At 28.2% G+C, this 461,373-nt stretch carries 477 protein-coding genes, 8 tRNA genes and 3 pseudogenes (1 of these 488 only partly in view); 316 read left to right on the top strand and 172 right to left on the bottom strand.

What is annotated here, in order from left to right; translation table 11 throughout:
• Positions 1-809, bottom strand: partial view of a LysR family transcriptional regulator gene (locus CRU94_RS02430; RefSeq protein ID WP_066409570.1) — the 5' portion only. 91 nt of this gene lie to the left of the window's left edge; 809 of the gene's 900 nt are visible here — the first part of the coding sequence; its start codon is at positions 807-809; the stop codon falls past the left edge of the window.
• 116 nt (positions 810-925) lie between these two features.
• On the opposite strand from CRU94_RS02430, the gene CRU94_RS02425 reads away from it, so the two are divergent.
• From CRU94_RS02425 to CRU94_RS02370, 12 genes are all read left to right on the top strand, one after another.
• Positions 926-2,980, top strand: a complete 2,055-nt coding sequence (locus CRU94_RS02425) for an ATP-dependent helicase (RefSeq protein WP_129105231.1) — start codon at positions 926-928, stop codon at positions 2,978-2,980.
• 9 nt (positions 2,981-2,989) lie between these two features.
• Positions 2,990-3,856 carry a tRNA pseudouridine(55) synthase TruB gene (gene truB, locus CRU94_RS02420; RefSeq protein WP_129105230.1) on the top strand — a complete coding sequence of 289 codons (867 nt, stop codon included), beginning with the start codon at positions 2,990-2,992 and terminating at the stop codon, positions 3,854-3,856.
• Positions 3,849-4,604 carry a 4-(cytidine 5'-diphospho)-2-C-methyl-D-erythritol kinase gene (locus CRU94_RS02415; RefSeq protein ID WP_258237358.1) on the top strand — a complete coding sequence of 252 codons (756 nt, stop codon included), beginning with the start codon at positions 3,849-3,851 and terminating at the stop codon, positions 4,602-4,604. The genes truB and CRU94_RS02415 overlap by 8 nt, the downstream gene beginning before the upstream one ends.
• A 9-nt stretch (positions 4,605-4,613) precedes the next feature.
• Positions 4,614-5,087: an SsrA-binding protein SmpB gene (smpB, locus tag CRU94_RS02410; RefSeq protein ID WP_129105228.1), complete on the top strand. Its 474-nt coding sequence runs from the start codon at positions 4,614-4,616 to the stop codon at positions 5,085-5,087.
• Between the two features lie 153 nt (positions 5,088-5,240).
• Positions 5,241-6,710: a cytochrome-c oxidase, cbb3-type subunit I gene (ccoN, locus tag CRU94_RS02405; protein ID WP_066162873.1), complete on the top strand. Its 1,470-nt coding sequence runs from the start codon at positions 5,241-5,243 to the stop codon at positions 6,708-6,710.
• 13 nt (positions 6,711-6,723) lie between these two features.
• Positions 6,724-7,389 carry a cytochrome-c oxidase, cbb3-type subunit II gene (gene ccoO, locus CRU94_RS02400; RefSeq protein ID WP_129105227.1) on the top strand — a complete coding sequence of 222 codons (666 nt, stop codon included), beginning with the start codon at positions 6,724-6,726 and terminating at the stop codon, positions 7,387-7,389.
• Between the two features lie 10 nt (positions 7,390-7,399).
• Positions 7,400-7,627: a CcoQ/FixQ family Cbb3-type cytochrome c oxidase assembly chaperone gene (locus tag CRU94_RS02395; protein WP_129105226.1), complete on the top strand. Its 228-nt coding sequence runs from the start codon at positions 7,400-7,402 to the stop codon at positions 7,625-7,627.
• A gap of 1 nt (position 7,628) precedes the next feature.
• Positions 7,629-8,522, top strand: a complete 894-nt coding sequence (locus tag CRU94_RS02390) for a c-type cytochrome (protein ID WP_129105225.1) — start codon at positions 7,629-7,631, stop codon at positions 8,520-8,522.
• Positions 8,522-8,764 (top strand): DUF4006 family protein, encoded by a 243-nt coding sequence (locus CRU94_RS02385; protein WP_066409579.1) that lies wholly within the window; start codon positions 8,522-8,524, stop codon positions 8,762-8,764. The genes CRU94_RS02390 and CRU94_RS02385 overlap by 1 nt, the downstream gene beginning before the upstream one ends.
• A 103-nt stretch (positions 8,765-8,867) precedes the next feature.
• A complete protein-coding gene (locus CRU94_RS02380) occupies positions 8,868-9,494 on the top strand; it encodes a hypothetical protein (RefSeq protein ID WP_129105224.1) in 627 nt (208 codons plus the stop codon).
• A 1-nt stretch (position 9,495) separates the two neighbouring features.
• Complete coding sequence (locus tag CRU94_RS02375) at positions 9,496-10,056, top strand: hypothetical protein (RefSeq protein ID WP_129105223.1); 561 nt, start codon at positions 9,496-9,498, stop codon at positions 10,054-10,056.
• The gene (locus CRU94_RS02370) at positions 10,046-12,388 is read left to right on the top strand and encodes a PD-(D/E)XK nuclease family protein (protein ID WP_129105222.1); all 2,343 of its coding nucleotides are present in this window, start codon (positions 10,046-10,048) and stop codon (positions 12,386-12,388) included. The genes CRU94_RS02375 and CRU94_RS02370 overlap by 11 nt, the downstream gene beginning before the upstream one ends.
• A 9-nt stretch (positions 12,389-12,397) precedes the next feature.
• Here the strand turns inward: CRU94_RS02370 and CRU94_RS02365 are convergent, their stop codons facing one another.
• The 7 genes from CRU94_RS02365 to plsY all read right to left on the bottom strand — a co-directional run bounded on the left by CRU94_RS02365 (position 12,398) and on the right by plsY (position 17,288).
• Complete coding sequence (locus tag CRU94_RS02365) at positions 12,398-12,844, bottom strand: GNAT family N-acetyltransferase (protein WP_129105221.1); 447 nt, start codon at positions 12,842-12,844, stop codon at positions 12,398-12,400.
• A gap of 10 nt (positions 12,845-12,854) precedes the next feature.
• Complete coding sequence (locus tag CRU94_RS02360; protein ID WP_129105220.1) at positions 12,855-13,835, bottom strand: DUF2156 domain-containing protein; 981 nt, start codon at positions 13,833-13,835, stop codon at positions 12,855-12,857.
• A 135-nt stretch (positions 13,836-13,970) separates the two neighbouring features.
• Positions 13,971-14,561, bottom strand: a complete 591-nt coding sequence (locus CRU94_RS02355; protein ID WP_129105219.1) for an outer membrane beta-barrel protein — start codon at positions 14,559-14,561, stop codon at positions 13,971-13,973.
• A 66-nt stretch (positions 14,562-14,627) separates the two neighbouring features.
• A complete protein-coding gene (gene prfB / locus CRU94_RS02350) occupies positions 14,628-15,725 on the bottom strand; it encodes a peptide chain release factor 2 (protein ID WP_129105218.1) in 1,098 nt (365 codons plus the stop codon).
• Positions 15,726-15,747: 22 nt separating this feature from the next.
• Positions 15,748-16,344 (bottom strand): hypothetical protein, encoded by a 597-nt coding sequence (locus tag CRU94_RS02345; protein ID WP_129105217.1) that lies wholly within the window; start codon positions 16,342-16,344, stop codon positions 15,748-15,750.
• 12 nt (positions 16,345-16,356) lie between these two features.
• Positions 16,357-16,668: a dihydroneopterin aldolase gene (locus tag CRU94_RS02340; RefSeq protein WP_129105216.1), complete on the bottom strand. Its 312-nt coding sequence runs from the start codon at positions 16,666-16,668 to the stop codon at positions 16,357-16,359.
• Positions 16,665-17,288, bottom strand: coding sequence for a glycerol-3-phosphate 1-O-acyltransferase PlsY (gene plsY, locus CRU94_RS02335; RefSeq protein ID WP_129105215.1), 624 nt, complete (start codon positions 17,286-17,288; stop codon positions 16,665-16,667). Before plsY ends, CRU94_RS02340 begins: the two co-directional genes overlap by 4 nt.
• Before the next feature lie 91 nt (positions 17,289-17,379).
• Here plsY and nadA point away from each other — a divergent pair, with 91 nt between their 5' ends.
• The 12 genes from nadA to ribD are packed head-to-tail and all read left to right on the top strand — an operon-like array spanning position 17,380 to position 28,507.
• Positions 17,380-18,369, top strand: coding sequence for a quinolinate synthase NadA (gene nadA, locus CRU94_RS02330; protein ID WP_129105214.1), 990 nt, complete (start codon positions 17,380-17,382; stop codon positions 18,367-18,369).
• On the top strand, positions 18,366-19,187 hold the full coding sequence (gene nadC, locus CRU94_RS02325; RefSeq protein ID WP_129105213.1) for a carboxylating nicotinate-nucleotide diphosphorylase: 822 nt from the start codon (positions 18,366-18,368) through the stop codon (positions 19,185-19,187). Before nadA ends, nadC begins: the two co-directional genes overlap by 4 nt.
• 6 nt (positions 19,188-19,193) lie before the next feature.
• Positions 19,194-20,180 carry a DHH family phosphoesterase gene (locus CRU94_RS02320; RefSeq protein WP_129105212.1) on the top strand — a complete coding sequence of 329 codons (987 nt, stop codon included), beginning with the start codon at positions 19,194-19,196 and terminating at the stop codon, positions 20,178-20,180.
• Positions 20,173-21,552 (top strand): M23 family metallopeptidase, encoded by a 1,380-nt coding sequence (locus tag CRU94_RS02315; RefSeq protein WP_129105211.1) that lies wholly within the window; start codon positions 20,173-20,175, stop codon positions 21,550-21,552. The genes CRU94_RS02320 and CRU94_RS02315 overlap by 8 nt, the downstream gene beginning before the upstream one ends.
• Positions 21,549-22,454, top strand: coding sequence for a UDP-3-O-acyl-N-acetylglucosamine deacetylase (gene lpxC / locus CRU94_RS02310; RefSeq protein ID WP_129105210.1), 906 nt, complete (start codon positions 21,549-21,551; stop codon positions 22,452-22,454). Before CRU94_RS02315 ends, lpxC begins: the two co-directional genes overlap by 4 nt.
• A gap of 8 nt (positions 22,455-22,462) precedes the next feature.
• Positions 22,463-22,915, top strand: a complete 453-nt coding sequence (locus CRU94_RS02305) for a hypothetical protein (protein ID WP_129105209.1) — start codon at positions 22,463-22,465, stop codon at positions 22,913-22,915.
• Positions 22,916-22,926: 11 nt separating this feature from the next.
• A complete protein-coding gene (gene thrB, locus CRU94_RS02300; protein WP_129105208.1) occupies positions 22,927-23,808 on the top strand; it encodes a homoserine kinase in 882 nt (293 codons plus the stop codon).
• A 34-nt stretch (positions 23,809-23,842) separates the two neighbouring features.
• Complete coding sequence (locus CRU94_RS09795) at positions 23,843-24,118, top strand: DUF448 domain-containing protein (RefSeq protein WP_129105207.1); 276 nt, start codon at positions 23,843-23,845, stop codon at positions 24,116-24,118.
• A complete protein-coding gene (infB, locus tag CRU94_RS02290; protein ID WP_129105206.1) occupies positions 24,108-26,705 on the top strand; it encodes a translation initiation factor IF-2 in 2,598 nt (865 codons plus the stop codon). The genes CRU94_RS09795 and infB overlap by 11 nt, the downstream gene beginning before the upstream one ends.
• Position 26,706: 1 nt before the next feature.
• A complete protein-coding gene (gene rbfA, locus CRU94_RS02285; protein ID WP_129105205.1) occupies positions 26,707-27,069 on the top strand; it encodes a 30S ribosome-binding factor RbfA in 363 nt (120 codons plus the stop codon).
• Entirely contained in the window at positions 27,066-27,494 is a 429-nt protein-coding gene (gene rimP / locus CRU94_RS02280; RefSeq protein ID WP_129105204.1) for a ribosome maturation factor RimP, read from the top strand. The genes rbfA and rimP overlap by 4 nt, the downstream gene beginning before the upstream one ends.
• Before the next feature lie 5 nt (positions 27,495-27,499).
• Positions 27,500-28,507 carry a bifunctional diaminohydroxyphosphoribosylaminopyrimidine deaminase/5-amino-6-(5-phosphoribosylamino)uracil reductase RibD gene (gene ribD, locus CRU94_RS02275; RefSeq protein WP_129105203.1) on the top strand — a complete coding sequence of 336 codons (1,008 nt, stop codon included), beginning with the start codon at positions 27,500-27,502 and terminating at the stop codon, positions 28,505-28,507.
• 43 nt (positions 28,508-28,550) lie between these two features.
• Here the strand turns inward: ribD and efp are convergent, their stop codons facing one another.
• The 7 genes from efp to pheS form a co-directional block, all read right to left on the bottom strand.
• On the bottom strand, positions 28,551-29,111 hold the full coding sequence (gene efp / locus CRU94_RS02270; protein WP_129105202.1) for an elongation factor P: 561 nt from the start codon (positions 29,109-29,111) through the stop codon (positions 28,551-28,553).
• Positions 29,112-29,120: 9 nt separating this feature from the next.
• Positions 29,121-30,707 carry a phosphoglycerate dehydrogenase gene (serA, locus tag CRU94_RS02265; RefSeq protein WP_129105201.1) on the bottom strand — a complete coding sequence of 529 codons (1,587 nt, stop codon included), beginning with the start codon at positions 30,705-30,707 and terminating at the stop codon, positions 29,121-29,123.
• 13 nt (positions 30,708-30,720) lie between these two features.
• A complete protein-coding gene (locus CRU94_RS02260; RefSeq protein WP_129105200.1) occupies positions 30,721-32,373 on the bottom strand; it encodes a 30S ribosomal protein S1 in 1,653 nt (550 codons plus the stop codon).
• A gap of 64 nt (positions 32,374-32,437) precedes the next feature.
• Positions 32,438-33,277 carry a 4-hydroxy-3-methylbut-2-enyl diphosphate reductase gene (locus tag CRU94_RS02255; protein ID WP_129105199.1) on the bottom strand — a complete coding sequence of 280 codons (840 nt, stop codon included), beginning with the start codon at positions 33,275-33,277 and terminating at the stop codon, positions 32,438-32,440.
• A gap of 9 nt (positions 33,278-33,286) precedes the next feature.
• On the bottom strand, positions 33,287-34,564 hold the full coding sequence (aroA, locus tag CRU94_RS02250) for a 3-phosphoshikimate 1-carboxyvinyltransferase (protein ID WP_129105198.1): 1,278 nt from the start codon (positions 34,562-34,564) through the stop codon (positions 33,287-33,289).
• Between the two features lie 11 nt (positions 34,565-34,575).
• Positions 34,576-36,897, bottom strand: a complete 2,322-nt coding sequence (gene pheT, locus CRU94_RS02245) for a phenylalanine--tRNA ligase subunit beta (RefSeq protein WP_129105197.1) — start codon at positions 36,895-36,897, stop codon at positions 34,576-34,578.
• The gene (gene pheS / locus CRU94_RS02240; RefSeq protein ID WP_129105196.1) at positions 36,894-37,886 is read right to left on the bottom strand and encodes a phenylalanine--tRNA ligase subunit alpha; all 993 of its coding nucleotides are present in this window, start codon (positions 37,884-37,886) and stop codon (positions 36,894-36,896) included. Before pheS ends, pheT begins: the two co-directional genes overlap by 4 nt.
• A gap of 107 nt (positions 37,887-37,993) precedes the next feature.
• Here pheS and CRU94_RS02235 point away from each other — a divergent pair, with 107 nt between their 5' ends.
• Both CRU94_RS02235 and CRU94_RS02230 read left to right on the top strand, forming a co-directional pair.
• Complete coding sequence (locus CRU94_RS02235) at positions 37,994-38,338, top strand: histidine triad nucleotide-binding protein (protein ID WP_129105195.1); 345 nt, start codon at positions 37,994-37,996, stop codon at positions 38,336-38,338.
• 20 nt (positions 38,339-38,358) lie between these two features.
• Positions 38,359-39,096: a TIGR04219 family outer membrane beta-barrel protein gene (locus CRU94_RS02230; protein ID WP_129105194.1), complete on the top strand. Its 738-nt coding sequence runs from the start codon at positions 38,359-38,361 to the stop codon at positions 39,094-39,096.
• Between the two features lie 26 nt (positions 39,097-39,122).
• On the opposite strand, the gene accA is transcribed toward CRU94_RS02230, so the two are convergent.
• The 7 genes from accA to queC form a co-directional block, all read right to left on the bottom strand.
• Positions 39,123-40,058: an acetyl-CoA carboxylase carboxyl transferase subunit alpha gene (gene accA, locus CRU94_RS02225; protein WP_129105193.1), complete on the bottom strand. Its 936-nt coding sequence runs from the start codon at positions 40,056-40,058 to the stop codon at positions 39,123-39,125.
• A gap of 42 nt (positions 40,059-40,100) precedes the next feature.
• Complete coding sequence (locus CRU94_RS02220; RefSeq protein WP_129105192.1) at positions 40,101-41,360, bottom strand: beta-ketoacyl-ACP synthase II; 1,260 nt, start codon at positions 41,358-41,360, stop codon at positions 40,101-40,103.
• Positions 41,361-41,469: 109 nt separating this feature from the next.
• Positions 41,470-41,700, bottom strand: a complete 231-nt coding sequence (gene acpP / locus CRU94_RS02215) for an acyl carrier protein (protein WP_066162759.1) — start codon at positions 41,698-41,700, stop codon at positions 41,470-41,472.
• A gap of 92 nt (positions 41,701-41,792) precedes the next feature.
• Complete coding sequence (gene fabG / locus CRU94_RS02210; protein ID WP_129105191.1) at positions 41,793-42,536, bottom strand: 3-oxoacyl-ACP reductase FabG; 744 nt, start codon at positions 42,534-42,536, stop codon at positions 41,793-41,795.
• A 57-nt stretch (positions 42,537-42,593) separates the two neighbouring features.
• Positions 42,594-43,358 (bottom strand): 7-carboxy-7-deazaguanine synthase QueE, encoded by a 765-nt coding sequence (locus tag CRU94_RS02205; RefSeq protein ID WP_129105190.1) that lies wholly within the window; start codon positions 43,356-43,358, stop codon positions 42,594-42,596.
• A complete protein-coding gene (locus tag CRU94_RS02200; RefSeq protein ID WP_129105189.1) occupies positions 43,345-43,872 on the bottom strand; it encodes a 6-carboxytetrahydropterin synthase in 528 nt (175 codons plus the stop codon). The genes CRU94_RS02205 and CRU94_RS02200 overlap by 14 nt, the downstream gene beginning before the upstream one ends.
• Positions 43,873-44,559, bottom strand: coding sequence for a 7-cyano-7-deazaguanine synthase QueC (queC, locus tag CRU94_RS02195; protein WP_129105188.1), 687 nt, complete (start codon positions 44,557-44,559; stop codon positions 43,873-43,875). It lies immediately after the preceding gene.
• Between the two features lie 108 nt (positions 44,560-44,667).
• Between queC and CRU94_RS02190 the strand changes: the two genes are divergently transcribed.
• The gene (locus tag CRU94_RS02190; protein ID WP_129105187.1) at positions 44,668-45,072 is read left to right on the top strand and encodes a hypothetical protein; all 405 of its coding nucleotides are present in this window, start codon (positions 44,668-44,670) and stop codon (positions 45,070-45,072) included.
• Complete coding sequence (locus CRU94_RS02185) at positions 45,072-45,743, top strand: 16S rRNA (uracil(1498)-N(3))-methyltransferase (RefSeq protein ID WP_129105186.1); 672 nt, start codon at positions 45,072-45,074, stop codon at positions 45,741-45,743. The genes CRU94_RS02190 and CRU94_RS02185 overlap by 1 nt, the downstream gene beginning before the upstream one ends.
• Before the next feature lie 26 nt (positions 45,744-45,769).
• On the opposite strand, the gene CRU94_RS02180 is transcribed toward CRU94_RS02185, so the two are convergent.
• From CRU94_RS02180 to argB, 6 genes are all read right to left on the bottom strand, one after another.
• Positions 45,770-46,165 carry a hypothetical protein gene (locus CRU94_RS02180; RefSeq protein WP_129105185.1) on the bottom strand — a complete coding sequence of 132 codons (396 nt, stop codon included), beginning with the start codon at positions 46,163-46,165 and terminating at the stop codon, positions 45,770-45,772.
• A 30-nt stretch (positions 46,166-46,195) separates the two neighbouring features.
• On the bottom strand, positions 46,196-47,224 hold the full coding sequence (locus CRU94_RS02175) for a c-type cytochrome (protein ID WP_129105184.1): 1,029 nt from the start codon (positions 47,222-47,224) through the stop codon (positions 46,196-46,198).
• 3 nt (positions 47,225-47,227) lie between these two features.
• The gene (locus CRU94_RS02170) at positions 47,228-48,472 is read right to left on the bottom strand and encodes a cytochrome b (RefSeq protein ID WP_129105183.1); all 1,245 of its coding nucleotides are present in this window, start codon (positions 48,470-48,472) and stop codon (positions 47,228-47,230) included.
• Between the two features lie 10 nt (positions 48,473-48,482).
• Entirely contained in the window at positions 48,483-48,983 is a 501-nt protein-coding gene (locus CRU94_RS02165; protein WP_066162731.1) for a Rieske 2Fe-2S domain-containing protein, read from the bottom strand.
• 152 nt (positions 48,984-49,135) lie between these two features.
• Positions 49,136-50,617, bottom strand: a complete 1,482-nt coding sequence (gene thrC / locus CRU94_RS02160; protein WP_129105182.1) for a threonine synthase — start codon at positions 50,615-50,617, stop codon at positions 49,136-49,138.
• 13 nt (positions 50,618-50,630) lie between these two features.
• Positions 50,631-51,530 (bottom strand): acetylglutamate kinase, encoded by a 900-nt coding sequence (gene argB, locus CRU94_RS02155; RefSeq protein ID WP_129105181.1) that lies wholly within the window; start codon positions 51,528-51,530, stop codon positions 50,631-50,633.
• Between the two features lie 79 nt (positions 51,531-51,609).
• On the opposite strand from argB, the gene CRU94_RS02150 reads away from it, so the two are divergent.
• Positions 51,610-54,339 (top strand): RecB-like helicase, encoded by a 2,730-nt coding sequence (locus CRU94_RS02150; RefSeq protein WP_129105180.1) that lies wholly within the window; start codon positions 51,610-51,612, stop codon positions 54,337-54,339.
• Positions 54,340-54,399: 60 nt separating this feature from the next.
• On the opposite strand, the gene CRU94_RS02145 is transcribed toward CRU94_RS02150, so the two are convergent.
• From CRU94_RS02145 to CRU94_RS02130, 4 genes are all read right to left on the bottom strand, one after another.
• Positions 54,400-55,083: a F0F1 ATP synthase subunit A gene (locus tag CRU94_RS02145; protein ID WP_129105179.1), complete on the bottom strand. Its 684-nt coding sequence runs from the start codon at positions 55,081-55,083 to the stop codon at positions 54,400-54,402.
• A gap of 90 nt (positions 55,084-55,173) precedes the next feature.
• Positions 55,174-56,379, bottom strand: a complete 1,206-nt coding sequence (gene ilvA, locus CRU94_RS02140; RefSeq protein WP_129105178.1) for a threonine ammonia-lyase — start codon at positions 56,377-56,379, stop codon at positions 55,174-55,176.
• 127 nt (positions 56,380-56,506) lie between these two features.
• On the bottom strand, positions 56,507-58,771 hold the full coding sequence (gene metE, locus CRU94_RS02135) for a 5-methyltetrahydropteroyltriglutamate--homocysteine S-methyltransferase (protein ID WP_129105177.1): 2,265 nt from the start codon (positions 58,769-58,771) through the stop codon (positions 56,507-56,509).
• A 211-nt stretch (positions 58,772-58,982) separates the two neighbouring features.
• Complete coding sequence (locus CRU94_RS02130) at positions 58,983-59,330, bottom strand: hypothetical protein (RefSeq protein WP_129105176.1); 348 nt, start codon at positions 59,328-59,330, stop codon at positions 58,983-58,985.
• A 111-nt stretch (positions 59,331-59,441) separates the two neighbouring features.
• On the opposite strand from CRU94_RS02130, the gene trmD reads away from it, so the two are divergent.
• The 3 genes from trmD to CRU94_RS02115 all read left to right on the top strand — a co-directional run bounded on the left by trmD (position 59,442) and on the right by CRU94_RS02115 (position 61,165).
• On the top strand, positions 59,442-60,119 hold the full coding sequence (gene trmD, locus CRU94_RS02125; protein WP_129105175.1) for a tRNA (guanosine(37)-N1)-methyltransferase TrmD: 678 nt from the start codon (positions 59,442-59,444) through the stop codon (positions 60,117-60,119).
• The gene (gene rplS, locus CRU94_RS02120) at positions 60,116-60,472 is read left to right on the top strand and encodes a 50S ribosomal protein L19 (protein ID WP_129105174.1); all 357 of its coding nucleotides are present in this window, start codon (positions 60,116-60,118) and stop codon (positions 60,470-60,472) included. The genes trmD and rplS overlap by 4 nt, the downstream gene beginning before the upstream one ends.
• A gap of 87 nt (positions 60,473-60,559) precedes the next feature.
• On the top strand, positions 60,560-61,165 hold the full coding sequence (locus CRU94_RS02115; protein WP_129105173.1) for a DedA family protein: 606 nt from the start codon (positions 60,560-60,562) through the stop codon (positions 61,163-61,165).
• Between the two features lies 1 nt (position 61,166).
• Here the strand turns inward: CRU94_RS02115 and CRU94_RS02110 are convergent, their stop codons facing one another.
• Positions 61,167-62,276: an aminotransferase-like domain-containing protein gene (locus CRU94_RS02110; protein WP_129105172.1), complete on the bottom strand. Its 1,110-nt coding sequence runs from the start codon at positions 62,274-62,276 to the stop codon at positions 61,167-61,169.
• A 151-nt stretch (positions 62,277-62,427) separates the two neighbouring features.
• On the opposite strand from CRU94_RS02110, the gene CRU94_RS02105 reads away from it, so the two are divergent.
• From CRU94_RS02105 to CRU94_RS02090, 4 genes are read left to right on the top strand one after another with little or no spacing between them, the layout of a single operon-like run.
• A complete protein-coding gene (locus tag CRU94_RS02105) occupies positions 62,428-63,300 on the top strand; it encodes an AraC family transcriptional regulator (RefSeq protein ID WP_129105171.1) in 873 nt (290 codons plus the stop codon).
• Positions 63,301-63,316: 16 nt separating this feature from the next.
• The gene (locus CRU94_RS02100) at positions 63,317-64,093 is read left to right on the top strand and encodes an NUDIX hydrolase (protein WP_258237354.1); all 777 of its coding nucleotides are present in this window, start codon (positions 63,317-63,319) and stop codon (positions 64,091-64,093) included.
• A gap of 36 nt (positions 64,094-64,129) precedes the next feature.
• Positions 64,130-64,513, top strand: a complete 384-nt coding sequence (locus tag CRU94_RS02095) for a RidA family protein (RefSeq protein WP_129105169.1) — start codon at positions 64,130-64,132, stop codon at positions 64,511-64,513.
• 2 nt (positions 64,514-64,515) lie between these two features.
• Positions 64,516-64,872 carry a hypothetical protein gene (locus CRU94_RS02090; RefSeq protein WP_129105168.1) on the top strand — a complete coding sequence of 119 codons (357 nt, stop codon included), beginning with the start codon at positions 64,516-64,518 and terminating at the stop codon, positions 64,870-64,872.
• A gap of 3 nt (positions 64,873-64,875) precedes the next feature.
• Here CRU94_RS02090 and CRU94_RS02085 read toward each other — a convergent pair whose 3' ends face one another.
• The 4 genes from CRU94_RS02085 to CRU94_RS02070 all read right to left on the bottom strand — a co-directional run bounded on the left by CRU94_RS02085 (position 64,876) and on the right by CRU94_RS02070 (position 68,802).
• A complete protein-coding gene (locus CRU94_RS02085; RefSeq protein ID WP_129105167.1) occupies positions 64,876-65,310 on the bottom strand; it encodes a copper resistance protein CopD in 435 nt (144 codons plus the stop codon).
• 63 nt (positions 65,311-65,373) lie between these two features.
• A complete protein-coding gene (locus tag CRU94_RS02080) occupies positions 65,374-67,482 on the bottom strand; it encodes a helix-hairpin-helix domain-containing protein (protein WP_375153670.1) in 2,109 nt (702 codons plus the stop codon).
• On the bottom strand, positions 67,469-67,699 hold the full coding sequence (locus tag CRU94_RS02075; RefSeq protein WP_129105165.1) for a hypothetical protein: 231 nt from the start codon (positions 67,697-67,699) through the stop codon (positions 67,469-67,471). Before CRU94_RS02075 ends, CRU94_RS02080 begins: the two co-directional genes overlap by 14 nt.
• 14 nt (positions 67,700-67,713) lie before the next feature.
• On the bottom strand, positions 67,714-68,802 hold the full coding sequence (locus CRU94_RS02070) for a peptidase M42 (RefSeq protein ID WP_129105164.1): 1,089 nt from the start codon (positions 68,800-68,802) through the stop codon (positions 67,714-67,716).
• A gap of 204 nt (positions 68,803-69,006) precedes the next feature.
• Here CRU94_RS02070 and CRU94_RS02065 point away from each other — a divergent pair, with 204 nt between their 5' ends.
• A complete protein-coding gene (locus tag CRU94_RS02065; RefSeq protein WP_129105163.1) occupies positions 69,007-70,590 on the top strand; it encodes a nitrite/sulfite reductase in 1,584 nt (527 codons plus the stop codon).
• A gap of 7 nt (positions 70,591-70,597) precedes the next feature.
• Here the strand turns inward: CRU94_RS02065 and CRU94_RS02060 are convergent, their stop codons facing one another.
• Positions 70,598-72,925, bottom strand: coding sequence for a fatty acid cis/trans isomerase (locus CRU94_RS02060; protein WP_129105162.1), 2,328 nt, complete (start codon positions 72,923-72,925; stop codon positions 70,598-70,600).
• Between the two features lie 92 nt (positions 72,926-73,017).
• Here CRU94_RS02060 and CRU94_RS02055 point away from each other — a divergent pair, with 92 nt between their 5' ends.
• Genes CRU94_RS02055 through CRU94_RS02045 form a run of 3 tightly spaced genes read left to right on the top strand, consistent with a single transcriptional unit; the run spans position 73,018 to position 75,438 of the window.
• On the top strand, positions 73,018-73,899 hold the full coding sequence (locus CRU94_RS02055) for an aspartate carbamoyltransferase catalytic subunit (protein ID WP_129105161.1): 882 nt from the start codon (positions 73,018-73,020) through the stop codon (positions 73,897-73,899).
• Complete coding sequence (locus CRU94_RS02050; protein ID WP_129105160.1) at positions 73,900-74,868, top strand: aminodeoxychorismate synthase component I; 969 nt, start codon at positions 73,900-73,902, stop codon at positions 74,866-74,868.
• A 9-nt stretch (positions 74,869-74,877) separates the two neighbouring features.
• A complete protein-coding gene (locus tag CRU94_RS02045; protein ID WP_129105159.1) occupies positions 74,878-75,438 on the top strand; it encodes an aminotransferase class IV family protein in 561 nt (186 codons plus the stop codon).
• Here CRU94_RS02045 and CRU94_RS02040 read toward each other — a convergent pair.
• Positions 75,435-75,989: a PhnA domain-containing protein gene (locus tag CRU94_RS02040; RefSeq protein ID WP_129105158.1), complete on the bottom strand. Its 555-nt coding sequence runs from the start codon at positions 75,987-75,989 to the stop codon at positions 75,435-75,437. The two genes, CRU94_RS02045 and CRU94_RS02040, sit on opposite strands and share 4 nt — an antisense overlap.
• Positions 75,990-76,100: 111 nt before the next feature.
• Here CRU94_RS02040 and CRU94_RS02035 point away from each other — a divergent pair, with 111 nt between their 5' ends.
• Entirely contained in the window at positions 76,101-76,700 is a 600-nt protein-coding gene (locus CRU94_RS02035) for an HPP family protein (RefSeq protein WP_129105157.1), read from the top strand.
• Between the two features lie 50 nt (positions 76,701-76,750).
• Positions 76,751-77,938 (top strand): aspartate aminotransferase family protein, encoded by a 1,188-nt coding sequence (locus CRU94_RS02030; RefSeq protein WP_129105156.1) that lies wholly within the window; start codon positions 76,751-76,753, stop codon positions 77,936-77,938.
• A gap of 77 nt (positions 77,939-78,015) precedes the next feature.
• On the opposite strand, the gene CRU94_RS09670 is transcribed toward CRU94_RS02030, so the two are convergent.
• Positions 78,016-78,138, bottom strand: coding sequence for a hypothetical protein (locus tag CRU94_RS09670; RefSeq protein ID WP_257122387.1), 123 nt, complete (start codon positions 78,136-78,138; stop codon positions 78,016-78,018).
• A 122-nt stretch (positions 78,139-78,260) separates the two neighbouring features.
• Here CRU94_RS09670 and CRU94_RS02025 point away from each other — a divergent pair, with 122 nt between their 5' ends.
• Together CRU94_RS02025 and CRU94_RS02020 are read left to right on the top strand one after the other, a co-directional pair.
• Positions 78,261-79,847: a sensor histidine kinase gene (locus CRU94_RS02025; RefSeq protein WP_129105155.1), complete on the top strand. Its 1,587-nt coding sequence runs from the start codon at positions 78,261-78,263 to the stop codon at positions 79,845-79,847.
• 17 nt (positions 79,848-79,864) lie between these two features.
• The gene (locus CRU94_RS02020; protein ID WP_129105154.1) at positions 79,865-80,500 is read left to right on the top strand and encodes a response regulator transcription factor; all 636 of its coding nucleotides are present in this window, start codon (positions 79,865-79,867) and stop codon (positions 80,498-80,500) included.
• A 10-nt stretch (positions 80,501-80,510) separates the two neighbouring features.
• Here the strand turns inward: CRU94_RS02020 and CRU94_RS02015 are convergent, their stop codons facing one another.
• Genes CRU94_RS02015 through trpS form a run of 3 tightly spaced genes read right to left on the bottom strand, consistent with a single transcriptional unit; the run spans position 80,511 to position 82,862 of the window.
• Positions 80,511-81,563, bottom strand: coding sequence for an AI-2E family transporter (locus CRU94_RS02015; RefSeq protein WP_258237353.1), 1,053 nt, complete (start codon positions 81,561-81,563; stop codon positions 80,511-80,513).
• Positions 81,564-81,578: 15 nt separating this feature from the next.
• A complete protein-coding gene (locus CRU94_RS02010; protein ID WP_129105153.1) occupies positions 81,579-81,842 on the bottom strand; it encodes a hypothetical protein in 264 nt (87 codons plus the stop codon).
• A 54-nt stretch (positions 81,843-81,896) separates the two neighbouring features.
• The gene (gene trpS, locus CRU94_RS02005) at positions 81,897-82,862 is read right to left on the bottom strand and encodes a tryptophan--tRNA ligase (protein ID WP_129105152.1); all 966 of its coding nucleotides are present in this window, start codon (positions 82,860-82,862) and stop codon (positions 81,897-81,899) included.
• Positions 82,863-83,038: 176 nt separating this feature from the next.
• On the opposite strand from trpS, the gene CRU94_RS02000 reads away from it, so the two are divergent.
• The 3 genes from CRU94_RS02000 (at position 83,039) to serS (ending at position 86,735) form a co-directional block, all read left to right on the top strand.
• On the top strand, positions 83,039-84,535 hold the full coding sequence (locus CRU94_RS02000; protein WP_129105151.1) for a SulP family inorganic anion transporter: 1,497 nt from the start codon (positions 83,039-83,041) through the stop codon (positions 84,533-84,535).
• Positions 84,536-85,375: a universal stress protein gene (locus CRU94_RS01995; RefSeq protein ID WP_129105150.1), complete on the top strand. Its 840-nt coding sequence runs from the start codon at positions 84,536-84,538 to the stop codon at positions 85,373-85,375.
• Positions 85,376-85,493: 118 nt separating this feature from the next.
• Positions 85,494-86,735 (top strand): serine--tRNA ligase, encoded by a 1,242-nt coding sequence (gene serS, locus CRU94_RS01990; RefSeq protein ID WP_129105149.1) that lies wholly within the window; start codon positions 85,494-85,496, stop codon positions 86,733-86,735.
• Positions 86,736-87,065: 330 nt separating this feature from the next.
• On the opposite strand, the gene CRU94_RS01985 is transcribed toward serS, so the two are convergent.
• From CRU94_RS01985 to CRU94_RS01945, 9 genes are all read right to left on the bottom strand, one after another.
• Positions 87,066-87,452, bottom strand: a complete 387-nt coding sequence (locus CRU94_RS01985) for a chaperone NapD (protein ID WP_129105148.1) — start codon at positions 87,450-87,452, stop codon at positions 87,066-87,068.
• A gap of 10 nt (positions 87,453-87,462) precedes the next feature.
• Positions 87,463-88,410 (bottom strand): WD40 repeat domain-containing protein, encoded by a 948-nt coding sequence (locus tag CRU94_RS01980; protein WP_129105147.1) that lies wholly within the window; start codon positions 88,408-88,410, stop codon positions 87,463-87,465.
• A 1-nt stretch (position 88,411) separates the two neighbouring features.
• Positions 88,412-88,885 (bottom strand): ferredoxin-type protein NapF, encoded by a 474-nt coding sequence (locus CRU94_RS01975; protein WP_129105146.1) that lies wholly within the window; start codon positions 88,883-88,885, stop codon positions 88,412-88,414.
• A 2-nt stretch (positions 88,886-88,887) separates the two neighbouring features.
• The gene (locus tag CRU94_RS01970) at positions 88,888-89,499 is read right to left on the bottom strand and encodes a nitrate reductase cytochrome c-type subunit (protein ID WP_129105145.1); all 612 of its coding nucleotides are present in this window, start codon (positions 89,497-89,499) and stop codon (positions 88,888-88,890) included.
• The gene (gene napH, locus CRU94_RS01965) at positions 89,496-90,302 is read right to left on the bottom strand and encodes a quinol dehydrogenase ferredoxin subunit NapH (RefSeq protein WP_129105144.1); all 807 of its coding nucleotides are present in this window, start codon (positions 90,300-90,302) and stop codon (positions 89,496-89,498) included. The genes CRU94_RS01970 and napH overlap by 4 nt, the downstream gene beginning before the upstream one ends.
• Positions 90,295-91,101, bottom strand: coding sequence for a ferredoxin-type protein NapG (napG, locus tag CRU94_RS01960; protein WP_129105143.1), 807 nt, complete (start codon positions 91,099-91,101; stop codon positions 90,295-90,297). The genes napH and napG overlap by 8 nt, the downstream gene beginning before the upstream one ends.
• Before the next feature lie 9 nt (positions 91,102-91,110).
• Entirely contained in the window at positions 91,111-93,921 is a 2,811-nt protein-coding gene (gene napA / locus CRU94_RS01955; RefSeq protein WP_129105142.1) for a nitrate reductase catalytic subunit NapA, read from the bottom strand.
• A gap of 123 nt (positions 93,922-94,044) precedes the next feature.
• On the bottom strand, positions 94,045-95,031 hold the full coding sequence (locus tag CRU94_RS01950; RefSeq protein ID WP_129105141.1) for a type IV pili methyl-accepting chemotaxis transducer N-terminal domain-containing protein: 987 nt from the start codon (positions 95,029-95,031) through the stop codon (positions 94,045-94,047).
• On the bottom strand, positions 95,028-95,693 hold the full coding sequence (locus CRU94_RS01945) for a Crp/Fnr family transcriptional regulator (RefSeq protein WP_129105140.1): 666 nt from the start codon (positions 95,691-95,693) through the stop codon (positions 95,028-95,030). Before CRU94_RS01945 ends, CRU94_RS01950 begins: the two co-directional genes overlap by 4 nt.
• 164 nt (positions 95,694-95,857) lie before the next feature.
• Between CRU94_RS01945 and moaA the strand changes: the two genes are divergently transcribed.
• From moaA to CRU94_RS01920, 5 genes are all read left to right on the top strand, one after another.
• Entirely contained in the window at positions 95,858-96,829 is a 972-nt protein-coding gene (moaA, locus tag CRU94_RS01940) for a GTP 3',8-cyclase MoaA (RefSeq protein WP_129105139.1), read from the top strand.
• Between the two features lie 83 nt (positions 96,830-96,912).
• On the top strand, positions 96,913-97,185 hold the full coding sequence (gene rpsO / locus CRU94_RS01935; protein WP_129105138.1) for a 30S ribosomal protein S15: 273 nt from the start codon (positions 96,913-96,915) through the stop codon (positions 97,183-97,185).
• 114 nt (positions 97,186-97,299) lie between these two features.
• Entirely contained in the window at positions 97,300-97,698 is a 399-nt protein-coding gene (locus tag CRU94_RS01930; protein ID WP_066162601.1) for an RrF2 family transcriptional regulator, read from the top strand.
• Positions 97,695-98,729, top strand: a complete 1,035-nt coding sequence (locus CRU94_RS01925) for a DHH family phosphoesterase (RefSeq protein ID WP_129105137.1) — start codon at positions 97,695-97,697, stop codon at positions 98,727-98,729. Before CRU94_RS01930 ends, CRU94_RS01925 begins: the two co-directional genes overlap by 4 nt.
• Positions 98,730-98,748: 19 nt before the next feature.
• Positions 98,749-99,189, top strand: coding sequence for a CoA-binding protein (locus tag CRU94_RS01920; protein WP_129105136.1), 441 nt, complete (start codon positions 98,749-98,751; stop codon positions 99,187-99,189).
• 12 nt (positions 99,190-99,201) lie between these two features.
• Here CRU94_RS01920 and CRU94_RS01915 read toward each other — a convergent pair whose 3' ends face one another.
• Both CRU94_RS01915 and hsrA read right to left on the bottom strand, forming a co-directional pair.
• Entirely contained in the window at positions 99,202-100,476 is a 1,275-nt protein-coding gene (locus tag CRU94_RS01915) for a sensor histidine kinase (protein ID WP_129105135.1), read from the bottom strand.
• 10 nt (positions 100,477-100,486) lie between these two features.
• A complete protein-coding gene (gene hsrA, locus CRU94_RS01910; RefSeq protein ID WP_129105134.1) occupies positions 100,487-101,170 on the bottom strand; it encodes a homeostatic response regulator transcription factor HsrA in 684 nt (227 codons plus the stop codon).
• A gap of 152 nt (positions 101,171-101,322) precedes the next feature.
• On the opposite strand from hsrA, the gene CRU94_RS01905 reads away from it, so the two are divergent.
• The 4 genes and pseudogenes from CRU94_RS01905 to CRU94_RS09790 all read left to right on the top strand — a co-directional run.
• On the top strand, positions 101,323-102,129 hold the full coding sequence (locus CRU94_RS01905; RefSeq protein WP_129105133.1) for a peptidylprolyl isomerase: 807 nt from the start codon (positions 101,323-101,325) through the stop codon (positions 102,127-102,129).
• 11 nt (positions 102,130-102,140) lie between these two features.
• Positions 102,141-103,208: a class II fructose-bisphosphate aldolase gene (gene fbaA / locus CRU94_RS01900; RefSeq protein ID WP_129105132.1), complete on the top strand. Its 1,068-nt coding sequence runs from the start codon at positions 102,141-102,143 to the stop codon at positions 103,206-103,208.
• 17 nt (positions 103,209-103,225) lie between these two features.
• Positions 103,226-104,158: a malate dehydrogenase gene (locus CRU94_RS01895; RefSeq protein ID WP_129105131.1), complete on the top strand. Its 933-nt coding sequence runs from the start codon at positions 103,226-103,228 to the stop codon at positions 104,156-104,158.
• 132 nt (positions 104,159-104,290) lie between these two features.
• Positions 104,291-104,368: pseudogene (locus CRU94_RS09790) on the top strand (aldehyde dehydrogenase family protein); the annotation flags it as partial.
• A 24-nt stretch (positions 104,369-104,392) separates the two neighbouring features.
• Here the strand turns inward: CRU94_RS09790 and CRU94_RS01885 are convergent.
• Positions 104,393-104,626, bottom strand: coding sequence for a hypothetical protein (locus CRU94_RS01885; protein ID WP_129105130.1), 234 nt, complete (start codon positions 104,624-104,626; stop codon positions 104,393-104,395).
• Between the two features lie 138 nt (positions 104,627-104,764).
• Between CRU94_RS01885 and dcm (CRU94_RS01880) the strand changes: the two genes are divergently transcribed.
• Together dcm (CRU94_RS01880) and CRU94_RS01875 are read left to right on the top strand one after the other, a co-directional pair.
• Positions 104,765-106,078, top strand: coding sequence for a DNA (cytosine-5-)-methyltransferase (dcm, locus tag CRU94_RS01880; protein WP_129105129.1), 1,314 nt, complete (start codon positions 104,765-104,767; stop codon positions 106,076-106,078).
• Positions 106,071-107,468 carry a Sau3AI family type II restriction endonuclease gene (locus tag CRU94_RS01875; RefSeq protein WP_258237352.1) on the top strand — a complete coding sequence of 466 codons (1,398 nt, stop codon included), beginning with the start codon at positions 106,071-106,073 and terminating at the stop codon, positions 107,466-107,468. The genes dcm (CRU94_RS01880) and CRU94_RS01875 overlap by 8 nt, the downstream gene beginning before the upstream one ends.
• A 1-nt stretch (position 107,469) precedes the next feature.
• Here CRU94_RS01875 and CRU94_RS01870 read toward each other — a convergent pair whose 3' ends face one another.
• Together CRU94_RS01870 and CRU94_RS01865 are read right to left on the bottom strand one after the other, a co-directional pair.
• Positions 107,470-107,859 carry an ExbD/TolR family protein gene (locus CRU94_RS01870; protein ID WP_129105128.1) on the bottom strand — a complete coding sequence of 130 codons (390 nt, stop codon included), beginning with the start codon at positions 107,857-107,859 and terminating at the stop codon, positions 107,470-107,472.
• The gene (locus CRU94_RS01865) at positions 107,856-108,332 is read right to left on the bottom strand and encodes a MotA/TolQ/ExbB proton channel family protein (protein WP_129105127.1); all 477 of its coding nucleotides are present in this window, start codon (positions 108,330-108,332) and stop codon (positions 107,856-107,858) included. Before CRU94_RS01865 ends, CRU94_RS01870 begins: the two co-directional genes overlap by 4 nt.
• A 67-nt stretch (positions 108,333-108,399) precedes the next feature.
• On the opposite strand from CRU94_RS01865, the gene CRU94_RS01860 reads away from it, so the two are divergent.
• The 11 genes from CRU94_RS01860 (at position 108,400) to CRU94_RS01810 (ending at position 119,748) form a co-directional block, all read left to right on the top strand.
• Positions 108,400-109,269 carry a 1-aminocyclopropane-1-carboxylate deaminase gene (locus tag CRU94_RS01860; RefSeq protein WP_129105126.1) on the top strand — a complete coding sequence of 290 codons (870 nt, stop codon included), beginning with the start codon at positions 108,400-108,402 and terminating at the stop codon, positions 109,267-109,269.
• A gap of 15 nt (positions 109,270-109,284) precedes the next feature.
• A complete protein-coding gene (locus CRU94_RS01855; RefSeq protein WP_129105125.1) occupies positions 109,285-109,797 on the top strand; it encodes a shikimate kinase in 513 nt (170 codons plus the stop codon).
• Positions 109,794-111,089, top strand: a complete 1,296-nt coding sequence (gene hisD, locus CRU94_RS01850) for a histidinol dehydrogenase (protein ID WP_129105124.1) — start codon at positions 109,794-109,796, stop codon at positions 111,087-111,089. The genes CRU94_RS01855 and hisD overlap by 4 nt, the downstream gene beginning before the upstream one ends.
• On the top strand, positions 111,089-111,391 hold the full coding sequence (locus tag CRU94_RS01845; protein ID WP_129105123.1) for a DUF2018 family protein: 303 nt from the start codon (positions 111,089-111,091) through the stop codon (positions 111,389-111,391). The genes hisD and CRU94_RS01845 overlap by 1 nt, the downstream gene beginning before the upstream one ends.
• Positions 111,392-112,291, top strand: coding sequence for a polyprenyl synthetase family protein (locus CRU94_RS01840; RefSeq protein WP_129105122.1), 900 nt, complete (start codon positions 111,392-111,394; stop codon positions 112,289-112,291).
• 1 nt (position 112,292) lies between these two features.
• A complete protein-coding gene (gene hemA, locus CRU94_RS01835) occupies positions 112,293-113,585 on the top strand; it encodes a glutamyl-tRNA reductase (protein ID WP_129105121.1) in 1,293 nt (430 codons plus the stop codon).
• An 18-nt stretch (positions 113,586-113,603) separates the two neighbouring features.
• Positions 113,604-115,316, top strand: a complete 1,713-nt coding sequence (locus CRU94_RS01830) for a proline--tRNA ligase (protein WP_129105120.1) — start codon at positions 113,604-113,606, stop codon at positions 115,314-115,316.
• Between the two features lie 9 nt (positions 115,317-115,325).
• Positions 115,326-116,189, top strand: a complete 864-nt coding sequence (locus CRU94_RS01825; protein WP_129105119.1) for a mechanosensitive ion channel family protein — start codon at positions 115,326-115,328, stop codon at positions 116,187-116,189.
• Entirely contained in the window at positions 116,164-117,378 is a 1,215-nt protein-coding gene (locus CRU94_RS01820) for a CCA tRNA nucleotidyltransferase (protein ID WP_129105118.1), read from the top strand. The genes CRU94_RS01825 and CRU94_RS01820 overlap by 26 nt, the downstream gene beginning before the upstream one ends.
• Positions 117,379-117,518: 140 nt before the next feature.
• A complete protein-coding gene (locus tag CRU94_RS01815; protein ID WP_129105117.1) occupies positions 117,519-117,959 on the top strand; it encodes a DUF3015 family protein in 441 nt (146 codons plus the stop codon).
• Positions 117,934-119,748, top strand: a complete 1,815-nt coding sequence (locus CRU94_RS01810; protein ID WP_258237351.1) for an Lnb N-terminal periplasmic domain-containing protein — start codon at positions 117,934-117,936, stop codon at positions 119,746-119,748. The genes CRU94_RS01815 and CRU94_RS01810 overlap by 26 nt, the downstream gene beginning before the upstream one ends.
• Here CRU94_RS01810 and CRU94_RS01805 read toward each other — a convergent pair.
• Entirely contained in the window at positions 119,745-120,989 is a 1,245-nt protein-coding gene (locus CRU94_RS01805; RefSeq protein WP_129105116.1) for an apolipoprotein N-acyltransferase, read from the bottom strand. The two genes, CRU94_RS01810 and CRU94_RS01805, sit on opposite strands and share 4 nt — an antisense overlap.
• 28 nt (positions 120,990-121,017) lie before the next feature.
• Between CRU94_RS01805 and yajC the strand changes: the two genes are divergently transcribed.
• Genes yajC through CRU94_RS01785 form a run of 4 tightly spaced genes read left to right on the top strand, consistent with a single transcriptional unit; the run spans position 121,018 to position 124,054 of the window.
• The gene (gene yajC / locus CRU94_RS01800; protein WP_129105115.1) at positions 121,018-121,284 is read left to right on the top strand and encodes a preprotein translocase subunit YajC; all 267 of its coding nucleotides are present in this window, start codon (positions 121,018-121,020) and stop codon (positions 121,282-121,284) included.
• Positions 121,285-121,337: 53 nt separating this feature from the next.
• On the top strand, positions 121,338-122,903 hold the full coding sequence (gene secD / locus CRU94_RS01795) for a protein translocase subunit SecD (RefSeq protein WP_129105114.1): 1,566 nt from the start codon (positions 121,338-121,340) through the stop codon (positions 122,901-122,903).
• Positions 122,903-123,871, top strand: a complete 969-nt coding sequence (gene secF, locus CRU94_RS01790; protein WP_129105113.1) for a protein translocase subunit SecF — start codon at positions 122,903-122,905, stop codon at positions 123,869-123,871. The genes secD and secF overlap by 1 nt, the downstream gene beginning before the upstream one ends.
• A 3-nt stretch (positions 123,872-123,874) precedes the next feature.
• On the top strand, positions 123,875-124,054 hold the full coding sequence (locus CRU94_RS01785) for a hypothetical protein (protein ID WP_129105112.1): 180 nt from the start codon (positions 123,875-123,877) through the stop codon (positions 124,052-124,054).
• Here the strand turns inward: CRU94_RS01785 and CRU94_RS01780 are convergent.
• The 3 genes from CRU94_RS01780 to motA are packed head-to-tail and all read right to left on the bottom strand — an operon-like array spanning position 124,047 to position 125,977.
• On the bottom strand, positions 124,047-124,466 hold the full coding sequence (locus CRU94_RS01780; RefSeq protein WP_129105111.1) for a hypothetical protein: 420 nt from the start codon (positions 124,464-124,466) through the stop codon (positions 124,047-124,049). The two genes, CRU94_RS01785 and CRU94_RS01780, sit on opposite strands and share 8 nt — an antisense overlap.
• 9 nt (positions 124,467-124,475) lie before the next feature.
• Complete coding sequence (gene motB, locus CRU94_RS01775) at positions 124,476-125,216, bottom strand: flagellar motor protein MotB (protein ID WP_129105110.1); 741 nt, start codon at positions 125,214-125,216, stop codon at positions 124,476-124,478.
• Positions 125,217-125,224: 8 nt separating this feature from the next.
• Positions 125,225-125,977 (bottom strand): flagellar motor stator protein MotA, encoded by a 753-nt coding sequence (gene motA, locus CRU94_RS01770; RefSeq protein WP_066352535.1) that lies wholly within the window; start codon positions 125,975-125,977, stop codon positions 125,225-125,227.
• Positions 125,978-126,123: 146 nt separating this feature from the next.
• On the opposite strand from motA, the gene CRU94_RS01765 reads away from it, so the two are divergent.
• The 6 genes from CRU94_RS01765 (at position 126,124) to CRU94_RS01740 (ending at position 133,324) form a co-directional block, all read left to right on the top strand.
• Positions 126,124-126,468, top strand: coding sequence for a DUF6394 family protein (locus CRU94_RS01765; RefSeq protein ID WP_129105109.1), 345 nt, complete (start codon positions 126,124-126,126; stop codon positions 126,466-126,468).
• 2 nt (positions 126,469-126,470) lie between these two features.
• Positions 126,471-128,939, top strand: coding sequence for a leucine--tRNA ligase (leuS, locus tag CRU94_RS01760; protein ID WP_129105108.1), 2,469 nt, complete (start codon positions 126,471-126,473; stop codon positions 128,937-128,939).
• A 1-nt stretch (position 128,940) separates the two neighbouring features.
• The gene (gene lptE, locus CRU94_RS01755; RefSeq protein WP_129105107.1) at positions 128,941-129,450 is read left to right on the top strand and encodes an LPS assembly lipoprotein LptE; all 510 of its coding nucleotides are present in this window, start codon (positions 128,941-128,943) and stop codon (positions 129,448-129,450) included.
• Positions 129,451-129,453: 3 nt separating this feature from the next.
• Positions 129,454-130,614, top strand: coding sequence for a bifunctional folylpolyglutamate synthase/dihydrofolate synthase (locus tag CRU94_RS01750; protein ID WP_129105106.1), 1,161 nt, complete (start codon positions 129,454-129,456; stop codon positions 130,612-130,614).
• Positions 130,601-132,709, top strand: coding sequence for a DEAD/DEAH box helicase (locus tag CRU94_RS01745; RefSeq protein ID WP_129105105.1), 2,109 nt, complete (start codon positions 130,601-130,603; stop codon positions 132,707-132,709). The genes CRU94_RS01750 and CRU94_RS01745 overlap by 14 nt, the downstream gene beginning before the upstream one ends.
• A gap of 99 nt (positions 132,710-132,808) precedes the next feature.
• Positions 132,809-133,324 (top strand): rhodanese-like domain-containing protein, encoded by a 516-nt coding sequence (locus CRU94_RS01740; RefSeq protein WP_129105104.1) that lies wholly within the window; start codon positions 132,809-132,811, stop codon positions 133,322-133,324.
• 28 nt (positions 133,325-133,352) lie between these two features.
• Here the strand turns inward: CRU94_RS01740 and CRU94_RS01735 are convergent, their stop codons facing one another.
• Positions 133,353-135,059 (bottom strand): lysophospholipid acyltransferase family protein, encoded by a 1,707-nt coding sequence (locus CRU94_RS01735; protein WP_129105103.1) that lies wholly within the window; start codon positions 135,057-135,059, stop codon positions 133,353-133,355.
• Positions 135,060-135,128: 69 nt separating this feature from the next.
• Positions 135,129-135,539 (bottom strand): hypothetical protein, encoded by a 411-nt coding sequence (locus CRU94_RS01730; RefSeq protein ID WP_129105102.1) that lies wholly within the window; start codon positions 135,537-135,539, stop codon positions 135,129-135,131.
• A 105-nt stretch (positions 135,540-135,644) separates the two neighbouring features.
• Here CRU94_RS01730 and CRU94_RS01725 point away from each other — a divergent pair, with 105 nt between their 5' ends.
• The 5 genes from CRU94_RS01725 (at position 135,645) to CRU94_RS01705 (ending at position 140,958) form a co-directional block, all read left to right on the top strand.
• Positions 135,645-135,947, top strand: coding sequence for a hypothetical protein (locus tag CRU94_RS01725; protein WP_129105101.1), 303 nt, complete (start codon positions 135,645-135,647; stop codon positions 135,945-135,947).
• Positions 135,947-138,931: a DEAD/DEAH box helicase gene (locus tag CRU94_RS01720; protein ID WP_129105100.1), complete on the top strand. Its 2,985-nt coding sequence runs from the start codon at positions 135,947-135,949 to the stop codon at positions 138,929-138,931. Before CRU94_RS01725 ends, CRU94_RS01720 begins: the two co-directional genes overlap by 1 nt.
• A 73-nt stretch (positions 138,932-139,004) precedes the next feature.
• Entirely contained in the window at positions 139,005-140,201 is a 1,197-nt protein-coding gene (locus tag CRU94_RS01715) for a type II toxin-antitoxin system HipA family toxin (protein ID WP_129105099.1), read from the top strand.
• Positions 140,188-140,424, top strand: a complete 237-nt coding sequence (locus CRU94_RS01710) for a helix-turn-helix domain-containing protein (protein WP_129105098.1) — start codon at positions 140,188-140,190, stop codon at positions 140,422-140,424. Before CRU94_RS01715 ends, CRU94_RS01710 begins: the two co-directional genes overlap by 14 nt.
• Before the next feature lie 12 nt (positions 140,425-140,436).
• A complete protein-coding gene (locus CRU94_RS01705; RefSeq protein WP_129105097.1) occupies positions 140,437-140,958 on the top strand; it encodes a GNAT family N-acetyltransferase in 522 nt (173 codons plus the stop codon).
• A gap of 336 nt (positions 140,959-141,294) precedes the next feature.
• On the opposite strand, the gene CRU94_RS01700 is transcribed toward CRU94_RS01705, so the two are convergent.
• The 8 genes from CRU94_RS01700 to CRU94_RS01665 all read right to left on the bottom strand — a co-directional run bounded on the left by CRU94_RS01700 (position 141,295) and on the right by CRU94_RS01665 (position 148,100).
• Positions 141,295-141,987 carry a nucleotidyl transferase AbiEii/AbiGii toxin family protein gene (locus tag CRU94_RS01700; protein ID WP_164966551.1) on the bottom strand — a complete coding sequence of 231 codons (693 nt, stop codon included), beginning with the start codon at positions 141,985-141,987 and terminating at the stop codon, positions 141,295-141,297.
• On the bottom strand, positions 141,972-142,226 hold the full coding sequence (locus tag CRU94_RS01695) for a hypothetical protein (protein WP_129105095.1): 255 nt from the start codon (positions 142,224-142,226) through the stop codon (positions 141,972-141,974). Before CRU94_RS01695 ends, CRU94_RS01700 begins: the two co-directional genes overlap by 16 nt.
• Positions 142,227-142,408: 182 nt before the next feature.
• Positions 142,409-142,642, bottom strand: coding sequence for an addiction module protein (locus tag CRU94_RS01690; protein ID WP_129105094.1), 234 nt, complete (start codon positions 142,640-142,642; stop codon positions 142,409-142,411).
• 311 nt (positions 142,643-142,953) lie between these two features.
• The gene (locus tag CRU94_RS01685; protein WP_129105093.1) at positions 142,954-143,721 is read right to left on the bottom strand and encodes a type II restriction endonuclease; all 768 of its coding nucleotides are present in this window, start codon (positions 143,719-143,721) and stop codon (positions 142,954-142,956) included.
• Positions 143,714-144,694 (bottom strand): DNA (cytosine-5-)-methyltransferase, encoded by a 981-nt coding sequence (dcm, locus tag CRU94_RS01680; RefSeq protein WP_129105092.1) that lies wholly within the window; start codon positions 144,692-144,694, stop codon positions 143,714-143,716. Before dcm (CRU94_RS01680) ends, CRU94_RS01685 begins: the two co-directional genes overlap by 8 nt.
• A complete protein-coding gene (locus CRU94_RS01675) occupies positions 144,691-145,011 on the bottom strand; it encodes a hypothetical protein (protein ID WP_164966550.1) in 321 nt (106 codons plus the stop codon). Before CRU94_RS01675 ends, dcm (CRU94_RS01680) begins: the two co-directional genes overlap by 4 nt.
• A gap of 39 nt (positions 145,012-145,050) precedes the next feature.
• The gene (locus tag CRU94_RS01670) at positions 145,051-145,995 is read right to left on the bottom strand and encodes an endonuclease/exonuclease/phosphatase family protein (RefSeq protein WP_129105090.1); all 945 of its coding nucleotides are present in this window, start codon (positions 145,993-145,995) and stop codon (positions 145,051-145,053) included.
• Positions 145,995-148,100 carry a cache domain-containing protein gene (locus CRU94_RS01665; protein ID WP_129105089.1) on the bottom strand — a complete coding sequence of 702 codons (2,106 nt, stop codon included), beginning with the start codon at positions 148,098-148,100 and terminating at the stop codon, positions 145,995-145,997. Before CRU94_RS01665 ends, CRU94_RS01670 begins: the two co-directional genes overlap by 1 nt.
• Positions 148,101-148,252: 152 nt before the next feature.
• Here CRU94_RS01665 and CRU94_RS01660 point away from each other — a divergent pair, with 152 nt between their 5' ends.
• From CRU94_RS01660 to CRU94_RS01595, 15 genes and pseudogenes are all read left to right on the top strand, one after another.
• Positions 148,253-148,702 (top strand): Spy/CpxP family protein refolding chaperone, encoded by a 450-nt coding sequence (locus CRU94_RS01660; protein ID WP_129105088.1) that lies wholly within the window; start codon positions 148,253-148,255, stop codon positions 148,700-148,702.
• A gap of 3 nt (positions 148,703-148,705) precedes the next feature.
• Positions 148,706-149,386, top strand: a complete 681-nt coding sequence (locus CRU94_RS01655; RefSeq protein ID WP_129105087.1) for a response regulator transcription factor — start codon at positions 148,706-148,708, stop codon at positions 149,384-149,386.
• Entirely contained in the window at positions 149,383-150,615 is a 1,233-nt protein-coding gene (locus tag CRU94_RS01650; protein WP_129105086.1) for an ArsS family sensor histidine kinase, read from the top strand. The genes CRU94_RS01655 and CRU94_RS01650 overlap by 4 nt, the downstream gene beginning before the upstream one ends.
• Before the next feature lie 5 nt (positions 150,616-150,620).
• On the top strand, positions 150,621-151,751 hold the full coding sequence (locus CRU94_RS01645) for a BaiN/RdsA family NAD(P)/FAD-dependent oxidoreductase (protein WP_258237377.1): 1,131 nt from the start codon (positions 150,621-150,623) through the stop codon (positions 151,749-151,751).
• Positions 151,752-151,798: 47 nt separating this feature from the next.
• A pseudogene (locus CRU94_RS09760) lies at positions 151,799-152,794 on the top strand (methyl-accepting chemotaxis protein); the annotation flags it as partial.
• On the top strand, positions 152,792-153,214 hold the full coding sequence (locus tag CRU94_RS09825; RefSeq protein WP_258237376.1) for a CZB domain-containing protein: 423 nt from the start codon (positions 152,792-152,794) through the stop codon (positions 153,212-153,214). The pseudogene CRU94_RS09760 and the gene CRU94_RS09825, both read left to right, overlap by 3 nt.
• Positions 153,204-153,584 (top strand): response regulator, encoded by a 381-nt coding sequence (locus tag CRU94_RS01635; protein WP_129105083.1) that lies wholly within the window; start codon positions 153,204-153,206, stop codon positions 153,582-153,584. The genes CRU94_RS09825 and CRU94_RS01635 overlap by 11 nt, the downstream gene beginning before the upstream one ends.
• 3 nt (positions 153,585-153,587) lie before the next feature.
• The gene (locus CRU94_RS01630; RefSeq protein ID WP_129105082.1) at positions 153,588-155,612 is read left to right on the top strand and encodes a PAS domain-containing protein; all 2,025 of its coding nucleotides are present in this window, start codon (positions 153,588-153,590) and stop codon (positions 155,610-155,612) included.
• Positions 155,612-157,993: a PAS domain-containing sensor histidine kinase gene (locus CRU94_RS01625; RefSeq protein WP_129105081.1), complete on the top strand. Its 2,382-nt coding sequence runs from the start codon at positions 155,612-155,614 to the stop codon at positions 157,991-157,993. Before CRU94_RS01630 ends, CRU94_RS01625 begins: the two co-directional genes overlap by 1 nt.
• A complete protein-coding gene (locus CRU94_RS01620) occupies positions 157,990-158,814 on the top strand; it encodes a TIGR00282 family metallophosphoesterase (RefSeq protein WP_129105080.1) in 825 nt (274 codons plus the stop codon). The genes CRU94_RS01625 and CRU94_RS01620 overlap by 4 nt, the downstream gene beginning before the upstream one ends.
• A gap of 75 nt (positions 158,815-158,889) precedes the next feature.
• A complete protein-coding gene (locus tag CRU94_RS01615; protein WP_129105079.1) occupies positions 158,890-159,681 on the top strand; it encodes a hypothetical protein in 792 nt (263 codons plus the stop codon).
• Positions 159,678-159,926, top strand: coding sequence for a hypothetical protein (locus CRU94_RS01610; RefSeq protein ID WP_129105078.1), 249 nt, complete (start codon positions 159,678-159,680; stop codon positions 159,924-159,926). Before CRU94_RS01615 ends, CRU94_RS01610 begins: the two co-directional genes overlap by 4 nt.
• 22 nt (positions 159,927-159,948) lie before the next feature.
• Entirely contained in the window at positions 159,949-160,659 is a 711-nt protein-coding gene (ubiE, locus tag CRU94_RS01605) for a bifunctional demethylmenaquinone methyltransferase/2-methoxy-6-polyprenyl-1,4-benzoquinol methylase UbiE (protein WP_129105077.1), read from the top strand.
• Positions 160,659-161,849 carry an exodeoxyribonuclease VII large subunit gene (gene xseA / locus CRU94_RS01600; protein WP_129105076.1) on the top strand — a complete coding sequence of 397 codons (1,191 nt, stop codon included), beginning with the start codon at positions 160,659-160,661 and terminating at the stop codon, positions 161,847-161,849. The genes ubiE and xseA overlap by 1 nt, the downstream gene beginning before the upstream one ends.
• Positions 161,850-161,887: 38 nt before the next feature.
• Positions 161,888-162,367 carry a chemotaxis protein CheW gene (locus CRU94_RS01595; protein WP_129105075.1) on the top strand — a complete coding sequence of 160 codons (480 nt, stop codon included), beginning with the start codon at positions 161,888-161,890 and terminating at the stop codon, positions 162,365-162,367.
• 8 nt (positions 162,368-162,375) lie between these two features.
• On the opposite strand, the gene CRU94_RS01590 is transcribed toward CRU94_RS01595, so the two are convergent.
• Entirely contained in the window at positions 162,376-162,906 is a 531-nt protein-coding gene (locus CRU94_RS01590) for a peptidylprolyl isomerase (protein WP_129105074.1), read from the bottom strand.
• A gap of 79 nt (positions 162,907-162,985) precedes the next feature.
• On the opposite strand from CRU94_RS01590, the gene panD reads away from it, so the two are divergent.
• The 5 genes from panD to groL all read left to right on the top strand — a co-directional run bounded on the left by panD (position 162,986) and on the right by groL (position 166,629).
• Positions 162,986-163,369, top strand: a complete 384-nt coding sequence (gene panD / locus CRU94_RS01585) for an aspartate 1-decarboxylase (protein WP_129105073.1) — start codon at positions 162,986-162,988, stop codon at positions 163,367-163,369.
• On the top strand, positions 163,362-163,682 hold the full coding sequence (locus CRU94_RS01580) for a YbaB/EbfC family nucleoid-associated protein (protein WP_129105072.1): 321 nt from the start codon (positions 163,362-163,364) through the stop codon (positions 163,680-163,682). The genes panD and CRU94_RS01580 overlap by 8 nt, the downstream gene beginning before the upstream one ends.
• A complete protein-coding gene (locus CRU94_RS01575; protein ID WP_129105071.1) occupies positions 163,683-164,555 on the top strand; it encodes a polyprenyl synthetase family protein in 873 nt (290 codons plus the stop codon).
• 123 nt (positions 164,556-164,678) lie between these two features.
• Positions 164,679-164,936 (top strand): co-chaperone GroES, encoded by a 258-nt coding sequence (gene groES / locus CRU94_RS01570; RefSeq protein ID WP_129105070.1) that lies wholly within the window; start codon positions 164,679-164,681, stop codon positions 164,934-164,936.
• Positions 164,937-164,991: 55 nt separating this feature from the next.
• Positions 164,992-166,629: a chaperonin GroEL gene (groL, locus tag CRU94_RS01565; RefSeq protein ID WP_129105069.1), complete on the top strand. Its 1,638-nt coding sequence runs from the start codon at positions 164,992-164,994 to the stop codon at positions 166,627-166,629.
• Positions 166,630-166,677: 48 nt separating this feature from the next.
• Here groL and CRU94_RS01560 read toward each other — a convergent pair whose 3' ends face one another.
• Positions 166,678-167,247, bottom strand: a complete 570-nt coding sequence (locus CRU94_RS01560; protein WP_129105068.1) for a YkgJ family cysteine cluster protein — start codon at positions 167,245-167,247, stop codon at positions 166,678-166,680.
• Positions 167,248-167,299: 52 nt separating this feature from the next.
• Here CRU94_RS01560 and CRU94_RS01555 point away from each other — a divergent pair, with 52 nt between their 5' ends.
• From CRU94_RS01555 to CRU94_RS01450, 22 genes are all read left to right on the top strand, one after another.
• A complete protein-coding gene (locus CRU94_RS01555; RefSeq protein ID WP_129105067.1) occupies positions 167,300-167,971 on the top strand; it encodes a response regulator transcription factor in 672 nt (223 codons plus the stop codon).
• The gene (locus CRU94_RS01550) at positions 167,968-169,770 is read left to right on the top strand and encodes a sensor histidine kinase (protein WP_129105066.1); all 1,803 of its coding nucleotides are present in this window, start codon (positions 167,968-167,970) and stop codon (positions 169,768-169,770) included. Before CRU94_RS01555 ends, CRU94_RS01550 begins: the two co-directional genes overlap by 4 nt.
• Positions 169,771-169,966: 196 nt before the next feature.
• Complete coding sequence (locus tag CRU94_RS01545; RefSeq protein WP_129105065.1) at positions 169,967-170,740, top strand: inositol monophosphatase family protein; 774 nt, start codon at positions 169,967-169,969, stop codon at positions 170,738-170,740.
• Positions 170,741-170,792: 52 nt separating this feature from the next.
• Positions 170,793-172,595 carry a glutamine--fructose-6-phosphate transaminase (isomerizing) gene (glmS, locus tag CRU94_RS01540; protein WP_129105064.1) on the top strand — a complete coding sequence of 601 codons (1,803 nt, stop codon included), beginning with the start codon at positions 170,793-170,795 and terminating at the stop codon, positions 172,593-172,595.
• A complete protein-coding gene (locus tag CRU94_RS01535) occupies positions 172,596-174,368 on the top strand; it encodes a Na/Pi cotransporter family protein (protein ID WP_129105063.1) in 1,773 nt (590 codons plus the stop codon).
• Positions 174,346-174,579: a hypothetical protein gene (locus tag CRU94_RS01530; RefSeq protein ID WP_129105062.1), complete on the top strand. Its 234-nt coding sequence runs from the start codon at positions 174,346-174,348 to the stop codon at positions 174,577-174,579. The genes CRU94_RS01535 and CRU94_RS01530 overlap by 23 nt, the downstream gene beginning before the upstream one ends.
• A gap of 156 nt (positions 174,580-174,735) precedes the next feature.
• Entirely contained in the window at positions 174,736-175,944 is a 1,209-nt protein-coding gene (gene metK / locus CRU94_RS01525; protein WP_129105061.1) for a methionine adenosyltransferase, read from the top strand.
• A 45-nt stretch (positions 175,945-175,989) separates the two neighbouring features.
• Positions 175,990-176,856: an acetyl-CoA carboxylase, carboxyltransferase subunit beta gene (gene accD / locus CRU94_RS01520; protein ID WP_129105060.1), complete on the top strand. Its 867-nt coding sequence runs from the start codon at positions 175,990-175,992 to the stop codon at positions 176,854-176,856.
• Position 176,857: 1 nt separating this feature from the next.
• A complete protein-coding gene (locus tag CRU94_RS01515; RefSeq protein WP_129105059.1) occupies positions 176,858-177,463 on the top strand; it encodes a thiamine phosphate synthase in 606 nt (201 codons plus the stop codon).
• Positions 177,460-177,915, top strand: coding sequence for a 23S rRNA (pseudouridine(1915)-N(3))-methyltransferase RlmH (locus CRU94_RS01510; protein WP_129105058.1), 456 nt, complete (start codon positions 177,460-177,462; stop codon positions 177,913-177,915). Before CRU94_RS01515 ends, CRU94_RS01510 begins: the two co-directional genes overlap by 4 nt.
• A 56-nt stretch (positions 177,916-177,971) precedes the next feature.
• On the top strand, positions 177,972-178,979 hold the full coding sequence (locus tag CRU94_RS01505; protein ID WP_129105057.1) for a hypothetical protein: 1,008 nt from the start codon (positions 177,972-177,974) through the stop codon (positions 178,977-178,979).
• A complete protein-coding gene (locus CRU94_RS01500; RefSeq protein ID WP_129105056.1) occupies positions 178,979-179,911 on the top strand; it encodes a tRNA dihydrouridine synthase in 933 nt (310 codons plus the stop codon). The genes CRU94_RS01505 and CRU94_RS01500 overlap by 1 nt, the downstream gene beginning before the upstream one ends.
• A 75-nt stretch (positions 179,912-179,986) precedes the next feature.
• Complete coding sequence (locus tag CRU94_RS01495) at positions 179,987-180,805, top strand: 50S ribosomal protein L11 methyltransferase (protein WP_129105055.1); 819 nt, start codon at positions 179,987-179,989, stop codon at positions 180,803-180,805.
• A 3-nt stretch (positions 180,806-180,808) separates the two neighbouring features.
• Entirely contained in the window at positions 180,809-182,851 is a 2,043-nt protein-coding gene (gene ftsH / locus CRU94_RS01490) for an ATP-dependent zinc metalloprotease FtsH (protein WP_129105054.1), read from the top strand.
• A gap of 288 nt (positions 182,852-183,139) precedes the next feature.
• Positions 183,140-184,693, top strand: coding sequence for a 2-isopropylmalate synthase (locus tag CRU94_RS01485; protein WP_129105053.1), 1,554 nt, complete (start codon positions 183,140-183,142; stop codon positions 184,691-184,693).
• Positions 184,694-184,705: 12 nt separating this feature from the next.
• Positions 184,706-185,041 carry a thioredoxin family protein gene (locus tag CRU94_RS01480; protein WP_129105052.1) on the top strand — a complete coding sequence of 112 codons (336 nt, stop codon included), beginning with the start codon at positions 184,706-184,708 and terminating at the stop codon, positions 185,039-185,041.
• The gene (locus tag CRU94_RS01475; RefSeq protein WP_129105051.1) at positions 185,034-185,453 is read left to right on the top strand and encodes a heme-binding domain-containing protein; all 420 of its coding nucleotides are present in this window, start codon (positions 185,034-185,036) and stop codon (positions 185,451-185,453) included. Before CRU94_RS01480 ends, CRU94_RS01475 begins: the two co-directional genes overlap by 8 nt.
• The gene (locus CRU94_RS01470; RefSeq protein ID WP_129105050.1) at positions 185,453-188,407 is read left to right on the top strand and encodes a MutS-related protein; all 2,955 of its coding nucleotides are present in this window, start codon (positions 185,453-185,455) and stop codon (positions 188,405-188,407) included. Before CRU94_RS01475 ends, CRU94_RS01470 begins: the two co-directional genes overlap by 1 nt.
• Positions 188,408-188,470: 63 nt before the next feature.
• Positions 188,471-188,947, top strand: coding sequence for a Wzz/FepE/Etk N-terminal domain-containing protein (locus CRU94_RS01465; protein ID WP_129105049.1), 477 nt, complete (start codon positions 188,471-188,473; stop codon positions 188,945-188,947).
• A gap of 161 nt (positions 188,948-189,108) precedes the next feature.
• On the top strand, positions 189,109-189,708 hold the full coding sequence (locus CRU94_RS01460; protein ID WP_129105048.1) for a MarC family protein: 600 nt from the start codon (positions 189,109-189,111) through the stop codon (positions 189,706-189,708).
• Positions 189,708-190,310: a hypothetical protein gene (locus tag CRU94_RS01455; protein ID WP_129105047.1), complete on the top strand. Its 603-nt coding sequence runs from the start codon at positions 189,708-189,710 to the stop codon at positions 190,308-190,310. The genes CRU94_RS01460 and CRU94_RS01455 overlap by 1 nt, the downstream gene beginning before the upstream one ends.
• 8 nt (positions 190,311-190,318) lie before the next feature.
• The gene (locus tag CRU94_RS01450; RefSeq protein WP_129105046.1) at positions 190,319-191,005 is read left to right on the top strand and encodes an SDR family oxidoreductase; all 687 of its coding nucleotides are present in this window, start codon (positions 190,319-190,321) and stop codon (positions 191,003-191,005) included.
• Positions 191,006-191,052: 47 nt separating this feature from the next.
• On the opposite strand, the gene CRU94_RS01445 is transcribed toward CRU94_RS01450, so the two are convergent.
• Positions 191,053-192,912: a GGDEF domain-containing protein gene (locus CRU94_RS01445; protein WP_129105045.1), complete on the bottom strand. Its 1,860-nt coding sequence runs from the start codon at positions 192,910-192,912 to the stop codon at positions 191,053-191,055.
• An 82-nt stretch (positions 192,913-192,994) separates the two neighbouring features.
• Entirely contained in the window at positions 192,995-193,372 is a 378-nt protein-coding gene (locus tag CRU94_RS01440; protein WP_129105044.1) for a hypothetical protein, read from the bottom strand.
• Positions 193,373-193,538: 166 nt separating this feature from the next.
• Here CRU94_RS01440 and CRU94_RS01435 point away from each other — a divergent pair, with 166 nt between their 5' ends.
• Positions 193,539-194,108, top strand: coding sequence for a precorrin-2 dehydrogenase/sirohydrochlorin ferrochelatase family protein (locus CRU94_RS01435; protein ID WP_129105043.1), 570 nt, complete (start codon positions 193,539-193,541; stop codon positions 194,106-194,108).
• Positions 194,105-194,605, top strand: coding sequence for a tetratricopeptide repeat protein (locus CRU94_RS01430; RefSeq protein ID WP_129105042.1), 501 nt, complete (start codon positions 194,105-194,107; stop codon positions 194,603-194,605). Before CRU94_RS01435 ends, CRU94_RS01430 begins: the two co-directional genes overlap by 4 nt.
• A gap of 1 nt (position 194,606) precedes the next feature.
• Here the strand turns inward: CRU94_RS01430 and cobA are convergent, their stop codons facing one another.
• A complete protein-coding gene (gene cobA / locus CRU94_RS01425; protein ID WP_129105041.1) occupies positions 194,607-195,338 on the bottom strand; it encodes a uroporphyrinogen-III C-methyltransferase in 732 nt (243 codons plus the stop codon).
• Between the two features lie 81 nt (positions 195,339-195,419).
• Between cobA and amrA the strand changes: the two genes are divergently transcribed.
• The 30 genes from amrA (at position 195,420) to CRU94_RS01275 (ending at position 229,464) form a co-directional block, all read left to right on the top strand.
• Positions 195,420-195,998, top strand: coding sequence for an AmmeMemoRadiSam system protein A (gene amrA, locus CRU94_RS01420; RefSeq protein ID WP_258237350.1), 579 nt, complete (start codon positions 195,420-195,422; stop codon positions 195,996-195,998).
• A complete protein-coding gene (gene amrB, locus CRU94_RS01415; RefSeq protein WP_129105040.1) occupies positions 195,995-196,783 on the top strand; it encodes an AmmeMemoRadiSam system protein B in 789 nt (262 codons plus the stop codon). Before amrA ends, amrB begins: the two co-directional genes overlap by 4 nt.
• 130 nt (positions 196,784-196,913) lie before the next feature.
• Complete coding sequence (locus CRU94_RS01410) at positions 196,914-199,448, top strand: methyl-accepting chemotaxis protein (RefSeq protein ID WP_129105039.1); 2,535 nt, start codon at positions 196,914-196,916, stop codon at positions 199,446-199,448.
• Between the two features lie 250 nt (positions 199,449-199,698).
• On the top strand, positions 199,699-201,717 hold the full coding sequence (locus CRU94_RS01405; RefSeq protein WP_129105038.1) for a TonB-dependent receptor: 2,019 nt from the start codon (positions 199,699-199,701) through the stop codon (positions 201,715-201,717).
• Complete coding sequence (locus CRU94_RS01400) at positions 201,692-202,243, top strand: hypothetical protein (protein WP_129105037.1); 552 nt, start codon at positions 201,692-201,694, stop codon at positions 202,241-202,243. The genes CRU94_RS01405 and CRU94_RS01400 overlap by 26 nt, the downstream gene beginning before the upstream one ends.
• Entirely contained in the window at positions 202,240-203,625 is a 1,386-nt protein-coding gene (locus CRU94_RS01395) for a sensor histidine kinase (RefSeq protein ID WP_129105036.1), read from the top strand. The genes CRU94_RS01400 and CRU94_RS01395 overlap by 4 nt, the downstream gene beginning before the upstream one ends.
• Complete coding sequence (locus CRU94_RS01390) at positions 203,618-204,307, top strand: response regulator transcription factor (protein WP_164966548.1); 690 nt, start codon at positions 203,618-203,620, stop codon at positions 204,305-204,307. The genes CRU94_RS01395 and CRU94_RS01390 overlap by 8 nt, the downstream gene beginning before the upstream one ends.
• 65 nt (positions 204,308-204,372) lie before the next feature.
• A complete protein-coding gene (locus CRU94_RS01385) occupies positions 204,373-204,606 on the top strand; it encodes a hypothetical protein (RefSeq protein WP_129105034.1) in 234 nt (77 codons plus the stop codon).
• Positions 204,603-204,968, top strand: coding sequence for a type II toxin-antitoxin system PemK/MazF family toxin (locus CRU94_RS01380; RefSeq protein ID WP_258237349.1), 366 nt, complete (start codon positions 204,603-204,605; stop codon positions 204,966-204,968). Before CRU94_RS01385 ends, CRU94_RS01380 begins: the two co-directional genes overlap by 4 nt.
• Positions 204,969-205,171: 203 nt before the next feature.
• Positions 205,172-210,097, top strand: a complete 4,926-nt coding sequence (locus tag CRU94_RS01375; protein WP_129105033.1) for an MBG domain-containing protein — start codon at positions 205,172-205,174, stop codon at positions 210,095-210,097.
• On the top strand, positions 210,094-211,758 hold the full coding sequence (locus tag CRU94_RS01370; protein WP_129105032.1) for a ShlB/FhaC/HecB family hemolysin secretion/activation protein: 1,665 nt from the start codon (positions 210,094-210,096) through the stop codon (positions 211,756-211,758). The genes CRU94_RS01375 and CRU94_RS01370 overlap by 4 nt, the downstream gene beginning before the upstream one ends.
• Before the next feature lie 170 nt (positions 211,759-211,928).
• The gene (locus tag CRU94_RS01365) at positions 211,929-212,669 is read left to right on the top strand and encodes a metal ABC transporter ATP-binding protein (RefSeq protein ID WP_129105031.1); all 741 of its coding nucleotides are present in this window, start codon (positions 211,929-211,931) and stop codon (positions 212,667-212,669) included.
• Between the two features lie 44 nt (positions 212,670-212,713).
• A complete protein-coding gene (locus CRU94_RS01360; RefSeq protein ID WP_129105030.1) occupies positions 212,714-213,514 on the top strand; it encodes a metal ABC transporter permease in 801 nt (266 codons plus the stop codon).
• Between the two features lie 13 nt (positions 213,515-213,527).
• A complete protein-coding gene (locus CRU94_RS01355) occupies positions 213,528-214,364 on the top strand; it encodes a CvfB family protein (protein ID WP_258237348.1) in 837 nt (278 codons plus the stop codon).
• A gap of 70 nt (positions 214,365-214,434) precedes the next feature.
• Positions 214,435-214,974, top strand: coding sequence for a thiol peroxidase Prx-SUH (gene prx-suh / locus CRU94_RS01350; RefSeq protein ID WP_066162335.1), 540 nt, complete (start codon positions 214,435-214,437; stop codon positions 214,972-214,974).
• Between the two features lie 90 nt (positions 214,975-215,064).
• Positions 215,065-216,288: an NnrS family protein gene (locus CRU94_RS01345; RefSeq protein ID WP_129105029.1), complete on the top strand. Its 1,224-nt coding sequence runs from the start codon at positions 215,065-215,067 to the stop codon at positions 216,286-216,288.
• Between the two features lie 250 nt (positions 216,289-216,538).
• A complete protein-coding gene (locus CRU94_RS01340) occupies positions 216,539-218,581 on the top strand; it encodes an ATP-dependent helicase (protein WP_129105028.1) in 2,043 nt (680 codons plus the stop codon).
• 8 nt (positions 218,582-218,589) lie between these two features.
• Entirely contained in the window at positions 218,590-219,768 is a 1,179-nt protein-coding gene (locus CRU94_RS01335) for a cation:proton antiporter (protein ID WP_129105027.1), read from the top strand.
• A gap of 189 nt (positions 219,769-219,957) precedes the next feature.
• Positions 219,958-221,295, top strand: coding sequence for a sulfite dehydrogenase (gene soxC, locus CRU94_RS01330; RefSeq protein WP_258237347.1), 1,338 nt, complete (start codon positions 219,958-219,960; stop codon positions 221,293-221,295).
• Positions 221,264-222,457 carry a c-type cytochrome gene (locus CRU94_RS01325; protein ID WP_129105026.1) on the top strand — a complete coding sequence of 398 codons (1,194 nt, stop codon included), beginning with the start codon at positions 221,264-221,266 and terminating at the stop codon, positions 222,455-222,457. The genes soxC and CRU94_RS01325 overlap by 32 nt, the downstream gene beginning before the upstream one ends.
• 16 nt (positions 222,458-222,473) lie before the next feature.
• Entirely contained in the window at positions 222,474-222,833 is a 360-nt protein-coding gene (gene soxX, locus CRU94_RS01320) for a sulfur oxidation c-type cytochrome SoxX (protein WP_129105025.1), read from the top strand.
• A gap of 15 nt (positions 222,834-222,848) precedes the next feature.
• The gene (soxY, locus tag CRU94_RS01315) at positions 222,849-223,301 is read left to right on the top strand and encodes a thiosulfate oxidation carrier protein SoxY (protein ID WP_066162316.1); all 453 of its coding nucleotides are present in this window, start codon (positions 222,849-222,851) and stop codon (positions 223,299-223,301) included.
• A gap of 59 nt (positions 223,302-223,360) precedes the next feature.
• Entirely contained in the window at positions 223,361-223,669 is a 309-nt protein-coding gene (soxZ, locus tag CRU94_RS01310) for a thiosulfate oxidation carrier complex protein SoxZ (RefSeq protein WP_129105024.1), read from the top strand.
• A 25-nt stretch (positions 223,670-223,694) separates the two neighbouring features.
• Positions 223,695-224,609 carry a sulfur oxidation c-type cytochrome SoxA gene (gene soxA / locus CRU94_RS01305; protein ID WP_129105023.1) on the top strand — a complete coding sequence of 305 codons (915 nt, stop codon included), beginning with the start codon at positions 223,695-223,697 and terminating at the stop codon, positions 224,607-224,609.
• Positions 224,610-224,619: 10 nt separating this feature from the next.
• Positions 224,620-225,078 carry a hypothetical protein gene (locus tag CRU94_RS01300; RefSeq protein WP_258237346.1) on the top strand — a complete coding sequence of 153 codons (459 nt, stop codon included), beginning with the start codon at positions 224,620-224,622 and terminating at the stop codon, positions 225,076-225,078.
• Positions 225,079-225,151: 73 nt separating this feature from the next.
• Positions 225,152-226,918 carry a thiosulfohydrolase SoxB gene (gene soxB / locus CRU94_RS01295; RefSeq protein ID WP_129105022.1) on the top strand — a complete coding sequence of 589 codons (1,767 nt, stop codon included), beginning with the start codon at positions 225,152-225,154 and terminating at the stop codon, positions 226,916-226,918.
• An 85-nt stretch (positions 226,919-227,003) separates the two neighbouring features.
• Positions 227,004-227,795, top strand: coding sequence for a thioredoxin family protein (locus CRU94_RS01290; protein WP_164966547.1), 792 nt, complete (start codon positions 227,004-227,006; stop codon positions 227,793-227,795).
• A complete protein-coding gene (locus CRU94_RS01285) occupies positions 227,792-228,241 on the top strand; it encodes an MOSC domain-containing protein (protein ID WP_129105020.1) in 450 nt (149 codons plus the stop codon). Before CRU94_RS01290 ends, CRU94_RS01285 begins: the two co-directional genes overlap by 4 nt.
• Positions 228,235-228,675 carry a DsrE family protein gene (locus tag CRU94_RS01280; protein WP_129105019.1) on the top strand — a complete coding sequence of 147 codons (441 nt, stop codon included), beginning with the start codon at positions 228,235-228,237 and terminating at the stop codon, positions 228,673-228,675. The genes CRU94_RS01285 and CRU94_RS01280 overlap by 7 nt, the downstream gene beginning before the upstream one ends.
• Positions 228,676-228,696: 21 nt before the next feature.
• On the top strand, positions 228,697-229,464 hold the full coding sequence (locus CRU94_RS01275) for an alpha/beta hydrolase (protein WP_129105018.1): 768 nt from the start codon (positions 228,697-228,699) through the stop codon (positions 229,462-229,464).
• Positions 229,465-229,483: 19 nt separating this feature from the next.
• Here CRU94_RS01275 and CRU94_RS01270 read toward each other — a convergent pair whose 3' ends face one another.
• The 3 genes from CRU94_RS01270 to gpmI are packed head-to-tail and all read right to left on the bottom strand — an operon-like array spanning position 229,484 to position 233,680.
• Positions 229,484-231,514, bottom strand: a complete 2,031-nt coding sequence (locus tag CRU94_RS01270) for a penicillin-binding protein 1A (RefSeq protein WP_129105017.1) — start codon at positions 231,512-231,514, stop codon at positions 229,484-229,486.
• Between the two features lies 1 nt (position 231,515).
• Positions 231,516-232,205 carry an ATP-binding cassette domain-containing protein gene (locus CRU94_RS01265; protein WP_129105016.1) on the bottom strand — a complete coding sequence of 230 codons (690 nt, stop codon included), beginning with the start codon at positions 232,203-232,205 and terminating at the stop codon, positions 231,516-231,518.
• Complete coding sequence (gene gpmI / locus CRU94_RS01260) at positions 232,205-233,680, bottom strand: 2,3-bisphosphoglycerate-independent phosphoglycerate mutase (protein WP_129105015.1); 1,476 nt, start codon at positions 233,678-233,680, stop codon at positions 232,205-232,207. The genes CRU94_RS01265 and gpmI overlap by 1 nt, the downstream gene beginning before the upstream one ends.
• Positions 233,681-233,746: 66 nt before the next feature.
• Here gpmI and mraY point away from each other — a divergent pair, with 66 nt between their 5' ends.
• The 19 genes from mraY to CRU94_RS01165 all read left to right on the top strand — a co-directional run bounded on the left by mraY (position 233,747) and on the right by CRU94_RS01165 (position 250,819).
• The gene (gene mraY, locus CRU94_RS01255; RefSeq protein ID WP_129105014.1) at positions 233,747-234,808 is read left to right on the top strand and encodes a phospho-N-acetylmuramoyl-pentapeptide-transferase; all 1,062 of its coding nucleotides are present in this window, start codon (positions 233,747-233,749) and stop codon (positions 234,806-234,808) included.
• On the top strand, positions 234,809-235,969 hold the full coding sequence (gene murD, locus CRU94_RS01250; RefSeq protein ID WP_129105013.1) for a UDP-N-acetylmuramoyl-L-alanine--D-glutamate ligase: 1,161 nt from the start codon (positions 234,809-234,811) through the stop codon (positions 235,967-235,969).
• Positions 235,970-236,010: 41 nt separating this feature from the next.
• Positions 236,011-236,086: transfer RNA gene (locus CRU94_RS01245), tRNA-Phe, on the top strand.
• Between the two features lie 10 nt (positions 236,087-236,096).
• Positions 236,097-236,173: transfer RNA gene (locus CRU94_RS01240), tRNA-Thr, on the top strand.
• A 60-nt stretch (positions 236,174-236,233) separates the two neighbouring features.
• Positions 236,234-236,318: transfer RNA gene (locus CRU94_RS01235), tRNA-Tyr, on the top strand.
• 11 nt (positions 236,319-236,329) lie between these two features.
• A tRNA-Gly gene (locus tag CRU94_RS01230) sits at positions 236,330-236,406 on the top strand.
• Between the two features lie 208 nt (positions 236,407-236,614).
• Positions 236,615-237,823 carry an elongation factor Tu gene (gene tuf / locus CRU94_RS01225; protein ID WP_129105012.1) on the top strand — a complete coding sequence of 403 codons (1,209 nt, stop codon included), beginning with the start codon at positions 236,615-236,617 and terminating at the stop codon, positions 237,821-237,823.
• Positions 237,824-237,841: 18 nt separating this feature from the next.
• A complete protein-coding gene (gene rpmG, locus CRU94_RS01220) occupies positions 237,842-238,000 on the top strand; it encodes a 50S ribosomal protein L33 (RefSeq protein WP_066159193.1) in 159 nt (52 codons plus the stop codon).
• Positions 238,001-238,037: 37 nt separating this feature from the next.
• Positions 238,038-238,113, top strand: a tRNA-Trp gene (locus CRU94_RS01215).
• A 73-nt stretch (positions 238,114-238,186) separates the two neighbouring features.
• The gene (secE, locus tag CRU94_RS01210) at positions 238,187-238,369 is read left to right on the top strand and encodes a preprotein translocase subunit SecE (protein WP_066159185.1); all 183 of its coding nucleotides are present in this window, start codon (positions 238,187-238,189) and stop codon (positions 238,367-238,369) included.
• A gap of 9 nt (positions 238,370-238,378) precedes the next feature.
• On the top strand, positions 238,379-238,906 hold the full coding sequence (gene nusG / locus CRU94_RS01205; protein ID WP_129105011.1) for a transcription termination/antitermination protein NusG: 528 nt from the start codon (positions 238,379-238,381) through the stop codon (positions 238,904-238,906).
• A 99-nt stretch (positions 238,907-239,005) separates the two neighbouring features.
• Positions 239,006-239,431, top strand: coding sequence for a 50S ribosomal protein L11 (gene rplK / locus CRU94_RS01200; protein ID WP_129105010.1), 426 nt, complete (start codon positions 239,006-239,008; stop codon positions 239,429-239,431).
• 65 nt (positions 239,432-239,496) lie between these two features.
• Positions 239,497-240,195: a 50S ribosomal protein L1 gene (rplA, locus tag CRU94_RS01195; RefSeq protein ID WP_129105009.1), complete on the top strand. Its 699-nt coding sequence runs from the start codon at positions 239,497-239,499 to the stop codon at positions 240,193-240,195.
• A gap of 158 nt (positions 240,196-240,353) precedes the next feature.
• Positions 240,354-240,842 carry a 50S ribosomal protein L10 gene (rplJ, locus tag CRU94_RS01190; protein WP_129105008.1) on the top strand — a complete coding sequence of 163 codons (489 nt, stop codon included), beginning with the start codon at positions 240,354-240,356 and terminating at the stop codon, positions 240,840-240,842.
• A 50-nt stretch (positions 240,843-240,892) separates the two neighbouring features.
• The gene (gene rplL, locus CRU94_RS01185; protein WP_066159173.1) at positions 240,893-241,264 is read left to right on the top strand and encodes a 50S ribosomal protein L7/L12; all 372 of its coding nucleotides are present in this window, start codon (positions 240,893-240,895) and stop codon (positions 241,262-241,264) included.
• Between the two features lie 164 nt (positions 241,265-241,428).
• A complete protein-coding gene (gene rpoB, locus CRU94_RS01180; protein WP_129105007.1) occupies positions 241,429-245,574 on the top strand; it encodes a DNA-directed RNA polymerase subunit beta in 4,146 nt (1,381 codons plus the stop codon).
• Entirely contained in the window at positions 245,567-250,093 is a 4,527-nt protein-coding gene (gene rpoC, locus CRU94_RS01175) for a DNA-directed RNA polymerase subunit beta' (protein WP_129105006.1), read from the top strand. The genes rpoB and rpoC overlap by 8 nt, the downstream gene beginning before the upstream one ends.
• A 28-nt stretch (positions 250,094-250,121) precedes the next feature.
• Positions 250,122-250,508, top strand: coding sequence for a hypothetical protein (locus tag CRU94_RS01170; protein WP_129105005.1), 387 nt, complete (start codon positions 250,122-250,124; stop codon positions 250,506-250,508).
• Between the two features lie 23 nt (positions 250,509-250,531).
• Positions 250,532-250,819: a YciI family protein gene (locus CRU94_RS01165; protein WP_129105004.1), complete on the top strand. Its 288-nt coding sequence runs from the start codon at positions 250,532-250,534 to the stop codon at positions 250,817-250,819.
• Positions 250,820-250,845: 26 nt separating this feature from the next.
• Here the strand turns inward: CRU94_RS01165 and CRU94_RS01160 are convergent, their stop codons facing one another.
• Complete coding sequence (locus CRU94_RS01160; RefSeq protein WP_129105003.1) at positions 250,846-252,183, bottom strand: diguanylate cyclase; 1,338 nt, start codon at positions 252,181-252,183, stop codon at positions 250,846-250,848.
• 94 nt (positions 252,184-252,277) lie between these two features.
• On the bottom strand, positions 252,278-253,468 hold the full coding sequence (locus CRU94_RS01155) for a peptidoglycan DD-metalloendopeptidase family protein (protein WP_129105002.1): 1,191 nt from the start codon (positions 253,466-253,468) through the stop codon (positions 252,278-252,280).
• Positions 253,469-253,544: 76 nt separating this feature from the next.
• On the opposite strand from CRU94_RS01155, the gene CRU94_RS01150 reads away from it, so the two are divergent.
• From CRU94_RS01150 to CRU94_RS01125, 6 genes are all read left to right on the top strand, one after another.
• Positions 253,545-254,504 (top strand): L,D-transpeptidase family protein, encoded by a 960-nt coding sequence (locus CRU94_RS01150; RefSeq protein WP_129105001.1) that lies wholly within the window; start codon positions 253,545-253,547, stop codon positions 254,502-254,504.
• A gap of 62 nt (positions 254,505-254,566) precedes the next feature.
• On the top strand, positions 254,567-256,780 hold the full coding sequence (gene purL / locus CRU94_RS01145) for a phosphoribosylformylglycinamidine synthase subunit PurL (RefSeq protein ID WP_129105000.1): 2,214 nt from the start codon (positions 254,567-254,569) through the stop codon (positions 256,778-256,780).
• Between the two features lie 78 nt (positions 256,781-256,858).
• Positions 256,859-258,391, top strand: a complete 1,533-nt coding sequence (purH, locus tag CRU94_RS01140; protein ID WP_129104999.1) for a bifunctional phosphoribosylaminoimidazolecarboxamide formyltransferase/IMP cyclohydrolase — start codon at positions 256,859-256,861, stop codon at positions 258,389-258,391.
• Positions 258,392-258,434: 43 nt separating this feature from the next.
• On the top strand, positions 258,435-260,354 hold the full coding sequence (locus CRU94_RS01135; RefSeq protein WP_258237345.1) for an ABC transporter substrate-binding protein: 1,920 nt from the start codon (positions 258,435-258,437) through the stop codon (positions 260,352-260,354).
• Positions 260,351-261,628, top strand: a complete 1,278-nt coding sequence (locus tag CRU94_RS01130; RefSeq protein WP_258237344.1) for an adenosylmethionine--8-amino-7-oxononanoate transaminase — start codon at positions 260,351-260,353, stop codon at positions 261,626-261,628. The genes CRU94_RS01135 and CRU94_RS01130 overlap by 4 nt, the downstream gene beginning before the upstream one ends.
• Positions 261,629-261,644: 16 nt before the next feature.
• Positions 261,645-261,860 (top strand): 2-hydroxymuconate tautomerase family protein, encoded by a 216-nt coding sequence (locus CRU94_RS01125; RefSeq protein ID WP_129104997.1) that lies wholly within the window; start codon positions 261,645-261,647, stop codon positions 261,858-261,860.
• Positions 261,861-261,876: 16 nt separating this feature from the next.
• Here the strand turns inward: CRU94_RS01125 and CRU94_RS01120 are convergent, their stop codons facing one another.
• On the bottom strand, positions 261,877-262,218 hold the full coding sequence (locus CRU94_RS01120) for a DsrE family protein (RefSeq protein ID WP_129104996.1): 342 nt from the start codon (positions 262,216-262,218) through the stop codon (positions 261,877-261,879).
• 77 nt (positions 262,219-262,295) lie between these two features.
• Here CRU94_RS01120 and CRU94_RS01115 point away from each other — a divergent pair, with 77 nt between their 5' ends.
• From CRU94_RS01115 to msrA, 3 genes are read left to right on the top strand one after another with little or no spacing between them, the layout of a single operon-like run.
• On the top strand, positions 262,296-262,655 hold the full coding sequence (locus CRU94_RS01115; RefSeq protein ID WP_129104995.1) for a methionine-R-sulfoxide reductase: 360 nt from the start codon (positions 262,296-262,298) through the stop codon (positions 262,653-262,655).
• A 19-nt stretch (positions 262,656-262,674) separates the two neighbouring features.
• Positions 262,675-262,902, top strand: a complete 228-nt coding sequence (locus CRU94_RS01110; RefSeq protein WP_129104994.1) for a DUF2798 domain-containing protein — start codon at positions 262,675-262,677, stop codon at positions 262,900-262,902.
• A gap of 11 nt (positions 262,903-262,913) precedes the next feature.
• Positions 262,914-263,399, top strand: a complete 486-nt coding sequence (msrA, locus tag CRU94_RS01105) for a peptide-methionine (S)-S-oxide reductase MsrA (protein WP_129104993.1) — start codon at positions 262,914-262,916, stop codon at positions 263,397-263,399.
• Here the strand turns inward: msrA and CRU94_RS01100 are convergent.
• Positions 263,396-263,737: a hypothetical protein gene (locus tag CRU94_RS01100; protein WP_129104992.1), complete on the bottom strand. Its 342-nt coding sequence runs from the start codon at positions 263,735-263,737 to the stop codon at positions 263,396-263,398. The genes msrA and CRU94_RS01100 overlap by 4 nt on opposite strands.
• 70 nt (positions 263,738-263,807) lie before the next feature.
• On the opposite strand from CRU94_RS01100, the gene CRU94_RS01095 reads away from it, so the two are divergent.
• Both CRU94_RS01095 and ppk2 read left to right on the top strand, forming a co-directional pair.
• Positions 263,808-264,122 carry an MTH1187 family thiamine-binding protein gene (locus CRU94_RS01095; RefSeq protein ID WP_129104991.1) on the top strand — a complete coding sequence of 105 codons (315 nt, stop codon included), beginning with the start codon at positions 263,808-263,810 and terminating at the stop codon, positions 264,120-264,122.
• 37 nt (positions 264,123-264,159) lie between these two features.
• Positions 264,160-265,065, top strand: a complete 906-nt coding sequence (gene ppk2, locus CRU94_RS01090; protein ID WP_066350534.1) for a polyphosphate kinase 2 — start codon at positions 264,160-264,162, stop codon at positions 265,063-265,065.
• Between the two features lie 19 nt (positions 265,066-265,084).
• On the opposite strand, the gene aroC is transcribed toward ppk2, so the two are convergent.
• The 3 genes from aroC to CRU94_RS01075 are packed head-to-tail and all read right to left on the bottom strand — an operon-like array spanning position 265,085 to position 267,935.
• Positions 265,085-266,161: a chorismate synthase gene (gene aroC, locus CRU94_RS01085; protein ID WP_129104990.1), complete on the bottom strand. Its 1,077-nt coding sequence runs from the start codon at positions 266,159-266,161 to the stop codon at positions 265,085-265,087.
• A 2-nt stretch (positions 266,162-266,163) separates the two neighbouring features.
• The gene (gene rnc / locus CRU94_RS01080) at positions 266,164-266,838 is read right to left on the bottom strand and encodes a ribonuclease III (RefSeq protein ID WP_129104989.1); all 675 of its coding nucleotides are present in this window, start codon (positions 266,836-266,838) and stop codon (positions 266,164-266,166) included.
• A gap of 47 nt (positions 266,839-266,885) precedes the next feature.
• On the bottom strand, positions 266,886-267,935 hold the full coding sequence (locus tag CRU94_RS01075) for a tetratricopeptide repeat protein (RefSeq protein WP_129104988.1): 1,050 nt from the start codon (positions 267,933-267,935) through the stop codon (positions 266,886-266,888).
• A gap of 78 nt (positions 267,936-268,013) precedes the next feature.
• On the opposite strand from CRU94_RS01075, the gene dnaG reads away from it, so the two are divergent.
• From dnaG to fmt, 6 genes are all read left to right on the top strand, one after another.
• A complete protein-coding gene (gene dnaG / locus CRU94_RS01070; protein WP_129104987.1) occupies positions 268,014-269,648 on the top strand; it encodes a DNA primase in 1,635 nt (544 codons plus the stop codon).
• A 106-nt stretch (positions 269,649-269,754) separates the two neighbouring features.
• The gene (gene rplU, locus CRU94_RS01065) at positions 269,755-270,072 is read left to right on the top strand and encodes a 50S ribosomal protein L21 (RefSeq protein ID WP_129104986.1); all 318 of its coding nucleotides are present in this window, start codon (positions 269,755-269,757) and stop codon (positions 270,070-270,072) included.
• A 28-nt stretch (positions 270,073-270,100) separates the two neighbouring features.
• Positions 270,101-270,358 carry a 50S ribosomal protein L27 gene (rpmA, locus tag CRU94_RS01060; RefSeq protein WP_129104985.1) on the top strand — a complete coding sequence of 86 codons (258 nt, stop codon included), beginning with the start codon at positions 270,101-270,103 and terminating at the stop codon, positions 270,356-270,358.
• Between the two features lie 73 nt (positions 270,359-270,431).
• Entirely contained in the window at positions 270,432-271,517 is a 1,086-nt protein-coding gene (gene obgE, locus CRU94_RS01055; RefSeq protein ID WP_129104984.1) for a GTPase ObgE, read from the top strand.
• The gene (gene proB, locus CRU94_RS01050) at positions 271,518-272,279 is read left to right on the top strand and encodes a glutamate 5-kinase (RefSeq protein WP_129104983.1); all 762 of its coding nucleotides are present in this window, start codon (positions 271,518-271,520) and stop codon (positions 272,277-272,279) included.
• Positions 272,280-272,288: 9 nt separating this feature from the next.
• The gene (gene fmt, locus CRU94_RS01045; RefSeq protein WP_129104982.1) at positions 272,289-273,206 is read left to right on the top strand and encodes a methionyl-tRNA formyltransferase; all 918 of its coding nucleotides are present in this window, start codon (positions 272,289-272,291) and stop codon (positions 273,204-273,206) included.
• A 28-nt stretch (positions 273,207-273,234) separates the two neighbouring features.
• Here fmt and CRU94_RS01040 read toward each other — a convergent pair whose 3' ends face one another.
• Positions 273,235-274,128: an AEC family transporter gene (locus CRU94_RS01040; RefSeq protein WP_129104981.1), complete on the bottom strand. Its 894-nt coding sequence runs from the start codon at positions 274,126-274,128 to the stop codon at positions 273,235-273,237.
• Between the two features lie 69 nt (positions 274,129-274,197).
• Here CRU94_RS01040 and CRU94_RS01035 point away from each other — a divergent pair, with 69 nt between their 5' ends.
• The 24 genes from CRU94_RS01035 (at position 274,198) to CRU94_RS00920 (ending at position 293,972) form a co-directional block, all read left to right on the top strand.
• Positions 274,198-274,833, top strand: coding sequence for a biotin--[acetyl-CoA-carboxylase] ligase (locus CRU94_RS01035; protein WP_129104980.1), 636 nt, complete (start codon positions 274,198-274,200; stop codon positions 274,831-274,833).
• Complete coding sequence (locus CRU94_RS01030; RefSeq protein WP_129104979.1) at positions 274,830-275,606, top strand: ParA family protein; 777 nt, start codon at positions 274,830-274,832, stop codon at positions 275,604-275,606. Before CRU94_RS01035 ends, CRU94_RS01030 begins: the two co-directional genes overlap by 4 nt.
• A 22-nt stretch (positions 275,607-275,628) precedes the next feature.
• Positions 275,629-276,492: a ParB/RepB/Spo0J family partition protein gene (locus CRU94_RS01025; protein WP_129105460.1), complete on the top strand. Its 864-nt coding sequence runs from the start codon at positions 275,629-275,631 to the stop codon at positions 276,490-276,492.
• A gap of 106 nt (positions 276,493-276,598) precedes the next feature.
• A complete protein-coding gene (locus CRU94_RS01020; RefSeq protein WP_129104978.1) occupies positions 276,599-277,021 on the top strand; it encodes a F0F1 ATP synthase subunit B family protein in 423 nt (140 codons plus the stop codon).
• Positions 277,022-277,030: 9 nt separating this feature from the next.
• Complete coding sequence (locus tag CRU94_RS01015; RefSeq protein ID WP_129104977.1) at positions 277,031-277,546, top strand: F0F1 ATP synthase subunit B; 516 nt, start codon at positions 277,031-277,033, stop codon at positions 277,544-277,546.
• The gene (locus tag CRU94_RS01010) at positions 277,546-278,076 is read left to right on the top strand and encodes a F0F1 ATP synthase subunit delta (protein WP_129104976.1); all 531 of its coding nucleotides are present in this window, start codon (positions 277,546-277,548) and stop codon (positions 278,074-278,076) included. Before CRU94_RS01015 ends, CRU94_RS01010 begins: the two co-directional genes overlap by 1 nt.
• Before the next feature lie 22 nt (positions 278,077-278,098).
• Positions 278,099-279,616 (top strand): F0F1 ATP synthase subunit alpha, encoded by a 1,518-nt coding sequence (gene atpA, locus CRU94_RS01005; RefSeq protein WP_129104975.1) that lies wholly within the window; start codon positions 278,099-278,101, stop codon positions 279,614-279,616.
• Between the two features lie 10 nt (positions 279,617-279,626).
• Positions 279,627-280,511, top strand: a complete 885-nt coding sequence (gene atpG, locus CRU94_RS01000) for an ATP synthase F1 subunit gamma (RefSeq protein WP_129104974.1) — start codon at positions 279,627-279,629, stop codon at positions 280,509-280,511.
• A 21-nt stretch (positions 280,512-280,532) separates the two neighbouring features.
• The gene (gene atpD / locus CRU94_RS00995) at positions 280,533-281,927 is read left to right on the top strand and encodes a F0F1 ATP synthase subunit beta (protein ID WP_129104973.1); all 1,395 of its coding nucleotides are present in this window, start codon (positions 280,533-280,535) and stop codon (positions 281,925-281,927) included.
• 16 nt (positions 281,928-281,943) lie between these two features.
• Positions 281,944-282,324, top strand: a complete 381-nt coding sequence (gene atpC, locus CRU94_RS00990) for an ATP synthase F1 subunit epsilon (RefSeq protein WP_129104972.1) — start codon at positions 281,944-281,946, stop codon at positions 282,322-282,324.
• 6 nt (positions 282,325-282,330) lie between these two features.
• The gene (locus CRU94_RS00985) at positions 282,331-282,891 is read left to right on the top strand and encodes a MotA/TolQ/ExbB proton channel family protein (protein WP_129104971.1); all 561 of its coding nucleotides are present in this window, start codon (positions 282,331-282,333) and stop codon (positions 282,889-282,891) included.
• A gap of 3 nt (positions 282,892-282,894) precedes the next feature.
• The gene (locus CRU94_RS00980; protein ID WP_066159844.1) at positions 282,895-283,284 is read left to right on the top strand and encodes a biopolymer transporter ExbD; all 390 of its coding nucleotides are present in this window, start codon (positions 282,895-282,897) and stop codon (positions 283,282-283,284) included.
• Positions 283,277-284,026, top strand: coding sequence for a TonB C-terminal domain-containing protein (locus CRU94_RS00975; protein WP_129104970.1), 750 nt, complete (start codon positions 283,277-283,279; stop codon positions 284,024-284,026). Before CRU94_RS00980 ends, CRU94_RS00975 begins: the two co-directional genes overlap by 8 nt.
• Positions 284,019-285,287, top strand: coding sequence for a Tol-Pal system protein TolB (tolB, locus tag CRU94_RS00970; protein WP_129104969.1), 1,269 nt, complete (start codon positions 284,019-284,021; stop codon positions 285,285-285,287). Before CRU94_RS00975 ends, tolB begins: the two co-directional genes overlap by 8 nt.
• A 65-nt stretch (positions 285,288-285,352) precedes the next feature.
• Entirely contained in the window at positions 285,353-285,892 is a 540-nt protein-coding gene (locus CRU94_RS00965) for an OmpA family protein (RefSeq protein WP_129104968.1), read from the top strand.
• Positions 285,893-285,899: 7 nt separating this feature from the next.
• A complete protein-coding gene (locus tag CRU94_RS00960; protein ID WP_129104967.1) occupies positions 285,900-286,760 on the top strand; it encodes a tetratricopeptide repeat protein in 861 nt (286 codons plus the stop codon).
• Positions 286,761-286,773: 13 nt separating this feature from the next.
• Entirely contained in the window at positions 286,774-287,355 is a 582-nt protein-coding gene (locus tag CRU94_RS00955; RefSeq protein WP_066159827.1) for an FKBP-type peptidyl-prolyl cis-trans isomerase, read from the top strand.
• A gap of 128 nt (positions 287,356-287,483) precedes the next feature.
• The gene (gene fabD / locus CRU94_RS00950; protein ID WP_129104966.1) at positions 287,484-288,413 is read left to right on the top strand and encodes an ACP S-malonyltransferase; all 930 of its coding nucleotides are present in this window, start codon (positions 287,484-287,486) and stop codon (positions 288,411-288,413) included.
• Positions 288,406-289,104, top strand: coding sequence for a 5'-methylthioadenosine/adenosylhomocysteine nucleosidase (locus CRU94_RS00945; RefSeq protein ID WP_129104965.1), 699 nt, complete (start codon positions 288,406-288,408; stop codon positions 289,102-289,104). Before fabD ends, CRU94_RS00945 begins: the two co-directional genes overlap by 8 nt.
• 60 nt (positions 289,105-289,164) lie before the next feature.
• Complete coding sequence (aspA, locus tag CRU94_RS00940; protein ID WP_129104964.1) at positions 289,165-290,571, top strand: aspartate ammonia-lyase; 1,407 nt, start codon at positions 289,165-289,167, stop codon at positions 290,569-290,571.
• Complete coding sequence (locus CRU94_RS00935) at positions 290,558-291,058, top strand: asparaginase domain-containing protein (RefSeq protein WP_129104963.1); 501 nt, start codon at positions 290,558-290,560, stop codon at positions 291,056-291,058. Before aspA ends, CRU94_RS00935 begins: the two co-directional genes overlap by 14 nt.
• A gap of 95 nt (positions 291,059-291,153) precedes the next feature.
• Positions 291,154-292,074, top strand: coding sequence for a manganese-dependent inorganic pyrophosphatase (locus CRU94_RS00930; protein ID WP_129104962.1), 921 nt, complete (start codon positions 291,154-291,156; stop codon positions 292,072-292,074).
• A 49-nt stretch (positions 292,075-292,123) separates the two neighbouring features.
• Positions 292,124-293,329, top strand: a complete 1,206-nt coding sequence (locus CRU94_RS00925) for a mechanosensitive ion channel family protein (protein WP_129104961.1) — start codon at positions 292,124-292,126, stop codon at positions 293,327-293,329.
• Between the two features lie 73 nt (positions 293,330-293,402).
• Positions 293,403-293,972, top strand: coding sequence for a superoxide dismutase (locus CRU94_RS00920; RefSeq protein ID WP_129104960.1), 570 nt, complete (start codon positions 293,403-293,405; stop codon positions 293,970-293,972).
• 28 nt (positions 293,973-294,000) lie between these two features.
• Here CRU94_RS00920 and CRU94_RS00915 read toward each other — a convergent pair whose 3' ends face one another.
• From CRU94_RS00915 to CRU94_RS00905, 4 genes are all read right to left on the bottom strand, one after another.
• The gene (locus CRU94_RS00915) at positions 294,001-295,062 is read right to left on the bottom strand and encodes an agmatinase family protein (RefSeq protein ID WP_129104959.1); all 1,062 of its coding nucleotides are present in this window, start codon (positions 295,060-295,062) and stop codon (positions 294,001-294,003) included.
• 99 nt (positions 295,063-295,161) lie between these two features.
• The gene (locus CRU94_RS09575; RefSeq protein ID WP_164966546.1) at positions 295,162-295,302 is read right to left on the bottom strand and encodes a hypothetical protein; all 141 of its coding nucleotides are present in this window, start codon (positions 295,300-295,302) and stop codon (positions 295,162-295,164) included.
• Positions 295,293-295,970 (bottom strand): class I SAM-dependent methyltransferase, encoded by a 678-nt coding sequence (locus tag CRU94_RS00910; protein WP_129104958.1) that lies wholly within the window; start codon positions 295,968-295,970, stop codon positions 295,293-295,295. The genes CRU94_RS09575 and CRU94_RS00910 overlap by 10 nt, the downstream gene beginning before the upstream one ends.
• A 5-nt stretch (positions 295,971-295,975) precedes the next feature.
• Positions 295,976-296,194 carry a cold-shock protein gene (locus tag CRU94_RS00905; protein WP_066159795.1) on the bottom strand — a complete coding sequence of 73 codons (219 nt, stop codon included), beginning with the start codon at positions 296,192-296,194 and terminating at the stop codon, positions 295,976-295,978.
• A 436-nt stretch (positions 296,195-296,630) separates the two neighbouring features.
• On the opposite strand from CRU94_RS00905, the gene CRU94_RS00900 reads away from it, so the two are divergent.
• Genes CRU94_RS00900 through CRU94_RS00890 form a run of 3 tightly spaced genes read left to right on the top strand, consistent with a single transcriptional unit; the run spans position 296,631 to position 298,383 of the window.
• A complete protein-coding gene (locus CRU94_RS00900; RefSeq protein ID WP_129104957.1) occupies positions 296,631-297,716 on the top strand; it encodes a DNA alkylation repair protein in 1,086 nt (361 codons plus the stop codon).
• Positions 297,700-298,170, top strand: coding sequence for a Cys-tRNA(Pro) deacylase (gene ybaK, locus CRU94_RS00895; protein ID WP_129104956.1), 471 nt, complete (start codon positions 297,700-297,702; stop codon positions 298,168-298,170). Before CRU94_RS00900 ends, ybaK begins: the two co-directional genes overlap by 17 nt.
• 15 nt (positions 298,171-298,185) lie before the next feature.
• Positions 298,186-298,383: a hypothetical protein gene (locus CRU94_RS00890; protein ID WP_129104955.1), complete on the top strand. Its 198-nt coding sequence runs from the start codon at positions 298,186-298,188 to the stop codon at positions 298,381-298,383.
• 14 nt (positions 298,384-298,397) lie between these two features.
• On the opposite strand, the gene CRU94_RS00885 is transcribed toward CRU94_RS00890, so the two are convergent.
• Both CRU94_RS00885 and CRU94_RS00880 read right to left on the bottom strand, forming a co-directional pair.
• The gene (locus CRU94_RS00885) at positions 298,398-299,294 is read right to left on the bottom strand and encodes a DMT family transporter (RefSeq protein ID WP_129104954.1); all 897 of its coding nucleotides are present in this window, start codon (positions 299,292-299,294) and stop codon (positions 298,398-298,400) included.
• A 59-nt stretch (positions 299,295-299,353) separates the two neighbouring features.
• Positions 299,354-299,785 carry a globin domain-containing protein gene (locus tag CRU94_RS00880; RefSeq protein ID WP_129104953.1) on the bottom strand — a complete coding sequence of 144 codons (432 nt, stop codon included), beginning with the start codon at positions 299,783-299,785 and terminating at the stop codon, positions 299,354-299,356.
• Positions 299,786-299,922: 137 nt separating this feature from the next.
• Here CRU94_RS00880 and CRU94_RS00875 point away from each other — a divergent pair, with 137 nt between their 5' ends.
• Together CRU94_RS00875 and CRU94_RS00870 are read left to right on the top strand one after the other, a co-directional pair.
• On the top strand, positions 299,923-301,350 hold the full coding sequence (locus CRU94_RS00875; protein WP_129104952.1) for a catalase: 1,428 nt from the start codon (positions 299,923-299,925) through the stop codon (positions 301,348-301,350).
• Between the two features lie 8 nt (positions 301,351-301,358).
• On the top strand, positions 301,359-301,841 hold the full coding sequence (locus tag CRU94_RS00870) for an ankyrin repeat domain-containing protein (RefSeq protein WP_129104951.1): 483 nt from the start codon (positions 301,359-301,361) through the stop codon (positions 301,839-301,841).
• A gap of 78 nt (positions 301,842-301,919) precedes the next feature.
• Here the strand turns inward: CRU94_RS00870 and CRU94_RS00865 are convergent, their stop codons facing one another.
• From CRU94_RS00865 to CRU94_RS00855, 3 genes are all read right to left on the bottom strand, one after another.
• A complete protein-coding gene (locus tag CRU94_RS00865; protein WP_129104950.1) occupies positions 301,920-302,417 on the bottom strand; it encodes a transglycosylase SLT domain-containing protein in 498 nt (165 codons plus the stop codon).
• A 65-nt stretch (positions 302,418-302,482) separates the two neighbouring features.
• Complete coding sequence (locus CRU94_RS00860; RefSeq protein ID WP_129104949.1) at positions 302,483-303,211, bottom strand: carbon-nitrogen hydrolase family protein; 729 nt, start codon at positions 303,209-303,211, stop codon at positions 302,483-302,485.
• Positions 303,212-303,253: 42 nt separating this feature from the next.
• A complete protein-coding gene (locus tag CRU94_RS00855) occupies positions 303,254-304,489 on the bottom strand; it encodes a glutamate-5-semialdehyde dehydrogenase (RefSeq protein WP_129104948.1) in 1,236 nt (411 codons plus the stop codon).
• Positions 304,490-304,606: 117 nt separating this feature from the next.
• Here CRU94_RS00855 and CRU94_RS00850 point away from each other — a divergent pair, with 117 nt between their 5' ends.
• Positions 304,607-305,242 carry a hypothetical protein gene (locus CRU94_RS00850; protein ID WP_129104947.1) on the top strand — a complete coding sequence of 212 codons (636 nt, stop codon included), beginning with the start codon at positions 304,607-304,609 and terminating at the stop codon, positions 305,240-305,242.
• Positions 305,243-305,248: 6 nt separating this feature from the next.
• Here the strand turns inward: CRU94_RS00850 and CRU94_RS00845 are convergent, their stop codons facing one another.
• The 12 genes from CRU94_RS00845 to CRU94_RS00790 all read right to left on the bottom strand — a co-directional run bounded on the left by CRU94_RS00845 (position 305,249) and on the right by CRU94_RS00790 (position 318,160).
• The gene (locus tag CRU94_RS00845) at positions 305,249-305,644 is read right to left on the bottom strand and encodes a PAS domain-containing protein (protein WP_129104946.1); all 396 of its coding nucleotides are present in this window, start codon (positions 305,642-305,644) and stop codon (positions 305,249-305,251) included.
• Between the two features lie 13 nt (positions 305,645-305,657).
• Complete coding sequence (locus CRU94_RS09820) at positions 305,658-307,016, bottom strand: methyl-accepting chemotaxis protein (protein ID WP_258237343.1); 1,359 nt, start codon at positions 307,014-307,016, stop codon at positions 305,658-305,660.
• A gap of 106 nt (positions 307,017-307,122) precedes the next feature.
• Positions 307,123-307,806, bottom strand: a complete 684-nt coding sequence (locus tag CRU94_RS00835; protein WP_129104944.1) for a YggS family pyridoxal phosphate-dependent enzyme — start codon at positions 307,804-307,806, stop codon at positions 307,123-307,125.
• A 10-nt stretch (positions 307,807-307,816) separates the two neighbouring features.
• Positions 307,817-308,875, bottom strand: coding sequence for an RIP metalloprotease RseP (gene rseP, locus CRU94_RS00830; RefSeq protein ID WP_129104943.1), 1,059 nt, complete (start codon positions 308,873-308,875; stop codon positions 307,817-307,819).
• A 9-nt stretch (positions 308,876-308,884) separates the two neighbouring features.
• The gene (pgsA, locus tag CRU94_RS00825; protein WP_129104942.1) at positions 308,885-309,427 is read right to left on the bottom strand and encodes a CDP-diacylglycerol--glycerol-3-phosphate 3-phosphatidyltransferase; all 543 of its coding nucleotides are present in this window, start codon (positions 309,425-309,427) and stop codon (positions 308,885-308,887) included.
• A complete protein-coding gene (locus tag CRU94_RS00820) occupies positions 309,427-310,206 on the bottom strand; it encodes an enoyl-ACP reductase (RefSeq protein ID WP_129104941.1) in 780 nt (259 codons plus the stop codon). Before CRU94_RS00820 ends, pgsA begins: the two co-directional genes overlap by 1 nt.
• Positions 310,206-311,093 (bottom strand): 4-hydroxy-tetrahydrodipicolinate synthase, encoded by an 888-nt coding sequence (dapA, locus tag CRU94_RS00815; RefSeq protein ID WP_129104940.1) that lies wholly within the window; start codon positions 311,091-311,093, stop codon positions 310,206-310,208. Before dapA ends, CRU94_RS00820 begins: the two co-directional genes overlap by 1 nt.
• Positions 311,094-311,103: 10 nt before the next feature.
• Complete coding sequence (locus CRU94_RS00810; protein ID WP_258237342.1) at positions 311,104-312,366, bottom strand: M16 family metallopeptidase; 1,263 nt, start codon at positions 312,364-312,366, stop codon at positions 311,104-311,106.
• A gap of 50 nt (positions 312,367-312,416) precedes the next feature.
• Entirely contained in the window at positions 312,417-313,475 is a 1,059-nt protein-coding gene (locus tag CRU94_RS00805; protein WP_129104938.1) for a quinone-dependent dihydroorotate dehydrogenase, read from the bottom strand.
• A 46-nt stretch (positions 313,476-313,521) separates the two neighbouring features.
• Positions 313,522-315,231 (bottom strand): ABC transporter ATP-binding protein, encoded by a 1,710-nt coding sequence (locus CRU94_RS00800; protein ID WP_129104937.1) that lies wholly within the window; start codon positions 315,229-315,231, stop codon positions 313,522-313,524.
• Between the two features lie 53 nt (positions 315,232-315,284).
• Complete coding sequence (gene murJ / locus CRU94_RS00795) at positions 315,285-316,592, bottom strand: murein biosynthesis integral membrane protein MurJ (RefSeq protein WP_129104936.1); 1,308 nt, start codon at positions 316,590-316,592, stop codon at positions 315,285-315,287.
• Positions 316,589-318,160 (bottom strand): endonuclease/exonuclease/phosphatase family protein, encoded by a 1,572-nt coding sequence (locus tag CRU94_RS00790; protein ID WP_258237341.1) that lies wholly within the window; start codon positions 318,158-318,160, stop codon positions 316,589-316,591. Before CRU94_RS00790 ends, murJ begins: the two co-directional genes overlap by 4 nt.
• Positions 318,161-318,325: 165 nt before the next feature.
• Here CRU94_RS00790 and CRU94_RS00785 point away from each other — a divergent pair, with 165 nt between their 5' ends.
• Positions 318,326-318,727, top strand: coding sequence for a Fur family transcriptional regulator (locus CRU94_RS00785; protein ID WP_129104934.1), 402 nt, complete (start codon positions 318,326-318,328; stop codon positions 318,725-318,727).
• Position 318,728: 1 nt separating this feature from the next.
• On the opposite strand, the gene ybeY is transcribed toward CRU94_RS00785, so the two are convergent.
• The gene (gene ybeY / locus CRU94_RS00780) at positions 318,729-319,148 is read right to left on the bottom strand and encodes an rRNA maturation RNase YbeY (protein WP_129104933.1); all 420 of its coding nucleotides are present in this window, start codon (positions 319,146-319,148) and stop codon (positions 318,729-318,731) included.
• 65 nt (positions 319,149-319,213) lie between these two features.
• Between ybeY and CRU94_RS00775 the strand changes: the two genes are divergently transcribed.
• The gene (locus CRU94_RS00775; RefSeq protein WP_129104932.1) at positions 319,214-319,618 is read left to right on the top strand and encodes a thioesterase family protein; all 405 of its coding nucleotides are present in this window, start codon (positions 319,214-319,216) and stop codon (positions 319,616-319,618) included.
• A gap of 2 nt (positions 319,619-319,620) precedes the next feature.
• Here the strand turns inward: CRU94_RS00775 and CRU94_RS00770 are convergent, their stop codons facing one another.
• Both CRU94_RS00770 and CRU94_RS00765 read right to left on the bottom strand, forming a co-directional pair.
• Entirely contained in the window at positions 319,621-320,001 is a 381-nt protein-coding gene (locus tag CRU94_RS00770; protein ID WP_066159238.1) for a heat shock protein transcriptional repressor HspR, read from the bottom strand.
• A 10-nt stretch (positions 320,002-320,011) separates the two neighbouring features.
• Positions 320,012-320,875: a DnaJ C-terminal domain-containing protein gene (locus tag CRU94_RS00765; RefSeq protein ID WP_129104931.1), complete on the bottom strand. Its 864-nt coding sequence runs from the start codon at positions 320,873-320,875 to the stop codon at positions 320,012-320,014.
• A gap of 120 nt (positions 320,876-320,995) precedes the next feature.
• On the opposite strand from CRU94_RS00765, the gene CRU94_RS00760 reads away from it, so the two are divergent.
• Together CRU94_RS00760 and CRU94_RS00755 are read left to right on the top strand one after the other, a co-directional pair.
• Entirely contained in the window at positions 320,996-322,144 is a 1,149-nt protein-coding gene (locus CRU94_RS00760; RefSeq protein WP_129104930.1) for an FAD-dependent oxidoreductase, read from the top strand.
• 3 nt (positions 322,145-322,147) lie between these two features.
• Positions 322,148-322,726, top strand: coding sequence for a hypothetical protein (locus CRU94_RS00755; RefSeq protein ID WP_129104929.1), 579 nt, complete (start codon positions 322,148-322,150; stop codon positions 322,724-322,726).
• A gap of 15 nt (positions 322,727-322,741) precedes the next feature.
• Here the strand turns inward: CRU94_RS00755 and ciaB are convergent, their stop codons facing one another.
• The 4 genes from ciaB to CRU94_RS00730 all read right to left on the bottom strand — a co-directional run bounded on the left by ciaB (position 322,742) and on the right by CRU94_RS00730 (position 326,090).
• Positions 322,742-324,625, bottom strand: coding sequence for an invasion protein CiaB (gene ciaB / locus CRU94_RS00750; RefSeq protein ID WP_129104928.1), 1,884 nt, complete (start codon positions 324,623-324,625; stop codon positions 322,742-322,744).
• A gap of 90 nt (positions 324,626-324,715) precedes the next feature.
• Positions 324,716-325,204, bottom strand: coding sequence for a gamma-glutamylcyclotransferase family protein (locus tag CRU94_RS00745; RefSeq protein ID WP_129104927.1), 489 nt, complete (start codon positions 325,202-325,204; stop codon positions 324,716-324,718).
• Positions 325,205-325,332: 128 nt separating this feature from the next.
• Complete coding sequence (locus CRU94_RS00735; protein ID WP_129104926.1) at positions 325,333-325,830, bottom strand: hypothetical protein; 498 nt, start codon at positions 325,828-325,830, stop codon at positions 325,333-325,335.
• Positions 325,831-325,892: 62 nt separating this feature from the next.
• Positions 325,893-326,090 carry a transcriptional regulator gene (locus CRU94_RS00730; protein WP_258237340.1) on the bottom strand — a complete coding sequence of 66 codons (198 nt, stop codon included), beginning with the start codon at positions 326,088-326,090 and terminating at the stop codon, positions 325,893-325,895.
• Between the two features lie 180 nt (positions 326,091-326,270).
• Between CRU94_RS00730 and CRU94_RS00725 the strand changes: the two genes are divergently transcribed.
• The 9 genes from CRU94_RS00725 (at position 326,271) to CRU94_RS00685 (ending at position 335,599) form a co-directional block, all read left to right on the top strand.
• Positions 326,271-326,651 carry a hypothetical protein gene (locus tag CRU94_RS00725; protein ID WP_129104924.1) on the top strand — a complete coding sequence of 127 codons (381 nt, stop codon included), beginning with the start codon at positions 326,271-326,273 and terminating at the stop codon, positions 326,649-326,651.
• Positions 326,623-327,048: a hypothetical protein gene (locus tag CRU94_RS00720; RefSeq protein WP_258237339.1), complete on the top strand. Its 426-nt coding sequence runs from the start codon at positions 326,623-326,625 to the stop codon at positions 327,046-327,048. Before CRU94_RS00725 ends, CRU94_RS00720 begins: the two co-directional genes overlap by 29 nt.
• Before the next feature lie 17 nt (positions 327,049-327,065).
• Positions 327,066-327,656, top strand: a complete 591-nt coding sequence (locus CRU94_RS00715; protein ID WP_129104923.1) for a hypothetical protein — start codon at positions 327,066-327,068, stop codon at positions 327,654-327,656.
• A complete protein-coding gene (locus CRU94_RS00710; RefSeq protein ID WP_129104922.1) occupies positions 327,649-328,224 on the top strand; it encodes a hypothetical protein in 576 nt (191 codons plus the stop codon). The genes CRU94_RS00715 and CRU94_RS00710 overlap by 8 nt, the downstream gene beginning before the upstream one ends.
• Positions 328,225-328,249: 25 nt before the next feature.
• Positions 328,250-329,887, top strand: coding sequence for an Lnb N-terminal periplasmic domain-containing protein (locus CRU94_RS00705; protein ID WP_129104921.1), 1,638 nt, complete (start codon positions 328,250-328,252; stop codon positions 329,885-329,887).
• 140 nt (positions 329,888-330,027) lie between these two features.
• Complete coding sequence (htpG, locus tag CRU94_RS00700; RefSeq protein ID WP_129104920.1) at positions 330,028-331,935, top strand: molecular chaperone HtpG; 1,908 nt, start codon at positions 330,028-330,030, stop codon at positions 331,933-331,935.
• Positions 331,936-332,017: 82 nt separating this feature from the next.
• Positions 332,018-332,578, top strand: coding sequence for a DedA family protein (locus CRU94_RS00695; RefSeq protein WP_129104919.1), 561 nt, complete (start codon positions 332,018-332,020; stop codon positions 332,576-332,578).
• The gene (gene dbpA / locus CRU94_RS00690; RefSeq protein WP_129104918.1) at positions 332,568-333,926 is read left to right on the top strand and encodes an ATP-dependent RNA helicase DbpA; all 1,359 of its coding nucleotides are present in this window, start codon (positions 332,568-332,570) and stop codon (positions 333,924-333,926) included. The genes CRU94_RS00695 and dbpA overlap by 11 nt, the downstream gene beginning before the upstream one ends.
• Positions 333,927-333,979: 53 nt before the next feature.
• Positions 333,980-335,599, top strand: a complete 1,620-nt coding sequence (locus CRU94_RS00685; protein WP_129104917.1) for a sensor domain-containing diguanylate cyclase — start codon at positions 333,980-333,982, stop codon at positions 335,597-335,599.
• Positions 335,600-335,606: 7 nt separating this feature from the next.
• Here CRU94_RS00685 and CRU94_RS00680 read toward each other — a convergent pair whose 3' ends face one another.
• Together CRU94_RS00680 and pdxH are read right to left on the bottom strand one after the other, a co-directional pair.
• The gene (locus CRU94_RS00680; RefSeq protein WP_129104916.1) at positions 335,607-336,518 is read right to left on the bottom strand and encodes a cation diffusion facilitator family transporter; all 912 of its coding nucleotides are present in this window, start codon (positions 336,516-336,518) and stop codon (positions 335,607-335,609) included.
• Between the two features lie 3 nt (positions 336,519-336,521).
• A complete protein-coding gene (gene pdxH, locus CRU94_RS00675; protein WP_129104915.1) occupies positions 336,522-337,160 on the bottom strand; it encodes a pyridoxamine 5'-phosphate oxidase in 639 nt (212 codons plus the stop codon).
• Between the two features lie 210 nt (positions 337,161-337,370).
• On the opposite strand from pdxH, the gene CRU94_RS00670 reads away from it, so the two are divergent.
• The gene (locus CRU94_RS00670; RefSeq protein WP_258237337.1) at positions 337,371-338,987 is read left to right on the top strand and encodes a bifunctional diguanylate cyclase/phosphodiesterase; all 1,617 of its coding nucleotides are present in this window, start codon (positions 337,371-337,373) and stop codon (positions 338,985-338,987) included.
• 12 nt (positions 338,988-338,999) lie between these two features.
• On the opposite strand, the gene CRU94_RS00665 is transcribed toward CRU94_RS00670, so the two are convergent.
• From CRU94_RS00665 to CRU94_RS00625, 9 genes are all read right to left on the bottom strand, one after another.
• On the bottom strand, positions 339,000-339,509 hold the full coding sequence (locus tag CRU94_RS00665) for an NADPH-dependent FMN reductase (RefSeq protein WP_129104914.1): 510 nt from the start codon (positions 339,507-339,509) through the stop codon (positions 339,000-339,002).
• A gap of 72 nt (positions 339,510-339,581) precedes the next feature.
• A tRNA-Phe gene (locus tag CRU94_RS00660) sits at positions 339,582-339,657 on the bottom strand.
• Positions 339,658-339,669: 12 nt separating this feature from the next.
• A tRNA-Tyr gene (locus CRU94_RS00655) sits at positions 339,670-339,754 on the bottom strand.
• A gap of 22 nt (positions 339,755-339,776) precedes the next feature.
• Positions 339,777-339,851: transfer RNA gene (locus CRU94_RS00650), tRNA-Gln, on the bottom strand.
• A 72-nt stretch (positions 339,852-339,923) separates the two neighbouring features.
• Positions 339,924-340,664 carry a hypothetical protein gene (locus CRU94_RS00645; protein ID WP_129104913.1) on the bottom strand — a complete coding sequence of 247 codons (741 nt, stop codon included), beginning with the start codon at positions 340,662-340,664 and terminating at the stop codon, positions 339,924-339,926.
• A 134-nt stretch (positions 340,665-340,798) separates the two neighbouring features.
• Positions 340,799-342,289, bottom strand: a complete 1,491-nt coding sequence (locus CRU94_RS00640; protein WP_258237336.1) for a UvrD-helicase domain-containing protein — start codon at positions 342,287-342,289, stop codon at positions 340,799-340,801.
• 106 nt (positions 342,290-342,395) lie between these two features.
• Positions 342,396-345,548, bottom strand: a complete 3,153-nt coding sequence (locus CRU94_RS00635; protein WP_129104912.1) for an efflux RND transporter permease subunit — start codon at positions 345,546-345,548, stop codon at positions 342,396-342,398.
• A 1-nt stretch (position 345,549) separates the two neighbouring features.
• Positions 345,550-346,587 carry an efflux RND transporter periplasmic adaptor subunit gene (locus tag CRU94_RS00630; protein WP_129104911.1) on the bottom strand — a complete coding sequence of 346 codons (1,038 nt, stop codon included), beginning with the start codon at positions 346,585-346,587 and terminating at the stop codon, positions 345,550-345,552.
• Positions 346,584-347,819, bottom strand: a complete 1,236-nt coding sequence (locus CRU94_RS00625; RefSeq protein ID WP_129104910.1) for a TolC family protein — start codon at positions 347,817-347,819, stop codon at positions 346,584-346,586. The genes CRU94_RS00630 and CRU94_RS00625 overlap by 4 nt, the downstream gene beginning before the upstream one ends.
• Before the next feature lie 101 nt (positions 347,820-347,920).
• Here CRU94_RS00625 and CRU94_RS00620 point away from each other — a divergent pair, with 101 nt between their 5' ends.
• Entirely contained in the window at positions 347,921-348,403 is a 483-nt protein-coding gene (locus CRU94_RS00620) for a MarR family winged helix-turn-helix transcriptional regulator (protein ID WP_129104909.1), read from the top strand.
• Here CRU94_RS00620 and kdsB read toward each other — a convergent pair.
• Positions 348,400-349,122 carry a 3-deoxy-manno-octulosonate cytidylyltransferase gene (kdsB, locus tag CRU94_RS00615; protein WP_129104908.1) on the bottom strand — a complete coding sequence of 241 codons (723 nt, stop codon included), beginning with the start codon at positions 349,120-349,122 and terminating at the stop codon, positions 348,400-348,402. The two genes, CRU94_RS00620 and kdsB, sit on opposite strands and share 4 nt — an antisense overlap.
• An 83-nt stretch (positions 349,123-349,205) precedes the next feature.
• Between kdsB and polA the strand changes: the two genes are divergently transcribed.
• The 4 genes from polA (at position 349,206) to CRU94_RS00595 (ending at position 354,405) form a co-directional block, all read left to right on the top strand.
• The gene (gene polA / locus CRU94_RS00610) at positions 349,206-351,890 is read left to right on the top strand and encodes a DNA polymerase I (protein ID WP_129104907.1); all 2,685 of its coding nucleotides are present in this window, start codon (positions 349,206-349,208) and stop codon (positions 351,888-351,890) included.
• Between the two features lie 47 nt (positions 351,891-351,937).
• Positions 351,938-352,912 (top strand): calcium/sodium antiporter, encoded by a 975-nt coding sequence (locus CRU94_RS00605; RefSeq protein ID WP_129104906.1) that lies wholly within the window; start codon positions 351,938-351,940, stop codon positions 352,910-352,912.
• 80 nt (positions 352,913-352,992) lie between these two features.
• Positions 352,993-353,502 carry a hypothetical protein gene (locus CRU94_RS00600; RefSeq protein ID WP_129104905.1) on the top strand — a complete coding sequence of 170 codons (510 nt, stop codon included), beginning with the start codon at positions 352,993-352,995 and terminating at the stop codon, positions 353,500-353,502.
• A 54-nt stretch (positions 353,503-353,556) separates the two neighbouring features.
• Positions 353,557-354,405 carry a TIGR01777 family oxidoreductase gene (locus tag CRU94_RS00595; RefSeq protein ID WP_129104904.1) on the top strand — a complete coding sequence of 283 codons (849 nt, stop codon included), beginning with the start codon at positions 353,557-353,559 and terminating at the stop codon, positions 354,403-354,405.
• A gap of 6 nt (positions 354,406-354,411) precedes the next feature.
• On the opposite strand, the gene argC is transcribed toward CRU94_RS00595, so the two are convergent.
• The 3 genes from argC to CRU94_RS00580 are packed head-to-tail and all read right to left on the bottom strand — an operon-like array spanning position 354,412 to position 356,463.
• Positions 354,412-355,362, bottom strand: coding sequence for an N-acetyl-gamma-glutamyl-phosphate reductase (argC, locus tag CRU94_RS00590; protein ID WP_129104903.1), 951 nt, complete (start codon positions 355,360-355,362; stop codon positions 354,412-354,414).
• 51 nt (positions 355,363-355,413) lie between these two features.
• Positions 355,414-355,908, bottom strand: coding sequence for a protein disulfide oxidoreductase (locus CRU94_RS00585; protein WP_129104902.1), 495 nt, complete (start codon positions 355,906-355,908; stop codon positions 355,414-355,416).
• 12 nt (positions 355,909-355,920) lie between these two features.
• Complete coding sequence (locus tag CRU94_RS00580; RefSeq protein WP_129104901.1) at positions 355,921-356,463, bottom strand: hypothetical protein; 543 nt, start codon at positions 356,461-356,463, stop codon at positions 355,921-355,923.
• Positions 356,464-356,615: 152 nt separating this feature from the next.
• On the opposite strand from CRU94_RS00580, the gene CRU94_RS00575 reads away from it, so the two are divergent.
• Positions 356,616-357,182: a helix-turn-helix transcriptional regulator gene (locus CRU94_RS00575; protein ID WP_129104900.1), complete on the top strand. Its 567-nt coding sequence runs from the start codon at positions 356,616-356,618 to the stop codon at positions 357,180-357,182.
• Positions 357,163-357,861, top strand: coding sequence for a nucleotidyl transferase AbiEii/AbiGii toxin family protein (locus CRU94_RS00570; protein ID WP_164966545.1), 699 nt, complete (start codon positions 357,163-357,165; stop codon positions 357,859-357,861). The genes CRU94_RS00575 and CRU94_RS00570 overlap by 20 nt, the downstream gene beginning before the upstream one ends.
• 4 nt (positions 357,862-357,865) lie before the next feature.
• On the opposite strand, the gene CRU94_RS00565 is transcribed toward CRU94_RS00570, so the two are convergent.
• Positions 357,866-358,054 carry a hypothetical protein gene (locus tag CRU94_RS00565; RefSeq protein ID WP_129104898.1) on the bottom strand — a complete coding sequence of 63 codons (189 nt, stop codon included), beginning with the start codon at positions 358,052-358,054 and terminating at the stop codon, positions 357,866-357,868.
• A gap of 157 nt (positions 358,055-358,211) precedes the next feature.
• Between CRU94_RS00565 and CRU94_RS00560 the strand changes: the two genes are divergently transcribed.
• From CRU94_RS00560 to CRU94_RS00550, 3 genes are all read left to right on the top strand, one after another.
• The gene (locus CRU94_RS00560; RefSeq protein ID WP_129104897.1) at positions 358,212-360,071 is read left to right on the top strand and encodes a site-specific DNA-methyltransferase; all 1,860 of its coding nucleotides are present in this window, start codon (positions 358,212-358,214) and stop codon (positions 360,069-360,071) included.
• Positions 360,064-362,592 (top strand): DEAD/DEAH box helicase family protein, encoded by a 2,529-nt coding sequence (locus CRU94_RS00555; protein ID WP_129104896.1) that lies wholly within the window; start codon positions 360,064-360,066, stop codon positions 362,590-362,592. The genes CRU94_RS00560 and CRU94_RS00555 overlap by 8 nt, the downstream gene beginning before the upstream one ends.
• Positions 362,593-362,656: 64 nt before the next feature.
• Positions 362,657-362,851, top strand: coding sequence for a hypothetical protein (locus CRU94_RS00550; RefSeq protein ID WP_129104895.1), 195 nt, complete (start codon positions 362,657-362,659; stop codon positions 362,849-362,851).
• Here CRU94_RS00550 and CRU94_RS00545 read toward each other — a convergent pair.
• Genes CRU94_RS00545 through CRU94_RS00515 form a run of 7 tightly spaced genes read right to left on the bottom strand, consistent with a single transcriptional unit; the run spans position 362,846 to position 368,965 of the window.
• Positions 362,846-363,583: a sulfite exporter TauE/SafE family protein gene (locus CRU94_RS00545; RefSeq protein WP_129104894.1), complete on the bottom strand. Its 738-nt coding sequence runs from the start codon at positions 363,581-363,583 to the stop codon at positions 362,846-362,848. The genes CRU94_RS00550 and CRU94_RS00545 overlap by 6 nt on opposite strands.
• A gap of 2 nt (positions 363,584-363,585) precedes the next feature.
• Positions 363,586-364,329, bottom strand: coding sequence for a serine O-acetyltransferase (gene cysE / locus CRU94_RS00540; protein WP_129104893.1), 744 nt, complete (start codon positions 364,327-364,329; stop codon positions 363,586-363,588).
• Positions 364,319-366,136 carry a biosynthetic arginine decarboxylase gene (gene speA / locus CRU94_RS00535; RefSeq protein WP_129104892.1) on the bottom strand — a complete coding sequence of 606 codons (1,818 nt, stop codon included), beginning with the start codon at positions 366,134-366,136 and terminating at the stop codon, positions 364,319-364,321. Before speA ends, cysE begins: the two co-directional genes overlap by 11 nt.
• A complete protein-coding gene (gene hisS, locus CRU94_RS00530) occupies positions 366,126-367,358 on the bottom strand; it encodes a histidine--tRNA ligase (RefSeq protein ID WP_129104891.1) in 1,233 nt (410 codons plus the stop codon). The genes speA and hisS overlap by 11 nt, the downstream gene beginning before the upstream one ends.
• A complete protein-coding gene (gene tmk / locus CRU94_RS00525) occupies positions 367,351-367,917 on the bottom strand; it encodes a dTMP kinase (protein ID WP_129104890.1) in 567 nt (188 codons plus the stop codon). The genes hisS and tmk overlap by 8 nt, the downstream gene beginning before the upstream one ends.
• Positions 367,908-368,408, bottom strand: coding sequence for a pantetheine-phosphate adenylyltransferase (gene coaD / locus CRU94_RS00520; RefSeq protein ID WP_129104889.1), 501 nt, complete (start codon positions 368,406-368,408; stop codon positions 367,908-367,910). Before coaD ends, tmk begins: the two co-directional genes overlap by 10 nt.
• A gap of 2 nt (positions 368,409-368,410) precedes the next feature.
• Positions 368,411-368,965 carry a UbiX family flavin prenyltransferase gene (locus tag CRU94_RS00515; protein ID WP_129104888.1) on the bottom strand — a complete coding sequence of 185 codons (555 nt, stop codon included), beginning with the start codon at positions 368,963-368,965 and terminating at the stop codon, positions 368,411-368,413.
• Between the two features lie 165 nt (positions 368,966-369,130).
• On the opposite strand from CRU94_RS00515, the gene CRU94_RS00510 reads away from it, so the two are divergent.
• The 40 genes from CRU94_RS00510 (at position 369,131) to CRU94_RS00315 (ending at position 393,636) form a co-directional block, all read left to right on the top strand.
• Complete coding sequence (locus CRU94_RS00510; protein ID WP_129104887.1) at positions 369,131-369,763, top strand: recombinase family protein; 633 nt, start codon at positions 369,131-369,133, stop codon at positions 369,761-369,763.
• 63 nt (positions 369,764-369,826) lie between these two features.
• Positions 369,827-370,273, top strand: coding sequence for a 50S ribosomal protein L9 (rplI, locus tag CRU94_RS00505; protein WP_129104886.1), 447 nt, complete (start codon positions 369,827-369,829; stop codon positions 370,271-370,273).
• A 3-nt stretch (positions 370,274-370,276) separates the two neighbouring features.
• The gene (gene hslV / locus CRU94_RS00500; protein WP_129104885.1) at positions 370,277-370,813 is read left to right on the top strand and encodes an ATP-dependent protease subunit HslV; all 537 of its coding nucleotides are present in this window, start codon (positions 370,277-370,279) and stop codon (positions 370,811-370,813) included.
• Between the two features lie 7 nt (positions 370,814-370,820).
• A complete protein-coding gene (hslU, locus tag CRU94_RS00495; RefSeq protein ID WP_129104884.1) occupies positions 370,821-372,149 on the top strand; it encodes an HslU--HslV peptidase ATPase subunit in 1,329 nt (442 codons plus the stop codon).
• A 50-nt stretch (positions 372,150-372,199) separates the two neighbouring features.
• Positions 372,200-372,505 carry a hypothetical protein gene (locus tag CRU94_RS00490; RefSeq protein WP_129104883.1) on the top strand — a complete coding sequence of 102 codons (306 nt, stop codon included), beginning with the start codon at positions 372,200-372,202 and terminating at the stop codon, positions 372,503-372,505.
• Positions 372,506-372,518: 13 nt separating this feature from the next.
• Positions 372,519-373,307 (top strand): TatD family hydrolase, encoded by a 789-nt coding sequence (locus CRU94_RS00485; protein ID WP_129104882.1) that lies wholly within the window; start codon positions 372,519-372,521, stop codon positions 373,305-373,307.
• 33 nt (positions 373,308-373,340) lie between these two features.
• Positions 373,341-374,183 (top strand): septal ring lytic transglycosylase RlpA family protein, encoded by an 843-nt coding sequence (locus CRU94_RS00480; RefSeq protein WP_129104881.1) that lies wholly within the window; start codon positions 373,341-373,343, stop codon positions 374,181-374,183.
• A 9-nt stretch (positions 374,184-374,192) separates the two neighbouring features.
• Positions 374,193-374,765, top strand: a complete 573-nt coding sequence (gene hisB / locus CRU94_RS00475) for an imidazoleglycerol-phosphate dehydratase HisB (protein ID WP_129104880.1) — start codon at positions 374,193-374,195, stop codon at positions 374,763-374,765.
• A complete protein-coding gene (locus tag CRU94_RS00470; RefSeq protein WP_129104879.1) occupies positions 374,762-375,259 on the top strand; it encodes a KdsC family phosphatase in 498 nt (165 codons plus the stop codon). The genes hisB and CRU94_RS00470 overlap by 4 nt, the downstream gene beginning before the upstream one ends.
• Positions 375,250-375,774, top strand: coding sequence for an LPS export ABC transporter periplasmic protein LptC (gene lptC / locus CRU94_RS00465; protein WP_129104878.1), 525 nt, complete (start codon positions 375,250-375,252; stop codon positions 375,772-375,774). Before CRU94_RS00470 ends, lptC begins: the two co-directional genes overlap by 10 nt.
• A gap of 10 nt (positions 375,775-375,784) precedes the next feature.
• Positions 375,785-376,279, top strand: coding sequence for an LptA/OstA family protein (locus CRU94_RS00460; protein ID WP_129104877.1), 495 nt, complete (start codon positions 375,785-375,787; stop codon positions 376,277-376,279).
• Between the two features lies 1 nt (position 376,280).
• Positions 376,281-376,883: a ribosome biogenesis GTP-binding protein YihA/YsxC gene (yihA, locus tag CRU94_RS00455; RefSeq protein ID WP_129104876.1), complete on the top strand. Its 603-nt coding sequence runs from the start codon at positions 376,281-376,283 to the stop codon at positions 376,881-376,883.
• Positions 376,873-377,334: an N-acetyltransferase gene (locus CRU94_RS00450; protein WP_129104875.1), complete on the top strand. Its 462-nt coding sequence runs from the start codon at positions 376,873-376,875 to the stop codon at positions 377,332-377,334. The genes yihA and CRU94_RS00450 overlap by 11 nt, the downstream gene beginning before the upstream one ends.
• Before the next feature lie 210 nt (positions 377,335-377,544).
• Positions 377,545-377,859, top strand: coding sequence for a 30S ribosomal protein S10 (gene rpsJ / locus CRU94_RS00445; protein WP_066161700.1), 315 nt, complete (start codon positions 377,545-377,547; stop codon positions 377,857-377,859).
• 19 nt (positions 377,860-377,878) lie between these two features.
• Complete coding sequence (gene rplC, locus CRU94_RS00440) at positions 377,879-378,454, top strand: 50S ribosomal protein L3 (RefSeq protein WP_129104874.1); 576 nt, start codon at positions 377,879-377,881, stop codon at positions 378,452-378,454.
• Complete coding sequence (rplD, locus tag CRU94_RS00435) at positions 378,451-379,062, top strand: 50S ribosomal protein L4 (RefSeq protein WP_129104873.1); 612 nt, start codon at positions 378,451-378,453, stop codon at positions 379,060-379,062. The genes rplC and rplD overlap by 4 nt, the downstream gene beginning before the upstream one ends.
• Position 379,063: 1 nt before the next feature.
• Positions 379,064-379,345 carry a 50S ribosomal protein L23 gene (locus tag CRU94_RS00430; RefSeq protein WP_066161694.1) on the top strand — a complete coding sequence of 94 codons (282 nt, stop codon included), beginning with the start codon at positions 379,064-379,066 and terminating at the stop codon, positions 379,343-379,345.
• Positions 379,346-379,355: 10 nt separating this feature from the next.
• Positions 379,356-380,183 (top strand): 50S ribosomal protein L2, encoded by an 828-nt coding sequence (gene rplB, locus CRU94_RS00425; RefSeq protein WP_129104872.1) that lies wholly within the window; start codon positions 379,356-379,358, stop codon positions 380,181-380,183.
• A 9-nt stretch (positions 380,184-380,192) separates the two neighbouring features.
• Positions 380,193-380,468: a 30S ribosomal protein S19 gene (rpsS, locus tag CRU94_RS00420; protein WP_066161688.1), complete on the top strand. Its 276-nt coding sequence runs from the start codon at positions 380,193-380,195 to the stop codon at positions 380,466-380,468.
• Between the two features lie 2 nt (positions 380,469-380,470).
• A complete protein-coding gene (gene rplV / locus CRU94_RS00415) occupies positions 380,471-380,803 on the top strand; it encodes a 50S ribosomal protein L22 (RefSeq protein ID WP_066161686.1) in 333 nt (110 codons plus the stop codon).
• Complete coding sequence (gene rpsC, locus CRU94_RS00410) at positions 380,803-381,507, top strand: 30S ribosomal protein S3 (RefSeq protein ID WP_066161683.1); 705 nt, start codon at positions 380,803-380,805, stop codon at positions 381,505-381,507. The genes rplV and rpsC overlap by 1 nt, the downstream gene beginning before the upstream one ends.
• Before the next feature lie 2 nt (positions 381,508-381,509).
• A complete protein-coding gene (rplP, locus tag CRU94_RS00405) occupies positions 381,510-381,935 on the top strand; it encodes a 50S ribosomal protein L16 (RefSeq protein ID WP_066161682.1) in 426 nt (141 codons plus the stop codon).
• The gene (gene rpmC / locus CRU94_RS00400; protein WP_129104871.1) at positions 381,922-382,113 is read left to right on the top strand and encodes a 50S ribosomal protein L29; all 192 of its coding nucleotides are present in this window, start codon (positions 381,922-381,924) and stop codon (positions 382,111-382,113) included. The genes rplP and rpmC overlap by 14 nt, the downstream gene beginning before the upstream one ends.
• A 9-nt stretch (positions 382,114-382,122) precedes the next feature.
• The gene (gene rpsQ, locus CRU94_RS00395; protein ID WP_129104870.1) at positions 382,123-382,374 is read left to right on the top strand and encodes a 30S ribosomal protein S17; all 252 of its coding nucleotides are present in this window, start codon (positions 382,123-382,125) and stop codon (positions 382,372-382,374) included.
• Positions 382,374-382,742 carry a 50S ribosomal protein L14 gene (gene rplN, locus CRU94_RS00390; RefSeq protein WP_066161675.1) on the top strand — a complete coding sequence of 123 codons (369 nt, stop codon included), beginning with the start codon at positions 382,374-382,376 and terminating at the stop codon, positions 382,740-382,742. Before rpsQ ends, rplN begins: the two co-directional genes overlap by 1 nt.
• Positions 382,742-382,978, top strand: a complete 237-nt coding sequence (gene rplX, locus CRU94_RS00385; protein WP_129104869.1) for a 50S ribosomal protein L24 — start codon at positions 382,742-382,744, stop codon at positions 382,976-382,978. Before rplN ends, rplX begins: the two co-directional genes overlap by 1 nt.
• A 3-nt stretch (positions 382,979-382,981) precedes the next feature.
• Positions 382,982-383,530 (top strand): 50S ribosomal protein L5, encoded by a 549-nt coding sequence (rplE, locus tag CRU94_RS00380; RefSeq protein ID WP_129104868.1) that lies wholly within the window; start codon positions 382,982-382,984, stop codon positions 383,528-383,530.
• Positions 383,530-383,715, top strand: a complete 186-nt coding sequence (locus tag CRU94_RS00375; RefSeq protein ID WP_066161669.1) for a type Z 30S ribosomal protein S14 — start codon at positions 383,530-383,532, stop codon at positions 383,713-383,715. The genes rplE and CRU94_RS00375 overlap by 1 nt, the downstream gene beginning before the upstream one ends.
• Positions 383,716-383,727: 12 nt before the next feature.
• Positions 383,728-384,126 carry a 30S ribosomal protein S8 gene (rpsH, locus tag CRU94_RS00370; RefSeq protein WP_066161667.1) on the top strand — a complete coding sequence of 133 codons (399 nt, stop codon included), beginning with the start codon at positions 383,728-383,730 and terminating at the stop codon, positions 384,124-384,126.
• A 9-nt stretch (positions 384,127-384,135) separates the two neighbouring features.
• Complete coding sequence (gene rplF, locus CRU94_RS00365; protein ID WP_129104867.1) at positions 384,136-384,672, top strand: 50S ribosomal protein L6; 537 nt, start codon at positions 384,136-384,138, stop codon at positions 384,670-384,672.
• Positions 384,673-384,681: 9 nt separating this feature from the next.
• Positions 384,682-385,041: a 50S ribosomal protein L18 gene (rplR, locus tag CRU94_RS00360; RefSeq protein ID WP_129104866.1), complete on the top strand. Its 360-nt coding sequence runs from the start codon at positions 384,682-384,684 to the stop codon at positions 385,039-385,041.
• Positions 385,042-385,050: 9 nt separating this feature from the next.
• Positions 385,051-385,491: a 30S ribosomal protein S5 gene (gene rpsE, locus CRU94_RS00355; protein ID WP_129104865.1), complete on the top strand. Its 441-nt coding sequence runs from the start codon at positions 385,051-385,053 to the stop codon at positions 385,489-385,491.
• A 4-nt stretch (positions 385,492-385,495) separates the two neighbouring features.
• Entirely contained in the window at positions 385,496-385,894 is a 399-nt protein-coding gene (rplO, locus tag CRU94_RS00350) for a 50S ribosomal protein L15 (RefSeq protein ID WP_129104864.1), read from the top strand.
• Between the two features lie 2 nt (positions 385,895-385,896).
• Positions 385,897-387,159 (top strand): preprotein translocase subunit SecY, encoded by a 1,263-nt coding sequence (gene secY, locus CRU94_RS00345; protein WP_129104863.1) that lies wholly within the window; start codon positions 385,897-385,899, stop codon positions 387,157-387,159.
• Positions 387,160-387,161: 2 nt separating this feature from the next.
• Positions 387,162-387,926 (top strand): type I methionyl aminopeptidase, encoded by a 765-nt coding sequence (gene map, locus CRU94_RS00340; protein ID WP_129104862.1) that lies wholly within the window; start codon positions 387,162-387,164, stop codon positions 387,924-387,926.
• Positions 387,927-387,935: 9 nt separating this feature from the next.
• A complete protein-coding gene (gene infA, locus CRU94_RS00335) occupies positions 387,936-388,154 on the top strand; it encodes a translation initiation factor IF-1 (RefSeq protein ID WP_129104861.1) in 219 nt (72 codons plus the stop codon).
• Positions 388,155-388,224: 70 nt separating this feature from the next.
• Complete coding sequence (locus CRU94_RS00330; RefSeq protein WP_129104860.1) at positions 388,225-388,893, top strand: uracil-DNA glycosylase; 669 nt, start codon at positions 388,225-388,227, stop codon at positions 388,891-388,893.
• The gene (locus CRU94_RS00325) at positions 388,890-390,026 is read left to right on the top strand and encodes a hypothetical protein (RefSeq protein ID WP_129104859.1); all 1,137 of its coding nucleotides are present in this window, start codon (positions 388,890-388,892) and stop codon (positions 390,024-390,026) included. Before CRU94_RS00330 ends, CRU94_RS00325 begins: the two co-directional genes overlap by 4 nt.
• Positions 390,027-390,069: 43 nt before the next feature.
• Positions 390,070-391,821 (top strand): aspartate--tRNA ligase, encoded by a 1,752-nt coding sequence (gene aspS / locus CRU94_RS00320; protein WP_129104858.1) that lies wholly within the window; start codon positions 390,070-390,072, stop codon positions 391,819-391,821.
• A gap of 42 nt (positions 391,822-391,863) precedes the next feature.
• The gene (locus CRU94_RS00315; protein WP_129105455.1) at positions 391,864-393,636 is read left to right on the top strand and encodes a YgiQ family radical SAM protein; all 1,773 of its coding nucleotides are present in this window, start codon (positions 391,864-391,866) and stop codon (positions 393,634-393,636) included.
• A 44-nt stretch (positions 393,637-393,680) separates the two neighbouring features.
• Here the strand turns inward: CRU94_RS00315 and CRU94_RS00310 are convergent, their stop codons facing one another.
• Complete coding sequence (locus CRU94_RS00310; protein WP_129104857.1) at positions 393,681-394,322, bottom strand: adenylate kinase; 642 nt, start codon at positions 394,320-394,322, stop codon at positions 393,681-393,683.
• A gap of 156 nt (positions 394,323-394,478) precedes the next feature.
• On the opposite strand from CRU94_RS00310, the gene CRU94_RS00305 reads away from it, so the two are divergent.
• Together CRU94_RS00305 and CRU94_RS00300 are read left to right on the top strand one after the other, a co-directional pair.
• Positions 394,479-395,051 (top strand): adenylate kinase, encoded by a 573-nt coding sequence (locus CRU94_RS00305; RefSeq protein WP_129104856.1) that lies wholly within the window; start codon positions 394,479-394,481, stop codon positions 395,049-395,051.
• 15 nt (positions 395,052-395,066) lie between these two features.
• Positions 395,067-395,822 (top strand): competence/damage-inducible protein A, encoded by a 756-nt coding sequence (locus CRU94_RS00300; RefSeq protein WP_129104855.1) that lies wholly within the window; start codon positions 395,067-395,069, stop codon positions 395,820-395,822.
• A 26-nt stretch (positions 395,823-395,848) separates the two neighbouring features.
• Here the strand turns inward: CRU94_RS00300 and CRU94_RS00295 are convergent, their stop codons facing one another.
• On the bottom strand, positions 395,849-397,012 hold the full coding sequence (locus CRU94_RS00295) for a MalY/PatB family protein (protein ID WP_129104854.1): 1,164 nt from the start codon (positions 397,010-397,012) through the stop codon (positions 395,849-395,851).
• A gap of 123 nt (positions 397,013-397,135) precedes the next feature.
• Between CRU94_RS00295 and CRU94_RS00290 the strand changes: the two genes are divergently transcribed.
• Complete coding sequence (locus CRU94_RS00290; protein WP_129104853.1) at positions 397,136-398,263, top strand: iron-containing alcohol dehydrogenase; 1,128 nt, start codon at positions 397,136-397,138, stop codon at positions 398,261-398,263.
• Between the two features lie 35 nt (positions 398,264-398,298).
• On the opposite strand, the gene CRU94_RS00285 is transcribed toward CRU94_RS00290, so the two are convergent.
• The 17 genes from CRU94_RS00285 to CRU94_RS00205 all read right to left on the bottom strand — a co-directional run bounded on the left by CRU94_RS00285 (position 398,299) and on the right by CRU94_RS00205 (position 420,019).
• The gene (locus tag CRU94_RS00285; RefSeq protein WP_129104852.1) at positions 398,299-400,575 is read right to left on the bottom strand and encodes a methyl-accepting chemotaxis protein; all 2,277 of its coding nucleotides are present in this window, start codon (positions 400,573-400,575) and stop codon (positions 398,299-398,301) included.
• Positions 400,576-400,653: 78 nt separating this feature from the next.
• Positions 400,654-401,685, bottom strand: coding sequence for an alanine racemase (locus tag CRU94_RS00280; protein WP_129104851.1), 1,032 nt, complete (start codon positions 401,683-401,685; stop codon positions 400,654-400,656).
• Positions 401,657-403,519 carry an excinuclease ABC subunit UvrC gene (gene uvrC / locus CRU94_RS00275; RefSeq protein ID WP_129104850.1) on the bottom strand — a complete coding sequence of 621 codons (1,863 nt, stop codon included), beginning with the start codon at positions 403,517-403,519 and terminating at the stop codon, positions 401,657-401,659. The genes CRU94_RS00280 and uvrC overlap by 29 nt, the downstream gene beginning before the upstream one ends.
• 35 nt (positions 403,520-403,554) lie before the next feature.
• On the bottom strand, positions 403,555-405,222 hold the full coding sequence (locus tag CRU94_RS00270; RefSeq protein WP_129104849.1) for an efflux RND transporter permease subunit: 1,668 nt from the start codon (positions 405,220-405,222) through the stop codon (positions 403,555-403,557).
• Positions 405,219-406,778 (bottom strand): efflux RND transporter permease subunit, encoded by a 1,560-nt coding sequence (locus CRU94_RS00265; protein ID WP_129104848.1) that lies wholly within the window; start codon positions 406,776-406,778, stop codon positions 405,219-405,221. The genes CRU94_RS00270 and CRU94_RS00265 overlap by 4 nt, the downstream gene beginning before the upstream one ends.
• On the bottom strand, positions 406,771-407,493 hold the full coding sequence (locus CRU94_RS00260) for an efflux RND transporter periplasmic adaptor subunit (protein ID WP_129104847.1): 723 nt from the start codon (positions 407,491-407,493) through the stop codon (positions 406,771-406,773). The genes CRU94_RS00265 and CRU94_RS00260 overlap by 8 nt, the downstream gene beginning before the upstream one ends.
• On the bottom strand, positions 407,490-408,839 hold the full coding sequence (locus tag CRU94_RS00255; protein ID WP_129104846.1) for a TolC family protein: 1,350 nt from the start codon (positions 408,837-408,839) through the stop codon (positions 407,490-407,492). The genes CRU94_RS00260 and CRU94_RS00255 overlap by 4 nt, the downstream gene beginning before the upstream one ends.
• Positions 408,840-408,956: 117 nt before the next feature.
• A complete protein-coding gene (locus CRU94_RS00250; RefSeq protein ID WP_129104845.1) occupies positions 408,957-410,903 on the bottom strand; it encodes an HD domain-containing phosphohydrolase in 1,947 nt (648 codons plus the stop codon).
• A gap of 20 nt (positions 410,904-410,923) precedes the next feature.
• Positions 410,924-411,652 (bottom strand): flagellar type III secretion system pore protein FliP, encoded by a 729-nt coding sequence (gene fliP / locus CRU94_RS00245; RefSeq protein WP_129104844.1) that lies wholly within the window; start codon positions 411,650-411,652, stop codon positions 410,924-410,926.
• Positions 411,653-411,706: 54 nt separating this feature from the next.
• Positions 411,707-413,485, bottom strand: a complete 1,779-nt coding sequence (gene mrdA, locus CRU94_RS00240; RefSeq protein ID WP_129104843.1) for a penicillin-binding protein 2 — start codon at positions 413,483-413,485, stop codon at positions 411,707-411,709.
• The gene (locus CRU94_RS00235) at positions 413,482-413,910 is read right to left on the bottom strand and encodes a hypothetical protein (RefSeq protein WP_129104842.1); all 429 of its coding nucleotides are present in this window, start codon (positions 413,908-413,910) and stop codon (positions 413,482-413,484) included. The genes mrdA and CRU94_RS00235 overlap by 4 nt, the downstream gene beginning before the upstream one ends.
• A gap of 6 nt (positions 413,911-413,916) precedes the next feature.
• Positions 413,917-415,155 (bottom strand): murein hydrolase activator EnvC family protein, encoded by a 1,239-nt coding sequence (locus CRU94_RS00230; RefSeq protein WP_129104841.1) that lies wholly within the window; start codon positions 415,153-415,155, stop codon positions 413,917-413,919.
• A complete protein-coding gene (locus tag CRU94_RS00225) occupies positions 415,148-415,966 on the bottom strand; it encodes an FtsX-like permease family protein (protein WP_129104840.1) in 819 nt (272 codons plus the stop codon). The genes CRU94_RS00230 and CRU94_RS00225 overlap by 8 nt, the downstream gene beginning before the upstream one ends.
• Positions 415,953-416,615, bottom strand: a complete 663-nt coding sequence (locus CRU94_RS00220) for a cell division ATP-binding protein FtsE (protein WP_129104839.1) — start codon at positions 416,613-416,615, stop codon at positions 415,953-415,955. Before CRU94_RS00220 ends, CRU94_RS00225 begins: the two co-directional genes overlap by 14 nt.
• On the bottom strand, positions 416,612-417,802 hold the full coding sequence (gene trmB, locus CRU94_RS00215) for a tRNA (guanosine(46)-N7)-methyltransferase TrmB (RefSeq protein ID WP_129104838.1): 1,191 nt from the start codon (positions 417,800-417,802) through the stop codon (positions 416,612-416,614). Before trmB ends, CRU94_RS00220 begins: the two co-directional genes overlap by 4 nt.
• Positions 417,803-417,810: 8 nt before the next feature.
• Positions 417,811-419,085, bottom strand: coding sequence for a fibronectin type III domain-containing protein (locus CRU94_RS00210; protein ID WP_129104837.1), 1,275 nt, complete (start codon positions 419,083-419,085; stop codon positions 417,811-417,813).
• Positions 419,033-420,019: an RluA family pseudouridine synthase gene (locus tag CRU94_RS00205; protein WP_129104836.1), complete on the bottom strand. Its 987-nt coding sequence runs from the start codon at positions 420,017-420,019 to the stop codon at positions 419,033-419,035. Before CRU94_RS00205 ends, CRU94_RS00210 begins: the two co-directional genes overlap by 53 nt.
• Positions 420,020-420,037: 18 nt before the next feature.
• Between CRU94_RS00205 and CRU94_RS00200 the strand changes: the two genes are divergently transcribed.
• The gene (locus CRU94_RS00200) at positions 420,038-421,153 is read left to right on the top strand and encodes an FtsW/RodA/SpoVE family cell cycle protein (RefSeq protein WP_129104835.1); all 1,116 of its coding nucleotides are present in this window, start codon (positions 420,038-420,040) and stop codon (positions 421,151-421,153) included.
• Between the two features lies 1 nt (position 421,154).
• On the opposite strand, the gene CRU94_RS00195 is transcribed toward CRU94_RS00200, so the two are convergent.
• Complete coding sequence (locus CRU94_RS00195; protein WP_129104834.1) at positions 421,155-421,907, bottom strand: energy transducer TonB; 753 nt, start codon at positions 421,905-421,907, stop codon at positions 421,155-421,157.
• Between the two features lie 104 nt (positions 421,908-422,011).
• Here CRU94_RS00195 and hemL point away from each other — a divergent pair, with 104 nt between their 5' ends.
• From hemL to CRU94_RS00175, 4 genes are read left to right on the top strand one after another with little or no spacing between them, the layout of a single operon-like run.
• Positions 422,012-423,295 (top strand): glutamate-1-semialdehyde 2,1-aminomutase, encoded by a 1,284-nt coding sequence (gene hemL / locus CRU94_RS00190; protein ID WP_129104833.1) that lies wholly within the window; start codon positions 422,012-422,014, stop codon positions 423,293-423,295.
• Positions 423,295-423,618, top strand: a complete 324-nt coding sequence (ppnP, locus tag CRU94_RS00185) for a pyrimidine/purine nucleoside phosphorylase (RefSeq protein WP_129104832.1) — start codon at positions 423,295-423,297, stop codon at positions 423,616-423,618. The genes hemL and ppnP overlap by 1 nt, the downstream gene beginning before the upstream one ends.
• Positions 423,619-423,625: 7 nt before the next feature.
• Positions 423,626-423,937 (top strand): AtpZ/AtpI family protein, encoded by a 312-nt coding sequence (locus tag CRU94_RS00180; protein ID WP_129104831.1) that lies wholly within the window; start codon positions 423,626-423,628, stop codon positions 423,935-423,937.
• Positions 423,921-424,469: a hypothetical protein gene (locus CRU94_RS00175; protein ID WP_129104830.1), complete on the top strand. Its 549-nt coding sequence runs from the start codon at positions 423,921-423,923 to the stop codon at positions 424,467-424,469. Before CRU94_RS00180 ends, CRU94_RS00175 begins: the two co-directional genes overlap by 17 nt.
• Before the next feature lie 223 nt (positions 424,470-424,692).
• Here the strand turns inward: CRU94_RS00175 and CRU94_RS00170 are convergent, their stop codons facing one another.
• Positions 424,693-425,436 (bottom strand): tetratricopeptide repeat protein, encoded by a 744-nt coding sequence (locus CRU94_RS00170; protein WP_129104829.1) that lies wholly within the window; start codon positions 425,434-425,436, stop codon positions 424,693-424,695.
• 235 nt (positions 425,437-425,671) lie between these two features.
• Positions 425,672-427,546 carry an RNA polymerase sigma factor RpoD gene (gene rpoD, locus CRU94_RS00165; protein ID WP_129104828.1) on the bottom strand — a complete coding sequence of 625 codons (1,875 nt, stop codon included), beginning with the start codon at positions 427,544-427,546 and terminating at the stop codon, positions 425,672-425,674.
• 155 nt (positions 427,547-427,701) lie between these two features.
• Here rpoD and CRU94_RS00160 point away from each other — a divergent pair, with 155 nt between their 5' ends.
• The 3 genes from CRU94_RS00160 to CRU94_RS00150 are packed head-to-tail and all read left to right on the top strand — an operon-like array spanning position 427,702 to position 430,205.
• Positions 427,702-428,199: a 3-isopropylmalate dehydratase small subunit gene (locus tag CRU94_RS00160; RefSeq protein WP_129104827.1), complete on the top strand. Its 498-nt coding sequence runs from the start codon at positions 427,702-427,704 to the stop codon at positions 428,197-428,199.
• The gene (gene leuB, locus CRU94_RS00155) at positions 428,199-429,266 is read left to right on the top strand and encodes a 3-isopropylmalate dehydrogenase (protein ID WP_129104826.1); all 1,068 of its coding nucleotides are present in this window, start codon (positions 428,199-428,201) and stop codon (positions 429,264-429,266) included. Before CRU94_RS00160 ends, leuB begins: the two co-directional genes overlap by 1 nt.
• A 9-nt stretch (positions 429,267-429,275) precedes the next feature.
• Positions 429,276-430,205, top strand: coding sequence for a DHHA1 domain-containing protein (locus CRU94_RS00150; RefSeq protein WP_129104825.1), 930 nt, complete (start codon positions 429,276-429,278; stop codon positions 430,203-430,205).
• On the opposite strand, the gene CRU94_RS00145 is transcribed toward CRU94_RS00150, so the two are convergent.
• Positions 430,202-430,561 (bottom strand): HIT family protein, encoded by a 360-nt coding sequence (locus tag CRU94_RS00145; protein WP_129104824.1) that lies wholly within the window; start codon positions 430,559-430,561, stop codon positions 430,202-430,204. The two genes, CRU94_RS00150 and CRU94_RS00145, sit on opposite strands and share 4 nt — an antisense overlap.
• A gap of 214 nt (positions 430,562-430,775) precedes the next feature.
• Here CRU94_RS00145 and rpmJ point away from each other — a divergent pair, with 214 nt between their 5' ends.
• The 8 genes from rpmJ to guaB all read left to right on the top strand — a co-directional run bounded on the left by rpmJ (position 430,776) and on the right by guaB (position 436,640).
• Complete coding sequence (gene rpmJ, locus CRU94_RS00140; protein ID WP_066161561.1) at positions 430,776-430,889, top strand: 50S ribosomal protein L36; 114 nt, start codon at positions 430,776-430,778, stop codon at positions 430,887-430,889.
• 5 nt (positions 430,890-430,894) lie between these two features.
• Entirely contained in the window at positions 430,895-431,263 is a 369-nt protein-coding gene (rpsM, locus tag CRU94_RS00135; RefSeq protein ID WP_066161559.1) for a 30S ribosomal protein S13, read from the top strand.
• Between the two features lie 9 nt (positions 431,264-431,272).
• Entirely contained in the window at positions 431,273-431,665 is a 393-nt protein-coding gene (gene rpsK / locus CRU94_RS00130; RefSeq protein WP_066161557.1) for a 30S ribosomal protein S11, read from the top strand.
• 10 nt (positions 431,666-431,675) lie between these two features.
• Positions 431,676-432,302, top strand: coding sequence for a 30S ribosomal protein S4 (gene rpsD, locus CRU94_RS00125; RefSeq protein ID WP_066161555.1), 627 nt, complete (start codon positions 431,676-431,678; stop codon positions 432,300-432,302).
• An 18-nt stretch (positions 432,303-432,320) separates the two neighbouring features.
• The gene (locus CRU94_RS00120) at positions 432,321-433,319 is read left to right on the top strand and encodes a DNA-directed RNA polymerase subunit alpha (RefSeq protein ID WP_129104823.1); all 999 of its coding nucleotides are present in this window, start codon (positions 432,321-432,323) and stop codon (positions 433,317-433,319) included.
• Positions 433,320-433,331: 12 nt separating this feature from the next.
• Entirely contained in the window at positions 433,332-433,682 is a 351-nt protein-coding gene (gene rplQ / locus CRU94_RS00115) for a 50S ribosomal protein L17 (protein ID WP_066161551.1), read from the top strand.
• A 136-nt stretch (positions 433,683-433,818) separates the two neighbouring features.
• The gene (gene gatA, locus CRU94_RS00110) at positions 433,819-435,177 is read left to right on the top strand and encodes an Asp-tRNA(Asn)/Glu-tRNA(Gln) amidotransferase subunit GatA (RefSeq protein ID WP_129104822.1); all 1,359 of its coding nucleotides are present in this window, start codon (positions 433,819-433,821) and stop codon (positions 435,175-435,177) included.
• Positions 435,178-435,194: 17 nt separating this feature from the next.
• Positions 435,195-436,640: an IMP dehydrogenase gene (guaB, locus tag CRU94_RS00105; RefSeq protein ID WP_129104821.1), complete on the top strand. Its 1,446-nt coding sequence runs from the start codon at positions 435,195-435,197 to the stop codon at positions 436,638-436,640.
• Positions 436,641-436,669: 29 nt separating this feature from the next.
• On the opposite strand, the gene rmuC is transcribed toward guaB, so the two are convergent.
• From rmuC to CRU94_RS00090, 3 genes are read right to left on the bottom strand one after another with little or no spacing between them, the layout of a single operon-like run.
• The gene (gene rmuC, locus CRU94_RS00100; protein WP_129104820.1) at positions 436,670-438,028 is read right to left on the bottom strand and encodes a DNA recombination protein RmuC; all 1,359 of its coding nucleotides are present in this window, start codon (positions 438,026-438,028) and stop codon (positions 436,670-436,672) included.
• Positions 438,025-438,516, bottom strand: coding sequence for a type II toxin-antitoxin system antitoxin SocA domain-containing protein (locus tag CRU94_RS00095; protein ID WP_129104819.1), 492 nt, complete (start codon positions 438,514-438,516; stop codon positions 438,025-438,027). The genes rmuC and CRU94_RS00095 overlap by 4 nt, the downstream gene beginning before the upstream one ends.
• Before the next feature lie 9 nt (positions 438,517-438,525).
• Positions 438,526-438,984: a J domain-containing protein gene (locus tag CRU94_RS00090; protein ID WP_129104818.1), complete on the bottom strand. Its 459-nt coding sequence runs from the start codon at positions 438,982-438,984 to the stop codon at positions 438,526-438,528.
• Positions 438,985-439,076: 92 nt separating this feature from the next.
• Between CRU94_RS00090 and CRU94_RS00085 the strand changes: the two genes are divergently transcribed.
• From CRU94_RS00085 to CRU94_RS00070, 4 genes are all read left to right on the top strand, one after another.
• Positions 439,077-439,343 (top strand): DnaJ domain-containing protein, encoded by a 267-nt coding sequence (locus tag CRU94_RS00085; RefSeq protein ID WP_129104817.1) that lies wholly within the window; start codon positions 439,077-439,079, stop codon positions 439,341-439,343.
• Between the two features lie 7 nt (positions 439,344-439,350).
• On the top strand, positions 439,351-440,436 hold the full coding sequence (locus tag CRU94_RS00080) for a glycoside hydrolase family 3 N-terminal domain-containing protein (RefSeq protein WP_129104816.1): 1,086 nt from the start codon (positions 439,351-439,353) through the stop codon (positions 440,434-440,436).
• Positions 440,437-440,580: 144 nt separating this feature from the next.
• Complete coding sequence (locus tag CRU94_RS00075; RefSeq protein ID WP_129104815.1) at positions 440,581-441,858, top strand: DEAD/DEAH box helicase; 1,278 nt, start codon at positions 440,581-440,583, stop codon at positions 441,856-441,858.
• Between the two features lie 124 nt (positions 441,859-441,982).
• A complete protein-coding gene (locus CRU94_RS00070) occupies positions 441,983-444,067 on the top strand; it encodes a heavy metal translocating P-type ATPase (RefSeq protein ID WP_129104814.1) in 2,085 nt (694 codons plus the stop codon).
• A gap of 54 nt (positions 444,068-444,121) precedes the next feature.
• Here CRU94_RS00070 and CRU94_RS00065 read toward each other — a convergent pair whose 3' ends face one another.
• Positions 444,122-444,574, bottom strand: coding sequence for a hypothetical protein (locus CRU94_RS00065; protein ID WP_129104813.1), 453 nt, complete (start codon positions 444,572-444,574; stop codon positions 444,122-444,124).
• Between the two features lie 199 nt (positions 444,575-444,773).
• On the opposite strand from CRU94_RS00065, the gene CRU94_RS00060 reads away from it, so the two are divergent.
• Positions 444,774-446,249 (top strand): MBOAT family O-acyltransferase, encoded by a 1,476-nt coding sequence (locus tag CRU94_RS00060; protein WP_129104812.1) that lies wholly within the window; start codon positions 444,774-444,776, stop codon positions 446,247-446,249.
• 9 nt (positions 446,250-446,258) lie between these two features.
• Complete coding sequence (locus CRU94_RS00055; protein WP_129104811.1) at positions 446,259-447,308, top strand: hypothetical protein; 1,050 nt, start codon at positions 446,259-446,261, stop codon at positions 447,306-447,308.
• A 234-nt stretch (positions 447,309-447,542) separates the two neighbouring features.
• Here CRU94_RS00055 and lpdA read toward each other — a convergent pair whose 3' ends face one another.
• From lpdA to aceE, 3 genes are read right to left on the bottom strand one after another with little or no spacing between them, the layout of a single operon-like run.
• On the bottom strand, positions 447,543-448,973 hold the full coding sequence (gene lpdA / locus CRU94_RS00050; RefSeq protein ID WP_129104810.1) for a dihydrolipoyl dehydrogenase: 1,431 nt from the start codon (positions 448,971-448,973) through the stop codon (positions 447,543-447,545).
• 9 nt (positions 448,974-448,982) lie between these two features.
• The gene (gene aceF, locus CRU94_RS00045) at positions 448,983-450,614 is read right to left on the bottom strand and encodes a dihydrolipoyllysine-residue acetyltransferase (RefSeq protein WP_129104809.1); all 1,632 of its coding nucleotides are present in this window, start codon (positions 450,612-450,614) and stop codon (positions 448,983-448,985) included.
• Between the two features lie 10 nt (positions 450,615-450,624).
• Positions 450,625-453,297: a pyruvate dehydrogenase (acetyl-transferring), homodimeric type gene (gene aceE / locus CRU94_RS00040; RefSeq protein ID WP_129104808.1), complete on the bottom strand. Its 2,673-nt coding sequence runs from the start codon at positions 453,295-453,297 to the stop codon at positions 450,625-450,627.
• A gap of 105 nt (positions 453,298-453,402) precedes the next feature.
• Here aceE and CRU94_RS00035 point away from each other — a divergent pair, with 105 nt between their 5' ends.
• Positions 453,403-454,119: a lipoate--protein ligase family protein gene (locus tag CRU94_RS00035; protein WP_129104807.1), complete on the top strand. Its 717-nt coding sequence runs from the start codon at positions 453,403-453,405 to the stop codon at positions 454,117-454,119.
• 2 nt (positions 454,120-454,121) lie between these two features.
• The gene (gene lipA / locus CRU94_RS00030; RefSeq protein ID WP_129104806.1) at positions 454,122-455,003 is read left to right on the top strand and encodes a lipoyl synthase; all 882 of its coding nucleotides are present in this window, start codon (positions 454,122-454,124) and stop codon (positions 455,001-455,003) included.
• A 30-nt stretch (positions 455,004-455,033) separates the two neighbouring features.
• Here lipA and CRU94_RS00025 read toward each other — a convergent pair whose 3' ends face one another.
• Positions 455,034-456,005 carry an aldolase catalytic domain-containing protein gene (locus tag CRU94_RS00025; RefSeq protein ID WP_129104805.1) on the bottom strand — a complete coding sequence of 324 codons (972 nt, stop codon included), beginning with the start codon at positions 456,003-456,005 and terminating at the stop codon, positions 455,034-455,036.
• Positions 456,006-456,187: 182 nt separating this feature from the next.
• Between CRU94_RS00025 and ligA the strand changes: the two genes are divergently transcribed.
• Entirely contained in the window at positions 456,188-458,137 is a 1,950-nt protein-coding gene (gene ligA / locus CRU94_RS00020) for an NAD-dependent DNA ligase LigA (protein ID WP_129104804.1), read from the top strand.
• Between the two features lie 2 nt (positions 458,138-458,139).
• On the opposite strand, the gene CRU94_RS00015 is transcribed toward ligA, so the two are convergent.
• The 3 genes and pseudogenes from CRU94_RS00015 to glyA all read right to left on the bottom strand — a co-directional run.
• Positions 458,140-459,744: a YcaO-like family protein gene (locus CRU94_RS00015; RefSeq protein WP_129104803.1), complete on the bottom strand. Its 1,605-nt coding sequence runs from the start codon at positions 459,742-459,744 to the stop codon at positions 458,140-458,142.
• Between the two features lie 135 nt (positions 459,745-459,879).
• Entirely contained in the window at positions 459,880-460,710 is an 831-nt protein-coding gene (locus CRU94_RS00010; RefSeq protein ID WP_258237334.1) for a bifunctional helix-turn-helix domain-containing protein/methylated-DNA--[protein]-cysteine S-methyltransferase, read from the bottom strand.
• A gap of 13 nt (positions 460,711-460,723) precedes the next feature.
• Positions 460,724-461,373, bottom strand: a pseudogene (gene glyA, locus CRU94_RS00005) (serine hydroxymethyltransferase); the annotation flags it as partial.

Here is a 461,373-nt window from a genome sequence, read left to right as displayed (position 1 = left end):
AGCATTTTATTGTTGCCAATTCTTGATTCATATAAAGCACCCGATTTAAGTAGTGACTCAATAGCATTTCTTGAAACTATTGAAACTGTTGGTATATCATTTTTATCTGAGTGTAAAACAGTTTGAACTATTGTTGTAGCACTTGTAACTTCACTTGTAACATTAAAAGTATCACAATCTGGATAGTTTGCTTTTTGAAGGCTCTCTTTAAAAATAGTTCCAGTATCAGAACCAGGAGTTCTACAAACCCATCTATATGATATTAAATCTTCAGCTTTTGCTTTTGGAGGTAGTTTTTGATTTGAAAATATAACAATCTCATCTTCCATCCACTCTCTATAAACAATATCTTCATTTGCAATATAGTTTTCAACTAAAGCAATATCTATTTTTTTGTCTAATAAATCTTCAATTGCCTCATGAGAGACTGATACATTTATAGATACATCATTTCTAATATTATCTTTTAAATTATTTAAAAATCTAGGAAGAATATAATTTCCAATTATAAAACTAGCACCAAAAATAAATGCTGTGTTTTTATTCATTATTTTTAACAGATCTTTTTCAGCATTAGTTATACATTTCTCTATTTTAAGGGCTATTGCGTGAAGCATTTGTCCCTCTTTTGTAAGCCTTATACCATTTTTCTTTCTATCAACAATTTGAACATCTAAATAATCTTCTATAAACTTCATTTGTTGAGTTACAGCAGGTTGTGAAATCCCTAGCTTTGCAGATGCTTTTGAAAAAGACTTCTCTCTAACTACAGTTAAAAAAGTCTCTAATTTAGCAAAATCTTTAAGCATTTTTTTCTCCAAAAATAAATTGGTACAATAATAACATTTATTTATAAATAGAATAATTAAGAGATATAATAATTTTATAAATTTTATGGTATAATCTAAGTTTATTGGAGAAAAAAATGTCTGAAAATTTATTAATATCACTTAATGAGTCACAACAAAGTGCAGCACAACATATAGATGGACCACTTTTAATTTTAGCTGGAGCTGGAAGTGGAAAAACAAAAACGATTACAACTAGACTAGCTTATTTAATATCAATTGGAATAGACCCAAAATCTATTTTAACTTTAACTTTTACAAATAAAGCTGCAAATGAGATGAGAGATAGGGCCTTTTGCATGCTTGATTCAAATAGTTTAAATACTCCCCCTTTACTTTGTACTTTTCATAAGTTTGGTCTTCTTTTTTTAAAATTTCATATAGGTGAATTGGGTAGGAAAAACAACTTCATAATTATTGATAGTGATGATAAAAGAAGAGTTTTAAAATCAATAAATAAAGAGATTCCAACAGCACTATTATCAAGTGAAATTTCAAAATATAAAAACTCAATAATAACTCCAATAGAGGCAAAAGCACAAGCTCAAGGGAAGCTTTATAGTGAGATAGCAGATATTTATGCATCTTATGAAGAGCATCTATTAAAAAACAATCTTGTAGATTTTGATGATTTACTTTTGCTTCCTTATAATATTTTAAAAAATAATGAAAAATTAGCTTTAGAGACTAGTAAAAAATACCAATATATAATGGTTGATGAGTATCAAGATACAAATGAACTTCAATATAGACTTTTAAGGCTACTTTGTACAAATCATAATAATATTTGCGTTGTTGGAGATGATGATCAAAGTATTTATGGATGGCGAGGGGCAACAATTAAAAATATTTTAAATTTTAATGAACATTTTAATGATACAAAAGTTGTAAAACTAGAGAAAAACTATAGATCAACTGATACAATTTTACAGCACGCAAATCTTTTAATTGAACACAATCGTGACAGGCTTGGAAAAAAACTTGTAGGAACAAAAGATAAAGGAAGTTCAATAAAAGTTTATGAATCAAATGATGAGAATGATGAGACAAGAAAAATAGTTGATGATATTAAAGATTTATTATCAAGTGGCGAAAATGCTAAAGATATAGCAATACTTTTTAGAGTAAATGCACTTTCAAGATCTCTTGAAGAGGGATTTAATAAAGCAGGACTTAACTATAAACTTGTTGGTGGAATGAAGTTTTATGAAAGATCTGAGATTAAAGATTTAATTGCATATTTTAGAATTTTAACAAATTTAAGTGATAACTTCTCAATTAAAAGAGTTATAAATAAACCAAAAAGAGGAATAGGTGCTACAACAATAGATAAACTTGAAGCAAAGGCAAATGAGCTAAAGTTATCTATATTTGATATGATTCAAAATTTAAATTCAGATGAATTAAGTGTTGTTGTTGGTAAAAAAAATGCAAGAACTATCAAAGTTTTTGAAGCATCAATTTTGGATTTAAGAGAGCAGATGAATGAATCAAGAATGAGACTTCTTGATAGTTTTGAAGATACTTTTGATTATAGAGCATCTTATGATAATCTTCCAGATGGATTTGAGAGACAAGCAAATATTGATGAGTTTTATGGATATATTAGAGATTTTTTTATTCAAAATCCACATTTAGATCTGAAAGATTTTTTAAATGAAATAGCACTTGAGAGTCAAAATGATGAGTATTCAAATGAAGCTGTGAGTATGATGAGTATTCACGCTTCAAAAGGATTAGAGTTTAAACACCTTTTTATTATAGGGCTTGAAGAGGGATTCTTCCCAATTATTGGAGATGGAACTGATTTAGAAGAGGAGAGACGATTAGGTTATGTAGCATTTACAAGAGCTATGGATAATTTAACCTTATCATTTGTTCATTCAAGATTTTATAAAGGAAAAAGAACTCAATTAAACAAAAGTAGATTTTTGATTGAGAGTGGTTTAGTAAAAGGGAGTTTAGTTATAGAAAAAAGCTCTGGATTTAAAAAAGGGGATATGGTAAATCATAAAATTTTTGGTCAAGGAAGAGTTGAAAAAGCTGTAAATGCTGGAAAAGATTATAAACTAACAATTAATTTTGGTGGACAAAAAAGAGATATTCTCTCATCATTTGTAGAAAAAGCTTAAGGATTTTTTTTGCAAAAAAGATTTTATGAAAAGGGCGAATTAAATAGACTTTTTGTAGTAAATAAACCCATGTTTATTAGTTCAAACTTCTATTTAAACAGATTTAAAAGAGCTTTTAAAAATAAAAAAGCTGGATTTAGTGGAACTCTTGATCCCTTTGCAACTGGATGTTTAATTGTTGCTTTTGGTCAATATGCAAAACTATTTCAATATCTAAAAAAAACTCCAAAAACATACCAAGCTGTTATTTGGCTTGGAGTTACTTCTGAATCTCATGATATAGAACGAATTTTAGATATAAATTTTGTAGATAGATTTGATGAAACTTTTTTAAAAAATGAGCTTGAAAAAATAAAAGGAGAGATTGATTATACTCCACCAAAATTTAGTGCAAAAAAAATAAATGGAATGAAAGCTTATGAATTAGCAAGAGAAAATGAAGATTTTGAATTAAAAAAATCAACTATGGAAGTTTTTGATATTAAATTTTTAAAATACAACCACCCTTTTATTAGCTTTGAAGCAACTGTTAGTGAGGGCTCTTACATTAGATCTTTAGCACAAATTTTTTTAGAAAATATATCTTCAATTGGAACTTTATCATATTTAAAAAGAGTTAGTGAAGGTCAATTTAAATTTGAAAATCATAAAGAGTTAAATCCACTTGATTATATAGATTTAGAAAAAAATATATATAGTGGAACTAAAGAGTGGTTAGAGTTTGGTAAAAAAATTAGCATTGAATATTTAGAAAAAAAGAAGAATGGTAAGTATATAATAGAGCTTGATGACTTTTTTTCAATTATTGAAATAGTTGAAAATGAGGTAAAATATATTTTAAATAAAATTCCAAAATTAAAGGAAAATAATGGTTGAAAAATCATATGCAAAAGTAAATATATTTTTAAAAATAGTTGGAGTAAGAGATAACTATCATCTAATAGCATCAAGATTTGTAAGAGTAAAAAATCTTTTCGATACTATTTCATTTATAAAAAAAGATGTTGAAAGCTTTACTTTAGAGGGTGATTTTTCATGTTTATTAGAGAAGAATACAGTTTATAAAGCCTATAAAGAGCTAGAAAATTTTAGTTGTGTAAAAGAGTTTTTTAAATCTCATATTGTAAAAATAGATAAAAAAATTCCAGAGTTTGCTGGGCTTGGTGGTGGAAGTTCAAATGCAGCAACATTTATAAATATGGTAAATAGATATTGTAATTTAAATTTATCAAAAGATGATTTAGCAAAAATTGGCTCAAAAATTGGTGCAGATGTAGCTTTTTTTATATATGAGTATGATAGTGCAAATGTAAGTGGAGTTGGAGAGATAGTTGAAAAGTTTGATGAAGATGTGTTAAATATTGAAGTTTTTACTCCAAAAATATCTTGCAACACAGCAGAAATATATAAAACATTTAGAGAAAATTTCTATAAAGAGCTAAATAAAGATGAAGTTAAAGAGCTTTTTGCTACAAATTCAAAAGATATTTTAAAAAAATTTGATATAAAAAATGCTAATGATTTATATCTTCCAGCTCTGTTTTTAGAGAAAAAATTAGAAGATTATGCAAAAGAAAATTGGTATTTTAGTGGAAGTGGAAGCTCATTTTTTAAAGTTTTATAAGGATAAGGTTTGGCAAAAAAAGAAGTAAAAAAGAGTTTAGGTTTTAAAAATAAAAAAGCATTTCATGACTTTACAATTTTAGATAGCCTTGAGGCTGGAATTATGCTTGAAGGTAGTGAAGTAAAAGCTATTAGAGAAGGAAGAGTTAATTTAAAAGATAGTTTTGTAAGAATTATAAAAGGTGAGGTTTTTTTATTAAATGCTCATATATCGCACTTAAGCACAACTCACTCTACATATAGACCTGATGAAAGAAGAGCTAGGAAGCTACTACTTCACTCAAAACAGATAGCAAAAATGTATGAAAAAGTTACGAAAGATGGAATAACATTAATCTGTACAAAACTCTATTTTAATGATAAAAATATGATAAAAGTTGAAGTTGCAACAGCTCAGGGTAAAAAGTTACATGATAAGAGAGAAGATTTAAAAGCAAAAAGTATGAAAAGGGAAACTGAACAAGCTTTAAAAGCCTATAAATAAGATAACTTTTCTCTTGATTTTTTCTTTCAAAAATCCTTCTAATCGTTAATTTATTGTTAATTTTTTTTGTTAATTTTAAGTTTCACTTGGATATTATTTTGCCTAATGAGTGACATTTTGTGACTTGTATATAAATTTTGTAGGAGGAAATTGATGCAAAACGGTGCACAAATTGAGTATGACTACTCGGTTGCTAAGTATTTTACGTTTGCTACAATATTGTTTGGTATCATAGGTATGACAATAGGTGTTGTCCTTGCTTTTCAATTAGCTTTTCCAGAGCTAAACTATCTAGCAGGTGAGTACGGTACATTTAGTAGATTAAGACCTTTACACACAAATGGTGTTGCGTTTGGATTTGCTTTAAGTGGTATTTTCGCAACTTGGTATTATGTATCACAAAGAGTTTTAAAAGTTTCATTAAAAGAGTCACCTTTTTTAATGGTAATTGCTAAATTACACTTTTGGTTATATTTCATAACAATTCTTTTAGCTGTTGTTACACTTTTTATGGGTATTACAACATCAAAAGAGTATGCAGAACTTGAGTGGCCACTAGATATTCTAGTTGTTGTTTGGTGGGTTTTATGGGGTATTTCTATCTTTGGAATTATAGGAATTAGAAGAGAAAGAACACTATATATCTCTATTTGGTATTATATTGCAACATTTATTGCTGTTGCTATGTTATATCTATTTAATAATATGGAAGTTCCAACTTATTTTGCTTCAGGTGGATATGGTTCATGGATTCACTCTGTTTCTATGTATTCAGGTACAAATGATGCTTTAGTTCAATGGTGGTATGGACACAATGCTGTTGCATTCGTATTTACTACTCCAATTATTGCAATGATTTATTACTTCTTACCAAAAGAATCAGGACAAAATGTTTATTCTTATAAACTTTCTATCTTAGCATTCTGGGGTCTATTGTTTGTTTATCTATGGGCTGGTGGACACCACTTAATTTATAGTACTGTTCCAGATTGGATGCAAACTATGGGTTCTGTTATGTCAGTTGTTCTAATTTTACCATCATGGGGATCTGCAATTAATATGCTTTTAACTATGAAAGGTGAGTGGAATCAGTTACAAACAAATACATTAATTAAATTTATGATTTTAGCTTCAACATTCTATATGTTAAGTACAATTGAAGGACCAATTCAATCAATTAAATCAGTAAATGCTATTGCGCACTTTACAGATTGGATTCCAGGACACGTTCATGATGGAGTTTTAGGATGGGTTGTATTTATGATTATGGCAGCACTATTCCATATGGTTCCAAGAATGTTTAAAAGAGAGTTATACTCTAAATCTCTAATGGAAACACAATTCTGGTTACAAACAGTAGGTATTGTTCTATACTTTACTTCTATGTGGATTGCTGGTATTACACAAGGTATGATGTGGAGAGCTTATGATGAGTATGGTTCATTAGTATACTCATTCATTGATACAGTTACTGTATTACATCCATACTATACAATCAGAGCAGTTGGTGGGTTATTATATCTAATAGGATTCTTTATGTTCGCATATAACATTTATAAAACAATTAAATGTGGAAGAGTACTAGATAAAGAACCAGTAAATGCAACTCCAGTAGCTGCTTAAGAAAGGAGAAAAAATGTTTCATTGGTTTGAACAAAGACCGTTTTTCTTTGCGGTACTAGTATTTATATTTATTTCATTTGCAGGTATTATTGAAGTAATTCCAGATTTTGCAAAACAAAGTAGACCAACAGTTGGTACAAAACCTTACTCTGTATTGGAACTTGCAGGAAGACATGTATATATTAAAGATTCATGTAATGCTTGTCACTCACAGTTAATTAGACCATTTAAATCAGAAACTGATAGATATGGTATGTACTCTTTAAGTGGTGAGTATGCTTATGATAGACCATTTTTATGGGGATCAAAAAGAACTGGACCAGATTTAATGAGAGTTGGAAACTATAGAACAACTGATTGGCATGAAAATCATATGTGGGATCCAGTAGCTGTTGTTCCTGGAAGTATTATGCCAGCATATAAACATCAATTTGATAATATAGCTGATATAGAGACTGCATATGCAGAAGCTGTAACAATTAAAAAAGTGTTTAACACACCATATGATCAAGATGGTATGCCAAAACTTGGAACTTGGGAAGAAGCTAAAAAAGCTGCTTTAGCTGAGGCACAAGAGATAGCAAACTCAATGAGAAATGAAAAAGTTAAACAAGCTGTTGCAAATGGTGAAGTTCCTGAAATAGTTGCATTAATTGCATATTTAAATTCTTTAAAATAAAAGGCTTAAGATGGATTATGAAACACTAGTAAATTTACAAGGTTATGTTAAATTCTTTCTTATCTTAATAGTATTTGTACTATTTTACTCTTATGCTTTCTCTATTTATAGAAGAGATAGAAAAGGGGAAAGAGATTTTGAGAAGTATTCTAAACTTGTACATGATGACTCAAGTGTTTCAGAACCTCTTGAAAAAAGAGAAGAGAAAGAAAAAGTTATAGGTAATAAGGAGAAATAAGATGAAATCTATGGTTATAGGTGGAATAATTCTTATCATCGCATTAATGGCAGGAACTTACTTTGTTGCAGGTGACGCTTTTAATACAGATGATTATATCAATGCTTTAACATTTTTAGGGGCAGCTGCTATTATTACAATTAGTACATTTGTTGTTCTAAAATATGTTAATCAGATGAAAAATGACAGAGCAGGTGGTGATCTTGCTGATGAGAATTGGGATGGAATTGGTGAGTATAAAAACCCTGTTCCAACAGGTTGGGCACTAGCATTTATTGGAACAATTCTTTGGATGTTTTGGTATTTCACAATTGGTTATCCAATTAATGGGTTCTCTCAAATTGGTCAATGGAATGAAGAGACAAATGCATATAATGCAAAGTTTGAACAAAAATGGGTAAATCCAAATGAATCAACTTTAAATGCAATGGGTCAATCAATTTTTCTAGTACAATGTGCTCCTTGTCATGGAGTTGATGCAGAGGGAATTGATGGAAAAGCTCAAGATTTAACAAAAAGAATGAGTAAAGATCAAATTGTTTATGTAATTAAAAATGGTGCAAACAATTTAACAGAAGCTTTCCCAGGTGGAATGCCTCCTATGATGCTACAAGATGAAAAAGATATATCTGATGTAGCTGAATATGTTGCAAATGGATTTAAAGGTGAAGCTCCAGATGCTTACGCAACTTGTGCTACTTGTCACGGTGATAACGGAGAAGGTATGCCATTTGTAGGTCCAAATATTAAATCTTATGATGATGGTATTGTACTTGCTGTATTAAAACAAGGTAAAAAAGGTCTTCTAGGAGAGATGCCTCATTTTAATGGAAGATTAAATGAGACTCAAGAGAGAGCTTTAGCTTCATATATTAGAAGTATAGGAGATAAATAATGGCAAATAATACACAAATGAATGAAAATGAGAGAGGAATCTTTAAACTAAATGGTATTTCTGGAATGTTAATAGCTGTTGTTTTATTACTAACTATTTTAGCTGTTTTAGTTACAAATGCTGTTTTAGTTCAACAAAGAGAGGCTACAAACTATTACTCTATAAACCAAGATTTACAAGGTTTAAAAGCAAATAGTCCTGAAAACCATAAGCATTACCAATTAATTGGTAATGAGAAATAAGGAGTAGAGTATGGAGAAAATTATAGGTGTTTTACTTTTAGTTGCTGCTGTTATGACTGCATACTATGCATTTTTTGATGCTGCAAAAGTATATGTTGGTTAAATGAAAAGATTAAATTCTCTAAAAGTAGGGGTGATTTTATCACTTCTACTTTTTTTATATACAAATGGTTTTGCTCAAAACTTCATATTAAATAGTGATTTAATTGATATTAGGGCAAAAGAGAAGATTTTACAAATGGGTAATGAGGTAAAATCAAAAATAGGTGTAAATATCTATTTGGATTCAAAAGTTGATTTAAATATTGATCCAAAACTTCCTACAAAAGATAGATTAGAGCTTATTAAAAAATATGAAGATAATATTTTAAAAAATTTAGAACAACCTTATGTTTTATTAACAATTGCAATGGAACAGATGCATGTTAACTTATATTTTAGTGATAGTTTAAAAAATATAATAGATAAAGATGATATTTTAAATGGTTATGTAGTACCACTTTTAGCCTCAAAAGATAAAAACACATTAGCTTCAAAAGTTAGTGCTGCTACATTAAATGGATATGCGGCAATTGCAGATACATTAGCTGAGTCACAAAAAATAAAACTTGAAAGTAGTATTGGTAGTGAAGGAAAAGTATCAAGTACTATTTGGAGAGTATTTATCTATTTCTTAGTTATATCAGGTTTGTTAGCATATACTTATGCAGTTTTAAGAAAGAGAAAATAATATGAAAAAAAGAAATTATTGGCCTTTATTTTTTATTGGAATTTTTAGCTTTACTCTTATAATGATAGTTTGGACTATTTCTAAAGCGGTACAAGCGCCCGTTATAGATGATAAAAGCTTTATAAATAAGTATCAATATGTTGATGAGAATTATAACTCTATTATGGAATCAAATATGAGATTTTTAAATAAATATACTCTAAATTTTGATTTAAATGGAACTATATTTCCACTTACAACAGATGATATAAAGTTTGGTCAAAGAGTTTTAGAAAAATTTTCAAACCATAAAAATATTTTGAAAATAGGTGAAAATAGCTTAAAAGTTGAGATTTTTGATAATAAATCAAATGAAAAAAAAGTAGCTAATATTGATCTTTTGGTTACAAAAACAATGTCAGATGAGAGTGATATTGAGTTGAAAAATGATAATTTTAAAGAGACAAATAGAGTATATGAGACAAATTTTAATTTAAAAGAAGAGGCTAACTGGATAATAACAGGTAAGTTTGAAGTTGAAAATGAAATAGGTTATATACTTATAAAGACAAATGCACGATAAAAAAACATTATATGTTTTTCCTACAAGTAGAGCGATAAGAGAGTTTATCTTTGGTTTTAAAGCTAAAGATACTCTTCTTCCTTCAGCAATTACAATTGATGAACTTTTAAAAAAATCTATAAATTTAAATAGCAAAAAGTATGAATCAAAAGAGCAAAGAGTAATATTTTTAAATGAAGCTATAAAAAATGTGGATTTAAACAAGCTTGGTTTCTCAAAAAATTTTTCACAATTTTTGAAACAAAGTGATTATATATATAGATTTTTTTTAGAGTTAAGTAGCGAAAATAGAACAATAGATGATATTAAAAGAGTTGATACATATATGTTTTATAATGAACATCTTGAAATTTTAGATGAAATTTTAAAAAATTATTTAACAATTTTAGAAAGAAATAGCTGTGTAAATAAGATAAATTTAAATAAAAACTACACAATAAATAGTAAATTTTTAAGTAGATTTGAGAAAATAATAATTAAATTTGAAGGATATTTCACAAAGCAAGAGTTTGAAATTATCTCAAAAATCTCAGATTTTATTGATTTAGAAATAGAGTTTTATAAAAATATTTATAATAATAAATCTATAGAGATATTTAACAATTTTAATTTTGAATTCAAAGATGATTATAGATATTTAATAAATTTATCAAAAAAAGAGGTAATAAGTGAAAATAGAGTTGATAAAAACAACAATATAAATATCAAAGGATTTTCAAATAGATTAAGCCAAGTTGCTTTTATAAAATCAACTATTGTTAATTTAGTAAATTGTGGAGTTGATGCTTCTAATATTGCTGTTGTATTACCAAATGAAGATTTTGCTAAAACATTAAAGTTAAATGATAAAGAAGAGTATTTCAACTTTGCAATGGGAAATGATATTTTAAATAAAAATTTGTACCAAAAAGCGTATGTTGTATCAAACTATATAAATGAGGATGATATTAAAAACATAAAGAGTTTAGAGTTTTTTCAAATAGATAAAAAAATTATTGACGATAATATTAAAAAAGTGTGGAATGATAGATTAAATATTGATAATTTTAAATTTATAACTAACTTTATAAAAGAGAGTGAAACAGACAAAGAGTTAATAGAGAAATATGATGAGATGATATATTTTTTAGAATCTCTATTTTTTACAAGCGATACTTTTTTAAGAATTAAAGATGCTTATAAAATATTTTTACAAAATTTAGCAAATATTAAATTAGATGATATAAATTCTGGGAAAATAACAGTTATGGGACTTTTAGAAACCAGAGCAATAAATTTTGATGCAGTTATAATTTGTGATTTTAATGAAGAGTTTATTCCAAAAATATCAATAAAAGATAAGTTTTTATCTTCAAAAATAAAAAAATTAGCCTCTTTGCCTACAACAAAAGATAGAGAAAATCTTCAAAGATACTATTATAAAAGATTAGTTGAAAATTCAAAAGAGGTTTTTATATCTTATGTGAATTCAAAAGATAGCTCAATATCAAGATTTGCATATGAACTTTTTGCTTACAAGCAAGATAAACTATTTGATACAGAGTACAAAGATATTTTATATACAAATAAAAAGCTTGAACATAGTAGTGAAAATATAGTTCAAAATATAGATTTAAAACAATTTACTTGGTCTGCTAGTGCCTTAAAATCATATTTAGAGTGTAAAAGAAAGTGGTATTTAAACTATATTTTAAAAATAAAAGAGCATACAATATCCAATCTACCAAAGAGTTTTGAGCTTGGAAATATTGTCCATAAAATTTTAGAAGAGTATTATAAAAATAGTAATACAAATATTGATGATTTGTTTATAAAATATAGAGCAAATAATCCATTTTTAACACTAGATTTAGAGATTTACAAACAAAAAGTTAAATCTTTTATAGAGTTTGATAAAAAAAGATTAGAAAATAGAGAGATTGTAGAGTTAGAGAAGAGTTTTGTTGTTGATTTTAATGATTTCAAAATTACAGGAGTAATTGATAGAGTTGATAGATATAAAGATAGTTATGAAGTAATTGATTATAAAACTTCAAGAAGTTTAAAAGTTGATACAGAAAAGAACTATGAAAAAAGTTTTGATTTTCAATTGGAGTTCTATTTTTTAGCTATTAAAACTCTATATGAACCACAGCAAATAAGAGCTTTTTATTATGATATTTACGAAAATTTATTAAAAGAGGAGATTGCTTTAGAGCCAAAGTTGGAACTTTTAAAAACTATTTTTGATGATTTTAAAAATCAAAGTAAATCACAAATAGATTTTTCTAAAACAGAAGATAGCTCAAGGTGTGAATTTTGTCCTTATAAAACTATCTGTAATAAAGATTAGTTAAAAAAGCTATTTAAGCTTTTTTAACATTCTAACAGCGCTACAACCATCTGGATAGTAGTTTAAAATTGTTTTCCACTCACAATATTTAAAACCTTTATATCTTCTTCTAAGAGCTTTATTATCCTCTCTAACTTCTAAAATAACAGTTTCAAAACTATTCTCTAAAGCATAATTTTCAATAGCATCAAAAAGTGCTTTAGCAGCAGCTGTTCCTTGATACTCTTTTAAAACAGCCAAAGAGTTAAACCAAATATGTTTTTTATTTATAATTACACCTAAAGAGTAACCAACGATTTTAGAATCTTCAATCCAAGTAAAAACAGTAGTGCTTTTTTTATTTAAAAGTTTAGAAAACTCTTCAAAACTTAGTTTAAAATAGATGCTACCTTCAAACATAGAGTTCTCAATAAACATAAGTTGTTCTATATCATTTTTTGATGCAATACTTAACATTTTTTTAGCCTTATTTTTGATAAATTGTATATTTTGGAACTAGCTTATCAGGTCTATATGACATTTTTACTTTTTTTAAATTCTCAAATCCCATATCATCACCAACATTTATATAAGTACTATTATACTCATCTTTTAAAAGTTTTGAAAACTCCCTAAATATAAATTGAGCACAACCTAAAACTTCAAAATCAGTCTTCTCTAAAATTACACTTGATGTGTGATCATTTATCTTCTCACCAACTGTAAAACCTTTTAACTCATCATCAATAAAAATAACAATTCCAACAATATCCAATTTATCATATTCGTTTAGAATCTTTTTAATTGCAAATCTCTCAAAATAGATACCATCCATAAAAATCTCAACTTCCTCTTTTGGCATATATTTTGTTCTATCACTAACCCACTTATTAAATAGATTTAAAATTAAAGTAGAGTGAACTTTTGTATCAAGAGTCTCAATTCTATAGTTTGGATAAGCTTTTTTAAACTTATTTATCTCATTTCTTTTTGATTTATAAGAATCACCTTTTAGCTCAATTAAATCATCAATTTTATAAATATAATCTACTAATTTTTTCTCAATTAAAAAGTCTTCTAAAGCTTCAAAGATTAATGTACCCTCTTCAAGATGATTTACAAATCCTTCTAGCATCTCTTCGTGAACATACTCAATTTTTGAGTAGTATTTGTTGCTATTATTTGCATTCATAATCTCAAAGCATTTAAAAATTGCTTTATGAACACTCTCTTTTTTACCCAAAGGTGGAAGAAGCATAGATAACTCTCCACCACTTAAAACAAAAAAGCAAAAAGTATCTTCTAAAATGCAGTAAAAACCGCTAGAAGAGCTTAACCAAATATAGTTTTGTGCAAATGTATAGTCGCTTAAATCGACATTTATCTCTTTTAAATATTTATTCATTTGATCTTTTGCTTTAATATCAAATGGAATTAGTGGTACACTGTTTATTGTCAAAGTTGACAAGATTTACTCCTTTATAATTTTGCGAATTATACTACTATTTTAAGGTTTTGCAGTTGATAAAATAAGAAAAAATGAATTTTGTATAAAGTGCCATTTTTAGGCACTTTATGAAGGTATTTTTGTGAAAAATTTAGATTAGAATTTGAAATTTAGACCAATGTATGGTTTAATACTATTTTGAGTAGGTTTATACTCATAAGTAGAAGTTATATCTTCAAATTTTTCCCATTTTTTATAGTTGTAATCTATTCCTATATAAAAAGATAAATTATCAGTTGTTTTTAAATCAATACCAGCTCCAAGAGTTAAAGATAGAGCAGATATATCACTTTCTTTAGTTAAGTTATTATCTAATTTAATATTTGCGATACCAACTCCTAGCTTTGCAAAAGGGTATAAATTATTTACTACCTTTTCTTTTTTAATCCACTCAAGACCAAACTCTTTTTGTTTTTGATCTTTTGTAACAAGTTTTAAATCATCATTGCTATATTTTGTATTTTCATAATAAATTTGAAGATAGTTATTGTCACCTAATCCTTGTCCTATTACAAATTTATATGCATTAGCATTATCTGAAAATTTTTCTTTTCCACCACTATTATCTTCTATTTGAAATTGTGTTACAGCTACGCCATATTGTAAGCCTAAATAATTTTTTGTATCTGCAATAGAATTCGTTAAAATCATAGAAGATAAAACTCCTAAAAATAATAATTTCTTCATTTTATTCCTTTGTAATAAATTTATTTAAAAATTATATTATCTAAAAATAGATATTTCTTCAAATTTTTAGTTTGTATTTGTAGCTATTAAAACATCTTCCATAATTTTTGTAATATCACCATCCAAAATTGCATCTACATTTGAATAACCAATGTTACTTCTACTATCTTTTACTTGTTGATATGGTTGTAAAACATAAGATCTAATTTGATGTCCCCAACCAATTTCACTCTTATCACCACTATTTTTACTATCTCTTTGTTTTTCAAGCTCAAGTTCATATAGTTTTGATTTTAGCATTTTAAATGCACTATCTTTATTTTTATGTTGAGATCTATCATTTTGACACTGAACAACAATTCCAGATGGAATATGAGTAATTCTAATAGCACTCTCTGTTTTATTTACATGCTGACCTCCAGCACCACTGGCTCTGTATGTATCAATTCTAATATCTTTATCTTCAATTACAATATCAATATTATCATCAATTTCAGGACTTACCATTACAGATGTAAAAGATGTGTGTCTTTTTGCATTTGAATCAAATGGAGAGATTCGCACAAGTCTGTGAATTCCATTTTCAGTCTTCATATATCCATAAGCATTTTCACCTCGTATTATGAAACTCACATCTTTAATTCCAGCCTCATCACCAGCTTGATAATCTAAGATTTCAACTTTAAAATCATTTCTTTCAGCCCATCTTAAATACATTCTATACAATATACTTGCCCAATCTTGAGACTCTGTTCCACCAGCTCCTGGATGAATTGTCACAATAGCATTTAGTGCATCATCTGGATTTGAAAGCATTACAGATATTTCAGTTGATTTAATTAAATCTTCTAAATCACTAGCCTCTTCATATAAAAGCTGTAGTGTATCTTCATCTTTCTCACTATACGCCATTTCATAAAGCTCATTTGTACCATTTAAAGAGTCATAAGCTTTATTAAATTTATTTAATTTTCCTAAAATTCTATTTTTCTCTATTCCAATTTTTGTTGCATTTTCAACATCATTCCAAAAATCTTGACTAGCCTCAAGCTCAACTATCTCTTTTAATCTAGCATTTAACTCATTAGGTTTTAAAATACCTTTTATATTACTTAGTTTTGTATTTAGTAATTTTAGTAATTCTGAATATTCGTACGCATCCATATATGCTTAATCCTTATTTTAATTAGTTAATTGAATCTAAATATTTTTTAATATCTTTTACAGTTTTATCATTTAAATTATTTATATGAAAACTTGAATATACCGAACTTGATTTATTTCCAACTCCATGAACATACTCTTTATAACCAGCTAACATATCATCTTCGCTAAGTTTATTTAGTCTTGAACCACCAATATAGCTCTCACCTTTTTCTCCATGACAGTTTTGACATTTTGAGATATATATAGTTTTTGCATCTTCAACTCTAACTTTTGCTTCTTGCTCTTTTTTTAAATCCTCTTGCTCTTTTTGTTTTGCTAAAACTGAAGCACTAATAGCATCTAAATCCATTTGAGCAATATTTTGATCAGAGTTACTGTTTTGTTGCTCTTTTTTAAATATATAAATATAGTTATTTCCATCTATTTTTATATCAGAAACAATATAACCCATTTTTTTCATATCATTAACTGAATGTTTCCCAGCACACTCTCCACCATCAAGTGCAACTGTCTCAATTGTTGATAAAGATTTATGATTCTCTTTAAAACACATTGTTGTACTTGCAGATGAAACAGTAGCTAAGAGCGATATAGCCAATAAAACTTTTTTTTTCATAATAATTCCTTTTTAAATAGATAGACTAACAATACAATCTTTCATAATTGTAGGTTTAGTAATTTTTAGTTTAAGATTAAAAATATCATAATTTTCATTTAAAATTTGTTTTAAATCTTCTAAAGCATCTTCAAGTAAAAAATATTTCATCTGTTTTACTCTATTTTTGATAAGTTTAGAGACTTCAGCATAATCTATAAACTCACCATTTTTAAACTCATACTCAAAAGATAGATTAATTATAACTTTCTGTTTTTTTACTCTCTCAAAATCAAGTACTCCAATAATTGTTTTGAAAGTAAGATTCTCAATCTCTATTTTCATACAACTTTTTTCTCTTCACCTTTTATAAGTCTAATAATATTTGGGATATGTTTATAAAAAACTATAAAAGCTATTAAATACATTGGTACATTTGATCCAACATTTAAACCATCATATATGAAATTTGCACTTACTAAAACAGCTACTAATGCAATTAAAGAAGATAAAGATGATATTTTTAAAACTTTTGCACAAAATGCCCAAACAATAGCACCAATAATAGTAGCATATGGAATTAAAACTATATAAGCACCAAGTCCTGTTGCTACACCTTTACCACCTTCAAATCCTAAAAATATTGAGTAGCAGTGACCTAAAACTCCTAGAACTGCAATCATCCATAGTGTCTCTTGGCTTACATTAAAGCTAATAGCAATTAAAAGAGTAATAGTAACTTTAATTGCATCTAAAATAACTGTTGCAAGACCAAGTTTTTTTGCCAACTTTGGATCTTTCTCTTTTACAACTCTTAAAACATTTGTAGCTCCAATACTTTTACTTCCAGACTCTTTTATATTAACACCTGCAAAAATTTTTGCCAAAATAAGACCAAAAGGAATAGAACCAAATAAATAGGCTAATATATAGAAAATTATATTTTGATTTGTCAGAAAATCCATCAAATACCTTTGTTGTTTTTTAAAATTAAATGAGATTATAACTAAATTTTTGATATATTCCCACTTAATAAAAATTTAGAAGGTACTACTATTGAATTTAAAAGAAGAGATTTTAAAACTAAAAAAAGAGTTAGATGTTACTGTTGTAGCCCATTTTTACCAAAGAGATGAAGTTTTTGAATTAGCTGATATTACAGGTGATAGTTTAGAACTTGCTAAAAAAGTGATGGATACTAAAACAAAATATGTAGTGTTTTGTGGTGTTGGTTTTATGGGAGAGAGTGTAAAAATAATGAGTCCCGAAAAAAGAGTTCTAATGCCAAGAGTTGCTTGTTGTGCAATGGCAAGAATGATAGATGAGGGTTATTTTGAAGAGAATTTAAAAGTAATAAATGAAGCTGGTATTCCAAATGAAAATATTCTACCAATTACATATATAAACTCAAGTGCAAGAGTAAAAGCAAGAGTTGGAATGATGGGTGGAATGGTTTGTACATCATCAAATGCTTACAAAATTATAGAAAAAGGTTTAAAATCTGGTAAAAAAATATTTTTTGTTCCAGATCGTTGTTTGGGACAAAATTTTGCAAAAAGTTTAAATCTTAAATCAGCAGTTGTTGGAGATGGAACTAATTTAAAAGATGCAGATATTATCTGTTACAATGGATTTTGTAGCGTTCATCAACAATTTAATGTTGATGATATAGATTTTTATAGAGCTAAATATCCAGGTATTTTGGTTGCAGTTCATCCTGAGTGTGATCCAAAAGTTTGTGAAAAAGCTGATTTTATTGGATCAACTTCACAATTAATAACATATATAAAAAATTTACCAATTGAGCAAAAGGTTGTTGTTGGAACAGAGTTTAATATGGTTAATCGTTTAAGAGAGAAAAATACATATATTTTAAGTTCAACAAAACCAGAGTGTCCTACTATGAATGAGACAACTTTAGAGCATCTATATGCAACTTTAAAATCTATAAAAGATAATAAAATATCTCCACTAACAGAGATAACAGTAGATGAAGATACTATAAAATGGGCAAAACTAGCTCTACAAAGGATGTTTGAGATATGATAAATATAAAAAGATTTGTAAAACATGCAATCAATGAGGATAATGGAAGAGGAGATTTGTTTTATGATATTGCTCCTGAAGGTAAATTTACAGCAAAAATAATTTCAAAAAGTGAAGGTATTTTAGCAGGTGTTAAGTATGCAGAGATTTTGGCTCAAACAGAAAAAATAAAGATAAATTTTTTAAAAAAAGATGGAGACAAAATACTTGCAGGTGATATTTTAGCAACACTTGAAGGAAGAGCTGCAAAACTTCTATCATGTGAGAGAACACTTTTAAATATGCTTCAACACGCAAGTGGAATTGCAACAATGGCACATAGATATGCAAAAAAACTTGAAGGTTACAAAGTTGTTTTACTTGATACTAGAAAAACAAGACCACATTTAAGAGATTTTGAAAAGTACGCTTCAAGAGTTGGAGGAGCAATAAATCATAGACTTGGGCTTGATGATTGTTTGATGTTAAAAGATACTCACTTAAGAACTATTGATGACCTTTGTGAGTTTGTAAAAATAGCTAGAAAAAGAATCTCTTGGGTTACAAAAATAGAGATAGAGTGTGAAACAATGGAGCAAGTTATTAAAGCTATGAGTGCAGGTGCTGATATTATTATGTGTGATAATATGACTTTAGATCAAATAAGAGAAGTTGTAATGTTTAAAGATAGCTCATACCCTCATGTTTTAATTGAAGCTAGTGGAAATATAAATCTTGATACTATTTGTGATTATGCAAAAACAGGTGTTGATGCTGTTAGTAGTGGAAGTATAATTCATCAAGCAACTTGGCTTGATTTTTCAATGAGAGTTGATTAATAAATTATGAAAAAAGATTTTACTTCCAAAAATCAAGTTGATACAAATTTATATCAAGAGGCTTTAGAGTTAATAAAAAATAGTAGATATATTTTATTAATAACTCACATAAACCCAGATCCAGACTCTATTGGATCAGCTTTAGCTATTTCAAACCTTTTATATGAAAATAGGATAAAACACAAGGTTTTTAATATTAGCTCTGATTTGCCACAAAACTTAGATTTTTTAAGTAGATTTGAAAAAATAACAGATATTTTGCCACCATTTTATGATTTAGCTATAAGTTTTGATTGTGGAACATACAAACGGCTTGGATTTGAAGTTCCAAAAGATATACCTTTGATAAATTTTGATCACCACGCTTCAAATGAAAATTTTGGAGCTATAAACATAGTAGATCCATACAAAAGTAGTACAGCTGAACTTGTATTTGAGTTTTTTAAATACAATGGTTTAAATATATCAAAAAACAGTGCTATTGCATTATATAGTGGTATTTATGATGATACTTTAGCTTTTTCTCTTCCAAGATGTGATGAGAAAACATTTAAAAAAATAAACTTTTTAGTTGAGTGTGGAGCCAATCCTTCATTTATTGCAAGTAAGCTTTTACGAAGAGACTCTTTGGCAAAATATAGGATTATTCCAAAAGTTTTAGATAGTTTAGAGCTTCACCAAAGTGGAGAAATAGCAACTATTTATGCTCTTGGTGAGTGGTTTAAACAAACAGGAGCTCATAGTAGAGATTGTGAAGATGCTCTTGATATGGTTATGAGTATGAGTATTGTAAAAATAGCTCTTTTTATTAGATATATAAATGGAAGTTGTAGAGTCTCTTTAAGAAGCAAAGGTGATATTGATGTATCAAAAATAGCAAAGATTTTTGATGGAGGGGGTCATTTTAACGCCTCTGGATGCACAATACAGATTAGTGATGTAGTTGAAGTAAAAAATTTAGTGTTAAAGGAAGTAAAGAAGATTTATGCGTAAAAAAAGTTATTCAAATATTATAATTATTGTTGTTTTATTAGCTATTGTAGGTTTAGGTTCATATATTTTTTTATTAGGTAAAAGTAGACCAGATATATATTTTCAATTAGAGACAAATGAAGAGAAAATTTACTGGAATCTTAAAAAAGAGTTAGCTGTTGATATAGTTAGCAAAAGAAAAATTGCAAATTTTAAAGCAGTTTTAAAAGATGGTGAAAATTCAATAGAGCTTGATAGTAAAATTTTAAAAGAGGATTTAGATTCACAAGTTCATACATATTTGATTTTTCCACCAAAAACAAATAATTTAAATTTATCATCAAATTTAATTTTAGAAGTTACTGCAATGGATGATAATAAAATCAACCATTTATTAAAAGAGGAGTCAACAAAAAGTGTTGATATTGTTATAGATAGAACATATCCAAAAATAGAAGTTTTATCAAACTCTTACTCTATAAAACAAGGTGGAAGCGCTGTTGTTGTTGCAAAAATCGAAGATATTAATTTAAAAGATTATTATGTAACTTTTAATGACGATGTTATATTTGAACTATTTCCATTTGAAAAAGAGGGTTATTTTGTATCAATTGTAACTTGGCCAATTGATTTAAAAGAGTTTAAAGGATTCAATATTGTAAGTATGGATAAGGCTGGAAATAAAACAATACAAAGAGTTCCTTACTATATTCAATCTTATGAGCCAAAAATTGATAAACTAAAGATTAGTGATTCATTTATATATAGTGTCTCTAAAAATGTTTTAGAGATGAGTAATTTGCAAGTTCCAAATAGTGCTGAAGAGATTTTTATAAAAACAAATAGAGAGCTAAGAGAAAATAATTTAAAAACAATTAGAAATGTTGTAATAGAGAACTTTAATCAAGAGCCAGTTTTATTTGATATAAAACCATTTTTAAGAATGAAAGGTGCAAAAACTTTTGCAAGATTTGGAGAGAGAAGACACTACTATTATAATGATGTAAAAATAGATGAGGCTTGGCATTTAGGAATAGATTGGGCTAGTGTAAAACATGCAAATATTTATACATCAAATAGTGGAAGAGTAATATTCAAAGATTATTTAGGTATTTATGGAGAGAGCATAATAATTGATCATGGATTAGGTTTATCATCTCTATATGCACATACAAGTAGTCAAAAAGTTGAAGTTGGTGATATGGTTGAAGCTGGAACATATATAGCAAATACAGGTTCAACTGGTGCAGTTTTTGGGGATCATTTACACTTTGGAATATTAATACAAGGAATAGAAGCAAATCCTAGTGAGTGGTTAGATGCTAAGTGGATTGATGAAAATATTGTAAATATAATATATAATGCGAAAGATATTATAAAGGGCATAGAATGAAACAAAGAACTTTACAAAAAAGTGTAGAGATAGTTGGAATTGGCTTACACAAAGCAGTTCCAGTAAAAATGAGGCTAGAGCCACTTCCTTCAAATAGTGGAATTATAATTTATAGAAGTGATGCAGGCGTTACAATACCTCTTAAAAAAGAGTTTGTTGTAGATACAAAAATGGCAACTGTTTTAGGAAAAGATGGAGTTATAGTTTCAACAATTGAGCATCTTTTAAGTGCAATATATGCTTATGGAATAGATAATTTAAGAATTGTTTTAGATAATGATGAGATACCAATTTTAGATGGTAGTGCATCTGGATATTGTATGTTAATAGATGAAGCTGGAATTAAAGAGCAAGATCAACCAAAAAAAGCAATTAAAATTAAAAAAGAGGTTGTTGTTGAGACTCCTGATGGAAAGAGAGTAGCTTTAAAGCCATCAAATAAAATAGTTTATGATTTTAAAATAAAATTTGATCATCCAGCAATAGGAACTCAAAATTACCACTTTGATTACTCAATAGAAGAGTATAAAGAGAGTATTGCAAAAGCAAGAACATTTGGATTTTTGCATGAAGTTCAATATTTAAGAAGTATAGGACTTGCTCTTGGTGGGAGTATGGAAAATGCAATAGTTTTGGATGAAACTAAAATATTAAATCCAGAAGGTCTTAGATATGAAAATGAGTTTGTAAGACATAAGATTTTAGATGCAATTGGTGATATGGCACTTTTGGAGTACACAATGATTGGTGAGTATGAAGCAGTTGCTGGAAGTCATCATCTAAATCATCTTTTAACAAAAAAATTATACGAAAATAAAGAGAATTATGAAATAATTGATTTAGAAGAGGCAAAAGAGGAGGCAAATGCCTTTGAATTGGCCTATGCTAAAGAGTTGAATTAGAGTTAGATTTGTTAGAAGCTTTAGTTATAACTATATCAAATCCACTTTTAGTTGGAGTATATGAAAATAAAAAATTGATTAAGGAATATAGATTAGATGGTCTTACATCTGATTTGCTTCCAATAAAATTTAAAGAGATATTTGAAGAGTTTGATATAAAAAGAGTATCTTATGTAAATACACCTGGTTCTTTTATGTCAATTAAAATTGCTTATATATTTCTAAAAACTATTACAATGATAAAAAACATAGAGTTTTGTGCAATTGATGGATTTAAATTTAATGAAAATAGTCCAATAAAAGCTTTAGGAAAAAAATATTTTATAAATACAAAAGATGGTCTTAAAGTAGATTTTTTAGAAAAAGGTTGTAAAATCTCGGATTTTAAATTACCAAATGGTTTAGAAACTTTGGAGTTTTCTAAAGATACTCTTCCAATATATAATTTACCAGCGGTTTAAAAGGAGAATATTTGAGAGTAAGTGTACCAGCAACTAGTGCAAATTTAGGGCCAGGATTTGATTGTTTAGGATTAGCAGTAAATCTTAAAAATCAAGTTATTATAAAACCATCAAAATTTCACAGTGTTTCACTAAAAGGTGAGGGTGCTAATAACCCTGTTTTAAAAGATAACAACATGTTTATCTCTATTTTTAATGATTTTTATAACAATTTAACTTCAAGAAAGAGACACTTTAGATTTGAATTTTTTAATGAAATTCCACTATCAAGAGGTTTAGGAAGTTCATCAGCTGTTATAGTATCTGCAATTGCAAGTGCTTATGCAATTGAGGGAATAAAACTTGAAAAAGATAAATTATTGAATTTAGCACTTGCTTATGAAAATCATCCAGATAATATAACTCCAGCTGTAATGGGTGGCTTTTGTGTTGCAAGTGTTCAAGAGAATGAAGTTAAATATATAAATAAATCTATGCCAAAAACTTTAAAAGCTATTGTTGTAATACCAAATAGAGCAATTTCAACTCAATTATCAAGAAAGACTCTTCCATATAAATACTCAAAAGAGGATGCAATTTTTAATATTTCACACTCATCACTTCTAACAGCCTCTTTTATGAGTGAAAACTGGGATATGTTAAAGTATGCATCTCAAGATATGTTTCATCAAAAATATAGAATGAAACATATGCCAGAGCTTTTTGAAGTTCAAAAAATAGCACTTTTAAATGGTGCTTTAATGAGTACACTTTCAGGTTCAGGCTCTACAATGTTAAGCATCTGTTTAAATGAAGATAGCAATAAATTAACTACTGTTTTAAGAGAGAAGTTTCCTCATTTTAAAGTTCTAAGTGTAGATTTTGATAATGTTGGAGTTAGAGTTGAACTTTAAAAAATCATATTTTAAGAAAAATTGGATATAATGTTTGGCTAATTTGAAAAAAATCTTAAGAACTTGTATTTTTTGTAGATCAAAAATAGAACAAAAAGAGCTTTTGAGATTTGTATATCAAAACGGTAGTTTGCTATATTATAATAAATTTGGCAGAAGCTTTTATCTGTGTAAACCTTGCACAATAAAGCTAAAAGATGATCTTAGTATAAAAGATAGTAAAAGATTAGAAAAAGTGCTCCAAAAAGAGTGCAAAGATAAAGAAAACCATGTTAAACAACTTAAGGAGATTTTATTAGATGTCAGATAAAGTAAAAGTTTTTGAAATTGCTGAAGAGGCTGGATCAACAAGCGCTGAGGTAATGCAAAAAGCAAAAGAGTTAGGGATAGAGTTAAAAACAGCTCAGGCTGCTGTATCTTTTGAAGATGCAGAAGAGATTATGCAATATATTCTTACAGGAAAAAGTTCTAAGATTAAAAAACCTATAGAAAAACCAAAAAAAATTGAAAATAAAGTAGAAGAGTCTAAAGAGGAAAAAATTGAGCCTATAAAAGAAGAGACTACAATAAAAAAAGTTATAAAAAAAGATTTAGATATTCCTGTTGATGATAAAGAAGTTGAAGCATCTACTGTAAAAGTTGTCCCAAAAAGAAAAGGTCTTGTAATTATTAAGAAAAAAAGAGATACTGAGATTGATAATAAAGCTCCACAAAAAGAGAGTATTATTCAAAAAAAATCTCAAAAATCTTTAAGTGAGATATTTAGTGATGATAGTGGAAATAAAAACTTTGAAAATCAAAATAGTAAAAAAGCCGATATTGTATCTTCAAAAGTAAAAAAAGAGAAGAAAAAAACTCCTATAAAAGCTCAAGAACATGGTAAAAAAATCGAAGTTTTAAGTGATGATAAAGAGTTTAAAAGTAGTGATGACTCTTTATTAGGAGAAGAGGTTGTTTTATTTGATATGGATTTATCTGATACTTACAAAATTTTTGATGAACCAAAGCCAGTTAATAGTGCAAATCATTCAAGAAGTTCAAAACCAGCTGCTTTTGGAAATGCACCAACAGGGCTTAAAAGAGGAAAAAGAAAAAAAAGAGTTGTAAGAGTTCAAGAGAAAGCTGAAATTACATCAATTACTATTCCTGAGGATATTAGAGTTTATGAGTTTGCTGAAGCTTGTGGAAAATCTCCAGCTGAGGTTATAAAAGTTCTATTTAGTCTTGGAATGATGGTTACAAAGAATGACTTTTTAAAACAAGATGAGTTAGAAATCTTAGGTGAAGAGTTTGGAATTGAAGTAACTGTAAAAGATGCTTTAGAAGATGTAAATTATGAAGAGAGTTATGATGAATTAGAAGTTGATACAAGCTCTTTTGTAACAAGACCTCCTGTTGTTACAATTATGGGGCATGTTGATCATGGTAAAACTTCACTTTTAGATAAAATTAGAAGTTCAAAAGTGGCTAGCGGTGAAGCTGGTGGAATTACGCAACATATAGCATCTTATACAATTACAAAAAATGGTCAAAAAATTACATTTGTTGATACTCCAGGTCACGAAGCATTTAGTGCAATGAGAACTAGAGGGGCAAATGTTACAGATATTATAATCATAGTTGTTGCAGCTGATGATGGAGTTAAAGCACAAACAGAAGAGGTTATATCACACGCAAAAGCTAGTGGTTGCCCAATAATTGTTGCTATGAATAAAATGGATAAAGAGAGTGCTAATCCAGATATGGTAAAAGCACAAATGGCTGAAAAAAGCCTAACGCCTGTTGATTGGGGTGGAGATATTGAGTTTATTGGAGTATCTGCAAGAACAGGTGATGGAATTGAGGATTTGCTTGAGAATATTTTAATTCAAGCTGAACTTTTAGAGTTAAAAGCTGATCCAACAGCAAAAGCAAAAGCTACAGTAATTGAATCCTCTTTAGAAAAAGGTAGAGGTCCAGTTGCTAATGTTATAGTTCAAAATGGTACTTTAAGAGTTGGAGACAATATTGTTTGTGACACAACATTTGGTAGAGTAAAGGCTATTACAAATGATATGGGAGAGCTTGTAAAAGAGTTAGGACTTAGTGAAACAGGAACAGTTTTAGGACTTAATGATGTTCCAGGTACAGGTTCTAGTATGGTTGCAATGGATAGTGAAAAAGAGGTTAGAGAAATTGCAATGACAAGAGCAGAACATGCTAGATTAAAAGAGTTATCAAAATCTACAAAAGTTTCACTTGAAGAGATGAGTGGGTTAATTGCAGAAGGTAAGATAAAACAACTTCCAGTTATTATTAAAGCTGATGTTGGTGGAACTTTAGAGGCTATTAAAGGCTCTTTAGAAAAAATTGCTAATGATGAAGTTAAAGTAAAAGTTGTTCACTCTGCTGTTGGTGGAATTACTGAATCTGATATTGTTTTAGCAAGTGCTAGTGAAGGTTGTATAATTTTAGGATTTAATGTAAGACCTACAGGTGCAGTTAAAGCAAAAGCAAAAACTGATGGTGTTGATATTAAAACTTACTCAATTATTTATGATTTACTTGATGATGTAAAAGATGCACTATCTGGAATGATGAGTGCAGTTATTAGAGAAGAAAATACTGGACAAGCAGAGGTTAGAGATACATTTGTTGTTCCAAAAATTGGAACTGTTGCTGGATGTATGGTAACAGATGGTAAAGTAATCAGAGGTGGTCATGCTAGAATTATTAGAGATGGAGTTGTTACATATACTGGAAAAATATCATCATTAAAACGATTTAAAGATGATGTTAAAGAGGTAGCAAATGGATTTGAGTGTGGAATTATGTTTGAAAAATTTAATGATATAAAAGTTGGAGATTTTATTGAGACATTTATTCAAATTGAAGAGAAAGTTTCTATAGACAACTAATATGAAAAGTATAAATCTTCAAAGAACAGAGTCACTACTGATGGAGCTTATTCCTCAAGCTCTATCATCTTTAAGTAATGAGCTTATAAACTCTTTAGCAATTACAGGAGTTAATTGTAAAAAGGGTAAATATGATGCAATAGTATATTTTGATGGAAGTGATTTTAGCAAAGAGCAAAATGATGAGATAATCAAAAATTTAATTAAAGCAAATGGTAGATTAAAAAGTGAAATTCTAAGTGCAACTGGATGGTATAAATGCCCAAATTTTAGATTCGAAGTTGATACAAGCTTAGAGAATTCAAAAAATATAGAAGATCTATTTGCAAAAATAAATAAAACAAAAAAGAGTAATCAAGAATGAATTTAGAAGAGCAAATAAAACTAATAGTTGAAAATAGTGGACTTGATTTATATGATATTGTTACAACTAAAGAGCATGATAGAAATATATTTAGAGTTATTGTAACTTCAAAAGATGGTGTAAATTTAGATAAATGTGCAGAGATTTCAAGAGTTATATCTCCGCTTTTAGATGTAGAAGAGCCAATGGGTGGAAAATATAATCTTGAAGTTAGCTCTCCTGGAATTGAGAGAAAATTAAAAAAAATAGAACACTTTATTGCAAGTGTTGGTGAAAAAGTAAAAGTAAAAAATATAGATACAGAAGTTTTTAAAGGTGAGTTGATTTTTGCTGATAAAAACAAGATAATAATTAAAACAGAGGATTTAGAAGTAGAGATTGCTCATAGTGATATTTTAAGTGCAGCTACTTATTTTGAATGGTAATATAGATGAAAATTGATGATAATTTCTATATGAAATTAGCCATTGATGAGGCTTGGAAATATCAACTTCTAACATATCCAAATCCTGCTGTTGGATGTGTTGTTGTAAAAGATGGAAAGCTTTTAGTAATAGAAGCTCACAAAGAAGCAGGAATGCCACATGCGGAAGTAAATGCTCTAAAAACAGCACTTCTTAGCAAAGAGTCTAACTCTTTATTAAAAACATTAGAAAATAGCTCTGATATACATGAATATTTAATAAAAAATCATAATAATTTTTTTAATGATTGCGATATTTACACTACTTTAGAACCTTGTAATCATAACGGTAAAACTCCATCTTGTGCAAAACTTTTATCTATTTTAAAACCAAAAAGAGTAATTATTGGTTCAATTGATACAAATAAAATTGCAAGTGGTGGAATTAAAACTTTAGAAGAATCTAATATTAAAGTTACAACAAAAGTTTTAGAAAAAGAGTGTGAGAATCTTTTACTTCCTTTTAAATCATGGCAAAACAAAAGCTGTATCTTCTTTAAAATGGCACAAACATTAAATGGTATGATTGATGGAGCAGTTAGCTCTCAAAGAGCTAAATTGTATGTTCATATGCTTAGAGATAAGATAGATTTACTTTTAATTGGTGGAAATAGTGTAAGAGTTGATAAACCTATACTTGACACTAGATATGTAAAAGGTAAAAATCCAGATATATTTATTTATAGTAAAAATAGAGCTTTTAATCAAAATATACCACTATTTAGTGTACCAAATAGAAAAGTAATAATTAGTGATGATTTGTTTAAAATACTTGATTATAAGTTTATTATGGTTGAGGGTGTTTATAATTTACTTGATATTTTAAAAGATAAATTAGATTTTGTAGTTTTAATTGTAAGTCCAAAGATAAGAGATGGAGTAAATGCTATAAACTCTTTAAATATTGATTTTGAGATACTTCATGAAAACTATTTAGGTGATGAGAAGATTGTTTTTTTAAAAAAGAAGAGTTAATATATTTAAATTTTATAAAAAGCTAGATTTCTCTAGCTTTTTATTATTTAACTTTTTCTAAGTATTCACCAGTTCTAGTGTCAACCTTGATTACATCACCTTCAAGTATATGAAAAGGTATTTGTACAACAGCACCACTTTCTAAAGTAGCAGGTTTTCTACCACCTTGAGAGTCACCTTTAAAGTTTGGTGGAGTCTCTATAATTTTAAGTTCAACTACCATTGGAGGTTCAACTGTAATTGCTTTACCATTGAAATACATCATATCTACTTGCATTCCATCGATTATCCAATCTTTAGCCTCTCCTACTTGATCATAAGTAAGTCCTTCTTGCTCATATGTATTTACATCCATAAACTGAAGTAACTCGCCATCATCATACAAAAATTGCATCTGTTTTTGAACAAGATTTGGAGTTTCGCACTTATCACCCGCATGGAAAGTTTTTTCAATAGTTTTTCCATTTAAAAATGATTTTATTTTTGCTCTAACAAATGCAGCACCTTTACCAGGTTTAACATGTTGATACTCTACAATTTTGTATGGAATTCCATCAACTTCAATTTTTAAACCTTTTTTTAATTCACTCATACCAATTGCCATAATCTCTCCTTATATTTCAGCATAAGCAACAGCAATTGATGCTTCAAGGCTATCAAGCTCACTTATTACTTTTGAGTTTGCTTTTTCATCTATTAAAATAACTGCTAATGCAGTTCCCTCTTTTCCACGACTAAGTCTAAAGTCAGAGATATTAATTCCATTTTCACCTAGAATATTTCCAACTTTTCCTACAACTCCTGGGATATCTTTGTTTTTCATAATAATCATTTTACCTTTTGGATCAACATCGATTTTAAATCCATCAAGCTCAACAACTCTTTGAACTTCTTCGCCAAATACAGTTCCAGATATAGTTTTAACACCTTTTGAAGTAGTTATTTTAATAGTAACTTTATTTTTATATCCGCTACTATTTGTTAAAGCTTTAGTTGAAAGATCAATACCTTTCTCTTTTGCAATAAAGTTAGCATTTACATAGTTTACACTACTTCCAGAGCTAACACTTAAAACTCCAACAGTTGCAAAAGTTTGTAAAGAGTCAACAAATTCAGATAGTTCACCCTCAGCACTTACTTCAATAGCTCTAATTTCACTTTTACTAATTTGTGCTAATAAAAATGCCATTTTTTGTGTTAATTCAATATATGGTTTTACAAATGAAGGTATTTTACTCTCATCAATTGGAAGGTTTAATGCATTTGGATATGAGATTCCTCTAGCACTCTCTATTGCATTGTTTGCACTTTGAATAGAGATCTCTTTTTGACTCTCTTTTGTATTTGCACCTAAGTGAGCAGTTACTGTAACATTTGGTAAATCTAATAGTGGATGAGAAGTTGCAGGCTCTTTTTTGAATACATCAATTCCAGCCATTGCAATTTTTCCATTTTTTAGGTTTTCTACTAATGCTTCTTCATTATATAATCCACCTCTAGCACAGTTGATTAATACAACTCCATCTTTCATCTTTTTAATCTCATCAAAACTAATCATATCGATAGTCTCTTTGTTTTTTGGAGTGTGAATTGTAATAATATCACAAGCTAAAATATCATCAAAGTTAGTTGTGTATTTAATCCCTAAATCAGTTGCTTTCGTACTTGGAATATAAGGGTCATAAGTAATTACATCCATCTCAAATGCTTTTGCTCTAAGAGCAACTCTATGTCCAATATTTCCAAAACCAATAACACCTAGTTTTTTACCATAAAGCTCATTTCCATACCAATCTTCTCTTTTCCAAACTCTATCAATTTTTAATTGGTTATGAGCATATGGAAACTTTCTCATACAAGATAGCATATGTGCCATTGTAAGCTCAACTGCAGCTATAGTGTTTGCAGTTGGAACATTCATAGCAATAATTCCTCTTTTGCTACAACCATCTATATCAACATTATCATAACCAACACCAGCTCTAATAATAGCTTTAAGGTTTGTTGCTGCATTTAAGAACTTCTCATCAACATCTGTTGAAGATCTTGTAATTGCAACATCAGCATCTTTAATAATATCTAATAGTTTAACCTTATCAACATCTGCTGCATAAACATAATTAACATCTTCAGTGCTTTGTAAAATATTTAATCCAGCTTCGTGAATGTGGTCACAAACTACAATTGTATGTTTACTCATTAAAAAATTCCTATTATTTTATTTGATCTTTTAAAATATCACCAAGAGTCATAGACATATCATCATTTACAGATTTTAACATCTCTCTTTCTTGTTGTTGCTCTAATCTTTTAATAGATAGTCTTACTCTATTTTTCTTTGTATCAATATTTATTACTACTGCTTCAAGCTCATCACCAATTTTAATCTCTTCAATATTAACTGGTCCAAAATCTTCTGTTCTAATAAGTCCGTCAAGATTATTTTCAAGTTTTATAAATACTCCAAAATCTTTTTTATCTTTAACGCTTCCTTTTACAATATCACCAAGTTTATAGTTATCTTGGAATTTTTTTGCAGGAGATTCAGCTATCTCTTTAATTGAAAGTGAAATATTCTCTTTCTCTTTATCAATTTTGATAATTTTCACTTCAACTTCATCACCTTTTTTGAATAGGTTTTTACATTTATTATTTGGTTCCCAAGATGCTTCTTCATTGTGTAATAATCCATCAACATCACCTAAAGTAACAAATGCTCCAAATTCAGTTAAAGTTGAAACTTTACCTTTTAAAACATCTCCAACTTTGTGTGTTTTAATAAATTTGTTAAATGGTTTTTCTTGAAGATTTTTTAAACTTACTCTTAATCTTTTTTTATCTATATCAAGCTCAATAACTTCAACATTAATCTCATCACCAATAGTTAAAATATCTTTTGGATTTTTAATGTTTTTGTTCCATGAAAGTTCAGAGATATGTAAAAGACCCTCTATATCATTTCCTAAATCAACAAATGCACCATAAGATTCAAAGTTAGAAACTGTAACAGTAATTGTATCTCCAACCTCTAATTTATCTTTAATCTCTTCCCATGGATTTGATAAAGCTGCTTTAATTGAAAGGCTTAAGTGTTGTTTTGATTTATCATAAGATAGAACTACAACAGAAACTGTATCACCTTCATTGTAGTAGTTTGCAGGATTAACAGGACCTTTATAAGAGATTTCATTGTAGTTTACAAGTCCATCAATTCCACCTAAATCAACAAACATTCCATAAGAAGTTATTTTTTTAACAACTCCATCAATTGGATCTTGATTTTCTAAAATTTTTGCAACTTTTTCATCTTTTAAGTTTTTGCTCTCTTCAATTAGTTTTTTTCTTGAAACTATTATTGAACCTTGGTTTTTATTTACTTTAATAACTTTAGCTTTTACGCTTTTTCCGATTGCTCCAATACTTTTCATAAAAGATTGTGCCATTGGCATAAAGTATTCACAACCATTTTCATCTTCAATTGTAAAACCACCTTTAGGTTTTACAGCTGTTACTTTTCCTTCAATAACTACATCTTCAAAATTTTCACCATGAGCTTTTATAAAGTTGTCAAATTTTTCTCTTTGAATTACTTTTCTATGTGAAATATTTGGTCTTTCACCTCTATTTCCCATAAGCATAACAGGAATTGTATCTCCAACTTTATATTTTAATTCACCATTTACAGTAATTTCATTTAAAGATAAAAGTCCCTCTATTTTTTGACCAACATCAACTAAAACTCTCTCATCAGTAATTTCAACAATCACACCATCAACTACAGAGTTATTCTCTGCTTGTTCAAAAGACTCATTAAGCATTTGCTCAAAATCAAAGTCTTCACCTAAATCTATATCTTCCATACGCATTTTGTACCTTCTTGTTTACCAGTTTTTTTTAAAATAGGAAGATTGTACAAAAAAAAGGCTTAAATTATAGTTTAAAGCTCTCTATTTTATTGATAACTTTTTGAATAACCCAATCAGGAGTGCTTGCTCCAGCCGTTATTCCACAAAATTTCTTATCTTTAAACCAAAATTTCTCAAGCTCTTGTTCATTTTCTATTAAATATGAATCTTTGCAATTTTCTAAACAAATAGAGTGAAGCTGTTTTGTATTTGATGAACTTTTTCCACCAATTACAATCATAACATCAGCTTTTATTGAAATATCTCTAGCAGCATCTTGATTTTCAAAAGTTGCATCACAAATTGTATTAAAGACTCTAACCTCTTTATTTTTTAAAATAAGTTCATTTACTATTTCTAAATAAGTCTCTTTTTTCTTTGTAGTTTGAGCAACACAAGCAATTTTACTCTTTTTGAATTTTATATTTTTCAAATCCTCTTTGCAAAGAATTATATGAACATCTTCAATATCTGTTGCATAAGACATAACACCTTTAACTTCAGGATGATTTATATCTCCAAAAATAACTATTGAGTAGCCCTCTTTGGACATATTTTTTACAATATTTTGTGGAGTTGTTACAAATGGGCAAGTTGCATTTATAACTTTTTTTGTAGTTTTTTTAATCTCTTTTAACTCATCTTTTGGAATTCCATGAGTTCTAATTATTACAGTATCTTCAGGTTTTACATCACTTAATTTAGAATAAAGTCCCACATTAAAATCTTTTTTTAATCTATTAATCTCATCTTCATTGTGGATTAATGGACCCATGGTAGCACTATTTGTATATTTTTGTGCAATATTTATAGCTCTTTTAACGCCAAAACAGAAACCATAACTACTAGCTAACTCTATTTTCAAAATTTATCCTTAATATAAAGAGTCTAAAATCTCTTTAAAGTTTGGGAATGAAGCATTTATACACTCTACATCTTCTATATTCATTCCGCAAACAAGTCCAGCAATAGCAAAACTCATAGCAATTCGATGATCTCCAAATGAGTCAATTGTTGCAGTTTGAAGTGTTCCACCAACAATCTCATAACCATCTTCAAACTCGGTATAATTTACACCACAAAGTTTTAGGTTATCAACTACAGCTTTTATTCTATCACTCTCTTTTACTCTTAACTCTTTAGCATTTTTTACGCTAGATTTACCTTTTGCTAAACTCATTGCAATACTAAGAGCTGGAAGTTCATCTATAAGCCAAGATATCTTTTTGCTTACTTCAACACCATTTAACTCATTTCCAATTACTTCAATATCTCCAATTGGTTCATAAATATTCTCTTTTTCAATATAGTTTACTATTGCACCCATTCTTTTTAAAACTTCATAAGCCTCAATTCTTGTTGGATTTAAAGATACATTTTTTATTACAACTCTTGAATTTTTATTAATTGCTGCTGCAACTGCAAAGAAAAATCCACTTGATGGATCAGCTGGAACTGTTATATTCAAAGGTTTTAAATAGGTAGTTAAAGGTTTTATATTTATAAATCCTTCACTATCAGTAAAAATTTCAGCTCCCATACCTTTTAACATTCGCTCAGTATGATCTCGTGTTAGTTCACTCTCTTTATATCTACTAACATTTGTTGCTCTTAAAGCTGCTAAAATCATAGCTGATTTTACTTGCGCTGAATCAACTGGAGAAGAGTAAGTAAATGGTTGAAGATTTTTTTCACCTCTAATAAATAGAGGTGCTTTATTTCCATTCTCTCTTCCATCAATATTTGCTCCAATGCTTCTTAATGGATCTGCAACTCTTTTCATAGGTCTGCTTCTTAAATATTTATCTCCACTTAAAACAAAACTTCCCTCAACACTTGCTAATAAACCACAAAATAGTCTCATAGCAGTTCCTGAATTTCCACAATCAAGAACATCTTCAGGTTCACTTAGTTTTTTTATAGGAGTAATTTCGATGCTACTTCCATTTTGAACAATTTTTGCACCAAGTTGCTCTACAATTTTTAAAGTGTGTAGAGTATCTTCAGCCAAAAGATAGTTTTTTACATATGAAGTTTTATCTGAAAAAAGTGAAAACATCGCACATCTGTGTGATATTGATTTATCACTTGCTATATTGTCTATAACTACATTAAAAGGCTTTGATAATCTATTGATACAAAAATTTTTCACTTTTTTATTCCTTATCTTAAAGTAATATTTAATTTCTCTTTTAAAACATCTAAAATTGAGTTCATAACACCATTTATATCATCATCTTCAAGAGTTTTTTCATCACTTTGAAGAGTAAATCTTATTGTTAAACTCTCAAACTCTCCTAACTTCTCATCACTATAAATATCTATTAGATTAAACTGTTTAATAAGTTTGTTATCTAAAGATTTAATAACATCTTTTATTAATTTAAATTCCATATTTTTTGGTGCAATGATACTTAAATCTTTTCTTGAAGTTTGAAATTTTGAGTATGAAGATACCTTTATTATCTCATTTTTTATTGCATCAAAATCTATTTGTGCAAAAAAAGTATCACTTAAATCATAATCCGTTGCAACACTTGGATGAAGTTTTGATATAAATCCAACAACTTTATTATCAATTACTATATTTGCACTTTGATATGGATGAATAAATTTATTATCAATATCTGTCATAGTCTCAAGCTCAAACTCACCAACACTATTTAAAACTTTTTTAGAAAATGAAAAGAAGTCAATATTTTTTGGTTTACCAGCATTTAAAACAGACTCTTGCTCAGCTGCTCCGCTAAATATAAATGCAACTTTTTTACTCTCAACTCTATTCTCATCAAAAATAGTTCCAATCTCAAAGAAACTTGCACTTCTAGCACCCGTTTTAAAATTATTTGAACAAGCCTCTACTAAATTTAAAAGAAGAGTTGTTCTATAAGTATTTAGCTCTTTTACAATTGGATTTATGAGTTCTAACTCATCTTTTACAGTTTTAAAACCATATTTTAACAAGCTCTCTTTAGATGTAAATACATAAGTTAAAGTTTCAAAGAAACCATTTTCAATAGCTTTGTATCTAATTTTATTTTTCTTTAAAATATCTCTTGAAGTCTTATTTACTCTATTAACTTCATCAATTGCTAAAGGTTTTGATTTAATATTATCAATACCAATCATTCGAATAACCTCTTCAGCAATATCTGCAATATTCTTAATATCGTGTCTATATAAAGGAACTTTTACTAAAACAAGATTATCTACTGAGTCCTTAATTTCAAATCCTAAAGATGATAAAACTCTCTCAATCTCTAATTTATCGATATCTTGTCCAATTATAGAGTTTATTTTTTTTATATTAGTGCTAATTGTTATTTTTTCAAAATCATCTAAAAACTCTTTAGAACCAGCATAAATTGTAACTCCAAATTTAGCTAAATAGTCACAATAATACTCCACTGCCAATTCAATATCTGGATTACTTCCTCTTGATGTTTTATAAAAAACATCACCTGTTTTTATCTTTTTGTCAAATACAAGCTTAGAGATATAATCAGGATTTTGATAAGATGCTTCAATTAAAAAATCTCCACCACAATCTTTTATCTCTTTGTGTTCAACACCAATTGTACTAAGCTCAATTTCATTAGTGTATAAGCTATCAAAACCATTTTTATTTTTTTTGATTTCAAATGAGTACAAATCATTTTTAAGTTTTGCATCTTTACTGTTGTATATATTTAAAATAACACCAATAGAGTGACTTGCATACTCTAATGAATTTTTTATCTCAAAATTCTCTTTATATTTTGATATTGTTGCAACTCTTAAATTTGATAATAAATCTAACTTAAGAGTCTTTATCTCTATACCTTTATAGATAAGATTAGAGTCTATTTTAGAAACATCTATAGAGAATTTTTGACCTATACTTAAACCTTCAAAATTTGATTGTTTTTCAAAAATAGTAAGAGGAATATTATAATAAGCACTAAGCTCTCTTGCAACTCCAAGAATACTTAGACAATCACCTCTGTTTGGAGTAAGTCCAATTTCAATTACATCATCATTTAAAAGTGGATAATCTTTTAACTCTTTTCCTAAAACTAACTCTCCAATTGAGTTATCTAAAACCATTATTCCATCATTTAATTTTGGAAGAGCAAGTTCTGTTGAAGAGCATATCATTCCATTTGATTCAACACCTCTTAGTTTTGCTGCTTTTATTTTAAAATCATCACCAAGAACTGCACCAACTGTTGCAACAGCAACAAATTGGTTCTCATCTACATTTGAAGCTCCACAAACTATTTGCTCAACTTTTGAACCTATATCAACTTGACAAATATTTAATTTGTCTGCATCAGGATGTTTCTCTTTTTTTATAACTTTTCCAACAACAACTTTAGAAGCAACTCTTCTTTTTTCAACGCTATCAACCTCTAAACCAATACTATTTAAAGTTTTACATATCTCATTGGTGCTAATTTTTGAGATATTAACAAACTCTTCTAACCATTTTTTTGTAACTATCATTTAAATTGTCCTAATAATCTTGTATCGCTTTCAAATAGTGATCTTAAATCGCCAATATTATGAATTAGCATAGCAAATCTCTCAATTCCTAAACCAAATGCATATCCTGATTTATCTTTATAATTAACAGCATCAAAAACATTTTGATCTACAACTCCACAACCTAAAACTTCAAGCCAACCTGTTTGCGAGCAAACTCTGCAACCACTCCCTTTACAAAATACGCAAGATATATCAACTTCAGCGCTAGGCTCTGTAAATGGGAAGTATGAAGGTCTAAATCTAACTTCAACCTCTCCAAACATATGTTGTAAAAATTCAACCATAACATGTTTTAGATTTGCAAATGAAATTTTATCAGCATCATCTACAACCAATCCCTCTATTTGATGAAACATTGGAGTGTGAGTGATATCAAAATCTCTTCTAAAAACAGTTCCTGGAGCTATCATTCTAATTGGAGCTTTTTGACTTAACATTGTTCTTATTTGAACAGGTGAAGTATGAGTTCTTAATAGCGTATAATCTTTATTATAAAATGTATCAGCCATGTCCCTAGCTGGGTGATACTCTGGAAGATTTAAAGCTTGGAAGTTATGAAAATCATCTTCAACCAAAGGACCCTCTTCAACAGCAAAATTTAGGTTTAAAAAGTAGTTTATAATTCTATTCATAGTTTCAGCAACAGGATGCACAGCCCCTGAACTAATAGTGTTGTTAAATTTTGTTACATCTATTTTTTCAAGTTCTAATTTTTTATTTAAAAGTTCAAACTCTAATGACTCTTTTTTACTATCTAAAGCATTTGTTACTTGCTCTTTTTGAAGATTTAGTTTTTGGGCAAAACTTTTTTTCTCTTCATTTGGAATATCTTTCATCTTTGCAAATTCCAAAGTAAGAATACCCTTTTTACCTAAAAGCTCAACTCTAACAGATTCTAACTCTTCAATAGTTTTTGAAGACTCAATTTTTTTTATCCAAAGTTCCAATTTTTTTCCTATTCAAATAATCTATAATTTTCTTATAAGCTTGCGATTGTATCTAAAAATTTATTAGAGTTTGGTTATAATCTTAAGGTCTATTTTAAGGAGAGAATATGTGTATTTTTTGCAAAATTGTTAATAAAGAGATACCAAGCAGTGTTGTTTTAGAAGATGATAATTTTTTAGCTTTTCATGATATAAACCCTACTAGAAAAGTTCATGTTTTAGTTATTCCTAAAGCTCACTATGAATCATTTGAAGATGTACCAGCAGAAATTATGTGTGATTTAACTATTTTTATTAAAAAAGTTACAAAAAGTTTAAATATTTCAAAAAGTGGTTATCGAATGATTACAAATATTGGGATTGATGGTGGACAAGAGGTTCCTCACCTACATTTTCACATAATTGGTGGTGAAAAAGTTGGAAGATTAGTTAGAGACAAAAACGATTTATAAATTTATACAAGGAAAAAAAGATGAAAAGAGTTTTAAAAGTAGCAGTTATTAGCTCAGCTTTACTATTAAGCAGTGCAAATGCAGATTTTTTAAGAGCTGAAGTTGGAGCAGGTGCTTGGTTTTCAAAATCAAGTGGTAATATAAAAGCAGATAGTTCAGGTTTGTCTGGAGTTGACTTATCAAAAGAGAAAACAAGGACAAATATGTACGCTTGGGCTTTGTTTAAACACTTTGTACCAGTTGTTCCAAACTTAAAAGTAGAGTATTCAAAAGTTGAAAGTATTGGTTTAGCAACTGGAGATTTTAGTGGATATTCTGGTGGTGGAAATGAATCAAAACTTACAATGAAGCAGTTAGATATTATTCCTTACTATAATATTTTGGATAATACTTTTTGGACAACTATTGATTTAGGTGTTGATATAAAAATTATTGATGCAGATTATAGTGTTGCAAATCAACCAAAAAGTAATGTAACAAAAACTATTCCACTTCCAATGGGATATGCAAGAGTTAGAGTTGAAGTTCCAACAACTAATATTGGAATTGAAGCAGATGCAAAATATATAAAATATAGTGATAATTTAGCTTATGATGCAAAAGCTAAGATAGATTATACATTTGATATATCACCTTTAATTAAACCAGCTATCGAAATAGGGTACAGAGTACAAAAAGTTGAAGTAGATAGACTTTCAGATTTAAAAACAGATTTAGATTTTAAAGGTATTTATGCAGGATTAATGCTTAGATTTTAAGCGTAAAAAAAGAGTAGATATAAAATCTACTCTTCAAATGAACCAAGATTCATAATTTTTTGGTATTTTCTCTCTTGTCTCTCTTTTGGTGATAGCTTTTTAAGTTCTTCTACTGAGTTTAAAAAATACTCTTTTAAAGCCATAATAGCCTCATCTTTTTTTCTATGAGCACCAATTAAAGGCTCATTTACAACATCATCTATTAAGCTTTGTTGTTTTAAATTATCTGAAGTAATTCTTAAAGCTTGAGCTGCTGTTTCAACCTTTGATGGATCATTCCATAAAATTGCACTACAACCCTCAGGCGAGATAACTGCATAAACAGAGTATCTCATCATAGCTAATTTATCAGCAACAGAAATAGCTAAGGCTCCACCACTACCACCTTCTCCAATTACAACTGAAACAGTTGGAGTAGTTAAATTTGCAAATTCAAAAAGATTTTTAGCAATTGCTTCACTTTGATTTCTCTCTTCAGCTCCAAGACCTGGATATGCACCTGGAGTGTCAACTAACATCAAAATTGGAACTTGAAATTTCTCTGCCATTAAAGCAGCTCTTAAAGCTTTTCTATACCCTTCAGGACTTGGCATACCAAAGTTTCTTTTTAACTTTTCTTTAGTTCCTCTACCTTTTTGTTCACCTATAATTAAAACTCTTTGATTATCAATAAATCCAAAATAGCAAACAATTGCATGATCATCAACATAGTGTCTATCTCCATGAACCTCATATGCATCTGTTAAAAGTCCATTTATATAATCAAGTGCATAAGGTCTATCAGGATGACGCGCAAGTTGAAGTTTTTGATAGTCATTTAAATTTTTAAAAGTTTTTTCAACCTCTTTTTCAAGTTTTTTTTCTAAAATCTCAATAGCAGGTTCATCAGCTTTTGTTCTAGCGATTACTATCTCCTCTTCGATTTTTCTAATTTTTTCTTCAAATTCTAGATATGTTGCCAATATTTTTTCCTTAAAAAAGTGTCTACTTTTTAAATTTTTATATTACTTTGTAAACTTTTTAAAAATTACAGAAGCATTTGTTCCACCAAAACCAAAGTTATTTGACATAACAGTAGTTAACTCAACTTTTCTAGCTACATTTGGTACAACATCTAAATCACATTCAGGGTCTTGATTCTCAACATTTATTGTTGGAGGAATAATCCCTTCATTTAATGCTTTTATTGTCATAATTGCTTCGATTGCTCCAGCTGCACCTAAGCAGTGACCAATTTGCCCTTTTATTGAAGATACAAGTGGACTTTTCTCTTTTCCACCAAATAGCTCTTTTATTGCGGCAGTCTCATTTTTATCTCCAACAGGAGTTGAAGTTCCATGAGTGTTAATATAGTCTATTTTTGGATATTCTCCGCTATTTGCTTTTACCATTTCAAATGCAGCTTGCATTGCTCTTAGTGGACCATCAATAACAGGTGAAGTTATGTGGTTTGCATCACCACTCTCTCCAAATCCAATTATTTCACAATATATTTTTGCACCTCTTTGTAGTGCACTATCAAGAGATTCAACAACTAATGCTCCAGCTCCCTCTCCCATTACAAATCCATCTCTATCAATATCAAATGGTCTTGAAGATTTTTTAGGATCATCATTTCTTGTTGATAATGCTTTCATAGCTGCAAATCCACCAACTCCAGCACCACAAATGGCACTCTCAGCTCCAACAACTAATATTCTATCAGCACCATTTAGTACAATTGTTTTATAAGCATCACAAAGTGCATGAGTTGATGCAGCACAAGCTGTAACATGCCCTAGAGATGGACCTTTTAGATTGTGTTCAATAGAGATAAATCCACTTAGCATATTTGCTAATGAAGATGGTATAAAAAATGGAGATATTTTTCTTGAACCTCTTGTGTCACAAATTGTAGAATTTTTTTGAATTGTGCTTAAACCACCAATTCCAGAACCTGAAATTATTCCAAATCTATTTGCTATAGACTCATCAACTTTTTTATTTTCACTAGTAACAAAACCACTGTCAATCATAGCTTCAAGAGCAGCTTTAATACCTAGTTGGATAAATCTATCAGCTTTTTTTACCTCTTTTTTATCCATTACAGTTTCAGGGTCAAAGTTTTTAACTTCTCCTGCAATTTGTACTGTAAAATCACTTGCATCAAACAGTGTTATTGTATCAATACCACAAACACCATTTTTTATAGCTTCAAAAGACTCATTTACACTGTGTCCTGTAGAATTTATAGTACCAAGTCCTGTAATTACAACTCTCTTCATAAAATATGCTCCATTTTTTTGATTTTAAATTATTCAATCTTTTAAGTTTAAAAAACTCAATAATAAAAAAATGAAAGATTTCTCCTTCATCTTCTTAACAACGCAAAAATTATGCGTTGTTTTCGATGTATGCTATTGCATCACCAACAGTTAAAATTTTCTCAGCTTCTTCATCTGGAATTTCGATATCGAATTTCTCTTCAAGAGCCATTACAAGTTCTACTACATCTAGTGAATCTGCTCCTAAATCTTCAATGAATTTTGAATCCTCTTTAACCTCTGCTGGATCACAATCTAATTGCTCAACAACAACTGCTTTTACATCATCAATTAATGCCATTTTTTATTCCTTTTTTAAAATTGTCCCAAAATTATACCAAAAAAGTTTAAAAAAACTTTTAAAACAGAAAAATAAAGTTAAAATAAAATATTTTAAACGTATAAACCACCATTTACTTTTAATATTTCACCTGTAATATAAGATGAGTGGTCACTTAATAAAAATGCAACAGCATCAGCAATTTCACTTGGTTGTCCAAATCTTGAAAGAGGAATATTTTTTTCATACTCTGCTTTTATTTCATCTTTTAATAAATTTGTCATATCAGTTTGAATAAACCCTGGAGTTACAGCGTTGTATCTTATATTTCTACTAGCTGCCTCTTTTGCAAATGATTTAGTCATTGCATTTAATCCACCTTTTGAAGCCGAATAGTTTGTTTGACCAGGATTTCCCATCTCTGCTACAATAGAAGAGATATTTACAACACTTCCAAATCTTTTTTTACCCATAACTTTTAAAGACTCTCTACACCCTATAAATGCTGAAGTAAGATTTGCATCAATTACAGATGTAAAATCTTCAACACTCATTCTAAGTGCTAATTTATCTTTTGTAATTCCAGCATTGTTTACTAAATAAGATAATTCTCCATCGCTATCAATAATAGTTTTTATAGCATTTACAAACTCATCTTCAATACTTACATCAGCTTTTATAATTGCTGCTGTTCCACCAGCTTTTTCAATAGCCTCTTTTACAGCTTCAGCCTCTTCAATTTTACTTCTATAATTTATCCAAACTTTTAAACCATAGCTTGCCAGATTTTTTGCAATTTCTGCACCAATACCTTTACTTGCACCTGTTATTAAAACATTTTTTCCACTAAATTTCATATTTTTATCCTTTTATTTTTTTGCATAATCGATTATTATAACAATATTTAGTTTATATTAAACTCCTCTTTTATTATCCCACAATCTAATATGTAATCTATCTGAATATTTAAATCCATATTTAATTGCAAGATTTACAACATCTTTTGAATTTTTATCAATAGCTTGTGAACTATCTCCAAGTGGCATTAAATATACTTCACACTTTGGAATATCTTTTAAAATATCTTCTATCTCATCTATTGCTTTTTCTAAAAAATCATCTCCAATAACAAATTTCAAATAGGACTCTTTTGTATTTGTTAAAACTTTTGTTAATGTAGATTTATTAACTCTTTTTTTTAGAGGTTCTAAAGAGTTGCTTAGTTTTACACTCATTGAAAATATGATTTTTTTTTGATAATCCTCTTTGAAATCTATATTTAAAGAGCCATTTGTCTCAATTGTAACTCTTTGATTCTTATTAATATAATATTTTATCAGATTTTGAAACTCTGTGTTATTCCAATATAAAAGTGGCTCACCACCTGTAATTACTACATCAACACTATTTTTATAACTATAATTTTCAAGAAGTTTATCAGTAACATTTACTATATCAAGATGATTTTCATAACTTTTCCAACTATCTTTAAACTCCATATCAACAGCATAGTATGAGTCACAAGCACACTTTTTAACTCCACTTGGAGTTTCATACAAAACATTAAAACCAACACATTTAAAATTGCATTTTCCAAATCTAATAAAGATTGAAGGAGAGCCAATTAGTTTTCCCTCTCCTTGAATAGTTGGACCAAAAATCTCATTAATCTCTAGCATAAAATGTGCTTTTACTCTTTGGAGTTTCCAAAAACTCTATTTTTGAAACTTTTATATTTAATTTATCCATTTTTTCTTGAACAATTTTTAACAACCAAGCTGAAATATTTTCACTTGTTGGAACAAAATCAACAATAATGTAACTTTCATAAAGCTCTAATAACTCATTTTTAAAATTTGTTAGATCTACTCTTTTGTAACCATCTTTAAAACTTATTAAATCTTTTTTATCTATATTTGGAAGTAGAGTTTTAAATAGTGGATCATTTATATCTATTATAAATTTATGATCAATTACATCATCTAAAAATTTTTTAAACCAATTTAAGTGTTTAAAATCTGTAACCATTCCACTTTTTAGACTATCAGACTTTAGATATACAATTGCTTTTCCTTGGTGCCCATGAAGATGCCTACACATTAAACAGCTATCAAGTGAAAATTCTACATTTAAAGCTTGAGACCAAACTCTATGACCATAACAAAAGTCAAACTCTTTTGAGATTTCCCACATTTAACTCTCCTTGTATGGTATTGGATCTTTTTGATTTGCCTCTTTAAATCCATTTAATCGAAGCCTACAAGAGTCACAAACTCCACAAGCTTTTTCCTCCTCTTTGTAGCATGACCAAGTAAGATTTAAAGGAACATTTAGTTTTATTGCTTCTTCTACAATTTTGGCTTTACTTAAATGAACAAGAGGAGTTATAATCTCTATTTTAGTCTCTTCCTTTGTCCCTTCATTTATTGCATTTTGCATTTTTTGAATAAAACTATCGCTACAGTCTGGATAACCTGAACTATCCTCTTCTACAACTCCAATATACATGGCACTTGCCTCTTCTTTTTCAGCAATTGCACTTGCGATACTTAAAAAAATACCATTTCTAAATGGAACATAAGTAATTGGAATAATACCTTTTTCAACACCATTTACTGGTACATCTATTGTTTTATCAGTTAAAGCACTAGCTCCAATTTGTGTAAAAAATGGAATATCTATTTCGTATTTATTTAAAACATTTAACTCTTTACAAATATCTCTAAAAGCTTTTAACTCTCTAGTTTCTGTTCTTTGTCCATAATTAAAATGAACTGCTATTAAATCATAATTACTATTTTTTGCTATGTAAGAGCTAAGTGTTGAGTCCATTCCTCCACTTAAAATTACAACTGCTTTTTTCTTTAAATTACTATTCATATATTAAAAAATCCTTTTATTTTTAGAAAATGTATGAAGTATTGGAAATATAAACTTATTATAAGTTGGATATAATAGCAAAAATTTTTAAAAGTGAGATAAACCTATATGGAATTGATGCAAAGTGCAATTACAACACATATTTATACAATATATATTTTTTTAGCAATTATGTTATTTAATCTATATTCAGTTTTTACAATAAAAAACTTTATGGTTTTAGCAAAAAGATTAAAATTTATGACACCAATATATCATTTGAGCAATGCAATTGTAATTTACACAGGAACTATAGTTGCTTTTTATGCTCACCACTTTAATTTTACAATTGCTTTGATGATTCCAGCTTCAATCTTTTTGCTTGTAATTGAGATAAAAAGATATAAAAAACAAAGAGTTATAAAAGTTGCAGATATAAAACTTCAAGAAGAGTTTTATAAATTTGCAAAAAAAGTTTATATGATAGAGATTTTAGTTTTAACTTCTGTTTATTTAATTAGCATGGTATTTTAATGCAGTTTATTTATGATAAATCTTCTAAAAATGAGATTTTAGAGCTAGTTGATGAGAACTACAACTATATAATAAAAGCAAGAAGACATAAAATTAATGATGAGATATATTTTAGAAATTTAGAAGATGATTTTATATATTTGTATAAAATTGTAGAGATAAATAAAAAAAGTGCAACTTTAACTTTAATAGATAGTGAAAAAAAAGTTATAGAAAATAGTAGAAAACTCCATCTAGTTTGGTGTGTTGTTGATCCAAAAACAGTTGAAAAAAGTATATCTTCACTAAATGAGATGGGAGTTGATAAGATAACTTTTGTGTATAGTGATTTTTCTCAAAAGAATTTTAAAATAAATCTTGAAAAGTTAAATAAAATATTAATTAACTCATCAAGTCAATGTGGAAGAAGTAGTATTATAAAACTTGAAATCTCTAAATCGCTAGATAGTTTTTTAACACAAAATCCAAAATCATATATTCTTGATTTTTCAAATAGTTTTATAGATGATAAAAAAGATGATATAGATACTATAGTTATTGGTTGTGAAGGTGGATTTTCAAAAAGAGAAAAGGATAATTTTAATAAAGATTTTGTTGTAGGTTTTAATTCTAATTTGATTTTAAGATCTGAAACTGCAATTGTAAGTGCAACAGCAAAAATATTGTTATAAAAGAGTATCTCTACTCTTTTATAATTTTACCAACTTCTAACTATTGAGTGACAGTTAGAACATGCATTTAGCATATCTGAGTAAGAGTTAGCAGCTTTAATATAAGCTTTGTTTTTTAAACTCTCTTCAAGTTCAACAACATCTAAAGCAATTCTTTTTGATGCGTTCTCTGCAATATTTACCATATGTTTTTTGTTCTCTGGTAGATACTTAGCAATTAATTTTCTATCAGAAAAAAGTTCATTTCCCTCTTTTACAAGTTCATTTCCCTCTTTAATTAAATCAAGATTATTGTTTAAAAAACCTTTTTGAATTAGGTTCATACCTTTTTCCATAACTGACATTGATTTTTGCATTGGATCACTAGCATTTAAAAATGTAGTAACAAAAGTTGCAATAAATAGTAGTTTTAATAATTTCATTTATTCTCTCCTAATTTTAGAAAGATGTTCTTAATGAACATCTCTCCATAGTTTTGCTTTCCATAAGAATGCAATAATTGCAAAAATTACAAAATAGATTAAAAATTTAGGTCCTAACTCTTCTCTTTGAGCTTTTTTAGATGCACCAATCTCTTCCATATATTTAATAACTTGATCTTGAGCCTCTTGTGTTAAACCAACTCTTGGCATTGCTGTACCTTCAAGTAGTTTTTGAGGATCATTGATAAATTTACCTAAATAATCAGGTCCTCTACTAATTATATATTGAGATAAATCAGGAGGAAGTTTCCCCATATAGTTTTTAATGTTTTCACTTGGTGTAAATGCACTCATAGTTCCATTTTGCATATCAGCATATTTTAAACCATGACATCTTTGACAAGAATCAACAAAAACCTCTTTGTTTGTCATCTCTTTTGGAGCAATTGATTGTAAATATGCAACCATATCAGCAATCTCTTGAGAACTCATCCAGTCATATCCTGGCATTGGATGAACTTTTCCATCTTCAAATTTATGTGAAACTTTTGATGTAAGTGCTGGATTTTTTATAAATCCTACTAAAAACTCTTTAGTATAAATCTTTCCAGAGCTTCCTAAATCAGGAGTAGCAACACCGTAAGCTGCTGCTGTTGTTGCATTATCCATAATTTGTGGGAAACCTTGCGATTCAATACTATGACAAGCTGTACAGTTTGAAGTTACAAGAACTTGACCATTTGCAACATTACCTTTTGCTTCGATAGCCTCTTTGTTACTTGCCCAGAATTCATTTATAGTTTTTTCAAACTCAATAGCTTTTGCTAAATCAGCTTTTGCATTATTAATAGCTTTTTCGTCTCCACCTTTAACAGCTTCATCTAAAGCTTTTTGAGCTTTTTCAACACTCTGTTTTGAAGTTTGAGCATCTGCTTGAACTAAATCAAAATTAGGATTTGATACAGCTGGATGCATTTGTGAGTGAGCAAATGGCTCAACTCCCCAGTAAGTAATAAGAGTTAATACTACTACTACTGCTAATATTTTTAATTCTCTCATGTCTTATCCTCTTCTTTTTTGATCTAGTTTCGTAATTACTGGAAGTAGAATAAACAGTAATATAAATATAACAGCCGCGAAGAATCCTACCCATGCATTTGCACCTGTTGGAGGAAGTTTTCCATAAACTGTTAGTACAATTAAATCTGCAACTAAAATCCAGAACCAAATGAAGAATAACGGTCTTTTGTGTGCTGGTAAAATTTTATTATCTCTATCTAACCAAGGAAGTACAAAGAAAATACCATTTGCAAATGCAAATGCAATTAAACCAAGGTCAAACGCTTTAATTCCAGCAATATCAAAGAAGAATCCTCTTAAAACTTCATATGACCATAAGAAATACCACTCTGGGTAGATGTGAGCTGGTGTTACCATTGGATCAGCTGGATCAAAGTTTACTGGATCCATTGCAAAGCTATAGTGGAAGAATACTAAGTAGAAGTAGAATATTAAGAATACTCCAAGAACTGCTAAATCTTTTGATATAAAGATTGGCCAGAAAGGAATAACTTTTGACTCTTTTTTATTTCCAGCTAAATATTTTTCAGCTTCAGCATCAAAATCAATCTCATCAGATGATTGATTGTTTACATGAGGAATTCTTAGTGTATAGAAGTGTAATCCAATTAGACCCATAATAACTATTGGTAATAAGAATACATGTAACATAAAGAATCTTGTAAGTGTTGCATCAGCAACATTAAAATCACCTCTAATCCAAACAACTAGTGCATCTCCAATAACAGGAACTCCACCAAATAAGTTTGTAATAACCATAGCAGCCCAGTAAGACATTTGTCCCCAAGGAAGCATATATCCAGAGAATCCAGCGGCACTAAATGTAACAAATAGTAACATTCCTGAAATCCAAATCATCTCTCTACCTTGTTTATATGAACCGTAGTAGATACCTGTAAGCATATGAATATATATAAGTAAGAATACAACAGAAGCTGCAACACCATGAATATGTCTAAATAGCCAACCAAAAGCAACTTCTTGCATAATTGTATAGTTTACTGAATCAAATGCTAATGCTATATCTGGTTTGTAGTACATCATTAAGAACAGTCCAGAAACAACTAAAATAGTAAATGTAGTAGCTAATAAAACACCCATTGCCCATAAGAAGTTAATATCTTTTGGAATCCAATACTCAGTCATCATAACTTTGTTAATAGCTTTTACATTTAACCTTTGGTCTAACCACTCACCAACAGAGTTAGCTTTTTCAAATTTTGCCATCTATTGCTCCTTATGCCATCATCGCTTCAGCGATTTTTTTATATTCAGGTCCTTCATTTCCAAGAACTAAAGTATTTCCCTCAACTTCAAATGGTGGTAAATCAAGTGGTCTTGGTGGTGGTCCAAAAGTTTGTTGTCCACTTGCGTTAAAAACTCCACCGTGACATGCACATTTCCACTCATTTTTTTTCCATGCAGGAATACATCCAAGATGAGTACAAAGACCTATAGCAACAGTAAATCTATCATTTCCTACTACTAAATCTCTTTTATTATCTTCCATATCTGCAGTTTTTTTCAAAACAAAGATAGGTTTTCCTCTCCAAGTAAATGTTTCTGGTTCTCCTGCTTTTAATGCACTCAAATCAATTTTTGTAAATCCACCAGCTAAAACGCTAGGAAGTGGATCCCACACCTTTTTCATACCATAAAGAGATGCGGCTCCACCAACTGCGGCAACTGCCACAAATGAGTAACCGATAAAATCTCGTCTATTTGTATTGTTAGACATATTTGGCTTCCTTTTTTTAAAATTAGAATCAGGCTAGATTTTAGTATAAAGAATCTTAAGAGTTATTGATTTGTATCAAAATGTTAAATGAAAGATTAACAAAATGTGTAGAAAAGTAAGATTAGTTTATGTTTTATAATTATTAGAAAATCTTATGATTTTCTAATAAATTTAATAATTTCACTCTCAATATCCTCTTTATTTATAACCAAATTATGGATAATTTTTGAGTTAAATAGATTTTTTATGCTTTGAGGTAAAGAGGCACTGAACTTTGTACTAATCTCTTCAAGTGCCTCTTTATCACTATATTTAACACTATTTTTATTTAGTGCATTTAGAACTGTTGGTGAGAATTTTGTCCACTCAGCTGTAGAGTAAATAACAGTTTTTAAAGGTTTTTCTCTTAATTCATTGTAAGCTTTTATACAAGTTGCAGTATGTGGATCCATTAAATATCCACTATCCAAAAACTCTTTTATTGTATCGTTACCAAATGAGTCATTACTAAAAGTAGCACTAAAATATTTTTGTAACTCTTTTGTCTCCTCTTTTGTCATTGTAAATATATTATTTTTGTTTAAATCTTCCATTAACTCTTTTGTTCTACTACTTCCAAATAGATCAAAAATAACTCTCTCTATGTTTGAAGATTTTAATATATCCATTGCAGGTGATTTTGTAAGCTTTAGCTCTTTTCCTCTAATATCATAAACTCCAGTATTAATCCACTGTGTTAAAATATTATTCTCATTTGAAGCAACTAAAAGTTTCTCTATACAAAGACCCATCTTTTGAGCATAATATGCTCCAAGAACATTTCCAAAATTTCCACTTGGAACTACTAAATATATATTTTCACCATTTTTAATAGCATTTTGACGAATAAGTTCTAAGTATGACCAGAAGTGATAGATTATTTGGAAAATAATTCTTCCAAAATTAACACTATTTGCAGCACTTAATTTAATATTATCTTTTTCTAATTCTGCTTTGAAACTATTTGAAGCTAAAAGAGATTTTAGAGCATTTTGTGCATCGTCAAAATTTCCTTTAATACCTAAAACTTTTAGATTTTTTCCATCTTCACAAACCATTTGAAGTCTTTGAACATCAGAAGTTCCTCCATCTGGATATAGACAAACAACTTGAATATTCTTTTTATTTCTAAATGTACTTAGTGCAGCTGGTCCTGTATCACCACTTGTTGCTGCCAAAATTAGATAATTTTCACCTCTTTTTTGTGCAATTGAGCTAAAAATTGATCCAAAAGGCTGAAGTGCCATATCTTTAAAAGCCCTTGTAGGACCGTGATACTGCTCATTTACATACAAATCATCTTTAACTTTTACAACAGGACTTGGATTTGATGGATTATCAAAATTATCGTATAAATCAAGTGCTTTTTTAATCTCACTATCATCAATATCTATTTCAAAAGCTTTTAAAATATCAAATGCAAGCTCTTTGTAACTTTTACTTATATGATTTTCAATAAAATTTTCACCTAAATTTGGTAAATTTTTTGGTACATAAAGTCCACCAAAAGAGCTACTTGGATTTAAAATAGCTTCACTAAAACTAACTTCTAGTGGTTTTACTCCATCATTTCCTCTAGTCTCTATAAAATTCATTACTCTATTCCTTTTAATTATTTAACAATTTTTTAATATCTACACCATTGTTTGGATTATCAACTCTAATAAATTGAGTTCCAATTCCATCACTTGTAAATAGCTCAAGTAAGATTGAGTGTTCAACTCTACCATCTATAATATGTGCTTTGTTTACACCATTGTGAATAGCCTCTATACATGAATCAACTTTTGGAATCATTCCTCCAGCAATTGTTCCATCTTTTTTAAATATCTCAACACTTTGCTTATCTAAAGTTTGGATTAGCTCACCACTTTTATTTAAAACACCAATAGTATCTGTTAAAAATATTACTTTTTGAGCTTTTACTGCCATTGCAATTTTACAAGCAGCAACATCTGCGTTTATATTGTATCCTGGGTGATTTGGTTCATCACTATTTGCTATGGGAGCAATTACTGGGATAAATCCTTCATTCATTAGTTTAAAAAGCATTTCACCATTAACCGAAGTTATATCTCCTGTATATCCTAAAGCTCCATTATCTTTTGCAACAGCACTAATAAGATTTGAATCTTTTCCAGATATACCAATTGCTTTTGCACCGTGATAGTTTAATAAAGAAGAGATATTTTTATTTATCTCACCACTTAAAACCATCTCAACAACTCTCATACTATCTTTGCAAGTAACTCTATATCCATCTTTAAAAGATGATGGAATTTCAAGTTTTGTTAAAAGCTCTGTAATTCTTGCCCCTCCACCGTGAACAACAATAGGTTTTATTCCTAAAAGTGTTAATAAAACAATATCTTGTGCAAATTTATCTTTTAAATCATCACTTGTTTGTGCACTTCCACCATATTTAATTACAACAACTTTTCCATAAAATTTTTTAAAGTATGGAATAGCATCAATTAGAGTTTGAACTTTTTGATTTGTTTGAGCCAAATTTTACTCCTTAGAGATTTTAAAGCTTTGATTATATCTTAAAATCGCTTTTAAAAAAGAATTATAGTAAAATCTATTTATGGAAAAATATTTAGCATTAAAAGCAAGTGCAGGAAGTGGAAAAACTTTTGCACTAACTGTTCGATACATTACACTACTTTTATTAGATGCAAAACCAAATGAGATTTTAACTTTGACTTTTACAAATAAAGCAGCAGCTGAGATGAGTCAAAGAGTTTTAAATACTTTGCAAACTTTAGGAGATGATAAAGCCTATTTAGATGAGATTTCAAGAGTTTCAAATTTAAGTGAAGATGAGATTTTAAGTAAAAAAGAGAGTCTATTAAATCTATTTTCAAACTCTAGTTTAAGTATATATACAATTGATAAGTTTGTAAATAAGATTTTAAAAGAGTTTGGTGGTTATGCTGGAATAAGTGATGATTTTGAGATTTTAAGTGATGATGAGGAGCTTTTAGGTTATCACTTTTTGAACTCTTTAGATGAGAGTAGTTTTAAAGATTTGGTCGATTTTTCACTATATGAGGGTAAAAAATTTAACTCTTTGTTTACTTTGTTTAAAAGTTTAATAGAAAAGAATGAAGAGTTTGATACTTTAGAGATTGATGGATCTTTGATTGATTTATTAAAAGATGAGATTTTAAAATGCTCTTTTAAAATAAAAGAGCATTTTTTAAATTGTAGTGAAGCTAGTAATAGTGCAATAAAAGCAGTTGATTTTACAAATTTTGAAGAGCTATTTTTAAAAACTTGGATACAAAAAAATAGTTTATTTGAGTACTCATATTTTAAAAAGTGTGCGAATGAGACTATAAATAATGAGTTTTTAAATCTAAAAGAGCTTTTTTTAAAATATTATAAAGTAAGAGCTAGTTATAGCTTAAGTAAAATTTTTAAACTTTTTAATAAGTTTAAAGAGTTTAAATTTGAGTTTAATAAAAGAAAAAACTACTACGAATTTAATGATATTTCAAATATGGTTTATATGCTTTTAAATTCAAAAATAGATAGAGATTTTCTATATTTTAGGCTTGATAGTAGCTATAATCACATATTAATAGATGAGTTTCAAGATACATCAATTTTGCAATATAAGATATTAAAACCACTAATAGAAGAGATAATTTCAGGAGATAGCGAAAAATTTAAGACATTTTTTTATGTTGGAGATCCAAAACAGAGCATTTATAGATTTAGAGGCGGAAATAAAGAGCTTTTTGATTATGTATTAAAACAAAATAGTCAAATATCTTTAAATAGTTTAAATACAAACTATAGATCAAACAAAGTTGTAGTTGATTTTGTAAATTCTTTATTTACAAAATTGGATAATTTTGAGTATGAAGTTCAAAATAGTATAAAAGATGGTGGCTTTGTTGAGGTTATTGAAGATGATAGTTTAGAGCTTGATGATAAATTTTTAAATATATCAAAAAAGATTGAAGAGCTTTTAGATAGTGGAGTAAATCAAAGTGATATTGCAATTTTATGTTATACAAATAGTGATGTTTTAAATCTATATTACTATTTAAAAAAGGCTTTACCAAATATAAAAATAAGTACAGATATGAGTTCAAAACTTATAAATGCACAAAATGTAAAAGCAGTAATAAATTTAATAAAATATCTCTACTTTAAAGAGGAGATTTACAAAGAGAATTTTAATGCAATTATTGGGAAAAATATTAATAGCTCTTTAGATATAGATTTTGAATTTAAAGAAAAAAGCGTTGAAGAGACTATTTATTTATTGGCAAACTCTTTTGAGTTGTTAGATGATAATGTAGTAAAACTAATGCAAGATACAACTAAATTCAAAAATATAGTTGAGTTTATTTATGGAATTGATAAGCTTGAAAGTAGTATTGAAAATAGTGAAAATAGTGGATTACAAATATTAACAATTTTCAAATCAAAAGGTTTAGAGTTTCAAACTGTTATTTTGCTAGATAGAATAAAAAGAAAAAATCATGATAGAAGTTCATTTTTATTTAGCTACAAAAATATGCAAATAGATAAAGTTTTTTATAAAATTGCTGGTTTAGAGAGTTTTGATAAAGAGTATGAAAAAGCTTTAGAAAAAGAGAAAAGTCTATCTTTGGATGATGAAAAAAATGTTTTATATGTAGCATTAACTAGAGCTAAATCAAATTTAATTCTATTTAAAAAAACAAAATCATCTGTATTTGATATCTTAAATTTAAAATCTTACAAAAATGGAGTTTTAGAAAAAAGTAGTGAGATAAAAGTTGATAAAAGTGTTAAAAAGATAGAGTATTCTGCTTTATACCTTGGTAAACAAGAGCAAAAAATTAAAGTGGATTTAAATCTAGGAGATGATTATTTAAAAGCAAAATATTTAGGATTGGCAACTCACTACACTTTAGAGATGATGAACGATTTTACAAAAGAGGATTTAACTTACTCTTTACAACTATCAAAAAGTAGATATTTAAGTTATTTATCTATTGAAGATTTTAAAACTATTGAAAAAAGAGTTGAACTTTTAATACAAAATAGTCAATTTTTGAATTTAATAAATAACTCTTTAAAAGTTCATGAACAATCTTTAATCTACAAAAATGAGTTAAAAATAATAGATCTACTATTATATAAAGATGGTTTTTACACAATTATAGATTATAAGACTACAAGTGATATTTTATCAAGTCATAAACTACAAGTAAACTATTATAAAAGAGCTATTAGTGATATTTTTAAGACAGAAAATGTAAAAGCTTATTTAGTATATTTAAAAGAGAGCAGTGCAGATTTAATAGAGATTTAAGTGCATAAAAAAAGGTAAGATAGCTTCTATCTTACCTTTTTTGTAGACTAAGAAAAACTCTTAGTGCTCTTCTTCCATCATAATAGATCCAGCTATATAAACATAAGTTAGGATACTAAAAATAAATGCTTGTAAAACACCCATTATTGTTAAAAGGAAGAAACCAGAGATTGGTACTATCCATGGAGTAAGCATTAATAGAACCATTAAGAACATATCATCTCCTCTTACAGAACCAAACAACCTGAAAGATAGAGAAACAATTCTTGAGAAGTGAGAAATAATCTCAATTGGGAACATTAAAGGAGCTAATATTGGCATAGGTCCCATAAAGTGTTTAAAATAGTTTATAAAACCATTTTTCTTAATTCCCAAATAGTTGTAATAAACAAAAACAATTAAAGCTAAAGCAGCTGTGAAGTTAATGTTACTTGTAGGAGCTTCAAATCCTGGGATTACTCCAATCATATTACTAACAAAGATGATTAATGCTAAAGAACCAATTAGTGGCATATAAATTCTTGCATTTTTATCTCCCATAGAGTCTCTACCCATAGCAACAATACCACCAACAAATGCTTCCATAACATTTTGACTACCAGTTGGAACTAGTTGAAGTTTTCTAGTAGCAAATCTTGAAACTCCAAATACAATTAGAATAACTAAAACAAAGTGAGATAAAATTATCCACACTTGGTCGTGTCCACCAATAGAACCTAAAAATGTAAACAGTCTTCCTTCCATTTTTTTCCTTTTTTCTTTTCTACAATTACTAAATTATGCGAGGATTATAATATTTGTTTTCTAAAATCTTTATAAATATAAAAAATTAATCTAAATTTGTTTAAATCTAAATCCCTCTTGTTTCAATTTTTCACTTATTTGCTCTTGATGCTCTTTTCCTTTTGTCTCTAAGGCAATTGTTACATGTGCTTCACCAAACTCTAATTTTAAAGAGTTTCTATCAAAATCTATTTGAACTATGTTTGCAGAACATTTTGTAAAAAGTTCTGTTAGTTTCATTAAAGCACCTGGTTTGTCCATAAGTGTAACAATTAGATTCATTTTTCTATGAGATTTGATTAAACCTTTTTCAATAATTAGTGAAAGCATTGTAACATCAATATTTCCACCACTAACAACTGCACAAACTTTTTTATCTTTTATATCAACTTTATCATGCATAATTGCTGCAACACTAACAGCTCCTGCACCTTCAACCATAAGTTTATGTTTTTCAAGTAAAAATAAAATTGCATTTGCAGTCTCATTATCACTAACTTCAATTATCTCATCAACATACTCTAATATAATGTCAAGAAGTTTTGGAGTTACATCTCTTACAGCAATTCCATCAGCAATTGTTCGAACACTACTTGAATCAATTGGCATTCTAGCTTCAAAAGACTCTTTCATACCTTTTGCACCACTAGCAACTACTCCAGTTATTTTTATATTTGGATTTATACTTTTTGCTGCAATTGCAATACCAGAAATCAATCCACCACCACCAATTGGTACAATAATTTGATCAATATCTTCTATATTTTCTAAAATCTCTAAAGCAATAGTTCCTTGACCAGCAATTACTTCATCATCAGCAAATGGGTGAACAAACTCTTTGTTATTATCTTTTGCATATTTTTTAGCACTTGCATACGCCTCATCAAAATTCTCACCTGTTAAAACAACATTTGCTCCATAAGACTTTACTCCTGTTACTTTTGTAAGAGGAGTTGCTTCTGGCATAAAAATAGTTGCAACACAACCAAAATATTGAGCTGCAAAAGCTAAACCTTGAGCATGATTTCCAGCACTTGCAGCTACAACTCCAGCTTCTCTTTTTGCACTATCAAGCATTGCAACCTTGTTAAATGCACCTCTTAATTTAAAGCTTCCAGTAATTTGAAGATTATCCTCTTTTAGATAGATTTGGGCACTCTTCTCTTTACTTAAAATTGGAGCTTTCATAAGCGGTGTTTTTGATATTGTATTTTCTAGCCTTTTTTTGGCATCTTTTATATCGTTTAGTGTAATCATTTGGCATCTTTTTTGAAAATTTTTTGAAAATTCTAACGAAATTTGATTAAAGAGTAGTTTTTATATAGATAATATTATTTAAAATAGATATAAAAATAGAGTCAATTTGACTCTATTTTTTACTCTTTTAACTATTTTTTACAATCTTTACAGCTTCAACCATATTTTTAAGACTCTCTTTAACTTCTGGCCATTTTCTAGTTTTTAATCCACAATCTGGATTTATCCATAACTGCTCTTTTGGTAAAACTTCAATTAATGCTTCTATTTGATTTACCATCTCTTGCACACTAGGAACTCTAGGACTGTGAATATCATAAATTCCAGGTCCAATTTCTTGCTTATATGCTACTTCTTTAAAGATTTTTAAAAGTCTATTTCCACTTCTTGCTGTTTCAATAGAGATAACATCTGCATCCATAGCTTCAATAGTTTTTATAATATCATTAAACTCACTATAACACATATGTGTGTGAATTTGTGTGTCAGCTTTTGCACTACTTACACTTAATTTAAAATTCTCTACAGCCCAATTTTCATAAGCTTTTATATTCTCAACTCTAAGTGGATAACCCTCTTTAAATGCAGCTTCATCAACTTGAATCATTTTTATTCCACTATTTTGTAAATCATCTACCTCTTTGTTTATTGCAAGTGCGATTTGCTTTGCAACTTCATCTCTTGATATATCATCTCTTACAAATGACCAGTTAAGAATTGTAACAGGACCTGTAAGCATTCCTTTTACTATCTTAGAAGTTTTGCTTTGGGCATATTTTATCCACTCAACTGTCATAGCCTTTGGTCTATTTACATCTCCAAAAATTAAAGGTGGTTTTACACAACGGCTACCATAAGATTGAACCCAAGCATTAGAAGTAAATGCAAATCCATCCAATAATTGCCCAAAATATTCAACCATATCATTTCTTTCAGGCTCACCGTGAACTAATACATCAAGACCAATCTCATCTTGGAAAGCAATACAATCATCAATATATTTTTTGATTTCATTTTCATATTGCTCTTTTGAAATAGCATTTGCTTTATATTGTTTTCTATTCTCTCTAATTTGTGGTGTTTGAGGAAATGAACCAATTGTTGTAGTTGTTAGTGCATCATATTTAAAAAACTCTCTTTGAACTTTTATTCTATCTTCAAACTTATCAACTCTTTCAAAAATTTTAAGATTTTTAATCTCTTCTTGAACACTTCTATTATGAATTTTAGTAGATACTTTTCTTTGAATATTATCTTGTCTGTTCTTTTCAATATTTGCAATATCTTCTAAAGATAGTTTTGAGCCAAAAAACTGTTTTGAAACCAAATTCAACTCTTTTAATTTCTCATTTGCAAATGCTAACCACGATTTAATCTCTTTATCTAAATTATCTTCATAACTTAAAGTAAAAGGTACATGTAAAAGTGAGCAAGAAGTTCCTACGATGATATTCTCTTTTGAAACTACATTTGAGATTTTATTTAAAAGATTTAGTTTATCTTCAAAATTACTTTTCCAAATGTTTCTAGCATCAATTACACCTGCAACTAAAACTTTATTTGAGTTTTTAATCACTTCAAGAGCTTCTAAATTTTTATTTCCATGAATAAAATCTAATCCTAAAGCCCAAATAGGAGTGTTTACTAATATTTTTGTAGCTTCATTTGAGTGCTCAAAATAAGTAGTAACTACTATTTTAATATTTGATGCAACATTTGCCAAAGCATCATAAACTGGTTTTAAGAGTGATAAAACTTTTGATTCTAAATCTTTTACAAACAAAGGCTCATCAAATTGAACAACAACTTCACTATTTAATTTTGAAATCTCTTCTAAAAGCTCTTTATAAACTTTTACAACACTAGAAATATGTGCAAAAACATCACTATTATCAACACTTTTTGAAAGTCCAAGATATGTAATTGCACCAATTAAATTGATTTTTGTGTTAATTCCAAGCTCTAATGCCTCTTTGTACTCCTCTATTACTTTTTTACTATTTAGTTTAAATGTTGTATCTTTTGAGATTTCTGGAACTATATAGTGATAGTTTGTATTAAACCATTTTGTCATCTCCATTGCAACGCAAGTCTCATTTCCTCTAGCCATTGCAAAATATAACTCTTCATCTTTTAAGTTTTCAAATCTTTTTGGAATTGCTCCTAAAAGAATTGAAGTATCTAGCATATTGTCATATAGTGAAAAATCATTTGAAGCTATGAAATCTATTTTTGCCTCTTTTTGATAATTCCAGTGTCTTTTTCGCAAATTTTCTGCCACATATTTTACTTCACTAAAATCAACTTTTTTTGCCCAAAAATCTTCTAAAACTTTTTTAAGCTCTCTTTTTTCTCCAATTCGTGGAAATCCTATTACATAATTTTTTGACATTATTAATCCTTTTAATAAAAATATTTAATTCTCTACAAAAAATGTAGATAACAAAACTTGATAAATATGAAAAAATAAAAATCTTATTTTAAATCCTCTTACGACAAGAGTTTACATACGATTGGTACCAAAAATCATAGATTTTTACCAATCGGGTAAAATTGTCTTTTTCGGACTTAAAAATGATTTAATATTAATTTTTTAACGATTATTAAAATGATAGTTGTGGTGGATGTACGCCAGTTCTTCTAAATGCAAAATATGTTGTATAGTATGGACATCTAGGAATAAATTGAAAAAGTCTTACAGCAAGTGCTGTTTTTCTTCTAAATAGACAATCACAGTGACAAGGTTTAGAATTTATTAGATTAAAAGCTAATAGATTCTGTTCAATATCTTTGGATAATTCATCCTCATCATCGCTATTTGAAGAGATTTTGAGTTTTTCATTTATATTAGTTTTTATTGAAGTAAATATTGCATGCAATTTTGGTGCTGTTGCATACGCTTGAATTGAAGCTAGTGTAAAATATTTTTTTCCAAAGCCTTTAATTTTCAAAAAACTTACTCCTCATAATATTAGATGCGAAATCTATACTATTTATACTTAATAATATATAAAAAAAATTATGATAACATTCCAAACAAAAAAATTGATTGGAATTTTATTTTGAAGTTTACTTTTGTTACACTTTTCCCAAATTTAATTGAACCATATTTAAAAGATTCTATTTTAAATAGAGCAGTTGAATCAAATTTAATAAGCTATGAGTTCTATAATCCTAGAGATTTTACAACAAACAAGCACAAAAAAGTTGATGATGCTATGGTTGGTGGAGGAGCTGGAATGCTTCTATCTTGTCAACCGCTTTTTGATTGCCTAGATGAGATTAAAAAAAAAGATAAAGATGCTTATATTATATTTCCACTAGCTGCTGCTAAACCTTTTTGTCAAAATGATGCAAAAAGACTTGCAAAGAAAAAAAATATAGTAATGGTAAGTGGAAGATATGAGGGAATTGATGAGAGGGTTATTGAAAAGTATGCTAATGAAGTGTTTTCTATTGGAGAGTATATCTTAACAGGTGGAGAGCTTCCCTCACTAGTTATGGCTGATGCTATATCTAGAAATGTTCAAGGAGTGCTTGGAAATGAGGCTTCGCTTGAAATAGAGAGTTATGAAAACAATCTTTTAGAGGCACCATCTTTTACAAAACCAGAAAATTATGAAAATATTAGTGTCGTTAAAGAATTTTTAAAGGGAAACCATAGTAAAATTTGCGACTTAAAATTCCAGATGTCAATTTGTAAGACAAAATATTATAGACCTAGTAAGGAAAAACGATGAAAAACAGATACATAGCAAGCTTTGAAGCAGCACAAATAGCTTCTAAAGAAGTTCCAGCATTCAGAGCAGGAGATACACTAAGACTTGGTGTTGAGATTAAAGAGGGTGAGAAAAAAAGAGTTCAAACTTTCGAAGGTGTAGTAATTGGAAGAAGCGGAAACGGTGTTGATGCTACTTTTACTATTAGAAAACTTGGAGCAAATAATATTGGTGTAGAGAGAATCTTCCCTTTATATTGTGAATCTTTAAAAACTATTGAAGTGTTAAGAAAAGGTGATGTAAGAAGAGCTAAACTTAACTATTTAAGAACACTAAAAGGTAAAGCTGCGAAAATTAAAGAGCTAAAAAGATAACAATTAAGGCTCTTTGCCTTAATTTCTTCTAAAAATAAACTCTCTAAAAACTTCAATTTTTTTTTACTTTTTTAAAAAAGGAAAACTTTGTTATCACAAATAATCAATTTCATTGTAGAAACTGTTGGGCAACTTGGTTATGCGGGTATTTTTATAATGATGTTTTTAGAGAGTTCTTTTTTCCCATTTCCATCAGAAGTTGTAATGATACCAGCTGGATATTTGGCCTATAAAGGTGAGATGAATATCTATTTCGTAATTTTCTTTGGTATTTTGGGTTCACTTGCTGGAGCACTATTTAACTACTATTTAGCTATTAAATTTGGGAGAGCTTTTTTAATAAAATATGGAAGATATTTTTTTATAAAAGAGCAAACTATTATAAAAATGGAAGAGTTTTTCAAAAATCATGGACATATCTCCACTTTTTCAGGAAGATTAATTCCTGCTGTTAGACAATATATCTCTTTCCCAGCTGGACTATCTCGAATGAATCTTTTTATATTTTGTTTATATACAAGTTTAGGTGCTGGAATTTGGGTAGTTATATTAACAATCTTGGGTTACTATTTAGGCGATAATGAAGGTTTAATAAAAGAGTATTTAAGATATATCATTATAGTTATTTTAATTGCTCTTGCTATTTTAGCTTTTTGGTACTATAAAAAACTAAAAAAAGCAAAAGTTTTGTAAGCTATAAACAAGATTTTATAAGTTTTAAACCTTCTTCAATCTGCTTAAAACTTGAGTGAGTGTAGTTAAATCTAATCTCACTATTTGGAACTTTATCTATATAAAACTGATTTGCTGGAACATAAACAACTTTTTTCTTTAAACACTCTTGAACAAGAGCAAATGTATCAATTTTTTTATCTTCAAATCCACCATACAAAAACATTCCACCTTTTGGTGTTTGGTGTTTAAACTCTGGTAAAATTAAATTTAATTGTTTAGAAAAATATAAAGCCTTCTCTTTGTAATCATCTCTTATTACTTGTAGATGTCTCTCGTATTTATCGTTATCTTTTAGATATTCAGCCAAAATATATTGTGAAATTCCACAAGAGTGAAGATCAATACTCTCTTTTATAATAAGCAGAGATTTTATCTTCTCTTCGTCTGCTCGTATCCATCCAATTCTAAGACTTGGAACTAAAGTTTTAGAAAAACTTCCTAATAAAAAAGAGTTATTTGGGATAGCTTGACTAATATATGGCATCTTTTTTTCAAAGAATAGTTCACTATATGGACTATCTTCAATTAATATTCCATCATATTTTTTTACTATATTACAAACTGCTTCTCTTTTCTCACTGCTATAAGTTGTGGCACTTGGATTTTGAAAATCAGGAATTAAGTATGTAAGTTTTCTATTTTTAAAACTATTTTCAAACTCTTCAATATTTACTCCATCATCTTCAAGTTTTACACCATCCATTTTTAAATTATTTAATCTAAAAATATTCATAGCTCCTAAATATGAAGGCTCTTCGATTGTAATATCCTTATTTTCAAAAAACTTTGCCAATATATACATAGCTTGCTGGCTTCCTGTTGTAATTAAGATATTCTCTTTTGTTGTAGCAAAACCCTCATTTGTGTATCTTAAAGCAATTTGCTCTCTTAGCTCTTCTATTCCATTGCTAATTGTGTATTGATAAACTTTTGGATTATCAAGAATTTTTAGTGAAGCCTCTTTTAAATCAGAAGTTGGAAATAGATTTTGACTTGGAAGTCCTCCTGCAAATGAAATAGTCTCTTCATCAATAGCTTCAAGTATCTCTCTAATAAATGATCTTTTCATAAAATCTCCTTTTAAATGGTTTCCAATTTAAAAAGAAACCACTAATATTTTTAAAATTTTACATCAATAAAAAGATTAATACTTTACAAAAAATGCTTTTATAATTAGCAATTATTGCTAAAAATATATACATTTATTGATATAATACTTTATGAAAAAATCTACTTATGAAAAAAGAGCAAAAATTGCAAATGATGCAATGAACTATATTTATAAATATATTGATACAAATATAAATATAGATGAGTTAAGTTTACAATTAGATATTAGTAAGTTTCATCTTCACAGAGTTTTTAAAGAGGAGTTTGGAAAAAATATTTATGAAAGCATTAAGTCAATACGACTTGAAAAAGCTGCAAATTTATTAATTACAAATAAGTTTTCAACAATTACTGATATTTCAAATATGACTGGGTATAGCTCACAAACATCTTTTTTAAGAGCCTTTAAACAAAGATTTTCTATGACACCAAAAGAGTGGAAAAATGGTGGATATAAAGAGTATTCAAATAAGATTATTGAGAAAATATCAATTAGTAATGATTTGGATTTTTCAAATATTGAGCCAACAATTGTTAAAATGCCACAGATGAGAGCCTATTATATTAGACATAAAGGTTATGATAAAACTATTAAAAAAACATGGGCGAAACTTCAAACTTGGATTTATACAAATGATATAAAATCTTATAAACAGATGGCTTTGCATCATGATAATCCAATTATTACTCCACTTGAAGATTGCCAATATATTGCAATTGCAGTTTTAGATGAAAAAGAGCAGCTAAAAGATTTATCTCTTCCAACTTTGGATATTCCAAAGGGAATTTATGCAAAATTTAGTTTAAGTGGAAAATATGGAGATGTAATAAAACTAATACAGTGGGTTTATCATGTTTGGTTAATAGATAGTGGTTATGAAACAACAACAAATCCATCTTATACGATTTATGAGAAGAACCATTTTTTAAGTTTAGATGGTGAGTTTATTTTGGATTTTTATCTTCCAATAAAATATGTTTAAAATATAAGGAGTTATTATGAAAAGTAGTATTGAATATATAGCAAATTTTAAAACAAGTCTTGACCCATACAATGGAATTACAATTTTAAGTGAAGATTTACCAAAAGATATTTTATATTTTGAAAGAGATTTAAAAGATTTAATAGAAAATGTAAAAGATAATAAAAATTTAATTTGGATCTATATAGATATAAAAAAATCAGACTTTATTCCAATTGCTACAAAGTTTGGTTTTACTTTTCACTCTTGTAATAGTGATTATATATTGCTTGTAAAAATTTTAAAACAAAATGCAATAGTTCCAAATTTGGCAAATCATACTTTAGGAGTAGGTGCTGTTGTAATAAATAGTAAAAATGAGATTTTACTAATCAAAGAACAAATACGAAATGAGTATTATAAGCTTCCAGGTGGACATATTGATGATGCTGAGATGATATCTCAAGCTTTAAGTAGAGAAGTTTTTGAGGAGACTGGAGTTGTTGTTGATTTTCTTAAGATTGTATCTATTGGACATTTTTATCCACATCAATTTCATAAATCAAATCTATATGTTTTATGTCTTGCAAAGCCAAAGAGTTTAAAAATAGATGTAAAAGATAAACAAGAGATTAGTGAAGCTATTTGGCTTGATATTAATGAGATGTTTAAAAGAGATGATATTCACAATTACACAAAAACTATTGTAAAATCAGCATTGAGTGGTCAAGGATTATGTAAAAGTGAAGATGAAATTTTAACTCATTTGAAAAATCAGTTTGAGCTGTTTTTTGTAAAAGAAAGCAAAAACTAAATATAATACACACTTTAAAAATTAAAGGATAAAAATATGAAACAAATTATAAGTACAACAAAAGCTCCAAGTGCAATTGGACCATATAATCAAGCAGTTAATTTTGGAGAGTTGATTTTTACATCAGGACAAATAGCATTAAATCCAACTACAATGGAAGTTGTAAGTGGTGGAATAAAAGAGCAAACAAGACAAGTTATGGAGAATCTAAAAGCTATTTTACAAGAGGCTGGAAGCTCTTTTGATAATGTTATTAAAACAACTTGTTTTTTATCAGATATGGATAATTTTGTTGCTTTTAATGAGATTTATGGAGAGTATTTTCAAGTTTTATCAGCACCAGCTAGAAGTACAGTTGCAGTAAAAACATTACCAAAAAATGTTTTAGTTGAAGTAGAAGTAATAGCTTTTAAAAACTAAATATGTTTTTAGGAAAATGTCCATATTGTGATGATGGACAAATAGAGATTAGAAAAAAAGAGGTAAGAGGCAAAAAAGTAGAGCTTTATGCTTGTTCAAATGCCTCTTGGCTTACCGAAGATGGAGAGTTTTTTGAACTCTCAAGCTCTTCAAAGTGTTCATTTAGAATTTGGCAAAATGCCTTAAGTAGATATGGACACTATTTAAAACATAGTGAAATAAGAGCTTTATTAAACAATGAAGAGCTTGAATTAAAATTTAAAACTCAAAAAAGATTTGGACAAAAAGAGAGAAAAGATTACTTTAAAAAAGTAATCCTTCACCCTGAATATGGAGTTCAAATACTATTTGATGAGTAAAATTTATAAAAAAAACATAAGTTTTGCAATCACAACAATAGCAATTGAGAGAAGTAAAGCATAAGTGTGAAAGTGTCTCATAAATGCTATTGGCTCTATTTTTGCTAGTTTACAAAAAATTGTATAAACTACTCCCAAAATTATTAGTAAAACCAAAAAGAGTTTTATCCATAAAAGTATTTGTAAAGAGCTATTAAAATATCCAAGTTCTTTATTAATATAGTTTGTAAACATATATATACCACTTGATATTAGTACAACTACAACTAATGGATAGATTATAATTCCACGACCAACAATAGCACTTATCATCTTATCATAAGCCTCTTGACCAAGCTTTTTTTTAACTGCTGGAAATATAAATATATCTGCAAAAATAAAGCCCACAAAAATTATTGCACATAATAGATGAACTGTTTGAATTAATAGATACTCCATAAATACCCTTTTTTATTAGAATTATAATTAATAAAAAAGATATTTATCTTAACAAAAATCAATTTATTTTAAACTCAAAGATACTCTTTGTTTCTCTAAATCCACAGCTATTACTTTTAAATTTTCTAAATTTTGATTAATACTTAAAACATCACTTGGATGAGAGATTCTTTTTTGGCTAATTTGTGAGATATGAAGTAGGGCATCATTTTTTATTCCAATATCTATAAATGCTCCAAAATCTGTAATATTTCTTACAACTCCACTTAAAATAAATCCCTCTTTTAAATCATTTATATCTAAAATATCATTTGAAAATTTAACACTATTAAACTCAAATCTTACATCAAGCCCAGGATTTAAGAGCTCTTTTATAATATCTTTTAACTTTATAGTTGAAATATTTAAGCTTTTTGCAATATCTTCAAACTCTTTTATCTCATTGATATCATAATTTTTTTGAAGTTTTAAAGCAATTTCATAATCCTCTGGATGAATAGAGGTATTATCTAAAATAGATAAGCCATCTTTTATTCTTAAAAATCCAACACACTGCTCATAAACTTTTGCTCCAACACCTTTAACAGCAAGAAGCTCTTTTTTAGAGCTAAATTTTTTGATTTTTTCTCTATGCTCAATAATATTTAAAGCCAATTTTTCACTAATACCAGATACAAAAGAGAGCAGTTTGTATGAAGCTGAGTTTAAATCAACTCCAACTTTATTTACTAAATCAATAGTAATATTTTCAAGTTTTTTCTCTAACTCTTTTTGATTTACATCGTGTTGGTATTGACCAATTCCAAGAGATTTTGGATCTATTTTTACCAAAGCTGCCATTGGATCTCTTAATCTTTGAGCAATAGAAATAGCACCTTTAATTGTTACATCAAGATTTGGATACTCCAAAGAGGCAATTTTTGAAGCAGAGTAAACACTAGCTCCAATCTCACTTACAACTGCATAATTAATATTTAATCTCTTCTCTTTTATTAGCTTCTCAATAAAAGTTGCTGTCTCTTTACTTGCCGTTCCATTTCCAATAGCTATAGTTGTGATTTTATATTTATTGATTAAATCTAAAACTATTTTTGATGAGTTTATAAAATCCTCTTTTGGTTTTGTTGGATAAATAAGACTACTATCTAAAAATTGACCATTTTCGTTTATAACTGCTAATTTACATCCACTTTTATATCCAGGATCAACTCCAAGAATTACTTGATTTAGAAGTGGAGCTGTAAGAAGTAGCTCTTTTAGATTTTTTCCAAAAAGCTCAATTGCTTCTTTACTCGCTTTTTCTTTTAAATTCGTTATTGCTTCTCTTTTTAGTGTTGGAAGAAGTAATCTTTTTAATCCATCTTTGTAAGCATCAAATACTAACTCTTTTGAATCTTGTGCATCTGGTTTTATTTTATACTTTTTTATATTTTCTAAAATATAGTTCTCATCTATTTCAACTTTTATATTGAGTTGTTTCTCATTTACAGCTCTTAAAATTGCTAAAACTCTATGAGGTTTTATATACTTTATTTTTTCGCTTGCATTTGCAAAAGAGGCATAAAGACCATCTTTATCAAACTCTTTTGTAGCACTTACTTCTAAAATTCCCCAATTATTTATTAAATTTCTAACAATATCTTTAGATCTAAAATCATCAGCATATCTTTGAGCAATTATATCTTTTGCACCACTTATAGCATCCTCAATAGTTTTTATATTTTTATTTAAAAACTGTTTTGCTTTTTGTTCACACTCAAGTTTGCTATATCTCATACTTTGAATTATATTTGCTAATGGTTCAAGACCATTTTCAATAGCATTTGAAGTTCTTGATGATTTTTTATCTTTAAATGGTGAGTAAATATCTTCTAAAGCTTGTAAGGTTATAGCTTCATCTAAGCTTTTTTCTATATTTTCATTTAAAAAATTTCTCTCTTTTAAAAGATTTTTTATATCATCTTTTTTATTTAAGAGTTTTTTTGAGTACTCAAAAATCTCTTCAAAATCTCTAAGCTGTTCATCTGTTGCACTATTTGTAAACTCTTTTCTATATCTTGCGATAAAGGGAATTGTACACCCCTCATCCAAAAGTTTTATTATATTTTCAATAACATTTTTGCTAAGTAGCGTCTTTTTCTCTAAAATATCTATTAAATTAATCTTCGTCAAAACTTCCCTTAGAGATATGAGAGTAGCTATCGTCACTATAATCGTAGTTATCATAGTCATCATAATCAACTGTAAAAATCTTTGGATAACCAAGTTTTAAAAGTTCTTTATCAATATTCTCTTCGCTTAATCTATTTTTTACTCTATTCATAATAAGTTCAATGTCCTCTTCTTTTACATCGTTTGCTCTTAATTCATAAATAATAGCTAAATTCATTTTTTCCTTCTTGTTTAAATATTTTTAGTTTTTATGTAAAAACTGCTTAAAATAAAGATGATAGATTTAACAGACAAAATATTTGCTGTTTCATCAACAGTATGGTAACCAGTTGTGGGTATTTGCAAAGTTGTACCTTGAATCTTTTTATTAGATTCCATAATAATTCTTCCTAGTTCTGTACTTCCAATACTAATTGGTTTTAATCCCTCTTGAACTCTTTTTTTATTCTTTTCAATTATAAATTTATCTTTACAAGAAAATGTTATTCTATTTTTTTTGCAAAACTTTTTTATCTCATCTAAAAGTGGTGATTTAAATCTTGCATTTACATCCTTGTTTCTTAGTACAACCATCTGTTTATCGGCTTCTTCTCTTGATTCATAAGGACTTGTATCCAAAACAATTAATTTGTCAGTTGAGACTTTATTCTTTTTAAACCACTCATTTATGTATCTCCAACTCTTTCCAGCCTCCTCTTGAGCTGTAAAAAAAGCTGTACCTTCATAACCATTTTGGTACAAAAAAAGAATAATTGCAGCACTAATAACATTATCAAGCTGAGCTGAGATTAGGTCACCATCTTGTTTTAGTTTATCTATAAATGCAATTGGTGTGCTAGGAAGAAGGTGTGAGAGTCCATCTATTTCAAAGACTAAGTTGTTTATCTCCTCTTTTAAAAAGGCATCTTTTATTTTACCAGTTCCTAAGTATGAACCACTAAAAGGGTCATAAGCGTGAACACCTTGATTTATATATCGTTTTGAGATTTGTTGAAAAGTTTGTTCAGAAAGAGAGTTTCCTCTTAAGTCAGATCGATTTTTTGCCAAAAAAGCTGCAAATTGGAACTCATTTGGACCTGTACAAATAACCCCGTGCCTATCAATATGAGCGCTTAAAAATCCATTTTTTGGCTCTTTACCAATAGCTACTAAAAGACCATCATAGTGCTCTGTTTTAACACCAAGTTCATCAAGTTCTCTTTTTAAATATAGTAAAAATGAGTGCTCAGCACCTGTTACAGAAGGAACACGAATAAGTTGTTTTAGTAAATCTAAAAATAGATTAAAATTTTTTTGCTCATTTAAAAATGAAGCATTCAAGGGTGTCTCCTAGAAATTTTTAGAATAGATAAAACTACTCTATGGGTGGAATTATAGACTAAAAAATTAGTTTTTATTCTAAAAATTTGCTTAAATATTTTTTTGAGCAGTATAGTTTATTAAATTAATCAAGATTATATTAATCTATATTTAAAGTATGATTGATATACTTTCATAATTTTAATTTTAAAATAGGAATATTAAATGGCAGAATTATCAGAACTTGAGAAGTTAAAAGCATCAAGAAATCCGCTTAGAGTAATAGATGATTTATATAAAGAGGCACTAGAAGGGATCCCTTTAAAAGATGAGTACATAGGACTTTTAAAATGGTATGGAATGTATCCACATGTAAACAAAGATGGATTAGAAGATAAAAAATATTTTATGAAAAGAATAAAACTAGTTGATGCTAGAATGAATTTAGAGCAACTAAGAGTTATGAGTGAGATTGGTGTAAAGTATGCAAAAGGTTTAGTAGATTTTACAACAAGACAAAATGTACAGTTTCACTACATAGAGATAAAAGATATTCCAGCAATTTTTGATATGCTAGGAAGTGTAAATTTAACATCAAGAATGGCATCTGGTGATGGACCTAGACCTATTATGACATGTCCTGTTAGTGGAATAGATGATGGTGAGATTTATGATGTACAAGAGTTATTAAAAGAGGTTGATAGTTATTTTGATAAAAATGATGATAGATTTTGTAACTTTCCAAGAAAGTATAAAATAGGAATTAGTGGTTGTAAGTGTCACTGTGCTGCTCATGAGATTCAAGATGCAGCTTTTACAGCTATGAAGACAAAAGATGGTGAAGTTGTTTTTGATTTAACTATTGGTGGGGGATTATCAAAATCTAAACAGATAGCAACTAGAGCAAATAAGTATGTTAAACCAAATCAAGTTTTAGATGTTGCTGTTGCTTGTGCTGAGATTTTTAGAGATCATGGAAATAGAGATAATAGAAATAAAGCAAGAGTAAGACATCTTTTAAATGATTGGGGAATAGAGAAGTTTGTTGAAGAGATTGAGAAAGTAATCGGATATAAACTTCAAGATGGTTTAGAAGCTCCAATTGTTGCATCATATGAGAATAGAAACCATTTTGGAATAAACAGACAAAAACAAAAAGGTCTTTTTTATGTTGGATTTGCAACAAACTCAGGAAGAGTTGCGGGTGAGGATTTTGTAAAATTCTATGAGATTTGTAAAAAATATAGTGCTGGTGGAATAGCATTAACTGGAACTCAAAACTTTATAGTTTATGATGTTAAAGATGAAGTTGTTCAAGCTTTAGCTGATGAGTTTCAAGCTTTAGGATATCCATATAAACCAAATCCTTTTAGAGCAAGATTGCAATCTTGTACAGGAAAAGAGTTTTGTAAATTTGGAATAACTGAAACAAAAGAGTACGCAAAAAAAGTTGTGCTTGAGTTGGAGCAAAAATTTCCAGATTTTGTTGAGGATTTAAGTATTGCAATTGCTGGTTGTGGAAATACATGTTCTCATCCGCAAATAGCTGATATTGGTTTTGTTGGTTGTATGATGAGATATGAAGGTGAGAGAATTGAAGGTTATGAGGTCTTACTTGGTGGAAATTTAGAAGGTACAACTAAAAGTAGAATTGCAAGAAAAGTTGGTGTTAAAATTCCAGCAACACAAGTAGTTGATTATGTAGGACAATTAATAAATAATTACAAAGAAAATAGTCTTGGTCAAAAAAGATTTAAGGATTATTTAGCAATTTTAGAACCAGTTGCAAGTGTAGAAGAGGCTGAATAAGCCTCTTTTAATCAATATTTTCATCAATAGCTTTATGATAGTATCTATTTAAATCAAAAAGTCCAAACTCAATTGGATTTGATTTTTCAAACTCTTTTGTAAACCAATCATAGTGTTCCCAAAAGTTTGGATTTGCTCTGTTTATTGCAAATCTTGATATATTTTTTATGCACTCTGTGCTATTTTTAAAATTCTTTAAAGAGTTAAAGAAACTTGGAATATCATCTTGATTTATTATAAAAAACATATTTGGATAGGCACTTACAAATCCTTCAACAAAATCAATATCATCTTTTGAAGGATCTAATCTTGACTCCTCTTTAAACATCAAAGCTACATTATCATGCCATCTATTTATAACCATAGAGTAGATTAAATTTGAACCATTATTTAGTTTTATTCTTATTAAAGTTGCATTTGCGTCATAACCTGTAAAATATTTTGTAAAATTTTGACTATTTGGTAGTGATAGAGCTCTAAATCCCTCTTCAATCTCTTTTTTGTTTTTATAACTACTTCTTATTTTGCTTGGAGTATATTTTTCATAAGTATAGTTTATAGAATCTATTGGAGTATCTGTATATTTTAGAATTTTAGAAATCAACTCTTTTTTGTAATCTTTAGTATGAAAATCAATAGCTGTCTCATTTTGTGATGGAGCATAGGTTGTGAGATATTGAGCCAACCAACCTAAATACCAAGAGTTAAAATATCCATCTCTTGTTGCTTTTGGTAAAAACTCTAAAAACATACTCTCACCTTCAACTCTTAATCTATCCATATGAGTTCTTACAAGAAGTTGGTGTGCTGTATTTCCATAAACATCAAAACCAGCAACCAAAGAGTAGTAAATACGCTCTAATAGTGGAAAATCTATAATCCACATATTTTTTGGAGTATTACCTAAAGCCCCTTTATGAAGTGATGCTGTATCAAAGTGTCTATAAACTGTTAAAATAGAGTCATCTTTTTTACTCTTTCTTAAATACTCTAGTTTTAATCCATCTTTGTAGTGTCTATTATAAACTTCAGCTTTGCTTTTAAAATATGCTAAAACTTCATCTTCGTGCCCTAAGTTTTTAAATGTTTTATATAAAGTTGGATCTTCTCCTAGTTGATTTGGAATCTCTAAATTTTTTAAATTTTGCTCTAAAAACTCTTTGTCCACTACACTTAAATCATATTTTGGATCCATAAATGCAAGCCAAAAATGGTCTTGAATAACATTGAGTGCAATTTGACCTTTGCAAACAGGACCTTTAATAAATGTATTTACAAAAAAATATACATCTTCTAATAAAAATTGATATCTACTTTTTGCAGGAATTTGCTTAAACACCTCAAGTGCATTTGGTGCTTTAGTTTTATTAAAACTTGGCATATATGGTTTTTCATTCCATTTTGATTTTATAAACAAATTATTAAAAAGTGCTAATTTTTTATCATCAATTTTATATGGCATATGAGTTTTATGAACTCTTGTTTGCTCACTAACTCTAACTCTATAATAGTATGGTTCATCAATTTTATCATAAGGAAATGTTGTAGGAATAATTTCAGGTTCAAAAGGAGATGCAGTTTTTGAACGAATTAACTCAAAAAAATTACCACTTTTTTCTTCAAAATAAATATCTGCTAAAAATAGATGTTCATAGATATATCTAGCAGTTACTTGATGCTTTATTGAAGAGTTATTTAAAAAATCTTCAAGTTTTTTTATCTGCTGTTTTTCAAAATTTGTTATAGATATTTTTGTATCATCAATGGCATTTTCATCAAGCCAAGTCATTATTAGGTTATACTCATCTTTACTAATAGCTGGAAAACCATAAGGCATAGCTTTGTGTGGATTTTTTTCAAAATACTCTTCAAGCTCATCTTGATTTTGAGAGCAAGTTAATTTATCTGTTTCAGGAGAGTAGTTACCAATAATTTGTGGATTTAACTCTTTTTGAAATAAAAATTGCATCATAATTGATTCATTATTATCTAAATCTTTATCTAAAACAGATGTGAAACCTTTCTCTCTCCACTCATTTGTATCTTTTGCATCAACATATAATCTTGTAGGAGAGCTCGCATTTATTCTAGTATCATATACTAAAGCTTTTGTAACTCCTCTATTAACTCCTGCAAAACTCTCCATTTTTAGTTGACAAGGTGAGTTATAACATGAGTGACAAGATACACAACGACTATCTAAAATGGGTTTTATATCTTTTGTATATGATATTTTTTTATCAACTCGATCAAAAACAACTGGATCTAATGGTTTTGAAGAACAACCAAAAAATAAAAATGTAAATAAAATTATAAATGTAAATTGTAGATTCAATTATTATCTCCTATAGTAAAAAATTATGATTATACTCAATTTTGTTTAAAGAGCTTTTTGCTAATATTCCAAACTAAAATTAAAGGAAAAAAATGCAACACCTAATAAGAACTTCCGACTTCACTAAAGACGAAATCTTGGCTATTTTTGAAGATGCTAGAGCATTTAAAGAGGGAAAGCTTAGTAAAGTTTTAGAAGGTAAAATTATTGTAACACTATTTTTTGAAAACTCTACAAGAACAAGAACATCTTTTGAAATTGCTGCAAAAAGGCTTGGAGCTGAAGTTGTAAATTTAGATGTTGGAACTTCATCTCAGAAAAAAGGTGAAACTATGTATGACACAGTTTCAAACTTAAATGCTATGAATCCAGATGCAATAGTAATAAGACACAGTGTTCATGGACTTCCAGAGAGCTTAATAGGATATGTAGATTGTCCTATTATAAACGCAGGAGATGGAAGACACTCACATCCAACTCAAGCTTTTTTAGATCTTTTTACAATTAATGAATATTTTGGTGGAAAAACTGAGGGTAAAAAAATAGCAATTGTTGGAGATGTTAAAAACTCAAGAGTTGCTGGAAGTAATAGAAGATTGCTTCCTAGATTTGGAATTGATGTAAATTTAGTAGCACCTGATTGTTTTAAATATGAAGGAGACGATTTTAAACAGTTTGATACAATTCAAGAGGTAATTGATGATATGGATATTGTTATGAGTTTAAGAAGTCAATTGGAAAGACACAATATCACATATTTTGAGTCACTTCAAGAGTATGCAAAAGATTTTTGTATTACAAGTGAATTGATGGATAGAAAAGAGTTTTTACTTCTTCATCCAGGTCCTGTTAATAGAAATATTGATATTACAGATGATGTTTTAAAGCACCCAAGATGTAAAGTTTTAGAGCAAGTTACAAATGGTGTTGCTATAAGAGCTGCTATTTTAAAGAAACTAATTTTAAAATCTTAAGTGAAAATAGAAAAAATTAAAGAAAAACTAAATTTTTATGGCTCTTGTAAAGAGCCATTTCTTTTTTTGTTATCATATGATTTAAAAATTTTTTATATTGAAAAGTTAAGTAAGAAATCAAAGAAAATCAGATATAAAATCTCTTCAAAAAATAGTAAAAATCAAAAAAATAGTAAAAAATATTTTTTTAAAAAGTATCCAATAGATTTTAAAAACTATAATAATAAATTTCAAACTATTCAAGAGCAAATAAGAGCTGGAAATACATATCTTGCAAATCTAACTTCACAAACAAAAATAGATACAAACTTAAGTTTAAATCATATTTATAAAACTTCAAATTCACTTTTAAAATTAAGAGTAAAACTGAAAAAAGCAAATTTCGTCTGCTTTAGTCCCGAAAAATTTATAGATATAGTTGATGATAAAATCTATACTTATCCTATGAAAGGAACTATTGATAAATCTATAAAAGAGTCAAAAGAGCTTCTTTTAAATAGTACAAAAGAGTTAGCAGAACACACTATGATTGTAGATTTACTAAGAAATGATTTAGGAAAAGTTGCAAAAAATATAGAAGTTGAAGAGTTTAGATTTATTGATGAGATTAAAACAGATAAAAAAGTATTACTTCAAACAAGTTCTAAAATATCTGGAAAGTTAGATGATAATTGGAGTGATAATTTAGGTGATATTTTATTAGCTCTTCTTCCAGCTGGAAGTATTACAGGAACTCCAAAAAGATCAACTATTGATATTTTAAAAAAAGTAGAAAATTATAATAGAGGTTTTTATACAGGAATTTTTGGAGTTTTTGATGGAAAAAATCTTCAAAGTTTTGTCTTAATTAGATTTATTGAAAAAATAGATGGAGAACTTTTTTATAAAAGTGGTGGTGGAATAACATCTGATAGTAAAGCAAAAGATGAGTATAAAGAGCTAATAGATAAAATCTATTTGCCATTTTAAAGGATTGTTATGTTTTTTGAGACTATAAAGTGTGATGATTTTGAGATTTTTAATTTGGATTATCATAATAAAAGAGTGGCTTTTACTATTGGAAAAAATCTAAATCTTCAAGAGTATATAAATCCAATTAGTAATGAACTTCTTAGATGTAAAATTATTTATGATGAGAATGAAGTTTTAGATGTACAATATTTCCCTTATAAAAAAAAGCAGATAGATAGCTTTAAAGTAATTTTTGATGATAGTATAGACTATTCAAAAAAGTATTTAAATAGAGATAAATTAGATTTTTTATATTCACAAAAAGATAGTTGTGATGAGATAATTGTTTTGAAAAATGGCATTGTAACAGATACAAGTATTGCTAATATTGCTATATTTTATGAAAATCTTTGGATTACTTCAAAGCAGTGTTTACTAAATGGAACTACAAGAGCAAGATTGATTGAAGAGAAAAAGATTTTTGAAAAAGATATTACCTTGGAGATGTTAAAAAAAGCTCCAAAAATAGCACTTTTAAATGCTATGATTGATTTTTATATTATTGAAAAACCAAAGATTTCTCTTTAGTTTTTCTTTACAAATTGAGTTAAAATTACAATTTTTACACCATTAACTCTTCCTTCAATTTGCCCCTCTTCTCTTCCAAGAGTTATATTTCTAACAGCAGTTCCTCTTTTAGCAGTAAAACCAGCCCCTTTTACATCTAAATCTTTTATAAGAGTAACTGTATCTCCAGCACTTAAAACAACACCATTGCAATCTTTTTGAACAATGCTATCATCAAAACTCTCAAGACCTTTATTTGCCCACTCTAAAGTCTCTTCATCTAAATATATCATATCGAGTAACTCTTGATTATCAAGTTTTTTTAACATTCTATATGATAAAACTTGAACAGCTGGAACTGTACTCCACATAGATTCACTCAAACAGTACCAATGGTTTGAATCAAGTTCACAACTATCTTCAAACTGATTTTTGCATTTGTCACATAATAAAGCAGATGTTTCTAAACTTCCATCGCTTGGACTTACCTCAAAAATATCCAAATTCTCTTGATTTTTACAAAGCTCACATGAATTTTCAGCTCTTTTTATTAAATCTTCTAAAATTCCCATAAAGTCTATCCTTTTTAAATAATGTTCAAATTGTACCATACTTGATATAAATCATAAAAAAATGGTAAAAATTTTATTACCATAACTATTTTTAAAATTAGAGGTTATATTATGAAATATTTTTATAAATTATTTGCAAAAAATAATAAAGAGCTATTTGACAAATCAAATCTTTTTTGGTCTTGGATAGGCTCTTTTTTGGGACTATTAGCAATTGCATTTTTTCACAAAAACTTTTTAGGTGATTTAGATTTAAGTTTGGTTTTAGGATCTTTTGGAGCAAGTGCTGTTTTAATATATGGAGCTGTAAACTCACCTTTAGCTCAAGCAAAAAATTTAATAGGTGGACATTTAATTAGTGCTTTTGTAGGAGTTAGTTGTTATAAACTTTTTTCTGGAGATTTACTTTTGGCATCTTCAATTGCAGTTGCCACTTCTATTTTATTTATGCAATTAACTTTTACTTTACATCCACCAGGAGGCGCAACTGCACTTATTGCTGTAATTGGGACTTCTCAAATTCATGATTTGGGATATTTGTATTTATTGGTTCCAGTTTTAAGTGGAACTATAATCTTATTTTTAATAGCATTTATAGTGAATAATATACCAAAAAATAGAACATATCCACAAAATTATAAAAGCTATTATAAAAAATATTATCAAAGATATAAAAGAAAAAGTTTAAAGAGAAAAAGGAGCAAAAATTAATAGCAATAAAGATATAATAGAGTTTTAGATTGTAAAAAATTAGGAAAGATATGAAAGAGATAGAAAAATTAGATAAAGAGTATGTTCTTCACACATATGCAAGAAATTATGTTAATTTTAAAAAAGGTGTAAATGCAACTTTATATGATGATGAAAACAAAGATTATATAGATTTTACTTCAGGAATTGCTGTTTGTAGCGTAGGGCATGGAAACAAAAGAGTTGCAGATAAAATTTATGAACAAGTTTTAAATTTAACACATACTTCAAATTTATATGCAATAGAACCTCAAGCTAAATTAGCAAAAAAGATTAAAGAGCTAAGTGGTTATGATATTAGAACATTTTTCTCAAATAGTGGAGCTGAAGCAAATGAAGGAGCAATAAAAATTGCAAGAACTTATGGAGAGAAATTTGAGAAAAAAAGATATAAAATTATAACTTTAGAGCACTCATTTCATGGAAGAACAATCACAACTGTAAAAGCAACAGGTCAAAGTTCGATGCACCAAAGTAAATTTGCTCCATATCCAGAAGGGTTCTCATATAATAGTGCTATTGATGATATTTATAACTCTATTGATGATGAAACAGTTGCAGTGATGATTGAGCTTGTTCAAGGTGAGGGTGGAGTTTTTCCTTTTCCTAAAGATAAGATTCAAGAGTTAGCAAAGTTCTTAAAACAAAATGATATTTTATTAATAATAGATGAGGTACAAACAGGAGTTTATAGAACAGGGGAGTTTTTAGCTTCAAATTTATATGAAATAGAACCAGATATTATAACATTAGCAAAAGGTTTAGGTGGAGGAGTTCCAATAGGTGCAGTTTTAACAAAACATAAAGATATATGGAGTGCTGGTGATCATGGAAGCACTTTTGGTGGAAACTATCTTGTAACAACAGCTGCTTTGGAAGTTTTAGATATTTTAGAGGATTTAAAAGATAGTGGAACTTTAGATGAAACTATTATTTACTATACAAAAAAATTAGATGAGTTATATGAGAATAATAAAGAGATTTTTATATCAAATATTGGACTAGGACTTATGAGAGGATTAAGAGTTAAAGATGGTGATACTTTATCACTTTTAATCAAAACAGCATTTGAGTGTGGAGTTATGGTTTTAAAAGCAGGTAAAAATACATTAAGACTTCTTCCAGCTTTAACAATATCTAAAAATGAGATTGATGAAGGATTTAAAAGACTTCAAACTGCGCTTAATAAAATAAAATAGAATAAAAAAAAGTGGCATTTAAGCCACTTTTATAATTAGATGAATATAGAATAAGGTATGCCTCAATTAATTTAATATTAGAGCTTTATCCAACCGTCGCCATCATCTTCATCAAACTCTTCTTCAATAAATGAAATAATAATTTTTAGCCCCGATCTAAAAAAAGTAACTGAGTTATCAAAAAATAATAAGTTTTCCAAAGCTATTTCCTTGTTTATTAATCTTTTGGCGTATGAATAATAACAAACAGTTATGTCAAACTAATGTCAAAATCTCATTTAAAGAACTATTTATGTAAAATTTTGAACTTTCAGGAGGAAATATGAATTTAAAATTGCCAAAACCATCGACAGTCCTTTTTTTAAACATTTTGATTTTTCTAATCATTACTATGGTTGGTTATTTTATAATTTTTCAAAACTTTCAGATAAATAATAATAAAAATCAGGAGATAATTTTTTTTCAAATCAAAGATAAAAGTTCATCTTTATTAACAAAAATTTTAAATGAGTATCATATAAAAAAAGACTCAATAGAGAGTAGTCATCAAGATGCTTTAAAATTATTTAAAAAAGGTTTAGATGTTGCAGAGATAAAAAATATTTTAGATGAGAAAAATAGTTCAAGATATGAAGTCTATATTTTAGATAGTAGTTTTAAAATAGAGGATAGTTCACTTTTTTATGATATTGGTACAAATTTATCAATAGCAAAAAATGGTTTTTTAAACTACTTGAAGAGCAATAAAATAGGAGTTGTAATACCTGAATATTCAAATGAGTTTTTACAATTTATAAGTTACACAGTATCAAAACTTGATGATGGAAGATATTTTACAATAATATATTTTTATGATGGATTTATAGAAGAGCTAAAAGCCATTCAAGAGTTAATTAATAGTGAAGATACTTTGACTAGTTCAATAGCTTATATAATATCAAATGATTATGTAGGTAATTTTGCATTTAAATCTGTTCCATCTTATAAGCAAACAATTATGGATTTGCAACAAAGATTTGAAAAAGGTGGAGAGCTTTTAAATACTTTGGGAGATAAAAGTTTTGTTACTTTTGAAAAGATAGAGAAAGATAAAAAGTTTAAAGTTTATAATTTAGTTCAAACAAGTCCAATATATGATGATGCAAAGATTTTGTATTGTATAGTTTTTGATGAAAAAGTTTATTTAGAGAAGATTTTTTATTTAAGAGTTGTATCTTTTCTCTCATTTATAATAGGAACTTTTGCAATTTATTTAATATATAGTTTAAGAAATACTGAGCTTCTTTTAAGTTATAAAGATAAGTTTATAGCACACTCTATTCATGAAATTAATACACCACTTTCAATTATTACAATTAATACACAATTAAGAGAGAAACTTTATGGAAGTGATAAATACTCTTTAAAGATAAATGGAGCTTTAAAAACTCTTGAAAACTCATATGAAGATATGACTTTTTTACACACCAAAGATAAAATAGAGTATGAGATAGTAGAGAATAATCTTCAAAGAGCTTTAGAGAGTAGAGTAAAATATTTTGATACGATTGCAAATAGTCAAAATAGAAATATAGAGCTGATTGTTTATAATAATTTATATTTAAAGATGGGTAAAATAGAGTTAAATAGATTGATTGATAATAATATTTCAAATGCAGTAAAGTACTCTTTAGTTGGAAGTATTATAAAAATAGTTCTAAAAGGAAATATTTTGGAGTTTCACTCTATTGGACAAAAAATAGAGAATCCTAAAAATATTTTTAAAAAATATAATAGAGAGAATAGAACAACTGGAGGTCATGGATTGGGATTAGCAATTGTAAGTGATATTTGTAAAAAGTATAATTTTACAATAGAGGTTGAGAGTAAAGATGCAAATATATTTAGATATATTTTCAACGAGTATTAAATTTTAGGTGAAGTAAAATGAGAGTTTTTTTATTAGAAGATGATTTTTCTTTAAATGAATCAATAAAAGATATGCTTGAGTGTGAATCTTTTTTAGTTGATTGTTTTTATGATGGAAAAGTTGCTTTAGATAGTATAAATAGTAATTATGATCTATTTATTTTAGATATATTTGTTCCAAATTTAAATGGAATTGAGCTTATGTATAGAATAAAAAAAGAGAATCAAAACTCTATTGTATTTATTATGAGTGCAAATATTGATATAAGTACAATTGAAGAGGCGTATAAAAAAGGTTGTGATGACTATATTAAAAAACCTTTTAATATTCAAGAATTACTTTTTAAACTGAAAAAATATAATAAAAGTGGTGAATTATTTAAGCTTGAAGATGAACTATTTTTTGATTTAAAATTAAAAAAATTAATATATAAAAATATAGATATAGAGCTTACAAAAAAAGAGAAACAGTTTTTAAATCTTTTAGTAGATAATCGTGGTTCAATAGTTAATTATAGTTTAATTGAAGATATTGTTTATGATGGAGAGTATAAAACTATTGATGCTATAAGAAGTTTAGTAAAAAGACTTAGAAAGAAACTTCCAAAAGATATTATATTTACAAATTTAGATCAAGGGTATTATATAAAATAGTTTATTTAAACTATTTTATATTAGATTTAGCTTTTTTTCTCGATAAATTAGACATTAAAATACCAAGCCAACGGCTATTTGAGTTTGAATCAAAAGCTATTTTTAGAGTCATAGTTATTGGAACTGCTAAAAACATCCCAACAATTCCTAAAATATAACCCCAAAATATCAAAGAGAAAAATATTACTAAAGGTGATAATCCAAGCTCTCTTCCCATTAGCTTTGGTTCTAAAATATTACTAATAGAGATATTAATTGCCATATAAAGTACAATTACCCATATAGTTGATGTAATATCAAGATTCATCAAAGCTAAAAGTATTGCAGGAATAGAGGCTACTATTGAACCAATAACTGGAACAAAGTTAAATAGCATTGCTATAACTCCCCATAAAACTGGATAATCAACTCCAAAAAGCATTAACATCAAAGTAACTATAAATCCTGTTAGAAAACTTGTAAAAGATTTAACTACAAAATATTTTTGAATGTTATATGAGAATAGATTAAAATGTTCTAGTTTTTTTGAGTTATTTCTAAAGATTACTTTTAGTTTTGTTTGAAAAGATTTTGACTCTGCAAGAATAAATGCAACTCCAATAATTACCAATAAAAATTGAGATAAAAATGTTCCAATACTTCCAATAATATTTTTAGTTACACCAAAAAAAGAGCCAAAATTTAAAACTTCCATTATTTTTGCTCTATCAATCTCTATTTCAAATCCATAATTTTGAACAAGGTGAATAGAGTTTAAAATCAAATTTTTTAGTTTCTCTTCATAAAGTGGAAGATTTGTTAAAAAATCTTTTAAAGAGATATTTACTACATAAACAAACATAAATCCAACTATTAAAACAATCAAAGCTAGAATCAAATATGAGATTATTTTTGGTATTTTTCTCTTTTTTAGTAGATTTAAAACAGATGAGAATATAGAAGATATAAAAATAGCTAAAAATAGTATAACTACAACTTCACTTGCCATTTTAACTCCAGCAATAATTACTACAAAACTAGCAAAATAGAAAAAATAGTTTTTTAAATTTATTGCATCCATCATCTGTTTATCCTTTTTCTATTTTTCTAAATGATTTTTTAGTAAAAGTTTAAGCTCACTAATATCATCTCTTAGCTCTTTTATCTCTTTATTTAGACTATTATCTTGTAATTGTATCTTATCTATTATATTTTGCTCCTCCTCTTTGTTTAAAATAGCTATATCATCAACAATTATTGCTACAACTAAATTTATCATTACAAAAGTTACTACAAATATAAATGGAACAAAGAAAACCCAAGAATAAGGATAAATATCCATTATAGCTATTACAATTCCCATAAACTAAAACTTCTAAAGTCATAATTTTAAATAATAGATTAAAAAACTATAGATTTAAATTAAGCCGACTATTTCTCTAATTTCTCTTATTTTTTCACTTGCTATTTTTCTTGCTTTACTAGCTCCAAACTCCAAAATATCACGAACCTCTTTTTTATTATTTAAGTAATACTCTCTTTTCTCTTCATAAGGTTTAAAATAGTCATTTATCTTTTCAAGAAGTGTTAGTTTAAAGTGACCATAACCTTCACCTGGTGTTTCATATCTTTTTTGTAAATCTTTTAACTCATCTGTAGACATAAATAGTTTTGAAATATTATAGATATTGCAGTTTTCCCACTCTTTTGGCTCATCAAGCTCTTTTGAATCAGTTACAATTTTCATAACCTGTTTTTTTCTCTCTTTAGTACTTGTAAACATATCAATTGTGTTGTTATATGATTTACTCATTTTAGCTCCATCAGTTCCTAAAACTGTTGCAACATTTTCATCAACTTTTGCAGTTGGTAAAACAAAAATATCTTTTTTGTATGCATGATTAAAAGAAGTTGCAATATCTCTTGTCATCTCAACATGTTGTATTTGATCTTTTCCAACTGGAACAATATTTGAATCAAAAAGTAAAATATCAGCAGCCATTAAAACTGGATATGAAAAAAGCCCATGACTTGCACTAATTCCTCTTGAAGTTTTATCTTTGTATGAGTGAGCTCTCTCTAATAATCCCATAGAAGTGTGATTTGATAATATCCAGTAAAGTTCAAGCACCTCTTTAACATCGTGTTGTATCCAAAATGTTGATTTCTCAATATCCATTCCAAGAGCCAAAAAATTTATAGCAGCTTCATAAGAGTTTTTCTCTAAAAACTCTTTATCTTTTACACTTGTTAGTGCATGATATGAAGCTATAAAAGCAAATAGTTCACCATCATTTTGTGACTCTATCATCTTTTTTACCATACCAAAATAGTTTCCTATATGAATTGTTCCTGATGGTTGAATACCTGATAAAATTCTCAAATTAAATCCTTTTAAATAGTTAAAAATTTATTTTATTTGAAGCGATTATATCAAAAGTAGCTAAAAGCATTAGTAAATCTATTAAAGAGGGCTTAATCTTTTTTTAGTATAATCCTTGCCTTCTATTTATTTCAAAAATATTAACTTTCATTTAATTTAAATCAATAAGGAACTATATGGTACAAAGATACTTCAATAAAGATGAATGGTTTTCAAATATAAAAGCAGATACTCTTTCAGGTCTTGTAGTAGCTCTTGCACTAATACCTGAAGCAATTGCTTTTTCAATTATCGCAGGAGTTGATCCAAAAGTTGGACTTTATGCTTCATTTTGTATTGCAGTTGTTATAGCTTTTGTGGGAGGACGACCTGCAATGATTAGTGCTGCAACTGGAGCAATGGCACTTTTAATGGTTACTCTTGTAAAAGAACACGGTCTTCAATACTTATTTGCAGCTACAATCTTAACAGGAGTTATTCAGATAATTTTGGCATATATGCAAGTTGCAAAGCTTATGAGTTTTGTAGCCCGTGCTGTTGTAGTTGGATTTGTAAATGCTTTGGCAATTTTAATATTTATGGCTCAACTTCCAGAACTAACTAATGTAACTTGGCATGTTTATGCACTTACAATTGTTGGACTTGGAATCATATACTTATTTCCTTATATTCCAAAAATAGGAAAAATAGTTCCATCTCCCTTGGTTACAATTGTTGTTTTAACTATTTTTGTATATTTTGTGGGTTGGGATGTAAGAGATGTAGGAGATATGGGAGAACTTCCTGATACTTTACCTATATTTTTATGGCCTGATGTTCCTTTTAATTTAGAAACCTTATTTATTATACTTCCTTATTCTCTTGCTTTAGCAGTTGTTGGATTATTAGAGACTTTTATGACAACAACAATAGTTGATGAACTAACAGATAGTTCAAGTGATAAAACAAAAGAGGCAAGAGGTCAAGGAGTTGCAAATATAGCCTCTGGATGCATTGGTGGAATGGCTGGTTGTGCAATGATTGGGCAATCAATTATAAATGTAAAATCAGGAGGAAGAGGAAGATTATCTACATTTATAGCTGGTTTTTTCTTACTTATAATGGTTGTATTTTTAAGTGATATTATCTCTATTATTCCTATGGCTGCTTTGGTTGCAGTTATGATTATGGTCTCTATTGGAACATTTGATTGGGCTTCAATAAAAAATCTAAAAACTCTACCACTCTCTACAAATATCGTAATGATCTCAACTGTTATTGTTACTATTTATACTCACAATTTAGCTCTTGGAGTAATAACAGGAGTTTTGTTTGCTTCACTATTTTTTGCAAATAAGATTTCACATTTTATGTCTTGTGAGACTTCATACAATGAAGATAAAAGTATCAAAACTTATAAGTTTGTGGGGCAAATATTTTTTAATAGTGCAGATAGATTTTATGAAAGCATTAATTTTAAAGAGGTTTTAGATAGAGTAATTATAGATGTTTCAAAAGCTCATTTTTGGGATATTTCTGCTGTTTATGCACTTGATAAAGCAGTTATAAAACTAAGACGCAAGGGCTCTATTGTTGAAGTTATTGGACAAAATGAAGCAAGTAAAACTATCATTGATAGATTTGGTATACATAACAAAGCTGAAATGTTAGAAAAAGCAGTTAAAGGAGAGTAAGTGAATAAAGTATTAGTTTGCATTGATGGTTCAGATTTTTCAAAAGCAGTTTGTGATTATGGAGTTTTTATAGCCAAAAATCTTAATTTGCCACTTGTTTTACTAAATGTAATTGAGCATTCAAAAATTTCAAATCTAGTCGATTTTTCAGGAAATATTGGTTTTGGTGCAAAAGATGTACTACTTGAGATGTTAGTTGATGAAGATGCTAAAAGAAGTCAAGAGGAGATTTTAAAAGGTAAAGCTATTTTAAAACAGATGCAAGAGTATGTTAAATCAAAAGATTTCTCAAATTTCACAACTCTTCAAAGACATGGAACTTTGTATGAGACTTTAGATGAGTTAGAAAGTGATTTAAAAATTGCAATTATTGGTTTAAATGGTGAAAATAGTAAAGATATTGGATCTAATGTTGAGGAGTTAATTAGAACTTTAAATATTCCAATCTTACTTGTAAATAGTGAATTTAAACCTATAAAATCTATTTTAATGGCATATGATGGAAGCTCTTATGCCAAAAAATCAATTGATATTGCCGTAAAAAATCCAATATTTCCAAATACAAAAAGATACATTGTAAATGTAAATAGTGATAAAAATGATTCAAATAGAGTTTTAAACGAAGCTAGTTTGATATTCAAAAATGCAAATATAGATTCTGAAATATTATCTTTAAGTGGAGATAAATTAGAAGCTATTTTAAATTATCAACAAAGCATAAATGCTGATATTATAGCTATGGGAGCTTATAGCCATAATAGATTTAGAAGTGCAATTTTTGGAAGTTTTACAACAAATATGATTTTAAAATCAAAGGTTCCTTTGTTACTTTTTAGATAAGATTCAAAGAGATGTAGAAATTATTGTAACTTAGTTGCATCTTAGAGTTACTAAGTTTTTCAGCCTAAATATTTGCTTTTTTAGATATAATTGCCCAAAAATTAAAAAAAGAGCCTATATGATTGATATAAAACTATTACAAAATGATTTTGAAAAAAGTAGCCAACTATTAGAGAAAAAAGGAGTTTCTAAAGATATTTTAGAAGCTCTTAAAGTTTTATCACAAAAAACAAAGATAAAAAGACAAGAGCAAGAAGAGACAACAGCAAAACAAAATGTTTTGTCAAAAGAGTTTCCAAGATACAAAAAAGAGAATCTTGATACTACTAAACTTCAAGAAGAGATAAATAGTCTAAAAGAAAAAAAACAAGAGCTTGAAGATGAAGTTAGAGCTTTAGAAGATGAGTTGTCTGCACTTGCTTTAACTGTTCCAAATTTTCCTGATGAGGATGTTCCTTTTGGAGTTGATGAGAGTGAGAATCTTGTTTTAGAAGTAGTTGGAGAGAAACCAAACTTCTGTTTTGAGCCAAAAGAGCACTGGGATTTGTCATGTGATTGGTTGGATTTTCAAAGAGGTGTAAAACTAGCAAAATCAAGATTCACAGCACTTAAAAATGATGGTGCTAGACTTGAGCGAGCTTTAATAAACTATATGCTCGATTTTAATAGAGCAAGAGGATTTAATGAGTGGTATGTACCATTTATGGTAAATTCAAATATGCTTATAGGAACTGGACAACTTCCAAAATTTGAAGAAGATCTATTTAAAATAGAGGGTGAAGATCTATATTTAATTCCAACTGCTGAGGTTAGTCTTACAAATTTATATAATGATGAAATTATTGATAAAAGTGAACTACCACTTCTACTCACTTCTTATACACCATGCTTTAGAAAAGAGGCGGGAAGTGCAGGGCGAGATACAAGAGGTCTTATAAGACAACATCAGTTTGATAAGGTTGAGATGGTTGCTATTACTTCACAAGAGCAATCAGATGAGGTTTTCAATAAAATGGTTGAGTGTGCAAGTGATTTATTAACTTCATTAGGACTTTGTCATCAAAAAGTTAAACTTTGTAGTGGCGATTTAGGTTTTGGAGCAGCAGTTACTATAGATTTAGAAGTTTGGCTTCCTGGACAAAATAAATTTAGAGAAATATCATCAATCTCAAATACAAGAGATTTTCAAGCAAGAAGGGCAAAAATTAGATACAAAGATGATAAGAAAAATATATTAGCACACACTTTAAATGGTTCAAGTTTAGCAGTTGGAAGAACTTTGGTTGCTATTATGGAAAACTATCAACAAGCCGATGGAAGTGTAAAAATTCCTGAGGTATTAAAACCATATTTAAAATAAGATAAAAAATGTACAGTTTTTTAAGAGCTTAGGAGTTGCTCTTAAAAAATAAAATCTTCTTTAATTTCTTTGGAGAAAAAAGGGGCTTGAGAGATACCCCTTTTGGATACTTAGGTTTTAAATTCTATAATACTTTTTCATAACCTAAGATTTTAATAGAACGACCTTTTTAAGAGACTTTACCTTAAAATTGCTACATTTTAACTAAGGAGAGATAAGTTTGGTAAAGTCTCTTGATCAGTGAAATAATACTCTTACAAAACTTAAAGTTTGCTATTTTAATGCTACTTTTATTCTAAAATTTAAAATTTTTCCAAAAATTTTTTTAATTTAAAGCTCTTTTTTATCAAACTCTTTTGCAAAACCTATTAAATCTTTTCTTTTTAAATCGCCTCTATAAACAATATCTTCAACATTAATATCTTTATCATTTAAAACTTTTGGAACGGCATCTGAATTATCTAAAACTTGCATATGACGGCTTAGCTCCTCTTCACTATAACTCATCTGCATATCAGCGCTTATTACATTTGGAATGGCTTCAATAACTTTAAGTTTTTTAAGCTCATCTTCAACATTTTCACCCTCTATTGTAATGATAACTCTTCCTTTTTCATCATGCATATGATAGTCACAAACACCTGACTTTTTAAGATTTTCAATCACACTTTCTAAATTTTTTGGTAAAGTTGTTACAACAATACTTGAAATATTCATTTTTTTTCCTTTAATTAAGATTATAAAAATTTATTCTAGAATCATCACTTGAGATAATAATTTGATTTTCATTTAAAAATAGAATTTTTGTTAAAATCGCTCTATTTTTTGTTAAAATAAATTTATCCTCTTTTGATTCTATATCAAAAACAACCGCATCATTATTTTCATTAAGTAGCATACAAGCTAGTTTTGAACTGGGACTTAAAGCTCCAGCATAAACTAAAAAATCAAATGGTTTATAAAAAGGTTTTTTAGAGTTTGTAAAATAAAAAGATGCTCTTCTATCTTGTCCAGCTCCTAAAATAGTATCTTTTTTAATATCAACTTGAAAAACTCTATCTACATTTTGTCCTTTAAACTCTTTTATTTTTTTGAAACTTTTTGAGTCAAATTGTGTTATTACACCACTTTCATCTGTAGTAACAAAACTTTTTTTATCACTGCTTATATTAAAATCTGAAAAAGATGATTGAGAAACTTGAATCTGTTTTAGGATTTTACTGTTTTTTATATCATATAAAAATATTTGATTTGATAAAAGCGCATAAATAATATGTTCATCATCCAAAAATTTTGCTTTTGCAATAAAAAGCCTATTTTTTGAACTTACAATATTGTTTAATTTTCCATTTTCATAAATAAATATATCTCTCCCACCATTTTCTCCTTGAGATAGAATTAATACTTTTTCATTTAAAAAATCAATGCTATAAATTTTTGATTCAATAATCTCTTGCATAAAATCTTTAATATTTGGAATTTTTATAGATTTTTGAAGCTCTTTTTTCTTTATATCAAAGATATCTACTCTTCCTTTAGAGCTTGCAATATATATTCTCTCTTCTTCAACAACAAAATCAGTCGCCATTCCATCAATTTCTAAAAAAAATTGCGGCTCTAGCTCTTTTGAATTTAAAAAGAGAATAAGAGTGAAAAATATAAAAAATTTAAACATTTTAAACTACCTTTATAGAGTTAGTTGGACAAACTTTTATACAAAACCCACAACTTGTACAATTATCATTTATAATAGGTTTAAAAATACCCTCAAAATTTATTGCATTTTCTAAACATGGATCTTTACATGAAAAGCACATAGTTTGGTTCCAAGATAGACAAGTTTTAGTATCTATTTGAATTTTTGCATCTATATTTGATTTATACTTTATATCTAAAACTTCCATATTACAAGCTTTTGCACAAAGATCACAATATGTACAACCTGAGTTTGAAAAGTTTAAGCTAGGAGTTTTATCTTCTAAAATAGAAATAATATTCTCTTCACAAACTTTACTACAGCTTTTTTCCAAGCAGTCTATACAATTTGTGAAAAAAATATCTCTATTTTTATAATAAGGAGGTCTAATAATACTCTCTTGCTCTTTTTTGAAAGGTTTAGCAAGAGAGCTAAAAAGCTCTCTTCTATTCATATCTATTTAACACCCTCTTCAATAACATCAAGTAGATTTGATTTATCATTTAAATCACTACTTCTAAACTCTGTTACAAAATTATTTTCAGGTACAATTTCACTTTGAGACTGAGGAGCGTGACACGCTGAACAGTTAAATCTAGCATTTGATAAGTGATCAAGTGGTTTTACAACAGTTTTTATATCACTACTATTCTCTACAATTTTTCCATCTCTTTGAAGTTGACCTTTTTTGTCTAAATTTACATCTTCTCTAAAGCTAGTAAAATGAGATTTTGGAATAGGAGTTGCTCCCATGGCTTCAGCAATCATTGGATCGTGACAAGCTGTACACTGATTATTATCAATTGTAATTGGAAGCATCCCTTCTACATCGTGAGAAATCATTGGTGGAGCATTCTCAAAAGCTCTTTTTATTTTTGTACTTGCTCCTGCTGGATCAGTTAAATATTTAGTCTCATCTGATACAACTTTAGATTCATCAAGTAAATCAGCTTCTCTTAGTCCAAAACTTTGATTCTCTTGAGATTTAGTTTTACTATTGTCATTATTAAAACAAGCAGTAAAAGTTCCTGCAATAATTAAAATTAAAGCAAATTTTACTAATTTCATTTTTTCTCCTTTAAATATCTTCTTAATTCAAAATTTAGTGCATCATCTTCGCACACTTCTATACATCTTCCACAATTTGTACACTCATCAAGTACAGCTTCACTACTTTTATTTATCATATGTAAAACTTGTATTTCAGGGCAAACAACTTTGCACTTCATACAGTTTGTACATTTATTGTGATTATGATGAACTCTTATTAGACTAAATCTTCCAATTAGTGAGTAAAATCCACCAAGAGGACAAATATGTCCACACCAACCATTTTTTAAAACAAACAGATCAAACAAAAATATTACAATCATTGTTGCAAGTCCAAATCCAAGACCAAATATCAAACCTCTATGAACCATTGATACAGGAGAGATTAACTCAAAAGCTGCAACACCCATAAAATATGAGATGATAAAACTAATTAAAATTAGCCAATATCTTAAATATCTATTTGCTGGTTGCTTTTTTTGAACTTCATCAAATTTAAAAACTCTTCTTAAAAAGTTTGCACTATCTGTAATTATATTTACAGGACAAACCCAAGAGCAAAATGCTCGTCCCCCAATAGTAAAATAGAAAATTGCAACAATAAAAGCCCCAAGAGCTATATCAAAAGATATAACTGCTCCTGCAAAAAGCATTTGTAAAACTGCAAATGGATCACTTAATGGAATGGTTTCTAAAACTAAAGAGCTACTTAGATTTCCCATTAAATAGTTAATTCCATAAATATTTGCCAATATATACAAAAGCATAATAGATATTTGAGTAACTCTTCTAGCAATTAAAAATCTATATTTTTTAATCATTTAGTAACTCCTTCATACCACTATTTAATGAGTCAATTGCACTCTCTTTACTTATGTTTGTTTTTGTCTTTTCTGATGTTGCATTTTTTAATCTTTGCTCATCTTCATCATCCCAACCTTTTATATAGTGGTCACCAACTTTTCCAAGTGCAATTTCTCTTGGAAGAACAAAAATTGCTGGTTTTTCAGTAATACATGCTTTTTCACAAAGTCCACAACCTGTACAAATATCACTATCAACAACAGGTTTTAAGAATGCATGTTTCCCAGTTCTTTCATTTTTTTCATATACTATATTTATAGCTTCACCCAAAAGTGGACAAGCTCTATAACAAGCATCACACTGTATTCCCCAAAAAGCTACACAAGATTTTACATCTACAACGGCAACTCCCATTTGCATCTGTCTTATCTCAAAAGCTCCTTGAGAATCTTTTACAAGCTTTTCATCAAGTGCATCTGTAGGACAAATAGGAACACAAGGAATATCAACACACATATAACAAGGAGTCTCTCTGGGAACAAAGTATGGAGTTCCTAAAGGTAAATTATCCCCTGGCTTTGCCAGTTTTAGTGTGTCAAAAGGGCATGCCTCAACACAAAGTCCACATTTAATACAAGTAGCTAAAAAGTCATCCTCTTTTAGAGCTGCTGGTGGTCGAAGTATTAAGTTACTAGCTTTTACCTCACTTAAATATGCACTCCATGTTAAACTACCAAGAACAACTAGACCAATAGTTCTAGCACTTTTTAGAATAAATTTTCTTCTATTCTCTTGATAGTTTTTAACTATATTCATCTTTAATCCTTATGCTTTATAAATTTTTACAGCACATTTTTTAAAGTCAGTTTGTCCTGATTGTGGACAAGTATAATCTGCACAAACTTTATTTATAAATACCTTCTCATCAAACCAAGGAACAAATACTAAACCACGACTAGGTCTATTTCTTCCTCTTGTTTCAACTCTTGCTTTTACTTTTCCTCTTCTTGATTCTACCCAACAAAGTTCTCCTTGTTTTACACCATATTTATTTGCATCTTCAGGGTGCATATAACAAAGTGCTTCAGGAACTGCACGATATAGTTCAGGAACTCTCATAGTCATAGTTCCACTATGCCAGTGTTCTAAAACTCTTCCAGTGCTAAGCCAAACTGGATACTCTTCATTTGGAATTTCAGGTGGATCCATATATGGTCTTGCAAATATTTTTGCTTTATTTTTTAAAGATTTTTTAGCTTGATCTTTAACTCCAAGCAAATCACCTTGTGCTAACTCTTTTGCTAGTGTTCCATAGAACGCAAAATCACTATTTGGATTTGCTTTTTTTGCATATGGATCATATTTTGTATTAAATCTCCATGATGTCTCTTTTCCATCTACAACTGGCCATTTAAGACCTCTAACTCTATGATATGTATCAAAATCTGCTAAATCGTGTGCATGTCCTCTTCCAAAATCAGCATACTCTTCAAATAGATATTTTTGAATAAAGAAACCATACCCTTTCCATGGTTTTCCATCACTTCCAATTACATTTCTTTTATCTCCAAATGCTTCTGTGTTGTCAAACCCAGCTTGAATTTCATCATTTAAATCAGCTTTGTATGATTTAGCTTTTTCATTTGCAAATAAAATCTCATACATAGTTGTATCTTCATTGTATCCCATAGCTTTTGCAGCTTCAATAATACTTGGAAGTTTTACTTCATTGTTTGTGCTAAGAAGAGATTGCTCTCCCCAAACATCTTTTACTGTAAATCTTTTTGATAATTCAACCCATTGCCAAGTATCACTCATAGAATCTCCAACAGGAATAACTTGTTGTCTCCATAATTGAGTTCTTCTTTCAGCATTTCCATATCCACCCCATTTTTCATAAATCATAGCAGATGGTAAAACAAGATCTGATACTTTTGCACTAATTCCAGGATAAGCATCACTTGTAACAATAAAGTTATCCATCTCTCTTGCTGCTTTTATCCAATGTGTTGCACTTGCTGTATCTTGGTATGGATTACAAACATTTACCCAAGCAAATTTAATATTTCCATCCTCTATATCTCTATGAATTTTCATAATATGTTGGTGACCTTTTGGATTGATTGTTCCAAGTGGTACATTCCATGCTTTTTCAGTAATTTCTCTATGTTTTGGGTTTTCATTCATCATATCAGCTGGAAGTCTGTGTGTAAATGTTCCAACTTCTCTAGCTGTTCCACAAGCACTTGGTTGTCCTGTTAGTGAGAATGCACCGCTTCCTGGTTTTGCTTGTTTATTTAGTAAGAAGTGAACATTATATGAAAGTGTATTTACCCAAGTTCCTCTTGTGTGTTGATTCATTCCCATAGTCCAAAAACTAACAACTTTTCTATCTTTTTCAATATACCAATCTGCTAATTGTTGAAGTTTTTTCTTAAATACTTCAATATCTTCATCAGGGTCACCTTTTGAGATTTTTGCAACATAATCAAGTGTATAAGGCTCTAAAGATTTTTTATACTCTTCAAAACTAATCTCCCAGTGAGCAAGACCTGTATTTTTATGAGTCATTTTATCACCAGCTTTATATCCATAAGGTGCAAGTGCTGGAGCTTCAGTATCAGATACAATAGTTTGCATCTCTTTGCTTATAGTTTCCATTTCAGCTTTAGAGTATTTTCCATCTTTTATTGATTTCTCATCACTTCTTCTCATTCCATAACCAATATTAACAGGACTTGCTGCAAATACTATATGCTCTTTAATAAAATCCCAATCAATAGCTTCAGGTCTATTGTAAACAATCTCTCTTGCTATATAGTTCCAAAGTGCTAAATCTGTATTTGGAGTAAAAATAATCTCTAAATCAGCAATATCAGAAGTTCTATGTCTATATGTTGAAATATTTATAACTTTAACTTTCTCTGGATTACTAAGTTTTCTATCAGTTACTCTTGACCATAAAATTGGGTGCATCTCTGCCATATTTGAACCCCAACAAACAACTGTGTCTGTTAGTTCAATATCATCATAACAACCACTTGGCTCATCAATACCAAATGTTTGATAAAAACCAACAACAGCACTTGCCATACAGTGTCTTGCATTTGGATCAATAGCATTTGATCTAAACCCAGCTTTCATCATTTTAAGTGCTGCATAACCTTCCATAATAGTATATTGACCACTTGCAAATACAGCAACCCCTTCAGGACCTTTCTCTTTTAGTGCAATTTTGATATGTTTTTCCATCTCATCAAAAGCTCTTTCCCAAGAGATAGGTGCAAAGTTACCTTTTTTATCAAATTCACCTTTTTTATTTACCCTTAACAAAGGAGTTTTTAATCTATCTGCTCCATACATAATTTTTGCATTAAAGTAACCTTTGATACAGTTAAGCCCTCTATTAACTGGAGCTGCTGGGTCACCTTTAACTGCAACAATTTTTCCCTCTTTTGTTGCAAGCATAATTCCACAACCTGTACCACAAAATCTACAAGCTGCTTTATCCCAACGCCAACCACTCTCAGCTACATTTGCTTGTGCCTTTAAATCTGTTGGTACACTCATACCAATAGCTGCTGCTGCACTTGCTGCTGCTGAACTTTTTAGAAAATCTCTTCGTGAAAGCGACATCTATTCTCCTTTGAAATAAATTTTTAAACATTATAATAGTAACGAAAAAGGTGTGAATTGGATTTGATGTTAATCAAGATTATTTAAGTATTTAAAGAGATATTTATAAAAAAGAGTTAAGTTTTAACTCTTTTTTTCACAAAATAATACTATTTTTTCAAGTTCATTTTTTAGTTCAGCTAATCTTTTTGCAGAGTGTAAAAGTTGCTCTTGAGTCTCTATAGCAATATCTTCACTTCTATTTAGTTGAAGAGATATCTCACTTTTATTTTGTAACTCATTTATAATTTCATCAAACTCATTTGTTAGCTCTTCAAGTTTTACTGAGGCATTTTTAGATTGCTCTATTGCACTGTTTGAATCAATTATTGCACCATTTATCTTTTTTAAAAAACTATTTAATACATTACTAGCATCTATAAACTCATTTTCAGCCTCAATCTCTATTGGTTTTAAAGGATTTGCAAAATTTTGTTCCATCGCTTTTTTAGATTCACTAATAAACTTTAATGCATTTTTTTCCATATTTTTTAATTCTAAAAAGCTATAAATTATTAGAAAGATAATTAAAATTGCAAAGAAATATTGTGTATTTTTTAAAAAGTTAACTTTTTTTTCACTATGAATTGTATATAAAGATACTAAAGCATCTATCTCATTTAATAAGTTTATATTTTTTGAGTATATTAAATCAACAATCTTTTTTAACTCTATCTCTTCACCATCTTTTTGTAATAAAGATTTAAATTGTTCTATATTTTTATAGAAATCATTCCATAAAAATTCAACTTTTAATAGTTGATTCTCTATTTGAAATGTTGAAATTTTTTTTAGGCTATTCTCTCCTTTTAAACTATTTAAATTGTATATAAACTCTTTAATACTACTATTTAATTCATCTTTTGAAGCAGTTTTATTTTGGTTTAAATAGAAGATGTTTTTTGAAATATTTTGACTAAGCATTCTTTGTTTACCAGCTATATTTATAATTGTTGCATCTTTGTGATTTTTATCATTTAAATATATTGTGGCAGTTACAATACTTAACAGTAAAAGTGTAAATAAGATTCCAATAATTTTTATTTTTGTGCTAATACTATTTTTTTTCATTCTCCTACCCCTTTAAAAATTGAATTTAATGCTATTTTATCTTTAATCTCTATTTTTTGATTCTCTATTTCAATAATTCCATCTCTTGATAACTTTTTTAAAACTCTAGATAGAGTTTCAGGTTGAATATGTAACATAAAACTCACATCTTGTCTTTTTAAGCTATTAAACATTTTTAAATCGCTAGATATCATAAATGCAACTTTTGCAGTTGCATCAAATACAAGTTCCCTATTTATTAGACATTGAAGTTTATGATTTTTTTTTAAAAGAGCTTCCACCAACTCTTTTACTAATATATTTTTATCAAAAAAATGCTCTTGCAATTTTTTGAAATTAATAAATAGCACTATTGAATCCTCAACAAAAGATGCATTAGAGAAACAGTTTATTTGAGTGCTATTAGTAGAACTTAATTCACTCACTAAAGAGTCTTCATATATATGGTATAGAAAAATTTCATTATCAAATTTATCATATTTATAAACTTTTATCATTCCAGAAACCAAAAAAATAATATTGTTATTTAAATCAGTTTCATAAAAAAGAATAGAGTCCTTTTTATATTTTGATACAAAAGAGAAAGATGATAAAAGTTCAAGATTTTTTTCATCTAAGTTTTTAAAAAAGCTTAAATTTCTAAGGCTTTCAAAAAGTGTCATAAAAATCCCTCAAATGTTTTGTTTAAGTGATTGTATATTATGCTTGTAAAAATATTAATTAAATTATTTAAGTTTTTTAATAATTAAAATTAAAAGTATTGATAAAAGTCAAAGAGTATCCTATTTTAACAAGATAGAATATTTAATAAAAAATAAGGTTTTATATGTTAATTGATAAATTTGGAAGAAAACACGATTATTTAAGAGTTTCCGTTACCGAAAGGTGTAATTTTAGATGTCACTATTGTATGCCAGAAAAACCATTCTCTTGGGTTCCAAAAGAGAATTTATTATCATATGAAGATATGTTTAAGTTTATAAAAATTGGTATTGATGAGGGAATAAAAAAGGTAAGAATTACTGGTGGAGAGCCACTTTTAAGAGATGATTTAGATAAATTTATAAAAATGATTAGTGATTATAAAAAGGATATAGATTTAGCTCTCACAACAAATGGTTACTTACTTCCTCAAATGGCACAGAAATTAAAAGATGCTGGATTAAAGAGGATTAATATCTCTTTGGATAGTTTAAATAAAGATAGAGCTTCAAAAATTGCTCAAAAAGATGTTTTAGAAAGAGTTTTAGAGGGAATTTCAAAAGCAAAAGAGCTTGGACTTAAAGTTAAAATAAATTGCGTTCCACTAAAAGGAGTTAATGATATTGATATTTTAGATATTTTAGAATTTTGTAAAAAAGAGGGTTTTACTGTTAGATACATTGAGTTTATGGAGAACTCATTTGCAAAAAATAGTGCAAAGGGCTTGAACTCTGATGAGATTTTAGAGATTATAAAAACAAAATATAAAAATATTGAAAAAGTAGAAAGAGATAGAAGCTCTCCAGCTCAATACTATAAGTTAGAAGATGGATATGAGTTTGGAATAATTGAGCCTCATAAAGATGATTTTTGTGCCTCTTGTAATCGAATACGATTAACAGCTGAAGGGTTTTTGATACCTTGTTTATATTTTGAAGATGCTATGAGTATAAAAGATGCAGTTAGAGCAAATGATATAGAAAAAGCGAGTGAAATATTAAAAAAAGTTTTACAAAATAAACCAGAGAAAAATAGATGGTCAACAAAAAGTGATAATGAAATTTCAAGTAGAGCATTTTATGAGACAGGTGGATAAGTAAAATTAAAGCAAATTTTTTATACAATTCGCCACTATTTTAAAAATAGATTAAATTAACATATACCTATTAGGAGGTCAAAATGGCTTTAGATCAGGAAGTAAAAGCAAGTATTATTGCAAAATACGGAAGAAAAGAGAATGATACAGGTTCAGCTGAGGTTCAAATTGCACTATTAACAGAGCAAATTAAAATTTTAACTGAGCATTTAAAAGTGTTCAAAAAAGATCACTCTTCAAGATTGGGTCTTTTAAAAATGGTTGGAAAAAGAAAAAAACTTTTAGCATATTTAAAAAGAACAGATTATGCTAGATTTACAACATTAGTTGAAAACTTAGGAATTAGAGCAAAATAGTTTTGCAATCTAATTGCTAAAAAGGGGAGAGCTTTTGCTCTTCCCTTTTTTTATATCTACTCTTTTTAATAATATCTTTTGTACAATATAATCAAAAATTGAAATGGATTTAAAATGTTATTAACAAAAAAGAGTGAATATGCTTTATTATCGCTAATTTATATCTCAAAACAAGAAGAACCTATAAATGTTGATTTTTTATCAAAAGAGTTAGAGATTTCAAAATCATTTTTGGCAAAAATTATGCAAAGTTTGGCAAAAGATGGATTAGTAACTTCTCACAGAGGTGTAAATGGTGGTTTTACACTTAATAAATCAATAGATGAGCTTACAATTTTAGAGATAGTGGTATCAGCAGAAGAGAGAAATCCAGCTGTTTTTGAGTGTTCTGAATCTATAACATCTTGTCCAAATAATAAAGCAAAGTTGTGTTTTATTTGGCCTTTATTAAATAATTTACAATTTAAAGTAAATGATTTTTTATCTCAATTAACTTTGAAAGATATATTATGAGACTTTTTCATATTTCACACACAGATTTAGATGGTTATGGTTGTCAATTTTTAACAAATAAACTTTTTAAAAATGCTACTTTTTATAATGCAAATTATGGATTAGAGGTAAAACAGGCTTTAAAACAAGCAATAAATGATATAAAAAATTATAAAGATGATAAATTACTTTTTATAATAAGTGATTTGAATTTAACACAAGATGAGAGTTTTGAACTTGATAATGAGATAAATAGTTTAAAAAATAGTGGTTTTGATATAACTTTACAGCTATTAGATCACCACATAACTGGTAAAAAGAGTTCAGAAAAATACTCTTGGTACTATTTAGATGATAAAAGATGTGCTACAAAAATAGTCTATGACTATTTGTTTGAAAATTTTGACAAAAGCATATCTTCTTACAAAGAGTTGGTTGATACTATAAATGCTGTTGATATTTGGCTTGAAAAACAAAGAGATAATTTTGAGTTTGGTAAAGTTTTAATGAGCTCAATTTCAAAAGCAAGAGAGATAAACTCTATACTTTTTAGCTCTTTGGATAGAGAGTACAAATTTTATCTGCTTGAAAAGGCAGTTGAATATCTAAATTTAGAAAATAGACATATAATTTTTGATAATGAAATTCACAAGATAAAAAAAGAGTTTTTAAAAGAGAGTGTTGATGATACTTTAGATAACTTAAGTGCAAACTATTTAGTAAAATCTCTTGATAGTATAAAAGAGGAGTTAACTATCTTTTATAAAGAGCATAAAGGTCTTATGACTTACTGCTTGGGAGGAATATCGATTCCTGCAAATAGTTTTTTAAGAGCAAATAGGGATTATGATTTTTTTATAGATATAAATAAAAAAGGAAATGCATCTTTTAGAGCTGATGGAAAAGTTGATGTAGCAATGCTTGCTTCAAAATTAGCAAATGGTGGTGGGCATGTAAATGCAAGTGGGTGTAAGTTTGATGATTTTGTTGATAGCATAAATTTGCAAGATGTAAGAAGTTATATTCAAAGAAAATTAGATAGTATAGATTAATCTTAAAAAAGGAGTGAAAATGGAGTGCGAATTTCCAACTGTTAATTCAAATAAAGATGAGATAAAAGAGATTTTTGATAATACAAAAACAATTGCGATTGTAGGGCTATCTCCTGATAACGAAAAAGCATCTTTTAAAGTTGCTTCATATTTACAAAGCAAAGGTTTCAAAATAGTTCCTATTTATCCAAAAGAGGATGAGATTTTAGGAGAAAAAGTTTATAGAAGTTTAGAAGAGATTCCTTTTGATATTGATATGGTCGATATTTTTAGAAAACCAGATGCAATAGCAAAAGTTGTTGATGAAGCTATTAGATTAAAAGATTCAAAAAATATAAAATCTGTTTGGTTTCAATTGGGACTTGCAAATAATGAAGCAGCTCAAAAAGCAGTTGAAAATGGATTAAAAGCTGTACAAAATAAGTGTACAAAAATAGAGCATAAAGCTATTTATGAGTAGGATTAGATTTTTCTAATCCTCAATTGTTATAAGTTTTAATTCAAATTTAGCAATAGCTCCACTCTTTCCATCGCTTCTATTTTTTATAGATATTTCAGCATTTAAAGCATCAGCAGCAATTTTTGCAAGATAAAGACCTAATCCAACTCCGCTTTTATCTCCAACTTTTTTAAATGGAGCAAAAACATCGATGTTTTCATCTATTCCAACTCCTTCATCTACTACACTTAAAATAATTGTATTATCTCTTTTTTTGAAATAGACTTCAATGTTTTTGCCATTTGGAGTAAATTTAATTGCATTTTGTACAAAATTTTGAAGTATTTGCATAAAAAGAGTCTCTTGAGTATTTAGCTCAAAGCTAGAGATGTTTGTAATAAATCTCATATTTATCTCTTTTTTTAAAGCTAACATCTTATAATCTTCAACTTTTTTATTTATAAAAGATACAAGCTCAATATTTTTTGACTGTTCAAATTGTGCACCCTCTGTTCTTCCAATATCTAAAATTGAGCTAATCATAATATTCATACTATTTATTTCACTAATAGTTAATTTTATAGCATCTTCATATTCACTTTTTTCTCTTGGTTTTTTAAGCATAAGCTCATTTTTAAGTTTCATAACAGCAAGAGGAGTTTTAAGTTCATGAGCAATTCCAATATATAACTCTTTTTTAAATTTTAAATATGTACCAATACGATTTGTCAAAGAGTTTATAGAGTTTGCAAGTGTTGTAAACTCTGTTGGAAGATTTTTTGTATCAATTTGTGATAAAGAGTTCTCATCCATATTTGATAATTTTTTATTTATCTCAACAATAGGTTTTAAAAGAGATTTAGCAACTACCAAAGAGTAAATAAGCATTAAAATAAAACCAGGAATAGCCAAAGAGAAGAAGTTTTTAAAAATAATTGAATTTAAAATATCTCTCTCAAGAGTTATATCTTTTGTGATTTGTAAAAATGCATCATCTTTCATAGGAAAAATTAATTTTGCAAATGTTTTATCATCTTCAAAAAATTTTATAAATTTAATATCTTTTTGGTTGTTTTCTAAAAAAACTAGTTCAATTTTTTGTGTTTCACTAAAGATATTTTGAAATTTATCAAAAGAGATATAAGATTTTTCAATATGTTTTGCTTGTTTTAAGAGACTCTTTTCAATGTTGCTATAAAAAGAGCTTTTTGCATATTCATAAAATATAAAAGAGAGAATGATTAGAAAAAAAGAGGTAGCTATAATTAGTTTTGTATAAAACTGTTTATAGATACTCTTAATTTTCATAATTTAAATACTATTTTTCCTCAGAAGCTTGGTTTGGATAACAGAATCTATAACCTCTTCTTCTAATTGTTTCAATAGTTGAAATATTTAATGGTTTATCCATTTTTTGTCTAATTTGATTTATTGCAACCTCAATAACATTTGGAGTTACAAGCTCAGGCTCTTCCCAAATAGCATCAAGCAGTTGCTCTTTTGAAACAATTTGATCTCTATGTCGTGCTAGGTGAGTTAAAACTTCAAAAGGTTTACCTTTTAACTCTATCTCTTCACCAGCATACTCTATTTTTTCTTCATCAGGATTGATAATTAAATCATCAATCTCTATGATATTTGTTCCACCAAATCTCAATCTTGCTTCAATTCTTGCAAGTAAAATATCAAAATCAAATGGTTTTTTAATAAAATCATCAGCACCTGATCTTAATGCTTCGATTTCACTCTCTTTATCATCTCTTGCAGAGATAATTACAACAGCAGTTCTTGAACTTCTGTTTTTCACAATTTTACATAGTTCAATTCCATCACCATCAGGTAGCATCCAGTCTGTTAAAACTAAATCATAATTTCTAATGTCAATAAAGTATTCAGCATCTTTGTAGTTTTCAGCGCTATCAACTTGGTAACCAAAATCAACTAATCCTTCTTGTAGTGTTCTATTTAATGTGATTTCATCTTCAATAATCAAAATTCTCATTTCTATCCTTAAACTTAAGTTAATTTTAATTTTGCGGAAGTATATCATAAAAAAAAGTTTTTTTAAATAGAGTTTAAACTAAAAATATAAAAATAAAGGAAAATATAGTAGAATGCACCATTTATTTGAAATTAACTATAAAAAGGAATGTAATGAAAAAAATAGTGCTAACTACTGCATCTTTGTTTTTTCTTGCTACAAGCTTAGTAGCAAATGATTATTATGCAACTGTAAATGGGGATAAAATAACAAAGCAAGATATAAATCTTTTAATACAAGATCCAAGAGTAAATTTTGATCAACTTCCAGATGAGATGAAAAAACAGATTATTGATGGTGCAATCAATAGAAAACTTCTTGCAAAAAATGCTTTAGATAGCGGTGTTGAAAAAGATGCTGAGTATATTGATGCAATGAATAGAATTAAAGAGGATGTTGCTCTTCAAGTTTGGCAAAAACAAAAAGCTGATAGTATAAAATTTAGTGAAAAAGAGAAAAAAGAGTTTTATAGCAAAAACAAAGAAAAATTCATTATTCCAGAAAATTTTGAAGCTAGACATATTTTAGTTGATAGTGAAATAGATGCTAAAGATGTTGTAAAAGAGCTTGATAAAGCTGTAAATAAAGAGGCAAAATTTAAAGAGTTGGCTAAAGCTAAATCAAAAGATGGTGCAGGACAAAATGAGGGATACTTAGGTAAGTTCTCAGCAAATGATATGGTTCCTGATTTCTCAAATGCAATTAAAGCTCTTAAAAAAGGAACTTATTCAAAAACTCCTGTAAAAACAGAGTTTGGTTATCATGTGATTTTTTTAATCGATAAAACTCCTTCAAAAGAGTTGAGTTATGATGAAGTTAAAGATAATATTGAAAGAATAATGAAGAGTGAAAAATTAAATAAAGATATTGAACAGTTAGTTTCAGATCTTAGAAAAAAAGCAAAAATAGTAATTAAATAAGGATAAGAAGAATGGGTGTATTAGATGTTGTAAATGCAGGTGTTTTAACTGGAAGTGAGGCTAAAAAACTTTTTGCTTATGCAAAAAAAGAGGGATTTGCTATTCCAGCTGTTAATGTTGTAGGAACAGATTCTATAAATGCTGTTTTAGAAGTTGCTTCAAAAGTTAAATCTCCAGTTATTATTCAATTTTCAAATGGTGGAGCTGGTTTTTTTGCTGGAAAAGGTTTAAAAACTAGTGATGCTGCTATTTTAGGAGCTATTAGTGGTGCAAATCATGTTCATACTATGGCAAAAGCTTATGGAATACCAGTTATTTTACATACAGACCATGCTGCTAAAAAACTTCTTCCTTGGATTGATGGCTTACTTGATGCAGGAAAAGAGCATTTTGCAAAAACAAAAAGACCACTATTTACATCTCATATGTTAGATTTAAGTGAAGAGAGCTTAGAAGAGAATATTGAAATTTGTGTAGAGTACTTTAAAAAGATGAATGCTCTTGATATGATGATTGAAATAGAGCTTGGAATTACAGGTGGAGAAGAGGATGGAGTTGATAATACAAATGTAGATAATTCACTTTTATATACACAACCAAGTGAAGTTGCATTTGCTTATGAAAATTTAATTAAAGTTGGAGAGAACTTTACAATTGCTGCTAGTTTTGGAAATGTTCATGGAGTTTATAAGCCAGGAAATGTTGTATTAAGTCCAAAAATTTTAGATAATTCTCAAAAATATATTGAAGAGAAGTTTAAGACAGATTCAAAACCTGTTGATTTTGTGTTCCATGGTGGAAGTGGCTCAGAGCTTCAAGATATTAGAGATGCTATTTCATATGGTGTTATTAAAATGAATATTGATACAGATACACAGTGGGCATTTTGGGATGGTGTTAGAGCTTATGAAGCAAAATACAAAGGGTATTTACAAGGACAAATTGGAAATCCTGAGGGTGAAGATAAACCAAATAAAAACTACTATGACCCAAGAAAATGGTTAAGAGCTGGTCAAGAGAGTATGATTGCTAGACTTGAAGTTGCATTTAGTGATCTATTAGCACTTAATAAAAACTAATTTTTTTAGGATATATTTTGAATAAAAGAAGAGTTGGAATTGTTGGTGTTGGAAATGTTGGTTCATCAATTGCTTATAAATTAGCATTTCAAGAACTTTGTGATGAGATTTTATTAAAAGATATTAGAGAAGATTATACCAAAGCAATTGCTTTGGATATCTCTCAAGCAATAAGTTTTAAAAATATAAAAACTACAATAAAAGCTATCTCTTTGGATGAGGATTTCAAAGATTGTGATATTGTAGTGGTTACTGCTGGAATTGCTAGAAAACCTGATATGAGCAGAGATGATCTTCTATTTACAAATGCCAATATTATGAACTCTATTATAAAAAATATTGCAAAATATAATCCAAACTCTATTTTAATAATTGTTTCAAATCCTCTTGATGCAATGGTATATCAAGCTTTAAAAACTTCAAACTTCCCAAAACAGAGAGTTTTGGGAATGGCTGGAATTTTAGATAGCTCTAGAATGTCATATTTTATAAAAGAGAAGCTTGGAAATAAAAATGTCCAAGCTATGGTTTTAGGTGGACATGGAGATGATATGGTACCACTTATAAAACATACAAAAGTTGATAATATAGCTTTAGATGAGCTTTTAGATGAAAATGAGATTGAAGATATTGTTGAAAAAACAAGAAAAGGTGGACTTCAAATAGTTGAGCTTTTAAAAACAGGTTCAGCATATTTTGCACCAGCTCAATCTACATTTTTGATGATAGAATCTATTTTAAAAGATAAAAAAACAATCTACCCTTGTGCTGTTTTTTTAGATAAAGAGTATGGTTACTCAAATGTGGTTACTGGAGTTCCTGTTGTTTTAGGTAAAAATGGTGTTGAGAAGATTATAGAACTTGAACTTACAAACAAAGAAAAAGATGAATTTGCTAAATCTGTAAACTCTGTACAAAATCTAATAGATAAGATTAAAGATAAATTTTAAATAGAATATTGTGTATTTTAGTAACAAAAATTAATTAAAATTTATACAAAAATCCATTTAACTATTTATTATTATCTTGCTACTTTTGTGTGATAGTATCCTTGATATCTAATATCAAAAATGAGTTATTGTGATTTCCCACTTCTTATGGCAGCTTGAAAACTAGCACCTGCAATTGCTGCTGGAAATTGTGTTGTTTTAAAACCAGCTAGCTGAACTCCACTTTCAATACCTCTATTTTAAATTAAAATATTCAAATTTTTTATCTTTTAACTCAATAGCAATTATCTCATTAAAAGTTGTTTCTAGCAAATAAGAACTTTTTATTTTTAAATTTTCAAAAGCTTCTTTGCTATTTAATCCTTTTGAAAAACCAATAACTTGCATATTTTCAATATCAGGCATAATTTCTTCACTATTTGGTTGAAATGTATAACCTTCAAAAGTTATAAAAATGAAATCTTTCATATTTTTCCTTATTAAATATAAATTCTATAATAATATAGTAAAATCTCTATTTTAAATAAATTTATTACAATTTGCAATATTTTTAAGTTCTCTAAAAATTTATTGATAAAATAATCAAAAATAGTATTGGAGTTAAAAATGAAATTGTCAAATTTATTTTCAATCTTAAGTATTATGGAAGAAAAATCAAATATGAATAAAGAAATAACAGAAAAAAGTACAATAAGAACAATTGAGCTTTTTGCAGGAGTAGGAGGTTTTAGATTAGGATTACAAAGAGCATCAAATGATTATAAAATTGTTTGGAGTAATCAATGGGAACCAAGCACTAAAGCTCAACATGCTAGTGATATATATTGTGCTAGATTTGGTTTTGAAAACCATTTAAATGAAGATATAAGTAAAGTATCAATAGATGAAATACCAAACCATGATTTACTAGTAGGTGGTTTTCCTTGTCAAGATTATTCAGTTGCAAGTATCTTAAAAAATGCACAAGGTATTGTTGGTAAAAAAGGTGTTCTTTGGTGGCAAATTTATAGAATTCTTGAAGAAAAAAAAGAGAAAGCTTCAAAATACCTATTATTAGAAAATGTTGATAGACTTCTTAAGTCACCAGCTTCACAAAGAGGTAGAGATTTTGCTTTAATGTTATCTTCTTTAAATAGTTTAGGATATATGGTTGAGTGGAGAGTAATTGATGCAAGTTTATATGGAATGCCACAAAGAAGAAAAAGAATTTTTATTCTTGGTTATAAAAACGAAACAGCAATTTATAATAAATTAAAAGATGAAACTCCAAAAAATATTTTAGAGAAAAAAGGAATATTTGCAAAATCATTTCCAATAAAAGAAATAAATAATATTTTTGAATATTCTTTAAGTGATAATTTGGTAGATATTTCAAACAATTTCAATTTAAATAATAGTTTAAACAATCCATTTTTAGAAGCTGGTTTTATGATTGATGGAAAATATTTTACTTCTAAAGTTGATGAGAATTATCAAGGAAATTTTGTAACTTTAGGTGATATTATTGAAAAAGATGAAAATAAAATTTCAAAAGAGTTTTTTATAGATGAAGTAGAACTTGAAAAGTGGAAATATCAAAAAGGTGCTAAATCTTTTGAAAGAGTTAATAAAACTACAGGACATAAGTATAATTATAGTGAAGGCTCGATGAGTTTTCCAGATAGTTTAGAAAAACCTTCAAGAACAATTATAACTGCTGAAGGTGGTTCTAGTGCATCAAGATTTAAACATGTTATTTTTGTAAATAATAAGTATAGAAGATTAACACCAATTGAGTTAGAAAGATTAAATATGTTTCCAGATAATCATACCCTAGGAGTAAGTGATACAAAAAGAGCTTTTCTTATGGGAAATGCTTTGGTTATTGGAGTTATCGAAAAATTAGGAAAAGAGTTAAGAAAGGAGATTCTTCTTGATTAGTTTGCCTTATAATCCATCATCAAAAGATTCAATAATATCTTATGCAAAAAAACTTATTGGAAAAAATTTAAAAGAGTTTTGTCCAAAAGATATAAGTAATGGTAAAAATAAAGGTGGGTTTGGACAATTTTTGGAGAAATATTATTTTTTATATGAACCAAATAGTTTAGAAGAACCAGATTTTTCTTTAGCAAAATTAGAGTTAAAAAGTTCACCTTTGAAAGAGCTAAAAAACCTAAAGTTCGTATCAAAAGAGAGATTAGTACTAAATATTATAAACTATATGGATATAGTAAATCAAGATTTTGAATTTAGTTCTTTTTATAAAAAAAATAAAAACTTACTATTAGTTTTTTATCTACATAAAGTTGATGAAACAGTTTTTGATTACAAGATTAAAATTGTTGATGAATGGAATTTTCCTAGTTTAGATTTAGAGTTAATTAAACAAGATTTTTTGAGAATAAAAGAAAAAATCTTAAATGGAAAAGCACATGAACTTTCAGAAGCAGATACTTTATATTTAGGTGCTTGTACAAAAGGTTCAAAAGGTGGTAATAAAAGAGAACAACCAAATAGTAACATAAAAGCAAAGCAGAGAGCTTTTTCATTAAAACAGGGATATGTAAACCATATAATTGCAAGTTTAAGTGGTAATAAAGAAAAATATGGAAAGGTAATTGATAACTTAGAAGTTTTAAAGAAAAAAAGTTTTGAAGAGGTTATTTTAGATAAATTTAAAGCTTATTATGGAAAAACAGTTTCTCAAATTATTAATGATTTAAATATTGAATTAAATTCTAAAGCTAAAAATTTTTATGCTAATTTGACAAAAGCTATTTTAAATATTAAGCAAGATTGTGAAATAGAAGAGTTTAAAAAAGCTGATATTGAAGTTAGAACTGTACGATTAAAAAATAATAATCTTCCAAAAGAAGATATATCTTTTAAGGCTTTTAAGTATGAAGATATTATAAAGCAAAATTGGAATAGTTCAGAATTCAAAGAAATTTTAGAAAAAAAATTTATATTTATATTTTTTAAATATTATGGAGATGAATTAAAACTAGAAAAAGTAAAATTTTGGAATATAAGTAATGATGATTTACAAATTGTTAGAAAAATGTGGATAGATACAAAAAAAGTAATAATAAGTGGAAATATAGTTAAAGAGATAAAAACTGACAAAAATGGGAAAATAAAAAGATATACAAATTTTCCAGGTAAAAAAGATAATGACATTTCACATGTAAGACCTCATGGACAAAATAGTCAAGATGTTTTTGCTTTACCTATTGAAGATAAACTTACACGAGAAAAATTTTATACAAAACACTGCTTTTGGCTAAATGCTTCTTATGTAAAAGAAAAAATATTTAAAGATATTTAAATTATTTTTTCTCCTCATTCGTAACCAAAGCCAAATTATTCAAACTATATTTTTGAAGCAAATCAAGAACTTTAACAACTCTTTCATAAGGTACTTTTTTATCAATTCGCACAATTACTGCATCATTTTTATTCTCAATAGCTTTTAAATTATCCTCTAAAGAGTCAAAAGATACTTCAATACCTTTAATAGCAAGTTTATCAACACTAAGCTCTATGAAAATCTGCTCTTTTTTTACCGCTAACTCTTTTGCATTGGCTTTTGGTAAATCAAGCATGAGTGCTAGTTCCTCTTTTTTAAAAACACTTGTAACCAAAAAGAAGATTAAAAGAATAAAAACAACATCAATAATAGGTGTTAAATCAAGTCCTAAAGGCTCTCTTCTTTTCATTTAGACTCTTTGATTAGCTCTTTTTTAGCTTTTATCTCTATTTTATCAACTAAAGATATGAAGTGATTGTATGCAATTTGGTGAGGAATTGATACTATAATTCCAGCAATTGTAGTAATTAGTGCAATCGCAATTCCACCTGAAAAAATTGTAGGATCACCCAAACCTTTTTGTGTAATATCTTCAAAAGATGTGTAAATTCCAATTACAGTTCCCAAAAGTCCAAGAAGTGGAGCTACTATTGCAATATTTTTTATAATTGTAAGACCTGTTTCTAACTTTTTAATCTCATACTCAATTTGTGCAGAAATTGAACCATTTAAATCAAGATTTTGTGCAATTTTTGAGATAATTTTATTGACTTGAGGAAGAGTTGTAAATTTCCAAATAATTATTGTAAAACCAATAATATTTAAAAAAATTAATATATAAACAATTGCTCCACCTTTATCAATATACTCCATTAAGTTCATAAATAGCCTTTTTCATTTTTCTTGTATTGTACAAAATTTTTTGTTAATTGATGATAGAATTACTTTTATGAACTATATAAACTCAGCAATAGATGAAATTATTTTAAACAATCAAAAATATTTTGTAAAAAGAGATGACAAGCTTGATTGTGATTTTAGTGGAAATAAGGCTAGAAAATTTTACTACTTTTTAAAAAATGATTTAAAAGGTATAGAAAAAATTATTTCTCATGGCTCAAATCAATCAAATGCAATGTACTCTTTATCTGTTTTATGCAAATTAAAAAATCTAAAATTTGATTATTATATATCGCATATTCCAGATTTTTTAAAAACAAATCCAAGTGGAAATTATAAAAAAGCTTTAGAAAATGGTATGAATTTAGTTATTGGTGAAGTTCCTACAACTTTTCAACAAAATGAGCTTTTTATACCTGAAGGAGGTGCCGTAAAAGAGGCAAAATATGGAATAGAGATTTTAGCAAATGAGATAAAATCTTGGGCAAAAGAGCAAAATATAGAGGGCAAAAAACTGAAAATATTTTTGCCAAGTGGTACTGGAACAACAGCTTTGTATTTGCAACACTATTTGCCATTTGAAGTTCTTACAAACTCATGTGTAGGCGATGATGACTATTTAAAAAAACAGTTTTTTGCTTTGGAAGATAATAATCATCCAACAATTTTAAAAAAAGATAAAAAATACCATTTTGGAAAATTATACAAAGAGCTATATTTAAAACATTTAGAGCTTTTAAAACAGACAAATATTGAGTTTGATCTGCTTTATGATAGTTTAGGTTGGATTGTTTTTGAAAATTATGTGAAGGGTTTTAAACAAAAAGATGATTATATTTTTTTATATATTCATCAAGGTGGTCTTATTGGAAATGAGACAATGCTAGAGCGTTATAGATATAAATTTACCAATATTTAGATATAATCTTCGACTATGAAAAAGAATAATATTATACTAATTGGATTTATGGGTGTTGGAAAAGGCACAGTTGCACGAGCCTTGGTTAAAGAGTCTTCAATGTACGCAATTGATACAGATGATTTAATAGAGAGTATGGAGAATAGAGCTATTAAAAAGATTTTTGCCATTGAAGGTGAAGCTTTTTTTAGAAACTTAGAAAAAAAGACTGCTTTGTGGCTTGAAAATAGTGTTGATAACACTATTATTTCAACTGGTGGTGGATTTTATAAACAAGAAAATCTTAAAAATATAGGAACTGTTATATACCTAAAATCATCATTTGAAGGAATTTTAAAACGAATTAAAAAAGCACCAAATGCAAAAAATAAGTTAAAAAAAAGACCACTTCTACAAGATAAAAAAGAGGCTTTAAAGCTTTATAATACAAGAGTTTTAGAGTATCAAAGAGTTGCTGATATTGTGGTTGATGTTGAAAATAGAGATTTAAAAGATATAGTAATAGATATTTTAGGACAGATAAAATGAAAATAATAAATACAAAAGATTCAAACTTTAATATTGAGTTTGAAAATATTTTACAAAGAGCAAAAAGTGATATAAAAGGTGTTTCAAAAATAGTTTCAAATATTATAGATGAGATTATTGAAGATGGAAATGAGGCTTTAAAAAGACATATTGAAAAATTTGATAAATGGAGCGTTAAGAGTGATGATGAGCTTTTAATTTCTCAAGAAGATATGAAAAAAGCTTATGATAATTTGCCTCAAGATTTAAAAAACTCTTTACACAAAGCTTATGATAGAATCAAATCATATCACGAAAAACAGCTTCCAAAATCGTGGATAGATTTTGAAGAGAATGGAACTATTTTAGGACAAAAAGTAACAGCTGTTGACAAAGCTGGACTTTATATTCCAGGTGGAAAAGCTGCATATCCAAGCTCTTTATTAATGAATGCAATTCCAGCTTTAGTTGCTGGTGTTAAAGAGATAGTTGTTTGTACACCAACTCCAAATAATGAGGTAAATGAACTACTTTTAGCAGCTTGTCACCTTTGTAATGTTTCAAAAGTTTACAAAGTAGGAGGAGCAAGTGCAATTGCCGCTATGGCTTATGGAACACAAACAATTCCTAAAGTAGATGTTATAACTGGTCCTGGAAATATATTTGTAGCAACTGCCAAAAAGCTTGTTTTTGGGGAAGTAAATATTGATATGATTGCAGGTCCTAGCGAGATTGGAATATTAGCAGATGAGAGTGCAAAAGCAAACTATATTGCAATAGATCTATTATCTCAAGCAGAACACGATGAGATGGCAAGTTCGATTTTAATAACTACTTGTGAAGATTTGGCGAAGAGTACAAGCAAAGAGGTGGATAATTTTTTAGCAAATTTAAGCAGATATGAGATTGCTAAAAAATCAATAGATGAACGAGGTGTTATAATTGTTGCTTCAAATATGGAAGAAGCAGTTGAACTTATGAATAAGATAGCACCTGAGCACTTAGAAGTTATGACAAAAAATCCATTTGAACTACTTGCTTATATAAAACACGCTGGAGCAATTTTCTTAGGTGAAAATACTCCTGAGCCAATTGGAGATTATATAGCAGGACCAAATCACACTTTGCCAACAGGTGGAACAGCAAGATTTTATAGTCCTTTAAATGTAGAGAATTTTCTTAAAAAAAGTTCAATTATTAGTTTCTCAAAAAATGCTATAAATGATTTAGGTGAACCTTGTGCGCTTTTGGCAGATACAGAGGGTTTAACAGCTCACGCAAAAAGTGTTAGAGTGCGATTGGAAAACAAATAATGAGTAAATTTAAAGATTGGTTTACTGAAGATGAAGATGATATATTCTTTGGTAGCCCAAAATCAAAATTTTTTGATATTTTAGAGCAGACTCACAGAGATTTAGTTGAAGATGAGATAGATAAAGTTTTTGAAAAACTTGCTATTTTAGAGTTAATTGTAAGCAAAGATAAAGATGAAGATTTTGATATAAACTCATATATAAATGAGTTTAAATTAGAGAATCACTCAGAAATTAACTCTGCTAAAAAAGGGCTTTATATGGAAGTTTCTGGAGATATTATTAGTAGATTGGATAGTTAAATGGAAGTTTTAGAAGAAGTAAAAAATCAGATAAAGGCGTTTTTAGAAGTTTGCTCTTACCCAAAGGCTTTGGATTTATTAGAAAAATTGGCAACTGGAAAGATGTTAAGAAGTAAACTTATACTCAAAATCGCTGGAGTTAATAGTGAAACTATAAAGCTTTGTGCAGTTGTAGAGATGATTCATGCAGCATCACTTTTACATGATGATGTGATAGATGAAGCAGATACAAGAAGAGGAAAGCCATCTATTAATGCTTTATATGATAATAAAACTTCAATTATGTTTGGAGATATTTTATACTCAAGAGCCTTTACAGAACTATCTCAAATGGATAAAAAAGTTGCATACTATGTTTCAAATGCGGTAACGGAACTAAGTATTGGAGAGATGATGGATGTTGATTTAACAGACTCATTTAACAGTTCATACGATAAATACTTAACAATGATTTATAAAAAAACAGCCTCTTTAATAGAAGCTAGTGCTAGAAGTGCAGCAATAATAGCTGGTCTTGATAGTGAAAAATATGCATCTTATGGTAAAAATCTTGGACTTGCTTTTCAAATGATTGATGATATTTTAGATATCACACAAGATAGCCAAACACTTGGAAAACCAGCAATGCTTGATTTTGTAGAAGGAAAAGTGACTATTCCATATCTATATTTATATGAAAGAGTTGAAGATAAAGATTATTTGAAATCTTTATATAAAAAATCTTTAAATGAAGATGAGCTAAATTGGATAAAAACTCAAATGCAAAATACAAATGCTTTAAATGATGCAATAAAAGAGGCAAAACAGACTGGGCTTTTAGCTATTTCATCTATAAAAGATGAAAAAAATAGCGAAGAGTTAATAAATATTATGAAAGCTATGATAGAAAGAGATTTTTAATATGAGTTATTTAGTAATTAGTTTTTCACATAAAAATTTGGATATTAAACAAAGAGAGAAACTAGCATTTAATAGTGATGAAGAGAAAGATAGATTTATAAAAAAACTTTTGGATTTTGAATCTACAAAAGAGTTAGTTTTACTTTCAACTTGTAATAGAGTTGAGATTATTTCAAAAAGTTCAAATGTAAAACAAAGTAGTAAAAATATAATTGAAAACTTATCAGACTATTCAAAATTAAATTACGAATTTTTATATGATAGAGCTGATATTTACGATAATGATGTTGCAGTTCACCATCTGTTTTCTGTTGCATCTGCACTTGATTCACTAGTTATTGGTGAGACTCAAATTGTAGGACAGTTAAAAGATGCTTTTAGATTTTCACAAGCTAGAAACTATTGTGATCAAGGTATTTCAAGAGTTATGCACTATGCTTTTAAGTGTGCAGCGCAGGTGCGAACTGCTACAAGCTTAGGGACAGGTTCTGTTTCTGTTGCTTCAACTGCTGTTGCAAAAGCAAAAGAGCTAATTGGCGATACAAAAGGTGTAAAAGCACTTGTAATTGGTGCTGGAACTATGAGTGAATTGGCTGTAAAACATCTTTTAACTTCAGGATTTAGTGTTACAATAGTTAGTAGAGATATTAAAAAAGCTAAAAATCTAGCTTCAACTTTTGAAGAGAATATAGAAGTAGAGCCTTACTCTAAACTTGAGGAACTTCTTGAGATTATGCCAGTTATGATAACAGCAACAAGTGCTCCATATCCAATAATTACTCAAGATAACACTCCAAGCTCAAGTGTAAGCAGATATTGGTTTGATATTGCAGTTCCAAGGGATATTGATGAGGATATAGCAATGTTTGATTTAGAAATTTATAGTGTTGATGATTTACAAGAGATTGTAAATTCAAATATGACTCAAAGATCAGCTCAAGCAAAAGAGGCTTATACGATTGTGGGTCAATCAACTTTAGAGTTTTTTGATTGGTTAAAGAGTTTAGATTTAGAGCCACTAATTAAAGATTTGTATCTAAAAGGTGAAAAAATAATTGATAAAAAACTTCAAAATGCTATAAAAAAAGGTTATGTACCAAAAGATTATGAAGATAATATTAGAAAACTTTGTCAAACAGTTATAACTGAATATCTACACAATCCAGCAAAACAACTTAAAACTATATCAAGAACAAAGCATTGTGATTTAGTTGTAAGTTCGGTTCAAAATATGTTTTCTCAAAATGTACAAGAGATAGATTATAAATGTGAACACTTAAATAAAAATATATAAATTATAGGAAAAAATTAGATGAAATTTAGCAAACTTTTTATACCAACAACAAAAGAGACTCCAAGTGATGCAACACTACCATCTCATCAATATTTAATCAAAGGTGGTTTTATATCTCAAAATGGTTCTGGAATTTATGATTTTATGCCATTAGGAAAAATTGTTTTAGAGAAGATTAAAAAAATTGTAAAAGATGAGATGGATGAAGCAGGAGCTTTAGAGGTTCAATTTGGATTTGTAACACCTTTAACACTTTGGGAAGAGTCAGGAAGAGATCTTACTATGGGAAGTGAGATGTTAAGATTTAAAGATAGAAAAGGTGGAAGTTTTGTTTTAAGCCCTACAAATGAAGAGTCAGTTGTAAATATGGTAAAAAATAGAGTTACTTCATACAAAGATTTACCACTTCATCTATATCAAATAAATACAAAATTTAGAGATGAAGCACGACCTAGATTTGGACTTATGAGAGGTAGAGAGTTTTTGATGAAAGATGGTTACTCTTTCCACTCAAATGAAGAGGATTTAGTAAGAGAGTTTAATCTTATGGAAGAAACTTACAAAAAAATATATACAAAATTAGGTCTTGATTTTAGAGTTGTAGAGGCTGATAGTGGAGCTATTGGTGGAAGTGGAAGTAAAGAGTTTCATGTTCTTGCAAATAGTGGAGAGGATACAATTGTTATTTGTGACTCTTGCTCTTATGCTGCAAATATTGAAGCTGCAAAAAGAGAAGTAAAAAAATATGATTTTAAAGCAGAAAAGCTAGAAAAAGTAGAAAAAGTAGAGACTCCAAACTGCACAACAATAGAAGATATTGCAAACTTTTTAAATGTAAGCAAAGAGCAAACTATAAAAGCAGTTATAAAAAAAGCAATTTTTAAAGAAAAAGCTAAAATTGTAGTATTTTTTGTGCGAGGAAGTGATGAGCTTGAAGAGACAAAAGCACAAAATAGCATAGATGCTTTGGAGCTTATTGATGCTGTTGAAGATGAGATAAAAGAGAGTGGTTTAGTTGCTGGATATTGTGGAATAGTTGATTTACCAAAAGATACAATTTTTGTTGTTGATAGTGAATTAAAAGATTCAAAAGCTATGGTTTGTGGAGCAAATGAAGCTAGATATCATATGGTAAATGTTGATTTAAGTGCAATTGAAAATATAAAATATGCTGATTTAATAACTGTTCAAGAGGGTGATACTTGCTCTTGTTGTGGTGGAAAATTGTCTTATACAAAAGGAATTGAAGCAGGGCATATTTTCCAACTTGGAACAAAATATTCACAAGCTATGAATGCAAACTTTTTAGATGAGAATGGAAAAGCAAAACCATTTATTATGGGGTGTTATGGAATAGGAGTTTCAAGATTAGTTGCTGCTGTTATTGAACAAAACCACGATGACAAAGGTTGTATCTGGACAAAAGAGACAGCTCCTTTTATGGTAGATATTATTGTTTCAAACTCAAAAAATGAAGATGAAGCAAAAGTTGGTGAAGATATTTATCAAGGCTTAAAAAAATTAGGAATTGAGACTATTTTAGATGATAGAGTAAATGCTAGATTTGGATTTAAAATGGGTGATTTTGAGCTTTTAGGTTTTCCATATGCTATAATAATTGGAAAAAAATTAAGTGAAGGTTTAGTTGAATTGGTAGATAGAAGAACTTTAGAAAAAGTTGATGTAAAAGTCACAGAAGTTGTTGCAAAAATTTTAGAAATTACAAAATAGGAGTTTTTTATGGATATATCAAATATAGAAAATAGTGTTGAGGTTTTAAAAAATGATTTTTCATCTTTTATTCCTCAAAATATTTTAGATACTCTTTTAGAGTATTCGTGGTCTATTTTTTTAGCACTTTTAATATTTTTTGTTGGAAAGTGGATTGTAAATAGAGTTGTTAAAGTTTTAGGTAAGTTATTGAGAAAAATTGATGGAATGGATGAGATTTTAGTTAAATTTTTAGAAAATATTGCTTATTATGCTCTGATTACAGCTGTTATTCTTGCATCTTTAAATAAACTTGGAATCACTACAACATCATTTTTAGCAATACTTGGAGCTGCTGGTTTGGCTGTTGGTTTAGCACTAAAAGACTCTTTAGGAAATTTTGCTTCTGGTGTTATGATTATAATATTTAAACCATTTAGAGTTGGAGATTTTGTTACAGCTGGTGGAGTAACTGGAATTGTTAGTGAAGTTGGTATTTTTAACTCAGTTTTTGTAACAGGAGATAATCAAAGAATTGTTGTGCCAAATAGCTCAATTACAAGTAGCTCAATTACAAATGTAAATGCCTTTGACACAAGAAGAGTTGATTTAGTTGTAGGTATATCTTATGATGATGATATTAAAAAAGCAAAAGATTTATTAACAAATCTGCTTACATCACATAAGAAGATATTAGTTGATAAAGGTATCACAGTTGCTGTTTCGGAACTTGCTGATTCATCTGTAAATTTTGTTGTTAGAGCTTGGGTTAATACACCTGATTATTGGGAAGTTAGATTTTTCTTAATAGAAAATATTAAATTGGTATTTGATAAAGAGGGAATTACTATTCCATATCCACAACAAGATGTTCATCACTATCAAAAAGATTAAAATACCAAAAGTATTAGAGAATATTTTTAAAGATTTAAAATCAACACAAGCCAAACCTATTGTTGTGGGTGGCTGTGTTAGAGATAGTTTTTTAAATAAAGAGATTAAAGATTATGATATTGAAGTTTACAATATAGACTCAATAGATAGTTTAAAAAGTATTATCTCAAAATATAAAGAGCCAAAAGTAGTTGGAAAATCATTTGGAGTTTTGAAATTAAGTCTAAATAACTTAGATTTTGATTTTTCACTTCCTAGAACTGAGGTTAAAAGTGGCTTTAAACATACAGATTTTATAGTATCTTTAGACTCAAATTTAAGCTACAAAGAGGCTAGTAGAAGAAGAGATTTTACTATTAACTCTATTGGTTATGACTATTTTGAAAATAGATTTTTGGATCCATTTGGTGGAATAAAAGATTTAAAAAAAAAAGAGATAAAACATATAGATGATACAACTTTTATAGAAGATAGTTTAAGAGTTTATAGAGCTATTGGCTTTGCTTCAAGATTCAATTTCAAAATATCAAAAAAAACAAAAAAACTTTGTAAAAAAATAGTAGAAAATAAAGAGCTAGAGCATCTGCCAAAACAGAGAGTCTTTGATGAGTTTAAAAAGATTTTTCTAAAATCAAAAAAACCAAGTGTTGCTTTAAAACTCTTTGATGAGTTTAAAATATTTTTTATCTCTTTTAAATCCTCTTATAAAGCTATTGATAAATTGGCAAAATATTTAAACAAAAAGAGTTTTGATGAGTTTAGAAAAATATATCTATTTTTTGCACTTATTTTAAAAAATCAAAAAGAAAATGATATTTTAAATTTTTTGCAAAATATTACAGATGATAAAAATCTAATTAAAAATATTCTAACTCTTTGCAAAAATAGAACAAAACTAGATGAAAAAGAGTTAAAAAAGCTATCTTTGGTTTTAAAGTTACAAGATTTGATTTTGCTTGAAAAGAGTTTAGAGAAAAAAGATATTAAAAAAATAGAAAAACTATCTAAAAAACTAGATATTTTTGATAAACCTCTAAAAATATTTGTACAAGGAAAAGATTTAATATCTTTGGGATTTAAAGAATCAAAAGAGTTTAAAGAGATTTTAGACTTTGCTTTAAAATTGCAAATAGAAAATAATATGAGTAAAGATGAGATAATTGAAAAGATATTCAATAAATATAATTAGCACTTTTAAAAGTGCTAGTTAAATAATTTTTTCATGTTTAATACTTTGATAATTTAAAATATTAAGATATAAAATAAAATTTATAAGAATGTATAAAGAAAAATTCTAATATGATTTAAGACTTTAAAAAAGGAGAAAATATGAAAAAAGTAGTTTTAGCGGCAGCTTCAGTTCTAATGGCAAGTTCATTATATGCAAACAATACAAATACGGGGTGTGGACTTGGTACAATAGTTATTAAAGACCAAAGCACAACAATTATGCAAGTTCTTGCAGTAACAACAAATGGAACTTCAGGAAACCAAACATTTGGTATTACAAGTGGTACATTAAATTGTAAACAACCAGCATCATTTGTATCAAATGATAAATTACACAGATTTATTAATGAAAATATGGATGAATTAGCAATGGATATTTCAGTTGGAAATGGTGAGACTTTAAATACTGTTGCAACTTTAATGAACATTGAAGATAGAGCAACTTTTGCTTCTAAATTACAAGCAAATTTCACTTCTATTTATGCAAATGAAAATGTAAGTTCAGCGGAAGTTATTGACAATATTGCAAAACTTATCTAATTTTTTAAAAAAAGCAACAAATATTTTTATATTTTGTTGCTTTTTTACTTTATCACTACAATCATCAGATCAAATTCAAGAGTATATTTTAGAAAATAGAGTTTTTGAAGATAACTACTTTAAAAAACTTCTACACTACAAAGGAAGTAGTAGCGAAATAGATTCAACTAACTTTTTTATATCAAAAAATGGAAAATATGATTTAAAAGAGGAGTTATTTGAGACTATAAATGCACTAAAAAGTGGCGAAAAAGATATTTTGTGTAGATTTCCATTAAGAGTATCTTGGTTGGAAAAAACTATTCCAAATTTAAAAGAGCAGATAAAATATTATGAGTGTAAAGAGTTAGATGAGTATAAAAAAGAGTTAGAGGCTAAACATATTACTTTGGTATTTCCAAGCTCTCATATAAACTCACCAGCATCTATGTATGGGCACACTTTTTTACAACTATCAAGCAAAAAAGATACACCACTTTTATCAAATGCCTTAAACTATGCAGCAAAAACGAATGAGAAAAATGGTTTAGTTTTTGCTTTTAAAGGTGTATTTGGTGGATATGAGGGTCAGTACTCTATTTTGCCATATTATGAGAAGTTAAAAACATATAACAATATTGAGCAAAGAGATGTTTGGGAGTATGATTTAAATTTTAATCAAGAGGAGATAGATGTTTTAGTTCTTCATGCATGGGAGCTAAAAGACTCATATGCAGACTATTTTTTCTTTAAAGAGAACTGCTCTTATGCTCTTTTGTGGCTTTTAGAAATAGCTAGACCATCTTTAGAGTTAACAGATAATTTTACCTTTAAAGCAATACCTCTTGATACTATTAAACTGGTTGAAAAAAATGGTTTAATAAGTGGTTCAAACTATAGATACTCAAATCTTAAAAAGATGAAATATATTTTAAATGAAAAGATAGAAAACAGAGATTTTATAGATGATTATATAAACAAAAATCTACCACTAAATGATAATTTATCTGCTGATGATAAAATCTCATATCTTGATTTTAAAATAGCCTATACACAATATTTAAGAAGCGAAAAGGGTACAAAAAAAGATGAGTATGTAAAAAACTATTTAAATATTTTAAAAGAAAGAAGCCAATACAATAAACCATCTTTTTTTGATGTGCAAACTCCAATAAATCCTCTAAAATCTCACGGCTCTGCAAGAGCTTCTTTATACTATGATACAAACGATAGCTTTAATTTTACAATTAAACCAGCCTATCATAATATTTACGATTTAGAAGATGGTTACTTGCAAGGTGCTTATATAGATTTTTTTGAGTTTAGTTTACAAAAGAAAAAAGATGAAGATGTAGAAGTTGATAAGATAACACTTTTAAAAATAGAGTCATTCTCTCCTAGAGATAAAATCTTTAAACCACTTACTTGGAGTATAGATACAGGATATGAGAAGTTTATAGATGATAAAGACTCTTTTAAAATAAATCCTAGTTTTGGTGCTACTTTTGAAGAAGAGTATGGATTTTTATATACACTTTTAGATACTAATGCATATTTTCTTTCAGGCAATCAAGACTACTCAATAGGTGCTAGAGTTGGAGCTGTTACAAACTACTTCAAAGATATAAAACTAGGAGTTGATTATAGATATGCAAAATATGATAAAGGTTTTGAGAATAAAAAACTTGAAGCATTTTCTACAATAAAACTTATAAAAGATCTATCTTTGAGCTTGAAGTATCAAAACAATGATTTAACATCAAAGCAAGATATTTTTAAATTTGGTTTGATGTTCTATTTTGTACCTTAATTAGGTTTTATAACCATATTCTTGCTTCCATTTGCTACATGATAAATTGTAACACCATATTTTTTTGCATAATACTTTAAAAGTAAAGCTTGAAGTGTTGGTTCAGGTGAAGGTGTAAACCAAGCATTATTTGAAATCATAATCATATTTTTAACACCATTTAGATTTTCAAAAATCTTTTTATTTGTTCCTTCATAACAAATAGCATTTCTAAACAAACTATCTTTTATTAAAAAATCAGTTGGTTTTTTGGCTTTTGAGTAATCACTAGCACCTCCATAAAACAAATTATTTATTAAATCAACAAAAAATTGAGGCAATGGAATCTCCTCTCCAAAAGGAACAAGCACAACTTTTTTTGCAACTTCAAATTGGTTTTTACTAAAAAAATATGAAGCGTTGAAATATCCAAACTCATCTTTATAGATAGATCCAGCAACAATATCAATTTTGTTTGATAAATTTAGTAATCTATCCATTAAAATATAGTTTTCATTTAAAACTAAAGTAAAAATAGTTTCAGGAAGAACTACTACATCATAGTTATTTTCTATTGCATAATCTATTTTTTCAAATATCTTTTTATTTATTTGTGCAAAATTCTCTTTTTGCCATCTTAAATCTTGGTTTATATTAAATTGGCTTAAATATATTTTTATATCACTATCTTCAACAATATGCTCTTTTTCAAAAATATTTAGTGCAAAAATCAAAGGTAAAATTGCAACTACTCTTAGGTTTTTTAAACTACTTTTTAAAACAATTAAACAAGCAGTTAAAATAAGTGCAAAAGCCAAATAAGAGCTTGAGAAGTAAGAGTTTATAAAAGCTAAATTTAGTTTTAACCAATCAAATCCAAAAGGTGCAAAAAATAGATACAAAAATATTAAAATAGCTTTTAAATATAAATTCTTAAATACTCCAAGAGCTAAAAATGATAATCCATATGATATAGCTAATCCAAAAATTATAACAGGAGCTAAATAGTTTAAATCATAGTATTGCAAACTAACAGCAAACCACCAAAACCAAAAGATTCCTACAAAAAATCCAGAAAAAAACATAACAGCTCTTGAAGCTTTTAGAAGTAAAAAAACTCCTAAAACAGCAAAAATAGAATCAACTATTTTAAGCTCAATATTAAAGTGTGCTAAATAGATAAAAGCACTTAAAAGTATTGAAATAATCAAGCTCTCTATTATAATCTTTTTGCTAAAATATTGGGTTTTTAAAAAAAACATATCTGACTCTTACTGAAAAGGAAATCGAATGCAAGGTGATTTATTAACATCATTACTACCTTTAGTTGCTCTATTTGCAATATTTTACTTCTTAATTATAAGACCACAACAAAAACAAGCTAAAGCTCATAAAGATATGATAGCAGGTCTTAAAAAAGGTGACAAGATTGTAACAAATGGTGGCTTAATGGTTGAGGTTGTAAAAGTTGAAGAGACATATTTTGTAGTAAAAAATAGTGATAACTCTGAGATGAAATTAGCAAAAGAGTTTGTAGCTAGACTTTTAGCTGAATAATTTAAGTTTTAAGATATGAGTTTTCATATCTTAAAATCTTCTAAGGATAAATATTGAAATTTTTAAATTTTAAACTAACAATTTTTTTAGTAGCTTTTATATTTGGAATTGTTTTTTCTTTTCCATCTTTGTTTCAAACAGAGTCTGGAAAAAAGGTAAATCTAGGACTTGATTTACAAGGTGGACTTCATATGCTTTTAGGTGTAAATACACACGAAGCAGTAACTTCAAAAATGAGATCTATCGCAACAGCTATAAAACACTTTACAGATGATGAAGAGGTTTTAATCGATGGATTAACTGTTGTAAATGACAATATTATTTTCTCTTTGTTGGATAGAGATGATGTTGTAAAAATGGATAAAATGCTTGAAGAGATAAAAGGTCTATCAATTATTAAAGATAATTTAGAGTATAAAGTAGAGCTAACACAAGAAGAGATAATTCAAACAAAAGATTACTCAGTTGCTCAAGCTGTTGAGACTATTAGAAATAGACTTGATCAATTTGGACTTAGTGAACCTACTGTTTTAAGACAGGGTGAGAGTGATATTATTGTTCAACTTCCAGGAATTAAAACAGCAGAGCAAGAGAAAGATGCTAGAGAGTTAATCTCAAAACCAGCAAATCTTGAGCTTATGGCAATAGATGAAAATAGAGCAGATCAAGTTTATAAAATGACAAATAAAGAGGCATCTTTATATGGAGATATTATTTTAGAGGATACAAAAAATCCAAATATTAAATATTTAGTAAAAGAGATACCAATTTTAGATGGTAACCAAATTGTTGATGCTCAAGTTGCTTTTAATCAATCAAATCAACCAATTATTAACTTTACACTAAACTCAAGTGGGGCTAGAATTTTTGCAGATTTTACAGCAAAAAATGTAGGAAAAAGACTTGCAATTGTACTTGATGGAAAAGTTTATTCAGCACCAAATATAAACGAAAGAATTGGTGGTGGAAGTGGGCAAATAAGTGGTGGATTTACAGTACAAGAGGCTGGAAATGTTGCTATTGCACTAAGAAGTGGAGCATTACTTGCAAGTATTAATATGCTAGAGAAAAGAAGTGTTGGACCATCACTTGGAGCTGATAGTATAAAAGCATCTATGATTGCTTTAATATCTGGAACAGTTCTAATTTTTCTATTTATGATGCTATATTATAGAAGAGCTGGAATGATTGCAAATATTGCTTTAATTGCAAATATATTTATTCTTTTAGCTGTAATTGCACTTTTTGGTGCAACTTTAACACTTCCAGGAATGGCTGGTATTATTTTAACAATGGGTATGGCAATTGACTCAAATGTTATTATAAATGAAAGAATAAGAGAGGCTTTAAGAGCAGGTGCTAGTGTTCAAAAAGCAATTGAAGATGGTTACTCAAATGCCCTAAGAGCTATTATAGATGCAAATGTTACAACACTTTTAGTTGCAATTGTTTTATATGCTTATGGAAGTGGAGCAATAAAAGGTTTTGCTGTAACAATTTCTATTGGAATATTAACTTCAATGCTTACATCAATTGTTGGAACTCATGGTATTTATAAAGCACTTTTACCAAAGATTTCAAAAGATAAAAATAATAAAAAATGGTTTGGAGTGGCATAATGGAAATTTTTAACAACAACAAAACATATAATTTTATGTCAAAAAAAATCTCATTTTTGGGATTATCAACTATATTAATAGTTGCTTCATTTGTTCTTTTATTTACAAAAGGTTTAAACTATGGAATTGATTTTTTAGGAGGTACTACTGTTCAAGTTAAATATGAACAAACTGCACCACTTGATAAAATAAGAGAAGTTTTAAAAGATACAAGATATTCAAGTTCAACTGTTACAGAGTTTGGATCACCAAATGAGGTAGTTATTAGATTTACAGGAAGTTCAAGTGAGCTTACAAATGATATTAGTGATGATATGAATAAAATTTTAGTTCCAACAGGAGATTTTGAGATTAGAAAAATCGATATGGTTGGAGCAAAAGTTGGAGCAGAGCTTAGAGAAAAAGGTATTATGGCTTTAACTTTAGCTTTAATTACACTATTAATTTATATTGCTATTAGATTTGAGTGGAGATTTGCGGTTGCTACAGTTATTGGACTTGTTCATGATGTGATTATAACTTTAGGATTAATAAGTCTATTTAGCATAGATGTAAATCTTGATATGATAGCTGCAATTCTTACAGTTCTTGGATATACAATCAATGATAAAATTATTGTAAATGATAGAATTAGAGAGAATCTAACAAATAGTAAAGAGAAAGATTTAGATATTTTAATAAATGATTCAGTTAGTCAAACTCTTTCAAGAACAATTCTTACATCTTCAACAACACTTTTTGTCGTAGCTACAATGCTTCTGTTTGGTGGAGAGATTATCTATCCATTCTCATTTACACTTTTTGTAGGAATTATAATTGGAACTTACTCTTCAATTTTTGTTGTTTCTCCATTTTTAAAATTCTTAGGATTTAAAATAGATGGTTATAGAAGTAAAGAGGCTATAAAAGAGCAAAAAAGAAAAGAGAAAGAGAAGCTAAGAGCTATGTATGAACAAGGAAGAGTTTAAGAGATGAAAAGATTAGTAGTAGCTTTTTTAATATTACTAATCACACTTTGTGCGGTAGTATATTTTTTTCTTTTAGAAAAAAATATCGATTTAAAAGAGGAAAAAAAAGTAGATACAACGCCAAATAATTCAACAATTAAAGAGAAAAGAGAGGCTATAAAAGAGGCTTTTGGTATTAAATAGAGTCTCTTTTTAGAAGTAAAAATATAAAATATGCACCAAATATATTTAAAGGTGATATAACAAAATTATATAAAATATCATCAAGAAATAGTGATAAAATAGCATTTAAAATATATAAAAACATTAAAAACTTCAATGTAGGATTAACAATCTTTGTTAATATGTTTAAATTTAAAACCCCAATCTTCTGTAAAACAATAACTACAAAAAATATATTAAAAATTATAGATATATATGCAAAATTGCTAAAGCCAATTGATAGTGTATAGATTTGAAAAAAGATTAAAAAAAGAAGAGTAGCTAAAGAGCCAAAACTAGCTAGATTTGATAAAGTTAGTATATTTTTTAAAAAGCAGCAAGATGATTTTTTATCCTCTATCTCTAAAAAATCATCTTTTTTATTTTTCTTCATATTTAAAAATTAATTCATCTTTTTAAAGATTGATTCTAAATCCATATCCTCTTCAGATATCTCTTCACCTGTAGTTCTAAGCTCAAATACAACAACTCTTTTATCTTTTAAAGTTGACTCTTTATTGCTTCCATAACCACTTGAGAATAGTTTTTTAGGGTTCACTTTATATTTAACAAGCTCTCTAATTACATTGTTAGCTCTTGCAGTTGATAGATCAAGAGCATCTTTGAATTTAGAGTTTCTAACTTCACTATCTTCAGCATAACCTTTTACATTTACCTCTGTATCTTCAGGCATTGCTTGAATTAAAGTTGCAAGATTTTCTAAAAAATCTTTTGCAAATATAGAACTAGCTTCAGCCTTTCCACTATCAAAAACTAAATGAGCTGGAACACTTAAAACAGAACCATCTGGAAGCTCTATTAAATTTGCACCTTTATTTCTATTTTGTTCTGCTTCTTGTTTATTCTCTAGTGTATGAACAATAACTTTTCTACCCTCTACATTTTCAGGATCAGCTTGATCAGTCATAGCTTTCTCTTTTTTTGTCTCCTCTTCTATAATATTTGCAGTTGGAAAATTATAGATTTTTATAAACTCCTCTTTTAGAGCTTTCTGTTTCTCCACATTTATAGAAGCCAGTGCATAAAGTGCAATAAAAAGTGCAAGTAAAAGACTCAAAAAGTCAGCATAAGGAACTGCCCATTTCTCACCAGCTGGACACTCTAGCTTTTTTTTCTTAGCCATTTATACCCTTAAAGAGGCATAGGAGTTACCATTTTTGTAAGCTTCAATTTAAGCTCACCTGGTGCATCTCCCCTTGCTATTGCTTTACAAGCTGCCAAAATCAAGTATTGCTCTTTTATTACTAAATGCCCTTTTGCTTTTAATTTCACTCCCCAAGGTCCTAAGAAAATATAAGATCCAGCAATTCCCATAACAGTTGCTGTAAATGCTCCAGCAATTCCAGCTGCCATTGCTGGTGGATTATCAAGTTGTTGAAGAGCAAGAATAAGACCAAAAACAGCCCCAACAAGTCCAATTGTAGGCGAAGTTTCACCTGCATGAAGCCAAAAGTGTGAAGCTCCGTGATAGTACTCCTCGGTTGCTTCAATTACAGGCTCTAGTTGCTCCTCTAGTTGCTCCTCTTTACTACCATCAACAACCATACTTAAAGCCTCTTTTAAGAATGCGTGGTCAATATTTTGAATATCTTTTTCTAATGCTAAAACACCCTGTTTTTTTACAGTAATTGCATACTCAACAAGCTCATCAATTCTAGCTTCAAAATTTACAGGAGATTTTTTAAATATTGTTTTAAACTCCTTAAATGCAGCCTTTACCAAAGAACTTTCAGTAGCTGTAACAGCAGCTAACATAGCAGTTGGAATAACAATTATAAAAGATGCTATATGAAGAACTCCAGCAGGATTTCCACCCTCAAGAGTAACCCCAACAGATATAGAAGTTAAAGCTCCTATCAAACCAATTAGTACAGATAAATCCATTTATTTTCCTAAAAAAAAATTGTCTCAATAATATCTAAAAGAAATTAAAAATAAGCTGTATTTTAAAATAGCTCTAAAATTAGTTTTTTATCCTTTTTTTGATACTATATTTGATTTTAAATTATCAATATAATAAAAGGATTAAAATGGACTGGGGCAAAGTAACCTATATTTTTCTATCTTTAATGTCGCTTACTACAACAGCTGGATTTATTTATGAGCCAAATACTATAGCTCTTTTTATAGCTGCAAGTGTAAACTTAATATCTACAATTATAAAAATTGGAGTAAAAAATCTTTTAGCAGCTGAACTCTTAGCTAGTTCATTAGTTGCAGATTTACATTTAATACCTGCGTTTTTAGTAATTGTGTTTAGTGGTGACATACAACTTGCAATAGCTTTAGCTATTGGAGCTGTTATAGCAAATATTGTATCAATTGCACTATCTTTAATTGAGAGTGCAAAAAGTAGTGAAAAGGAAGAGTATTAAAAATGCAATATTCTAGTAAAGAATTAGAAAAAAAGTGGCAAGAGTATTGGAAAGAGAACAACTCTTTTGAACCAAAAGATGGTTATGAATTACCAAAAAAATATATATTAAGTATGTTTCCATATCCAAGTGGAAGAATCCATATGGGGCATGTTAGAAATTATTGCATTGGAGATGCTTTTGCAAGACACTTTAGAAAAAATGGTTTTAATGTTCTTCATCCAATAGGTTGGGATAGTTTTGGAATGCCAGCAGAAAATGCTGCAATCAAAAATAGACTTCATCCAAAAAAATGGACTTATGAAAATATTGATTATATGAGAGAAGAGCTTAGAAGCCTAGGACTATCTTTTAGTAAAAATCAAGAGTTTGCAACAAGTGATGAGCTATATACAAAATTTGAGCAAGAGATATTTATTAAAATGTATGAAGCTGGAATTGTTTATCAAAAAAGTGCACACTTAAATTGGTGCAATGAGTGTCAAACAGTTTTAGCAAATGAGCAAGTTGAAGATGGATGTTGCTGGAGATGTGATAATGAAGTTGTTCAAAAAGAGATGCCAGGATACTATATTGCTATTACAAAATATGCACAAAAACTTCTTGATGATTTAAAAACTTTAGAAAACTCTTGGCCATCACAAGTTTTAACAATGCAAGAGAACTGGATTGGAAGAAGTGAAGGTTTAGAGTTTAAATTTGATTTAACAAAAGAGACTAGAGCAAAACTTGATAAGATGTTTTCAAGTTTTAAAGTATTTACAACAAGACCAGATACTATTTATGGTGTAACTTATGTTGCAATTGCACCTGAACATGAGATTGTAAAATATATGGTTGAGCAAGAGCTTTTACCAAAAAACAAACTAAATATTATTAAAAGAGTTCAAAAGGTTGCTGAAAAAGATAGAGCAACTTTAGAGAAAGAGGGTGTTGATTTAGAAATAGAGGTAATTCATCCTTTAACTGGACAAAAAGTTCCAGTTTGGATGGCAAACTTTGTTTTAAGCTCTTATGGAGAAGGTGCTGTTATGAGTGTTCCAGCACATGATCAAAGAGATTTTGAGTTTGCAAAAAATTATGATTTACCAATAAAGCAAGTTATTTCAAAAGATGGAAAACATAGTGATGAAAAACTAAAAGAGGCATTTGTTGAAGATGGAATTTTAGTTGATTGTGAAAGTTTTAGTGGTTTAACTACAACTCAAGCAAAACAAGCAATTACTTATCACTTTGAACAGAACTCTTTAGGAAATAAAAAAATAAACTATAAACTAAGAGATTGGGGAGTTTCAAGACAAAGATATTGGGGAGCTCCAATTCCTTTTGTTCATTGTCCAAAATGTGGATTAGTACCTGAAAAAATAGAGAATCTTCCAATTGCATTACCTTTTGATGTTGAGATAACTGGAGAGGGAAATCCTTTGGCAAATCATCCAACATGGAAAGAGTGCTCTTGTCCAAAATGTGGAGAAAAAGCAACTAGAGAAACTGATACTTTAGATACATTTGTTCAATCTTCTTGGTATTTTTTAAGATATGCAACAAACTATAAAAAGTGGCAAACAGAGGCTATAAACAAAGAAGATAGTAACTATTGGATGGATGTTGATCAATATATTGGTGGAATTGAGCATGCAATTTTACACCTTCTATATGCAAGATTCTTTACAAAAGTGTTAAAAGATTTAGGATATACAGATTCAAATGAGCCTTTTAAAAACCTACTTACTCAAGGAATGGTTTTAAAAGATGGTGCAAAAATGAGTAAATCTAAAGGAAATGTTGTAGATCCTGATTTAATTATTGAAAAATATGGAGCAGATACAGCAAGATTGTTTATTCTTTTTGCAGCTCCTCCAACAAAAGAGTTAGAGTGGAATGATAGTGCTGTTGAGGGAGCTTATAAATTTATAAAAAGATTTTATGAAAGAGCTGTAAATGTTACACAAAATGGGGTAGAAAATATTTTTAAAATAGATCAAAACTCTTTAAATGGCAAAGAGAAAGAGGCTAGATTAAAAGTTTATGAAGCTTTAATTAAATCAAATGAAGTTTTAACTAAAACTTATGCATTTAATACTTTAATTGCATCTTGTATGGAGGCTATGAATGCTTTATCATCTCAAGAAAACGAAGCAATTTGGGCTGAAGGTTACTATATTTTAACAAACATTTTAGAGCCAATTATTCCTCACACTGCTTGGGAATTAGCTAATAAATTTTTTGCTTTATCAAATTTTGATAAAAGTATTGAAATAAAGCAAGAGGTTTTTACAAAAGATAGTATAGTTTTAGCTGTTACAGTAAATGGTAAAAAAAGATGTGAAATAGAAGTTTCTATAAATGCTACAAATGAAGAGGTTTTAGAAGTTGCAAAAGAAGCTGCTAAAAAATGGTTAGAAAATGCAACAATTGTTAAAGAGATTGTTGTTCCAAATAAACTTGTAAATATTGTAATAAAGGGCTAAAGTGCTTAAAAAAATCTCTTTTTATATTGTAATAGTTTTAATTCTAAGCTCTTGTGGATATAGACCAACAGCACAATTAGCAAAAGAAGAGTTAGCTAAAAATATCTTTGTAAAAACAGATATAAGAGCTAGTGATCCTAGAAACTCTGTTTTAGTTAAAGATGCTGTAACAAAAATATTAGCTCAAAGATTAGATTCAAATCTTGTAGATAATCAATTTGAAGCTGAAATAATAATGGATTTAAGCATTGGAAGTGTTAGCTTTGGAGTTTTACAATATGATAGAGATGGTTTTAATAAGCTTTATAAAGCAAAAGTTAATATAAATGTAAAGTATTTTGATAAAGAGAAATCAAAAACAAAAAGTTTTACAGTTTCTGGAGAGTATGATTTCGCTGTTGATATAGGTGGAGAGATAAATGATACTCATAGATTTGAAGCAATTAGTAAAGCAAGTGATATGGCTGTAACTGAGATTTTATCAAGAGTTGCAGTTGCATCTTTTGAGTAAAATATGTCTTTAAAAACTTTAGATTTAAAAGGGTTTTTAGAGCATAAAACTCTTTATTATGACAAAATCGATTACAGCTATATAAAAAAATCTGCTGATATTTTATTAAAACATATAAATCTTCCTTTTACTATTCATATTGTAGGAACAAATGGAAAAGGGACAACTGGAAGATTTTTATCTCACTATTTATATAAAATTGGATTTAAAACTCTACACTATAGCTCTCCTCACATTAAAAAATTTAATGAAAGAATCTGGTTAAATGGTTTTGATATAGATGATGAGAGTTTAGAAATAGCTCATGAGTTTTTGCAAAATATTTTTTCTGAAGAGCTTTTAGAAAAACTTACATATTTTGAGTACACAACACTTTTGGCATTTTATATTAGTAAAGATTGTGACTATTTAGTTTTAGAAGCTGGTCTTGGTGGGGAGTTTGATGCAACAAATGTTGTAAAAAATGACCTTAGCCTTATTACAACAATTGGAGTTGATCATACCTCTTTTTTAGGGGATAGTGTAGAGAAAATTGCAAGAACAAAGATGCGTTCTGTTGATACAAAGATGATTATAGGTTATCAAGAGTTTGCTAGCGTTTATGATGTTGCAAATAGTGTTAAACTTGAGTTAAAAGATGAGTTTAATAAAGATATAGAGATTTTAAGAGTTGAAGATTTTAATATAGATTATAACTTTACATTTGCATCATATTTAAAAAGAAATTTAGCACTTGTTTTAAAATGTTTAAAAGAGTTAAAAATTGATATAAATCTTGAAATTTTTAACTCAACACCAATATTTGGAAGATGTCAAAAGATAAAAGATAATATATTTATAGATGTTGGACACAATCCTTTGGCTGCAAAAGTTATTTTAGAAGAGTTTAAAAATAAAAAATTAACTTTGATTTACAACTCTTATGCTGATAAAGATTACAAAGAGGTTTTAACAATTTTAAAACCAATTATAGATGAGGTATATATTATACCTTTGGAAGATAAGAGAGTTGTAAAAAGAGAGATTTTGGAAATTTGTTTAAAATCACTAAATATTAAAGAGATAAAGAGTCTAGAGTTTGATAATAATAAAATCTATCTTGCTTTTGGTTCATTTTTAGTTGTTGAGAGATTTTTGGAGCTAATTTCTTATGAAAAACCTTGAAGAAGAGCTAGAAAAACTATATTTAGAAAAATCAAAGATTGAAGCAAGAATTGCACAGCTTGAGAGTTCAAAAAATCAAAATATCAAAAAAGAGTTTTCAAAAGATGAAAAAATATCACTCTTTAGAGAACTTTTTGTTGCAAGAGCTGATATATACGCTAAAAAATGGCGAAGTCGTGATGGAAATAAAGAGGGTTTTAGTGCTGTAACTGCTACTTTTATGGGTGAAGATTTTTTGCCACTTACAAATAAAGAGTTAGAAGAGCACTTAAGAGGAAATATTTTTTTAGCATCTTATTTGATAAATAGAAATCAAGAGTGCTCTTATGTTGCTTTGGAGCTAAATAGTGAAGATGTTTTTAAACTTCAAAGAGCTTTAAAAGATTTAAATATTCCTGCCTCTTATAGCCTAAGCTCTTATAACTCTGTTTTTGCGTGGATATTTTTTAAAGATAAAATTGCTTCAAAAATATCTTTCTCTTTTTTATATTTTCTACAAAAAAAAGCAAATATAAGCTCTAAAATCTATCCAAATAGTGAGTTTTGTACAAATGAAAAGTTGGGAAACTTTATAGAACTACCTTTGCAATTAGAGCATAGAAGAAAAAATAGAACAGTTTTTTTAGACATAGATACAAAAAAAATATATGAAGATCAGTGGGCATATCTATCAAGTGTTAAAAAAGCAACAAAAGAGCAAGTTTATAGTTTTGCTCAAGTTTTAAGTGCAAAAAATATTCAAAAAGATTTAAAGCATATAGATTTTCCAATAAATAGTTTTGAAGTTGTTTTAAATAGTGGAATAGAGATTCCAATTAAAAACTTATCAAAGAGTTTTATTAGTAAGCTAAAATCATTTGCAACTTTCTTAAATCCTCAAGTAAAACTTCTAACACAGCTTAGAAAACCACTTTATAACACTCCAAAATATCTAAAAGGATATGAAGAGAGTAGTGATTTTTTAACACTTCCAAGAGGTGTAAAGAGTAGTTTATTTGAATATTTTAAAGAGAATTTATTGGATTTTTCAATAAAAGATGAGAGAGTTTTTGAAAAAATCAATACAAAAAGCGTTAAATATACTCTAAGACCAGAGCAAGAGGATGCTATAAAAGAGATTTTAAAATCACAAGAGTCAATTTGTGTTGCTCCTCCTGGTTTTGGTAAAACACTTTTAGGAGCAAAAATATTTGAGTTAAGAGCTGTAAAAACTTTGATTATTGTAAATAAAAATATGCTACTTGATCAATGGATTAGTAGGTTTATTGACTATTTTGGATATAAAAAGAGTGATATTGGATATTTAGGAAAGGGTCAAAACAAGCTTAATGGTAATATTGATGTTGCAACAATGCAAAGCTTAAATAACTCACCTCATTTAATCAAAAACTATACGCAAGTAATTGTAGATGAGTGTCACCATATTCCAGCACTTACATTTGAGCAGATAGTAAAAAATTTCAAAGGAACTTATATTTTAGGGCTTAGCGCAACTCCTAGAAGAAAAGATGAGTTAGACCCAATTTTATATCAACAATTAGGAGATATCTCCTATGAGTACAAAAAACCAAAAACACACACAAATGTATTAAAAGTTATAAAAACAGATTTTGTAAGTAGTAGCGATAACTACTCAACAATAATAGGAGAGCTTGTAACAAATGAGAATAGAAATAGACAAATTGTTGATGTAATAAAAGAGCACAAAGATAGAAAAACTCTTCTGCTTAGTGATAGAATTGAGCACTTAAATCTTTTAGAAGATATTTTAAAAGAGCAAAAAATTGATTATGTAAGTGTTCATGGAAGTCAAAATAAAAAAGAGCAAGTGCAAAATATGCAAAAAGTAAAAACAAGTTCACTTATACTTGCAACAAGCTCGTTTTTTGGAGAAGGAGTAGATTTTCCTCATCTAAATACAATTATCTTTGCAACTCCAATATCTTTTTATGGAAGATTAATTCAATATCTTGGAAGAATTGGAAGAGGAAATCAAGAGTGTTTAGCAATTGATTTTTTAGATAGCCAAAATCCAATTTTGAATTCAACTTATAAAAAAAGACTTGAAGGTTATAAGCAGATGCATTATAAATAATATTTTTTATAAATATCATTAATTAATCTAATATAATTTTTTATTATAATTTAATTCAAATTACTATAGACTTATTTCTATTTAAAATAAGGAGAAACTATGAAACTATTAAAAATTTTAGCATTTGCTTCACTACTTTTAACTTCAGCTTTTAGTGCTGAATTTGTAAGCTATGATGAGCTAAGCAAAAAATTAAAAAGTGATGCAAAAAAATCAGGAATGATGGCAACAACACAAGAGGTAAAAGATGCTCTAAAATCAAAAGAGTGGGCAGTTGTTGATGTAAGAACTATGGAAGAGTGGGCAGGTGCTTCTATAAAAGGAAGTTACAGAGTTGGAAGAGAAGCTCCTGAAAAAGCTTTAGAAAATATTGTTTTAGATGATGATGAAAATTTTGTAAAACAGAATTTAGTTGTAGTTTGTAACACTGCATCAAGAGCAGCTATTGAAGCTCAAGCTTTTAAACAAATGGGTTTTAAAACTGTAAAGATTTATGAGATAAATAGATGGATTGATGAGTGTAATCCTGTTGTTACAAAATATAGTGCAGGTGAGCACAAAGATGGAACTAAAACAAAGTTTGGTAACTACTACGCTGAACATTGCAAAAAGTAGTTTTAAAAGTAGAAAATCTTTTCTACTTTTAAACTATATATCTTAGCTTTATATGCTCTTTTATCTTCTTTATTTCAACTAAAATAAATCCATCTATACACTCATTAAAATCTTTATCAACACTAAAATCTAAAAATTTTACACCATCATCAATAGTTAGTTCACTATACTGTTTATACAAAGGTGGAATTGTAACACCCATATTTGTTAAAGCAGATTTTAAAGCTTTAAAATCCTCTTTTTTATCATCTAAAACAAAAAAATCCTTTATATCGCTTAGACGATTTGTATAAAAGTATGGATCTTTTGCTTGAACTAACTCTTTTTCGCTTCTGTAGTAGTGGCTATAATAAAGAGTCATTAAATCTTTTGCAATAGATGGAAAAGATGCTGGAATTGATACAGGTCCAAACATATATTTTATATTTGGATTTGCTTTTAAATATGCACCAATTCCAAACCAAAGATAATCTAAAGCTCTAGTTCCCCAATATTTTGGCTGAACAAAACTTCTACCTAGTTCAATTGAATTTTGAAGATAAAAGATAAAATCATCATTAAATTTAAATAAAGAGTTTGAGTAAAAACCTTTTACACCATATTTTTCAAAAACTAAATTTGCATTTGCAATTCTATATGCTCCTACAATCTCAAGTTCACTTTTATCATATAAAATAATGTGTTGATAGTAAATATCATATTTATCAGTATCTCTTTTTTTATTTACACCCTCACCAACTTTTCTAAAAGATAGCTCTCGTAATCTTCCAATCTCTTTTAAAACTATAGAGTCTTCAACATAATCATACAAATATACTCTTTTGCCATCATTTGTTTGAGCAAGGAGTTGAGATTTTTTTAGTTCGTTTAGTAGATCAATTCTACTTACAGGATGAGCAATTGCATTTTGAGTTTGAAAATATGATTTTTTGCCTTTATTTAGAGCATAAAGATGTTTTTTATATAAATTTACTATAAATTTTTTATTTAAACCCTTTGGAATAATATTCTCATTTGGAATAATTTTCCCAATCTTTATATTTATACTTTTTGATTTTTTATTAAACATCTCATTTGATAATAAAAGAGTTGAAAAAGTCTTATTTAACAAAGAGATTGTATAAAAAGTTTTACTATTTTTTGCATCTAAAAATATTGGTAAAATTGGTGCATTACTATTTTTTGCAAAATTTAAAAAACCTTTACTCCAAGTTTTATCAACTACACCTTTTGTAGTAGCTCGACTTACCTCTCCAGCTGGAAAAATTATAAGCGCTTCATTGTTATTTAAAGATTCATAAACTCTTTTTATGCTCTCTTTTGTCTGTTTATCTTTGAAGTTGTCAATTGGAATTAAAAGTGAATTTAAAGCCTCAAAACTACATAAAAAATCGTTTGCCAAAATCTTCACATCTTTTCTAACACTTCCTACAAGTTTGAGTAAACATAAAGCATCAAGTCCACCTAAAGGGTGATTTGCAATAATTACAACTTTTCCAGTTGTTGGAATATTTTGTAAATCGTTGCTTGAAACCGTATAGTCAAAGTCAAAATAGTCTAAAACAGCATCAACAAAATCAAAACCCTTTAGGTGTGAATTTTGTGATAAGAACTTATTTATTCTATCTTCATGAACTATTTTTTTTGCTACTTTAAGCAAAGATTTTTTTAGCAGACTGTTTTTTGTTTTTATATTTGGGAACTTATTTTCAATCTCTTTTTGAATATTAACCATCTTTTTCTCCTACAAAATGTAGGAATATTAGATGATTTAGGTTGCAAATTGGTTACATTTTAAGTTTTATTAAGAGTAGAACTCCACAGATTTTAATCTAGCAGCTCTTCTTGCATCTGAATCGTTCTCTTGTGGCTCATCATCTTTATCTATATATATTTTTCTTCTATTTTGTTGATTATCTTTTGGTTTTTGTTTCTCAATTTCAAGTTTAGCAACTAACTCTTCAAGTCTATCTTCTAGTTTACTATTCTCTTTTAAAAGCAAATCTTTTTGTAGTGCTAAATCATTTAACTCTTTTTTTAACTCTCTAGTTCTTTGTTTGTAAGCATCTTTTTCTCTATCAAGAATATTATTCATCTCTTTTAAATTGTTATTTTCTTGCTCTAAAAGCAGATTTTTTTTCATTAAGATTAGATTTTCACTCTTTAATCTTTGAGCATCTTGCATAGCAACACGGCTTAAAAGTTCATAGTTCATATAAAATCCTTAAGTAAAGATGGCTTAAATTGTACAATAAAAATTAGTAATTTAGCATAAATCTATATTATGTTAAAATTTTGGAATTTTTTTGCAAGGTTTATGATGATTACAATAGATGTTTTAGTGTTATTAGATATAAAAGGTTTACAAGATAGAGAGAAATTTGAGAAGCATGTTAAAAAAGAGGGTTTTATAAAAGTAGAGAATGAGGAGTTTGTATATACAGGAAACTCAACAACTACAACTTTTGCTACAAAAGCTTATATTTTGGAAGTATTTAAAAAAGGTTTACAAAAAAGTGGTTTTGAAAGTGCTTCTTTGGTTTTTTTATTAAATGAAACACCATATCCAGCTTATATATATGATAAAAATACAGATGATTTTGAACTAAGTGAAGCAAAATAGTGAAAAATATTTATAGCTATTTAAAAAATTTAAAAGAGCAAAAAAGATTAAAAGAGTGTGAACTTTTAGTTGTAAATGATGATAAAGAGGCAAAAATAGCATCTGATATAGTCTCATTTTTAGGTTTTACTCCTTTTGCGCTTCCAGATTTTAGAGCAAATTTTAAAGATGATTTGCTCTCTTTTAAAGAGGAACTTCAAGATATAACAAAAACTTTAAGTAGTTTTTATGAGTACAAAAAAGAGAATAAAATCTTAATCTCACCAATAAGAACTATTAGTTTTCCTCTTCCAAAAAAAGAGTGTTTTGATAGTTTTACAATCAACTTTGCAGATAAACTAGATTTACAAGAGTTAAAAGAGAGACTTTACAACTGGGGATACTACTTTGTAGATATTGTAACAAGTGAAGCAGAGGTATCTTTAAGAGGAGATATTTTTGATATAGCTCCTTTGGGAAGTGAGTTTGGATATCGTGTAAGTTTGTTTGATGATGAGGTTGAGAGTATTAGAAAATTTGATATAGAAGATCAAAAATCTTTTAAAGATGAGATTGAGAGTTTTATTATAAAACCTGCATTTTTGGCTCTAAACTCAGATACTTATGAAAATTTAAATGAAAAAATATCAACAATCTCTAGTGATGCGTTTATAAAAGATATTCACTCTTTAGGATTTTGGTATTTAGATGATATGGCAACTTATTTGCCACAAAATATGAGTAGCTTTATAACTTTAAATGCACTAAGTGAACTTGATGAAGCATATATTTTTGAAGAGAAGAGATTAAACAAAGATAAGTTTCTAACACTTCCAAAAATTATTGAAGATGATAGATACAAAGAGATAAGCCCATCAAATATAAAAGAGTTTATAACTTTTCACAAAGATAAAAAAATCACACTAATTTCAAGTAGCGAAGCTAGAGTAAAAGCTGTTGATTTAAGTTTAGATGATAAAGATATAAAATATATTTTTAGCCATGAGATAATAAATCTTTTAAGTAGTGATGAGGTAATAATCTCATTAAATAAAGAGATTAAAAAGAAGCGAAAAAAACGGGTTAAATTTGTAATTGATGAGCTGGTTTTAAATGATTTTGTAGTTCATGAAAAGCATGGAATTGGAGTTTACAAAGGAATTGAACCAGTTACTATTATGGGTGCTAAAAGAGACTTTGTTGTAATAAACTATCAAGGAGAGGATAGGCTTTTAATACCTGTTGAAAACTTAGATACTATTGACAGATATGTTGCAGATGGTGAGAGTTATGCAATTGTTGATAAACTTGGTCGTGGAAGTTTTGCAAAACTAAAAGAGAAAGTTAAAGATAGACTATTTGAAATTGCAAATGATATTATAAAACTAGCAGCTGCTAGAGAGCTTGTAAATGGTATTAAAATAGATATAGATGAGTTTTTAATCAAAGAGTTTCAAAATAAAGCTGGATTTACTTATACAAAAGATCAAACTAGAAGTATAAATGAGATTTTTTCAGATATTAGTAGTGGTAAAGTTATGGATAGGCTTTTAAGTGGTGATGTTGGTTTTGGGAAAACAGAAGTTGCTATGAATGCACTACTACCTATTATTAGTAGTGGTTACCAAGCTATATTTGTATGTCCAACAACACTTTTAGCAACGCAACACTATCACTCTATAAGCAAAAGATTTAAAGAGTTTGGAATAGATGTTTATAAACTAGATGGTAAAAGTAGTGCAAAAGAGAAATCTAGTATTAAAAAAGGATTAGAAGATGGAAGCGTTAAGTTTGTAATAGGAACGCACTCACTTTTGGATATAAAAACATCAAATTTGGCACTTGTGATAATTGATGAGGAGCATAAATTTGGAGTTAAACAAAAAGAGAAATTAAAAGGTCTTAGAGAAGATGTACATATTTTCTCTATGAGTGCAACACCAATTCCAAGAACGCTAAATCTAGCTTTATCAAAACTAAAAGGAATGAGTAGTCTTCTTACACCTCCAAGTGAGAGATTGGGAGTTCGAACTTTTGTAAAAGAGTATAGTGATGGTTTAATAAAAGAGATTGTTTTAAGAGAGAAAAGAAGAGGTGGACAGCTATTTTATGTCCATAACAACATAGCCTCTATTGAAGCTAAGAAAAAAGATTTAGAAAAGCTTATTCCAAATATTAAAGTAGATATTATCCACTCTCAAATAAAATCAACTGATGCCGAAAAAATTATTGAAAACTTCGAAAACAAAGAGTTTGATATTTTACTTGCAACTTCAATAGTTGAGAGTGGAATTCATCTTCCAAATGCAAACTCAATAATAATAGATGGGGCAGATAGATTTGGAATTGCAGATTTACATCAATTAAGAGGAAGAGTTGGACGAAGTAACAAAGAGGGATTTTGTTACTATGTAGTTGAAGATAAGAGCAAAATAACACCTGAAGCTATAAAAAGATTAGTTGCTTTGGAGTCAAACTCATATTTAGGAAGTGGAACAGCACTTGCTCATCAAGATTTGGAAATACGAGGTGGTGGAAATATTATTGGAGCTGAGCAAAGTGGACATATCAAGCAAATAGGTTATGGCTTGTATCTTAAAATGCTTGAAGATACTTTGGCAGTTTTAAGTGGTGAGCAAAAAGATGAGAAGAAAAGTGTTGATATCAAACTTGCTATTAGTGCCTTTATTAGTAGTGATTATATAGTGGAAGATAGAATTAGACTTGAACTTTATAGAAGATTAAGCCGTGTAAATGATACTTCTAGCCTTTATGCTATTGAAGAGGAGATGGAAGATAGATTTGGGAAACTTGATACTCCTACAAAACAGTTTATGGATTTGATTTTGATAAAAATTTTGGCTATGTCAAAAGGAATTGAACAAATAAGCTCTTATGAGATGAATGTTACATTTGTAAAAGATGGTATAAAAGAGACAATAAAATCAAGAAGCCGTGATGATGACGATATTATAAGTGCCACTTTGGAGTATTTAAGAAAGTAAAATGATAAATTTACTTTACATTTTAACTAAAAAACTCTATAATGATAAGTAAATTTATCATAAAAGTTGAGAAATGAAAAAAATATATGTAAATATAGATGATACAAATGTTGGTGAGTTATTTTTTGAAAAAGATAAAAATCAATATGGATTTAATTATTTGAAAAATTATAAACCAATCTCTTTGATTATGCCTTATAAAAGCTCCTCTTATATTTGGAAATATAAACTTCACCCAATTTTTGATATGAATATGCCAGAAGGTTATCTTTTTGAACTTTTTAAAAACTATTTAACAAAAGAGTATGGATATATTGATGATTTTTTAGTTTTTTCTCATATTTGTTCAAATATTCAAAGTAGATTAACATACAAAAGTGAGTTTGAAAAAAAAGAGTTTTTCTCTTTTGATTTAAATGAAGTTTTACAAAATGATACACAAGAGACATTTTACAAAATCGTTACAACATTTTTATCTAAAAATGCAATCTCAGGGATTCAGCCAAAATCTTTGGCAATTTTAGAAGATAAAGAGAGTTTAATCTCAAAAGAGTACATAATAAAAACTTGGGGTGAAGAGTATCCCCAACTTGCACTAAATGAGTATTTTTGTCTAAAAGCTATTTTTAAAACTGGAGTGAAAATCCCAAATATAAAAGTTTCTAAAAATGGCAAATTTTTATTGGTAGAGCGATTTAATTATGATAAACAAACTGATAATTTTTTGGGCTTTGAAGAGATACTTTGTCTGCTTGGGAAAAATAAAGATGAAAAATATAGTGGAAGTTATGAACAAATATCAAAAGTGATTTATAGTGTTAGCACTCAAAAACTTGAAGATATGAAAAGCTTTTATAAACTAATAATCATGAATTATTTGCTTAAAAATGGTGATGCTCATCTTAAAAATTTTGGAATACTTTATAGTAGTGATTTTTCACAAATTTTCTTTGCACCAGCTTATGATGTGGTAAATACAGTTGTATATTTTCACAAAGATAGACCAGCTTTAAGTATGTTTGGTAAAAAAGTTTGGTTTGGGAAAAAAGAGCTTGTTAAGTTTGGAATACAAAACTGTTATTTAAATGAAAATGAAGCAAATGAAATATATGAACTTTGTATAAAAGCTTTGAAAAGTTCTATATTTGAGCTTGAAGAGTATTTGAAAAATGATAAAAATTTTGAAGAAATTGGAACAAAGATGTTAAATATTTGGAAGTTATCACTTGATGAAAAAACATATAAGGAGATACCAAATGAAACTATATGAAATAGGGCAAAAAATCAAAGTTTTAAGAGAAGAAAAAAAACTTACCCAAGAAGAACTTGCAAATATTTGTGGAATAAGTAGAGTAACTTTAGGCAAAGTTGAAAAGGGTGAACTTGGAAATACAAGTGTTAAAACTCTTGATTTGATTTTAGATAGTTTAGGTTTTGAAATAGAGTTTAAAACCAAACAAAATTTTGGACTTCCTAGTTTGGATGAGTTGTAAAATGGAGATATTATGCAAGATTTAAAATTTAGAGTATTTAAAAAAGATGATATAAAAGCAGTTGTAGAGCTAATAAACAAAGCATATAGAGAAAAAAATCCAAACTCTTGGACAAGTGAAGCTCACTTGCTTAGTGGAATTAGAGTAAATGAAGATATGCTAAATGAGATTTTAGAGAATAAAAATATAGTTACATATATAGCTTTATTGGATGAAAAAATTGTAGCAACAATTCAAACAAAACTAGAAGATGAAGATATTCATATTGGACTTTTTGCTGTTCATCCAGATTTTCAAAGCTTTGGAGTAGGAAAAAAGCTTTTAGCTTTTGCAGAAGAAAGCTCTAAAAAACTTTGGAAAAAATCAAGCTTTGTGATGGAAGTAATATCAAATAGAGTTGAGCTAAGAGATTACTATATTAGAAGAGGTTACCAAAATACAAATAGTTTTATTGAGTTTCCAAAATCTTCTTACTGGTCACCACTTACAAATGAAGAGTTAAAACTTTTGGTTTTAAAAAAATATATAGATTAGTTTTAAGCATCGTAAATTTGTCCATCAAAAAAGATGTTTTGGAGTGGAATATTGTTTTTATCTTCTAAGGCTTTAAAAAGTGTATTAAAATTTTTATCGTGGATTGTTAAGCGATTTTCTATTATTTCAAATCTCTCAAACAAAGCTATATTTTGAGAGATTACTTTTCGCATCTCTACAAAAGTTTTTATTAGATTTATTGCAATTTGTAATTAAATTTGATTTTTATATTTTAAGCTTTTTCAAATAGCTCTTTTCTAGCTTCAAATCCTTTTGTGTAGTTTGCTAAAATTTTCAATATGATTTATTTTGATTCTTTTATTAATACTCTTATTATTAACCAATTTTTGAAATTAAATATTCAGGAGCTTGTTTAGAAATTTCAATATATTTTTCAAAAGGTTTTACTATATTTAATTGTGATATATAACGATTTTTATTTAGTTGAAGCAAAGATTCTTTTAATATTTTTAAATCATCTTTAGTTACTTTTTCCAACTCTATTAAATTATTAAATAAATTAGGATTATATTCCAAACATATAGCAATATCGATAATATCTCTTGTCTTATTGTCTTTTTTCCTAAATGTAATTTTTTTTGCAATAATATCTGTAATATCTTCAATATATAAATCAAAATCAACTAATTTTTTTGAAGTATCAATTTTAAAATTACTTGAGTTAGAATCTACAAGAATATCAACTTTTATACCATTTTTTGTAATTAATCCTACATGATTGTGTTGATCTATATATTCAATATTTTGAAAAGAGTTTGATTCTTCAATCCACATTTTTGGTCTAATATAATCTAAATATTGAACATCTGACACAAATAAATTAATATCAAAACTTAGTCTATGTTGAAAATAGTAAATTGCTAAAGCAGTACCACCTCCAAATCTTATTTTTGAAGATGGAATATGTTTTGCTCCAGATTCTTTGAAAAATAAATCTAGTGCGATAATTTGCTTTTTATAATGTTCTTCTATAAAATCTAAATTAGTAAGTTTTAGTAAGGTTGGCACGATAATAAATAGTCTATATTTTTTGAATTTATATGAAAATAGTTTTTAAAACTATTGATTTCATAACTAGTTGCTTCTGTTTGAATAGTATCAACAGCATATTTTTCTAGTTCTGTAAATTCACTACACTTTTTATTAAATAAACTTAGAAGTTTATCAACTGTAAAATGTAAATTTTTATCACCAATAGAGTTATTAACAGTAGATAACAGCATTGGTGTATATTGATTAATACTCATATTGGACTCCTTGTTTTAATAGTATGTAAATTGTAATATAAAACTGTTAATGTTTTAATAAAGAATATATGAATATTTGGTTTTTATATTTTAAAGATTTTTGTAGTTAAAGGTTTCATTACAAAAAATAATAACTATATAGCTATTTAACTCTATTTCTGCTTCAAAATGAAAAGAGTATTTCATTTATCAAACTTTTTAGCAATTTTTCTAAAAACTTCATCTCCATCTATAAGCTCTGTTTGATTTAATTCAATTTGATTTTTTCGCTCTTTTGCCTCTTTTATCCATAAATCAGTTATTGTTTTATCTGTTGGATTTAAGCTAGATAATATTTTATCAACAATTTTTGTTTTTATATCTATTGGTAAAAGTTCTACTTCATCTAATAGTTGTTTTTGATTTAATGCCAACATTTTAAATCATTTTTTAAATTAAGTTGTTGATTATATCATATTTGATTTTTATATTTTAAAGCTTTTTCAAATAGCTCTTTTCTAGCTTCAAATCCTTTTGTATCATTTGCTAAAAACTTTTTAATATTATTCGGAAGTGGGACTTCAGTCCCACCATTACTTTTATCGATGGGACTGAAGTCCCATTTCCGAAAAACCAATATTAACTACCCTCAACAATTTTAATCTCATCAGGAGTTAAATCATAGAGTTTATAAACCATTTGGTCGATTTCTTTATCTGTAATATTGATTTATAAACCTTATTTCTTATTATTTTATTAATTCAGCAGGGTTTATTTTAAATTGTAGCATATTGGCTGTTTGTCGTCCACCATCTCCACCTTTTCTTTGAATAGTTATATTTCCAATCTTAAAGCTACCTCTTGAAGTTATAGAAATTTCTCCATTTCCAAAGTGATTTAAAACTTTATTTATTGGTTCTAGTGCCCATTTTATAATCTCTGTATCTTTTAATTTTAAAATAACTAACATCCATTCAGCAGCGAATTTACCTCTTCCTTTTAAAATATCATTCACAATTAATGTTTTATTATCATTTAAAAACTTTAATAATACTTGTTGTTCATCTTTTGAAAACTCATCTGCAAACATTCTTCTTTCATCTCTTGGATTTGTGATTTTTGGTGACTTTTCACCTGTAAAGTGTTGTAATAATTCATAAACATCACTTGGAATATTCCAAAGTTCGTTGTAGCTTTTTAACCATCTTTTATCTATTTGATTGAAACCCTTTGGGTTTGACACAAGTTTTACTTGTAAGTTTTGAATATCAGTTAGACTTTTAAGTTTTATTTCAATTTTTATTTCTACTTGAATATCTGCTTTATAAGAGCCTTTGACTTTTGTAGCTTTAACACTTTCAATATCTGTTAAATCGTAATTCATTGCTTGTAGCCAAAGCTGAGCTATTTCGCTATCTTTCCAGTGATTAAATTCACAAACTACAAAATCTTCATTCTTAAAACCATTTTTTGCTATTGTAGAACCTCTATTTATTAATATTTCTTTATCAGTCATTTATTTTACCTATTGCTTTCATTAAATTTTTACTTATCTCTTCAATAACATTTACAGTCATTGCATTTCCTGATTGCTGCAGAAGTTTTGAGTTTGATATTTTACCTTTTACTTTATTCGCATATTTTTTAGGAAAACCTTGAAGTAATAATGATTCATATCCTGAAAGCTTTCTAAATTTTTTGTTTTTCACATAAAGAATGCCGTGTCTACTCCTTCTTAAAGTAGGAGTTTTTTTATCATAAATCCGCAAATCTGATTGTCTTGTATCTATTACTTTAAAATCTTCTGATAATAAATCATCAATTTTATATTTATTTTTATTATATTTATTGTTTAAATATTTTAAAAAAGTTTGATACGATGATAATCGTTCATCAAATATTAATTCTTCATCATCTATTAAACACTCTTCTATGTTTATTTTTGTATTACTTGATTTCGGAAATTCATATTTAAAATTATCATCAATTAAATCTTTTTGAACTCCAACAAAATATATTCTCTCTCTCATTTGAGGTACACCAAAATTTAAACTGTTCAATATATTGTGATATACTCTATACCCTGCACTATCTAAGAGCTCTAAAATAATTTTTAAAGTATTACCTTTATCATGATTTAATAAACCTTTTACATTTTCTAAAATAAAATATTTTACATTTTTAGCTTTGAGTATTTTAACTAAGCCATAAATTACTTGTCCTCTTTCCTCATCATCTAAGCCATATCTAGTACCAATAATTGAAAATGTTTGGCATGGAAAACCACCTACCATAAAATCAAAATCTGGTAGATCACTAGGGTCGATTTTCATCAAATCCCCATAGTTTTTTTCATCTTTACCAAAAAATTCTTTATATGTTATTTCTGCATCTTTATCTATTTCGCTAAAGCCAACACAAGACATTCCAAGGTTTTCTAAACCTATTCTTCCTCCGCCAATACCAGCACAAAAATCCATAAATTTCATTTTTTTAAATCTTTTAAATTAATTTTTTTAGCAATTGTATCAAAAATATTTAAACTACAATAAAAATATTTTAATTTGTAATATAAATTTTCCATTAATTTTATTTTTTCTAAGTTAAAATAATTTGAATTAGAATTATTGATTTTATAATCCGAAAACTTTTCAAAAATATCAACCAAAAAACCATCTTGATATTTTTCCTCTTTTACTGTTTTTATATACTCAACTTTTGCTAAAAACTTTTGAAACGAAGCCCATCTAGTGGCTACCAAAATCTCATCTTGACTTATACTATTTAAAACTGTTTTTTGAAACATTGACAATTTTTTATCCCCTTGATTTTTTAATTTCTCTATTTAAACTTCTATTTCACAGACCACTTGTGCATGGTCACTTGTAGCCAAACTTCCATTTTGATTCTTTTTTAAATGCTCATCAAAAACTTTAAAATCTTTGATTTTATCTTTTAAAAATCTATTTACAAAAATAAAATCAAGAGTGTTTCCTTTGCCTATAAAATAGCTTGTTGGTGTTCTTTTAAAACCTTTGAACTCTGGATGTGGATTGTAAACTTTTTTTGGTGCAAAATCATAGCTATCAAACAAAACTAAATCATCTTTTAAAAGCTCTTTTATATAAAACCTTTTGTTTGTAAGTGCATCAATAGTTATTGAATACTCTCTATCGTTTAAATCACAAAGCAAAATAGATGCACTTTTTTGTTTTTTTATATCAAAGTGAAGAGTTTTTGCCTCATTAAGGCGTTGTTTTAATGAAAGAGAGTAGTTGTTTTTTAAAGCAATATCAAGTTTGTTTTTTTTCTCTTCAAGAGTCGTATCTTTTGTAAATCTATACTCAAACTCATTTAATCTATTTGATTTTAAGTGAGCTACATATACAACAATTTCTAAATTATCATTAAGGCAAATAGTTGCTTTTATAGGCTCTCTTGCAAAAGAGAAATTATCTTTTGTCTCTACTTTTTCTATATTTTTAATTGGAAATTTAGTAGCTAATGCTACTGTTGTAGATTTAAAAACTTGGTTTTTCTCTTCTAATCTTGGAGTTTGAACAACTACAAACTCTTTAAATCCAAGCTCCAAAACAAGACTCTTTAACTCATCTTGTGAAAAAACCTCTTGAAAACCTACAATATCGCAATCCATTTTAAGAAGCTGTTTTTTTATCCAAGATTTTTTCTCTTCCCAATCGCTTTTGGTAAATCTATCTTTTTTTGTGTAAAAAGAGTGGTTATTTGAGCAAAATTGAAAAAGATTAAAAGTAGCAACTTTAATCAACATTATTTCATAACCACACAATTTCTTCCAGATCTTTTTGCTTCATAAAGATTTTCATCTGCATTTTTATATAACTCTTCGCTACTATTTATCTCAACACCATTTTTACAAACCACTCCAAGAGAGATTGTTACATATTGAGAAACTTTGTTTCCACTATGCTCTATTTTTAGATTTTCAATATCATTTTTTATCAATAAAGCATAATCCATAGCCTTGCTTTTTTCAATATGAGAAATTACAGCAAACTCTTCTCCTCCAACTCTAAATGCAAAATCTCCAGCTCTGTGAGTTCTATTTTTCAAAACATTTGCTACACTTTTTATTACAAAATCTCCCTCTTGGTGACCATAAGTATCATTGTACTGTTTGAAAAAGTCAATATCTAAGAAAATCAAACAAAGCTCTTTGTTGTCTCTTTTTGCTCTATTTATCTCCTCTTCTATTTTTGTATTAAAAAATCTTCTATTATAAATCTTTGTTAGCTCATCTGTTATTGAAAGCTCCTCTATATACTTTCTATTTGTAATATCTGTTTTTATAGAGGTAAAACCTACAATCTCATCATTTTTTAAAATAGGAGTGATAATTGCATAAACCCAATAAGTATCCCCATTTTTATGTAGATTTTTAATCTCACCTCTCCACTCTTGTTTGTTTAAAAGTTTTTCCCACATATCTTCATAAAAAGTAGCAGGAGTATCAGGATGTCTTACAATGTTGTGAGATTTTTTTATAAGTTCATCTTTTTTATATCCTGATATTTCACAAAAAGCTTCACTAATTTCAGTTATAACGCCTTTTTTATCGGTAGTTGAAACTATCACATTTTGATTAACAATATTTACATAATCTTGTAGTTTTTTCTCAACTATATTTTTATTTTCTAAAGTTTTATTAAGTCTATTTGCAAGAATTATAAACTCTTTAAAGCTTAAACTATTTGTATCTATCTTCTCATTTTTTAAAGATGCTTTATTAAAAGAAAGAATTACATTTTTGATATTTTTATTTATAAAATCTGCTAAATATTTTGAAATAAAATAGATAGCTACTAAAATAAGTAAAAATATAACAAACATAGATAATATTTGCTGATTTATATTTTTCTTAAACAAAGCCTCTTTTCTTAATAACTCATTTTCAGCTTCATCTAAATATACCCCAGAACCAATTACCCAACCATACTCATCATATTTTTTCAAAAATGATATTTTTTCAAACTCTTCATTGCTATTTGGTTTTTTAAAGTTATATTCAAAAAAACCGCCATCTTTATTTTGAGCAATCTCTAACTGCTTTTTAAATAGCTCTGGAAATGGGTGAGGTGCTGATTTTGTTTTTTTACCTTCAAAAATCAAAGTTTTACCATCTGTTGTATTTAAAAACATATAACTACTATTTTCATATTTTAAAGAGTTTAGCCAGCTTAAAATCTCATCTTTGTTTTTCTCTCTTAACTCATCTAAATACTCTCCTGTACCAATATGCCAGTCAAAAGGTTCAAAAAATTTAATATATGATAGTTTTATATGTTTTTTTTCATTTTTATTATTTGGTTTAACAAAATAGTTTGTTGTAAATCCCTCTTTTTTCTCTTTTGCTATTTTAATCTGTTCTTGAATTATAAACTTATTTTTTGAATCTTTTAGATTTATAACATCAAAATATTTATCTAACATAATATTATTATCAAATAAAATAGCTTGTCCACTATTACTATTTATAAAAAAATAACTATTTTTATCTTTAAATTTAAAATCTTGTAAAGATTTTGCAATAAGATACTTTATCTCCTCTTCTGATTTTGTATCAATATTTTTATTGTAAATATCCATAGCTAAATTATAAGCTTGATTTACTCTATCTTTTAGTAAATCTTCAACTTTTTTTCTTAAAATATTTTCTCTATAATCAATAATTTCATAAAGCATTTTAACTTCATTTTTTACCTCTCGTTTTTTCTGTTCAGTAAATTCAACTCTTAAATGTTTTAACTCATTCTTGAAACTTTTATATTGAAAAATAACAGATACAATAAAGGCTAAAGCAACTGATGTGAAGGCTATAATAAATATAAATTTTGTTAAAAACTTTGATAATTTCATTCTTTCTCTTTTTTAAAATTATTTTTTAAATTCTTAGATTGTATCAAAACAGATATTATTTTTTGTTTATTGTAAGGTTTCGTTAATATAAAATTTAAGATTCATTAAAGTTGTTATGTAATAATTTCATTATCTTAAAAAAAGGATTTCAAATGAGAAAAATCGTATCAAGTTTAGCTTTAGCTTCAATTTTGGTAAGTGGGCTTTATGCACAACAAGGTGGGGCAAATTGTGATTTTAGAAAAGATAATCAAAACTGCCCAATAAATAAAAAAGATAACAAAATGATGTCAAAACAACAAAGTGGTATTTTAGGAATTTTTTATGAGTTAAATTTAACAAAAGATCAAAAAACAAAGATTGACAATATAATAAAAGATAGCAAAAAAAACCAAGAGTTTCCTTGTGATGCTTTCTCAAAAGATAGTTTTGATAAAGAGAAATTTATTAAAATTATGAAAGATAAGAGAGAGAAAAATCAAGAGTTACATGCTAATACAATAGAGAAAGCTTATAAAGTTTTAGATTCAAAACAAAAAGAGCAGTTAAGAACTTTGCTTGATTTAAGAAAAGAGAGAATGAAACAAAGATTTGAAGATTAAACTATGATAAAAATTGCAATGATAGAGGATGACTTAGAGTTAGCAAATGTTTTAAGTAGCTATTTAAAGCAGTTTAATATTCAAGTAGTAAATTATGAAGAGCCATTTTTGGCTCTTTCTAGTTTAAAATTAGAAAAATTTGATTTGATAATTTTAGATTTAACACTTCCTGGTATGGATGGATTAGATGTTTGTAAAGAGCTTGTTAATAAATTTGATATACCAATTATAATTTCAAGTGCAAGAAGTGATATTACAGATAAGGTTACTGCTTTAAAATTAGGAGCTGATGACTATTTACCAAAACCTTATGACCCAAGAGAGTTAGAGGTTCGTATTAGAACAATTTTACGAAGATTTAATAAATCAATACAAGTAGATGAGCCAAATATTAAAAAACAATTTCTTTTAAATGAGGAGAAAAAAGAGATTACAAAAGATGGTGAATATATTAAATTAACAGCCGCTGAGTTTGAAATACTAAGTCTATTTATAAAAAGAGAGGGGTTCATAGTAAGCAGAGAGGATATTTTTGAAAACTCAGATGTTTTAAATAGTGATTATGAAAGTAGTGGTTCACTTGCAGTTATAATAAATAGAATTAGACACAAAATAGAAGAGAATCCAAAAGAGCCAAAATATATTCAAACTATTAGAGGAATGGGGTATAAATTTATACAATGAACAAAGATTCAATAATATTTTCAAGTACTTTAAACTATATTATTACAATATTACTTCTTATTTTTTCATTTATATTTTTACTTACAAATGAAAACTATCTTAAAGATAGAGAGTTAATAGATAAATATAGACCGCTTTTTAAAGTAGTTGATAAACAAAGACACAACATAAATCAAGAGTTTAAAAGTTTTTTAAAAGATATGAACTATGAGTTATATTTTGATAAAGATATAAAACCTATTTTAGAAAATAAAAATAAAAAACTTATATTTTCAAGAAATAGGGGCAAAGAGGTTTTTAAAATATTTGTAATAGATGACAAAAACTATCTACTTTTTGAAAGACCAAGAGTTAGTTTTTTAATAAAAGATAGTGAAAGTAGTAGTTTTTCAAATAGCTATTATCTTGTTTTTGTATTTTTTATCCTATTTTTTGTTTTAACTTTTTTATATATAAGAACCTTAAAACAGCTTTTTCCTCTTAAGATTTTAAAAGATAAGGTTATAAATCTTGGAGATGAGAAGTTTGATTTTGAGATAAAAAGTAGTGGCAAAAATGATGAGATAACAATTTTGACAAAAGAGTTTAAAAATAGTGCAAAAAAACTAAAAAATATAAAAGAGTCAAGAAATGTATTTATACGAAATATTATGCATGAACTTAAAACTCCAATTACAAAAGGAAAAATTCTTCTGCAGCTTGAACAAAATGAAGAGAATAGTGAAAAACTAAAGATGGTTTTCAATCGTTTAGAGTCTTTAATAAATGAGTTTGCAACTATTGAAGAGTTAATATCTCAAAATAAAATTTTAGAAAAAAAGAGCTATTTTTTAGAAGATTTATTAGATGAAGCAAAAGATATTTTGATGCTTGAAGATAGTTTGGTAAAAAACTCTTACGAAAATATAAAGCTTTTTGTGAATTTTAGGCTCTTTAGTATTGCTATAAAAAACCTAATTGATAATGCAATAAAATACTCAAGTAGCAAATCTCTTGAGATAAAAACTATTGGCGATGATATTTTATTTATAAATGATGGTGAGAAATTAAAAGGGGATTTTCAAAAATATTTAGAGCCATTTTCTATAAAAACTTCAAATGAATCTTTTGGTTTGGGACTCTATATTGTATTTAATATTTTAAAAGCAAATGGGTATAATCTGCTTTATGATTATATAGATGGTAAAAATATTTTTACCATAAAAAAGGATATAAAATTTACGACATAGCAATAATTGGAGCAGGTGCAAGTGGTTTGATGTTTGCTTCAAATTTAGATAAGAGAAAATTTAAAAATATTTGTTTAATAGATTCAAATGATAAAATAGGGCAAAAAATAAAAGTTTCAGGTGGAGCAAAGTGTAATATTACAAATGAGTTTGTAAGTGAAAATAACTATTTAGGGGATAGAGATTTTGCCAAAGATATTTTAAAAAGATTCTCAAAAGATGATTTGCTTAGATTTTTAAATAAAAATCAGCTCTATCCAAAAATAAATCCAAAAATAGTAAAAGGTACATATTTTTGTAACTCTAGCCAAGATGTTATAGATATGTTTAATCTTTTAACAACTCATATAAAAAAGTTTCTCTCTACAAAGGTTTTGGATATTTCATATAATAATTTTTTTACAATAACTACAAGTAGAGGCAGTATTGAAGCAAAAAAAGTTGTAGTTGCTAGTGGAGGTTTATCTTACACCTCTTTGGGAGCTTCAACTATTGCTTTTGATATTGCAAAAAAGTTTAATCATAAAGTAGTTGATTTAAATCCAGCACTTGTAGGCTTTACAGTTCAAAAAGAGCAGTTTTGGTTTAAAGATTTATCAGGACTTTCAATATTTGTAAATATATTTGTTGAAGATAAAAAGATAGAAGGAAATCTACTTTTTGCTCATAAAGGTTTTAGTGGACCAGCTGTTTTAAGTAGCTCTTTGTATTGGAAAAAGGGAAAAATAGCAATTGATTTTTTACCAAATATTGATATTAAAAAACTTTTAGTTGGAAATAAAAATATCTCAACAGCCTTGCCTTTACCAAAAAGATTTACTCAAGAGTTTTTAAAATCGATAAATTTAGAGGATAAACCTTGTTCAAAATTGAGCAAAGAGGAGCTTGAGAGTTTAAAAATATTAAACAAATATAGTTTTGCTCCTGCTGGAAATTTTGGATATACAAAAGCAGAAGTTACAAAAGGTGGCATCTGTACAGATGAGATAAATCATAAAACATTTGAGAGTTTAAAACAAAAAGATTTGTATTTTATAGGAGAGTGCTTGGATTTAACGGGAGAGCTAGGTGGATTTAATTTTCAAATAATCTTTTCTCAAGCTTACTTATGTGCAAAAGAGCAAAATAATTTTTAAGTATATTTTAGCTACCCTTTAGAATTTAATAAAGCATAGGAGAAGAGATGTTTTTTAGCAGCAAAGAAAAAGATGAGAAAATTAAGAACTTAGAACTTGAAATAAGAGCTTTAAAAACTGAACTTATCAAAAAAGATGAGTTGGTTAAAAAAGAGTTTGATAAACTTAAAAAAGAGTTTGATACTTTACTTAATAAAAAAGATGAAGAGATTGAACTTTTTAAAAAAATATCAACACTTTCAATAGATGAAGGAATGGCTGTATTTGATGAAAATGATAAACTTTTCTTTGCAAATAGTGTTACTAAAACAAATTTAAGTGATTTTTCTCCTATTATTGAAGCGGTAAAAAAAGGGGAAGATAGAATTCTTTTACAAGAGTGCGAAGCTGAAGCTGTTGCTAAAAAATTCAAAAACTATACACTTGTTGCTTTAAGAAAAACATCAATTCACGATAATAAAGAGGGTGGACTTTTAGCAAGACATAATAAAAATGTTACAAAATCTTTAAGTGATACTCAAACTACATATTTAAGTCTTTTAGAAGAGCTACAATCTATGCAAAAAGAGTCAAATGAGACAGCAGATGGTTCAACAAAAGGTTTAAATCTGATTAAAGAGATAGTTTCATATACGGACAATCTTCATAGTGAAATTGCAAGTGAAAATGAAGTTGTAAATTCACTTGTTGTAAAGAGCCAAGATATCGCTTCTGTTATAAATATTATTCAAGAGATAGCTTTCCAAACAAATATTTTATCACTAAATGCTGCTGTTGAAGCAGCAACTGCTGGTGAAGCTGGAAAAGGTTTTGCTGTTGTTGCACAAGAGGTGAGAAATCTAGCTAGTAGAAGTGCGGATGCTGCAAAACAGATAAAAGATGTTGTTACAACAATTCAGCATGAAACAGAGAAGATAAAAACTAGTTCAGATGTTGTTACAAATGTTGTAAATGAGACAAAAACTAGAATTGATACTTTAAGCGGCTTAATGAATAGTTTCCAAAAAAATTCAAATAGAGCAGTTTATGAAGTTGAGAGTATTTCAAATAAGATATTTATAAATCTTGCAAAGCTAGATCATGTTATTTATAAAAACAATCTATATCAATTGATTTTTGGAAATCCAAATAACTTTAAAGCAGTTGATCATACACAGTGTAGATTAGGTCAATGGTATAATACAGGACTTGGAAAACAGGAGTTTAGTTTTGTACCTTCATTTAAAAGTTTAGATAATCCTCACTCAGTTGTACACAAAGAGGCAAATATTTTAGCAAAAGAGTGTTCAGGAAATGAGATATCGTGTTCAAAAGAGCTAATTGAAAATAAGATAGAGTTAGTCGAAAATGCTAGTGAAAAAGTATTTTTATATTTAGATAAAATTTTGGAAGAGAAAAACAATGCAGTTATGAAAGATGCTGCAACAAAACTATTTAATAAAGGAGTAACGAATGGAAAATAGAAAATTTAATATTGCAATAGTTGATGACGAAACAGAAATTTTAGATCTTTTAAATAGATTTTTAAGTAGAAATCCAAAATTCAAAATTTCATCTTTTTCTAATCCTCTTACATTTTTAAGTAGTAATGAGAGTTCAAAATATGATTTAGTACTTTTAGATATTATGATGCCACAAATGAATGGAATTGATGTTTTAGAAAAAATTAGAGATAAAGGTGAAGATCAAAAAGTTGTTATGATGACAGCATATTCAACTTTGGATAAAGTTTTAAAATCTCATAAAGAGGGAGCAACTCACTATATAATGAAACCATTTAGTTCTCTTGAAGCTTTGGAGAAACAAGTATTAGAGATACTAAATGAGAATTAATTAATGAATAAAATAAGGTATGCGATACTCTTTTTTTTAGTAGTAATTACAATAATATTTTCATTAAACTATTTAAAAAATAGTGATTTTGAAAAGGTAAATTTACAAATCAAAGATAAAGTATTAAAAGATTATGAACTTTTAATCAAAGAGCTTGAAGATACGGCTGAGTTTGTATATTTTACAGAGATTATTAAAAGTAATAAAATTGTTGATATTATAAGTAGTGAAAAAAATGATATGCGATTAAAAAATCTTCTTTATGATGCAATAGAAGCTGAATACTCATATTATACTACTTTGGGAGTTTTTGATATTAGTTTTTATAGTGTTGATGGTGCTCAAATTTTAAATTTCAAAGATTTAAACTTCAAAGATCCACTTACTATTTCACTAATTGAAAAAGTTATAAATAGTAAAAAAGAGCAAAAAGCATATAAAAATATCTCAGATGAGGGGTATTTGGTCTTTTCAAAACCAATATTTGATAAAAATTTAAACCTAATATCTATAATGAACATAGAGTTTGATTTAGATTTGGTTTTGGAAAAACTTGAACAAAACTCATCACAATTTAAATTTAAAAAACTATTTGCATCTAAATTGCAAGAAGATGATTTCTCTTTATATTTAACAAATAAAAATAGTATAAAGAGATTGGAAAAAGCTTTTGAAAATAGAAAAGATGATACATTTGTTGTTAAAAAAGATGGCAATAAAAATATTTTAACTTTTGCATTTGTATCATATTTAGAGTTTTATCAAGACTCTTTGTATTTGGTTTATTACAATAAATCAGATAAAAAAATAGCAAAAATAGATGATTTTTATGGCTACTTACTTATCTTTTTTAGTATATTTGTTGTTATTTTGATTTTCATTTTGGCATATTTATTACAAATAAAAAGAAAAAAAGATATTTTGCAACTAAAATATGATGAACTTTCAAATATTATTGATAACCATATTTTAAAAATAGATTTTGATTTAGATGGAAAGATAACAAATGTTTCAAAAGCATTTTGTAAAAGCTCTGGTTACTCAAAAGATGAGATAATTGGGAAAAATATTGATCTTTTAAGACATGATGATGTATCTGAAAACTTTTATAAAAAGTTAAAAAAAGATTTAGAGATATTGCATACTTGGCAAGGTGAGATTAAAAATAGAGATAAATTTGGAAATACTTATTGGGTAAGATTAAAAATTTTCTCTACATATGATATTAAAAATAGGCATATTGGTTACAGTTCAATTAGAACAGATATTACAGATGCAAAACAACTTGAAAAGATGAATAAACTTTTAAAAGAGGATTTATCAAATAGATTAAATGAGTTAAGACTTCTTGATAAAGATATAAAAGATGATGCAAAGATATCATTTTTATCAAAAATTATGGACTCTATCTCTCATCAGTGGCAGCAGTCAATATCGAAAATATCTTATGAATTAGATAGAGCTAGTGATGAGAAAAATTTTGATGAGAATTCAATTGAAATTTTACAAAGTAGAGTAAAAAGAGAGCTTCATAATCTATCTTTTATTTTAAACGATACAAAAAAGATATTTAACTTCTCAAGTGAACGAAGAGCAAATCTAAGTTCAGTTTTAAATAGTATTAACCACAATTTAAAACAAAATCTTAAAAATTTAAATACAAACTTATCTTTTGATATTGATGAGAATATTGATTTACAAATTAGCTCTTTTGAACTAAAATCTATTATTCAAAATATAATTTTATTTATATTAGATCAGATAAATACTTATGATATAAAAAAAGCAAATATAAAAATTTTGACAACAACAATTTTAGATGAGCTTACAATTAAGATTAGTGAAGATATTGAAAATGAAGCTAAAAGAGAGTTTCTTGATGATATTTTAAATAAGATTGATGATACTTATTTAGATTCACAAATACATTTAGCAAAGCTGTTAATTGATAAAAATAGAGCTATTTTTTGGTGTAAAAATAGTGAAAAAGAGACAACATATTATATAAAAATTAAAAAAGCGAAATAATGCGGTTACCTTTTTATATTAAGATATTTTTTACATTTTTGATCTTTTTTCTCTTTTTATTTGCATTTTTTTTAAACTCATTTTATAACTACCATAGCAGTTATATTCAAACAAATAATCAACAAATTTCAAATACTATTTTAAAAAATCAAGAAGATAAACTTTTAAATTTATTAGATCTATATAGACAAAAACTATCTATTGTAGAATCAACTATTGACTCTTTAAAAACCCAAGATGATATCTTTAATTTTATTAAAAATAGAGTTTTAAACGATAAAAATATTTTAGAGTTTAAGTCATTGGATTTTAGCTCTAAAGATAGATATATATTACAAAATAGTCAAAACAGTAACTCAAGATTACAGACAAACTACAATAAAGAGTATTTTAAAACATTAAGAACTCTAAATTTAAATGAAGAGCATATCTTTTTGGATGAAAATAATAAAAATATTTTAAATTTCGCAATTAGAGCAAAAAAAGAGTTTTTTATTCTTAAAATTGATATGAGAGATTTTTTTGCTAATCAAAATGAAAAATTAATATTTTTAAATAGATATGAGTTTCAAGAATCAATAGATTTAGATGATTTTATCTATAAAAAAATAGATTTAAATGATAGTGATTTTTATCTATTTTTAGTAAAAAAAGATAAAGAGAGTTATAAATATTTTCTATTTAATAATTTTTCAAATCTTTTATATGTTACGCTATTTTTATCACTTATATTTTCAATTATAACTACTCTATTAATTGCCGAAAATAATAAGAAAATAGAGACAAAAAAAGAGGAACTTGATATTTTTAATCAAGAGTATAATGATATTTTAAATAAAAATAGTGAGATTATGGATAGATATATTCTATTTATAAAAGTAGATTTTGATGGAGTTATAAAAAATATCAGCTCTGCATTTTCTAGCTTTTTGGGTTATTCAAAAAGTGAACTTTTGGGTCATAAATATAAGAGATTAATAAATAGAAATTTGAAAAAAATCATTAAAAAAAGTGTAGAAAAATCTTATGAAAAAAAGAGCTTGAGTCTAAAAAATATTCAAGGTTTTAAGAAAAATGGCGATAGGTTTTTTGTAGATATTTTTGTAGAGGTTATAAATGATGAGTTTGATCAATATTTTAATATTATCTGTATAGATAGTACTGATAAGATGAAGATTGAAGATCTATATTTTAATTTAAATAATCAAGTTGAGATATATAATAGTATTTTTGAAAATGTACATAGTGGAATTGCACTTTTAAATAAAGATTTTAAATTTATAAAAGTAAATAGTCAGCTTTGTGAGTTTTTGGGCTATGAAGAGATAGAGTTAATTAGATTATCACCTTTAAATTTAATATTAGCAGATTCAAAAAAAGAGTTAAAAAAACTATTAAATGCTATGAGTGATTTAATAAAAGTTCAAAAAATAGAGAAAATTTTTATAAAAAAAGATGGTTTAAAAATCCATTTAGAGCTTAGTTTAAGACTTTTAAGAGAGAAAGAGCAGATTATTTTTATTGTAAATTCACTTGAAGATAAAAGAGTTTTACAAGAGTTGAATTTAAACCTTGAAACTAGAATAAAGCAAGAGTTAGCAAAGAGTAAAGCAAAAGAGAAGATTCATTTAGAAGAGCAGATAAAAAGTGCAAAACTAAGTTACATTGGAAGTTTAGCAGCTGGAATTACACATGAGATAAATACTCCTTTAACTTATGTAAAAGGAAATCTTGAGTTAATGTCTTATGATATAAATGATTTAGAAGATACAGAAATAAAACAAAGAATGCTACAAGATAGTAAAAAAATAAAAGATGGAATAGATAGAATTGCAAATATTGTTGAATCTATGAGAGAAGTTACACACTCTAAAGCTTCAAATCAAGAGAAGATAAATATCTATCAAACAATTCAAACAGCATTAACTATTGCTCAAAATAGAGCAAAACATATAAGTAAAATCTATTTAAATGATACTTTATTTGATTTGGATGATAAAACAATATTTAATAAAACTATCTATTTTTATGGTCAAAAACAAAAAATTGAGCAAGTTTGGATTATTATTATAAATAATGCTTTAGATGAACTTGAAAAAATTGAAGATTATGATAAAAGATGGTTAAAAATAGAGGTTTCAACTTTTGAAAAAGATATTCTTATTAGATTTAAAGATAGTGCAGGTGGAATAAAGAATGAGGCTATGAAAAAACTATTTGAACCTTTCAATAGTCAAAAAGAGAAGGGTGGAATGGGAATAGGTCTATCTATTGCTAAAAATATTGTTGAAGAGAATGGTGGATTTATAGATGCTTATAATGGTGAATTTGGTGCAGTTTTTGAGATAAGATTAAAAATTTTAAAAGAGGATATAGTTTGAGAATAGGATTTATAGGCGATATAGTTGGTCGTCCTGGAAGAAAGATAATTAAAGAGAGTTTAAAACATTTAAGAGCTGAGTATAAATTGGATTTAGTAATAGCAAATGGTGAAAATGCAAGTCACGGTTTTGGACTTACAATTGAAAGTGCAAAAGAGCTTTTTTCATCTGGAGTTGATGTAATAACAGGTGGTAACCACAGCTTTGATAAGAAAAAAGATTTACAAGTTTTACTTGAAAACAATAATATTTTAAGACCTCATAACTATCCAGAGGGAGTAGTTGGAACAGGATTAGTAATAAAAGATGTTCAAGTTGGTGAAAATATAGAGAGTATTGCTATATTAAATCTTATGGGACAATACTCAATGCCACTTGTTGAAAATCCATTTAATCTTGCTAAAAAAGTTATTAATGATCTAATAGAGCAAGGAGTTAAAAACATATTTGTAGATTTTCATGGTGAAGCAACAAGTGAAAAAAGAGTAATGCTTATGATGTTTAAAAATCAAGTTAGTGCCATATGTGGAACACACACTCATGTTGGAACAGATGATTTACAAATTTTTCAAAATACTGCATATTTAACAGATATTGGATTAACAGGTTGTTATGATAATGTAATTGGAATGGATGAGAAAGCTCCAATTCAAAGAGCAACAACTGGAATTGGTAGCCACTTTGATGTTCCAAACTCTTGTAAAACAATACTTCAAATGATGGTTGTGGATATTGAAAATGGAGTTGCAACAAATAGTTTTAAACTTAAAAAGTTTTGCAATAGTAGTAAAATTTACCAAACAGATGCAATAGTTGTTTAATCATAATTTGGATAAAATCAAAAGCATTTTTTCAAAGAAATTATTTAAAAAAAGTATTACAAAAGGATAAATAAGATGATTATAATTCCACAAACAAAAGGTGGTGTAGGAAAATCTACTGTTGCTATGCAGGTAATTGCTCCATATTTGTATAAAAAACATGGTAAAAAGATAACTTATATTGAAATAGATGATGAAAATAACGATTCAAGATCTTTTACAAGAACTGAAATAGTAGAAAAAAGAATGCTAGGAACTAATAAGATAAATGAACTTGATGAGTTGATTTTAATGGATGATAATCATCAAGTTATAGTTGATGTTGGTGGAAATAAGACTTCAGCACTAGTTCTTGATGAGATAAAAAAAGTTGGTAGCTTTGGAAATGTTAAGTGGATTATTCCTTTAGGTGATGGTGAACTTGATGGAAAAAATGCAATTGCAACTATGAAAAAAATTAGAAAAATTGAGAAAAATCCAGAAGAGAATATTATATTTGCTCTTACACGAGCTATATCTATGCATGAAGATTATTATAGTGAGCAGTTTATAAACTTCTTTGGGCATAAATATTTAGATTCAAACTCTGTGATTTGTGATTTTGTAAAAGATCCAAAATATTTTCCAGTTCAAAATGACAAAATTATTACTATGAGTAGATACCTAGGAAGTACAGTTTGGGAGATGGCTTACAATAATACAGATTTTGCAAAAAAAGCTATTGAGGCAAAAGAGTTAGGTGATGTTGAATCTGCTAGAAAATATCTATTTTTTAGAAGAATTCAAACTGAAGCAAAAGATTATGTGCTTAATACTTTAAACAAAATTTTTTGTGATTTAGATAGATGGATAGAGATTAAAAAATGAGTGAAATGAGCTTCAAACAAGCAAAAGAGCTTGTTGAGAGAATGGAGTTTAGCGAACTTGCAATAAAAAAAGCAGTTGATAATTTAGATAAAGCTTCAATCAACTTTGAAGCTAGTTTAAAAGTTCAAGAAGAGATAGTAAATAGAATTCCTTATGTTGATAAGAGGCTCTCAATTATGAAGATTGCAGTTTCATTGAACATAGGTTTGATTTTTGGTATTTTTGTTGGAAAATATCTAATATAAAATATAAAAAGAGGATAATATTTTGGAAAAACAAGAAAAAATAGTATCAATGTTTAACAACATTGCTCCAACTTATGATAAAGCAAATAGAGTTATGTCAATGGGAATTGATAAGAGCTGGAGAGATAAAGCTTGTAATAAAACTTTTGAACTTTATGGAAAACAAGAGATTGAAAAAATTGTAGATGTTGCTTGTGGAACAGGTGATATGATAATTTTTTGGAAACAAAATGCAAAGAAAAAAGGTATAACTCTAAAAAATATTGTTGGAATAGATCCAAGCGTTGGAATGATGGAGTTTGGTAAAAAGAAGCTTCCAGAGGTTGAGTTTATAGAGGCATTTGCTACAAAAATGCCACTAGAAAATGAGAGTGCTGATATAGTATCAATATCTTATGGAATTAGAAATGTTGTTCAAAGGCAAGAGGCTTTTGTAGAGTTTGCAAGAGTTTTAAAAAAAGGTGGATTAGTTGTAATTAGTGAGTTTACTAAGAATAAAAAAGAGACATTGCTTGACCATTTAACAGCATTTTATATGGATAAGATTTTACCAATTTTAGGTGGATTAATATCTAAAAATAAAGAGGCATATAGATACTTACCAGACTCTATTGATGAGTTTTTAACAACTGAAAATTTACAAAAAGAGCTAAAACAAGCTGGATTAGAGCCTATTTATACAAAAGCTTTCTCTATGAAAATTTCAACACTAATAATTGCTAAAAAAGTTTAATGAATCCTATTAGTGTAACTACATTAAATACTCAAATCAAATCTCTACTAGAAACTACATTTATGCAGGTTCTAGTAGAAGGAGAGATTTCAAACTTAGTAAATCATAGCTCTGGACATATATATTTTTCAGTTAAAGATGACAACTCAACAATATCTTGTGTTATGTTTAAAGGAAATACAAAATATCTGAAATTTCAACTTGAAAATGGATTAAAAGTTGTAATTACTGCAAATATAACAGTTTTTGTTCCAAGAGGAAACTATCAACTTCTTTGCACAAAAATAGAGCCAAGTGGAATTGGAAGTTTGGCTTTAGCTTATGAGCAATTAAAAACAAAACTTCAAGCAAAAGGTTACTTTGAGCAAAGTATTAAAAAAGCTTTACCAAAATATCCAAAAAAAATAGCAATTGTTACAAGTGCTACTGGAGCTGCTATTGAAGATATGAAAAAAGTTGCAAGTGCTAGATGGAATTTAGTTGAGTTTATACTTATTCCAACTTTAGTTCAAGGAGCTGGAAGCATTGAAGATATTGTAAAAAATATCAAAATTGCAGATAGTTTAAATTGTGATATTATGATTGTTGGTCGAGGTGGTGGAAGTATTGAAGATTTATGGTCTTTTAATAGTGAGCTTGTTGCCAATGCTATTTTTGAAGCAAAAACACCAATTATCTCAGCTGTTGGACATGAAATTGATTATTTAATAAGCGATTTTGTAGCAGATATTAGAGCTGCAACTCCATCAAATGCAATAGAAATAGCACTTCCAAATGCAAATGAGCATCTTTTATATATTGATAGTTTAGTAAATGAGTTAAAATCAAAATTAAAAAATACTCTTCAAAGAAAAGAGCAAGAGTTAGTAAATTTAAAATCTTTATTTAAACAAAACTCAATAGAGTCAAAACTAATATTTTTTGATGCACAAATTAAGCTTTTAGAAGATAGTTTTAAAAGAACGTTATCTTCAAGATTAGATATTTTTTCAAATAACTTAGAAAATCTAAAACAATCTTTTGCAATAAACAATCCAGAAAAAAAAGATAAAGTTGGTTTTGTTCAACTCTCTAAAGGTAATAAAATAGTATCTTTGGATAATTTAAAAGTAGATGACAAGATAGAACTTCAAACAGCTAAAATAAAAGCAATAGCAAAAATTATTAGTTTAAGTGAACAAAAAGTATAATATTGCAATTTTGCAAAATATTTAAACAAGGATAGAAGATGGAAAATAAGAACTCAAGAGAAAAAAGTAGCTCAAATGTTACTGAGTTTATGACATTTGAATTAGGAAAAATGAAATATGCTATTGAACTTCCAAAAATAAAAGAGATTTTAACTTATCCTGATCATATTACAACTTTACCAAATACATCTGAATGGGTAAAAGGTTTGATTAATTCAAGAGGGGAAGTTGTTCCAATTTTAGATATTAGAATTAAATTTAATACAGGACCAATTGTATATGATGTAAATACATCTATTATTATTGTAATTACTGAAGATAAAAGAATGGTTGGAATTGTTGTAGATTTAGTTGATGATACACAAAAAATTGATACAAGTATGCTTGCACCTGTTGCTGAGATGGGTTCTGCTATTCCTTCTAAATATTTAAAAGGTTATGTTAGGGTAGAAGATTATCAAATGCTAGTTATTATGGATATTGAAAGAGTTGTTAGTAAAGAAGAGTTAGAAGATTAATATCTTCTTTACTCCTCTATTTTTATACTATTTATTTTCACATCACTAATAGGTTTATCACCACCATATCTTCCAGTTGTTTTTACATTTTCAATACTTCTTACAACATCAAAACCATCAACTACATATCCAAATATTGTGTGGTAACCATTTAACCAATAAGTTGCAGTTGTTGTTATAAAAAATTGACTTCCATTTGTGTTTGGACCTCTATTTGCCATTGCTAAAATAAAAGGTTTATCAAAGATAGCTTTTGATGAAAACTCATCTTCAAAATCTCTATTCCAAATCGATTTTCCACCAGTTCCAGTTCCTGTTGGATCTCCACCTTGAATCATAAAATTTTTTATAACTCTATGAAAAATTTGATTATTGTAGTAACCATTTTTTGAGTGAGTTACAAAGTTTTCAACTGCTTTTGGAGCAAGTTGTGGTTTTAACTCAACTTTGATTATTCCCATATTTGTATCAATAATAGCTACTGGATCTTTTGCAAATAAAATTGTACAAAATAAAGATATTAATAAAACTTTTTTCACTTTTTTCCTTTAATAAGATTTTTTAGAAATTTAGTATAATATATAAGCTTTGAAAATTAGATGAAAAGGATTAAATGATATGACATTTGAGATGTTATACAGTAAGATTCATAGAGCAACTGTAAGTGATGCAAATCTTAACTATGTTGGTTCAATTACTATTGATGAAGAGCTTATGAATGCTAGTAATCTTAGAGTTGGACAAAAAGTTGATGTTGTAAATATTAACAATGGAGAGCGATTTCAAACTTATGTTATTAAAGGTGAGTTTGGAAAAAGAGATATGTGCTTAAATGGAGCAGCTGCTAGAAAAGTATCTGTTGGAGATAAGATAATTGTAATTGCTTATGCAACATATAGTGAAGAAGAGTTAAAAAATTATAAACCAACTGTTGTGCTAGTAGATGATAAAAATAATATTGAACTTATTACAAATGATTTAGTAGGTGGTAACTATGTTTGATGGTATTGATTTAAAAAACTTAAATCTTGGTGATATGATAAATAAATTCCAAGATATGGCAAAAGAGCAAGAATCAAAAAATGCACAAAATCTATTTACTGCAAAAGCAGGTGGTGGAATGGTTGAGATTTCAATAAATGGAAACTCAGAAGTTGTTGATTTAAAAATTGATGACTCACTTCTTGAAGATAAAGACTCATTACAAATACTTCTAATCTCTTGCATGAATGATATTATAAAACAAAGTGAAGAGAATAAAAAAAGAATGGCAATGAACCTAATGGGTAATTTAGGTGCTTTTGGTCAAAAATAGATGAAAGATTTATTAAATAAATTTGAAGATTACCTTCTAAATAACCTTCCAAAGATAGAGTCATTTCATCCACACTTTGAGGAAGCTATGCAAGATATGCTAAAAGCTGGTGGAAAAAGATTTCGACCAATGTTGCTTTTAAGTGTTGTAGAATCAAAAAAACCACTTTTAGTTGATAATAGTTTAAAAGTAGCACTTGCTATTGAATTTTTACATACATACTCACTAATACACGATGATTTGCCTTCTATGGATAATGCAAGTTTACGAAGAGGATTTCCTACACTTCATACAAAATATGATGAGGTAACTGCTATACTTGTAGGAGATGCTTTAAATAGTGAAGCCTTTAATCTAATAGCAAATGCTTCACTTCATAATGATGTAAAAATTGAGTTAATAAAACTTTTGGCACATAATGGTGGTTTAAATGGTATGATAATTGGTCAAGCAATAGATTGCCACTTTGAAAAACAAATATTAGAACTTGAGAAGTTAGAGTTTTTACATATAAATAAAACTGCTAAATTAATAGCTGCGTCTCTTAAAATGGGCGCTGTAATTGCTTCATACAGTGAGCAAATTCAAGATGAGTTATATGATTTTGGAATAGATTTAGGACTTCTATTTCAAATCCAAGATGATATTATTGATGAGCTTGAAAGCAGTGAAGTTGCTGGTAAAACTACACAAAATGATAGTTTAAAAAACTCTTTTGTAAATCTTTTAGGACTTAAAGAGGCAATGAATAGTGCTGATAAATTGGCAAATAAGTGTTTACAAAAATTAAATAACTTTGATAAAAATCTACAAGATTCTCTTTTAGAACTTTTAACAAACTACATAAATAGGCACAAAAAATACAACTCTTAGTTAAATTGACTAAAGGTTTATTGACAAAAAAGAAAAAATTGTATAGAATTTGGCACTTAAAACTAGCAAGTGCTAAGTTTTAAGCTAATAATAAAATTTAAATCATATATAAAAGGAAAGAAAATGAATTTTAAACCACTAGGTGAAAGAGTTCTAGTTGAGAGAACTGAGGTTGAGAACAAAACTGCAAGTGGGATAATTATTCCTGATAATGCAAAAGAGAAACCTCAAACTGCAAAAGTAATTGCTGTTGGAAGTAAAGTTGAAGATGTAAATCTTGGAGATATAGTTGTTTTTGAACAATACAGAGGAACTGAGATTAAACTAGAAGGCAAAGATTATCTTATTTTAAATATTGAAAATGTAATTGGAGTTATGTAAATAAGAGTCTATTTACATATTTAATAAATTAAAATTAACATAAAAGGAAAATATTATGGCAAAAGAGATTATATTTAGTGATAATGCAAGAAATAGATTATATGCAGGTGTTGAAAAACTTTGCGATGCAGTAAAAGTTACAATGGGACCACGAGGAAGAAATGTTTTATTACAAAAATCTTTTGGTGCTCCAACAATTACAAAAGATGGTGTAAGTGTTGCAAGAGAGATAGAACTTGCTGATACTTTAGAGAATATGGGTGCTCAACTTGTAAAAGAGGTTGCTAGTAAGACTGCCGATGAAGCTGGTGATGGAACAACAACAGCAACAGTTTTAGCTCACTCAATTTTCAAAGAGGGACTTAGAAATGTAACAGCGGGTGCAAATCCAATATCTTTAAAAAGAGGAATGGACAAGGCTTGTGAAGCTATTTTAGTAGAGCTTAAAAAATCTTCAAAAGTTGTTGCAAACAAAACTGAAATTGAGCAAGTTGCAACAATTTCAGCAAACTCAGATAGTGCAATTGGAAAAATGATTGCTGAAGCTATGGAAAAAGTTGGGAAAGATGGAGTTATTACTGTTGAAGAGGCTAAAGGAATCTCAGATGAACTTGATGTTGTAGAGGGAATGCAGTTTGATAGAGGATATTTAAGTCCATATTTTGTTACAAATCCTGAAAAAATGACAACAGAGTTTAATAATCCATTTATTTTACTATATGATAAAAAAATCTCTTCACTAAAAGAGCTTTTACCTATACTTGAAGGTGTAAATAAAGCAGGTCGTCCACTTCTTATTATTGCTGAAGATGTAGATGGTGAAGCACTTGCAACTTTGGTTGTAAATAGATTAAGAGGTGCATTACAAATTGCAGCTGTAAAAGCTCCAGGATTTGGTGATAGAAGAAAAGCAATGCTTGAAGATATTGCTGTTTTAACAGGTGCAACTGTTGTATCTGAAGAGATGGGAATGAAACTTGAAACTACAGATTTAAGTGCACTTGGAACGGCTTCTAAAATTGTAATTGATAAAGATAATACAACTATTGTTGATGGAAGTGGAAGTAAAGATGCAGTTCTTGCAAGAGTAAATCAAATTAAAGCAGAAATTGCTAATACAACAAGTGATTATGATAGAGAGAAACTTCAAGAGAGACTTGCAAAATTAAGTGGTGGAGTTGCTGTTATTAAAGTTGGTGCTGCAACAGAGACTGAAATGAAAGAGAAAAAAGATAGAGTTGATGATGCTTTAAGTGCAACAAGAGCTGCTGTTGAAGAGGGAATTGTAATTGGTGGTGGAGCTGCACTTATAAGAGCTGCTGCTAAAGTAAAACTTGAGCTTTGTGGCGATGAGCAAATTGGAGCTGCTATTGTTTTAAGAGCTATTAAAGCACCTCTAAAACAGATTGCTTTAAATGCTGGTTATGATGCTGGTGTTGTTTCAAATGAGGTTGAAAAATCTTCAAATGAAAACTTAGGATTCAACGCTGCAAGTGGTGAGTATGTAGATATGTTTGAAGCTGGAATTGTAGATCCTGCAAAAGTTGAAAGAGTTGCAATGCAAAATGCTGTTTCAGTAGCATCACTACTTTTAACAACTGAAGCAACTGTTACAGATATTAAAGAGGATAAACCATCAATGCCTGATATGAGCGGTATGGGTGGAATGGGCGGAATGCCTGGAATGATGTAATCATCAAATAGTAGTTTTTAAAGAGAGTGAAAATTCACTCTCTTTTTTTTATTTATAAAAACTATAATTTTTAAGATTTTTTAGGGAAAGTTTATGAAAATCTAAATATTTTGAACTCTCTTTTCCAATATATTTAAAAAATTTCATATTTTTTATAAAAAGTAGCTCTTCAAAATCATCAATTTTTAGATTATTAAACTCAAAGTGAGTATCTAGGTAGCTTTCTTGATAATTTGAAAAAAAATCAACTTCTATATCTAAACTATTTGTTTCTTTAAAAACTTCAGGACAAGAACTATCTATATAGATTGAGTTATCAAGATTTGGACTTAATGGATAGACTCTACAAACATTTGGTCTTTTTTCATAAATAGAACAAAGATTGTTTTTTAAATAAGGGCATGAGTCATAACCATTTGATATTAAAATAATAGGTTTTATAAAACCTTTTGAGCCAAAAATAAATAAGATTGGAAAATTTTGATAAAGAACTTCAAACTCTTCTTTTAATATTTGTGAAAATAATGTTCCAAAAGCTCCTTTGCAACATCTTGCTTCACAATTTTTACAATCACCAAAATTTACTATATTGCTCTCTATTTTTATAAATTTTTTCATAAAAGATTTTATCTATTTTGTCTTTAAATATATAGTTAGATAAAATGCTAGAATGAAAATTTTAATTATAGAAGATGATATTCAATTAAATACTACTATTACTAATTTTTTAAAATATAAAGGTTATGAAGTTGACTCTTTAGAAGATGGCGAAGAGGCACTTTATTATATTGATAAAAATTTTTATGATTTATATATTTTGGATATTAATATTCCAAAAGTTTCTGGATTAGAGATCTTAAAGTCCATAAGAGATAAAGATATAAAAAGTCCAATTATTATAATAACAGCATCTTTGGAGTTGGAAAATATTAAAACTGCATATAAAAATGGTTGTGATGAGTATATTAAAAAACCATTTTATCTTGAAGAGTTAGAGATAAAAATAGATAAAATATATGGAAAAATTGAAGATAAGAATATTATTAAAATATCTAAAAATATATCTTATAATCTTATTTCAGAAGAGCTTACAATAGATTCAAAACTTGTTAGAATTAGAAGAAAAGAGAGAAGACTTTTAACTATTTTGCTTAAAAATCTGAATAAAACAGTATCAACAGAGATTTTAGAAAATTATGTTTGGGAGAACGATATAAAAAATATTTATCCTTTAAGACAGCTTGTAAATGGATTGAGAAAATATTTTAATAGTGATGAGAAATTTATTTTCTCACAGACAGGTGTTGGATATAGATTTGAGATAAAAAAAGATTTAAAATGAAACTTAGATATCAACTATATATTTTTATACTATTTTTATCAGCAATTTTGTTTTTTGTTTTAACTATAAATTATATCTCTTATAAAAATCAGTATGATGAGGATTTAAAAAGATTTGTAAATAGTGAGGTAAGACTTCATAAAAAAGCTATATCAAACTCTATTCAAAACAGAAGTATTGAGTTTAATGATGCAGGAGATCTTTTTTTTAATATTGCAAATGATGCTTTAATTCTATTTAAAAAAGATAGTAGTATGGATTTAGATGAGTTAAAGCTTTTGTTGAAAAAAAAGTACAATTTACAAAATTATGATTTTGAACTATATTTAATAGATAAGTCATATGTAGTTTATAAAACAACAGATTTAAAAGATTTAAATTTGGATTTAACAAATATAAGTGATGCTAGAACTCTTATGAATAAGAGTTTAGATGGAAATATATATTTTTCAAAGTTTATAAATAGTGACCCAATAAATTTAGAGTATAGATTATATGCTTATGCTTCAGTATCAAAAGATATATTTTTGGAATTATCTTTTATAAACACTCAAATTAAAAATAGTTCAATCTCTTTTGTTGTTGAAAATCTTCAATCAAATAATAGTGTAAGAGTATATAGAGTTTTTAAAAATAAAGATGGTTACTCATACTATAATCTATTGAAAAAACTAGAAAATGAGACAAAGAAAAGTTTGTATGACTCTTTAGATATTATTAAAAATAGTAATATTACAAACTCTACAATTGTAAATTCAGCTATAAACTTTGCACAAACTCAAAATTTAGAATCCAATCTTTTAACTATAACAGCACCAATATTTGATAAAAATATGTTTCAATTTTTGGGTTTTGAGAATGTTGTTATGGAGCTTGAAATTGATTTAAGTAATAGAGTTGAGTTTTTAAAAGATATAAAAAATCTCTATATAGGTTCACTTTTTGTAATTGTTTTTATACTTTTTTTGATTTTTATATTTGTTCAAAATAGATTTACAAAACCAATAGAGGCTATTTTAAAAAGTATTAAAGAGTCTAAAAAAGTAGAAGAGGAGTTATTAACTTACAATAATGAGTTATCAAGAATTGCAAAAAAGTACAATATTTTATATGATAAATTTACAAATGAGTTAGAACAAAATAGTAATCTTTTAAAGGAGAATAAAAAATTCATTGCAGATACTGTTCATCAAATAAGAACTCCTTTGACAAATATTTTAATGAATAGTGAGATGATAAAAAAGTTTCAAAAAGATAGTAGTATGAATACATTTATTGATCAAATTGATGCATCTATAAATATGCTTTCAAACTCTTATGAAGATTTATCATATCTTTTAACTTCGGATACAATCTCATATAAGCCTAAAAAAGTAGATTTAAAAACCTCATTAATTGAGAGAATAAATTTCTTTTCAACAATTAGTAAAGTAAACTTTAAAAAGATAGAACCGCAAATTGAAGAGTCCAGTTATATTTATATAAATGATATTGAACTTGAAAGAATAATAGATAATAACTTATCAAATGCTATAAAATATGGTTCTAAAGATAAGATAATAGATGTAGTTTTAATAGAAAATGAAAAAGAGGCTATTTTGGAGTTTAGAAGTTTTGGAGATGAGATAAAAAATAAAGATATTATATTTAATAAAAATCATCGAGAAAATGAAGCAAAAAGGGGTCTTGGTTTAGGTCTTTTTATGGTTAGTAATATATGTATAAAAAATGGTATTAGATATGATGTTTACTATAAAAAAGGACAAAATATATTTAGATATATTTTTAAAAAAAATTAAAAAATTAAAAATATTACATTTTTCTTACATTTCTTTTGTATAATTTCTATCACACGGGAGAAATTATCTATATAAATAGTTTTCGGGGAGTATTTTATATCAATTTTTTAAGCATCTCAATTTTTTGGGATGCTTTTTTATTTATTGGCAAAAAAAATATTTTGGATATAATAGATCAAAAATTTTTAGGAATATTATGGAAAAGCGACTTATAAAAATTATAAAAGAGGCTGGAAAAATATTAAAAGATGGTTACTATTCAAAAAAAGATGTAAACTTTAAAGCTAAAAAAGATTTGGTTACAAAGTATGATTTAGCTATTGAGGAGTTTTTGAAAAAAGAGTTTAAAAGATATTTTAAAGAGTTTAATATAATAGCAGAAGAGTCAGATAATAGTAGAGTTGAATTTGGTAGTTCAATTATAATAGACCCAATAGATGGAACAACAAATTTCGTAAATAAAGTTCCACATACTGCAATTTCAGTTGGAGTTTATAAAGATAAAAAACCTTATATTGGTGTAGTATATAATCCTATTTTAGATGAGTTATATTTTGCTAAAAATAAAAAAGGTGCATTTTTAAATGGTAAAAAAATTAAAGTGAGTATTGAAGATGATTTACAAAAATCACTTCTAGCAACAGGATTTCCATATAGTAGTGGTGAAAATACAAAAGATTTAAAAGATGTGATAAAAAAGATAGAGAATATTTTACCAGAGTGTCAAGATTTAAGAAGACTTGGAAGTGCATCTATTGATTTATGTATGGTTGCAAAAGGTGTTTATGAAGGTTACTATGAGATGAATTTAAAACCTTGGGATGTTAGTGCTGGAGTTATAATTTTAAGTGAAGCTGGTGGAACTGTTTCAAATATTGCTGGAACAACTTATGATATGTTTAAGGATAAATATATAGTTGCAACAAATGGAAAGATTCACGATAAGCTTTTAAGCAAACTAGATATTTAGCTACTTTTAGCTAAAATCTTATATTTTTAAAAATGATATTTAAGGATTTTTTATGTGTGGAATAGTTGGTTATATAGGAAAGTATGATACTTGTAAAATTTTATTGGATGGATTAAAAGAGTTAGAGTACAGAGGTTATGATAGTGCTGGAATTGCTGTTTTAAATGATGCTGGAATTGATGTTTTTAAAGCAGTTGGTAAACTTGTAAATCTTGAAGATAAAGTTAATGAGAGTAAAAAAGATAAATATAACCTTGGAATTGGACATACTAGATGGGCAACTCATGGTAAACCAACAGAAGTAAATGCACATCCTCATTTAGGTCAATACTCTTATGTTGTTCATAATGGAATTATAGAGAACTACAAAGAGTTAAAAGAGGAGCTTATATCTTTGGGACATAAATTTGTATCTCAAACAGATACAGAGGTTATTGTTCACCTTTTTGAACACTATAACAATAAATTAAAAGATCCAAAAAAATCATTTCAAGAGACTATAAAAAGGCTTGAGGGAGCTTATGCTATTTTATTAATCACAAAAGATGAGCCTGAGAAAATATTTTTCTATAAACTTGGAAGTCCAATGATTGTTGGGCATGGAATAGAAAAAGATGAAGTTTTATTTGCATCTTCAGATTCTGCACTTATAGGATTTGCAAGTGATGTTGTCTATCTTGATGATAAAGTTGGAGGAGTTGCTTCTAGAGATGGAATAGAGTTTTTTTGTAAAAATGTTGTTTGGTCAAAACTTCCTACATCAAAACAGTTTGCTCAAAAAGATGGTTTTAGATACTTTATGGAAAAAGAGATTTATGAGCAAAGTGTTGTTGTAAGTGATTGTATGTTAGGGCGTGTAAAAGATAGTGAGATAAATTTTGATGAGATAGATTCAAAAATATTAGATGGTATAAATGAGATTAAAATTTGTGCTTGTGGAACATCTTATCATGCAGGACTTACATCTTCATATCTTTTTGAAAGAGTTTCAAAAATAAAATGTAGTGTTGAAGTTGCTAGTGAATTTAGATATAAAGATCCACTTTTAACAAAAGATATACTTTTTGTTGTAGTTTCTCAAAGTGGTGAGACAGCAGATACTTTGGAAGCTTTAAAAATGGCAAAAAAAGCTGGATTAAAAACATTGGTTGTTTGTAATGTTGATAACTCATCAATGACAAGAGTTGCAGATTTTACAATTCTTACACGAGCTGGAATAGAAAAAGGGGTTGCTTCAACAAAAGCATTCTCTACTCAAACTGTAGTTTTATGGATGCTGAGTCTATATTTTGCACAAATTAGAAAAACAATATCAAAAGATAAGCTTGAAAATGAGGTTAATACTTTAAGAGAGGTTCCAAAATCTTTAAAAGTTTATGAAAATATTCATGAAAAAGCAAAAAGATTATCAAAAAGATATCTTCATGGTCATGGGTTTTTCTTTATAGGAAGAGATGTATTTTATCCTTTGGCTCTTGAAGGTGCATTAAAACTTAAAGAGATATCATATCTACACGCTGAAGGGTATGCAGCTGGTGAGATGAAACATGGACCAATAGCACTTGCTGATCCAGAGCTATTTACAATTGCACTTATGCCAAAAAATATGTTGTATGACAAAATAAAATCAAATGTTGAGGAGCTAAGTGCAAGAGATAGTACAATTTGTGCAATATCTTCACAAGATTTTGAATTAGCAGATGATTTTATAAAAATAGATGATTGTGAACACTATATGCTTGAGTTTTTTGAGATGTTAATTGTACTTCAACTTTTATCTATGGAGATATCAATTAGATTAAAAAATGATGTAGATATGCCAAGAAACCTTGCAAAATCAGTAACAGTTGAATAGATGAAAAGATATCTCTCCTACATACTTTTAGTCTCATTGGCATATTTGCTTTATATAAATGAGGACTCTAAGTATATAGTTGCTGGAGTTGCCGTTTTTATAATTGGTATGCAATTTATGGAGGATGGATTTAAATTTTTTAGTGGTGGAATTTTAGAAAAATTAATCGCTAATAGCACAAATACAAACTCAAAATCTATCTTTTTGGGAATAACTGCAACTGCAATTTTACAAAGCTCATCATTGATTGCAATTATTGTAATCTCATTTTTATCAGCAAAAATAATCTCACTTGCAGGTGCACTTGGAGTTGTATTTGGATCAGCAGTTGGAACAACTGCTACAACTTGGATTGTGTCAACTCTTGGTGTTAAGATTGATATAGCTGCTTTTGCTCTCCCTATGGTTATTTTTGGTGTAATTTTTAGATTCTATAAAGATAGAAATTTTCAAGGAGTTGGAAATATTCTTTTAGGTCTTGGATTTGTCTTTTTAGGTATTGGATATATGAAAGATGGGTTTGAGGATTTAAAACAAGGGATTGATTTAGCTCAATTTGCTATTGATGGATATGCTGGAATTATAATATATACAGTTGTTGGAGCTGTTGCAACAGTTATTATTCAATCAAGTAGTGCAACAATGGCACTAACTATAACAGCTTTAGTAACAGGTCAAATTGTATATATAAATGCTATGGCAATAGCAGTTGGAGCAAATATAGGAACAGCAACAACGGCAGCTTTAGGAGCTATGGTTTCAAATGCAAATAGTAAAAGAATGGCAGTTGGATTGTTTATATTTAAAGGAATAACTGCTGTTATTACTTTAGCCTCTTTATATCTTATGATTGATTTTGTTGATTATATATCAAAATATTTGGGAATTAGAAGTGATGATTGGGCTATGAAATTGGCTGTTTTTCATACTCTATTTAATTTAGTTGGTCTTATAATTTTCTCATTTTTTATTCCAAGCTTAGTAATTTTTCTTAAAAAACTATTTGTTGAAGAGAAAGAGAGTTATATTACTAAACCAAAATTTCTTAATATGGAAGTAGTTGCAGTACCTTTTGCAGCACTGAAAGCTACAAGAAAAGAGACTATTCATTTATATGATAATGCAAGTGAAGTTTTAAGTCATGCAATTATGCTTCACAGGCATAAATATTTAGGAAAAAAAGATATTGGTAAAATTGTAAAAGAGTCATCTGATATTATTGATTTAAATATTGATGAGTTTTATGAGAGCAGAATTAAATCTTTATATAGTGATATTATTGATTACTCTACATATTTTATAAATGAACTTGATGATGAAAAAAAACTATATTTGAATGATTTAAGAAATTCTTGTAGAGATATAGCTGAATCTGTAAAAAACACAAAAGAGCTTCAAAAAAATGTAAGAAAGTATATATCAAGCAATAATAACTATATAAAAGATGAGTATAACAACATAAGAGAAGCTATTGCAAAGACTATAAATACAATAAATGAGATGAAAAATAGTAAAGATGATATAGATGTTTTATCAAAATCAGAGCTTTTAAAAGAGAATTTAAAAAGATTAGATGTAATTGGAACTAGAAGAATTGATATTTTAATTAGAGAGAAAAGAGTTGATAAAAAGATGGCAACAACTCTTTTAAATGATAGTTATCATGCTAATTTAATAATTAGTCGTTTAATAAGTGTATCAAAAGTTTTATGGATTCAAGATTCAACTATAAAAGAGTTAGGAGAAGATTATGAAGCTAGCAAAAATTCTTGAAAAGGCAAAAAACTATCTATTTTTAATAGAGAATAATGAAGAGTTAAAAATAAGAAAAATAGATAAATTAAGAGATAAAATAGAGGATAAAATTTCAAAAATTGATAAAAAAATCAAAAAAGAAAACAATATTGAAGATAGATTAAAACTAAAAGAAGAGCGAAATATATTAAAGAATTTTAGAAAACAGTTAAAAGAAAAAAGTAAATAAAAGAAATATTTAGCTAGAATTTTAAACTTTTTGCTCTTTATAGCAAATCGAACTCTTTAAATTTTTATTTTAATTCTTATAAAAGACAAAATGGAAAACAAAAGATGGAAAACAACTCAAGCATAGCTTGTGGAAAACAAAGGATGGAAAACAAAAATGGAAAAAAAATCACAATACTTATTTACAAGTGAAGTAGTAAGCCCTGGTCACCCTGATAAATGTGCTGATATTATTGCAGACTCAATAGTTGATAGATTAATTATTGAAGATAGTAACAGTAGAGTTGCTTCTGAAGTGTTTGTAGCTGGAAAGCATGTTGTTATTGGTGGTGAAGTAAAATCAAATGCAAAATTATCACAAAATGATTATGAAAATATTGTAAAAGATGCATTAGCAAAAATTGGATACGATGGTAAAAGCGCATTTACAAAAGAGCAAGCACTTCATCCAGATGATGTACAAGTTCAAGTTTTATTAAATCAACAAAGCCCTGATATAAGTCAAGGTGTTGATCAAACAACTGGAGAAATAGGTGCTGGAGATCAAGGAATTATGTTTGGATTTGCCTCTTGTGAAGCTGCTGAATTTATGCCTTCAGCAATTGTTTATGCAAGAAGACTTTGCGATAGAGTTTATAAATATGCTTTAGAGCATAAAGATAAATTTGGTGTTGATATAAAAACTCAAGTTACAGTTGATTATGGAACAAAAGAGAATTTTGAAAATTGTAAACCTCAAAAAATTCATACAATTGTAGTTTCAGCTCCATCAAATGAGAGCTTAAAAATCGAAGAGGTTAGAGCAATTATTCAAGAGTTAATTGATGACTCTGGTCTGCCTGATAAACTTTATGATAAAAATAGCACAATTATTCATATTAACCCAACAGGAAGATATGTAAATCATAGTTCACTTCACGATAGTGGATTAACAGGAAGAAAGCTAATAGTTGATAGTTTTGGTGGATATGCACCAATTGGTGGTGGAGCTCAAAGTTCAAAAGATTATACAAAAGTTGATAGAAGTGGACTTTATGCAGCACGATGGATTGCAAAACATATAGTTGCTGCCAATTTAGCTAAAAAAGCAATTGTTCAAATATCTTATGCAATTGGTGTAGCAAGACCTACTTCAGTTTCTGTTGATACAATGGGAACATACACAAAACATAATGATGATGTATTATCTTCATTTGTAATGGAAAATTTTCCTTTAACTCCAAGATGGATTACAGAAAAATTTAAATTAGATAAACCATCAAAAGATAGTTTTTTATATGCAGATGTAGCTGCGCGTGGACAAGTTGGACAGCCTGATTATCCATGGGAAAAACTTGACGAAATTGAGAAATTTAAAAATATTTAGCAATATTTGAATATAATATCGCTTTAGAAAAATAAGGAGAGGGTTGTGGATTTAAAAAACCTATTTAGTAAAATTTCATTTGATAATAAAGATAAAGAACAAGCAAAAAAGAGTGAAGCTCCAAGTCACTGGATAAAATGCTCTAGTTGTAACGCTTTAATGTTTATTAAAGAGATAGAAAATCAAGATAATGTTTGCCCAAAATGTGGTTTTCATTTAAGAGTTGGTGCAAAAAGAAGAATAGAGATTTTAGCAGATGAAAACAGCTTTGTAGAGTTTGATGCAAATCTAAAACCAAATGATCCTTTAAAGTTTGTAGATAAACTTTCGTATAAAAAAAGAGTTGAAGATGGATTTGCAAAAACAGGAAGAGTTTCAAGTGTTATTAGTGGTGAATGTACAATAAACTCAATTGCTGTTCAGCTTGTAGTTTTTGATTTTGCATTTATGGGTGGAAGTTTAGGTAGCGTTGAGGGTGAAAAAATTGTAAGAGCTGTAAATAGAGCTATTGAGAAAAGAGAGGCTGTTATAATTGTATCAGCTTCTGGAGGTGCTAGAATGCAAGAGTCAACTTTCTCATTGATGCAAATGGCAAAAACAAGTGCTGCGTTAAAAAGACTTGATAGTGAAAAACTTCCTTATATCTCTATTTTAACAGATCCTACAATGGGTGGAGTATCTGCTTCATTTGCATTTTTGGGTGATATTATTATGGCAGAACCAGGTGCACTTATTGGATTTGCTGGTCAAAGAGTTATTAAGCAAACTATTGGTGCTGATTTACCTGAAGGTTTCCAAAGAGCTGAATTTTTACTAGAAAAAGGCTCAATTGATATGGTTGTAAATAGAAAAGAGATGAAGAAAACAATTTCAGATCTTCTTACAATTTTTGGACAAAAGAAAATTAGCTAAAATGCTCTCAAACTTAGAGAAATCTTTGGGTTATAAACTCAAAGATTTTAACTTGCTTTATGTTTTATGTGATTATGAAACACTTATTAAAAAAAATATAAGCTTAGAAGATTTTGTTAAAAAAGTAAAAGATAGCAAAGCCGTTCTTTTGCAATATAGAGATAAAAATTCAACTTTAGATATTCAAAAAAAGAACTTAATATATTTAAAACAAAATCTAAATATTCCAATAATAATAAATGATAAACTAGATTTAATAGATTATTCAGATGGTCTTCATATAGGACAAGAGGATATCTCTTTAATTAATAAAGATAAAAAAATAGCTGTTAAACTATTAAGAGCAAAAATAAAAGATAAACTTTTAGGTCTTTCAACTCATAATGAATTTGAAATTCTAGAAGCAAACAATCTTGAACTTGATATGATTGGGCTTGGAGCTTATAAAACTACAAATACAAAAGATATATCAAATATTTTAGGTGAAAAATTAAGTTATCTTGCAAAAATATCAAAACACCCAGTTTGTGCAATTGGTGGAGTTAATGTTGAAGATAAAATAGAAAATGTTAGATTTAACTGCGTTGGAAGTGGTTTTTTAAATTGAAAATAGATATTTATATGATTGCAAAGGCATCAAATGATGATTTTGATAAATTAATAAATGATTTTATAAAGATGTCAAGTAAATACTCAAAGATAAATATTCATTATATTTTTAATAATGAGATATCAAAAGCTCAAAATATAAGCCAAGAAGAGGCACAAAAAATCTACACAAAAACTTATCAACCATATTTAAAAGGTTATAATGTTGCTCTTGATGTTTTAGGAAAAAATATTGATACATTTGCTTTTTCAAATCTTTTAGAAAATAAAATACAGATAAACTTTTTTATTGGTGGAGCATATGGTTTTCAAAGAGAGTTTTTAGATCTTTGTGATACTACAATTAAATTAAGTAATTTAACATTTGCTCATAAATTAGCGACTTTGGTTTTAAGTGAGCAGATATTTAGAGGATTAACTATTATAAACAATCATCCATATCATAAGTAATTTATAAATTTTTAAGTATAATAAACATCTAAAAATAAAGAAAAGGAAGAGAACCTATGGGTCTTAAAAATTATATCATTGCTACAATTTTGTTTATGGTTATTGTATATGGGTTTGTACATAGCCTAGAGTTAGGGGATTATACTCTTACAATGTTTGGAAACTCTTTAACTCTACCTGCATCACTTTGGCTTGTTGTTCCAATACTCTTTTTATCTATTATGAGTTATTTACATATTATTTTTTATGCAATTGTTGTTAGCTTTAAAAATAAATTTGTAAGACAAGATATAAAATCAATTTTTGAATTAATAAAATCAAAATTAATTCAAGATGATAAAAAAGTATCATTTATAACAAAAGATTTTAAAGAGTTATCAAATATTTTACATAATGTTGATTTTGAAATAAGAGCAACAACATTAAACTCTTCAAATGAAGATATAAAATATATATTACATACTATAAATGAGATTGAAAATGGTGTATATATAAAAGATTTAAAAAGCGCAAAAGGTTCAAAACTATTTGAAAAAAATATAAAAAACAGAATTGCAAATGATGCTGATTTTGCTCTTGAAGTTGTGAAAAGAAAAGATAAATATGGTTATGAACTACAAAAAGAGGCTCTTTTAAAAGTTATTTCAGATAAGAGTTTAACAACTGTTAAAAAAGTTTATAATGAAGTTAAACTAGATAAAGAGTTAGCTTGTGCTATTTTGAAAAAAGATGTTCAAACAGATGATTTCTCTTTAGGATATGAAGAGATTATAAAAATATTAAAAGATTTAAATTTATCTAAAGATGAGTATATTAAATTTGCAAAACTTTATGAAGATAGTGAAAAACCAGATACTTTAATAATGCTTTTTGAAAAACTTTCAAGCCAAAATGAAGATGCAACAGAGGCTTATTTATATATTTTAAATAAATTTGAGATGATAGATAAATTAAGAGAGTTTTTGGTTGGTTCTGCTGAAGATGAGTATGTAGCATTTAAGGCACTTTTAGATTTAAAAGATGCAGGAAAACACTACAACTTAGATAATATCTCTTATAAATAATGAAAAAAAAACTTGATTTTTCAAAACCGCTAGTGGTTTTAGCACCACTTGCTGGTTATACAGATTTACCTTTTAGAAGTGTTGTTAAAAAATTTGGAGCTGATCTTACTATTTCAGAGATGATTAGCTCAAATGCTTTGGTTTATAAAAGTGCAAGAACACTTAAGATGGTAGAAAAAGCTCCTAGCGAAGACCCATATTTTGTTCAAATTGCTGGAAATAGTGTTGATTTAGTTAAAGCTGCAGTTGAAATTTTAAATGATGTTGATGGAATTGATGGAATTGATTTAAACTGTGGATGTCCAGCTCCAAAAGTTTTTAATCACGGAAGTGGTTCAAATCTTTTAGGAGATTTAAAAAAGCTTGAAGAGATTTTAAGCACTATAAAAAAATACTCAAAAAAAGAGTACACAAGTGCAAAAGTAAGACTTGGAGTAAATGAGAAAATTCCAGTTGAAATAGGTAAAGTTGTTGAAGCTTGTGGAGTTGATTTTGTATCAGTTCATGGAAGAACAAGAGCTGGAAAATATAAAGCTCCTGTTGATTATGATGCAATTAAACAGATGAAAGAGGCTATTTCAATTCCTGTTATTGCAAATGGAGATATAAAAGATTATAAAAAAGCAAAAGAGGTTTTAGAGTACACAAAAGCAGATGGTGTGATGATTGGTCGAGGTGCTATTGGTAAACCTTGGGTTTTTTATCAATTAAAACATGAGCTTGAAGATATTGATAATTCTATTAAAAAAGAGATTATTTTAGAGCACTATGACAAAATGCTTGAGTTTCACGGAGATTATGGTGCTATAATTTTTAGAAAATTGTTACACGCTTACTCAAAGGGTTATACAGGAGCAAATGAGTTTAGAGATTTAGTAAATCAAGTAAGTGATAAAAATATAATGAGAGATTTAATAGAGAGCTTTTTTTAAATTTAATTTGATTAAAAAGTTATTTAGATAGAATATCGCGTTTTTATAATAAAAAGTTTAAAAGGAAAAAATTTTTTGACACAGCAATATTTTGAATTAGAGATTTTCCCTCAAAAAGATTATGATGTTTTTTTAGATTTAGTTGAGAGTATAGTTGAAGATGCTATTGAAGAGAGTGAAAAATCGATTATTATTAGAAGTGAAGATAGTTTAGAAGATATAAAAGAGGCTATAGAAAAGTTTAGCAAAGCAATAGGTATAGAGTGCCAAATTTTTTATGAAAAAAAAGATGCAGTTGATTGGATAAAAAAATATCAAGACTCAATAAATCCAGTTGAAGTTGGAAATTTTTATGTAAGACCATCTTGGGTAGAGAAAAAAGATGGAAAAATAGATATTTTAATAGACCCTGCACTTGCCTTTGGTTCTGGTCATCACGAAACAACTTCATCATGCCTTTTGGCAATTGATGAGTTTGTAAAAAAAGATGATACTTTGCTTGATGTTGGAACAGGAAGTGGTATTTTAGCAATTGCTGCAGCAAAAAAAGGTGCAGTTGTTGATGTTTGTGATACTGATGAGATCTGTATAGAAAGTACTCAATCAAATTTTACTTTAAATGGTGAAAAAATAAATAATTCATGGATAGGCTCTGTTAATATTGCAAATAAAGAGTATGATGTGGTAATAGCAAATATTATTGCAGATATTTTAGTTATGATTTCAAGTGATTTAAAATCAAAACTAAAAAAAGATGGAATTTTAATTTTATCTGGAATTTTAGATAAGTATGAGGGTAGAGTAAAAAGTAGTTTTAGTGATTTAAAAGTTTTAAAAATAGTTCAAAAAAATGAGTGGATAACACTTATTCTACAAAATAGTAAGGAGATTTAATTTATGAATAAACAGCAAAATAATAACCCAAACAACAATCAAAATAACAACAATAACAACAATTTTTTTAATAATAATCCACTTTTGATTTTTGTTGCATTCTCTTTAATCACAATTTTTGTGTTTAAAACAATTTTTCCTGAGAGTGAATCAGGTGCAACAAATTCACAAATGCAATCTTATGGAAGTAGTACTAATAAAACTGTTCCATATTCAGAACTTAAAAAATTAATTTCTAGTGGAAAAATAGAGTATGTAGGTATTGGAAATACTCAAATTAGAGCTATTAGCAAAAATGATGGTATGCAAAGAGTTACATATACAGCTAGAAGAGTTGTACCTGATGAGACACTAATTAGTGAATTAGAGAAGAGAAATATCTCTTATGGTGGAATAAATGAAGAGAATGTTCTATCAGATATTCTTTTTGGATGGGTTTTACCGATATTCTTGTTTTTTGCTATTTGGATGTTTTTGGTTAAAAGAATGCAAAAATCAATGGGCGGTGGTTCAGGAGGAATCCTTGGAATTGGCTCATCTAAAAAAATGATAAATTCAGAAAAACCAAATGTAAAATTTGCTGATATGGCTGGAAATAAAGAGGCTAAAGAAGAGGTTAGAGAGGTTGTTGATTTTCTTAAATCACCAGATAGATATGTAAGACTTGGAGCTCAAATTCCAAAAGGTGTTTTACTAGTAGGTCCTCCAGGTACTGGTAAAACTCTACTTGCAAAAGCAGTTGCTGGTGAAGCAGATGTTCCATTTTTATCAGTTTCTGGGTCTGCATTTATTGAAATGTTCGTTGGAGTTGGAGCTTCTAGGGTACGAGATTTGTTTGAGCAAGCAAAAAAAGTAGCACCTGCAATTATCTTTATAGATGAGATTGATGCAATTGGAAAAAGCAGAGCTAGTGGCGGACCTATGGGTGGAAATGATGAGAGAGAACAAACACTAAATCAGCTTTTAGCTGAAATGGATGGATTTTCTACTGAAACAGCTCCTGTAATAGTATTAGCTGCTACAAATAGACCTGAAGTTTTAGATCCAGCTCTTTTAAGACCAGGAAGATTTGATAGACAAGTTTTAGTTGATAAACCTGATTATGAGGGAAGAATTGAGATTTTAAATGTACACATTAAAGATGTAAAAGTAGCAAAAGATGTGGATTTAAAAGAGGTTGCAAAGATGACAGCGGGGCTTGCAGGAGCTGATTTAGCAAATATTATAAATGAAGCTGCACTGCTTGCAGGTCGTGCAAACAAAGATGAGGTTGAGCCAAGTGATTTTAAAGAAGCAGTTGAGAGACAAATAGCTGGACTTGAAAAAAAATCAAGAAGAATATCTCCAAAAGAGCGAAAAATAGTTGCATATCACGAAAGTGGACATGCTTTAATAGCTGAAATTACAAAAGGTGCTAAAAAAGTAAATAAAGTATCTATAGTTCCAAGAGGTTTGGCTGCACTTGGATACACTTTAAATACACCTGAAGAGAATAAATATTTAATGCAAAAGCATGAGCTTATAGCCGAAGTTGATGTTCTTTTAGGTGGAAGGGCTGCTGAAGAGGTATTTATAGGAGAAATTAGTACGGGTGCTGGAAATGATTTAGAGAGAGCTACAAATATTATAAAATCTATGGCAACTATTTATGGTATGAGTGATATAGCTGGGCTTATGGTACTAGAAAGAAGAACAAATCAGTTTTTGGGTGGACAAACTCAAAAAGATTTCTCAGATTCTATGGCAAAAGATTTAGATTATCATGTTAAAAACAGTTTAAATGAAAGATATCAAATTGTGCTTCAAGCTTTAAGAGATAACAAAGATGCAATTGAACAGATGACATCTGAATTACTTGAAATAGAGGTAATAACAGGTGAAAGAGTTAGAGAGATTATAAAAGCACATGGTGGAAAGGTTTTTGAGGATGAGGATTTACATAGTGATGCTTTAGATAAAGAGAGTGCTGAAGTAAATAAAGATTCAAAAACAAAATCAAATATTGATTTAGATGAAGGCTCAAAAGATAATAAATCTGAAAATTAAATATTAGAGGTTTATCCTCTAATATAGAATATCTTACTAAATAATAAAAATTATCCTTGACAAAGTTAAAAAAATAAATTATACTTCCAAACTTAATTAAAAAAGGAGAGTAAAATGAAAATATTTATTATTTCAAAAAGCAATTTTCTAAAAAGTGTAAACTCTTCTTTCCTACTCTTAAACCTACTCAAATTTTAATTTAAAATTAAATAAGTTTTAAAAAAATCTGTTTTTCTTTTTTTATTTAAAAAAAGATATAATCAAAAGTTAATTTAAAAGGTAAATATTATGGATAAAAATAAAATTATTGTATTTGATACTACTTTAAGGGATGGTGAACAAAGCCCTGGTTGCTCTATGAACACAGAAGAGAAGTTAAGAGTTGCTTTACAGTTAGAAAAATTGGGAGTTGATGTTATTGAAGCTGGTTTTGCAGCAGCAAGTCCTGGGGATTTTGATGCAGTTACACAAATTGCAAAAACTATTAAAAATTCTAGCATTTGTTCGTTAAGTAGGGCTATTGAAAATGATATAAAACAGGCTGGAATGGCTGTTTCTCATGCACCAAAACATAGAATTCACACATTTATTGCAACAAGTCCAATTCATATGAAATATAAATTAAAGATGAGTCCAGATGAAGTTATAAAAAGAGCTGTTCATGCAGTACAATATGCTAGAACTTTTGTAGATGATGTTGAGTTCTCTTTAGAAGATGCTGGAAGAAGTGAAATACCTTTTATGAAAGAGGTTATGGATGCAGTTATAAGTGCAGGTGCAACTACAATTAACTTGCCAGATACTGTTGGATATAGATTACCAACAGAGTTGGGTGCAATGGTAAAAGAGTTAAGTGAATTTGCGAAAAATAGAGCAATAATTTCAGTTCACAATCACAATGATTTGGGATTAGCAACTGCAAACACTTTAGCAGCTGTTTTAAATGGAGCTAGACAAATTGAAGTTACAATAAATGGTTTAGGTGAGAGAGCTGGAAACTCTGCTTTAGAAGAGGCTGTAATGGCTATAAAAACTAGACGAGATGTATTTGGAGAGTTATATACATCTATTAATACACCTGAAATTTATGCAACTTCAAGATTAGTAGCAACAATTACAGGAGTTGAACCACAACAAAACAAAGCAATTGTTGGTAAAAATGCTTTTGCTCATGAGAGTGGAATACACCAAGATGGTGTTTTAAAACATCAAGAGACTTATGAGATTATGAGACCAGAAGATGTTGGAGTTATTAAAGATAGCACATTGATTTTAGGAAAACATAGTGGTCGAGCGGCATTTAAAGATAAAATTGCACAATTGGGATTTGATGCGGTTAGTGACGATGAGTTAAATAGTTCATTTGAAAGATTCAAGGCCTTAGCTGATAAGAAAAAAGATATAACAGATGATGATGTTAGAATGTTAATCACTGATGAGGCTTTAAACCATGATAAGATTTATGATTTAGTAGGATTACAAATAAGTGATTGTTCAGAAGGTTTACCAATGGCTGCTGTTTCAATTAAATTTGAAGATAAGATTATAAAAGATGCAGGTTTAGGTGATGGAACTATGGATGCTATTTTTAAAACAATAGATAGAATCACTGGTTTTGCAGGTGAACTAAAAGATTATAAAGTTATATCTGTTAGTGAAGGTAAAGATGCTTTAGCAAAAGTTACAGTTAGAGTTACTTTTGAAGACAAAAACAACTCTTTTGTTGGTCATGGATTAAGTATTGATACAATGCTTGCAACTGCAAAAGCATATATTGGAGCTTTAAACTCATATTTATCACAAAAAAATAGACTTACTAAAAATTGTGGTCATCAAATATAAAATTTCTAAATTATGAGAGAGCTAAGTAGTAAAGAAGAGATTTTAGATATATTAAAAAAAAATCAAGCAGTTATGTTATATTTTAAAGCAAATAACTGCTTGGTTTGTGAAGTTTTAAAACCAAAAATAGAAGAAAATATCTCAAGAAATTTTCCAAAAATTGAACAAATAGTAGTAAATAGTAATTTAAATTTAGAGTTAGCATCTTTTTTTAATATCTTTTCAAGTCCAACAATATTGATTTTTTTTGAAGGAAAAGAGTTCAAAAGATATAGCAGAAACATAAGTTTAGATATTTTTAATAGTGATATAAGAAGGTTATATAATATGGTGTTTGAAAATGATTAGATTTTTAATAATTTGTTTAATACTTTTTGTGTTAATGCAGTTTATAAGACCACAAAAAGTTGAGTTTATTGAAGATAGTAGAAAAGAGATAGTTGCTTCAAAAGAGATTAAAGATATTTTAGTAAAAGCTTGTTTTGATTGTCACTCAAACAAAATAGAGTATCCATGGTATTCAAATATAGCACCTTTTTCTTGGGTTGTTATAAGACACACTACAAATGGAGTTAGAGCTTTAAATTTTTCTAATTGGGAAGATTACAACTATACTATAAAAGAGGAGAAGCTAAAAGCTATTTATAGAACAGTTCATGCATCTATGCCACTTCCTGCATATACATTAGTTCATAAAGATGCAGATCTTACAAAAGAAGAGAGAACTATGATTAGAGACTGGACTGGAGTTCGAAGATAGTGAGAGAAGAGGTTAGTGAACTATTAGAAAATAGAAGCGAACTTTTAACAATTACATATTTTAAACTCCAAAAACTTTTTCAAAAAAAGTATGGAAATAATGCACTAGTGCTTATGGAGATAGGTACATTTTTTGAAGTTTATGAAGTAAATAATGATGATGAGAAGATTGGAAAAGCAAAAGAGATAGCAGAGCTTTTAAATATTCAACTAACTAGAAAAAATAAAAATATCCTAGAAAACTCTAAAGAGAATCCTATAATGGCAGGAGTTCCTGCAATATCTTTTGAAAAACATTTAGCAAGGATTATTGCAGAGCAAAAATATACTATTGCAATTATTAGACAAAAAGGAACACCTCCAAATGTAAGTAGATATTTAGATGTGGTTGTAAGTCCTGGAACAAACTTTGATTTTGTAATAGATCAAGATGAGAATTTTATCACTTCAATTGTAGTAGATCAAATAAGAGGAAACTACTTAATAGGTTATAGTGCAATTGATGTAACAACAGCAAAGTGCTACTATAATGAAGTTTTTGGAACTGCCGAAGATAAATTTTTTGCACTTGATGAGATATTTAATTATATGAATATGCATAAAACTAGTGAAGTAATAGTTACAATTGCAGATAAAAATATAAACCAAAAAGAGGTAGTTGATTATTTAGAGTTAGCTTTTAAAAGTTACCATCTAAGAACTTATAGACCAAAAATATCATATCAAAATGAACTTTTTAAAAATGTATTTAATATTGAGTCACTTTTAACTCCAATTGAACATTTAAATATGGAGTTAAGCCCACTTTCAAGTGAATCTTTAGCTATTTTAATTGATTTTGTATTAGCTCATGATAGTGCAATTATTCAAAAACTATCAAACCCAATAAAACTTGATGTAAGTCGATATATATATCTTGGAAATAATGCCCTAGAGCAGTTAAATATAATAGATACAAGCCATAGTCCAAGTTTAATAAAACTTATAAACAACACTTCAACAGCAATGGGAAAAAGAGTTTTAAAAGAGAGACTTACAAATCCAATCAAAGATACAAAAGAGCTTTTAAGAAGATATAAGTTATCACTTGATTTATATGATTATCACAATCCAATTGAAAATGAACTAGCAAATATTTACGATATTGAAAGGCTTACAAGAAGAATCAAGTTAAATAGACTTCATCCATTTGAGTTAAACTATTTATATGACTCACTACTTAGTATAAAAGAGTTAGTTAAATTTATGGAGAACTATAAATTTGTAACTCCTCCTTGTAGTAGTGAAGAGATAAATATATTTTTAAACTCAATTAACACTACTTTTGATTTAAGTGTAAGCGCTAGATTTATGCTAAAAGATGTTGATACAAATATGATAACAAGTGGCATAAACTCTTTAATAGATGAGTTAAACAAAGAGAATGAAGAGCTTTTTTTTAAACTTGAACTTCTACAAACTCATATATTAAGTTTTTTCAAAACAGATGAGAAGAGTTTTGTAACAATAAATCGTCTTGATAAAGAGGGTTTTTTTATCTCAATTACAAAAAATAGATACAATCTTATAAAAGAAGAACTTCTAAAATCACACCTAATAATAGATGATAAACTACTACTTTTTAAAGATTTCTCTATTAAAACACAAACAAATAATATAAAAATCTCTTGCGAATTTATGAATGATATATCTGATAAATATGTACATAATATTAGAAAAATTGTTGAGATAAATAAGCTTGTTTTTAAAGAGAAAATAGAGGAGTTTGAGAAAAAATTTGCAACACTTTTAGAGGAGTTGGTTCTTTTTATTGCTGAAATAGATGTAACAGTTTCAAATATAAAAACAGCAAAAAAACATAACTACACTTGCCCAAAAATAGTTAAAACAAAAGATGATGAGAATTTTTTAGAGTTAATTGACTTAAGACATCCAATAATTGAAGCAAATGAAGATTATGGAGTTTATGTTCCAAATGATATTTTATTAGGAGAACTCTCATATACTTCAAAAGATAATTTAGAAAATCTAATATATAAAAACTCAAATCCAATAAATTTGCAAAACAATAAAATGCATGGAATACTTCTTTTTGGAATAAACTCTTCAGGTAAATCTTCACTTATGAAAGCTATTGGAATAAGTGTGATTTTGGCACAAGCAGGTTTTTTTGTACCTTGTAAATCTATGAGATTTTCAATTTTTGACTCTATTTTTACAAGAATTAGTGGAGCTGATAATATTGCAAAAGGATTATCAAGTTTTGCAGTTGAGATGATGGATTTAAAAAATATATTTAATCGAGCAAATAAAAAATCACTAATTTTAGGTGATGAGATAAGTCATAGCACTGAGACTTTAAGTGGTCTTAGTATAGTTGCAAGCTCTATTTTAAAATTGGCTAAACTTGAAGCTCTGTTTGTATTTGCAACTCATCTTCATCAACTTCCTACTATTCCTGAGATTGAAAAACTTAAAAATATAATCTGCCTTCATTTGGCTGTTATGTATGTTGATGATGAGGATAAACTTATTTTTAATAGAAAATTAAATTATGGAAGTGGTTCATCAATCTATGGTTTAGAGTTTGCAAAATCTTTACATATGGATAGAGAGTTTTTAAGTGTTGCAAATGATATTAGAAAAAGATTGGCAGATGATTATACAAAAGTTGAAAGAGTTTCACAAAAACAATCTTCAAAGTATAATAGCAATCTTTACACAAGCACTTGTATAATTTGTGGTCGTGCTTGTGATGAGGTTCATCATATAAAAGAGCAAGTAAAAGCAAATAAAGATGGCTTTATAGGTCATATAAATGCAAATCATAAATACAATCTAATTCCTCTTTGTAAACTGCATCATAAAATGGTTCATGATGGAAAGATAAATGTAAATGGTTTTGTAGCAACTTCAAAAGGACTTGAACTTCACTATACAATGATTGAAGAGTAGGTTAAGTTTTAATTAATATTTAGATAGAATCCAAACTTTAAATAGATAAAAGGGGAATTTTATATGCAAGAGAATAGATATTTACAAGAAGATGAGATAGATTTAAGAGAGCTATTTTTCACACTTTGGGAGAAAAAAGTTTTTATTATACTATTTACTTTAGTAGTTACTTTAGCTTCAATTATTTATGTATTACAAAAAAATCCAACACCAATTTATCAAGGTAGTATAAATATAGAGATTGGAAAAATTCAAAGTGAAAATTTTGGAGATAAAATTATAGAAGCTCCTCAAAATTTGGCTTATATTATTGGTTTAGAGTTTCCAGTTAATGCAAGTTTGGTTAAAGGAACACAATCTTTAGTGCAAGTTAAATACTCAAATACAAATAAAGATGAGATTATTTCAACTTTAGAAAAAGTAAAAGATTTTATTATAGAGAAACATAAAAATGAAACTACTTTTTATCAAAATAAAATTATGACAAAACAAATAGGGGGGGGGTGTTGCAATCTTAGATACTCCCATAAATCAACCTAAGAAAAAACTAATAGTTGCAGTTGCATTTGTAACAGGATTTATTCTTTCAATCTTTTTAGTGTTTTTCTTAAAATTTATAAAAAAAGATTAAACACTCTTTCATATTATAAAAGTTAGAATAAGCCAAAATTTAACAATTTAGCTTATTCTAGGAAAATTAAATGGACTTTTTCATTGCCACTTTTTTAAAGATGTTTTTTATTATGACACCTTTTTTTGTGCTTAGTGTATTTTTAACAATCACAAGCGAAGCTACTATTGGTGAAAAAAGAAAATTAGCCATAAAAGTTACTTTCTCTGTTGTTGTTATAGCTTTGATACTCTTATTTTTTGGACAACATATCTTTAAAGTTTTTGGTATTACTTTAGATGCTTTTAAAATAGGAGCTGGAGCTTTGCTATTTTTAACAGCAGTTGGACTTATTTATGGAAATAAAGATGGGCAAAAACCAACAGATAAAAATCTATCTGATTTAGCAGTTGTTCCTTTGGCTCTACCTATTATTATTGGACCTGGAACAATTGGGGTTTTGCTTGTTATGGGAGCTGAGTTTGATAGATTTTCAAAACTTTTAACAGGAAGTTTAGCACTTTTATGTGCAATTTTGCTAATAGGTACAATGCTATATTTATCAAGCTTAATAGAGAAATTTATAGGAAAAGATGGCTTATTAATAATTTCAAAAATAACAGGACTTTTTTTAGCAGCTTTGTCTGCTCAACTTATGTTTGATGGAATCAAAGGATTCTTGGGATTATAGTGTTAATAAATAGTAAAATCTTAAAAAATTTATCATTTTTAATCTCAATACTCTTTTTAATATATCTATTTTATTTAATATATAACTCTTTTTTTATAGTTAAAAATCAGTTTATAGATATTGGAAACTCTACATATGTAAATCAAGTAAGAGTTGATGATTTTACAAATGAGTTAGCACAATTTTTAACAAAAGATTGCAAAAATAATAAAATTTGTGAAGTTCAATCAATGCTTGATTTTGTTACAAATATTCCATATAAAATAAATGAAAATGTTGCAAAAAATCCAAAAAAAGTTGTAGAGCAAAACTTTGGAGATTGTGATGATAAATCAAATCTTTTGATTTCACTATTAAAAGTAAAAGCTTATGAAGCTTATTTTGTTTTGGTTCCAAAACATATTTTTGTAATTATAAGTTTAGAAGATTTAAAAAATAAAAAAGCTTTTTATATAAATGATAAAAAATTTTATATTTTGGAGACAACAGCAAAAGATTCTAAAATAGGCTTTCCATTAAAATATAAATTAAATGAGATAGAAGCTATTGTTGATCCATTTATAAATAAAAAATTAGTTATAAATAGTATTGAGTATAAATAAGGAGATTTATGAAAACAGTTATAATAACAGGTGCATCAAATGGAATTGGAAGAGCAATAGCTAAAAGTTTAAGAAAGAAATATCATATTATAAATATTGATATTGTTGAAAAAAGTATAAAAAATGTTGATTTTTATAAGTGTGATTTATCTATAAAGAGTGATTTAATAAAAACTATAGAGAAAATCAAAGAGAAAAATTTAAAAATTTTTGCTTTGATAAATAATGCTGCTATATTTTCACACAAATCTTTAGATGAACAAGAGATAGAAGATTGGGAAAAAATAATAGCTACAAACTTAAGTGCACCATATATTTTATCAAAAGAGTTTGCTAGTTTTTTAAAAAATTCAAAAGGTCATATTATAAATTTATCTTCAACGAGAGCTTTGATGAGTGAATCTGGAACTGAAGCTTATAGCGCTTCAAAAGGTGGTATTAGTTCACTAACTCATGCTTTATCAATATCTTTGGCTCCATTTGTTAAAGTAAACTCTATAAGCCCTGGTTGGATAAATACAGATAAAAAATATATTTCTACAAAACAAGATGATACTCAACACCCAAGCGGAAGAGTTGGAACAACTAGTGATATTGTAGATGTTGTAAAGTTTTTATTAAAAAATAGAGGTTTTATTACAGGAGCTAATTTTGTGGTTGATGGTGGAATGAGTAAAAAAATGATTTATGTTTAAATAAAACAAAATAGATCAAAGTCTATTTTGTTTTAAAATATTTTCTGTTAGTACTCTGATTTATCACCATTTTTCAAAATATCTTTTGAAAATCTAACAACTTTATTTCTTCCAGTTGCTTTTGCTTCATATAAAGATATATCAGCATATTTTATACATTTCCAAAATTGATCTGTATCTGTTGGAAAGTATGAGTATCCAATACTTACAGTTTTAGAGAAGTTATCATTCCCATAATTAAATATAATTTTTGAGAAATCTTTATTGATTTTATCTGCTAAATCTTGAGCGCTTTGTAAAGTTGCATTTTTCATTAAGATTAAAAACTCCTCTCCTCCATATCTAATTAAAGTCTCATTTGCTCCTATTGATTTTTTCATTGTAATTGCAAGTTTTCTTAATATATCATCGCCAACATCGTGTCCATATGTATCATTTACCATTTTAAAATAATCAATATCTAAAAACATAATTGCATAAACAATACCATCTTTAATATCAGAAGATAGTTGTTTTTCTACAATTTCATCAAGATATTTTCTATTATAAAGCCCCGTTAAAGAGTCTGTTAGATTTTTTTCTCTTAATGCTTCCATTAAAATTTTACTCTCTAAAATTGGTTTTGTCTCTTCAAGATATTTTTTAATAATTCCAATTTTATACTTTAAAGAGTTTGATTGCTCCTCATTTTTAGAGATAATTTGTATTACAAGATTTCTTTGATCATTTATATAAAAAGGGATACAAACATAACTCTCATTGCTATCTTTGCATTTTGCAACTCTACAAATTTGAGGGAAATTTTCAGATGCAACTATATTGTTTAATCTTTCAGCTCTACAAAGCTCTTTTATATTTTGTTTTAAATCACAACAAGCAATCACACCTTCTGTTGCAAAAATAGTTTTTCTTATATCTTTTATTAAATCAGTTTCAAATATTAAAAAATTCTCAATCTCTAATTTATCTTTTAAAACTAAAACCAGTCTATGATAGATATCATCAATAGTTAAATCATTTTCAATAGTTTTTTTATAGTGATAAATTTCACTAATATCTTCAATAATCTCTTTAGCACTTATTAACTTATCATGATTTATATTTGAAGCTCTATTGTGAACAAATGAAGTTAAGTTTTTTTCAATTCCTGTTAGTACAGTTTCAAGCTTTTCTATTAGTTCATTTAACCAATTTGATACCTCTTTATCCTCTTTTAATACACCAGCATTTGCTCTAATAGAGTAATCACCTTCGTGAACTTTTTTTAATACATTTGCTAAAGAGTCAAAAGAGTTTGTGTATGGAGTTATTTTTTTTCTAATAAAAATTAAAAAAACAATTAAAAATATAGATATTGTTCCAATAATATATAGTAAAACCATTATATTTGAACCTCTATCTTCACTTATATCAAAGCTTAAAGAGATAGCTCCTAAAACCTCTCCCTCTTTTGCATTATGACATGAAAGGCAGTTTGGTTTATCTAATGATGATGCTGTATATGGAATTGTAATTCTAAGATTTGCTGTGTATAAAGACTCCTCTATTACAATCTTTTCAACACCTGTTTTTAAAACTTCTAAATCAATATTATCTCTTGGATTTTCATTTGCTAAAGAAGAGTTTCCAAACTGATTACTAACACTTTTTGATCTAACAAGCCACAAAGATTGTACATTTTTTAGTTGACTTATACTATCTAAGAAGACATCTCTTTGAGACATATTTCCATTTACCATGTGAGAGGTAAGAGAGTTTTTAACTATATCAGCAGTCAAGTAGGCTTTTTTCTTAACACCATCATATCCAATCTGCCTAGAACCAATTGCAACCAAAACAACAATAATGGAAGTCAATAATACAACAATTGAAAAAATTATAAGTGTTATTTTTGTGTTAGATCTCATTTTTTTCCTTAAAGGTCAAATAGTGGGAATATTATCTAAATTTTATTTAATAAAAAAATTATAAAATTCATTTTAAACTACCTTATTCAATATTTTCAATAAATTTAAAACATCTTGCACTATGAAAATTTTTAAAATATTCAGGATTTTCAAATATATGATTTTTTAAACTCCAGCCATCTTCTATGTGAACTAGAGTAGTCTTTAAAAATAGTTTATTTGTTCTATTTTCACAAACTATTGCTTCACCATTTAAAAATAGTTTTTCAACTTCATACATTCTTTTTGTAACCATTTTATAGTTTGCAAATATTGCTATAGAGAAGATAATAAAGGCTAGAGGAAAAAAAATCTTAAAACTATTTTTTGGAGAGAATTTTCTAGTTGTAATAACAGCTATAACAAATAAAATAAAAATTGACATAGCAATATAAGGGGCTTCTAATTCTAAAAATAACATTTTGTAATCCTTTAATATCTGTTTGATTACCCCTATTTTTCAAACGAAATATTATAGTATATAAATCTATTTTTTCAAAGTTTTTTAAAATCTTTATTTATAAATTAAGATTTAATAAATAATTATTGGTTAAAATCAAACTTAAATTTAAAATTAAGGGTAGATTGTGTCATATTTCCCAGCTTTCATAAAGTTTGATGATAAAAGAGTTTTAATAGTTGGAGGAGGAAATATTGCATTAGAAAAGTTGGAGCATCTTTTAAATTTTTCAAAAAATATAACTTTAATATCAAAAGAGTTTAATAGTGAAGTTAAACAGATTATTGATGAACAGAATCTTAAGTTTGCAGTAAAAGAGTATGAAAAAGGTGATATAAAAGATTTTGATGTTGTAATAGCGGCAGTTGATGATAAAGCACTGCAAGAGAGCATATATTTTGAAACAAGAGATTATAAAATTCTTTGTAACTGCGTAGATTATAAACAGTATTGTGATTTTATCTTTCCAGCATATATAAAGCAGGGTGATTTAACAATTGCAATTTCAACAAGTGGAGCCTCTCCAGCTTTTGCAAAAAATTTTAAAGAGTATATAAAAAATTTAATTCCAAGTGGTGTTGAAGAGTTCTTAAAAGAGTTAAAAGAGCTACGAACTACAATGCCAAAAGGAAAAGAGAGAATGAGATTTTTAGATAAGAAAGTAAAAGATTTTTTTAAATCAAAAGAGAGTATATGAAAAAAGCTATTTTTATAACTCTTATTTGTGCATTAACACTATTTTCAAAAGGTGTTGATGATGCTGTTTATGCCTTAGATAAAAAAGATTATAAAAAAGCATTTGAGATATTTTCAAAATATGCAAAATATAAGAATAGTTTTGCACAGTTTAATTTAGGAATGATCTATTATGATGGTTTGGGAAGAAAAAAAGATATAAACAAAGCGATATCTTTTTTTGAAAGTTCTGCAAAAAGTGGTAACTTAGAGGCTCAAAATATGTTGGGATATATCTATTTTTATGGAAAAAGAGTTTCAAAAGATTATAAAAAAGCTCTTTTTTGGTATGAAAAAGCTAGTTTACAAGAGGATAGCTTGGCTCAATTTTATGTTGGACAAATTTATCTTTTAGCTTTTGGTGTAAAAAAAGATATAGAAAAAGCTAAAATAATGTTTGAAAAATCTTGTGAAAATGGTTATGAAAAATCTTGTTTAGAGAGAGATAAACTAGATTAAACTACATAAACCAATTTAAATCTTCTCTTAAATTTACAACATCTCCTACAATAATTATCGCTGGAGTTGGCATATCTTTTGCTTTTAAAACAATATTTTCTATATTTCCAGTTACAACTTTTTGATTTTTTGTTGTTCCATTTGAAATAACCGCACAAGGTGTATTTTTATCTTTTCCAATCTCTATTAATTTTTTACTAATTAACTCAATATTATGTAAACCCATCAAAAAAACTATAGTTTCATTATTTTGAAAACTACTCCAATCAATAAAGCAGTTTGATTTATTTGCTGATTCATGACCAGTAACCACTCTAAAAGAGCAAGTAAGACCTCTTTGAGTTACTGGAATTCCAGCATATGCAGGTACACTTATACTTGAAGTAATTCCTGGAATTATCTCAAAAGCTACACCACGCTCTTTTAAGTATAAAGCCTCTTCTCCGCCCCTTCCAAAAACAAAAGGGTCACCACCTTTTAATCTAACTACTATCTCATATTTTTTACTAGCTTCATAGATTATCTCATTTATCTCATCTTGTGAGTTTAAATGATTTCCAAACTCTTTTCCTACAAAAATAAGTTTGGCATCTTTTTTTGCAAGTTCTAAAATCTCTTTATTTACTAATTTATCATAAATTATTACATCCGCTTTTTTTATAATATTATGAGCTTTTATAGTTAAAAGCTCAATATCACCAGGACCAGCACCTGTTAAATATACTCTACTCATCTATTGCCTTAATAAAATCTTATAAATATTATAAATATTTCTAAAGATAGACTTTTATCAAAATAGAACTTAAAGAGATATTTGATTAAACTTAAAACAAAAAATAAAAGAGATAAGATGAATAAAGAGTTACTAAAAGATATTGCAAAGCAATCTATAAAAAGTAAATTTGATAATACTATTAAAATCAATAAAGAGAAACTTCTAAAAGAGTTTAGCTTTTTAAATGAAAAAAGAGCAACTTTTGTAACTTTGACTTTAAATGGTGAGTTAAGAGGGTGTATTGGAAGTTTAGTTGCAACTAAAACTTTGCTTGATGATTTAATTTCAAACTCTTATATGGCAGCATTTGAAGATCCTAGATTTTTTGAGCTAAGAGATGAAGAGTTTGAAAAAGTAGATATAGAGATATCACTTTTAACAATACCTAAAAAGATTGATTATTTTGATTTTAATGATTTAAAAAAACAAATTATTCCAAATAAACATGGAGTTATTTTAGAATTCAAAGCTAAAAGAAGCACTTTTTTGCCTCAAGTTTGGCAACAGCTACCAAGCTTTGATGACTTTTTCTCACAATTGTGCTATAAAGGTGGTTTTGAAGTTGATGAAAATTTCAGACCAGATGTTTATATTTATGAGGTTGAAAAGATAAAATGAGTATTAGAAAAAGTGTAGTTAGCGGAAGTTTCTATCCAAATGAAAAAAGAGAGTTATTAAACTATTTTGAAAAGTTTAATCAAGAAAAGAGCAGTGATTCAAATTTAAAAGATATAAGTGCAATATTAGTTCCACACGCTGGATATATTTATAGTGGTTTTACAGCTAATAAAGCTTTTAAAGTAGCATCTTTAAAAAACTATAAAAGAGTGCTTGTGATTGGACCTTCACATAAAGTTTGGTTCAAAGGTGCAAGTGTAGCTTTATATGATTTTTATGAGACACCATTTGGAGATTTAAAAATAGATTTAGAGTATTCAAAAGAGTTATTAAAAACTTTTGATTTTTTAACTTTTGAAGAGGAGTGTAGTTTTGAACACTCAACAGAGGTTCAAGCACCATTTTGTAAATACTATTTTAATAGTGCAAAAATTGTAGAGATAATTTATGGTGATATCTCAAGTGATGATTTAGTAAAACTTTATGAATATATACTAAAAGATAGCGATAATTTATTGGTAATTAGCTCAGATTTAAGCCACTTTTACTCTTTAAATGATGCTATGAAACTTGATATAAATTGTTTAAATGCAGTTAAAAATTTTGATTTAAAATCTTTAGAGTTTTGTGAAGCTTGTGGAAAAACTGCAATTGAAGCAATAATAAAATTAGGGATAAAACAAAATTTCAAATCCAAACTTTTACACTACTGTACAAGTGCTGATATCTCAAATGATAAAACGAAAGTGGTAGGATATACAAGTGCAATTTTTACAAAAGAATAATTTAGAAATAATCTTAAAATTACAAGATGGTTACCATTTAATAACATCTTGATTACAACTCATTTTTTATCAAGCTAGTTTAAAATCTTTAGGATATATTTTCCAAAAATTAAGATTTTAGGAAAAGTATATGAAAAATTTAAAATTAAGAAATAAGATATTTTTAATTTTAGCTCTTCCAATGATTGCTATTTTAACTCTTACATCTTTTTTAATTGTTGAAAAAATAGAGAATGTTTCAAATATGAAAAAGACATCAAAATATATCAATTTTACAGTTGAGATACTGCAAGTTTTAAAAAATCTACAAATTGAAAGAGAAGTTGCAATCTCATATTTAAATAGTTATGGAGATAGTAAAGAGGCTTTAGATAAGCAGATAAATCTTAGTTTAAATAGTGAAAAAAAATTAGAAGATTTTATAAGAAATTTTGATTTAGCAAAAAATGATTCTCATCTTTTAGAAAAAATTGAGATTTTGAAAAACAGTTTAACTTTATTGAAAGAAAAAAGAGAGAATATATTTAAACAGAGTATTCATAGCAAATCTATTGAAACTTTTTACAGCGAAATAATTTTAGATTTAATCTCTTTTTTTGATGAATTAATAGCATATTCAAATAGTAAAGATCTTTTAAAAGCAACTCAAACATATATTTTGAGTGTTAAGATTATAGAAAAAATCTATCAAGAGAAGAGTTTGGTTGGCGATATTTTTAAATATAAAAAGATTTTAAATGATGATTATAATAGATTTATCTCACTACTTACTTTTCAAGATGAAAATATTAAAGAGTTGAAAAAAAATTTAACACAAAATCAATTGGATTTTTATAATTTACAAACTAACAATAGAGCATTTTTAAATATAGAAAATTTAAGAGAAGTTATATTTTTAAAAGCAAAAAAAGATGAACTTATAAATAGTATGATACAAGGTTTTGGATTTGGTGGCTTGATTTATCACTACAATAGTTTGATTTTGACAAATGATGAGAATATATTAAATCAAATTCAAAGTGATCACACAAAAATATTAAGAGCAATAAGAGAGTATAGAAAATTTGCATTACAAGATGATGAGAAAAAGTTTTTAGCAGATATTCAAAATAGTATTGATTTATACATGGAAAGAGCTTTTATAAGTGATTATATAAGTGATACAAAAAATATGGATAAAAAAACTTTAGATGCTTTTGATTTTTTATCAAAAAATATTTATGGATCTGATTTAAAAAAATGGATAGATAGTTCAAATGAGAAGATTTTGGTCTTTATGGGATTACAAAATAGAGTATTAGAAGATACACTTATGTATATTGAAAACAAAATTATCAAACTTGATAAACAGATAATTTTATTTATAATATTTTTAATTGCTCTAATTTCAACTATTTTTATAGTAATTTTACTAATGACAAGTAACATCACAAAAGCTATTAAAAAATTTGAGAATAATTTAAATCAATTTTTCTTTTACTCAATGAAAGAGAAAGATGAGATTAAATTAAATCAAATTAGTGGAAAAGATGAGTTTGCTTTGATGACAAAAAATATGAATGAGCAGATTTTAAAAATAGATAAGATTACAAAAAATGATAAAGATATAATTTTAAAAATTACAGAAGTTATGCAAAGAGTAAATTTGGGATATTTTAATGTTTCAATAGAGGCAAAATCATCTACAAAAGAGCTTCAAACTTTAGTTGAGATTATAAATAAAATGTTAGAAAGCACAAGAGTTAAACTTGATAGTATAAATCTTTTATTAAATCAATATAGTAAGGGTAATTATGAGTTTAAATTAGAAGATTATCAAACAAAAACTATGCAAGGAGATTTTGGGATACTTTATAAATCTACAACTTTTTTAGCAAAAACTATATCATCTTTGATAGCTATGATTGAAAATGCAGGAGAAAATCTTGAAAAAAATACAAAAATTTTAGCTAACTCTTCAAATGAACTTGCAATCTCATCTTCAAATCAAGCTACATCTTTGAAACAAACATCATCTTCGCTTGATCAAATAACACAAAATATAAAACATAACAATGAAAATATTAGTAAAATGAATCAAATTTCAGATGAGTTAAGTAGTGCTGCTATGATTGGAAACAAAGCTGCCAAACAGACATTTGTTTCAATGGATGAGATAAGTAAAAAAGTAAAAGCTATAAATGAGGCGATTGTTATTATTGATCAAATAGCATTTCAAACAAATATTTTAAGCCTAAACGCAGCAGTTGAAGCAGCAACTGCTGGTGAGGCTGGAAAAGGTTTTGCAGTTGTTGCTGGTGAAGTTCGAAATCTAGCCTCTAAGAGTTCAGAGGCTGCAAATAGGATAAAAAATTTAGTAGAGAGTGCAAATATTGAAGCAACTGATGGGAAAAATATTGCTGATGATATGATAAGAGGGTATGAAAATTTATCTTCAAAAATATCTTCTACAAAAGAGATTATTGAAAATGTTACAATTTTTAGTAAAGAGCAGGAGTTGGCAATATCAAAAATTAATCAAACTCTAGCAAATCTTGATGAAACTACACAAAAAAATGCGCAAACTGCATCAAATATAGACTCTTTATCAAATGAAGTATCAAATCTATCTGATAAATTACTAGAAATTACATCATCTTCAAAAATTGAAAACAAAGATTATTAGAAGTAAATCTAGCTTCTATTTTGATACTATAATCTTTCTATTTTTGGCTATTTTTTGGTTTTTGCTTATTTCATATCCCTCATCTTATTTTAATGCAACAAATATAAAAAAAGTTGAACTAGCTTTTCATGAATATTTAGGAATTTTTTATTCATATATTAAAAGTGATATTTAGAAATTTTTTAAAAACATCACACTTCATCACACTTTTTAAATATAATAGTAAAAAAATTTAAATTAAGTAGGGAAAATGTTTTTTAAAAGAGCTTTCTTAATCTATGTTTTACCAAATTTATTGTTTTCTTATGAGTTAGAAAATATATTAAATAACTTAAATAAATATAGTGATAAAACACACTTAAATATAGATTATAAACCAACAGCTATGACAGTTTTATATGCAAAAGATTTAGAATCTTTGGGTGTACAAACATTATCCGAAGCTTTGGATTTTATTGCTGGAATTCAGACTAATACAGGAACCTCTATTAGCTCGATCGTATCTGTAAGAGGATATTCTCAACCTTTTAATGCAGTTTTTGAAAAAATCGGTTATTTTATAAATGGAGTTAGTGTTAGTTCAAATTATTATGAAAACTTCCCTATTAGTTTAATTGATAGAATTGAAATATCAAAAGGTGCAGCATTAGGTTTAAGTAATCCAAATAGTTTTGTAGCTAGTATAAATATTATTACAAAAGATAAAAATAATATTGCTATTGGAACAGGAAGTTTTGATAAAAGAGCTACATCTATAATTATAAATGAAAAATTATATTCTTGGGATATTGGTTTAGATTTTTATTATTTAAAAGATAATAAAAAAGTAGATTCAACAAGTGCAAATTTAACTACTGAATTTTTTGGACTACCTTTTGATAGGAAAAAAGAGTCTTTGGAAGGGAAAGAAGATATTAATTTTGGATTATCTTTAAGAAATGGTAATTTTGAGTTTGCAAATAGATATATAAAAAATCACAAGCAAAATAACTATGGGTTTTTTAACTATTTAGATTTTAGTGAAGATGGATATACGGAGTATGAAACTTTTGCTAGTGAACTAAAATATATAAAAGATATATCACAAAACAATAAGCTAGAAACAAAACTTGGCTTACTGCAAAATAATTATAAGTTAAATACATATTTTTATAAACTTGAACCAAATAACTCTGGATTTTATAATCCACATTATAAAGTTAATTATACCCAAAGAGAGAGTTACTTATCGCTACTATTAAAAAATAGAACATTTAATAATCACGAAATAGATTATGGAGTTTATGTTTCAAGAAGTTCTATACTAAAAAATGACTTTTATACAAATGTAGATAGTCTATATAATATAGGAGATTTTATACCTTCATATGACACATATTTACCAATTTCTCCAAACCTTACAAAATTTGATGGGAAAGATGGTTTTATAGGTAATACAGATAGTAAAACAAATATCTCTTACTATTTTAATGATACATATTTTTATAGTGATAACTTAAGTTTCTCTTTTTTAGCAAAGGTTGATGATTATGAAAACTATAAGCCTACTACAAATTTTAAATTAGGTTCTGTTTACTCAAATGACAATATAAATATTTATAAATTTGTACTTTCAAGAACAAATAAAATACCCTCACTATTAGAAAGTTCCATGGTAGGACATCTTGGAATATTTGGAAATAGTGATTTAAAAGCAGAGGAGATACAAAGTGCAGAGCTTATGTATATTTATGGAGAAAATAGTAATAAACTTAAGGTAAATCTCTACTATTCAATATATAAAAATTCTATAGGTTTAATTCCTTATGCTAATAATACATATAAATATACAAATAAAAATGAAGATGAAGAGAATTATGGAATTGAATTTGAGTATAGTAAAATCTTTGAAAATAGGTCAAAACTACTATTAAATACAAGCTACAATAGTTTTATGTATAAAAGTAGTGATACAAATATAAATACTCCAATAGTTTCAAAAGTAACTGCAAATATAGGGTATATTTATCCAATAAATTCAAAATTTAGTTTAAGCTCATATACAAAATATTATGGAAAAAGAGAAGTTTTTGGAGATAATAAAGCTATTCCTGATGTAGTATTGTTTGATTTAGGAGCTTCATATAATTTTACAAAAAATGCCAAACTATCTTTAAATGTAAAAAATATTCTTGATACAAAGCATTACTATTGGGGACATAGCACGACAGATGAGAAGATGTTAAGAGAAGGAAGAACTTGGTTTGCAAGTTTTAGTTATGATTTTTAAAAAACTATTTCTCTTGTCATGTTTGACTTTTTCTTTATTTGCAAGTGGAGTTTATAACTCAAATCTTTTGGATTTTCAAGCAAAAGTATTTCCAAAAATTATAATCTCTGATAATGATTTAAAGATTAAACTCTTAGAAAATAAAGTAGTTTTAACAATACTTTATGAAGATATAGATTTTAATACAGCACAAAATTTGAAAGAGAATATAGAGAAAAATTATAAAACTTTAAAAGAGTATTTTCTTGAAGTAAATCTTCTAAGATATGATGATTTTAAAAGTAGCAATATCTCAACAGCTTACTTTTTTCTACTTGGTAAAAAAGATGATATTTCAAGAATTTCTTCAAATTTGATACAAAATAATAGATTGAGTTTTACTTATGATGATAAATATTTGAATTTTGGAGTTATTTTTGGTCTAAAAATTAGCCAAAAAGTGGATATATATTTAAATCTTCAAAATCTAAAAGATAGTGAAATAGAGCTTCAAAACTCTATATTTAATGTGGCGATAATAAAATGAAAAATCTAAGCGTTGTTACACAAATTGTTATTATAAATATTATAGTTATGAGCCTTTTTATAGGAGTATTTATCTATAAAAACTATACTATTGTTTCAAATCAGCTAGTTTTACTTGAAGCTGAAAAAATGGATTCAATAGTAAAAACAATAGCTCCAATAATATCTATAAATCTCACATTGAGCTTAGAAAACAATAACAAAGAACTTATAAATGAAACTATTCAATCTCATAGTGAAATAATTGCAATTGAGATTTTAGGGCTTGATAAAAAGGTACTTTATAAAAATTCAAAAAAAAATATAAAAAATGAAAAAGTATATATTGCTGCTTTAAATGATACTTTTTTGAAAGAAAAGATTGGGGATTTAAAAGTTTATTATAACTTTTCATCTATTTATTCACAACTTTTGAGTAAGTTTAATCAATTTATAGGATTTATTGCTATATTTTTTATAATCTCTTTGCTTATATCTTCATTTTTAATCAAATACAGCCTAAAACCCCTAATGCAACTAAAAGATAAAATGCTAAATTATAGTTTAAATAACAAAACAATTTTCAAAGAGGATAGTTTTAAAAATGAAGTTTCGGCTATAAACAATAGTGCATATAAGATGATAAAGAAAATAGAAGAGGAAGTTGAAAAAAGAATTATATATGAAAAAGATATTATGCAAAAAAATCGTTTGGCTTCAATGGGAGAAATGCTTGATAATATCGCTCATCAATGGCGACAACCTTTGATGAAAATAAGTGCAATTTTACTAAATACAGATAGAAATATAGAGCTTAAAAACTATGATGAGAAGTATTTGAAACAAAAATTAGAAGATATATCAAATACAGTATTTTTTATGTCAAACACAATAGATACATTTAGGGAATTTTTAAATCCAAATAAAGCTAGAGAAAATTTTGAAATCTCACAAGCTTTGGAAAAAAGCTTGAAAGTTTTAAATATATCTTTAAAAGATATAAAAATAAATTTAAACAAAAAAGAGATTTACATAGATGCCTATGAGAGTGAATTTATGCAAGTTATAATCTCTATTTTATCAAACTCCATAGAGATATTTAAAGAAAGAGATAAATATAGATATTTAAAGAAAGAGATAAATATAGATATTTATGAAAATATAAATAGTATTTTTGTAGAGATAGAAGATAGTGCAGGAGGAATAGATGATGATAATATTGAAAAAATATTTGACCCATATTTTACTACAAAGCATAAAATAGGTGGTACGGGAATGGGACTTTATATTGCAAAAATTATTATGCAAAGTAGTTTTTTTGGAGATATAAAAGTAGAAAATAGCAATTTTGGAGCAAAATTTATTTTAAATATTACAAAAGAAATAGGAGAAAATGATGAGTAGCAAAGATAGTCTAAAAAACTTCACCTTACTTTATGCAGAAGATGATGAAGCTATTTTAAAAGATATGTTGGAGTATTTTAAAAGCTATTTTAAAGAAGTTTTTGTTGCAAAAAATGGTAAAGAGGCACTAGAACTTTATAAAAAACATAAGCCAGATGTTTTAATACTCGATATTTATATGCCATATTTAAGTGGAATGGAACTTACAAAATATATTAGAGAAAATGACCATAAAACAAAAATTGTATTAATCACAGCATTTTCAAAAGATAGCTTAATGCTAGAAGCTATAAATATAGATGTAAACTACTATATTATAAAACCAGCAACATTGAAAAAAATAAAAGATATGCTTGATAAAATCTCTATTGATTTATTAAGAAGTTCTGAACAAATAATAAGATTTGATGAAAATATATATTTTAATCAAAGCAATCAAAAACTATATAATAAAGATATTGAGATAAAACTAAGTAAAAAAGAGAGTAATTTGCTAGAGTTATTTTGTAAAAATATAAATCAATCTATAACTATTGAGGATATTATGGTTTGTTGTTGGGAGAATTTTGATATTGAAATTTCAGTTGAAAGTGTCAAATCTTTGGTTAGTAATTTACGAAAAAAACTTCCTAAAGATAGTATTATAAATATTTATGGTGTTGGGTATAGTTTGAAAATATGATAAAAATACTTATTGACTTATAAATAATACATAGATATAATAAGCAAAAAAGTAAGGAGATAAATATGACAGCTGAAAAAATAACAGTTACAATTCCCTTTGAACTAAAAGAGCGACTTGTTGTTCTAAAAGATGAGTTGAAAACATCTATGTCATTTATATATAAAGAGGCTTTGGAATCTTATTTAGAAAAAAAAGAAATAGAAAAATTTCAAAAATCAGCTCTAATTATGGCAAATATTTATGAAGAAGATGAAGAACTAAACTCTTGGGCAAATTTTGAAGAGAATATATTATGAATATTTTTCAAGGCGAAATTTGGGAAGTTGATCTTAATCCTACAATAGGAGATGAGATGAGTAAAAAAAGAGTTTGTTTGGTTGTAAATAGTAATAGTGCAGGGATTTTAAAACTTAGAACAATAGTTCCAATAACTACTTGGCAAGATAAATTTAAACAAGTTATATGGATGACAAAAATTGAACCAAATAAAAATAATGGTTTAATAAAAACCTCTTCGGCTGATGCTTTTCAAGTAAGAAGTTTATCTACAAATAGATTTTATAGAAAAATAGGAGAGGTTGAAGAGGATATTTTATATAAAGTTCATGAAGCTATTACAAAAACTTTAAATCCTATTTATAAAATAGTATCAAATTAATAACTACTACCTATGGGTTCCCTATTTCCCTATTTTTGAACTGTTGAGTATTTCTTGACAGTTGAATATTCATATAGTTCTTTTTCTTTAAATTTTCATAAATAAATACTAAATGTTATAAAAAAATAAAAATATCACACTTCATCACACTCTTTATTTATACTTTCTTTGAAAAATTATGAAAAAATAAAAAGGAGAAGAAAATGTATCAAAATCGTGAATACAAAAATAGATTTAGAATACTCAAAGGTGGATTGATTTCCCTAGTAGTTGCTTCAAACTTATACTCTGCACCAAGTGGAGGAACAGTTGTAAGTGGAAATGCAACTATTAATCAAAATGGAAATACTACAAATATAAATCAAAGTAGCCAAAAAGCTAGTATAAATTGGCAAGATTTTTCTATAAAATCAAATGAAACAGTAAATTTTAATCAACCCAGCTATAACTCTATAACTTTAAATAGAGTTATAGGAAATGAGAAGTCTATTATAGATGGAGCATTAAATGCAAATGGACAAGTTTGGCTTCTTAACTCTAATGGAACTATTTTTAATAAAAATGCAAAAGTAAATACAGCTGGACTTCTTGTAACTACAAAAGAGTTATCTGATAAAGATTTTCAAGCTGGAAACTACAATTTTAAAGGTGACTCAAAAGAGAGCATAGAAAATCTTGGAAATATAGACTCAAAAAAATATGCCTCTTTTGTAGCTAATAGTGTGATAAATAATGGAGAGATAAAAGTACACTCTGGAACTATAAATCTAATAGGTGCTAGTGAGTTTTCTGTAAATCTTGATGAGAACTCAAATATATCTTTAAAAGTAAATAAAGGTGTAGTAGATGCACTAGTTGAAAACAATCATCTTTTAATTGCAAATGGTGGAAATGTATATCTTACAACAAATGCAAAAAATGAATTGCTTAAAGGAGTAGTAAATAATACAGGAATTATAGAAGCTACTTCTTTAGATGATTTGCAAAGTGAAGTAATACTTTTTGCTCACGGTGGAACAGCAAATATATCTGGAAGCATAATTGCTAAAAACTCTTTTGTGGAAACAAGTGGAAAAGATTTAAATATTACAAATGAAGCAAAAATAACTGCTAAAAAATGGTTGCTAGATCCTGTAAATGTAACAATAGATAACTCAAATGGAACTATAGGAAATGAAAAAGTTGGTGCTACTGTTATACAAAACTCTTTAAATAGTGGAACAAATATAGAAATTCAAGCTGATAATAATATAAATGTAAATGAAGCTATCACTTGGAATACAGCACAAGAATTAACTTTAAATGCTGGAAATAATATCTATATAAATAAAGAGATAACAGCTACAAATAACTCTGGAAAATTAGCTTTAAAATATGGACAAGCTACAACTGATGGTGAAACAAGTGATTACTATGTAAATGCAAAAGTAAACCTAAAAGCAGGACAAAACTTCTCAACACAAAAAGGAACTAATGCAGCAAATCTTAAAAACTATACAGTAATTACAAGCTTAGGAAGTGAAAGTTCAGCAACTGGCACAGATTTACAAGGAATAAATGGAAACTTAAATGCAAATTATGTTTTAGGTGCTGATATAAATGCTAGTGGAACTTCAGGTTGGAATGATGGAAAAGGATTTAATCCTATAGGAGGTGGTTCAAATGGTTTTAATGGAACATTTGATGGTTTGGGTCATACTATTTCATATTTATCTATAGATCGTCCTACCTTAGCAGGTACTGGATTATTTGGATATACATCTAGTAGTGCAACTATAAGAAATGTTGGTTTAGTTAGTGTTTTAGTTCATGGTAAAGCAGTTGTTGGAGGTTTGGTTGGACTTAATTATGGAACGATAAATAACTCTTATGTAACAATACGAAATGGATTTCGTTTAATATCGGGGGAAGAGCAAATAGGAGGATTTGTTGGAGCTAATAATGGAACAATTTCAAATAGCTATGTAGTAGGAAGTGGTAGAATTTATCTTAAAGGCGGTAGTGGACAATATGCAGGTGGATTTGCTGGATTAAATAATGGTTCAATAAAAAATTCTTATGCTGATGTAAATATAGATGTTGATAATCCTGTTAGTTCATCTAGACAAATCAATGGATTTACACAGGTTTCTTCAAGAAATGAAAATGTTTATTATATATCTGATGGAAAAAGTTTGGGGTATTATTTTAATGATAAAGGTGATTATTCAGCAGATTCTTCTAAAATCTTAACTGCATTAAGAGGAAGAGATGGCTGGGTTGTTGATGGAAGTGGCTTTGAAGGATATGGTATTTTTGCGACTGCTATTACTTTACCACAATTAAAAACATTTTTTACACAAACACCTACAAGCATACTTTTTCAAGGTGGATATGGAACAGAAGCTAATCCATATACTATTACAAACTGGACACAGTTGCAAAATATAAATAATTCAAATATTTTAACGCAAAACTACTATTTTAATCTTTTAAATAATCTAAGTTCATCAACTAGCGATTATACAAATTTAGCTAGTAATTCAGCAAATGGTGGATTGGGGTGGAATCCAATAGGAGATAATACAAATAAATTTATAGGAACTTTTGATGGTAAGGGATTTACTATCTCAGATTTATATATAAATCGTCCTAGTACTTATGTTGGACTTTTTGGATATATAAATAATAGTACTATAAAAAATCTTGGACTTACTAATGTAGATATTACTGGAAGTAATTATGTAGGAGGTTTGGTTGGATATATTAATCATGGAACAATCACAAACTCATATGCTAATGGAAAAGTTAGTGGAATAGGTTATATAGGAGGATTGGTTGGATATAACGGTGGTAATGGAATAATCACAAACTCATATGCTAGTGGAACAGTTAGTGGAAATTCTTATATAGGAGGCTTGGTTGGATATGGTTTTGCAACAATCACAAACTCTTTTTATGATAATACAAAATTTAATGGAAATGGTGTAGGTTATGGTATAGATGATGGAGTTACAGGACTTACAACAGAACAGATGAAACACGGAACTGTATATAAAACTGCTGGTTGGGATATAGTTGCAGATAGCAATTTGGCAGAAGGAACTCCTATTTTAAAATTTGATAGTGTAAATAATAAATATGTTTGGGCAATTGCTCCAAAAACTATTGTTGGGAATTTAGAAAATGAAACGGTTACTTACAACGGTTTACTTCAAAATTTAAGTTCCATCTATACATCTCAAGCTATCTTTGGTACAGCTGGTATGAGTTTTAAATTTGTAGATGATAATGGCGATATAGTTGGATATAAAAATGCAGGAACATACTCAAATATCAGTGTTGAGCTACTTGGAACTGATGAATTTACAGTTGCAGGAGTTGGCACAAAAGGAACTTTGACTATAAATAAAGCAAATGCAACAGTAACTGCAAATAGTGATACTAGTAAAGTTTATAATGGACTTGAACAAAATGTAAGTGGATTTACTGTAAGTGGACTTGTAAATGGAGAAACAGAAAGTGTTTTAACGGGACTTACTGGAACAACTACTACTGGAAAAAATGCAGGAGTATATAATACAAATATTGCTGGAACAGATACAAACTATAATCTTACTTTTACTCAAGGAACTTTAGAGATTACAAAAGCAAATGCAACAGTAACAGTAGCTGATAACTCAAAAGTTTATAATGGTCACAATCAAAACTTTGATTTTAGTGTAGATGGACTTGTAAATGGAGAAACAAAAGATGTTTTAAGTGGATTAACTGGGCTTCAAACTTCTAGTAAAAATGTAGGAATTTATACTTCAAATATTGCTGGAACAGATACAAACTATAATCTTACTTTTAATCAAGGAGATTTAGAGATTACAAAAGCAAATCTTGATATTGTTGCGATCTCTGATAGTAAAGTTTACAACGGTCAAACTCAAAGTGTAAGTGGATATTCATTTGGAGCGAATGGACTTTTAGGAAGTGATACAACATCTGATTTTACTTTGACAAATACTACTACAACAAGCTCTAGTAAAAATGTAGGAATATATAATACAAATCTTAGTGGAAGTGCAGATAACTATAATATCAACTTTACTCAAGGAACTTTAGAAATCACAAAAGCCGACCTAACTTTAAATGGTTTAACAGCACAAGATAAAACTTATGATGGAAATTCAAGTGCAACTGTAAATAAAGGGGCTTTAACTCTTGTTGGTAAATTTGGAAGTGATGTTGTAGAGTTTGATGATACAAATTTAGTAGCTTCTTTTGAAGATAAAAATGCAGGAACAGTAAAACAAGTAAATATCTCTGGAGTTACTTTAAGTGGAACAGATGCCAATAACTATAATGTTGTAGCTCCAAATAGCTTAACAGCAAATATAGATAAAGCAGATGCAACAGTAACTGTAAATGATAGCTCAAAAGTTTATAATGGGTATAACCAAAACTTTGATTTTAGTGTAGATGGACTTGTAAATGGAGAAACAAAAGATATTTTAAGTGGACTTACTGGACTTCAAACTTCTAGTAAAAATGTTGGAATTTATACTTCAAATATTGGTGGAACAGATACAAACTATAATCTTACTTTTAATCAAGGAGATTTAGAGATAACTAAAAAAGATTTAGCTGTAACTGTAACTGATAAATCAAAAGTAGTTGATGGGCAAGAGTTTAGTGGAGGTTCTGTTGTGTATAAAGGATTTGTTGCAGGTGAAGATGAGAGTGTGTTTACTGCTGGGAATTTAGAGTTTACAGGAGATAGCCAAGGTGCAAAAGATGTTGGTAAATACTCTATTAGTGCTTCTACAAGTGCTTTTGAAGCAGATAACTATAATATCTCATATATAGATGGTATTTTAAGTATTGTAGAAAAGCCTACTCAAACAAATAGTACTGTGTCAAAAGAGATAGATAGTATACATAGATTAGCAAATACAAACTTGCCAATAAATCAAGAGTTTACTACAAATGCAAATCAAAGTAGTCAAGAGAATAGTAGTTCAAATGAATTAACTCCAGATAGCTTAAACCAAAATGTTGAAGTTTTGGCACTGGGTCAAAACCAAAATATAAGAGTTATAAATGGTGGGATAAAGATGCCTGAAAATCCAGTTACTAAAGAAGAGGATATTATAAAATGAGAAATATAATTAAAGTATTTGGTTTATTAATACTAAGTAGTGTTGCTCTTTTAGGAGCAACACCTATAATAAATAGTGGAAATATAGAAAAACAAATTCAAGCACCAAAAGATATACCAACTTTAAAAAAAGATGATATAAAAATTGAAGGTATTGAAAATGATAGTTTAAAAAGTAGTGATAGCTCTAAAACAGTATTTATAAAAGATTTTACTTTTGATGGAAATAGTTCTGTTTCTAGTGAAGAGTTAAAACAGAATTTAAAAGCTTATGTAGGAAAAGAGTTAAACTTTAATCAAATACAAGAAGTATTAGCAGTTGTTACAAAAGTTTATAGAGATAAAGGCTACTTTGTAGCACGAGCATATTTGGGTAAACAAGATTTAGTTAAAAATGATAATATCCTTTTTATCTCAATAGTTGAAGGTAAATATGGAGAGATAAAACTAAATAATAGCTCACTTGTAAATGATAACTCTTTGCAAACTATTTTAGATAATGCAAAATCAAATGGTATTATAAATATTAAAGATATAGAAAGAGCATTACTTTTAATAAATGATAGAAATGGAGTACAAGTTTCTAACTCTGTAGTTGAAGCTGGTAAAGAGCTAGGAAGTAGTAATTTAAATATAGATACAACTTCTACAAAAAGAGTAGATGGATACATAGTAGCTGATAACTATGGAAGCAGATACACAGGATACAATAGACTTCAAGGTTTGATAAATATAAATAGTCCTTTTAACATAGGTGATAAAATCTCTATTTCAGGACTTGTTTCAAATGGTGCTGATTTAAAAAATGGAAAACTAGCTTATGAACTGCCTTTAAACTCTTATGGTTTAAAATCTGATTTTTCATATACTAGAACAAACTATAATTTAGTAGAAGAGTATGAAGCTTTAGATGCTAAAGGTAACTCAAATATATATGAAGCTGGATTATCTTATCCACTTCTTAGATCTACAAATGAGAATTTATATTTAAAAGGTAAGTACTACCATAAAGATATGAATGATTTTATGAGTGGTGATAAATATGAAGATAAATCTATAAACTCATTTGTAACTTCTTTAGATTATGATAAAAATTACTCAATTCTTAATTTACCTGCTAGAGTTTTTGCAAACTTAAATCTAACAACTGGACACTTAAGCTCAAAAAATAACAATCCAAATAATGGAAACTATAATAAAGTAGATACATATATAGCAAATGATATATACTTTAATGAGATATTTTCACTAAACACAAACCTAACAGCTCAAAAAGTTTTAGGAAATAAAAACCTTGATGGAAGTGAAGATTTATCTTTGGGTGGAGCTTATGGAGTAAAAATATATCCATATAGTGAACAAAGTGCAGAAAATGGATATATAGCAAGCTTTGAACTATTTTCTAAACTTCCTAATATTGCTTCATATAATCACAAAATTGGATTATTTTATGATATGGGAAATGTATATCAAGAGAAAAATCAAGATGTAACTTTTAAAAGAAAAACTCTTCAAGATATAGGACTTGGATATTATGCAAGTTATAAAGATTTTTTTGCAAAAGCTCAAATGGCTTGGACTATAAACTCTGACCCTATTTCAAGTGAAAAAACGACTCATCAAAATAGTAAGTTTTTATTTCAAGCTGGGTGGATTTTTTAAGAAAAATTTATAGATGATTTAAAAATATGGGAAATAAATATTTTCCATATTTTAAACAATTTTAGTTTATATCATAAACTTTTGAAACTAAACCACTATCTCTTATTTATATAGTAAATTTAATCCGATATCTGATACTATTGCAACAAAGTTGCAAATAAAGGTTTTAAGTGGATTTAATAAAGATTAAAAATCTATTTTTCAAGTATCAAAAAACAGATATTTTAGAAAATGTAAATTTAACAATTAAAGATGATGATTTTTTAGCAATCATTGGACCAAACGGTGGTGGAAAATCAACTCTTTTAAAGCTAATTCTTGGTCTTTTACCACTTCAAAGTGGAAAAATAGAGAAAAATATAAAAAATAGTCAAATAGGATATGTTCCACAAAATACAAATTTAAATATAGATTTTCCAATTACTGCTTTAGAAGTTGTTTTAATGGGACATATTAGCTCAAAAAAGAGAATTTTTGGATATTCAAAAGAGGAGATATCTTGTGCATTAGACTCTTTAAATCAAGTTGGGATGAAAGATTATGCAAATAAAAAGATAGGTGATTTAAGTGGAGGTCAAAGACAAAGAGTCTTTATTGCAAGAGCACTTTGTTCAAATCCAAAAATAATGCTTTTGGATGAGCCAACTGCAAGTATAGATGTACAAGGACAACAAGAGATTTATGAACTTTTAAAAGAGCTAAATAAGTCTATTTGTATTGTTGTTGTAAGTCATGATTTATCAATTCTTTTAAACTATGCAAAAAATGTTGCTCATATAAATAGAAAATTAGTTTATCACAGCCTTGATGAAGTTCAAAAAAATGTTACATTAGCTGATGATCATTTATGTGAGGTTGAACTACTTTCAGCTTTAGGAAAAACACAAATGTGTTGTAACCATGAACATTAAAATAAATACTCCCTTAAAAAATGGGAGATTTTTGAAGGAAAAAGATGTTAGAAATTTTACAATATAGCTTTATTCAAAATGCTTTAATAGCTGGAGTTTTAATCTCAATTGCAGCTGGAATAATTGGAACTTTAGTAGTAGTAAATAAGATTACTTTTTTAACAGGTGGAATAGCTCACAGTGCTTATGGAGGAATTGGAATAGCAATATTTTTAGGAATACCAGTTTTATTTGGCGCAACTATTTTTGCCGTGATTACTGCAATAATAATTGCCATTATAACTTTAAAAAATAGAAGCCGAATTGATGCAATAATTGGTATGATGTGGGCAAGTGGAATGGCAATTGGAATTATATTTGTGGATTTAACTCCTGGATATAATGTAGATTTAATGAGTTATCTGTTTGGAAGTATTATTGCTGTCTCAAGTGAAGATATTATTTATATGACTATTTTGGATATTTTTATTATAGCAGTTGTTGTATATTTTTATAAAGAGATTTTATCTGTATCATATGATAGTGAGTTTGCAAGTTTAAGAGGAATAAATGTTAAATTCTTTTATACGCTAATTTTAATCTTATCAGCACTTTGTGTAGTTGCAGCTATAAAAGCTGTTGGACTTATTTTGGTAATTGCACTTTTAACAATTCCTACATACTTAGCTGAAACTTTCTCTACTAAACTTTCAACTATGATGATTATTAGCTCAATTTTAGCTACAATATTCACACTTTGTGGACTTATAGTTTCATATATTTTTGATATAAGTTCAGGAGCTAGTATAATAATGGTCGCAGTTGTTGCTTTAGGAGTTGTAAAGCTAATCAAATATAAAAAATAAAACGGAAAAACCTATGAGTAAAAAAATTGATGAAAATATAAAACAGGGTGTTTTAAACACTTTAAGAGTAAATAGAGTTAGTGAACCTGGAATTTATCTAATAAGTGGTGATGAAACAGAGGTTTTATTGCCAAATGCTTATGTAAAAAAAGAGATGGCAATTGATAGTTTGGTAGATGTATTTATCTACACTGATAGTGAAGATAGATTGGTTGCAACTACTTTAAAACCATACTTATATCTAAATGAGTTTGCATATTTAAAAATTGTTGATAGTGCAAAATTTGGACATTTTGTTGATATTGGTTTAGCAAAAGATTTGCTAGTTCCGAAAAACAGACAAAAAGGAACTTACAATGTAGGTTCATATAAAGTTTTACAAATGCAATTTGATGAAAGAACAAATAGATTAATTGCAAGTGAAAAATACTTTTTAGAAAAAGAGCCAAAAAATTTAAAACAAGGTGATGAGGTAGAGATAATTTTATACTCAAAAACACCACTTGGATTTAAAGTTATTGTAAATAATAGTTTTGATGGTATGATATTTCACTCAGAAATATTTGAAAATATCAAAATAGGTGATAAAAAAAGAGCTTATGTAAAAAATCTAAGAGATGATGGAAAACTAGATATCTCTTTACAAAAAATTGGTCAAAAAGTTGATACAGAAAAAGTTTTAGATATTTTAAAGGCAAATGGTGGAAGTTTAAACTTTACATACAAAAGTGAAGCAGACGATATAAAAGATGTTTTTGCTATGAGTAAAAAAGCATTTAAAGCTACTTTAACAAAGCTAATTGATGATAAAAAAATAAGATTAGAAGAAGATAAAATTTGCTTGATATAAATTAAGAGAAATCTTATCCTATTTTAATATAATTTCTATCGTAAAATAAAATTTTAATAAAGGAAATAAAATGGCAACAGTAAAATTTAAAAATGATTTAGAGGTAAATTTAAGCGGAGCAGAGCTTAATGTTGGAGATTTAGCTCCTGTTGTAACAGCAGTTGCTGAAAATTTAAGTGATATTCAAATTGGTGGTAAACAAGGAAAAGTTCAAGTAGTTGTTGCTGTTCCATCTCTTGATACAGGTGTTTGTGCTGCAGAAGCTAGAAGATTTAATGTTGAAGCAGCAAAACTAGAGAATGTAGAAGTTGTTATTGTATCTATGGATTTACCATTTGCAATGAAAAGATTTTGTACAACAGAAGGTATAGAAAATCTTAAAGTTGCATCTGATTTTAGAGCAAAAGCTTTTGCAAAATCTTATGGAGTTTTACAAGCAAATGGACCATTGGCTGGTTTAACAGCAAGAGCTATATTTATAATTAATGCATCTGGTAAAGTAACTTACAAACAAATTGTTCCAGAAATTACAAGTGAACCAAACTATGATGAGGTTTTAGAAGCAATAAAAGACTCAAGTACAACTTCTTGTTGTGGAAGTTGCCACTAAAAACTTTAAGCAAGATTTTCTTGCTTAAAATCAAGATAAAACTTCTAAAAAATAGTTAAAATAGTAAATATTTTAAATTTAGGAGTTTTTATGAATCTTTGGTACAAAAAATTCATCTCTCAACCACATCAACCTTTTTTTACAAATGGTATGATTTTTTTTATACTTTTTATGACACTTTTTGTTTTTTCTTACAAAAATATAGTAGATATTAACTCAACAGTTTTAACATATCATGCTTATACGCTAGTTTTTGTTGTTTTTATACAGTTTTTTTTAGGTTTTTTATTTGTTGTTTTTCCAAAATTTTTGATGCAAGCAGAGATTGAATCAAAAGATTATATGAGACAATTTTATATCTATTTTATAGCTAGTATTGGGATTTTATTATCTTTAATTTTTTATTCAAAAGCTACAATTTTATTTCAAGCTCTTATGTTAATTGCTCAAACTATGAGTTTTTTACTTCTATATTCTATCCATAAAAAAAGTACATTAAAAGATAAAAATGATACAAAATGGGTTTTAATAGCTTTTAGTGCTGGTTTGATATCACAACTACTTTTTATAGTTTCACAGCTAGATTTAAAATACTCATATTTGTTTTCAAAAATAGCAATAAATAGTGGATTTTATCTATTTTTATTTATGATAGTTTTTACAATCTCTCAAAGAATGATTCCTTTTTTTACAAGAGTTATGGTTCCAGAGTATAAAATTAATAAAAGCAATAAATTACTTGATATATTTTTTGTATTACTTATAATAAAAGTAATACTTTTGAGTTTTGAAGATATAAGATTAAATCTATTTATAGATATACCAATATTTTTATTTATTTTAAGAGAACTTTTTATTTGGAAACTTCCAACATTTAAAACACCACCAATAGTTTGGATTTTACACTTAGGTTTGTATTGGATAGTTATTGCATTTTTTATATCTATTATTGAATCAGCTTTTGCTTTTATAAATCCAAATTTCTATTTTGAAAAAATTGTTATTCATACTTTAGCTATTGGATATTTTGTTACAGTTTTAGTTGGCTTTGGAACTAGAGTAGTGCTTGGTCACTCAGGAAGAAAAATAGAGACAAAACTTTTTGCTTTGATAATATTTATTGCAGTTCAACTTTTAGCATTAATTAGAGTTTTTACATCAATAAGTTCAAATTTTGATTTAAATCATATCTTTTTTATAGAGCTAAGTGCCTTATTATTAATAGTTACATTAGTTATTTGGTCTTTAAAGTATATAACTATTTTAGTTGAGAATGAAAAAAAAGTTGAAAAAAAATCTAATTGGAAAGCATAAATTAAGTCTAAATTAATCTTTTGTTAACTTTTTTTAATTATAATTCTCTTGTAGGTAAGTTAAAAACAGACTTGCTTATGTATTTTAAGATAAGTTTCTTAAATAGATAATTTTTTTATGTTTCCTTGTGTAGAAAGCCCGCTTCCCCTAGGCGGGCTTTTTTTATGCCCAAAAAAATCAACCTTAATATCTTTTATGATACTATTTCAAAATGACATTACTTAATAAACAAAAAATATAAGCTTTCTAAATGCCCTTATCAACACTTAATCAAGAACAAAAAGAAGCAGCAATTTGTAATTTTGGAAACAATCTTGTAATTGCTAGTGCTGGAACTGGTAAGACTTCAACTATTGTTGGAAGAATTTCACACTTAATAAATAGTGGAATAAAACCAAATGAGATTTTGCTTTTAACATTTACAAATAAAGCAGCAAGTGAGATGATAAATCGTGTTGCAAAGATTTTTTCAAAAGAGATTGCTCAAGAGATTATGGCTGGAACTTTTCACTCTGTTTCATTTAAACTTCTAAAAAGTTTAGATTTAAATATAACTTTAAAACAGCCAAATGAGCTAAAAACTCTATTTAAATCAATATATGAAAAAAGAGTTTTTGTAGAAGCTAGTGATGAGGCAAGTCCATATGATGGTGGATATTTATATGATTTATACTCATTATATTTAAACTCAAATAATAGTGAAGATTTTATAACTTGGTTAAATGAAAAAAGTCCTGCGCATGAGATTTACTCACTAATTTATGAAGATGTAATTGATGAGTTTAATACGCTTAAAAAAGAGTTTGGTTATCTAAATTTTGATGATTTACTTACAAATATGCTAGAAGTTTTACAAGAACATAACTTTAATTTTCAAGAGATTTTAGTAGATGAGTATCAAGATACAAATCCTCTTCAAGGAAGGTTGCTTGATGCATTTAAGCCAAAATCACTATTTTGCGTAGGAGATTATGATCAAAGTATCTATGCTTTTAATGGTTCTGATATAAAAATCATCTCAAATTTTATAAATAGATATAAAGATGCTAAAGTTTTTACTCTTAGAAAAAATTATAGATCAACAAAACCAATTTTAGATTTAGCAACAAAAGTTATTGAGTACAATGATAGAATATATCCTAAAAAACTTGAAGTTGTACGAACAGAAAATATTCATCAACCAAAACTTTTAGTTTTTGATGAACTTTTTTCTCAATATGAGTATATTTCACAGCTAATTTCAAAAACGCAAACTCCACACAATGATATAGCAATAATATATAGAAACAACTCAAGTGCTGATGGAGTTGAGGCAAATTTAAGAGAGATTGGAATTGCTGCTAAAAGAAAAGGTGGACATAGCTTTTTTGACTCTATTGAAGTAAAGTATATTTTAGATTTATTAGTTCTTCAAATTTCAAATAACGATATGATGGCATTTATTCATATTTTAGAGTATGGAAAAGGTATTGGTAAAGCTGTTGCAAAAGATATTTTTGAAGCTCTTCTAAAACTAGGGGAGGGCAATGTTATTCAAGGATTATTAAATCCAATAGATAGTATTAATAATCCATTTGAAACAAAAAGAAAGAGTCAACAACTTGGACTTTTTGATGATTTTATAGAGCTTGGAAGCGTTGCAAAGTTTGTTACTTGTGGTTTTGATGAGACATTTTTAGGGAATCCTATTTTAAAGCATCCAAAATTAACAGTTGATGGAGCAAAATATATTTATGAAATATATCTACTTTTAAAACAGTTAAAAAGAGTAAAAACACCACAAAGTCAAATTACATCAATTAGCTCATCAATGGCATATTCAAGAATAAAAGAGCAACTGTGTACAAAAAGGGCTACACAAAAAGATGGAACAATAAATGAGATGTTAAAGATAAAATCAATAGCAAAAATAAATCAAAAAGTAGCACTATTAAAAAATTTATCAAAAAACTATAACGATTTATCAAGATTTTTAAATGCCATGATTTTAGGTGGAAGTGAGCTTAGTGAGGGTGATGGTGTAAATTTATTATCAATTCATGCAAGTAAAGGTTTGGAGTTTAAAGAGGTTTATGTAATTGATTTAATGGATGGAAGATTTCCAAATAGAAAGCTTATGAGCAAGGGTGGAAGTTTGGAAGAGGAGAGAAGACTATTTTATGTTGCTGTAACAAGAGCAAAAGATATTTTATATCTATCTTATGCAAAATATGACAAAATTAAAAAAATCTCTTTTGCAGTAAGTCCTTTTTTAATAGAGGCTGGAATGCAGACAAAAGAGGATAAGAAGTAGGTTTAATTATGGAGAAAATTCTTTTAATAATAACAATTTGTACAATAATAATGACAGCTCCTGTATTTGCAAAGATTTTAAAAATACCAGTTGTTGTTATTGAGATAAGTTTAGGATTGTTGTGTGGATATTTAGGTCTTATTTATGATGATGAGATTTTGCAACTAATTGCAAAATTTGGATTTATTTATCTTATGTTTTTAGCTGGTTTAGAGATAAATTTCAAACTTGTAAATGTAATAAAAGCAACATTAGCAACAAATGTAGTTATGTATTTTGTTCTATTATACACACTATCAGGAGTTATTTGTTGGTTGTTTGATTTAGGATTAACATATTTTGTAGCACTTCCTATATTTTCACTTGGAATGCTTATGATGCTTATAAAAGAGTATGGAAAAGAGCAACCTTGGTTGAATTTAGCACTCTCTATTGGCGTTGTTGGAGAGGTTGTTAGTATCTTAGCAATTACACTTTTTAGTGGATGGACAGAGTTTGGTTTAAGTGGAAGATTTGTAACTTCAATTTTTACAATTTTTGCCGTAGTTGTAGTTACAATTTTACTTCTTAGATTTTCATATATGATTTTTTGGTGGTTTCCTGAGCTAAAACAGTATTTAATTCCAGATAGTGAAAAAGATAAACATGATCAAGATATTAGATTCTCTTTATCTTTATTGCTAATTATGGTTTCAATTATGTTACTTCTTAAAATAGATGTTGTTTTAGGAGCTTTTACAGCTGGATTATTCTTTAAGATGTTTTTTTATCAAAGAGAAGAGTTGTTGCATAAAATAGAGTCTTTTGGATTTGGTTTTTTTGCTCCTATATTTTTTATATATACAGGTTCAACTGTAAAACTTGATATGATTACTTTTGATATACTGCTTCATTCAATATTTATAATGAGCGCAATTTTAGCAATTAGATTAATAAGCTCATATTTAGTTTTTGTAAAGTATCTAAAACCAAAAAATACACTTCTTTTTGCATTAAGTGACTCTATGCCACTTACATTTATGGTTGCAATTGCAATGATTTCATATAATTATGGACTTATTAATCAAGCTGAATACTTTTCATTTATTATTGCAAGCTTATTGGATGGATTAATTTTAATGATAATTATAAGAAGATTATATAGATTTTTTAAAGTAGATAATGAGGAAATTGTAATTAATAAATAGCATTATAATTAAATAAAATAAGCTATATAATAATGAGTTATAGATGCTATTTATAAGCTATTTATTATTATTTTTTAATTTTTTTCTTATAAGAATATTTAATAATTTAAGTTTTTTTTTACCTTATAATAAATATAATCAATGTTCTGAATATTTTTAAATATATTCAATATTTCTTAGGAGGTTGGCTTGAAAAATAGTGAAGTTTTAGATACAAATAAAAAATCTATAGCTACTAGTGCCACTACTAGTAGAAGGGATTTTTTTAAAAAGACTGCTATCTACTCTGCTGGAGCTTTAAGTGCTGCTAGTGTATTGTCACCTGTTTCTTTAAAAGCAGATGATCCCGCAATAATAAATGAAGCACCATGGGGACAAAAACTAGGAGATCCAGTAGACAAAAATCTATATGGTCTTCCTTCTCCATATGAGCATAATAATATTAGAAGAACTCATAATCTTCTATCTTCAGGTGATGCTTATGCATCAATTTCTATGTGTCCAATTCATGAAAGTGAAGGAATAATAACTCCAAATGGACTATTCTTTACAAGAAATCATGGAGGAACAGCACATGTTGATCCAAATCAATTTAGATTGATGATTCATGGTAAAGTAAAAAGAGAAGTTGTTTTAACATTAGAAGATATTAAAAGATATCCAAGTGAAACAAGAACTTACTTTATTGAGTGTCCTGCAAATGGAAGCCCTGAATGGAGAGGACCACAATTTAATAGTTTACAGTTTATGAAAGGTATGATGAGTAGTGCCCAATGGACTGGAGTTATGCTTAAAACTATTTTAGATGATATTGGTTTAGAAAAAGATGCTGTTTGGATGTTGGCTGTTGGAAGTGATAATGCATCAAATCCAAGAACAATTCCAGTTGAAAAAGCACTTGATGATGTTATGGTTGTTTGGGGACAAAATGGTGAGGCTTTAAGACCTGAACAAGGTTACCCAATAAGACTTGTTGTTCCAGGTTGGGAAGGAAATTTAAATACTAAATGGCTAAAAAGATTAGAGTTTAGTGATAAGCCATGGCACGCAAAAGAGGAGACTTCAAAATATACAATGCTTCAAAAAGATGGAAAAGCAATTAGATTTTTCTGGGTAAATGAAGTAAACTCTGTAATTACAAAACCATGTCCTGAAAAGCCTTGGACAAACTTGAAAAAAGGTGATATGGTTGAGATTGAAGGACTTGCTTGGAGTGGTCATGGAACAATTAAAGGTGTTGATATATCTTTTGATGGTGGAGATAATTGGGTTGAAGCAAAACTAAAAGGTTTAGTTTTACCAAAATCTTGGACTAGATTTAGTTATATCTATAAATGGGATGGAAAACCTCTATTATTATCAAGCCGAGCTTATGATGATTTTGGAAATGTACAACCTACAATTGATGAAGAGACAAGTGCAGTTGGTGTTGAGTCAGTTTATCACAGAAATGCAATAGTAACTTGGGAAATCACAGAAAAAGGAGAGTGTAATAATGTTCAAATTCGAAAACATCACAAAGCTTAAAAGTTCTCTTTTAGCTGTTGGTTTAGCATTTGCTCTTGCTGCTTGTGGTGAGAGTGAAACTAAGTATGAAAGTTCTGTAGATGGTGCTGTTAAATATCCAATAAAAGATGGAAAATATTCACAATACTATGTAAATACTCAAAGTTTTGAAGGTTTTAATTTAGGAAGAGATGCTACAAAGAAAGAGATTGTTGCTTGGGATTTAGATGTAATGTATGATGGAACAGGTTTACCAGAGTTTGATATGAAAGATGGTGAAGTTGTTTTAGATGAAGATGGAAATCCAAAAAAAGCTCAAGGTAGTGTTGAAGAGGGTATGGATCTATATGAGTCACAATGTGTTATGTGTCACGGTGATTTTGGATATGGTGGAAGTGGATATCCTGCACTTGCTGGTGGTTCTATTAAATCTTTAACAAAACAGAGATTAAATCCAGCAGATGAACATCCAAATCCAGAAAATCCTGAAAAAACAATTGGAACATTCTGGCCATATGCAAGTACTCTTTTTTGGTATGTTCAAGAGTCTATGCCATTTAATCATCCAAAAAGTTTAACAAATAGTGAAACTTACGCTTTAACTGCATATTTACTATCAATAAATAGTATTGAAATAGATGGCGAGTCATTAGATGATGATTATGTTTTAGATAAAGAGAAGTTTTTGAAAATTGTTATGCCAAATGTAAATGGATTTTATCCTGAAACAAATACTCCTCATAACCCAAAAGAGGGTGTTGAGAATATGACTAAGTTTTTATCAAATCCAACACTTTATGGTAAAGGTACAAGATGTATGAGTAACTGTATTGATGGAGATGTTGATGATCTTGTAATGAGAATAAATGAAGATTTAACAAAAACTGCAAATGAGCCTCTATCAACAGTTAGAGAACTACCAAAGGTTGATAAATCTTTAGTAAAAAGAGGACAAATTGAGTATGAAAATGCTGGATGTTCAGCTTGTCATGCTAATGCAGCAATTGGTGCACCAGTTCTTGGAGACAAAGATGCTTGGGAAAAACTTCTTAAAAATGGAATTGAGAAAGTTTATTATAATGGAATAAATGGTATAAATAGTATGCCACCAAGAGGTGGAACAGATTTAAGTGATGAAGAGCTAAAAATAATTATAGATTATATGGTTGATTCAAGCAAATAAAATATAAGGTTGAAATATGTATTTAATTAAAAAAATTGCAGCTATTTTATCTATTGGACTTTTAACTATTTTAAATGCAAATTCAGTAGAAAATACTGATTTGATTAAAAAAGGTGAAGTTATATATACGACAAATACAAAAGGTAATTGTATAGCTTGTCATGATGCTAATGGTAAGACATTAGACGGACCTGGAACTTTGGGTCCAAAATTGCAATTTTTAGCACTTTGGCCAGAAGAGGCATTGTATAGTAAAATTTTTGATCCAACAAACCCAGGAGATCCTATAACTGCAATGCCAGCATTTGGAAGAAACGGTTGGTTAAGTGATGATGAGATAAAAGCAGTTGTCGCTTACTTAAAAACAATAAATTAAAATAAAGGAATTAATATGTTAAATAGAAGAAAATTTTTAGGATTAGGATTAGGTGCAATTGCAGTTGCAACTGTTCCAGCACACTTAAGTGCAGAGGATTTTAGAGCTACAAAACCAAAAGCTTGGACTGCAACAAAATTTGATGAAGCAGTTAAAGAACTTTTTGGAAAAACTGCTACAACTCAAAGTGGAATTTCATTAACAGCTCCTGATATTGCTGAAAATGGTGCAGTTATTCCAATCTCTTTTAAAACAGATTTAAAAGCAAGTAAAATTGCAGTATTCCAAGATGCAAATCCAGAGAGTACAGTTGCTGTATTTACTGTAAATGACAATATGGTTTTAGATTATGCATTCAGAATTAAAATGCAAAAATCAGGTACAGTTACTGTAATTGCAGATGTAGGTGGACAACTATATTCAGCATCAAAAGAGATTAAAGTTACAATTGGTGGATGTGGTGGTTGATTTAAGTCAGCCAAGCTATAAATAGATAAAAATAATAAATAAAATATAAAGGATATAAAATGTCAGGAACAACAAAAATAAGAGCAAAATTAAATAAAAATGGTATTTGTGAAGTTAGAGCTTTAGCATCACATGAGATGTTAAGTTATCAAGAGGCTGAAAGAGCAAAAAAAGAGGCAAATTTTATTACATATTTAGTTGCAAAAATTGGTGATAAAGTTGTATATGAAGTAAGTTCTAGTCAATTTTTATCAAAAGATCCTTACTTTAAATTTTCATTTAAAGGTGCAAAATCTGGAGATGAGATAACTGTATCTTGGAAAGATTTAAAAGGTAATAGTGACACAACTGTTGAAAAAATTAAATAAAAAGCTTATATAAAGGAGAGATAATATGTTTAGTAAATTGCTAAAGTCGACTATAATCCTATTTTTATCTTCTTCTTACTTAAGTGGTTCAAATTTTAATGAAGGTGCAGAAAAAGATAGAACTGCTGTTATTAAATATTTTGAAGCTAAGTTTGAAGATCCAGCAAAAAATTATGGTAAATTCTTTCCTTATTTTACCCAAGAAGAGCTAGAAGAGAGATATGACAAAAATCTAAAACATATGGATTTTAATATTGGAAGCTATGCATATTCAAAAGATGGAAGATTACAATATGAGGCATTAAAAGAGATGCCTCCTTATGAAGATGCTATTGAAAAAGGTGAAGAGTTATATACAAAAAAATTTGCAAATGGTAACTCATTACAGACTTGTTTCCCTGATTTAACAATTGCTGGAACATTTCCATATTATGACAAAGAGAAAAAAGAGTTAATCTCTTTAACAAAAGCTGTAAATGATTGTTTAAGAGCAAATGGTGAAAAAGAGTGGAATACAAAAAAAGGTGCTATGGCAGAATTTCAAGCCTATTTTGTAAATGAGAGTAAAGAGGCTGGAAAAGTTTTTGATATTCAAATTAATAGTCAAGAAGAGAAAGATGCTTATGAGAGAGGAAAAGAGTATTACTATTCTCAAAGAGGTTATTTAAAACTATCTTGTGCAACATGTCATATTCACGGTTCTGGTCATAGGGTAAGAAATGAGGTTTTATCTCCACTTGTTGGACAAGTTACTCATTTTCCAGTTTTCAGACTTAGATGGGCAGAAATTGGTACTTTAGAGAGAAGAATTTCAGGTTGTGTTGTAGATCAAGGTCAAGTTCCACCAAAAGATGAGAGTCAAACTATGATTGAACTACTATACTTTTTAACTTATATGTCAAATGAGATGCCAGTTGATGGTCCTGATGTAAGAAAATAAGGAAGAATATATGAAAAAGATTTTATTTTTAATATTGGTTATAGTGTTAGTTGCTATATACTTTTTTCTTGCACCAAAAGAGACAAAAACAGTAGCACAAGCAACACAGGCAAAAGAGGACTACTCTTTGCTTGATGTAAAAAAAGAGTGTGATGTTAAATCAAATGGAATAGAAAAAGTAATACAAACTGCTGAAAAATACAATAAAATAGCAATTGATCATGGTGTTGAATTTATGAGATTTGGAATGAAAGCTAATCAATATATAGATGCTACAAAAGAGGCTTTAAAAAGTGGTTCAAATCAAATAGATATTGTTGATAACAAAGGAAAAGCTACAGGGGAAAAAGTTTCAATAGAGTTTGGAGCTTGGAGATCTTGTAGTTTTGCTATTAGTGCCTTAACGCAAGAGGCTGAAGCTAAGAAAACTTGGCGATTAGCAAGTCCTAGTGATGGATATAAGTATTAGAAGTTTATAAAAAGCCAATTTTAAGAAGTCAAGATTTTATCTTGACTTTTTTTATTTATAAAAGGAATATTAAATGAGCAAATTAAGTAGAAGAGAGTTTGTATATATGATGGCAGCTTTAGGAGCAACTCCTATATTTGCAAACTCTCATACAAGAATGGTAGAAACATCTAAAAAATTAGAAGATTACTATAAATTAAAACCATTTGGTAATGCAAGATTTATACATATGACAGATTGTCATGCACAGTTATTACCTGTATATTTTAGAGAACCAAGTGTGAATTTAGGATTTTATGGAAATTTAGGAAAACCGCCACATATTGTTGGTGAAAAATTTTTAGATTACTATGGAATAAAAGGAAATAAAAGACTTGAGTATGCATTTTCATGTGTAAATTTTGAAGAGCATGCAAAAGTTATGGGTAAAACAGGTGGTTTTGCACAAATAAAAACAGTAGTTGATTTTCTAAGAGATAGTTTTGGAAAAGATAAAACTCTATTTTTAGATGGTGGAGATACTTGGCAAGGAAGCGCAACAGCACTTTGGACAAGAGGGAAAGATATGATTGGTGCATTAAACCTTTTAGGTGTTGATGTATGCGTTGGTCACTGGGAGTTTACATATAAGGCTGAAGAGATTTTAGAAAATATCAAAGAGTTAAAAGCTGAGTTTTTAGCTCAAAATGTTTTTGTGAAAGAAGATGCCATGATGAATGGTGCTGAAGCTTATGATGAAGATAGTGGACATGCATTTAAACCATATACAATTAAAAAAATGGGAAATGCAAGAGTTGCTATTATTGGACAAGCTTTCCCTTATACAACAATTGCAAACCCTCAAAGATTTATTCCTGATTGGACATTTGGAATAAATGAAAATAACATGCAAGAGTTAGTTGATCAAATTAAAGAAGAAGAGAAACCTGATGCTATAATAGTTTTATCTCATAATGGTTTTGATACAGATAAGAAAATGGCTGAAGTTTGTACAGGAATTGATTTTATCCTAGGTGGTCATACACACGATGGTGTTCCAGAAGCATATCCTGTTAAAAACTCATCAGGTACAACTTATGTTTGTAATGCTGGAAGTAATGGTAAATTCTTAAATGTTTTAGATTTAGATATTCAAAATGGAAAGATTAAAGATTTTAAATTTACACTTCTTCCAATATTCTCAGATTTAATTCCTGAAAATAAAGAGATGAAAAAATATATAGAAGATGTAAGGCTTCCATATCTAAAAGAGCTTACAAGACCAATTGCTACAACTGAAGAGACGCTATTTAGAAGAGGAAACTTTAATGGTTCTTGGGATCAAATTATTTGTGATGCTTTAATTGAGATAAATGATGCACAAATTTCACTATCTCCAGGATTTAGATGGGGAACTTCAGTTATGCCAAATCAAACAATCACTTTTGATGATTTAATGACACAAACAGCTATGACATATCCTGAAACTTATGTACGAGATATAAAAGGAAGTGAATTAAAACTTATATTAGAAGATGTTGCTGATAACTTGTTTAACGAAGATCCATTCTTACAACAAGGTGGAGATATGGTTAGAACGGGTGGAATTTCATATAAAATTGATCCAAAAGCAAAAATTGGAGAGAGAATTTCAAATATAGTTTTAACTAAAACTGGTAAAAAAATTGATGCTAATAAATCTTACAGAGTTTCTGGTTGGTCAACTGTTGGAGCAAAAAGTGATGGTGAGCCAGTTTGGGAAACTGTTGAAAAATATTTAAAAAATATTAAACATATTGGTAAAATAAAAATTGATACTCCTGATATTGTTGGAATAAAAGGTAATCCTGGAATTATCTAAAATAGAAAACATAAAGATTTTTCTTTATGTTTTTTAAGCAAAGTGATAATTTTATTGTTTTGTTTAAAAAATTTATGGAGAGATTATGAAGATTATATTTGTTCTATTTGCAGTGACTATAAGTCTATTTGCAAGTTTTGAAGATGGTAAAAAAGTGTTTGATGCTAAGTGTGCTACTTGTCATAAAGAGTATATTCCTATGAACTTATTAAAGGAAAATTTCTTTGAAAAAAACAATACTCTTTTAAATTTAAAAGCTCCTAGTGCAAACTTAATGGTTTGGGCAATGTTTGATAGCTCAAAAAAAATTGGTGATGAAAATGATAAAGAGTTTCAAGAGATTGAGATAGGAATATATTTAAAATCGTATTTAGAAAATCCAGATAGATTTAATTCAATTTGTGATGATAGTGCTTTGGGACATTATGAAAATAAAAGTAGTATGAAAGGTGAATTAAGTGAAGATGATTACCTTAATTTAACAAGTTATTTTATGGAGTTTAAAGAGAATATAAAAGAAGAAGAAATCTATAAAGAGCCAAAATATTCACAAAAAGATGAAGATAGTATTTTGAAAAAAGCAAAAAAAGAGAGTAAAAAAATTATAGTTTATGCAACTTCAAATAGTTGTTATTTTTGCAAAAAAATGGATAGAGAAGTTTTTGCCAATTCTGATATAAAAAAAATATTAGATGATAACTATATATTTTTAGAGATTGATATGGATAATTCATCTTTACCTTTTAATTTACAAAAAGAGTATAAAAGAATAACTCCTAGCTTTTTCTTTATAAATAGCAATAAAAAACTATTATCACAATATCCAGGAGCTTGGAAAAAAGATGATTTTTTAAAACTATTAATGGATAATAGATGAGATTTATCGGAAAAGTAATTGAAACTTTTAGTGCAACAAAAGAGCAAAGTTCTCTTCCAAGACCAAAGGTTAAATCTTTAAATTTAATAAAAGATCATGGAATAGAGTTTGATAAATTTGCTGGTAAAAAGCTTGATCAAACTGTTTTGATAGTTGGTCTTAAATCTTATGAAATAGCAAGAGACAATGGTGTTTTTTTAGAGTATGGAAGTTTAGGAGAGAATATTTTATTTGATTTTGACCCACATGAATTTAAAGTTGGATCTTGTTTTAAAATAGGTGAGGCTATTATACAAATAACTCAAATTTGTACCGTTTGTAACCATTTAGCTCTATTTAATGAGAATTTACCAAAACTTTTAAAAGAACATAGAGGAGTTTATTGTAGAATTTTAAACTCTGGAGTTGTTTTGAGTAATATGAAAGTAGAGGAGTATATATGTTAAAAAAAATAGTTATATTGTTTTGTTTTTGTGTTTTTGCATTTTCACAAAGTAGTTTTAGCAACCCGCAACCAAGCTTTGATAATCCAAGAAAGGTTGTATACTCTTTATATGTGAATGATTTAGATACGGTAAATCAAACTATTGGTTCTATTTATAATATTTTAAAAGAGTATCCAAGTGAGAGTTTAAATGTTGTAGTTGTTGTTTATGGTAAGGGAATGAGAGTTCTAAAAAATGATTATGATAAAGCCACTCAAGCAAGAATAAAATCTTTAATACAGTATGATGTAGAGTTTATTGGATGTAAAAATACTATGCAAAGTATGAATTGGACTGAAGATGATTTTATAGATGGAATTTCATATGCTCAAGCTGGAATTGTAGAGCTTATTGAGAGAAAAGTTGATGGCTATATAGGGATTGTAGCTTATTAAAATATTTAAAAAGGATAGACTGTGTTAAAAAATATTTTTGTTTTTATTCTGTTTTTATCTTCAAATTTATTTGCAATTACTAAAAGTGAATGTTTAAAAAAAGGTGAAGATTTTGTATTTGTAAAAAATGAGTGTATAAATTATAAAGCTTTTGTTACAGATGAAGATGCTCTTAATATAATTGTTCATGGAACTTGGGATGAAGGAACTGATATTATTGCTAGATACTCTCCTTTTGCTGAGGATATATCTATGAGAACAGATGTTACAACAATAGCTTTGGCACTTCCTGGTTACTCTGAAAGTACAAGTGAAAACTATAAAGCTATTGGAGATAAAGAGCAAAAAAATCTTGCAGCTACAAAAAAATATGTTGATTTTTTTATTGCTTTAGTTGAAGAGTTAAAAAAAGAGTTTGAATCAACTAAAACTACAATAATTGCTCATAGTGCTGGTTGTATGCTAAGTGCAACTGCTATTGGGATTAAGCCAGATTTAGTTGATAATTTAGTTTGTGCTGGAGGAGTTTATGATATTCATAAAAAGAGTCCACAAAAGGGTCTGATTTCGGCAGTTGATGTTATTGATAAAATCTCAAAAGATACAAAAATAGTTTTAATATATGGTAGCGATGATAAAGTTTCAACTCCTAAAATGAGTAAAGATTTTTATAATCTTGCAAAGAAAAAAGGTTTAAATGTTGAATTAGTAGAAGTTAAAAATGCAGCTCATATGGATTTGGAGATGCAAAAAGAGTCTTTAGAGGCTATTGAAAATCTATTTGAGTAAATTTAAGATCAAATAGAGATTAAAACTCTATTTGATTTTGGTTATTTTGATCTATCGTTATTGCTGAATCACCATCAGGAAGAGGCGAAGTTTTTGTATAATACTCCTCTTTTCCTTTGTATATTGTAGAGTAAACACCTTGTGGTTTTGTAAATGTTCTTTGTGTTTCAGGATGAATTTCTAAATATTTTCTATAAAAATATGCAAAAGCAGGTGCTGCTATTGTACTTCCTGTTTCAGTCTTTCTCATTGGCATATTACTATCATTTCCAAACCAAACTATAGTTTGAACTGTTGGTGAATATCCACAAAACCAAGCATCCATATTGTCATTTGTTGTACCAGTTTTTCCAGCTAGTTCAATTCCAGCTACTTTTGCTCTTCTTCCAGTTCCACTATCAACTGTATCTTTTAAAATTGAACTTAATAGATATGCTTGTTCTTCACTATTTTGTAAAGTTATTTGAGGTTCAAAATTTACAGTTTGATTACTTCTATCAACTATTTTATCAACAATATAAGGCTTAACTTGAGCTCCATAATTTGAAAATATTGAATAAGCACTAGAAAATTCTACTAAATTTACACTCATAGAACCTAAAGTTATAGATAAATCATTTACAATATTCTGAAATCCATATCTTTTTAAATCTCTTGTAACTCTTCCAACTCCTACATCTGTTACTAAATTTAGTGTTGAGAGATTTCTTGATTGCATTAAAGACTCTCTTAAAGTTACAATACCTTTGAAATTTTCTCCATAATTTCTTGGTGACCATCTTTGCTCAACTCCATCTACTTCAAATGTATAGGTTCTACTTATATCAAAAAGTTGTGTAGCTGGATTATAACCCTCATTTAAAGCTGTTTGATAAAAAAATGGTTTTATTGCACTTCCAGCTTGTCTTTTTGATTGATAGGCTCTATGAAACACAGATTTACTATAATCAACTCCACCTACAATTGCCAAAATTTTACCTGTGCTATTCTCCATTGATAGTAAAGCACCATTTAACTCTTTTTTAAATAGCTCATAATCAATATAATCTAACTCTACATCTGCTGGAGGATTTGCTATCCAGTCCTTTTCTTCTAACTCTTTAATATAGTTTGCATTTCTATTTATTGCTAAATTATAAGAGTTATTTAAAGCATCAATAGCAATGTTTTGTAAATCTAAATCTAAAGTTAAATAGACTTTATATCCACCATATAAAATATCTGGATAAAGAGTTGATAGTTCATTTACAGCATAATCAATTGCCCAAGGAGCAACATTTTGTGTAAGTGTTTGATTAAATACCTCGGGTGTTTCACTTAAAGCCTCTTCATATTGCTCATCATTAATCCAGCCAAGAGTGTGCATTCTTGATACAACTTGATTTGCACGAGTTAGAGATATTTGAAGATTTTTTGTTGGATCATAAAAACTTGGAGCTCTTGGGAGTCCAACTAAAATTGCAATCTCTTTTAAAGTCAACTCATATAGGTTTTTATTAAAATATCCTTTTGCGGCTGTCTGTATTCCATAATAACCATGTCCAAAATATACCTCATTTAAATATCGTTCTAGAATCTGCTCTTTTGTTAAAATTGTTTCAAGTCTTAAAGATAATAAAGCCTCTTTTACTTTTCTTAAAAGAGTTTTTTCTCTAGTTAAAACTAATATTTTAATTAATTGTTGAGTTAAAGTACTAGCTCCTTCACTATATCCACCTGATTGAATATTTTTAATCATAGCTCTGCTAATTGCATCAGGATTTATTCCATAGTGCTCAAAGAATTGCGTATCTTCAATAGCAACTAAGCCTTCAATTACACGAGCTGGAATATCATCATAAATTACATACTCACGATTTTCATCTTTAAATGTGTTTGCTAGAAGCCTTCCTTTGTTATCATAAAACTGAGTGCTTAGTTTTGGTTTATAGTTTACAACTTTATCTATGTCATCTTTTATTGTTTGATATAAATCATACAAAAAAACAGATATTGCAATACCTAAAAATATAGATAGTATAAAAATAATCTTTGTAAATCTTTTTAACATTTTATTTCCTAAATTCTTTATTTTTAAAGCTAGAACTTATTAGAAGTTTTGTGTAAGCTGTTTGAGGATTTTCTAAAATCTCTTTTGTTGTTCCAGATTCAATAATTTTTCCATTTTTTAAAATCATTATCTCCTCACAAATATTTTCAATTGTTGCTATATCGTGAGTTACAAAAAGAATTTTAATTCCAAGTTGTTCTTTTAAATTATTCACTATATTTATAATATTTGTTTTATTTTCAAAATCTAAAGCGGTAGTTGGTTCATCTAAAAGTAAAAGTTTAATATCTCTACTAATTGCAATTGCAATTACAACTCTTTGAACCTGTCCACCACTAATTTGTGAAGGATATTTTTCTAAAATATCCAAAGATAGGTTTAAAAGTTTAAAAACTTCTTCTATTTTACTAAATTCACAAAATATTTGATCTTTTATTTTTGTCATAGTAGAGAGTGATAAAAATGGATTTTGAGGAATAAAACCAATTGTATTGGAATCAAGTTCAAACTCATAATCTATCTCTTTTTCAACTTTTAAATTAGTAGGAAGCATATTTAAAAGAGCTTTTAAAGTAAGAGATTTACCACTTCCACTCTCTCCTACTAAAGCTATTGAACTATCTATTTTAAATGATATATCAACCAATGGAGTATTCTCATAAGAGATTTTTATTTTTTTAATATTTATCATTATATTAAAGGTTCATCCATCTCTTTTGGTATATCAAGTCCCATAAGTTTTAAAACTGTTGGTGCAATATTATTTAAACTTCCAGTTTTTACCTCTTTAACATTTGGTGCAATTACAAAACAGTAAACATCTCCAACAGTGTGATTTGTAAGAGTATTGCCATCTTCATCTCTCATCATTTCACAATTTCCATGGTCAGATGTTAAAACTATATTGTAGTTCTCATTTTTTGCCTCTTTTAAAATAAGTCCCAACTCATAATCAACTGCCTCAACAGCTTTAATAGCCGCTTCATAAACTCCAGTGTGTCCAACCATATCTCCATTTGCAAAATTTACAACTATAAAATCAGTTTGATTTTTCATAGCAATTCTAACAGCTTCTCCTACTTTTGGAGCTGACATTTGCGGTTGTAAATCATAAGTTGCAACATTTGGTGAAGGGATTAAAACTCTAGTTTCATTTAAAAATGGCTCTTCAACTCCACCATTAAAGAAAAATGTAACATGAGCGTATTTTTCAGTTTCTGCTGTATGAAGTTGTGTTAAACCAGCATCTGAAATAACTTGTGCTAAAGTATTTGTTGGATTATCTTTTGGAAAAATTACAGGAATTGGAATATTTTTATCATATAAAGTCATACTTGCTAATTGAAGTTTTAGCTCTTTTTTTGCAAACTCTTTAAAATCATCTTTTGCAAATACACTTGAAAGCTCTCTTGCTCTATCGCTTCTAAAGTTACAAAATATAACTCCATCTTTATCTTTTATTCCATCATAACCATCTAATGCAGTTGGTATTAAAAACTCATCAAATATCTCACTTTTATAAGATTTATCTATGAAATCTAAAATATTATCTTTAGTTTTTGGAGTCGCATTTGCAATTGCTTTATAAGCAAGTTCTACTCTATCCCATCTATTATCTCTATCCATTCCATAATATCTTCCACCAATTGTTGCAATTTTGATATTATCATTACAAATATCTATAACTTGCTTGATATAGATTTTTGCACAATCAGGTGCAACATCTCTTCCATCTGTTATAAGATGTAACCATACTTTTTTATTTTTATTTTGGGCTATTTTTGCTAAAGCAATAATATGATCAATATGAGAGTGAACTCCACCATCACTAGCAAGTCCAATTAGGTGAATGTTGTTTGATTTTTCAATTGTATTTTTTACAACATCATTATCTTTTAAACTATTATTTTTTATTGCTAAATGAATTTTTACTAAATCTTGATATAAAACTCTTCCACTTCCAATAGTCATATGTCCAACTTCACTATTTCCCATTTGATTATTTGGTAATCCAACATACTCTCCATATGTATGAATTAAACTATAAGGAACATTTTTAAAAAGATAGTCATATGTTGGTTTTTTTGCATTACAAAAAGCATTATAGTTACAAGAGCTATTATGCCCAATTCCGTCAGTTATTATCAATAGTGTTTTATTACTCATCTATTTAAACCTTTTAAAATATTTTATATAATATAATCCCACAATCTTATCCAAAAAAGGTTTAAATTGTTTTACTGGTTTTATAGACACCTTGAGATTAATATCTTCCAATATATTTCAATTCGTGCAGGAATAAGTTTTTTTGTAGCTTTTGTTTTAACTATGTATTTATTGCCAAAATTTATAAAATGGGCAAAAAGTAAAAATGCTTCTCAGCCAATTTATGATTTAGCACCAGAAGCACATAAGCAAAAAGCAGGGACTCCAACTATGGGTGGAGTTGTTTTTATATTTTCAGCAATTATTGCAACAATCTTAACAGCAAAATTAAATAATTTTTATGTTTTTGGAGGACTTTTAACATTAGCTTTATTCTCCCTCATTGGAATTAGAGATGATTATAAGAAAATAACTAAAGCAAATAATAGTGAAGGTTTAAGTGCAAAAATGAAACTATTTTTGCAATTTTTAAGTGCATCTATAGTTGTAAGTTTAATATTCTATTATGGGCATACAAGTGATTTGTATATACCATTTTATAAATACCCACTATTTGAAATGGGAGTTTTTTCAATTGTTTTTTGGATGTTTATAATAGTTGGTTCTTCAAATGCTGTAAATCTTACAGATGGACTTGATGGCTTAGCAACAGTTCCATCAATTTTAGCATTTACAACTCTATCTATTTTGGTATATACAGTAGGGCATATAGTTTTTTCAAACTATTTACTGCTTCCAAGTATCTCTCAAGCTGGAGAATTGGCAATTTTGGGGGCTGCAATTGTTGGATCTTTGATTGGATTTTTATGGTTTAATGCTTATCCAGCTGAAGTTTTTATGGGTGATAGTGGATCTCTTCCTTTGGGAGCTTTAATGGGATTTTTTGCAATAATTTCAAAATCTGAAATTTTGCTTTTAGCTATTGGTTTTATTTTTGTATTGGAGACAGTTTCTGTTATGCTTCAAGTAGGATCTTATAAATTAAGACAAAAAAGAGTTTTTTTAATGGCACCAATACATCATCACTTTGAGCAAAAAGGTTGGAAAGAGAATAAGATTATTGTTCGTTTTTGGATAATATCTTTTATGGCTAATTTAATTGCACTATTAAGTTTAAAGATTAGATAAATGAAAAAATTTAGAATATTAGGTAAAGGTAAAACAGCATTAGCTTTAAAAAATAGGTTTCCAGAATCACAAATTTATGATGATAGCGATTTTGATATATATGACAAAGATTCAGATATTCTTACAGTCGTAAGCCCTGGAATTCCACCACATAATAAACTAGTACAGGCTTCTAAAAATATAATTAGCGATTATGATCTGTTTTATGATGATATGCCTTTTTCAATTTGGATTAGTGGAACAAATGGTAAAACAACTACTACTCAAATGTGTCAACATATATTACAAAAGCACAACTCTGTTTGTGGTGGAAATATTGGAGTTCCATTAAGTAAACTAGATAAATTAAAAAAAATATGGGTACTTGAAACTTCATCATTTACACTTCACTACACGCAAAAAGCAAAACCAAATATATATATACTTTTACCAATAAGTGAAGATCATATAACTTGGCATGGAAGTTATGAAGAGTATAAAAAGGCAAAATTAAAACCACTTGAACTTATGTTTGAGAATGATATTGTAATTTTACCAAGAGAGTTTGAAAGTGTTAAAACAAAAGCAGATACAATTTATTATAGTTGTAGTGATGATTTGTGTAAAGAGTTTAAAATAGATAAATCTAAAATTAATTTTAATGAACCATTTTTAATAGATTCAATAATGGCTCTTGCAACAAGTAGAATACTATTTGATGAAGTAGATTATGATTTAATAAATAGCTTTAAAATCGATAAACATAAAGTTGAAGAGTTTAAAGATAAAAAAAATAGAGTATGGATAGATGATAGCAAAGCAACAAATGTTGATGCAACAATAAATGCTTTAGTTCCTTTTAAAAATAGAAATATACATATAATATTAGGTGGAGATGATAAGGGTGCAAATCTCTCTCCACTATTTGAAAATTTAAAAGATCTCGATATTACAGTTTATGCTATTGGAAGTAATACAAAAAAAATAGTAGATTTTTGTGAAGAAAATGAAATAAAAGTTTATGAGTGTGAATATCTTGAAGTAGCTGTTAAAAAAATAGATAAATATATGAAAGATGATAGTATTGCTATATTATCACCAGCAGCTGCATCTTTAGATCAATTTAAGTCATATGCACAAAGAGGTGAAATATTCAAAGATTTTGTAAGAAATTTAAGTTAATATTAATATATTAGGTAGTATAATCTCACTCCAATTTCAGTGGTTCGATAGCTCAGTCGGTAGAGCAAAGGATTGAAAATCCTTGTGTCGACAGTTCGATTCTGTCTCGAACCACCATTTTATGGATGCTGGTGTAGCTCAGTTGGCTAGAGCAGCTGATTTGTAATCAGCAGGTCGGGGGTTCGACTCCCTTCACCAGCTCCATTTTTTTGTCGTGCGTAAGTTTTAAAAAACAGCGCTTGACCAGAGCAATAATTTTTATAAGGTGAGGTTGGAGAGTGGTCAAATCCTGCGGACTGTAAATCCGCCGCCTACGGCTTCGAAGGTTCAAATCCTTCTCTCACCACCACGTTTAATGTTGCGGGAGTAGCTCAGTTGGCTAGAGCTTCTGCCTTCCAAGCAGACTGTCGCGAGTTCGAGTCTCGTCTCCCGCTCCATTTTTATTGATTACTGGGAGCTGAGTTATATTTGCACATATATTTATAACTCATTAATATATTTAATCCCATTAATTTAGTTTTTAGTATTTACAGTATATAATACTTGGCACATTTTGTGCAAATCCCCTCTGAATAGAGAAGCCAAAAGGCTTATCTACTCAGAGGGCAATAAGCAATAAAATAATTTTAGAAGAGGAACAACACTATGGCAAAAGAAAAGTTTTCAAGAAGTAAGCCGCACGTAAACATTGGTACAATTGGACACGTTGACCACGGTAAAACTACTACAACTGCTGCAATTTCAGCTGTATTGGCTTTAAAATATGGTGGAGAGATGAGAGATTATGATCAAATCGATAATGCTCCAGAAGAGAGAGAAAGAGGAATTACTATTGCTACTTCTCACATTGAGTATGAAACTGATAAAAGACACTATGCGCACGTAGATTGTCCAGGTCACGCGGATTATGTTAAAAACATGATTACAGGTGCTGCTCAAATGGACGGAGCTATCTTAGTTATCGCTTCAACAGATGGACCAATGGCTCAAACAAGAGAGCATATCCTTCTTTCAAAACAAGTTGGAGTTCCATACATTGTTGTATTCTTAAATAAAGAAGATCAACTAGATCCAGCTGATAAAGATGAGATGTTAGAGCTTGTTGAAATGGAAATTAGAGAGTTACTTTCTACTTATGATTTCCCAGGTGATGATACACCAATCATTGCTGGTTCTGCATTCCAAGCTTTAGAAGAAGCTAAAAAAGGTTCAGTTGGACCATGGGGAGAAAAAATTGTTGCTTTAATGGCTGCAGTTGATGAGTATATCCCAACTCCAGAGAGAGATACTGATAAACCATTCTTAATGCCAGTTGAGGACGTATTCTCAATTTCTGGAAGAGGAACTGTTGTTACAGGAAGAATTGAACTTGGAACAATTAAAGTTGGTGAAGAGATCGAAATCGTAGGATTTGGAGACACTAGAAAAACTACTGTTACTGGTGTTGAGATGTTTAGAAAAGAGATGGATCAAGGACAAGCAGGTGATAACTGTGGTATTCTTTTAAGAGGAATCAAAAAAGAAGAGGTTGAAAGAGGACAAGTTCTTTGTAAACCAGGAACAATTAAACCACATACATCATTTAAATGTGAAGTTTATATTCTTTCAAAAGAAGAGGGTGGAAGACATACTCCATTCTTTAGTGGATATAGACCACAATTCTATGTTAGAACAACAGACGTTACAGGTTCTTGTACTTTAATGGAAGGTACTGAAATGGTTATGCCAGGTGATAATGTAGAGATGACTGTTGAATTAGTTGCTCCAATTGCTCTTGAAAAAGGAACAAAGTTCGCTATTAGAGAAGGTGGAAGAACTGTTGGTGCTGGAGTTGTTTCAGAAATCATTAAATAAGGATTCTTTATGGCAGCAATAAGAATTAAAATAGGATTAAAATGCCAAGAGAGTGGAGATATTAACTACACTACTTGGAAAAATCCAAAAACTCATACTGAAAAGTTTGAAGTTAAAAAATATTGTCCAAGATTAAAAAAACACACTATTCATAAAGAAGTGAAGTTAAAATCTTAGTCATTAAAGCTTGAGAGAAATCTCAAGCTTTTTACATAGGTCAGTAGCTCCAATGGTAGAGCATCGGATTCCAAATCCGAGTGATGGGGGTTCGAGTCCCTCCTGGCCTGCCACTTTTAATTTTTTAAAGAGAGTTTTTCTCTTTTTAAAAAGTTAAAGATAAATTATATAAAGAGGAAGTCTATTTTGAGTAAAGCTAGTAACTATTTTAACAGTGTAAAAGCTGAATTATCTAAAGTAATATTTCCAATTAAAGAGCAGATAAGAACTGCTTATATTTCAGTATTTATTGTTGTAACAGTAATAGCCTTGTTTCTAGCTTTAATTGATGGTGCTATGTCTCTTGGTTTATCAATGATAATTAACTAAGGAAAAAATATGGCACATAAATGGTATGCAATACAAACTTATTCAGGTAGTGAGTTATCTGTAAAAAAAGCTATTTTAAAATTAAAAGATGAAATGGCTGATGATAGAATTTTAGAAGTTTTAGTTCCAACAGAAGATTTAATTGAAGTAAAAAAAGGTAAAAAAGTAATTGTTGAAAGACCACTTTATCCAGCTTATGCTTTTGCAAAAATTGATTTAGATACAGCATTATGGCATAGAATACAATCTATGCCAAAAGTTGGAAGGTTTATTGGGGAGTCTAAAAAACCAACAGCTTTAAGTGAAAAAGATATAAATCTTATATTAGAAAAAGCTAAAAATAAAGCAGCAGCTAAGCCTAAAATATCTTTTGATGAAGGTGAAATGGTTAGAATAAATGAAGGACCTTTTGCTAACTTTAATGGTATAGTTGAAGATTTTGATTTAGTTTCAGGTATATTAAAATTAAATGTATCTATTTTTGGAAGAAATACTCCTGTTGAGATCTCTTATACTCAAGTAGAGAGAATCGTATAATATATATTTTTAGGCATTAGGCAAAGAAACTAGCTTCTTTTAGAGTTTTTTTGCCTAATGTCTAATCATTAAGCATTAAAAATTTAATAAAGGAATAGCATGGCTAAGAAAATTCAAGGTTATTTAAAATTACAAATACCTGCGGGTGCAGCAAATCCATCACCTCCAGTTGGACCAGCTCTTGGACAAAGAGGTGTTAATATTATGGAATTCTGTAAAGCATTTAACGAAAAAACAAAAGATAAGGCTGGTTATAGATTACCAGTTGTTCTTACAATCTATACAGATAAAAGCTTTACATTTGAAGTAAAACAACCTCCAATGACAGAGTTAATTAAAAAAATATCTGGTGTAAAAAAAGGTAGTGATAATCCACTTAAAAATAAAGTTGGAAAACTATCAAAAGCACAAGTTATGGAAATTGTTGATATGAAAATTAAAGATTTAAATACTGACGATAAAGAAGTAGCTGCAAAAATTGTTGCTGGAAGTGCTAGATCAATAGGAATTGATATAGAGTTATAAAAAACTAGTCTAACCACAAGACTTAAAAAAAGTGGAAGCAAAAAATTTAACATTGCGGAGTAAATATGGCAAAAGTTTCAAAAAGATATAAAGCATTAGCTTCTAAAGTTGAAGAGAGAAGATACTCTTTAGAAGAAGCTTGTAATTTAGTAAAAGATTTAAAATCTGCTAAATTTGATGAGAGTGTTGAAATTGCACTAAATTTAAATGTTGATCCAAGACATGCAGATCAAATGATTAGAGGAGCTGTTGTTCTTCCAAATGGTACTGGTAAAACTGTTAGAGTTGCTGTTTTTGCAAAAGGTGCAAAAATAGATGAAGCTAAAGCTGCTGGTGCTGACATTGTAGGAAATGATGATTTAGCAGAGGCTATTCAAGCTGGAAATATTAATTTTGATGTTTTAATTGCAACTCCTGATTGTATGGGAATTGTAGGAAAAGTTGGAAGAATTCTTGGACCAAAAGGTTTAATGCCAAATCCAAAAACAGGAACTGTAACTATGGATGTTACAAAAGCTGTTAATGATGCAAAAGGTGGTCAAGTAACTTATAGAGTTGATAAAAAAGGTAATATGCAAGCTGCTATTGGAAAAGTTTCATTCTCAGCACAAGCTATAAAAGAGAATGCAGAAGCTTTCATTGCAGCTATTAATAGAGCAAAACCTTCAACTTCAAAAGGAAGATATATTACTAATGCAGCTATTAGCTTAACTATGAGTCCATCAGTTATTTTAGATAATATGGAATTATTAGAAATTAGATAAGGTTTTCCTTATCTTTTTTGCATTCAAAAGTGTTGAATTTGTTCAATATTTTTGAGTGTTCAAAGCACTGAAATAAAACTGAAGACAGCTGGTAAAAGAGCTCCTCGCTCTTTTGTAAGTCCCGCCTAGGATGATGTTTTGAAAGGAGGAAATATATAATGACTAGAAATAAAAAATCAGAGATTATTGATTTCTTAGCTGCTGAGTTCAAAAACTCTTTGGCAGTTGTAGTTTGCGATTATAAAGGTCTTACTCATAAAGAGTTAGAAATTCTAAGAAAAGATGCAAAAGCAAATAATACAAAAGTTCAAGTTGTAAAAAACAGTTTAGTAACTAAAGCTGTAAAAGCAGCAGAACTTGGTGATGTTGATTTAAATGGAACAAATATCTATTTATGGTCAGAAGATCAAATTTCAGCTTGTAAAGTAGCTGATAAATTTGCTACTACTACAAAAGATAAATTCTCAATTAAATCTGGTATCATCGAAGGTGAAATCTGTGATGCTTCTAGAGTTAATGCATTTGCTAAATTACCATCAAGAGAAGAGCTTCTTGGAATGCTTGCATCTGTATGGATGGGACCAGTTAGAAACTTTACTATTGGTCTTGATGCTCTTAGAAGAAAAAAAGAAGAAGAGGCAGCTTAATTATTTAAGCAATAATAATATATAAAATAAGAAATTAAAAAGGAAAAATTATGGCAATTTCTAAAGAAGACGTTTTAGAATTTATCTCTGGTTTATCAGTTCTTGAATTATCAGAGTTAGTAAAAGAGTTTGAAGAAAAATTTGGTGTATCTGCACAACCTGTTGCAGTTGCTGGTGGAGCAGTTGCTGCTGTTGAAGCTGCTGAAGAAAAAACTGAGTTTGATGTAATTATCGTTGATTCAGGTGATAAAAAAATCAATGTTATTAAAGAGATCAGAGCAATTACTGGTCTTGGATTAAAAGAGGCTAAAGATGCTGCTGAGCAAACTCCTTCAACAATTAAAGAGGGAATCTCTAAAGCTGACGCTGAAGCAATTAAAGCTCAGTTAGAAGCTGCTGGAGCTAAAGTAGAAGTTAAATAATCTAACTTTTCATATCGTTATATAGGGATTTTATCCCTATATATAGTAACGCATCTTTGAGGGCTAAGGTTAAAATTTATAAAAATTTTAACCTTATCCTTTATGGATGCTTTTGTGCTTTATATAATAAAGCAAACAAACCAAATTTTATAACAAGGTGTCAAATGTTAAACTCTTTAAAATCTGGTAATAGACTCAGAGTAGATTTTGCGAAAAACCCACAAAAAATCGAAATTCCTAACTTATTACAACTACAACAAAATTCGTATGAATCTTTTTTAATGGTAAATAAAAAAGATAGATCATCAGCTGGTATTGAAAAAGTATTTAAAACAATATTTCCTATTCATGATGCTCAAAATAGACTAACTTTAGACTATTTAGGAAGTGAAGTTGGAAAACCAAGATATGATGTAAGAGAGACAATGATTAGAGGTCTTACATACTCAATTCCTTTAAAAATTAATGTTAGATTAACTCTTTGGGATATTGATGAAAAAACTGGTGAAAAAATTGGTGTTAAAGATATAAAAGAGCAATCTTTACATGTAAGAGAGATTCCTTTAATGACAGATAGAACATCATTTATTGTAAATGGTGTTGAAAGAGTTGTTGTAAATCAATTACACAGATCTCCAGGTGTTATTTTCAAAGAAGACGAATCAAATACAACTGAGAGTAAACTTCTATATACAGGTCAAATTATTCCAGATCGTGGTTCTTGGTTATACTTTGAATATGATGCAAAAGATATACTTTATGTAAGAATTAACAAAAGAAGAAAAGTTCCAATTACAATTCTTTTTAGAGCATTAGGATATTCAAAAGAGGATATTGTAAAACTATTTTATCCAGTAATTAATATTAAAATTAAAAATAATAAATTCCTAACAGAGTTCAACCCTGATGATTTCATGGGAAGAATTGATTATGATATTAAAGATGATAAAGGTAATTTAGTTATTGCTGCTGGAAAAAGATTAACAACTAGAAAAGCAAAAGCTTTAATTGAAGGTGGATTAAAACTAATTGAATATCCACTTGAACTTTTAATGGATAGACATACAGCTAGTACAATTTATGATCCAGAATCAGGAGAGGTGCTGTTTGATGCTTTAACAAATCTTGATGAGCTAAAACTTAAAAAACTTCTTGATCTTAAATTTGATTCATTTCAAATTGCAAATGATTTATCAAGTAGTGCTGATGCATCTATTATTAATGCATTTAAAGCAGATGCAGAGTCTTTAAAACTTCTAAAGCAAACAGAGCAAATTGATGATGAAAATGATTTAGCTGCTATTAGAATTTATAAAGTTATGAGACCAGGTGAGCCTGTAACTAAAGAAGCTGCAAAAGAGTTTATAAAAAAACTATTCTTCGATCCTGAAAGATACGATTTAACTAAAGTTGGAAGAATGAAGATGAATCATAAATTAGGTGTAAATGTTCCAGAATATGTTACAACACTTACTTATGAAGATGTTATTAAAACTGTTCAATATTTAGTTAAAGTTAAAGCTGGATATGGACATATTGATGATAGAGACCACTTAGGAAATAGAAGAATTAGAGCTATTGGTGAATTACTTGCAAATGAGTTACACGCTGGACTTATCAAAATGCAAAAAACAATTAGAGATAAGATGACAACTCTAAGTGGAACTTTAGAAGATATCATGCCACATGATTTAATCAACTCAAAAATGATTACTTCAACAATTACTGAGTTCTTTACATCTGGACAACTTTCACAATTTATGGATCAAACAAATCCACTATCTGAAGTTACTCATAAAAGAAGATTATCAGCTCTTGGAGAGGGTGGTTTAGTAAAAGAGAGAGCAGGATTTGAAGTAAGGGACGTTCACCCAACTCACTATGGAAGAATCTGTCCAGTTGAGACTCCTGAGGGACAAAATATTGGACTTATTAATACTTTATCAACTTTCTCTAAAGTTAATGATTTAGGATTTATTGAAGCTCCATACAAAAAAGTTGTTGATGGTGTAGTTACAAATGAGATTACTTATTATACAGCAACTCAAGAAGAGGGTCTTGTAATTGCTCCAGGATCAACTAAAGTTGATGAAAATGGAAAAATTGTTGAGCCATTAATTGAAGTTAGATTAAATGGTGAAATTATTTTAATGGAGAGAAATAAAGTTGATTTAATTGATATCTCTTCTCAAATGGTTATGGGTGTTGCAGCTTCACTTATTCCATTCTTAGAGCATAACGATGCCAACAGAGCACTTATGGGTTCAAACATGATGAGACAAGCAGTTCCATTAATTAACCCAACAGCTCCAATCGTTGGAACAGGACTTGAAAAAACAGTTGCAAGAGATGCTTGGGAAGCAATTAAAGCTTCAAGAGGTGGAGTTGTTGAAAAAGCTGACTCTAAAAACATCTATATTAGTGGTGAAGATGAAAATGGTGCATTTATTGACCACTATGAAGTAAACAAAAATGTTAAAACAAACAATAACACATCTTTTGGTCAAAGAGTTGCTATAAAAGAGGGTGATGTTATTGAAGCTGGACAAGTAATTGCGGATGGTCCTTCAATGGATAAAGGTGAACTTGCAGTTGGAATTAATGCTATGGTTGCGTTTATGCCATGGAATGGATACAACTATGAGGATGCTATTATTTTAAGTGAAAGATTAATTAAAAAAGATGCATTTACATCAGTTCATATCTATGAAAAAGAGATTGATTGTAGAGAGTTAAAACATGGTAATGAAGAGATTACTAGAGATTTACCAGGTGTTAAAGAGGAGTCAATTACTCATTTAGATGCTTCTGGAATTGTTAAAGTTGGAACTTATGTAACTCCTGGAATGATTTTAGTTGGAAAAGTTACTCCAAAAGGTGAAATTAAACCAACTCCAGAAGAGAGACTTTTAAGAGCAATTTTTGGTGATAAAGCAGGGCATGTTATAAATAAATCTTTATATTGTCCAACATCGATGGAAGGTACTGTTGTTGATGTTAAAGTATTCACTAAAAAAGGTTATGAGAAGTGTGAAAGAGCTAAAGCTGAGATTGAATTAGAGAAAAATGAACTAAATCAAAAACATCTTGATAAGCTTTTAATGCTTGATAGAGAAGAGGCTTTAAAAATAAATAATCTATTATCAAAAGCTAAACTTGAAAAAGAGTTAGAACTTGATGGTGTTACATATAAAAAAGGTGATACATTAACACTTGATGTTTTAGTGAGTGTAAATAGATTTGCTATGAAAAAAGTTGTCTCTTCATATAGTAAAGATATTGAAAAAACATATAATGATACTAAAGAGCACTTTATTAAACAAAAAGCAGAGTTAAGAAAAGAGCACGAAGAGAAACTTGATATTCTTGAGCATGATGATATTTTATCAAGTGGTGTAATTAAACAGGTTAAAGTTTATATTGCAACAAAAAGAAAGATAAAAGTTGGAGATAAAATGGCTGGAAGACATGGAAACAAAGGTATTGTTTCTAATATCGTTCCAAGAGTTGATATGCCATATTTAGAAGATGGAACAACAGTTGATATTATTTTAAATCCACTTGGAGTTCCTTCAAGGATGAATATTGGACAAATTATGGAGGTTCACTTAGGACTTGTAGGTAGAAGACTTGGAAAACAGATCCAACAAATCTATGATGCAAAAAAAGGTGAATATATAGCTGATTTAAGAGCAAAAATGATTGAGATAGCAGGAGTTGCAAAACTTATGAATGCTAAATCATTTATTGAAAAATTAAGTGATGATGAGTTATTAAACTATGCTAGAGATTGGTCAAAAGGTGTTAAGTTTGCAACACAAATTTTTGATGGGGTTGAAGCTTATGACTTTGAAAAACTATTTGAAATGGCTAAAATTGATAGTGATGGTAAGTGTATCTTATATGATGGAAAAACTGGTGAAAGAATGAAAGAGAGAGTAAATGTTGGTTATATGTATATGCTAAAACTTCACCACTTAGTTGATGAAAAAGTTCACGCAAGAAGTACAGGACCATACTCACTAGTAACGCAACAACCAGTTGGAGGAAAAGCTCTATTTGGAGGACAAAGATTTGGAGAGATGGAGGTTTGGGCATTAGAAGCTTATGGTGCAACTGCTGTACTAAAAGAGATGCTTACAACTAAATCAGATGATGTTGAAGGAAGAACAAGAGCATATAGAGCTATTGCAAATGGTGAAAATGTTCCAGCTTCTGGTGTTCCTGAAACATTCTTTGTTTTAACAAAAGAGTTAAAAGCTTTAGCTTTAGACGTAGAGATTTTTGAAGAGGTAGAAAACGATGAGTAATAATGAAAAAGTGTTATCGCCAATAGATATAAAAGAGTTAGAAAGACCACAAGATTTTTCTGCTTTTCAATTAAAGTTAGCAAGTCCAGAGAAAATTCTATCTTGGTCTTGTGGAGAGGTTAAAAAACCTGAAACTATCAACTATAGAACACTAAAACCAGAGAGAGATGGGCTATTTTGTGCAAAAATCTTTGGACCTGTAAAAGATTATGAGTGTTTATGTGGTAAATATAAAAAGATGAGATACAAAGGTGTTGTTTGTGAAAAATGTGGGGTTGAAGTAACTTCATCAAAAGTGCGAAGACACAGAATGGGGCATATTGAATTAGTATCTCCTGTTGCTCATATTTGGATGGTATCATCTCTTCCTTCAAGAATTGGAACACTTTTAGGTGTTAAATTAAAAGATTTAGAAAGAGTTCTATATTATGAAGCATACATTGTAAATAGTGCTGGTGAAGCATTTTATGATGGTGAAAGAACTAAAAAGATTGAAAAATATGATATTTTAAATGAAGAGCAATATAGAACTGTTGCAGATTTATTTGAACACACTGGTTTTGAAGCAAGAATGGGTGGAGAGATTATTAGAGATCTTTTAGCCGAACTTGATCTGTTTGAGCTATTAACTTTACTAAAAGATGAGATGCAAACAACTAAATCAGATGCAAAAAGAAAAACAATAATCAAAAGATTAAAAGTTGTTGAAAACTTTATCAATAGTGGAAATAGACCTGAGTGGATGATGCTTACAATGCTTCCAGTTTTACCACCTGATTTAAGACCACTTGTTTCACTTGATGGTGGGAAATTTGCAGTTTCAGATGTTAATGACCTTTATAGAAGAGTTATAAATAGAAATAACAGATTAAAAAGATTAACAGAGCTTGATGCACCTGAGATTATTATTAGAAATGAAAAAAGAATGCTTCAAGAAGCTGTTGATGCTCTATTTGACAACGGTAAAACAGCAAATGCGGTTAAAGGTGCAAATAAAAGACCTCTAAAATCTTTAAGTGAGATTATTAAAGGTAAACAAGGACGATTTAGACAAAACTTACTTGGAAAAAGGGTTGACTTCTCTGGAAGATCTGTAATTGTTGTTGGACCAAATTTAAATATGGATCAATGTGGTATTCCTAAAAAAATGGCACTAGAACTATTTAAACCACATTTAATGGCAAAATTAGAAGAGAAAGGTTATGCAACTACTTTAAAAGCTGCAAAAAGATTAATAGAATCTGAAACAAACGAAGTTTGGGAGTGTTTAAATGAGATAGTTGATGAGTATCCAATTTTACTTAACCGTGCTCCAACACTTCACAAGTTATCTATTCAAGCTTTCCACCCTGTTTTAATTGATGGAAAAGCTATTAGATTACATCCACTTGTTTGTGCTGCATTTAATGCGGACTTCGATGGGGATCAAATGGCTGTTCACGTACCACTTTCTCAAGAAGCGGTTGCTGAAGCTAAGATTTTAATGATGAGTTCAATGAATATTTTATTACCAGCAAGTGGTAGAGCAATTGCAGTTCCATCTCAAGATATGATTTTAGGTATATATTATCTATCATTAGAGAAAGAGGGTGTAAAAGGTTCTCATAAGCTATTTACTGATGTAAATGAGGTAAAAATTGCTTTAGATATGAATCAAATTGATTTACATGCAAAAATTAGAACAAAAATTGATGGAAAAATTGTAAAAACTACAGTTGGAAGATTAATAATTCATGAAATTCTACCATCTTTTGTTCCAATGACTCTATGGAATAAAGTTTTAAAGAAAAAAGATATAGGTGCACTGGTAGATTATATTTATAAAGAGGCTGGTTATGAAGTAACTCCAAGATTCTTAGACAACTTAAAAAATCTAGGATTTAAATATGCAACTGCTGCTGGTATTTCAATATCAATTGATGATATTATTGTTCCAGATAGTAAAGTTTCTCATATTGCAAAATCTAAAAAAGATGTTATTGAGGTACAAAAACAGTTCTCTCAAGGTCTATTAACTGAGCAAGAGAGATATAATAAAACTATTGATATCTGGACTGAAGCTAATAATAAACTTGGACTTGAGATGATGGATTTAGTTAAAACAGATAAAGATGGTTTTAACTCTATTTATATGATGGCAGATTCAGGAGCAAGAGGTAGTGCAACTCAAATTAGACAGCTTTCAGGTATGAGAGGTCTTATGGCTAAACCTGATGGAAGTATTATTGAAACACCAATTATCTCTAACTTTAAAGAGGGACTTAATGTTCTTGAGTACTTTATTTCTACTCATGGAGCTAGAAAAGGTCTTGCAGATACAGCTTTAAAAACAGCAAATGCTGGATATTTAACAAGAAAGCTTATTGATGTTTCTCAAAATGTAAGAATTACTGAAGAGGATTGTGGAACTCATGAAGGTATTGAAATTACTGATATTACATCAGGAAATGAGTTAATTGAGTCTTTAGATGAGAGAATTACAGGAAGAGTTATTGCTGAAGATATTATTGATCCAATCTCTAATGAGATTTTATTTAATGAAGGAACTTTAATAACTGAAGAGTTTGCAAAAATAGTAAAAGAGTCTGAAGTTAAATCTGTAATTATTAGAACTCCACTTACTTGTAAAACAGAAAATGGACTTTGTTCAAAATGTTATGGACTAAATCTTGGTGAGCAAAGAAAAGCAAAACCAGGTGAAGCTGTTGGAGTTGTTGCTGCTCAATCAATTGGAGAGCCAGGAACTCAGCTAACACTTAGAACTTTCCACGTTGGAGGAACTGCAAGTGCTACTCAAACTGAAAGAGAGTTAAAAGCTGATAAAGAAGGTTTCATTAGATACTACAATATCAAAAAATATGAAACTAAAGATGGAAAAACTATTGTTGCGAATAGAAGAAATGCTGGGGTTTTATTAGTTGAACCAAAAATTAATGCACCATTTAAAGGTAAAGTTACAGTTGAAACAGTTCATGATGAGATTGTATTAACAATATCAAATGGTAAAGATAAAAAAGAGTATTTCTTAAGAAAAAGTGATGTTGCAAAAGTAAATGAGCTTGCAGGAATTTCTGGAAAAATTGAAGGAAAGCTTTATATTCCTCATACAAATGGTCAAGAAGTAGATAATAATGACTCTATAGTTGAAATTATTAAAGATGGATGGAATGTACCAAATAGAATCCCATTTGCAGCTGAATTAAAAGTTGAAGATGGAGCACCAATTACATCTAAAGTTGTTTCAGCAGCTAAAGGTATTGTTAAATATTATAAATTAACAGGTGACTATTTAGAGAGAAGACATGATATTAAATCTGGTGATAAAGTTGTAGAAAAAGGTCTATTTGCAGTAGTTGCAGATAAAGAAGATAGAGAAGCTGCAAGATACTATATCTCAAGAGGTTCATCAATAATTTTAAATGATAATAGTGAAGTTGAAAAAGGTACTCAAATTTCAGCACCAACAGTTTCAGAGCAGACTGTAATTGCAGAGTGGGATCCATATGCTAACCCAATTATTGCTGAAGAGGCTGGAGTTGTAACTTTTGAAGATATTATTCCAGGTGTTACTGTTTCTGAGCAATTTGATGAGTTAACTGGAACATCTAAACTTGTTGTTAATGAGTATATTCCAAGTGGATATAAACCAACTGTATTATTAGCAACAGCTTCAGGTGAGATTATTAGATATGTTTTAGAGTCAAAAGCATCTTTAAATATTCAAGAGGGAAGCAAGGTAGAGGTTGCAGATATTATTGCTAAAACTCCAAAAGCTACTCAAAAATCAAAAGATATTACTGGAGGTCTTCCAAGAGTATCTGAGTTATTTGAAGCTAGACGACCAAAAAATATTGCTGTTTTAGCATCTTTTGATGGAACTGTAAGTTTTGGAAAACCACTTAGAAATAAACAAAGATTAATAATCTCTGATATTATGGGTGGACAAACAGAGTACTTAATTGAAAAAGGTAAACAAATACTTGTTCATGAAGGTGAATTTGTACACGCTGGTGAAGCATTAACAGATGGTCAAGTGTCACCTCATGATGTACTAAGAATTATGGGTGAAAAAGCACTTCACTACTTTATCGTATCTGAAGTACAACAAGTTTATAGATCTCAAGGGGTTAATATTGCGGATAAACATATTGAGGTTATTTTATCTCAAATGTTAAGACAAGTATCAATTCTTGATGGTGGAGATACTAAATTTATTGTTGGTGATATGATCTCTAAAAAGAGATTTAAAATTGAGAATGAAAAAATTGTAAGAATGGGTGGAAGACCAGCTATTGCTGAGCCTTTATTACTTGGTATTACAAGAGCTGCTGTTACATCTGATAGTATCATTTCAGCTGCATCATTCCAAGAGACAACAAAAGTATTAACAGAAGCTGCAATTAGTGCAAAAATGGATATGCTTGAAGATCTTAAAGAGAATGTTGTAATAGGAAGAACAATTCCTGTTGGAACGGGTCTATATAAAGATCAAAAAATAAAATTCACAGAAGTTGAGTAAGGAATAGGGCTTTGCCCTATTTTTTAAAATGACAATTTTTTATCTATTTATCTTTTTTATTGCAATTGAACTTTTTGAAACAAATTGGCAAAAAGCATCGACTTTATATGGAATATTAGAGAATAATTTCAAAGTTTACCAAAAAAATATTTTCTTATATTTTATACTTCATCCATCATTTTTCTACTCAATTTATTTAGCTATCTCTCTTAATAATTTTGGATTTTGGATGAGTTTTATTGTTATTTTAAAATTTGTTGATATATCATTTAAGCTATCAATTATGAAAAAACTATCAAAAAATTATGAACTAAGTAGTATAATCCCATTTGATGCAAATATAACTATGATTTTTCGATATTTAAATCTATTTATCTATCCATCATGTTTTTTATTAGCAACAAGTAATTTCTAAAAAAATTTTAAAAAAGGAAAAAAATGCAATATTTAGTAATAGCATATGATTATGATGATGCTTATGAAAGAAGAGTTAAAGTTAGAGATGAGCATGTAAAAATGGCAAAAGAGTTTATGGAAAAAGGTAACATAATAACTGCTGGTGCATTAATTGAAAATGATAAAATGGTTGGTTCAACACTTTTTGTTGAGTTTGAAAATGATGATGAGTTGGAAGCTTGGCTTGAAAATGATCCTTATGTTATTGGGAATGTTTGGGATTATGAGAATATTCAGATAGTTCCTGTAAAATTACTTCCAAAAAATTAATGTGATTTTATATCACATTAATTTAATCACTCCTCTATTTCGACTCTATTTCTTCCATTATTTTTAGCTTTATACATAGCTTTATCAGCTCTTGCTAAAATTGATTGTATTGAATCACTTTTGTTGAATTTTGTTACTCCAAAACTACAACTTATATTTTTCATATCATCAAATTCTAGCTTATTTATAGCTATTCTTAGTTTTTCAGATGCCTCAAAAGCTTGTTTTAGATTAGTCAAAGGGTATATAATAAAAAACTCTTCTCCACCCCATCTACAAGCTAAATCAGTTGATCTGATTGTATTTTTTACAACTTCAGCAATTTTTTTAAGAACCATATCTCCAGCTAAATGTCCATAGGTATCATTTATATTTTTAAAATGATCTACATCAAATAGTACAATAGAGAACTCTTGATTTTCATACCTAGTTGCTCTTGAAATCTCATATTTTAATCTTTGTTCAAATTTTGCACGATTATATAAAGATGTCAAATTATCAGTAGATGCAAGTTGTTCAAGTTGAGTAGTTTTTGATTGTAATTTTGAATTAATTGATGACAGATGCATTGTTTTGTCTCTTAGAAAATCTGCCCATCTTGAATAAACTCTCGCCATCAACTCTTTTTGAGTTATTTGACCTATAACATTACCAGCAAAATCTTCAATAATTAAACGCTTAAATTTTTGCTGTTGAATAAATTTTAAAGCTTGAGAGAGTGTTGTAGTATGTTTTACTTTTACTAAAGGAGATCTCATATAGTTTGATACAGGTAGATTTAAATCTTTAGATTCTCCAAAAAGTTTAATAATATCTTTAGTGGTTAAAATACCAACACTATTATTTTCATCAAAAATAATTACACAATCATAAATAGTATCATCCATTAGTTCAATAACATCTTTTGTTAAATCATTAATATCTGCTTTTTTCACAAATGAACTAAGTAGCATATCACTTAAAGTCTGTTTTTCAAGCATTAATTGTGGATCAACACTTGAGATAATGTCATGGTAAGATACAAATCCACAAAGTTTGTCATCGTCATCTACAAGACAAAGAGAGTTTCCATTAAAACCAATCTCTTCAATAGCATCTGGTATTGAAGTTTTATAGTGAGTTGAGAAAATTTTATCATATTTTATATCTTTTAATTTTGTGTTGAAATCTATATTATCAGATTTTAAACGAATTAAATCGTTTGCTTTTATAATTCCAAAACCTTTTTTTGTATTGGATAGAATAATAATCTCTCTATGATTCTCTTTATACATTAAAGATATAGCGTCATTAATACTTTGTGTATCATCAACAGTAGTAACAGCTTTAGTAGCAATATCGATTAACTTTGGAAGATATTTCATTTTACCCTTTTTTAATATAATAATTTTTTGTAAACAAATATTAGATTCTACAAAAATAACTTTATAACAATGTTAATAAAAATTAAATTATAAGTTAAAAAATATTTACAATGCTTCTATCAAAAATTCGATCTAATTTTTCTGGGTTTATTGAATCATTTGATTCAATTTTACTATTAAACAACTCAATGGTCTTTTTGCTATTAGCCATAAATGTAGCTTTATCTTTTTTACTTAAACCTTCAATTTTTGGTTGTCTTAATGTTTTCATAGGATCAACAGCAACACCATTTTTATATAATCCAAGATGCAAATGAGGACCTGTGCTAACTCCAGTTGATCCAACATAAGCAATTAAAGTACCTTTTTTAACACTTCTTCCAATAACAGCATTTGAAGCAAATTTATTTAAGTGAGCATATAAAGTTCTATATCCATCAGCATGACTAATAATTACTGTTTTACCATAACCACCTCTATTGCCCACAAAAGTAACTCTTCCATCAGCAGCAGCATAAACATTTCTTCCAATAGGAGCTGCAAAATCAGTTCCAAGATGTGCTCTATATCTTTTTAAAACAGGATGATATCTTTTATTTGAAAAGTGACTTGAAATTCTTGAGTAGTTTAAAGGAATTTGAAACGGATAGGTTTTTGTATAAGATATACCTCTTTCATCATAATATTTTTCATCATTTTCATTCTTAAACCTATAGTTTGGTTTTCCATTTATTTGAACCATTACAGATTTTATATTTGGAAGACCAAGAAGTTTTCCTAAATAGACTTTTTGTGAGTATTCAACAACAACATAATCACCTTTTTTCATCTTTCTAAAATCAACAGGGCTATGTTTAAATAGGTTTGTTATTAGTGCAGGAATTGCAATATCTCCTGTTGCTTTTTGCAAATCACTTGATAAAGATTCGTTTATTTGAACAGATAATAACTCATTTTTTTCAGTGTAGGCAATTGGCAAAGTTTGGAATTTAAAGTTATCATCATCTTTATATATATGAATTTGAATATCAGAAGATATTGGAATTAAAACCTGTTCAAACTCTTTGTTTTTATTTGTATATAAGTAGTATCTAGTATTTGATTGAATCTCGCTACAAAGCTCTTTATCTTCTCTCTCCAAATTATAAAAAAGGCTTAAAGGAATATTTTGTTTCTCTAAAAAGTTTAAAAATGTATCGCCTCTTGACCAAAGTAGCTCTTCCACTTGAGAGGCAAAAAGTGAGTTAAAAAGTAATAAAAATATAATAAGTTTTTTTTTAAGCATACAATAGACTCTTCTTTTATCAAAAAATTAGGACAAGTATTATACAATCCCGATACTTAAATTTACGGAGATACTATTGAATAAAATTTTATTATTTATTTTTTTATCACTAAACCTTTTTGCAAAAGATTATTTTACTATTTATAAAAATGAAGGTATAAAAAGTGTTGAAAATGAGTTGAAATTAGAGTTTAGACAGAAAGAGTCTTGGCTTAAATACTTACAAAATTATGATACAAGATTTGGTTATTATGAGACAAAAAAATTTATTATTGTTGCTGATAAAAATGATAAAACTATGGGTTTATATAAAAAAGAGGATAAAAATTTTATCAAAATTTCAAGCGATAGTATGATAATTGGTGAAAATCTCGGGGATAAACTATTAGAGGGCGATAAAAAAACACCAGAAGGATCTTATGAACTTATTCAAAGAAGAACTTCTCTTCCAGCTTTTTATGGACCTCTTGCACTTGTAACTCAATATCCTGATACATTTGATAGAAGTTTAAATAAAACAGGTCATGGAATTTGGATTCATGGAATGCCTTTAAATGGTGATAGAGAGCTTTACACAGAGGGTTGTTTGGCTATTTCAAATGATAGATTAGAGTTATTAGATAAAAATATTGATTATAAAAACACTATTTTAATTACAAGTAGTAAAGCAATTCCTGAAGTTCCTAAAGAGGAGTTAGCAATAGTTTTAAGCACAATTTTTAAGTGGAAAGATGCTTGGAAGGATTCTGATATAGAGGCTTATTTGTCATATTATTCAAAAGATTTTAAAAGAGCTGATAGGAGTGATTTTTCAACTTTTTCAAACCAAAAAAGAAGAGTATTTGCTAAAAATGAAGAAAAAGTTATTAATCTTTTTAATATAGATATTTCACCATATCCAAACTCTTTAGATAAAAATATGTATAAAATTTTAATGGATGAGGAGTATTTTAGCCCATCTGTTAGATTTATTGGTAAAAAAGAGCTTTATATAGAACTTATAAATGGAAAAGTTGAGATTTTATCAGAGGATTAAAAACTATTTTAATACTACTTTGGATATAATCGCCTTTAAATTTGTAAAAATTAAGGCGAAAAATGCAAAAAAAAGACCTAACTATAGAAGAGATAGCGCTAGCGCACTCTTTAACAAAAGATGAGTTTGAAAATATAAAAAAAATATTAGGAAGAGAACCAAACTATGTTGAAGTTGGTATCTTCTCTGCTATGTGGAGCGAGCACTGCTCTTATAAATCAAGTAAAAAATATTTAAGTGGTTTCCCAACAAAAGCACCATGGGTTATTCAAGGACCTGGTGAAAATGCTGGAGTTATTGACATTGGTGATGGATATGCTGCTGTATTTAAAATGGAATCACACAATCATCCAAGCTTTATTGAGCCTTATCAAGGAGCTGCAACTGGTGTTGGTGGGATTTTAAGAGATGTATTTACAATGGGTGCAAGACCAGTTGCTAGTATGAACTCAATTAGATTTGCTTCAATTGAAGGAAACAGTGAAACTGCAAAAAAACATAGATACTTATTAAAAGGTGTTGTTGCTGGAATTGGTGGCTATGGAAATTGTATGGGAGTTCCAACTATTGGTGGAGAGACAAGTTTTGAAGAGTGTTATGCTGGAAATAATCTTGTAAATGCATTTACTTTAGGTCTTGCAAAGGCTGATGAGATTTTTTATGGTCGAGCTGAGGGAATTGGAAATCCAGTTATTTATGTTGGAAGTAAAACAGGACGAGATGGTCTTGGTGGTGCTGTTATGTCAAGTGCATCTTTTACTGAAGATAGTGAAAGCAAAAGACCAACTGTTCAAGTTGGAGATCCATTTACTGAAAAACTACTTTTAGAGGCTTGTTTAGAGCTATTTAAAGCTGATTTAATTGTTGGTATTCAAGATATGGGAGCTGCTGGACTTACATCAAGCTCATTTGAGATGGCTGGAAGAAGTGGTAGTGGAATGATTATGCATTTAGATAAAGTTCCAGCACGAGAAGAAGGAATGACTCCTTATGATTTTATGCTTAGTGAATCACAAGAAAGAATGCTAATTTGTGCAAAAAAAGGTTGTGAACAAGCTATTATTGATATTTTTGAAAAATGGGAACTAGATGTTGCTGTTATTGGAGAGGTTACAAATACTGGAAATATGGAACTATTTTGGCACGGTGAAAAAGTTGCTGATGTTCCTGTTCAACCTGTTTCAGAGGAGGCACCAGTTCTTGATAGACCAGTTAGTGAGCCAGAGTACTTAAAAACTATTTCAAATGTAAATATGGATAAACAAATTTCAAATCAAGTTGCTTTTGATGAGTTATTTTGTGATATGGAAGTTGTAGATAAATCTTGGATTTACTCTCAATTTGACTCAATGGTTCAGACAAATACAATTAAAGGACCAGGAAGTTTAGATGGTTCTACAATTAGAATAAAAGAGACTGGAAAAGCTCTATCTATGAGTGCTGATTGTAACACAAGATTTTGTTATATAAATCCACAACTAGGAGCTGCTGCTGCTGTTATGGAGAGTGGTAGAAATGTTGCTATGACTGGAGCTGTTCCAAAAGCTATTACAGATTGTTTAAATTTTGGAAATCCACAAAATCCAGAGGTTATGTGGCAGTTTAAAGAGAGTTGTGAAGGTATTAAAAATGCTTGTAGAGCATTAAACACTCCTGTAATTGGTGGAAATGTATCTTTATATAATGAAACAAATGGAGTTAGCGTTTTTCCTACACCATCAATTGCTATGGTTGGAGTAAATGAAGATGCACAAAATGTGCTTCCATCAAAACTTCAAGAAAGTGGAAATATACTTTATCTTTTAGGTGATACTTATAGTGAATTTGGTGGAAGTTTATATCTAAAAAAACTTTATGGAAAAGTTGCTGGAGTTCACCCAAAAGTTGATTTTGAAAAAGAGTTAGCTTTATGGAATACAGTAATTGAAGCAAACAGAGCAAAACTATTAAAAAGTGCTAAAGATGTAAATCTTGGTGGAGTTGCTATATCTTTAGCAAAAATGGCAGTTGTAGGAAATATTGGAGTTGAAGCAAATATATCACTTGAAGATTCAAAAGATATTTTTAGTGAATCTTTAAGTAGAGCAATAGTTGAAGTAAATCCTTCAAATTGTGAAACTTTTGAAAAACTAGCTTCTAAAAACAGAGTTTCTTATGTAGCTATTGGAAAAACTGGTGGAGATAAATTTATAATAAATGATATTTATAAAAATATTAGTGATTTAAGTAAAATCTATTTTAATAGATTTAAAGAAGTTATAGAACAAGATCAATAAAAAGATTAGTTTTAAAAAGCCAAGCCTAAAAATAGGTTTGGCTTTTTTTATTTAAATTAGATTATAAAAAGGAGTACTATGAGAGCATTAATTAGTGTAAGTGATAAAAGTGGAGTTGTAAATTTTGCAAAAGAGCTTGTAAAACTTGGGTATGAGATTATTTCAACAGGTGGAACATATAGTAAATTAAAAGATGAAGGGGTTGCTGTAATTGAAGCAAATGAAGTTACAAAATTTCCTGAGTGTTTTGAAGGTAGAGTAAAAACTTTAAATCCATATATTCATGGTGGAATTTTGCATAGACGAGATAAACAATCTCATCTTGATGAGGCAAAAGAGTTAGGTGTAGAAGGGATTGATTTAGTTTGTGTAAATTTATACCCATTTAAAGCAACAATTGAAAAAACTAATGATTTTGAAGAGATTATTGAAAATATTGATATTGGTGGACCAGCAATGGTGCGAAGTGCTGCTAAAAACTTTGATAGCGTGATTATTGTAACAGATGTTGCTGATTATGATTTAGTATTAAATAATCTTAAAAATAATACAAATACTTACGAGTTTAGAAGAGATTTAATGATTAAAGCTTATGAGCACACAGCTTCTTATGACTCTATGATTGCAAACTATATGAACAGAAGATTTAACAATGGATTTGGAGATAAACAATTTATTGTAGGATCTAAAGTGTTTGATACAAGATATGGAGAAAATCCACATCAAAAAGGTGCTTTATATGAGTTTGAATCTCAATTTTCAAATAAATTTAAAGTAATCAAAGGAGAGCCAAGTTTTAATAATATGGGTGATATTAGTGGAGCTGCTAGAATTGCTGCATCGTTTGGAACTGACAATGCTGTTTGTATAGTAAAACATGGAAATCCATGTGGATTTGCTATTAAAGATACACTCTTAGACTCATATATTGAAGCTTTAAAATGTGACCCTGTAAGTGCTTTTGGAGGAGTAGTTGCTGTTAATGGAACTGTTGATAAAGCATTAGCAGAGAAAATGAATGAAATTTTCCTTGAAGTTGTTTTTGCAGCTGATTTTACTGCAGATGCAGTTGAAGTTTTTGAAACTAAAAAAAGAATTAAACTATTCTCTCAAGGAACAAAATATTTAGAACTAGCAAATGATAGTTTTGATTTCAAAAGAGTTGATGGTGGATTTGTATATCAAGAGGCTGATAAAGTTGCAGATGATGAGGTTAGAAACTCTAAGCTTATGTCAAAAAGAGCTGCAAGTGAACAAGAGATAAAAGATATGGAAATTGCATATAAAATTGCATCACTTACAAAATCAAACTGTGTTGTGTATGTTAAAAACTCTGCAATGGTAGCTGTTGGTATGGGTATGACATCTAGAGTTGATGCTTCTAAAGCAGCACTTAGAAAAGCCGCTGATATGGGGTTAGATGTAACTGGAGCTGTTTTAGCATCTGAAGCATTTTTCCCATTTAGAGATAGTATTGATGAGGCACAAAAAGCTGGAGTTAAGTGTGTAATTGAGCCAGGTGGAAGTATTAGAGATGATGAGATTATTGAAGCTTCTAATGAATATGATATGGCTCTATATTTCTCAGGAATTAGACACTTTTTACACTAAAAATCTATACCAATTTTGGTATAGATTAAAAATGAGGTATATTTTGAAAAATTTCAAGTTTTATATATTTTTAATACTTCTTCTTCATACAACTCTTTTTTCAAAAGATTTAACAAAAGTTAAGTTACAACTAGCATGGTTTGATCAATTTCAATATGCTGGTTATTATGTTGCAAAAGAGAAAGGGTTTTATGAGGAAGTTGGGCTAGATGTTGAAATTTTACCATTTTCATTTGATAAAAATATTGTAAAAAGTGTAAATGATGCAGAAATAGAGTTTGCAATAGGTAGAGAAAATCTTATCTTAGATAAATCAAACTATGAAAATATTGTTGTACTAATGGCACTTTTTCAAGCCTCACCTATTCAAATAATTGCTAAAAAAAGTTCAAATATAAAATCTTTAGAAGATTTTAAAAATAGAAAACTAATGATAACTAGTGATGACTCTATTGAGGTATCTTTAAAAGCTATGCTAACTTCAAGAAAAATCGATATAAAAAATATAAAACTAATTCCTCACTCTCATAATATTCAAGATTTAATAGATGATAAAGTTGATTTAATGACTGCATATAGTTCGAAATCTCCATATTGGTTAAATCAACATGGTATAGAGTACATAACTTTTGCTCCTAGAGATTATGGGTTTGATATGTATAGTGATTTTTTATATACAAATAAAAGTATGATAGATTTTAATCCAGATATTGCACTAAAATTTAGAAATGCTAGTTTAAAAGGCTGGGAAGAAGCATTTAATAATATAGAAGAGACAGCAAGGCTCATATTTACAGGGTATAATACTCAAGATTTAAGATTAGAAGAGTTGATTTTTGAAGCAAATGAGTTAAAAAAATTAGCATATTTAGATAATAGTATTTTAGGGAATATAAAAGAGGAAAAAGTACAAAGAATATATGATTTATACAATATTATGGGATTTATTCAAAAAGAGTTTAAAGTAGAAGAGTTTATTGCTTTTAAAAATAGTAATAAACTAAATGAGTGGTTTATTTTAAATTTTGGTGACTATTACAATTTATCATCTCTTTTTAAATTTTTATTTATTATTTCTATAATATTTTTTGTGATTTTTTATAGACAATATCTTCTTAAAAATGCAAATAAAAGATTAAAAAGTTTAGTTAAATTAAAAACAAAAAGATTGCATGATGTAAATAAAAAGTTAGCAAATAAAATAAAAAAAGAGTTAGAGATAAATTTAGAAAAAGATAGAATTCTAGCTCAACAACAAAAGATGATCTCTATGGGTCAAATGATAGAGAATATCGCTCATCAGTGGAGACAACCATTATCTATAATTAGTACAAGAGCAAGCACTTTGAAGCTAAAAAATGATTTAAATATACTAGAGAATAAAGAGTTGAATGAGGCTTTAGAACAAATTGTTAGTACATCTAACTATCTATCTCAAACAATTGATGACTTTAGATATTTTTTTAAACCACAAAAAGAGAAAGCGGTTTTCTCTTTGAGTTTGGCTATACAAAAAAGTATTGAACTTACAAAATTAAGTTTAGAGCAAAATGATATAAAAGTAGTATTTAAAGAGCGAGAAATTGATATTTATGGTTATGAAACAGAGCTTATACAAGTTTTCATAAATGCAATAAACAATTCAAAAGATGCTTTTTTTGAAAAAAATATTAAAGATAAATTGATATTAATAAATCTAAAAATTATAAAAAATAGAGTACATATTGAGTTTTTAGATAATGCCTTAGGTGTTCCTGAAATGATAATAAATAAGATATTTGAACCATATTTTACAACCAAACATCAATATAATGGGACAGGAATAGGGCTTTATATGTCAAGCGAAATTATTACAAAACATATGAAAGGTAGTATATTTATGGTAAATTGTGATTTTACATATGAACAACAACTTTATAAAGGAGCAAAACTTACAATTGTTTTGGATATTGCAAAGAGATGAAAATTAATTTAGAAATAGATAAAAATCACATTTGGCATCCTTACAACTCTTTACCATCAAAAACTCCTATTTGGGCTGTTAAAAAGACAAAAAATTGTAAGATTTTTTTAGAAGATGGAAGAGTTTTAGTTGATGCAATGAGCTCTTGGTGGAGTGCAATTCATGGATATAATAACAAAAAAATATATAAAGCTTTGAAAAAACAGGCAAAAATTATGCCTCATATTATGTTTGGTGGATTAACTCACGAACCAGCAACTACTTTAGCACAAAAATTAGTAAAACTTACAGGACTTAACTCGGTATTTCTTTGTGACAGTGGAAGTGTTTGTGTTGAAGTTGCTTTAAAAACAGCTATTTTGTACCAAAAAGCAAAAGCTAAAGATAGATATAAGTTTTTAGCACTAAAAAATTCATATCATGGAGATACTTTAGGGGCAATGAGCGTTTGTGACCCGAAAAACTCTATGCACTCTTTATATGGAGATTATTTAAGCAAAAATATATTTGTAAAAGCACCAGATTTAGGATTTGAATCAGATTTTAGTGAAGCTTTAAAAGATTTAGAAGATAAATTAGAAAAACATAAAGATGAATTAGCCGCTTTCATAGTTGAACCAGTTGTTCAAGGAGCTGGTGGAATGAGAATTTATAATCCAAAATATCTTGAAGAGGCAAAAAAACTTTGTGAAAAATATGATATTTTATTGATTTTTGATGAGATAGCAACAGGTTTTGGGCATACAGGAGAGATGTTTGCTTTTAATCATACAAATATAAAACCAGATATTTTAACTATTGGAAAAGGTCTTACAGGTGGAACTTTAACAATGGCTGCTATGCTTACAAGTAAAACTATAAGTGATACAATCTCTTCAAGCTCTATTGGTGTATTAATGCATGGACCAACTTTTATGGCAAATCCATTAGCTTGTAGTGTTGCAAGTGCTAGTATTGATGAGCTTTTAAACTCACCTTGGAAAAAAAGAGTAGAAAAAATAGAGAAGCATTTTAAAAAAGAGTTAGAGATATTAAAAGATAACTCTATAGTTTATGATGTAAGAGTTATTGGCTCTATTGCTGTTATTGAATTAAAAAGTAGTGATTATGCTTCAATATTGCAGGATTTTTGTGTTCAAAATGGTGTTTGGCTTCGTCCTTTTGGAAAACTTTTTTACTCAATTGTTTCATACACAATTACTAAAAAAGAGTTGTTTAAAATAACTAAGACTATGATTGAAGCTATTAAATATTTAGAGATAAAAAACAGATAGGTTTAAAGGATTTGAAATGCCAGTTATAAATATTAAAATGACACATGAAGATGGCGGAGCTACAAAAGAGCAAAAAGAGAGATTAATAGAGGGAATCACAAAACTATTTGCAGATACTTTTGATGGAAGAGGCGCAAAAAGTGCAGTTGTAATTATTGAAGAGCTATCTTGTGATAACTATGGAATTGGTGGAAAAAGTATCACTAATATTAGAAAAACTTCTAGCAAGTAAGCAAATATTGCTTACTTTATACAGTTAAAACAGAATAGCTCTCATCTTTTAGAGCATTTGTTAAAAGCTCACCTGTGTGAGTTATCTCAATTCCTAGTTTTTCTAGCTCCTCTCTCGCCCCATAATCCTCAACACAAACAATACAAGCACTCATTTTTACACCTGTGCTTAAAATATGTTTTAGTTTCTCTTGAATAAAAGTATCTTTTACAAGTAAAATAGATGGACCCCAAAGCATCAAATGAGCAGTTTTGAAATAATTTCGCTCTAAAACCACACTTGAGTATAAAAGTGGAAAATTAGTTGCAACTTCAATATCTGCATTTGACCATACTATTAGTAGGTTTTCTTTTTGCATTTTACCTTCTCCTTAAATTGATAAAGTTATAATATTTTTTTAAATAAATATAATACTATTTAAAAGGAAAAGAGTAGATGAAATATAATCAATTAAATGATGAAGAGAGATATGTAATAGAACAAAAAGGAACAGAGTATCCTTTTAGCGGAGTTTACAACGATTTTTATGAAGATGGAGTATATTTATGTAAAAAGTGTGATTCACAACTTTATAGAAGTGAAGATAAATTTAAATCATCTTGTGGTTGGCCAAGTTTTGATGATGAGATAGAGGGTGCTATAAAAAGAGTTTTAGATGCCGATGGAAGAAGAGTTGAGATTGTTTGTGCATCTTGTGGTGGACATTTAGGGCATGTTTTTGAAAACGAAGGATTTACTTCAAAAAATATTAGACACTGTGTTAATTCTGTGTCACTAAAATTTATTAAAAAATAGATGATTATAAGGATTTTTAATGATAGATAAAAAATATGATAAATATATATTTGCTTTAATTATGGGAACTGTAATGAGCTTCATTATGAGCTTTATTATTACATTTATAAATTTAGGATTAGTAGATGGTTTTTTTTATAGATGGATGGAAGCTTTTTTTAAAGCTGCAATTTGTGCAATTCCTATAATAGTTTTTGTTGCTCCAAATGTAAGAAAAGCTGTAAATATTATTGTAAAACAAGATTAAAAAGGATTATTATGAAAGAAGCAAAAGCATATTTTGCTGGTGGTTGTTTTTGGGGAGTAGAGTACTATTTTCAAAAACAAAATGGTGTAAAAAGTGTAGTTTCTGGTTATATGGGAGGGTTTGTAGATAATCCAACATATGAGATTGTTTCAAGTGGATTTAGTGCTCATTTAGAAACTGTTGAGCTTGTTTATGATGAGAGTGTTGTTGATTTTGAAACTTTAGCAAAGCTATTTTTTGAAATACATGATTTTACTCAAACAAATGGTCAAGGTCCAGATATAGGTTCCCAATATCTTTCAGCGATATTTTATTGCAATGAAGAGCAAAAAAGCATATCACAAAATTTGATAGCTACTTTACAAAAAAAAGGGTACAAAGTGGCAACCACTTTATACCCTGAAGTAACTTTTTATAAAGCTGAAAATTACCATCAAAATTACTATAACAAAACAGGAAAACTCCCTTATTGTCACGCCTATAGAAAAATTTTCTAGTTACTAACACCTAAGATATAGTAGATTGGTTTTTTATCCAATCTCTCTATATCTACATTATATTTTTTTGCCCATTTCCAAACAGCATCGTGAAACTCTTCTAAAATCTCATCTGAATCAGCTTCATCACATTTTATTTTAAAATAGTCAGTTTTATTTGATAAACCAACATAAGAATTTAATTTTTTTAATTGATCATTTAATGTTAAGATATGTTTTGCAAATTTTTCATAACCTTTTGTAACATCAATTGCTTTTTGAGCCTGTTTTAAAGATCCTTCATTATTTGAGTATCCAAGTTGTGATAATATAACTTCAGCTGTTACGTCTAGTTGCATAGAGATCCTTTTTATTTAAATTTTTATATACTAGCAAAACAATTTAAAATATTAATTTAAAGGATGCTTAATGTCAGTTTTAATGAGTTTAGCAATGTTTCCAACAAACACAGTTGGAAGTAAAAGTAAAGAGGTTTCAGAAGTTTTAAATATAATAAAAAATAGTGGATTAAAATATCAATTAACATCAATGAGTACAATAGTTGAGGCAAAAACATTAAAAGAGCTTTTGGATTTAGTAAATCTTTGTTATTTAAAGCTTGAAGAGTTAGGATGCAGTAGAGTTTATGCGACTCTTAGTTTTGATATAAGAATTAGTGGTGAAAATAGAATAGAGAGTAAAATAAAATCCGTAGAGAAGCATATTGGGGAAGTTTCTAAATAGTTTTAGTATAATAAAAAAATTTTAAAAAGGGGAGATTATGTCATTTGACAAGTTTTATGAAAAAAGTCGTAGATTAAATGCAAATATGAGTTTAGATGAGTTTAAAGCAAAACTAGAAGAGGGAAATGGAAGTTTTTTAAGTGAAATACATTCAAAATTTATATATAGAACAAAAGATGAGATATTAAAACCATATCAAGTAGAGTTAATTAAACTTCAAGAGCATCTTGAAAAACATAATGAAAAGATGATTATACTTATGGAAGGAAGAGATGCTTCTGGAAAAGGTGGAGCTATTAGAAGAATTACTAGATATATGAATGAAAAGCATTATAGAGTGGTTGCACTTGGAAAACCTTCAGATGTTCAAAAAACACAATGGTATTTTCAAAGATATGTAGAGCAATTTCCAAAAGGTGGAGAGATAGTAATATTTGATAGAAGTTGGTACAATAGAGCTATGGTAGAGCCTGTTTTTGGATTTTGTACACAAAAAGAGTATGAAGTATTTATGAATAGTGTTCAAAGATTTGAAGAGGATTTGATTGATCATGGTATTCACTTTTTAAAAATTTATCTATCTGTTTCAAAAGAGGAGCAAGCAAGAAGATTTGAAGAGAGAGAAGAGAATCCTTTAAAACAGTGGAAATTAAGTGAGATTGATTTACAAATGCAAAGCAGGTGGGAAGAGTTCACTCAAAAAAAATATGATATGTTAAAAAGAACAAATACTGAAAAATCTCCATGGACAATCATAAGAAGTGATACAAAATTTTTAGCAAGACTAAATTCAATTAAAGTTATTTTAAACTCTGTTGATTATGAAGGAAGAGATCCTAGACTTGATTATGAAGTTGATAAAGATATTGTAATTACAGCAAATAGAGAGCTAGAAATTATGGATTATAAGAAAAAAGCAGGAATAACTCAAGGTTTAATATAAAACATAAAAAGTGTATAAATTAGTTTTTATACACTTTTTTAATATTTTCTACTTTTGATGACAAATTTAATAAAAGCATATCAGCAAGAACTAATGCCATCATAGACTCAGCAACAACACTTCCTCTTATAGCAACACAAGGGTCATGTCTTCCTTTTAATTTGCACTCTACCTCATTTCCATAAATATCAACTGTATCTTGTTCTATAAAAATAGATGGAGTAGCTTTGAAATGTACTTTTACATTTATATCATCGCCATTTGAAATTCCACCAAGCATTCCACCACTATGATTTGTTTTAAATCCACTTTTTCTTATTTGGTCATTGTTATCAAATCCCAAAACTCTAGATGCTAAAATTCCATCACCAATTTCAACAGCTTTAACAGCGTTTATACTCATCATTGCATTTGCAATTTGTGCATCCAATTTATGATAAATTGGCTCTCCCAAACCTATTGGAGTATTTTTTACATTTATAAGTGCTACTCCACCAACACTATTATGAGAGTTTTTGGCTTTTAAAATAGCATTTTTCTGAGCATCTTCAACATTTGAATCAAGTGCAAAAATTTCTGAATTTCTAGCATTTTCAAAGTTAAAACTATCTGCTTTTATACCATCTATTTCACAAATTCCACTTCTTATATCAATATTTAACTCATTTAATAGAAGTTTTGCAATAGCTCCTGCTGCAACTCTAGCTGCTGTTTCACGAGCCGAGCTTCTTCCACCACCTCTATAATCTCTAATTCCATATTTATTAAAATATGTAAAATCAGCATGACCTGGTCTGAATAAATCTTTTATATTTGAGTAGTCACTTGATTTTTGGTTCTCATTAAAAATAATCATAGCAATGCTTGTGCCAGTTGAATACCCTTCAAAAACACCACTTAAAATCTCAACAACATCGCCTTCTTTTCTTTTTGTAGCAAACTCATTTTGACCTGGTTTTCTTCTATTCATTTCACCTTGAATAAACTCTTCATCAATTTTTATTCCAGCTGGAACTCCATCAACTATACAACCAAGGGCTTTCCCATGAGATTCACCAAAAGTTGTAAATCTAAATCTATGTCCAAATGTATTCAATATTAATCCTCTTTTAATTTTTCTATAGCAATTTTTGCAGCTGCTTGTTGTGCTAATTTTTTACTTTTTCCGCTAGCTTTTCCAAAGTTCTTACCATCTATCCAAATAGATACTTCAAACTCTTTTTTATGATCAGGTCCATAAGATCCTTCAATAACATATTCAGGAATTGATGCAAATTTTGCTTGAGTAATCTCTTGAAGTGCAGTTTTATAATCACTAAATAAAACATCTAAATTTATCTTATCGTAAGAGTTTTCAAGAAGATTTAAAATAATTGGTTTTAAAGTATCTAAACCACTCTCTAAATATATTGCTCCCATAATAGCTTCAAAAGCATCTGATAGAATTGAGGATTTTGTTCTTCCTTTATTTCTCTCTTCAGCATTTGAGATAAATATATAATCACCCAAATTTATCTCATTTGCTAATCTTGTAAATCCAGTCTCATTTACCAAACTAGCTCTTATTTTAGAAAGCTCTCCCTCATTTGAAGTTGGAAATTTTGTGTATAAATACTCTCCAACTATAAGGTTTAAAACAGCATCTCCTAAAAACTCTAATCTTTCATTGTTGTATGGTTTTTTGAAACTTTTGTGTGTAAGTGCTTCGATTATCAGGTTTTTATTTTTAAACTGATAATCCAAACACTTTTCAAGTTTTGAATAATCGCTCATATTGCTCCTTTTAAAATTTTTGTAAGTATATCAAAAATATACTATTTTTATTGTAGTGATTGGTTTGTATTAATGAAACCTTTTACTAAGTGATGTTTAACTTTTAAAGATAAAATAGAGTGGCAATTTGGACATCTTGTATCAAAAAATGGAGAGGATTGTTTACAAGAACTACATATAAATTCAAAATTTAAATCACCTTTTTTTCTATCCTTATGTCTATTTATTAAAATCAATAGATCTAAATCAAAATCTAAACTAGAGTCCACACTATTTATATACCCTTTTGAAGTGTAAAGTTCTTGTAAAAATGGTATGTTTTCAATAGCTTTAAAATCAATTTCATCTTTTGGTAAATACCATAAAATATCAATTATATCTTCAAAATTGAACTTATTTATATTTTTATAAAAAAACTCTTTATTAAAATTTATTATAAAATTTAAAAAAACTCTCTCTAAAACTTTATTATCTAAGTATAACTCATATAGTTTTTTTGTTCTTTTTTCATTTGTTAAAACAGAGTCATTTAAAATAATCATATAATCAAAATAGATTTTTTCTAAACTCAAATCAACATCTAACTCCTCTAAAGAGTTACATATCTCTTTAGCTTTTGTATAGTTTTTCATCTTCTCATTTACTAAAATAAGGTTAGTTAATGCATTTTTATTTCTTGGAGAGAATTTTAAAATTTGAAGAAATATATCGTTTGATCTTTGTAGAAAACCACCTTTTAAATATGTAGCTCCTAAAACTTCAAGTAGTTCCTCTTTTTTTACTCTATCTTGAACAACTTCTAATAGTGCTAAATATACACTAATTGCCCTATTTAAATCACCTTTATGTAAAAATGTATTTGCTAAAAGTAAAATAGAGTCAAAAGGAAGATTATAAGTTTTGTATAAATTAACATAGTCATTCTCTTTTAATTTACCAAGCTCAAATCTTTTTGATAGTTTTCTATACTCTTTTCTTCCCTCTCTCTCTTTATAAAGTCCATAAGAGTAAGTTATAAATGATATTAAAAAAATAAGAAAAAAGAAAAAAATAACACCAACTATTGGATCTCTATATCCTAAAATTAAACTATCCATTGAAGTCCTCTTTAAATTTTAAAAAATCATATTATCATAAAAGTACATATAAAAAAATAAAAGAGTATAATTCGCGCCATGATAAAAAAAGAGTCAATAGAGAGTTTAAAAAATCAATTAGATATTGTAGATGTAGTTTCACAATATATTGAATTAAAAAAAAATGGAGCAAATTTTAAGGCTTGTTGCCCATTTCATAATGAAGATACACCATCATTTGTTGTAAGTCCATCAAAGCAGATATATCACTGTTTTGGTTGTCAAGTTGGTGGAGATAGTATCAAATTTGTAATGGAGTATGAAAAACTCAGTTACCCTGAAGCTATTGAAAAGTTAGCAAATCTTACAAATTTTACTCTTCAATATGAAGAGAGTAGTGCTAAAAAAACTGATACAAAAGTAATTGATGCTATTAAAAATTTTTACCAAAAACAGTTTATTGCAAATGATTCAATAAAAGATTATTTAAAACAAAGAGGCGTTTTTGAATCATTTATAGAGAAGTTTGAAATAGGTTATGCATCTAGTTCAAGCTCAACTATAGATTTTTTAAAACAAAATCATTATAACCTAAATGATGCTATTGAGTTAGGAGTTATTAGCCAAGGAGATAGTGGATTATATGCAAGATTTATTGATAGAGTAATTTTTCCAATATACTCTATCAATGGTAAACTTGTAGGTTTTGGTGGTAGAACTTTAACAAATCATGGTGCAAAATATGTAAACTCACCTCAAACACAAATATTTAATAAATCAAAACTTTTATATGGTTACCATTTAGCAAAAGAGAAAATCTATAAAACAAATAAATTAATAGTTTGTGAAGGTTATTTGGATGTAATAATGCTTCATCAAGCAGGGTTTTCAAATGCAGTTGCAACATTAGGAACAGCTCTTACAAAAGATCATCTTCCACTTTTAAGAAGAGGTGAACCAAAAATTATTTTAGCTTATGATGGAGATAAAGCTGGATTAAATGCTGCTTTTAAAGCCTCTTTGATGCTTAGTCAAAGTGGATTTGATGGTGGGGTTGCAGTTTTTGAAGATGGAAATGATCCAGCTGATATGGTTAAAGATAATAAAATAAATGAGCTTGAGAAAAAGTTTTTAGAACCAAAACCCTTTATAAATTTTGCTTTGGACTACATAATAGATTCATATGATATCTCAAATCCAATTGAGAAGAAAAAAGCACTAAAAGATTCAAATGATTATTTAAATACCTTAGATATTCTGTTTCAAGAGGAGTATAAAAGATATATTGCCCAAAAATTAAATATAAAAGAGAACATGATCTCTACTTCAAAAAATGTAACTAGAAAAAATCAACAAAATTTAATGGCTTATGATATAGGTGAGCTTTGTATTATAAAATCAATTTTAGATAATCCAAAAAGGTTAGATATGGTTTTGGATTTAGTAACTCCTTCTATGTTTGAGCATCACGAAGATGAGTTTAAAGCACTCTTAAATGATATAAATGATGTTGTATTAAATAAAATTTTATTGAATGATAAACTTGAAGTTTATGATGATGAGAGATTAAACAAAGAGTTATTGGTTCTTTTATATAAATTTTATTCAAATAAACTTCTTAGTCTATCATATGAAACAAATATTGATTTTAAGGAAAAAGTTAATTTAATTAAAAAAATAAAAGATAATTTATATGAGTTAAAACAGGGAAAACTTACAAAATTTAATCTATAAATTAAACTAACTTTAATAAAATCTTAGGTAATATTCCCGTTCTAAATTAAAAAGATAGTATAAATTAAGCCAAAATTATGCTTGTAAAAAATAAGAGGAAAAGAAGATGTACGCAATTATCAAATGTGGTGGGAAGCAATATAAAGTATCTGAAGGTGATATTTTAGACATTGATTACACTGGAAAGGCTGCAAAAGAGACTTTAGAGATAACTGATGTTATAGCTGTAAATAACGGTGAATTAAAAACTGGAGATGCAGTATCTAATGCTAAAGTTGAAGCAGTAGTAGTTCTTGATGGAACTGGTGTAAACAGAGCGAAAAAAGTTGTAATTTACAAAAAAAGAAGAAGAAAAGACTCTAAACTTAAAAGAGGGTTTAGAAAAAGCTTCACAAAAATTAGAATTACAAAAATTGCTGCTTAAGCAATAATCAAATTTAAGGAGAAATAAAATGGCTCACAAAAAAGGTCAAGGTAGTACTCAAAATAATAGAGACTCAGCTGGTAGAAGACTTGGAGTTAAAAAATATGGTGGAGAGGTTGTAAGTGCTGGAAACATCATCGTTAGACAAAGAGGAACAAAAGTTCATTTAGGTAACAATGTTGGAATGGGTAAAGATCATACAATCTACTCTTTAATTGACGGTGTTGTTAAATTTGAAATTAAAGACAAAAAAAGAAAAAAAGTTTCTGTTTACGCTGCTTCGTAAATAAGAGATTTAGCTTTTTGAAAAAGGGTGTATGCTTTGCCATACACCCTTTTTTTATTTATAAAGGAAAACTATGTTTATAGATAGTGCAAGATTTAGTGTAAGTAGTGGAAAAGGTGGGCAAGGTTGTGCATCTTTTAGAAGAGAGAAGTTCATAGTTCAGGGTGGTCCTGATGGTGGAGATGGTGGAAAAGGTGGAGATGTTTACTTTTTAGTAGATAATAATACAGATACTCTATCTTTTTACAAAGGAAGAAGAGTTTTTAAAGCTGACAAAGGTCAACCTGGAATGGGAAGACAAAAAACAGGAAAATCTGCTGACCCTTTAGTTTTAATTGTTCCTCCAGGGACACAAGTAATTGATGATGACACAAATGAAGTTATATTTGATTTACTTGAAATTGGAGAAAAGGTTCTTTTTTTAGAGGGTGGAAAAGGTGGGCTTGGAAATGTTCACTTTAAAAACTCAAGAAATCAAGCACCGACATATTTTCAGCCAGGACTTCCAGGAGTTACTAAAAATATAAGATTAGAGCTTAAATTAATTGCTGATGTTGGGCTTGTAGGTTATCCAAATGTTGGAAAATCAACTCTGATTTCAGTAACTTCAAATGCAACTCCAGAAGTTGCAAACTATGAGTTTACAACTTTAACTCCAAAACTAGGTGTTGTAAATGTTGGAGATTATAGCTCATTTGTTATGGCCGATATTCCAGGAATTATTGATGGAGCTAGTGAAGGAAAAGGTCTAGGATTGGAGTTTTTAAGACATATTGAAAGAACAAAAACACTTCTATTTGTAATTGATGTTGCAAATTATAGAACAATGATTGATCAATATAGAGTTTTAAAAGAGGAGTTACAAAAGTTTTCTCAAGAGTTATCACAAAGAAATTTTGCTATTGCTTTAAGTAAAATAGATGCTTATTATGGAGAAGATTTAAAAGAGGATATTAAAAACTTTTTAAAAGAGTTAAATTTAGAAGCTAGTAATAAAAATGAGTTTAAATTTGATGAGGAGTTACCATATTTTGTTCAAGATTTAATATTCTCAAAATATGATAGTAGTAAACCATATTTTGTTTTACCAATATCATCATTAAATAAGACAAATATAAAAGCTTTAACATTTGCACTATATGGAATGCAAGGAAAGTAGATGAAAAGGTTAGTTATTAAAGTAGGTACTGCTGTTTTAACTCAAGATAATGAATTAGCAATTAAAAGAATGCAAAATTTAGTTGAGTTAATTGCAAAATTAAAAATAGAGAAAAATTTAGATGTAATATTGGTAAGTTCAGGTGCAGTTGGAGCTGGTTATACAGAGTTAAAACTTGATAAAACTATTTTAGCAAATAAACAAACTCTTGCTGCTATTGGTCAACCAAAATTGATGAAAACTTATCAAGAGATGTTTTCAAAATATAATATAATAGCTGCTCAAATGCTATTTATTGCAGATGATTTTGATTCAAGAAAGAGAAGTCAAAATGCAAAAAATGTTATGGAGATATTGCTTCAAAACAGCGTTTTACCAATAATAAATGAAAATGATGTTATTTCAACAGAGGAGTTAATTGGAGATAATGACCAATTAGCAGCTTATGTAACACACTATTTTAAAGCCGATATGCTTGCAATTTTAACAGATATTGATGGATATTATAATAAAAATCCAAGAGAGTTTAGTGATGCACAACTTCAAAAAATTGTAAATGAAATAAGCGCTGATGAGCTTGATAAAAAGCCAAGTGCTAATTCGCTTTTTGCAACAGGTGGAATTGTAACAAAACTAAAAGCGGCAGATTTTTTAATGCAAAAAAATATTCCTATGTATCTAAGTAGTGGATTTGATTTAAAAAATGCTTATGATTTTTTATTAAATAATATACATAATAGTGGAACACTATTTAAAAAATAAGGATATATTTTGAGTAAAAAAGTTTTATTTATGGGGACACCATCTTATGCAACTGAGATTTTAAAAGAGCTTCTAGCTAGTAAATATGAAGTTGTTGGAATTTTCACTCAAGAGGATAAACCAGTAGGCAGAAAACAACTTCTTACACCTCCACATATAAAACAGTTTTGTATTGATAACTCGTTGGAGATACCAATTTTTCAACCCAAAAAACTAAAAGATAATTTAGTTGCATATTTATCAATTTTGGATTTAAAACCAGATTTTATTATTGTTGCAGCTTATGGACAAATTCTTCCAAAAGATATTTTAAATATTGCTCCTTGTATAAATCTTCACGCTTCAATTTTACCAAATTATAGAGGAGCAAGTCCTATTCAAGAGGGTATTTTAAATGATGATAAATATTTAGGAGTTACTTCTATGTTTATGGAAGAGGGTCTTGACTGTGGAGATATGTTGGGATTTTCATATTTAAGAAATGATAATCTACTTGTAGATGAAGCATTTGAAAAGTTATCAAAATTAGCAGCTAAGCTTACAATTACAACTTTAGACAATTTTGAAAATATAAAACCATTAAAACAAAACAACTGTGAAGCTACTTTTTGTAAAAAAATAAAAAAAGAGGATGGATTAGTTGATTTTTTTGATGCAAAAAAACTATTTTTAAAATATAAAGCTTACTCTTTTTGGCCAACAATATTTTTAAAATCTGATTTAAAAATAAAGGATATTGAGCTTATTGAAGAGAGTTCAAAAAATGAAGCTGGGAAAATTTTAGAGATATCAAAAGATTATATTATTGTATCTTGCTCAAATGGAAGTTTAAAAATTAAAACAATTCAAGCTCCATCCAAAAAAGCTATAAATGCTGTTGAGTATATTAGAGGACAAAGATTGGAAATTGGAGATATTTTAGAGTAATTACAAAGCATATAAATGCTTTTGTAATTTATGCTAAATAGCTTGTAAATATAGTAATTGTAAATAGACTTAAAATAACACCTAAAACCAAACTATTAATTGCAATTTTCTCATCTAATCCACCTTTTATAGCTAAAACTGCTGCCATAGTCATTGGTGGCATTGCAACTTCAATAATTGTAACTTTAATCCAAGTTTCATCTAAATTATAAAAATAGTTAAATAAAAATAACACAACTATAGGAACAAAAATCATCTTTAAAATTACAGCAATTGTTACAATATGAAGTTTTGAAAATATATGTTTTAGTTGAAGTTTCATTCCAATAGCTACCATTGCAATAGGAACTAAAGTTGAGCCTAAATTATCTGTTGTGTGTATTAAAAAGTTTGGAACTTCAAAGTTTTTTGCAATTAATGTTGCAAAAAATATTATCATAGGAGGAAATAAAAAGATTGATTTTGAAATAGATGTGATACTATTTTTTCTTCCGCTTCCCCAAGTGATTATAAACATACCAACAGAAACTAAAAGTAAAAATGAACCAAAAATATCATAAATAAGTCCATAAACTATAAAATCTTGTCCATAAAAAGCATCAATATAAGAAAAACCTATAAATGAAGTATTTCCAAAAGTTGCCATAATCACAAAAGTAGCAAGATAAATTTTTTCTAATTTAAGAAGTTTACCTATTAAAAAAGATAGCAGTAAATTAAATAGAATAATTGCATTAAACATTAAAATTAGAAGCAAATGATCAAAACTTAAATCCAAAGGATAAATTTTTGAAAAAACAATTGCAGGAAGAGAAAAATAGATAATAAAATCTACAAGTTGTTTTGAATTATCTTGAAAAAATAGTTTATATAAGTAACCAAATAACAAATATAAAGCAATCGGTAAAACAGGGTCTAGCATTAAAATTCTCCTTCAAAATTTTGATTATAATTAATATACTCTTTTAATAAAATTATATATAATTTGCAAATGAAATTTATAAGATTAAAAACAGTTAATTCAACACAACTTTATTTAAAAGATTATATTAGTAAAAATGGCTATAAAGAGCCTATTTGCGTTGTATCAGATATACAAACTAATGGAATAGGAAGTAGAGGAAATAGTTGGCAAGGAGTTCTTGGGAATCTATTTCTCTCTTTTGTTTTAAATAAAAGCGATTTACCAAGTGATTTACCTTTGCAAAGTGCTAGTATATATTTTACATATATCTTAAAAGAGTTATTTACACAAAAAGGTTCTAAACTATTTTTAAAGTGGCCAAATGATTTTTATATAGAAAATAAAAAAATTGGTGGAGCAATTACTTCAACGACAAAAGATCTTCTTTTTTGTGGGATTGGAATCAATTTAAAAGAACCAAATAGTGATTTTGGAAAATTGGATATAAAGATAGATATTGATGAACTTTTAAATGAGTATTTTGAAAATATTTCTAAAAAAATTGAATGGAAGCAAATTTTTAGTCTTTTTAAGGTAGAATTTAGACATTCAAAAAAATTTCAAGCAACAATTGATGGTATCAAAGTTTCACTTGAAAATGCAGTTTTAAATGGTGATGGTTCTATACAAATTAACGATAAAAAGGTATTTAGTTTAAGATGACAGAGATTATTTCAATAGCAAATCAAAAAGGTGGAGTAGGAAAGACTACTACAGCTGTTAATCTTAGTGCTGCACTTGCACTAAATGGGAAAAAAGTGTTATTAATTGATGCAGATCCACAAGCAAATGCAACAACATCTTTAGGTTTTCATAGAGATACTTATGAATACAATATATATCATGTTATGCTTGGAACAAAAGAGCTTTCTGAAATAATTTTAGACTCTGAAATAGATAATTTAAAAGTTGCTCCTTCAAACATTGGTCTTGTTGGTATCGAAAAAGAGTTTTATAAAAATACAAAAGAGAGAGAGCTTGTATTAAAAAGAAAAATCGATACTATAAAAGATGATTATGATTATATTATTATAGATTCACCTCCAGCTTTAGGACCAATTACAATAAATACTTTAGGTGCTTCAACATCTGTATTAATACCAATTCAGTGTGAGTTCTTTGCACTTGAAGGTTTGGCACAGCTATTAAATACAATAAAATTAGTTAGGCAAACTATAAATAAAAATCTTGAGATAAAAGGTTTTTTACCAACAATGTATAGTTCACAAAATAACCTTTCAAAACAAGTTTTTGCTGATTTGGCACAACATTTTGAGAGTAAGCTATTTAAACTAGGAGATGATTCTTATATTGTAATTCCAAGAAATATAAAATTAGCAGAGAGTCCAAGTTTTGGTAAACCAATAATGCTTTATGATGTAACAAGTATTGGAACTAAAGCTTATGAAAATTTAGCAAAAGCAATAGTAGGATAGGAAAATGAAATTAGGTGGTAAAATGGCACTAGGAAGAGGCTTAGGTGAGCTTTTAGGAGAAGTTGAAACTGCTTATGAAAATTCAAATTCAAACTCAAATAGTAGTGGTGTTAAAAAAATTGAAGTCGCATTAATTGATGCAAATCCAAATCAACCAAGAAAAGTTTTTGACGAGACAAAACTTCAAGAGTTGAGTGACTCTATAAAAGAGCATGGACTTTTACAACCCATTGTTGTTGTTGAAAATGATAATGGAAGATATACTTTAATTGCTGGAGAGAGAAGACTTAGAGCTCATAAATTAGCCTCTTTAGAAGAGATTAGTGCGATTATTACAAATATAGATGAGTTAAAATTAAGAGAGCATGCTTTAATAGAGAATATTCAAAGAGAAGATTTAAATGTTATAGAGTTAGCATTTTGTTATGCACAACTTATAAATGAACACAATATCACTCATGAAGAGTTATCAAAAAAAGTGTTTAAAAGTAGAGCTTCAATTACAAATACTTTGAGACTTTTACAATTAAGTTCATATGTTCAACAATTTTTATCTTCTGGAAAATTAAGCGCTGGTCATGCAAAAGTTATGATAGGTTTAGATTCTAATATTCAAAAACAACTTTGTGATAAAATAATTAGTGAGGATTTATCTGTTAGAGAAGTTGAGAAATTAATAAAAGATATAAAAGAACAGAAAATTACTAAAGATATTAATGAGAAAAAAAATGTTACTAATAGTTACAATACTGAAGTTTTGAATAATTTTTTAGAAGTTTTAAAAAATGATAAAATCAAAGCAAAGATTGATAAAAACTCAATTAAAATTACTTTTAATTCTCAAGATGATATTGATAGAATAATTAGTTACTTAAATCTACAATAATATAAAAAAAATAGAAATTTTCACACTTTTAATATTTCCTTATAGAATATTTTGATAGAATTTAAACGTTTTAGTTAAACTAAACTGTAAAAATATGGAGGAATGAATGTTAGACATAAGTCCTATACTAATGCTTAGCACAGCTATCATCTTTCTTTTAGTTGTTGCTAGACTTAATAGTTGTCTATTCAAACCACTATTAAATCACATGGATGAGAGATCAGCTCAAATTAAAAGTGATTTAGAAGAAGCAAAATCAAACAGTAGTGATGTTGATGAGCTTTTAGTGGAAGCCAATGAGATTATCTCAAAAGCTAAAAGAGAAGCAGCAGCTATTAGAGAGCAAGCTTACAAAGAAGCTAAAGATAGTGCTGATGTTAAACTTGCAAGTGAAAAATTAAATTTAGATACAAAAGTAGCTGAATTTAAAAATAGCTTACAAAGTGAAGCAGAGAATTTAAAAACCTCTTTATTGTCATCAATGCCTCAATTTAACAATAGCTTGAAAAACAAGCTAAACTCGATTTAGGAAGTGATAATGATAAAAGGATTATTATTAGCTATGGCTATGGTTCCAGTTGCATTATTTGCAAGTGAAGGTGCGGAAACGAACTATGATATAGTTCAAAGAACCGTTAACTTTGTTATATTCGCAGCGATTTTATGGTATTTACTTGCTCATAGAATTAAAGCATTTTTCTCAAATAGAACTTTGAGTATCCAAGCTGAACTTGATAAAGTTCAAGATACTAAAAGAGCTTCAGAAGAGAAAAAACAAGAAGCAATTAAAAAATCAGAAGATGCAAAAAGAATTGCAGCTGAGATTGTTGAAGATGCAAAATCTGATGTAGAAGCTATAAAACAAAAAGTTTTAGTTGCTGTTGAAACAGAGATTGCAAATTTAAATAAAAATTTTGATGAAATGATGAAAGTTGAACTTTCAAGAGTAAAAAAAGATGTTGTAGCTTCAATTCTTGAAGAGCTATTAAATTCAGATACTATTAATTTATCACAAGATGAGTTAGTAAACATTGTTCTTAAAAAGGTAGCATAATGAAGGATTTAATAGCAAAAAGATATGTAAAAGCATTGCTTGAAGCAAGAGATCTTGGTGAAATTACGAGTTTTAGTGAAAAACTAGATGGTGTTGCAAAAGCTTTTTTAAATGATAAGTTTAAATCTATAATAGCATCTTCAACTGTAAATGAAACAGCTAAAGTAGAGTTTATTTTATCGATGGTTGAAAAACCTGAAAGATCTTTGGAAAACTTTATCAAACTTCTTGGTGAAAAAAGAAGATTAGATATTATTCCATTTGTTGCAGCAGAATTAAAAAATCAAATTGCAAAACTAAATAATAGTTTTATTGGAGTTATTTATACAAATAAAGAGCTTCCAGCTAAAAGTGTTAGTTCAATTGAAGAACAATTTAGTAAGAAATTTGATGTGAAACTTTCATTATCTCAAAATGTTTGTGATTATGATGGAATTAAAGTTGATATAGATGGACTAGGTGTTGAAATATCTTTCTCTAAAGATAGATTAAAAACTCAGTTAATCGATCATATTTTAAAAGCAGTTTAGAACTTATAAAGGAGAAATTTGAATGGGTGCAAAAATTCAAGCAGATGAAATCAGTTCAATTATTAAAGAGAGAATTGATAACTTTGAATTAAATGTAGATGTAAACGAAACTGGTAAGATTATTTCTTATGCAGATGGTATTGCTCAAGTTTACGGTCTTAAGAATGTTATGGCTGGTGAAATGGTTGAGTTTGAAAACGGTGAAAAAGGTATGGCTGCAAACTTAGAAGAGTCTTCAGTTGGTATCGTTGTTCTTGGAAAAGGTTTAGGTCTTAGAGAAGGTACTTCTTGTAAAAGACTAGGTGAGCTTCTTGAAGTTCCAGTTGGTGAAGCACTAGTTGGAAGAGTTGTAAATGCACTTGGTGAACCAATTGATGGTAAAGGTGCTATTAACGCAACTGAAAAAAGATATGTTGAAGAGAAAGCTCCTGGTATTATGTCAAGAAAATCTGTTCACGAGCCATTACAAACTGGTATTAAAGCAATTGATGCATTAGTTCCAATTGGTAGAGGACAAAGAGAGTTAATTATTGGAGATAGACAAACTGGTAAAACTACAGTTGCTATTGATACAATTTTAAATCAAAAAGGTGAAAATGTTGTTTGTATTTATGTTGCAATTGGACAAAAATCATCTTCAGTTGCTTCTGTTGTTAGAACATTAGAAGATGCTGGAGCTATGGATTATACAATTGTTGTAAATGCATCGGCTGCTGATTCTGCAACACTACAATTCTTAGCACCATATACAGGTGTTACAATGGGTGAATTCTTTAGAGATAATGGAAAACACGCACTAATTATTTATGATGATTTATCAAAACATGCAGTTGCATATAGAGAGATGTCATTAATTTTAAGAAGACCTCCAGGAAGAGAAGCATACCCAGGAGATGTATTCTATCTACACTCAAGATTACTTGAAAGAGCTGCAAAAATGAGTGATGAAAAAGGTGCTGGTTCTATGACTGCGTTACCAATTATCGAAACTCAAGCTGGAGACGTTGCTGCTTATATTCCAACAAACGTAATTTCAATTACTGATGGACAAATATTCTTAGAAACAAACCTATTTAACTCAGGTATTAGACCTGCAATTAATGTTGGTTTATCAGTTTCAAGAGTTGGAGGAGCTGCTCAAATTAAAGCTACAAAACAAGTTGCTGGAACATTAAAACTTTCACTTGCTCAATATAGAGAACTTGAGGCGTTTGCACAATTTGCATCAGATCTTGATGAAGCTACAAGAAGAGAGTTAGAGCTTGGTCAAAGAATGGTTGAAGTTTTAAAACAAGGTGTTAATAAACCACTTGTTATTGAAAAACAAATAGTGATTATTTATGCTGGTACTAAAGGGTACTTAAATGATGTTGCAGTTAAAGATGTTGTAAGATTTGAAAACGAGTTACATCTGTTTATTGAGCAAAAATATTCAGATATTTTAAGTGCAATTAAATCAAGTCAAAAACTTGATGAAAACACAGAGTCAAAATTAAAAGCTGCATTAGAAGAGTTTAAAACTGTATTTAATGCAAATTAAGGATTAGTCTATGGCTAACTTAAAAGAGATAAAATTAAAAATTGGAAGTGTTAAAAATACAGAAAAAACTACAAAAGCTATGAAGCTTGTATCTTCTGCAAAACTGACTCGTACTAGACAGTTATCTGAACAGTCAAGAAGTTATGCAGCTAAGATAAATGAAGTTTTATCTGATATTGCAGCACGAGTTAGCAAAGTTCAAGAAGATGGAAATCTAGGAAGAGCATTTGTTCAAAATGCAACTCCAAAAACAGTTGATATAGTTTTTGTAACAGCTGATAAGGGACTTTGTGGTGGTTTTAATATGCATACTATTAAAACTGTAAGTAAAATGATTAGTGATTATGAATCTTTAGGTGCAAATGTAAGATTAAGAGCTGCTGGGAAAAAAGGAGTTGAGTTCTTCTCATTCCAAGGTAAGAATATAGATCAAAAATCTATTGAATTATCATCGGCTCCAACTTATGAAAAAGCTTCTGATTTCATAAAAGCTGCAGTAGAAGATTTTAAAAATGAAGTTACTGATAAAGTAATCATTGTTTACAATGGATTTTTAAATATGCTTACTCAAGAGATTAGAGTAAGAGAACTTTTACCAATTAGTTTAGAAAAAGTTGAAATAACTGAAACTACATCTATGCTGAATATTGAGCCAGATGATGATGACGAAGTTTTAAGAGAATTAACTGATAAATATATTGATTTCAATATGTATTATGCACTAATTGACTCTTTAGCTGCAGAACACAGTGCTAGAATGCAGGCAATGGAAGCTGCTAGTAAAAATGCAAAAGAGAAAGTTAATAGTTTAACAGTTGAGTATAACAAAGCAAGACAAGCTGCAATTACAACAGAGCTGATAGAGATTATCAGTGGTGTTGAAGCATTAAAATAATTTAAGAAGGAGATGCCCTATATGAAAGGTAAGATTATTCAGGTAATGGGTCCGGTTGTTGACGTTGAGTTCGACGGATATTTACCAGAGATTAATGAAGCTATTGATGTTACTTTAGACGATAAAACTAAAGATAGACTAGTATTAGAAGTTGCTGCACATATTGGTGATAGTAGAGTAAGAACTATTGCTATGGATATGACAGATGGACTTGTAAGAGGTCAAGAGTGTACTGCTACTGGAGGTCCTATTAAAGTTCCAGTTGGTGAAGCTGTTTTAGGAAGAATTTTCAACGTTATTGGTGATCCAGTTGATGAAGGTGCTGCAATTCCTGAAGATGTTGAAAGATGGTCAATTCATAGATCTGCACCAGCTTTTGATGAGCAATCAACAAAAACAGAGATGTTTGAAACAGGTATTAAAGTAGTTGACCTTTTAGCGCCATATTCAAAAGGTGGAAAAGTAGGACTATTTGGTGGAGCTGGAGTTGGTAAAACAGTTATTATTATGGAATTAATCCATAACGTTGCGTTTAAACACTCTGGATACTCTGTATTTGCTGGAGTTGGAGAGAGAACAAGAGAAGGAAATGACCTTTACCATGAGATGAAAGACTCAAATGTTCTTGATAAAGTTGCACTGTGCTATGGTCAAATGAGTGAACCACCAGGTGCTAGAAATAGAATTGCACTTACAGGTCTTACAATGGCTGAGTACTTTAGAGATGAAAAAGGTCTTGATGTTCTTATGTTTATTGATAATATCTTTAGATTTGCACAATCAGGTTCTGAGATGTCAGCACTTTTAGGAAGAATTCCTTCAGCTGTTGGATACCAACCAACACTTGCAAGTGAGATGGGAAAACTACAAGAGAGAATTACATCTACTTCTAAAGGTTCTATTACTTCTGTTCAAGCTGTTTATGTTCCAGCGGATGACTTAACTGACCCAGCTCCTGCTTCAGTTTTTGCTCACCTTGATGCAACAACAGTTTTAAATAGAAAAATTGCAGAAAAAGGTATCTACCCAGCGGTTGATCCACTAGATTCTACTTCAAGAATCTTAAGTGCAGATATCATTGGTCAAGAGCACTATAATACTGCTAGAGGTGTTCAATCTGTACTTCAAAAGTATAAAGATTTACAAGATATTATTGCAATTCTTGGTATGGATGAGTTATCAGAATCTGATAAACTTGTTGTAGCACGTGCAAGAAAAATCGAGAGATTCTTATCTCAACCATTCTTCGTTGCTGAAGTATTTACAGGAAGTCCTGGAAAATATGTTGAGCTTAAAGATACAATTGAAGGTTTCCAAGGAATTTTAGATGGTAAATATGACCATGTTCCTGAAATGGCATTCTATATGGTTGGTGGAATTGATGAGGTTTTAGCAAAAGCTGAAAAAATGAAATAAACCATAAGGGTCTAATATGGATACAATTAAATTATCAATAGTTACTCCAAGTGGTAGTATCTTTAGTGGTGATGTTAAGAGCGTAACTCTTCCTGGAAAAGAGGGAGAGTTTGGAGTTCTTCCAATGCACTCATCACTAGTATCTACTTTAACTGTGGGTGTGATTATTATTGAAAAAATTGATTCTACTGAAGCTGTCGCTATTAACTGGGGACATGTAAAAGTAGATGAGAATAGTGTTGATGTTCTAGTAGATGGTGCTATTGCATTAACAAGTGGAAAAGATTCTGAGATTGCAAAAAACATTGAAGCTGCTAAAGAGTTAATTAACTCTGTTAAAGACTCTAGTGTTTCAGTTGCTGCAGTTGAGGCAAAAATTAACTCTTTTGCACTTTAAAAAAATATGATTTCTACATTACTAAATTATTTGACAAATAGTAGTGCTATTACTTTGATAGTATTAGCACTGCTGTCAATATACTTAATTGTTGTTTTTTGGATATTTTTATATAGAAATAGTACTCTAAATAGAATTATTGAAAATGAAAAAAGAGTTTTAGAGGGACTTACTTCTGGACAAAATAGATTTACATCACTATCACTATTAAATCAGTGTTCAGGTGGAAATAATATAAAAGAGATTTTAAATGCATGTGAAATAAACGCTATAAAAGATGCAAGTGTTGGCTTATCGTGGCTTTCAATTATCTCTTCAACTTCTCCATTTATTGGACTTTTTGGAACTGTTGTTGGTATTTTAGAGTCATTTGCTAAATTTGCAAATGAGTCAAAAGTTGCATTTTCTATTATTGCACCAGCTATTAGTGAAGCGTTAGTTGCTACTGCTGCTGGAATATTTGTAGCAATATTTGCTTACACATTTCATCAAATGATATCTAGAAAAGTTTATGAATTAAATGTATATTTAAAAGCGCAATCTGAAATTATAATAGCAAAAGGATAATATTTGTTTGATTATAACCAAAAACCAGACTTAAATATTACACCTTTAGTTGATATTATGTTGGTTTTACTAGCAATTCTTATGGTAACGGCTCCTGTAATGGAGTTTGAAGAACCAATAAATCTTCCACAAGGAAGTAAATCAAAACAGATTCAAGATATTTCTAATATTACTATTACAATAACAAAAGATAGAAAAATTGTATTAAATAAAAAAAACTACGATATTAAAACTTTTGCTGATGATTTCTTATTATTTTCAAAAAACAAAGATCAAAAAAGTATAGTATCTATAAGGGCTGATAAAAATTTAAAGTATGATGATGTTATTTTTGTTTTAAAATCTGTGAAAGAGGCTGGTTTTACTAAAGTCTCTTTGGTAACTGATGGATAAAATGAGAAGTAGTTCAACTTTTTTTCTTAGTGGTTTTATTGCATTTTCTCTCTATTTTATAACTATAATATTTGTCTCATTTTATGTAACTTCTTCAGATACAAAAGTTTATAGTTTTAAAGATACATCTATACAGATTGATTTACAAATGTTTGAAACCAAATCTTCAAAAATAGAAGCTTTTAAAATTGTAAAACAAGAGATTAAAAAAGAGCCAGAAGTTATAAAACAACAAGAAGCTTCTGTTTCAAATAAAAAATTTGATGCAAAATCACTATTTGCAAATTTTAGTGAAACTGCTAAAAAAACAGAAGATGAAAACATCAATAATATTAAAAAATCTATTGATCCAAAAAGATTCAAAGGAGCTGAGTTTATAAAAGAGAAAAGAGAGCCAATATCTTTAGATAGAGTTTTTGAAAATAATAAAACATCAACAAGTTTAAGTAGCTCATCAAGTGGTAATAATCAAGAAGATGATAAGTATATGAAAGAGATAAATAATCTTTTATCAAAGTGGACTCCTATAAGTGAATCTAAAGAGCTTAAAGCAACTGTAATTATATTTATAGATTCAAATGGAGTTTTTAATTATAATTTTTTAAGATTTTCAAATAATGATATTTTTGATAACTCTTTAAAAAATTTTTTAGATATTCAAAAAACAATTAACTATCCGATACCAAAAAAGGGTAATATTCGAATCGAAGTTGAATTTAAACAAAAGGATAAAAATGATTAAAATAATTTTTACAATATTTTTAATGGTAAATACACTATGGGCAGTTGATGCAAAACTTCAAATAGTAAAACAAATTGCATCTAAACCAAAAATTTCACTCTCTATTGATACTTCTAGTCAAGAGAGATTAATTTTAAGTAAAATAAAAAAAGGTGTAGTGGATGATTTAAATATAAGTGGAAACTTTGAAGTTAGCGCATTTGAAACTTCTATCTCTTATTCAAGTAATCCAAATTATATTGAACTAAAGAATAATGGTATTGATCTATTTTTAAATTTAAGTTCTAAAAAAGAGCAAAATGGAAATTATGTTTTAATGACAAAGTTGTATGATGTTAATAAAAATACTTTAGTTTTAGAAAAGAACTATACAACAGATTTAGAAGATAGATATATATTTTTAGCACATAAAACTTCAATAGCAATAAATGATTATATAAAAGCGCCTAGTATAAATTGGATGGAAAAATTTGTAGTTTTTTCTGTTTATGATGGTGCTAATAAAACAAATATTATGATAGGAGATTATGCTTTAACTTACAAAACAAGAGTTGTAAGTGGAGGTTTAAATCTATTTCCAAAGTGGGCAAATGCAAAACAAGATACAATATTTTATACAACATATAATTATAAAAAACCAACATTGGTAAAATTAAATATATATAAAGGAACAAAAGAGTTTATAATGGACTCAGATGGTATGATAGTCTGTTCTGATGTAAATAAAAATGAAGATAAAATTTTAATAACAGCTGCTCCTGAAGGACAAGCTGATATATTTTTATATGATTTAAAAACAAAACAAAAAACTAAAGTTACAACTCATGCAGGAATAGATGTTGGTGGTCAATTTTTAGATAGTGATAAAAAAATCGCATTTGTATCTGATAGATTAGGTAATCCAAATATTTTTGTTCAAAAAATAGGAGAGAGTGCTGTTGAGAGATTTGTTTTTCATAGTAACAATAACTCTTCAGTTGCAACATATGAAGATAAAGTAGTTTTTTCTAGTAGAGATTCACAAAATCAGTTCCAAAAAAAGAGTTTTAATCTATATCTATCATCAACTAAATCAAATGATTTAAAAAGATTAACTGCAACTGGAGTAAATCAGTTTCCAAAATTTTCAAAAGATGGAGAGAGCCTTTTATTTTTAAGGACAATTGATAATTCAAGTTACCTTGGAATACTAAGATTGAATCTTGATAAAACATATTTATTCCCTTTAAAAGGTAATAGAATTCAGTCAATTGATTGGTAGAAATCAAGTTAAATTAAGCTTTTTTATGTAAAATGTTAAGTCAAATTTATTTTAAGGAACAAATTATGAAAAAACTGGGACTTTATTCGTTATTAGCTATTGGATTACTATTTACTGCTGGATGTAGCCAAAAAGAGGTAGATGCAAATAATACTGCAAAAGCTTCTGAAGAATCTGCACAAACAAATTCAACTTCAGCAGATGGTGTAAAAGAGGGAACTATTTTAGAGAAATCTGAAAAAGGTAACTATTATAATATTGCTGGAGAAAGAGTATTTATAGAGAATGTATATTTTGATTATGATAAATTCACTTTAACAAATGAAAATAGAGAAAAAGCTGTGAACAATGCAAAAAAACTTTCTAAAGTAGAATCAGGAACGACAGTTGTTGTTTATGGAAATGCTGATGAAAGAGGAAGTGATGAGTATAACTATGCTTTAGCTTTAAAAAGAGCGAATGCAGTTAAAAATGTTTTAGTAAATAATGGTGTAAAAGCTAATATTACTATTAAATCATTAGGTGAAAGTAATCCAGTTTGTACAGAACAAACTGAATCTTGTTGGTCAAAAAACAGAAGAGTTGAGCAAGAGTTAGAAAAATAAGACCTATATGAAAATAAAATTTCTATTACTTACTGTAATAGCTTCAATAACCGTAGCCCAAGAGGTTTCGGTTTATGAAGCAACTAAAAATAGCACTTACGGACTTACAAACACAGAAAAACATATTTTAAAAAATCAATCAAATATAAGTGAACTAACTTCAAAAGTCGAAGAATTAAATACTAGCTTAGAGACTCTATCTAATAAATTAGATGGATTGAACTCTGTTTACGAGGGTGACTCTAAAAAGTTAAATACTACATCTTTATCTTTAACTCAAAATCAAAGTGATATAGAGAGCTTAAAAGAGAGTATAAAGAATTTAACAGAACTTTTAAATAAGATAAATTCTGAATATGTATCATCAAATGAATTTAAAAATAATATGAAGCAATTTGTTACAAGAGAAGAGTATGAGGCTTTAAAAAAGGCTTTAGGACTAAATGATAATAAAAAAACAGTTCAAAATATAAGTGATAATTCAATAATTGAACCAAAAACTGCAACAGAAAAAGCAAAATTGATGGAAGATGCAAAGAAAGATTTTGGTGAAAAAATGTATACTTACGCTATCCCTAAATTTGAAAAGTTAGTTGAATTAAATTATAAACCAGCTGAAAGTAATTTTTATTTAGGAGAGATGTGGTTTAAGAGAAAAAAGTATGAAGATGCTATCTCATATTTTAAAAAGTCTGCAATATTGTATGATAAGGCAAGTTATATGCCAGTGTTACTTTTACACTGCGCAATCTCTTTTGAGAACTTAAATGATAAGGTTAATGCAAAAAGTTTTTATAATACTTTAATTGATTTTTATCCAAATAGTCAAGAAGCAAAAGAGGCGAAAATAAATTTAAACAAATTATAAAAGGATATTTAAAATGGCAAATAAAGTTATAGGTATAGAGTACACTCTAAAAGATGCAAAAACTGGTGAACAATTAGATACAAATGTTGGGCAAGCTCCTTTAGAGTTTGTTTCTGGAAAAGGTCAAATTATTCCTGGTTTAGAAGATAAATTGGTAAAAATGTCTGCTAATGAAGAAGCAGATGTTTTAGTTGAGCCAAAAGATGGATATGGTGAGTATAACTCTGAAGCAGTTCAAACTCTACCAAGAGAGCAATTTGCTGGAATTGAATTAGTTGAAGGTATGAGTCTTTATGGTCAAGGTGAGCATGGAGAGACTATTCAAGTAGTTGTTAAATCTTTTGATGATGCAAATGTTACAATTGATTATAATCATCCAATGGCTGGAAGAACTTTAATGTTCAGTGTAGCAATTTTAAGTTTAAGAGACGCAACTGATGAAGAGATTCAGTCAGGTGTTGTTGGTGGATTTGCTGCTATGGGTGGCGGATGTTGTGGTGGTGGAAGCTGCGGTACAGATGAGCACGATCATGGACATTCACACGGTGGTGGATGTGGAACTGGTGGCGGACACGGTGGATGTGGTTGTCACTAATCACAAAGATTAGATAAACTATATTTTTTTGCCCAAGTGTTGAGATACATTTGGGCAAAACTATTTTTTAGAACTTATTTAGTTTTAAAAAATAGTTTTGAAATTTAAATTTTTTAAAGAGGATTAGAATGAAAAAGGTAGCTTTTATTTTTCCAGGTCAAGGAAGTCAAACAATTGGAATGGGAAGAGATTTTTTTGAAAATAGTGATATTGCAAAAGATATGGTAAAAAAAGCAAGTGAGAGATTAAATGTAGATTTTGAAAAACTTCTATTTGAAGAGAATGATAATTTAGGAAAAACTGAGTTTACTCAACCTGCTATTTTATTAGTTAGTTCAATTGCTCTTGCAGTTTTTAAAGAGAAATGTAAGATTGAACCAGAGTTTGTTTTAGGTCACTCTCTTGGTGAGTTTTCAGCTTTAGTTGCTGCTGGTGCAATTGATTATTTAGATGCAATTGAGCTTGTAAATAAAAGAGGTACTTTTATGACTGAAGCTTGTAGTGGTGGCGGTGCTGGAATGATGGCACTATTAGGCTTAGATGATGAAACTGTTGAGACTATTTGTAAAGAGCAAAGAGAAGCTGGAAAAAAAGTTTGGCCAGCAAATTACAACATGGATGGGCAACTTGTACTTGCAGGTCTTAAAGCAGATTTAGAGTCTTTAGTAGATACTTTTAAAGCTGCTGGTGCAAAAAGAGCATTAGTTTTAGATATGAGCGTTGCAAGTCACTGTGAACTACTTCAAAGTGCTGTTGAAAATCTAAAACCATACTTATTTGAGTATTTAAATGATGAGTTTTTAGATGTTGTTTCAAATGTAAGTGCTGAAGTTTATAATACAAAAGATGAGGCAATTGAACTATTAGCTTCTCAACTAATTAGTCCTGTAAAATATAAACAATCAATCAAAGCTCATGATAGTAAAGTTGATTTATATATTGAGTTTGGAAATGGTGCTGTTTTAAAAGGTTTAAATAAAAAAAGCTCTGAAAAACCAACATTAAATGTTTCTGATATGAAAACTTTAAATGAAACTATTGAGGCTTTAAATGACTAAATTAGCAATTATGGGAGCTATGCAAGAGGAGATTGATCCTCTTTTAGAGTTCTTTAAAGATTATAAAACTATTGAGTATGCAGATAATAAGTATTATGAGGTAAATTATAAAGGCTTAAATATTGTGATTGCACACTCTAAAATTGGAAAAGTATTTGCAAGTTTAACTGCAAGTACATTAATTCAAAAATTCTCTTGTGATACTCTACTTTTCTCAGGTGTTGCAGGAGCAATAAATCCAAAACTAAATATTGGTGATTTAATTGTTGCAACAAAACTTTGTCAACATGATTTAGATATAACAGCATTTGGGCATCCTTATGGTTTTGTTCCAGGTGGAAAAGTTTTTGTGGAGAGTTCAAAAGAGCTTTTAGATATTGCAAAAAAAGTAGCAGTTAATGAGAACTTGAAAGTTATTGAGGGAGTTATTGCAACAGGTGATCAATTTGTTCATTCAAATGAGAGAAAAGAGTTTATTGAAAATAGTTTCAAAGCTGATGCTTTAGAGATGGAAGGTGCAAGTGTTGCAGTTGTTTGTGATGCTTTAAATGTTCCATTTTTTATTCTTAGAGCAATTAGCGATAGTGCTAATGGTGAAGCAAATTTTGATTTTGATGAGTTTTTAAATAGTAGTGCAAAAATATCAAGTAACTATTTAGTAAAAATTGTTGATGAATTAATTAAAAAGTAGTTTAATACTATTTTGTGTAGGATTATTCTATAATCCCTTAAATTTTTTGAAGGATTTAGAATGGATAACTTACACAGAGTAGAGAAAGATTTCTTAGGTGAAAAAGAGATCGAAAATGATAAATATTATGGTATTCAAACTTTAAGAGCAAGAGAAAATTTCAATATTACTACAATTGGAATTAACCTTTTCCCAAATTTTATTATCTCACTTGCAAAGGTTAAAAAAGCTTGTGCTTTAACAAACTTTGAGCTTGGAGATTTAACACAAATCCAAAAAGATGCTATTGTTCAAGCTTGTGATAGAATTATTGCTGGTGAATTTCACGATCAGTTTATAGTTGATCCTATTCAAGGAGGAGCTGGAACTTCTACAAATATGAATGCAAATGAAGTTATTGCAAATATAGCTTTGGAAATTTTAGGGCATAAAAAAGGTTCATATGAAATTATTCATCCAAATAACCATGTAAATATGAGCCAATCTACAAATGATGCTTATCCAACTGCAATTAAACTTACACTTTATGAACTAATTTTTAAATTACAAGATAGTCTAAAAATTTTAAGAGACTCTTTTTATGAAAAAGCTATTGAATTTAAAGATATTTTAAAAATGGGAAGAACACAACTTCAAGATGCAGTTCCTATGACTTTGGGTCAAGAGTTTAAAACTTATGCAACAATGATTGATGATGACATTTTAAGACTTTCAAGAGCTCAAGAGCTTTTAAGAGAGGTAAATCTTGGAGCAACAGCAATTGGAACTGGAATAAATACAAAACCAGAGTATCAGGAGCTTGTTATCAAAAATCTAAGAGTGGTAACTGGAACTGATTATTATATGGCAAGAGATATGATTGAGGCAACTCAAGATACAAGTACTTTTGTACATATCTCTGGAAGATTTAAATCAATTGCTATAAAAGTATCAAAAATTTGTAACGATTTAAGACTTCTAAGTAGTGGTCCAAGAGCTGGATTAAATGAGATAAATCTTCCACCAATGCAACCTGGAAGCTCAATAATGCCTGGAAAAGTAAATCCTGTAATGCCTGAAGTTGTAAATCAAGTTGCTTTTGATGTAATAGGTGCTGATGTTACAATTTCAATGGCAAGTGAGCATGGACAACTTCAGTTAAATGTGTTTGAGCCAATAATTGCATATAAACTTTTTATCTCTATAAATATGATGAGAAGAGCATTTGAGAGTTTAGCTGAAAAATGTATCAAAGGAATTACAGCAAACGAAGAGGTTTGTATGAATAATGTTTTAAATTCAGCAACACTTGTAACTTCTTTAAATCCAATTTTAGGATATGAAAAAAGCTCTGCTGTTGCAAAAGAGGCTTTAAGAACTGGAAAAAGAGTTTATGATATTTTATTAGAACAAGAGCTATTCACAAAAGAGGAGCTAGAAGAACTTCTTCAACCAAAAAATATGGTTCATAACTATGACAAAATCTAAAATTACAGTTATAAACACGGGAGGTACTTTTAATAAAAGGTACAATCCCATAACTGGAGAGTTGGAAGTTCCAAAGGATAGTATAGCTTTGGATGAGATTATAAGTTACTGTTACAATATTGAGTTTGAAGTTTTAAATATTATCTCTAAAGATAGTTTAGAGATGAGTGATGATGATAGAGAACTTATAGTAAAAACTATAAAAGATTGTAAAAATGAAAATATCATTATAGTTCATGGAACAGATACAATAGATTTAACAGCATCTTTTTTAGATGAAAAGATAAAAGATAAAAAGATAGTTTTAACAGGCGCTATGCTTCCAATCTCTATAAACAAAATAGAGGCAACTCTGAATTTCTCACAAGCAATTGGATTTTTAAACTCAAATGTAAAAAATGGTATTTATATTTCAATGCATGGAAGTGTTAAAAACTATAAATTTTTAAAAAAAGATAGAAAAATTGGACAGTTTTTAAACTCTTAAAAAATTACTATAAAAATATATTTAAAAGAAAAATTACCTCTTTTTAGATAAAATCTAGCCTTAAAATTAAAAAATATAAAAAAAGGATACAACCTATGGCATTATATACATGTGGACATATTATTCCAGATTCAGACTCTGTTTGTTCAGCTATATCTTTAGCATATCTATTAAATAAAATTGGACGAGCAGCAACTCCTGCACGACAAGGAGAGTTAAATCCAGAGACAAAATTTATTTTAGATAAGTTTGGATTTGAAGCGCCAGTTTTAAAAACTTCATTTGCAGGTGATGAGCTTTTTATTACAGATTATTCAGATATTGCTCAAGCTCCAGAAGATTTGGATAAAACAACTATTGTTGGAATTGTAGATCATCATAAACTTGGAGATATTACAACTTCAGCTCCACTAGAGTGTTGGATTAGACCAGTTGGTTGTACAAATACTATTGTAAAAGAGATGTATGATTATCATAAAGTTGAAATTCCAGCAAATATTGCAGCTATTATGATGTGTGCAATTTTAAGTGATACAGTAATTTTTAAATCTCCAACTTGTACTGCTCTTGATATTCAAGTTGTTAAAGAGTTGGCAAAAATTGCTGGAATTGAAGATTTTGGAGCACTTGGTATGGAGATGTTTAAAGTTAAATCGCAAGTTGAAGGAACACCAGTTAGAGATTTAGTAAAAAGAGATTATAAAAACTTTGATATGCACGGAAAGAAAGTTGGTGTTGGGCAACTTGAAGTTGTAGATGGATCTGTATTTGATAAAATCAAAGATGATTTAATGGCAGATATAAAAAAAGTAAAAGATGAAGAAAATCTTCATACAGTTGCACTTTTATTAACTGATATTATGAAAGAGGGGAGTGAAGTATTAGTTGTTTCAAATGATACTTCAATTTTTGAAAAAGCATTTAACTGCAAACTTGAAGATGGAAAAGTTTGGTTAGATGGATGTTTAAGTAGAAAAAAACAGATTATTCCTTTCTTAGAACCAGCATTTGCTTAAAATATAAAGCCTAAAGGCTTTATATTTAATACTACCTTTAGGAGAAAAAATGAAAAAATATTTAGCAGATTTTTTAAGAGATTTTGGAATAGAGCCAACATTTTTGGTAATGAGCATATCTATTTTAATAATTATCTCTATAACAGCACTGATTATTCATATATTACTACATAAGATTATTTTAAAAGCTATTATAAAATTTAATCAAAGAAAACAAAATTTAATAACATCTACTCTTTTAGAAGAGAATTTATACCAAAGATTATCACTTCTGTTTCAAGGTTTAGTTGTAAATTGGCAAACAAAAATTTGGGTTGAAAGTGGGTATATTTATGAAACTTTAATGACTTTATCATTGGTTTGGATATCTATATTTACTCTATTGGTTGTATATTCAATTATTGATAAAATATTTAGCTCACTTCACTTAGCAACTCAAACACCATTTTTTGCTATGAGAACGGTTATTCAAGGTATAAAATTAATTTTTGGAATTATATGTGTTATTTATATCGTTGCTATTTTAGCAGATAAATCTCCTGTTGCCATTTTAAGTGGTCTTGGAGCGATGTCGGCTGTTTTAATGTTGGTATTTAAAGATACAATTTTAGGATTTAGTGCAGGATTACAACTATCAACTAATAAGATGGTTCAGCTTGGAGATTGGATAGAGATGCCAAAATATGGTGCTGATGGAGATGTTATAGATATTGGTTTAAATGTTGTAAAGGTGCGAAACTTTGATAAAACAATTACTACAATTCCAACCTATGCCCTCGTATCTGACTCTTTTAAAAACTGGCGAGGAATGAGAGAATCAGGTGGAAGAAGAATAAAAAGAGCAATTAAGATAGATCTTCATAGTATTAAATTTTTGAATGAAGATGATATAAAAAGACTTGAAAAAGCAAATCTATTAGCTCCATATTTAAAAGAGAAAGTAAATGAGATAAAAAGTTATAACGAATCAAATAAATTTGATTTAAGTGTATCTATAAATGGAAGAAGACTTACAAATATTGGAACTTTAAGAGCATATATTCTTACATATTTAAAAAATCATCCAAAGATAAATAAAGATATGACAATAATGGTGCGACAACTAGCTCCAAATGAGTATGGAATACCTTTAGAAATTTACTGTTTTACATCTACAACAGTTTGGGTTGATTATGAAAATATTCAATCAGATATTTTTGATCATATCTATTCTGTTTTAGGTGAATTTGATATAAAACCATATCAATATGGATAAAAATAATTTTAACTATAAACAAAGATAAAATATTGTATCCTCTTAAATTCAAATTTATCAAAAAGGAATTATTATGAAACACGAATTAATGAAATTACCATATGCAAGTTTAGCGCCACTAATGTCTGATGAGACTTTAGAGTATCACCATGGAAAACACCACAATACTTATGTTACAAATTTAAATAACCTAATTGCAGGTACAAAATTTGAAGATATGAGTCTTGAAGATATTATTAAAAATTCTGAAGGTGGATTATTTAATAATGCTGCTCAAGTATTTAACCATGACTTCTTCTTTAATGGTTTAACTCCAACTCAAGGATCAATTCCAGCTTCTGTTGAAGCAGCTTTAACAAAAGCTTTTGGAAGCGTTGAGAAATTTAAAGAGGAGTTTACAGCTAAAGCTATAGCACAATTTGGTTCAGGTTGGGCTTGGTTAGTAAAAGATGCAAGTGGTGATTTAAAAATTGTTACAACATCAAATGCTGGATGCCCTATAACAGATGGTTTAAAACCAGTTTTAACATGTGATGTTTGGGAACACGCTTACTATATTGATACAAGAAATGCAAGACCAAAATTTTTAGAAAATTTCTGGAAACTTGTAAACTGGGATGTAGTTGCTAGTAAATTAGCATAATTTTAAAAGTATGGAACTCTCCATACTTTTATCTGTATTCGATTTTTCCTTGACTAGCTAACAATGCTCCACAAAGTTGGTATAAAACCCTAGCTCCAACATTTGCATCCCAACCATTTTCGCTATTTCCAACTTCACATAAATCAAAACCAATAATTTTTCTACCACTTTTTACAATCATAAAAATAAGGTGTTCAAGTTCTCCATATCTTAATCCCCCAGGAACTGGAGTACCTGTATTTGGACAATTAAGTGGCTCTAATCCATCAATATCAATAGATAGATAGACATTTTGTGGAAGTTGATTTATAAATGGAGAAAAAACATCTTCAAGTGATTTTCCACTTGCTAGCTCCAATTGCATTAAAGTATCGTATAAACATGCCCCTCTATCTTTATAATCCTTCATTCTATTAGCTTCTTCTTTACTATAATCTCTAATTCCTATTTGAACAAGCTTTGATACTTTTGGGCAATCTTTCATTACATTGTAAAAAATTGAAGCATGAGAGTAAGTAAATCCTTCATAAGCCTCTCTTAAATCGTGATGAGCATCTACATGAACTATTCCAAAATCCTCTTTACAACTATCATTTAAAGCTTTTATAAGACCATAAGGAGATGAGTGATCACCACCAACAACAGCTACAAATTTGTTTTTTTTAATTCTTTTAATTGATTCATCATATACATAACTATTTAGTGCATTTGAAACATTGTTTACAAATTTCAGAGATTTTTTATCACTCTCATCGTTTTCTAGTGCTTCAATTACCTTTATAGCTTTTTTTCTAGTTTTGTTACTAAGTTTTAAAAGATGCTTATCTGTCTCAAGCATAGCTATTCCAGCACTGTAAGGTTTTATGTAGTGGTAAGTTTCAGCATCTAGTTGATGACTTGCCTCTTTTATTGCATCTGGTGCTTTAGAAGTCCCATCTGAAAAAGATACAGTTGCTTCCCAAGGAACTGGGATTAAAATTAAGCTAGCCTCTTTTGGATCAACTTTGCTTCCTAAAAATCCATCATCTTTTTTTGGAGGAAGTCCCAATTCTAAAATTTTTATATCATCTTTTAAGTTTCTATATCTCATAAAAGTCTCCATTTTTTATTTTGAAGATTATAAGATATTTAAAACAATAGTAAAGTTAATTTTGAGTTTTATTTGTAAAATTGTTAGATTAAATATCTATTATTTTATATTTAAATAATTTTTTGAAAGTTTTATACATAAACCAGCTTTTGAAGATGCATCTGTTAAAGATTCTCCATTTTGTATAAGTCTTAGTAAAACTAACTCTTTTATATTTTTGCTTATATTTGTTATTGACATTGTTCTCCTTTATAATTTCTTGAATATTTAAATATTTTACCTTTGTATGGTTCATCTAAATACTCTGTATTTTGAACTTCATATGAAGTGCATGAAAATCCATATTGGGCCATTTTATTTGTAAATTTTGCTTGATGCCCTCTATTTGGGTTTACTAAGATAATTTTACAATTTAACTTTGCATGAGAATTTAAAAATATTGACAGAAGTTCGGCGTGATCTCTTTCATATAGTAAATCGCTACCAATTATTAAGTCAAATTTCCCAAGTTTGTCATTGTACTCATCGTCCCAATCAACTCTTACAAATGGAATTTTTTTATCTTGATTTAGTTTTGTGTTTTCTAAGAGATATTTTTCTACTTCAGGGTGATAATCTGTTGCTGTTATATCTGCATTTAGGCGGTTTAAAATTAAACTTGATAGTCCAATACCACAACCAACTTCTAAAATTCTCTTATCTTTAAAGTCGTAGTTGTAGATAAAATTTGCTAAAACTTCACTAGATGGCCAGACGACTCCAAATAGTGACCAAGTAGCACTAGAAATACCTAATTTCTCTGCTACTTTATCATCGTCATTGAACTCTTGCCTGTCCCTTAGCGTTTTTAAATGAATATCATTTTTCCCAAACTCTATTGTTTGGTATTTAAATCTGATTTTCCTCAAAAAATTTAGATTGCTCTAACATTCTTTGCTTGAGGACCTTTTTCATTTCTTCCGATTTCAAAAGATACTCTTTGACCTTCGTCTAAAGATACTCTTCCATATCCTGAACTTTGAATTTCACTGTGGTGAACAAAGAAATCTTTATTTTCGTTCTCTATTTGGATAAATCCAAAACCTTTTTCTGAGTTGAACCATTTTACTGTTCCAATGTTTTGATCTGCCATGGCATTTCCTTTTAATTAATTTTTTTACTTTTTAAAGTAATCTATAAAGTCTAAAGGAGTTTTAATTTGTATTAAGTTTATTTAGTATTAATCTGTAGTTATCAATAAAAGCAAACAAAAGATGTAGTCAAAAACCCTAAATCATCTTCAAGAACTCGAATTGTAACTGAATAAATATTTAATAGCAAGGGTTTAGCTTAATTTTAAAAAATATTTTCTATTCTATTTTAGATATTTAGTCTGTTGCATTGAGTATTTTAGATTTAAAGTCCGATATTATCACTATTGTACAACTTTTTTTAACTCTAAAATATTTTAAAATGTAGAGAGAATTAATAAGCTTTACAATATTAAATAAAATTGGTTAAAATCATAATTGCATATTTAATCTATCAATTGATAGTTTCAATTAGACAAGACACAAGAAGAAAATAAAATGGCAGAGCAATTAAAAAATATATATTCTCAAGAGTTTATAAAAAATCTATCAAATAGTTTGCAAAATAGCTATGAAGATTTTAAAAAAGATGAGTTTAAAAAAGCTATTTTTATAAATAGTTGGGAAAGTTTTGAGCTAAAACAAAGAATGCGACATATCTCAAAAACTTTGAAAGTTTTTTTACCATTTTCATATAAAGAGCAAATTGAGATTTTAATAGAAGTAAAACAAGATTTCAAAGCTTTAGAAGCTATGATTTTTCAAGATTTTGTTGAAATTTTTGGGCTTGATAATTTTGAAGTTTCTATGAAAGCTTTGGAAGTTTTTACAATAGATTCAAGTAGTGAGTTTGCTATTAGACAATTTATAATTAAGTATGAAGACAAAACTATAAATCAAATGAAAATTTGGGCAAAATCACAAAATGAGCATATAAGAAGATTAGCAAGTGAGGGTTGCAGACCTAGACTTCCTTGGGCTGTTTCTTTGCCAAATTTTAAGAAAAATCCACAAAAGGTATTTGAGATAATTGAGTTACTTAAAAATGACTCTTCAAAATATGTTCAAAAAAGTGTAGCAAATAACTTAAATGATATATCAAAAGATAATCCAAAAATGGTAGTAGATTTTGTAAGAAAAAATTTAAATATTTCAAAAAATCTTGATTGGATTTGTAAACACGGCTGTCGTACACTTTTGAAAAGAGCAGATAAAGAGGTATTAAATTTATTTAATTTTGATAAATCTCATCATATAAAACTCACAAATTTTTGTTGCGATAAAACTATATTTTTGAATGAAGATTTTAATTTTTCATTTGAGATAAATTCAGATGAACCTATAGGAAATATAAGAGTTGAATATGTTATTTATTATTTAAAATCAAACAGTAATCATAATAAAAAAGTTTTTATGATAAGTCAAAATAGTATAGAATCAACAGAAAAAAGATTTCAAAAAAAACAGAGTTTTAAAAATATGACAACTAGAAAACACTATATAGGAACTCATTTTATAGGAATTTTGATAAATGGAGTAGAAGTTTTAAAAAAGGAGTTTTTCTTAAATGACCCCAGCAATTAATTTACTAAAAAAAAATAAATGTGATTTTAAAATTCATAAATATGAACATAATCCAGCTTGTACAAATTTTGGAGATGAAGCTGTAGAAAAACTTCGTTTAGATGCAAATCAAGTCTATAAAACTTTGCTTGTTGAACTTACTCCAAAAGAGTTGGTTGTTTGTGTAGTTCCTGTATCAAAACAGCTTAGTTTAAAAGCGCTTGCAGATATTTTTGGAGTAAAAAAAGCACAAATGGCACAAAAAGATGAAGCACAAAAAGTAACTGGATATTTGCTTGGAGGGATTTCACCTTTAGGGCAAAAAAAGCTTTTAAGAACGGTTTTAGATGAGAGTATAAATGATTTTAAAACTATATTTATAAGTGGCGGAAAAAGAGGATTGGATATTGAATTAAATCCAAAAGATTTAGAAGTGATTTTAAAAGCAAAAGTGGGTAGAATAGTTGCTAAATAATTCAAAGGAGATACCATGGCAAAAAACAAAGGTGAACCGAGTTTAGAAAAGATTGATGATTATAATGGAAATGAATCAAAACAAAAAAGAAACACTGTAAGATTGATTGTTATTTTACTTCTTCTTTTAGGTGCAATTTTTGCATATTTACAAGAACCAAAAAACGAAACTGCAAAACAGATTGAGGAGAAAACTTCAATTCCAGCAAAATAGAGAGCTAAAACTCTCTATTTATCTTTTATAAAAAAGATTTTTTCTAAGATACTTTTTAAAATAATCATAACAGCTGCTAAAAGAATTAAAACTATTCCAATAATTAACCAAAAAGTAATGATTTCATTAAATATAAGAACACCTATTAAAACAGCAGTTAAAGGCTCTAATGCACCAAGAATTGATGCACTTGTTGAACCTATAATTTGTATTGCTTTTATTAAAAAAATTAAAGAGATTATTGTTGGAACAAGAGCTAAAAATATTGAATAAAACCACATATTAAAGTTTTCAAGAGGCATTATATTTGAGCTTTGAGTAAATAGTGAGTGGATAAATATAGTAATAGTACAAAACAGCATAGAGTATAGGGTAACTTTTAAAGCTGTTAGTTTTAGATATTGATTTATAATAACTATATAAATAGCATAACAAAGTGATGATGTTAAAACTAAAATTATTCCAATTTTACTAACATTTGCTTCATTGCTTCCACTTAGAAACAAAACTCCTATAATTGCTAAAGATATTGATAAAATAGTTATTATAGAGCTCTTCTCTTTAAAAAAAATAGCCATTAATATTGCCACAAATATTGGATATACAAATAAAATAGTTGAAGCTAATCCAGCATCCATATATAAAAATGAGCTAAATAAAGATATTGAAGATATACCAAAAAGCAATCCAAGAAAGATTAAAATTAGTAACTCTTTAAATGTTACAAAAAAAGTTTTTTTTTGAATTAACATAAAAATAGCTAAGAAAAGAGTAGCAAAAGCAAATCTATAAAATATTACAGAGTTTACATTTAAACCCTCTTCATATAAAAATAGTGCACCCAAAGGGTTTGTTCCATAGCAAATTGCTGATATAACAGCTAATAAAATACCTTTTGTTTGAATACTCAATTTTCACTTCCAAATTTTTTGGAAATTGTACTCAAATAAGCCTTTTTTTGGCTTATTTTCTATTCAGGAGTATTTATCATCCACATTGAGAATATATCTAAATAGTTCCAAAATGATTGTTTTAAATCATCTGGCATATCTAAATCTTTTAAGATTTCAATATAACACTCAAGCCAAACAACTCTTGCGCTTGGAGTTATTTTAAAAGGAGCGTGTCTTTTTACCATCATAGGATTACCTCTATTTTGATTAAAATAATCAACTCCACCACAAATTTGAATAAAAAAATCAGCTGAATTTACTTTTGCTTGTTCAAATTCAGTATCGTCTTGTGGAAACATATCTTTTATTTTGCTTACTCTTAGTAAATCATAGTGTCTTGATACTATTTTTCTCATACCATCTTCACCTAAGAACTCTAATACTTTTGGATCTGGTTTTGTAACAGGAGGTCTTACACCAAATTGTGCTTGTGAAATTTTAAAATTCATTTTATTACCTTTTTTATAAATTTATTAAAAAATATTTAATTATGGAAATATATATAAATTTAAGTTTCTTTAAGCTTTAAGACAATAGTATTTTAACTAAAGGAAAATTTTTTTCCATTGAATTAAGGAGAGTAAATATGAAAAAAACTATGACAACTACAGGTGGAAATCCAATTGCAGATAATCAAAACTCGCTAACAGCAGGTGAAAGAGGTCCTGTATTATTACAAGATTATCAATTAATCCAAAAATTAGCACACCAAAATAGAGAACGAATTCCAGAGCGTGTAGTTCATGCAAAAGGAGTTGGAGCATTTGGAGAACTTGAAATTACTGAAGATATTTCAAAATATACAAAAGCAAAAGTTCTACAAAAAGGTGAAAAAACAAAACTGCTTATAAGAATTTCAACGGTTGCAGGTGAAAGAGGGGCTGCTGATGCTGAAAGAGATGTAAGAGGTTTTGCTATTAAATTTTATACAAAAGAGGGAAATTGGGATTTAGTTGGAAATAATACACCTGTATTTTTCGTGCGAGATGCTATTAAATTCCCTGATTTTATTCATACTCAAAAAAGAGATCCTCAATCAAACCTAAGAAGCAACACTGCAATGTGGGATTTTTGGAGTTTAAGTCCAGAGAGTTTGCATCAAGTTACTATTCTAATGTCAGATAGAGGATTGCCAAAATCACTTAGAAACATAAATGGATATGGTTCTCATACTTATAGTTTAATCAACTCAAAAAATGAGAGATTTTGGGTTAAATTCCACTTTAAAACTCTACAAGGAATTGAAAATCTTACAAACAAAGAGGCAGAAGCTGTTGTTGGAAAAGATAGAGAATCAAATCAAAGAGATATGTTTGAAAATATTGAAAAAGGAAATTTCCCAAAATGGAGCTTTGAGATTCAAATAATGACAGATAAGCAAGCAAAAGAGTGTAGCTTTAATCCGTTTGATTTAACAAAAGTTTGGCCACATGGTGATTATCCTATGATTAAAGTTGGAACTATGACTTTAAATGAAAACCCTAAAAACTATTTTGCACAAGTTGAACAAGCTTCATTTAGCCCATCAAATATAGTTCCTGGAATCTCTTATTCTCCTGATAAGATGCTACAAGCTAGAATTTTCTCATATCCAGATGCTCAAAGATATAGAGTTGGAACTCACTATGAAGATTTACCTGTAAATAGACCAATAGTTGAGGTAAATACATATAACCTTGATGGAAGCATGAACTATAAAGTAAAAGAACCTACAAAAGCGTTTTATGAACCAAATAGTTTTGATGGACCTGTTGAAGATAGTAGTTATTTAGAGCCAGATTTGGCTATTGGAGATATTGCAAAAAGATATGACCATAGAGTTGGAAATGATGATTTTTCACAACCAAGAGCTCTGTTTAATTTAATGAGCCAAAACCAAAAAGAGCAACTGTTTTCAAATATAAAAGATGCAATGAACGGAGTTCCAAGAGATATAATTGATAGACAAATTGCACTTTTTGAGCAAATTCATCCTGATTATGCAAATGGTGTTAAAAAAGCTTTAGGAATATAGGTTTTTATATGGAAGTTTCACAAGAAGAGTTAAAGCGATATGAAGAGCTACAAGTTCTTGCACTTGATTTTGCAAGAGTTGGTAAAACGCAAGATTTAAAAGCTATGATTGAAGCTGGAATGAGTGTAAATCTAAGTGACCATAAAGGAAATACTCTTTTGATGTTAGCTTCATATAATGGAAATTTTGAAACAACTTCAATGCTAGTAGATTTAAAAGCTGATATTGATAGAAAAAATGACAAAGGACAAACACCACTTGCTGGTGTTTGTTTCAAAGGCTATTTTGATATTGTAAAAATTTTAGTTGAAGCTGGTGCAAATATTAATGAAAATAATGGTTTAGGTACAACTCCTTTGATATTTGCTTCAATGTTTGGACATACACAAATTGTTGAATATCTAAACAAACAAGATAAAAATAGAAGTTTTAAATCAAAAATATATCTACTTTTATCAAAATTTATATCGCTATTTAAAAAGAAACTTTAATTTTGATTAATTTGAGTTTTATTATCAATTAGATTTTTGAAGTTATGTTTTAAGAAAATTAGAGCTTAAAGCTCTAACTTATACATTTATTTTTTTAAGCTCTCTTATAATAGAGGCAATCTCTCTTGAGTAAGTTCTTGCTTTTTTTGAGTTATATCTATACCCAGCATTGTAACTTCCCCAAACTTTGTGCCAATCATTTTTATGAACTTTTTTCCAAAATGTTAACTCTTCAATTGCATTTTGAGTAGCAAATTCAAAGTCAAAAACAAGTTTTGATGCAAATACATTTCTATTCCAAGATGTATCTCTAATATTTTGTCTATTTAATACAGTTGTAATATTTGCTTGGTATATTCCAAAATCTTTTGAAGATATATTTATCATGTAAGCTCCAAGTTTTGACTCTTTTATAGCTATTGCCATAAGAGAGTAACTAAGCCCACTATCTTTACCCATTTTTTTAATCTCTCTTAGCATCTCTAATTGTTGAGGTGTTAGATTTTTAAGATCAATTGCGTGAGTAAAAACATTAAAAGTTAATAAAAAAGTTAAAATTAAAAATTTTATTTTCAACGGTTTCTCCTATATTCTTATTCTAATTTAACCTTAATTATATTTTAAAATTATTTAAATATTGATTAACAAATTTTTTTATTTAAACCAATATCTATATATTTTCTAACTTTTTCTATCTCATTTTTATCAAATTTTTTATTTAAAATATCTTTTGAATCATCTTTTAAAACTTCTCCAAACGGGCTAATTATTGCACTTCCTTTTGCCATATTATCATTTGCACTATTTGAAGCTATTACAAATGCTTGATTTACCAAAGCAAGAGCTTTGCTAATAGATTCGTAATGATCTTTTCTTTTTACTCCCCACATAGCAGGATTTAATATAATATCAGCTCCTTTAATCTGCTCCCAAAGAACTGGAAATCTAAGTTCAAAGCAGATTAAAGTAGCAACTTTTAAACCATCTATATCTATGATTTTTATACTATTTTGTTTTGATGGTGAAAAATATCTATCCTCTTCTCCCAAAGGAAATAGTTTTATTTTATCTTGTGTATGAATAATTTGATTTTTGTAAAATATAAAGAGTCTATTATAAAATTTATTACTCTCTTTTACAATTGTTGTAATTGCTATTGCTTTACTGCTTGAAAGATTTTTTAAATCCTCTATAATATGTTTTGAGAAATCAGAAGCTTCATCCATCCTATCATAAGCAAATCCTACAACAGCTAATTCAGGAGCAACTATTATAGAGTTTTCTTCACATGATATTATTAAATTTTTTAACTTTTTTAAATTTTTTTCAAAATTATTTGAAGTTTTTATTTGTAATGATACTAAATTCATATTTTCAACTCTCTACTAAAAATAGCCGAATTTTAACATAGTCTATTTTCTAGTTTGACCCTCTCCATAAATTTTATATTTAAATGTTGTTAAATCATTTATTCCCATTGGTCCTCTTGAGTGAAGTTTATTTGTAGAGATTCCAACTTCAGCTCCAAGTCCAAACTCTCCACCATCTGTGAATCTCGTACTTGCATTTGCATATACACAAGCTGCATCTACTTTGTCTAAAAATTTGTTTACAGCAGAGTAATCTTCACTTAAAATGGCTTCAGAGTGTCCAGAGCCGTGTTTTACAATATGCTCTATTGCTTCATCCAAATTGTTTACTACTTTAATATTTAATATTTGATCTAAATATTCTATATCAAAATCCTCTTCAACAATTTGTTCTGCATTAATAACTTCTCTTGCTTTTTCACAAGCTTTTATCTGTACATTATAAACTTTAAGTTCAGGCTCTAAATCTTTTAAGAATTTTTTATAAATATCTTCATGAACTAATAAAGTCTCTAAAGAGTTACAAGCACTTGGTCTTTGGCACTTTGCATTTACAACAATTTTAATAGCTTTTTTTAAATCTGCACTTTTATCAACATAAGTGTGGCAAACACCTTTATCATGTTTTACAACAGGAATTGTTGAGTTTTTTGAAATAAATTTAATAAGTGCTTCTCCACCTCTTGGAACAATTAAATCTACAAATTTATCTTCAACTATAAGTTTTGCAACACCCTCTCTTGAACTATCAGGAAGCAAAGAGATCGCCTCTTTTGGTAAAGAGTTTGCTATAAGAACTTCTTGTAAAATTGATGCAATTGCTTTGTTTGAGTTTTCTGCCTCTTTTCCACCTTTTAAGACACACACATTTCCACTTTTAAAACAAAGTGCTGCTGTATCACTTGTAACATTTGGTCTACTTTCGTAAATAATTCCTATAACACCTATTGGAATAGAAACTTTTTGAATATGTAAATTATCTTTTGTTAGCCAACCATCTAAAACTCTTCCAACAGGCTCTGTTTGTCCAGCTATTTGTCTAATGGCATTTGCCATATCTTCAACTCTTTTTTCATTTAAAAGAAGTCTATCAATCATTGCAGAGCTTAAGTTTAAGCTCTTTGCAACTTCTAAATCTTTTTTATTCTCATCTATTAAAAAATTTGTATTTTGTACTAATGCATCTGCCATTTGCAAAAGAGCATGATTTTTTATAGAAGTTTGTAAAGTTGAAATTATATGACTGCTTTTTTTTGCTTTTTCTAAAAACTCTCTCATAAAAACTCCTAAATTTTTTAGTAATATACTAAAGTTTGCCTTTGTAAAGGCTTTTAAAAAAGTTAAGTTTAAATTAATTTTAAGAATTGTACAATTTGGAAAATTAAAGGAGAAACAATGCAAGTTTCAAATAATTCTGCCAATTTAATAGATGCTTATAAACAAAACTCAAGTCAAAAAGTTCAATCTACTTCAATAGAAGAAAAAGGTAAAAATGTAGATAAAAATGTTGAAGAGATTATAAATAACTCTGCTGCAAAAGTAGCAATCTCTATGAATGCTCAATATATTTTGTTTGAGATGAATGCAAAATCTATGGCAAAAAATAGTATTTTTGCACAAGCTGGAATTGATGCAAATAGTATAACAAAAGATCAACAATTGGTTTTAGATTTTTTAAGTGGAAAAGGCAAAATAGATGATATGAGCCTAGCAGATATTGGATACAATGGAAAACCTATTATGGAACTATCTCAAGATGAAGCAACACAGCTTGTAAGTGAAGATGGTTTTTTTGGAGTAACGCAAACATCTGATAGAGTAGCAAATTTTGTATTGAGTTTTGCTGGAGATGATTTAGAGAAACTTCAAAAAGGTAGAGATGGAATTGTTCAAGGTTTCGAAGATGCTAACAAACTTTTTGGTGGAAATCTTCCAGAGATTTCATATAAAACTCAAGAGAGAACTTTGGCTTTAATTGATGCAAAAATCGACTCAATTAAAAATCCTCAAGATAATAATTCAAAAGAGTAAAGAGATTTATCTCTCTTTATCTCTCATCTGTTTATAAAGTAACTCACAATTTTTTATCTCTTCAAGTGTTGCTTTTCTTCTACATGAGAGATAACCTTTAGTCCCTTCACTTGTAGTTGTAGGAAATACAGTTGCAAAAACCCAATAAAAATCTCCACTTTTAGTAGCATTCTTTACATAACCTGTCCAAATTTCACCTCTTTTTACAGTCTCCCATAAATCTTTAAAAGCAGCCTTTGGCATATCTTTGTGCCTTACTATATTGTGAGGTTTTCCAATTAACTCATCTACTGTAAATCCAGCTATTTCACAAAAATCATCATTTGCAAATATGATATTACCTTTTTCATTTGTTTCACTTACTAAAAATGCATAATCATCTAATACTATCTCTTTTGACATAATTGTGTTTCCTTTAGCTTACTTTTTTTGTTTTAGCATCTTCTACTAATAGTTGAGCCATTTGTAATGTCTCATTAGCAATTGTGGCAACATTATTTGCTTCTATTGCATTTTCTTGAGTTACTCTATCAAGGTTTGAAACAGCATCATTTATCTGCTCTATTCCTTTTAGTTGCTCATTTGAAGCAATACTTACATCTTGAATAATAGTTATAGTCTCTCCAATTAATCTATTTAGATTATTATAACCTTTAATCATATCATCAGATATTTTTTTACCTTCATTTGTTTTGCTTGTTGCATTTTCAACCAAACTTTTAATCTCTTTTGCTGCTTCTGCACTTCTATTTGCTAAGTTTCGCACCTCTTGTGCAACAACTGCAAACCCTTTTCCAGCCTCTCCAGCAGTTGCAGCTTCAACAGCTGCATTTAAAGATAGAATATTTGTTTGGAATGCTATTTGATCAATTACCTCAATAGCTTCATTTATTGCTTCAACTTTAGAGTTTATCTCATCCATTGATAGAGCTGTTTTGTTTGCCAAATTCTCTCCTAAAACAACAGACTCTTTAACATCTTTACTTAAGTTTGCCATTTTTGAAGCATTTTGTGTATTATTTTTTGTAATTAAAGTAATCTCTTCAAGTGCTGCAGCTGTCTCTTCAAGACTTGCTGCTTGTAAATTTGCTTTTGAAGCAAGATTTTCAACACTTTGATTCATTACTATTGAATTTTTTTCTAATAAATTACCATTTTCAAGATTTTGTTTTGCATTTGAATTTAACTCACTACCAAGTTGATTGATTCTCTCCATAGTAAGTCTCATTTTACCCTTTAAAATAGGGTTTATGCTCATCTGTTTTCTATAATCATGCTCAGCATATAATCCAACAATTTCAACCAAATCTTCCATGTTTTTATTGGCTCTTGAAAGCATATTATTTACAATATTTTTAAGTGTATGAACCATAAAATTATTTGTATCAGAGTGAATTTGAGTTGTATATATTCCTTGAGCCACTTTGTCAAGTGCAATAACAAGCTCTCCTAGAACATGCATATCATCTTTTCTCATTTTGTCATATTTTTCAAAGTAGCAGTTTAGCTCTTTTAAAATTTGTCCAATATCATCATTTTTTATATATTCAGCTCTTCTCATGTGGTTTGTTTTAAAGAATATGAAATCCATTAAATCTTCAATATATTCTTTAACTCTATTAATTCCACCAACAACTCTTTTCATTGAGGTATAGCTTATAAAACCAATTATGATTGCAAAAACAATATTTACAGCAATTATAGCCCAGATTTTTTCATCACTTAATATAGCAACTATACTAATAGCAGCAAACCCTAGTTGACTAAGAATCATATTTAAGAGGATTCTCTTCTTTGTATGAAGATTTAAAAACATTTAATTACCTTTATTTAAATTAAAGTAGATATTGTACACTATTCGCTATTAAATTATAATTTTTTTACTTATTTTTGAATAAAGATGAACCGACTCGAATTAGATTTGATCCACACTCAATTGCTAACTCAAAATCACTACTCATTCCCATAGAGCAATATTGTGGATTAAAAGGAGCTAATTCATCAAAAATCTTTTTTGTTGTTTTAAAAGACTCTTTTATAATATTCTCATCTTCAACATGAGCACCTATGCTCATAACACCTTTTAGAGTTATATTTGGACATTTTTCTAAAATCTCTTTGTATGTTTTAACTGCAACTTCTGGATAAACACCTGATTTGCTATCTTCATAAGCAGAGTTTATTTGAAGTAAACAAGATAGTTTTTTATTTTTTGCCTTTAGTTTTTTATCTAACTCAATAGCTAAATCAAGAGAGTCTAAAGATTGAACTAAAGTAGGGTTTAAATCTATTAAGTTATTTATTTTGTTTTTTTGTAAAGTTCCAATAAAGTGCCACTCAATTGGAAATTCTTCAAGCTCTTCGCTTTTTTGTTTTAAATCTTGAACTCTGTTTTCACCAAAAGCTCTTTGACCAGCTTCATATAGAGTTTTTACATCTTGTGCTGTAGAATATTTTGAAACACCAACAATTTTTACAATATGATGTTCACTAACTCTTAATCTTGCTGCTTCAACTTTTGTAATTAAAGAGTCTAAATTTTTTGTAGCAGTTTGTTTATTCATAAAAGTCCTTTTAATTATTTAAAAATATCCTATTTATATCGTTATAAATACCTAAAATCATAAGTGATGCTAAAATTACCCACCCCATAATTGTTAAAAACATAAAAACTTGATCACTTGGTTTCTTTCTTACAATCATCTCATAAAGATTAAACATAATATGCCCACCATCAAGTGCTGGAATTGGAAGAAGATTTATAACTCCTAGATTTACAGAAATTAGTGCAGTTATTGCCAAAAGTGCTATTATGGAGCTTTGACTTGCATCACTTATAACTTTTCCAATAGTAATAACTCCACCAATTTCGCTGCTTGGAATTACACCTTGAATTAACTTTTGAATACCTTGAAAAATCATTGTTGAGGCAAAGATTGTTTTTTCATAAGCATAAACTAAAGAGTCATAAAAACCTAAATTTAAAGTTACCACTTTACCGCTTGGAGAGATACCAATCATTCTTTTTTTAATGTTTTCATTGAACATATTTTTTGCATCAGAAACTTGAGGATTTATAATTTTTACTAAAAGCTGATTATCTCTTTTTATATAAAATTGTAAAGCACCTTGTGTTGAAGTGATAACTTTACCTATATCATCCCAAGATTTAATCTCTGTATCATTTATTCTAACTATCTCATCATTTGGTTTTATTCCAGCATTAAATGCAACTGAGTTCTCTTGAATTTGACCAACCATAGGAGCTAAAGTAGTTGCTCCCATTTGAGCCATACAAAAATATAAAACTGCTGCTAATAAAAAGTTTGCAAAAGGACCTGCAAATAAAATTATAATTCTTTGCCAAGGCTTTTTTGTATTGTATGAATCATTTCCAGTTTCAATTAAAGTAGGTTTTGAGTCATCTTGACCTTTCATTTGTACATATCCACCAAGTGGTATTAAAGCAAATTGCCAAGTTGTACCTGCCCAATATTTACTATAAATTGCTTTTCCAAATCCAATTGAAAATTTTTCAACCTTTACACCAAAAAATCTTGCTGCTAAAAAGTGTCCTAATTCATGAAAAAATACTAAAAAAGATAAAACTAATAAAAATGTAATAGTTCCCAATAAAAGCCCTTAATTTTTAAAATAGTCTCTTGTATATTCATATCCAGAGTATAGAGTTAATATTACAGCAAACCATAATATTTCTGTTGCAAAAGGCCAGTTCATAGTTAAAAATCCAATTGCAATCATCTGAACTACAGTTTTAATTTTTCCAGCCATTGTACTAGCTACATTTTTACCTTCAGCTACTGCTACAACCCTAAGACCTGTTATAAAAAACTCTCTTGAAAGGATTAAAAAAACAGCCCATACATCAGCTCTATCAATAACAATTAAACCCAAAAATCCAGCAAGAACTAGCATTTTATCAGCAAGAGGATCTAATATTCCACCAAGTTTTGTCATTTGATTCCAAGTTCTTGCAATATATCCATCAAAAAAATCTGTAACAGAAGCAATTACAAATATAAGTCCAGCAAAATAGTCAAACCAAGATGGATGCCAAGATGAGAAAAGTGGGTTATCTCTAGCTATAAAAAACCAAAGCATTAGCGGAGCTAATGCTATTCTAAATAGAGCTAATACATTTGGAAGATTTAGATTTTTCGACATTATCTAAAAGTTGTCCCACCGTCAACTATTAAAGTATGACCTGTAATCCATGAAGCATCAGAAGTACATAAGAAGTAGCAAGATTGTGCTAAATCTTCAGGTTGTCCCATTCTTTTTAGAGGAGATAACTCAGTTGTTTTTGCTTTTACCTCTTCATAATTTGTAAATGCTTTTAGTGCATCTGTATCAATAGGACCACCTGAAACTGCATTTACTCTAATATTAAATTCACCAAGTTCATTTGCAGCATATCTAACCATTGCTTCAACAGCAGCTTTGTTTGTTCCATGACCTGCGTAGTTTTCAATATATACCAAGTTTCCAGTTGAAGATAGAGATACAATTGCTCCTCCACCAACTTTTTGCATTCTTTTTGCAGCTTGTTGAGCTCCACAAACAAAAGCATTTACAGTTGCAGTGTAGATATTGTTTAATCCTCTTGGTTTTAGTTTCATAAATTTACCATATCCACCTACAACAGCTCTTCCATAAATCATAGCGTTTGATATAAAGAAATCTACTCTATCAAAATCTTTGTCAATCTCTTCAAATAGTTCAACATATTTTTCAGGTTCTAAAATATTAAATGGATATGCTCTACATTTTACACCAAATTTAGCTTCCACATCTTTACAAATATCTTCTGCAACTTCTTTATTTGAGTTATATGTAAATGCAATGTTTACACCATTGCTTGCAAATTTATAAACACACTCTTTACCGATACCTTTTGTACCACCTGAAATTACTAATGTTTTTCCCTTCATGTAACTATTCATTATTTTTTTACCTCGTATTTTTTTAATAGATTTTCTAATTTTTTTATTGTCTCTTTACTTGGACTTGTTAATGGAAGTCTAAACTCAAGAGTATCTAATAATCCAGCTAAATACATAGCTGCTTTTATTGGAATAGGGTTGCTTTCACAAAAAAGTGCTTGATTTAACTCATATAAATCATTATGAATTTTTAATGCAGTTTGATAATCGCCACTAAATATAGATTTAACTAGTTTTGATTTTAAATCAGGAACTAAGTTTGCAGTAACTGAAACAATTCCTTTTGCTCCACTTGCAAGCATTGCAAAATCAACACCATCATCACCTGAAAAAACAAAGAAATTTTCTCTTTGAGATATAATTGCAGTAGCACGCTCAAGTGAACCAGTTGCCTCTTTTATTCCATAAATATTTTTTACATCATCAAAAAGTTTAATCGCCGTTTGTGGCAACAAATCAACTCCAGTACGCCCAGGAACATTGTAAAGCATAAAAGGGATTTCAACACTTGAAGCAATCGCTTTATAGTGTTCATAAAGCCCCTCTTGTGTTGGTTTATTATAATACGGAGCAATTGATAAAATTGCATCTGCTCCAATACTTTGTGCAAATTTAGCAAGATCACACGCTTCATGAGTTGCATTTGAACCAGCTCCCGCAAGAACTTTTGTAGATGTTCCTTTACAAGTTGCAACTGCAACTTCAATACACTCTTTATGCTCTTTATGAGATAAAGTTGCACTCTCTCCAGTTGTTCCAACAGGAGATACAACATCAGCACCATATGCTATTTGTCTTTTTATCAAAGATTCATATTTTTCTAAATCCACTTTCCCATTTTTAAACGGCGTTACAAGTGCGGTCATTGAACCTATAATATTTTCCATTTTTCCCTTTCTATTTATCATCTTTTAAAATAATAGTAGTTGAATTTTTGCTAATTAGATATTTTTTTGCAACATTTACAATATCTTCTACAGTTAAACTATCTAAATTTTTTTCATACTCTAAAAGTGGTTTTATATTACCTCTTACAAGATAGTTTCCAAATAAAGATGCAACATCACTAGAGCTCTCTAGTGAATAAATAAAGTCAGCTTTTGTGTTGATTTTAATCTTCTCTATATCTTTTTTTGAAACTTTTCCTGCTTGAATTTGCGCAATTATATCTAAAATCTCTTTTTCTATTTTTAAAGCATCAATATTTTCATTTGCAACTGCCATAAAAATAAATAATCCAGGGTCTTTTAACTCCAAGTTATAGGCATATATTGAATTTACTAATCTTTTTTCATCTACTAAAACTTTTTGTAGAATTGAGCTTTTACCACTACTTAAAAGTTGAGATAAAGCAGATAAAGCAACTTGATCTTGATGTTCAAAGTTTGGAATATGATAAGCCATTGCAATCATCTGCACACTTGAATCTTTATAAATTGTAGCTCTTCTTTCACCATCTTGAACAGGCTCTGTCATATGAACAGAGTTTGAGATATTTTTTTTATTTTTTATATCTTTAAAATTTTTCTCTACAAGTGAAAAAACTTCATCTTTTTTAATATCTCCACTTACAACAACTATTGCATTTTTTGGTTGGTAGTATCTTGAGTGAAAATCTTTTATATCTTCAATTTTCCAATTTTGAATATCACTCATAAACCCAATTGGAGTCCAGTGATAAGGGTGATATATGTAGCTATTGTTAAAGAGTCTAAATTGTAAATATCCCATTGGATTATTGTCTGTTCTCCAGCGTCTCTCTTCAGCTACAACATCTCGTTCTGGTTGAAACTCTTTATCTTTTAAATTTAAATTTTGCATTAATTCAGCAAATAGTTCTAAAGATTTATCTGTATTTTTTGATGCTGTTTTTATAAAGTAGTGAGTGTAATCAAAACTTGTACCTGCATTATTAACTCCACCAAAACCTTTTACAATCTCATCAAACTCACCAGCTTTTAAATTTTTTGTAGATTTGAAATTTAGGTGTTCTAGCATATGAGCTATTCCACTTTTACCCATAATCTCATCTCTACTTCCAACTTTATAAAAAACATTTACAGATACAACATTTGAGCCATTTTCCATAGGAATCGCTACAACTTCTAAGCCATTTTCTAATGTTTTTGTATAGTAGTTTGGTAAACTATTTGCACTCATTAATTCTCCAAAAATTGTAATTATTATAAATAATTTAAAAAAAATATTCATTATTTTAAATTCGCACCTATTGCTTGTGATATGTTTGAATAACCATCAGCTTTTAAAAGCTCAATTAAACCCTCATTTATCTTTTTTGCTAGTGATGGACCTTCAAAAACAAGTGCTGAGTATATTTGTACTAAAGATGCACCATTTTTAATTCTCTCATAAGCCTCTTGTACACTATTTATTCCACCAACACTTATAAGTGTTGTTTTTCCAAATAGCTCTTTTGAAAGCTCTTTAAAAAATAGAGATGATTTCTCTCTTAGGCACTCTCCACTTAATCCACCAAAATCTTTACAACCTTCAACTAAACTATAATCAATAGTTGTATTATTTGCAATAATTCCACTAGCACCTTCATTAATTGCTACATTACAAAGATTAATTGCTTGAGTTATATCCATATCAGGAGCAATTTTTAAAAATATTGGTTTATTTGTTAGCTCTTTTGCCATTGAAAAAAGCTCTTTTATAAAGTTCTCATTTTGCAAATCTCTTAAATTTGGAGTATTTGGACTTGAGATATTTATAATTAAATAATCAGCATACTCATGAAGTTTTTTAATTAAATTTTTATAATCACTTATTGCAAACTCTTCAGGAGTATATTTGTTTTTCCCAATATTTACACCAATTGGAATTGAAAAAGGGTATAGTTTTTTTAAGTTTTTAAGAACTTTATGAGCACCAAGATTATTAAATCCCATAGCATTTTGAACAGATTTGTGCTCTGGATATCTAAACATTCTAGGCTTTGCATTTCCATCTTGTGGCATTAAAGTTACAGTTCCAATCTCTGTAAAACCAAATCCTAAACTCTTCATTGATTTTATCATTGTTGCATTTTTATCAAAACCAGCAGCCAATCCAACAGGGTTTTTAAAAAATCTTTTAAATAACTCTTGCTCTAATATTTTATCTTCAACAAAATTCTTTTTTTCATAATAATTTTTAAGAATTTTACAATTTCCTAAAAATTTTAGACTAAATTCTGCAATATTGTGTGCAGTTTCGGGTTCAAATTTAAATAGCACTTTTTTAAGAGTTTCATAGCTTAACAAAATATTTCCTTTTTAAAAAAAATTGATAAATAATATCTAAAAATTATCAAATATTTGCTGAATTATGAAGTCTTTTAAACTCTTCACATCTATTTAATAACTCATCATAAGTTCCAATATCTAAGATTTTTCCACTTTTAAAAACAGCAATTTTAGTAGCATTTTTAATTGTGCTTAATCTATGTGCAATTACAAAAGTAACTCTTTCTTTGCTAACTTCTTGAATAACTTGACTTACAATCTCTTCGCTTTTGTTATCTAAAGCTGAAGTTGCTTCATCAAGAATTAATATTTTTGGATTTTTATATAAAGCTCTTGCAATTGCAACTCTTTGTCTTTGACCACCACTTAAATTTGTTCCAGCTTCATCTAAGAGTGTATGAATGCCTTTTCTCATTTTTGAAACAAACTCATAAGCGTGAGCTTGTTTTAAAGCCTCTATAACTTTAACTTCATCTAACTCTTGTCCATAAGCAACATTTGAAGCAATTGTGTCATTAAAAATATAAACTCTTTGAGTAACTATGCTAATACTATCTCTTAAAGATTTTAAATCAAATTGATTTATATTTATGTTATTTAGTAAAATTTCACCACTACTTGCATCGTAAAATCTAGGGAGTAGATTTATAAACGATGATTTTCCACCACCACTATCTCCAACTAAGGCTACAATTTCACCCTTTTTTGCATCAAGATTTATATTTTTTAATGCTTCAAAATCATCATAAAATAGACCAACATTTGAAAATTTAATATTTGATATCTCTTCTTCTATAGTAAGAGCTCCTGATACAACATTTGGTTTTATTTTAAACATATCCATAATTCTATCATTTGCAGCGATTGCATCTTGCATACTATTATATAGTTTTGATAATCTTTTTATTGGAGTATATAACATAAATAGTGCTGCTATAAATGAACTAAACTCTCCTGTTGTAAGTTCACCATTTATTACCTTCATACCACCAACAACTACAACTGTTGCAAATGCTAAACTTCCTAAAATCTCCATCAAAGGTGATGTTAACTCATTTGTCTTAACAGCTTTCATATTGTATTTGAAGAAAATCATATTTAAAATTGTAAATTTTTTCTTCTCTAAATTTTCAGTGCTATTTGCTTTTATTATCTCTATATTATTAAAAGATTCTGTTAAACTTGAAGTTATATCAGAGTTGCTCTCTTGAGATTTAAAAGATAGTTTTTTCATCTTTTTTGCTAAAAGACTAAGTGGATAAAATGCAAGTGGAAGAACAACTAATCCATAAAAAGCTAGTTCTGGAGATCTGTAAATTACAAGTCCTACAAGTGCAACAATTGTTAAACTCTCTCTTATTAGCTCGGCAAAAGAGTTTGAAACAGCTCTTTGAATTCTATTTATATCATTTATAATTCTACTTACAAGCTCACCTGTGTGAATTTTTTGAAAAAATATATAATCAAGTTTTAAAATATGACCAAAAAGACCATCTCTTACAATTCTAGTAATATCTTGACCAATATAAGACACAAAGTATGCTTGAAGATATGTTCCTAAACCTTTTGCAAAATAGAGCAAAATAATTATTACAGGCATAATATAAAGCATCTCTTCATCTTTATTTATAAAAATATCATCTAGTAATGGTTGAATTGCATAAGCTGTTCCAGCAGTTGCACCAGCTACAAGTAAAATTCCTATAAAACCTAAAATAATCTCTAAAATATAATTTTTATAAAATGGTGTATACTGTTTTAAAAACTTTCTCATTATCTTCCTGTTTTTTTAAAAAATTCATAGATTTTATCTAAAAAATGCTAAATTTAAGCCTTTTTAAACATATTAATAAATTTTCTAAAACCAAAAGCTTTGATTGTAAGATAAAAAAGAATAAAACCACTTAAAGTGCTAGCAAATGCTAATCCAGCAGCTTCAAATGGGTATATTAAAGCAAGAGAGAATACTATGTTCCAAGCTAAACTCTGCATTGATATTTTTGCACTTAAAAGCTGTTGCTCTTTTGCATATAGCCAAAGTGAAAATATTTTTGCTAAACCAAATGGAAGAAGTCCTATTAAATACATTGTTAAAATAAGTGCTGTGTTTACTGTGTCTTCACTTGTAAATGCACCTCTTTGAAATAGTATTTTTATAATAAACTCATCTAAAACAATTCCAATAAACATTGAAAAACTTAAAACTACAAATAAAATCAAAGATGATTTTTTCATAAGTTTCAAAGCTTGTTGTTCATCTTTGTTTTTAATTGCTCTTGCAACCATTGGAAATAGTGCAATTGATGTTGCTATTGCAAAAATTGCAAGTGGAAGTTGAAAAACTCTATTTGCATAGTATAAATAAGATATTGAACCACTTACTAAAAAAGAGGCAAGCCAAGTATCAATAAATGCAGAGATGTGCAGAGTTGAAGAGCCTAAAGTTGCTGCAAAAAAGTTCTTATAAAATCTATTTTCCTCTTTTTTCTTATGTTTTTTAAAAGTAAAAATTTTGCATAGATTTGCTCTTTTTATGGCTATTAGATGAACAACAACTTGCAAAATTCCACCAATAATTACACCAAATGAGAGATAAAAAGTTATGGTGTAGCTCTCTAAGCCTTTTGCAATAATCAAACTTGCAATCATAGATAGATTTAAAAGTGCTGTTGAGTATGCTGTTGTTGCAAAATGGTGTTTATATTGAAGTAAAGCTGCCATAAAAGTAACTATAAATATAAGTGGTAAATAGTAAAAATTTATAGCAAAAAGTGGACTAGCTAAATCTACGGTCTCTTTGGTAAATCCAATAGCAAATGCTTTTGCAAAAATGTGTGAAAATAGGGTAACAACCAAAGATAAAACTAACAAAAAAGCTAAAATTTGTAAAAATATAATAGAAGAGAATCTAATCTTAAATTTTGATTTTGCATAAGATGGTATAAAAGCTTGTGTAAAAGCTCCATCTGCAAAAATACTTCTAAATAAGTTTGGAAATTTAAATGCAATAAAAAATATATCTGAATAGACATTTGCTCCCAATATCGAAGCTGTCATTAAATCTCTTATAAAACCTGTAACTCTTGAGAATAAAATTCCACTACTATTTGTAAATATTGATTTAATTAATCTCATTTTATCTCTTTATAATCGCTAGATTTGTGAATAATTATTTGCATATTACCTTTAAATGATGCTAAATGAGCCTCTTTTAACTCTATTTTTGCCCCATCTTTTGGCAAAATAGTTTTATCTTTTGCAAACAGTTTTATTGATTTGTTATTTGGTAAAATTAATTTTGAATTATTTACAGTACCAACTAAGTTTGTAATAATCTCATTTTCATATTTAAAATCAAAAATATCTATTTTAAAACCATCTAAAAATAGTTTTTTATAATCTTCATGCTCATTTTTTTCTTTTAAAATATTAAAATCTTTTATCTCTTTTAATCCATAAAAATCATACACTTGATTTACTTGAATATCATAATTAAAACCTATTTTTAAATTTTTAGCATCTTTAAAAATATATATAGCTCGATTGTTATCTTGTTTTACAATAGCTTTATCTTCATATTTATAGATTACTGTAACATCTTCTAATGTTATTGGAAATAGGAGTTTCTCTTTTTTATATAGATCAGAAATCAGATTTATATTGTGTTTAAAATCTTTTTTCAAAATTGGATTTGTGTCATCTTTTTTTATAGAAAAATATGCAAAAATAGGAAGATGATCTGAAAATCCAGCACCTTTATGTTTTGAAATTTTTTCATTACTCATCTGCCATCTATAAACTTTGTTATCAAAAAATAGATAATTTGGTTTAAAAACTTCAAAAGAGTTTAAAATATATGATAAATTTTTATTATCAAAAAGAGCTGGTGGGATAATTATATTATCAGGAGTATTATTTTGGTTTCTAAATTTTGTAGAGAATCTAAGAGGAGTTTTTAAATCCAACCAAAGATTGTAGTGAACTTTGAAATTATAATTTAAAATATCAGCTAGAACTACATATTTGTCATCAACTGTAGTTTTTAATATATGGTTTATTCCTGTAAGTCCTGCTGTTTGATTTAGTTTTTTATCACCTTTAAAAGTCTCAAACTCATTGTAGTTGCTATTTAAATCTCCCAAAATTATGTAATCGTAATCATCTGCTAAAGTTTTTACTCTATCGTATAGAGTTTTTGCATATTTTATTCTATAGTTTTCACTAGCTCTTTTTGATGGCCAGTGGTTATTAAATATTTTAAATTCAATATTATCTATTTGAAAAGTTGATTCTAAAATAGGTCTATAGATTGCATTTGAAAACTTTACATTTAAGCTTGAGCTATTTTTTATAGGAATTTTTGATAAAAAACCAAGCCCAACTGATGAGTTTTGGTATTTTGTAAAACTATAATAGCTATATTGTGGAAGATTTTTTTTCAAAAGTTTCATTAAACTCTCATTTTCTATCTCTTGTAAAGCTATAATATCAGCATCTAAATCATTTAAAACTTTTAAAATATTGTTTAGTTTTATATTGAAATTTCTTTGATTCCAAAGTGTTGAACTATTTGGAATATACTCTTTGTAATCACTTATATCTTTATTTAAATCAAAAAAGTTTTCAACATTGTATGAAGCAATTTTTAAATTTTGAGCGTTTAAAAATATAGAGAAAATAAGTATTAAAAGAATTTTGTACAATATATAATCCAAAAAAAAAATTTAAAAATAGTATCTAAAATAAGGTTTTAAAATAGTAAAATTTAATCTTATTAAAAAATAAATTTTCTTTTTTAATAAGATTAAAGTAAAAAATAAACTTATTTTAGCTAGAATAAAAAAATTTTCTAAAAACTAAGGAATATCATGATTAATACAACAGCGCTATTAAAAAACTATGATTTAAAAGTAACTCCTCAAAGAATTGCTATTATTGAAGAGTTATATAAAAACGGACATATGAATATAGATGATTTATATAAAAAATTACTTGATAGATTTCCATCTGTATCACTTGCAACAATTTATAAAAATATAAACTCAATGGTTGAAAAACTTTTTTTAAGTGAAGTTAAAATACCAAATGCAAAAACAGTTTATGAATTATCAAAAAGTGAGCATGCTCATTTAGTTTGTTCAACTTGTAAAGCTGTTATGGATATAGAGTTAGATTCAAGTGATATTTCAAAACAGATCTCAAATTTAAATAATTTTAAAGTAAATCAAACTGATATTATTTTAAGTGGTATTTGCCAAAAATGCTCTTAATTTAAGAGTTTCTTACAATTAAACTAGATGGAAGATTAAATAAATTTATAAGCTCTTCCTCTTTTTTCCTATGATCTCCATTATCAACCTCATGATCAAATCCTAAAAGATGTAAAATTGCGTGAATAAAAAGTAAACTTAGCTCTTCTTCCTCTTTGTGATTGTACTCTTTTGCTTTATCTTTTACAAAATCAATTGAGATTATTATTGAACCTAATGGCATATTAGGAAATTCAAACTCCATAGGAAAACTTAAAACATCTGTTGGCTCATCTTTTTGTCTATGCTCTTTATTAATATTTTGAATAGTTTTGTTATCAACAATTAAAAGCTCTATATCTTTGGAAGTTAAAGTCGATGCTATTTTTTCTAAACTCTGTAAATCTACATCAAAATCTGTTTGATTATCTAAATCTATCATTTTTATCCTAGTTTTAAAATTATTTTAATAGTATATTATTTTTACAATAAATCTAAGGAGAAGAGATGAGTTTAGAAATAGGAACAAAAGCTACAATAGAGTATAAAGTTCAAAATAAAGATTTGGCTGCAAATTTGCAAATCTCAAAAGATGATAATTTCCCGCCAGTTTTTGCAACTGCTAGAATGGTTGCACTTATGGAGTGTAGTGCTGCTAAGATGATGAAAGAGCTTTTAAAAGATGGTGAACTTAGCGTTGGTGTAGGAGTTGATATAAAACATTTAGCACCAACTTTAGAAAATGACACAGCAATTTCAACAGCAACTTTTATAGGAATGGAAGGAAAATTATATAAGTTTGAAATAGAGGTTATTGATAGTGGAGGAGTTATTGGAACAGGAGTTCATACAAGAGCCATTGTATCAAATGAGAGATTGATAAGTGGAGCAAAAAAAAGAGTAGGAAAATAGTCCTACTTTTTTACAATAACAACTTCCAAAGAACTTTTTTGAACAACTAAAGCTTTTTTGTCAGGAACAACAGAGTTGCTACTTTTTTTCAAAAATCTACTTTTTAAATCTTCAATTTCATTCTCAAGAGATTGAATAATACTATCTTTTTGTAAGATAATATCAACACCAGCTAAATTTACCCCTAAATCTCTAGTTAAGGTTAAAACATATTTTATATGGTTTATATCTTTTTGAGAGTAAAGCCTTATTTTTCCATTTGTTCTTGATGGTTTAATAAGTCCTTCTCTTTCGTATTGCCTTAGAGTTTGAGGATGAATATTTAAAATCTCAGCAACAGCTGAGATTAAAAAAATAGGCTCTACATAGCTGTTTTTTTCCATACTCTCTCCTTTAGTTATTTGGTAGATTCTCTTCTAATATTTGAACAAATTTTGGATCTAAATCCTCTATCTTTGGTAAAATAATATTTGCTTTAAGATACAAATCACCTTTTTGATTTGTCTTTTTATTTAAAACTCCAAGCTCTTTTACTCTAAATTTTTGATTCTGTTTTGTGTTTTGTGGAACTTTTAGAGTTATATCTTTGTGAATTGTTTTTATCTCAACTTTTCCACCAAAAAGAGCTGTTTTTAATGGAATATCAAAATATTTTGTTAATGTATCACCATCTCTTTCATACTCATGGCTTTGAGCAACATTTATTTTTAAAATCAAATCACCTCTTCTTCCTTGATATGATTTTCCTTTCCCTTTTGCTCTAATTTTTTGACCATTTTCTATTCCTTCTGGAATTTTAATATCAAAAGAGTCATTTGATAAGCTAATATGCTGTTTTCCACCTAAAACTGCAACATCAAAAGGGATTGTAACTTGAGCTTGAGTATCTAAATCGGGCTCATCAAAACCAAATCCACCAAAACCAGAGTTTGAAAATCCTGATCTTCCAAATCCACCAGCTCCAAACATCTGTCTTAAAATCTCATCTAAATCAACTCCACCACCTTGGCTTCTTGCAAAATCACTAAAATTTTGCCCACCAAACATAGAGTCACCATATTGGTCATACTGTTGTTTTTTTTGTGGATCACTTAAAACCTCATAAGCTGCATTTATCTCTTTAAATTTATCCTCAGCTTTTGGGTCTTTATTTACATCAGGATGATATTTTCTTGCTAATTTTCTATAAGCTTTTTTAATCTCTTCAGCAGTTGCATTTTCGCTAACTTCAAGTGTTTCATATAAACTTTTTGCCATTTTTTCTTTCCTAAATTAATAATATTTTAAATTTTTTCAAGGCAACATTATATCCAAACCTTGAGTCAAAGTCAATCAAGGTTGAAAGTAGTTTTATAAAATTTTGCTATAATCCTTTTTATGAAAAAATATGATTATATAATTATTGGTGCTGGAATTGCAGGTTGCTCTTTGAGTTATTTTTTAAAAAAAGAGTCAAAAAGTCTTCTTTTAATCGATAAAAACTCTGATGTAGCTTTTGGAGCAAGTGGAGCTGCTGGAGCATTTTTATCACCACTTTTAGGAAAAAGCAATAACTTTAAAACTTTGGTTACAAATGCTTTAAAATTTTCAATAGATATTTACAAAAAAGAGTTTAGTCAATTTTTAGATAATTGCGGAACTTGTAGAATTCCAAAAAATAAAGATGAAGATGATAAGTTTCAAAGCTATATTCCATTTATGGATTTTGAGTTTGAAAAGTTTGAAGATGGATATTTTTTTCCAGTTGGAAGTACAATAAAACCATATGAAATATGTAAAGCTTTGAGTAGTGATGTAGAGAAACTTTTTGATTATGATGTTTTAAAAATTGAACAAAAAGATGATTTTTGGATAATAAATGATGAGATAGAAGCAAAAAAACTGTTTTTAGCAACAGGTGCAGATATTTCACTAATTTCTGAGCCATATTTTGATATAAGAGCTGTTTGGGGACAAAAGATTGATGTAAAAACTTCTACAAAAGTTGATATAAACTATCATAAAGAGTGCTCTTTATCAAAAAGTAATGAGGATATAGTTTCAATTGGTGCAACACACAATAGATTTAGTGAAGATATGAGTGATAGCTCTTATAATCTAAAACTAAAAAATATAAATCTAATAAATCATAATGAAAAAACATTAAAAATTATGAAAAATGATACAAAAGAGCTTTTAGAAAAAGCAAATAGTATTAAAAAACTCGAAGATGTTGAGGTTTTAGATGTTAAAATTGGAGCTAGGGCTTCTAGTATTGATTATTTTCCAATGGTAGGATTGCTAGTTGATTCTAAAAAGAGTTTTGAAAAATATCCTCACATAAAAAATGGAACGCATATAAAAAATGAGAATTTAGATAGTTTGAAAAATCTTTATACTCTAAATGGTGTTGGTGGAAGAGGATTTGTATTATCTTTATATTTAGCGCACAATTTAGTTGAAAATATTTTAAGAGATAAAAAATTAGATGATAATATTACAAATTTTAGGCTCTTTTCAAGATGGGCTAAAAGACAAAAGGCTTAGAAAATGATAAATATATTAAAAATAGTTGCTTTGGGAGTTGCTGGTTTTGCTTTGTTGGTTTATTTAACTGCTCCAAAAGAGTTTTTAGAGAGAAAAAATATCAATGTTGAGTTAAACTATTCAAATTTACCTCTATATCAAGATATAGTTGGTGGAGATTCTAATACAAAAAAAGAGAAGATTTTTAAAGATTTTCCAATATATTTAGTTGTTTTAAATCACGATTCATTGGCTGTTTTTAAAGATTTAGAAAAGATTAGTGATAAAAATATTGTTTTTGTTGCAAATATTTCAAATACTCCTTGGCTTATTAAAAAAATGGCAGTTGAGGGTGAGTTGGAAAAACTTTATAAAGATTCAAAAATAAGTTTAATAAATGACTCAAATGGAGAGTTTGTAAAAGCTTTGGGATTAAAAGATAACTCTATGAATAGCTATTTTGTTTATAAAATCAATAAAGATTTAACTATTGATTATATTTTTTCAAAAAAGGTTAAAATGGGTGCTTTGCAAGATGGTATAAGCGAAGATGAGATAAAAGTTGAGATTATTGAATTTTTAAATGAGTTAAACAAGTATTAAAATAGGATTTAAATCCTATTTTACATAGTTGCTTTTTTTATCTTCTGTATCTATCTCTTGACCTATCTCTTGGTATCTTTTAAAATAATACTTCACAAAAGAGTTTATATTTTTATCATTTGGCATAAAATATTTTCCATCTTTTTTTGCATAGAAGTTTAAAAATATTGTTGCATCAAGTTTATCTAAATAGTGTTTTGCCAGTTTTGTATAGTTTTCAATATACCACATTTTAAGATTTTGATATCTCTCTTCCTCTATATTTATATTTAACTTTTTATTCTCATCACTCCAAGATAAAACACCACTTTCAAAGAGTCCTGCAAGATGAATTAGCCCTTCACAATAATAAGGTTGTACTTCATCAACCTCCATCCAAGAGATAAGTCCTACACTTCTTTTTACAAGGTCGATTAAAACCTGCTCTTTTAAGTGTAGCTCATCTGTTGAAACATCAAGAAAAAAAGATATTAATCCACCTGTTGTTGCTTTGAACTCTTCTATATTTTTAAAGTTACCTGTTTTATTCATAAAACTCTCTGTCTCTTCATCGCACCATAAAATATGTCCATATTCATGCCCAATAGTGCTAATATCGTAAACACTATGCCAAGATTGTGTTTGATTAAATAAAAACTCTCTATCTTTTTTTAAAAACTCTTGCCCAAATATTTCACGGCTTAATTTTAAAAATGGTTTAGCTCTACTACTTTGTAAAATCTCATCACTAAATGCAAATATCTTTTTACCAAGCTCTTTTGAAACAACTTCATCATTTGGAACAACTTGAGCTGAAAATAATCCATTTAACTCAGCACCAAAAAACAGAGCTGGGCGACCAATATAAAGTTGTACTTTATCAAGTGATTTGAAGCTAAAATCAAATATCTTTTTGTAGTTTTCATTTGCTTCAAAACTGCTAAAGATTTTTGTAAATGATGATTTTATCTTATTTACTCTATGGTCATTTTGTGCAAATTTTGGATTTGTTACTCTAATATCCCATTCAAGTGCAACCGCTTTTCTAAAGTGGTCTTCATAGTATTCAAGTGGATGTCCTATTTGAATAGGTGTTGTTATTTTCATCCAAGCTCTATCAACATCTGCCCATTTTGAAACAAGATTATCTGTTTTATCCTCTCCAAATGCCACAATCAAGCTTTGAATATATGCTACATACTCCCACTTTTGATTATATATATCATCTTCAAGCTCTATTAATTTATCTGCGAACTCTTCAAGAGCATCTATAACTTGTGTTGTCTCTTTTTTGAAAGCTTTTATATATGCTTTTGAACTATAAGTTTCATTCTCTTTTACTAAAGCAGAGTAGCATCTATCAGCAATAATTCCACCATGTCCAAGATCAAGAAGCTTTTCATCTTCAAGATATTTCATGATTTTCTCTTCATTTCCATCAAATTTTGCAATTAATTCTTTGTTTATTTTATTTATTATGTGTGCTGTCCAAGAGCTTTGCCAAGATGACATAGCAATACCAACATTGTAAACTCCTATAAAAACCTCTTTATAAAAAGGAGTTAAAAGATTGTTTTGAACTATAAAATCGATTAAGTTTTTATGTTTTTCGTGCCAATATTTTTTTACAAATTGATACGCTTTTTCTTGAATATCAATAATCTCTTTTTCACTCTTTTCAAGTTTTTTCAAAACTTGAACTAAACTATCATCTCTTAAATTTACAAGTCGTGTAAGAAGTGCAAATCTTAAATCACTGCTCATTTGTAAATCCAAACTCTTTGCAAATTCATCTATAATAGTTAGTTTATCAAACTCTTTATTCTCTAAAAATTCTAAAAGCTTATTTGTGTTTGCTTTTTCTTTGTCTAAATAATCATATATTTTTTGTAAATCATCTATAAAATTTTGTTTTGTCATAAATTGTTCCTTATTTTTTAAAGTTTGTATTCTATCAAAACTTAGGATTAAAGAAGTTTATTTGGGTTTTATAGTTTTTGTTCAAAATTATTAATTGTAAATTTTTAGCTCTTTTTGTTCTCTTAATTTATCTAAATCTTCTTTTGATGAAATTTCTTGAATAAAATTTATATAATTTTCTTCAAGTTCATTTTCTTTGGCTCCAAACAAAACATGTTTTAAATACCAATCATAAGGCAACAAAGAATCATCTGTTTTTGTAGCATAATATATAATTGCATTAATTTTTGTCATATTTTCTAAAGTTATTTCAACTTCTTTTCTATCATAGCCATGTCCTTTGCCTTCAAAAATATCTAGATTATTCAAATTATTTTTATCTATTTCATAAACAACACCTAATACAAAATCATTTAAATCTTCTGTTTCAAAAGCATTACATTTTCCTGAACCATCTTTACTAGCTTTATGAAACTTTAATTTATGTTTTAAAAGTTTACCATTGGCAAATTTTATAGCTTTTATTCTAGCATTTAATCTTTTTGATGACATATTTGAACCATAAGCAAAATAGTACATAGCTATCCTTTTGATTTTGTATTTTCTATAATTTGTTCCATTTTAGTACGAAAGTTTTTCCATAAATTATCATCCCAACTTTTATTCTTAAGTTCATCTTTATATTCTTCCAAAGATCGTTTCATCTTTTACATAAACTCATCCGCATTAATTATTTTCTTTTTAAAATTTGAAGGCTCATTTTTACCTTCTTTTAAATTTCTTCTTAGTATCCATCCACCAGTAGTTTCTCCTTGATGTAATATTCCACAACGAATTTTATAATATATTTTTTTCCCTTGATTTTTAAATTCTTGAAAAATATCATTGTCTTTAAAGAAGTTTTCAAATGTTTTTCTACTTTGATTATTTGTATTTTTTAATCCTTGTTTAAAAGATTGTAAAGTTTCAATAAGTAAACAAAAACTTGCCATCATAGAAAAACTATTTTTATATTCTTTTTTGTATGTATCCTCATCATATTCAAAAGGTTTTATATATCTGCTATATAATCTATTATAAATAAAATCTGCTAATTTATATTTATTTTTTTTGGTTACTAAATCATTATAATCTTTTACAGTTATATGTTTTTTATCATCTAATAAATCATAATATAATATTACACCGTCATTTGTATTTGACATTTTTTTAATCTCCAAGTTTTAGGTTTAGTATCATAGCTTAGAATTAATGAAATCTCTAAAAATCAAGACTTCTTAATCTCAAACTCTTTTTTTAGCTCTTTTAACTCTTCAAGATTTTTTTCAGATTTTTCTATAATCTCTTCAACCATAAGTCCAAGCATCACAGTTTTGTAAAGATTGGGTTTGAATTTTTGCCAATTATATAAAGTTTTAATATCAATATTTAAAAATCCTGCAATATCTCTTTTTGTCATTTTCATAAAAATACCTTTTATTTTTTGGTATCAATTTACTTTATGAGTAATGACAAGACAACATAAGATTTATTCTAAATAAAAATGATAATTTAAGGAATTATTCCAATTTGTTAAATTATAATGTAGGAACTATTCTATAAATTTATTAAAATATGTGGAATATATCAAGTCAAAGGGGGAAATTTGAAAAATTCAAAGTATGTTTTAGTTGCTACTTTAAGTAGCTTTATTTTTAGTGGATGTGCAACACTTTTTGGCGGTGGTGGTGATCAAGTTATATATATTGATTCAGACAAACCTTATAAAGGAAAAATCTATCATATAGACCAACCATTTTTAAGTCAAGATTTTACTTCTCCAGCTACTGTATATGTTGAAAGAAGAAATAAAGATATTGTAATTAAAAGTGAAAATGGTGACTTTGAAGAACAAATAGTTAATAAAAAAATGAATAATTGGGTGTGGTTAGATATTTTAGCTACAAGTCCTCTTAGTACAACAGTAGATTTAGTCACAGGAGCAGCTTGGAAATATGATGAAAGAGTTAGTCTTGATGCTGAATAAATATAATAAAAAAATATTAAATGTTTTATATTTTAATATGGTTATATTTTTGTTAAGTGGATGTGCAACAATTTTTGATGATAATTATCAGACAATAAAAATTGATTCAGATAAATCGTATAAAGGAAAATGGTTTGTTGTAGACAAATCATTTTCTAGTAGAGAATTTACTTCACCCACTGTACTTTATGTTAAAAGAAGCAATAAAGATATAATAATTTCAAGTGATAACAATGAGTTTAAAACATCGGTTGCAAAAAGTACAGTTAATAATTGGTTTTGGTTAAATTTTGCTGGATTTATATATGGTTCTTATAGCTCAACTACAGATTTTGCTAGTGGTGCAGCTTGGAAATATGATGATACTGTATATATTTCAGAAAATTATTCAAAATAAATTTTTGAAGGTGAATTATGAAATATATTAATACTATTTTTTTATTTGCATTTATAATTTTTGCTACAGGATGTACTCATAAAATAAGTATAACTCCAAATAATGGAAACATTATTTCAGATAAATTTGAAAATACTAAAAATTATAATGTTGCTTATTATATTGAAAATATTAATAAAAATTTTATTTCTTCTGGTGGAGGAGGAGATAAAGTATCTTATTTTGCATATAAAGATACAGAAGGAACATTTCGAACAGTTTTAGGAAAAGTTTTTAACAAGGTATATAAAGTTGATAAAAATTTTGATATAGATTTTATTGTACGCAATAACATTAAATACATATTTACATATAAATTAAATCCACAATCTTTTTCAAGTGGCATATTCACTTGGCCACCAACAGATTTTAATATAAAACTTTATTGTGTGGCTTTTGATAAAGATAGTAAAAAAACATGGGAAACAAATGTTAATGGTAAAGGTAAAGCTGTATTTTCAGAATTTAATAAAGATTTTGGGTTGTCAGGTAAAAGAGCTGTAATAGATACTTTTAATAAATTATTGAAAGAATTAAATACTTTTGAAAAGGTTGTGAATAATGAATAATATAAGAATATTAATTTTAATATCAATTGTTTTTTTAATTTCTGGATGTAGTATAAAAACAGCTGGATACAATCCAGATGCAAAAACTGCTAATTTATTAAATGAATATGAATTAAATAAAGTTTCAATAATATCTAAGAAAAATGAAAACTTAGGTGATTTGAATTATAAATTACCATTTAGAGGTTTAGGTGGTTTTTTACCTGCGGAAGGAGGTAACTTTACAAATTTCATTGTGTTATCATTAAAACAACAACTGCAACAAAATAATTTGATTGATGAAAATTCAAACTATGTGATTATTTTAGAACTACTTGAAAATCATTCATCAATGTGGGATTTTAGTACAAACTATTATAAAATAACTGCAAATTTTAATGTAACAAAAAATGAAAAATCTATTTATAACAGAGATATAACAATAGTACATACATTTCCATCATCATTCGTTGGACAAATAGCTGGAGAATATGCTATCAATAATTATCCGATTGCAATTAGAAAATTAATTACTGAATTTTTATTAGATAAAGATTTTTTAATTGCTATTGAAAAAAGGCTAAAATAGTTTTTGAATAATATAAATTGTAAATATGTTTTATAAAATAATACTAGTAAAAATTATTTTTATTTATTTTCTTAATGCTAATGAAATAAATCGTATTTATGTAAACTTAAATAATAATCCAATTTATAATTCAACTGAATGGAAATCTTTGTTGCACTATAAAAATGGATTGAATATAAAAGATAAAAAATTTATTTTAAGTCTAGATAACTTTTCGTTAGAAAATGAGATGAAAAAAACTATTTATGGTTTTTTTGATGATAAAAAATATTATAAAAATATCAATGAACATCCACAGTGCAGATTTCCAGCTAGATTTTTATTTATAAAAAATGAATTAAATTTAAAAGATGATACTTTTCCAAAAATAAATTGTTTTGATTTTGAAACATACAAATTAAAAGCTCCAGCTGATAAAATATTTATTGTTTATGCTTCTGAAAATGTAAAAAACCCATCAAGTATGATGGGACATACTTTTTTAAAATTTGAAGGAATAAACGATAATGGTGATAAAAAACAACACTCTTTGTCATTTTATACAACAATAGAAACAGCAAATATATTTAAACTGTTTTATGAAAACACTATATCAGGAATGCAAGGATTGTTTGTTTTAAGACCATATAAAGAGACTTTAAATAGATATATTGATTTTGAAAAAAGAAATGTATGGGAGTTTGAACTAAATTTAAATGAATATCAAAAAAAACTTCTCTCTTATCATATGTGGGAGTTAAAAGATATTGATTTAAAATACTATTTTACAAAATATAACTGCTCTACAATTTTATTTTTTTCTCTTAGTTTAGTGAATAATCATATTTATGAAGATGATAAAATTTGGATTACTCCACTTGATATTACTAAATATCTTTACAAATATGATTTAAAAAATAGTAGTAAATTAATACCAACAGAAAATTGGTTAAATAGAATGCTTGAGGAAAATTTTAAAGACAAAGAGATTGACTTAAAAAATTCTACTATTGATATATCAAAATATAAATCTCCAAATAATATTCCAGATGAAAGAGAAATTAGTTTTTCATATAAAAATATAGATAAATCAGATTTTGCAAAAATCTCATTTTTACCAGCATCACATCTTTTAAGTGGAGACAATAGAGAATATTTTGGAGAGAGTGAATTAAAAATAGGATATTTGTCACTTTTAGCAAATAAAGAGAAAATAAAAATAGATGAGCTTACACTTTACGGAATGAAATCTTATTTACCTTATCAGAAGAAGGCTAAGGATTTATCATTTGAGTTTGAAATGTCTATAAAAAGAGATTATGACTCAAAAATGAATTATTCAAGTAACACTAAAATAATTGGTGGAGTTGGTTATGATTTCAAACTAAGTTACGATATGGATTTTTATTTTTTATTAAATGGTGGAATAAATTATAATAAAGAGAATAATCTAAAATTTGTTGTAAACCCAAAAATTGGATTTATAATTTATGAGATATTTAATATGAAAACTGTTTTTGATTATGAGAAATTGTACTTTGAGAAAAATAGAATTTATGACAGATATTCATTTAAGCAAAATATATTTATTTCAAAAAATAAAAATATCTATTTAAATTTTGATAAATATAAATCATATGAGGATAAAACAAATTTTGAAGTTGGTTTTGCTATTAATTTTTAATTATATAATTTTTTAGCACTCAATAAACAGTAGTGCTAAATTTTATATAAACTTTAGCCAAGTTTAATAAAGGTTTGATAAAATTCCTTTTTGAAAAATTTAAAATATTTATAATAAATATAAAAAAAGGAGATTTTTTTATGGCAAAACATCAATTTCAAACAGAAGTAGGGCAACTACTTCACCTAATGACACACTCTTTATACTCAAATAAAGAGATATTTATAAGAGAGCTTGTATCAAATGCAAGTGATGCTATTGATAAATTAAACTATTTAAGACTTACAGATGAGAAGTTAAAGGAGAGTTTCGCTTCTTGGAGTGGACAGATTAATATCTCTTTTGATGAGAAAGATAAATCTTTAACAATAGTTGATAATGGTATTGGTATGAATGAAGAGGATATGATAAACTCTATTGGTACTATTGCAAAAAGTGGGACTAAATCTTTTGTTGAAGCACTAACAGGTGATGCAAAAAAAGATTCAAACTTAATTGGTCAATTTGGAGTTGGATTTTACTCTGTATTTATGGTTGCAGATAAAGTTGATGTAATCTCTAAAAAAGCTGGAGAAGAGACAGCTTACAAATGGAGTTCAACTGGAACTGGAGAGTTTGATTTATCTGCTTGTACAAAAGAGACAAACGGAACAGTTATCTATATTAAACTAAAAGATGATGAGGTAAGTGAGTTTGCAAGTAAATATAGAATTAAAAATATAGTTGAAAAATATTCAAACCATATTGCTTATCCAATTTTCTTAAACTATGATGAAGAAGTTACGCAAACTTTAAGTGAAGAGGATAAAAAAGCTGGAAAAGAAGCAGTTAAAACTATTGAGAGAAAACATGAGCAAATAAATGCAGCAACAGCACTTTGGACTCAAGCAAAAGCTAAATTAAAAGATGAGGACTATAATAGTTTTTATAAATCAATATCTCAAGACTCAAATGATCCATTAGTTACAATTCACACAAAAACAGAAGGAGTAAATGAGTACACAACTCTATTTTATATTCCAAAAAACGCACCAATGGATATGTACAGAGCCGATTATCAAAGTGGAATTAAACTATATGTAAAAAGAGTATTTATAACAGATGATGATAGAGAATTATTACCAACTTACTTAAGATTTGTAAGAGGAATTATTGATAGTGAAGATTTACCACTAAATGTAAGTAGGGAGATTTTACAAGAGAATAGAATTTTAGCAAATATCAAACAAAGTAGTGTTAAAAAGATTTTAAGTGAGATTAAAAAATTATCAAAAGATGAAGAGAAATACTCACAATTTATCTCTCAATACAATCGTGCTTTAAAAGAGGGAGTTTATCAAGATTATACAAACAAAGAGTCAATTCTTGAGCTTTTAAGATATAAATCTACAAATGATGAGAAAAAACTAACTTCTCTTGAAGATTATAAACAAAGAGCAAATAGTGAACAAAAAGCTATTTACTATATAGTTGGAGATAATGAAAAAGTATTAAGAAACTCTCCTTTAATAGAGAGCTACAAGAAAAACGGTATTGAAGTTTTAATCTTAGATGATAAAGAGATAGATGAGATTGTAACTCCAACAATTGGTGCATTTAAAGAGTGGCAATTTAAAGATGTTACAACTTGTGAAGCCCCAAAATCAGAAATTAGTGAAGAAGAGAAAAAAGAGCAAGATGAGAAATATAGAGATATTTTAGTAAAAATCAAAGAGAAACTAAAAGATGAGGTAAAAGATGTAAAACTTACTTCAAGACTTGATAGTTTTGCTTCTTGTATTACAAAAGATGAGCAAGATGCACAAATGGCTGCTATGGCTCATATGTTTAAAGCAATGGGGCAAGATGTTCCTGATATTAAACCAATTTTAGAGATAAATCCAAATCATGAGATAGTTCAAAAACTAAATCTTACAAAAGATGAAGAGCTTATTGAAGATATATCTTGGATTTTACTAGATTTAGGAAAAATTAGTGAAGGAATGGATATAAGTGATAGAGTTGCATTTACTCAAAGACTTACAAAAATAACTGCAAAAGCTATATAAAAGTTTAAAAGCCCAAAATAATTGGGCTTTTAAAACAATATTAGATAGAATATAAACTTATAATTATTCTATTAGGAAGTTTATGGAACAGTTTATCCAAGATTGGGGTTATATAGCTCTTTTTTTATACTCATTTGGTGGTGGTTTTTTAGCATTAGTAATAGCTGCTGCTTTTTCGTTTGATGGTACTTTAAATATATATTTAACAATATTAGTCGCTGCTTTTTCAAATATTATTGGTAGTCAATTTCTATTTTTTATGGCAAAAAAGAATAAAATATTTGCGCAAGATATGATGAATAATCACAAAAGAAAAGTTGCATTTGTTCAACTGCTTTTTAGAAAATATGGTTCACTTATTATAATTATCCAAAAATATATCTATGGAATTAAAACTTTAGTTCCTTTGGTTATGGGAATTTCTGATTACAACTCTTATAAATTTACAATTTTAAATATCATAGCTTCTATTTTATGGGCTGTTGTTATAGGTTATGCTAGTTATGTAGCTGGAGCTTTTCTCTTAGAGTTCTCAAATAATATTAAATATATAGGATTATTAACTGTAGTAATTGTTTTAGCTATTTTAATTATGAGTTTTAGACCAAAAAAGAGAAGAAAGAGTAGAAAAAATGAAGTTTAATGAACTAAATATAGATAAAGATTTAGTAGAAAATTTAGAGAGTTTAAACCTAATAAATCTAACTCAAATTCAAGAAAAGAGTTTAAAATATAGTTTAGATGGTAAAGATTTAATAGCACGAGCAAAGACAGGTTCTGGAAAAACTCTTAGTTTTTCACTTCCAATAATAAAAAATTTAAATCCAAAAAAATTTAGAGTTCAATCTTTGATTTTAGCTCCAACAAGAGAGTTAGCATCACAAATAGCTACAAATTTAAGAGATTATATAAGACATATTCCAAATATAAAGATTTTAACTTTGTGTGGTGGAGTTCCATATAAACCTCAGGTTTTATCACTTAGCCATGAAGCTCATATTGTTGTAGGAACAGCTGGAAGAGTTTTAAAACATATAGAAGAAGCAAATTTAAAGCTTGAAGATATAAATAGTTTTGTTTTAGATGAAGCTGATAAGATGCTTGATATGGGATTTTATGATGATATTTCAAAAATAGCTTCAATGCTTCCAAAAAATAGACAAACTATGCTTTTTAGTGCAACTTATGAAGATAATATTAAAAAATTAGCAAAAGATATTTTAAATAAACCAGAGTTTGTAGAGGTTGAGAATGAAGAGAAAAATCATATTCTACAAATTTTTTATGAGACAAACAACAAAGATGATTTAATTGAGAAATTAATAAAAAAATATGAGGCAAAAAGCACAATAATATTTTGTAATCAAAAGATTACTTGTGAAGATTTAGCAGATAGTTTGTTTGAGAGTGGTTTAGATGCCTTAACTTTACATAGTGATTTGGATCAAAAACAAAGAGATGAGACAATTGCTATTTTTTCAAATAAGAGTTATCCAATTTTAATTGCAAGTGATGTTGCAAGCAGGGGAATTGATATTTCAGATATTGATTTAGTTATAAACTATGATGTAGCACTAAATAGTAAAATTCACACTCACAGAGTTGGAAGAACAGCAAGAGCTGGTAAAGGTGGAGTTGCTATTACTTTTTATAATCAAACTGAAATGAGTAGAGTTTTAGAGATTAAAGATGAGTTTGGTGATATCTTATTTGAAGATGAGAGTGATATAAAATATGATAGTAATTTTAAAATTGATAGTGAATTTAGAACAATTTATATAAATGGTGGAAAAAAACACAAACTTAGAAAAGGTGATATTTTGGGAAGTTTAACAGCTGGAATTGGTTTAAGTAAAGATGATGTTGGAGTTATTGATGTACTTCCTACTTGCACTTATGTAGCTATAAAAAAAGATAAATTAGATTTTGTTATGGAAAATTTAAATAAGACAAAAATCAAAGGGAGTTTCTATAATATTTATGAAAAATAGAGATAAGTTCATTAAAACTATGTTACTATTTTTAAATATTTTTAGGGGTTTAAATGTTTGCAAATAAAATTTTTATAAAAACTTTTACAATATTTTTATTACCATTAATTATAGCTTTATTGTTAAATATAAATCTATTTTATAGTAGTTCAACTATTATAGAAAATATCGTATCTATAGTATTATTTATATTTATATTTGTTCTATTTGTATACTCTTTTTTAGTGCTAAAAAATATGGAGTCAAAACAGGAGAAGAGATTTTTAGATGCACAAAAACATCAAAATATATATAAAACATTAAATTTACTAAATAAAATGTTGCCAAAACTTGATAAAAAACATACTGCATTTTCACAAATTTGTGATATTTTATCAAAAAATAAAAATATATCTTTTAATTTCATATATGATATTGATAAAAAAGAGTTGATTTCTCAAAAAACAGTTCAAAAAGAGTATTTAGAAAATAGAGCTACAAAAAAAGATTTTGTAAGTGAAACTTTAGTCTCTCAAATTATAAAAAGTGGAGAGAGTTTAGTTGTAAATACTCTAAAAGATGATAAAAAATCTATTTTTTATGGAAAAACAGATGAGTTTAAATTAAATTCACTTTTAGCAATCCCTATAAAAAAATTTGATAAAACAGTTGGAATTTTAGCTATATATTCTCATTTTCAAGACTTTTTTGATGAAGATATTAAGAATATTTTTGAGAAATTGGTTCTGGATATAACAGCACTTTTAGAAAAACTTGAATTAAAAGAGCAAAAAAAGAGGCAAGAAGAGGAGTTAAAACTTACTTCTTATGCTTTTGAAGAGTCTTTTGTACCTATGATAATAACTGATAAAAGAAACAATATCATAAAAGCAAATCATGCGTTTTTAAAAATAATGGGTTATGAAAGAGCCGATATATTAGGAAAAAATCCAAGAATATTTAAAACAGCGCATCAAGATTTTACATCTGCAAAAAAATTATGGGAGACTCTTTTATCAAAAGGTTACTGGAGTGGAGAGGTTTATAATAGAAAAGCAAATGGTGAGATAATTGCTTTAAAAGGTACAATTACAGTTGTAAAAAATAGTGAAGGACAAACCACAAACTTTATTGGTCAATATATGGATATTAGTGAGCAAAAAGATAAAGAGAAAGTTTTACAATATCAAGCAACTCACGATAATTTAACAGGTCTTCCAAATAGACTTTTATTGACAGATAGAATAGAACACGCAATTACAAGAACTTTAAGGCACAAAATTTATGGTGGACTTATTTTTATAGATTTAGATAACTTCAAAGAGGTAAATGATACTTTAGGTCATGATATTGGAGATGTACTTTTAATAACTGTTGCTCACAAAATTAAAGGGTGTGTAAGAGATGAAGATACAGTTGCTAGAATTGGTGGAGATGAGTTTATAGTTTTGATTGATAATGTTGGAAATAATAGTGATGATGCAAGAAAAAATATAAACTTTATAGCTCAAAAAATAAAAGATTCTTTAAATAGTATAACTCATATTAGAGGGCATATTAATGTTTCAACTCCAAGTATTGGAATAACTCTGTTTCATGATGCAAGTGTAAGTGTTCAAGATATTATAAAACAAGCAGATACAGCTATGTATAGTGCTAAAAAACAGGGGAAAAACTCAATTGAGTTTTTCTAAAATCCTTTTAAATATTACAGTTATTATTTAAATCATTTGTTAAAAAGTCATCGTAAGGTTCTAAATGAATACTTACAATCCACTCTCTTTTATCATCTATTTTTTTTATCTCATCCTCTATTTCATGACTTATTTTATGGGCTTCCATTAGTGTAATTAAGCAGTTGAAAACTATATGCACATCAACAAAGAATTGATTAGCCGCCTCTCTTGTTTTTAAAAGGTGGTATGAATTTACTTGAGGGCTATTTTTTATAATTTCCTCTATTTGTAATACAATCTCTTTATCAAGTGACTTATCTAATAAAACCAAAGTACCTTTTTTGATTAGTTCAAAAGCGGAGTATATAATATAAAATGAGATTAAAGCCCCAATAATAACATCAAAAATCTCATACTCTGTAATAGAGACTAAAACAAGAGATGCTAAAACAGCAATATTACTTAAAACATCAGTTTTATAGTGTAAAGCATCAGCTTTTATAATCATAGATTGAGTCTTTTTTGAAACATTATTTAAATAAGCAACTAAACCAATAGTTATAATTAAAGATAGAATCATAACATAAATTGAAATATCTAAATATTGAGAAGTTTCTCCTAAAATAGCCTTTTTTACTGCATGATATAGAAGAAAAATTCCAGAAAGAGTTATTATAACCCCTTCAATTACTAAAGCAAATGCCTCTATTTTTCCTCTTCCATAATTAAAATTTTTATCAGCAGGTTTTTCTGAATTTAAAACAGCAAAGTAGTTAAAAATAGATACAAACATATCTAAAATAGAATCAACAGCAGATGCTAAAACTGCAACAGAACCACTAAATATTCCAATAATTAGTTTAAGTAGAGTCAATATTGCAGCAACAGTTGATGAAACAATTGTTGCTTTTTTTTGTGGTGAAATTTTAATATTCATAATTTATGGCGCCAATCTTGAAATAGTCCAGCTGCTATCTTCTTGCAAACTATATAAAAATCTATCATGAAGTCTATCTTCTCCACCTTGCCAAAACTCAATTTTTATTGGTTTTAAAACATATCCACCCCAAAAAGATGGTAGTGGAACTTCACCTTTTAGAAACTTTCTTTTCATCTCATCAAATTTTTGCTCTAAAAGTGCTCTTGAACTTATAGTTTCACTCTGTCTTGAAACCCAAGCTCCAATTTGGCTACCTTTTGGACGACTTAAAAAATATTTAAGTGAATCAGCCTTTGATATTTTTTCGATATTTGCCTCAATTTTTACCTGTCTCTCTAAAGGTAACCAAGTAAAAAGTGCTGCAACTTTTGGATTTTCTTCTATCTGTTTTGCTTTTTTACTCTCATAATTTGTAAAAAAAACAAAGCCTTTTTCACTAAAATATTTTAATAAAACAGTTCTAGCACTTGGCATCATATTTGCACCTACTGTTGCAAGACAAAATGAGTTTGGTTCTATTAAATTCTCATTTATTGCATCATTAAACCAAATCTCAAACTGTTTAAAAGGATTTTTATCCAAATCTTTTATATCAAAATTTTTTGTTGTATATTTTCCTCTAATATTTGCTAAATCCAAATTCGACTCCTTAATCATCATAATAAAATTTTATCACAAATTTATATTAAAAAGGTTACATAAAATATAGTTTTTAAAAAAGTATAGTATAATCTAATTTTAATTTTAAACAAAGGCATAAGATTGGAAATTATTTTTATATCTTTATTGTTAATAATTGTTTTTTTTCTAGTGGTTTTAATAATAATTAAATATAAAAGTAGCCAAGAGATGCAATCTGAAATCGAAGTATTAAAAAGAAAAAATAATATTTTAAGACAGTACAATAAAGCTACAAAAACATCAAACATAATTTCAAATAGCGATTTAAAGGGAAATATTACTTATGTAAATGATAAGTTTTGTGAAGTTGCTATGTACGCAAGAGAAGAGATAATGGGAAAACCTCATAATCTATTAAGAGGTGAAACAGATGGAAAAATATTTAAAGAGATGTGGGAGACTATTAAAAACGGAAAAGTTTGGAAAGGAAATCTTAAAAACACAAAAAAAGATGGAAGTTTTTACTATATAAATACAACAATCTCTCCAATTTTTGATGAAAATGGCAAAATTTTTGAGTATGTTGCAATTAGACATGAAATTACAGATTTGGTTCAAAAAACAAATGAGTTAAATAGAATTTTAAGAGAGGATTATTTAACAGGTATTGGAAATAGATATAAACTAATAGAAGATATTTCAAAAAAAGAGAGTTTATCTATTGCTTTATTGGATATTAAAAATTTTAGCGAATTAAATGATCTATTTGGATATCAATTTGGTGATATGGTATTAAAGTTAGTTGCTAGAAAAATTGAGGATTTAATAAAAAAATATAAAAACTATAGTGTTTATAGAGTTACTTCTGATGTATTTGCTATTTTGGCTCAAGATGTAAAAAGAGATGATTTTATAGAGTTTGTTAAAGATATATCTTTAATTGTTTCAGAAAAACCTTTTAGTGCAAACAGAAGACAAGTATTTATAGCACTTGCTTATTGCTTCTCATTTGAAGAGAAATCACAACTTTTAGAGAGTGTTAATATAATAAGAAAATATGCTAAAAAACATAAAAACCATATCATTTATGATAAAAATCTTAATATAGAAAAAGAGTATGAAAACAATATTTACTGGACACAAAGAGTAAAAGCTGCTTTAGAAAAAGATCAAATAATACCTTTTTTCCAAGGAATTTATAATTTAAAAACGCAAAAAATAGAGAAGTATGAAGCTCTTGCAAGATTAAAAGATGATAATAGCACAATATCACCTTATTTCTTTTTGGATATATCTAAAAAATCTGGACAATATAAAGAGATTACAAAAAGTATTATTAGGAAGAGTTTTGACTATTTTAAAGATAAAGATTATCAATTTTCAATTAATCTTGCCTTTGAAGATATATTAGATGATGAGGTAAAAGATTTTTTAATAGAAAAAATAAAAGATTATAATATAGGCTCAAAATTAGTTGTAGAGATAGTTGAGAGTGAAGAGGTTGAAGATTTTGAGCTATTAAATGAGTTTTTGGAGACTCTAAGCTCTTATGGATGTAAAATTGCAATAGATGATTTTGGAAGTGGATATTCAAATTTTGAGTATTTAACAAAAATGAGAGCAGATTATATAAAAATTGATGGCTCTTTAATAAAAGATATCTTAAATAGCAAAGGTAACCAAAATATTGTAAGTATGATTATAGGTTTTGCAAAAGAACAAGGATTTAAAACTATTGCAGAGTTTGTATGGAGTAAAGAGATTTTTGATAAGGTAAAAGAGCTAGGAGTTGATTATATTCAAGGTTACTACATAAGTGAACCAAAAGAGGATATAGATATTTAAGAGAGATATCTCTTAAACATCTGATAGTTTTACAAGAGCTTTTAAAATCTCTTTTGCGCTATCTTTATTTAAAGCTTTTTCATAAGTTGTTAAAATCTCTCTAGCTAAGATATTTGCACCTAAATGTTGAAACATAATTCTCATAGCTTGAAGTCCTTTTTGACCTCCACCACCACTGTGTGTTGCAAGAGCAACTATTTTATCATTAAATGCATCTCTCCAATTTTTTGTTGATCTTGAAGTCCATGCCATTGCATTATTTAATACAGGTGGCATAACTCCATTGTATTCAGGTGCAACTACAATAAAGGCTTTTAAATCCATAATTTTTGTAGTTAAATCAAGTACAGATTCAGGAATACCATTTTTATTCTCTTCTGTTGTGCTATATAGTGGCAAATTATAATCAACTAGATTTATAATTTCACTATCAAATTGTAACTCATCTGCTATATTTTTTAACTCATTTGCTAATTTTAAATTATTATTAGAACTAGCTACTAATATTCCAATTTTTGACATTTTTAAATTCCTTTTATACTTTTTATAAGAGGTGATTATAGCTTAGATTTTATTAATTGAAAGATATTTAGATGGTGGTTCGAGACAGAATCGAACTGTCGACACAAGGATTTTCAATCCTTTGCTCTACCGACTGAGCTATCGAACCACAATCATAAAGTGGTGGTGAGAGAAGGATTTGAACCTTCGAAGCCGTAGGCGGCGGATTTACAGTCCGCAGGATTTGACCACTCTCCAACCTCACCATAAAAAAGAACTTAAATTAAGTGGATGGGGTAGAAGGATTCGAACCTTCGAATGACGGTACCAAAAACCGTTGCCTTACCGCTTGGCGATACCCCAATAATTTAAGTGGACGAAATTATAGTATTATGAATATTAAACTTTGATAAAAATATCGGCTTTTTATGAAATTTATTCATAAAAAGCAGGAGTTGGTGGAAAAGTATCAAATGCTCTTTTTATTGCAAACTCAACTTGATTTTTATTTTTAATATTTTGAGTTGGATGTGAAAATTGAAGATAGTTTATAGATTCAGGAATAGTTTTCTCTTTTTTATATACAAAAGCAACTTTTTTGCCCATTTTTTCACTATTTTCAAATATTGTTTTTGCATATTCAAAAATATGTGGAAACTCTTTTTTATTTAGTTTATCTCCCCAGCAAAAAAATACAAATTTTCCAGCTGGAACAAAGTTTTTTACATCTATATACATAATATCTCTATCAAACTCAGTATTCTGATTTGAGTTATACTTTTCTAAATCTTCATTAAATTTATTTAAAAGTAAGCTTGAATCGATCTTTGCTTCTATTAGATTAAACAAATTTTTAATCTCTACAATTTTTCCTTTACAATGCTCACTCATTGCTTGTTTAAAAGATGTTATGTAGCCTTCACTCTTTAACTCAATTAATTCATCAAAAGAGTTAAAATCTTGTTCTAATAAAAATTTATTAGAGTCATAACCAAGAGGTGTAACAACTGGATTATATAAAATCACAGTTCCAATTATATTTTTTTTTCTACTATCTTTTGTTTTTATTAACTCTTTAAACTCTTTTACACTTATATCATTTTTTCCAAAGTAGATATAGCTTTGAGTTAAAAAAACCTCTTCGTACATTGTTTGAATTTCACCAAAATATTGCATTTTTTATCCTTTATCTCTATTTATATATGTTTTAAAATCACCACACTCTTGAATTAGTTCTTTACTGTTTTAAAATTTGAGCAAGATTATAGCTATTTTTATATTTATGTGTATAAAAATATATCTCTTCAAATTTACTCCAAAGGTGGTAAAACTATAGCTTTTTTTGCTCTTGTAGCTGCTACATAAAAGATATTTAACTCTTCATTTATTTGAGTAAAGCTGTAGCTGTTTTTACTATTTTCAATCTCTTTTTTATTAATAAAATCATTTGTCATAATAACTTGATCATACTCCATACCTTTTGCTTTATGTGCTGTTGTAAATATAATTTCAGCCTCATCTTTATTTTGGCATAAAAGCTCTTTTGCTCTTTTATTTATCTCAAAAATATTATCACCATAAGTATTTATAAATTTTATAATATTTAAATAGTCTTGATTTTTTGTCTCTTTTGCAAAGTTTTCTAGCTCATATATTGTGCTAAAACTCTTTATCTCATCCACAGATATTTTCTCATTTTTTCTATTTTTTAGATAAAAAATTGAGTAAACTGTTTGATTCATAAATGAGTAAGATGAGTATCCACCTTCAAAAAATATCTTTTTATTATCTTGAATATATTTTACTAACTCTTGAATTAGTGCAAATGATGTTCTTGAGATTATACAAATTGGTTTTGATTTGTCTAAATATCTATCTCCAACTTCTGTATTTGTATCAATACCATTTAAAACAAGGTTATTTTTTCCATTTAAAGAGTAGAGTTTATTTAAATTTCTCTCTAAATATTTTGCATAAGAGTTTGAAAATCTAAAACTAATTGTAAGATTATAAGCTGGAAGATCAATCTTTGCAAGAGCGTTTGTTGCATATCTAAAACTATATATTTGTTGAAAACTATCTCCCACATATATACGATTTTTACCAAAACTTTCAACAATACTAATCATAACATCACTTATATCTTGTGCTTCATCAATTAAAATTAAGTCATAATTTAAATTTTTATCAAAATTGCTACTTAAATAGTACATCTTTAGATAAAAATCGTGAGTTGCATCTATTTTTCTATTTTTCATTGCACTTAAAACAACTTTTAGGTGCTCTTTTAGTTTATTTTGGTTTTTATTTAATATTTCTAAAAACTTTGCACTAAAGTCACTTTGTTTTATAAAACTATCAATTAATCTATTATCAAGCTCTTTAATACTTGAGTTACAATAAAAATTTACTAAATCTCTTAAAAGTGATAGATACTCATTTGAAGCATAAAAGCTTTGATTATTTTCATCATATTCATAATAACTAATAACTCTATCTAAAACAGTTGTTTTTAGGTCATTTGTTAAGTTATAGTTTAAAGCTCTTGTTCTTTTATAAATAAATGAGTGAATAGTACTTGATTCTAAATTTGGTACTTTGAAATTTTTTAATTTCTCTAAAATTGATGTTTGTAAAGATCTGTTATAAGCTAAATAAAGAATTCTTAAATGTGGATTTTTTTGTGCATATAGAAGTAGAGTTGTGGTTTTTCCACTACCAGCAACTGCATTTATTTTAAAAGAGCTTAATGTACTATTTACAATATTTTCTTGTTCATTAGTTTTAACTATTTTTTGCAAAATTATGAAATCTTTCTTGAAGTTTTACTTTTTAAAAGCCAAAATTATACTATTTTAATCTTTATTAGAGATATGATTTATATCTTTGAGGAAGTAAAGAGTACTTTTAGTACTCTTTATTGTTCTCTTCTTCCTCTTTTTTTAAATCTTCAGCAATTGAGCCCTCTTTTTCCCTACTTAATCTTGAGATTAATATATAAAATAGAGGTATAAATAAAATTGCTATAAATGTAGCAGTTAGCATTCCACCAATTACACCTGTTCCAATAGAGTGTTTACTAGCAGCTCCAGCTCCACTACTAATTGCAAGTGGCATAACCCCAATTGTAAATGCTAGTGAAGTCATAATAATTGGTCTAAGTCGCACTTTTGCAGCTTCTAGTGCTGAATCAATTAGATTGTATCCCTCTTTTCTTTTTTGTAAGGCAAACTCTACAATCAAAATTGCATTTTTAGCAGCAAGTCCTGCAAGAACCAAAAGTCCAACTTGAAAATATATGTTGTTGTCAAGTCCTCTTAAATTTGTAGCTAAGATAGCTCCAAAAATAGCAAATGGTACTGCTAAAACAACAGCAATTGGAAGTAACCATTTTTCATATAGAGCTGCTAAAATTAAAAATAGGAATATAATACCAAAGATAAATGCTTGAGCTGAACTTCCACCTATTTGTTTCTCTTGATAAGCAGTTCCAACCCAAGATATTGTATATCCTTGAGGTAAAACTTCATTTGAAACCTCTTCTATGGCTTTTAGTGCATCTCCTGAACTATATCCAGCAGCTGGTTGTCCTGAAACTTTTGCAGCTTGGAAAAGGTTAAATCTCTCAACAATATCAGCTCCAACATCTTTTTTCAAAGTCACAAAAGCACTTAAAGGTAGAAGTTCCCCATTTGATGATTTAACATAAATATACTGCATATCATCAACATTTGATCTATATGTATCAATTGCTTGCATATTTACTTTGTAAGTTCTTCCATATAAAGAGAAGTCATTTACATAAAAGCTTCCAAAGGTTGCATTTATTGTGCTATAAATATCATTTATACTAACACCTTTTGCTTTTGCTTTTTCAATATCTACATTCATTTTGTATTGAGGAATATTTGCAGATAGTGAAGTTCTAACACCCATTAACTCTGGTCTAGTTTGTGCTTTTTGTATTACAGCATTAACAACTTTTTGTAAATCCTCAGTACTTCCACCAGTTCTATCTTGAATATACATATCAAATCCACCTGTTACACTCATTCCAATAATTGCAGGTGGAATAACAGCGATTGAAAATCCTTCACTAGTTTGCATTAATTGACCACTAAATTTCTTTAAAAGTGCTTGTGCTGATTGACTTGAATCTGGTCTTTCGTCCCAATCTTTTAGTTTAATAATTGTTGCAACCGTGTGTGTTCTTTGAGCTGATGTTGTAAAGTCATAACCAGCAAGTGTAATAATATTTTTAACATTTGGGTCTTTTGAAACAATTGCATTAATCTCTTCACTTAGCTCAATAGTTCTTGAAAGTGATGAACCAGGAGGATTAAATCCAAATATAAATATTGTACCTTGATCCTCATCTGGAACTAATCCTGTTTTCATACCTTTAAACATATCGTAAGATATAAATATTAAACCACCAAATAGTAGCATAGATATTAAAGAGTATCTAATTGTTTTTTTAACTAAAAATGAATAACCAACAGTAGCTCTATCAAACATATTATTGAACCATTTGAAAAAACCTTTTGGTTCATGTTTTTTATTTTTTAATATTCTTACACATAGTGATGGTGTTAAAGTAAGTGCAACAAATCCTGAAATTGTAACGGATACAACAATGGTAATAGCAAATTGTCTATACATCTCACCACTTAATCCACCCATAAAAGCAACAGGTATAAACACAGCTCCAAGAACTAAAATAATAGCAATTAAAGCTCCAGTTACCTCTCTCATAGCAGCAAATGCAGCCTCTTTTGGAGTTTTTCCCATCTCCATATGTCGTTCAATATTTTCAATAACAATAATAGCATCATCAACAACAATACCAATAGCAAGAACTAGTCCAAAAAGTGTTAAAAGATTTATACTAAATCCTAAAGCATACATTCCAGCAAATGCACCAATAATAGAAACAGGAACTGCAATTAAAGGAATAATTGTAGCTCTCCAGTTTTGTAAGAATAAAAATATAATTAAAATAACTAAAATAAGTGCTTCAACAAATGTTTTAACAACTTCGCTTATAGAAGCAGAGATAAAATCTGTACTATCATAAGGAATTGTATAAGTCATATCTTCAGGAAAGCTTTTACTAGCTTCTTCTAAAGCCTTTTTAATAGCTGCTGCTGATTCTAAAGCATTTGCTTCACTTTGTAAAAATACACCAATTGGTAAAGAAGGCGAATTATTTAATCTTGTTTGCATACTATAATTACTAGCACCTAGTTCAATTGTAGCAATATCTTTAAGCTTTAAACTACTCCCATCAGGATTTGAACGAATTACAATATTAGCAAATTGAACAGGGTCATCAAATCTCTCTGGAGTTTGAATTGTATATGTGTACATCTGTTTATTTGCAATTGGTTCAGCTGCAATTTTTCCAGCTGCATATTGATTGTTTTGCTCTTTAATAACAGCTATTACATCAGTTGTTGCTAAAGAGTATTTTGAAAGTTTTGAAGGGTCTAGCCAAACTCTAATAGAGTAATCTTTTGCTCCAAAAATCATAGCATCTCCAACACCTTCAACCCTTTTTAGTGTTTCAACCATATTAAGTAGCGCATAGTTTGATAGATATATAGAGTCATAAGTGTTATTTGGAGATTGAAGCATAATAAATTGTAAAATACTAGGACTTCTCTCCCCTACAACAACTCCAACTCTTTGAACTTGCTCAGGCATTGAAGAAAGTGCTGCTTGAACTCTATTGTTTACATCAATTTTTGCACTATCAGGATCTGTTCCTACTTCAAAATATACATTAATTGATAAATTTCCACTATCATCAGCTAAAGAGTTCATATAAATCATATCTTTAGCACCATTTATCTGTTGTTCAAGTGGAGCTGCTACTGTTTTTGCAATAGTATTTGCACTAGCTCCTGGATAATTTGTGCTTACAACAATTTGTGGAGGAAGAACTTTTGGGTATTGTTCAATTGGTAAATTGAACATAGAAATAAGTCCAACTAGAAATATAATAATAGATAAAACTCCTGCAAAAACAGGGTTTCTTATAAAAAATGCTGAAATCATACTATTTCTCTTTATTTATTATTTGAACTTTTGTATTAGGTCTTATTTTTGCAATATTTGAAATAACAATTTTTTCACCACCACTTAAACCACCTTTTATAATAACACCATCTTTAATCAAATCTCCAGCAACAACTGGTTTTGGATTTACAATATTGTTATCATCTACAACCATTACAATAGAGGCTTGAGATGTTTTTAAAACAGCATTTTCAGGAACTACAAAAACATCACCTAAATCAAGATTACTAATTTTGATTTGTGCAAAATCTCCAACTAAAAGATCACCATTTTTATTATCTATTTTTGCTCTTAAAAGCAAAGTATCAGTATTTGAATCTATTGTTGGAGATACAAAATCTATCTCTCCTTGATACTCTTTATTATTTAAGATAAGTGCTGTTTTTGCTTTGTTATCTTTTATCTGTTTTAAAAAGTTATTCATATCTGCTCTTGGAAGTGAAAACTCTGCATGAATTGGATTTGTATTTGTAACAGTTACTAAAACAGAGTTAGTTGCACTTGTTCCAACTAAATCACCAATATCTTCTCTTTTAATTCCAGCAATTCCATCTATTGGACTAGTTACTTTTGTATAGTTGTATTGAATTTGTGCTTCATCAAGTGCAGCTTTTGAACTCTCATATTGAAATGTAAACTCATCAAATTGTTGAGGGCTAATCGCTTTTGATTCAATCAAAGATTTTGCTCTTTCAAAATCTTTTTTTGCTTTTGTAAAGTTTGCTTTTTTAATATTTAAATTTGCTAAATATGTATCTGGTTCTATTTTATAAAGCAAAGATCCTTTTTTTACAAAATCACCTTCATTAAAATGTTTCTCTTTTAAAATTCCAGCAACTCTTGCTGTAACATCAACTTGTTCAATTGATTTTAAAATAGTTGGATAATTTTTTGTAGTTTTAAAATCTTTTTTCTCTACCTTAAAAACTTGCACTGGAAGTGCAGGGGCTTCATTTGCAAAAACTGTAGAAAAACTAACTGTTGCTAAAATTATTGACACTATCGATTTTTTTATCATTTTATATACTCCTTAATTTTCTCACCACTATGGTAAATTATTGTTGCTTTTTTAATCTCTAAATCATTTAGAGCTTTTTTATGTAAGCTTATTGCATTGTATTTTTCTGTTAAACTTTGTAAGAATGCAACATTATCAATTAAGCCATTTTCAAATTTTGATTTAATAACCTCATAAGCACTTTGTGCAGCTTTTACAGATGCTTCACTTGAACTTATTTTTGCTTTTGCTATATTGTAAGCTTTTAGTGCCAATTTAAAATCAACCAAAGCTTTGTTTTTTTCATAATCATAGTTTGATTTACTAGCTAAATACTCTTTTTGCTTTGCTTGAGATTTAAATCTTGTCTCTCCAAAAGAGAAGATATTCCAATTTAAATTTGCACTAGCAACATTTTGATGATAAATTCCATTTCTCATATTTTCATCATCATAATCTTTGTCATAGTAGTTAAAAGTGTTATTTAAAGTAATTGTAGGAAGATAGTCACTTTTAGCAGCTTTTGTTTCATAAGCTTTTGCTTCTGTATCAAATAAAAGTGCTTGAATATCAAATCTTTCATTAGGCTCTTCTTTATTTTCAATCTCTTTTATAGTTGAACCACTTGAAATAGTAACTGTTTGTCCTGTTAAATACTCAAGATTATGTAGTATAGTAATAAGCTCAAGCTCAAGCTCTTGCAACTCAACATTTGAAGCTTCAACTCTTGAAACTATTTTTTGATACTCATCCTCTGTTGCAGTTCCAGCTTCATAGAATCTTTCAATTCTATTTTTTTGAGCAACAAGCTGCTCTATCTCTTTTTGTTTAGCATCTTTATTTGCATCTAGCGATAAAAAGTTATAGTAGTGATTTACAACAGTTAAAGAGATATTGTTTTTAAGTGCTTCAAGAGAGCTTTCACCACTTTTAATTGATGATTTATAAATATCAAAAGTATCTCCTCTTTTACCACCATCATAAATAATAAAATCTACACTTCCATATGCAGTTAAACCTTTTTTTGAAATTTGTTGTGCTGTGTACTCTTTATCATTTACATAATAAGTTGTACCAACATTAACTTTTGGTAAGTAACCACTTTTTATACTTTTATAATCCTCTTTTAAAGCCTCAAGATTTTGTTGTGAAGCTTTAACAAGCTGATTCTCTATTGATAAAACAACTAGTTCATCTAAAGTTTGACTATGTAAAAAAAGCGGTAATAAAAAAATAAAATATATCTTTTTCAAAATTACTCCTTTTAAAAATAAAAAGCGATAATATCAAAAATTTACTTAAAACTATCTTTCTAGAAAGATATTTTTAAACTTAATTTAGTTAAACTTCCAAGATGAAAAAAAGACATATAGAAGATTTTTACAAAAAAGTTGTTCAAGAAGAGAAGTATGATGTATTTGCTTTATCTCTTCCTATTATATTGATTGCAAAACATATATATCAGGAAGAGGAGAGTTTTCATAAACAAAATTTTGATCTTCTGCACTCAGAAGTTGATGTTTTAGCATCTTTATATTTTGAAAACAATGAACACGCTCTAACACCAACAGAGTTGTATAATACAATGATATTTTCATCAGGTGGAATGACAAAAATATTAAAAAAACTTGAAGATAGAGGTTTGATAACTAGAACATCTTTAAAAGAGGATAAAAGAAAACTTCTAGTTGTTCTTACACCAAAAGGTAAAGATATAATACTAAATTGTGTAGAAGAGAGTTCAAAAAGGCTTGAAAATACATTTAAAGATTTTAGTAAAAAAGAGAGAGAAGTTTTAAAAGGTAGTTTAAAAAAACTACTCTTTTCTATAATTTAGGCTTTAAAAACTTTTAAAGCTCTGTTTAAATCCTCTTGCGTATCAATTCCAAAAGATTTTGAATTAACTTTTACCATTGCTATTTTAAATCCATTATCAATTGCTCTTAGCTGCTCAAGTTTTTCAATATTTTCTAATTTTGAAGGGTTTAAACTACAAAATTTATTTAAAGATTTTTTTGTAAATCCATAAATTCCTAAGTGTCCAAAATATGTTGAGTTTTCGCTATGATCTCTGTGATATGGAATTTTTGCTCTTGAAAAGTAGATTGCATTTTCATCTTCATTTAAAACAACTTTTACCAAATTTGGATCATCTGCATTTTCGCTATTTATCTCTTTGTAGCAAGAAGTTATTAAAATATCATCTTGATTTTTAATCTCTTGAACTCTTTTTATAACAGCCTTTACAACATCTACTTCTATAAAAGGCTCATCAGCTTGAACATTTACAATAATCTCATCATCACTTAAGTTTAATCTATTTACAGCCTCATTTATTCTATCTGTTCCGCTATTGTGATTAACACTTGTCATAACAGCATCAAAACCGTGCTCTTTTGCTAAATCCATAACTTCACTACTATCGGTTGCAATTACAACTTTATCCAAAGAGCTTACTTGTTTTGCAGTTCTTATAACCATTGGAAGACCTAAAATATCTACTAAAATTTTGTTAGCAAATCGGCTTGAATTTAGCCTTGCTGGAATTATTATCATCTTTTATCCTTTTATTATAAACCCATATTTAAAAGAGATTATTATATTATAAAATCTTTAAAACCTATATTGAAAGAAGATTTATGAAAAAAAGCATCACTATTATCGATACATTTGGATTTTTATTTAGAAGTTATTTTGCACTTCCACCCTTGCGATCAAACAGAGGTTTCCCAACTGGACTTTTAACAGGTTTTATGAATTTTGTTGCTGGAATTGGAAAAGATTTTAAGACAGATTATATAGTTTTTGCTCTTGATGCAAAAGGATCTACTTTTAGAAATGAGCTATTTGATAACTACAAAGCTCAAAGACCAGATGTTCCTGAAGATTTATTAACTCAACTTCCAGTTGCAATATCTTGGATTGAGAAAATGGGATTTAAAATAGCTATTAGAACTGGATATGAAGCTGATGATATGGTGGCTTCAATTGCAAAAGATGCAAAGGAAAAAGGCTTTGAGGTGCGAATTGTATCTCATGATAAAGATTTATATCAACTAATTGATGATGCAAATAGTGTATATCTGTTTGATCCAACTAAAAAGCAGATTATTAATGAAGCAAAATGTATAGAAAAATATGGAGTAACTCCAAAGCAGTTTATAGATTATCAAGCACTAGTAGGTGATACAGCTGATAATATTCCAGGAGTAAAAGGAGTTGGTGCAAAAACAGCACAAACTTTAATAGAGCAATTTGGAACACTTGAAAATATATATGAAAATATTGAAAATATAGATAAAAAAAGAACAAAAGAGCTATTAATTGAGGGAAAAGAGAATGCCTTTTTATCAAAACAACTTGTAACTTTAAAAGATGATTGCCACTTTATATCAAATATAGATGAGTTTTCTTTGCCAAGTGAGAATCCAATTTTAAAAATAGCTTCAGATTTAGAGTCTTATGATATGCACAGAATTATTGAGAGAGTAAACAAAAATGGTCTAAATTATAAAACAGAAGTTCCAAAAAAAATAGAAGATGAGAAAATTGAGTATATTTTATTAAATAATGAAAATGATTTAACTTTGGCAATAAATAAAATTCCAAGAGATGCAATAATTGCATTTGATACAGAGACAACAAATCTTGATACTGCAAAAGCAAAAATAGTTGGATTCTCATTTTGTTATGAAGATAAAAAAGCATATTATGTACCAATATCTCACAACTACTTAGGGGTTGGTAATCAAATCTCAATTGAGGCTGCTAAAAAAGCAATAGAGATTTTAAATAGATATAAACTTGTTTTTCAAAATTTTAAATATGATTGGCAAATTGTAAAAAACAATTTTGATTTGGATTTAAAACTATATGCAGATACTATGATTTTATCGTGGCTTTTAGATACAAGTGAGAAAGTTGGAATAGATTATCAAATAAAAAAATATTTTCAAATAGATATGGTTTCTTTTTCTGAAGTTGTAAAAAAAGGTGAAGATTTTTCAAGTGTTGAGTTAGAAAAAGCAACACAATATGCAGCTGAAGATGCTTTTATGACTCTGAAACTATTTAATAAACAGCTTGAGATTTTTAAACAAAGAGGCGAAGAGGAGCTTTTAAGTATAGCTTTTGAGTTGGAGTTTAACTTTATTTATGTTTTAGCTTCAATGGAGCAAAAAGGTATAAAAGTAGATGTAAATCTTCTAAAAGAGTACAAAGATAGAAGTTTAATTTATCTAAATGAATTAACTCAAAATATTTATGAAGCTTGTGGTGAGAGTTTTAATATCAACTCTCCAAAGCAGTTGGGTGTGATTTTGTTTGAAAAACTAGGACTTGCATCTTCAAAGAAGACAAAAACAGGTTATAGTACAGATGAGTCTGTTTTGGAGAGTTTAAAAGATAAGCACAAAGTAGTGCCTCTTTTACTAAAATATAGAGAGGCTTTTAAACTTCACTCAACATATATTGAACCACTTTTAGAGCTTGGATTAAAGGATAGTGAAAATAGAGTTTTCTCTTCATTTTTACACACAGGTACTACAACAGGAAGATTAAGTTCAAAAAATCCGAACCTACAAAATATTCCTGTTGGGGCTTTTAGTGATATTCAAATTAGAAGAGCTTTTATAGCACAAGATGGTTATAAACTTGTTGGAGTTGATTATTCACAAATTGAGCTTAGACTTCTTGCACATTTTTCAAAAGATGAAGCTTTACTTGAAGCTTTTAGAAATGATTTAGATATCCACTTACAAACTGCTATTAAAATTTTTGGAGAAGATGAGGCAAAAGATAAAAGAGCTATTGCAAAAACTATAAACTTTGGGCTTTTATATGGAATGGGAAGTAAAAAACTATCAGATACTTTAGGAATTTCTACAAAAGAGGCAAAAACATATATTGACTCATACTTTGAAGCATTTAAAAGTGTAAAAGATTATTTTAAATCTATTGAAGATAGTGCTATTGAAAATGGTTATGTAAAAACACTACTAAATAGAAAACGACTTTTTGATTTTCAAGGTGCATCTCCTATGTTAAAAGCCGCATATTTAAGAGAGGCTGTAAATACACTATTTCAAGGAAGTGCGGCTGATTTAATAAAACTATCTATGATAAATATTCATCTAAAATATAAAGATAATCCAAATGTAAAAATGCTTTTACAAATTCATGATGAGCTTATTTTTGAAGTTAAAGATGAGTATATTGATGAGGTAAGCAAAGATATAAAAGAGATTATGGAGAGTATTTTTGTATTAAATGTTCCTTTAAAAGTATCTGTTGGTGTTGCTAACTCTTGGCAAGATTTAAAATAGTTTAAGTATAATTTCAGCTAAAAAATTAGTTTAAGGAAGATATTTTTATGACATTTTATCTGCTAGCAATAGTACTAGGATTTGCTCTTTTAGTTTGGAGTGCAGATAGGTTTGTAGATGGTGCTGCATCAACAGCAAAGCATCTTGGAATGCCAAGTTTATTAATAGGTATTTTAATTGTTGGATTTGGAACAAGTGCTCCAGAGATGGTAGTTTCTGCAATAGCAGCTTATGAAGGAAATCCAGCACTTGCACTTGGAAATGCTATTGGATCAAATATTGTAAATATTGCTTTGATTTTAGGAGTTACAGCTGTTGTATCTCCAATTATGGTTAATTCAAAAATAGTTAAAAAAGAGATTCCACTTTTACTTTTAATAGTATTGTTTACAGGATATTTGCTTTTAGATAATAGTTTAACACTTTTTGAAGGAGTTGTACTTTTAGTAGCTTTTTTTGCACTAATTTTATGGTCTGTTTATACAGCTTTAAAAAGTAAAGGTGATAGCTTAGAAAGTGATATGGATGCAGCGTTAAAACACTCTATGAGTTTAAAAGTTGGAGTTATGTGGCTTGTTTTTGGGCTTGTTTTATTAATAGCAAGTTCTAGACTTCTTGTTTGGGGAGCTGTTGGAGTTGCTGTTGAATTTGGAGTTAGTGATTTAATAATTGGTTTAACAATAGTTGCTCTTGGAACTTCTTTACCAGAACTTGCAGCTTCAGTAATTGCAGCAAGAAAAGGTGAACATGATATTGCTATTGGAAATGTTGTTGGATCAAATATGTTCAACCTTTTAGCAGTAATTGGAATTGCTGTTGTAATTGCACCTATGAATAGTGTTCCTCTTGAGGTTTTAAAAAGAGATTGGATAGTTATGCTTCTTTTAACAATTGCACTTTTTGCTACGGCTTATGGCTTTAAAGGAAAAGATGGAAGAATAAATAGAGTTGAAGGAACAATTTTGATTCTTTGTTATGTTGCATATAATACATATTTAGGAATGAGTTTGGTAAATAGTTAAACTATTTTGTTATTTATCTATCTTTATCAAATCATTATTTATATAAGTATATAATGATAAAATTTTTTTAAAGGTGAGATATGACAAAAGAGATGATTATGACAAAGCTTTTTGAGTTTTCTGCTCCAACATACTATAAATGGAAAAAGCATGATAAAAGAAAGATAATTTCACTTTTAGAGTATGCTTTTAGTGATGATGATTTAATTGAGTATTTAGAATATGGAAAAATATCTAAGATTGAAGATATAGGAAATTTAGATTATCTTTTAGATCTATCTATGAAATTTTATAAATTTTTAAGACATATTACAAATTATAAAGTTGCAAAAAGAGTTTTAGAACTTTTAGAGAGTAGTTTTTTAGAGAGTAACAATAAGATACAAATAGATTTAATAGCAGAAAAAGTATATAAAGAAGAGGAGTTTTACTCATCTTTAAAACTTGCTATATTAAATCTTATTCAAAAGCAAGAACCTCTTGTTTTGGAGTATATTTCAAAAAATAGATTAAAAATAGAGAATGAATTTAATAAAAAAGGTTCAAAACTTATTAAAAAATCTGATTTCTTGATTCCAAGTATTGCATAAATTATGACAGATTAGTGTTAAATATGAAGTTATAACAAACTATAAGGAGAGTATATGAAAACCATTGCAATTTCTGGTGCTAGTGGATTTGTTGGACAAAGTTTAGTTGAGTTTTTTTCAAATAAAAACTACAAAGTTGTTCAAATAAAAAGAGAGGTTTTAAATGACTCTTCAAAGCTTGATGAACTTATAAGTTCTAGCGATGTGATTATAAATTTAAGTGGCGCAAATATTATAAATAGATGGAGTGAGAGTTACAAAAAACTTTTGATTTCAAGTAGAATTGAGACTACAAAAAAATTGACAGAATCTATAAATAGAGTTGAAAATAGACCAAAACTTTTTATATCAACTTCAGCAGTTGGAATATATGACAACAAAAAAACTTATGATGAAAATGGCTCTTTTTCAAATGATTTTTTATCAACTCTATGTCAAAACTGGGAAAAAGAGGCACAAAAAGCAAAAAACAGTACTACAAAAGTAGCTATTTTTAGATTTGGAATAGTTTTAGGAAAAGATGGCGGAGCATTTAAAAAGATGATTACACCTTTTAGATTAGGATTAGGTGGAATTATTGGAAGTGGAAAACAGTATTTTTCATATATTCATATAGAAGATTTAGTAAATATATATAATTTTGTTATTGAAAATGAGTTTGATGGTGTGTTTAACTCTACAGCACCAACTCCTACAACAAACTATGAGTTTACAAAGAGTTTAGGAAAACTTTTAAAAAGACCAACAATTTTTCCTATTCCAGAGTTTGTTTTAAAACTTATATTTAGTGAAGGTGCAAAAGTTTTAAGTGATGGACAAAGTGCAGTTCCAAAAAGACTTTTGGATTTAAAATTTAATTTTAAATATAAAAATATAGAAGAGAGTTTAAAAAGTTTAGTTTAAAAGAGTTTAGAGTTTTATCTCTAAACCTTTTCTCTCTTCAAGACCAAGCATTATATTCATACATTGAACAGCGGCTCCACTTGCCCCTTTTCCTAAGTTATCAAGTCTTGAAATAACTACTAAATCAGTTTTATTTTCATAAACAGATATCTCAATACTATTTGTATTGTTACATCTCATTGGATTTAAAAATCCATTTTCTAAATACTCATCATTGTTCTCAATAATTTTTATAAAAATCTCATCACAGTAGTAGTTTTTATAAACTTTGATTAACTCATCTTTATTTAGAGGTTTTTTCATACTACTTTTTTCAATATATGAGATTACAAGCATACCTTGCTTGAAGTTACCAACACTTGGAGTAAAAATTGGAGCTTTGTTTATTTTTAAGACATATTTCATCTCTGGAAGGTGTTTATGATTTAATCCTAAAGCATAAGGTCTTTGAGCCCCAATAGTGTTAAAATCTCCATTTTCATAATCATTTATCATCTGTGTTCCACCACCACTATAACCAGTTATTGAGTGGCAAATTAGTTTATGATTTTTGCTTAAAATTTTGTTTTTAAATAGAGGTTTCATAGCAACAATTAATCCACTAGCATGACATCCTGGCACACAAACTCTTTTTGAAGTTTTGATTTTATCTCTTTGTTTACTTGTAAGTTCAGGTATTCCATAAACCCAATCTGAATTAGTTCTGTGTGCTGTACTTGCATCTATTACTTTTACATTTTCATTTGTTATTAAACCAACAGACTCTTTTGAAGCATCATCAGGAAGGCATAAAAAAACTAAATCAGCACTATTTAAAAGTTCTGCTCTTTTTTCTTTGTTTTTTTTATCTTTTTCATCAATTGTTAAAAGCTCTAACTCATCTCTTAAAGCCAACATCTCATGGATTTTTAATCCTGTTGTTCCATGTTGTCCATCTACAAATACTTTAAATTTCATATCTTCCCCAGTTTTTATTATTGTAATTTTGGATTTTATCCAAAATACTCTTTAATTGCTCCACCAAAGTCTTAATTTAAGCCCAAAAGTAGAACTATATCCAACTTCACTAAATTTTAAATTCTGATTTTTGTCATATATAAAAGTTGTTGGAAATGCTTTTATATTAAATGCTCTTGATAAAGTTGCAAAATCATCATTTACAACTTTAAAGCTCAAGTTATTTTTTTCTAAATACTCTTTTATCTCTTCACTGCTTCCAGATTGACTTGCTATTGTAATAACTTGATAATCTTTTGAAATAGTTTCAATATTTTGCTCTTCAACTGCACAAATAGGGCACCAAGTTGCCCAAAAGTGAATTAATATAGGTCTATTTTTTTCTATTTCATAAGTTGTGCCATCTAGTAGTTCAAAGCTTGTTATTTCAAGTTTGTTATTATTTAAATCAAGGCTTTTATAGTAACTTACAAGATTGATAACTACAATAAAAAAGATTGCATATTTTATAAAACTTATTAAATATTTTTTTAGTTTTTGATTCATTTTATACCTTTTTTATGAACAAACTATTTTTGCATTTGATATTTTTTTTAAGATTTTCAATCTTTTTTTAAGTGGCAACCAATTTACTAAAATAATAGCCATAGCTTCCCATAAACAAACCCAAGCCCCAACAGTAACACCTTCTGTAAGTATTTTTAAAATAAACTTCTCTTGAGCTGGAATAATAAATGAAATTGCAATCAAAGCAACTCCAAGAGATATAAATATCAAAGAGTTTCTAAGATTCTCACTCATCTTCTTTTTTTCCAAAAATTGAAGATATTCAAAATACTCTTTAATACTAACTTTTAATCTATTTTGCGTCTCAACACTGCTTTTTTCATCAAAATTAAAATTTATAATAAAACTATTATCTGCTATTTCAGCAACACTCTCTTCAAGATAGTTCTCTAAATCCTCTTTTAAATCTTTTTTTATAAATGTAGATTTTTTGTCATAATCTTCGTATAGATTCTCTATCTTTGTTGTATAGATTTTTATGATTAAATTTCCATTTTCATCTTTGTCATATCTGTTTAAAATTGTGTTTTGCATGTATCTACTTTTCAAAATTTTTGCTATTTTACAATATTTTGCTTAACTATAGTTCTTTGGTTCAAATTTTATAAACTTATGAAACAATTTGATAATATTATCATATTGTGATAATATTTTAAATACTTAAATTATCATATAAGGATAATAAAATGATAGCACCAATAGATTTTATAAAAGAAAAATATATAGAACCAAATAAAATAACACAAGATACACTTTGTGAAATTTTACAAATAGGCAAAAAAACAATAAGTGAACTCTATCAAAAAAAGAGAGGCTTTACTATTCATACAGCAAAAAAGTTTGCAAAATTTTTTGATTTGAAGCCAGAGTTTATATTATTAAAGCAAATGGAATATGATTTGTCTTTAGATAAAGAAAATTATGATTTTATAAAACCATATAATAAATTTTTAGAAGAAGAGAAAAAAATATCTATAGCAAAATGGATATTATCAATTATAAATAACTCTATAAGTGATAAAAGAGTTCATTATACTTTAGATGATTTATACAATATTTTTTCAAAACCAATAACAGATAAAAAGTATCAATATGCCATAACTACAATTTTTAATGAAGTAAATTATGATGATGTAATAAAATATTGCGAAATTTTTGATATTGATAAAACAAATCTAAAAATAGTATATGATTATTATAAAGACCAGTACAATGCAAAGGAGATTTCGCAATATGAGTGGCTATTTAAATAATTTTGAACAACAAATAAATACTTTAAATAATGTTTATTATGAGTTATTAGCTCCTATTGAAAAACAGTCAACTTTGAAAAATTGGTGGGTTTTTGGTGGTGGTACTGCTTTAGCAATGTTTCATTTTAATCACAGAAAATCATTTGATATAGATATATTTATAACAGAATCACAACTTTTTGATTTTTTAAATCCAAAATGGTACATAGATGAGACAAATTTATTTGATAGTAATGAATATAGATTTGATGGGATGAATCACCATGTACAACTTAAAACAAAAGATGATATAAAAGTAGATTTTTTACTTAATGAATCAATTATAAATAATCCTATCAAAAATGAAATCATAGAGTTAGATTATAAACTTTTTTATGAATCAATTGAAGATATAGTAGCAAAAAAAATAAAGTATAGAAAACAAGACAATCTTACTCGTGATATTTTTGATATTGCAGTGGCTATATTTTTTGATAAAAAAATTATTGAAAATCTAGTTTTTTCAAGATTTATATCCTTTGATGACTTAGATATTTTAAACTCATCTTTAGATAGACTTGATGAGAAAAAATATATTTTAGAGCTTGAAAAAATTGAACCACAAACTAAAGAGTTTGAAAATATAGCTTTAAATGCTAAAAATATAATTCAAAAAAGTATTAAATCTTTAGAGATATAAAATTTTACTTCTTTATTTTAAATTTCTCTTCCAAAGCTTTTAGCTCATCTGCATTTTCTTGTGCTTTTTTTACAGCCTCTTCAAAGGCGAAGCCTTTCATTACTATTTCATATAGTTTTGGTTTATGTTTTTTCCAATTTCTTAAAGTTACAGGAGTAACACCAATATATCCAGCCATATCTCTTTGAGTCATTTTTTAACCTTTTTGATTAAAACTTAACTTATAAGTATTTATTACTCAACAGATTAAATATTAACTACAAAATAGATATTTATAGTTAATATTTAACTAGTATTAAAAATAAGAAGATAAAATACTTCTCTAAAATTTAAAAAAAGAGAAAAATATTATGCCTTTATCATTTAAACAACATATTGAAAACTTATTTAAAAATTCACAAACTTTTAGTGATAGTAATAAAGTACTTTTTATTCCAAAAATATTGGAAGCAATAGAAAAAATAGATATTGAACTTATTAAAATACTTAAAAATGATGATAGAGCAAAAAAACATTTTTTTACACAAGTTGATGATATTTTTGTACTTAATCAAAATAAACTTATAGAGTTTTTTACTTTAAACGATTATATGAAAAATGGCTCATATACTTCTTATACAAATAAAATAGGACTTATAAAAAAAGATAATTTTATAAAAAAATTTGATGATGTTGTTTTAGCCTTTCCTCATAAAGATTGTATTTTAGAAGGCGGTCAAACAAAAGATGATGATAAGAAAGAAGAGGTTTTTTATAATGAAATACTTTCAAGCAATGAAATAGATAGGTTGTTTGAACCAAAAGTGCTTACAAATATCAAAAGATATAGTAAAGATGAAGTTCAAGAGAATTGCGAAATTAAAGATGATGATAATTTGATAATTAAGGGTAATAATTTAATAGCTCTTCATAGTTTAAAAAAGAAGTATGCTGGGAAAGTAAAGCTAATATATATTGATCCACCATATAACACTGGAAATGATAGCTTTAAATATAATGACAACTTTAATCACAGTACTTGGCTTACTTTTATGAAAAATAGACTTGAAGTGGCAAAAGAATTTTTAAGTGATGATGGCGTTATATTTGTGCAATGTGACGATAATGAACAAGCTTATCTAAAAGTGCTGATGGATGAAATATTTGGTAGAGAAAATTTCATTTCAATTGTAACTTGTAAAGTAAAAAGTGCTGGTGGATTAACAACTGATACTGAAATGTTTTTTGATTGTTCAGAATATTTGCAAATTTATTCAAAAAATATTAATAATTTAAAATATAATTCAATTAAAATACAAACTGAAATAATAAATGCAAATTCAAAAACAGCAAAGCAATATAATAGTCTTATTAACAATATTAATTTTGATAAAAAAGAATTTATAGTTCAAAAAGATGAAATTAAATATTATAAAATTCCAAAAGGAAATTTTAATATTGAAACCTTGTCTATTAAACAAATGAGTGAAAAAGATTTTTTTAATAAAAGAGATGAAATTTTTAGACTTACTGCATTAAGTGGTGGAATTGGAAAAAAATTAAAACGACATATTGAAGATTTTTCAAATAATGAAGATTTGTTTTTATATGAATATACACCTAGTAAAGGAAAAGATAAAGGAAAATTATCTCAATATTTACTTTATAAAAATCAAACTATCACGATGTTGAATAAATTAATTTATACAGATACTAAAAATCAAAAAATTATAAAGTTAGAACCTGTTAGTAACATTATTACAGATGATTTATGGCAAGGAATATCTAATGAAGGACAAATTCAATTTAAAAATGCAAAAAAACCTGAAACACTTATAAAAAGAATTTTAGAAATTGCTACCAATGAAAATGATCTTATTATGGACTATCATTTAGGAAGCGGAACAACATGTGCAGTTGCTCATAAAATGGGAAGAAGATATATAGGTATTGAACAGATGGATTATATAGAAGATATAGCAGTACAGAGACTTAAAAAAGTGATAGATGGTGAGCAAGGTGGTATTTCAAAAGCTGTAAATTGGAAAGGTGGTGGAGATTTTGTATATGCAGAATTAAAACAAATTGATACTTTTAAAGATGTTGAAATTGGAGCATTAAATAAAAATATGCAATATTTTCCAATAAGTGAAATAGAAGATGAAACTTACAATGTAAAAAAAGAAGAAATAGAAATAAATAAAAAGTTTTATGGAATAGAAAATGAGTAATTTTTTATATCAAAAAATAGAAAATTTTTTTGATGGAGTTGATAAACCAGATATCTCTTTAAGCATTACAAACAACCTTAAATATCCATTAAGACCCTATCAAAAAGAGGCTTTGGAGAATTTTATTTGTTATATGCAAATGCACAAAAAATACAAAGATTTACCCAATAAACATCTACTTTTTCATATGGCAACGGGAAGTGGAAAAACCAATATTATTGCTAGTTCTATTTTGTATCTGTTTGAGTTGGGTTATAGGGATTTTATCTTTTTTGTAAATACAAACAATATTATTACAAAAACAGTAGAAAATTTAGTAAATTCAAATAGTAATAAGTATCTATTTAACCCAAAAATAATTATCAATAATCAAGAGATAAAAATAAATCAAATAGTTGATAATTTCTCTATTAGTAAAAAAGAAAATATAAATATTCATTTTACAACTATTCATAAACTTCATAGTGATTTGGAACTTATCACTAAAGAAAATGCTATAACTTATGATGATTTTAAAGATAAAAAAATAGTTTTAATAGCAGATGAAGCTCATCATCTTGACAATGAAAAATCTGATGAGAGAAGTTGGTGGCAAACTGTACAAAACTTGCTAAAAACAAACAAAGAAAATATTTTACTTGAATTTACAGCAACAGCAAAACTTCAAAATAGTTATTATGATGAGAAAATTATCTACGATTATCCACTTATTAAATTTAGAGAGGATAAATATTCAAAAGATATTGTTTTAATAAGTGATGGACTTAGTCAAAACCAAAGAATTTTACAAGCTATTATGATAAGCGAATATCGCCAAATAGTTGCTAGTAAGTTTTTAAATAAATCAATTAAACCTGTAATAATGTTTAAAAATCCAAAAGGAATAAAAAATATTGATAAAAATTTTGATGACTTTATAAATCTTATTGATAATTTAAAACCTAAAGATTTAGAAGATATTTTTAAAGATTCAGATTTAAAAGCTATAAAAGAACTTCAAAAATTGATAAATATTGATGATTTTGTAAAAAGATTAAAATATTCATTTTCAAAAGATAAATGTCTTGTAATTTATTCAACAAGCGAAGATAAGATTGAAAAATTAAAAAATCTTAATAATCTTGAAGATGAGAATAATAACATAAGAGCAATTTTTGCAGTTGAGATTTTAAATGAGGGTTGGGATGTTTTAAATCTTTTTGATATTGTTAAACTTGATGAAGCAAAAACAAGTGGTAAAAGCACTGTAAGTGAAGCTCAACTTATTGGAAGAGGTGCTAGATATTTTCCTTTTGTTTATGAAAGTGACGATAAATATAAAAGAAAGTTTGATAAAGATTTTACAAATCCAATAAAAATTCTTGAAGAGATGTATTTTCATAGTGTAAATCAAAGTGAGTATATTAAAAATTTAAAAACAGAACTAAGTAAAATAGGACTTATGGACAAAGAAGAGAGTGCAAAAACTATAACATTGAAATTAAAAAATAGTTTTTTAGAAGATGAGCTTTATAAAAATGGTGTTGTATATGTAAATGAAAAAATATCAATAGACAGAGCAAAATATAACTCAATATCTAGTTATATAGGAAGTTCATATAAAAATCAAATTAAGAATATAGATAATAGTTCAAATCAAACTATAATTTTTGATGAAGAAGTAAAAATCTCAAATTTGAGTGTTTCAACCGTTATAAAAATATCTGAATTTGATAAGTATTTAATAATAGTTGCTATTAATAAAAAACCATTTTTCTATTTTTCAAATCTTAAAAAATATTTTATTAATTTAAAGAGTATTGAGCAGTTTATATCTGATAATGATTTTTTAGGTGCAATAGAGTGGCATATAAAAAGTTCAAAAACAATAAATATTGATAATAATTTTAAAATTTCATTATTGCTTGAAGTTCTTGAATCAATAGAGAAAAAATTGTCTTCAAATAAAACAAATTTTGTAGGGAGTTTTAAATTTCATCCAGTAAGAATAAGTGATAAAGTACCAAAAGAAAAAACTATTAAATTAAAAGATAGTGCAAGTAGAATTGATATTAGAGATGATTGGTATGTATTTGAAGAACATTTTGGAACAATTGAAGAGAGAGCATTTACTGATTTTATTTTAAAAGTTTCAAATGAATTAAAAAATAGATATAAAAAAGTAGCATTGCTTAGAAATGAAAAAGCTTTTAAGATTCATAGTTTTGATGAGAAAAAAGATGGAGAAGGATTTGAGCCTGATTTTTTACTTTTACTTCAAAATGAAAAGTGTTATTTTCAAGTTTTTTGTGAACCAAAAGGTAAACATTTATTTGATTTTGACAAATGGAAAAATGATTTTTTAAAAGATATTACAAAATGTACAAATGAAAATAAAATAAGTTTAGAAGATATAAATGAAAATAGATTGTCTTTATATGAAAATAGGTGTTATAAGATACTTGGATTACCTTTTTATAATGAAGAGTATGAGAATGAATTTAAAGAAGAATTTTTAAATAGTTTTTTAAATAACGATTGACTCAAATCACCACTTGATTAAAAGATATAAGATACAATAACTTCTTACCAAAAAAGGAGTTGTTATGTTTTCTTGCTTATTTAAAAAAGATGATAAAAAAAGAGTAAAAAGAGCCAAAACATATGTATGCAAACACTGCAAACTCTCATGTGAAACTTGCAATACAATGTTTTGTTACTCTTGCCACTCAAATATAGCAAATCCATGTCCTAGATGTGGAAAAACAAATATTATGGAAAAAGAAAAACCAAGTTTATAAAAAAGTTTTATATAAAGTAACACCCAAAACCAAAAGATTTAAAAGTAAAACATAGTTTTTATATGAAGTTGATTTTGTTTTCTCTTTTATTTTTATTCCAAAATATACACCCAAAATAGAACCAAGTCCAATAATAAAACCCTCATAATAAAGCATATTTCCATATATCGAAGTAGATATAAATCCACCAATTGAAGAAAATATTACAAAAAATAGTCCCAAAGATGTTGCAACTTTTAAATCATATTTTAAAAACCCAACCAAAATTGGAAGTAAAATCAAAGATCCACCAATTCCAATACTCATTGCAAAAATTCCAACAAAATAACCAATAAAAGCCAAAGTTAAAAAGCTTTTTTGTGATCTATCTATATCGCTAGAAGAGGGTGCTTTAAAGAGTGTAAATATTGTATAAAGTAGAACAAAAATAAACAGATATTGAAGATAAATATCAGGAACAGTTGGTAAAAAATAACCACTAGTAGCTCCTCCAAAAACAGCTCCAACACCTAAAATAGCACCATCTCTAAAAAGAGATTTTATTTTTTTTGAGTTTAAAAAAGAGCCATAAATTGAAGAGAAAACCATCTGCATAATTGAGATTGAAACAGCTTCTTTCATCCCATAGTTTGCTAAAAGTAGCATAGGTATTAAGATACTTCCACCACCAATTCCAAAAAATCCAGATGTAAAACCTGTAATTAATCCAAAAGCTATTAGTTCAAGTTCCAAGTTTAATCTTTTTTATTTGAATTTAAAGTCTCTATAAAATCGTTGTACTCTTTTTCCAAAGTTCTATTTTTCTCTTCTAGGGTACAATTCTCATCTTTTTTTATAGAGCTTTCAAGGTTTGTAATTCGTTCAATTAGATACTTAAACATCTCTTTATTTATATCTGGAAGCTCATTGTGAGCCATTTTATCTCTTTTGTTATCTTTTTTAATAATTCTTGCAGGTACTCCAACAGCAGTTGAGTTATCAGGAACATCAACAACTACAACAGAGTTAGCCCCAATTTTTGAGTTAGCCCCAATTGTAATATTTCCTAAGATTTTAGCACCACTTCCAATAACCACATTTGATTTAACAGTTGGATGTCTTTTGCCTTTATTAAGACTAACTCCACCCAAAGTTACACCTTGGTATATTAAAACATCATCTTCAATTATTGCAGTTGCACCAATTACAACTCCAATTGCATGATCTATAAATACTCTTCTTCCAATAGTACAAGCAGGATGAATATCTGTTTTTGTTAAAAAAGTAGATAATCCTGATATAAAACGAGCAAGTTTTTTAAAACCCTTATAGTAAAGTCTATTTGCAACTCTATAATTTATAATTGCCCAAACTCCAGGGTAGTTGAAAAATAGTTCAAAATTTGAGTCAAGAACTGGGTCGTTTAGCTTTGGAACTCTGAAATCTTCTTTGATTAGTTGCCAAAGAGTTAACTCTTTATCTAAACTATTATTCGTCATAGTAACTCCATATTGTTTTTAAATAGCTATTGTCATTTAGATATTTTTTTAGTGTCTCATAAATTTCAAGAGGAACTCTTCTGCTTAAAATTGTTTGAATCTCCTCTGTGTCATAGTCAATATCATCTAATATATCTAAAACTTTTTGAGACTCTAAAATCTTTTCTAAAATAACCTCTTCATCTTTAAATACAACATTAACCTCAGTTGGATGGGCAAATAAGTTATGCTTCATTCCTAAAGTATCTTGATAGGCTCCAACATTAAAAAATCCTAGGAAATAATCCTCTTTATTTAGATTTACATCGTGTAAATATAGTGGTTTTTGCATATCAAATGGAATCTCTCCATCGCTATCACAAGTTATATCCCATAAACTTGCTCTTCTGCTTGGTTTTTTATCCAAATGAGTTATTGGCATAATAGGAAACTCTTGGTTTATTCCCCAATAATCAGGCAGAGATTGGAAAAGTGAGAAGTTTAATAGATATTTTTCTTGAATATTTTTATCAAACTTTCTTAACTCCTCATAATCATCAACTTCAAGAATTGAAATTGCTTTTTTGATAATTTGATGAGTTAAAACCTCCGCATTTGATCTATCTTGTAAATCAATATATCCTAAATCAAATAGAGTTAATAAAGACTCCAAGTGATCCATAGCATCGTGCATAAACTCATAAGCCTTTTTCTTTGTCATATCTTTTAAAAGGTCATTTAACTCTTCAATTAAAGGTGGATTTTTCTCTTTTAATTTTAGATGATCAAGCTCATATTCAGCTGAAAATAGCTCTAAAACAGGAGCTATAAGAACAGTTGAAGCAGCACTTATGAATCTACCTGATTCTGTAAAAATATTTGGCTCTTCAACACCTTTTTGTTTTGCAATATCTTTAAGTGTAAACACAACATCACTTGCAAACTCATTTAAAGAGTAGAATCTTGATTGCTCATAAGCACTATATTCAACATGTAAACCACCACCAATATTAATTGATGATAAGTTTTTAGCACCTAAATTTTTAAGCTCAGCATAAATATGACCTGACTCTCTTAAAGCTTTTTTCAAAGGCTTAATTGTATTCATAGCTGAACCTATATGGAAGTGAATCATTGTTAATAGATCTTCAAGATTATTATCTTGCAGTAGTTCAAATGCCTCTAAAATCTCTGTTGATGTAAGACCAAACTTAGAGTCAATTCCTCCACTTTTTGCCCAAACACCGCTTCCTCCACTATGAAGTCTAACTCTAATACCAACATTTGGAGACTCCATTTTGCTCTCTTCTAAAACCTCCAAAATCATCTCAAGTTCATTTAAACCTTCAATAATTACAGTTATATCATGTCCCATACTTTTAGCTATAAAGCACAAATGAATCATCTCTTTATCTTTAAATCCATTTACTGTAATTGGACTTCCCATATTGTTGTATGTCATTGCAATTATAAGTTCAGCTTTACTTCCAGCTTCTAAACCATAACCATATTTTTTACCAGCACTCACAAGTGGATGAACAAAGTTTGGAAGTTGATTTACTTTTAGAGGAAAAACTGCATTAAAGCTACCTTTGTATTCATACTCTTTAATACTTGAATTAAAAGCATTAAAAAGTGTTTTTATCTGTTTTTTTGTAATATGAGGAAATCTCAATAGTAGTGGTCCTCTAAAACCTCTTTTTCTAATATCTTTTGTAATAGATATTAAAGATGGATAGGGTTTGTAATTTACCTTTACAACTCCATCTTCAACAAAAAAGTTACCATCTCCCCAGATGTCAATTCCATACTCAAATTTATTTTTCACTTATAAACTCCCTAATACTTATTGTTTTTTCTTCTTTTGTCTTTATATTTTTGATATAAATTGTATTGTTGTTCAACTCATTTTCGCCAATAAGTGCAACTATATTGCAATTTAATTTTTCTGCAATACTAAAGTGTTTTGCAAATCCTCTTGGTGTGTACTCAAGATAAGTTTTTGTTGTTTTTCTTTTTTGAATTGCTATTTCAAATGCTTTGTTTAAAGAAGTTTCATCTAAAACTCCAATATACAAAGAGTCCTCTTTTTGTTTTTTTACTTTTATAAGCTCAAGAAGTCTCTCTATTCCAATTGCAAAACCAATTCCAGCTGTGCTTTTTCCTCCAAGATACTCAACCAATCTATCATATCTTCCACCACCAGCAATTGCATTTTGAGCACCAATCTCATTGCTTACAAACTCAAATGCTGTTTTGTTGTAGTAGTCAAGCCCACGAACCAGATTTGAATCAATCTCGTAATTTACACTGTTAAAATCTAAAATCTCTTTTAGCTTTTCAAAATCGCTATCGCAAGATTTACACAAACTACTTGTTATTTTTGGAGCGTCTTTTAAAAGAGTTTGACACTTCTCGTTTTTACAGTCTAGTACTCTAATTGGGTTTGTAGCAACTCTTCTATTACAGTCATCACAAAGTTCTTTTTTAAAACTATTTAGATGATTTATTAAGTTCTCTTTATATTGAGGCATACACTCAAGGCAACCCAAAGAGTTTAGTTTTAAAGTAAAGCCTATACCAAAGTATTCAAGAATCTCACAAATAAGCATAATAATATTTGCATCTTCGTAAACATTTGCTATTCCAAAAACTTCACAACCAAATTGATGAAACTCTCTTAATCTTCCTTTTTGAGGTCTTTCATATCTAAACATAGGTCCATAGTAGTACCACTTGTAAGTTCCACCAGCACGATCAAGTTTTTTCTCTACAAAGTGTCTTACAACTCCAGCTGTTCCTTCAGGTCTTAAGCATACATCATTTTGCCCTTTATCGATAAACTGATACATCTCTTTATTTACAATATCGCTACTTTCTCCAACACTTCTTTTAAAAAGTGCTGTCTCTTCTAAAAGTGGAGTCTCTATGTAAGAGAAGCCATATTTTTGTGCAATTTTTGATGCGTTTTCTATAAAGTAGGTAAAAAGTTCACTATCCCTTCCTACGATATCTTTCATCCCTCTTAAACTTTGAATTGTATTACTCATTTATAAAATCCTCTATTCTTTTTGAAATCTCATCTATACTTAAACTAGCATTTATAAAAATATGTTCAATATTTAGTTTCAAAATAACCTCTTTTAATCTAGCTTGAATCTCAAGCAAATAATCAACTCCTCTTTTTTCAATACTATCATTTGCTTTTTTTGATAATCTTGAAATTAACTCTTCACGGCTTAGCTCAAGTAAAATGGCTTTTTGTGGCAAGATATTTTTTGTAGCAATCTTATTTAACTCTATTAACTCATCCATATCTTTTGTTAAAGCATAAGCAATTCCAGAGATTAGTGATCTATCTGAAACAATTTTTTTATCCAAATTTGGAATAATCACATTTTTAGTATGTTCAGCTCTATCTGCCAAAAACATAAACATCTCAGCAGTTTTACTACTAGCTTCTCCATTTAAAATGAGTTCTCTAAGTTTAACTCCAAGCTTCGTTCCACCTGGCTCTTTTGTAAAAACTGCATCTTTAAATCTATTTTGCAAAATTTCAAGTTGAGTAGATTTTCCAGCTGTATCAATACCCTCAAGAACTACATACATTCTAAAACCTCTTTTGGAACTAAGTGCTCAAATTTGCCTTTAAATCTTATAATCTCTCGTACAATTGTAGAGCTTACAAAAGCGTGTTCTAAAGTTGGCATTAAATAAACTGTTTCAAGATTTTTATTTAAAGATGAGTTTGCATAACCCATTTGTAACTCAAATTCAAAATCACTAACTGCTCTAAGCCCTCTAATAATTGTGTTTATTTGCATCTCTTTTGCAAAATCTACAAGCAATGTATCAAATCCAACAACTTTTATATTTGGCATATTTTTAGTTACAGCTTTTACAAATTCAACTCTTTTCTCATGACTAAACATAGGTTTTTTTAGTTCGCTTTTAGCAACACTAATAATAACCTCTTCAAAAATATTACTAGCTCTTTTGATAATATCTAAATGCCCAATTGTAATTGGATCAAATGTACCACTATAAATAGCTTTTTTGTAAGAGCCTATATAGTTATATTCACTGTTTTGATTTTTCATATCTATTTCCATCTTTTATATAAGTTGTTATCTATTTTTAATAAATCCATATATTTGCCTATAATAAAATTTTCCATATCTCTTAAGTTTTGTTGAGCGCTATAATATCCTAAAATTGGTGGTGCAATAGTAACTCCAAGTTTTGAGAGTTTTAACATATTTTCTAGCATTATAGTGTTAAATGGTAACTCTCTAGGTGCAACTATAATCTCTCTTTTCTCTTTTAGCATAACTGTAAATGCTCTTGTAATTAAACTATCAGCAATTCCAACAGCACACTTTGCCAAAGTATTTGAACTGCAAGGCAAAATTATCATTTTATCAACCTTAAAAGAACCAGAAGCTAAAGCAGCTCCTATATTTTTATCTTTAAATATAGTTATATTTTCTCTTTTTTCAAGTGACTCTTCTATCTTTTTACCATTTTCCATAGCAAATGCTTTTTTTGCAGATTTTGAAAATACAAGAAAAAGCTCAATCTCTTTAGGTAAAGAGTTAATAAATCGTAGTGCTAAATTTACACCACTAGCCCCACTTATTGCAACTGTTAATCTCAAAAGAATCCTTAAAATTTATCTATTTATAAAAACTTTGATAATACCAAAAATATACTTTAAATTATATTTTACAATGATTTTTTGTATAAGCTTTAATTAATTATTTAACAGATAACATTTTGTATAAATTTAAATGGTTTAAATATATAACAAAAGGATTATATTATGACAAAATATTTTACATATATAAGAGAGAGTCAAGTTGAGGAAAATTATGCAAAAAATCAGAAAAAATCTATTGATGAGTATGTTTTAAGAAAAAAAATTGAAGTTTATAAAGAGATTAAAATAGCTATAAATAGACCTCAAGAGGAGAGAAATCTTCTTAAACTTCTTGAAAATTGTGAAAAAAACTCAACACTTATTGTTGCAAATTTAAATGTATTTGGAAGAACTATAAATAGTATTTTAAAAATAGTTAAGTTTTTACTATCAAACAATATAAGAGTTATTGTGGTTGAGCAAAATTTAGATTTTATAGATGATAAAGATCCTTTGGCAAATATGGTTTTAAATGTTATAAATATTGCTATAAATTTAGAAAAAGAGCTTCAAAGTCTTAGAACAAAAGAGGCTTTAAATGCAAAAAAACTTGAAGGTATAGCTCTTGGAAAGCCTGTTGGAACTATTCAAAAATCAAAATTTGATGAGCAAAGAGATAAAATTGAAGAGCTTTTAGCAATGGGATTAAGTGTGCGAAAAATAGCAAAATTATTAGGTTATAACAACCATATTGGTTTAAATAACTATGTTAAAAAAAGGGATATTAGAAAAATAGCCTTACAAAAAGAGATATAGCTTTATTGGGCTTTAAAAAAAATATTGTAAAATATTGAGTTAAAAATTATAAGGATAGATAAAATGAAAGTATTATTAATAAAAGATGTTAAAACTTTAGGAAAAGCAGGTGAGATAAAAGAGGTAGCTGATGGATATGGTAAAAATTTTTTAATTGGAAAAGGATTAGCACTTCAAGCAACAAATGAGGTTATTGCAAGACATAAAGCTGAGCAAAAAAGAGCAGAAGCTAAAGAGCAAGAAGAGATTGCAAAAGCAAAAGATTTGGCTGAAAAATTAAATGCAACAAAGCTTACAATTAGACATAAAGTTGGTGCAAATGACCAACTAATTGGAAGTATTACAAATAAAGAGATTAGTGAAGAGCTTGAAAAACAGTTCTCTATTATGATTGATAAAAAAAATATCTCAATTGATAATAAGATTAAACATATAGGGATTTTTGAAGTATCTTGTAAATTAGGACACTCTATAAACGCGACTTTAAAAATTGATGTTATAGCAGGTTAAATTATGTTTCACGCAACAACGATTTTAGCCTACAAAGGCAAAAACAAAGCAGTAATTGGTGGAGATGGACAAGTATCTTTTGGAAATAGTGTTTTAAAAGGAAATGCTACAAAGATTAGAACTTTGTATCAAGGAAAAATCTTAGCAGGATTCGCTGGAAGCACGGCTGATGCTTTTAACCTTTTTGATATGTTTGAAGCACATTTAGAATCTTGTAAAGGTGATTTATTAAAATCAGTAATTGCATTTTCAAAAGAGTGGAGAAAAGATAAATACTTGCGAAGACTTGAAGCTATGATGATAGTTTTAAACAAAGAGAAGATATTTATTTTAAGTGGAAATGGTGATGTTGTTGAACCTGAAGATGGAGAGATTGCAAGTATTGGAAGTGGTGGAAACTTTGCAATTAGTGCTGCAAGAGCACTAGCAAAACACTCACAGCTTGATGAAGAGGAGCTTGTAAGAGAGTCACTTATGATTGCAGGAGAGCTTTGTATTTATACAAATCAAAATATAAAAATATTAAAGTTAGAGGATTAAATATATTATGGATATGACACCAAAGCAAATTGTAGAATATTTAGATGACTATATTATTGGGCAAAAAGATGCCAAAAAAACTATTGCAATAGCTCTTAGAAATAGATACAGAAGAATGAAACTAGATCCTCAACTTCAAGAAGAGATTATGCCAAAAAATATTCTTATGATTGGAAGTACAGGAGTTGGTAAAACAGAAATAGCAAGAAGAATGGCAAAAATGATGAATCTGCCTTTTGTAAAAGTTGAAGCTAGTAAATATACAGAAGTTGGATTTGTAGGTCGTGATGTTGAATCTATGATTAGAGATTTAGTTTATGAAGGAATTAATCTAGTAACTCGTGAGTATGAAGAGAAGATAAAAGATAAAATAGATGATGAGGTAACTAAAAAGATAATTGAGAAGTTAGTGCCTCCTCTTCCTGAAACTGCAAGTGATAGTGCAAAAGAGTCATTTATAAAAACTTATAATTTAATGGAAAAAAAGTTTTTAAGTGGTGAGTTAGATGATAAAAAAATAGAGATAGAGCTTCCTAAAAAAGCCCATGTTGAGATACTTGATTCAAATATACCTTTTGATATGAGTAGTATGCAAGAGAGTTTAAATAAAATGCTAGGAACTTTAAATAAAGAGAAAATAAAAAAAGAGGTAACAATAAAAGATGCCAAAATTCTTTTAAGAGGGGTTGCTAGTGAAGGACTTCTTGATAGTGAAGCTATAAAAATAGAGGCCTTAAAAAGATGTGAAAATGGTGGAATTATATTTATTGATGAGATAGATAAAATAGCTAGTAGTAAAAAAAATAATGGACAAGATCCATCAAAAGAGGGTGTTCAAAGAGATTTACTTCCAATAGTTGAAGGAAGTAGTGTTCATACAAAATTTGGTCAAATAAAAACTGATCATATTTTATTTATTGCTGCTGGGGCTTTCCATGTATCAAAACCAAGTGATTTAATACCAGAACTTCAAGGAAGATTTCCACTAAGAGTTGAGTTAGAATCTTTAGATGAAGACTCTTTATATAAGATTCTAATAAATACAAAAAATTCACTTTTAAAACAGTATAAAGCACTTTTGGCTGTTGAAGATGTTGAGTTGGAATTTAGTGATGATGCTATTAAAGCTTTTGCAAAATATAGTGTATTAGCAAATGAAAAAACTGAAGATATAGGTGCTAGAAGACTTCATACGGTAATAGAAAAAGTTATTGAAGATATATCTTTTGATGCTGATAGTAAAAAAGGTACAAAAGTTGTTGTAAATAGTAAGTTAGTAGAGGAAAAATTAGAAAAAATAGTTGAAAATGAGGATTCTACTAGATATATTTTGTAGTTTAAATATATTTTGAATAGAATACACAATATTTAAAAAAAGGGGAGTTCATGAATATCGTTACTTTTTGTCAAGTAGATGAGACACTATTTAATCCAGAGTTTAATGTAGAGTATTTTCACTCAGGAAGTTCAAGTAAAGCTGATATTGTTATTTTGGATATAGAGACAATATTTGAGTACGAAGAGAATAAACATAATGTTTGTAATGAAAAGTATGTATCAATTGCAGTTTTAGATGATGATGAAGATTATGAAGCTTTTAAAAACTTTGGAATAGATGCTTGGATTAGATCAAGTGAAATTGCTCAAATAAACAATTTAATTGTTCAATTACAAGATAGATTCTTATCATAATAAAGGATAGAAAATTATTATAGATACTCATTGTCATCTTGACAACGAAGCTTATTTAAGCGATATAGATGGAGTTATAAAAAATGCACTAGAAGTTGGTGTTAAAGCCTTTTTAATTCCAGGTGCTGATGTAGCAACTCTTCCAAGAGCAATAGAGCTTAGTGAAAAATATAAAGAGGTCTTTTTTGCTGTTGGAACTCACCCTTATGATATAGATAGTTATGATGAAAAAATTATTGAAAAATATGTAAATCATCCAAAATGTATTGCTATTGGAGAGTGTGGCTTAGATTATTATAGATTGCCAGATGATGAGCTTGAAAAAGTAGAGAATATTAAAAGACAAAAAGAGGTATTTATATCTCAAATAGAGCTATCAAAAAAGTATCAAAAACCTTTAATTATTCATATTAGAGAAGCTTCAAATGACTCAAGATTGATTTTGGAAAAATATGCATCAAGTGAACTTGGTGGTGTTTTACACTGTTTTAATGCAAGTGCTCATCTTCTTCCTTTGGCAAATATGAATTTCTATTTTGGAATAGGTGGAGTAATAACCTTTAAAAATGCAAAAAAATTAGTTGAGATTTTACCTTTAATTCCACAAGATAAATTAATAATTGAAACAGATGCTCCATATTTAACACCACATCCACATAGAGGTGTTAGAAATGAGCCATATTATACTATTTATGTCGCAAAAAAGATGGCTGAACTTTTAAATTTAGATGAAGATTTTATAGAAGAACTTACAACAAAAAATGCAAAAAAACTATTTAAAGAGTTTAGCAGTATAAATTAGATAAAATCTCTCGTTTTTAAAAAAGGAGAGATTTTGCATCTTTTTAAAACATATAAAATAACAGTAATTTTAACAATATTTATAATAATATTTTTTAGCTCTTGTAGTAGTGTAAGAAGTGTAAATAGTGATTACACAAAAAAATCATCTACAAAAAATATAAATAATAGTGAAGCTGTACAAAGAGCAACAATGCGTCCTTATGTAGTTATGGGAGTAAGATATCATCCAGCAGTTCCAAGAATGAATGAAAAATATACAGGCGTTGCATCTTGGTATGGACCTGATTTTCATGCAAAAAAGACTTCAAATGGTGAAATTTACAATATGTATGCAATGACAGCAGCTCATAAAACTTTCCCTATGAATACAATTGTAAAAGTAGAAAATTTAGAAAATGGTAAAAGTGCAATAGTAAGAATAAATGATAGAGGACCTTTTGTAAAAGATAGAATAATTGATTTATCAAATAAAGCTGCTCATGATATTGATATGGTTAAAAAAGGAACAGCTAAAGTTAGGCTTACAGTTTTAGGATTTAATGGAAGAATAGGAGATACAAATGCCCCAAATCCTGATTTTAGCGTAGGTTATGTACCGCCTTCAAAACCAGCGGTTGATTATATTGAACCAAATAATAAAGCAAATAAAGTAGTTAAAAATGGAAATGTATCACTTCAAATTGGTGCATTTAGTTTAGAAGATGGTGCAATTTTTACAAAAAATGAGTATAAAAAGAGATTCTCAAATAAAAATATAGATTATGTAGAGAGTGGTGGAATTTATAGAGTTTATATAAAAGGTTTTAAATCTAGAGTTGAAGCTGAAAATTTTAAAAATCAAAATGGCTTAAATAGTGCAGTTATAAGAGAGTAAGGAGATAAAATGGTAGAGATAAAAAGAGATACAAAAGAGACGCAAATAAAGTGTAGTTTAACTTTAGATGGTTGTGGAAAATTTTCTATAAATACAGGAGTTGGATTTTTTGACCATATGCTTGAAGCTTTAAGCAAACACAGTGGAATTGATATAAATTTAGAGTGTAAAGGTGATTTACACATAGATTCACATCATACAGTTGAAGATTGTGGAATAGTTTTAGGACAAGCACTTAAAAAAGCAATTTTTCCAATACAAGCAGTTGAGAGATATGGAAATGCGACTGTTGTTATGGATGAAGCAGCAACAACATGTGCTTTGGATTTATCAAATCGACCTTTTTTGGTTTATGAAGTAAATGTTAGTGGAAAAGTAGGAGAGTTTGATGTAGAGTTGGTTGAAGAGTTTTTCCATGCTTTAAGTGGAAATGCTGGAATAACACTTCATTTAATACAAGATAGAGGAAGAAACAAACATCATATTATTGAAGCAACATTTAAAGCTTTTGCAGTTGCATTAAGACGAGCTTTAGTAAAAAATGAAAAACTTGGAATTCCTAGTACTAAAGGTGTTTTATGATAGAACTTTTAGTTTTTGATGTTGATGGAACTTTAACAAATGGTGATATTACATATTCAAGCAGCCTTGAAGAGTTTAAAACTTTTAATGTAAATGATGGTTTTGCAATAGTTTTTTGGACAAAACATTTAGGAAAAAAAGCTGCAATTATTACAGGAAGAGAGTCAAAAATTGTTGAGTATAGAGCAAATGAGCTAAAAATAGAGTATTTATACCAAAATGTAAAAGATAAATTAGCAGTTCTTGATGAGATTTTAGAAAAAGAGAACTTGCAATACAATCAAGTTGCAGCTATTGGCGATGATTTAAATGATCTTAAAATGCTTAAAAAAGTAGGACTTTCATTTGCTCCACAAAATGCAATAGAGCTTGTTAAAAATAGTGTAAATGTAGTTTGCAAAAAAAGCGGTGGAAGCGGAGCTGCAAGAGAGATGATAGAGTATATTTTAAAAGAGGAGAATCTTGAGGAGGAGTTTTTAAACTTATGGCTTTAAAACTCTTTTTTTTTATATCACTAATTTTAAGTTTACTATTTTACTACTATCCTATAGAAAGTTCAGTAAGTGGTAATGAAAAAGAGAATAGACCAATTTTTATTTTTGAAAATCCAGTAATGTACACTTTAAATGATATAGGAGTTAGTAAAAAGATTATCTCGACACAAGCTGTTAGATATAAAAATAAAGATGAGATCTATTTTGCAAATATTGAGATATTTAATAAAGATAGTAAAAAAAGTTATTATAAAGATAGTTTAAAAGCAGAGTTTATAGAGAAAAAAGGTGAGAAGTATTATTTAGCAAATAGTGTAAAGTTTAAAAGAGATAATTTTATAGAGTTTAATACAGATGAGTTATATTTTGATAACATTAAAAAAATAGCAAGAAATAAATCCCCTTTTAATTCGATTTATTATGAAAATTTTTATAGTGGAACAAATTTATATTTTGATATGAATAAAAACTATATAAAATCAAGAAGAACGCAATTTATAATTGAAAAAAATTAGGAGTTTATAAATGAAAATTTTTTTAATATTAATTTTATCAATCTCAACTTTAATAGCAAAAAATGAAAAACTAACAATTGATGCAGTATATTTTCAAGCAGAAGATAGTAGAAATGTAGCAACTTTTGAAATAAATGTAAAGATACAAATGGGTGAAGATAGACTCAATGCACAAAAGCTTGAGCTGTTTTTTGAAATTGACAAAGATACAAATAAAAAGGTTGTTTCAAAATATGAAGCAACAAAGAAGGCTGATTTTGAGATATATTCAAATGGAAAGCTTTATAAAGGCAGTGGAGATAAAATTATTTATGAACCAAAAAAAGATGAGTACAATATTATTGGAAATGCTTTTTTACATGAAGTAAATGAAGATAGAAAAGTATATGGAGATCATATTTATATAAACCAATTAAACGGCGAAGCTAGAGTAAAAGGTAATGAAAAAAAACCTGTTAGATTTATACTAAATATTGATAATAAAGAAAAACAAAAGGAAGAGTAGTATGAATTTAATAGATGCAAAATTTTTGCAATCAGCACAAAGCTTAAATGATTCACCACCACCATCAGTTGCAGAGGTTGCATTTTTAGGAAGATCAAATGTAGGAAAGTCTTCAATTTTAAACTCACTTACAAATCAAAAAAATCTTGCAAAATCATCATCAACTCCAGGTAAAACTCAACTTATAAACTATTTTGAGATTAAATTTAAAACAACAAATCAAGAGACACCTTATGTTTATGCAAGATTTGTAGATTTACCAGGATTTGGTTATGCAAAAGTAGCAAAGAGTCTAAAAGCTGCTTGGAATAGAAATTTAACTGAATATTTAGAGCAAAGACCAAATCTTCAAATATTTGTACATTTAATAGACTCAAGACATCCAACTCTTGAGATTGATAAAAATGTTGATGAATTTTTAAAAAGTATTAAAAGAGGTGATCAGATTATTATAAATGCTTTTACAAAAATAGATAAGTTAAATAGTAGTGAATTGGGAATTTTAAAAAGAGATAATCCTGATGGAATATTTTTATCTAATTTAAAGAAAAAAGGTATAATTGATCTTCAAAATAAAATTACGGAGTATCTGTTTGGAAATTAGATTTTATAAACCAACGGTTCTTGATATACCAAAAATGCAAGAGCTTGTAAAAGAAGAGGTTGAAAAAGGAATTATTCTATTTCGTTCAAGCGATGAGATGGCAACTACAATAAGATCTTATATAGTAGTTGAAGTTGATGGTAAAATGGCAGGTTTTACAGCAACTCACATTCATTCACCAAGAATGGCAGAAGTTAGAAGTTTAATAGTAAGCAAGGATTTCAGAGGTCTTGGTCTTGGTAAAAAACTTGTAGAAAAGTGTGTTGAAGAGGCTAAGTTTTATGGAATAAAACAGGTTTTATCTTTAACATATGAGAAAGATTTCTTTTTAGGTTGTGGATTTAAAGAGATAAGTAAAGAGGATATTCCTGAACAAAAAGTTTGGGCTGATTGTATAAAATGTAAACTCTTTCCTATATGTAATGAAATAGCAATGGTAAAGGATACATAAAATTTATAGAATATCTTGCTTAAAACTAACTTACTATCTCTATTAAAATTGAGTTTTCTTCCTTTTTAAAAGGAAGTAAATTTCAATAATTTCTTTCAAAAGCCCCATAAGTATTGACTCTTAATCAAAAATAAGTTATAATCCGCGTCCACTTAATGTGGTTAGAACCATTTTTTGGTATCTAACGAGTTCTTTAAAGGAAAAAAATATATGGAAAAAATCAGATTAAAGCTTAAAGCTTACGATCATAGAGTTTTAGACAGAAGTGTTGCTTCAATAGTTGAAGCTGTTAAAAGAACTGGTGCTGATTTAAGAGGTCCAATCCCTCTTCCTACAAAAATCAGAAGATATACAGTTATCAAAGGTCCTCACGTAAACAAAGATTCAAGAGAGCAATTTGAGATTAGAGTTCACACAAGAATAATAGACATTATCTCTGCAACTGCAGATACTGTTGATTCTTTAATGAAACTAGACTTAGCTCCTGAAGTGGATGTTGAAGTAAGATCAATGGGTCAAGAATAAGAAGAAAGGGTAATACAAGATGGAATTTATAGTTCAAAAAATCGGTATGAGTAGAACAGTTTCTGTTCCAAGTACTGCTGTTACACTTTTAAAAGTTCTTGATGCGAAAGTATGTCAAGTTACTGATGGTGTAGCACTAGTATCTTATAGCAATGGTAAAAAATTTAACAAAGCTATTGAGGGACAACAAAAAAAATATAAACTTTCAAAAGAGTTTAATAGATTTGTAACTCTAAATGTAGCAAACAGTGAAGCTGGAGATTTAGATGTTTCTGGTTTAGGTGAAGCTAAAGTTGTAAAAACTACTTTTAGAACAAAAGGTAGAGGTTTCACTGGGGTTGTTAAAAGATGGAATTTTGCTGGTGGAAGAAATGCTCACGGGCATAGAATGGGTAAAAGAACAGGTTCAATTGGTAACTGTGAGTTCCCAGGAAGAGTTCAACCAGGTAAAAAAATGCCAGGACAATACGGAAATACAAATGTATCTGTAAAAAATGAAGTTCTATCATTTGATCAAGAGTCTGGAATCTTAATTGTAAAAGGTTCAGTTTCTGGTGCAAATGGAACATTAGGTAAAGTAAAGGTTGCTAAATGAGTAAGGCAATAGTATTAAATACAAAATTTGAAAATAGTGGTGAAGTAGTTTTACCAGCTAGTTACGAAGAGATAAATAGACATAACTTATATTTATATGTTAAATCATATTTATCAGCTCTAAGATCAAACACAGCAGCAGCTAAAACAAGAGCACAAGTGAGCGGTGGTGGTAAAAAACCTAAAGCACAAAAAGGTAGCGGTGGAGCTAGATGGGGTTCTAAAAGATCACCTCTGTTTGTTGGTGGTGGGGTTATATTTGGTCCTACAAAAAGAAACTATGAGCAAAAAGTAAATAAAAAACAAAAAGCTTTAGCACTTAAATATGCTTTAAATGCACAAGCAAACAATGGTTCACTTTTTGTTGTTGATTCAATTAATCTTGAGTCAGGTAAAACTAAAGATGCGGTTGCAGTTTTAAGTAAATTAAATAAAAGAGATACATTAATTGTTGTTGATTCAATTGATGAGAAAACTTATTTAGCATTTAGAAATCTTAAAAACTGTTATATGATTGAAAAGCAAGAAGTAAATGCTTATTTACTTGCAGTATATCACTCTGTACTAATTGAAAAATCAGTACTAGAAGCATTAACAAAAGAGGCTTAAGATGGCAGATATTACAGATATTAAATCAATTTTATATACAGAAAAAACAATTGAGCTTCAAGAAAATGGTGTTATTGTTGTTCAAACAAGTCCAAGAATGACAAAAACTAGTTTAAAAGAGGTGTTTAAAGAGTATTTTGGAGTAACTCCAACAAAAATAAACTCTTTAAGACAAGATGGTAAAGTTAAAAGATTTAGAGGAAAACTTGGAAAAAGAGTTGACTTTAAAAAATTCTATGTAACGCTACCTGAGGGCGCAGCTATTGCGAACCTATCAGCATAAGGAGTAAATAATGTCAATTAAAAAATTTAGACCAATCACTCCTGCTAGAAGATTTATGTCAGTTATTGAAAGTTCTGATATTACTTCAAAACCAACAGTAAGATCTTTACTTGTAAGAGTAAAAGCAAATGCTGGTAGAAATAATAATGGAAGAATTACATCAAGACACAAAGAAGCAGGTGCAAAAAAACTTTATAGAATTATTGATTTCAAAAGAGATAAATTTGGAATTGAAGGTACAATTGCTACTGTTGAGTATGACCCATATAGAAACTGTAGAATCTGTTTAGTTTCTTATGTTGATGGAGATAAAAGATATATTATTCAACCTTCAGGAATGAAAGTTGGAGACAAAGTACAATCTGCTATTTCTGGACTTGATATTTTACCAGGTAATGCAATGCAATTAGCAAGTATTCCTGTTGGAACAATGGTTCATAATATTGAGTTAAAACCTGGAAAAGGTGCACAATTTGCTAGATCTGCTGGTGGATATGCACAAATTATGGGAAGAGAAGATAAATATGTTATCTTAAGATTACCATCAGGTGAGATGAGAAAAATCCTTGGAGTTTGTATGGCTACAATTGGTGTAGTTGGAAACGAGGATTATATAAATATGGTTGTTGGTAAAGCTGGAAGAAATAGACACCTTGGAATTAGACCTCAAACAAGAGGATCTGCAATGAACCCTATTGATCACCCACACGGTGGAGGGGAAGGTAAAACTAACTCTGGAAGACACCCTGTTACTCCATGGGGTATGCCAACTAAAGGTTATAAAACTAGAAAGAAAAAAGCTAGTGATAAACTAATCATTTCAAGAAGAAAGAAGTAAGGGTTTAAGATGGCAAGATCAGTAAAAAAAGGACCTTTTGTAGATTCACACTTAATGAAAAAAGTAGTGGCTGCTAATAGTTCAAAAGATAAAAAACCAATTAAAACATGGTCAAGAAGATCAACAATTCTTCCAGATATGATTGGTATAACATTTAATGTACATAATGGTAGAAACTTTGTTCCTGTAAATATTACAGAGAACCATGTTGGATATAAATTAGGTGAGTTTGCACCAACTAGAACATTCAAGGGCCACAAAGGTTCTGTTCAAAGAAAGGCATAATAATGGCAAGAGCAATATTAAAATTTATTAGAGTTTCTCCTATTAAAGCTAGATTAATTGCAAAAGAAGTTCAAGGTATGAATGCAGAGTATGCTATTGCATCTTTACAATTTACACCAAACAAAGCAGCTGCAATTATTAAAAAAGTTATAGCTTCAGCTGTTGCAAACTCTGGTTTAGATCCAGTAGATGCAGTTATTACAAGTGCTAGAGTAGATAAAGGACCAGTTCTTAAAAGATTTACTCCAAGAGCAAGAGGTTCAGCTTCTCCAAAGCATAAACCAACAGCACATATCATGATTGAAGTAGCAGCATCTACAAAAGGAGACAAGTAATGGGTCAAAAAGTTAATCCAATAGGTTTAAGATTAGGAATTAATAGAAACTGGGAATCAAGATGGTTTCCAAAATTCGAAACAATGCCTGCAAATGTAGCAGAAGATGACAAAATTAGAAAATTTGTTAAAAAAGAGTTATATTATGCTGGAATTGCTCAAACAGTTATTGAAAGAACTGCTAAAAAAGTAAGAGTTACAGTTGTTGCTGCAAGACCTGGAATTATCATTGGTAAAAAAGGTGCAGATGTTGAGAAATTAAAAGATTCTTTATCAAAACTTGTTGGTAAAGAGATTGCAGTTAATATTAAAGAGGAGAGAAAACCTCAAATTTCTGCTCTTTTATCAGCTGAAAATGTTGCTCAACAGTTAGAAAGAAGGGTTGCATTTAGAAGAGCTATGAAAAGAGTTATGCAAAATGCACTAAAAAGTGGAGCAAAAGGTATTAAAGTATCTGTTTCTGGAAGACTTGGTGGAGCTGAAATGGCAAGAACTGAGTGGTATTTAGAAGGAAGAGTTCCATTACATACTTTAAGAGCAAGAATTGATTATGGTTTTGCTGAAGCTCATACAGCTTATGGTTGTATTGGTATTAAAGTTTGGATATTCAAAGGTGAGGTTCTTGCAAAAGGAATTCCAGCTGAGAAATCTGAATCAACTGAGTCTAAACCAAAAAGAAGACCAGCAAAGAAAAGAGGTAAATAATTATGTTAATGCCTAAAAGAACAAAATTTAGAAAAATGATGAAAGGAAGAAATCGAGGTGAAGCTCACAGAGGTAACTCTTTAGCTTACGGAGATTTTGGAATTAAAGCAGTTGAACACGGAAGAGTAGATTCAAGACAAATCGAAGCTTCTAGGGTTGCAATGACAAGAAAAGTAAAAAGACAAGCAAAAGTATGGATTATGGTATTCCCTGATAAACCACTTACTGCAAAACCATTAGAAACAAGAATGGGTAAAGGTAAAGGTTCAGTTGATAAATGGGTAATGAATATTAAGCCAGGAAGAGTATGTTTTGAAATGGCTGGAGTAGATGAAGATTTAGCAAGAGAAGCTTTAGCTTTAGCTATGCATAAACTACCATTTAAAACTAAATTTGTAACAAGAGATAGCGAAAATGAACTATACTGATATTAAAGATAAAAGCTTGAGCGAATTACAAGCGTTATTAAAAGAGAAAAAGGTGCTTCTTTTTGAATTAAAAGCTAAGCTAAAAACTATGCAGTTAACAAATACATCTGAGTTAAGAGTAGCAAAAAAAGATATTGCTAGAATTCAGACTGCTATTACAACTGTTAAAGCTAACTAAGGATCTAGTATGTCACATAAAAGAGAGATTCAAGGTGTAGTAGTAAAAAGATCAGGTGATAAAACAGCTTCTGTTTTAGTAACTAGATCTGTTTTACACCCAAAATATCACAAAACTGTTAAAAGATTTAAAAAATATTTAGTTCATGATGAAAAAAATGAGTTAAATGAAGGTGATACTGTTATTGCAGTTGAGTGTAGACCGTTGTCAAAAACTAAATCTTTTAGACTTAAGACAATAGTTGCTACAGGAGTTAAATAATGATTCAAAGTTTTACAAGATTAAATGTAGCTGATAATACTGGTGCTAAAGAGATTATGTGTATCAAAGTTTTAGGTGGTTCTAAAAGAAGATACGCAACTGTTGGAGATGTAATTGTAGCTTCTGTTAAGAAAGCTCTACCAACTGGAAGAATCAAAAAAGGTCAAGTAGTAAAAGCGGTAATTGTACGAACTCATAAAGAGGTACAAAGAGAGAATGGTTCATTAATTAGATTTGATGATAATGCAGCTGTTATTTTAGATGCTAAAAGAGAGCCTATTGGAACAAGAATTTTTGGACCAGTTGCCAGAGAAGTAAGATATTCAGGATTTATGAAAATCGTTTCACTTGCACCGGAGGTATTATAATGGCTATTAAATTAAAAATTAAAAAAGGTGATATTGTTAAAATCATCGCTGGTGATGATAAAGGTAAAACTGGAGAAGTTTTACAAGTATTACCAAAAAAGAACAAAGTAATTGTAAAAGATTGCAAAGTTGCTAAAAAAACTGTTAAACCAGACCAAGAGAGAAATCCAGATGGTGGATTTGTAAACAAAGAGATGCCAATTGATATTTCAAATGTGGCAAAAGTGGAAGGGTAAAATATGGCATCAAGATTATTAGAAAGATATAAAGCTGAGATTAAACCAGTTCTTGAAACAGAGTTTCCAAAAAACAAAACTTTAACTGCAAAAATTGATAAAGTTGTTATCTCTGTTGGTGCTGGTGAAGCTATGAAAGATACTAAGCTAATCCAAAACATTCAGGATACAATCTCTTTAATTGCAGGTCAAAGAGCAGTTAAAGTTATTGCTAAAAAATCTGTTGCTGGATTTAAAGTAAGAGAAGGAATGCCTGTTGGAGTTAAAGTAACATTAAGAGGTGAAAATATGTATCACTTCTTAGATAAACTTTGTACTATTGCATTACCAAGAGTAAAAGACTTCAGAGGTGTAAATAAAAATGGATTTGATGGAAGAGGAAACTTTAACTTTGGACTTGATGAACAATTGATGTTCCCAGAAGTAGTTTATGATAACATCATTAAAACACATGGAATGAATATCTCTATTGCTACAACTGCAACTTCTGATGCAGAAGCTTATAGACTATTAGAGTTAATTGGAATTCCATTTACAAAAGGAAGAGCGTAATGGCAAAAAAATCTATGATCGCTAAACAAAAAAGAACACCTAAGTTTGCTGTAAGAGCATACACTAGATGTTCTGTTTGTGGAAGACCTCACTCAGTTTATAAAGATTTTGGTCTATGTAGAGTTTGTTTAAGAAAAATGGCTAACGAAGGTTTATTACCTGGAGTTAGAAAAGCTAGTTGGTAGGAGAAAAAAGCTATGATGAATGATTTAATCGCAGATGCTTTAACTAGAATTAGAAATGCTTCTATGAGAAGATTAGAAGTTACAACACTATTACACTCTAATACAGTTGCTGGTGTAGTTAATGTACTTTTACAAAAAGAGTATATTTCTGGTTTTAAAGTTATTGATGGACAAAATAATAAAAAAACAATTCAAGTTGAATTAAAATATGATGATAAAGAGAAATCAGCAATTAACGAAATTGTAAGAGTTTCAAAACCAGGAAGAAGAGTTTATAAACCAGCTTCAGAAATTAAAAATTTCAAAAACGGATACGGTACTATTATCCTTTCAACAAATAAAGGTATCATTGCTAACGATGAAGCATATGCTGCTAATGTTGGTGGTGAAGTACTTTGTACTGTTTGGTAGGAGGGTGTAATGTCTAGAATTGGTAAAAAACCTATCGCAATTCCTTCAGGAATTGAAGTAACAATAGATGGAACACTTATTAGTGTTAAAAAAGGAAACAATGTTTCAACAGTTGAAACTCATGGAAGAGTTTATGCAAAAATTGAAGATAATCAAGTAGTTCTTTCAAAAGTTGGTGAGACAAAAGAGTCAGCAGCTTTCTGGGGAACTTATAGAGCATTAACTGCAAATGCAATTAATGGTCTTCATGAAGGATTTACTAAAACTTTAGAGATCAATGGAGTTGGATATAAAGCAGCTGTAAAAGGTAATGTTTTAGAGTTAATTTTAGGTTACTCTCATCCAATTAATTTTGAGATTGCTAAAGGTTTAGATATCTCTGTTGAGAAAAATATCATTACTGTTAAAGGTGCAGATAAACAACAAGTTGGTCAGGCTGCTGCAATTATTAGAGGCTTTAGAAAACCAGAACCTTACAAAGGTAAAGGTGTTAAGTATACTGATGAGAGAATCATCAGAAAAGCTGGAAAAACGGCTAAGAAGTAAGGTGTAACTATGAGTAGAGAAAAAGATTTAGCAAAAAAAATTGCTTTAAGAATTAAAAGAAAAAAGAGAGTTAGAGCTACTATTTCTGGTACAGCAGATAAACCAAGAGTATCGATTTTTAAATCTAACAAATACATTAGTGCACAAGCTATAAATGATGCTGAAGGTAGAACTTTAGCAGCAATTAGCTCTCAAGCTATGGGTTTAAGTGGAAATAAAGAGAATGCTTCTAAAGTTGCGGCTGAGTTTGCTAGTAAATTAAAAGCAGCTGGTATAGAAGCTGTTGTTTATGATAGAAACGGGTATCTTTATCATGGTGTTGTTGCAGCATTTGCTGACGCATTAAGAGAAAATGGTATTAAATTATAAGGATTAATGATGGCAGTAAATAGAGAAGAATTTCAAGAAGCAATCGTTAAAATCGGAAGAGTAACAAAAGTTGTAAAAGGTGGAAGAAGATTCAGATTTACAGCTTTAGTTGTTGTTGGAGATAAAAACGGTACAGTTGGGTTTGGAACAGGAAAAGCAAAAGAGGTTCCAGATGCAATTAAAAAAGCTTTAGATGATGCATTTAAAAGCTTAGTTACGGTTTCTATTAAAGGAACTACAATAGCACATGATATTGAACACAAGTATAATGCAAGTAAAATATTATTAAAACCAGCATCTGAGGGTACTGGGCTTATCGCTGGAGGAGCTGCAAGACCTGTTCTTGAGCTTGCTGGATTAAAAGATATTATTGCAAAATCTTTAGGTTCAAATAATCCAAATAACCTTGTACAAGCTACTGTTGAAGCACTATCAAGAATAAAAGGATAAGAATATGTTATTAGAAAATTTAAAACCTGCTTGTGGTAGCACAAAAAATGCTAAAAGAAAAGGTAGAGGACAAGGAAGCGGTAACGGTAAAACTGCTGGTAAAGGTAACAAAGGTCAAAGAGCTAGATCTGGTTACAATGTAAAAAGAGGTTTTGAAGGTGGTCAACAACCACTTTCAAGAAGACTTCCAAAAGTAGGATTTACTTCAAGAGTAGTTAAACCTTATTCATTAAATGTAGATAAAATAACTGCAGTTGCTGAATTACCAGAGATTACACTTGAAACTATTAAAAGTGTATATAAATTATCAAGAACTGTTGAAAAAGTAAAACTTATTGGTTCAACAGCTAAAAATTTAAGTGCTAAAATAAAAGACGAAAACGTTACAACTACTGGAAATTAATTATGAGTAAAGATCTAGTAAATAAGATTCTTATTACATTAGGCTTTATTTTTCTTTACAGATTACTGGCATACGTGCCAGTACCTGGAGTTAATATTGATGTAGTTAAAGAGTTCTTTGATTCAAATGCAAATAATGCATTAGGATTAGTTAATATGTTTAGTGGTAATGCAGTTGAGAGATTAAGTATTATTTCACTAGGAATTATGCCTTACATTACAGCTTCTATTATTATGGAGCTTCTAGCAGCAACTTTCCCATCGCTTGGAAAACTTAAAAAAGAGCGAGATGGAATGCAAAAATATATGCAAATCATTAGATATACAACTATTGTTATTACTTTAATACAATCAATTGGAGTATCAATTGGATTAAACTCATTAACTGGTCAAAATGGTCAAACAGCAATCTCTATTGATATGAATACATTTATAGCAGTTTCAGCTATTTCAATGTTAACTGGAACAATGCTTCTAATGTGGATTGGAGAGCAAATAACTCAAAGAGGTATTGGAAATGGTATTTCTTTAATTATCTTTGCAGGTATAGTTTCAGCAATTCCAAGTGCTATTGGTGGAACAGTTGAGTTAGTAAATAATGGACAAATGAGTATTTTAACTGTTATTGGTATTTTACTTGTAATTTTAGCAACAGTTGGAGCTATTATTTATGTTGAATTAGGAGAACGAAGAGTTCCTGTCTCTTATTCAAGAAAAGTAGTTATGCAAAATCAGAATAAAAGAATAATGAACTATATTCCAATTAAAGTAAACTTAAGTGGAGTTATTCCAGCAATTTTTGCAAGTGCGATTTTAATGTTTCCAGCAACTATATTACAAGGTTCACAAAATCCTTATTTAGTAATTATTGCTGATTATTTAAATCCTAGTTCTTATACTTTTAACCTATTTATGTTTTTATTTGTAGTTTTCTTTGCATTCTTTTATGCATCAATTACATTTAATGCAAAAGATATTAGTGAAAATTTAAAAAGACAAGGTGGATTCATCCCTGGAATTAGACCAGGAGAGGGAACTGCTGGTTATTTAAATGATGTAGCTGGAAGATTAACATTTTGGGGAGCTATTTATCTTGGGTTAATCTCAACACTTCCTTGGTTAGTTGTAAAAGCTATGGGAGTACCATTTTATTTTGGTGGGGTTTCAGTTTTAATCGTAGTCCAAGTTGCTATTGATACTATGAGAAAAATAGAGGCTCAACAATACTCAAATAAATATCAAACTCTAAGTGCGGTTGGACTATAAAAATGTCTATCGCTCTTAGAAAACCAAATGAGATTGAAAAACTTTATGTTGCAAATCAAGCAGTTGCTAAAACACTAAAATATCTTGAAGAGAATGTAAAAGCAGGTATGACTTTGAAAGATGTTGATGCTATGGGTGAAAAAGTAATTAAAAGCCTAGGAGCAAGAGCTGCTTTTAAAGGACTTTATGGATTTCCAAATGCTGTTTGTACTTCATTAAATGAGGTTATAATTCATGGAATTCCATCTGATACTGTTTTAAAAGAGGGAGATATTTTAGGTCTTGATATTGGAACAGAGGTTGATGGTTGGTATGGTGATAGTGCAATTACTATGCCAATTGGAAAGATTTCAAAAGAAGATGAGAAATTAATTGCTTGTGCTAAAGATGCTTTATATTATGCAATTGACATTATTGAAGAGGGCATGAGATTTAAAGAACTATCAAAAGCAATAGAAGATTTTATAGTTGCTAGAGGATTTGTTCCATTGATTCGATTTTGTGGACACGGAATTGGAAGAAAACCACATGAAGATCCTGAAATTCCTAATTACTTGGAACACGGAAATGCAAAATCTGGACCAAAAATAAAAAATGGTATGGTTTTTTGTATTGAACCTATGATTTGTCAGAAAGATAGAAATCCAGTTATTTTAGAAAATGGTTGGGATGTTGTATCTGCTGATGGTTTAAGAGGTAGCCATTATGAGCATACAGTTGCTGTTGTTGATGGACGAGCAGTTATTTTAAGTAAGATAGAAGATTAAAGGAAAAATGTGGCAAAAGATGATGTAATCGTAATTGATGGAAAAGTTATAGAGGCTTTACCAAATGCAATGTTTAGAGTACAGTTAGATAATGGTCATGTTGTATTGTGTCATATCTCAGGAAAGATGAGAATGCACTATATAAAAATATTACCAAATGATACTGTAACAGTAGAAATTACGCCTTATTCACTTGATAAAGGCAGAATAGTACATAGAAAAAAATAGTTAAATGAAGCTTTAAGGCTTCATTTAACACTTCAATCAACACTAAAGTAAATTTTTAGTAAAATCCCATATGACAAAAACAAAAAGAACAGAAATTTTAAGATATTTACACAGTTTAAAACTTTTTGGGTTTAACTATACTCAAGATTTAATTTTGCAAAAAAAATCATCTTGTGACTTTGCTTTGCCATCAAATCTTAGTGAATTAAAATCAAGAGTTGAGAATTGTCATCTATGTGAACTTTCAAAAAGTAGAAAAAATCCTCTTTTTTCATATGGAAATTTAAATAGTAAAATTGTTTTTATTTGTGACGAACCAACAAAAAGTGAAGATGAGTTAGGCTCTTTTTATTCAGGTATTAGTGGTGATATGTTACTTAATATGATAGAAAAAGTTTTAAAATTAAAAAAAGAGGATGTTTATATCACTACATTGGTAAAATGTAGAGGAAGAAGTGAAGCTACTGTTGAAAATTTTGATAGTTGTAGTTGTTACTTATTTAAGCAACTAGATATTGTAAAACCAAAAATTATTGTTGCTTTTGGAGAGAGAGTTTTTAGTTATCTATTAAAAGATAGTGAAGATTTTTCTCAAAAAAGAGGAGAAATTTTAAATTTTAATAAATCTTTATTTATAGGAACTTATTCAACGACTTTTTTATTAAAGAATCCATCTTTTAAAAAAGAGGCATTTGAAGATTTATTAAAAATTAAAAAATTATATGAGGAGATAGATTGAACTATTTAATTAATATTTTATTTGTAGCATTTTTATTTGTAGGGTGTTATCAAAAGCAAGTTGTAGATTTAAAAACAGAAGATACTCCAATAGAGATTAAAGATTCAAATATTGAGATAATTAAACCAATTGATTCAATAATAAAAGAGGAGATAATTGACCCTTTTGAAAAAAAAGATAGCTCTTATTACTTTAATCCAAAAAATAACAAAATCAATGTAGCACTTATCTATCCATCACAATTAGTTGGCAGATACGCTAAGAGCTCTATAAATACTATTTTGGGATATCTTAATTTTATAGATGAAAAATATAATCTTATAGCTATTGATACTCTTGATGAGAGTTTAGAAAATATGCAAAAAGTTATAGATGAGTTAGAAGATTTAGAGATTAAAAATGTAGTAGCTCTATTTACACCTGAGAGTGTAGATAATTTAAAAGAGATTAAAATTGATAACTTTAAAATATATTTTCCTTTAATTGAAAAAAAAGAGTATGTTTTAGGTGATGAAAATTTAGTTTTAAGTGAAAATATTATTTTTGGTGCAATATCTTATAGTGAGCAGTTGAAAAAGTTAAGTCAATATAGCGATTCAGATAATGTACTTTTTTATCTGGACACATATTTAGGAAATAAATTAAAACATAGTTATGATGAGTTAAATATAACTACCTCTATTCAAAAAGATATAAAAAGAACAGATACAAACTTTAAAAATATTGTAAAAGATGATAGATTAAATGGTAGTTTTATATTTTTAAATTTGGATATTGTAAAGAGTTCTTTGATACTCTCTCAACTTAGAGCAAATGAGATAGATCCAAAAATTATATTTGCAACGCAAGTTTTATATGATCCAATTTTAATGACTCTAACTCAAGATAAAGATAGAGAGAGAGTTTTATTAGCAAACTCTATAGATAGAGTTTCAAGTGAGTTAAAAGATAGTATTTCAAACTTTGGTGGAAATATTAGTTATGAGTGGGTAGATTATTCAACATTAGTTGGAGTAAACTATTTACTTAAAGGTAATAATGAAATTGTTTCAACAAAAGTTGAAAATAATCAAGCTATATATATTCCAAAATTGTATATTAGTACAGCTTTTGGATTTGTAGAAATTAAGTAGGTTTTAGATAAAATCGCCAATTATTTAGGAAAAAGGATTAATTTTGAGAACACATTATTGTAGTAGTGTAAGAGAAAATTTAATAGGAGAAAAAGTAACAGTAGCTGGGTGGGTTAATAGCAGACGAGACCACGGTGGAATTATTTTTATAGATTTAAGAGATAAAAGTGGTTTAGTTCAACTTGTAGCAGATCCTCAAGATTGTAAAGATGCACTAGCAATTGCAGAAACTGTAAGAGATGAGTATGTTTTAATTGCAACTGGAACGGTAAGAGCTAGAGGTGAAGGACTTGAAAATCCAAACTTAGAGACTGGAAAAATTGAGATTATTTTAGAGAATCTTGTTATTGAAAATAGATCTAAAGCTATGCCTTTTGATATAAATGATGAAAAGGTAAATGATGAGATAAAACTAAGAAATAGATTTTTAGAGTTAAGAAGCAAAAAATCATTTGATATTTTTCAATTAAGAAGTAAAGCAACTATTCAAGCTAGAAATACACTTGATGAGTTAGGATTTTTAGATGTTGAAACTCCAATTTTAACAAAATCAACTCCAGAAGGAGCAAGAGATTATTTAGTTCCATCAAGAGTTCACGCTGGTGAGTTTTATGCACTTCCACAATCTCCTCAACTATTTAAACAGCTTTTAATGGTTGCTGGATTTGATAGATATTTTCAAATTGCAAAGTGCTTTAGAGATGAAGATTTAAGAGCAGATAGACAACCTGAATTTACTCAAATAGATGTTGAGATGTCTTTTTGTACTCAAGAGGATGTTATAGCTGTTGCTGAGAAATTGATTTACGATATATTTACAAAATGTGGTAAAAAAATTCCATCATCTTTTAAAAGAATGAAATATAGTGAAGCAATGGAAAGTTATGGAAGTGATAAACCTGATTTAAGATTTGATATGCCTTTAATTGATGTTATTGATATTTTTGAAAAATCAACAAACGAAATCTTTACAGATATTGCAAAAGATAAAAAGAACAATAGAATTAAAGCTTTAAGATGTCCAAATGGAGATAATATCTTCTCAAAAAGACAGATGAAAGGTTTTGAAGATTATGTAAGAAAGTTTGGAGCAAAAGGTCTTGGATACTTCCAAATGAAGGAAGATGGATTAAAAGGTCCATTAACTAAATTCTTTAGTGAAGCTGATTTAGAAGAGATTGTAAAAGTTACAAATCTTGAAGTTGGAGATGTAGTATTCTTTGGAGCTGGAGATAAAAAAACTGTTTGGGATTATATGGGAAGATTTAGACTGTTCCTTGCAAATGAGATGAATATTATTCCTCAAGATGCTTATGAGTTCTTATGGGTTGTAGATTTCCCTATGTTTGAAGTTGAAGATGGAAGAACAAAAGCACTTCACCATCCATTTACAATGCCAAAAGATTTAAATAAAGATGATATAGAAGATATTGAATCAATCGCTTATGATATTGTTTTAAATGGAACAGAGCTTGGTGGAGGAAGTATAAGAATTCACAAAGAAGAGATTCAAAGTAAAGTGTTTGAACTAATGGGAATTAGCCAAGAAGAAGCAAAAGAGAAGTTTGGATTCTTACTTGATGCTTTACAATATGGAGCACCAAGTCACGGTGGATTTGCATTAGGACTTGATAGAATGATTATGCTTTTAGCTGGAACTGATTCTATTAGAGATGTAATAGCATTTCCAAAAACTCAAAAAGCTCAATGTCTATTAACTCAAGCTCCATCAAGCGTTGATGAAGCACAATTAAAAGAGTTACATATTCGTGTGCGAAAAAGTGTTGAGAGCTAGAAGTAGCTCTTGACAAAAAATATAAAAACTACAAATATTTCTATGCAAAAAAACTCACAAAACTTTTCACAAAACAAATTTTTACCAACAACTAAAGAAGAGATGAACGATAGAGGCTGGGATGAGCTAGATGTTGTTTTAATAACAGGAGATGCCTATATTGACTCACCTTTTATGGGAATTGCTGTTGTTGGAAGAATTTTAGAAGATATTGGTTTAAGAGTTGGAATTATTGGGCAACCTGATATTAACAGCGATATTGATATAAAACGACTTGGTGAGCCAAAACTATTTTGGGGAGTTAGTGGTGGAAGTATAGATTCTATGGTTTCAAACTATACTGCTACAAAAAAGTTTAGAAACGATGATGACTACACTCCAGGCGGAAAAAACAACAAACGACCAGATAGGGCAACTTTAGTTTATACAAATCTTATAAGAAGATATTTTAAAAATACAGTTCCTATTGTTTTGGGAGGAATAGAAGCTTCCTTGCGACGACTTACGCACTATGATTATTGGTCAAACACTCTTAGAAAACCAATACTTTTTGACTCAAAAGCTGACTTTATAATTTATGGAATGGGTGAACAAGCCATAATAGATTTAGCTCTTTATTTAAAAGATGGTAAAGATGTAAGAACTATTGCAGGGCTTTGTTATATCTCAAAAGAGCCTGTAAAAGAGTATGTTCAAATTCCTTCACACAAAGAGTGCTTAACAAATAAAGAGAAGTATATTGATCTATTTAGAGCTTTTTATGATAACAACGACCCAATGTACTCAAAAGGTCTTTGCCAAGAAGTAGATGGAAGATACTTAATTCAAAATCCACCAAGCAGGTATTTAGAAGAGAGTGAAATGGATAAAATAGCCTCTTATCCATATCAAAGAGATGTTCATCCATATCATGCAAAAGATGGAAAGGTAAAAGCCTTAGAGACTATAAAGTTCTCTATTATGACTCATCATGGTTGTTGGGGAGAGTGCAACTATTGTGCAATTGCAGCTCATCAAGGTCGAACTATTAGAACAAGAAGTGAACAAAATATTTTAAGTGAAGCAAAACATTTTACAACACTTAAAGATTTTAAAGGAATAATCTCTGATGTTGGAGGACCAACGGCAAATATGTATGGTTATGAGTGTAAAAAGAAGATGAATCTTGGAACTTGTATTGATAATAAAAGATGTGTAGATGCTCATAGACTTTGTCGTACAATGAAGATAGATCATAGCAGAAACATCAAACTTCTAAAAGATATAAGAGCTATTCCAAAGGTTAAAAAAGCATTTATAGCTTCAGGTATTAGATATGATTTTATAGCTGCTGATAAAAATCATGGAAAAGAGTATTTAAAAGAGATAATTGATCATCATATATCTGGACAAATGAAAATAGCACCTGAACATACAAGCGATGAGGTGCTTCATCATATGGGAAAACCTGGTAAACAATCACTTATTGAGTTTAAAAAGATGTTTGATGATTTAAATAAAGAGAGTGGTAAAAAACAGTTTTTAACTTACTACTTAATTGCTGCACATCCTGGATGCAAAGAGAGCCATATGCACGAACTTAAACAGTTTACAACTCATGAACTCAAAATAAATCCAGAACAAGCACAAGTCTTTACTCCAACACCTGGGACTTACTCTGCTGTTATGTACTATACAGAGCTTGATCCTTTTACAAAAAAGAGGATATTTGTTGAAAAAGATACATTAAGAAAAGAGCGACAAAAAGAGATAGTTGTTGCAAAAAAAAAGTTTGGTAATAATAAAAAGAGTAATAATTTAGGAATGCAAGGTTAGAGAATTTAATAAAAAGTAACCAAAAATGGTTACTTTTTAAAAATTTATGCTAAAGCGTTTATCATATCTTTTGTAACATCTGATACATCTTTTGTACCATCAAGCTCTACAAAAAGCCCCATTTTTGTATAAAAATCAATTAGTGGAGTTGTTTGTTCGTGATAAGATTGAAGTCTGCTTTTTACAGTTTGCGCATTATCATCTTTTCTTATAATTAACTCACCATCACAATAGTCGCAGTTAGACTCTTTTTTAGATGGATTAAACTCAACATGGAAAGATGCTCCACATTTTGAACAAACTCTTCTTCCTGTAATTCTTCCTACTATTAGCTCATCTGGAACATTCAAAGAGATAACTTTATCAAGTTTAATTTTCATATTTTTCATAAGTTCATTTAAAGCCTCAGCTTGAGCCAAAGTTCTTGGAAAACCATCAAGAATAAATCCATTTTTACAGTCAGCTTCAGCTAATCTATCTTTGATAATTCCAATAATAGTTGAATCTGGAACAAGTTTTCCCTCATCCATAAACTTTTTTGCTTCCATTCCCATATCTGTTTTATCAGCAATTGCAGCTCTTAAAATATCTCCTGTTGAGATTTGTGGGATATTGTACTTCTCAATTAGAAATTTAGCTTGAGTCCCTTTTCCAGCTCCTGGTGCTCCAAATAGCATTAAATTCATATTTTATCCTTAAAATTTTTTCGCTTATTGTAGTAAAAAAGGATTTAATAGTAGATAAGTTATAAAGAGTAGATTAGGAATTTAATTGATTTTTGATACAATCCACTCTTTACAGAAACAGTTCCTTTTAAGTAGGAACTATCTAAAAGGAAATGAATGAAAAAACTATTTTTAATTATTGGAGCACCTGGAAGTGGAAAAACAACAGATGCCGAACTTATAGCAAAAAGACACGAAAATATAACTCACTATAGTACAGGCGATATGCTAAGAGCTGAGATGGCAAAAAAAAGTGATATAGGAAAAGAGATAGCAAAATATGTAAATGCTGGAAATATAGTACCAATACAAATAGCTATACAAACTATAATAAATGCTATAAAAAATGCCCCAACATCTACAATAATAATAGATGGATATCCTAGAAGTTTAGAGCAAATGAGTGCTTTGGATGAGTATTTGAAAAATGAAAAAGAGCTAGAGCTACTCTCTTGTATAGAGGTAGTTGTAAGCGAAGAAGTTGCAAAAGATAGAGTGCTTGGAAGAAATAGGGGAGATGATGATAAAGTTGAAGTATTTAACAACAGAATGAGTGTATATATAGAGCCTTTGAAAGCTATTCAAGATTTTTATGAGAGTAAAAATATTTTGAAAAAAATAGATGGTGAGCGAACTATAGAAGAGATTGTAGATGAGATGGAGAGTTTCATTTTGTCAAAAATAGTTTAAAAAAGATTTTAAACTATGAATAAGAGGGTAAATTTTTATAGTGTAATTATTGGAACTGAACTTTTAAATGGAAGAAGAAAAGATGCTCACTTTGCATTCTTAAATCAAGAGCTTCTAAAGCGTGGTTGGGAGCATAAAGCATCTTTTGTGATTGAAGATGATAAAGAGTTGATACTAAAAATATTTAATCTTATAAAATCTGATGAGCATAGTGTGATGTTTTGTTTTGGAGGAATTGGAGCAACTCCAGATGATTTTACAAGACAAATAGCTGCAGATGCTTTTACAAACTCACAAATGGAATTTCACAAAGAGGCTAAGAAGAGAATAGAAAATAGATTTAAAGAGGAAGCATATCCTCATAGAGTAAATATGGCGTATCTTCCAATAAATGCAAAACTTCTAAAAAATGTTGTAAATGATGTATCTGGATTTTATTTAGAAGATAGATTCTTTTTTACACCTGGATTTCCATCTATGAGTCAAAGTATGGTTTTGGAGGCTTTGGATAAACACTACACAAAATCAAATATCAAAAAATATAGAAAAACAGTGACAATTGTAAGTAGTGAGAATGACTTAATTGAAGTTATGAAAAAAATCCCCACACATCTTGAGTTTTCATCCTTGCCAAAGATTATTGGCAAGGAAAGAAAAGTTGTAATATCTGTTGCTGGATATAATCAAGAAGAGGTTGATTTTGCTTTTCAACTCTTTTTGGATTTTTGTCTTGAAAATAAAAAAGAGTATGTTTTAGAGGATAGTGTGTAATTTATAATAAACTACACACTATTTTATTAGTTTAAGCTTTCAACAACTCTTTTTATACCCTCTAAAGCCTCTTTTAAAATCTCAAGAGGTGTTGCTATATTTACTCTTATAAAATTATCGCCATTCTCTCCAAAAGTTATTCCAGATATTACTCTTACATTTCCAAAATCTTCTAGTTTTTTTGTAAACTCTTTTGAGTTTAAGCCAATATTACTTATATCAATCCATAGTAGATATGTAGCTTCGGCTTTTACTACTTTTAGGTTTGGGATATTTTTTGCTATAAACTCTTCCAAAAAGTTTTTATTTTTTTCAAGATAAATAAGTAGTTCAAAAAGCCAATCTTCACACTCTTCATAAGCACTAATCAAAGAGTAAATTCCAAAAATATTAACTCCTTTCATCTCATTTTTGCTTAGAGTATTATCCAAAATAGATCTTAGTTTTTTATTTGCCACAACAACATTTGAGGCTTTTAAAGAAGCAATATTAAATGTCTTACTAGCACTTGTACAAGTAATAGAGTTTTGTTCAAACTCTTTATTTATAGATGCAAAAGGTGAGAAGATATAATCTTTGAAAACCAAATCTCTATGAATCTCATCACTTATTACCAAAACACCATATTTTAAACACAACTCGCCTATTTTTTCTAACTCATCTTTTGAAAAAACCTTCCCAACAGGATTGTGAGGATTTGATAAAATAAATAGTTTTGGTCTATCATTTTTTAGTTTCTCTTCAAAATCAACAAAATCTATCTCATATTTTGCATCTTTATATATCAAATTGTTTGTTATAACTTTACAATCATTATTTTCTATAACTATATTAAAGTAGTGATAAACAGGAGATTGAATTAAGATTTTGTCATCTTTTTGGCAAAAAGTTTGAATAATAGCACTCAAAGATGGAATTACACCAGCTGTTGGAATAATATCCTCTTTTTTTATCTCATAGTTAAATCTTTTTTTCCACCAACTAATCTCAGCTTCAAAATACTCATTTGGAACCATTGTGTAGCCAAAAACTGCATGATTTGCTCTTTTTATAATAGAATCCACAATAGGCTTCGCAACTTCAAAATCCATATCAGCAACCCACATAGGAATAACCCCATCTTTTGTAGTATCCCATTTGTAGCAGTCTGTATTTTTTCTATTTATCACTTTATCAAAATTGTATTTCACATATTTCCTTTAAAAAATTATTCAAATATAAAATTATTATACAAGATTATGATTTATATAGGGTTTTGTTAATTTAGTATATAAAGAAAAATATAGATAAAATTCCAAAAAAAGGAGTAATTTATGGAAAATTTTAGTTTTTGTAATCCAACACAAATTGAGTTTGGAAGAGATAAAGAGAAAAATATTGGAAAATATATAAGTAAAAATGGAATAAAAAAAGTTTTAATAGTTTATGGAAGTCAAAGAGTAAAAAAAGATGGACTTTTTGACACTGCAATAAATAGTTTAAAAGAGCATAATATTGATTTTGTAGAGATTGGTGGAGTTATTAGTAATCCTATTTTATCTAAAGTAAAAGAGGCTATAAAACTAGCAATTGAGCAAAATGTTGAGGCTATTTTAAGTATTGGAGGAGGATCTGTACTTGATAGTTCAAAAGCAATAGCTGTTGGAGCTTTATATGAAGCAGATGTTTGGGATTTCTTTTTAGGTAAAGAGAAGATTAAAAAAGCTTTGCCTATTTTTGACATAATTACTCTTGCAGCAACTGGAAGTGAGATGAATGGATATGCCGTTGTTACAAATGAGAAAACAAAACAAAAATTTAGTATTTTCTCACCTTTGATTTATCCAAAAGTTTCAGTTATAAATCCAGAGTTACAAAAAACTATTTCAAAAGAGTATTTGGTTTATTCAGCTACTGATATTATTGCTCACTGTATTGAAGGCTATTTTACAGCAAAAATCCAGCCAAAATATATGAGTAGGCAAGTTGAAAATATTATAAAAACAGTTATTGAAACTACTGAAATTTTAATAAAAAATCCAGATGATTATAGTGCAAGAGGAGAGTTTGCTTGGGCTGCAACAAATGCTTTAAACGGCACAACAACAGTTGGAACAGCTGGTTTTTCTTTTCCAAATCACTTAATAGAACACTCTCTTTCCGCACTTTACAATGTACCTCATGGAGCAGGGCTTAGTGTAGTAATTCCAGCTTGGGCAAAGTGGTATTATAAACAAAATGAAGAGCAGTTTATAAGATTTGCAAAAGAGATTTTTGACAAAAACAGAGCTCTTGAAGGTATTGAAGCACTTGAGAGTTGGTTTAATAAAATAGGAACTCCTACAAGATTAAATCAATTTGGATTAGATAAAAGTAATATTTCGGATATTATAGAAAATTTATCTTTTCAAGAAGAGTTTTCAAAAGAGGATTTAGAGCAAATTTTAAATAATATGCTATAAAAAATATTTTGAATGAATTTTAAATTCATTCAAAATTATAATAACTTATTTAAATCTATATTATCTTTTCCTACAAATTTCTTTTCATCTGTTTTTTTTACTACCATTTTTGCAATCTCATCAGTTTCAACTGCAACATCATGAGTTAAAGATGCTATTTGTGCATTTTGTTGAGTTTGCTCATCCAAACTATTTACAGCATCATTAATCTGTTCAATACCCAAAAGTTGCTCTTTTGAAGAGTTTTCAATATCATAAATAAGTTTTGAAGAGTTTTTTATATTTTCATTTAACTCTTTATATCCTTCAATCATAGAGTTTGCAATCTCTTTACCTTGATTTGCCTTTAATGTTGCATTTTCAACAATATTTTTTATCTCTTTTGCAGCTTCTGCACTTCTGTTTGCTAAGTTTCTAACCTCACCTGCAACAACTGCAAATCCTTTTCCAGCTTCACCAGCTGTTGCTGCTTCAACAGCTGCGTTTAGACTTAAAATATTTGTTTGAAATGCGATATTATCAATCACGCTTATTGCTTCATTTATCTCAGATACTTGACTACTAATCTCTTCCATAGAAGCAGTTGTTTGGTTTGCAAGTTTTTCACCCTCAATAGAAGAGTTAAGAAGTTTTTGTGATAGTTGAGTCATTTTTGATACATTTTGTGAATTGCTTCTAATATTTGATGTAATTTGTTCTAAAGATGCTGATGTTTGTTCAAGAGATGCGGCTGCTTCATTTGAACTTATATTTAATTTATCTACATTTTTAAGTAATATATTTGAACTTTCATCAAGTTTTAATCCAATTGATTTGTTTTCAATTAACATTTGAGTAATTGAATCACCCAAAGTATTCACGCCATTTGCAAGTTTTAAAAGATGTTCTTTTAAATTTTTTGTTGATATTTTATTTAGATAGTTATAGTTAGAGTATTGTTCTAATACATTTAATACATTTTCAATATTTGATTCAAGATTATTTGCCATTCTGTTTAATACATTTTTCAATTCCATTAATGCAGGATTTGAAACTTCAATATTAATTCTTTGACACAAGTCACCATGTTCAAACTCTGATAAAACAGCAACTGTTTCATCGATTAATTTTCTATCCTCATCTGTTGCTTTTTTTGCTTTCTCAATATTTTCATTAATCTGTTTAGCCATAATTCCAAACTCATCTTCTGAATCAATAGCAATCTTTTCAATACTATTACTCTCTTTATTTAAATATCTAAAAAATGACAATAATCCATCTTTGATTCTTTTAAGAGATTTTAAAGATATTGTTAAAGTTATAAAAATAGAGATAGATATTACAATTAAAGTTATAATAGATAGTGTGATTATTAAATACATCAGTTTATTTGCATCTTTAAAAATTTCATTTGAATTAACTCCACCAACTAAGAGCCAATTCCATTCATCAAAGTTTTCAAATACTGTAAATTTTTCTTCATCATTCCAAATATATGTAAGGTCACCATTTTTCTTATTTAAAATCTCTTTTACAATATAAACTCCATTTTTATCTGAAATATCTAAACCAGATTTTTTGCTTAATGTTGGATGAGAGATAAACTCTCCATATTTTTTATCATTTATATTTGAGTTTAAAATATAGTAGTAACCACTTTTTCCTATAACTCTATTTTTAATAGTTTGCATTAAATCATTTAAATCAGAGCTAATATCAGACCCTATAAAAGCTATTGCAATAACTTTATTATCTTCTATTATTGGTATATATTTAGTCATATACTCTTTGCCAAATAACAAGGCTTTTCCTAAATAAGCTTTTCCCTCTAAAACACTTTTATATCCAGGATGATTACTGTCTAGTTTAGTTCCAATAGCTCTATTTCCATTCTCTTTTTTTAAGCTAGTAGATACTCTAATAAAATCATTATCTTTTCTAACAAATATTGTAGCAACAGAGCCATTAGTAATTTGTGTAAATTTATCAACCAAATCAAAATTTAAATTTACTAAATCTCCATTTATATATAAAGCAGGAGTTTTTAAATTTTCAATCTCTATGTTTTTTGAATTATCTATTTTAATATCATTTAACATACTTAAAAATATATCACCAGATAGATTTGCACCACTTTTTGCAACTTTATTGAAGGTATTTATATTTTCTATTAGTAAAGACAGCTCTTTTTGAACAGTTTTTTCAGTATTAGTTTTCATCATTTCAAAACTATTATTAACAACTAAAAAAGTTAATATAGCCATTGAAATAGATATTGATATTATTGATACAGATACTACTTTTGTAATAACTGAATTTTTTATAAAATTCATTTTAATCTCTCCGCCTATTTTGGTTAAATTTTTTTGACCGTAATTATAGACAGAATTTAATTTAATCTTAATGAAACTCTAAACAATCTCTCTTTTTATCCCATCTTTTAAAGAGCAAGTTATCTCATATGTGATTGTATTGTGAATTTTTGCCAACTCTTTTACATCTTCAAATATACAAACCTCTTCATCATCGCTATTTATAGATAAATTATCCATAGAAACACGACCTAAAACTTGATAGCCTTTTGGAGTTGTATATTTTTGATGTTCATTTAATCTTAAAAAACCATCTCCATAACCAATATCATAAGTAGAAACAACCATATCTTCACTTGCACGAAATGTTCCACCATAACCAAGGCTTTGATCTTTTTTTAAAGTTCTAGTTGCCATTTTTGATGCCCAAAGACTCATTACAGGTTTTAATTTAGCAAAATCAAAAACTTCATCACAATCAAAATATCCATAAGTTGCAATTCCAACTCTAGCAAAATCATCACCTAAAGAGTCAAAGTTATTCACTCTAAAAAGTGCATTTGAGTTGCAAGAGTGAAAAGCTGGGATTGGTAAAAAAAGTTTTTCACATACCTCTTTTACCTTAGCTTTTGCTTTAAAAAAATTTGAATTTTGCCAAAAGAAATCTGTGCTTAAAGTATCAGCACCTCTGTGGTGTGTGAATACTCCTGTAATAGTCGCTTTTTGCTTCAAAAGCCCTAAAAAAGCCACTTCTATCTCATCTATGCTTACTCCATTTCTATGCATTCCTGTATCGATTTTTAAATGAACATTTGCATTTTGTGGTACTTTTGATATATCTTCAAGGCTATTTATTGCTATGTGAAAAGTATGTGAATAGTTGTGAAAAGTGCTGTCTGCAAGGACTAAAATATAGGAGAAAAATTGTTCTATTTTCTTTGCATCTTCTATTGTTTGAACTACAGCTTTTTTTATTCCAAACTCACTTGACAGTTTTGCAATTTCTATAAGTCCATGACCATAGGCATTATCTTTTAACACAACAGCAACTTTATCTTTGTTTGTTGCTTTTTTACTAATAACTTCAAGATTGTAAAAAAGATTATCCTTGTTTATTAATATCTTCGCCACTTTTATCCTTTTTAAAATAATCAACTATGTTTTTTGCATCACTTTGATTTAAAACAGTTTTTAACTCATCAAATGTTGCATTTTTTATCTTTTCAAACTCTCCAAAATAAAGAAGTAGTTTTTTGATTTTTGCTTCACCAATACCTTTTATTTGAAGAAAAGAGATATCTTTGTCCTCTTTTCTTTTCTGTTTTTTATGAAAACTAATAGCAAATCTATGAGCTTCATCTCTTAATCTTTGAACAAATTGCAATCTTTTATCACTTGGAAGAAGATTTATACTTTTTATCTCTTTATTTTCAATAAAGTGCAAAATATCTTTTGCATTTCCTTTGGCTCTATAAGCTTTTGCATCTACTTTTTGTTTTGAAATGGCAATAATATCTAAATTTACCCCAATAGAAGAAACTATCTCAAAAGCTAAATTTAGTAGAGTTGAACCACCATCAATAAGCCATAAATCAGGAGGAGAGTTTTTATCAAAACTCTCAACTCTTCTAAAAAGTAGCTCTCGCATTTGAGAGTATTCATCAAGTGATTCAAGATTGTAGTGTCTATATGATTTTTTATCAAAACTCTCTATTTGACTATTCCAAACAACCATAGCTCCAACTCTTGCTTGTCCCATTAAATGAGAGTTATCAAAACTCTCTATTATGTTTGGACTATTTTTCAAACCAAATAGCTCTTTTATTTCACTATAAATAGAGTTTTGCTGTTTAATACTCTCTAATCTTAAAAGCTCATCACAGTTATTTAAAGCAATTTTTACGATACTAGCTTTTTTATCTATTTTTGGATTTGTTATTTTTATCTTTTTATTAAATTTTTGATACAAAAAATCTTCAATAGAATCAAGCTCTTCAAGCTCATTTGCTACAAGTATCTCTTTTGGAATAATTGGCAAATCATTTGAGTAGTAGTTTATAATAGCTCTTTTATAAGCCTCTTGTATATCAAACTCAACATCATCATTTGATTTCATAAAATCATAGTTTGAAGATGCCAATTTTCCATCTCTTATAAACATTCTTACAATTACAGCTTTTTTGTTACTATCTTTTATAGCAAAAATATCTAAATCTTCATTTGAAGCTAAGTCAATTCCCGTTTTGATTTCTGATTTTTCAATAGTTTTTATTCTATCTCTTAATACAAGTGCCTCTTCAAATCTAAAGTTTTGTGAATAAAAAAGCATCTTCTCTTTTAATTTTGTTAAAATTTTTGATTTATTGTAGATATAACTTAAAGCCTCATCTAAAAGTTTTTTATACTCCTCTTTTGAGATTTTATCTTCACAAGGAGCTAAACATTTTCCTATTTGAAAAAATAGACAAGCTTTTTTTCCTTTTACACAAGACTTTTTTTGAACCAGTGGAACTATCTCATAAATACTATCAAGCATATCTTTTGCTCCACTTGAGTATGGACCAAAATATTTTATATTTTTACCTTTCTCTATTTTTCTTGTAATTTCAAGTCGTGGAAAATCCTCATTAAAATCTACAAAAATATATGGATATGTTTTATCATCTCTTAGTAGAACATTATATTTTGGTTTTAGCTGTTTTATTAGTGAATTTTCTAAAATTAAAGCATCGTGCTCATTTGGTACAACAATCCACTCCAAAGAGGATGTTTCACTAATCATCTTATAAATTCTTGGACTTAAATCGCTTGAAGCTTGTAGAGTAGGGCTAAATTTAAAGTAGCTTTTTACTCTATTTTTTAAGCTTTTTGCTTTTCCTATATATAAAAGATGCCCTTGATTGTCAAAATATTGATAAACTCCAGCTTCATTTGGGAGTTGCTTTAATTTCTCTTCTAAATTCATTTTGAAATAGTAGCTAAAAACTCTTTTTAGAGCCTTTAGATGCTATCTTGAGTTATTTTTTTTAGACTATTTTTTATAACTATTGGAACAAAAAACATAGATACTACATAAGAGATTAAAGTTCCACCAATAAGTGCAACTCCAAGCCCACCAAATACAGCATCATTTGCAATTAAACTACTAGCAAAAACAAGAACTAAAACAGTTAAAATAATAGGTTTTGATCTTGTAGCTGCTGCTTTTGCTATTGCTTCATTTACTTCTAAATTATTCTGTAAAATAAGCTGTTTTGCAAAATCTATAATAAGTGTTGAGTTTCTTGAGTTTATTCCAATTAAAGCAATAAATCCAATAAGGCTAGTTGCTGTTAAATAAAAAATATCTTTTGTAAAAATATCCATAATAATATGGGCAAAAATTACTCCAATAATAGAGATAAAACTAGATAAAACTATTGCAGCACTTAGTGCAAAGTTTTTATAATAAACCACCATTAAAAGGAAAATCAAAACAAGTGCTATAATAAAAGCAGTTCCCAAATCAATAAAAGTATCAATTGTAACTTTTAGCTCTCCATCAAAAACCAAATCAAATCTCTCATTGCTTTTTTTATCAATAAATGCAAGATTTAGCATATTAGTTTTGATTACATCATAATCTTTACTAAACTCTTCAATCATCTGCTCTCTTGATTTTAAAAGAGGATATATTTGACTATCATTTGAAGTTTCAGCTATTACATTTATTAAAATATTTAGATTTTTTGATGTAATTTCTGGCTCTTTTAAACTCTCTTTTATTGTAACAAGTTCAGAGATACTTATCATTTCACCACGACTGTTCATAATTTTTAAGGATGAAAGTTTTGAGTTTAGAGCCTCTTTTGAGTGATCTGTTATATTTTTACTATGCGATAATCTTAAAAATATTGGAATTTGACTCTCTTTGTTTCTATCATTTATAACACCAACTTGCATTCCTTCAAAAGCTAGATATAAAGTTGCTTTTAGATGTTGTAAATCAACTTGACTCATCAAAGCTTTGTTGTTATTTATCTCTAAAGAGTAAGTTTTAAAATCACGATTTGCTAAAACATCAATATCCACTAAAGTCTCTTGATTTTTAAAAATTTTTGCAACTTTTAAAGCAAAATCTCTTTGATTATTAAAACTATCTCCTCCATAAATTTCAGCAACCAAAGATGCAAGAACAGGAGGACCAGCTGGAAGTTGAATAAATTTTATTATTGCATCATCTTTAGAGCAAGAGCTTAAAACTTCATCTCTTAAAATATTTACAAGATTGTAGCTTGTAATATCTCTATTCTTAAATCTTTTAATATTTACCATAAGTTCAGCTTGACTCTCTTTATCTTTTAGAGAGCTTAGTTTTACAAGACCTGCAAAATCTATTGGCTGACCTTGTGATAAAAAGGCTGAAACATTTAAGACATTATCATTTTTTTGTAAAGTGTGTGCAATACAATCAACCATAGCCTTTGTCTGTTTTAAACTTGAACCATCTTTTAAATCTAAATATACAGAGAAACTATCTGAGTCCTTATCAGGAAGCATTTTTGCTTTTACAATTTTTGTTGGAAATGTTAAAACTGAAGCTATAAAAAGTATTAAAGTAAAAACCAATACAAACATACTCTTTTTTTTATTGTTTAAAATATCTAAAATAATATGCTCTAATCTCATTTTTTAGCCTTTAAAACTTTTTTTACTAAATATGGCGTAAACGCATAAGCAACAAATAGTGAAACTGCCAAAGAGATAGGTACAAATACAGGAAGAGGGTGCATAAACTCTCCCATCATTCCCCCAACAAAAAACATTGGAATAAATACTAAAATAATAGCAATAGTTGCAATATTTGTTGGATTTCCTATCTCATTTGTTGCCTCTATTGCAATTTTTTCAATATCATCATTGGGACTTTGAATTTTGTGTCTATGAATATTTTCAATTACAATAATAGCTGCATCAACCAACATTCCAAGAGATACAATTAGAGCAAAAAGAGTTATTCTATTTACTGTTTCACCAAGTAGAAAACCTATAAATAGAGTTAAAGATAGAATCATAGGAACTGTTAAAGATACTATTAAAGCCTCTTTAAATCCAAGTGTAAAAATAAGTAAAATAAATATAATTACAATTGAGATAAAAAGATCTTTAATCAAAGCATTTACAGCATTGTTAGCAGTATATCCATCATCTCTAGTGATTGTATATTTGATATTTTTTTCTAAAAGTGGCTCTTCTATGCTACTCATATACTCAAATATCTTCTCATTTATAACAACACTATTTGCACCTTTTAATTTTGATGCCATAAGTGTAATTTGTGAATGTTCTTGCACATTTCCACTCTCATCTTTTAGATAAATATAGGCATCTTTTCTGTTTTGTATCTCATAAGATTTTTCTATTTTTGCAATATCTTTTAGATAGATTGGAGTTTGAAAATTGTATGAGATGATTAAATTTTCCAAATCTTTTACACTTTTTATAGCTTGATCAATACTTACAACAACAAGCTTTCCATCATCTGTATTTGTAGTTATATTTGGAGTGTTGTAGTTTAAAGCTTCAATGCTCTTCATAACATTTGCAAGTGCTATGTTATAAGAGCTTAATTTGTTAATATCAACTTCAATATTAAACTGCTCTTTTTTTTCGCCTTTTAAATCAACCATGGCTACATCTTCTATTTTGTTTATATCTTTTGATATACGACTTACTTCATTAAAAAGTTGCTCTTTTGTTAAAATATCTTTTCCATCTTTTTTTGAAGAGTAAAAAGCTATTGTTGCTATTGGAATACCTGTATCAATATCCATTGTTTTAATTATTGGTTGTAGAGCATTTTTTGGCATTAAATCCATATTTCTCATAACTTGGTCATATAGTTTTAGATTTGAGAACTCTTTATCTTCTCCAATAAAAAATTGAACTTGAACAATTCCAACACTATCTTTTGCATAAGAGTAGATATGTTCAACCCCTTTTATCTCTTTTATCTTTTTTTCTAAAGGTTCAATAATTACTTTTTGAATTTCACTAGCTTTGGCATCTGGTAAAGCTACAATTACAACTCCACCACTAACTTTAATTTGAGGATTCTCCTCTTTTGGCATAAGTAAAAGTGAAAAGTAGCCTAAGATTAAAATAAAAATACCCAAAATTGAAGTTAATGGATGATTTATAAATATTTTTGCAATCTTACCTGCAATATTTAAATCTCTACTCATTTTGATTATCCAAATATATTTTTACTTTTGCATACATAGCTGGATAGATATTGTAATCTTTTTTATCAAAAGCAATTTTTACTACAAATGAGTGAGAACTACTTTGATAGTTTGGAAATATTGCAATAACTTCTCCTTTTGAAAAGAAGTTTTGTGAAGGAATCTCAATATCTATCTCTTGGTTTAAACTTATATTTTTCAAATTTGATTCAGATATATTTGTTCTTATAATTAAAGAGTTTAAATCTGTCAAAACCATATGAGGCATTCCAGGAATTGCCATTTCACCCTCTTTGATAGATTTTTTTATAACTAAAGAGTCATTTAAAGCTCTTATTTTTAAGTAGTTATAGTTTGCATTTAACTCATCTAATTTTGCTTTAGCAGTTATTAAATTTAACTCCAACTGCTCATAATCAAACTTAGAGATTAAATCTTGATCTAATAGCTCTTTATATCTTTTTAGATTTAGCTCAAGATTTTTTACCTGATTTTTAACTATTTGTTCATTATATTTAATATCTGTTGAGTCAATCTCATATAAAAGCTGAGCTTTTTTTACAATATCACCCTCATTTACATAAACTTTTGTGATATTTCCCATTACTCTACTTGAAATAATCTTCTCATTTTGTGACTCAACAACTCCATCAAGCTCTAAATAAGAAGATAGTAGTTGAGTTAAAGATAAAAGTATTAAAAACAGAAATCTCATTTTGTATCCTTTGTTAAGTTAAGTCCTAAAACCTGTTTTAATTTGGCTTTTGCCAAAGATGCTTCATATCTTGCATTTAAAAGTAAAGTTTGAGTCTTTCTAAAATTTGTCTCTTGAGCTAGAAGTGTAGTCATTGAGATAAGTCTATTTTTGTATTGAAGTTTTGCTTGTTCTAAAACCTCTTGAGCTAACTCTAAACTTTTAGCATTTGTTTCAAGCTCTTTCTCTTTTAAATTAAGATTTAAAATAGCCTCTTGAAGCTCTAATTTTATGCCATCATCAAGCTTTTGCATATCGAGTTTTGCTTTTAGAAGTTCTAGTTTGCTCTTTTGTAATTGGCTACTTCTTGTTTGATCAAAAAGTGTAAGATTTACTCCTAAAAATGCCATATAGTAGTCTTTGTCACTTGAAGCTGTAAAATTATTGTCATTGTATCCATACTCTAATCTTGAAAAAATAGTTGGATAGTATGAGCCCTGTTTTGCTTTTATATTTTTGCTATTTGCATCAACTTCTATCTTTTGTAAAGCTTTTTCATCTCTATTTAATAAAGCAATCTCATATAGCTTTTCAAACTCTTTTAGAGTAAACTCTAAGCTTTTTAAATCTTCTACATCTTTTATCTTCTCATTTGAGCTTAAAAATCTAAGATATGCAAGTGATAAATCAAAATTGTTTTGTGCTTGTAGAAGTTGAGATTCAATATTTAGTAAATAGAGTTTTGCCTCATTTACATCTAGCTTTGTAACAAGTCCATTTTCGTGAAACTTAACTGCGCCATTTGCAATAAAATCAACACTCTCTTTTGCTTTTTGTAAAGTTTTTACAAAATCTTTTGCCAAAACAGAGCTATTGTAAGCTTTTAAAACTTCAAGCTCAAGATTTTTTTCATTAAGAGTGTATATATACTCATTTGCTTTTTCTTGAAGTTTTGCAATATCTTTGTAGTTTTGAATAGCAAATCCCATAAACAAAGGAATATCATATACTATTTTGTTATTTATATTTGTTCTATCATCTGGATAGTTTAAATCTTTTGGAGCTGTATCTATTCCTTCACCCATTTGAGAAAATCCAAAATCTCTAAATGTTGCCTCTCTACTAGATAGTTTTGAGTTAAAAACATATCCAGAGTGATTTGTTCTACTAACTTCACTTGATAGATATAGCTTACCTGTTTGAACTCCAGTTAAATAATCACTATTCGTTTTTGCAATATCAATATCAATTTTATGTTTTTGTAAATCTTTGCTATTTTCTAAAGTTTGAGTTAAAAGTTCATCAAAAGATATTGTTTGAGAAAATAGAGTTGAATAGAAGCTTATCAAAAATAAAATTTTCTTCATAAAAATTCCTTAAAATTAAAGTAGAGATTATAACAGAAAATTCTATTTTTTTCAAAAGAATTATAATTTAAATTTATAATTATAAATAAATATTCATTTACTTATAAGATATTTTTATTAAATATCTGAATACTCCTCTTTTATTTTAAGTATATCATCTAAATTTTCAAAGAATATATCAACAAGTTTTGGATCAAAGTGTTTTCCTCTTTGCTCTTTAATAAACTCTAAAACTTTTTCAATCTCCCAAGCTTTTTTGTAGCATCTATCGCTTCCAATAGCATCAAAAACATCTGCTAAAGCTGTAATTCGACCAAATATTGGTATATCTTCACCTTTTAAATTGTTTGGATAACCTGTTCCATCATATTTTTCATGATGAGTTAAAGCAATTTGTGAAGCTACTTTAAACAGAGGTCTATTTGAAATATGTAACATATCATAACCTTTTTGGGCATGAGTTTTAATAATCTCAAACTCTTCAGGAGTTAGTTTTGCTGGTTTATTTAAAATAGCATCTGGAATCGCAATTTTACCAATATCATGCATAGGACTAGCAAGTTCTATCATATCAACTTCATCTTCACTAAGACCATAAGCAGTTGCTAAAATTTTTGAATATTTTGCAACTCTTTTAATGTGTTCACCTGTCTCTTGAGATCTAAACTCAGCAATAGAACCCATAGTAAAAATAGTCTCTTTTTGAATCTCTTCAATCTCTTTATTGGCTGTAATATCTTCTCTTACAGCAAAATAACCAATATGATTTCCTAAATCATCATACTCAGGCTCCAAATCAGCAACAACCCAATAATAAGATCCATCTTTTCTTAAGTTTTTTATCTCAATAGTTATCTTTTTTTCAGCTTTTAAACTATCCCAAATCTTTTTAAATGTAGATTTTGGCATATCTGGATGTCTAACAATATTGTGAGGTTTTCCCAAAAGCTCCTCTTTTGTATATCCACTAATCTTACAAAAAGCACTACTTGCATGAGTTATTATTCCATTTAAATCAGTTCTTGAGAAGATTACATTTTTATCATAAATATCAAGTAGTTTTTCAAGTCTGTTTTGTTGTTCTTGAATCATTTTTGTTTTGATTTTTACATCATTATCAAGCTCTTTTGCATACATAGTTTTTAGAAGATATAAAAATCCTATAAGATATAGAGCAGAAAAAATTATAACAATTGATAAATATTGATTTTTAAAGTTTATTAGTGGTGAATAATCCAAATTCTTTTTCTCAAAAAATAGTAAAAATAGTCCCATATCCTTACCATATATATCTTTTATCTCTAAATTTGTAAGAATATATTTATCTATTAATAGATAGTTTTCAATATTTAAAAAACTATCAACACCTCTTTTTTCAACTAATTTTAAAAGTGATCTATTGGCATCAATATTTACAACATAATTATCACCTATAAAAGTTTTGCTAAAAGGTTCAATTATTTTTTTACTTTTTTCTATACTTAAAATAAATATAGGTTCTATATTTTCAAATTTCAAGTTTCTTGATATTGAGTTAAATTTAGATATGAACTCTACAAAACCTAAAATCTCTCCATTTGTATCATAAATTGGATTTATAGCTTTTAGAGTTAAATCAAAGAGACCAGAACTTATATTTGTAGTTGGTTTTGGATTTTTTAAAAGCTCATTTAAATCAGTTCGAACAGTTGATAAATCATCTCCTGACATCTTTTTCCAAGATCTATAGAAGCTTCTTCCATTTTTATCAACAATATGTAACCAAAGGTTTTTATAATCGCTGTTATCGTGTAGAAATTTTAGAGTTTTATCATAATTTAACAAGCTTCTATCCTCTGTTTTTAAAGCTTGTATGAGTTTTTTATCTTGACTTAAGATAAATGCCATATTCAAAGTGTTGTCTTGTTTCTTTTTTATCTCATCTGTAAAAAGTTTTCGCATTTGAATACTTTTTTCTAAATATATATTTTTATATATTTCAGTTTTATTTGGTGAGTAATAAAAATAGTGTGATAAATAAATTAAGCTTAAAAAGCCAATAGCAAAATATAAAATTTTTTTCATAAATATAAAACCTTAAATAGTTATTTAAAGGATTGTGCTAGGTTACCAATAATTAGTGGCCACCCATCAACGACAATAAAAAATATAATTTTTATAGGCAAAGATATCATTACAGGAGGTAACATCATCATACCTAAACTCATTAAAATAGAAGCGACTATTATATCAATAATTAAAAACGGTAAAAATATAAGAAATCCTATTTCAAATGCTGTTCTAAGCTCACTTACTATAAATGCTGGCATTAATAGTGTTAGTGGAACATCATCGATATTTTTTGGATTTGGCTCTTTTTTTATTCTATAAAATAGAGCTAAATCAGATTCTCTTGTGTTTTTTATCATAAAATCTTTAAAAGGTGCAACACCTTTTTCAAAAGCATCTTGATAAGATATTTTCTCATCCATATATGGAACAATACTCTCATCCCAAGCTTTTTTCCCATAAGGCTCCATTATAAATATTGTCATAATAAGAGCTAAAGATATTACAATTTGTGTTGGAGGTGTTTGTTGAAGACCCATAGCTTGTCTTAAAAGTGATAAAACAATTACAATTCTTGTAAATGAAGTTACCATTAATAGCAAAGTTGGAGCAAGAACTAAAAGAGCTAAAATAATAGCTATATTTATTGTTTTTACAAATTGTACTGGCTCTTCAAGGGCTGCAACAGATAGATTTATCATAGGAACAGGATCAGCAGCAAAGCTAAAAGTAGTTAAAAAAAGTACTCCTAAAAAAAGTCTCAATAAAAATTCCTAATAAATAAAATAGTTATAATTCTATCTAAGTTTAAATTAAAACTACTCAAGTTCAGTTATGTAACCTAATTCATAAAGTTTATCGTAAATATTACTTAAAATCCCACCCGTTGCTCTACCACCACTCTCTCCATGCTCAACTATAATTGTAACAACATATTTAGGATTTTTATATGGACCAAATGCTGTAATCCAAGCATGAGATCTTTGAAAATATTCAAGTTCACTCTCTTTCATTCTTACTTTTTCATCTTGAGGAATAGTATAAACTTGAGCAGTTCCTGTTTTTGCAGCTATTTTAACTTTTGAAGTTATATGTCTATTTGCTGTTCCCTTTGGTGAGTGTACAACATCAAACATAGATTCTCTCATTAAATTTAAGTGCTCTTTTTTAAAATCAAGCTCTTTTGGCTCTTCATAAGCATCTTTTGAAAGATGTGGCTTTGGAAGTTTACCATTTGCAAAATATGCTGTAAACCTTGCAATTTGAAGTGGAGTTGTAAGCATATTTCCTTGACCAATAGATGTAATTACAGTCTCTCCAATGTACCAAGGTTCATTAAATCTTCGAGCTTTCCACTCTTTATTTGGATTTATTCCAATAAATTCATTATCCAAATCAATTCCTGTTTTTTGACCAAATCCAAATTTAGCTAAAGTTTCAGAAATTTTATCAATTCCAATTCTTAGGCTTCCTTTGTAGTAAAAATCATCGCAACTTTGAATAATAGAGTCTTTAAAATCAACATTTCCATGACCTGTTAATTTCCAACATCTAAAATTTCTATTTCCAATCTCTAGGCTTCCTGTACAATTAACACTGTAATTTTCAGGAATTCCATTTTCTAAAAATGATAAAGCAATTCCCATTTTAATAACAGAACCAGGTGGATAAAGACCATTTGTAATCTTATTTGTAAAAGGGTGGTTAAAATCATTTCTTAAAATATCCCACTCCTCTTGAGATATACCTTTTACAAAGATGTTACTGTTGTATTCAGGAAAAGATGAAGCTGCTAGAATCTCCCCATTTTCTGAGTTCATAATTACAACAGCACCACTTTTACCTTCAAACTCCTTTTGTAGAAATTTTTGAAGTTCAATATCAATTGTTAATTGGACATTATTATCTATAGATGGATCTCTTTGAGATATAATTTCAAGCTCTTTGTTGTAGGCATTTACTTTAACCTCTTTGTATCCAATTTGACCTTGAAGTTTTTCATTATAATATTTTTCAATTCCACTTTTACCAATCATTGTTCCAAGTCTTGCTACTTCATTATCTTGCGCTTCTGCTTTTGTAGATTTTCCAACATATCCAATAATATGTGTGGCTAATTCATTAAATGGGTAGTGCCTTTTTGAAGAGAGTTCAACTTTAATATTTTGATTACTCTCAAGATATGTAAATTTTGCTAACATCTCATCATAATCAACAAAATCTATAATATTTATGAAATCATGATTATATGGTGAGTCGTTTCTTATATATGTTTTATAAAGCTCTTCTTTGTTGTAGTTTGGTAGATGTTTTATAATGTTTTCTAATGTCTCATCAAGTTCAGCTTTGTATCTATTTGCACTTAAATGAGGTTTTATATTTATTGAAAATCCTATTAGATTTAAAGCTATTAAAGTGTTATTTCTATCTTCAATAATTCCACGAACTGGTAATTGATAACTTTTTTTAATATAGTTGTTTTTTGATAACTCTTCATAATAGGTATTTGATTTAATAGATAAAAAATATACTCTAGCTAAAATCATCAATGAAATTGTTGTGATAATAATAAATACAATATTTAGTCTAATTTTCATAAAAATATTCCAAATAGTATAATATCAAGAAGTAGTGCAAAAAGAAGTACGAAAAAAATATGTATTGAAATATCATAAAAAATTGTAAAAACAATTAGCATTCCAAGATAAAAAAACATAATATAAATATAGTTATTTGCCTTTTCTTGTTCATATTTTGGAATTATAAATAGATATATAAAGTATGCAATTAGTGCTAGAGAAAAAGGTTTTAATCCCATATTTAACTCAATTAAAAGAAGAGCAAACAAAACAAAAGCAAAAGAGTAGTAGTGCTTCTGTTTTAAAGTTCTATAAAATGCTATTGATATAATTCCAGCAAAAGGAATAGTAATAAAAAAAGATGATGCTATAACAGATATAAATACTAAAATATAGATAAAAATTATTAAAAAAATTGGGTTATCTAAACTATTTATTGACATAAAATCCTAACTTTTAAATAGCTCTTTTGGGTCTATATAAGCACTATCTTTTGTAACTTGAAAAGTAAGATTACTACTAACTCTTCCAACAACACTACCTTTTTGTATCCACTTACCAACAACAATATTTGGAGCTATATCATCCAAATGAGAGTATACTGTGTGAAGTCCATTTGAGTGTTGTACAATTACTACATTATCAAGCATTCCAGCATTCTTTTTTGCAAAAACAACTTTTCCATTTAAAACAGAGAGAACCTTTGCATTCTTCTCTTTAGAGTTTAAAACAATTGATTCATTAAATAGTTTTATTTTATAAACAGGGTCATAATATGTTCCAAAAGGTTTTTCAATACTAAAAGATTTTAATGGTGCTATTGTCTTAGCTCCTTTGTATTTTACAATTTTAACACCATTTGTAGATGAGCCTATTTTTCTAACATCCAAATCCAAACTTTTTGCAAACTCTTGATTTCTTTGATTCTCTGTTTTTGCTAATTGTTCAGCTTTTTTTGCCTCCTCTTTTCTTTTTATCTCCTCTTGTTTTAAAATTTTTAAATCTGCTAATATTGAGTTAAGGCTCTCTTGTTGTGATATAACTTTTTTTAACTCAGCTTGATAAAGTTTATGCTCTTTTTCTAAATTTGCTAAAGATTTTGTATGACTCTTTTTTAACTCTAAAAACTCCTCTTTCTTCTTCTCTCTTGCATTTATGTAGCTACTAAGTTTTATAATAGCCTCTTCATTCTCTTTTGTATTTTTAGATAGTTGATTATAATTTTGATTAATTTGATCTATTCTATTTTTTGAGTGTTCAGATAGAAGCGAAAAAACTTCACTATCAATTAGCTCTTCAATTGACTCTTTTGAAGCTAGTTTTATAGCCATTGATACTGAAAACTCTTCAATTATAATATCTACAATCTCCTCTTCACTCTTTCTTTTTTCAATAATTAAATTTTTTGTATCACTTTGAAGTTGATCTAGTTTTTTTTCAGAACTTTCAAGCAAATTTTGATGTTTTAAGATATCTAAATTAATACTCTCTATATTTTTTTCTAAATTTAAAATATTTCTATTTTGCTCCTCAATACTTTTTGCAATCTCTTTTGTTTTATCATTTGCATCTTTTCGTTTTTGTTGAGCTTGAGATAAAACTTTTTCATTTTGTTCAATTTTTTGATCAATATTTGCTTCTAAAGTTGATAAAAAAATAGCAAAAATAAGAAAAATATTTTTAATCATTGTCAATCTTATATTTAAATAGTGTTCCAAAGATTGTAAATAAAGATATTACAAAAGCAAGAGCAAATATTTTAAAAATCTCCTCCTCAAGATGAATTTGAATATTTACAATATCTTGCAACTCAAATGGAAAAATAGCCTCTATATTATTTGAAATATAGATTAAAAATATTGAAGCAACTATAAAAGCTAAAAACGAACTAAAAAAAGCATACTTTATAACACTTGAAGCACTATAAATAATTGATGCCCCATGTAGTCTTAAAATAGATATTTTAACTCTATGTTCATGAAACCACAGTTTTATCTGTTTTGCCAATATAATAACTGCAAAAATTGTAATAATTAAAAATAGAGTAAAAGATATCGTATTTAAAATAAGTAATAAAATATATACTTGACTATGATTTTTATAAAAAACTTCTACACTCTTTATGCTCTCTTTACTTTGTAAAGTTTTTCTTATCTTTTCAAGTTCAGTGCTTGTTGGAAAATCCTCTAAATATAGTTGATAAAAATATGGAAGTTTTGTTCTTAAAAGTGTAATAGAACTTGAAGATAGATTTGCTTTTATATTTTCTATAATTTTTTCATTTGAGATTAGTTTTAATTCACTTACATTTATTCCAGCAAGATTTCCTAAATCCTCTTTTTGTAAAGATTTTTTTGAAACCAATATTATTGAATAATCTTTTGATATTTTACTTTTGTAGTTATTTACAATATTATCAATTAGTAAAAATATACAAAATGCAATAAGCATAGACAAAAGAGGTATAAAAAATCCAAAAATTGAGTTAAGAGACCTCACAAATAACCCCTTCAACAATTGAAAGCTGTCTAAATTTTATTCCTAAATGTCTAGGAACTCTATGTGTTACAACTACAATTGTAATACCAAGTCTCTCATTTGCACTTTTTAACAAATTCCAAACAACATCAGCTGAACTATCATCTAAATTTCCAGTTGGTTCATCTGCAATTATAATTTTAGGATTATGTGCTAAAGCTCTTGCAACTGCAACTCTTTGTTGCTCTCCACCACTTAATTGATTTGGATAATAACCTTTTTTATGAAAGAGCTTTACATGCCTTAACAGATCATCAGCTTGTTTTCTTGAAGTCTCTTCAACATAGTTGTTTACTCTAAGAGGAACCATAATATTCTCTTCAATAGTAAACTCATTTATAAGTTTATAATCTTGAAAAATAATTCCAATATCTTTTCTTAAAACTCTTAATTTATTTCCTTTTATCCCAACAACACTCTGTTTTGCAATATTTAACTCACCATGTCTTATTGGTAACTCTCCATAAAATGATTTTAGCAAAGTTGATTTACCACTTCCAGAGTTTCCACCAATAAATACAAACTCTCCCTCTTTAATAGAGAAATTTCCTTGTTTTATAATATACTTATTATTATCGTAAGTAAGATATAAATTTCTAGCTTGAATCATTTTTGTAAAACTTCTTTTAACTTTTTATGTGAAATTATATTTGAACTTGTTGGAAGAGGTTCCCCTTGATAGTAAGATACTTTTCCATTTAAAACTAAAAGATATTTTGTAATTGGGCGGTCAAAATTACCCATAGTAACTTTTATTAATCCAGAGTTTTCTTTATCTAAAATTTTATAAAGCTCTTCAATATGTACAAAATAGTTACCCATAATTAAAGCTTTTAGAGAACTTTGCTCACAAAATCTATTTAAATCTAAATCAAAATCAAAAGAGAAATCAAAATTTAAATCTCTTTTTTTATCTTCTGATTTTGAAATTAAAACTACATCATAGATGTTTTTACCTTGTCTTCTCCATCTATCTTCATATTTACTAACAACTTTTAGCTCTTTGTTTACATCAATTAAAATTGAAGCTTGATTTAAATTTGTAAGTAAATCTACACAAAAATCAAAGTAGTTTCTACTATCAGTTCTAAGTTCAAGTGTTCCATCAATTTTTAAAACTCTTAAAGCTTCATTTACAAACTCTTTTGAAAAAATTCTTCTATGTGGTTTTTTGTCCCAAGGAACAGGAAAGTGTACAAAAATTTTCTCAACTTGGTTTGACTCTATAAACTCCATAAAAAGTCTTGCATCATAATTTACAACTAAAACATTTGTAATGTTTTGAAGCTCTAGCTGTTTTAACAACTGCTCAATTGATGGGTAGTGGATTTCAAGTCCAATAAATTGAACATCTGGATTGTTTTTTGCTTGATATAGAAGGTGTCTTCCACTCCCAAAACCAATCTCTATTTGAATATTTTTATCTGTTTTAAAATCATCTACAAAATATTCAATATCTTTTAAATACTTATGAGGAATCTCTTTTTTCTCTTTTAAATTTGATGTATTTGTAAATAAAATATCAGTTCCATTCTCTTTTGCATAAGAGTTTATAGCATCTTTTATTATAGCAACAGGAGAGATTCTTGTTGTTTTATCAGATTTAATTAAAAAATTATCATCTTTCTCTTTAATAGCTAACATAAAATCTCTATTTTGATATTTTACAGCAACTTTATACTCAGTTTTTCTGTCACTCTCTTTACTAAAACTTTGAGCAACAAATAAAAACTCCATATTATTTGATTTAAATGGAGTCTTTACTATTGGGTTAGATTTAAAAACAATATGTGGCATTATGCTCTTTATTCCGCTGTTGGAAGTATTACTTTAGTTTCGTTACTAGCTTCTGAAACCAAACCAAACTCATCTATAGCTTGAACACTATATTGATACTCTAAACCAGCTACAACATCAAAATCTTCATATCTTAAATCTTTTACACCCTTTATAATTAGTGTATCAGTTTGTAAAAAACCTTTTTTTGTTTTTTTGATAATATTATATGCAACAGCTCGGCTATCCCCTTCTTTCCAATTTAAAATAGCTTTTTTATCTTGAATTTGAGCCAAAGTTAATATCGGTTTTGCAGGATTTATTAAAGTTGAACCTAAAATAGCAGTTATATCTTGAGTGCTTTCTAATCTATCTTTATCAACACTTACAACTTTATAAAAATATTTTTCATTATCACCTTTTAACTCATCTGTATAATCTAAAGTTTTTGAATCAACAGTTGCAATTTTACTAAAGCCATATTTCTCACTACTACTTCTATAAATATCATAAGATACTACATCTAAAGTTGAACTAGCTTCCCAAACTAAATATATCTTTTTTGGAATATCAGTCGAAGCTTTCAAATTTGAAGGAGGTAGAGGAAGAGGTTTTGTATTTGCCTCTAAAATTAAACTAGGATTTGACTCTATATTTTCAAATGTATATGATTTTATTCTATACTTATAAATTGTATTATCAAGTAGGTTTATATCAATAAACTCAGCTGATAGTCTATTGTTTATTTTCCCACTTACAGAACTCCATTTTTTAGATTTAGAGTCAAATCTTTCAACAATATAGTATTCAACTCTTTTATCAGGATGTGGTTGCCAAACAACTTTTACTTTTCTTGGAAGATTTGAGATAGCTTGTCCCATTTGAACACCTTCAAGCCTTGGAAGAGTTTGAGCTAAATATGCTTTAGTTGTTTTTGACTCTTTATTATCTTTTAATTTTACAGAAATTTGATAAAGATATTTTGTATTTGGTTCAAGATTTTTATCTACATAGTGAGTCTCAAATCTATTATTGCTAGAATAAATTAATTTGAGTTTAGTCTCATTTTTATCAGCATTTGCTCTATAAAAGTTGTAACCAACAACTCTCTCATCATCAACTCTTTTCCACTCAAAACCAATTGATGTCATATCTGAAATAGTTATTATTGAGTCATAATCAACAGTTTCAAAACTCTCATCAATTTCAACTTTTGAATTACCGAAGTTTTGAAATGTATTTGCACATGAACTAAGAAACGAAACTAAAAGAGTTAGTAAGCCTAGTTGGATCAATTTTTTCATCTATTATCTCCTTGGAAAAGTTAATATCTATAAAATTCTCTATATCTTTTGGAATATCTGCTTTAAAGCATAAATTTGTTTTTTTTATTGGGTGCATAAACTCTAAGTAATATGCATGCAAAAAAATTCTGTTGATTTTACTTAATTCGCTCTTAAAACCATATAAAGTATCTCCTAAGATATGTCTTGAGATTGAGTTTAGATGGACTCTAATTTGATGAGTTCTTCCTGTAAAAAGTTTACAAGCAATTAGTTCATATTTTTGATTATTTGAACTCTCTATTTTATAAAATGCAGTTCTTGCATCTTTTCCATTTTCAACAATTCCCATTTTTAATCTATTATTTGGATTTCTTGCTATTGGTCGATTAATAACAATATTATCTTTTAGTGGTAAATCAATAATTGCTAAATAGTATCTTCCAATATTTCTATTTTCAAACTCTTTACTTAAATTTTGATGTGCTTCATTTGTTTTTGCAACTACTAAAATTCCACTTGTTCCTTTATCAAGTCTATGAACAATTCCATGTCTTAGCTCTCCACTAATAGTTGAGAGTGAGAAATTTTTTAACTTTAACCAATCAACTAAAGTTGGCTCTTTTACACTAGATGCTTCATGAACAGTCAAATTTGCTGGTTTATTTAAAACTAAAATATCTTCATCTTCATATATTATTTTAATCTCAAAATCTTTGAAAAAATCCAGAAGATATTCACTACTTTTTATATTAAGTTCTTCAGGCTTTGGAATCTCTACCTCTACAATTTGATTCTCTTTTAATTTATAACCATTTTTATCTATAGTTTTATTATCAACTTTAACTAGATTTTTTTTAATAAGCTGTAAAATTTGGTTTCTTGAATCCTCTAAGTTTTTACTTAAAAACTTATCTAATCTATCTTCACTATCTACAATAAATTTTTTATACATTTTATGATACTCTTTCGCATGCGATTATTTGATAAAAGAACTATTTCTCACTTTGACTCTGTTTCGATGATATTAGTTATACCATTTGTACTATTATCATATTATTTAATTCAAGAGACAAATGATGCTCTTGCAAATAAACAGCTTTTTTATTATACAGTTTCATTGTTTATATTCTTTTTAGTCTTTATTTTACCAATACGAAAAACACTATTTTTGGTTCCAACTTTATACTGGTTTGCAGTTATTTTACTGATTTTAGTTGAGTTTATCGGTGTTACAAAATTGGGAGCTAAAAGATGGATTGCTATTCCATTTACAGATTCAACAATTCAGCCATCTGAGATTATAAAACCTATATATATATTAATGCTTGGATATCTAATACAACACAGACCCCCTCCAGTTGATGGTTATAATATAAAAGATTTTTGTTATTTTTCTATATTTATTTTGACACCATTTTTTCTAATTGCTATTGAACCTGACTTAGGTTCAGCTTTGGTTATGCTTTTGGTTGGATATGGAATACTTTTTGTTGTTGGAGTTAATTGGAAAATTTGGCTAACTATTTTTATTTTTTTAGCAGCTCTTTTACCACCTTTTTATACTTATGGCTTAAAAGATTATCAAAAAAAGAGAGTTCATGACTTTATTGTTGCTGAAAAACCAAGTTATCATGTCCAACAATCTATTATTGCTATTGGTTCAGGTGGATTAACAGGAAAAGATAGTGATGAAGCAACTCAAACTCAGCTTAGATTTTTACCAATTGCCACTAGTGATTTTATTTTTGCTTATTTAGTAGAGAGATTTGGATTTTTAGGTGCTTTAACTGTTGTAGTTCTTTACTTTTTTTTAATAATTCATCTTTTTACATATAATTTAAGCATAGCTTTCAAAAAAGATTATGTCACAAAAGTTTTTGCAACGGGTCTTGCTCTGCTTATATTTTTTAATATGAGTATAAATATTTTAATGGTTATTGGTTTTGCACCAGTTGTTGGAATACCATTACCCTTTTTCTCTTATGGTGGGAGTTCTTTTACTAACTTTATAATTATGTTAGCAATTCTACAAAACTTGGTTTCATATAGATATTTAGATAGTTATAGTTATGAAAGAAACTTATAGCTTAATAGAGTCGATAAAATACTTTAAATCTCAAAATTGTTGAAGTTTGTGGCTTTGGATACTCTTTGTAGGCAATTTGAATTAACTCTAATGTTCTATTATCTAAAATTGAGTAACCAGAACTTTGAATTATTTTTAAATCACTAATATCTCCATTTGGATGAAAAATAAACTCAACTATATTTATTCCAGTAATTTTAAGTCTAACTGCTTCGTGTGGATAACCAAGTCTATTTAAAACTCTTTGAGTAATAATTTGAAAATTGTTTATATTTTTTTCTAAATAGGCTTTTTGAACAGTTGTAAAATTATCATACTCTTTTCCATAAAGCTCTTTTAGCTCATTAAAAACTTCACTATTGTAAATAGTATCTTTTTGGCTTAAGAAATTTTCTAAAGTTTGCTCTTGAAGTTTGCTACTCTCTTTTAATATTTTTTCTTGAAAAGATTTTGCCTCTTTTAACTCTTTTGGAACTAAGCTATTTTTCTCTTCTATCTTTGCTTTCTCTTTTGTTATCTCTGTTTTAGGTTTTGGTTCCTCTTTTTTTAAAGGTTTAGCCTCTTTTTGTGAAATTATAGGCTCACTTGGAGTTAGTTTTACAAACTTCACTTCACTTATATTGTGTGGTTTTTGAATATTTTCATGAGTTTTGCCAGATTTTAGTTTTAGACCTGTATCAGCAATAATTAGTGCATGAACTAACAAAGATATGATAAAAGATATGGCAAGAGTAACTAATAATATTTTTTTCATTGTGCAAATTATAGTAGATTTTTTGTTAATTAAGTTTATGAGCTTATCTTTTGCTTATTTAAATTATTGTAGAATATTTGCTTACTACAAATTTAGGATAGAAAATGTTTAAGAAATCAATAAAAGCTTATGAAAAAGCTTGTCAAGTAATCCCAGGTGGTGTTGATTCACCAGTTCGTGCTTTTAAAAGTGTTGGTGGAACACCTCCATTTATTAAAAAAGGGAAGGGCGCTTATTTATATGATGTTGATGGAAACAAATATGTAGATTTTGTACAAAGCTGGGGACCACTAATATTTGGTCATTGTGATAAAGATATTGAAAAAGTTGTAATAGAGACTGCAAAAATGGGTTTAAGTTTTGGTGCTCCAACTAATCTTGAGACAAAATTAGCTCGTGAGATTGTTGATATGTATGACAATATTGATAAAGTGAGATTTGTAAGCTCTGGAACAGAGGCTACTATGAGTGCAATTAGATTAGCACGAGGTGTTACAAATAAAAATGATATTATCAAATTTGAGGGTTGTTATCATGGGCACTCTGATTCTTTACTAGTACAAGCAGGAAGCGGAATGGCAACATTTGGAAGCCCAAGTAGTCCAGGAGTTCCAGCTGATTTAACAAAACATACACTTTTATGCGAATATAACAATATAGAGCAGTTAGAGAAGTGTTTTGAAGAGAGTAGTGATATTGCTTGTATTATAATTGAGCCAATTGCTGGAAACATGGGATTAGTTCCTGCAACAAATGAGTTTTTGGCTACTTGTAGAGAGCTTTGTGATAAACACGGTGCTTTATTGATTTTTGATGAGGTAATGAGTGGTTTTAGAGCTTCTTTAAAAGGTGCTAGTGGTATTTTAGATGTAAAAGCAGATATTTTAACTTTTGGAAAAGTAATTGGTGCTGGTATGCCTGTTGGTGCTTTTGCTGCATCAAAAGAGATTATGAGTCATCTTTCACCTGAAGGAAAAATTTATCAAGCTGGAACTTTAAGTGGAAATCCAGTTGCTATGGCAGCAGGACTTACTAGCCTTAGAAAATTAAAAGCAAATCCAAAAATTTATGAAGATTTAGAGAAAAAAGCGAAAAGATTAGTAAATGGATTTAAAAAAGTAGCTGATAGATATAATATTCCTTTACAAGTAAATACAAGAGGAAGTATGTTTGGATTCTTCTTTTGTGAAAACGAGCCAACAAATTTTAAAGAGGTAGGGCTTTGTAACTTTGAAAGATTTGCAAAATTTCATCAAGAGATGCTAAGAAGAGGTTTCTATTTTGCTTGTAGTCAATATGAAACTGGATTTATTTGTACAAAAATTACAAATAAAGAGATTGATTTGTGTATTCAAGCAGCAGATGAGATTATGAAAGAGTTTGTTTAATGGAAAATTTAAATAGTTTTAAAGGTGTAGAGTTAATAAAAAAAGCAAATATTTACTTTGATGGAAATGTTACAAGTAGAACTTTTATAGATATTGATGGAAGTAAAAAATCTCTTGGAATTATGATGCTTGGTGAGTATGTTTTTGGAACAGTAGAGGCTGAAAAAATGGAGATTATTGAAGGTGAAGTTGAGGTAAGATTAAAAGGTGAAGATAGTTTTAAAACATATAAATCTGGTAGCTCTTTTGATGTTGCTGCAAACTCAAGCTTTGAGATAAAAGTAAAAAAAATAACAGATTACTGTTGTTCATATATAAATTAGGAGCTTTATGAAAGATAATAATATAGAAGAGAAACCAAAACATAGAGATAAAATAGAGGCTTTGGATAATTTATCTTTAGGAATATCTATGGTTGTTGCTATTGTTTTTGGAGTTCTTATAGGAGTTGGATTAAAACATCTTACAGGTTATGCTTGGACTTTATGGCTTGGAGTTTTTTGGGGAGTCGCTGCAGCTGGATTAAATATATACAAAGCTTATAAAAGAGCTCAAAAAGTTTATGAGGGTATGGAAAACGATCCTAGATATTCTCATAGAGCAAAATATGGTGACAACTCACCTGATGATGAAGATAAATAGTAATATCTTAAACTTTGCAAAGGTTTTTATTTTTTTAAACCTTTGTTTAAGTGTTTATGCAATTTTATTTCAAAACACAATTTGGCTTTTAAATCTTCAAGTTGCATTTTTCTCTTCACTTTTTGTAACTATCGCTTCATTTTTATCTTATAGAAGAAATATCAAAAATAGATTATCAAATATTGATGATACAAATAGAGTCTCAGCAGATGATAGAGATAAAATTGATGAGATTGATGACCCTTATGATTTATATAGTGAATATGAAGAGGTTCCTGAATCTGAACTTACATCTGATAAAATAAAAGAGATAATTGAAGAAGAGAAGAAAAAAGTAAAACAAAATAGTATAAAAAATATAGTTTTTAGTGCAGGTGGTTTTGTATCTATTTATAGAGTTTTGGGATATGTATTTTTAATATTTGGATTTTTTGCACTAAATAATCACGGCTTTTTTACTCCACTAGCTTTTATTATTGGTTTAGGGCTTGTGCCTATAGGGGTTTTATTTAGTAAGGTTTTAAAAAAATAATGAAACTAATGTTTCTTTCTTTCATACTTTCTAGAAAAGTATGCAAAATCGGAACATGAGTTGCTTTTTTAGGGATTTTCTCAATAAATTTCTAAAAACTCAAAACTCACTTCGTTCAAACAGTTGAGTTTTTTTAACGAAATTTATCTCAAAAATCTTTTTCCTAAAAAAGTAAAAGTATGCATTCCCAAGCAGGAGCTTGGGAACGAGGCAAATTATATTATTATTTAATATAACCTCTTTCTAAATAATAATAGTAACTACTGCAAGCAGATCTAGAACCATTATGACAAGCTTCATTATATAAATTTATTGCTTTTTGAAAATCTCTAGGTACAACTTTTCCTGAATCATAGATGTTAGCCAAAAAATTTTGTGACCATACATTACCATTTAAAGAGGCTTTTTCATACCACTCTATGGCTTTTTCTATATTTTTTTCGATAGCATTATTACCGTAATAATACATATTTGCAATTCTTAATTGAATTTTATTATTTTTATAATTTAAATTCATATAATTATTAAAAGCTTTTAGATGCCAATATCCTGATGCTTCTTCATCTATTTTTCCAACAAACTGTCCACTATGATAAAAATTACCTAAACTTTCTTGTGCAGTTGGTTCTTCCTTAAGAGCTGCATTCTTATACCACTCTAAAGCTTTTTTTTCATCTCCAAGATTATGATAAGCTTTTGCTAGACCTATGTAAGCATCTAGGTCGCCTTGATTGGCAGCTTTTTCATAATAGTCTTTAGCTAATTTAAAATTTCCTTTTACTCCTAATCCATTAAAATAAATTTCTCCTAAGGTAAATTGAGCATTTTTATTACCATTTTCTGCGAACTCTTTAAAAATTTTAATAGCCTTATCATAATCCTTGTTAATGTAGGCTCTATAACCATCTCCTAAATCTTTGCCAAGTAGTACAACTGAAAGTATAGTAAATAAAATAAAATTTTTCATATTATTCCCCTTTTATTGACATAAATAGAATTTTATAATACATCTATATATATAAGCTTAAGTTATAAAAAAATATAAAATTTTTTTTTAAAGCGTATAGAAAAGTTACAAAAAAAGAGTAAGAGCTATTCTGCATACATAAAGCAGAGAGCTTTACTTCGTTCTCAAACTCTAGCTTGGGAATGGGTAAAAAAAGCTTTGGAGATATTGGATATAAATTATAATTATGTAAAGATTAGCTCTCTACATAATTTTTAAGATTTTTACCAACTTTTGGGTGTTTTAGTTTTTTAATAGCACTTGACTCAATTTGTCTAACTCTCTCTCTAGTTACATTTAACTCTTTTCCAATCTCTTCTAAAGTTCTATCACTAGCATCATCCATTAAACCAAATCTCATTCTAATAACTGCTTGTTCTCTTTCGTTTAATTGACCAAGAATTTGATCAATTTGTCCTTGTAAATCCTCTTTCATGATATTATCAATTGGAGTTGGAGCTTTTTCATCTGGTACAAAATCTCCAAATTTACCATCATCATCACTTCCAATAGGAGCTTCAAGTGAAACTGGCTCTTTTGTAATTTTAATTACCTGTTTTACTTTATCAACAGGTAATCCAACCTCTTTTGCAATCTCTTCAACATCTGGCTCTTTACCATTTTCTTGAATAGCTTTTCTAATAATTTTATTAATTCTATTTATAGTTTCAATCATATGAATAGGAATTCTAATGGTTCTTGCTTGATCTGCAATTGCTCTAGAGATTGCTTGTCTAATCCACCATGTTGCATAAGTTGAGAATTTATAACCTTTTTTATACTCAAACTTATCAACAGCTTTCATAAGACCAATATTTCCTTCTTGAATTAAATCCAAGAATGCTAAACCTCTATTTGTATATCTTTTTGCAATAGAAACAACAAGTCTAAGGTTTGATTTTGCCATTCTATCTTTTGAAGTATCTGTTATTCGTTTACCTCTTTTTATCTGCTCTAAAACTGCTTTTAACTCTTCAGGAGATAAATCAAATCCATCTTTTGATGCTTCAACTGTTTGGAAAAGTTTTTTAATCTCCATATAAGTAGAAACCATAGTAGCTTCAGGAACCATTGCAGTTATTTGTGCTTTTGATAAATTTACAATATTTTCTAAAATCTTTTGGTGATTTTTTTGTAAATTTTCATTAAATAGCGGAAGTTTATACTCCAATCTTTTTAACTCATTTTCAAAACCATCTTCGCTCTTTAGAGTTGTCTCCATAGCTTTTACTATTTCAGTAATTAGTTTTGAAGTTGGTCCTAAATCAAGTAAAGCCTCTTTTAATAATTTTTTTCTAAATGCAGTATTTAGATTAAAAGTCATCATATCAACTTCATCATCAGATTTTGCTGTCTCTTTTGCTTGAAATTTTAACCACTCTTTTTTCTGTTTTTCAAGATTTTTAAAAGCTTCTATGATTGTTTGAGCTCTTTTATCAAGTTTTTTCTGTTTTGCACCTGAAAGTTTCTTCTCTTCATCTTCAAACTCTTCATCTTCAAACTCTTCATCCTCAATCTCTTCGATCTCTTCACTCTCTTCTTCATTATCATCATCGAAGTTTTTAAATAGCTCTTTTACTTTTCTCTCTCTATTTACTAAAGGCTCTTTGTACTCTAAAATAAAATCAATTAAGTATGGAACATAACAAATAGCATCAAGGATAATATCCTCTCCCATCTCAATTTTTTTAGATATTTCAATCTCTTCATCTTTTGTTAAAAGTGGAATTTGTCCCATCTCTCTTAAGTACATTCTTACAGGTGAATCTGATCTTGACCACTCTAGTAAATCTTTGTTTTTTAGTAAGTCAAACTCATCATCTTCTGCTTCGATTAGTTTTTCTCTTTGTTCTCTTCTTTTTTTTGCCTCTTCATCATTTAAATGCTTTGCTTGTTCTTGAGAACTTAAAACTTTTACATTATATAGTTGAAGTAGTGCCAGAATTTTTTTAATTGTGGCTGCATTTGGTGTTTTAGGAAAGATTTTTATTAACTTTTCATAAGTTAAAGTAGAGTCTTTGTACTCTTTAATTAACTGCTCAATAGCTTTGTTTATGTCTTTTACGCTCATTTTTTGGGAAATCCTTCTTTTTAAATAGAATTTGTATTATACCCAAACTTTTTGAGCTTTTGGTTAAATCGGGTTTTATTTAAACAGATATTTTTATTTTCTTGGATAAAATAACCGTTTAACTAAAATTAGTGTTTAATATTTAAGGATAAATAATGAGTAAAATCACAGGTAAAGTATGGAATTTTGGTGCAAACATTGATACAGATGTTATTATTGCAGCACGATATTTAAATAGTTCAGATCCTGAGCATTTAGCAAAATATGTTATGGAGGATGCAGATCCTGATTTTCCAAAGAAGCTAAAAAAAGGTGATATTATAGTTGCAGGTGAAAATTTTGGTTGTGGTTCAAGTAGAGAACATGCTCCAATTGCTTTAAAAGCAGCAGGAGTTGCTGCTGTTGTTGCTCCTAGTTTTGCTAGAATTTTCTATAGAAATGCTTTTAATATGGGACTTCCAATTTTTGAACTGCCTGAGTCTTTAGAGATTAAAGAGGGTGAAGAGATTAGTATTGATTTAGATAATGGAGAGATTACAAATAATACAACTAAAAAAACTTATAAATTTACAGCGATTCCTCCATTTATGCAAGAGTTAATTGCAAGTGGTGGATTAATTAATTATGCAATAGATGAAATGAAGGCTAAATAATGAAAAATTACAATATCTCAATAATAAAAGGTGATGGAATAGGTCCTGAAATAGTTGATGAGGCTATTAAAGTTTTAAATGCAGTTGCGAAAAAATGTGATTTTACTCTAAGTTACAAAGAGTATTTAATGGGTGGAATTGCAATAGATACAACAGGTGTTCCTCTTCCAGAAGAGACAGTTCAAGGTGTGTTAAACTCTGATGCATGTCTATTTGGTGCAATTGGTGGAGAGAAATGGGATAGTTTACCAAGAGAATTAAGACCAGAAACAGGGCTTTTAAACTTTAGAGAAAAAATGGGTGTTTATGCAAATTTAAGACCAGCTATTGTTTATGATGAGCTTGTAAATGCTTCTACACTAAAAGCTGATGTTATAAAAGGTTGTGACATTATGGTAGTGCGTGAGCTTATTGGTGGAATATATTTTGGAAAACCAAGAGAGAATGATGGTTTTAAAGCATATAACACAATGGTATATACAAAACCTGAGATTATTAGAATTGGAAAAACTGCCTTTGAACTTGCAATGAAAAGAGATAAAAGAGTTTGTTCTGTTGATAAAGCAAATGTTTTAGAGGTTTCTCAACTTTGGAGAGATACTATGAATGAACTTTCACTTGAGTATCCAGAGGTTCAATTATCTCATATGTATGTTGATAATGCTGCAATGCAGTTAGTGCGAAATCCAAAACAGTTTGATGTTATTGTTACTGGAAATATTTTTGGAGATATTTTAAGTGATACAGCTTCTATGGTAGTTGGTTCAATTGGACTTTTACCATCTGCAAGCACAGGAGATAAAACAGCTATTTATGAACCAATTCATGGCTCAGCTCCAGATATTGCAGGACTTGGAATTGCAAATCCAATAGCTACAATATTAAGTGCTGCTATGATGTTAAAATATACATTAAATGAACAAAAAGCTAGCGATATAATAGAAAAAGCAATTAAAGATGCTTTAAAAGATGGATATAGAACAAAAGATTTAGCCTCTTTTGATGCAAAAGAGGTTTTAAATTGTGTTGCTATGGGTGATAAAATAGTTGAGTATATCAATAAATAAAGGTTATTAATGAGTGAAAAAAAGTATAGGCTTGTAACACGAAGTGATATGGATGGTTTAGTATGTGGAACACTTTTAAAGTATCTTGATATTATAGATGAGATTACATTTGTTCATCCAAAAGATATGCAAGATGGTTTAATAAACATTACAAATAGAGATATTACTACAAACCTACCATATGTTGAAGGAGTTCATTTAGCTTTTGATCACCACTACTCTGAAATTTTAAGAAATGAAAAAAGAGCCAACCATATAATAGATCCAGATGCACCAAGTGCTGCACAAGTTGTTTATGACTATTATGATGGTGATAATGTATTTCCTGGTTATTTTACAGGAATGATGATGGGCGCAAACAAAGCTGATAGTGCTGATTTTATGTATGAAGATATCGTAAGACCAAGAGCGTGGACACTTCTTAGCTTTTTAATGGATTCAAGAACTGGACTTGGAAGATTTAGAAATTTTAGAATTTCAAATTATCAGTTAATGATGGATCTAATTGATTACTGTTCAAGACACAATATTGACCAAATATTAGAGTTACCTGATGTAAAAGAGAGAGTTGATATATACTTTAAATATGAAGAGCAGTTTAAAGAGCAGTTAAAAAGATGTTCAACTGTACATGGTAATTTAGTTGTTATTCACTTAAAAGATGAAGAGGTTATCTATCCTGGAAATAGATTTATGATATATACACTATTTCCAGAACAAAATATATCTATTCACTCTTTTTATGCAAAAGATAGATCAAAATTAGTTTATAGCACAGGAAAATCTATCACAAATAGAACTTCAAAAACAAATATAGGTGAGCTTATGCTTAAATATGGTGGTGGTGGACATGCGAATGCTGGTGCTTGTCAAATACCAGTTGAAGAGTCTGAAGAAGTTTTAAAAGAGTTAATAGAAAAAATAAATCAAGATGGCTAAAAACTCTTTTTTAGCTCATCTATAAAGTTCTCAAAAGAGGGTAAAAATAGTTTTGCCTCTCTTTGTTTAACTCCCCACATAGGCTCTGGGAAAAAGCTATCATCTTTAAATCTTGCCATAATATGAAAATGGACATGAGGAACATAGTTTCCAAATGAGGCTATATTTATCTTATCAGGTTTGTAATAATTTATCATAGCTTTTTCAATAATATCTAAGTATTTCCAAATATCTTGTTTTATTTCGATACTACATTGTGAAAACTCTTTTATATTATCATTTGTAAATATTTTAAGCCAAGGTATTTCGCTTTTCTCTATTTGAATATTTATTAGACTATTTTTAAAAATTTCCATTATCTACCTTTTTGTGAAATTAAAACGAAGTATAGCATATTCAACAAATTTTAAGTAAGATTTAAATAAAATGCAATTTCGTTTTTTCAACCATAAAAGAAGTTTTTATAAAATTTGTTAAAACATAGCTGTTTTATAGAGAGTTGGAGATGCTTCTTTTAGCAGCACTCCTGTTGGAAAAATAGAAAACACAAATTAAAGAAGGATAAGACTTATGAAAGTAAGAGCTTCAGTAAAAAAAATGTGTGATAAATGTAAAGTTATCAAAAGAGATGGTATCGTAAGAGTAATCTGCGAAAACAAAAAACATAAACAAAGACAAGGATAAGACACATGGCAAGAATCGCGGGTGTTGATTTACCAAACAAAAAAAGAATGGAGTATGCTTTAACATACATCTTTGGAATTGGATTACATAATTCAAGATTAATTTTAGATGCAACTGGAATTGACTACAATAAAAGAGCTCATGAATTAACAGAAGATGAAGCAGCTTTAATTAGAAAAGAGATCCAAGAAAACTACATGGTAGAAGGGGATTTAAGAAAAAAAGTTGCAATGGACATTAAAGCTTTAATGGATTTAGGTTCATACAGAGGATTAAGACATAGAAAAGGTTTACCTTGTAGAGGGCAAAAGACTAAAACTAATGCTAGAACAAGAAAAGGTAAAAAGAAAACTATTAGTGCGGCAAGTAAATAAGGATAGATGATGGCAAAAAGAAAAGTTACTAGAAAAAAAGTTGTAAGAAAAAATATTGCTGACGGTATCATACATATTGCTGCAAGTTTCAACAACACTATGGTTACAGTTACAGACAAAGCTGGAAATGCAATTGCATGGTCAAGTGCTGGAAATCTAGGGTTTAAAGGTTCTAAAAAATCAACTCCATTTGCTGCTCAAGCTGCAGTTGAGGATGCTTTAACAAAAGCTATGGAACATGGAATTAAAAATGTAGGAATAAAAATTCAAGGACCTGGTTCTGGAAGAGATACAGCTGTTAAATCAGTTGGTTCAATGAATGGAATCAAAGTTGTTTGGTTTAAAGATGTTACACCATTACCACACAATGGTTGTAGACCTCCTAAAAGAAGAAGAGTGTAAGGAGTAAATAATGGCAAGATATAGAGGACCAGTAGAAAAAATCGAAAGAAGACTTGAAGCGGATCTAGGACTTAAAGGTGAGAGAAGACTTTCAGGTAAAAGTGCTTTAGAAAAAAGACCATTTGCTCCAGGACAACATGGACAAAGAAGATCTAAAATTTCTGAGTATGGTTTACAATTAAGAGAAAAACAAAAAGTTAAATTTATTTACGGTATTTCTGAAAAACAATTCAGCAACTACTTCAAAGAAGCAGTTAGAAGAGAAGGAAATACAGGAACAATTTTAATTACTTTAATTGAACAAAGATTAGATAATGTTGTTTATAGAATGGGATTTGCTACAACTAGAGCATTTGCTAGACAAATTACAACTCATGGACACGTTTTAGTTGATGGTAAAAAAGTTGATATTCCATCATATTTAGTAAAACCTGGACAAAAAATTGAGATTAAAGAGAAAACTAAAAATAATCCACAAGTACAAAGAGCTATCGAGCTTACAAATCAAACAGGAATGGTTGATTGGGTAAATGTAGATAAAGATAAAGTTTTTGGAATTTTCACAAGAATACCTGAGAGAGAAGAAGTAGTTATTCCTGTTGAAGAGAGATTAATAGTAGAGTTATATTCTAAATAAAAAATAAAAAGGTAGCCAATGAAAAAGTTTGCAGAAACTCCGTTTTTACCAACTGAAGTTGAGATTGAGGCTATTAGTGCAAATGAAGCAAAGATAACAGCATATCCATTTGAAGATGGATTTGCTATTACTTTAGCTCATCCGTTAAGAAGATTACTTTTAAGTTCATCTGTTGGTTATGCACCAATCGCTGTTAAAATTGAGGGTGTTACTCATGAGTTTGACTCATTAAGAGGAATGCTTGAGGATGTTGCTATGTTTGTTATAAATCTAAAAAATATTAGATTTAAAATAAATAGCGATAAAGATCAAGTATCTGTTGAATACTCTTTTAGTGGACCAAGAGATATTAAAGGTGAAGATTTAATCAATTCTGAAATTGATGTAGTATCAAACAACGAGCATTTAGCAACTATAAATAGTGATTGTAACTTAAACTTTACAGTTATTATTCAAAAAGGTATTGGATATATGCCATCTGAAGATATCAGAGATATCGTTGGACCAGATTTTATACCAATTGATGCATTTTTTACACCAGTAAAAAAAGTAGTTTATAATATTGAAAAAATGTTAGTTGAAGATAATCCTAACTTTGAAAAAGCAGTATTTAATGTAATTACAAATGGACAAATTAGTCCTGTAAATGCATTTAAAGAAGCAGTTAGCGTTATGTACTCACAAATGTCAGTATTTAATAAAGTTTTTGATTTATCTGAAGTTTCTATTTCTGAAACATCTGAAGATAGTTCAGAAATTAAAGATTTAATAGTTAAAATTGAAGACTTAAATTTAAGTGCAAGAAGTTTTAACTCTCTTGATAGATCAGGAATTAAATACTTAGGTGAGTTAGTTCTTATGAGTGAAGTGGAAGTAAAAAGTATAAAAAATCTTGGAACAAAATCTTATGAAGAGATAGCTATGAAGCTTGAATCTTTAGGTTATCCAGTTGAAAATACACTTCCAGAAAATATTGCTTCTTCTTTAAGAAGAAAATTAGAGCAATTAAAAGCATAATAAAGGTTTAATATGAGACATAAGCACGGATATAGAAAGTTAAATAGAACTTCTGCTCATAGAAAAGCATTGCTAAAAAATTTAGCAATTGCTATTATTGAGAGAGAAAAAATCGAAACAACTGTTCCAAAAGCAAAAGAGCTAAAAAGATATATTGAGAAATTAGTAACAACTGCAAGAAATGCTGATTTAAATACACACAGAACTGTATTTGCTGCATTACAATGTAAAGAGGCTACTAAAAAGTTAATTAACGAAATAGCTCCTAAATATGAGGGAAGAAACGGTGGATATACATCTATTGTTAAAACAAGAATTAGAAAAGGTGATGCTACACCAATGGCATTTATCTCTTTCATCTAAATTTTAAATAAAAAGAGATTTTTCTCTTTTTATTTCTTAAAAACTACTACAAAAACTACCTACACTTTTTTTAAACTTTTTTTTGATATAATCAGCCTTTTATAAAAGAACCTACAAATATTAGGAGAATTGATATATGACTCTAAAAGAAGCACTAAGTTTAAATAGTGAAGAGATTAAAAAACTTAAAGATGATTTAAAACATAAGATAAAAAATAGCAAAATTGGTGCTTATATTGAGCAATTAGAAAATATTGAATTAAATGAGAGCGGTTGCGGAATTCCAATAGCAATTAAAAACAATATAAATGTTAAAGGTTGGGAACTAAGTTGCTCTAGTAAAATTTTAAAAAATTATATAGCTCCTTTTAATGCAACTGTAATAGAAAAATTAGAAAAAGCTGGATTTAGTCCATTTGGTCTAACAAATATGGATGAGTTTGCTATGGGAAGTTCAACTGAATCTTCTTGTCATGGTAAAACATTAAATCCAATAGATAATAGTAGAATTCCAGGTGGAAGTAGTGGTGGAAGTGCTGCTGCTGTTGCAGAAGGTAGTGCTATTGCAGCACTTGGAACTGATACGGGTGGAAGTATTAGACAACCAGCTGCTTATTGTGGTGTTGTTGGAATGAAACCAACTTATGGAAGAGTAAGTAGATATGGAATAGCTGCATACTCATCTTCACTTGATCAATGTGGAGTTATCACTCAAAATGTTGAAGATGCTGCAATATTATATGATGCAATAGCTGGATATGATGAAAAAGACTCTACAAGTGCAAATATTGATTATGAAAAAATTACTCCAAATTTAAATTCAAACAAAAAATTTACAATTGCTGTTATTGATAACTATATTGAAAATGCGAGTAGTGAGATTAAAGAAGCATTTAATAAAACAGTAAAACTTTTAGAAGAGCAAGGTCATAAGATAGTTCATACAAATATGCTTGACTCAGATAAAATAATTTCAACTTACTATATTATCTCTGCTGCAGAAGCAAGTGCAAACTTAGCAAGATTTGATGGTGTTAGATATGGATTTAGAGCAGCTAGTTCAAGCTTAAAAGATATGTATGTTAATACAAAAACTGAAGGTTTTGGATATGAGGTTAAAAAAAGAGTTATGGTTGGATCTTTTGTTTTAAGTTCAGGATACTATGATGCTTATTATATAAAAGCACAAAAAGTTAGAAGTCTTATCAAAAAAGAGTTTGATAATATTTTTGCAAGTGCTGATTTAATATTAAGTCCAGTTGCTCCAACAACTGCTCCAAAGTTTGGTTCATATAAAAGTGCCCTAGATATGTATTTAGCAGATTTATATACTATTAGTGTGAATTTAGCAGGACTTCCAGCTATTAGTTTGCCTGTAGGAAAAGATAGTGAAAACTTACCAATTGGGCTTCAACTAATTGCAAATAGTTTTCAAGAACAAACTTTGTTTGATGGTGCTTTATCTATGGAAAAAGCTGTAAATTTTAAAAAATAATTGAATAGGATTTAAAGATGAAAATAAGAAAAAGAGCTTTAACGTTTGAAGATGTGTTGTTAGTACCTGCTAAATCTGAAGTATTACCAAAAGAGGTTTGTATTAAAACTAAACTTACAAGAAAAATAGAGCTGAATATTCCATTTGTAAGTGCTGCAATGGATACAGTTACAGAGTATCAAGCTGCTATTGCAATGGCAAGACTTGGTGGAATTGGAATAATTCATAAAAATATGGATATTGAATCACAAGTTTTACAGTGCCAAAAGGTTAAAAAATCAGAATCTGGAATGATTATTGATCCAATTACAATAAAACCAGAACAGACTTTACAAGATGCTGAAGATATTATGGCAAACTATAAAATCTCTGGAGTTCCTGTTGTTGATGATAATGGTATTTTAGTTGGAATTTTAACAAACAGAGATATGAGATTTACAAAAGATTATAGATTTAAAGTTTATGAAAAAATGACAAAAATGCCACTTGTTACAGCAGTAGAAGGAACAACATTAGAACAAGCTGCTGAAGTTATGCACCAAAATAAAATTGAGAAACTTCCAATTGTAAATAAAGATAATAAATTAATTGGTCTTATTACAATTAAAGATATTAATAAAAAAATTGAGTATCCAAATGCTTGTAAAGATGAGTTTGGAAGACTTAGAGTTGGTGCTGCTATTGGTGTAAATCAGCTTGATCGAGCTAGAGCATTAGTTGCTGTTGGAGTTGATGTTTTAGTTTTAGACTCTGCTCACGGACACTCAAAAGGTATTTTAGATACAGTTAAAGCTATTAAAGCAGAGCTTGATGTTGAGTTAATTGCTGGAAATGTAGCAACAGCTGAAGCAACTAGAGATTTAATTGCTGCTGGTGCTGATGGTGTTAAAGTTGGAATTGGACCTGGAAGTATTTGTACAACTAGAATTGTTGCAGGAGTTGGTGTTCCACAAATGAGTGCTATTGATGAGTGTGCTATTGAGGCTAAGAAAACTGGAACTCCTATAATTGCAGATGGTGGAATTAGATACTCAGGAGATGTTGCAAAAGCTTTAGCAGTAGGTGCAAGTTCTGTTATGATGGGAAGTGCACTAGCTGGAACTGATGAGTGTCCAGGTGAAGTTATTTTATACCAAGGAAGAAAGTTTAAATCTTATAGAGGTATGGGAAGTATTGGTGCTATGACAAAAGGAAGTACAGATAGATATTTCCAAGAGGGAACTGCTGCTGATAAACTTGTACCTGAGGGAATTGAAGGAAAAGTTGCATATAGAGGAAGTATTGCTGATATTATTCACCAAATGGTTGGTGGACTTAGAAGTTCAATGGGATATTTAGGTGCAAAAGATATATCTATTTTCCAACAAACAGCTGAATTTGTAGAGATTACAAGTGCTGGATTAAAAGAGTCTCATGTGCATGATGTAACAATTACAAATGAGGCACCAAACTATCATGTATAATTAAAATGTAATAGAGAAATCTATTACATTTACTCTTCAAGCATTAAAACTTCAATCTTATTCTCATCAAAATCTTCAAACTCTATTTTTGAATCTTTTAAAGTTTTTGTAGTTTTTGCTCCAAGTTTTTTTAGGTTTTCAACTCTAGTTAAAATATTACCACTCCCTTCACTAAGCTGTTTTGTAGCAGTTTCGTAGCTATTATTTAAAGCTTTTATTTGATTTCCTATTTTATTGAAGCTATCTGTATAATTAACCATTTTATCATATAACTTTCCAGCCTCATCAAATAGTTTACTAGCCAAAGTTGAAGATTGTTCGCTTTGCCAATATAGGTATATAGTTCGCAAAGATACGGTTAAAGTAGAGGGATTTACTATTGCTATATGTTTTTTTAGAGCATACTCATACAAAGTTGGATCTTTTTGAACTGCAAGTGAAAATGCACCTTCAATTGGTACAAACATAAATACATATTGAAGTGTTCCAATTTTATAGTGAGCATAATCTTTTGAATCAAGATTATCTATATGGTTTTTAAAAGAGCTTACAATATTGTTTAAGCTAATTGCTCTTTGCTCATCACTTTGCGCTCTTATGTACTCTTCATAATCATTTAATGAAACTTTTGAGTCAATTATCATAGATCTATTTTGTGGAAGCTTTATAATAACATCTGGTCTTTTTGTATCACCATGATCATCTTTATAACTTTGTTGAGTAAAATAGTGAATATTTTTTAAAAGTCCTGAATACTCTAAAACACTCTCTAAAATCATCTCTCCCCAACTTCCTTGAGTCTGTTTTTTACCTTTTAATGCTTTTGTTAAATTTTCTGCCTCTTGAGAAATATTAAGTCCAGCTTTTGTAAGTATCTCTATCTCTTTTGATAATTCAGCAAATTTCTTTGTACTATTTTCTTGAGACTCTTCAACTCTTTTTTGAAAAGAGTCAATATTCTCTTTGAATGGTTTTAAAATATTATCAAGACCTTTTAGTGAAGTTTCATCAAATTTTTTTAGCTTATTATCTAAATTATTTTGCATAATCTCATTTAATTTTAGCTCTAATTTTTTGCCTTGCTCCTCTAAATCATCTTTTAATTTTTGGTTATTCTCTTTTTGAAAATTTATATTTGCATCTAAAGATGAGTTTTCAATTTTAAGTTTAATATTTTGCTCTTCTAAATTTTCAATATTTTTTAATAACTCTTGCTCATTTTTTAAAAAATCATCAACTTTTTTTGAAAAAAACTCAAGATTTTGGCTCAATTTTGCAAGTTCTATATCTTTTTGAGATATTTTTGATTTTAGAGTAAATAAAAATATAAGAGATATTAAAAAGAGAGAAAAAAATAGTATTGTTAAAATATCAATATTTTCTATCATAAAATTAAATCTCCAAGTTCAGTACTTCTTACTTTATCAATTGAAAAAGATTCATTTGCAAGATTTCTTACAGTTGTATCTTTATATAAACTTACAACCTTATGAATAGTTTTAAACTCATCTTTTGAAAATAGCTCTTCACTAAAATCCTCTTCAAATTTTGAGAAGTTAAGCTCTTTGTAACCATTTTTTTCAACAATATCAATCTCTAAAAAATCTAAAAGTTCTTGAATAAAATAGACTCTCTCATCCTCTTCATCAAGATCAACTTCATCTATAATTAACTCAAAAATCTCACTAAGATTTTTTGCTTTAACGCCTCTTTTATCTTTTATAAACTCTTCATTTACAATTTTTTGATTAAAAAAATCAAGATGATTTTTTTCCATAAAAAATAGCATCAACTCTACTTTTTTGTTATTTAAACCTTTTACTTGCTTATGTAGCATATATAAAATTATATTTGCTACTTTTGTCATATCTACCATATTAAATCCTTAGTTCCCATAGTTTTGCATTAAAATATCTCTATACTCATTTAACTTTTTCATCTTCTCATCATCTTGCCCATTTAAATCAGGATGATAAACTTTTGCCAACTCTTTGTATCTTCTTTTTATATCCTCTTTAGAAGGAGTAGATGAAAAGCCAAAAAACTCTTTTGCCTCTTGTAATTTTGAACTTTGAGTATAAAAGCTTCCTTGAAAATTTTGATTGTTGAAGTTTTTAAAGCTTCTAAAGTCAAAATTTTCATAATCTTTATTTGTAAAACTCTCAAATTTAAACTCAAACTGCTGTGCTCTTTTTCTAAGCTCTCTTTTTAAAAAATATATGATTAAAATAAAAGATAGAACAACTCCACCAATAACTGCTAAAAAGACTCCAAAATTTGTGAAAATAAGATATAAAATCCCAAAAATTATTGCATATTTAACTAGTGTTGCTAAAAAATTCATATAAAAAATACCTTTGTTAAAAATTTTGTCATTATACAATAAGTTGATTAATCATAATATTTGTGTACAATATTGCCTTTTAAAGGATTTTTATGAGTTATGAAGATTTTATAAAAGCAGTTGAGATATTTGGAATAATCTCAACAATGAGTAAAAAAGATATAAAAAAAAGATACTTAAAGCTTTCAAAAAAGTATCATCCAGATGTTGAGGGTGGAAGTAATGAGAAGTTTATAGAGCTAAAAAAAGCTTATGATATTTTGCAAGAGTATATGGAAAATTATAGTTACTCTTTTGAAATTGATGATTTTAAAAAGCAGTTTCCATCATTTACAAACTATAAAAACTGGGTTAAGTAGGAGATTTATGAAAAAAATATTATTGATTTTAGCTCTTGTTATTTCAAGTTTTGCGCAAGAAAAATATAGTGAAACGCAAATAAAACAGATGATTGCAAAGATGGTTATCCTTGGATTTACAGATACAAAAATAACTAAAAATAGTCAAATTTACAAAGATGTAGAGTTTGGTTTGGGTGGAGTTATATTGTTTGATAAAGATCCAAATGATAAAACAAAAGCAAAAAATATAGAAAATTTAGAGCAGTTAAGAGTTTTAAATCAAACTCTACAAAATATAAGTGATAGAAAATTACTCATTTCAATTGATCAAGAGGGTGGAAGAGTTCAAAGATTAAAAGCTGATATTGGTTTTAACGAAACTTTAGATGCAAATGAAGTTTCAAAAAAAGGTGAAAGTTTTGCAAAAGATAGTTACAAAGCTATGGCAAAAGGTTTAAGTGATGTTGGTATTAATTTAAACTTTGCTCCTGTTGTTGATTTAGCTATAAATAAAAACAATAGTGTTATATATAAACTTGGAAGAAGTTACTCAAAAGATGCAAAAGAGATTACAAAATATGCCTCTATTTTTGTAGATGAGTTAAAAAAAGAGGGTGTTCTTGCCACTTTAAAACACTTTCCAGGGCATGGTTCATCTTTGGCTGATTCTCATTTGGGATTTGTTGATATCTCAAATACTTGGAGTGAAGTTGAGCTGGAACCTTATAAATATTTTATAAAAAACAACAAGGTTGATTTAATAATGACAGCCCATGTTTATAATGAAAATTTAGATAAAAACTATCCAGCAACACTATCACACAATATAAATACAAAACTTTTAAGAGATAAACTAAATTATAAAGGGGTTTTAATAACTGATGATTTACAAATGAGTGCTATTAGTAAACATTATGATTTAAAACAGACTTTAACACTTTCTATTAATAGTGGGGTAAATCTGCTTCTTTTTGCAAATCAGTTAGCAAAACCAATAACATTAAAAGAGATTGTAGATACAACTTATAGTGAAGTTTTAAATAAAAATATAAAATTAGAAAATATTATTGAATCAAATAAAAAAATTGATGCGTTATTGAAGAAATTGTGATATAATCTCACAATTTCGGCATACTTCGGTCTATGCCTGACTTCGTTTATGTAGATTTTCTACAACTCAATTAAACTCAAATTATTCAACCTAGATCGTAACTTAAGCTAATCACTTTTGTAGGTTCATAAAACAAAGGTAATTATGTCATTTTTAAATTTAGGATTATGCGCGCAAATTCTTCGTGCAGTAGAAGAAGAGGGCTATACAACAGCAACTCCTATTCAAACAGAGGCGATTCCAGTTATATTGTCAAAAAAAGATGTTTTAGCAGCTGCTCAAACAGGAACTGGAAAAACAGCTGGTTTTACACTTCCACTATTGGAATTGTTAAATAAAAACTATTCAAAAGATAGAAAAAGTTCCGTAAAAGCACTTATTTTAACTCCAACAAGAGAGTTAGCAACACAAGTAGCTCAAAGTGTTGAAGTTTATGGAAAATATCTTCCATTTAAATCAGCTGTTATTTTTGGAGGAGTTGGAATAAATCCCCAAAAAGCAATCTTAAAAATGGGTGTTGATATTGTCACTGCAACTCCTGGAAGATTGCTTGATTTGGTTTTTCAAGGTTGTTTAGATTTATCAAAAGTAGAGTTTTTGGTTTTAGATGAAGCTGATAGAATGCTTGATATGGGATTTATTCATGATATTAAAAAGATATTATCAATTTTGCCAAAACATAGACAAAATCTACTTTTTTCGGCTACTTTTTCAGATGATATTAAAAAATTAGCAGATGGTTTACTAAAAACTCCAGTTTTAATAGAGGTTTCAAAAGCAAATAGCACTTCACACAAAGTTGAACAAACTGTTCATCATGTTGATAAAGAGAGAAAAAAAGAGCTTTTAATTCATCTTTTAAATAAAAATAGCTGGAGACAAGTTTTAGTTTTCACAAGAACAAAACATGGTGCAAATAAACTAAGTGAAGCTTTAATAAAAGATAAAATAACTTCAGCTGCAATTCATGGAAATAAATCTCAAGGTGCAAGAACAAAAGCTTTGGATGATTTTAAAGCTGGAAGCGTAAGAGTTTTGGTAGCAACTGATATAGCTGCAAGGGGAATTGATATTGATCAACTTCCACATGTAATAAATTTTGAGTTACCAAATGTTCCTGAAGATTATGTTCATAGAATTGGAAGAACAGGAAGAGCTGGAAATAGTGGAGATGCTATATCTTTGGTTTGTATTGATGAGCATGATTATTTGTTTGGAATTGAGAAGTTAATTAAACAAAAGATAAATAAAATAGCAATCGAAGGATTTAAAGTAAATCCAAATATAAAAGCAGAACCTATTTCAAATGGTAGAAATAGAGCAACACAAAGCAAAGCTTCTAAAACAGAAGATAAAACTTCTAATTCAAAAAGAACTTTTGGTAGAAATAGAAGAGTAAGTTCAAGTTTAAAAAGTAAATAGACTCAAATTTTAAGTAAGATATTTGAAAATATCTTACTTTCTTCATAAAATTAATATTCAATTCATAGCCATATAGATATACTTTTTTCTTTAAAAATATTGTAAAAATAGAAAGAATTTATATATGAAAAAATTAAAACTACAAAATCTTGATTGTGCAAATTGTGCTTTAAAAATAGAGAAAACTTTAAATAATATGCCACAACTATCAAATGTAAGGCTTAATTTTTCAACTTCAACTTTAACATTTGAACAAAATACAAACAAAGATTTAACTTTTATAATAGAAAAAGAGATTCAAAAGATAGAAAAAGAAGTTTTTATAGTAAAGCAAGAGAGTAAAAAGAAAAAAACATTTTGGCAAAATTTGGACAAAAAGCTTTTAATTATTACTTTAATATCACTCTTTTTAACTTATATATCTTATAACTATATAGAAAATATACAATTACAAATAACAGTTTTTGTTATAGCTTATATGATTGTTGCGTGGGATGTTTTATATAAGGCATTTAAAAATATTATTGTTGGTAAAGTTTTTGATGAGTATTTTTTAATGTCAATTGCAACAATTGGAGCTATTGCTCTTTTTGATTTTGTTGAGGCAATTGCTGTTATGATTTTTTATCAAGTTGGTGAGATGTTTCAAAGAGTTGCTGTAAGTAATTCAAGAGATAGTATAAATGCACTTATAGATATAAAACCAGAATTTGCATTTGTAAAAGAGGGTGAAAGTGTTGTTCAAAAAACTCCCCAAGAGTTAAAGCTAGATGATGTTATTTTAGTAAAAGTAGGCGAGAAAGTTCCAGTTGATGCTATTTTGCTTGAAAACTCTTGCTCTTTTGATACAAGTGCAATAACAGGTGAGTTTAAACCAAAAACTCTAAAAGAGAAAGAAGAGGTTTTAAGTGGATATATAAATGTTTCAAATGCTGTTTATTTAAAAGTAAAATCACTTTACAAAGACTCAACAATTGCAAAGGTAATTGAGTTAATTGAAAATGCAAGTTTAAAAAAGGCAAATGCTGAAAAATTTATTACAAAATTTGCTTCAGTTTATACTCCAATAGTTGTTCTGTTGGCTTTGTTTTTAGCATTTTTACCACCACTTTTTATCCAAAATGCTTCTTATGCTGACTGGATTGAAAGAGCTTTGGTATTTTTAGTAATCTCTTGTCCTTGTGCTTTGCTTGTGTCTGTTCCTCTATCATATTTTAGTGCTATTGGAGCTGTTTCAAAAAAAGGTGTACTAGTAAAAGGTGCAAACTATATAGAAAAATTAACTGAAATAGAGAATTTCGTTTTTGATAAAACAGGAACTTTGACAAAAGGGGTTTTTGAAGTTACAAAAATAGAAGCTTTTAATATGAGTAAAGATGAGCTTCTAAGAGTTGTTGCAATAGTTGAGAGCTTTTCAAATCATCCAATAGCAAAAGCAGTTGTAAAAGAGTGCAAAGAGGAGTTAAACCTAAAAGAGCTTAGTTTTAGCGAAGAGTTTAGTGGTTTAGGTATAAAAGCTATTGTAAATGGAAAAGAGATTTTAGTAGGAAACAAAAAACTTCTTGAAAAATTTGGTGTAGAAATTTCACAAAATCTAAATGATAGTTTAAATATTGTTTATGTATCAATAGACTCAAAATTTGCTGGATATATTGTTGTAAGTGATGTTATAAAATCTGAAGCAAAAGAGTTTTTAAAAGAGTTAAAAAAACTAAATATTTTAAAAACTTATATGCTAACAGGCGATAAAAAAGAACAAGCTTTAGAAGTTGCAAAAAATATAGGAATAGATGAAGTAAGATATGAACTTTTACCACAAGATAAACTAAAAATTTATGAAAATATAAAAAAAGATACAAACAAAACAACAGCTTTTGTAGGAGATGGAATAAATGATTCCCCAACACTTGCAAATGCAGATATTGGCTTTGCAATGGGTGGAATAGGAAGTGATTTGGCTATAAAATCTGCTGATGTTATAGTTTTAAATGATAATTTGAATTCAATAATTGATGCAATAAAAATAGCTAAAAAAACAAAAGTGATTGTATATCAAAATATTATATTTATTATGCTTGTAAAAATTGGTTTTTTATTTTTAGGTGCAGGTGCAGTTATTGGTATGCAAGAGGCGATTTTTGCAGATGTTGGAGTAGCTTTAATAGCTATATTTAACTCTATGAGAATTTTAAAAGATATTAAAAAATAGGAAAATTTAAATCAAAATATAGAAGATAAAAGTTTAATTGAAGTTTGAAAAATACTATTTCAAAAACTCTTTGAAATAGTGCTTTATAGCTGTTTTTATATCTGTTTGTTTGATTTTCTCTTTTCTTAAACTCTTGATTCTTAAAATAAAAATATATCTCTCTATTAGGTTTAAATCTTGAATTTTTTGATAAATGCTTAATACAAATTCACTATTCTCTTTTAACTCTTTTGCAGTTTGTTCTATATAAATTGTGTGTAATTTTTCAATCTCATTTACAAAGTTTTCCAAACTAAGATTTAAAATAAACAAAATATCATCTTCACTAAAAGTGCTTTTTATAGTTTTTGAATATTTTTCTAAAACAATATTTATATCTCTTAAATCATCATTTTGTCCATCTGAATTTAAAAGTAAACTATAAAGATTTGGTTTTGTAGTTTTCCAGTTGTGCAGGGTTGTTCTTGTTACTTCATACTTTTCTAATACATCTTTTACTTTTAACATTCAACTATTTCCTAAAATATTTTTTAGCATTGTAAATGTTTCATTATTAGACAAAAAAACAATATTTATAAAATATTTATCCATTTATTAAACAATAATATATTAAAATCTAGACTTTTAAAAAATATCCAATAAATGAACATAAAATAAATATATTTTTACTATTGTGTTCTATTATTAAACATTAGGGGAAACAAAATTGCTATTTAACTCATATGAATTTATATTTGCATTTTTACCAATAACATTTTTTATCTATTTTTACTTAAATAGTAAAAGATTAACAGTTGCTTCAAAAGGTTTTTTGGTATTTGCTAGTCTGTTTTTTTACTCTTGGTGGAATATTGCATATCTGCCTTTGATTTTAGTAAGTATGTTGTTTAACTATATAGTTGGAAATAGCTTAGCAAAAGCTAGTTTTGAGAATAAAAAAGGATTAAACAAATCTTTTTCAAAAAAATCAATTCTAATATTTGGAATAGCTGCAAATCTATCTTTGCTTGGATACTTTAAATATGCAGATTTTTTTATTGCAAATTTTAATTTAGTAAGCTCTTCAAATGTTGAGTTGCTTCATCTTCTTTTACCTTTGGCAATTTCGTTTTTTACATTTCAACAAATAGCTTATTTAGTTGATTCTTATAGAGGTGAAACAAAAGAGTATGACTTTTTAAACTATGCTTTGTTTGTAACTTTTTTTCCACAACTAATTGCTGGTCCAATTGTGCATCATAAAGAGATGATGCCACAATTTGCAAGTAAGTGGAATATGGTAAAGAAATATAAAAATATAGCTCTTGGTCTTTTTATATTCTCTATTGGATTGTTTAAAAAAGTAGTTATTGCAGATACATTTGCCGTTTGGGCAACAGCTGGGTTTGATAGTGCAACAACACTAAATCTAATAGAAGCTTGGGCTACAAGTCTAAGTTATACTTTTCAACTATACTTTGATTTTAGTGGTTATACAGATATGGCAATAGGAATAGCACTAATGTTTAATATAAAACTTCCAATCAACTTTAACTCTCCATACAAAGCTTTAAATATACAAGATTTTTGGAGAAGATGGCATATAACTCTTTCAAGATTTTTAAGAGATTATGTTTATATACCTTTGGGTGGAAATAAAAAAGGAAGTTTTAGAACATACTCAAATCTTTTAGCAACATTTGTAATAGGAGGACTATGGCATGGAGCTGGATGGACTTTTATCTTCTGGGGATTTCTTCACGGAATGGCATTGGTAATTCATAGAGCTTGGAGTAATCTTGGATTTAAAATGTGGAGTTGGCTATCTTGGTTTATTACTTTTAACTTTGTAAATATAGCATGGATATTTTTTAGAGCTAAAGAGTGGGAAGATGCTATTAAGGTTTTAAAGGGGATGTTTGGGTTTAGTGGTTTACAGTTGCATCCAATTTTTGCTAGTAAATTGGCATTTTTGGAAAAATATGAAGTGATTTTTCATCCATTTGACACAATACATTTGCCATTGGCTGAAACACTATGGTTTATTTTTGCATTTATTTTAGTTCTATTTTTCAAAAATAGTATGGAAAAAAGAGATAGTTTTAAACCAAACTATAAACTAGCTTTTTTAACAGCATTTTGCTTTATTTTTGCAGTCTTATCTCTAAATAAAGTATCTGAATTTTTATATTTCAATTTTTAAAGGTGAGTTATGAGTAGTAAAAAATTTTTAAAAATTGTTTTAGGTTTATCTTTTTTTGTTGCAATATTAATTGGTGGGGTTAATTATATTGTTGATGCTTATGGTTTAAATTCTAATAAAAATAAATATATTAATAACTTAACCACTATCAACAATCCTTCTGTGACAAATTTAAAAATTAAATTTAAAGCAGATTATTATTTAATTGGTACTTCTCGAGTAATGAGAATTGATCCAAATCTAATTGAAAAATATTTAAATCATAAAAAAGTTTATAATATAAATATTTCAGGTGCAACATTTAAAGAAAATTCAATGTTAGCTTCTAAGTTAAAAGAACAAAATTTAAACTTTATATATGGATTTGATGCTTTTTCTCTAAATAAAAATAGATTAGAACAAAAAGATTTAATAAATAGATACGACTCGTTTAAAAATGCAATAAATGAAGATATAAATATTAATACATATTTTAGTATTGATTATTTTTTATTAAATATTAAGGATATATTAAAAAAAATATTAAAAATAGACTTATATAAATATTTTATTTTAGAAGATAATAAAGTTTGTAAAGTAACAATTGACGGAGTAGAAGAACATCTTGATTTATCCAATAAAGGAAATAAAAAATCATATACAAATTTTGAAATAGTAAAAGATGATGAAATTCTAAAACTTGCACAAAATACAAATAAAAATGATATTTTTATAATTTATCCTAAACATTTTTATCATTATATTTTATTCCAAAAATATCAAGATATTGAAGAAAAATATTTTAGTGCTATTAAACTTTTAGTAAAAAATACAAATGCACAAGTTTGGTCTTTTTATGGAATTAATAAAATTACATTAGATGAATATAATTTTGATGAAAATGGTTGGCATTTTAAACCGAAAATATCAAATTTAATTTTTGCAAAAATCTTTAATGACAAATCAGTAGAAGTTCCAGAAGACTTTGGAGTTTTAGTTACAAAAGATAATATTGATGAGCATTTAGAAAACTTAAGAAATCAAATAAAAGAGTATGATTTAAATAAAATTTTAGAGTAGCTTTTAACCATAAAATTATTATTGCATTTTGCAATATTTCTTTATATTTTCAACTTTATTTGCTAATATAATCTAAAATATATTTAAGAGGCAAATTATGAAATCAAGTGAAGCTATAAAAATATTTGAATAATTTAAAACAAAGATTAAAAGAAGAAGGAAAGTGATGGATAAGTAAGTCTTTTAATTAGTAAAACATAGTTGTCCGAAAAAATCGGACAACTAAAAATAAAATTACTTTCTCTTTACAGCTTTTGCGTTTGGTAAATCTGTGATAGATCCTTCATAAATCTCAGCAGCCATACCAATAGATTCATGTAGTGTTGGGTGAGCGTGAATTGTAAGTGCGATATCCTCTGCGTCACAATCCATCTCAAGAGCAAGAGATATTTCACCTAAAAGCTCTCCAGCATTCTCTCCAACAATAGCTCCTCCAATAAGCTGGTTTGTATCTTTATTAAAAATTAGTTTAGTAAGTCCTGTATTTGAAACATCACTAGCTAGTGCTCTTCCACTTGCACTCCAAGGAAATGAGCTAACTTCATAGTTAATACCAGCTTTTTTAGCTTCGATTTCAGTCATACCAGCCCATGCAATCTCAGGGAATGTATAAGCAATAGATGGTATCTGTTTTGGTTCAAAATATACTTTATGACCAGCAATAACTTCAGCAGCTACATGCCCTTCATGTACGGCTTTGTGAGCAAGCATAGGTTGACCAATAATATCTCCAATAGCAAATATATGATTTACTTTTGTTCGAAGTTGTGAATCAACTTTGATTAGTCCTTGTTCATCTACTTCTACATTTGTATTTTCAAGTCCTAGTTTGTTTCCATTTGCACTTCTTCCAAGAGCTACTAAAACAGCATCATATAAAATCCCCTCTTTAGGTGCATTTTCACCTTTGAACTCTACATAAATTCCATCTTGTTTTGGAATTATACTTTGAGTTTGAGTTTTGCTCATAATATTAAATCTATCTTTATTTGCTTTTGTATAAAGTTTTATCAAATCAGCATCAGTTCCAGTCATTAGTTGCTCTCCACGAATCGCAACATCAACTTGGCTTCCCAAAGTTGAATAAACTGTACCCATCTCAAGACCAATAATTCCACCACCAAGAATTAGAAGTTTTTTAGGAACTTCTTTTACCTCTAAAGCATCTGTTGAATCCCAAATTCTAGGGTCTTCATGAGGAATAAATGACATTTTAGAGCTTTGGCTTCCAGCTGCAATAATACAGTAATCAAAACTTACTTTTGATTTTTCGCCATTTGTAAGAGTTACTTCAACACTATGCTCATCTAAAAACTTAGCATAACCTTGAATATGATTTACCTTTCTCATTTTTGCCATTGCATCTAAACCACCAGTTAGTTTTTTTACAACGCCACTTTTATATTGTGCAACTTTTTGTATATCTATTTTTGGTTCTTCATAAAATATACCAGCATTTTTTATATGTTTTGCCTCTTCAATAACTTTTGCAACATGAAGTAAAGCTTTTGAAGGAATACAACCTACATTTAAACAAACTCCACCTAAAGTTGAGTATCTCTCAACAATAGTTGTTTCAAATCCTAAATCAGCACATCTAAAAGCAGCAGAATAACCACCAGGTCCTGCTCCAATTACTAAAACTTGAGTTTTAACTTCAGTCATTTTAACTCCTTATAGACTTAAAAGTCTTAAATCACTTAGGATTTGACTTAAAGTTGTTGTAAATCTAGCACCATCAGCACCATCTATTACTTTGTGATCATAAGATAGACTTAATGGAAGCATAAGTCTAGGTTTAAATTTCTTACCATTAAACACTGGTTTAATAGAAGATTTTGAAACCCCTAAAATGGCAACTTCAGGAGAGTTTATAATTGGTGTAAAGTATGTTCCACCAATTCCACCTAGGCTTGAAATAGTAAAGCATCCACCACTCATATCAGCACTAGTTAATTTTCCTTCTCTTGCTTTTTGCGATAGTTGTGCTAATTCAATTGCAATCTCTTTGAAACCTTTTTTATCTACATCTTTAATAACAGGTACTAAAAGACCATTTGGTGTATCAACTGCAACTCCAATATTAAAGTACTCTTTCATAATTAATTCTTGTCCGTCGCTACTTAAACTTGAGTTGAATTTTGGATGAATTTTTAGAGCTTTTTCAACTGCTTTTATTATAAATACAAGAGGTGAAAGTTTGAAATCTTTTGCTTTTTCATTTTGCTCTTTTCTGAACTCTTCAAGCTTCGTAATATCAGCTTCATCAAATTGTGTAACATGAGGTGCTGATAGATAGTTTTTATGTAAAAATGGTCCTGATACTTTTTGAACACGACTAAGCTCAACTCTTTGTACTTTCCCAAATTGTGAAAAATCAATCTCTTTTGACTCAGGAAGATTAAACCCAAATCCAACACCTGTTGCACTTGCTGGTTTATTAAGTTGCTCTTTTACATAAGCTTTTATATCTTCAACTACAATTCTTCCTTTTTTTGCACTTCCTTTTACAAAACCTAAATCAACTCCAAACTCTCTTGCAATTTTTCTTACACTTGGACTTGCATATACTTTTGTTGCTTTTTTAGATAATACTTTGCTCTCTTCTTCAATATCTGCACTTCTTGCAGCTACTTCTTGTAGTGTTGGAGTAGAAGGTGCAACTTTTTCAACTTTTGTAGGAGTAGTTGGTGTTTGGAATGCTGGAGTTGGAACTTTATTTTCTACAACAACAGTTTTTATCATTTTTGCAATTAAATCACCACTATTTATTTTTTGTCCAACTTCAACAAATAGTTCAATAATCTCTCCACCAAATGGTGCTGGAACATCCATTGAAGCTTTTTCTGTTTCAAGAGTTATTAAACCATGATCAGCTTCAACTATATCTCCAACTTTTACCATCACATCAATTAAATCAACATCTTTATCAGCACCTAAATCAGGAACTCTAACCTCTTCAACAACAGATTGAATAGATTGCTCTTTTACAAATTGTGTTGGAGTTTGAGTTATAACTTCCTCTTTAATCTCTTCAGCTTTAGCTTCATCATTAGAGTTCTCTTCTAAAACTTCAACTCTAGCTATTAAATCTCCACTATTAGCCTTATCTCCAACTTTTACTAAAATCTCTTTGATAATTCCAGCATGAGTTGTAGGAACATCCATAGAAGCTTTTTCAGTCTCTAAAGTAATAAGTCCATCTTCAACTTCAACTCTATCACCAACTTTAACCATGATATCAATTAAATCAACATCTTTATCAGCACCTAAATCAGGAATAAAAATATCATAAATTTTTGCCATTTTTTACTCCTTAAGCTTTTAGTGGATTGATTTTATTTGAATCAATCTCATATCTGTTTTTAGCTTCAAGAGCAACTTTTTTATCAATTTTTCCATTTCTTGCAAGTTGTGCAAGTGTTGTATAAACAATAAAATTAGTATCAACTTCAAAGAATTTTCTTAAATTTGCTCTACTATCACTTCTACCAAATCCATCAGTACCTAAAGCTTTAAAGCTTCCTTTTACAAAAGGAGCAATTTGTTCTGAGTAAGTTTTTACATAATCTGTTGCAGAGATAATAATATTATCCTCATCATCACCTAAAACACTATTTACATAAGATGATTTTGGCTCTTTTTCAATATTTAAAAGGTTTTCTCTCTCAACATCTTGTGCTTCTCTTGCTAATTCATTGTAAGAAGTTACAGAGAATAGTTCACTTGAAATTCCATACTCTTTTTCTAAAATCTCTGCCGCTTTTAAAACCTCTTGGAATATTGAACCAGAACCTAAAAGTTTAACTTTATAGTTGTTTTTAGCTTCAAAAGTTTTAACTTTATAGATTCCTTTTATAATTCCCTCTTCAACACCTTTTGGCATTGCAGGTTGTGCATAGTTCTCATTTAAAGTTGTTATATAGTAGAAAACATCCTCTTGTTTCTCTCCATACATTCTTTCCATTCCATTATGAACAATAACAGCAACTTCATAAGCATAAGTTGGATCATAAGTTATACAATTTGGAACTGTATTTGCTAAAATATGAGAGTGTCCATCTTCGTGTTGTAGTCCCTCTCCATTTAGTGTAGTTCTTCCACTTGTTCCACCAATTAGGAATCCTCTTGCTTTTTGATCTCCAGCAGCGTAACATAAATCTCCAGTTCGTTGGAATCCAAACATTGAGTAGAATATATAAAATGGAATCATTGGGCAATCATTTACTGAATATGATGTTGCAGCTGCTATCCATGAACTCATAGCTCCTAGTTCATTAATTCCCTCTTGTAGAACTTGACCTTTAATATCCTCTTTATAAAACGCAACTTGATCTTTATCTTGTGGAATATATTTTTGACCAACACTTGAGTAAATTCCAACTTGTCTAAACATACCTTCCATACCAAAAGTTCTAGCTTCATCTGGAACTATTGGAACAATATTTTTTCCAATATTTTTATCTTTTAATAGAACATTTAAAACTCTTACAAATGCCATTGTTGTAGATATTTCTCTATCTGCAGTACCTTCAAGCATTGCATCAAATGCATTTAAAGCTGGAAGCTCAAGTTTATTTGAGAATTTCTCTCTTCTTTGAGGAACATATCCACCAAGAGCAGCTCTTCTCTCTTGTAAATATTTAAACTCAGGTGAATTCTCTTCTGGTCTATAATATGAGAATGACTCAACTTGCTCATCTGTAAGAGGTAAATTAAATCTATCTCTAAATTGAATTAAGTTTGCAGTATCCACTTTTTTAACTTGGTGAGCAATATTCATACCCTCAGCAGCAGCTCCCATTCCATAACCTTTTACAGTTTTTGCTAAAATTACAGTTGGTCTTCCAACAGTTTCAGTGGCTCTTTTAAATGCAGCATAAACTTTTACAGGGTCATGTCCACCACGATTTAGTTTCCAAATATCATAATCACTCATATTTTCAACTAATTTTGCAGTCTCTGGATATTTGTTAAAGAAGTTTTCTCTTGTGTATGCTCCACCTTTTTGTTTAAAGTTTTGATACTCTCCATCAACTGTTTGCTCCATTAGTTCAAGAAGTTTTCCAGACTTATCTTTTTCTAATAAAGAGTCCCATAATCCTCCCCAAATAACTTTAAGAACTTCCCATCCAGCACCTCTGAATTGTCCTTCAAGCTCTTGAATGATTTTTCCATTTCCTCTTACTGGACCATCTAGTCTTTGTAGGTTACAGTTAATTACAAATATTAAGTTATCTAATCCTTCTCGTCCAGCAAGTCCAATAGCTCCTAATGATTCAGGTTCATCAGTCTCACCATCTCCTAAAAAGCAGTAAACTTTTTGTCCACTACAATCTTTTATTCCTCTATTTGTAAGATATTTTAAAAATCTTGCTTGATAAATAGCTTGTAAAGGTCCAAGTCCCATAGATACAGTTGGAAATTGCCAATAAGAAGGCATTAATTTTGGGTGTGGATAAGATGATAATCCATTTGCAAAAGCCTCTTGTCTAAAGTTATCCATTTGCTCTTCGCTAATTCTTCCTTCAACAAAACTTCTAGCATAAATACCAGGACTTATGTGACCTTGGAAAAATATTAAATCTCCACCATCTTTCTCATTTGGTGCTTTAAAAAAGTGATTAAAAGCAACATCATAAATAGTTGCAGAAGATTGAAATGATGCAATATGACCACCTAGTTCTAAACCTTTTTTAGAAGCTCTTTGAACCATAATTTGAGCATTCCATCTAATAATAGATCTAATTTTTCTCTCAATATCCATATCAGCTGGCATTTTTGGCTCTTCATTAGTTCCAATAGTGTTTATATATGCAGTTGTAGCACTATATGGAAGATGCGCACCGCTTCTTCTTGATTTATCAATTAACTTCTCAAGTAAAAAATGAGCTCTCTCAACTCCTTCTTCCTCGATAATTGCCTCTAAAGCCTCCATCCATTCTTGTGTCTCTAATGGATTAATATCTTCTAAATTTAACTTTGGCATGAAACCCCTTTTATAAAAGTTATCTTAATTTTTTAAATTAGTTTGCAATTTTAATACAAATTAAATTATAATTCACTTATATCATATTTTTTAGGATAAAAGCATATGAAGTTTAACAATGAATTTAGATTGATTATAACACAAAATTTTAGTTCAAGTATTAATTCAAATATTGATAAAGCACTATTTAAATCATTTGAAAATGATTCAAAGCCAATATTAAGAGTCTATTCTTGGGAAGATTGTGTTACTTTAGGAGCTGGACAAAAATTAGATGATTACGAAAAGTTACAAAATAGTTACAAAAATAATATATCTAAGAGATTAACAGGTGGTGGAGTCTTATTTCATGGTCATGATATCTCATATACAATTTTGTTAAATCCAAATATGATAGAGAATAAAGATGTAAAAGAGACATACTTTTTAATATGTCAATTTTTATTAAAATTTTATGAAGATTTAGGATTAAAACCAAAATTTGCAAAAGATGATGAGAGTATAGTTTTAAGTAAAAGTCCTTTTTGTCAAGTTGGATTTGAAGCATATGATATTATAATCGATGGTAAAAAAATAGGTGGAAATGCACAAAAAAGAGCTAAAAATTGTATACTTCAACACGGTTCAATTCCTCTTTATACAAAACAAAAAGATGAGGTTTTTGGAACTTCATTAGAGGATTTTGGTATAAAATTAAATTTTGAAGAGGCAAAAGATAGATTAATAAAAGCATTTAAAACTACATTTAATGTAGAGTTTTTAGAAGATAAGTTAAATAAAAAAGAGTTAGAAATTTTAGATAGTTTAAATAAGGATAGTTAAAAATGACACAACAAATAGATTTTAAAGAGAGAGTAAATTTTAAAAAACCTGAGTGGTTAAGAAAAAAACTAACTCCTCACACACAAATTGAGATGGAGAATTTGCTTAAAGATGTAGGTGGACTTCATACAATTTGTCAAGAGGCAAAATGTCCCAATATTAGTGAGTGTTTTGCAAATAAAAATGCTACATTTTTAATTTTGGGAAATATATGCACAAGAAGATGTACATATTGCAATGTAACAACTGGAAAACCACATAGTGTTGATTTAAGTGAAATTCAAAAAGTAACAACTTCTGTATTAAGACTTGGACTTAAATTTGTAGTTATTACAAGTCCAGCTAGAGATGATTTAGCAGATGGTGGAGCAGAGCAATTTTACAAAGTAACAAGAGATATTTTGGAAAAATCTCCTCAAACAAAAGTTGAGATTTTAATTCCAGATTTCAAAGCAAATGAAGAGAGCTTAAAAAAAGTAATAGATTCTGGAGCTACAATTATTGGACACAATGTAGAAACAGTTCCTTCTTTATATCGTATAAGAAGAAATGGAACTTATGAGAGAAGTTTAGAGGTTTTAAGAAAATTAAAAGAGCTTGGTGGTGATAAGATTAAAACAAAAAGTGCTTTAATGGTTGGACTTGGAGAAACTGAAGAGGAGATGGTGCAAGTATTTAAAGATTTACTAAATGTTGGTTGTAAGTTTTTAAGTATTGGTCAATATTTAGCACCAAGTGGAGATTTTGAAAAAGTTATAGAGTATGTTAAACCTGAACAGTTTAAACGATATGAAAAATTAGCCTATGATTTGGGATTTGAGTTTGTAAAAGCAAGTCCATATGCAAGAAGTTCATATATGGCTCACCAATATCTACAAGAGTAGTTAAAATTTAAACTCTATTTATGGAGTAAATTACTCCATAAAAGAGATAGTTTTGAAAAACTCTCTATATTTTGTATCTTTTTCATCTCTAGCTTTCATAGCAGCTCTTGGATGTTCGTTTAGTTGACCTGTTATCATGTATGGAATACTATATCCCCAGTCAAGTTTTTTCTCTAAATCCACTATATAGTTTTCAATAAACTCTAAAACTGGCATCTGTTTATATTTTGGATTTTTCAAAAATCCTAAAAGAAGTTCAAGTGGGCAATTTCCAGCTCCTCGTCCTAGACCTGAAACTGTAACATCAAGGAAACTTGCTCCATAAATCATAGCTTCTAAAGTGTTTGCATATGCAAGTTGAAGATTGTTGTGTGCATGAATTCCAACTTTTTTACCAGATTTTTCTGCAAAACTTAGATATTTTTCTGTTAAATCTCTTATTTGTTCTGGATAAAATGATCCAAAACTATCAGCTATATAAATTACATCAACATTTGTTTTGCTTAAAGCTTCTAAAACTTCATCTAGCTCTTTTTCTGATACTTTTGAAATAGCCATAATATTTACAGTTGTTTCATAACCTTTTGCGTGAGCATCTTCTATTAGTTCAATTGCTGCTGGAATTTGGTGAATGTATGTTGCTATTCTTATCATATCAACAACACTTTCACTCTTTGGTCTAAGCTCTTCTTTTAGGCTTCTTCCAATATCACTCATAACAGCAATTTTTAGATTTGTATTATTTTCCCCAACAACTCTTCTAATATCCTCTTCTTTACAAAAATTCCAAGGTCCATACTCATCTTCACTCATAAGTGTAGGAGATACATTTTTACCAATCTCCATATAATCAACACCAGCTTTTACACACATTTCATAGTGAGCCTTTACAAATTCATCACTAAAGTAAAAATTATTTACAAGTCCACCATCTCTAATAGTGCAATCAAAAACTTTTAAATCTTCTCTAACTGAAAGGATAGTCCCTTTTTTTTCCAACATATTATTCCTTCAAAATTTTAGTCAATTATCTTAGCAAAAGATAATAAAAAGATAAATTAATAAAATTAATTTTCTAGTTTATTTTTATAAATATCCTCATTTATCTCTTTATCTTTTAGAAGCTTATCATTTATTAAAAAATGATACAATACTACCCAAAAATTAAAGAATGAGTTTAGAGTATGACAAAAGAAGAGTATGATAAAAAAATAGAGAAATTAATAGCTTGGGCAAAGGCATATTATGTTTTTGATGAGCCACTTGCTAGCGATGAAGAGTATGATTTACTAGCTAGAGAGTGTTTGGATTTTGAGCAAAATAATCCACTTTTAAGTAATCCAAATTCACCAAATAAAAGAGTTGGTGGGTATGTATTAGATAGTTTTTCAAAAGCTACTCATCTTAGTCGTATGTGGAGTCAAGAGGATATTTTTGATACAAAAGAGCTTGAAGATTGGATAAAAAGAGCTTCAAAAGCTGGTGATGAGTTGGAGTTTTTTATTCAGCCAAAGTTTGACGGAGCTAGTTTGAATTTAATATATGAAGATGGTGTTTTAAAAAAAGCAATTACAAGAGGAGATGGAAGCGTTGGTGAAGATGTAACTCACAATGTTTTAACAATTCACTCAATTCCACTACAAATAGAAGAGAGATCACTAATAGAGATTAGAGGTGAAGTTGTAATAAAAAAAGATGATTTTTTAAAAATAAATGAAGAGAGATTAAAAAACAACGAAACTCCATTTGCAAATCCAAGAAATGCCGCTGCTGGAAGTTTAAGGCAGCTTGACTCTAAAATTACAGCAAAAAGAAAACTATATTTTACTCCTTGGGGAGTAGGGCAAAACTCTTTAAATTTTTCAAAAACAAGTGATTTGATGAACTATATATTCTCTTTGGGATTTGATGAAGCTCCTATGCAAACCATTTGTAAAGATGCAGTTGAAATTGAAGATGTATATAAAAATATGGTAGAAAAAAGAGATAGTTTTTCCATGCTTCTTGATGGTATGGTTATAAAAATCAATAGCATAGATACTCAAAATAGTTTGGGCTACACACAAAAATTTCCAAGATGGTCGTGTGCATATAAGTTTCCAGCAATAGAGAAAACTACAAAACTAAAAGATATTATATTACAAGTTGGAAGAACAGGAGTTGTAACTCCAGTTGCTATTGTAAATCCAGTTGAAATTGAAGGTGCAGTTGTTGAAAGAGCAACACTTCACAACTTTGATGAGATACAAAGGCTTGATTTAAAAATAAATGATGAGATAATAATTATTAGAAGTGGAGATGTAATACCCAAAATTACAAAAGTTTTAAAAGATAGAAGAGATGGAACTCAAAGAGATATTTTAAAACCAAAAGAGTGTCCAGATTGTAAAAGTGAACTTTTAATAGAAGATATTATGATTAAGTGTCAAAATCTTGATTGTCCATCAAGAGTTGTAAACTCAATAATATATTTTGCAAGTAAAAATTGCTTAAATATTGATGGTTTGGGTGAGAAAATAGTTGAGCTTTTAGTAAATGAAAAAAAGATATATGATATTTTGGATTTATACTCTTTGAGATATGAGGATTTACAAAATCTTGAAGGGTTCAAAGATAAAAAAATAAACAATCTATTAAACGCAATAGAGAACTCAAAAAATAGTGAGCTATATAGAGTGCTTACAGCTTTGGGAATTGAGCATATTGGAGAGGTTGCATCAAAAGCAATTTGTTCTAAATTTGGTTTAGCTTTAGTTGATATTACTTATGATGATTTAATCTCTATTGATGGAATAGGGGAGCAAATGGCAAACTCATTTTTAGAGTTTTTTAGAGTAAATCGTGAACTTGTGCTAAAGCTATTTGAGATACTAAATCCAAAAGTAACAATAAAAGAGGAAGCAAGAGAAAATATCTTTAAAAATAAGACGGTAGTAGTTACTGGAACTATGAGTAAAAGTAGAGATGAGATAAAAAACTTTTTAGAAAATCTTGGAGCAAAGGTGAGCTCTAGTGTATCAAAAAAGACAGATTTTGTGATTTTTGGTGAAGATGCTGGAAGCAAGTATGATAAGGCAATTGAACTTGGAGTTAAAACTCTAAGCGAAGAGGATATGTACTCCTCTTTGGAGTAAATCTATCTTTTTTGGCTTTTTGAATCAAAGAGTTTTAAGATGTTTTTATAAGCATCTGCAAACTCTAAACTAATCAAAGACTCTTTACCATTTATGATATTTAAAGATTTTTCAATACTCTCTTTTGTAAATATATCAACAAATGCATCTTTAAAATCATCAAAGTTTTGATTCTCTTCATAAACTCTTAAAACTTGTGCAAGTGTGTAGTTAAAATCTTTGTTTGATTGTTCTAAATAAAAAATAGCCTCTTCATACTCTTTTTGTTTTATTAAAATATCTGCTTTGAACTCAAATAGAGTAAAGTCATTTTTAAATACAACACCAATAAATGCACCAACATTTACAGAGTCATCAAAACCACTTAACTCATCAAGAAGCTCTTCTAAATCGTAACTCTCTTTATTTAAAATAAAATCTCTTATTAATTTTCCTTGATTTTTATTGTTGTAGATGAGGTCTTCAAGTGGATAAATCTCTGAAAAATTTGGAACTATCATTTGACAAGAGTAAAAACCCAAGTAGTCATACTCTCTTAAATATATAGTTTTATCTTCTTTATCTAAAATATTTTTTAATAGTTCAAACTGTTTAGAACTATCTTTTTCTTCAAATTTCCAAGGAGTGTATCTAAATGATTTATTCTTATTTAAAAATTGAATAGCAACTTTTGCATTTGAATCAACAAAGTGAGACTCCAAATTTGAATTTGATGCAACATCCTCTAAATCAAAACTAGGTTTTTCAAAGCTATCAAGTTCATCTATATCTCTTCCTTGCAAAAGCTCTGTTAATGTTCTTTCTATTGAAACTTCTAAAATGTTATGGCTTCCAAAAGATAAAAATAGGGTGTTGTTTTTTGGATTTATAAATGCTATTGCTGTAACTGGATATTTTCCATTTAGTGAAGCATCATAAACTTTTAGAATAAAACCATGATTTTCTAAAGTTCTAATATCTTCACTAATTTTAGAAAAACTGTTTATAAGCTCTTTTGGAAACTCTGGAAGAGCTAATCCTTCACTTATTACTTTTAATTTTACATATCTTTCAAAAATTTCACAAAGTGCTTGAACCTTTGCTTCATTTTGTGTATTTCCTGTAGATAATCCATTACTTGCGTATAGATTTGATAATATACTTGTAGGAAAATATACCTTCTTTTTTGTGGTTTGATTTATAAATGGAAGAGAGATGATTTTATCAAAATTGTTTGAATTGAAATCCAAATAATCACTGTTTTCAACTCCATCCATAGTGTAATATTTTTTTATCTCATCATCTAAAAAATCTTCATTTTTATCAAACTCTTTTTGATCTAAAAAGAATTTTCTACCTTCTAAATAGAAATCATTAAAATAAAGATTTGTTTGAAGTCTTTCTATAAACTCTCCATAAGCACTTGCTAAACAAGAGTTTAAAAGAGTTCCTTTTCCATTTGAAAAAATAAAATTATTTGCACCTTCAAAACTTAAATTTATTGAAAAGCTATTTTTTACAGGATTTTTCTCTTTTGATAGTCTGATTTTGTATCCAAAATCATCTATGATTTTTTTCATTTTTTTTAAGCTTACTTCTAGTGGAGCATCTTTTGATATAAAGTTCATATATTTATTTTCTTTTACTTTCTAAAAAATTTAGTAAGTATAGCTAAAAGAGCTTGTATTTTATTTTCAAGTATAACTTATTGTCTTTTATCATACATAAAAAAGGAAAATTATGAATAAATATATACTATAAAGTTATTCATCTTTATTTATTTCAAAATCTAGCAAACTCTTTTTTCTCTCAATTCCCCATCTATAACCACTCATAGCACCACTTTTTGCTATTACTCTGTGGCAAGGGATGAGATATCCAATATGATTTTTTCCAATAGCACTTGCAACTGCTCTTACAGATTTTGGTCTATCTACAATATTTGCAATATCGCTATAAGTTGTAATTTCTCCATTTGGGATATTTATTAATGCTTTCCAAACATTTATTTGAAGATTAGTCCCTTTTACAAAAAGGGGATATCTTTTATTTTTTATAAAGATATTTTCCAAATACTCATTTGCTAATTTTTCATTAAAAACTAAGTTTGCATTTTCCCAAAGTTCATTAAATCTTTGAAAAATATCTTTTTTATTGTTATCACAAAAACCCAAATAGCATACTCCTTTAGAGGTAAATCCAATCAAAGCTTCACCAAAAGGAGTCTGTCCAAAACCATAAGTTATCTCTACATCTTTACCTTTTTCTTTCCACTCTTTTGGAGTAACTCCAATTAAGTTTACAAAAAGTTCGTGAAGACGGCTTGAACTTGATAGTCCAATATCTAAACTACTATCAAGAATAGATTTGGACTCTTTTATATGCTCTTTTGCATAGTTTAAAGTAACACTATGCAAAAACTGTTGTGGAGTAAGACCAACATAATCTTTAAAAACTCTTATAAAATGGTACTTACTCATTCCAACATTTAAAGCAATTTCATCAATACTTGGATGAGATTTGAAGTTCTCATCTATGTATTTGATAGCTTTTTCTATTTGATTATAAGTAGAACTATTTTTTTCTATTTCCACTTTTTTCTCTTTATTAATATGTCGAACTACTGTAAATCACAAACTTACTAGCTAACTCTTCAAGCTCTTTGTTTATTTTTTTATGTAACTCTTTATCTTCAATATTATCTAATACATCACAAATTTTATTTGCAATATATTCAAACTCTTTCTCTTTCATTCCTCTTGCTGTTAGTGCTGGGCTTCCTATTCTAATACCACTTGTAACAAATGGACTTCTTGTCTCTCCTGGAACTGTGTTTTTATTTACTGTAATTCCTGCATCTCCAAGTGCTGCATCTGCATCTTTTCCACTAAATGGTTTATTTAAGAAAGATACTAGAACTAAGTGATTATCTGTTCCACCACTTACAATATCGTAACCTCTACTTACTAGAACTTCTGCTAATACTTTTGCATTTGCTTTTACTTGTTTTGCATAGCTTTTCCATTTTGGATCAAGTATCTCTTTAAATGTAACAGCTTTAGCAGCAATTACATGAACTAAAGGTCCTCCTTGAAGTCCTGGGAAAATAGCACTATTTATTTTTTTAGCTATCTCTTCATCATTTGTCATAATCATACCACCTCTTGGACCTCTTAGAGTCTTATGAGTTGTTGTTGTTACAACATGAGCATATGGAAATGGACTCATATGCTCACCAGCAGCAACAAGTCCAGCAA

Source organism: Arcobacter sp. AHV-9/2010 (genome assembly GCF_004116575.1).
In the GTDB taxonomy this organism is placed as follows: Bacteria; Campylobacterota; Campylobacteria; order Campylobacterales; family Arcobacteraceae; genus Aliarcobacter; species Aliarcobacter skirrowii.
The sequence above is the reverse complement of the archived record's forward strand: the minus strand, read 5'-3'. Positions and strand labels throughout refer to the sequence as shown.

What these genes read in the sequence shown, in the direction of transcription:
- CRU94_RS02425 (WP_129105231.1), top strand. Translation starts at nt 926, where the DNA reads ATGTCTGAAAATTTATTAATATCACTTAATGAGTCACAACAAAGTGCA.
- CRU94_RS02415 (WP_258237358.1), top strand. Translation starts at nt 3,849, where the DNA reads ATGGTTGAAAAATCATATGCAAAAGTAAATATATTTTTAAAAATAGTT.
- ccoN (WP_066162873.1), top strand. Translation starts at nt 5,241, where the DNA reads ATGCAAAACGGTGCACAAATTGAGTATGACTACTCGGTTGCTAAGTAT.
- ccoO (WP_129105227.1), top strand. Translation starts at nt 6,724, where the DNA reads ATGTTTCATTGGTTTGAACAAAGACCGTTTTTCTTTGCGGTACTAGTA.
- CRU94_RS02395 (WP_129105226.1), top strand. Translation starts at nt 7,400, where the DNA reads ATGGATTATGAAACACTAGTAAATTTACAAGGTTATGTTAAATTCTTT.
- CRU94_RS02390 (WP_129105225.1), top strand. Translation starts at nt 7,629, where the DNA reads ATGAAATCTATGGTTATAGGTGGAATAATTCTTATCATCGCATTAATG.
- CRU94_RS02385 (WP_066409579.1), top strand. Translation starts at nt 8,522, where the DNA reads ATGGCAAATAATACACAAATGAATGAAAATGAGAGAGGAATCTTTAAA.
- CRU94_RS02380 (WP_129105224.1), top strand. Translation starts at nt 8,868, where the DNA reads ATGAAAAGATTAAATTCTCTAAAAGTAGGGGTGATTTTATCACTTCTA.
- CRU94_RS02375 (WP_129105223.1), top strand. Translation starts at nt 9,496, where the DNA reads ATGAAAAAAAGAAATTATTGGCCTTTATTTTTTATTGGAATTTTTAGC.
- CRU94_RS02370 (WP_129105222.1), top strand. Translation starts at nt 10,046, where the DNA reads ATGCACGATAAAAAAACATTATATGTTTTTCCTACAAGTAGAGCGATA.
- CRU94_RS02365 (WP_129105221.1), bottom strand. Translation starts at nt 12,844, where the DNA reads ATGTTAAGTATTGCATCAAAAAATGATATAGAACAACTTATGTTTATT.
- CRU94_RS02355 (WP_129105219.1), bottom strand. Translation starts at nt 14,561, where the DNA reads ATGAAGAAATTATTATTTTTAGGAGTTTTATCTTCTATGATTTTAACG.
- prfB (WP_129105218.1), bottom strand. Translation starts at nt 15,725, where the DNA reads ATGGATGCGTACGAATATTCAGAATTACTAAAATTACTAAATACAAAA.
- CRU94_RS02345 (WP_129105217.1), bottom strand. Translation starts at nt 16,344, where the DNA reads ATGAAAAAAAAAGTTTTATTGGCTATATCGCTCTTAGCTACTGTTTCA.
- CRU94_RS02340 (WP_129105216.1), bottom strand. Translation starts at nt 16,668, where the DNA reads ATGAAAATAGAGATTGAGAATCTTACTTTCAAAACAATTATTGGAGTA.
- plsY (WP_129105215.1), bottom strand. Translation starts at nt 17,288, where the DNA reads ATGGATTTTCTGACAAATCAAAATATAATTTTCTATATATTAGCCTAT.
- nadC (WP_129105213.1), top strand. Translation starts at nt 18,366, where the DNA reads ATGATAAATATAAAAAGATTTGTAAAACATGCAATCAATGAGGATAAT.
- CRU94_RS02320 (WP_129105212.1), top strand. Translation starts at nt 19,194, where the DNA reads ATGAAAAAAGATTTTACTTCCAAAAATCAAGTTGATACAAATTTATAT.
- CRU94_RS02315 (WP_129105211.1), top strand. Translation starts at nt 20,173, where the DNA reads ATGCGTAAAAAAAGTTATTCAAATATTATAATTATTGTTGTTTTATTA.
- lpxC (WP_129105210.1), top strand. Translation starts at nt 21,549, where the DNA reads ATGAAACAAAGAACTTTACAAAAAAGTGTAGAGATAGTTGGAATTGGC.
- infB (WP_129105206.1), top strand. Translation starts at nt 24,108, where the DNA reads ATGTCAGATAAAGTAAAAGTTTTTGAAATTGCTGAAGAGGCTGGATCA.
- rbfA (WP_129105205.1), top strand. Translation starts at nt 26,707, where the DNA reads ATGAAAAGTATAAATCTTCAAAGAACAGAGTCACTACTGATGGAGCTT.
- rimP (WP_129105204.1), top strand. Translation starts at nt 27,066, where the DNA reads ATGAATTTAGAAGAGCAAATAAAACTAATAGTTGAAAATAGTGGACTT.
- ribD (WP_129105203.1), top strand. Translation starts at nt 27,500, where the DNA reads ATGAAAATTGATGATAATTTCTATATGAAATTAGCCATTGATGAGGCT.
- efp (WP_129105202.1), bottom strand. Translation starts at nt 29,111, where the DNA reads ATGGCAATTGGTATGAGTGAATTAAAAAAAGGTTTAAAAATTGAAGTT.
- serA (WP_129105201.1), bottom strand. Translation starts at nt 30,707, where the DNA reads ATGAGTAAACATACAATTGTAGTTTGTGACCACATTCACGAAGCTGGA.
- CRU94_RS02260 (WP_129105200.1), bottom strand. Translation starts at nt 32,373, where the DNA reads ATGCGTATGGAAGATATAGATTTAGGTGAAGACTTTGATTTTGAGCAA.
- pheT (WP_129105197.1), bottom strand. Translation starts at nt 36,897, where the DNA reads ATGATAGTTACAAAAAAATGGTTAGAAGAGTTTGTTAATATCTCAAAA.
- CRU94_RS02235 (WP_129105195.1), top strand. Translation starts at nt 37,994, where the DNA reads ATGTGTATTTTTTGCAAAATTGTTAATAAAGAGATACCAAGCAGTGTT.
- CRU94_RS02230 (WP_129105194.1), top strand. Translation starts at nt 38,359, where the DNA reads ATGAAAAGAGTTTTAAAAGTAGCAGTTATTAGCTCAGCTTTACTATTA.
- CRU94_RS02220 (WP_129105192.1), bottom strand. Translation starts at nt 41,360, where the DNA reads ATGAAGAGAGTTGTAATTACAGGACTTGGTACTATAAATTCTACAGGA.
- acpP (WP_066162759.1), bottom strand. Translation starts at nt 41,700, where the DNA reads ATGGCATTAATTGATGATGTAAAAGCAGTTGTTGTTGAGCAATTAGAT.
- fabG (WP_129105191.1), bottom strand. Translation starts at nt 42,536, where the DNA reads ATGAAATTTAGTGGAAAAAATGTTTTAATAACAGGTGCAAGTAAAGGT.
- CRU94_RS02205 (WP_129105190.1), bottom strand. Translation starts at nt 43,358, where the DNA reads ATGCTAGAGATTAATGAGATTTTTGGTCCAACTATTCAAGGAGAGGGA.
- CRU94_RS02200 (WP_129105189.1), bottom strand. Translation starts at nt 43,872, where the DNA reads ATGTGGGAAATCTCAAAAGAGTTTGACTTTTGTTATGGTCATAGAGTT.
- queC (WP_129105188.1), bottom strand. Translation starts at nt 44,559, where the DNA reads ATGAATAGTAATTTAAAGAAAAAAGCAGTTGTAATTTTAAGTGGAGGA.
- CRU94_RS02190 (WP_129105187.1), top strand. Translation starts at nt 44,668, where the DNA reads ATGGAATTGATGCAAAGTGCAATTACAACACATATTTATACAATATAT.
- CRU94_RS02185 (WP_129105186.1), top strand. Translation starts at nt 45,072, where the DNA reads ATGCAGTTTATTTATGATAAATCTTCTAAAAATGAGATTTTAGAGCTA.
- CRU94_RS02180 (WP_129105185.1), bottom strand. Translation starts at nt 46,165, where the DNA reads ATGAAATTATTAAAACTACTATTTATTGCAACTTTTGTTACTACATTT.
- CRU94_RS02175 (WP_129105184.1), bottom strand. Translation starts at nt 47,224, where the DNA reads ATGAGAGAATTAAAAATATTAGCAGTAGTAGTAGTATTAACTCTTATT.
- CRU94_RS02170 (WP_129105183.1), bottom strand. Translation starts at nt 48,472, where the DNA reads ATGGCAAAATTTGAAAAAGCTAACTCTGTTGGTGAGTGGTTAGACCAA.
- CRU94_RS02165 (WP_066162731.1), bottom strand. Translation starts at nt 48,983, where the DNA reads ATGTCTAACAATACAAATAGACGAGATTTTATCGGTTACTCATTTGTG.
- thrC (WP_129105182.1), bottom strand. Translation starts at nt 50,617, where the DNA reads ATGAATTTTATAGAGACTAGAGGAAATGATGGAGTAAAACCACTAGAA.
- CRU94_RS02150 (WP_129105180.1), top strand. Translation starts at nt 51,610, where the DNA reads ATGGAAAAATATTTAGCATTAAAAGCAAGTGCAGGAAGTGGAAAAACT.
- CRU94_RS02145 (WP_129105179.1), bottom strand. Translation starts at nt 55,083, where the DNA reads ATGGAAGGAAGACTGTTTACATTTTTAGGTTCTATTGGTGGACACGAC.
- ilvA (WP_129105178.1), bottom strand. Translation starts at nt 56,379, where the DNA reads ATGATTACACTAAACGATATAAAAGATGCCAAAAAAAGGCTAGAAAAT.
- metE (WP_129105177.1), bottom strand. Translation starts at nt 58,771, where the DNA reads ATGTCAAAAAATTATGTAATAGGATTTCCACGAATTGGAGAAAAAAGA.
- rplS (WP_129105174.1), top strand. Translation starts at nt 60,116, where the DNA reads ATGAAAAACAGATACATAGCAAGCTTTGAAGCAGCACAAATAGCTTCT.
- CRU94_RS02110 (WP_129105172.1), bottom strand. Translation starts at nt 62,276, where the DNA reads ATGAAAAGATCATTTATTAGAGAGATACTTGAAGCTATTGATGAAGAG.
- CRU94_RS02105 (WP_129105171.1), top strand. Translation starts at nt 62,428, where the DNA reads ATGAAAAAATCTACTTATGAAAAAAGAGCAAAAATTGCAAATGATGCA.
- CRU94_RS02100 (WP_258237354.1), top strand. Translation starts at nt 63,317, where the DNA reads ATGAAAAGTAGTATTGAATATATAGCAAATTTTAAAACAAGTCTTGAC.
- CRU94_RS02095 (WP_129105169.1), top strand. Translation starts at nt 64,130, where the DNA reads ATGAAACAAATTATAAGTACAACAAAAGCTCCAAGTGCAATTGGACCA.
- CRU94_RS02090 (WP_129105168.1), top strand. Translation starts at nt 64,516, where the DNA reads ATGTTTTTAGGAAAATGTCCATATTGTGATGATGGACAAATAGAGATT.
- CRU94_RS02085 (WP_129105167.1), bottom strand. Translation starts at nt 65,310, where the DNA reads ATGGAGTATCTATTAATTCAAACAGTTCATCTATTATGTGCAATAATT.
- CRU94_RS02075 (WP_129105165.1), bottom strand. Translation starts at nt 67,699, where the DNA reads ATGAATTTAGCTATTATTTATGAATTAAGAGCAAACGATGTAAAAGAA.
- CRU94_RS02065 (WP_129105163.1), top strand. Translation starts at nt 69,007, where the DNA reads ATGGCAGAATTATCAGAACTTGAGAAGTTAAAAGCATCAAGAAATCCG.
- CRU94_RS02055 (WP_129105161.1), top strand. Translation starts at nt 73,018, where the DNA reads ATGCAACACCTAATAAGAACTTCCGACTTCACTAAAGACGAAATCTTG.
- CRU94_RS02045 (WP_129105159.1), top strand. Translation starts at nt 74,878, where the DNA reads ATGTTTTTTGAGACTATAAAGTGTGATGATTTTGAGATTTTTAATTTG.
- CRU94_RS02040 (WP_129105158.1), bottom strand. Translation starts at nt 75,989, where the DNA reads ATGGGAATTTTAGAAGATTTAATAAAAAGAGCTGAAAATTCATGTGAG.
- CRU94_RS02035 (WP_129105157.1), top strand. Translation starts at nt 76,101, where the DNA reads ATGAAATATTTTTATAAATTATTTGCAAAAAATAATAAAGAGCTATTT.
- CRU94_RS02030 (WP_129105156.1), top strand. Translation starts at nt 76,751, where the DNA reads ATGAAAGAGATAGAAAAATTAGATAAAGAGTATGTTCTTCACACATAT.
- CRU94_RS02025 (WP_129105155.1), top strand. Translation starts at nt 78,261, where the DNA reads ATGAATTTAAAATTGCCAAAACCATCGACAGTCCTTTTTTTAAACATT.
- CRU94_RS02020 (WP_129105154.1), top strand. Translation starts at nt 79,865, where the DNA reads ATGAGAGTTTTTTTATTAGAAGATGATTTTTCTTTAAATGAATCAATA.
- CRU94_RS02015 (WP_258237353.1), bottom strand. Translation starts at nt 81,563, where the DNA reads ATGATGGATGCAATAAATTTAAAAAACTATTTTTTCTATTTTGCTAGT.
- CRU94_RS02010 (WP_129105153.1), bottom strand. Translation starts at nt 81,842, where the DNA reads ATGGGAATTGTAATAGCTATAATGGATATTTATCCTTATTCTTGGGTT.
- CRU94_RS02000 (WP_129105151.1), top strand. Translation starts at nt 83,039, where the DNA reads ATGGTACAAAGATACTTCAATAAAGATGAATGGTTTTCAAATATAAAA.
- serS (WP_129105149.1), top strand. Translation starts at nt 85,494, where the DNA reads ATGATTGATATAAAACTATTACAAAATGATTTTGAAAAAAGTAGCCAA.
- CRU94_RS01985 (WP_129105148.1), bottom strand. Translation starts at nt 87,452, where the DNA reads ATGAATATTTCAAGTATTGTTGTAACAACTTTACCAAAAAATTTAGAA.
- CRU94_RS01980 (WP_129105147.1), bottom strand. Translation starts at nt 88,410, where the DNA reads ATGTTTAAATTTTTTATATTTTTCACTCTTATTCTCTTTTTAAATTCA.
- CRU94_RS01975 (WP_129105146.1), bottom strand. Translation starts at nt 88,885, where the DNA reads ATGAATAGAAGAGAGCTTTTTAGCTCTCTTGCTAAACCTTTCAAAAAA.
- CRU94_RS01970 (WP_129105145.1), bottom strand. Translation starts at nt 89,499, where the DNA reads ATGAAATTAGTAAAATTTGCTTTAATTTTAATTATTGCAGGAACTTTT.
- napH (WP_129105144.1), bottom strand. Translation starts at nt 90,302, where the DNA reads ATGATTAAAAAATATAGATTTTTAATTGCTAGAAGAGTTACTCAAATA.
- napG (WP_129105143.1), bottom strand. Translation starts at nt 91,101, where the DNA reads ATGAATATAGTTAAAAACTATCAAGAGAATAGAAGAAAATTTATTCTA.
- napA (WP_129105142.1), bottom strand. Translation starts at nt 93,921, where the DNA reads ATGTCGCTTTCACGAAGAGATTTTCTAAAAAGTTCAGCAGCAGCAAGT.
- CRU94_RS01950 (WP_129105141.1), bottom strand. Translation starts at nt 95,031, where the DNA reads ATGAAAAAAAATAGTATTAGCACAAAAATAAAAATTATTGGAATCTTA.
- CRU94_RS01945 (WP_129105140.1), bottom strand. Translation starts at nt 95,693, where the DNA reads ATGACACTTTTTGAAAGCCTTAGAAATTTAAGCTTTTTTAAAAACTTA.
- moaA (WP_129105139.1), top strand. Translation starts at nt 95,858, where the DNA reads ATGTTAATTGATAAATTTGGAAGAAAACACGATTATTTAAGAGTTTCC.
- rpsO (WP_129105138.1), top strand. Translation starts at nt 96,913, where the DNA reads ATGGCTTTAGATCAGGAAGTAAAAGCAAGTATTATTGCAAAATACGGA.
- CRU94_RS01930 (WP_066162601.1), top strand. Translation starts at nt 97,300, where the DNA reads ATGTTATTAACAAAAAAGAGTGAATATGCTTTATTATCGCTAATTTAT.
- CRU94_RS01925 (WP_129105137.1), top strand. Translation starts at nt 97,695, where the DNA reads ATGAGACTTTTTCATATTTCACACACAGATTTAGATGGTTATGGTTGT.
- CRU94_RS01920 (WP_129105136.1), top strand. Translation starts at nt 98,749, where the DNA reads ATGGAGTGCGAATTTCCAACTGTTAATTCAAATAAAGATGAGATAAAA.
- CRU94_RS01915 (WP_129105135.1), bottom strand. Translation starts at nt 100,476, where the DNA reads ATGAAAATTAAGAGTATCTATAAACAGTTTTATACAAAACTAATTATA.
- hsrA (WP_129105134.1), bottom strand. Translation starts at nt 101,170, where the DNA reads ATGAGAATTTTGATTATTGAAGATGAAATCACATTAAATAGAACACTA.
- CRU94_RS01905 (WP_129105133.1), top strand. Translation starts at nt 101,323, where the DNA reads ATGAAAAAAATAGTGCTAACTACTGCATCTTTGTTTTTTCTTGCTACA.
- fbaA (WP_129105132.1), top strand. Translation starts at nt 102,141, where the DNA reads ATGGGTGTATTAGATGTTGTAAATGCAGGTGTTTTAACTGGAAGTGAG.
- CRU94_RS01885 (WP_129105130.1), bottom strand. Translation starts at nt 104,626, where the DNA reads ATGAAAGATTTCATTTTTATAACTTTTGAAGGTTATACATTTCAACCA.
- dcm (WP_129105129.1), top strand. Translation starts at nt 104,765, where the DNA reads ATGAAATTGTCAAATTTATTTTCAATCTTAAGTATTATGGAAGAAAAA.
- CRU94_RS01870 (WP_129105128.1), bottom strand. Translation starts at nt 107,859, where the DNA reads ATGAAAAGAAGAGAGCCTTTAGGACTTGATTTAACACCTATTATTGAT.
- CRU94_RS01865 (WP_129105127.1), bottom strand. Translation starts at nt 108,332, where the DNA reads ATGAACTTAATGGAGTATATTGATAAAGGTGGAGCAATTGTTTATATA.
- CRU94_RS01860 (WP_129105126.1), top strand. Translation starts at nt 108,400, where the DNA reads ATGAACTATATAAACTCAGCAATAGATGAAATTATTTTAAACAATCAA.
- CRU94_RS01855 (WP_129105125.1), top strand. Translation starts at nt 109,285, where the DNA reads ATGAAAAAGAATAATATTATACTAATTGGATTTATGGGTGTTGGAAAA.
- hisD (WP_129105124.1), top strand. Translation starts at nt 109,794, where the DNA reads ATGAAAATAATAAATACAAAAGATTCAAACTTTAATATTGAGTTTGAA.
- CRU94_RS01845 (WP_129105123.1), top strand. Translation starts at nt 111,089, where the DNA reads ATGAGTAAATTTAAAGATTGGTTTACTGAAGATGAAGATGATATATTC.
- CRU94_RS01840 (WP_129105122.1), top strand. Translation starts at nt 111,392, where the DNA reads ATGGAAGTTTTAGAAGAAGTAAAAAATCAGATAAAGGCGTTTTTAGAA.
- hemA (WP_129105121.1), top strand. Translation starts at nt 112,293, where the DNA reads ATGAGTTATTTAGTAATTAGTTTTTCACATAAAAATTTGGATATTAAA.
- CRU94_RS01830 (WP_129105120.1), top strand. Translation starts at nt 113,604, where the DNA reads ATGAAATTTAGCAAACTTTTTATACCAACAACAAAAGAGACTCCAAGT.
- CRU94_RS01825 (WP_129105119.1), top strand. Translation starts at nt 115,326, where the DNA reads ATGGATATATCAAATATAGAAAATAGTGTTGAGGTTTTAAAAAATGAT.
- CRU94_RS01820 (WP_129105118.1), top strand. Translation starts at nt 116,164, where the DNA reads ATGTTCATCACTATCAAAAAGATTAAAATACCAAAAGTATTAGAGAAT.
- CRU94_RS01815 (WP_129105117.1), top strand. Translation starts at nt 117,519, where the DNA reads ATGAAAAAAGTAGTTTTAGCGGCAGCTTCAGTTCTAATGGCAAGTTCA.
- CRU94_RS01805 (WP_129105116.1), bottom strand. Translation starts at nt 120,989, where the DNA reads ATGTTTTTTTTAAAAACCCAATATTTTAGCAAAAAGATTATAATAGAG.
- yajC (WP_129105115.1), top strand. Translation starts at nt 121,018, where the DNA reads ATGCAAGGTGATTTATTAACATCATTACTACCTTTAGTTGCTCTATTT.
- secF (WP_129105113.1), top strand. Translation starts at nt 122,903, where the DNA reads ATGGAAATTTTTAACAACAACAAAACATATAATTTTATGTCAAAAAAA.
- CRU94_RS01785 (WP_129105112.1), top strand. Translation starts at nt 123,875, where the DNA reads ATGAAAAGATTAGTAGTAGCTTTTTTAATATTACTAATCACACTTTGT.
- CRU94_RS01780 (WP_129105111.1), bottom strand. Translation starts at nt 124,466, where the DNA reads ATGAAGAAAAATAAAAAAGATGATTTTTTAGAGATAGAGGATAAAAAA.
- motB (WP_129105110.1), bottom strand. Translation starts at nt 125,216, where the DNA reads ATGGCTAAGAAAAAAAAGCTAGAGTGTCCAGCTGGTGAGAAATGGGCA.
- motA (WP_066352535.1), bottom strand. Translation starts at nt 125,977, where the DNA reads ATGGATTTATCTGTACTAATTGGTTTGATAGGAGCTTTAACTTCTATA.
- CRU94_RS01765 (WP_129105109.1), top strand. Translation starts at nt 126,124, where the DNA reads ATGGACTGGGGCAAAGTAACCTATATTTTTCTATCTTTAATGTCGCTT.
- leuS (WP_129105108.1), top strand. Translation starts at nt 126,471, where the DNA reads ATGCAATATTCTAGTAAAGAATTAGAAAAAAAGTGGCAAGAGTATTGG.
- CRU94_RS01750 (WP_129105106.1), top strand. Translation starts at nt 129,454, where the DNA reads ATGTCTTTAAAAACTTTAGATTTAAAAGGGTTTTTAGAGCATAAAACT.
- CRU94_RS01745 (WP_129105105.1), top strand. Translation starts at nt 130,601, where the DNA reads ATGAAAAACCTTGAAGAAGAGCTAGAAAAACTATATTTAGAAAAATCA.
- CRU94_RS01740 (WP_129105104.1), top strand. Translation starts at nt 132,809, where the DNA reads ATGAAACTATTAAAAATTTTAGCATTTGCTTCACTACTTTTAACTTCA.
- CRU94_RS01735 (WP_129105103.1), bottom strand. Translation starts at nt 135,059, where the DNA reads ATGGTTAATATTCAAAAAGAGATTGAAAATAAGTTCCCAAATATAAAA.
- CRU94_RS01730 (WP_129105102.1), bottom strand. Translation starts at nt 135,539, where the DNA reads ATGAACTATGAACTTTTAAGCCGTGTTGCTATGCAAGATGCTCAAAGA.
- CRU94_RS01725 (WP_129105101.1), top strand. Translation starts at nt 135,645, where the DNA reads ATGATTACAATAGATGTTTTAGTGTTATTAGATATAAAAGGTTTACAA.
- CRU94_RS01715 (WP_129105099.1), top strand. Translation starts at nt 139,005, where the DNA reads ATGAAAAAAATATATGTAAATATAGATGATACAAATGTTGGTGAGTTA.
- CRU94_RS01710 (WP_129105098.1), top strand. Translation starts at nt 140,188, where the DNA reads ATGAAACTATATGAAATAGGGCAAAAAATCAAAGTTTTAAGAGAAGAA.
- CRU94_RS01705 (WP_129105097.1), top strand. Translation starts at nt 140,437, where the DNA reads ATGCAAGATTTAAAATTTAGAGTATTTAAAAAAGATGATATAAAAGCA.
- CRU94_RS01695 (WP_129105095.1), bottom strand. Translation starts at nt 142,226, where the DNA reads ATGAGTATTAATCAATATACACCAATGCTGTTATCTACTGTTAATAAC.
- CRU94_RS01690 (WP_129105094.1), bottom strand. Translation starts at nt 142,642, where the DNA reads ATGTTGGCATTAAATCAAAAACAACTATTAGATGAAGTAGAACTTTTA.
- CRU94_RS01685 (WP_129105093.1), bottom strand. Translation starts at nt 143,721, where the DNA reads ATGACTGATAAAGAAATATTAATAAATAGAGGTTCTACAATAGCAAAA.
- dcm (WP_129105092.1), bottom strand. Translation starts at nt 144,694, where the DNA reads ATGAAATTTATGGATTTTTGTGCTGGTATTGGCGGAGGAAGAATAGGT.
- CRU94_RS01675 (WP_164966550.1), bottom strand. Translation starts at nt 145,011, where the DNA reads ATGTTTCAAAAAACAGTTTTAAATAGTATAAGTCAAGATGAGATTTTG.
- CRU94_RS01670 (WP_129105090.1), bottom strand. Translation starts at nt 145,995, where the DNA reads ATGTTGATTAAAGTTGCTACTTTTAATCTTTTTCAATTTTGCTCAAAT.
- CRU94_RS01665 (WP_129105089.1), bottom strand. Translation starts at nt 148,100, where the DNA reads ATGAAATTATCAAAGTTTTTAACAAAATTTATATTTATTATAGCCTTC.
- CRU94_RS01660 (WP_129105088.1), top strand. Translation starts at nt 148,253, where the DNA reads ATGAGAAAAATCGTATCAAGTTTAGCTTTAGCTTCAATTTTGGTAAGT.
- CRU94_RS01655 (WP_129105087.1), top strand. Translation starts at nt 148,706, where the DNA reads ATGATAAAAATTGCAATGATAGAGGATGACTTAGAGTTAGCAAATGTT.
- CRU94_RS01650 (WP_129105086.1), top strand. Translation starts at nt 149,383, where the DNA reads ATGAACAAAGATTCAATAATATTTTCAAGTACTTTAAACTATATTATT.
- CRU94_RS01635 (WP_129105083.1), top strand. Translation starts at nt 153,204, where the DNA reads ATGGAAAATAGAAAATTTAATATTGCAATAGTTGATGACGAAACAGAA.
- CRU94_RS01630 (WP_129105082.1), top strand. Translation starts at nt 153,588, where the DNA reads ATGAATAAAATAAGGTATGCGATACTCTTTTTTTTAGTAGTAATTACA.
- CRU94_RS01625 (WP_129105081.1), top strand. Translation starts at nt 155,612, where the DNA reads ATGCGGTTACCTTTTTATATTAAGATATTTTTTACATTTTTGATCTTT.
- CRU94_RS01615 (WP_129105079.1), top strand. Translation starts at nt 158,890, where the DNA reads ATGATTATAATTCCACAAACAAAAGGTGGTGTAGGAAAATCTACTGTT.
- CRU94_RS01610 (WP_129105078.1), top strand. Translation starts at nt 159,678, where the DNA reads ATGAGTGAAATGAGCTTCAAACAAGCAAAAGAGCTTGTTGAGAGAATG.
- xseA (WP_129105076.1), top strand. Translation starts at nt 160,659, where the DNA reads ATGAATCCTATTAGTGTAACTACATTAAATACTCAAATCAAATCTCTA.
- CRU94_RS01595 (WP_129105075.1), top strand. Translation starts at nt 161,888, where the DNA reads ATGGAAAATAAGAACTCAAGAGAAAAAAGTAGCTCAAATGTTACTGAG.
- panD (WP_129105073.1), top strand. Translation starts at nt 162,986, where the DNA reads ATGACATTTGAGATGTTATACAGTAAGATTCATAGAGCAACTGTAAGT.
- CRU94_RS01580 (WP_129105072.1), top strand. Translation starts at nt 163,362, where the DNA reads ATGTTTGATGGTATTGATTTAAAAAACTTAAATCTTGGTGATATGATA.
- CRU94_RS01575 (WP_129105071.1), top strand. Translation starts at nt 163,683, where the DNA reads ATGAAAGATTTATTAAATAAATTTGAAGATTACCTTCTAAATAACCTT.
- groES (WP_129105070.1), top strand. Translation starts at nt 164,679, where the DNA reads ATGAATTTTAAACCACTAGGTGAAAGAGTTCTAGTTGAGAGAACTGAG.
- groL (WP_129105069.1), top strand. Translation starts at nt 164,992, where the DNA reads ATGGCAAAAGAGATTATATTTAGTGATAATGCAAGAAATAGATTATAT.
- CRU94_RS01560 (WP_129105068.1), bottom strand. Translation starts at nt 167,247, where the DNA reads ATGAAAAAATTTATAAAAATAGAGAGCAATATAGTAAATTTTGGTGAT.
- CRU94_RS01555 (WP_129105067.1), top strand. Translation starts at nt 167,300, where the DNA reads ATGAAAATTTTAATTATAGAAGATGATATTCAATTAAATACTACTATT.
- CRU94_RS01550 (WP_129105066.1), top strand. Translation starts at nt 167,968, where the DNA reads ATGAAACTTAGATATCAACTATATATTTTTATACTATTTTTATCAGCA.
- CRU94_RS01545 (WP_129105065.1), top strand. Translation starts at nt 169,967, where the DNA reads ATGGAAAAGCGACTTATAAAAATTATAAAAGAGGCTGGAAAAATATTA.
- glmS (WP_129105064.1), top strand. Translation starts at nt 170,793, where the DNA reads ATGTGTGGAATAGTTGGTTATATAGGAAAGTATGATACTTGTAAAATT.
- CRU94_RS01535 (WP_129105063.1), top strand. Translation starts at nt 172,596, where the DNA reads ATGAAAAGATATCTCTCCTACATACTTTTAGTCTCATTGGCATATTTG.
- CRU94_RS01530 (WP_129105062.1), top strand. Translation starts at nt 174,346, where the DNA reads ATGAAGCTAGCAAAAATTCTTGAAAAGGCAAAAAACTATCTATTTTTA.
- metK (WP_129105061.1), top strand. Translation starts at nt 174,736, where the DNA reads ATGGAAAAAAAATCACAATACTTATTTACAAGTGAAGTAGTAAGCCCT.
- CRU94_RS01515 (WP_129105059.1), top strand. Translation starts at nt 176,858, where the DNA reads ATGCTCTCAAACTTAGAGAAATCTTTGGGTTATAAACTCAAAGATTTT.
- CRU94_RS01505 (WP_129105057.1), top strand. Translation starts at nt 177,972, where the DNA reads ATGGGTCTTAAAAATTATATCATTGCTACAATTTTGTTTATGGTTATT.
- CRU94_RS01500 (WP_129105056.1), top strand. Translation starts at nt 178,979, where the DNA reads ATGAAAAAAAAACTTGATTTTTCAAAACCGCTAGTGGTTTTAGCACCA.
- ftsH (WP_129105054.1), top strand. Translation starts at nt 180,809, where the DNA reads ATGAATAAACAGCAAAATAATAACCCAAACAACAATCAAAATAACAAC.
- CRU94_RS01485 (WP_129105053.1), top strand. Translation starts at nt 183,140, where the DNA reads ATGGATAAAAATAAAATTATTGTATTTGATACTACTTTAAGGGATGGT.
- CRU94_RS01480 (WP_129105052.1), top strand. Translation starts at nt 184,706, where the DNA reads ATGAGAGAGCTAAGTAGTAAAGAAGAGATTTTAGATATATTAAAAAAA.
- CRU94_RS01475 (WP_129105051.1), top strand. Translation starts at nt 185,034, where the DNA reads ATGATTAGATTTTTAATAATTTGTTTAATACTTTTTGTGTTAATGCAG.
- CRU94_RS01465 (WP_129105049.1), top strand. Translation starts at nt 188,471, where the DNA reads ATGCAAGAGAATAGATATTTACAAGAAGATGAGATAGATTTAAGAGAG.
- CRU94_RS01460 (WP_129105048.1), top strand. Translation starts at nt 189,109, where the DNA reads ATGGACTTTTTCATTGCCACTTTTTTAAAGATGTTTTTTATTATGACA.
- CRU94_RS01450 (WP_129105046.1), top strand. Translation starts at nt 190,319, where the DNA reads ATGAAAACAGTTATAATAACAGGTGCATCAAATGGAATTGGAAGAGCA.
- CRU94_RS01445 (WP_129105045.1), bottom strand. Translation starts at nt 192,912, where the DNA reads ATGAGATCTAACACAAAAATAACACTTATAATTTTTTCAATTGTTGTA.
- CRU94_RS01440 (WP_129105044.1), bottom strand. Translation starts at nt 193,372, where the DNA reads ATGTTATTTTTAGAATTAGAAGCCCCTTATATTGCTATGTCAATTTTT.
- CRU94_RS01430 (WP_129105042.1), top strand. Translation starts at nt 194,105, where the DNA reads ATGAAAAAAGCTATTTTTATAACTCTTATTTGTGCATTAACACTATTT.
- cobA (WP_129105041.1), bottom strand. Translation starts at nt 195,338, where the DNA reads ATGAGTAGAGTATATTTAACAGGTGCTGGTCCTGGTGATATTGAGCTT.
- amrB (WP_129105040.1), top strand. Translation starts at nt 195,995, where the DNA reads ATGAGTATTAGAAAAAGTGTAGTTAGCGGAAGTTTCTATCCAAATGAA.
- CRU94_RS01410 (WP_129105039.1), top strand. Translation starts at nt 196,914, where the DNA reads ATGAAAAATTTAAAATTAAGAAATAAGATATTTTTAATTTTAGCTCTT.
- CRU94_RS01405 (WP_129105038.1), top strand. Translation starts at nt 199,699, where the DNA reads ATGTTTTTTAAAAGAGCTTTCTTAATCTATGTTTTACCAAATTTATTG.
- CRU94_RS01395 (WP_129105036.1), top strand. Translation starts at nt 202,240, where the DNA reads ATGAAAAATCTAAGCGTTGTTACACAAATTGTTATTATAAATATTATA.
- CRU94_RS01390 (WP_164966548.1), top strand. Translation starts at nt 203,618, where the DNA reads ATGAGTAGCAAAGATAGTCTAAAAAACTTCACCTTACTTTATGCAGAA.
- CRU94_RS01385 (WP_129105034.1), top strand. Translation starts at nt 204,373, where the DNA reads ATGACAGCTGAAAAAATAACAGTTACAATTCCCTTTGAACTAAAAGAG.
- CRU94_RS01380 (WP_258237349.1), top strand. Translation starts at nt 204,603, where the DNA reads ATGAATATTTTTCAAGGCGAAATTTGGGAAGTTGATCTTAATCCTACA.
- CRU94_RS01375 (WP_129105033.1), top strand. Translation starts at nt 205,172, where the DNA reads ATGTATCAAAATCGTGAATACAAAAATAGATTTAGAATACTCAAAGGT.
- CRU94_RS01370 (WP_129105032.1), top strand. Translation starts at nt 210,094, where the DNA reads ATGAGAAATATAATTAAAGTATTTGGTTTATTAATACTAAGTAGTGTT.
- CRU94_RS01360 (WP_129105030.1), top strand. Translation starts at nt 212,714, where the DNA reads ATGTTAGAAATTTTACAATATAGCTTTATTCAAAATGCTTTAATAGCT.
- CRU94_RS01355 (WP_258237348.1), top strand. Translation starts at nt 213,528, where the DNA reads ATGAGTAAAAAAATTGATGAAAATATAAAACAGGGTGTTTTAAACACT.
- prx-suh (WP_066162335.1), top strand. Translation starts at nt 214,435, where the DNA reads ATGGCAACAGTAAAATTTAAAAATGATTTAGAGGTAAATTTAAGCGGA.
- CRU94_RS01345 (WP_129105029.1), top strand. Translation starts at nt 215,065, where the DNA reads ATGAATCTTTGGTACAAAAAATTCATCTCTCAACCACATCAACCTTTT.
- CRU94_RS01340 (WP_129105028.1), top strand. Translation starts at nt 216,539, where the DNA reads ATGCCCTTATCAACACTTAATCAAGAACAAAAAGAAGCAGCAATTTGT.
- CRU94_RS01335 (WP_129105027.1), top strand. Translation starts at nt 218,590, where the DNA reads ATGGAGAAAATTCTTTTAATAATAACAATTTGTACAATAATAATGACA.
- CRU94_RS01325 (WP_129105026.1), top strand. Translation starts at nt 221,264, where the DNA reads ATGTTCAAATTCGAAAACATCACAAAGCTTAAAAGTTCTCTTTTAGCT.
- soxX (WP_129105025.1), top strand. Translation starts at nt 222,474, where the DNA reads ATGTATTTAATTAAAAAAATTGCAGCTATTTTATCTATTGGACTTTTA.
- soxY (WP_066162316.1), top strand. Translation starts at nt 222,849, where the DNA reads ATGTTAAATAGAAGAAAATTTTTAGGATTAGGATTAGGTGCAATTGCA.
- soxZ (WP_129105024.1), top strand. Translation starts at nt 223,361, where the DNA reads ATGTCAGGAACAACAAAAATAAGAGCAAAATTAAATAAAAATGGTATT.
- soxA (WP_129105023.1), top strand. Translation starts at nt 223,695, where the DNA reads ATGTTTAGTAAATTGCTAAAGTCGACTATAATCCTATTTTTATCTTCT.
- CRU94_RS01300 (WP_258237346.1), top strand. Translation starts at nt 224,620, where the DNA reads ATGAAAAAGATTTTATTTTTAATATTGGTTATAGTGTTAGTTGCTATA.
- soxB (WP_129105022.1), top strand. Translation starts at nt 225,152, where the DNA reads ATGAGCAAATTAAGTAGAAGAGAGTTTGTATATATGATGGCAGCTTTA.
- CRU94_RS01290 (WP_164966547.1), top strand. Translation starts at nt 227,004, where the DNA reads ATGAAGATTATATTTGTTCTATTTGCAGTGACTATAAGTCTATTTGCA.
- CRU94_RS01285 (WP_129105020.1), top strand. Translation starts at nt 227,792, where the DNA reads ATGAGATTTATCGGAAAAGTAATTGAAACTTTTAGTGCAACAAAAGAG.
- CRU94_RS01280 (WP_129105019.1), top strand. Translation starts at nt 228,235, where the DNA reads ATGTTAAAAAAAATAGTTATATTGTTTTGTTTTTGTGTTTTTGCATTT.
- CRU94_RS01270 (WP_129105017.1), bottom strand. Translation starts at nt 231,514, where the DNA reads ATGTTAAAAAGATTTACAAAGATTATTTTTATACTATCTATATTTTTA.
- CRU94_RS01265 (WP_129105016.1), bottom strand. Translation starts at nt 232,205, where the DNA reads ATGATAAATATTAAAAAAATAAAAATCTCTTATGAGAATACTCCATTG.
- gpmI (WP_129105015.1), bottom strand. Translation starts at nt 233,680, where the DNA reads ATGAGTAATAAAACACTATTGATAATAACTGACGGAATTGGGCATAAT.
- murD (WP_129105013.1), top strand. Translation starts at nt 234,809, where the DNA reads ATGAAAAAATTTAGAATATTAGGTAAAGGTAAAACAGCATTAGCTTTA.
- tuf (WP_129105012.1), top strand. Translation starts at nt 236,615, where the DNA reads ATGGCAAAAGAAAAGTTTTCAAGAAGTAAGCCGCACGTAAACATTGGT.
- nusG (WP_129105011.1), top strand. Translation starts at nt 238,379, where the DNA reads ATGGCACATAAATGGTATGCAATACAAACTTATTCAGGTAGTGAGTTA.
- rplK (WP_129105010.1), top strand. Translation starts at nt 239,006, where the DNA reads ATGGCTAAGAAAATTCAAGGTTATTTAAAATTACAAATACCTGCGGGT.
- rplA (WP_129105009.1), top strand. Translation starts at nt 239,497, where the DNA reads ATGGCAAAAGTTTCAAAAAGATATAAAGCATTAGCTTCTAAAGTTGAA.
- rplJ (WP_129105008.1), top strand. Translation starts at nt 240,354, where the DNA reads ATGACTAGAAATAAAAAATCAGAGATTATTGATTTCTTAGCTGCTGAG.
- rplL (WP_066159173.1), top strand. Translation starts at nt 240,893, where the DNA reads ATGGCAATTTCTAAAGAAGACGTTTTAGAATTTATCTCTGGTTTATCA.
- rpoB (WP_129105007.1), top strand. Translation starts at nt 241,429, where the DNA reads ATGTTAAACTCTTTAAAATCTGGTAATAGACTCAGAGTAGATTTTGCG.
- rpoC (WP_129105006.1), top strand. Translation starts at nt 245,567, where the DNA reads ATGAGTAATAATGAAAAAGTGTTATCGCCAATAGATATAAAAGAGTTA.
- CRU94_RS01170 (WP_129105005.1), top strand. Translation starts at nt 250,122, where the DNA reads ATGACAATTTTTTATCTATTTATCTTTTTTATTGCAATTGAACTTTTT.
- CRU94_RS01165 (WP_129105004.1), top strand. Translation starts at nt 250,532, where the DNA reads ATGCAATATTTAGTAATAGCATATGATTATGATGATGCTTATGAAAGA.
- CRU94_RS01160 (WP_129105003.1), bottom strand. Translation starts at nt 252,183, where the DNA reads ATGAAATATCTTCCAAAGTTAATCGATATTGCTACTAAAGCTGTTACT.
- CRU94_RS01155 (WP_129105002.1), bottom strand. Translation starts at nt 253,468, where the DNA reads ATGCTTAAAAAAAAACTTATTATATTTTTATTACTTTTTAACTCACTT.
- purL (WP_129105000.1), top strand. Translation starts at nt 254,567, where the DNA reads ATGCAAAAAAAAGACCTAACTATAGAAGAGATAGCGCTAGCGCACTCT.
- purH (WP_129104999.1), top strand. Translation starts at nt 256,859, where the DNA reads ATGAGAGCATTAATTAGTGTAAGTGATAAAAGTGGAGTTGTAAATTTT.
- CRU94_RS01130 (WP_258237344.1), top strand. Translation starts at nt 260,351, where the DNA reads ATGAAAATTAATTTAGAAATAGATAAAAATCACATTTGGCATCCTTAC.
- CRU94_RS01125 (WP_129104997.1), top strand. Translation starts at nt 261,645, where the DNA reads ATGCCAGTTATAAATATTAAAATGACACATGAAGATGGCGGAGCTACA.
- CRU94_RS01120 (WP_129104996.1), bottom strand. Translation starts at nt 262,218, where the DNA reads ATGCAAAAAGAAAACCTACTAATAGTATGGTCAAATGCAGATATTGAA.
- CRU94_RS01115 (WP_129104995.1), top strand. Translation starts at nt 262,296, where the DNA reads ATGAAATATAATCAATTAAATGATGAAGAGAGATATGTAATAGAACAA.
- CRU94_RS01110 (WP_129104994.1), top strand. Translation starts at nt 262,675, where the DNA reads ATGATAGATAAAAAATATGATAAATATATATTTGCTTTAATTATGGGA.
- msrA (WP_129104993.1), top strand. Translation starts at nt 262,914, where the DNA reads ATGAAAGAAGCAAAAGCATATTTTGCTGGTGGTTGTTTTTGGGGAGTA.
- CRU94_RS01100 (WP_129104992.1), bottom strand. Translation starts at nt 263,737, where the DNA reads ATGCAACTAGACGTAACAGCTGAAGTTATATTATCACAACTTGGATAC.
- CRU94_RS01095 (WP_129104991.1), top strand. Translation starts at nt 263,808, where the DNA reads ATGTCAGTTTTAATGAGTTTAGCAATGTTTCCAACAAACACAGTTGGA.
- ppk2 (WP_066350534.1), top strand. Translation starts at nt 264,160, where the DNA reads ATGTCATTTGACAAGTTTTATGAAAAAAGTCGTAGATTAAATGCAAAT.
- rnc (WP_129104989.1), bottom strand. Translation starts at nt 266,838, where the DNA reads ATGAGCGATTATTCAAAACTTGAAAAGTGTTTGGATTATCAGTTTAAA.
- CRU94_RS01075 (WP_129104988.1), bottom strand. Translation starts at nt 267,935, where the DNA reads ATGGATAGTTTAATTTTAGGATATAGAGATCCAATAGTTGGTGTTATT.
- dnaG (WP_129104987.1), top strand. Translation starts at nt 268,014, where the DNA reads ATGATAAAAAAAGAGTCAATAGAGAGTTTAAAAAATCAATTAGATATT.
- rplU (WP_129104986.1), top strand. Translation starts at nt 269,755, where the DNA reads ATGTACGCAATTATCAAATGTGGTGGGAAGCAATATAAAGTATCTGAA.
- rpmA (WP_129104985.1), top strand. Translation starts at nt 270,101, where the DNA reads ATGGCTCACAAAAAAGGTCAAGGTAGTACTCAAAATAATAGAGACTCA.
- obgE (WP_129104984.1), top strand. Translation starts at nt 270,432, where the DNA reads ATGTTTATAGATAGTGCAAGATTTAGTGTAAGTAGTGGAAAAGGTGGG.
- proB (WP_129104983.1), top strand. Translation starts at nt 271,518, where the DNA reads ATGAAAAGGTTAGTTATTAAAGTAGGTACTGCTGTTTTAACTCAAGAT.
- CRU94_RS01040 (WP_129104981.1), bottom strand. Translation starts at nt 274,128, where the DNA reads ATGCTAGACCCTGTTTTACCGATTGCTTTATATTTGTTATTTGGTTAC.
- CRU94_RS01035 (WP_129104980.1), top strand. Translation starts at nt 274,198, where the DNA reads ATGAAATTTATAAGATTAAAAACAGTTAATTCAACACAACTTTATTTA.
- CRU94_RS01030 (WP_129104979.1), top strand. Translation starts at nt 274,830, where the DNA reads ATGACAGAGATTATTTCAATAGCAAATCAAAAAGGTGGAGTAGGAAAG.
- CRU94_RS01025 (WP_129105460.1), top strand. Translation starts at nt 275,629, where the DNA reads ATGGCACTAGGAAGAGGCTTAGGTGAGCTTTTAGGAGAAGTTGAAACT.
- CRU94_RS01020 (WP_129104978.1), top strand. Translation starts at nt 276,599, where the DNA reads ATGTTAGACATAAGTCCTATACTAATGCTTAGCACAGCTATCATCTTT.
- CRU94_RS01015 (WP_129104977.1), top strand. Translation starts at nt 277,031, where the DNA reads ATGATAAAAGGATTATTATTAGCTATGGCTATGGTTCCAGTTGCATTA.
- CRU94_RS01010 (WP_129104976.1), top strand. Translation starts at nt 277,546, where the DNA reads ATGAAGGATTTAATAGCAAAAAGATATGTAAAAGCATTGCTTGAAGCA.
- atpA (WP_129104975.1), top strand. Translation starts at nt 278,099, where the DNA reads ATGGGTGCAAAAATTCAAGCAGATGAAATCAGTTCAATTATTAAAGAG.
- atpG (WP_129104974.1), top strand. Translation starts at nt 279,627, where the DNA reads ATGGCTAACTTAAAAGAGATAAAATTAAAAATTGGAAGTGTTAAAAAT.
- atpD (WP_129104973.1), top strand. Translation starts at nt 280,533, where the DNA reads ATGAAAGGTAAGATTATTCAGGTAATGGGTCCGGTTGTTGACGTTGAG.
- atpC (WP_129104972.1), top strand. Translation starts at nt 281,944, where the DNA reads ATGGATACAATTAAATTATCAATAGTTACTCCAAGTGGTAGTATCTTT.
- CRU94_RS00985 (WP_129104971.1), top strand. Translation starts at nt 282,331, where the DNA reads ATGATTTCTACATTACTAAATTATTTGACAAATAGTAGTGCTATTACT.
- CRU94_RS00975 (WP_129104970.1), top strand. Translation starts at nt 283,277, where the DNA reads ATGGATAAAATGAGAAGTAGTTCAACTTTTTTTCTTAGTGGTTTTATT.
- tolB (WP_129104969.1), top strand. Translation starts at nt 284,019, where the DNA reads ATGATTAAAATAATTTTTACAATATTTTTAATGGTAAATACACTATGG.
- CRU94_RS00965 (WP_129104968.1), top strand. Translation starts at nt 285,353, where the DNA reads ATGAAAAAACTGGGACTTTATTCGTTATTAGCTATTGGATTACTATTT.
- CRU94_RS00960 (WP_129104967.1), top strand. Translation starts at nt 285,900, where the DNA reads ATGAAAATAAAATTTCTATTACTTACTGTAATAGCTTCAATAACCGTA.
- CRU94_RS00955 (WP_066159827.1), top strand. Translation starts at nt 286,774, where the DNA reads ATGGCAAATAAAGTTATAGGTATAGAGTACACTCTAAAAGATGCAAAA.
- fabD (WP_129104966.1), top strand. Translation starts at nt 287,484, where the DNA reads ATGAAAAAGGTAGCTTTTATTTTTCCAGGTCAAGGAAGTCAAACAATT.
- CRU94_RS00945 (WP_129104965.1), top strand. Translation starts at nt 288,406, where the DNA reads ATGACTAAATTAGCAATTATGGGAGCTATGCAAGAGGAGATTGATCCT.
- aspA (WP_129104964.1), top strand. Translation starts at nt 289,165, where the DNA reads ATGGATAACTTACACAGAGTAGAGAAAGATTTCTTAGGTGAAAAAGAG.
- CRU94_RS00935 (WP_129104963.1), top strand. Translation starts at nt 290,558, where the DNA reads ATGACAAAATCTAAAATTACAGTTATAAACACGGGAGGTACTTTTAAT.
- CRU94_RS00930 (WP_129104962.1), top strand. Translation starts at nt 291,154, where the DNA reads ATGGCATTATATACATGTGGACATATTATTCCAGATTCAGACTCTGTT.
- CRU94_RS00925 (WP_129104961.1), top strand. Translation starts at nt 292,124, where the DNA reads ATGAAAAAATATTTAGCAGATTTTTTAAGAGATTTTGGAATAGAGCCA.
- CRU94_RS00920 (WP_129104960.1), top strand. Translation starts at nt 293,403, where the DNA reads ATGAAACACGAATTAATGAAATTACCATATGCAAGTTTAGCGCCACTA.
- CRU94_RS00915 (WP_129104959.1), bottom strand. Translation starts at nt 295,062, where the DNA reads ATGAGATATAGAAACTTAAAAGATGATATAAAAATTTTAGAATTGGGA.
- CRU94_RS09575 (WP_164966546.1), bottom strand. Translation starts at nt 295,302, where the DNA reads ATGTCAATAACAAATATAAGCAAAAATATAAAAGAGTTAGTTTTACTA.
- CRU94_RS00905 (WP_066159795.1), bottom strand. Translation starts at nt 296,194, where the DNA reads ATGGCAGATCAAAACATTGGAACAGTAAAATGGTTCAACTCAGAAAAA.
- CRU94_RS00900 (WP_129104957.1), top strand. Translation starts at nt 296,631, where the DNA reads ATGGCAGAGCAATTAAAAAATATATATTCTCAAGAGTTTATAAAAAAT.
- ybaK (WP_129104956.1), top strand. Translation starts at nt 297,700, where the DNA reads ATGACCCCAGCAATTAATTTACTAAAAAAAAATAAATGTGATTTTAAA.
- CRU94_RS00890 (WP_129104955.1), top strand. Translation starts at nt 298,186, where the DNA reads ATGGCAAAAAACAAAGGTGAACCGAGTTTAGAAAAGATTGATGATTAT.
- CRU94_RS00880 (WP_129104953.1), bottom strand. Translation starts at nt 299,785, where the DNA reads ATGAATTTTAAAATTTCACAAGCACAATTTGGTGTAAGACCTCCTGTT.
- CRU94_RS00875 (WP_129104952.1), top strand. Translation starts at nt 299,923, where the DNA reads ATGAAAAAAACTATGACAACTACAGGTGGAAATCCAATTGCAGATAAT.
- CRU94_RS00870 (WP_129104951.1), top strand. Translation starts at nt 301,359, where the DNA reads ATGGAAGTTTCACAAGAAGAGTTAAAGCGATATGAAGAGCTACAAGTT.
- CRU94_RS00860 (WP_129104949.1), bottom strand. Translation starts at nt 303,211, where the DNA reads ATGAATTTAGTATCATTACAAATAAAAACTTCAAATAATTTTGAAAAA.
- CRU94_RS00855 (WP_129104948.1), bottom strand. Translation starts at nt 304,489, where the DNA reads ATGAGAGAGTTTTTAGAAAAAGCAAAAAAAAGCAGTCATATAATTTCA.
- CRU94_RS00850 (WP_129104947.1), top strand. Translation starts at nt 304,607, where the DNA reads ATGCAAGTTTCAAATAATTCTGCCAATTTAATAGATGCTTATAAACAA.
- CRU94_RS00845 (WP_129104946.1), bottom strand. Translation starts at nt 305,644, where the DNA reads ATGTCAAAAGAGATAGTATTAGATGATTATGCATTTTTAGTAAGTGAA.
- CRU94_RS09820 (WP_258237343.1), bottom strand. Translation starts at nt 307,016, where the DNA reads ATGATTCTTAGTCAACTAGGGTTTGCTGCTATTAGTATAGTTGCTATA.
- CRU94_RS00835 (WP_129104944.1), bottom strand. Translation starts at nt 307,806, where the DNA reads ATGAATAAACAAACTGCTACAAAAAATTTAGACTCTTTAATTACAAAA.
- pgsA (WP_129104942.1), bottom strand. Translation starts at nt 309,427, where the DNA reads ATGTCGAAAAATCTAAATCTTCCAAATGTATTAGCTCTATTTAGAATA.
- CRU94_RS00820 (WP_129104941.1), bottom strand. Translation starts at nt 310,206, where the DNA reads ATGAATAGTTACATGAAGGGAAAAACATTAGTAATTTCAGGTGGTACA.
- dapA (WP_129104940.1), bottom strand. Translation starts at nt 311,093, where the DNA reads ATGGAAAATATTATAGGTTCAATGACCGCACTTGTAACGCCGTTTAAA.
- CRU94_RS00810 (WP_258237342.1), bottom strand. Translation starts at nt 312,366, where the DNA reads ATGAGTGCAAATAGTTTACCAAACTACTATACAAAAACATTAGAAAAT.
- CRU94_RS00800 (WP_129104937.1), bottom strand. Translation starts at nt 315,231, where the DNA reads ATGAGAAAGTTTTTAAAACAGTATACACCATTTTATAAAAATTATATT.
- murJ (WP_129104936.1), bottom strand. Translation starts at nt 316,592, where the DNA reads ATGAGATTAATTAAATCAATATTTACAAATAGTAGTGGAATTTTATTC.
- CRU94_RS00785 (WP_129104934.1), top strand. Translation starts at nt 318,326, where the DNA reads ATGATTAATACAACAGCGCTATTAAAAAACTATGATTTAAAAGTAACT.
- ybeY (WP_129104933.1), bottom strand. Translation starts at nt 319,148, where the DNA reads ATGATAGATTTAGATAATCAAACAGATTTTGATGTAGATTTACAGAGT.
- CRU94_RS00775 (WP_129104932.1), top strand. Translation starts at nt 319,214, where the DNA reads ATGAGTTTAGAAATAGGAACAAAAGCTACAATAGAGTATAAAGTTCAA.
- CRU94_RS00770 (WP_066159238.1), bottom strand. Translation starts at nt 320,001, where the DNA reads ATGGAAAAAAACAGCTATGTAGAGCCTATTTTTTTAATCTCAGCTGTT.
- CRU94_RS00765 (WP_129104931.1), bottom strand. Translation starts at nt 320,875, where the DNA reads ATGGCAAAAAGTTTATATGAAACACTTGAAGTTAGCGAAAATGCAACT.
- CRU94_RS00760 (WP_129104930.1), top strand. Translation starts at nt 320,996, where the DNA reads ATGAAAAAATATGATTATATAATTATTGGTGCTGGAATTGCAGGTTGC.
- CRU94_RS00755 (WP_129104929.1), top strand. Translation starts at nt 322,148, where the DNA reads ATGATAAATATATTAAAAATAGTTGCTTTGGGAGTTGCTGGTTTTGCT.
- ciaB (WP_129104928.1), bottom strand. Translation starts at nt 324,625, where the DNA reads ATGACAAAACAAAATTTTATAGATGATTTACAAAAAATATATGATTAT.
- CRU94_RS00745 (WP_129104927.1), bottom strand. Translation starts at nt 325,204, where the DNA reads ATGTACTATTTTGCTTATGGTTCAAATATGTCATCAAAAAGATTAAAT.
- CRU94_RS00735 (WP_129104926.1), bottom strand. Translation starts at nt 325,830, where the DNA reads ATGTCAAATACAAATGACGGTGTAATATTATATTATGATTTATTAGAT.
- CRU94_RS00730 (WP_258237340.1), bottom strand. Translation starts at nt 326,090, where the DNA reads ATGAAAATGACAAAAAGAGATATTGCAGGATTTTTAAATATTGATATT.
- CRU94_RS00720 (WP_258237339.1), top strand. Translation starts at nt 326,623, where the DNA reads ATGAAAGAGTTAGTCTTGATGCTGAATAAATATAATAAAAAAATATTA.
- CRU94_RS00715 (WP_129104923.1), top strand. Translation starts at nt 327,066, where the DNA reads ATGAAATATATTAATACTATTTTTTTATTTGCATTTATAATTTTTGCT.
- CRU94_RS00710 (WP_129104922.1), top strand. Translation starts at nt 327,649, where the DNA reads ATGAATAATATAAGAATATTAATTTTAATATCAATTGTTTTTTTAATT.
- CRU94_RS00705 (WP_129104921.1), top strand. Translation starts at nt 328,250, where the DNA reads ATGTTTTATAAAATAATACTAGTAAAAATTATTTTTATTTATTTTCTT.
- htpG (WP_129104920.1), top strand. Translation starts at nt 330,028, where the DNA reads ATGGCAAAACATCAATTTCAAACAGAAGTAGGGCAACTACTTCACCTA.
- CRU94_RS00695 (WP_129104919.1), top strand. Translation starts at nt 332,018, where the DNA reads ATGGAACAGTTTATCCAAGATTGGGGTTATATAGCTCTTTTTTTATAC.
- dbpA (WP_129104918.1), top strand. Translation starts at nt 332,568, where the DNA reads ATGAAGTTTAATGAACTAAATATAGATAAAGATTTAGTAGAAAATTTA.
- CRU94_RS00685 (WP_129104917.1), top strand. Translation starts at nt 333,980, where the DNA reads ATGTTTGCAAATAAAATTTTTATAAAAACTTTTACAATATTTTTATTA.
- CRU94_RS00680 (WP_129104916.1), bottom strand. Translation starts at nt 336,518, where the DNA reads ATGAATATTAAAATTTCACCACAAAAAAAAGCAACAATTGTTTCATCA.
- CRU94_RS00670 (WP_258237337.1), top strand. Translation starts at nt 337,371, where the DNA reads ATGCAATCTGAAATCGAAGTATTAAAAAGAAAAAATAATATTTTAAGA.
- CRU94_RS00665 (WP_129104914.1), bottom strand. Translation starts at nt 339,509, where the DNA reads ATGTCAAAAATTGGAATATTAGTAGCTAGTTCTAATAATAATTTAAAA.
- CRU94_RS00645 (WP_129104913.1), bottom strand. Translation starts at nt 340,664, where the DNA reads ATGCAATATTTTGGTGAAATTCAAACAATGTACGAAGAGGTTTTTTTA.
- CRU94_RS00635 (WP_129104912.1), bottom strand. Translation starts at nt 345,548, where the DNA reads ATGATTTCAGCATTTTTTATAAGAAACCCTGTTTTTGCAGGAGTTTTA.
- CRU94_RS00630 (WP_129104911.1), bottom strand. Translation starts at nt 346,587, where the DNA reads ATGATAAAAAAATCGATAGTGTCAATAATTTTAGCAACAGTTAGTTTT.
- CRU94_RS00620 (WP_129104909.1), top strand. Translation starts at nt 347,921, where the DNA reads ATGAAAAAAAGACATATAGAAGATTTTTACAAAAAAGTTGTTCAAGAA.
- kdsB (WP_129104908.1), bottom strand. Translation starts at nt 349,122, where the DNA reads ATGATAATAATTCCAGCAAGGCTAAATTCAAGCCGATTTGCTAACAAA.
- polA (WP_129104907.1), top strand. Translation starts at nt 349,206, where the DNA reads ATGAAAAAAAGCATCACTATTATCGATACATTTGGATTTTTATTTAGA.
- CRU94_RS00605 (WP_129104906.1), top strand. Translation starts at nt 351,938, where the DNA reads ATGACATTTTATCTGCTAGCAATAGTACTAGGATTTGCTCTTTTAGTT.
- CRU94_RS00600 (WP_129104905.1), top strand. Translation starts at nt 352,993, where the DNA reads ATGACAAAAGAGATGATTATGACAAAGCTTTTTGAGTTTTCTGCTCCA.
- CRU94_RS00595 (WP_129104904.1), top strand. Translation starts at nt 353,557, where the DNA reads ATGAAAACCATTGCAATTTCTGGTGCTAGTGGATTTGTTGGACAAAGT.
- argC (WP_129104903.1), bottom strand. Translation starts at nt 355,362, where the DNA reads ATGAAATTTAAAGTATTTGTAGATGGACAACATGGAACAACAGGATTA.
- CRU94_RS00585 (WP_129104902.1), bottom strand. Translation starts at nt 355,908, where the DNA reads ATGAATCAAAAACTAAAAAAATATTTAATAAGTTTTATAAAATATGCA.
- CRU94_RS00580 (WP_129104901.1), bottom strand. Translation starts at nt 356,463, where the DNA reads ATGCAAAACACAATTTTAAACAGATATGACAAAGATGAAAATGGAAAT.
- CRU94_RS00575 (WP_129104900.1), top strand. Translation starts at nt 356,616, where the DNA reads ATGATAGCACCAATAGATTTTATAAAAGAAAAATATATAGAACCAAAT.
- CRU94_RS00570 (WP_164966545.1), top strand. Translation starts at nt 357,163, where the DNA reads ATGAGTGGCTATTTAAATAATTTTGAACAACAAATAAATACTTTAAAT.
- CRU94_RS00565 (WP_129104898.1), bottom strand. Translation starts at nt 358,054, where the DNA reads ATGACTCAAAGAGATATGGCTGGATATATTGGTGTTACTCCTGTAACT.
- CRU94_RS00560 (WP_129104897.1), top strand. Translation starts at nt 358,212, where the DNA reads ATGCCTTTATCATTTAAACAACATATTGAAAACTTATTTAAAAATTCA.
- CRU94_RS00555 (WP_129104896.1), top strand. Translation starts at nt 360,064, where the DNA reads ATGAGTAATTTTTTATATCAAAAAATAGAAAATTTTTTTGATGGAGTT.
- CRU94_RS00550 (WP_129104895.1), top strand. Translation starts at nt 362,657, where the DNA reads ATGTTTTCTTGCTTATTTAAAAAAGATGATAAAAAAAGAGTAAAAAGA.
- cysE (WP_129104893.1), bottom strand. Translation starts at nt 364,329, where the DNA reads ATGACGAATAATAGTTTAGATAAAGAGTTAACTCTTTGGCAACTAATC.
- hisS (WP_129104891.1), bottom strand. Translation starts at nt 367,358, where the DNA reads ATGAGTAATACAATTCAAAGTTTAAGAGGGATGAAAGATATCGTAGGA.
- tmk (WP_129104890.1), bottom strand. Translation starts at nt 367,917, where the DNA reads ATGTATGTAGTTCTTGAGGGTATTGATACAGCTGGAAAATCTACTCAA.
- coaD (WP_129104889.1), bottom strand. Translation starts at nt 368,408, where the DNA reads ATGAAAAATCAAAACAGTGAATATAACTATATAGGCTCTTACAAAAAA.
- CRU94_RS00510 (WP_129104887.1), top strand. Translation starts at nt 369,131, where the DNA reads ATGACAAAATATTTTACATATATAAGAGAGAGTCAAGTTGAGGAAAAT.
- rplI (WP_129104886.1), top strand. Translation starts at nt 369,827, where the DNA reads ATGAAAGTATTATTAATAAAAGATGTTAAAACTTTAGGAAAAGCAGGT.
- hslV (WP_129104885.1), top strand. Translation starts at nt 370,277, where the DNA reads ATGTTTCACGCAACAACGATTTTAGCCTACAAAGGCAAAAACAAAGCA.
- hslU (WP_129104884.1), top strand. Translation starts at nt 370,821, where the DNA reads ATGGATATGACACCAAAGCAAATTGTAGAATATTTAGATGACTATATT.
- CRU94_RS00490 (WP_129104883.1), top strand. Translation starts at nt 372,200, where the DNA reads ATGAATATCGTTACTTTTTGTCAAGTAGATGAGACACTATTTAATCCA.
- hisB (WP_129104880.1), top strand. Translation starts at nt 374,193, where the DNA reads ATGGTAGAGATAAAAAGAGATACAAAAGAGACGCAAATAAAGTGTAGT.
- CRU94_RS00470 (WP_129104879.1), top strand. Translation starts at nt 374,762, where the DNA reads ATGATAGAACTTTTAGTTTTTGATGTTGATGGAACTTTAACAAATGGT.
- lptC (WP_129104878.1), top strand. Translation starts at nt 375,250, where the DNA reads ATGGCTTTAAAACTCTTTTTTTTTATATCACTAATTTTAAGTTTACTA.
- CRU94_RS00460 (WP_129104877.1), top strand. Translation starts at nt 375,785, where the DNA reads ATGAAAATTTTTTTAATATTAATTTTATCAATCTCAACTTTAATAGCA.
- yihA (WP_129104876.1), top strand. Translation starts at nt 376,281, where the DNA reads ATGAATTTAATAGATGCAAAATTTTTGCAATCAGCACAAAGCTTAAAT.
- rpsJ (WP_066161700.1), top strand. Translation starts at nt 377,545, where the DNA reads ATGGAAAAAATCAGATTAAAGCTTAAAGCTTACGATCATAGAGTTTTA.
- rplC (WP_129104874.1), top strand. Translation starts at nt 377,879, where the DNA reads ATGGAATTTATAGTTCAAAAAATCGGTATGAGTAGAACAGTTTCTGTT.
- rplD (WP_129104873.1), top strand. Translation starts at nt 378,451, where the DNA reads ATGAGTAAGGCAATAGTATTAAATACAAAATTTGAAAATAGTGGTGAA.
- CRU94_RS00430 (WP_066161694.1), top strand. Translation starts at nt 379,064, where the DNA reads ATGGCAGATATTACAGATATTAAATCAATTTTATATACAGAAAAAACA.
- rplB (WP_129104872.1), top strand. Translation starts at nt 379,356, where the DNA reads ATGTCAATTAAAAAATTTAGACCAATCACTCCTGCTAGAAGATTTATG.
- rpsS (WP_066161688.1), top strand. Translation starts at nt 380,193, where the DNA reads ATGGCAAGATCAGTAAAAAAAGGACCTTTTGTAGATTCACACTTAATG.
- rplV (WP_066161686.1), top strand. Translation starts at nt 380,471, where the DNA reads ATGGCAAGAGCAATATTAAAATTTATTAGAGTTTCTCCTATTAAAGCT.
- rpsC (WP_066161683.1), top strand. Translation starts at nt 380,803, where the DNA reads ATGGGTCAAAAAGTTAATCCAATAGGTTTAAGATTAGGAATTAATAGA.
- rplP (WP_066161682.1), top strand. Translation starts at nt 381,510, where the DNA reads ATGTTAATGCCTAAAAGAACAAAATTTAGAAAAATGATGAAAGGAAGA.
- rpmC (WP_129104871.1), top strand. Translation starts at nt 381,922, where the DNA reads ATGAACTATACTGATATTAAAGATAAAAGCTTGAGCGAATTACAAGCG.
- rpsQ (WP_129104870.1), top strand. Translation starts at nt 382,123, where the DNA reads ATGTCACATAAAAGAGAGATTCAAGGTGTAGTAGTAAAAAGATCAGGT.
- rplN (WP_066161675.1), top strand. Translation starts at nt 382,374, where the DNA reads ATGATTCAAAGTTTTACAAGATTAAATGTAGCTGATAATACTGGTGCT.
- rplX (WP_129104869.1), top strand. Translation starts at nt 382,742, where the DNA reads ATGGCTATTAAATTAAAAATTAAAAAAGGTGATATTGTTAAAATCATC.
- rplE (WP_129104868.1), top strand. Translation starts at nt 382,982, where the DNA reads ATGGCATCAAGATTATTAGAAAGATATAAAGCTGAGATTAAACCAGTT.
- CRU94_RS00375 (WP_066161669.1), top strand. Translation starts at nt 383,530, where the DNA reads ATGGCAAAAAAATCTATGATCGCTAAACAAAAAAGAACACCTAAGTTT.
- rpsH (WP_066161667.1), top strand. Translation starts at nt 383,728, where the DNA reads ATGATGAATGATTTAATCGCAGATGCTTTAACTAGAATTAGAAATGCT.
- rplF (WP_129104867.1), top strand. Translation starts at nt 384,136, where the DNA reads ATGTCTAGAATTGGTAAAAAACCTATCGCAATTCCTTCAGGAATTGAA.
- rplR (WP_129104866.1), top strand. Translation starts at nt 384,682, where the DNA reads ATGAGTAGAGAAAAAGATTTAGCAAAAAAAATTGCTTTAAGAATTAAA.
- rpsE (WP_129104865.1), top strand. Translation starts at nt 385,051, where the DNA reads ATGGCAGTAAATAGAGAAGAATTTCAAGAAGCAATCGTTAAAATCGGA.
- rplO (WP_129104864.1), top strand. Translation starts at nt 385,496, where the DNA reads ATGTTATTAGAAAATTTAAAACCTGCTTGTGGTAGCACAAAAAATGCT.
- secY (WP_129104863.1), top strand. Translation starts at nt 385,897, where the DNA reads ATGAGTAAAGATCTAGTAAATAAGATTCTTATTACATTAGGCTTTATT.
- map (WP_129104862.1), top strand. Translation starts at nt 387,162, where the DNA reads ATGTCTATCGCTCTTAGAAAACCAAATGAGATTGAAAAACTTTATGTT.
- CRU94_RS00330 (WP_129104860.1), top strand. Translation starts at nt 388,225, where the DNA reads ATGACAAAAACAAAAAGAACAGAAATTTTAAGATATTTACACAGTTTA.
- CRU94_RS00315 (WP_129105455.1), top strand. Translation starts at nt 391,864, where the DNA reads ATGCAAAAAAACTCACAAAACTTTTCACAAAACAAATTTTTACCAACA.
- CRU94_RS00310 (WP_129104857.1), bottom strand. Translation starts at nt 394,322, where the DNA reads ATGAATTTAATGCTATTTGGAGCACCAGGAGCTGGAAAAGGGACTCAA.
- CRU94_RS00305 (WP_129104856.1), top strand. Translation starts at nt 394,479, where the DNA reads ATGAAAAAACTATTTTTAATTATTGGAGCACCTGGAAGTGGAAAAACA.
- CRU94_RS00300 (WP_129104855.1), top strand. Translation starts at nt 395,067, where the DNA reads ATGAATAAGAGGGTAAATTTTTATAGTGTAATTATTGGAACTGAACTT.
- CRU94_RS00290 (WP_129104853.1), top strand. Translation starts at nt 397,136, where the DNA reads ATGGAAAATTTTAGTTTTTGTAATCCAACACAAATTGAGTTTGGAAGA.
- CRU94_RS00285 (WP_129104852.1), bottom strand. Translation starts at nt 400,575, where the DNA reads ATGAATTTTATAAAAAATTCAGTTATTACAAAAGTAGTATCTGTATCA.
- uvrC (WP_129104850.1), bottom strand. Translation starts at nt 403,519, where the DNA reads ATGAATTTAGAAGAGAAATTAAAGCAACTCCCAAATGAAGCTGGAGTT.
- CRU94_RS00270 (WP_129104849.1), bottom strand. Translation starts at nt 405,222, where the DNA reads ATGAGATTAGAGCATATTATTTTAGATATTTTAAACAATAAAAAAAAG.
- CRU94_RS00265 (WP_129104848.1), bottom strand. Translation starts at nt 406,778, where the DNA reads ATGAGTAGAGATTTAAATATTGCAGGTAAGATTGCAAAAATATTTATA.
- CRU94_RS00260 (WP_129104847.1), bottom strand. Translation starts at nt 407,493, where the DNA reads ATGAGATTTCTGTTTTTAATACTTTTATCTTTAACTCAACTACTATCT.
- CRU94_RS00255 (WP_129104846.1), bottom strand. Translation starts at nt 408,839, where the DNA reads ATGAAGAAAATTTTATTTTTGATAAGCTTCTATTCAACTCTATTTTCT.
- CRU94_RS00250 (WP_129104845.1), bottom strand. Translation starts at nt 410,903, where the DNA reads ATGAAAAAAATTTTATATTTTGCTATTGGCTTTTTAAGCTTAATTTAT.
- mrdA (WP_129104843.1), bottom strand. Translation starts at nt 413,485, where the DNA reads ATGAAAATTAGACTAAATATTGTATTTATTATTATCACAACAATTTCA.
- CRU94_RS00235 (WP_129104842.1), bottom strand. Translation starts at nt 413,910, where the DNA reads ATGTCAATAAATAGTTTAGATAACCCAATTTTTTTAATAATTTTTATC.
- CRU94_RS00230 (WP_129104841.1), bottom strand. Translation starts at nt 415,155, where the DNA reads ATGATTAAAAATATTTTTCTTATTTTTGCTATTTTTTTATCAACTTTA.
- CRU94_RS00220 (WP_129104839.1), bottom strand. Translation starts at nt 416,615, where the DNA reads ATGATTCAAGCTAGAAATTTATATCTTACTTACGATAATAATAAGTAT.
- trmB (WP_129104838.1), bottom strand. Translation starts at nt 417,802, where the DNA reads ATGCCACATATTGTTTTTAAATCTAACCCAATAGTAAAGACTCCATTT.
- CRU94_RS00210 (WP_129104837.1), bottom strand. Translation starts at nt 419,085, where the DNA reads ATGAAAAAATTGATCCAACTAGGCTTACTAACTCTTTTAGTTTCGTTT.
- CRU94_RS00205 (WP_129104836.1), bottom strand. Translation starts at nt 420,019, where the DNA reads ATGTATAAAAAATTTATTGTAGATAGTGAAGATAGATTAGATAAGTTT.
- CRU94_RS00200 (WP_129104835.1), top strand. Translation starts at nt 420,038, where the DNA reads ATGCGATTATTTGATAAAAGAACTATTTCTCACTTTGACTCTGTTTCG.
- CRU94_RS00195 (WP_129104834.1), bottom strand. Translation starts at nt 421,907, where the DNA reads ATGAAAAAAATATTATTAGTTACTCTTGCCATATCTTTTATCATATCT.
- hemL (WP_129104833.1), top strand. Translation starts at nt 422,012, where the DNA reads ATGTTTAAGAAATCAATAAAAGCTTATGAAAAAGCTTGTCAAGTAATC.
- ppnP (WP_129104832.1), top strand. Translation starts at nt 423,295, where the DNA reads ATGGAAAATTTAAATAGTTTTAAAGGTGTAGAGTTAATAAAAAAAGCA.
- CRU94_RS00180 (WP_129104831.1), top strand. Translation starts at nt 423,626, where the DNA reads ATGAAAGATAATAATATAGAAGAGAAACCAAAACATAGAGATAAAATA.
- CRU94_RS00175 (WP_129104830.1), top strand. Translation starts at nt 423,921, where the DNA reads ATGATGAAGATAAATAGTAATATCTTAAACTTTGCAAAGGTTTTTATT.
- CRU94_RS00170 (WP_129104829.1), bottom strand. Translation starts at nt 425,436, where the DNA reads ATGAAAAATTTTATTTTATTTACTATACTTTCAGTTGTACTACTTGGC.
- rpoD (WP_129104828.1), bottom strand. Translation starts at nt 427,546, where the DNA reads ATGAGCGTAAAAGACATAAACAAAGCTATTGAGCAGTTAATTAAAGAG.
- CRU94_RS00160 (WP_129104827.1), top strand. Translation starts at nt 427,702, where the DNA reads ATGAGTAAAATCACAGGTAAAGTATGGAATTTTGGTGCAAACATTGAT.
- leuB (WP_129104826.1), top strand. Translation starts at nt 428,199, where the DNA reads ATGAAAAATTACAATATCTCAATAATAAAAGGTGATGGAATAGGTCCT.
- CRU94_RS00150 (WP_129104825.1), top strand. Translation starts at nt 429,276, where the DNA reads ATGAGTGAAAAAAAGTATAGGCTTGTAACACGAAGTGATATGGATGGT.
- CRU94_RS00145 (WP_129104824.1), bottom strand. Translation starts at nt 430,561, where the DNA reads ATGGAAATTTTTAAAAATAGTCTAATAAATATTCAAATAGAGAAAAGC.
- rpmJ (WP_066161561.1), top strand. Translation starts at nt 430,776, where the DNA reads ATGAAAGTAAGAGCTTCAGTAAAAAAAATGTGTGATAAATGTAAAGTT.
- rpsM (WP_066161559.1), top strand. Translation starts at nt 430,895, where the DNA reads ATGGCAAGAATCGCGGGTGTTGATTTACCAAACAAAAAAAGAATGGAG.
- rpsK (WP_066161557.1), top strand. Translation starts at nt 431,273, where the DNA reads ATGGCAAAAAGAAAAGTTACTAGAAAAAAAGTTGTAAGAAAAAATATT.
- rpsD (WP_066161555.1), top strand. Translation starts at nt 431,676, where the DNA reads ATGGCAAGATATAGAGGACCAGTAGAAAAAATCGAAAGAAGACTTGAA.
- CRU94_RS00120 (WP_129104823.1), top strand. Translation starts at nt 432,321, where the DNA reads ATGAAAAAGTTTGCAGAAACTCCGTTTTTACCAACTGAAGTTGAGATT.
- rplQ (WP_066161551.1), top strand. Translation starts at nt 433,332, where the DNA reads ATGAGACATAAGCACGGATATAGAAAGTTAAATAGAACTTCTGCTCAT.
- gatA (WP_129104822.1), top strand. Translation starts at nt 433,819, where the DNA reads ATGACTCTAAAAGAAGCACTAAGTTTAAATAGTGAAGAGATTAAAAAA.
- guaB (WP_129104821.1), top strand. Translation starts at nt 435,195, where the DNA reads ATGAAAATAAGAAAAAGAGCTTTAACGTTTGAAGATGTGTTGTTAGTA.
- rmuC (WP_129104820.1), bottom strand. Translation starts at nt 438,028, where the DNA reads ATGATAGAAAATATTGATATTTTAACAATACTATTTTTTTCTCTCTTT.
- CRU94_RS00095 (WP_129104819.1), bottom strand. Translation starts at nt 438,516, where the DNA reads ATGGTAGATATGACAAAAGTAGCAAATATAATTTTATATATGCTACAT.
- CRU94_RS00090 (WP_129104818.1), bottom strand. Translation starts at nt 438,984, where the DNA reads ATGAATTTTTTAGCAACACTAGTTAAATATGCAATAATTTTTGGGATT.
- CRU94_RS00085 (WP_129104817.1), top strand. Translation starts at nt 439,077, where the DNA reads ATGAGTTATGAAGATTTTATAAAAGCAGTTGAGATATTTGGAATAATC.
- CRU94_RS00080 (WP_129104816.1), top strand. Translation starts at nt 439,351, where the DNA reads ATGAAAAAAATATTATTGATTTTAGCTCTTGTTATTTCAAGTTTTGCG.
- CRU94_RS00075 (WP_129104815.1), top strand. Translation starts at nt 440,581, where the DNA reads ATGTCATTTTTAAATTTAGGATTATGCGCGCAAATTCTTCGTGCAGTA.
- CRU94_RS00070 (WP_129104814.1), top strand. Translation starts at nt 441,983, where the DNA reads ATGAAAAAATTAAAACTACAAAATCTTGATTGTGCAAATTGTGCTTTA.
- CRU94_RS00065 (WP_129104813.1), bottom strand. Translation starts at nt 444,574, where the DNA reads ATGTTAAAAGTAAAAGATGTATTAGAAAAGTATGAAGTAACAAGAACA.
- CRU94_RS00055 (WP_129104811.1), top strand. Translation starts at nt 446,259, where the DNA reads ATGAGTAGTAAAAAATTTTTAAAAATTGTTTTAGGTTTATCTTTTTTT.
- lpdA (WP_129104810.1), bottom strand. Translation starts at nt 448,973, where the DNA reads ATGACTGAAGTTAAAACTCAAGTTTTAGTAATTGGAGCAGGACCTGGT.
- aceF (WP_129104809.1), bottom strand. Translation starts at nt 450,614, where the DNA reads ATGGCAAAAATTTATGATATTTTTATTCCTGATTTAGGTGCTGATAAA.
- aceE (WP_129104808.1), bottom strand. Translation starts at nt 453,297, where the DNA reads ATGCCAAAGTTAAATTTAGAAGATATTAATCCATTAGAGACACAAGAA.
- CRU94_RS00035 (WP_129104807.1), top strand. Translation starts at nt 453,403, where the DNA reads ATGAAGTTTAACAATGAATTTAGATTGATTATAACACAAAATTTTAGT.
- lipA (WP_129104806.1), top strand. Translation starts at nt 454,122, where the DNA reads ATGACACAACAAATAGATTTTAAAGAGAGAGTAAATTTTAAAAAACCT.
- CRU94_RS00025 (WP_129104805.1), bottom strand. Translation starts at nt 456,005, where the DNA reads ATGTTGGAAAAAAAAGGGACTATCCTTTCAGTTAGAGAAGATTTAAAA.
- ligA (WP_129104804.1), top strand. Translation starts at nt 456,188, where the DNA reads ATGACAAAAGAAGAGTATGATAAAAAAATAGAGAAATTAATAGCTTGG.
- CRU94_RS00015 (WP_129104803.1), bottom strand. Translation starts at nt 459,744, where the DNA reads ATGAACTTTATATCAAAAGATGCTCCACTAGAAGTAAGCTTAAAAAAA.